Origin of the sequence: Exiguobacterium sp. s189 (assembly GCF_018617615.1) — a bacterium.
GTDB lineage: Bacteria > Bacillota > Bacilli > Exiguobacteriales > Exiguobacteriaceae > Exiguobacterium > Exiguobacterium aestuarii_A.
Genome location: NZ_JACSKM010000001.1, coordinates 57,672 through 515,895 on the forward strand (window position 1 = coordinate 57,672; position 458,224 = coordinate 515,895).

The following is a 458,224-nucleotide window of genomic DNA, read 5'->3' on the forward strand; positions in this document are numbered from 1 at the left end:
GAACGTGTATGTATCGGGTGCTTCGTTCACGATTTTTGTGATGGGTGTCCAATCAATTTTCATGTGAATTCTCCCTTTCGTTAATACACCGCAATCGGCCCATACGGCCCTTCGATGATTTCGAGTTTCGTCTCAAAAATATCCGATAAAATCTTGGCGTCCATGATTTCTTCGACCTTCCCGAATGCGGCAATCTGTCCATCTTTCATCGCACAGATCCGGTCCGAGTATTTCGCCGCGAAGTTGATGTCGTGAAGTACCGTGACGATTGTCCGACCAAATTCGTCCGCGACGTGGCGCAAATATTCCATCATCTGAACCGAACGAGCGATATCCAAGTTATTGAGCGGCTCATCGAGGAGGACGTATTCCGTCTCCTGACAGAGCACCATCGCCACATACGCACGCTGACGCTGCCCACCTGACAGTTCGTCGAGGTAACGATTCTCGAGAGCGGTTAAGTCGAGGAAGTCGATATATTTCGAGATGATGGCCTCATCCTCTTTCGTCAATCTTCCTTTTGAGTACGGGAAGCGACCGAATCCGGCGAGTTGCCGGACCGTGAGCCGCGTCACGAAATGGTTCTCTTGACGAAGAATCGTGATGATTTTCGCCAAATCTTTCGACTTCGTGCTCGACACGTCCATCCCAGCGACTTGAATCTGTCCCTCATCTAAGTTGAGCAACCGTCCAATCATCATGAGCGTCGTCGACTTCCCTGCCCCGTTCGGTCCAATGAGTGAAGTGAACCCGGCTTTTGGGATGTCGAGCGTGAGCGGTCCGATGTGGACGTCATCTGTATACGATTTTTTGACTTGTTCGATTTGAATCATAGCGACCTCTTTCGTAGAATGACGGCCAAGAAGATGAGTCCGCCGAACAGTTCGATGATGACGGAGATGACACTTGGCGTCTGGAATATGTGATACATGAAGAAATATGCGCTCGTCAGGACGAAGAACCCTAAGGCGAACGCCATCGGGAAGACGTATTTATGATCATACGTCGAGGCGACCTGGTAGCTGAGCGTTGCGACTAAAAATCCGAAGAACGTGAGCGGCCCGATGAGTGCCGTCGACACCGACATGAGGAGTGAAATCAGGACAAGCGTATAGATGACGCTTCTCCGATGATTCACGCCGAATGTCGTCGCGACATCCTTACCGAGTGCAACGATATTGAGTCGGTTCGAAAACAAGAACAACAGTGTCCCGGCGATGATGACAATCGGAATAACGATGGGAAAGTACGCCACGTCGGCATTCGTCACCGAACCGAACAGTCGTGCCTCCAGAATATCGAATTCGGACGGTGCGAGCATGCGGCGCATGAACGACGACACCGAGTTCAGTCCCGTACCGATGATAATTCCAACGAGCAACATGAGCTGAAGATTGGCGTACTTCCCCGATAAGAGCCATCCGTATAAGAGAAGACTCAAAGTCACCATGAGCCCGACTTGCGTCAAGAAGGCGCCTGTTCCCGAAAATCCAATAAGGGTCCCTGCCCCGAAGAAGAACACCATGCTCGTCTGGATCGTCGAGTAGAGCGCATCGAATCCGAGAAGCGATGGTGTGATGATTCGGTTGTTCGTCACGGAATGAAACGCGACCGTTGCAAGACTTTGACACAGTGCCGCAATGAGCATCGTCACAATGGCGACGATTCGCCGTTCGACGACCGGCACGAATGACGGCGAGTCCATCGGGACCGGATTGTTGTAAAGGAGAAGACCGAGCGCGCACAAGAGTCCTCCGAGAATAAACGCACTTAAAAAGAACCAGTAGCGCCGTGCCGCTCGTTTCGATTGAAACGCCGAAGCATGACGTTCTTCTGTCAATGCATCAACTTTCATTTCGACGCCATCTCGTTCAATGACCGTACTCATCGAACCCCTCCTTTTTTGCGTTGTCGCAATAGAATCATAATAAAGACGAACGCACCGACCGTTCCGAGAATCAGCGAGACCGGGAGTTCGAACGGCATGATGATCGTCCGCGAGATCAAGTCACTCACGAGAATCGCACCCATCCCGACAAGACAGACCCACGGCAGATTGCTGCGTAAATCATCCCCACGAAACATCGAAACGAGGTTCGGGACGATGAGGCCAAGGAACGGTAAATTCCCGATGACCGTCGCCACGACCCCGACCGACAAGGCGATGAGTCCGGTCGCGATCATCATCAATTGGTTATAGTTCACACCGAGACTCGTCGCGATGTCTTCCCCGAGCCCGGCGAGCGTCAAGCGGTTCGCCAGCAAAAAGATGAGCACCGTCACAATGATGATGACCCATAGATACTCGTAGCGCCCGATTTGTACCGAAGCGAACGTCCCGACGAACCAGCCCTCGATCGCCTGACTGGCTCGGAAGAATAGACCGAGGAACGTCGAGATGGCAGAGATGACCGCCCCTAGCATAAGTCCGATAATTGGGACGATGAGTGACGAGCGGAGTTTGACCGAACGTAAGAACCAAAAGAACACCATCGTTCCGATGAACGAAAAGACGATGGCCCCGGTCATGCGCATCATGAGGCTCGGTGCCGGAACGAGCAAGTACACGGTAAGTAAGCCTAGCCCTGCCCATTCAAGCGTTCCTGTTGTCGTTGGTTCGACGAGCCGGTTTTGCGTGATGAGCTGCATGACGAGTCCCGCCATCGCCATCGCCGCTCCCGTCAGCATGAGTGCGACCGTACGAGGGACACGGGTGATCCAAAACATATCGAAGCCGTCTGTCCGTGATAAGTCATATACGCCTGTAAAGAGCGACAGCACCGCCAAACCGAGGACGATGATAGCGGTGAATACGAACGACTTCGTCCACAATTTAGAAAAGGAGGGCTGAGACATCGTCTCAACCCTGGCTGTCAACGGTTTTTGCATAATCGAACCTTACTTCGTGAGTGCTTCCGCGACACTGTTGAAGAATTCCGAATACGTTTGAATCGATTCGTTCAAGTACGTATCTTTCGGCGCGTAAACGATTTGGTCTTTTGTCACAGCCGTCGTCTTTTGAAGGGCAGGTGCGTTGTCGATGACATCTTCAGCCGGTACCGCTCCTTCTGCGTCACCGAGTGGCGCGTCACGATCTAGGACGAACAACCAGTCCGGGTTGCTTTCTGCGATGGCTTCAACAGATACTTCATCGCCTTCATGGTCACCCGTCGTCTTCTCGACTTCAAGTGCTGGTACCCATCCGAAGATATCGTACATCGGTCCGAACACGCGTCCCGTCACCGGTGCTGAGAATCCGATGTCTCCTCCTGATACGATGACAGACATGATTGTGTCTTCTCCGTTATACGCTGTTTTTGCATCTTCGATTGACTTGTCGAGATCAGCGACAATTTGTGCCGCATCTTCGTTCTTGTCAAAGATTTGACCGAGCGTGAGTGTCGTGTCTTTCAATCCTTTAACCAAGCTTTCACCCGGTGTCCCTGCATCTTCTGGGATTTCAATGTTCAAGTCGATGACCGCTGCTTCTGGTACCAACTTTTTGATATCTTCATAGTAATCCGCGAAACGTTGACCGACGATGACGACGTCCGGATCTACACCCGCAATCGCCTCTAAGTTCGGTTCAAAGTGCATACCGACGTCTGCGATGTCTTTGTCTGATGCGTACGGTGACTCAGCTGGAAGGAGTCCGATTGGTGCCGCCACCAAGTCAATATCCCACGCTGCCAATGTTTCGAATGTACGGTTATCAAGGGCAACAACTTTCTCTGGATTGACCGGTACCTCGATTGTGCCATGTGCGTCTGTAATTTCGACCGTCTCTGTCTTTGTTGCACCGTCGACGTTCTCTTCTTGCTTCGTCTCACTCGTTCCGCCACATGCGGCGAGTACGAAGACGAGTAACGTCAACATGAGTGAAAGTTTAAATTTCCCCACTTCATCCATCTCCTCTGTATGTAAGTTTCAATGATTCTCGCACCAAAAACGAGTTATGTTGGTTATGTATGTCTCTTTTTCTTCCTCGCTATCAGTGATAATGATTATCATTGTCGTTTTCATCAAGTAGCATATCAAACAAAAAAAGGATACGCAACGTCAAATTGTAAAGATTCGGATAGGAAAAATTTTCTTTCTATAGAGAGCACAAAAAAAGAAAATGGAAAGATCCATTTTCTCAAACCAAATAATAGAGTAGACCATCTGTGAAATAGTCGAGAACGTCGAGTAACGTGAAGAAGAGCGCAACAATCAAATAGATGATTCGTTCATCTCGTTCCAAACGTCTCCACATGAACAGCAGAATCACCAATCCGATTGGTCCAAAAATCAGACAACCAATCAAAAATGGGACTGTTTGAGCCACAAAAGGTAATTTTTTCTCGTTTTCAGTCATTCAACTCATGCCTCCGAAATTCCGTTTGCCAACAGCAACAGGAAAATCCAAATCGATAGCGGAATGATCAATCCAATCGTCGCAAGGATTGTGTATATTTTGACGACTGGATCCTTCGTGAACAATCCCCAAATCAATGTGACGAACAATCCGACATCAGTCACAATATACACCCAGATGACCGGCATCAACTCGAGGTTCGGAAACACCCGTCCGTTCAGCGTGAAGAATGTGATGACCGTCAAGATGAAGAGTCCAAGCGTCGCGTATAGCGGTGCAAATCGCTTGTTCATGTGAGTATCGCCTGCTTCCGTTTCACCATCTCCAAGCAACGGCGAACACACGTATCGACATAGCCATCAAACTGGTGCGGCAAGAACATGGTGTACGTCCCCTCTTCTGTCATCGCCGCGTCTCGTTCGACTTTTTCGATTAGTTCATCGAAAGCCGGATCCCCTTTTAATCGTTCGAAATCGAACTCCCCTAGTCGTTTCGACAGGCGAGCATTATAGGCATCAAAATCTGCATAGTAGGCAGCCTGCTTTGACGGGTCTTGGGTGATGACCTCTTTCAACCAGCCTTTGTAAAACCCTTGTAGCCAGATCTCGTCCGCGACGAGATGCGCATAGTAACCGAGTCGAAACGAGCGGTCCTCTCCCTTGCTATCAAGCCAGTACTGTTCGAGATCGAGACGACGTGATAAATCGTCGTGTCTTCCCGCATAGTAATGCGAATCTCCTTTTTCGGTCGTCGCGTCCGGCGCAAGACTTCCGAGTGTGAATGCAACTTCATCGAGTTCTGGTAACTCGTTTATCATCTCGTTCGCGATAACGAGATGCATCAAATGTGAGCCCATACCGACACCCCCCCCTTTCCCATATTATTCCATCAGTCATTTCGCTAGACAACCTGAATCATTATTTGGTAGGATGACTTTACTAAACGGTCAGTAAAGTGAAAGTGGGGTGTAAATCGATGAGTAAAAAACAATTGTTGTTGCAGACGGCCGCCCAGATGATTCGAGAGGACGGCATCAGTCAGTTGTCACTCGAACGATTGGCGACGAAAGCAGGGATCACGAAAGCGGGTGTCCTTTATCATTTTGACAGTAAGGCCAACTTATTGCGGCAGATGAACGAGATGGCCATCGAGACGTTCGAAACACGAATCAGCGACCATTTGTCGGATGGTCCGTATCCATTCACTCGTGCTTATGCCCTCGCTACATTGGATGATGTCGACCATGGAGACACAGATCTCATCGCTGTCTTCATCTCCTCACAAGAAGATGCGGCGAGCGAGTCGATTTGGAGCAACGTCTCGACCGGTTGGAACGAACGGTTCGCAGCCGACGGTCCCGACCAAGATGCGATTTTAAAACTCCGTCTCCTCTGTGACGGTTTTTGGTTCGCCGTTTTGTATGGATATAGCGAATCGTTCAAGGATCGTGCAGCGACACTCATCCGAGAGGCGTGTGATGAGTTACTTGAAGGAGGTGGCTGACATGGGATTCATCTATTTGATTGGGGCCATCGTTTCTGAACTATTCGGATCGAGCATGTTGAAAGTGAACGCCACCTCGACGAATCGACTTCCGATTCTCGGGGTGGCTATCGGCTACGGGACGGCGTTTTATTTGTTATCACTAGCGCTCTTCACGATCCCGCTCAGCTTCGCCTATGCGTTTTGGAGCGGTGTCGGAACGGCGCTTACGGCTGTGATCGGCTTTGTCGTCTTCCACGAAAAAGTGAGTCGTCAAAAAGTTACCGGAATTGCGCTCGTGATCATCGGGCTCGTCTTTATGAAATTGTGAGGTGATTCAAGATGAAAGCTTATTTTTTACTGTTCTTTTCCATCGCATTCGAGGTACTCGGGACGTCGATGTTGAAGCTATCGGACGGATTCACGAACTTTGTGCCGAGTGTCATTCTCTTGGTCAGTTTCGCCGCCTCGTTCACCCTCATGGGCATCGTCTTGAAGACAATCCCGCTCAGTATCGCCTATAGCATTTGGGCCGGACTCGGTACGGTGGCGACGGGTCTAATCGGCGTGTTCGTATATGGAGAAGTCCTCTCCGCATTGAACGGGATTGGTTTGTTATTGATTGTCCTTGGGGTCATTGTGATGAATCAACAACGAAAAGAGGTTGTCACATGAACAAGTTGGCGTATCATCTTCAAACGCTTGAAGAAGCGTTACTCACGACGGAAGTCAGACAGTCGACGGACCGCTTACGTGAACTGTTGACCGACGATTTTTTTGAAATCGGCAGCTCGGGACGATTGCTGTATCAAGACTGGGATCAAACGACACTCCAAATCGATCCGATTGAGGCGGTGTTATCCGAATTCACTATGCATCCGTTAACGGAAGGACACGTTTTGGTGACGTATCGTCTCGTTCAACCGAAACGAAATCGTGTGACACGTCGCAGCTCGATTTGGGTACTCGTGGACGGTCGTTGGAAAATGCGTTTCCATCAAGGAACGCTCGTCCCATCAGAAGCAACTTGATTGCCGAACGTCCTCATCGAAGCACTCGATTCGTACGAACCATATTTCCGAGGTTACACGACGGTACCGGGTGAACGGGTCGCCCTCGCCTATGTGAAGAGCGTCGAAGGCGCGCAGACGGGACAAACGTACGAAGTGTATTAACAGCAAAGCATCTCGTTGAGAGGTGCTTTTTTTCGTACCTTGAACGTTATTTTACCTGCTCATTCATATGAACTCCGTTATACTCAGGACAACTTATATGCGAGAAAGGTTGAATGTTCATGAATCACAAAACACTGCGCGATCTTTTTGACATTCCTCCACCATTCGTCCGCCACCCGTTCCCAAGTCGACTACTTCGCTTCACCGGTCGATTGAAGCGTCCGGAACAATCGTCCATTGAGGCCGTTTTTCGTGTCGGTGGCTTTGGTGTGTTTGATATGAGTACCCTGACCTTTTTTAAAAATGGTACCGTCCTTCGTCGCGTCGATCAATCCGCCCTTTCGATATCTGAAGAATTCGAAGGCGAAGAAGCAGAACAAATTCGTATGAAGTTTGAATCACTCGGAACGCACCGCTGGCCAGCCGTGTTCGAAGAACCCGAAGGCGTCATCACTGTAGATGGTACGCAGTGGAACCTCAGCGTATACGCTAACGGAAAACTCATTCATGAACATAGCGGTAGTAACGCCTATCCAGCCCAATGGAGACAATTGACGCAGCTATTCTGTATTTCTTGACGAACGACAAAGGGAGCATCCGCGATGGATGCTCCCTTTCGTCAAAGTGCTTGAATCATTTCGACCCGATTGCCGAACGGGTCCCGGAACTCGAATCGGTCGAATCCTGGAATCGGGATGCCTTCGGAGTATGCAATCTCGTTTTCAGTGAGGGCCGCCTTCCAATGACCTAAATCCGTCACCGCATATGCGATATGCGCTTTCGTCTTCTGTCGTTCGACGCCGTCCTCTGCGCCGACATGGACGGAACGGTCGCCAACCTGAAGCCAAAATCCACCTCGCCCCTTCAATGAATCCGGCTTCTCGATTTCACGTAGACCGAGAAAATCGCAGTAAAATGCCTTCGCCTCTTGCTCCGTTCCAGCTGGAATCGTGAGCTGCACATGATGAATCCCTGTGATCATGCTCATTCCCCCTTCCGATAAGTCAATCCGATATACTGCATCTTCTCGTTAAACAGACGTGGATACGCCAAGTAACCGACGAGTGTCGCCGAGATGGAGGCGGTCGTCAAAATTAAGAACAGGATCAAGAGTTGATACAGTACCGCTTCCATCGGGTCGGCCCCACCGATGATGAGACCGCTCATCATTCCAGGTAACTGGACGAGCCCCATCGTCTTTTGGGCCTCGACGGTCGGAATCATGCTCGTGCGAATCGCATTCTTTAAGCTACGATCGATGGCCACTTTCGGTGTCCCGCCGAGCGAAAGGATAAGCTCAATGACATCGTCACTCCGTTCAACCTCGTCTTTGAACTTGTTCAAGAAGAGAAGTGACAACACCATACTGTTCCCGATGACCATCCCGCTGATCGGAATGACCTTTTCCGGCTCGAATGGGATGATGCCGAGCCCGAGCATGAGACCCATCGTCAGCGCTTCGATCGTCACGAGTGTCAAGACGATGATCCACATGATGCCCGGAATGCCGTCCCCTTTCCGGCGGATGTTCTGTGTTGCCGCGACAATCATAAGTAAAATCATCAACAGCATGAAAATCGGACTGTCGCTCTCAAAGACGAACGTCAAAATATAGCCGATGATCAGCAGTTGAATGATGGAACGGACGGTCGCGATGATAATATCTCGCTCGAGCCCGAGTCGTAGGACGAGCGTCAAGGCTAGCGGGATAACGACGAAGATGAGTGCTGTCGCGAGTTCAATATATGACATCAATCTTCCCCCCTGACGAATTGTTGGATGACCGGATCGTCCGATTCATCGATGAACGATGCGTCCCCATACGCAAGCAGCTCCCCATCTTTCAAGAACCACATGTCGTCACTCACCCGCCGCGCCTGGTCTAAATCATGGGTGATCCAGATGACGGTCACACCGTACGATTGTTGCAGTTTCCGGATGAGTCGCTCGATTTCTTTCACTGTCCGATAATCAAGGCTCGCCGTGATTTCATCGAGCAAGAGTACATCGGGTTTATTGACGAGTGTCCGGGCGATGGCGACCCGACTCCGTTCCCCACCCGACAATGATTTGACGGGTTGGTCGAGGAACGTCTCACTCAAGTCGACACGATGGAGCAATTCGGCAGCCCGGTCGCGGTCGAGTGACTCGTCGAAGATGGCTTTCGGGAGATTCAAGTTGTCGTACACCGTCCCTTGAATCATTGGCGCGCTTTGGAACGCCATCCCGATTTTTTTTCGTAGTTCGAGGATGTCCATCTCCGCGATGTCTTCCCCTTTGAAAAGAATCGTGCCTGTGTCTGGTGACAGCAATCCATTGATATGCTTCAGACACGTCGTCTTGCCGGCACCGCTTGGTCCGACGAACGTCGTGATTCGCCCCTCTCGAAACGTCCCGGACACATGGTGCAGGATGTCTTGATGACTCACATCTTTGAATTCAATGATTGACATGCTTCTCTCGCCTCCTGCTTCTAGTGTACATAAACTCAGGAATCGACTGCATCCAATATGTATGGGAAAAGTTTATTCATAATCGTTGTTGAGAAAAATTACATCCCAATCAAAAAAAGAAACGCAAGTTGTCCTACAGCAATCGCTATTGGAACAATCGATAATAAGGATAACCACCGCTTCTTCATCACAGCACCGATTCCTAACAGCAATAGTCCGAGGACCAAGACACCTAAGATTGTAAACATCGTCATGTTACTCACTCCCACCATCCAATTTGATCGTATGTATCTTCGTTTTTCTCTTCCTCATATCCTTTTTGAATCACTTCATAAAAAAGCGCTCGACTGTCTCCATACGAAACAGTCGAACGCTTTTGTTAGTTATAATTCCGTTCGATGACGAAGCTCGTCTTGTCCCCACGGAAGTACGAGCGTGAATATTCAATCGCTCGTCCCGACTCATCCTCTGTCACCGTCTCGATATGGAAACATGGTGACCCGAGTGGGCAGTTGAGGAGCGTACTCACTTTCTCGTCGGCAAGTGCGATTTCTAATGCCTCGGTCGTCTTCGCGACATGGACATTGTGGACTTCAGCGAGTGTCCGGAAGAGCGAATGCTCTGCCTGTTCTTTCGTGATCCCCGGTGCAATCTTCCACGGGATGAATGAGACCTCATACTGTGTCGGTTCCCCGTCCGCATGACGAATCCGCTCAATCTTTTGAATCGGCGCATTGTCCTCTGCTTCAAACACCGAAGCGATTTGACCGGACGCTGAGATGACGGAGATGTCGATCAACGCGACTTGACCACGCTTCCCTTGAACAGCGAGCTGGGCCGCATAGTTGTTCGGTGTATACGATAGCGTCTGCTGGACTTTCTTTCCGGCGACGAACGTGCCGCGACCTTGTTGACGGACCAAATACCCTTCCGTCGTCAATTGGTTGAGGGCGCCACGCACCGTTGTTCGGCTCACATCAAACTCCTCGCAAAGCGCGTACTCGGTCGGAAATTTCTCCCCTTCTTTATAATGCCCACTTTTGATGCGGGACAACAATTCATCCTTGATTGCGGTTTGGAGCGTCGATTGCGACATACCTCCATCTCCTTTACGTTAGGTTGGTTCCTTTATTGTGATACAGCAAGCATACAATTGCAAATACAAAAAACTAATTGTATTATTTGTATTTTTTATATTGCCGAAAGTTGTACTATTTGTTATATTTGTTACGACAAAAAGAAATCGCTTTCAAAAGGAGGAGTTGACACCATGGCAGTCAAGGTCGTCATCATCGGCGGTGGGTCTAGTTACACCCCGGAAATCATCGAAGGATTGATTGATCGGCAAGCCTCGTTCCCCGTTCGGGAAATCGTGCTCGTCGATATCGAAGAAGGGAGGGAGAAACTAGAGATTGTCGGTCGTCTCGCAGAGCGGATGATCGAGAAGGCCAACGCCGAGATCACACTCAGTTGGACGCTCGACCGAAGAGCCGCACTCGTCGGCGCAGATTTTGTATCGACACAGATTCGGGTCGGTGGACTCAAGGCACGTGCGCTCGATGAACGCATCCCGCTCAAGCATGGCTTCATCGGACAAGAGACGAACGGCGCAGGTGGATTATTCAAAGCGTTCCGCACGATCCCCGTTTTAATCGACTTGGCCAATGAAGTCGCCGAGATTTGTCCGGACGCCTGGCTTGTCAACTTCACCAATCCGGCGGGCATCGTCACCGAGGCCGTACTCAAGCACTCATCTCATAAGAAGGTCATCGGTGTCTGCAACATCCCGTTCAACATGCGGAACTCGGTCGCAGAGATTCTCAAGACGCCGGTCGAACGAGTCGCGATTGAATTTATCGGATTGAACCATTTCGTCTTCGGTCGTCACGTCTGGGTCGACGGCGTGGATCGGACGAATGACGTCCTTGCTTCGCTCAACGCAGGCAACGACTACTCGCCAGCGAACATCGTCGGTCTCGGATGGAGCGAATCGTTCCTGTCGTCACTCAGTATGTTACCGAACCCGTATCACCAGTACTATTTCCAGACGAAAGACGTGTTGAAAAAAGACCTCGAGGCGTACGAACAAAATGGCACACGTGCCGAAGTCGTCCAACAAGTCGAGGCGCAGTTGTTCGAGAAATATAAAGACGTCGACCTCGCCGTCAAACCGGAAGAGCTTGAAAAGCGTGGAGGTGCCTACTATTCAGACGCCGCCTGCAATTTGATGGATTCGATTCACAATGACCGTGGCGACATCCAAACCGTCAACACGCTCAACAACGGCACGATTCGGGACTTACCAGACGACGCGGTCATCGAAGTGAACGCCGTCATCACGAAGTCTGGTCCTCGTCCAATCTCAATTGGGTCATTACCGCTCCCGATTCGTGGACTCATCACGAACTTAAAAACGTTTGAACAGCTCGCTATTCAGGCGGCTGTATCCGGTTCTTACGAGGACGCCTACCTTGCCTGCCTCATGAACCCGCTCATCCAAGACGAGAAACGGATTGACCCGCTTCTCAAGGAGCTGTTCACAGCGCACGAGGCGTACCTACCCCAATTTCAGAAGGAGGTCTATTCATGAACAAGTTTATTGAAATCGCGGGACGTATCGGGTCCCAAAGGCACTTAGTCGCCATCCGTGACGGGTTTGTCTCCGTCATGCCGCTCATCATCGTCGGGTCGCTTGCCGTCCTTATCAACAACTTCCCTGCTGTCAACATCGGTAGTCTCTCGCTCGATTTCGTCGGCTCGATGAACAGTCTATTCGGCGAAGGAAATTGGCAAGGACTCGGCGGAAGTATTTGGAACGCTTCATTCGCCATACTCGGACTGCTGATTGCTTTCTCCATTGGGTATAACTTGGCCCGTTCGTACGGAATTGATGGGCTCGCGGCAGGGATTTTGTCGCTCGCCTCATACATCATGCTCGTACCGGTCACTGCTGACTGGGGTCTCAACTTCGCATGGCTCGGTGCCCAAGGGCTCTTCGTCGCCATCATCGTGTCGATTGCCGTCACGGAAATGTTCCGCTATCTCATCAATACGAAACTGACAATCAAGATGCCAGAAGGTGTACCGGGTGGGGTCACACGTTCGTTCCAGGCGCTCATCCCATCTATGATCATCTTGACAGTCGTCGCAGGATTCCAACTTTTCATGACGCTCGTCGTCGAACTCAGTGTGTTTGAAGTCATCTTCAAGGCGATTCAACAACCGCTCCAAGGTTTCGGAGATTCGCTCCCAGCTGCCCTTGTCATCGCGTTCTTGAATCACATCCTTTGGTTCTTCGGACTTCACGGGACAAACATTATCGGTTCGGTCATCGAGCCGGTCTACCTCCCACTCATCGAACAGAACTTGGCAGCTTTCCAAGCGGGAACATCAGCGTTTGATGTCCCATACACGGTCACAAAACCGTTCTTGGATGCATTCGTCTTCATGGGTGGATCGGGTACGACATTCGCGCTCTTGCTCGCGATTTTCATCGTCGTCCGAAAACAACGGAATCACCCGTACCACCAAGTCGCCAAACTGTCGACGCCAGCTGGTCTCTTTAACATCAACGAACCGGTCATCTTCGGTCTTCCAATCGTCTTGAACCCAATCATGCTCGTACCGTTCATCTTAGTGCCGGTCACGCTCACGATTATCTCATACGTCGCCCTCTCAACAGGGATGGTTCCGAAGACGGTCGCTATCGTTCCGTGGACGACGCCACCAATCATCAGCGGATATTTGGTCACTGGTGGTAGCGTACGTGGTGTCTTGCTTCAAATCGTCAACTTGTCAATCGCGACCGCAATGTACATTCCATTTGTCATGGCTGGAGCAAAAGCGATGACAGCCGAAATCAATAAAAACAAAGCTGCCTCTGAGGAAGGAGAAAAGATTTCGTGAAAACCGAAACGATTCAAGAACTCTCATTTATGATTATTTTGCACGCCGGAAATGCCCGTTCGTCGGCATTCGAAGCCATCGCTGCGGCAAAACGCGGTGAAGCGGACGAGGCGACAGCCAAATTAAAAGAAGCTGATGCGGCTTTTCTAGAAGCACATAAACTTCAGACCCAACTGTTACAAGAAGAGGCACGAGGGACGACGAGCGATATGAGTGTCCTCCTCGTCCACGCACAAGACCACCTCATGACAGCGATGACCGTGAAAGAACTCGCCGTCGAAATGATTGACATGATCACCCGTTTGAATCGATTGGAGGAAACAACATGAACATCTTACTCGTCTGCTCGGCAGGTATGTCGACATCGATCTTAGTGGAAAAAATGCGAAAAGAAGCGGCGAACCGCGGAATCGACGCGTCCATTGACGCCATCCCCGAGTCTCGTTTGAAAGAACAGACGAACGTCGACGTCATTTTGATCGGACCTCAAGTCCGCTACCTCGAAGGCAAAATCAAGTCGTCCGTCGACGTACCGGTCGCGATCATCGACAACATGGCGTACGGCATGATGAAAGGTGACCTGGTCCTCGACCAGGCACTCGGTCTCGTCAATGCCTAACACGTTCGTCTTGGTCAACGCCGATGATTTCGGATTGACGACAGGTGTGAACGCCGGCACCTTGGAGAGTCATCTGAATGGAATCGTGAATTCGGCGACGATGATTATGAACGGGTATGCCGTCGAAGAAGCCGTCCAACTCGCGAAACAGCAGCCATCGCTCCGCGTCGGTGTCCATCTCGTCTTGACTTGGGGCAAACCGCTTGCCGACACGAGTACCCCCCTTACAAAAGAAGACGGCACGTTCCGCTACACGAGCCATTTCTTGACTGAAGACTTGCCTGACCCAGAGCTCGTCTATCTCGAGTGGAAAGCCCAAATCGAGGCGTTTCTCGCGACAGGTCTCCCGCTCGACCATCTCGACAGTCATCACCATGTTCACGGCTGGCCGGTCCTACATGACGTCATCATTCGTCTCGCTGAAGAATATGACACGACGTTTCGAGCCTTAACGACGCTCGGGTCGCGCCGAGACTTGTGGGTGACCGAACGGTTCAGTGATCAATTTTACGCAGACGGTGTCTCCCATGCGACGCTTGATGCCATCGAACCTGGGGGGTCCATCGAAGTGATGGTCCATCCGGCCGACCTCGATGATGATCTTCCGAGCATCACCTCTTACCTCGTGCCACGCCTCCTCGAAAAACAGGTGTTGGTCGACTATCAACGCCCCGATTGGTGGGCATGACAAAAGCGGGTTCCCTTGTTGGGGACCCGCTTTTTCATAGGTCAAACACTCTTTGTATCTGTGCAGCCGTCTCTTTCGGACTTAAACGGGTGTTGTCGATACGAAGATAATGCTCGACGTCCAATTCTCCCGGACGAGAGTTCAAGCGATACATCGTCGCAGTCTGCTTCAGTTCCGCCTCGGACCAGGCGATGTCCCGCTTCGACGGTTTATGGGTGAGGCGGTTCTCCGTCGTATTGCGCGCGAGCCGCTCCTCCATCTCTGCCTCGAGCTCGACGTAGTAGATGTCCGCCCCATGTGATTCGAACAAATCCGTCACTTTTTTCACGTAGTCCCAGTCTTCCTGCATATCAAACGCCCAGACGAACGTGAAAATCATACCGGACAAATCACTTTTCGCGACCGACTCGAACAGCTCTTGACGAAACAGTTGGACGAGTCGCTTCCCTTCCGGCGTCCCGTAATTGAAGAACGGGCCGACGAGATCAATCGTCATATGGTTATGGAATAACTTGAGCCCGGTTCGGTCGGCGAGTGCCTGACCGACCGTCATTTTACCAACGGCTTGCGGACCGAATAAGATGATGAACTTCATTGAATCTCCTCCTGCGCTTTTGACGATTTTACCACGAACGTTCGAGTGGAGAAGCCTCCTAAAATATTTGTTTACCTCTTTCCAATTGAAGGAATAAGCATAACATCGAACTTGATAGAAAGAAGGTGCCCCCGTGACTTGTCCCCACTGCGGAAAGAAGACACGATCGAAAACGGTCTGTCCGACGTGTGGCCGCCGCTCACGTCGCACAATTTGGTTACTCGCCACCCCGCTCGCCATTGCACTCATTGCTTTTGTCGCTTTCATTGGAAACGCCTATTTCACGGATATGTTGCGTTCGACCGACTCGCTCGCCGATCAGGTCGACTTACCGATTGGTGAGGATACCGTTTCTGCTGACGAAGCAACGACCGCCGACTTCGATACGTTACAGGACAGCCTCTTTACCGTCAGTTACGGGACCGGCTTTTTGGTCAGCTCCCGCGACGTCGTCACTGCGGCCTCGAACGTAGCCGGCTTGACGAACATCATCATGTACCATGACGGACAGGCCGTCTCCGGAACAGTCGTCGGTCGTACGAGTTTCATTGCCGTCATTCGCATTGAAGAAACCGACAAAACACCGTTCTTGCTGACACAAGCCATCGCCGCAGAAGATGAAAACCTTATCACATTGACCATGAAGGAACGCATGAATGGTACGGTCACATTCGCAGAGAACGGCTACATCCGAAACTTTGAATTGCCACGTCATGCGTATGGCAGTCCGCTCCTTTCAGCATCCGGTCGGGTCGTCGCGATTCATTTACGAGGGATTGCCTTACCGAGCGCCTTGTTCGAACGAGATCTCCGTACGTTGATCGATTCAGACGTAGCCGCGCCACCACCGGTCGAACTCGCACCGGTCGAGCCGATCCGACCTGATTTGACAGAAGAACCGGTCGTCATTCCGGAAACTCCAAGCGTTCCAGAGACAGAGCCCGAGCTACCGCCAGCGACTGAACCGGAAGCACCTGCTGAAGAGAACGTCGAGGAAGAGGTGGTAGACGAAGAGACCGAACCAGCTACACCTGAAGTCACTCCTGAAGAACCAACAGAACCACCTACAGAGCCAGCAGAACCAGTTGATCCACCCGAAACGGAAGAGCCGATTGAGGATGACCCTCCGGTGACAGAGCCAGAAGTGCCTACTGAACCAGAGGAACCTGTCGAACCTGAAGAACCAGTTGAGCCGGAGGAACCGACCACACTTGAACCAGATGGTGAAGACGACTCCATCGTCGAGGACGACCCGGTCACGGAAGAAGATGTGGTGGAAGAAGAAAATGGTGAAGAAAACGACACAAGCACACCATCCGAATGATGGTGTGCTTGTCATTTGTCTTGCGTGAATCGTCGTTGCAAATTACCGAGCACGGCTCCGAGTCCGAGGAGCAAAATGGATAATGCCCAAAACGGCAGCGCGTCTTGCAATAACCAGACGACGAGGGCACTGAATCCAATCACGGCTCCGAGCCACAAAAAGTTACGTTGTCCCATATGGTTCACCTCGTCCTCATCATAACACATCGATGCGATGCGCCGTCGTCTGCGGCGGCAGGGAACGCGTCATCCGTTCATCGTGCTCGACTCTTACATATTGACCGACAAGAAGTGGTGTTTCTTCAGGAAATGGTTCCTCTAGGTGAAACACGATGCCGTCGAACGGTTCTGCCTCCCGTGACGGAGCGACCCGAATCTTCCTTTCCATCACTTCTGCGATATAACCTGTGAACGTCGCCATGTCCTCCCCTCCTTTTCACGCCTTACTTTCCATTTCCCGTTTTTTGAAAAGATGCTACTCCCACGTTTCGAGAACAAGTATAATAAAGCCACACCTATATTCGTGAGGAGGAGATCACATGACACACACCATCGATTTACACAGCCCAGACTTCCAACGCACGTTTCTTGAGATGATGCTCCTCGCAGAATTAACAGACGCGTATAACACAGAAGCGATTACGGCACTTGCGACACGTGGCGAGACGGCTTTCCCAGAAGATCCATTCTTTCCTGCGATGCGCGCCTATCCGTATATTCGTGAAGGGAACACCGCAAAGGCAAAGGAGTGGCTCGATCGAGCAAGTGAACTCGGTGACCACTTTATCCTTCACATGCTGAACGGGATCGTCAGCGAAGATACGGGCTTCACGTTCGAGGCGGAGCAACACTTCCTCCGAGGTGTCGAACGCTATCCTGACGTTCCGCTCATGCACCGTGCCATCGCCATTCATTACTTCGAGCGGAAGTTCTACGGAGAGGCCGGCCTTCACGTCATGCATTATGTCCGCCTTGCCGGACTCGGACCGGATACCGTCCCGATGCTTCTCGAGTTTTTCCAAGTATACGATGACATCCCGATTGAGATGGTGGACGAACTGATGAAAACGGCGAGTGGCTATTTGACGGCCAATCCGCATGACTCACATGCCCATTCCTTATACGCTGCCATCTGCAGTCAACGTTTCGCTTCCCTCTCCGCCGGACTTGAAGACGAGGACCCGCTCACCGAAGAAATGATTTGGATGCTCCTCGAAGTCGAGAACCACGGGATGTGGAGTGCCACATATGACCGCAGTGAAGATCGGACGTTCCGCCACATGTTCGCAGATTATGTGAACAACGTCATTCTCCCGAACACGTCACAGTTTTACGTATTGCGCCTTCGGATGCGTTATTGGACACGCCGCCTGACGCACCGTTTCACAGGTGGCTACACTGTCCCGATGTCATGAAAAAATCACGCCACAAAATGGCGTGATTTTTTAGGTTATCCGGCGTACGGTTTAATCGGTCCGCGTAAACTGAACGAATAGTCCTCTGGATCGACAATCCCGACGACTTCATCTCCTTCGAGAAGGTCATATAAGAACTCAGCCATTTCGCGTGCCGTATGATACTTCGCCACGTTCTCACTATAGTCGAATCCTTCCGTATCGCGTGCACGGTCGGCAAAGCTCGTCTCGGTCGCAGCCGGTGCGAGCACTTTCGCCCGAAGCTTCGCGCCACTATTCATCAATTCTTGTGCGAGCCCTTCCGTATAAGCACTCACGTAAAACTTCGTCGCACAATACGTGACCGAGTTCGGCACGATGCGATAGCCACCGACGGAAGACACATTCAACAGTTGCGCCCCTTCAACATCGTGGTAGTCGCGGACGTACAGGCTCGACAAGACCGTGAGCGCCTCAATGTTCAGGCGAATCATATTCTCAATCTTGCCTAAATCGACATCTTTGATGAGGTCTGCGTCTCCAAACCCAGCATTGTTGATCCACGTCTCGATATCAAGGTCGGCGAGTGATTCATACAGACCATATACGTTCTCACTGTATGAGAGGTCCGTCGATTTGATGATGACGTCACTGTCTGACGAGATGGACTTAATTTCATCTCGCAGCGATTCGAGCTCATCCTTTCGTCTCGCGACGAGGACGAGGGACTTCCCTTTTTCAGCGAGTAGTTTCGCTGTCTCATAACCAATTCCTGAACTTGCTCCTGTAATGACGGTATATTTCATGTGACCCACTCCCTTTTTTTCGTTTACCCTGTTCTCATTTCCCTACTTTCTGCTTCATGAATCGTCTCGATGTGAATGAAAAAAAGTCCTGACTCCGAAGAGACAGGATTTCCCTCACATTATGTTGTGAACCTTCCGATCAACGTCTGTAAATCTCCCGTCATACTGCCAAGTGTCTCCGCAACGCCGTTCAGTTCTTGAATCATCGCAAGTTGTGCGTCAGCCGTTTCTCCGACCGAACGCATCGTATTCGCCATTTCTTCACTTTCAGATGCCATCGAAGCAGTCGTTGTGGCCACCTGTCGTGTCGTTTCTGTAATTTCGTTTGAGGCGACACGGATGTGCGCCGCATTCTCAGCAGACGTTTGGAGTTGGCTGACAATTTGTCGGAAGGAGGTCGTCGCCTCTTCCAACAGAATTGTATTCGTTTCTACACGTTTTGCACTTTGCACATGTCGCTCCAAGACAGCATTCGACTGTACTTGAATCGACTCGATTAACCCTGCAATTCTCATAGCAGATTGTTTCGATTGCTTCGCGAGCTTACGAACCTCTTCCGCCACTACGGCAAATCCCTTCCCATGTTCACTGGCACGTGCCGCTTCGATGGCTGCATTTAGGGCCAATAAGTTCGTTTGGTCAGTGATGGAACGAATGACTTCTGTGATCAAGGCAATTTCGTCCGATTGTTGTTTTAAAGCAGTAATCGATTCTCCCGTCGCCACGGTTTCTTCTTCTAGTGCGAGTACTTCATTTTTTGCTTGTCGGATTGATTGTTCTCCTCGTTCCGCTAGCGTAAGACTCTTTTCCACGTCTTCGTTGATGGTGCCAATCGAAGTCGCAATCCGCTCCACCCCAAGATTAGCCGCCGCCACTTCATGTCCGCTTTGCGTCGCCTGTCGTGCTTGTAGAATTGTTTGTTGAACGACTTGATCGATTCGTCTCGTCGTTTCTTCTGTTTGAGAAGACATCTCTTCCGTACTCGCGTACAATTCTTCTGATTGAGCCGTGATGTCTTGTGCATTCCGACTCACTTCATCAATCAACTCACGCAAATTCGTCTTCATCTGGTTAAATCCAATAATTAATTGGCCAATCTCATCTTCCGAAAGCGCTTTCGAATTTTCGCGTGTTAAATCCCCATTTGCGACAATAGCGACTTCATTAGACAATTCACGTAATGGGCGCGTGACGATTCTCTGCAAGATGACCCCTGCCAAGAGAGCTAAGAGGAACGTCAACAGTGAGATGCCAATCATATAATAATTCGATTTTTTACTTAGCTCGGTAAGTTCAAGCTGACTCTGTTGCATCGTCTGTTCCGCTTTTTCTTGAAGCGATTCACCTTTTTCCGTAATCGCAGTCGTCATGTCCGGCATGATTTTTGTCGTCAGGCGCTCAATCGTTTCCGTGTCATTCGCATCGACCGCATCAACGAGTTGAACGGTCAAGTCATTGTAACCAGTCGCATAAGACAATAACGTATTCATCTCGTCTGTCTCTTCCTGCGTTTCCGCAAGCGAGAGAAGTTCAATGATAGCCGCCTTCTTCCCTTCTTTACCTTGTTCGATTTGTTCCAATCGATCCGGCTGAGGTGACATGACATATCCACGCGCTCCATACGCTTGACGCATCATTTCACGCGATAGTTGGTCGGCTGCCAACATCTTTGCCACATCTTGTTTGATGACATGTTCGTACTCACTCGTCAAACGTTCCATGTTAAAGATGGCATAGCCCATCCCACATGCGATGACGAGAAGAATGGCAAAGATGCCCCCAAACAGTTTTTTGGTCAATGATAATTGCTTCAATCTTTTCATAAATGCAGTAAGGATTTCTCCTTATTTCACCTCGATTCAGTTTGATAAAAGGATTTACACACTGAATATATCGGTTGTACAAATCAAACTTGTACCAACAAGAAGAAATTCCCTATAAATGATGTAAGGGTTTTCATATAACGTTCACAAAAAGGGCATGGATTGATTTCCACGCCCGAATTTTATTATGTTGTGAACTTACCAATCAATGTCTGTAAGTCGCTCGTCATATTTCCGAGTGACTCGGCGACGCCGTTCAATTCTTGAATCATCGCAAGTTGTGCGTCAGCCGTTTCTCCGACCGAACGCATCGTTCCGGCCATCGCTTCACTGTCTTGTGACATATGAAGAGAAGATGTTGCGACTTGCTTCGTCGTCTTCGCAATCTCGTTTGACGCGATACGGATGTGTGACGTGTTATCGACCGACGTCTCGAGTTGACGGACAATTTGATCGAACGCACGTGTCGCTTGTTCAAGTAACTGTGAGTTCGTTTCGACACGCTTCGCACTGACGACGTGTTGATCAAGAACGGCATTCGACTGCGCCTGAATCGACTCGATTAGACCAGCAATTTGTGTCGCCGACTGTTTTGATTGCTCTGCGAGTTTACGCACTTCTTCTGCGACGACTGCGAATCCTTTTCCTTGTTCGCCGGCACGTGCCGCTTCGATGGCTGCATTCAGAGCCAACAAGTTCGTCTGGTCAGTGATCGACTGAATGACTTCTGTGATGAGGGCGATCTCATCAGACTGTTGTTTCAAGGCCGAAATCGATTCCCCGGTGAGTCGTGTCTCCCGCTCAAGCGCACGCACTTCGTCTTTCGCCTGTGTCATCGTTGCCCCGCCTTCTTCAGCGAGTTTCAAACTTTGTGACACATCATCATCAATCGAACCGATTGAACCGGCGATTTGACCGATTCCTTCGTCCGCAGCTGCCACGGCACGAGACGAATCACTCGCTTCTTTCGCCTGAGCAACCGTCTCTTCTACGACCCGGTCGATGAGGCGAGTCGTTTCTTCTGTTTGTGATGCCATCTCTTCTGTGCTCGCATACAGTTCTTCTGATTGTGCTGTGATTTCTTGTGCGTTTTGTGTGACACGGTCAATCAAATCGCGTAAGTTCCCCTTCATGCGGTTGAAACCGGTCATCAACTGTCCGATTTCATCTTGCGTGTAAACCATTAAATCATTTCCTGTTAAATCTCCCTGAGCCACAATGTCCACTTGTCTCGCTAACTGACGAAGCGGTCTTGTCACCATGACGTACAATCCATATCCAGCTAGTGTCGTCATGATAAATATAAGGATTGCTATGATTACCGCGTAATACAGCACTTTGTCACTATAATGTTCAAGTTCATCCTTTTTCGCCAGCATGTCAGTCGTTGTACTCTCTTGAATCATTTCACCTTGCTCTGCGATGAAAACAGTAACATCCGGCATTTCTTCAAGTCCAAGACGATTCACTTCTCTTTGGTTCTCAGCATCAATCGCCGCTACAAGTTCTTCTGATAGTTCATCGTAGTTAAGAGCAAACTCAAGAAGTTTTTCAAAGGATTCTTTCTCTTCTTTTGAGTTTGCCAACCTAATCAACTCACGTAATGCCGCTTCTTTTTCAGTCGAGCCCAATTGTTCTTTGTCTAAATGAGACGAATCCTGATTTAACATGTACCCTCTCAACCCGTAAGCTTGACGTGTCATTCCGAGTGATAGGGCGTCAGCCGCTTTCATTCGCATAACATCTTTTGCAATCATTTCTTCGTATCGACTTGTTGCATTGTGAAGTGACGATAAATTGTATAACATTCCGAAAGCCACTAAAACTAAAACCATCCCAACAGCACCCAACAACTTTTGGGTTAACGTCAATTTTTTAAAAAATTTTTTCACTACTTTCGAGGAACAAGTCCTCTCTCACCTCTTTTTCTCTCTGTATATGTACTGCCTTTTTCTATATCGGACATCACAGCCTAATTTGTACCAACAATTTGAAATTCATAAATGCATTGACCTACCTTTCGAAAAGACAGCAAAAAAAGAACCAGACGTATGCCTGGTTCCGAGAACGACTTATAGTTTGAATTGAGCGACACGATTCGATAGTTCGCTCGCACGTTTTTCCGTCTCACTCATCTTCGCCTGGACGTCATTGAAGCGTTCGACCGAAAGTTGAACTTTCTCTGAGATTGACTGCGTTCCGTCCGCGCCCTCTGTCACGGTCGTCGCCACTTCTTGAATGACACCGAGAATGTTGTCCGTCATATGTCGGAGTTGAAGTGCGTTGCCTTCGAACGTTTTCGCCGTCTCCCCGAATACCGTTGCATCTTGCTCGTATTGCGTTGCGGCCTCTTCGAGACGATCGTAATCGGCCATGACTTTCGTGTTCAAGAACGTCAGCATGTCAGCCGAACTCGTGTTGAGGCGCTCGACCGAATCGATGACCAAGTTCGATACGTCACGAATCTCATTCACCGTCTGACGTGAGTTTTCCGCAAGTTTACGGATTTCAGAAGCGACGACCGCGAATCCGCGCCCCGCCTCTCCCGCTCGTGCCGCTTCAATCGATGCGTTCAAGGCGAGTAAGTTCGTCTGATCAGCGATGGCGAGAATGGCCGTCGTCAAGACGCGAATCTCTTCAACAGACTGCGCTCCCTTGATCGCTTCCGCGAGTTCAACCTGTTTCTTCTCGATAATCGTCACGGCCTCCGTTTTCGAGACGACAGCCTGTTCACGCATCTCGTGAGCACGTGTCTCGACCCGTGTCGCCGTTTCGGCACTATCGTTGGATAAGTCGACGATGGAATCGATCGAGCTACCCATCTCGGTCGTCGAAGCACTCATCTCTTGCGAAGATGCTGCCGTCTCTTCCATCCCAGCCGTCAATTCTTCGACCGTTCCAGATGTTTCTTCCATATAGTGACTGAGTCGCGTCACTTCAGCAGATACGTCTTTTGAAGATGACAGGACGACTTTTGCCGTTTCATCGACATCGATCATGATTTCACGGAGTGTCCCGAGGAACGTGTTGAACGAGCGACTGACTTGGGCAATCTCATCGTTCGACGTCACCGGGATTGTCATCGTCAAATCGCCACCTTGTGTCGCGAGCTCATCGAAGCGAGTTTGCAGTGTCTGCATCGGTCGGATAATCGAGCGTAACAAGCTGAGTCCGAGGAATAATAGAATGACCACGGCTCCGACCGTCACGGCGACGAGCGCCATGAGCGACTGCATGAACTCGCGCTCCATGTCCTGCCCGACACGTTGCGATCCTTCTGAGTTGTATGCGACCAGATCACTCAGTTTTTGTGTGAAGTTGTCATATGTCGACTGGGACTGGGCATCGTAGTATGAACGTGCCATGCCCGTGTTTCCAGTCGTACTGAACGTCAACATGTTGTCCGAGACACGTTGATACATCTCCCATTGACGTGAGAAGTTATGGAAGAGTTCTTTGTCCTCTTCATTCACGGCTCTTTCTTCATACTTCGGCGCTATCGTATTGATTTCATCCCGAATCTCTTTCATCTGCGTCATCAATTCTTCTTTTTGCGTCGCATCCTCTGTCACGATGTGATCGAGTTCGAGCGTGCGATAGTTCGCTGCGAGCGTGTTCAATTCATGGGCATAATCGAGCCCTTTGTTCCAGTTGTTGACGATATCGTCCGCTTGACGGTTCGCGTCGTTCATCGAAAATAGTGCATACCCACCGACGCCAATGACCATGACGAGTGAGATGATGACGAGTCCCCACAATTTTTGACGAATCGTCAAGTTCTTGCCGACGTTCGCTCCGAAAGATGTCGTGCGTTCACGCTTCTCTCCGCGTTTTCGTTTGAGTGTCGGTTTCCACGTCCATGTCGGTTTTCGTTTGATCCGACTGAGTGTCTTAGACCAGATTGATTTCCATGCCATCTATGTATTCCCCTCTCAATCATGCAGTGTTTCCTATACTATCGACAATTTTCTGAAAATAGTGAAGGGGATTGACCAAACTTAAAAAAGGCGACTCCAATTGCAAGAGTCGCCAGCCAAAAGATTATTTTGCACTCAATACCGTCTGCGTGCCTTCAATCATTTTGATTTCCGTCCACTCCATCACGTTTTTCGCAAGTGGATCGTTGGCGACCATAAAGTCCGCCAATGCTTCGATTTTTTGTGAGTCGACGGGTTGCTTCACGTTGTTGAGACGGAAACGAACGACCTTATGGAATGCGTCTAAAAATGAGATTTCAAGTTTTGTTTCAGTCATGGGTTATGTCCTCCTTAGGGTATGGGTTAGACTAAATCGTATTCGCGGATGATGCCGAGGTCTGCGTCTTCTTGAATCACCAAGTCGATCAAGAGACGACCGAACGCGTTGACCGTATCGGCTGTGAGGTCGGCACGGACTGGACCGAACCGTTGTGCTTTTTTCGTCGGTTTTGCCGTTTCAATGTCGTGGTGCGTCGTCAAGACGAGTGTCGCTTTCTTTTCCGTTAAGACAGCCATAGGGGGATGGCTCCTTTCAATGGGGGATTAGGTTTCTGATAAGGTCGAATCATCCATGCGCTCGAGGAGCTGGATCATCCGATCGAGCTTCGTCTCGATTCGATGAAGTAAATAGAGCGAAACAACGATCGGGAACCCGAGATTCGAGATGAGTTCGGGCCAACTCATGTGACCACCTGCTCATCATGCCGAATGCCGGTGCCGGTACGAGTGAGGTTCTGCATAAGTCCTCCGTGTTAATACACGATCGATTCTTTAGCGACGACGTAATTGACGGATTCGACATCGATGAGTGCCGTCAGTAAATCTCCGAACTGCCGCATCAACGTCTCATCCATTTGACCGCCGAGCGGTCCGTAGCGGACAAGCTGCTTCTTCTCTTTCCCATCCACGAGTCGACGAGTGTCCAAATAAAACATCGTCGCCACTTCTTCGTAAGTTGCCATCTGTCTCACCTCCTTCGCTCTTATTAACCGCTTACAAGAATAATGTGCTCAAACTATTTTCAAAGTCTCTTCAAGACAAAAGTCCCATATTGTCTGAATTTTTATTCATTTTTCAGATTTTTACTGCTAAACTTGAGTTTTGATACCAATTAGGGTATCTTAATGTTCGACAGACATCGTTCAAAATTACGCCAAAAGTCCCATGAATCATTTCCCCACTTTGAAAAAACTGTAAGTTAAAATCTTGTAAATGGGGTACGATACGTAAGAAGACATTTTGAAATGACCAGTCAGTCTTGAAGAAGGAGATCCATCATATGAACAGCTTAGACCTCGCACGTACTACTTCTATTCCTTCCGCTCAACACGACTTCGACCAGGCCGACCTGACGTTTTCAGCGACCGAATGGGATACATACCGACCGGAACAAGGAAAACCAATCTCGTATCAAGAGCAACATTTGATTGTCTATCCGCTCAAAGAATTGAGCCGTGCCTTTAGTGTGGCCGGCATCCCGCGCAGCCAACAACAGTTGATCAAATGGGAGACAGATGGCGTATTGCCAGCTACCCCGTTTACGTTTGGCCGGAAGCGATTCTATACGGAAAATCAGATTCGTACCATTGTCGACATCGCATTAGAATGCGGATTGCGTCCACGGACACATGTCAAAAAGACAAACTTCTCGGAATTGGCGCATCATGAATTGACGTACATATTACAACTCGAACTGAACGCCTATGAAGCGCCTGTCGTCTGAGCAGGCAAAAGCCATCCGCCATGATGCCCATGACGAATGGCTTTTTTGTGTTTTTCTCATAATAAAAAGGGACGCACTCAGGCGTCCCTTTGCTTAGTTGAATAGTGATCAATCCATGTCTCGAGTTCTTCGAGCGGTAACGGTTTAGAGAAGTAATACCCTTGCATCTCATCACAGCCGAGCTCGCGTAACGCATGCCACTGTTCAATCGTCTCGATTCCTTCACAGACGGTCTTCAAGTTCAATCCTCGCGCGAGGTCGACGATTGACTCAACGATGACGTTTCCGGTCGGATCGTTCTCCGTCACTTGGATGAACTGACGATCAATTTTGATCTCGTGAATCGGATAGTGCTTCAAGTAGACGAACGCCGAGAAGCCGGTCCCAAAGTCATCGATTGAAATCGAAAACCCTTCTTCTCGGAACGCAACAAATCGGTCGATGACATGCTGTTGATTTTCCATGCCGACACTCTCGGTGATCTCGAGGGTCAAATAGCTCGTACAGACACCCTCTTCACGGGCAATTTGGGCGAACTTCTCGACGACTCCTTCAGACAAGAAGTGACGAGCTGATAAGTTGAGGGCAAGTGAATACCTGTCTCCCCGATCATGCCATCGTTTGAGCTGGCGACAGGCCGTGACGAATGCCCACTCTTCTAAATCAATGATGACCCCCGTCGATTCGGCGAGCGGGATGAAGTCGAGCGGAGGGACGAGACCTCGCTCTGGATGATTCCAGCGCATCAAACCTTCGAATCCTCTGAGCACTCCGGTCGTCGCATCGATTTTTGGTTGATAATACAACATGAACTCATTCCCGGCGAGCCCACTTCGTAAATTCATCTCTAAAATCAGTCGGTTCGCCGCTTTCGTCCCCATCTCTTCTTCATAGAAGACAATCGCAGCCCGCTGAAACGCTCGTTCACTCGCGGCGATGCGTGCCCGATGAACCAGCTCGAGGGTCGTGATGTCCTTTTGCTCAATGGCGATAAACGCGCTCATCGTCAAGATGACTTCTAACTCATCGACATGGAACGGGTCGCGTACGAGAACTTCACACAACTCATCTGCGACGGCATTTAGTTTGATTCGATCCCCGTACGGTAACCAAATCGCAAAACCAGACTGCGACATGCGACTCAGATTCGATTCGTCCACATAACGACGTAGGCGATTGGCCACTTCTCGAACAATCTCATCTGATTTTTCGATTCCAATCGCATCTTCGATCGACCGAAAATCGTCGACCTTCAAATAGACTAAAGCGCCAAGTTGTTGAGGTTGAAGCTGGCGTTCCTCGTCCATCTTCTCGATGAAACCTGTATCTTTTAAAAGCCCCGTCAATTCATCGATATAGGCAAGACGACGAATGTGTGTCTCGACCGCCTGTCGATCAAGCCGGAAGTAGAGAATCGAAATAAAGTCTGTCAGTGTACTAATGATTAATTCCTCGAGATAGATCCATTCTCGTGGGAAGAATGACTCACAACAGATGACACCCTTGACGCGATTATTCGCATAAATCGGCGCATCGAGCATCGAGTAGATACGCTGTCCTTCCACGAAATAATCGGTGTATAGTTCCTTCACCCAAGGATGATTCCGAACATCTTCAATCGCAAGCACCCGATCTTTTTGAAGTGCATCAAAATAATCTGGAGCGAGGTTACGATGAATGGTTAACTTTGGATAATGCGTACCTGATTCATGAGAATAGGCGACTTGGCATGAAATCGACCGATAGGATGAATCAAAATGCCAAATCGACACCGTATCGACCGCTAACATGTCGGCGACAATCTCACACATATATCGCGTTGCCTCTTTTACCGTGTCTTCCGTCACGATCGGCATGCGTACGAGCTCGAACAGTTTCTCTTGATGTTTACGATATGTTTGGTTTGAAAAGTTCTTCTCGACCATCAGTCTTCTACCTCACCACATTTGATTTGACATTAATAATAGCATGAAATCTTCCACCTCACGTTTTCCAAAATTCAACAGAAAGTCAATGGTTACCACCATCTCATACAAAGAAAAGATGTATACAAGATCTCATTCAAAACATTGACCTTTTTTGCTAAGAGACCTTTTGAAAAGATCATCAATATCATTGCGACTTAAATTGCATAACAAGTACAATGGAATGGAAATGTATTGATATGCCTGTAAACCATCACCATAAGTTGTCCGAGAAAGGAAGTGGCTTCATGAATCAAAAATCTGGTCTCGCCTATTCATTCGCAGCAATTGCAGCAGTTAGTTTTCTCGCCCATGCAGATGAGGCTTCTGCCGCAAGCACACACACAGTGCGATCCGGTGACTCATTGTGGTCCATCAGCCGTTCCTACAATCTTTCCGTATCAGCGCTGAAATCATTGAACGGTCTGAACTCAGATGTGATTCGAGTAGGACAAACTCTCAAATTGTCTGAAGGCTCGTCTAGTTCAACAGCTGGTTCATCGTTAACAACGTCGAGCACAACGAAAATGACGACAACCTATGCACTGAATTTACGTTCGGGCGCCGGGACGTCCCATCGAATTCTATTGACGATCCCAAAAGGAAAAATCGTCACGACAATCCAAACGAACGGCACGTGGACAAAAGTGAGCTACGGTGGTCAAACGGGTTGGGTGCACAACGGGTATTTGAAAAAAACTTCTACCTCAACAACGCCCGTACCGACTACACCGCCTAGCGTGACACCTAGTTCTTCGACCGCTAAGACAACAGTCAATTTGAACCTTCGTGCTTCAAATTCAACAAACGCGAGTATACTAACGACCATCCCAAAAGGAAAAACAGTCACGATTTTAAAGCGTGAAGGCTCATGGTCGCAAGTCAAGTATGGAACACGAACAGGATATGTCGCTCATACATATTTAACAACAACAGGACAAGCGACGCCTTCGACACCGTCCGTCCCAAGTACGCCGAGTACACCAACTGAAAACACGCTTAATCAACAGTTCGTCACAACAGCAAACTTGAATATGCGTCAAGGGGCCGGGATTGGCTATGCGCTCGTCGCGACAATTCCGAACGGTACGTCTGTCAAAGCTTCGAAAAAATCGGGGAACTGGTACTATGTCACGTACAACGGAAAGTCTGGTTATGTCAGTGCCGGCTATCTGAAGCAAACATCAACAACTCCTAGTGAACCGATTGCTCCAAATGATGGCGATGCCGGAGCAGGCAACACGAGTGTTGATTATATCGTGAATACCCCATCGCTAAATGTTCGTGCAAGTGCCACGACAAATTCGTCCATAATCGGAAGTGTAAAAGCTGGTCAGACCTTACGCGTTGTTCAGACCTCGAACGGGTGGCATCAAATTTATTATGGGAATACGACCGGGTTCGTCTCTTCCGCTTATGTCAAATCAATTCCAAAAGGTTCAACAGAATCTCCATCTTGGGTGGAAGGGACATATGATCAACATTCCTTCTACACATACCGTCCAACGGTCATTCGATCACAGGCAAATGAATCCAGTCCAGTTGTCGGTTCTACTGTAAGAGGAGAACTTTTAAATATAATCGGTGAAACATCGACACACTATCGCACGACATCCGGATATATTCTAAAGTCAGCTGTTACTCAAATTAATGGACAAAGCCCTCAAGCAACGCGACTCGCAACGATTGCAATTGCTCAAAAATATATCGGCTCTCCTTATGTATGGGCTTCATCTAGTCCGTCAAATGGAGGATTTGATTGTTCCGGACTTATTTACTATGTATTTAATCAAGCTGGCGTCTCCATTCCAAGAACGAACGTATATAATTATTGGACTGGATCTTATTTCGGTCAGCAATTAAGTACATCCTTTACACCAAAAGCGGGTGATCTCGTTTTCTTCGAAAACACATATACAGCAGGCCCATCTCATATGGGTATTATGATTGATGCAAACACATTCATTCATTCCGGTTCTTCTGGACTTGGCTACAATAAAATTCAAGAACCGTATTGGCAATCACGCTTGATCGGTTACAAACGACCGTGACTTTGGTCACGCCATAAAACCCGACGAAAGTCGGGTTTTTCTTTCGTTTTGCAGGATTTTCATCCAGTGAAACGAAAACGGAAGTATGATGAAGGAAAAAAGGAGGTGCCGGATGGGCCAACCCCGCTTTGCTAAAATTCCATACCGTACCTACACGATGGTACTAGCAATTGCTTGCCTCATCGGTGTCTTGATGTTCGGACTCGGGACGAGTTATTACTGGCATGAAAAACAAGAAGCGATCGACGAGACGATCATGAACTTGAATCAGGCGGCAAACCTCGCTGGTGTCGAAGCATATATCACCTTGTTCGAGGCGGCGACTCGCTATGAAGATCAATCGAATCAGACGACATCCTTCCTTTCTATCCCTTATAAAGAGCGCGCGCTTCAATACAATGAACGACTGCAGAAAGACTTTGAATCAGGTGTAGAAGAACAAGAACGAGAGACGCTTCAGACATTTTCGGATGACTTGGAAGGCGTTCTCGATGCAGAACAGTTCGAAGCGGTCCCATCTGATGTCATCAGTTCCATCAATCGGCGTTGGCTCTATCAAGCGCTCGAACAGACCAATCAACCGAACGCCACGTATGAGCTGACGGATGCGATGATGCGAATGCAGTCGATGCTCATGCGCAGTAACGATACGTTGCTCCAAGAACCGATTGAAGAGGAACAATTGATGAGTACCGTTGACTTGATTGTCAATGAAGCGATCATCATCCAAAAAATTATCGACCAGAACGAAGCGTTACAAATGAAAGCCGTCATCGATGTCGCGGAAAGTGGTCAATCGTTTGCGAATATGGCAAGTCGTGAAGCATCGCTTGAAGCTCGTTACGTCAATTCGACGAACGTCTACGAAGATGCCTACGCTGCCCTTCGCTCGATTCGCTCCACGTCCGAGACGATGTTGCGAGAAGAAAGTAAGCATTATCAAGTCCTTGCCACGGCATCTTTTGTCGTGACGCTCCTCTTGTCGCTCGGATTGCTTTTCCTGCTCTACTATACGCGTAAACGGTATAATCACGATTTAGCGCATCTGAAAGCACGTGCGCTCGCCATCGACCCAAGCTTAGAACCGGTCGAAGCGACATTCCCGAAAACACATGACTTCCGTGGCATCGAGGACGAACTACGTGAGATTGCGACGAGCGTTCATTCGACTGTCCATGAGCTCGAAAATCGCTCACAAGAACTCGTCCGCTATCACGAACGTTGGTCATCGCTCTTCTCCGAGACGGGTCTCGCCATCGCCTTGATGGATGACTCGTATAATCTAATCGAACGAAACGAGATGTTCCGTCAATTTTTCGGGGACCGAAACTTATACGAAATCAATCAGCTGTTCACTGATACGGGACGGCGCATGTTCGAGCAAGCACTTGAAGGCGTGACCGACCAAGGGACGAGCGCCCAGTTCATCATTCATTTAAAAGGTGAACACACACGCTATTTGAACATCAAACTCACCCCGCTCAAACGGGAAGAAAAATTGACGTACTATTTAATTGTCGAAGATGAGACCGACCGGGTCGAACGGGAGCGAAAAGTCGACCGACTCGTCCGCTTCGATTTGGCGACGAATCTCTATAACGAGTATGGATTCATCAGGAAGTGGGAGCGTCAAGAGATTGACGGAGCGTTCGTCCTGATCCGACTGCACGACTACCATCATCTTGTCGACTGGTACGACCCGGCGTATGCGGACTTACTCATGACAGAGTTCGCCCGCTCTGTCGAAGCCCGTCTATCGAAATATGCGCACCATCTCTTCGGTCGATATCGGGATGATATGTTCATGTTATACGTGAAAGGTTTCACTGCCGAGGATGAACATGAACTGCTTGAATTGTTCCCGAGCGAAGTGACGGTCAATCACAAGCGACAAAACGTACACATCCAAATCGGCGCGACCGAGACGAAACCGGCGTATAACGATTGCCTATTCGAGGCGATGAAAGCTTTGCAACATGCGAAAGAAACACGTACACCACTCGTTTGGTATGACTCAGACATCTTAGCTCAGATGCAGCTCGCCGCCTTGATTGAACAGGCACTTCCGGATGCGATTCGAAAAGGGGACTTGACGGTCGCCTATCAGCCGCAAGTCGAGCTGAAAACCGGACGCGTCGTCGGTGCGGAAGTACTCGCCCGTTGGACACATCCTGAAATTGGAATCATTCCACCGAACGAATTCATCCGAATTGCCGAGCGGTCTGATCAAATCCTGTGGCTGTCACACAACATCCTCGACCAGACGATTGAACAACTCGTCGCTTGGCAAGGAACTTCGTTTGAAGACATCTCTCTCTCGTTCAACTTGTCGGCCCACTCCGTCGACCCATCCATCGTGACGAAACTTCGGGATTCGATTGAGAAATATCCATGGTTACCGGACCGATTGAAAATCGAATTGACCGAGTCATCCGATATCATGTCGTATGCGAGCGAGCTCGAGCGGTTAGAAGATATCGCCGACCTCGGGTATTGTCTCTCGATTGATGACTTTGGGACTGGGTATGCCTCATTCGAAGCGATTTGGCACTTACCGATTCAGGAAGTGAAAATCGACCGGATGTATGTGAGCGGGAAAGCGAAAGAGAGCACGTCGTTCTTACGTGCCGTTTCACGCTTTGCGAACGAGCAACAGTTGACCGCTCTCGCGGAAGGAATCGAGACCGAGAGCGACCTGTCCCGTATGATTCGGGAAGGGGTCGAGCTCGGGCAAGGTTACTACTTCTCACCCGCACTCGATGCGGCTTCATTTGAATCATGGGTCAAGACGAAGGGACACTCGAATTGAGTGTCCCTTTCTTCAGCGAGAACGAATGTCCTCATATAATTGCCTCGTCGCTTCTGCCGAAGACTGATTCAAATAAATCGGTTCTTCCGACCAATCGAGTCGAATGACCGGATCGACATCACGGTCGATAAAGAGAAGAACGTCCTCCCCTGCTTTCGTTCGAAAATGTCCCGTCAGACGTGATCCCGATTCCGCCCCGCTCGTCCGTCGCGCGATTTCGGGTAACGTCGTCCACGTCACATCATCGAGTTCATCGAATGGGATTTTACGGCTATAGCTCCCCTCAATGACAATCGTTGAGTCCGTCACGGTCACGTCAGTCGGTTGACTGAACCAAAACATGAGCGCTGGCACCCCAACGAGTAAGACGACGGAAACGATGACAATCGGGATGAGACGTTTTTTACCACCCGGTCTCAAGCGTCCCGATTCGTCATAGATGTTGCCGTCATAACGCTGCATACGCCAAAGTATCGCCACTGTGAAGACAATCATCACGATAAAGAATGGAGCGAGCGGAATGTCCAATTCAAATCCTTCGATGAGCGCGATGAGGATAAAAATGGCACCAATCCCGTAACACATCCACGCGACGAGACGTGCCACTTTTTGAATGTTCACCCGTTCCTTCTTCTCTCTCGACATCGTATTGTAGCCAGAAATCAAATCGTGCCATCCGAGACGGTCCACCGCAAAACCGAGTGAGATGACAATGACCGCGGCCAATACAAGAATCCACATGTGCCTCACCTCCTCTTCTTTCCTTTACGTCATGAGTCACGCAAAAGATTCATTCCACACAAAAACAGGACCGCTGAATGGGGCGGTCCCTCAGAAGATTTAGTTTGATGTCGGGGTGTTGGACGGACGTTGCATCCGGCCGATGCCTTCGTACGCGACGTCACCCGGGTCACGTGCGAACTTCCACGCATTCCGCGCATCAATCAACCGACGTTGACGCATGCCCGAGAAGGCTTCCGGTGCCAAGTTCACAAGCTCTTCCCATTCCGTGACGAGAATCGCATAATCTGCATCTTTCAAGGCTTCTTCTACAGACGCTGCTTGTGGATATTCCCATGTTGCGATCGGGTCATAGCCAATGACTTCGACATCTCGGGCGACCATATGGTGTGCGAGTAGAATGGACGGTGCATCTCGCATATCATCCGTTCCTGGTTTGAAGGCCAAGCCGAGAATGGCGACGCGCATCTTAGGTTCTAGATGAAGTTTCGACAATACGTACGGCGCTTGTGTTTCGTTCACTTTCGCTGCCGCCTTGATGACGCGAAGATTGACGTTGTTTTCTTCCGCTACATGAAGAAGCGCATCCATATCTTTCGGGAAACAAGAGCCCCCATATCCGATTCCAGCGTTGAGGAACGAACGCCCGATCCGTGGGTCGAGCCCCATTCCGTCCGCAATCGTCGTGATGTCAGCCCCTGCCTCATCGGCTAGACGAGACAAGTCGTTCATGAAGCTGATTTTTGTCGCCAAAAAGGCGTTCGAGGCGTATTTGATGAGCTCGGCATTGATCGGTGTCGTACAGATGAGCGGGACGCCAAGTCGTCCATAAATCCCTGCCAACTCTTCGCAAACCTCAAGGTCCTCACATCCGATGATGACACGATGTGGTTTCATCACATCTGCGAGGGCGCGCCCTTCCTGTAGAAACTCGGGTACGATCGCGAACGTATGAGAAGGATACATGATTTTCAACAAATCTGTCGTGCCAGGTGGGACCGAGCTACGAATGACGACCTTGTGCTTCGTCTTCAATTCAGATAGAGCTGTCTCGATATAAAAGAGGTCACAACTTCCATCGGGCTTACTCGGTGTGCCGACCGCGAGAACCAAATAGTCGACATGATCTGCATCCGCGATTTCGTCGGTCAACGTGATTTGATCGGCGTGCTCTTGTAACACGTCCGCCATGCCCGGTTCGTGGAATGGGGGGTGACCACTCTTCAGGAGACCTAACTTCCCTTGGTGCGTCTCGACCCCGATGACTTCATGACCAGCTTTGGCCAATCCGCATAGTGTCGCCAATCCAACATATCCTAAGCCTATAATTCCAAATTTCACATCAGTTCCTCCTTCAATCATCTTTCCTAAGCGTACTCAAATACGCTCAAGAAGTGAAGCTTCTAACACTCTCTCGATGTTCTTTGCTATAATGAGTCAAAATGATGGGTGAAAGGACAAACCGTATGGGCTTAATCGCTTTCTTTTTGGTGACGTTATTGATTTATTTTTGGCTGCCAGTCCGGGGGGGACTGAAAACCTTTTTACTTGTCTTAATCATGGTGAGTGGTTGGCTCTCCATCTTTGAGCTCGTTTCAATCTTAGAAGCTCGACCATGGGTATTCGCTCCAATTCTGATTGTCATTGCGTCAGTGATTTGGAAAGTACAACGCGACCGAAAACAGCAATTTAAGAAAAGTGTTTGACCTCGGTCGGGCGCTTTTTCTTTTTGTCCTATTCGAGAAAGCTTCTGAATTTCCTGCTTTCGATACTCAAAATCGCATGTAATCGCCTACTACTGCTTTAAAAGAATACCGTCTATATCATGTGTCATTTACCACCTAAAATATGATCTATTTTTGAAGCGGATAATCGTACAATCAAATCTACATCTAGTATAATGTAAAAATATCCATCGCATTTTTATTAGTTCAATCTCCTTAGTGCCCTATTTTTCGATAGAAAGGAACTTGCTTATGACCTTCTACTTACTAGAGTTCTCCCCATGGATTGAACCACTTGCACAGTTCGTCTTTTGGTACCCATTTGTCATGGCCATGTTTTGGATATCGGGTGCTTTATTATTTAGCGTCACCCGCGAACGTGAGAAAGAGCTCGATTTAAACGAGCGAGAGTGGCCGCTCATCAGCATCCTCATTCCTTGCTATAATGAGGTGGAAACGATTGAAGAAACAATCACGTATCTCGACCATCTCACGTACCCTAACCTTGAAATCATCGCGGTGAATGATGGGAGTTCGGATGACACAGGTAAAATATTAATTGAATTAGCCGATAAACACGAACGTCTCCGTGTCATCGATTGTCATGAGAACCGTGGGAAGGCAAATGCGTTACATATGGCTGCGCATGCCGCTCATTCTGAATATTTGCTCTGTGTAGATTCTGATGCATTTTTATCTGAAGAAGCACCTTATTATCTGGTGCGTCACTTCCTTGAAAAAGGTGAACGCGTCGGTGCTGTCACCGGAAACCCTCGTATTCGAAATCGGGATACATTACTCAGTCGGATGCAAATCGTCGAGTATGCTTCTATCATCGGCTCAATTAAACGGACGCAACGTGTGATGGGGAAAATCATGACCGTATCTGGTGTCATCGTCATGTTTCGTAAAAAAGCACTACTCTCTGTTGGCTTATGGGACCGCGATATGATCACCGAAGACATCGCCGTCTCTTGGAAACTCCAACGTAAGTTTTGGGATATCCGTTATGAGCCGCGCGCTCTTTGTTGGATGCTCGTACCAGAATCGCTATCTGGAATTTGGCGACAACGCGTCCGCTGGTCTCAAGGGGGACAAGAAGTCGTATTACGTCACTTTGACATCTTTAAAGACTGGCGACAACGCCGGATTTGGCCGGTCTATATTGAACAAGTCATCAGTGTCATTTGGGCATATGCTTGGCTCATCGTCACGCTCTATCTACTCGTCACGGCAGATACGATTCAAGATATGTTGATTTGGTTCACATATAACTCCTTTGCACTCGTCTTAATCAGTCACATTCAATTGCTCATCTCTCTTTGGAACGACGCGAAGTATGACAATGTCTTCCGTTATTATGTATGGGCAGCTTGGTATCCGGCTGTCTATTGGATGTTAAATACGTTTGTCGTCATCGCGGCAACACCAAAAGCGATTCGTTCGACTTTGAAAGGAGGATATGCGACATGGAATTCTCCCGATCGCGGAACGAGACGGAGCAGCTTATAGGTGAAGACGTCCTCGTCAAGACGAAGCGCTCTTTCATTCGATCGTTTATCGAAATCCTGCTAACCGTCGTATTCTGGATTTACACACTTGTCGTAAGTTGGTTTTTCGTAAGCGCCCTTCTCAACCAAAACGACCGCTACATCGCCACATTAAAATCTGCACTCAACGTAACAAATGAAGATATTCGTAGTCTAATTAGTTTTGCTGTCCTCATTCTAATTGGATTGGCGACCCTGCTCTTCGTCTGGAGAACATACAACAAGAAGAGATATGGTCCACTGAATCGCCGAAAAACTCCTACGCCAACGACTTTAGAAGAGTTGAACAATCTCGGACTAATTGAACCTTCAACAATCGAAATGTTACAGCAGGATAAAGTCATCATATTCGAAAAAAATCCAGTGAAGGAACTCGAAGAATGAAACGTTGGCTGAAGTGGGGATTCATACTCATTGCCGGGCTCTTCATCATATGGAAAGTACAAGATGTCATGTCCACCAAATCAGAAGTACCTGATTCGCAACTTCTTGCCAAGGACGGTGTCTGTCTTGGTCTCAATTATCATCGAATCAAGTCACCGAATCTATGGAACAAAGCAATCGAGACTGTATCTGGATCTGATCATTTAAAACGATATAACGTATACGAAGATGAGTTTAAGGACCAAATCACTTGGATGAAGCAACAAGGTGTTCATTTTGCGACAGCAAAGGACATATCTGAATACGTCCGAGGGAATCCGATTCCGGAAAAATGTGTATGGATTTCTTTTGATGATGTGGACCATACGGTATATGAGAATGCATTTCCGATTTTAAAAGAAGAACAAGTGCCGTTCACCTTATTTGTCATTACAGGTCATGTAGGGGAACGATTCCAAAACTTAGAACTCTCCACATGGGATGAGTTGCGAGAAATAAATGAAAGTGGACTTGCCGACTTCGGCTCCCATACCCATGACTTTCATTACAGCCAAGATGGACAGGCCACATTTCTCGACCCGGCTCAACATGAGGCGTTTCGTGAAGACCTCCAAACAAGTCGTGACACTCTCCAACAAGAACTCGGATTGGATGTTACCGCAATCGCTTATCCATTCGGAGAAACGGATGATGCAGTGACTGCCATTGCCCAATCGGAAGGCTATACCGATGCTTTCATTTTGAGTCCTAACCCCATCACAAACGAAAATTCGTCTCTTTTTATCAATCGATACTTACTCGATCGTCAGCTATACAGTGAATTCGTCAAACCATATCTGCTCAACGAAAAACAAGACGCCCTCAACGACTGAGGACGTCTTGTTTTTTCTTGATGTCACTTCCCATAAACGCTTCCATCGTCGCCGAGGTTTCAGAAGAGATTCCATCTCGTTTAAACACTTTATAAACCGTTTGAATGATAATTTTCCAGTCCCCTAAAAACGTGATATGGTCCACGTATTGAACATCTAAATCAAACCGTTCTTCCCATGACAATCGATTGCGTCCGTTCACTTGAGCAAGTCCGGTAAGTCCAGGTCGCACTTCATGACGTCTTTTCTGTTTTTCATTGTACCTGGATAAATAGTCTACAAGTAGCGGTCGAGGACCGACAATCGAAATGTCTCCTTTTATGATGTTAATCAGGCTCGGTAACTCGTCGATACTCAAGGAACGTAACTTCTGACCGAATGGTGTCAAACGCTTATCATCGGGAAGCAGTTCTCCATGTTCATCTCGTTCCTCTGTCATCGTTCGAAATTTTACCATTTCAAAAATAACGTCGTCTTTCCCCGGGCGCTTTTGCCTAAAAAGGACCGGTCCACCGAGTTTCCATTTGATCAAAATTGAAACAACGAGTAAGAATGGACTCAGAAGAATAAATACGAAAGAAGCTAACAGTAAATCTTGCGGACGTTTTACATATGTTTCGTAAATCCTCATGACGCCTCCCCCTTTCTAGCACGTTTCAACGGTAAGATGGACTGTAACAATTCCTTCTCAAATAGATCTATTGTAAACACCCACGTAAATAGCGCGTAACTGAGAGCGAGCCCTATCGCTTTGATTACGAAGCCTAATAAAGAACTAGCAGGGAAAATCAACTGCATCATGATGCCTAATACGAGAATAAAGAGAAGACCAGGAGCCAACTTCAAGTGACATTCTTTAAAAAAGCGCCATACGTTTATCTGTAGAACGCGTACGTATACGATATTCATGAATAACGTATTTCCTGTTAAATAACCAATCATGACGGACAATGCGGCTCCACTTGCTCCATACGGACCACTTAAAAATGCTGAACAGATGAGAGCTATGATTGCGGAGATAATCATGCCGTATGCACGATAACGTACTTTATTCGTCGTGACAAGTTGAATATTGGCGATCTCTTGCGGGAGTGTGATGAGGCCCATCGCAATAAGTAACGAAGCAACAACATAAGACTCTTTAAAGTCATCACCTACCCAGAAGTGAATGAATTCGGCACCCATCGCAATAAAGGTCATAGTAATAAAACCGATGACATAAAGTTGAATACGGCCGACTCGAATCATGAGATCTTCAACTTCTTTTACTCCACCCGAGTGGTTGAGGCGTGTCACTTTGGGTAAAAATAATGAGTTGATGGCGGTGGCAATCAACAGAACATACCCTTCAATCACCATCCCTATTGAAAAGATAGCAACCGCGACCCCACTTGCAAAAATAACAAGGACAGTCGGCATAATGTGCATCAAAAAGTTCTGGGTAGCGGAGACGGCCGTTTGCCAGGAAGCGAATACAAAAATTTCTCGATACATCCCTTTCCCAGATGCTGCAAAATCAATTTTAGTGTCGGTCCACCTCCATACATACAACAACTTAAATACGTTAATAAGTAAAATCATTGAGGCATTGATCACAACAAGTGAGTAAACTCCGTATCCCGCAAGGAGTGCACCGATTGTAAAGCTGACAATGAGGATTTTTTCGAGAAATATCAAACTGTTCAACTGAATGAATCGTTCATTTACAATGAAAACGGCATCAATCGGTTTAGCTAGTAATGTGATTAAAATATAAAATCCGACGATTGGATACATCACTTTTAACTTATCCATATCAGATGGATTTAAGTTACCGTAGAGTACATCAAGGAAAAAATATAATGCGACAAGGAGAATGGCCAATAAGAAAGTCAAAAAGAAAAACATTTTGTAGGCAATTCCAAGAAATTGAATTTCTCCTGTTCGATCTCCGCTTGTACGATAATTGCTTAGAAATCGTGCGACAACAATTTCTAAACCAAGATTAAATGCAAAAATTGCAATGATAGAGAAAGATAATACATATAGTCCGTAATCACTTTGTCCGATCTTTCCAATCATCCACGGTGTGTACAGTAACCCCGAAATGATATTGAACCCAATCGAACCGTAAGAGACCAAAGCGCCATATTTAATTTGATTTGTGCTGTGTTGTTCAGGTTCGACTTCGTATTTGGTCGCCATGGTCCCCCTCCTTACTGGTATGCATAATAATAATGATTTTTATCGTAACGTGTTTCTCTACGATTCAACACCAGCCCGAGAATTTTGGTTCCTGTCAATTGAAGTTGATCTTTCGCTTTAATCACTTCATCTCGATCCGACGTTTCACAACTTAATACAAGGATTGACCCATCTACTAACGGGGCAAGAATTCGACTGTCAGCCACTTGCATGACAGGCGGAGCATCTAGAATGATGATATCGAACTGTGACTTGGCATCTTCTAGTAAATCAAGAAAGCTCGGAGCAGCAAGTAATTCTGAAGGATTAGGCGGCACCACACCAGCAGTGATGACAAAGAGGTGGTCTAACTGTGTTGCCTGAACCGCTGCTTCAACGGAAGAGCGCTTTGCCAAGATGTTGGATAAGCCATCACGAGTATCTAAACGGAAAATTTGATGAAGTGTCGGTCTACGCATGTCGCAGTCAATCAATAGCACCCGTTTTCCTAATTGCGAATACACAACAGCTAGATTACTCGCCGTCGTCGACTTCCCTTCCCCGGTAGAAGTGGATGTAATGAGAATTGTCTGTAACTGAGTACCGAGAGAGGTAAATTCGAGATTCGTACGTAATGTTCGATACTGTTCTGAAATCGGTGATTTCGGGTCATAGATAGTTATGAGATTTTTGGTCATATCTCTATGATAATTTTCTTTGCGTTTTCGGAACATACGGATCTCCCTCCTTCAATGGTTGCTGTTGTTTCGGTTCACGTTTTTCATTTTTAACATGGGGTCGCTCAAATAAGGGAATCGAGGCAATCACAGGAATTCCGAGAACTTCTTCAGCCTCTCGTTCCGACCGAATTTGTTTGTTGAATAACTGTCGAACGAGAATCACGCCACTACTGAGGATGAAACCAATTAACACGCCTAAAGCTGTGTTTCTTGGAATATTCGGTTCCACTGGTTCAGTCGGAGTAAAAGCCGGTGATAAGATTTGTGTGTTATCAATATTCATTAGTTTTGGTACTTCATTCGAAAAAACGCGACCTAGTTCATTGGCAATCGTCGTGGCCAATATAGCAGATTCTGACGTTGCTCGAATTGTGATGACTTGTGAGTTTTCTTCGCTTTCAATGACAATTTGATCTTCAAGTTTTTCAGGTGCATTCGTCACGTTTTGACGAACTTCGTTCAGAATGATTGGACTCTTCATTATGATTCGGTACGTATTTACAAGCCCTTGAGAGGATTGAATTTGCGTACTATCGAGCGTCTCGGAACCACTTTGTTTTGGGACGACTAAAATTTGTGTCGATGCTTCATATGTTGGGGGGATGACATAACGACTTAAAGAATAGGCCAAGCCACCGATAATGATCATCGTCAAGAGAATCGTCCATTTCTTAGACTTTAGAATGAACCAAATATCACGAATCGATGCATTGATGTCTTTCACAACGGTACCTCCTTTGTTAGTGTGAAGAAAAATAGATTTGTTAATTGATAAAAAACATTTCCCTCTCTCCAAGACGTTCAATTACCAACCTAAAGGAGATGTTTATTATTTTTTTGAAAGATGCATCATCGGCATCATCTGAAGTTCCTTTATTTCTTCAGCTCGTTCAATTCGATATTTGCTATACATGACGACAAAAGTTAATAATATCAACATGAAGGCGATAGCCCGTAAACGTAATGCTGTTCCAATATTATCGTTTGTTATCGCAATCAGACCGTTCCAAACAAACGCCTGTGTCAAGATAAAACCTTGCACTTTCGTTAGCCACGCGCGCTTCATCCATAGAAAACTTAAAATGAGAATCATCGGTAACGCCTCGATAAAAAATACGATTAGTGTCGTCGCGCTGTGAACATGCCATGGTAACGGTCCAATCAAATTTCCAAGATAACTGTGCATATAGTTCGCTAAAAACAGGACGTAATTGGCAGTATCAAGTTGAATACCCATTTGACTGCCACCAGCAAGTATCCCAATCCCGTCGGAACGATACTGTAATGCAGAGCGCAGTGTCTTATCGACAATCGGAATCACCACATCCATCGAGAACGTATACACGAGGCCAAAACCAACGACGACCAGAAAAATGATCATCATTGGGCGCATTACTTTTGAAAGGAATTGAATCGCAAGCCAAATGGCAGTTGCCATCACAAAGGATAAAAGTGCATACGTCCGGAATTGACCGAGTAACCAAACCGTGGGAATCAATAAAATGAAATACGTCCAATTCTTTTCAAACAGCCAGCGAATTGCGAGATAAGTCGCCGCAACAAACAACATATAAATCCAAACATCTCGATAAATCGAGGTCGTAATATTAATAAATAAGCTGATATATGCAGCAAAACCTAAGAGTGCAAATAAATAGGCTTGCTGACGAATCTCGTCCTCTTTGTGCTCAAATCGAGAAGTGACGATTTGAATGGAGACTAGCTTTAAGGCGAAGTGAATTAATAGGGCCACCCCGGCAAAGTTGAAAAGGCGGATTGCAAAGACGCTCTCCACTCCAATCAACTGCATCAATTTCCCAATCACCCATGGATATATCGATGTGCGGATCCATGATAAGTCATAAAATACATTCATGGCTTGTTCCCAATAAAAGACCCCGTCATCGCCTTCACCAAACAAATGATAGGAAACGCCATTACCAGTCGTGTAAATGGCTAACATATAAAAGGCGGTTGTCGCGAGCAAATAATAAAACAGAATCAGATACTTGACGACTCCTACCTCCTTACTCATTTTCATGACGTTTCCTCCTTTTGTTATGCAGGTGGTGAATTGAATTTTTGATAAATCCGACGCATTTCAGACTGTGATTGATTGATATCAAACGATTTGACCAATTCACTATTATGAAGTCCCATTTTTCGAGAGAGTTGAAAATCAAGTTGCATCGTACGAATCGCTCGGGCAAATCCAGTCACATCATTCGGGGCACACTTATAACCCGTGACGCCTTCGATTGAGTAATCATTGATTCCATGCACATTTGATGTGATCAACGGTAACCCTGCCGCCATTGCTTCCAACGCCGCCATACCCAATCCCTCTCTCTTTGAAGGGAAAACGAAGCAGTCAGAGGCTTTCATCACCTCAAAAACATCTTCTCGAAATCCTAGCAAATGAACGTGATTGGTTAGATTCAATTCTCTAATGATTTCCTCGATCCGCTTCCGATTCTCTCCTGTTCCGGCAATCATATAATGTAACGTCGGTTCTTGGAGCGTGGCAATCGCCCGAATAATGGTCTCGTGATTTTTGTTCTCGTTTAGTTCACCGACCGATAGTAAAACAAAATCTGACTCTTCAAATCCTCCCAACTCTTGTCGTTTCTTCGGACGATCAATCACGGTTTCTTCAATGCGCTTTGTATCCACTCCAATGCCAGGAATCCGAAATGTTTGTGAGGTTTTAAATGTTTTGGCTCGTGAGTAATCTTCTTCATTAATGGTAACGAGCGTATCCGTCATACGTGCAAGTGTTCGTTCGACCGGATAATATAACATCCAATTTAATGAGGGGCTTCCCTTAAAGAAGTGAAAACCATGCGCAGTGTACATACAAGGTGTATGAGTTTGTCTTGCGACGAGGCGTCCAATCACGCCACCAATCGGAGAGTGACAGTGAATGAAATGATACGATGTGGATGTCATAACCTCTTTTAGCTGTTGGTAAGCTCGAACGTGCGCATTCATTTTTTTTATGTCACGTTCGAAGTCAATTTGAAATAGCCGAACACCTTGTTGTTGCAAATTCTTTTTGATGTTTGCAATCTTATCTTCAGAGTACATGCTCCCCCACTCAAAATTCGTGGCAACGTCCACGTTGTAGCCCATCTCTTGCAGCATACGAATATTATCACGATTGAAACTTTCAATCATGGATACGACAGAAGCCACCATTAGAACACGTTTCATCTCATTCCCTCCTCACACGCGTTTTCTCAAATAGTTGACGCCGCGCAACATGAAAACGAGAGGAATCGTTCTTTCTCGTTTGCAAAACTCAAAGAAAGTTCGCCATTTCAAATCAAAATAATGTAAATCCATGTGGGCGTACGCTTTTTTATACTCATCTCGACGAAGAACGTCTTTCAGCGTGTTTGCTTTTAGACGCAGTGATTTAGAAGAAGCCATTTCATTAATTCCGATACCAATCATGCTTAAGGCAATTCGGTTATTTAATGCTTCTTTGTACTCTTCACCGAGTTGATGAACTTCAATATAATTCATTAAAATATGAAAGAAGTGAACACGAGATGCAATCAAGTCTCGTTTATATGCACTTGACATGGACTGTTGATCTGTTTTTCGATAATGATAAAGAGGATAGTTAATATAAACGAAGCGTTCACAATGTTCTAATGCTTCGATTTGAAAGTATAAATCGCTAAATGTTCCATACGGACCGTTCCCAAATTTCAAATGTTTGATTAAATCACGATGATATAAAGTAAAACAATTCGAATTAAGTGCATCTACATTTTCTGGGTGTGCCAATTCCTCCCCGATTAATCCGAACAAGCGACGATGTACGAATTGTCTTGTTTCTTCTTTGTCGTAGGATAAATAGTTAGCGTTAAAAATCTGTTTTGGTAAAGAACGTTCACCATACTCACGCACGTAAGTTCCCATCACGGCGTCAGCACGCTCCCGTTCTGCATATTCGACAAGTGTCTGAATCGCTTCTAATTCAATCCAGTCATCACTGTCAATAAACATGAAGTATTCACCTGCTCCAGACTTTAGACCGCGAGTCCGGCTAAACGCACAACCACGATTGGTTTGATCCATAATCCGTAGCCGCTTATCATCGTATTCCATCAGGATATCTAAACTACGATCGTTACTACCATCGTTGATACAAATGATTTCGAGATGTGGGTAAGTTTGGTTGATTAAACTGTCGATACATTGCCGAATGTATTGTTCTGCGTTATAAACTGGAACAACCACACTAACAAGTGGCATTGAATGCACCATCTACTCTTCACTCCTCTAAGTTGTAAATTCTAGTTGTCATGTAGAAAAAACACATTCACAAGCTATGTTATATCTCATTCTTCCCATTCAACATTTTCCATAAATACGAATTGAAATGAGTAGCGAATAATTTTTTAGTGAATTATCATAAGGGCTCCTTTTGAAGCGGCACAACAAAAAAACAGACCGAAAGTTTCGGTCTGTTCGTCGTCATGTGGTAGATGGTTGTTCATTCTGTAGATTTGCGAGCACGTTCTGGAAGAGTCGGTTGTTCACCTGATCCGATACGTAGGAGTTGTGTGGCGTGAGACTCACCCACGCAAACTCATACAACGGATGACTCGGTTGAATCGGCTCCGTTTCGAACACGTCGAGCGCGACGCCGAAGAATTTGCCTTCTCGGAGCGTCTCGACAAGTGCATCCTCGTCGATGATCGCCCCGCGCGCCACATTGATGAGGATTGCATCTTCTTTCATCGCCGCAAGCGCATCCCGATCGATGAGGTGATACGTCTCGTCCTTGAGCGGTAACGCCAAAATGACGACGTCGCTCTCTTTCAACACGTCTTGGAGTTCGTCCAATAACACATAACGATCGACAAACGGTACGTCTTTTTCACGGTGCCCGACACCAATCAGATGCATATCAAATGCACGCAGTCGTTTGGCGATTGCCTCACTGACGTTGCCGACACCGAGTAGCGTGACCGTCTTGCCCGTCAGTTCAAGTAACCGTCGTTCTTTTTCCCATTGTCGGTTTTGTTGCTTCTCCCGAAACGCGGCCCCATGTTTCATAAAGTCGAGCAATTGCCAGACGACCCATTCCGCCATCGGCACGGCATATGTATCGCCGGCGTTATAGACGCGAATTCCTTTTTCTTTCAAGGCTTGAACGGGTAAACGGTCAAGGCCGGCACTCACTGCTTGAACGACCTGCAATCGTGGAAAATCTTCAAGCGCCCGATATGCAAACACGTTTTGGCAGACGAGCACCTCCACTTCAGATACATCTCGTTCTTGAATGTCTGACTCTTTTTCAAGAATGGTGACGTTGTGGCCTAACTGTTCAAGTCGTGCTTGTTGGTCGAGGGATAGACGCATCCCTGTCACCCATACGTTCATGACAACATTCCTTTCTGTTGTTGTATTTCTGATGTGATGGCTTGAACCTCGTCGACGAGCCGTAGACGATTTTGTTCAAACCACTCCACAGGCATCGTTTCGAGTTGTTGCTCATATGCCCTAATTCTCCATACCCCTTCTTGGAACGATTGAGCCTGCTGTGACGACACTTTTGTCGCATTTCCGATATGACAGAAACTCCGAGACAAAATGACGCACGACGAACCGAGGCGGACATGCTCTGGAATGATTCGCTCGGCAGGCACCCGCCCCTCCCCGATTCGGGCGATCCCACCGAAGCCATACGGAATACCAGCATCACGGATTTGCGTGACAATCGTTTCGACGAGTCCATTCGTGAGCGGTTCAAACAGAAACGCCTGACCATAACTCAAATGAAGATCGTTCAGTCCGATATGAATTGAATCGATTCCGTGTAAACGTAATACGTCCGGCATGCACGCGACCGCTTCTTTCGTCTCACAGAGAAGACAAACTTTGACGCGCCCCCCGACCATTTCGATAAATGTCTCCACTTCAGCTACCGTTTTATAATATGGCAACATCAACATGTCCGCACCACGAAAAATCGCTTCGTTTATTTCGAAACGTGACCCTGCATGAATCGGATTGATGCGGACGAGCAACATCGAATGTTTCAAGACCGAACGGATGCGACTGATATCGTGCATCGAATGTCTTGAAATGACCGTGTCGAGATGCCCCTGTCGTTCTGATTTTCCGTTCAGCTCTAAATCTATAAAAATTAAGTCGACTCCATTCTGTTCGGCCAAAAGTGCTACTTCTGGCTGATTGGTGATATACATGAATGCCAAGGACATCGTCACATCCCCCTTTAAAAAATCACTACGATTTGAAATTAGCCATCACCAAAAACAATGAAACAGAAAAGAATAGCATCTTTTTGCAACGTACATGGCTTCTGACTATCGTACAGAAATCATGCTCGAAACTTCTTTTCCGTTTTGTTTGAAATCAAGAGAATCGGCAATAATGTCATTACAGACAAAATCTTTCGACAAGTTTCGGCAAAGGGGTGACTTCCAAATGGAATGGGTTGTTGTTTTCGGGGCGGGTGGTCACGCACAAGTACTAATCGATATCTTGGAATTAATGGGGATTTACAAAATAGCTGGAATATATGACGACCATCCCGAATTAGTCGGGAAATTCATTTATGGTTACCCCATACTCGGTATGATTGGTGCAAGTACTGTCATTCGACAGGGGATTATTGGCATCGGTGATAATGATCAACGTGCCTCGATTGCGAAGCGAATAAACGAGAAAATGCCAAACTTTGAATTCATATCCGCCGTTCATCCTAGCGCTATCATCGGAAAAAACGTAACCATTGGTCCAGGTGTCGCTGTGATGGCCGGAAGTGTCGTCAATCCGAACACACGACTCGACGCACACAGCGTCGTCAACACGATGTCTTCTGTCGACCATGATTGTCACCTCGCTCCATTTTCATCCATTGCACCTGGTGCTCACCTTGGTGGCAATGTTCGTCTCGGCGAACGCTCTTTCATCGGAATGGGCGCGACAGTCATCCATAATATTCACATCGGATCCGATACGGTTGTCGGGGCTGGCGCGACGGTCGTTTCCAATCTGCCGAGCCAAGTGATTGCTTACGGTACGCCCGCAAAAGTGACACGTCGACGAGAAGTTCGAGAGAAATATTTATAAAACTGCAGAAGAAAGTTAGAAACACCTCGTAAAATTTGGATTTCCTATCCGAATTTTACGAGGTGTTTCTATGCTTCAATTCCTATACACTAAAAAAGTTGATAAAAGATTTTTTATCGTCCTAAATTCTATTTTTCTCTTAATTTTTTCAAATTAAACACCGATATACCGATATATATAGTAATGATTTTTTAACTACTGCCCGTACAAATGATCGAATGATTTATGTATTGACATTCAATCATGAAAAATAAATTCTAATCATATATGGATTCTAGAATAGGATAGACCTTTCATGTAACGAATTACTGGTTGTTTACCGGATTCCATGACTTACGATAAGTTGATAAGGAGATCTTCATGCGATATCTCGTTTTTGCCTCACTTTCATGTCTTTTTTTATTATCTGGTTGTTTCACCGATGAACCAAAACCGTCCAAAGAGTATAACAGTCAATTCCCAACTGAATTGTTTATTCGAAAACATTTAATGACGGACAAAAGTTTGATTCAAACAGATATCACCAATCGGGATCATGAATTTTTGTCTGAGTCCCTCGGGCTTTATTTACTATTTTTAGTTCAACAAAAACGTGAAGACGAATTTGCCCAGCAAGTCGATGTGCTCGAACACTATTTTTTGGATGACTCCAATCTAGTCAGTTGGCGACTCGAACAAAGCGATGACACGCTCACCCAAAGTCCAGCCAATGCATGGATTGATGATGCTCGAATCGTTCATGCTTTATATCAGGCAGCAGATGTATTTGACGAGATGTCATACGCCGTCTTAGCCAAACGCATCGCCGAACCACTGACGACCTATGCAGTGAAGGACGGGCTTCCCGTCGATTATATCAATCGGTCTACAAATGAAACAGGTGATGTGTTGACCCTTAGTTATTTAGATGAATCCGCACTCAGCCTTATGTCATCATCAAGTAATTTATACGAAAATAGTAAGAAACTACTTGAAAATGCGCCTTTGAGCGATCCATTCTTTGCAAAGTCCTATTCCATTCCTGAGAAAACATATCAATTCGATGATGAAATCAATATGATTGACCAACTTTATGTCGCTCTTCGTTATGAACAATTCGGATTATCAACAAACTCTTTCTATATGTTTTTTAAAGATGCCTTTAATCAAGGTCCGGTGTTTGGTCGGTACGACCGAATGACAAAAGAACGAATTGTTGATTATGAATCTCAAGCCGTCTATGCGTTAGCTGTTTTTTATTTACTCGAACGCGACGAGCGTGAGTTCGCGGAAGAAGTGATGGAACGTCTACAGTCCTCGATGGTCTCAGATTCTTCATCTGAATATTTCGGAGGGTATCTTGACATCTCAACAAAAGAGACGCACTCATTTGATAACTTATTACCATTACTAGCAGAAGGGGGACTTGAGAATGGATACCTCATTCCGTAAAACAAGTCTGATTAGTGTACAAATCGGTTTATTGCTCTTTGCCGTCGCCGTATTGTTTATGTATGTGCCCGATTTAGGGAAAGTGCAAAACGAGGGAATGATGCTTATCGCTCTAGCCATATGTATTAGTTTGTTTGCAGGAATGCGAGCTGGTTTATTCACTACCTTATTAATCTTATTCCTTTTCGGAAGTCTTTATTTTTGGAATATCTTCTTTCGTCCGGGTGACCAAACCTTCCTTTTTTCAGAAGCCACTCTCTTCTACTATGGACTTTGGCTTATCGGACTCGTGATTTTGAGCGGAAGCATCTACGAGCGAATCAACCAATTGAGTCAATCCAATATCGCATTACTCGAAAAAGTCAGGCGCCTCGTCGCAATCGATGATGAGACCGGACTCGACAATGCCGATCGTTTCGAATTAGAGCTTCAATTAGAAATTGACCGGACAAATCGTCATGGTGAATCGTTCACCGTTCTTTTATACAAAATTGATCATTTATCGGATTTTAAAGGATTGTATGGAGCAGAAGAATCGACTCGGTTCTTAACATTTTTCAGTGAGCGGTTACATCAATCCACACGAACGACAGATAAAAAATTTCGATTGTCCACTGAAGAGTTCGCTCTTATTTTGCCGTATGCTTCAGAAGAACATATGGAAATTATTTTGAACCGCTTCAGAAAAATGATTGGGGACTATCACATTTCGAACGGGAAAACCGTCTCATTCACGAATCATATTGCCCATTATACCGTCACAAACAAATCTGGCGTTGAATCACCAAAGGACGTTTTGGGTCTCATGCGAAACGAGTTGAAGAGCTATGCGCTATAAAGTAATCTTCTTTTTATTCGCGATATTTTGTATGCCACAACTGGTTCACGCACAAAATTCTCACGTTACAATCATTTATAGTTCTCAATCGAACGATATACCGCCAGAAGTATATAAATTGGATGCGCTCATTTCTCGTTTTTCTGAAAATATTGATATCGTTCGCGATACAGAAGTAATGACAAATTCGCTTAGTAAGACGAGTCATCTTTTCTACTACGGTGTAAATCCTTCTTCAATCCCTGAGTCGACTCTTGAGCAAATCAATCAGTCCAATATTCCACTCTATGGCATTGGTTACAATGTCGATCAACTCAATGTATTCAAGCAACTTGAGGCAATACGCATTCAGGGTGTCTCGAAGTTTCATCAAGCGCGAACGGATACGAATTTAACCTTTGAGTTAGCTGACACTGTTTTTTCGGTAAATCAGGATGATTCAATCGTACATGCGAGTTTGATTGAAAAAAATACGAAACGGCCGTTGATCATCCAAACAGGTACTCATTTTTATTCGGGAGCCTATAACCTCTTGAACCGTTCTTCCCTACTCGTGGCAGACAGTTTATATGACTTTTTTAAGGTCAAAGCAAAAGATGAACATCTTGGCTATCTTCGATTAGAAGATATTAATCCGAGTACAGACCCGGTGCTTCTCGAGAAGGTCGGTAATTACTTGTTAAATCGTGATATCCCGATTCTGTTAGCCGTGATCGCCGTGTATGTCGATCCCGATAGCGGACAAAATGTGCACTATACCGACCGTCCGAAACTGCTACAAGTAATCAATCGACTCGAAGAACGCGGTGCTACAGTGATTTCTCATGGATACACCCACCAATATCGTTCTTCTGAGACAGGAGAAGGGTTTGAATTTTGGGATGTCGAAAACAATCAACCGGTTCTCGTACCTTCAAATGAGACGCCACCGATATTAAAGCAACAAGAAGCGTTCAGTAACGACCATGACTATAAACAGTACATGAAAACGGTCCTTGAAGGAGAAACGAACTACATTCGCTCGAAGTTGACCCGCTCTATTCATGAGCTCGTCTCTCTTGACCTGCATCCCTTAGGTTTTGAAGCACCCCACTACACGATGTCGCACTCTGGCTATAAATTGGCATCGGAGCAATTTTCTAATATTTTCGGGCAAGTGCAGTGGAGTAACACCGACTGGGAAGTCATGGGAACCACGCCTTACATCTCAAAACCCACTCTGTTACATGGAATGACGCTGTATCCAGAAACGATTGGATATGTGCGTACCGACCTGCCTAGACCTGTTGAGGAAATGCGTCGAGCACGTGATGAGATGATGATTGTCCGAGAGTCGATGATTGGTGGGTTTTACCACCCTTATATCGGAACGGAGCACTTACCCGCTCTCGTGAATATGATGGAATCGACTCCTGGTTTCCGATGGTTCGATTTGCGTGAGCAAGATGAGCAGGTGAGCACGGCAGATGTACGGATCACAAGTGTGGATGGCACCCTCACATTGCGGGATGACCGTTCTCAAGTAATCAATCAACTAAAGCCATATCTCCCGACATCATTTCTTGAACGCTCACTTTTGGCACTCGCCCTCATTACGCTAGTAGCAGTCCTTACTTTTTTAACGTATACACTTTACTTGCGCACGCAACGTAAAAAACGACTCTTCAAGGAGCGTGGGTAATCATGGCAAACATCCTCTTCTTATTTTCACTCGTCATGATTTGGGTGATGCTTTTATACCATATGTTTTTAATGCAAGGTGGGTTTTGGCACTTCATGACGTTTCGAAACCCTATCCCGGAATGGTCAAAGCATATGCAAGACTTGCCCAAAGTATCTGTTTTGATTCCGGCACATAATGAAGCTGTTGTGGTAGCCGCGACGTTACGAGCAATGTCTCGAATCGCCTACCCGCATGACAAACTCGAAGTCATATTAATCAATGACAACTCGTCAGATCGAACGGGCGAAATCGCTCAACAGTTCGCTGACAAGTACGCCTTTATCCATGTCGTACAAACGTCACCCGCATATGCCGAACGAGGAAAATCATCTGCCCTTAACTATGGATTAACTCAGTCCTCAGGAGATGTGATTGTTGTCTATGATGCTGATAACACACCGGAAAAAGACAGTGTTTATCACTTAGTCATGGGATTGTTGAATGACCCGAAAGCCGGAGCGGTCGTAGGGAAATTCCGAGTGACAAATGCGTATGAGACACTTCTCACTCGCTTGATCAACATTGAAACGATTTGTTTTCAGTGGATGGCTCAAGCTGGACGATGGAAATGGTTCAATATCGCTACAATCCCTGGAACAAACTTCGCAATCCGTCGCTCAATCATCGAAGAGTTAGGTGGATGGGATGAAGCTGCACTTGCGGAAGATACAGAGCTGACCATTCGTGTTTATGAGCTCGGGTGGCATATTCGCTTCTTCCCTGCCGCCATCACGTGGGAACAGGAGCCCCAGACACTTAACGTTTGGTGGAAACAACGCACACGATGGGCTCGTGGCAATCAGTATGTCGTACTAAAATTCATGAGTCAGCTTTTTTCATTGAAACGAAAAAAAATCGTTTTCGACATTATTTACTTCTTCTTCACTTACTTCCTGTTCTTCTTTGGAGTCATTCTCTCGAACAGTTTATTCATCATTAATCTATTTATCGATATTGGTCTTGAAGTTGGAAACATCACACTCATCTTATGGATTCTCGCCTTTTTGCTATTTGTGACCGAGGTATTTGTCACACTCAGTATCGAGCGTTCTGAATTCAACGTACAAAACTTTTTCACCGTGATTTTGATGTACTTCACGTATAGTCAACTTTGGATTTTACTTGTCATTTATTCACTCTATCTTGAAACAAAACGTATAGTATTCAATCAAGAAGTCAAATGGTACAAAACAGACCGATTCGACTAAGAGGAGCACACTATGAAACCTTATATGCCATATTTACTAAGTACGTTTTTAATTTTCTCGACAACTTCTGCTCAAGCTGCCAGCAGTATCCGTTCATCCCTTCCAATCGAATCAAAAAGCGATGCTGGGGAACGCCTGCTGACAACAAATGATGATGTGTTGCCCGGAGAAACTTCTTCCCGGACTTATACATACACGATGGTGGGTGACGAGAAGGCCGGTTCAGCGAAATACTTGTCACTTGATTGGGTCCATTCTGAATTATTGATTGCGCCGTCAGCCCTTACAATTGATATTGATGGTGAACCATTGAAATCGGTAGCGTTGACGAAGAAGACGTCACAAGGAAATGTGAAGGTACCTCTTCAAAATCAACACTTAACAAAAGGTACACATGAAGTGACGGTCCGATTCACAGGAATCATCGAAGGTCGGATGTGTGATACCGGGAATACATCAGGAAGTTGGTTAACCGTTCGTCCGTCTAGTTTTGTTTCAGTCGGAAATAAGGCTGAACTATCCTTAAACGATTATCCGAATCCATTCACACAGACGACAAACCAAAAGTTGACCGTTGTTCTTCCAAGTTCACCTAAAATAGACTCATTGGAAGCAGGTCTTCTCCTATACAGACAGTTAAAAGGTGATGCAACCGACCCAGATCATGTGTCGCTTCAATATGAAGAGCAGTTAAAATCATTAGATGGTCGCTATATTTTCATCGGTCAAACGGACTCCTTCAATGGTCCTGTCAAAGATTTCATCAAAGAATTAAAGACACTCCCGAAAGATGAAGAAGTTTTGTTTGAACAAGCCCGTCTTGTAAGTGATGGAAAATCCGCTGATGCGATGTTTGTACTCGCTGAGAAGGCTGATGCTTTTGAAGGAACATTAGACCATCTATTGCTCGTCCAACAACGTCAGCAACTAAACGGGGAACAATTGACATTAACGAGCGCACCATCCATCCCAAAGATCGGAGATACGATTAATTTACGTGCGCTTGGTGCTGCGGATTTAATGTTGAGCGGGAGTCAAGCCGTTAGTCCGAACTACTTTTATCCGTTACCTGTTATCGATAAACAATCTGTGGTTGAGCTCGATGTACGTTTCAAAGCCTCAGAAAATTTAGTAGTGGAACGAGAAGGTGCCCTCGCACCTGAATTGATTGCATGGGTAAATGGTATTCCTCACTCAATCCCATTAACAGACATGGAGACAGATGATGAATGGCAACATCACGTCATCCGTGTTGATGCTTCGACACTTAAAAAAGCAACGTTCTTAGACGTATCATTTGAGGCAAATGGATTGCGCTCAGAGGCACCATGTAACGCAAGTGATTTAGATCGTTGGATTTTCGTTTCGAGTGACAGTCAAGTCACGTTACCCGTGAACAACGGACAGGCAAATAACGAGGTCTTTTTAAATATGGCCAGCCTCTTCACGATGGATTCTGGCATCGTGTTCGTCGTTCCGGATGAAGCGAACGAGAAATCATTAAAAAATATGGCAGATGTCATGAGCGGCTTACCGATCACACCTTTGACAGCACAAGTCGAATTCGTTCGTTCTAGCGAAGTGACTGAAGAAATGGTGAGCAATCGCTCAATTTTCTTCATTGGAAATCCAGAGGAAAGCCCTTTGTTCAATGAACAAAAAGAAAATTGGATTGTCACGAAGGACAAGCAAATTGATTTGGCGCAGTATGGCTTTATTCCAGAAACGTCTTCCGAATTTGCTTGGATTCAACCCTCTCCATGGAACGAGGACAAGGCGATGATTGTTGTTTCCACCAAAGATGCAATCGACCCGAACTTGATTCAAACACTTGCTTTTCCGAGCGAGACGTTTAGTGTGGCGGTAAAAAACCAGAATGGATCTATTTTTACGAATAGCTCGAGTGTGGCTAGTGAGAACTCAAATGCAAATGCGACATCCGATGAACAATCATCGATTTCTGTCGATTCGAAATGGTACTTCGTCGGATTCATCGTGTTAATTGGATTGATTATCATCATCCTACTCTATATGCGACGCAATAAGAGAACCTCTTGATGATGAGAGCATCTTTTTCACAAAATCATGAATTCCATACAAGACGAATTGGTCACCTGATGTGACCAATTCCCGAGTAGTCAAAGGACCGATTGAGAGATCGGTCCTTTTCGTATGTAAAAAAACGAAAGGAATCACCTTTCGCTCTCACAATTGAATATTTTGCGTGGCTGTCACCGGATAACGACCGAATGCCCACGTATGGTCTGCGCGAAGCGTTGCGTCTGAGACGAGGAAGTAATCGAGTCGCCCGTTCCCAGGCTGGTTCGGGACCGGGTCGTTCCACGTCGTATCGAGATGGTACCATTCGTTGTTCACACGGACGAGGTTCCACGCATGAAGACCATTTGCGACTTCCCCAGAAATATAACGTGCTTCGATGCCTGCCGCCTCCAACAATAAGAGCGTCGTCAGCGCATAGCCTTCACACACCCCTTCCCCGTTGAACAAAATCGAATACGGCGTATATGGACTTGCCAGACTATCTAGATTATAGGCAGTGTGCGAGACGACGTAGTCGTTCACGTATTTGACCTTCCCGACCTCGTCCAAATCACGCGGCATGTCGCGAATCACTTTGCTCACGCGTTCTTGTACTTGTGCGGCCTCGGAAGCCGTCATGTCGTAGTTCAGTTTCATCTGCAAGTTGGAGACGCCATTCTGCTCAATCCATTTCGATTCTCCTCCACGCGAGAGGCGATACACATAGATGTGATGTCGCTCAATCCATTCCCACGCCGCATCCATCGTCTGTTGCATGTCTCCCGTATCCCCTGTATATGGAATCGAGAACGTCTCATCGAAGCGGGTCATATGATAGGCGATAGCCGTCCCGAGCGTTTCGGCTGAATCAATTTCGTATGGGAGTTTGAACGACTTCCCGAGCACGGTTGTCTCACTTTCGACGTGTTGTGGACCAAACCAGTTCGCCACGTCAAACGACTTCGTTTCTTGCGCGACGATATTCCCACTCACGCTGGCAATTCCGAAAAAGATTATCGCAAGTGCCCATCTTCCGACAAGAGCCAAGGAAGACAACCATCCATATTTCAACACACGATTCAGCTCATCGTTGACGGCTTGCTCGAGTTGATGACGCTTCATTAAGTTTCTTCCGTTGAGCTGAAAGACGACACCGCGATAAATGGGATCGAGTATGTCAAACTGACGCCCAGGATGATGCTTCGCAGCACGTAACGCATGACGGGCCGAGAATAAGCCGGCACGTAAGCGCGTGTGAATCCGAAACATCTGAAAAGCGCGCACTCCTAACAGACAACCCAAAGGTAAACAAATCAACAGCAAAGCCATTCCAATCATCATAGAACTCATACATCCACCCTCATAACAGTAGTCACTTCCATTTTCATCAAAAAACAATAGAAAAATGATATTAACCAAAAGACTTAAATTTCAAACGATTAAATTTTCATATACATTTTTTTACTCACAGCGTATAGGATTTCATCTAATCGTTTTAAAAACAGATTCATCATTATTGAACCGAGTTCATTCGTCAACATCGAAAATGATTATCTTCCTAGCTAACACAACCAATTATTCATTATGTAATAACGATATGTACGTATGGTTACCACGAACATTTTATAACCACGTTCATTATTTCCTCTACTTCCTACATACTTTTATTGTTTACTTGTCTCATCAATGATTTTAGGAGGAACATATGTCTTACTCACTCGATACCATCTTACAACTTGAAAACTCGACCGAATTCAATCGTCTTCATCAGCAGTTCCATCAATTCAACCCACTCAAAGTGCTCCGTGTCGATCAATACGAAATCCGTCACTCGAACGTGCTCGCCTGGCTATTCGACCCAAACGAGAATCACCGCCTCGGTAGCTTCTTTTTGCGGAAAATCCTCATGAATCTTGTCACGAAAGCAGAAAATGAGGAGAAGATTGATGAATTTGATTATTTGGCGTTTCTGCACACACCACTTTCCGATGCAATCGTACATCGGGAGTGGTCAACGAATGGAAACGGCGCCATCGACTTATTAATTGAAATCCCGTCTTTGAATATCATCCTGCTCATCGAAAACAAATTTCACTCTGCTGAATCGAACAATCAACTAGAACGATATTTAAACAGTGTGATGACGCGCTATCCAGGTTGGGATATCCTTCCTGTATTTTTGACCCTATCTGGGGAGTCACCGTCACACGATGCGTATTGGATGCTGGCATACGAAGATGTTTTGCAAATCATTCATCAAGAACTTGAACTCAATAAAGAGACAATTGCCGATAGCATTTACGACTTTTTAAGTTTTTATGTGGCACTCCTCGAGGAACAATTAGTCGAAGATGAAGATACGATGCAGATGGCGATGACACTCTATCAAAACTATGCATCTGCTATTCATTTGATTTGCGCAAATGCCTATCGAGATACGCATCGTCAAAAACAAATTGAATTACGGACAGCCGTGGATACGCTTAACGAATTATCTTCTTCTCAGCGCGACCACCTGACGAAAATTTATTCGAAGAAACGCAAAACGATTGACTACATCTTTAAAATTGGGAGCAATGTCATGTACCAAGCATTTCGACTATTTGCGGACCGCTTTACACTACCGGAACATTTACATCGCCCACACGCAAAAGTACCGAATTATGTTCCTTCATCGTGGGCTCCTTTTTTAGAAAACATAGGTCCACTTGAAAGTCCGTATTGGCGTGGATATGGATTAATTATTTGGTTCTCACGAGAATGGAATCAAGACTTGAAAGTTCACGTAGAAGTAGGACCGATTGACTATCCAGAGCGCTTGCGACTGCTTAGCGCCCTGCAGGAACAAAATGTATCATTCCGTCCTTCAGGTATGCTTGAAGGAAAAAAATATACGAAGATTTACGTTTCGAATACACACGTTGAGGACTGGACAGATCCTGTCTGCGTGGAACGAGCGATGACTTCACTCGTGACGACAGATTCTTTTAAAGAGTTTGAAACCATTGTTTTGAATACATTGAATTCACTTTACTCACATGCACAATAATCTTTTCAAAAAGCACCTGCTCATTTAATGAGATGAGCAGGTGCTACTTATGTTTCTAGAGCTTTCTGATAAATCACGGGTATTAGATCACCCCTTAAAAACAGTGGATGTTTCGGATAGTTACCTCTGACCGTTCGTTCTAGGCAATAGCTATCGTGTTCGCGCAATAAATGAAGGGTCTCTTGAATTCGTCTCGTCTTGAGAGGACTTGGGAGAGCTTGTCCCCACGCAACAATGACTTGTTCCGATTCGCGTACCATTTCTAAAATATGATGGTCGTTCTCTGGACCAACTGGATCATCAATATTCTTTAGTGCGGTTGGATCTGTAGAAATGTAAGCAAATAAATTCGCTACTTTTATGCCATCGTAACCCCATTTTTTTGCATAACTTATACATTTACGAAGAGTCGGATCAGGTCGGGTTTGATTTCCGACACTAGGATTTAACATGATGAATGTAACGTAGCGCCCCCCATCATTCCACTCACACGTAAATTGATATCGATACTTTTTTGATTCGTCAATCAATGCATGAACACGATAAGATAAATCCCAATTGCCGCTCACCTTACCATCTCCTTTTCCTATTATTAGCATGATTATACACTAATAAAATGTATAATTTTTTAATAATTTGTAACTGAAGTGAATGACTAAATATTAACAACAAGACCAGTCTGTTTTGCCTCAGGCAATTTGAACTGATCTTGTTGTTTTATGCATCTATTTTTTGATACCGTTTCAACTTCTCAATTAGTCCTTCTTGAACCTGTAGAGCTTCTTGTCTTTCGACAGCTCGTGATTCTGATAATTCATCTACAATCTCAGATAACTTTACAATGCCTTCATGGAATAAGCGCATCCGATCTTCGAAATGGTTCGACATCGCTTCCAACTGTTCTTGAGAAGAACTAAATGCCTCATGCGACTCCTCGACATGCTCATTTACAGTATTGAGTTCTTCCTGTATATCTTGCAGCAATAAATTTTGATTCTTTACTAACCGAGACAGTTTCGTACCAAATTCTGATTGACTCTCTGTATGTGTTCGTTGCGTCTCGAGTTGATGTTGCATACTCGAATGCATTCGTTCTAATTGTTCGATTTGCGTATGTAATGTAGTAGACAAACGCTCCATACTTTCTGTGATCAACACTTGGCGTTGTTCCTCTCGTTTCGCCTGCTCTGTATTAACACGTTGCCATTCTTCTTGAATGAGTGTAAAACGATTCTCCTGCTCAAGGTGTTGCTGACGGTTGATTGTGAAAAACTCATCCATTTTCAAAAACCATTCTGCTTGATGACCATTCATAAGTGCGAACAATTCGGTTTGAGACTGTTGCGATTGGTGCGACAGAACGTTCTGCCAGTTGTTAAGCTCGCTCACAAGAGCTTGTTGATTCTCAGAAGTTTGTTTTTTTGACTCTTCAAACATGTTAAAGAGTGTCTGACCGACTGCGAAAATCGCTAACGAGAATACGCCAATCAACGTCCATTTCACCCAATCTGTCGTTTGTGTGATGGCCGCGAGCGAACCTGCTGCAATCGCCATGGTGACCGATAGTTGATAGTTCTTCATTTCAAATCCTCCAATTTCACTTCCTCATGCCATTCAGGAAGTGTTTCATAAAAAAGTTGCATGGTGTCTTTCGATACTTTTTGACCCATAGCATGTTCGAGTGTTGTCCATTTTTCTAAGGCTACTTTTGGATAAATTGTTTCTAGAAAAATGGTCGCGACATCATCTAGTCGTTTCGTTCGTTCCACAACAGACAACGCTTCTAACGTTTCGCAAAATTGTCGCCAATCTTCCAGACAATCTGGTCGATATCTCGTTAGAAACTGTGATAGATTACTTTCGATTTTTCGACAGTTCTCATCCAGCAAATGAATCATTCAGACTCCCCCATTTCTTTAACACTTGTAACCACTGAGCCACATCCCGCTTTCCATACAAATCAAGCGTTCCAATTTGCTCTAGTTGAATTAAGCGTTTGACCACTTGTTGAAAATAAGGCCGGGGAGGATAGCCATAGTAGAGCCAAGTCTCGTTCAACATATCCATCCCAATGTTCAACCACTCGGTTTGCCATTCTTTATAAGAAACATCCTTTGTCTCAAGGCGAAGACCCGCATGCTTCAAAAAGGATAAAGCGATTGGAGGTACTGATTGATGAAATAATGAAGGGTTTCTCTTCAGCAAATCGGAAAAAGTAAAGGTGTCAAAGGAAACTTGATGAATCCACGACCACATGTCTCCTTTTAAAACAATATCTTTTGAAATGACGGTGTGACATTGTCTACGATCGAGCAAAGGCTTCATCCATATTTCCAATCGATCCCCTATGACGACGCTGACAGTATGATCCGCCCTAAACGATATATGATGTAAATCGTTCGGATGAACATATTCCACGTCATAGAAATTCGTCAACGTAAATGTCGAGTCTTCTAGAATCGGAAATGGACCAGACGAGGTGACGGATATTTTAAACAATTCAGTGACAAGTCGCGGCTCTCCGACGACAAACAACTTCGTTCTTTGAAACGTGTAGGTGGGTGTCGGTTCATTGCTCAACGCTTGCCAGTACGAATATTCAGAAGTGAGACGGGCAGCATCAATCTGCTGCCCGAGCATCGTCATACACTTCATTTTTGCAAAATCTCCGTTTTCAATTGTGCAATGTAGGCAATTTGACGTTCAATGTTTGCCTCTGATGCATCAAATTCAACTCGTTCAGTTGATTCCTCATTTTTTAGTTTCGTGAGACGTTCTTCCCATTCACCTAATTCTTCACGATAATGCCGCGGTAATTCTTCTTCCATCACTCGTTGAATGTTGAGCGTCTCAAGTTGTAACCATTGTTCGAATGCTTCACCCTCTTCTCGAATGAGCCTGTCTACCGTTCCTTCTACTTGTTCTTGGATGTGCTGTGTTTCAGCCTTTTTCATTGCCTCGATTTCTTCTCGTTCTAACTGTTGAAGCTGTCGTTCGCGTTCGTCTTGTAAATACTGTCGCTTCTGATCGATTTTTTGTTTAAGTGTTTCTTTTTCGCCAGCCTCGCGTAGCATCTCATCTAACAATTCTTGTTTTTTCGTGAAGGCGTGCAACACTTGTTGACGCTCTGCGTAGAAGCGAGCTTGATGCTCGTAATCAATACGCATATCTTGTTGCCGATCGGCATCCATCGATTTACCAATTCGAACAGCAACCGTTTCTAGTGGACTCGTAATTTGATCGAGCGCTTTCCACATCGAGACCTCTTTCTTAGTAGAACGTTTTTCAGTCTCCACTACTGCAGTTTGCGCAATGATTGTTAACATCTCTTTCCTTCTACGTTTCGCCGCTTCTTTTGGATTTTCTTGTTCATTTTCAGAGCTCTCGTCTTGACGCTGTTCTTGATTTTGTTCTTGATTTTGTTCTTGCTCATTTTTCTCTTGTTCTTTGTTTTGTTGGTCTTTCGCCATTTTTCCAGTTGTTTGCTTTACGCCTTCAGTAATTGCAACTTTCCCTGCAACTTTCCCACCTGCTTGCGCTCCCGCACTGACCCCTTGTGTCAGTACAGCCAATGCAACCGCAGCACCAATATCAGCGACACGACCCACCATTTTCAAAGTATTTTCCATCTTATGAGGATTAAATGATTCATCAACGACGTAAACGGGCTCATACGGTTGATGCAAGATATCTTGTAATTTTTCAAGTTCATCACGCAAGATTTGAACGGTTTCTGCAGAAGAATCCGATTCCACGATAGCAATCTCAGCTAATTTTGCTTCATGCTCTTCCACCATACGTTGACGCCGTTCATCATAAGCTTGTTGGAACTCATCAAACGACCACGCATTAAAGCTAACCGTCACGTCTCCCTCAATCGGTTGTAACGTATAACGAATCCCACTTAACAATCCATCTAACTCACGCTTCACGGAGTCATGGACATTTCTGCGCAGCTCGATCAGTACTTCTTGAGCGACATTTTCATCGAGCTTCGTCATCAATTGAGATTCCAATTGATTCTGTGCCCATTCAAGCTGTTCTTCGATTATTTCTTTCATCTTTTTGTAAGTTTGTTTCAATGATTCGTGAAATTGAGATAATTCGATTTCCACTTGTTCATTCAGTTGATTTTTTTGAAGGTGAACCCGCTCCATCGCTTCTTGTAACTGTTCACCTGTCTCATCTGCACTAAGCTTTTGAAGATATAAGTCTTGTTCTAAACGTACGGCCACTTGATCCAACCAATGAATCATCGCATGTACGAAACGACTTTCTTTAAGTGCGTGCGTATTGGTCACTAAATCAGGAATCAACTGTTCGGTCACTTGTGACAAACCGGCACCAGTTTTCGCGCTGACAGCAACAAGTGGATAATACTTGCCGAGCTCTTCAACTAATTGATTCGTCGTATGCTCCATGACTTCTTGAAGCGATGTTTCCGATAAGTGATCGATTTTGTTGATGACAAAATACAAATTTGGTTGATACGGGATCAACTGTTTTAAATATAGAATGTCTTCCGCCGTAAGTCCTTGCCATGACATCACATAAATGGCCGCATCACAACGGAGCATCGCTTCTTCAGTCATGCTAATGTGATGGGCATACTTTGTATTGCGTCCTGGTGTATCGACGAGCTGTAGCGTCGGCTGATTCGCAAGTTCAGAAGTAGCAATGTGAATGGATATCCAGTTTTTCTGTGTACCACTCGCCACATACTGAGAAAATTCTTCTGAACTGACGAATTCAATCTCGCCATCCGTTGTCGTAGCATGAATCTCCGGTTCGCCATAACCGATGGTCGTCAAGATTGTCGTTGACTCATTCGTATGGGTAGGAAGAAGCGATTTCCCGATGATTCGGTTTAGAAGTTCTGATTTCCCGACACTAAATGACCCAAATACGCCGACTCGAACCGTTTGGTCTTGTAAAGAGCCAAACAGAGAGGCAAATTCTTTTTCCTCACGTTCCAATAAACCGAGCTCTTGCTGCACCGTTTCCATGAGGGATTCATTGATTAAGGTAGAAGTACGTTCAATTTGCATTCTTGTAACCTCTCTTTCGCTTGTTCTAAATCTACAGATACACGACTTAATTGTTGTTGAATTCGTTCTTTTTCCTCTGCTGACTCGTTCATCATCTTTTCCATCACGGTTTGTTCTTCGCGGAGACTTGCTAGCAACTCATCTTGAGCCTCTAAATGTAAATCAATTTCTCGTCTTGCCACTTGAAGCGTGTCACATTCTTCGAAAAACGTTTCAAACTCATCACGCTGTCGTCTTCCGTTACTCTTAATTTGTTTGATGACTCGACGTACTTCTTTTGTCACCATTTTTTTATCCGCTTCATTTTGTTCTTTCATCTGTTCGAAACGAATCCGTTTCTTTTCTCTTTCGAGTTCTTCTTTTGCTTTTCTCCACTCTTCCATTGACTCGAATCGACTAACCCCTTCGATGAGACCATCTGTGTTGTCATGGTGACGAGCTGTCAATTCTCGAAGCGCTCTTCGTAATTCATCTTGTTGCTCAATCAAACGTTCATACTCCTTATTTTCAACCCACATCTTATTTACTTTATCCGATAGAATCACACGCGTTCGAATGACCGTTTTTTCAATCCGTTTTGGATTTTGTCCCAGTAATAGTGCGTTGCTCTCTAATTCTTGTTGCAAAAGTTTACGTTCCATCTCATAGTGATGATTCTTTTCACTCTTTATCCCTTTAACTCTTCTAAGTTCAATCAATTGTTGGTAGTCTTCATCCATATCTTTCAGTTTTTCCTCAATATCCTCGAGCTCAATTTGAGAAGTCACATGTGCATCAACTTGTCGCTGCTTCACTTTTAAAGAAACAGGCATTGATGAAATGGCTACCTCTTCTTTAAATTGAAGATCAAATTGCTCGACATACTCATCCATTTCACGCTTCAACGTTTTGGATAGCTTCTTCAAAGATTGCTGGAATAATTGCTCGAGTTGGGCAGTATGTTGTTCTAGATCTTCTTCGATGTCCTCTAAGTCCCCAATCCATTCAATCTGATTCAGTGAATCAATCAATTCATTTTCGAGTTGAATGACACTTGTGTTTAAGTCTTCCACACTTTTTTCGATGGACGTGTCGAACGTCTTCTTAATCTCTCTGACTTGTTGATTTAATTCGGTTCGCCGAACGTCGTAACGAAGTTTGAGCAAATCGAACTGTTTCGCCATTTCTTCGACATCAATGGATTGATTCAACACATCCTCAATTTTGTGAAGCAAGCCACCCATGCGTTTATAGTACTGCTCCAAATCAAAGAAAGGAGACTGCAAGGCATCTCTCGTCTGCTCACCGTCAAACAAGTAATGTTCTAACTTCTCTTCGAACATCTCAAAACGTGAGGCAGTACGTAAGTCTTCGACCGACCAATCTACAAACTTATCGGGTTCGACAGTTGCATCATGGGCTTTCAATGCCTGAAGGGCACTGACCGGATAAACTTGGGCCAATGGCACATTACAATATTCGTTTTGACGCAATGCGGTTTCAAGTGATCGAACGACTTCTTCAATCTCATTTTTCGGAATGCCGTCTAACCGGTTTGCGACAAAGAAAATGCGGTCGATCGAATCCGACAGGTCTTTCAAAAACTCAAACTCTGTCCGTTTTCCAGGTTGCTCCATGTTAAAGAGTAAGATGCTCGCCTGAGACGTCCGAATCTTTTCCTTTGTGATACGCTCGTGTTCAGGGTTGAGGGCCTGTAACCCCGGTGTATCGACAAGAACAACACCGTTTTGGAGATAAGGGGAGTCGATAAATAAATCAACATGTCGAATGGCGTGTGATACATCCAACAACTTACTCATCTCAGTCACATATTGATCGAGTTGGTCAAAAGACACCTCTTCTTCTTTACCGTCATAGTAGTGCACGATGGCACATTCATGACCCGGACCTTCCGTCTGGTGACGGATGAAGTTGATGGTTGCCGTCGTTGGCGTGACACGTGACGGCAACACTTCCTTCTGCAACAAAGCGTTAATAAAGGTGGATTTACCCGTCGAGAATTCTCCGACGACAACGATTTCAAAGCGTTGTTGCAAAAACTGTTTTTCTTGTTGCTGTAGGAGTTCTATCCAATCTTGTAACTCGGTGTAATCAGGAAATACGGATAATGTTTCTTCTGCTGTCTGTTTGGCTTCTGTAAAGAGTTGAGTAATCGCATCAAGTTGTTGAGTAAATTCTTTACGCATGAGTTTCTCCTTTATAGCGAGTCACGTGAAGGTGTTGAAGTGTCTTCGCTTTTTCTTGGTTAATGTATTTCTTAAAATTAATTGTGAATTGTCGTAGCGCTTTAGCCATCGCTTCATTCGTATCTTCTAGCGCGTCGACGATTGTTGCATGAACTTCATCTGCTTGTTCATCCATAAATTGAGTGTCCGAAGAACTGAAACGAAGCAATTCTTGAATCTCTTGAATGGTGTTCGTCTCATAGTCGTCTATTTTCTTTTCGTGAAGCCGAATCTCTTCCTCTAGCCTCACTAATTCTTCTTCCGCTTCTTTCATTTGCTTGGCGGATTGCTCCATTACTTGTTGAAGTGTCTGATCATGTTGTTGTTTCAACTGTTCATACCTTTCCGACCACTCATCGCGAGCCGTCGAATCTCTATGCACAGTGCGCTCTTTAAATAACAGCCACTTCCGTTTTACTTCGACGTTCCTTTCGACTTCAGGCATCTTGCCAAGCGATTGAATCTCAAGCTTCCAATCTGCACCAATGTCTGTAACTTTTGTGTCACGCTGTTTAGGCAGTTCCTTGAGCTTTTGATCCGCACGTTTAGATGAGTTGATTAACCTCGTACGCTTCGATTTGAACTGTTTCATCTCTTTTGTTCGGTTTTCAATCATTTGCATTAAATCTAGCTTTTCATTCAGTTGAATATTGCTCTTCAACTCAACTTTGGCAACATCCCAGTCTACCTTGTGTTCTAAGTCGAACACTTCCATCGCTTGAAAGAAGCGAGCAAGTTCATCTTCAATATCTACACGACGTCGGTCCACATGATTTGTAAACATGGAATGAACTTCTTCATTCCATTGTTTGAGTAAAGATAGACATTCATCTTGATACGTCTGATATTCAGCCATAACACTTTGAAATTTCGAGCGTTCTAAATGCTTATCACTTTCTCGTCGAAAAGTTTTTCGGAATTGTCGCTCCTCTTTATTCTTTTTCATTTGGACTTCTTTCAGTTGAAGAATTAACTGTTCATCAGCTGAGTCTGAATCAAATGTGATATCTGCTAGCAAGTTCGTTCCATGTGTTTCGATGTGATCGTAGCTCTCAATAATCAATTGTCGAAGTCGTGCCTCACGTAATTGACGCTCTTTTTCCTGTTCTATCGATAAAGACTGATTCACACTTTCGTACGATTCAATACGCAGCATCACTTCTTCGTACGCATGTCGCAGACTGTTTAGTTCCGAGCTTTCATAGGTTTTTGTCTCCATGTAGGTAGCGAGGGTCTGTTCGAGGTGTAAAAGTCCGGATTCAGCAAGCAGCTTGTCATTCCCCGAGTGTTTAGCTTCCATCGCCTGAAGCGATGCTACCGGAAATATAGCTGGGATATCCGAACAGTATGTGGCTAACCTTTTTTCCATTGCCACTTTCACGTCTTGCCATTGTGTCTCGCTAATCGTGTCATAACGGGTTCCGACAAGAATGACATGTTTGCCTTGTTGGAGAAAGCGTTGAATCAATTCATCATCGACCACATCAATTCCTCGGGGTGCCTGAAACAGGTAAAGCACCGTCGCTGAAGAAAATAAAATGTCCTCCGTCGTCTCGAATGCTTCAATCGTTCGTGAGTTCGCACCAGGAGTGTCCACTAAAATCAAATCATCATTGAGAAACGGAACATCGAGATAAAGATCCACATAACGTGGTTCTAAGGATACAGAAGACTCTTTTTGAAAAGTCGTATACTTTTCAATCTTCTCTGGATCCATTCGTCCTTCTTCAATGATTTCTCCATTAGCAGCAACAGTTTTAAAAGTGGGGAGTTGTCCATTCTGTATAGCAAAGATTCGAGTAATCGTTTTTGTCGTTTCGTTCGTGTGTGCTTTTAAGTATGTATGACCGAGCAATGCGTTGAGCAAAGCTGATTTTCCTGCACTAAACTGACCGACGGCAAGAATTTGGCTTCTTGTATGCTCAAAGTGTTCTTGAAGATGTTGAATATCGTTTGCAAGGAATGGATCATCTGCATATAAAGAAATCCATTCCTCAAGTGATTGTTTCATTTGCTCTTTACTTAATAATTCCAAGCATAACCCTCCTTGTTCCTCAGTTGTTATTATAAGGAATTTAACAAGGCTAGGGTTTACTTTTTTTGTTAATGGTCAATAAAATAGTGATTCTTCATAATTAATTGATAATTATTCTAGTTTTAAAAAAAGAGATTGGCTAAATAAGCATATGTTCTCAGAATTCTTGATTAACTAACCAAAAAGCAAAAAAAAAAACTACCATTTTGTCAAATTGGTAGTCTAGACTAATCTAAATTATTGAAATATTGCACATAATCTTAGGAACGAAGGCTTAAGAACGAACACTTTTAAAATCATTTGTAATGAAGGTATTTTTGTATGTTCAATAACGAATATTCAAACGAATTGAAATCGAGAGTAGCTTAAGACAAACTAAATGTTCAATGGAGGATTAAAAAAATCATGGAGAAATACGAATTCTAAATTAAGTGCATGATAATTAAATAATCTTGAAAAGAATTATTTCTGAAAATTGTTAAGCCTTTAAGACTTTTAAGAATTTCCACTACTTCAAACTTATTTTCTTAAGAGCATACAAGTTTTACGAACGGGTTAAACACAATTATTTTTTTATAACTAAGAACGTATTTAATGAAAATCAGACTGCCTAAAACCGTTAAAATACGGGAATCAAGCAGCCTGATCAAGATCTTCTAAGTATGACTTATATCGCTATAGGTCAATCTATAAATATTGTTTTTTGTTTCAGGATTAATCGTCAAAATTTCTAGTTTCTAGATATTCTTCATACTCTTTCTCACTATCAACGAAATCTGGCATTTGACTCTCATCGCATCCCTCGCAATAGTATATTTTATCGCCGTATTCGTCTTCATATTCTTTGGAAATTTCAAATTCAATATACTGTTCACAGTCGTCGCAACGGACTATATCTTTTCTTTTCAAGTGTATTCCTAAACATTTTTCACAAATTTCGGAATTTGATGCGTCATCGATATACACTAAGAATTCTACATTAGTTTTGCATTCTTCACACACTTTCATAGCATAGCCCCCTTGAGTCTAGAGTTTTCCAGTTTCTAGATACTTCATTAGTTCCAAATCTGTGTTAAAGGCTGACAGTTCCATAGAGGAATTAGAATTGTTTCTTCTCTTATTAATTTGCGCTATAAGTTTATCATCGCATTTTTGTTTATGAACAATAAAACCTGCAATATATTCACCACTAAAACTTTTTTCAATAACTATTAACGCATTTTGTTTGTCATGAATCCGAAAGCCACAACTATAACATATGAAATTATTCATTTAGTTCACTCCTCCGAAAGATAAATCCAGTGAAATCTCTAATCCTTCTTCAAATTGAAACGCAGTGCTACAATTATAAAGTTCTCACCACACTATACTAAGTTTAGTCTTTCATATTCTCTTACATTGATATAAATTTCTACAGCAGAACAGTTGATAATAATAGAAATCACTCGGCGTTATTCACTTTTAAAATGCGACTCTCTGAGGAAATAATACTACACATAAGATATTTTTGATACTTTTCTATTAAATATATCAAAAAAAAATAACTTTTTATAAAAAAGTCGTTATTATATAGATGTGTATTAAATAAAATTGTTACGTTACAAGGAGGAATTTAATATGAATACTTTCGGTACCCATCCAGGAAGTTTAATAAGGGAGCGCAGAAAAGCCTTAAATATGACGCAATCTGTACTTGCAGAAAAAACTGGTATCCATAGAAGTAGTATCATCAGAGTAGAAAAAGGTGACCCTATAAACCAGGAAGATTGGTTTGAAAAAATTGGGCGAACTTTAAAATATTCACCTGAAAAATTAAAAAATAATTATGAATCCTATTTTCAAAAAAGCTCACTCGAATTCACTCCACTGTCATATTCATTTGATGATTCACTTAACTTTATGAACGAGGAATCAAAAAACAATTGGATAAGTGAGTTTATTAATCGCAATGACGGTGACTATGAAATCTTTAGCGAGAGACAATCAATGCTCTCAAAGTATAGAAATGGCAGGGTATTAATAGAAAGATTTCAAGTTGCTATTCACTTACTAACTTCTGCCCTTGTACATTCTGATGTACAATACAAAATTAAAAAAATTAGATACAGCTCTTTCGATGTTAGTTCGTCAATCAACTCTTGGAAAAAACAAAAAAATGATCCAAACATCACTTTTAAAAGTATGATAGAAAATTATAACCTAATACTAGAAGATACTGAAAAGAATTACTCCCTCTTTTTAAAAGAGTTACTTAAAAAAGCTTCTAATCATTACTGGTTAGCATCAAATTTAAGTCACCCATATGAGATTGGGAAACAACCTGCAAAATTAATTGAAGAATATGCCGTTGAGAGACTTTATAACTTTACCGAAGATGTGTATAGAATGTATGTTGCGACTGATTTCATCATGAATGTTTTGAATAAAGTAAGTATTTATGAATTAATTGAAGAGAAAAAAATCTCAGATTATCTTAAGACTATGCATCCTGAACAGTTATTTGAGTAATAACTTCTTCTTATGTGTGCAACGTTCATTACTAACAAAATACTTTTTGCACATATTTAAGAAACTAAAAAATCGACTCTACCGTGTCATGAACTCGTTTTTATTTTTCAAAACAGTAATATAAAAATAAATAATTAATTTTAAATCGTTAAATGTAACCATTATGAGAAAATAGATTTGATGACGCTATTACGTCATCAAATCTATTTTCTCACTCCACCCCAAATCGATACACCGTCCGCGAGTGATACAACTCACCCGGTTTCAGTTCGATCGAGGTCGCGATGTCTGGATGATTCGGGGCGTCCGGGAACGCCTGTGCCTCGAGACAAATCGCGCTATGTTTTTGTCGGCCGTCGAGCGTTACCGGTGTCTCTTCACTGAGGAAGTTACCTGTATAAACGACCATGACCGGTTGATTCGTCTCGACGGTCATCGTCCGTCCGCTCACCGGGTCATGTAATCTCGTCTCCCCGTCCTTCAAAATGAACGGATGATCGAGCCCACCGGCTTTTACAATCGCCTCGTCTCCTGACTCGAGCGCCTCTTGGACCACTTTCCCGTCACGAAAATCAAACGGGGTACCGCTCACATCCCGCAGCTCTCCTGTCGGCAGCGACTCCGTATCGAGCACCCCGACCGAATCGGCTGGTAGCGTCAGCTCATGGTCGTGGATGGTCGGGCGTCCCCCGAGATTGAAGTAGTTGTGATGGTTCAGGTTGACCCACGTCAGTTGGTCCGTCTCCGCCGTCATCGTGACAATCAGTTCATTGTCATCTGTCAGCTCATATAACACTTTGAAGAAGACGTTTCCGGGATATCCTTCTTCCCCGTCCGGGCTCACATACGTGAACTGGATGCACTGTTCGTCGGCATCCATCTCCCAGTAACGGGCCGTGATGCCTTTGTCGCCTCCATGGATATGATGGGGCGCCTCGCTTGGGGTCAAGGCGACACCATCGATCTCCGCGTCACGGATCCGTCCAGCGATTCGCCCGACGACCGATCCGAGATAGACCGGGTTTTCTAAGTATTGAGAGACGTCCCCATATTTCAAGATGACCGAGTCGAGATTGCCGTCTCGGTCCGGGGCCGTCAGTTCCGTCATCGCGCAGCCATAATCGATGGCGGATAGTTTCATGCCGTTGGTGTTTTGAATCGTCGCTTGTTTCACTCGTACAACCACCTTTAGTTCGTTTTCTCTCTCATTCCCGACCTTGGTGTTCCGTACTCCACTTTATCGACATGACTCAGGAGCGAACGGACGAACACATCAAACCGTTCCTGCCCCGTTTCCGTCTGTTTGAAGACACCGGCGTCTTCGAGTCCTTTCACGAACTTGTCGACGACGGCTTGGTCGACGATTGTTTTCGGGTCGCCTGCCTTCTTCCGCAACGTGTCCGCCCATTCCTGATGCATTGCTTCGACTTCGACGTCTTCACCCGCGACATAACGGACGACTTGTTCGAGTTCTGTCTTCAGGCGTGCCGGTAAGACGGCGAGCCCCATCACTTCGATCAAGCCGATATTCTCACGCTTGATATGGTGAACGTCAGCATGCGGATGGAAGATCCCGTCCGGATGTGCGTCGCTCGTCCGATTGTTCCGAAGAACGAGATCGAGCTCGTAGCGCCCGTGCCGCCGTCTCGCGATCGGAGTGACCGTGTTATGCGGGATGCCGTCCGTATACGGGATGACCTCACTCGATTCGTCCTCATAGTCACGCCAATACCCTAGCAACTGATTCGCCAACATGACGAGCTGCTCTTGTTGACGGGAACGGAGACGTACGACCGAGAGTGGCCAGTAGAGTGTCTCAATCTCGACTTGGTCATAGCGCTCCGAGCGATACGTCGAGATGACTCGCGCATCGTCCATCGCAAACCGGTAGCGGCCGGCCTGATAATGGTCGTGCGTCAAAATCGAGCCTCCGACGATTGGCAAGTCCGCGTTCGACCCGGCGAAATAGTGCGGGAACTGTGTGATGAAGTCGAGCAGACGCTCGAACGCGCCCCGGTCGATGACCATGTCGCGTACTTCGTTCGACAACAAGATCGAGTGCTCGTTGTAGTAGAGGTACGGTGAATATTGGAACGACCACGGCTGTCCGCCGAGCGTGAGCGGGATGACGCGATGGTTCGCACGCGCCGGGTGTTTCAAGTGTCCGCCGTAGCCTTCGTTCTCGATCGCGAGCAATCCTTTCGGATAGTTCGACGTCGGGGTCGGCTGCGTCCGGGCGAGTGCGATCTCACGCGGGTCCTTCTCCGGTTTGGAGAAGTTGATGGTGATATCGAGCGTGCCATAGCGGGTCGGTGCTTGATACGTGATGTTGTTCGCGATCCGCCGTGTCTGGATATAGTTTGACGCCTGGCTCATCCGATAGAAATAATCCGTTGCCGCTGTCACGTCCGTCGCACGGAGTTCATTGAAGCGACGCGTCACTTCAGACGGTTTCGAGACGAAGACGTCCATCACTTCGGCCATGAAGCGGTCCTTCTCTTCAAGGATCGGTTCGATCAACTCCTGTTCGAGCGCATACGCGACCAGCTCCTCTAATGCGTCTGGGATTGCCATCGACGGCACAGACGTCGGGACGTCCATGTCGAGTTTATGAAGCGTGGCGAGCACACGGTTCCGTGAATAGATCCGGTCCTGTTCGTCGATCAACTCTGCACGAATCGCCGCCTCGACGAGTGCCTCAATCGTCACATCGATCATCGTCTCACCTCTTTCGCCTGATAACCGAACGGATGGGTCGCATGCCAGTTCCACGCGTCCGTCAAAATCGTCTCGACATTCGAGCGGGTCGGTGTCCAACCAAGGGCGCTTCGTGCCTTCTCAGACGAGGCGATCAACTTCGCCGGGTCGCCGGCGCGGCGTTCTCCGAGTCGGACCGGGATGTCATGCCCCGTCACGTGGCGTGCCGCTTCAACGATTTCAAGCACGGATAGTCCGTTCGCCGTCCCGAGGTTGAACACGTCGCTCGCCCCGTCTTCCCGTAAATAACGAAGTGCGAGAAGATGCGCATCGACAAGGTCTTGAACGTGGATATAGTCACGGATACACGTGCCGTCTTCTGTCGCATAGTCGTCACCGAATACGGTGATGGCGTCACGCTGCCCGTTCGCCACTTGAAGGACGATCGGGATGAGGTGCGTCTCCGGGTCGTGGTCTTCCCCGATCTCCCCGGTCGCGATTGCACCAGCGACGTTGAAGTAACGGAGCGCGACCGAGCGGATGCCGTGCGCCTGGTCACACCAGCGAATCATCGACTCCATCGCGAGCTTCGTCGCCCCGTACGTGTTCGTCGGGTTCGTCAGCGCCGTCTCATCGATCGGCATGACGGTCTGATCGCCGTATGTCGCGGCCGTCGAGGAGAAGACGATCCGCTTCACCCCCGCGTCCCGCATCGCCTCAAGGAGCACCTGTGTCCCGAAGACGTTGTTGTCATAGTAAGCGAGCGGGTCCGTCATCGATTCACCGACGAGCGAGTTCGCAGCGAAATGAAGAACGTCCGTGATCCTTTCTTTCGCGAATACCTCTTTCACAAACGTGCGGTCACGTAAGTCCCCTTCATAGAAACGAACATCTTGCGGGATCGACTCGACGTGTCCCGTCTGAAGATTATCGAGGATGACGACGTCCTCCCCGTCTTTCAATAAGGCACGGACGGCGTGCGATCCGATATAGCCGGCACCGCCGACGACAAGTACACTCATTTCACTTCCTCCTCTACGAGTTCTCGGACGCCGTCCCCGACCGAGGCGACGTAACATGTCGGCGCGTAACCGATCGTCTCTTCGTACTTCGCGGATGTCTGTTCGATCATCGCGTTCGTATCCGTTTGTCGGACGATAGCGATGGCACAGCCACCGAATCCTGCTCCTGTCATGCGGGCCCCGATGACACCTTCACAGCTTTGGGCGGCCGCGACGAGCGTGTCGAGCTCGAGCCCCGTCACTTCATAATCGTCACGAAGCGACGCGTGTGACGCGTTCATCAACTGACCGAACGTCTCAAGGCGTCCTTCTTGTAAAGCGGTATAGGCAAGTTTCGTCCGCTCGTTCTCCGAGACGGCGTGACGTGCCCGTTTGCGGAGCGTCTCCGGCAAGTCGAGGGCGACTTGTTCGAATGTCTCCATTGACAGCTGTCCGAGTGACTCCACGTCGAATTTCGGTTGAATCAGACCGAGCGCCGTGTCACATTCACGTCGTCGCTCGTTATATTTCGAGTCGGCGAGCTCGCGACGTTTGTTCGTGTTCATGATGACGATGTCGTATCCGTCGAGTGCGATCGGTGCGTAGTCGTGATGGAGCGTCTCACAATCGAGGAGCATCGCCTGCCCGGCTTTGCCCATCCCGATGGCGAACTGGTCCATGATGCCACTGTTGACACCGATGAACGTGTTCTCGACCTTCTGTCCAAGTCGGACGAGGTCAAGCCGTTCGAGACCGAGACCGTACACTTCATTCAACATGAACGCCGTCACGAGTTCGAGGGAAGCCGATGACGAGAGACCCGCCCCGTTCGGGATATTGCCCGCGAGGAGGAAGTCGAACCCGTGGATGTCGTGCCCGTCTTGTCGAAGGAGCGTGACGACACCTTTCACGTAGTTTGCCCAGTCGTGGCTCGCCTCATACGTCCCGTCCGTCACAGGGAACGACACGATACCGACGTCCTCGAAGTTGCGTGAGTAGACACGAATCAAATCGTCCTCCCGCTTCTTCACGAGTCCATACGTCCCGAACGTGATCGCACATGGGAAGACGTGCCCTCCGTTATAGTCGGTGTGCTCGCCGATCAAGTTGATGCGACCCGGTGCGAAGAACACCCGGTCTGCTGACACGGCGAACACCTCCTCGAATTGTTGTCTCAGCTGTTCCATGTCAAATGAAAGCATATGGCTTCATCCCTTCCATCGCTCATGCCGGGTGGATGACCAGGCAATACGCGTCATAGTCTGTTTGTTGTGTGAGGTTTATGCCTTGTTCCATCAAATAGCGTCCGCTCAAGGGGCGCCCTTCTAGTTCGTACGTCCGCTCCGGGTCGAGTCCGCGTAGCTTCACGCGTAAGCGGTTCTTCCCGTACTGGCGTCGGTCGGCGTTGACGAGGACGACGTAGTCTTCTCCGTCCGTATAGCCTACGGCGTGGAAGCCGTCCCGTTTGAGCGAGGCGAGACGATGGCTCGTCCCGTGCTGCACGAGCGGGCGGATCGTCTTATATGTCGCGATCCATTCTTTCGCTTCTGCCAATTCTTCTTTCGTCCATTCGAGCAAGTTGCCGCCGATGCCGAGCGTTCCTTGCATGGCGCTGACGAACCGATATCCGAGTGGCAACGAACGATTGTTCAACCAGTTCGGCGCGTCCGTCACCCAGCAGCTCATCATTTTGGCGTTATAGGCGTATGAGAAGCCTTCCTGGATCGTGAGACGGTCGAGTGCGTCCGTGTTGTCGCTCGTCCAAACTTGTTCGACGCGCGAGAGGACACCGAGGTCGATCCGTCCACCGCCGCCGGCGCATGATTCGAACGCGACGTTCGGATGTCTTTCCCGTAACGTGTCGAGGATGCGATACACGGCTTCCGCGTGACGGAGCCACAGTTCCTTCGCGTCACGTAGATGTGGGCTGTCCGGTTCGGAGAAGGCGCGGTTCATGTCCCACTTGATGTAACGGATGTCGTGTCGTCCGAGCAACTCGTCGAGCCATTTCGTCACGTTCGCCTCGACTTCAGGCAAGGCGAGGTTCAAGACGAACTGGTTTCGCGACGTCGTCGACGGACGTCCGTCCGTATAGTAAATCCACTCCGGATGGGTTCGGTACAGGTCTGAATCTGGATTGACCATCTCCGGTTCGACCCATAGCCCGAACTGGAGACCTTTCTCCTTGACGTAGCGGACGAGCGGGTCGAGCCCGTTCGGGAACTTCATCGCGTTGACATGCCAATCCCCGAGTCCGGCCGCGTCCGAGTGACGCTCACCGAACCAGCCATCATCGACGACGAACAACTCACAGCCGATGGCGGCCGCCTCGTCGACGAGACGTTTTTGACCGTCCTCGCTGACGTCAAAGTAGGTCGCCTCCCACGAGTTGTAGAGGACCGGGCGCAACACGTCACGCGTCACTTCCGGCATGATGACGTCGCGCTCGAAATCGTGGGCGTTCTGGCTCATGCCGCCGAATCCGCGTTGTGTATAACCGATATAGCCTGTCGGTGTCGTGAACGACTCCCCCGCTTGAAGCGTCTTCGCAAAGTCGAACGGGTTGATTCCGCCCGTCACTTGCGTGAAGCCGAACTGATCTTTCTCGAAATGGAGCGCCCAATTACCGGAGTGACCAAGGAATCCGTAGACGACTTCCCCATGTGTCTCTGTGGCGTCACTGTCGAGTGCGAACCACGGGTTGCTTTGATGGCTGGTCAACCCGCGACGACTCTCGATCGTCTTCTTACCTGGGAGGAGCGGCCCTTCTTGAAGCTGGAACTCGCTCGTCCACGCCCCGCTGAAATGACGGAGTCGCATGTCGCGCTCGATGAGTCCGAGGCTGAACGACTGTGCGCTATCGAGCGTGACCGTCTCTCCTGCTTTGACGGTCATACGCCGGGCGATGATGTCGTACGCCGGATAAAGCGTGAACTGTAGCGTCACGTGAAGAGACTGAATCGAATCGACCAAATCGATTTCGAGCGTCTCGCCATCGATCCGTGCATCACGGAGTGCGAACACATGCAGCCGTTCCGTCTCGGTATGACTCTTCAACGTCGGTTCCGTATAGACGAGGTCGCCGAACGAGGTGAACTCGTAAGCGGCCACCCCTTCCGGTGTCTCGAACGACGAGTGCAACACGCGCGCGTCCGGTAGTTCGTTGATATCCGACTCATGCAGGCGTCCACCGAGATACTGATGAACGAGACGACCGCGTGCATCGACATCAAACACGTACGTGAGATTCGTCCCGATGAGGGCGAACCGATTGTCGTGACGAACGATCATGCTTCCACCTCCCGTTTGAGGAGGGCGACCGCGAGCGGTTCGAGTTCGAGCGTGCCCGTCACCGTCTCCCCGTCGAGCGTCTGCCACGTACCGTCAAGTTCGATAGATGACGTGACCTCGGTCGAATGGTTCAAATAGAAGCGGATCAACTGCCCGTCCCCATGACGATCGACTTTCTCGACATCGTCCGGGAGTCGGTGCGCGTCAATGCCGGCGCGTGTGAGTGCCTCGTGATAGACCGTGTCGAGCATCGCATCATCGACCGATGAGCCGATATACGTCACGTCGCCTTTATACGTGTGACGCGTGATGGCCGCCGTTCCTTTATAGAACGCCTGCCCGTAAGTCGCTAACACCTCGGCACCTTTTGGCGTGATCAAGTCGCACCAGATGTTCGCCTCAGACACTTGGTCGCCGAGGCGGACCTCGTTCGACTGGACGGCTTGTAAGCTCTCGTACTCGTCAATCTCAATCCCGGCGTACTCGGCGAACTTGCCTGGGAGCGTCAAGTTGTGACAACGGTTGATTGGGTCTTTCACCCCAGTGCGATACGTGAAGATGACGTTCCCACCGTTCTCGATATAGTCGATGAGTGTCTCGTCGAACACATCATTCCCGAGGAAATAGAGTGGGACGATGACGAGCTTATACGAGTCGAGCGCATCACCCGGAAAGACAATATCCGTATTGACCCCTTGACGGACGGCCGCACCATAGAAGCGGACGAACTCTTGTTTGAAGTTGAACGCGTCCGAGTGCGGCTGGTGCGTCCACGCCCATAAGTTCTCTTGGTCGAAATAGACGGCGACGTCCGACTTGTATGCAGCCGCATTGATCATGTCGCCATGCGCGTGAAGCTCTGACATGACGTGTTTCACTTCTTCAAATTTCCGTTTCGGCTTCCCGTCATGGTCGATGATGCCGTGACAGAACTCCTCTGTCCCAAAATCAGCAGCACGGAATCGGAAGTAGACAATTGCCTCGGCACCACGGGCGACAGCTTGATGTGTCCAGAGGCGGATATGTCCTGGTCGTGGCAAGTAGCCGATGCGGCTCCATCCTTGGGCCCCACTGAGTTGCTCCATCACCCAGAACCCTTTTCCTTGTTTTGACGAGCGGCACAGGTCATGGTCGTGCGCCGTCTTCTCGAAACGGTTCGGCTCCGGCAATCCGCCCCAGACCGGGTAGTTGTCGAACGAGACGTAGTCGAGGTCTTGGGCCATCTGTTGCTGGTTGATCGCCATGTCGCTATACACCAGGTTATGCGTGATGAATGCGTCCTCGTGGATGAGCGGACGGAGCGTGTCGACTTGGAGTTTGTTGAACGAGCGATACGCGTCCGAACAGAAACGGTCGAAATCGACGAGAAGTGACGGGTTGTGTTCCTGGAACACGGTGCGAGGAACCGGAATCTGTGTCCATGCCGTATATGTATGGCTCCAGAAGACGGTCCCCCAAGCCGCGTTGAGCGCGTCGAGCGTCTCGTAACGTTCTTTCAGCCATTCCTGGAACGCCACTTGATCGACATCGCCGTACGAGCGGTCCGACTGTTCATGTCCATACTCGTTGTCCGTCTGCCAGCCGATCACGCGCGGATGACGTCCGTACCGTTCCACCATCTTTCGGGTGATGCGTTCACAGTACTCGCGGTATACGAGGCTGTTGACCGTATAATGACGACGGGCACCGAAACTGATGCGGACGCCGTCTTTTGTCACCGGGAGAATGTCCGGATACTTCTCGATGAGCCATGCGGGCGGTGTCGCCGTCGGCGTGCCGAGGACGATGTCAAAGTGTTCGCCGAACGTTTCGACGACCTCGTCCCAAAATGAGAAGTCGAACTCACCGTCTGCCGGCTCCATCATCGTCCAGGCGAATTCGGCCATACGGATGACGTTGACCCCGAGCTCTTTCATCAAGCGGACGTCCTCGTCCCAAAGCGCACGGTCCGTCTGTTCTGGATAATAATCTACTCCTAAATACATGCTGTTCACCTCAATCGATTATTTGACCGCTCCCGAAGTCATGCCTTTTTGTAAGAAGCGTTGGAAGAAGATATAAAACACCATCGTCGGCAAGCTGATCAAGACGAGCGAGGCGTACAGTTTACCAGGGTCCCCGCCGAGCGCTTCCGTGAAGAAAGTCGGTGCCATCGTCACCGTCTGCTTGGCCGGGTCCGTCATGAACGTGAGGACCATCAAGTACTCGTTCCACGAGTTGAGGAACGCGTAGATCGTCGCTGTCGCGAGCGCCGGCTTGGCAAGCGGCATCATGACTTTATAGAAGATTTGGAACGTCGACGCCCCGTCAATATGCGCCGCTTCCATCAATTCGTTTGGCAGCTCATCGAAGTAGCTCTTGATGAGCATGAGACCGAACGGAAGGAAAAAGGCGATTTCGGCACCAATCAATCCCCAATAGCTGTTGAGCCCGTCAAGCGTACGCAATGTGAAGAAGAGCGGCACGATGAGCGAGGCGACCGGTAGCATCAACCCTGCCAAGACGAGATTGAACAACAGGCGCTTCCCAGCGAACTGGAGTTTCGAGAAACCGAACGCCGCAAAGGCGAGAAGCGAGATCGAAATGAGAATCATGAAGAACGCGACGATAAAGCTGTTGATGACGAACTGTGGGAAGTTCGGGTTTTGAAGCGTCGCGATATAGTTTTCAAAGCCGTTGACACGTAAGCTTTCCTTGAACATGACGAAGATCGGGAACAACCAGAGGACCGCCATGAGCGAGAGACCGATATTCGTGAACCATCTTCCTTTTTTCGTTTGCAGTTCCATAGCTACTCCCCCTTAGTCCATTTTCTTCTGTACACGCATCTGGAAGTACGTGATACCGAGAGCGATCGCGAGCAAGATGATGGCGACGGCACTGGCGTAACCGACCTCTTGATGAAGCATCGATTTTCGGAACAAGTACGTCGAGATGACCTCGGTCGAGTTACCCGGTCCACCTTGCGTCGAGATCCAGACGATATCGAACGTCTTCAGACCACCGATGACCCCGAGGATCGTCAATGTGAACGTCGTCCCTTTCAAGTTCGGGAAGACGACGCTCCACAGCGTGCGCCAGAAGCCGGCTCCGTCGATATTGGCCGCCTCGAACACTTCCCGTTCGATCGCGAGCATCGCCATGTAATACATGATCATCGACGAGCCCGTCCACTGGAAGATGTTGATCAAGATAATGGCGTAGAGCGCGACATCCTGGTCACCGAGCCAGTTCTGCTCCAAAGCACCGAGTCCGATCATGCGAAGGAATTCGTTGATGTAACCGAACTGGAAGTCAAAGATTTGCGTGAACGCCGCCCCGAGGACGACCGGGCTTAAGACGACCGGGAAGAAGAACACCGATTTGAAGAACGTCCGGCCCGCGCCTTTCGTGTGAAGCAAATAGGCCAACACGAGCCCGAGACCCGCCTGAATCGTGACCGTCAAGATCGTGAAGATGCCCGTATTTTTGAGCGCGTTATAAAATTCTGGATCTTGGAACATCCGTGCGAAGTTCTCGAAGCCGACATACACTTTCTCAAACGAGATCCCGTCCCACGAGAAGAGCGAGTGATAGGCGTTATAGAAGATGCCGTAATAGATGAAGGCGATGACGAACAGGACGGTCGGGGCGACGAACGCCCAGCCGATCAAGTTCTGCTTCATCCGCTCCTTCTTTCGGATCGGGTTCGGCGCGCTCGGTGGTACCGACGTGAGCTTCGGCTTGGACTTGTTCAAATCGGTTGCTTGTTGCATAAGGTTCCCTCACTTTCAGATTCAAAAAATCGAGCGCCAGTGAGTCTGGCTACTGGCGCTCGTTCGATTATTTACCTTGGTCCGCAATCGCCTGGATGCGTGCGAGTGCTTCTTTCGCATCTTGTCCGGCAGCGATGTTTTGAAGTTCTTTACCGAGTGCGTCGTACACTTTCGGGTCACGGATTCCGCGTCCGGCGACAGCGTTCTTCACCGTCTCGTTCAAGATTTCGTACGACTGACGCTCGACGTCGTTCGTGAACTTGTCTTCGTAAGCGACTTCGATGTCTTTGACGGCTGGTGCCATCTCAAACTTCTCCATGTAGAGCGCTTGGCCTTCGCCTTGCGTCATGTAGGCGATGAAGGCAGCCGCACCTTCTTGTTGTTTCGATTCTTTGTTGACACCGAGTGCCATGTCGATTGAAGCGATGACCGGTTGTTCCGTGCCACCTGCGAGGTTCGGCATCGGGACGAAGCCGATCTCGTCTTCGAAGTTGTTCCACTTGTCACGCTTCTCGACCGTCGTCATCGAGTGGGCTTCCCATGAACCGATGATCCACATCGCGGCTTTCTTGTCGAAGAAGTTGTTCATGCCGTCCATGTATGTCGCAAGACCCAATGCCCCTTCTTGGAACACTTTGTCTTCGTACAGTTGTTGCCAAAGTTCAGCCGTCTCGACCATCTCTTTGTCCGTCCACTTCGCGTCACCCGCGAGCACGTCCTGGATGTAGCCTGGTGCGACCTGGTGGCTCAAGACGTTGAAGACGTCGACGCCGACCCATGCGTCTTTCGCGCCGAGTTGCATCGGGATGACCTTGTCGCCTGAGGCGTTGATCTTGTCGATCGCTGCGACCGTCTCGTCATACGTCTTCGGCGGTGTCACGCCGTATTTGTCGAGGAGCGTCTTGTTGTACATGAGGTATGCCTGTCCTGTGAAGCCGACCGGTACCGCGTACTGTTCGCCGTCGACCGTCGTCTGTTCGACGCCGAGCTCGATCAATTTTTCTTTCCAGCCTTCGCCGGCTGCTTTGTCCATATAGTCTTTCGCTGGTACGAGGCGATCCTTATATTGCGGAATCATCGGTTCCTTGAGACCGATGACATCCGGACCGTCTCCCCCGAGCATCGCGACTTGGAGCTGTTGCTCGTAGTCTTCGAGACGCTTGAATTTGACGACGTAGTCGTCTTGCGATTCGTTGAACGCCTTCGCCATTTCTTCCCCGACTTCAGGTTGTGGCGCCCAGCCCCACCATGTGATGACCGGCTTGCCGTCTTCCGTTGTCGCCGCCGCTTGTTCGTCGTCGCCGCACGCAGCGAGTAAAGATGAGAGCATTAAGACAGATGATGCGAGTGCAATCGTCGTTTTTTTCATGTTCATTCTCCTTTGAATGTGTTGTCACGCCACGATACGATGGCATAACTCCCGAATAAGATGGTCTGGCATCGGGCGATCCCCGAGCCGTGTCAATGTGTACGTGATCAGTTCCAAATCGAGCTTCGGTCCGTCTATGTATGGGCCGACGACGTACAGGTCCGCCCCGAACGGTAATGCGTCCTGTTCTTTCAATCGCCAGAGCAACAGTTCGAACAAGCCGTCCATGTCGTCGAACGACACGTCGCGAGAGAGCGTCGATGCCCGGAACAATCGGATGTCACGCGTCTCCTCGTCATAGAGACGAAAGATGCCGTCGCGTCTAGAGCGCGTGATGATCATGCTCGTCTCCTCGCCTGTGAACGCTTCCATTTCGTCGAAGGCGAAGTCGTGTCGTGCGAACAATCGGGTCGCCCCGTAGCGACCGAAGATCGCATGGAACTGGTCTTTCAATGGTGTCTCTTTTTGCATCGCTACCCCTCCAAACGTGTCGTTGAGAGTGTCACCCCTTACTTAGTAAATTAAATTTATTATCTAACTACACATAGACTATAGCATGCCTTTGTTTACGTTGTAAACGCTTTCTTTTAAAGAAATGAAAAATCGCCTTTCTACAAGAGAAAGACGACTCATTGTTTCATTGAATTTCACCGAACATCTCGTTCGTGATGAGTGCCGCGGCCCCGAGTGCGCCTTGGCTGACATTCCACGGGACGACACGGATGTCGGTCTGACGGGCGTCGAGGGTGAGCGCCGTCTGGGCGACACGATCCTGGATGTTCGTCACGACGTCCGGCGCATAGTTGAAGAGTGGTCCCCCGAGAAGAATACGGCCCGGATTCAAAAGATGGATCATATTGAGCGTGGCGATGCCGATATATTCACCGGCCCGTTCATACAGCTTTTGAACATCTTGATTCGAGCTTACGGAATCACGAAGATCGTCGAGCGTCAGATCATGCGCGAGTTGACGGGCCTCGTTCAAGATGGCACGCTCACCTGCGACCGCCTCTAAACAGCCCCGGTTCCCGCACGAACAGATTGGTCCATCGAGCATGATGCGCATATGTCCGATCTCACCGGCGATGTGATGCTCCCCATCAATCAACTCGCCTGCGTGGACATACGCTCCCCCTATCCCGTATCCGGCATACACATAAAAGAACTCCTCGATGCCGATCGCTTCCCCAAAATACAGCTCACCGAGGGCGAGCGTCCGCACGTCGTTCTCGACGAAGACGTGCTGACCGAGGCGTTTCTCGAGTTCGTGCTTGAGCGGAATGTCGTGCAAGTGAAAACGTGGTGCGAACAAGACGACCCCGTCACCCGCCTCGACCATCCCGTGCACGGAGACGCCGAGTCCGATGACGTCGCCTTCCGTACGGTCGTTCAACGTTATGTACAGTGCGACGATGGCATCGATGAACTCCTCGTTCGTGTCGAACCGTTCGTCATGCCATGCCTCGTCGAGCAGTTCCCCATGGATGTTCGTGACGACCCCATGCAGCTTCCGCTGCGTCGCATCGATGCCGATGACGAAACGGTCGCTCGCCGCGAGCTCGAGCATGATCGGGCGTCGTCCCCCACTCGAGACACCGAGCTCCCGCTCATTGATCAGTCCTTCTTCTTTCAGTTCATTGACGATGTTTGAGATTGTCGGCTTCGTCAAACTCGTCTTCTTGGCGAGCTCAACGCGGGACACCGGCTGATGGAGCCGGATGAGCCGAAGGATGAGCGCCCGATTATAGGACCTCATCCATTTGGAGTTGCGTGGTGTTGTGTTCCCCATGACCATTCCACCTATTCCTGTCATTTTCTTTTAGTATAGCATGTCCGGGAAAGCGGTCAGCGGTTGACTGAAACATTCTTTCATCAAGAAATGATGGAATGTGTCCATCATATCGGTCAAATCGAATGATTCATCTGGTTAATACAACGCCAGCAGGAAAGAAACGCTATTCTTCTCCTTTCTGTCGTTGTTACACCAATGACTAACGCCTCTGTCACCTTAATCCCAATGTTATCGGAGATATCCCCTGGGCTTATGTGTGATAAGGGCGGTCGCTAGGCGGGGGGAATAGCGTTTATACTCGCTTCAACCTAGGAATACGAAAGAGCGCTCGGAAAAGAATCGACGATGAAAACGATTGACGAACAAATCGCAGAATGGGAGCCGATGATCCATTACGTCATCCGCCACTTGAACATCCACCCGAACGAGCAGGACGACTGTGTCCAAATTGCACGCATCGCCCTATGGGAAGCATTGAATCGCGGCTGTACGCTATCGAAGACGTACTGCTTCCAGCGCATCCGTGGGGCGATCCTGAATCATCAACAAAAGAACGCACGGCACCTGAAGCATGAGGTCGCCGCCGAACGGATCCCTGAGCAATGCATGACATCCGAGCGCCATCTGTTTGACTGGCTCGACGAACAACGGAAGAACCTATCCCCACGCCACTTCGAACTTCTCTGTCACCTGATTGACGGCACAGAACAGACGCTCGACTACTCCGCAAGTCGATTGCGCGCGTATAAGGCCGACGTTCAACGTGAGTTGCGAGAAGAGTTATATTCGAAGGAGTGAACAATATGGAACCGATTCAAATCAAAGAAGCGATTACGCGTTACTTGGAAGATGTAGAGATGCGGCAACAACGCTCCCCTGAGACGGTGAAGACGTATCGGAACACGTTACGTCGATTCGAGCAGATGATGCAGCAGTCGAATGTGGTGTATCTGAAAGACGTGGATGAAACTGACCACGCGTTTCCTTATCGAGACAAACTAGTAGATGAAGAGCTAGCGTCCAACACGATTAAAAAATATGTAAGTGTACTCAAGTCGTTCATGTCCTACTCGGTCAAACGAGGATGGATCACATGTAATCCGTTCGTATTCGTCAACGTACTCGGTGCCGAAACAAAACGGGAATATGTGATTTTAAATCGGGAACAGGTGAATCAACTGCTGCATCATGCACACAATGCGACATTGTATAACATCTTTTTGATTGGCTGCGATGCGGGTTTCCGAATCAGTGAAACGTTAGATTTAAAACTCGAGGATGTATCGTTTGAGTCGAACGACATCATCATTCGACACGGGAAAGGGAATAAAATGCGGGAAGTGCCGATGACCGAACGGATCCGAAAATCGTTGGAGCGTTATATTCAGGTCGAACGGCCAAAATCAGACAAGGACTCGCGATACTTGTTCATCATGCCGAACGGCTCAAAAGTCCGCGCGAACTATGTGAATGAATATCTCCTGGATGTATCAGAGGAACAGCTCGGATTCGGAATCACGAGCCACGTCCTCCGTCACAGCTTCGCAACGGAGCTCTATAACGCCGATGTCAAAGTCACGAAGATCAGTCGATTACTTGGTCATGCTTCGACCGAGACGACCGAGTTGTACCTGCACATCTCGAAAGAACAAAATCAAGAAACGATTGAAGTGTTGAATGCAAAGAATCGGGAGGTGGATAAGTTCATCAAAAACAGAAATAGATTTTAAAAACCATATAAAAAACTCGTGACTAAAAAGTAAAATTAATTAGTTGGGTTAAATTAATAAATATGCAGGGTAATCATTAGCGCTACCCTGCATATTATTTCCCACTCCTTACTCTCAGTCGAGACGTCACGGAAGGTAAAGTATGAATGTTTGGTTTAGGTCAATCTTCAGAATCTAATCATATTAATTTATCAGAACCTTTATTGAAATTCACTACACTGTGTCAGCTATATACTTTTAGCATGAACATTTTACGCATCGGATCTTAAGAATATTAAGTTAAATGAATTCATCTAAATTATGGGGCTGGACAGATTAGTAAAGCTAATAAAAATCCATGCCTAAATCATATATAGTGATTTAGGCATGGATTTTTATTAAGTATATTCGAGTAGCTTATTGAATCTTATTTATTATCATCCAATCAACTAAAAATTTAGGTCAATACTAATTTCTTGATTTTAATAATTATAAAAGAAGATGCAGTTGAAATTAGTTTTCTATTTATAAAAACTATGATTGAAAATAAAAAAAGTTCAATGATCATTTCGAGAGCATAATCAAAATTTAAAAATAATATAAATATTTGAAAGGATAAGATAGAGAAATTTAAAGTCAATAACTTTTTGTCCATGTTAATTTGAACAATCTTTTTAGTATCTTTGATTCTCATTAACCACATAATGAAAAAGCTAATCATTGTAGAAAAAGCAGCTCCATTAACTCCGAAAATTGGAATAAAAATAAGAGACATTACAAAGTTTACCACCCCACCTATTAACGTGGTTTTAAAAACACCGTTTGTTTTTTTTGCTGCAATGTAATTTGTCCCCAAAAAACCTGAAAAATTAGCAAATATAACACCCATGAGTAAGAAAGGAACATAGTTCCATGAATCATAAAACTCAGGAGAGACAGTTAAACCGATTATAGTTTTTAGAAAAGCAAAGATTATTGAAGTACCAATAAACAAAACTACGGAAAAATAATTAAAAACATTAGAAAAAATAACAGAACTGTTTTTTGATTTATACTCTTCTATGGCAGATAATTGCCAAGCTTGAAAGAAAATATTATAAAATAACGTAAGAAGGCCCGGTATTTTATTAGCAAGTGCAAACAATCCATTAGCTCCTACACCAATAAAATATATTATTAATACTCTATTTGATGCACTAACAATCCACCATAAAAATGAATTAGGTATTAGAGGAATTGAATATTTTATCATTTCTTTAAGCAAAGATATATCTACATATTTTAAATTTATATATTTATAAATTTTAAGAGTTAAAGCTAAAAAGAATATTGAGAGTATCTCTCCACCGATAAATGCTAAAAGATAACCTTTAATTCCAAGTTCAAAAATCACCAGAAATATTACATTTAAGACAGCAATCGAAATGGCCAGAAAAATTCCATTGAATGCAAAAATCTTTATTTTTCCAATGCCTCTAGAAAATTGAGCCAATAAGACTTGTAGTGCTTGCAAATTTAGAAGAACTAAAACTAAGCCTAAAAAATTAATAGGGTATACATTTAGAATATTAAATATAATGTATGCGATGACAGAAAAAAGAGTCCCCACTAACGTTATCAAAAGTGAAATAGTAAAAACTTGAGTCCTATCTTTGTTTTCATCCATTACAAATCTTAATACCGATTCATATATACTTAAAGTAATTATTGGTAAAATCATGCTAACTAAAGTCGTAATGAAATCAATAGTTCCATATTCATTTACAGACAAGTAATAAGTATGGAGAGGAATCAAAAGAAAGAATATCAGTTTGTTCCCTATATTTCCTATAGCAAAAATCATTGAATTACTTATTAGTTTCCTATATACACTCAATTTCCCACCTCATATTTTACAATAAAAACCATTTGAGTTCATGGATATTACTTACTCAATGCAATGCATATATTATCAATTAATAAGTTTTTCGCATATATTTTTTGAGAATGTATCAATTCCAAGTCATATCCTTCTTTTTCAGCGAAAAAATATTTATCAATGATTTCTTTATGTTCAGCATTAATATTCAAGCAACGATCCTTACGATTAATACTATCAAAAAAGTGATTCAACTTATTATCCCATGATAAAGCAATGCTAGGGATATTTAGTGCAACTGCAACAATGTGACTATGCAACCTAAAAGAAATTATACCTTTAAATTTAGAAATTAATTCTACTAACTCTTTTGGAGTCTCTGGTCTATTTGCAATAGCTGATTTATCATATCCTAAAGATTCGGCTATTGAGATTGCTAAATTATAGTCATTTATATTACCATTGCAGAAAAGTTTCCATGCAATCTTTTTTTTATTTAATTCTAAAATTATTTTTCTGTATTGCGAAATTATATTTTTATCTTTAAAGGCATCAATACTCATCACCCCTAATCCAATTGTTTCGCTTTCTTTTCGTTTAACATTGTATACTTCGCCCGACCATAGACCAGGATCATATGACTTTATTGCCTTTTTATGACCTTTTTTTATAATTACATTATTCACAGAGTCTACATCATCTCTTACACTAATGCTAACTACATTTTTATAACCTAATGTCCTTCTGAATTTATAAATTAACTGTTTACTTTTAATATGACCCATACCACACGAATTAAAAATTACAGGAACATCCATCCTATCTAATTGTTTAACATGTTCATTTATTGGAATACTAAAATAGTCAAGAAACATCTGTCCACCAGCAAAGACTGCACAATCAAAATTATCATCGCACAGGTTATTTATTTTTTCCTTTCCTCCCCCCAAAAAAAATCTATAGCGTTCTTGCAAATAAACACTCTTTTTTAATATTTTTTTTACTAATTTTTTTGGAAACGTTATAGTATTATCCTTGTTAGGGTAAGGACTAGAAATATCTTTTTCATCAAAACCAACTTTTCCAGATAAATCTGAAATACTAATTTCAAGGCTAGGATTCCATTTTTTAATTAAATACTCTACCGATTGACATATTATTCCATCACCTAAATTTGATGAATAGTACTCCCCAATTAGTAATATTTTCTTGTCCATTAATTACACCCTCACTGAAGTTTAATTATCAAATTTTAAATAGTTATCTTAAAAAGTTTAAAATTTGCTTCTTGTAAGATAACAACTTACTCATATATTTTTCACCCAAGACTCTTATTAATAACCTTTTAGCAATCGCTTTTCTTTCGTTTTTTCCTTTTAAAGAAGGATCAATCCATGATCCTGAAAAGTGATGTATAGTAAAAGTTTCATCATTACTTTTTACAAGTCCTGTTCTCCAATCCTTGGCACAGAAAGTTTCGAATGGATATATACTTAAGTCATTTTTTAATATTTGTTTTCTATTTTCGTTAAGCCAATTGTATTCTATAGTTGTAATTCTAGTTATTAGTTCTGTATTTGTACTAATATCAAACTGCCCATTCTCTAGTTTAAATTTTTTATCAGAGTAAGTTTGTAATAATGATTTAATCCAAGGATGTTCTTTCACCGAACCAATTATGCCAGTTACACAATATTCGTCACTTTCCATTCCAGTAAAAGCTGAATGAGTTAAAAATTGGTCTAAAGGTTTTATAACTTCTACATCTGTATCCATATATATTCCACCCTCATTATAAAGGACATACAATCTTACATAATCAGAAACAAAAGCATATTTCCCTGCTTTATATGCTTCTTTGACATATGGAATAGAATTAATATCAAAATTATCTTCATTCCATTCAATAATTTCATAGTCAGGGCAATTTTTTTTCCAACTAGCAATACATTTTTGTGCCAAAGGGGGTAACGTTCCCTTGCCAAACCAACAATAATGAATTTTTTTATCAATCATATTTTACGTATGCTCCTATATTTTAATATTAAATAACTAGTTATTCTTTTTGATAATATATAAATTATAGATGTCATTCGCACACCTAAAATTTTCACGAAAAATAAAACGTATTTCCCTCTGATTCCAGTTGAATATTTTGCGATCCAAAATACTCTATTCATTTCGGAAACAACTTCTTCCCTTTCTTTTCTTGGTAAATAGCTGACTAAAACCAAATATTGCACATATATATTTGCTAATTGCTTCACAAACTGAGTGTTAAATCTTTTGTTAGATTCATCTAAATTATTTAAATGGTAATTTATTATTGAGACTAAATCATAAAATTTTTTTGAGTTCCAACTATTAATAATTGAATTTTCTCGTTCTTGCCTATAATAGTAAAAAGGGACATCATACGTTGCAATTTTATTAGCCTTCATATAAACAGTCGGAATGAGTTCCAAATCTTCGGATGTTATGCCTAACTTAAACATAAAACGATTATCTATAAAAAATTCTCTTCTATAAATAGTTCTACATGCAGACCATATGATAATTGGCACTTTTTCGAATAAGCTAGTCAGATATTCTATTCCATTCACGTATTGATTAACTTCCGGAAAACTAAAGTCTTCTTTTTTTTCTCTATCATCTGGATAGTAATAAATAAACTTCCCACATATTAAATCCACAGTTGGGTTTTCAATAATAATATTATATAAATTCTTCAATGTATCTTTTGCAATGAAGTCATCCCCATCAACAAATAGCAAATAATCTCCTTTTGCTACTTTTACTCCTTCGTTTCTAGCTGAAGAGAGTCCTCCGTTTTTCTTTTCTAACAACTTAACGTTATGATATTTATCATTATATTGATTACAAATAGCACTAGATTTATCAATTGAACCGTCGTCAACTAAAATAATTTCAAAATTATCATAAGATTGATTTAAAATACTTAAAATACATTCTTCCAAGAAATCTTCTACATTGTATATTGGAACAATTATACTAAATCTAATCAATGTGTTCCCCCCTCTTTATATCAACGCCCTAAATGTGTTATTAGATAGCATTTCAATAGTTGATAAGTGAAAAACACCTAATAAGTATATTCACGAAAATTTATTAGGTGTTTTTTTTCTAATCGTGATCATTGAAAACAACAGTATCATCCATAAAAAGCGGCTTACATGAATATCTAATGTAATACCACCAACTGCCGCCCCGCAAAGTGCCGCAAAAATATATTTTCGATTTATACTTAAAGCCCTCTTCATAGCTGACATAATAAGAAATACAGTAATCAATAAGCCAAAGATTCCACCTTCAATCAATGATTGTACATAAATACTATGTGGGGCACGTGCTATCCCGAGTGAGATAGAAGATATATAAGAGAAAGTTGAAAAACCATTTCCAAATAAAATTCCTAAAAAGGACATTTGTTCGAAGTAATGGAGGTTTGCCAACCATATTTCAGTACGACCACTTCCACCACCGACAGTTATTTCTTCAATAGTAAAACGACTTAAAACCCATTCAGGAATATAATTTTTGACTAAAGAAAAAGCTATTATGAACAAAATTGAACCAGAAACCATGAAAATAAAATTTCTGATGCGATTATTCTTACTATTTATAAAAATTGAAACAATAATTACAAATAAATTTGCTATTAATCCTCCCCGTGAACCAGTTAGAAGTATAACTAATAACATAGCAATCAAAAGTGCGAGGTTAAATATTAATAGTTTTTTCTTCAGTATGTTATCCATTAAAAGTGCTGTAATAAGAATAAATCCTGTAGAGAAATAGTTCGGATCCATTTCTCGACCAAAGTCCAATGTAAATCTAGCACCGGAACCTAAATCTAAGTTCAAAATTGTAATTATTATTACAATAGCACCACTAAATATAATCATTTTTTTCAAAAAATTATATTCTTTATCTGTATGAGTATCAATTGATGCAAAGAAAAACATTAAAAATGAACCCATTAGAGAAAAAATATACCAATTATTCAAATGATTAGATAGAGACCAAGAAATCGAAAGAATAAAATATGAAAAATATAATATTTGTACTTTGCAGTTTTCAAGTAACCTTAAATTAATGCCTTCTGTTGTTAAATTTATTAATCTTATAAACACATAAAAAATAACGATATAGTTTATTAATGATATGGGTCCCAATATATTTCCTAGCGTGGCATCGATAGGGAGTATTAGTAAATAAAGCCCTATCAATACCGTTCTAAACCTCAGTACTGATTTCAATTGTCCTCTCCTTTCAAGCAATTCAAGATTAAAGAAATGTCACTTTAATTTATATTGTGAATAAACTTGTTCTAATTTATTTTTTAGCACATTAATATCATATCCTGCATTTTCAATCATTTTACTCTCAACATTTCTGGGATATTCTGAATTCGAAATAATTTTTTTTGCCCAAACTTGAGTATCCTCACTTAAACAAACAAACTCCACTTTATCTAAAATCTTTATATCCTTTGTGATCGTGTTAGAAAAGACACATGGCAATCCGGATGCTTGAGCTTCTACTCCCACTAATGGAACGCCTTCAAACTTTGAAGGCATAACAAATATGTCGAATGCTTGCATTAGATTGTTAACATCTGCTCTCTGTCCTAAAAACTTTACAGAGTCAGTTAAATTTAAATGCTTAACTTTCTCTATGATCCTACTTTTAGTTTCACCTTCTCCAACTAAAACTAGTAGTGAATTTTTTTTAATTTTCTTCACTTCAAGGAAAACATCAATTAAAAAATCATGATTTTTCACAGACAAAAAAGACCCAACATGCCCAATAACTAATTGTTCATCAATCCCCAATTCTTTCCTTACATCATTTCTGATAAAAGGATTGTATTTATACCTGTCACTTTCAATAGCATTAGGAAGAATATGAGTCAATTTATTTTCTAAAGCTTTTCTCCCAAACATAAACTGCGCTGCTGATTCACTGCACGCCAACTTAATATCGGTTATACTATTTACAGGGAAATTAAGGATTAAATTCCTTATACTATTAATATATTTATCTGAATATTTTGTACTATGACTATGAACTGCAAAAGAAACTTTATTAATTTTCTTTGCAAAAACATAATTAAATAATGCTATATTAGGTGAATGAATATGGATTATGTCATACTCGTTGTTTTTTTTATAAAATTCCGATAGCTCTTTCAAATACATTAAAGTATTTTTATATTTTAACTCCGGTAGAACGTATACATTAGAACCATATTTTTTTACCTCACTATCAAATTCTCCGTTCAATTCATTAGAGTTAAATAAAAAATCAAAGTGAAATAACGAGTGATCAATATACTTTGTAATATTATATAAAAATGTTCCTACCCCTCCTTGAGGTCGAAGACCAATAACATGAAGTACTTTAATTTTTTTATTCATACGTGTACCGATTTAAGTTACTATATTAACTTTACCTTTCCTTAAAATTTTCAAATATATTATTTTTCTAATATTATTAGGAATAAGAACACGCAATATAAATCGAATACAATTATTAAATAAATATTCAAATATATTTATCATTCTGTTTTTCAACATATAGTCAAATAGTTTTTTTTGAGTTTTAAAATATTTTATCCCACCCCTTCTAAGATAAGTTTCATTAGTAATTCTCATCTTGACTAAAGGTTCATTAATATTGTAGAATTTGTATCCTTTTCTAGACATCCTTATCCACAAAAAATAATCTTCATTTAATTCAAAATGTTTATAGCCACCGACATCCATCACATCTTTTTTTTTGAACATCACACTTGGATGATTAATCGGATTTCTAAATTTCATATTTTTTATTATTTCACCGTTAGTGCTCTTTACTTCTTTGTATGCAATAATATTATCTGGATTAATTATAAACTCTGTAATTCCAGAGCCAACAACACTTATTTCTTTATTAGTTTCAAGAATTTTTAATTGTTTTTCACAACGATCGAGTATTGCGATATCATCGGTGTCCATTCTAGCAATAATTTCATTGCTGCAATTTTCTAGACCAATATTTAAAGCTCTCCCCAAGCCTACATTTTTTTCAATCGATATCACTTTTAATCTGGAATTGTGTACATAATTATTAATTACTTGCTCAAGTTCATTAGTTAAGGGTCCGTCTTTAACTAATACTATTTCATCGGGTTTAATAGTCTGATTTAGCATGCTTTCTAAACTTTCTTTTAGATAGATCGGCTTTTCCTTATAGTATACCGACATTAAAACTGAGTATCTTTTATTTTTCATATATACTCCTTTTTCTATATTTTTTTTCGTACACTAAGTTACCAAACACTTTGTTAATCAAATTTACTTTAAAACCAAAAATCTCAATTAGTCTCCCTAAGGATCTTGATAAAACTAAATTTTTACCATTTTTTTCAGCGAGAGACTTCACCAAAATGCTTGTGTTAATATATTCTTCATCTTGAGGAAAGAATATGCCTTCAGATTCATCATTTATCATGTTGAATAACAAATCATTGAGATTGTTAATATGTAACATGCTTCTTTGATTATTAATTAAAGGGAAAATGGGAACCCTTTCGGCTAAGTATATAAGTTTAGAATAATTTCCAGGACAATTTGGTCCATAAATCATAGGAGGTCTTATTATTGCTATTTTAAATTTGTCACTTATTAAATCTTTTAATCTATTTTCTGCAGTGAATTTACTCCTACCATATAAAGTACTTGGGGCAGGCTTTGTATTTTCATCGATTATTTTAACTTTTTTTATTTCCCCTACTTCTCCATAAACAGCCATAGTACTCATAAAAATGAACTGATTTACACCTTCTACCTTTGCTTTCTTAGCCAAATCAATTGTTAAATTACAATTCACTTGATTATACAACTCTTCCATATCAGGTGTTTCTTTCTTATGAACTATGGCTGCTAAATGTAATATTACATCATATTCAGAAAAACTCACTTTTCTCCATTTATTGTCACGAATAGAAATACAATCTACTTGAAAAAGAATTGGAAACTTATAATTAATCCAATTCTTAAATTCTTTTCCGATATAACTACTTTCTCCAGTAATTAATATTTTTTTCATTTTTCATTCTCTTTTGTAGAAGCAATTTCTTTACTCATCATCCCTGTTCCACCTTCAACCACTCCGTGACTTTTCAGCACACTAAAGATTGTTCCGATAAAGCATCGAACATCCATCCAAAACGTCATTTTTTTAATGTACTCTCCGTCGAGTTGAGCTTTATATTCAATGGGTAGTTCATCCCGCCCATTGATTTGCGCCCAACCTGTCAATCCTGGTAATACATCGTTCGCTTGATATTTTTCTCGTTCATCAATCAAATCATATTGATTCCATAACGCTGGACGTGGTCCAATGATTGCCATCTCACCTTTTAAAATGTTGATGATTTGTGGCAACTCATCGAGGCTCGTTTTACGTAAAAACTTACCGATTTTAGTAATATATTGATCTGGGTCAGTAAGGAGATGCGTTGGTGTATCTTTCGGTGTATCGATTCGCATCGTGCGGAACTTCAAAATATTAAAATGTGACTGATGAATCCCAACACGTTTTTGTTTAAAGAAGACTGGTCCTTTTGATTCGAGCTTAATCATAACCATAATTCCAATAAATAATGGGGATAAGACGATTAAACCAATCAATGCTAGAATAAAATCAATTTTGCGTTTCTGCTCGATGTATGTCATTGTTCACTCTCCATAGGCTAAACCGTTTCTTTATAGTTAGCTGTTTGCTCTTGTTCATATCGGTCGAGACAATCATTCGCCCAGTTCACAAGGTATAAGCTAAGTGCCTCGTCCGTCATCAATTGATTCATATTTTCTAATTTTCCATCTAGATCTGGCTCTTCGGTAACAATCCCTGTGAAGATTTTTGGATAGACGGCTTCTGGATGAACTTCGCCTTCCTTCAACAATTCCTCATACATCTTCTCACCAGGTCGAATGCCACTGAACTGAATCGAAATCTGTTCTTCCGTGAAACCACTCAATTGAATCATATTTCGTGCCAAGTCGACAATTTTCACTGGTTCTCCCATATCCAAGACGAACACTTCCCCACCATTGGCGAGTGTTCCCGCTTGAATAACGAGTCGACTTGCCTCTGGGATGGTCATGAAATAACGCGTCATGTCTGGATGTGTCACCGTAACGGGACCGCCTTTAGCAATCTGTGACTTGAACAACGGGATAACCGACCCACGACTACCTAACACATTTCCAAAACGGACAATCGCATACTTTGTTTTACTAGACTTTGCTAAGTGTTGGACGACCATTTCGGCAATCCGTTTCGTTGAACCCATGACATTTGTCGGGTTGACGGCTTTATCCGTAGAAATCATGACAAAGCGCGAGGCACCATATTCATCAGCCATCTCCGCCACATTCTTCGTACCATAAATATTGTTTTTCACCGCTTCATGTGGGTTTGCTTCCATTAAAGGAACATGCTTATGAGCTGCGGCATGAAAAACGAGATGTGGTGTGTAGGTCACAAACACTTCCCGTAGTCTCTCAACGTCTTGAATATCAGCAATGACTGGGATTAGTTCAGCTTCAATCTTCGCTTCACGTAGTTCACGTTCAATGAGATAAATACTGTTCTCACCATGACCAAGCAGTAACAATCGGTCCGGGTTGAACTTTAAGATTTGGCGACAGATTTCGGATCCAATCGATCCACCAGCACCTGTCACCAAAACCGTCTTCCCTTCGACCTCTGCTTGAATACCTGTAATATCTAATTCGACCGGTTCGCGGCCGAGGAGGTCTTCGATGGATACTTCACGCATTTGTTTGACCGAAATTTTCCCAGCTGCCACTTCTTCAATCATCGGAAGCGTGTGTACATTCATGCATACTTTTTTCGCACGTTGAATCAGTGCAACTCGTTCTCGGAAACTCATCGATGGAATCGCAAACACGATTTTATCGATAGCTTCATTCTCAACAACTTCTTCAAGTTGTTCGAGCGTCCCAAGTACTTTCACGTCATTTACTGTTAATGTTTGAAGATGCTTATTGTCATCTATAAACCCAATCGGATTCATTCGGTGATTATTAGAATGCTTCATCTGACGTACCAGCATCCGACCAGCTTGCCCAGCTCCAATAATGAGCGTTCGCTTTTCATCCTTTCTTCGTTTCATCTTCCGTCCATGTAAAATAGACATCTGATCTTGTTTCCATGTCACATAAATTCGTGAGCCAAGACGAATTCCACCTAACATGAGTAACGAGAGACAAAAGCTTAAGAACAGCATGCGCTCCATCGCTTCTCCATATACGGCGAATTGAAGGATATATAAAAGGAGTGTGCTTGAAGCGAGTGTCATCGCTAAACGAACGGCTTCCGTCATACTAGCGAATCGCCAAGCGACTCGATACAGTCGACTGACGCCTGCCATGATGATAAAGATGGCACTATATGAAATAGCCGTCTCAATAAAATGATTACGATCGATATTTTGAATGAATTCTAAAGGATATAAAAAAAAGTAAGAGACAAACATCGCTGATAGAATAGCAATGATATCTAAACTAACAAGTACACCTGTACGTAACGATTTTCGACCTAAATCGGGTATCGACAACTGGTATCCCTCCTTTTATAAAGTACTTTCTACTGTTTTTTGTTCTTCAAGCAATTGGATCATCATCTTCAGTACGTCTTCACGCAAGTCTGAACGGTTTAAAGCAAATTCAAGTGTCGTCTGAATGAATCCTAATTTCTCTCCGACATCATAACGTTTACCATCAAATTCATAAGCGAATACACGTTGCATCTCATTTAAACGAGTAATCGCATCGGTCAATTGAATTTCGCCACCTGTCCCGGCTTCTTGCGTCTCTAAATACTTGAAAATTTGCGGTGTGAATAAATAACGTCCGAGAATCGCTAAATTTGACGGTTCCGTACCCGGAGCCGGTTTTTCTACGAAAGAAGCCACTTTATGTAAACCACTCTCTAATGATTCTTGAGGGTCGACGATGCCATAACGATGCGTGACCTCACTTGAAACTGGCTGAACGCCAATAATAGAACTCTCGGTTTTTTCATATTGCTCAATCAATTGGCGCGTACAAGGTACTTCCGCCTGGACGATATCGTCTCCAAGCATGACGACGAATGGTTCATCGCCGACAAACGCTTTCGCCTGAAGGACCGCATGACCTAGGCCCATTGGCTTTGACTGACGAATGAAATGAATGTTAATGTTTGTCGTTTCTTCCACGAGTGCTAAAAATTCTGATTTTCCTTTTTCAATAAGCGTTTGTTCGAGTTCTGGTACCGAGTCAAAATGATCTTCAATCGCCCGCTTCCCTTTTCCCGTGACGATTAGAATATCTTCAATTCCTGAAGCAACAGCCTCTTCAATAATGTATTGGATAGTCGGCTTGTCGACGATCGGTAACATTTCTTTTGGCATTGCCTTTGTCGCCGGTAAGAAACGTGTCCCAAGGCCCGCTGCCGGGATGACTGCTTTCTTTACTTGTTTATGTACCACGATGTTCCTCCTATGAATATATATGTATTATTTAGTATTGGATTAAATAAAAAAGGATGCATTTAACATCCTTACTAAAATATATTCTAAGGTTAACACTTTTGACCTAATGAAAAAACCAAGGTAAGGGAATTAAAACCTATTTTCGTTCGACAAGTGTCGACAAAAATCATAAGAGCCATTAATTGTCAACACATTATGGAAAACAGGAGGTTACTTCTTCCATTTCCCTCGCCAGTTCTTCGTCGGAAGAATAGGTGGATCGACAAAAATGAACTCATCTTTCACGATTGCTTCGGCATTTTCTTTTAACGTCTCCCAACGTCCCGTTCCCAGTTCTTCCGTAACCGCTTGTCTTGCGGCTTCCCAGTAAAACGTACGCCGTCCTGTACTATGTGCATCTGAAGCAACGAGTTGGCTCAATCCGTTCCGTAAGAAGACGAATGCAATCTCTTTTACATTTTGACCAAACTCCCCAGTCAAGCTACTCGTCGTCACTTGCGACAAAGCGCCTGAAGAAACAAAGTCCATCAATCGTTTTGGGTTGGTCGCCAGTTCTTTATTTCGTTCTGGATGGGCGATGACCGGTGTATAGCCTTCTGCCTGTAATCGGAAGAATAGTTGCTCGGCATATGCCGGGACCGTATCGCTCGGAAACTCGACGAGGACGTAACGTGATCCTGCGAGCGAGAGGACTTCCCCTTCCTCTAGCGCTTGCACGAGATCACCGAACACACGAATCTCTTGACCTGGGTAGATGTCGAGCTTGATTCCTTCTTGGTGTAAAATGTTTTGAAGCGTTGCTGCTGCTTCCTGTACATTCAAGTCTTCCGTCTCAAATTGAGGGTGAAACGCGTGGGGGGTGACCACGATCGCGGTCACCCCTTCCTCTACAGCGCGTCTCGCCATCTCGATTGTTTGTTCGACCGTTCCCGGACCGTCATCGACGGCCGGAAGAAGATGACAATGGATATCAATCATGGCGTGATTCTCCTTTTATTCGTACGCGTAGTAATAGTAGTAATCGTCACTGCCTTGTGGCTCGCGCTTGTTAAGGACGACTCCGAGGATGTGCGCATCCGCAAGGACCAACTGTTCTTTCGCTTTGACGACCATCTGACGGTCTGACTTGTCACAACCAACGACGAGGACGACGCCGTCTACTTTGCGTGCTAAAAGACGTGTATCTGCGACTTGCATCATCGGTGGAGCGTCCAAGATGATGACATCGTAATGTTCTTTCAATTCATTGAGCGTTCGGTCCATCATCTTCGACGAGAGTAACTCGGACGGGTTCGGCGGGATTGGTCCCGCTGCCATCAACTCTAGGTTCTCGACTTGTGTCGAATGAATCGCTTTATCAAGTGTCGTCTTTTTCGCAAGAACAGTTGAGAGTCCAATCCCGTTTGAGAGACGGAACGTGAAGTGCGCTGTCGGACGGCGCATATCACAGTCCATCAATAGGACACGTTTGCCTTGTTGGGCGTAGACGACGGCCAAGTTCGAAGCTGTCGTCGATTTCCCTTCGCCTGACGACGAGGATGTGATCGCAACTGTCTGCAATTCGTCATCGACCGCTGTGAACTCGAGGTTCGTCCGGATCGTCCTATATTGCTCTGAGATTGGCGACTTCGGTTTATGGACCGTGATCAAGTCACGGCCTGTCTTATCGTACTGAATATGTTTTGATTTCTTTTTTCCAAACTTAAACACGGACCTCTTCCCCTTTCACGTTGGCTTGACGTTGACGCTGCATCTCGACACGATCGATGACTGGGATTGACCCAAGTACCGGAAGTTCGAGAATCGTCTCGACATCTTGTTCAGTCTTGATGCGACGATCGAGTACGACTTTGAGGAACGCAATCGCGACTCCAATCATCATCCCAAGTACAGCTGCAATCGCAGTATTAAGTAGAATATTTGGTTTAACTGGGAACATCGGGACGTTCGCATCCGATAAGACTTTCACGTTGTCGACACTCATGAGTTCAGGTACTTCTTTCGAGAAGACGCGACCGATTTCATTGGCGATATCTGTTGCGACGACTGGATTCGTATGTTGGACGGCGATGTTGATGACTTGTGAGTTTTGCTCGCTGTTCACGGTGATCAAGTTACTGATGTTCTCAGGCGCACCGACGACATTTTCTTGGACTTGTTCAAGGATGGCTGGACTTTGAATGATGACACGATACGTGTTGACAAGTGTGACCGACGACTGGATTTGACTGCTATCAATCATGTTGTTCTGTGATTCTTTCGGTGCGACGAGCACTTGCGTCGATGCCTCATACGTCGGGCTGATCACAAATGAGCTCACTAAAAAGGCAATGAGTGCTGCGAGGATGGTTAAACTTGCGATGAGCCACTTGCTCCGCTTCAAGATGGAGAACAATTCTCCAAGGGAAATCGTTTCTTCGTTCATATTCTGTCCTTCTCTCCTTTGTTCCAATCAATTCACTGCTGGAAAATTCCCGCAGATAATATTTAAAATGACAATACCAGAACAGTATAGCAAAATTTTCATTGGTTGATGACCCGTTTTTAAAAAAATGGGTTTTTTGACATGTAAATCTGCTAAACTTTGAAAGGAAGAACTTAACAAAGGAGGAGACCCCTAGTGCATGTAAGTGAGCGCCTACTCCAGCTGTACGCCACACTCGACCGACAAACTCGAGACATCGTCCAGCAACGTATTGAGACAAATTTAGCAGACGGCAAATCGCTTGCCGCCTCTTATCATGAACTAACCGGAGAGACGAATGATTCCCTCTCCGTCGAAGAAAAGTCAGCTACGGATTTTTCGAATTGGTTGAAGGAAGGAAAAACGGAGTTAGTCTTTTTGACCTATTACGTCGCTTTGTTAGAAAAGAGAGAGAAGCTTCAATCTGAGGGAGTCATTCCACAGACTGTGGAATCGATTGTTCCTAAGCCGATCACTCAGCCTTCTCCTCAGGAAACGATGAAATCAGAAATCGAGACACCTGCTAATCCGACACCGACCAAACCGCGTTATGTTCCAGTTCCAGATTCCGCCATTCCGTCACGGACAGAACGTCTCAAATCTTATCGAGAAATCAAACCGGCTCGTCCTCGCCGAAAGAAAAGTCGTGGCTGGTTGCTTGGCCTGATTGCTATCATTCTTTTATCCGTAGGCGGTTATGCCGCTTATCCGACGGTAAAGGATCTCTTACAACCGCCTCCTGCGTCGACCAAAGCGACTGAACCAGTAGCACCAGAACCCGAACCAGTCACTGACACAAAAGCACTTGAAGAAGTATGGATTGGTGTCAAACATGCTCCTCTTCTCAGTGAACCGAACAGCGAAGACGTTGTCTATGTTGCTGACATCGGGGACCGTTATGACGTTTTAGAAGAACGGGACGATGCTCTCTTGCTTGATCTCGGTGGCAATGATTTGACGGGTTGGGTGTCTCGCGAGGAAGTGGTCACGGAATGGTCAGGACTCTCAATCAGTGATCCCGATTTATTGAAGTGGCTAACGGTCGGTGTTGACCAAGTATATTTATACGAACCAGCAGAAGCTTACCTAGAGATGACGAGAGATCAGCTCGTCGGGGTCGTCGGGGAGCCGTATGGTTTGGACTCAGATGACTTGAACGAATATTTGATTTATAATGGTATCTTCTTCACCATCCAAAATGGACGGGTCGAAGCGATTGACTGGCCAAGTACGATCCAAACGAAAGAAATGTTCCTCAAACTTGGAGAACCGACATACGAGGTTGAAGACGGCGTCGTCTATGAGAGCCAGAACTATTCGCTTCGCCTCTTTGTGAAAGAAAATGAGTCGACACGTGTACGTGTGACCAAACTAGACAATTAAAGGAGTTTTTGACGTATGACCCAAACGATTCTCGTGACGGGTGGTGCCGGGTATATCGGTACCCATACCGTCCTGCAATTGCTTGAAGCTGGACATGACGTGATTGTTCTCGACAATCTGTCGAACAGTAGTCGTGAAGGACTGAATCGCGTTGAGGCGATGGCCGGCAGAGAGACCATTTTCTATCTCGGCGACATTCTCGACCGTACATTACTCGAACAGATTTTCTTGACGCATACAATCGATGCCGTCATCCACTTCGCCGGCCTAAAAGCCGTCGGTGAGTCAGTGAAAGAGCCGCTCCGCTACTACGAGAACAACGTCGTCGGTACGACCGTCCTCCTAGAAGTCATGCAGGCGTTCGATGTGAAGCGCATCGTTTTCAGTTCATCGGCAACCGTGTACGGGATGCCGGAACGCACACCAATCGACGAGTCGTTCCCGCTCAGTGTGACGAACCCATACGGTCGCTCGAAACTGATGATCGAGGAAATCTTACGTGATGTCGCGGTCGCCGACTCAGAATGGAGCATCGCCCTCCTTCGTTACTTCAACCCAATCGGGGCACATTCGTCTGGTCAGATCGGGGAAGACCCGTTCGACGTTCCGAATAACTTAATGCCATATATCACCCAAGTTGCAATCGGTAAGTTGAACGAACTGAGCGTCTTCGGTGACGACTATGACACGCCGGACGGGACAGGCGTACGTGACTACATCCACGTCGTCGACCTCGCAGAAGGCCACCTCCGAGCACTCGATTATGTGATGGACCAACCTGGAGTCGAGGCGTTCAACCTCGGGACGGGCACTGGCTACAGCGTCCTCGATCTCGTCCGTGCGTTTGAACAAGAGAGTGGAAAGTCCGTTCCTTATCGAGTGACGGAACGCCGCCCTGGTGACATCGCCACGTGTTTTGCGGACCCGACGAAGTCGAAACAGATGCTCGGGTTTGAAGCGAAGCATGACATTCGTGACATGTGCCGCGATGCCTGGAACTGGCAGTCGAACAACCCGAACGGATATAACTAAAAAATCAGCTGGCGTCAGAACGATTGTTCTTCCGTCAGCTGATTTTTTTGATTGGTCTTTTCTTTTCGTGCCATCAATCCAAAGTCGATGACCATGATGAACAAAGCGACAGCAATGAACTTCCATATATCGACCATCATGAATTTATCCCATACATATCCAACTACCGTGAATCCGAGGAAGGCCGCATAAAAACTAATTCGCCACCACGTCCGATAAACGTTTGCACGCTCTCGGTCCAACAGATAAAAAATGAGGTATGCGCCTAAAGCTAAACATAAAATCGCAATCATCCAGTATGAAAATGACTGCATCGTCAACCGAAATATCATGAAAAAGAAAGATGAATCCATTGGAAATCCGCTCCTTTGATGACTGACTCGTGATGTGTATAAAATTCCTACTCTTCCATTTTCCACCTATCCATCACATGAGTCAATACACCTATGAACGAAAATGCAATTATGATTCTAAAGACCTACCCTTGTAACCATACATATCCGTACGGAGATAATGTGATTTTTCCGATTCGTTCACCCGTGAACAAGTTCGTCCCTTGAACATCCAATTCAATCTCATTTTCACTCACGTTCGTATAGAGACGGACTGTACGTCCTTTCATCTCCCGCTCAACGGCAAACACATGTGGATCGACGTCGATGATCCGTTGGTTCGCATAAGGTGACAGCGCCGGTTCTGTCCGCTTCACGTTCAGCTGCCCCATGATTCTTGAAAAACGATTGAGTATTGTCTCGTCTTTCTTCAGCGACTGAACGAGCTCCTCCTCATCTGTTGGACCGCTCACCCCGAAGAGTGTCCGATAGTCTACGGACGGGATCCCTTGAAGCGAAAATAGAATGCTATGTGCTGCGAGGAGCATCGCCTCATGGTTATCCAATAGATTCTTCTCGAACGGATCACGCTCGGCGCTCGACAAGAAGTGGAAGTATGTCTTCCCTTCAGGTGGTGCTTCAATCTTCTGTGCCCATTCGGTCAGTCGTGTCGCTTTCCCTTGTGCGAGGGCGAGGGTCACATGACTCGCAAGATCAAAGTGACAGACAGCGTCCACGACATCCAAATATGATCCAGCCTCGTCAAGCGCGTCTTCGGCGAGAATGAGTTGACCGTTCGGCTTATAGTGGTGCAACACGATGTGCCAGAGTCTAAGTATGTCTTTTACCTCTTCACGCGTCATCCCACGGAACGATTGCGCATGGACCCGGACCTTCGTCGCTCCATAAGCGAGACGCTCGATAAGTGCGTCCGTCTCGGCAAGCAAGTCGAATTGCTCCGCATTGTAGGCGACTGGGTCGAGTTCATACATGAGTTGGAAGTCGTCGCTCAACTCCCCTAAGTCTTCATACAATCGGATGCGCGGGTCGACGGCTGTGTCCGTTTGGCGCCCGATGTACGGGAAAAGTGAGACGAGATGCAAGTCGCTGATCGTACCTGCGACATGCTTGGCGAGGACGTCATGGAGTGCCCCCATGTCCGGCTTTCCTTCCGTCGTGACGAAACTCGCGTCGACGAGTAGGACGTTCGTTTTCTCGCTCGGGGTTTCATGATCATGCCAGGCGTGACTCTCCCACTTGTCAAATAGCCGATGCCACGTCTCTTCATTGCCACCCCATTTATTCAAAATCGGTTCGACTTGTTGCCAATCCATACGATTCCCTCCTTCTGTTCTCTCTACCTTTTTTCACTTCTTGCCCATTTCAAAACAAAAAAGCCGTCCCTATCGGACGACTCATTCCATCAAACGCTTCAATTCGGTCTGAATCCCGTCGAGTGACTCTGCGTCAGGATTCCAATAATAGATGCCGTCCGACTCGAGTCCACCGCCCCCTTCGATGCGGAGTGTACTTGCGTTACGGAACGCACCCATGTAGTCCGTCGAGAGTGTCACGAGCTCATTGAACTCGATGTTCGTCTTCGCTCGGTTGCCGACGACGTCGAGCAAATTCGTCACCTTGTCGAGCGAGAAGTCAGAACGTCCTTTCTCGATGATGGCTGCGACGACATCGCGCTGCCGTTCTTGGCGACCGAAGTCCCCGTTCGGGTCATCATAACGCATCCGTGTGTAGGCGAGCGCCTTCTCTCCATTGAGCGTCACTTCGCCGACCGGGAACGTATAACTGTCCGAAGTAAAGGCAAATTTGTTCATAACGGTAATGCCACCGAGCGCATCGACGACTTCCGTGAACGCCTCCATGTCCGCTTCGACGACATAATCAATCGGGATATCTAAAAAGTTCTCAACCGTGTCCATCGCCATCTCGGCACCACCGAACGCATAGGCGTGGTTAATTTTATCGTGATATCCGCGTCCGACAATCTCCGTCTTCGTGTCACGTGGGATGCTGAGCATCGCCCCTTCATTCGTATCCGGATTCATCGTCAAGACGATGATTGAGTCGCTTCGTCCCTGTTCTGTCCCTCGTCGGTCGATTCCGAGTAAGAGTACCGACACCGAGCGCTTCTCTTCGATCGTCTCGACTTGTTTTCGTTCTGGACTGATCTGTAAGTTATCGTTCACTTTCGTCACTGTGTCATTGACCTCGTCGACCATCGACCAGACGAATAGTCCACCTGCGACAAGCATGAGTGTCAGTACGCCCGCTGTGATACCAAGTATCCATTTCCACCTTGATTTCTTCTGATGTTTCGCCATATCGGGCCACCTTCTTCCGTAAATTCAGTTTGTATATCTTTTCCCAGACTCTACATTGGATTATAGCATGTCTCCAAAAAATGCTAATCATTTCTTTCCAGTTATCACGGGAAATGTGTCTTTGTGGGTGTCCGATACATATGATGCGGCCAGGCGGCATTGATTTCTGCCCCAATGAGCATCGTCGCCGCCGTCAAATAGAGCCAGATTTGAAGTAGGATGACGGCTCCGATCGTGCCATACGTGTCCCCAAAAATCGAGAATCGCTCGACGTAGACGCTATAACCTGTCGAGATGAGTTGCCACGAAATGACGGCAAAAATGGCACCCGGTAACGTCTCAAAAAAGCGCACGCGTTGTTGCGGGGCAATCATATAGAAGAAAGAGAACGCAAAGATCAAGATGATCGTCGAGACGGTATAGCGAGTGAGCGTGGAGAGACGATCGAACTCTTCGACTTGAGGATAGAACGCATACAACAAATCGATAAATTCCTGTCCGAAGACATGGAAGACGACGAGGATGACGGCTCCAATGCTACCGGCAAGGATTGTTAAGAGTCCAATCAGACGACGCCATACGTACCCGCGCGCCTCCGTCTCCCCGTAAGCGAAAACGGTCAGCTTGACGAGACGGGCCGTCCCGTTCGAGGCGGACCAAAAAGCGATGATGGCACTGACCGAGACGAGTCCGCTATTCAAATTCCCACTGACGTCGTAGACAATCGACAATAGCTCTCGCACGCTCGAACCAGGGACGAGTGTTTCAATCTGTTCAATCAATAGCGCCTGGTCGATTTTGAACCACGCCATGACCGCGAACAGGACAAAGAACATTGGGAAGATGGCGAGGAACCAGAAGAAGGCGAGCGTCGCGCTATAGTCGTTAATATGATGGTCCTTGAAGCGATGTCTCACATCGATGGCGAGTCGGGTCAGTCGATCGAGCACGGCCGTCACTCCTTTTTCTTTTCATTATGCCACAAACGAAAGCACCCGATTCATCCGAATCGAGTGCCACTGTCATTGTTCCATCAATTGTCCGAGATACGACTTCACTTCGTCGAGTGATGCCTCGTCCGGGTTCCAATAGTAGATGCCGTCGCTCTCTTTGCCTCCACTTCCTTCGAGACGAAGGACGTTTTGGTTTTTGAAAGCCATCATGTAGTCGCTCGAGAGCGTCCGAAGTTCTTTGAACGTCACGTTCGTCTTGGCGTTATTACCAAGGACGTCGAGCATGTTGTTGAATCGTGCAATCGAGAAGCTGTCCGTTCCTTTGTCGACGAGCGCCGTGATGACGTCGCGTTGACGCTCCTGACGACCGAAGTCACCGTTCGGGTCATCGTAGCGCATCCGTGTATAGGCAAGCGCTTCTGCCCCATCCAGGTTGACCGTTCCCGGTTCGAACGAATACTCACCCGACGTGAAGGCGAACTTGTTCGTCACTTCGACGCCGCCGAATAAGTTGACCGCGTCCTGGAAACCTTTCATGTCGACTTCCGCGACATAATCGATCGGGATGCCGAGGAAGTTCTCGACCGTATCCATCGCCATTTCAGCACCGCCGAATGCGTAGGCGTGGTTGATCTTGTCCATCGTCCCTTTGCCGACGATCTCCGTCTTCGTATCACGCGGGATGCTGAGCATCGCGCTCTCATCCGAATTCGGATTGAGTGTCATGACGATGATCGAGTCACTGCGTCCTTGTTCGTCCGCACGACGGTCAACGCCGAGTAATAACACCGAGACCGGCTTCTTATCTGAAATCGTTTGTTGATTCATCCGATCCGGGCTGAGCCCAGCCGATTCATTCAAACGGTCGACCGTTGTATCGACTTGATTATATAAATAATAGGCCATCCCAGCTCCGATGAGCAGGAACACTCCGATGACAGCACCTGCGATGATGGCGATGCGTTTCGCGGGCGACACTTTACGACGACGTTTTTTGACTCTCTTCTTTGGCTTTTGCTCTTCCATGACATAGCACCTTTCTATCCCCAATTGACCGTAATTGACACAGGTTTTATTTTATCACGCTGAATCGACAGTTTTTTCCGTATTTTTATAAAAGAGGTGAATACTTGTCACCATTTGTCGATTGCTCACATCGCTAGTATCGACAAGGTTTTTTGAAAGTTTAGCAAGTTGTTGTCTATCATAACATACGCTTTTTCGGAGCCTCGTTCCGTTTCATACAACGGCACTAAGCCATTGGTCACAATTTCAACAAATCCCCTATTTTTTTGTGCTAATAGTGAAAGAATTTTGACGATTTAACACTTTTCATAGGACCATTTCCTTATTTTCAGAAAACAGAATGGTACATTCGTTTTATTTTTTGTAAAATATGTATTGGTAATTAATATAAATGTAATAGTAATCCATTTCATACATAAGGGGATAAATCGATGCGCTTCATCGTGACGTGTTTTTTAGACAAAGAACAAACTTGTGAGTTTATCGTGTACGGCAGTTCCGAGTACGATGCGTACCGAACATTTGAACAGACTATTCAATCTTTAAATTCACTAAGCGGACAAATCACATTATCAGACGGCGAGGCCATCCCGGTAACACGTATCCTCGCTTATCGCGTCGACCCGATCAAACCGCTCTTTTGAATCTCGATTGTTTCGGGTAACCCTATTAGGAGAACAAATTTGGTAAAATGGGGTGAAACGAATGGAAATCGGAATGATTGGGCTCGGGAAGATGGGGCTGAACTTAGCATTGAATTTGACGGACAATGGGCATCGCGTCTTTGGCTATGATCCGGGGAACGTCTCGACGAGTCAGTTCGAAACGAAACAGTCATTGGAAGAAGTCGTCGATGCACTGAAATCGCCACGTGTCGTCTGGGTGATGGTACCGGCAGGAGACGTGACCGAGCATGTGTTGAACGATTTATATGAAGCTCTCTCCCCTGGGGACATCGTCATCGACGGGGGTAACTCGAATTATAAAGAGTCGATGCGGCGCGCCGAGCACTTTAAAGAGAAGCTCATCTATTTCTTTGACGTCGGGACGAGTGGCGGCATGGACGGGGCGCGGAACGGGGCCTGTACGATGATCGGTGGAGATTTGGAGGCGTTCGGGAAAATCGAGCAACTGTTCCAAGACGTCTCGACCGACAACGGGTATCTGTACGCCGGACCGAGTGGAAGTGGCCACTTCCTGAAGATGGTCCATAACGGAATCGAGTATGGCATGATGCAGGCAATCGCTGAAGGGTTCGAAGTGCTCGAGAAGAGCCCGTTCGACTATGAATATGAGGATGTCGCCCGTGTCTGGAATCATGGCTCTGTCATCCGTTCGTGGCTCATGGAGCTGACGGAGAGTGCCTTCTCAAAAGATGCGAAGCTCGATGACATCCGCGGGGTCATGCATGCGTCGGGTGAAGGCAAATGGACGGTTGAGACGGCGCTCGAATACGACGTGCCGACGCCGGTCATCGCCCTCTCGCTCATGATGCGGCAACGCTCGCTCCAAGACGACACGTTCTCCGGTAAAGTCGTCGCCGCACTCCGAAATGAGTTCGGAGGACATGCGGTGGAGAAGAAAGAGTAATCAACATGGCCTCGGCACACGCCGAGGCCATTCTTCATTCCATCGTATTTCCTTCTGCTGGGATCGGATGTGCTTTCAACATGCGCGCGAAATGGACGAGGTTATACGCCATCGTCTTCCCGTGTGACTTCGTAAATTCATTGTCACGCCCCGCATCGATATACGAGTCGCCTGGTCCCGCTTCTCCGACCCAGTACGTATCAACGTTCGGTGGCACGGTGAAGCCGATGTGGGATAAGGCGTAAAGAATACCGGCACATGCGTGTTTCGCCCCGTCCTCATTTCCGGTGACGACGACCCCGCCGACTTTGTTGTAGTAGATCGCCTGACCTGACTTGTTCGTCAAGCCGCTGCCCCCGTATAACCGCTCGACCACTTGCGTCGCGACACTACTCTTCTCGCCAAGCCAAAGTGGCGTCCCGATGACGACGATGTCTGCGCCTTTCACTTTTTCGAAAATCTGTGGCCATTCATCACCGTCCCCTTCATCTTCTGTCACCCCGAATGCGACGTTATAGTCGACGATTCGAACGATTTCCGACTCGACCCCAAGCGCATCAAAATGCGGCAAGATGTCGCGAATCAGCCCTTCTGTATGCGACGTCGTGTCGCCTCCTTTTAACGTACAGTTCAAAAATAGTGCCTTCATGCTGTCCCCTCCTTTAGTTGATCCTGCTCCCCCTTTCATTCCCCTTCATCGTTTTTTCATAACACGAACCATTCGTAAAACGACTTTTGTTGATATGAAACCTCTTTTATTCAAATCACATATTTTTTAGTTCTATCTTACTCATTTTACAAAAAATGTATGAATCATATTTACCACATTCTGAATAGTCTGTATATTTAAAGTGAGTTAACCTTTTTAATAGTTATTCAATTGATTTTATATAGGATGAGGGGGAAATGTATGTTGCCATTTCGCTGGAACAACCCATTTAAATCAACTCCTGACAAGCATGCTCCATCTACAGAACTGAATCAACTCGCGAATGACCGTCAATTCATTGAAGGACATCTCGATCCTGTCTTTTTGATTGATATCGACGGAACAATCATCGATGCTAACCAAAAACTGGGTCTTTTGCTTGGCTATTCGACCGCTGACTTACCAAATCATTATTCCAGTTTGATGACGCCGCAAGAGCGTGCGCGCATTCTCCCTCATGTAAATCGCGTCTTCGAAGGGCACGAAGAAACATACATCGCCAATTTCCTACATACGAACGGGAAATCGCTGACCGTGCTCGTGACCACCATCCCTAAATACGAATCGCAACTCATTGCCGGGATGTACGTCATTGCCCGAGATATGACAGAAGACAACCAGATGAAAGAACAACTCGAAACGATGACGTTCGAGCGAAAACTTTTACGCGATACCCCACATCTTTTAGCATTCACCATCCAGCCAGACGGACGGTTGACGGACCGAACGAATTCATTCATCTCGACCATCGGGGAGTCTGTGACGACCTTCGACCGCCTCACCCAAGAAATCCATCAAGACGACCGTTCCTCTCTCATGTCAGCCTATCAAGAGGCCCGTGAGCAAAATCAGAATGGTGATACGTTCACGTTCCGTTTCACCCGCCATACACAACAGTCCTATTTCTTCGGAAAGCTGGTCGGTCACCAAGGTGTGGTCCGCGCCATCTTTTCGAATGAAACCCATCACGTCAATATGGCCGAGGTCATCGTAGAGAACGCGGATCGGTTGAAGGATTTATACGACTACACGGACGCCACGATTTACCGACGCAATCTCACGACCGGTCACTGCGAACTCTACACAAACGGGTTTGAGGCATTGTTTGGCTTTGAACCTTCTAAAATAAAAAACAATCCTTCTGCCTTCCAACGCATTATCCATCGACAAGATTGGTCAAACGTAAAGGCAGCATGTCAACAGGCGAGGGACGGGATTGCTCAGCATATCTATTACCGCATCCATCGTAATCAAGAAGTGTGCTGGGTCGAAGAACGGATGATTCCGAAGTTCGATGAGCATGGTGTCGTCACATCGATTGTCAGCGTCTGCTATGACATCACTCGATTTAAACAACAGGAGACAGAGATTTGGAACTTGGCGATGCACGACACGGTGACGAACCTCCCGAATCGCAGTCACTTCATGAGCGAGCTACAACAATGGATCCAACGTCACGAGCAAGTCGCCGTTCTGACACTCAGCTTCAACTCCATCCATCCGATCAACCGAGACTTCGGCTATACCGTCGGGGATGAATGGATCACCGCCACGGCGAACGCATTGACCGACCACCTACCGGCCGACAGTTTCGTCGGGTACCTGGGGGGAGATGACTATGGGATTTTAGTACCGAACTTGGCGAATGAACAAGAGGTCATCCAATTTTGCCAATCGTTGATTCGACGGAGCGAGCGCTATATCACTGTCGGGCCTTATGAATGGTCACCAACCGTGTCTGTCGGGGTCAGTCGGTATCCGCACGACGCGGATCAACCAAACACGTTGCTCCAGTACGCCCATACCGCACTCGGAAGGACGCGTTTACATGGAGCCGATCCGATTGTCTTTTATGCGTCGACGTTTGACATCGATTCATTCCGAAAACATCAGCTCGGGAACGATTTACGTCACGCCATCGAAGAGGGTGAACTCTTCCTTGAATTCCAACCGAAAGTCGACATTTGGTCAGGGCGTCTTGTCGGTGCCGAAGCACTCGTCCGCTGGCAGCACCCGGAATGGGGACGGATTCCACCGAGCGACTTCATCGCCCTCTCAGAAGAAACAGACCTCCACATCGCCCTATCGGACTGGGTGTTGCAGGAGACGTGCCATCAGCTACAAGAATGGAAGAATCGGCATCTCGCTGTCGTACCGATTTCCATTAACATCTCGCCGAAACGTCTCCTTCATAAAACCTATAGCGAGAAGGTATTACGGATATTGCGTCAATATGACCTCTCTCCTTCTTTACTAGAGATTGAAATTTTAGAGACCGGCATCTTGAGCGATAACGTAAAGATTCATGAGAGTCTCAATCAATTGAACGAGGCAGGGATTCGAATCGCACTCGATGACTTCGGGACGGGCTACTCTTCGCTCTCCTACCTGCAGCGCTATCCGATCAAAACAATTAAAATCGATCAGCAATTCGTGAAAGATTTACACGACAGCAAGAAGACACAAGGCATCGTGCGCACCATTTTGTTCATGTCTGAGGAGTTTGACATCGACGTCGTTATTGAAGGAGTTGAGACGCTTCAACAATTAGAAATCTTGCGCCGTCTCAATTGTAAAATCGTCCAAGGATATCTTTTCAGCCGACCACTTGGGGTAGAAGCGTTCGCAGATGTATTGGAGACCCCGATTCTGACGACGAACCAGAGTGGGCCGACCGTGACGCGACAAGGTTTTTCGATCGATGCGACAATCACGATTCACCGATTAAATCGGAAGGAAGTCACAATTGGCTCGACTCCCGTCCTACTTACGAAAAGTAGTCAGCAATCGCTCCATTTTTATGCGACGGTTCGTCTTCCCGTGACGAAGAACATCGAATTAAAGATGTTGCTCTCGCATTCCGATGAACAAATCGAGCTCTTTGTCCAACCGAAGAGCATGATCGAACTCGATAATGGTATCTATGAATACGAGGCGACTTACCTCAATCCGAGCGATGCACGTCGGATCAGTACGATTCTTCAAGAACACCTGCATATGCCTTAAAAAGAACCAGCCGCTTCCTCTGTTGAGATAAGCGGCTGGTTCTATATCGAATATTTGTTTTAGTTAATATCGCGCTTATCATTCATGATGTACCGTCAGATTATATTATTTATCATCATATGGTTGAGGAGTTGAATCACATGCCAAACTTTTTACATATTGCCGATTTGCATCACGCTCGCCATACGGGGAACGCGATTCATGCGGAACGGACTAGCTTTGACATTCAGCGTGACAAACTCCAGCAACTCGCATCAGTCATTCGTGAGCACGAGATTGCTGCGGTACTGATTGCCGGAGACATCGAGGTCAGTGATTCATATGACCTTTTGCCTTATTTGGAAGAATGGACATCGCTCGGTGCGTCCGTCTATATCGTCTTTGGCGAACATGACGTCAATCGCCATCGTGACAAGGAAGTATGGGAGACGGTCCCCCATGTTCATTGTTTTGTAGAACCAGGATATCGCTTCGACCCCGCATTAGGCGTCGGCATATACGGGGTAAGTTGCACGTCGAACCAGGCGGGATTAGTCGAAGCCCTTGATCACATTCCTCCGCTCGAACCATCACACCCTAACCTGTTGCTGAGTCATGGGCGTGCACGTGCCTTTTCGAATACTCGACTTCACCCTCACGCTTTTGCCTATGTCGCGCTCGGGGATCATCATCGGTATGAAGCAATCGAGCGATCGAACACGACAATCGTGTATCCGGGACATCTCTTTTCCGTATGGGATGGGTGCGGCAAGGCATGGGAAACCGGATATGTCATCGGTTCGATTGATGGCGATACCGTTACACACACGTTTCATGTGTTCCAAGGAGCTCAAACCAGACGCGTTTGTGTGAATCCATTCATCCGAAACGACGATCAGATTCAACTCATTCTCGACAATGTTCCGTCGATGTATGAAAAGTGGGTGAAAGATGACCCGGTTTCGATTCAAGAGGTCATTCGTCAGGTTCTTCGCACGTATCCAGATGATTATTTTGTCACCCCTAGTCACGCCAAGTTGCGCCCTCGACGGATGTGTATGCGTGGCCAACGGTTGTTAGATGATCCTATTCTATTGGAATCGTTCGTTCAAAGATGTTATAAAGCGACACCTCACACACAGTGAATGTGCTATTCGATTGTGCTCACACGCCCATCCGGCTCCTGATAGATCACGTGTTTCTCTGACAGTTCAGTCGGGGATTGGACCCCTGCGGCGGCCGTCATATTGTATAGTCCTTCCCGGAGCGAAATGATGTAGTTCGTCACTCGAAAACTCTTCTCGTCGACGACGAGGGCACGCTGCAGTTTCGGGTCGGTCGTCGCGACACCGACCGGGCATCGGTTCGTATGACACACCTGCGCCTGAATGCAACCGACGTTGAACATGAGCCCACGGGCGATGTTGACGAGGTCGGCACCGAGGGCGAGGGCAATCGCCACCTTGTCCGCCGTGATGAGTTTCCCCGAGGCGAACAGTTTGATCCGGTCCCGAAGACCGTGCTCGATCAAGAGGCGATGCATGTAGGGAAGTGCCGCTTTCAGTGGCAACCCGACCGTATCGGCGAGTTCCTGGTACGTCGCCCCCGTCCCGCCTTCACTCCCGTCAATCGTGATGAAGTCCGGCACGATTTGAGACGTCTCCATCTCAAGGACGAGCGATTCCATGTCCTGTAGGTTGCCGACAACGAGCTTAATGCCGACCGGCTTCCCACCAATCTCACGCAACTTTTCGATAAAGGCCAACAGCTCTTGATGCGTCTGAAACTCGGAGAACCGGTTCGGACTGTCAATCGTCTCACCGACGCGTACGTGGCGGATGCGGGCAATCTCTTCCGTCACTTTCGAGCCGTCGATATGTCCCCCACGCGTCTTCGCCCCTTGCGCGAGTTTCAATTCGAACGCCTTCACTTGTGGGAGCGCACTCTTCTGTTTGAACGCTTCCACCGAGAACGCCCCGTCTTCATCCCGGACACCAAACAGTGCCGGACCAATTTGGCAGATGATGTCGACATTCCCTTTCAAATGATAGTCCGAAAGACCGCCCTCCCCCGTGTTCATCCATGTTCCACCCGCACGACCGAGCCCGATCGAGAGAGCCGTGATCGCCTTGTCCCCGAGCGAACCGAAGCTCATCGCCGACTGTCCGACGAGGCCACGGACATAGAACGGTTCCCGACACGTCTCTTTCCCGATGATGATGGTATCTTCTTCTGTTAATAAGTATGGCGAGATGTCTCGTTCGACGAGATGCTCTTTTCGGGTGAAGAGGTTATCTTCGTCGAGTTCATACACCCACGTCGATACTTTCGTTGAGTTGTCGATCCGTAGTTCGTTCCGATTTGTCGGGTACAATGCATTTTGAAGATAGAACCCACCCGCTTCAAAGTCTCGCTCCGAACCGAAGCCGATGATGCGCGACTTATATTTCCCGGCAATGACGGCCGCCTCGTACTCGTTCCGCGAGAACGGTTTTGCCTCATTGTCATTCAAGAACAAATATTGCCGAAGCTCCGGACCCATCTTCTCGAACATATAACGCAGTTTTCCGAGAATCGGGAAGTTACGGAGGACGGAGTGCTCACGTTGGTGTCGGTCGCGTCGCCAGAAATAATAGATGAGTAACGGAGGTCCGGTCATCATCAGCAATAGGAGCACAAGCAAGATGGCCAACATCGATGTATTGAGTGACACGGTCTCTCCTCCTTTTTCATTAGACGAAAAACACCCTGTCACAAACGGAACAGGGTGTCATCAGTCGCTCGGGATCGTGACCCCGTCAAATTGTTCATTTCGGCAAAGCGTGATCGCCTGCATCGCTAGTTTATAGTCTTCTTCCGGCAAGGCGATCAATTCGGTCGGAAGGACCCATTCTTTTGAGTTATACAAGTGAATGACGAGTTTGGCGAGCACAAACTCTCGTTTATCGAACGTATTGTCATCGATGATTGTGGAGGTTCGAATCTTCCCTGCTTCGAGGTCTATATAAGGAAGCAAACATTCTCGAATGTGCGGATGACCCGCAAGTACATATAGCGCGGCGTAATATTCGCGACTAGTACTGCCAGGATCCGTAAGTCGTTGTGCTAACCGTTTGAACTCGTTGTAATGGTCAGAAGACAAAAAATCAATATGGTTCATCGGTCCACCTTCTCTCTCTAAGCCTCGCTTTGCCCTCAGAGTTTATAATTTCCACCTTTTTGTAAAAGTTAACCCTGTTTTCTCTAGATTCGGCGCATTGAAATCGCCTCACGCATCTGTTGGAGAGACGCGCGTCCCGCTTCCCCGCGTCGCATCATGACAGCTGTAAACAAGGCATCGATCAAACTTAGTTCCGCGATTCGAGAAGCGAGTGCCTCTGAACGAAACGCCGTCTCTTGGGACACCGTATAGAGCGACACGTCTGCAATCTTCGAGAGAGGTGACTTCGCGTAGTTCGTGATGGCAATCGTCGGAACCCCCTTCTCTTTTAATAACTTTGCAATATCGAGCGTCTCTTTCGAGGCACCTGAGTGCGAGATGACGACGGCGACGTCGTCTGTCGTCAATTGTGAGGCCGACATGAGCTGCATATGCGACTCGAGGATGGCGCTCACTTGAAGCCCGCTCCGGACGAACTTGTGGTACGCGTCTAACGCGACGACCGCTGACCCACCGCTCCCGAAAAATTCGATGCGGCGTGCCCCGAGGAACAGCTCAACGGTTTTCTCTAGCGAGTCTCCTTCTAAAATCTGACGCGTCGATTCGATTGTCTTCCCGTTCGTCGAAAAAATTTTCTCCGCGATTTCGAGCGCCGTGTCCGTCTCCGTGATGTCTTCATGGATATCTTGAAGCGGTGCGACGACATCCGAGGCGAGCGCGATCTTTAACGCCTGATAACCTTTGAAGCCGACGCGCTGACAAAAGCGGAACACCGTCGATTCAGCGACGTCGAGGTCGTCTGCTACTTGATTGATTGTATGATGAATGATTTGTTCTGGTTGCTTTAAAATATAGTCGGCAATGCGTTGTTCTTTTTTGCTCAGTGTCGAATAGGCCCCACGGATGCGGGCCGTCCCGTTCATCGTCTCCATCAAGAATCATCCTTTCTTTTCTTCACTTAACGATACCGTTTCGAAAAAAATTCCGCAATGTGTGATTCGTCTAAAAGATTGACCCACCTTACAAAATGGGACAGGAAGTGCGATTCTGGAATGTGCTACTCTAATAAAGCACTTTTTAATTTATTCACTCATTGAACCATTTGAAATCGAAAGGACTGTTTCGAATCGAACATCACCTCAGTAGCACATACAACTTACCACTCGTCATTCTTTCCATCGCTGTTGCCATCTTCGCTGCAGGTGTCGCCCTCGATATTAGCAGTCGATTGAAATATGCGAAATACGCCTCACGATTCAGTTGGGTCGCAGCCGGCGCCTTCAGTCTCGGGCTTGGGATTTGGGCGATGCACTTTATCGGCATGCTGGCGTTCCACCTAAACGATGACGTGACGTATCACCTCGGCATCGTCTTGTTGTCGATCGTGCCTGCCGTCGTCGCCTCCGGGCTCGCCTTTTGGATTATCAGCCATCCGGAGACACGACCGACACAACTCGTCTTTGGCGCCTTCTTGATCAGTGTTGGGGTCGTCTCGATGCACTACATCGGGATGGAAGCGATGCAGATGAACGCTATCCTCACGTATGACCCGATTATGTGGATCGCTTCTGCACTTGTTGCTTATGTAGCATCGCTCGTCGGACTGTATATCCTCTTTTATATCCCGAACGTCTCGCGGTTTCATTGGCGCCGTCTCGCCAGTTCAGTCTTGATCGGTGTCGCCGTATCAGGGATGCACTACGTCGGGATGGGCGCGGCACAGTTCACCCCGACAGAAGGAGTCAGCAAGTCGATGAGCGGTTATGCGGTCGATAGCACCCTCCTCGCCTACGTCATCGCAGCGAGCGTCATGACCTTGTTCGTGATCATGTACATCTCACTGAGAACGGCGTCACAGCTCGAGGCACAATCGGAAGAACTCGAACTGAAGTTTGAATCGATCATCGAATCGGCATCGGATGCCATCATCGTCGCTGACCATAACCGTGTCATTCTCCAGTGGAATCATGGGGCGACCGATTTGTTCGGATATACGTATGACGAGATGATTGGGCAATCGATTGTCGCCATCATCCCGGAACGCTTCCGAGATGCGCATGAGCGCGGGATGCAACGTTACGAGAAGACGGGTGAGAAACGCGTCATCGGTCAAACGGTCGAACTCATCGGCTTACGAAAAGATGGTGTCGAAGTGCCAATCGAGATGTCTCTCGGTACGTGGAAGACGGATAAGGGAATCTTCTTCAGTAGCATCATCCGTGACATCAGTGAACGGAAACGAATCGAGGCACAAATCAACGACCTCGTCTATTTGGACCCGCTCACCGGACTCCCAAACCGTCGCTTGTTCAGCGACCGACTCGATGCGCTACTCGGTCAGTCCCAGCAAGAACCGTTCGCCTTATACTATATCGACCTCGACAATTTCAAAGTCATCAACGACCGATTCGGTCACTCGATCGGCGACCAATTCTTGAAGCAAGTGACAACCCGCATCCAGTCAACGATTCAAAAGTCGGACACGCTCGCCCGTCTCGGTGGAGATGAGTTCATCATCTTGTCGCCACATACGAAAAGTAACCTTGCGGCCCATCGTGCTCAAGAGTTGATCAATGTCCTCCATCCCCCGTTCGAACTCGAGCACGAGGAAGTGTTCACCGGTGCTTCAATCGGGATCAGTCTTCACCCGTCCGACGGGGATACGGCAGAAGATTTGATCAAAAACGCGGATATCGCCATGTATCGGGCGAAGGCCGACGGGAAAAACGGCTATCAGTTCTTCACCAATGAATTGAACGAGTCCGTGTCCCGTCGTTCGAACTTGTCGATGGCACTCCGCAAAGGAATCGGGCGTGGCGAGTTCACCGTCCACTATCAACCGCAAATCCAGTTGGAGACGGAAATGGTCATCGGCATGGAGGCACTCGTCCGTTGGAATCATCCAGAACTCGGGATGATTTCGCCTGGCGAGTTCATTCCAATCGCCGAAGAGACGGGAAGCATCCACCGCCTCGGTGAGTTCGTCTTGAATGAGGCGTGTCGTCAAAACAAGGCGTGGCAAGATGCCGGCATTCCCCCGTTTCGGGTCGCCGTCAACATCTCGGCCATTCAGTTCGCCCAGAAAGACCTGCCGGAAGTCGTCAGCCGCGCACTCGACGCATCAGGTCTCGACGCGCAGTATTTAGAACTCGAGTTGACCGAGAGCGTCATCCAAAGCGCGGACCGTGCCATCGAGACGATGCACGAGCTCGTCGCCCTCGGGGTCCATCTCTCGATTGATGACTTCGGAACCGGGTATTCGTCCCTCAGCTACTTGAAGCTGTTCCCGATCGATACGCTGAAGATCGACCAGCACTTCACGAGGAACATCGAGAGCGACGAGAAGGATGCGGCCCTCGTCAAAACGATCATCCGCATGGCGCACGAGCTCGACTTGAACGTCATCGCGGAAGGTGTCGAGACAGAGAATCAAGTCGCTTTCTTAAAAGCCGAATCGTGCAATCAGGCGCAAGGCTATTACTACAATCGTCCTTTGCCGGCGGAGGACATCGACGTCTTCTTCCAGCAATATAAGAAAGCATCATCGAGTTAAATCATTCGACCTCCACCTTGGGGGTCGAATTTTTATATCTGAAAAAGAAAAAAATTCCGTAATTCGACTTGTAAATCGAATTTATTTTGATATGATGAATGCAGAGACGGAAAAAAATTCTTTTTCAGGGGTGACGATATGGAAATTGGTTTGATTGGTTTAGGAAAGATGGGGTACAACTTGGCACTCAACTTGAGCGACCACGGACACACGGTCGTCGGAACAGACGTCGGGGACGTCACATCGGACGCGTTCACAATCGTGCCGACGCTTGAGGATGTCGTGAACAAGCTGTCGACGCCACGCGTCATCTGGGCGATGGTCCCTGCCGGAGACGTCACGGAAGCGGTACTCGCGGAGCTATATGAGCGACTCGAACCGGGTGACATCGTCATCGACGGTGGCAACTCGAACTACAAGCTCTCGGTCGCACGCGCCGAACAGTTTGCCGAGAAGGACATCAAGTTCTTTGATTGCGGAACGAGCGGCGGGACAGACGGTGCACGAAACGGTGCCTGTACAATGGTCGGTGGTGACGCAGACGCATGGCCGACAATCGAGCCGATCTTCAAAGACTTGTCTGTCGAGAACGGCTACCTGTATACGGGACCTGCCGGAAGCGGTCACTTCTTGAAGATGATCCATAACGGGATCGAGTACGGGATGATGCAGGCGATCGCCGAAGGGTTCGATATTCTCGAGAAAAGCCCGTTCGATTATGACTATGAACAAGTCGCACGCGTCTGGAATCACGGGTCGGTCGTCCGCTCTTGGCTCATGGAACTTACGGAGAACGCCTTCAAGAAAGATGCGAAGCTCGATGAAATCCGTGGAGTCATGCATTCATCAGGTGAAGGCAAATGGACGATCGAGACGGCGCTCGACCTTCAGGCAGCCGCACCGGTCATCGCCTTGTCGCTCATGATGCGCTATCGCTCACTCGAAAACGACACGTTCTCAGGTAAAGTCGTCGCCGCGCTCCGCAACGAGTTCGGTGGTCACGCGGTCGTCAAGAAGTAAAAAATGCGGAAAAGGTCACGGGGAAATGGCCTTTTCCTTTGTTAAAAACTGTAAACGGTTACATATTCGGAATTTAGGGGGAATACTCAATGTCTGGCTCAACACTTATTTTGATCGCCTTAGCCGGGATCTTCTTGCTCTTATTTTTAGTCATTCGCACAAAGCTTCACGCATTCGTTTCGTTGTTACTTGTCAGTTTAATCGTCGGGGTCGCAGCCGGCATGCCGCTCGGGGACGTCATTGCCTCCATCCAAAGCGGGATGGGCGGAACGCTCGGCTTCGTCGCTGTCGTCGTCGGTCTCGGCGCGATGTTCGGGAAGATGCTTGAAGTGTCAGGTGGCGCGGAACGCCTTGCCCAGACGCTCGTCAGTAAGTTCGGGGAAGATAAGGCACAATGGGCGCTCGGGATCACCGGGTTCATCGTCGCCGTTCCGGTCTTCTTCGATGTCGGGTTTATCATTCTCGTCCCAATCGTATACGGCCTCGCCAAAAAGACGGGACGTTCGCTTCTCTACTACGGGATTCCGCTCCTTGCAGGTCTCGCGGTCACGCACAGCTTTATCCCGCCGACACCTGGTCCGATCGCCGTTGCGAACTTGATTGGTGCCGACCTCGGTTGGGTCATCTTATTCGGTGTCCTCGCCGGGATTCCAGCGATGATTTTAGCCGGCCCAGTTTTTGGGAAGTATATTGCTAAGAAGATTCATGTGACGATTCCGGATTACATGGAATTCAAAGAAATCGATACATCGAAAGAATTACCGAGCTTCAAAATGATCTTGTCGCTCATCTTGATTCCGCTCGTGTTGATCTTAGCGAACACGCTCTCTGCGGTACTCTTGGATGAAGGTAACGCCGTCCGTGACTTCTTGACGTTCCTCGGACACCCGTTCGTCGCTTTAACGATCGCGACGCTTCTCACGTTCGTCTTCCTCGGGACGCGCCGTGGGTATTCACGTGACGAAGTACAAGAAATTGCAACGAAAGCACTCGAACCAGCTGGGATCATCATCCTCGTCACTGGGGCCGGTGGTGTGTTCAAACAAGTCTTGATCGACTCAGGTGTCGGTGACGTACTCGGTGAAATGATGGCTGGTTCACCACTTCCGGCAATCGTCCTCGCCTTCTTGATTGCGACGGTCGTCCGTGTCGCACAAGGGTCGGCAACGGTCTCGATGGTCACGGCAGCGGGACTCATCACACCACTACTTGAAATCCAAAACATCACGGGCGCGGCGCTCGGTTTGATCGTCATCGCCATCGCCTCAGGGGCGACAGTCCTCTCGCACGTCAACGACTCAGGCTTCTGGCTCGTCAACCGTTACTTCGGTCTCGACGTGAAAGACACGCTCAAGTCATGGACGATCATGGAAACGATTATCGGACTCACCGGCTTTGCCGTCGTGTTCTTGATTAGCCTGTTCATTATCTAAGTTAGGAAGTGATTGTGTGTTTACGATTGGGGTCGATATCGGGACGACGAGTACGAAAGCCGTCCTGTTCAACGGTCATCAACAACTGGCGGTACATAACGTGTTGTATCCGCTTCTCACGCCCGATACGGAGACGGCCGAGCAAGACCCGGTCGTCATCTATGGGGCCGTGCTCGAAGCCGTCTCGGCGGTCCGCGCCAAAGCGGACGGTCCGATTCGCTTCGCATCGTTCAGTTCAGCGATGCACAGCTTGATTGCACTCGATGCCTCAGGACGTCCGCTCACGAACAGCATAACGTGGGCCGACAGTCGCGCGAACCCGTATACGCAAGAAATCAAACACAACTTTGATGCGAGCGCGCTCCATATGCGCACCGGTACCCCGGTTCATCCGATGGCACCGCTGTCGAAGCTGCGCTGGTTGAAGGCGGAACATCCTGACGTCTTTGAACAGACAGACAAGTTCGTCTCCATCAAAGAGTATGTCTTTTATCGGTTGACGGGACGCTTCGTCGTCGATCACTCGATTGCCTCGGCAACGGGACTGTTCAATTTGAAACAACAGGATTGGGACACAGAAGCACTTGAGGTTGCCGGTGTGACACCAGAACGTTTGTCTGAACTCGTGCCGACGACAGAAATTTTACATGTGACACCTGAAGTGACCGAGACGCTCGGCTGGGACTTCCCGCTCGTCATCGGGGCAAGCGATGGTGTACTCTCGAACCTCGGTGTCGGTGCATTCGAACAAGGGGTCGTCGCCGTGACAATCGGGACAAGTGGCGCTATCCGGACGATCGTCTCAGAACCCGTCGAAGATCCGAAAGGTCGCATCTTCTGTTATGCGCTGACGGACAAGCATTGGGTGATCGGTGGACCGGTCAATAACGGCGGCATCATCCTACGCTGGCTCCGTGACGAGTTCGCGGCAAGTGAGGTCGAAACGGCGAAACGGCTCGGCATCGACGCATACGACGTGTTGACGCGAATCGCCGAGACGGTCAAACCGGGTGCAGACGGTCTCCTATTCCATCCGTATTTGATGGGGGAACGGGCTCCACTTTGGGATTCGAACGCCCGCGGTTCCTTCTTCGGGCTCAGCATTCACCATAAGCGGGAGCACTTCATCCGCGCCGTATTGGAAGGCGTCATCTTCAACCTCTATACGGTCATGCTTGCACTCGATGAGTTGACGGGCGCACCGAACCGCATCCATGCGACGGGTGGCTTTGCCCAGTCGAGCCTCTGGCGTCAGATGATGGCGGACATCTTCGACACACCGGTCGTCGTACCGGAGAGTCACGAGAGTTCATGCCTCGGGGCCGTCATGCTCGGAGAGTACGCATTCGGGGACATCGAGGAGTTCCAAGAAGTGCCTCAAGTGACCCACGAGCATACACCGAACATGGAAGCGACGAACGTCTATCGCGAACTCTTGCCGATCTACATTCGCCTGTCGCGTCACCTGTCAGAAGAATATGAAGCCATTTCAGCGTTTCAGCGGAAGCATGTGTGACGTCAAACCGAGTCCTTCGAGGGCTCGGTTTTTTTGAATCATGACAGGAGATTTCGTTTCATACATGGAAAGTAAGTGCGAGGTTGAACTGTCAACATTAGAGAAGGGATTGGTCAAATGGCGATCGCAATCGGATATCTCATTGCAAGTTTAGGCGCATTCGTGGCGTATTGGTTCAGTACGGGCGAAGCACGAAATACAAAATTTAAAATATGGGGTGTTGCGCTCATGATCCCCATTTCACCAGCACTGGCCTTTTCAATCGGACTCTCCTACGCCATCAGTGTGCAGAACGGTTGGGCCGGATTGATCATGTGGTTGATTTTCCCTGCGATCTTCTTTAGTGGTCTGGCGCTTCTATTGGTCGGTCTATTCAAAAAAGAAAAGAAAGTCGTTTGAGCGATATGATGATCATACTCACGACACCACGCTGCCTCATCCGCCCGTTCGAACGACAAGACATCGAGTCGTTCATGACCTATCGGAACGACTTGGACTGGATGCAGCACCAATCGTTCAAAGGTCTTAGCTATACGGAATACGAGAACGCTCTACTCGGCGAACAATCGCTTCAACACGGCATACAACTCGCCATCATCGACCAAGCGACCGAAGACTTGATTGGGGATGTGTACATCCAGCAAGAAGACCAGACATATTGGATTGGCTATACCATCGCGCCCACTCGTGCTCGCCAAGGCTATGCGTTCGAGGTGATGTCGGGATTGATTCGTCACTTGGCCGACCAAGGTGCGGAAGCCTTCAAAGCCGGTGTGCTTGAGACGAATGAGGCGTCGATCGCACTCTTGAAGAAATTGAACTTCACCTATCTCACGACAGAACTCGACGAACACATTTATCGTCTTCATGTCTCGGATTTGTGATAAGGTATGTGTCATATGTCACTTGTTTTTTAACTCGAGGGAGCTACTGTCAGAATGAAGAAACGCGTTCTATTGCTCATGTCTATTTTTTTGTTGATTGGTACTTTGTCACAGGCGGCGATCCCGAAACCGAAAGCGTATAATGACCCGAACCTCATCTATCTGACGCTTGATGATGGACCGAACTGGAAAACAGGAAAGCTGCTCGACGTGTTGAAGAAGCATCAGGTGAAGGCGACCTTTTTCATCCTCGGGAAGAACATCGAGGGGAATGAGCATCTCCTCCATCGAATCGTCGCTGAGGGTCACTTGATTGCCTTACACGGGATGAGGCACGACCGGGAAGAGTTTTATGAAACGCCGGTGACAGCGGTACAACAGATGCAGGAAGTGCAAGCGCTCGTTTATGAAGTGACGGGCATCCATACGAGTATGGCCCGAACCATTTACGGGAGTGACGCCGGCATGACACCTGCACACTGGCAAGCGATGACTGAAGCCGGGTTTGAGATTTGGGACTGGAATGTCGGCAGTCTCGATCACGTGTATAAGAAAGACAATGCCCGGGTCGAGCAGCGCGTGTTCAATCGACTCGAGGCGAATCGTGCTGCGAATATCGCTTCGATCATCTTGGCGCACGATCACTCGATGACACCAAAAGCACTTGATACGATCATCCGCTATGCAAAAGAGCGGAACTATGAGTTTCGGACGTTAGAAGATGTTCAACCGGTTCACAACTTTTCCGATGTGTGGGAACCAAAACGACTAAAAAGCGCATCCGGTCAATGACCGATGCGCTTTCATACCCTTCATACTCGATTCAAGATGGTCGTGCCACTTGATCTCTTTTATTCTTTACAGAGTCTTGCAACAATTGACTCATATCAAATCGGTTTAGGGGTTTTGAGAAATAATACCCTTGACCAATGTTACAACCGATTTGTTTTAACACATCCGCTTGCTTCTTAGACTCGATTCCCTCTGCCACAATTTCAAGATTGAGTACTGTACATAAGTGAATGATGGTTTCAATAATCGACTGACTAATTCGATTGTTCAGCCGATCAATGAATGATTTATCGATTTTTAATGTATCGATTGGTAACTGCTCAAGCACGTTCAATGAGGAATAACCCGTTCCAAAATCATCAATCGAACATCTCACCCCGATTTGCTTTAACTGTTTTAATGTCATTCGGTTCTCATCAAGGTTTTGCGCCACGCTCTCGGTGATTTCTAGTTCGACTAATCCAGGATCAATCCCCGCTCTTTCAATCACATCCCTTATCATCCTGACGAAGCGTCGATCTTCTAGCTGCAACACGGAGACGTTGACGGAGACGGAGATGGGGTGCTTTAAGTAATCATTCCAGCTCATACATTGTTCGACCGCTTGACGGAACACGCTCTCTCCAATCTCATAAATTAGTCCCATCTGTTCTGCAATCGGAATGAATTCTGCTGGACCGACTTTCCCGAGTCGTTCGTTTTCCCATCGGATTAATGCCTCCACACCGACTAATGCGTGATCACTCAGACGGACTTTTGGTTGATAATGAACATCGAACTCATCATATAACAGGGCATGACGCAATTCTCGTTCGATTTCCATTTTTCGAATGAGGTTTGACTGAAGATTTTCATTAAAAATCACGACTTGATTAGGCGCAAGTTCTTTTGCGTGCTTCAACGCAATGTCGCCTTTTTCGAGAACATTTATCACCGTATCCTTTGCACGATCTATTACATAGACACCCATTCGAATAGAAACTAATATCTCACGCTGATCGATATTAAAATGTGTGCCAAAAGCATGACAAATCGCTTGAAGATCGTCCTCTAACGCTTCTGGACTCGTGAAGGTATAGAGAAAAGCGAACTCTCCTCCCCCCAGGACAAACAACTCATCGTCTGTATTCATATTATCCTGAATACTGCGCGCACTTTGACGGATCACCTCGTTGCCAATCCGATGTCCGTACGTGTCATTTATTTTCTTCAGTCGGTTGAGATTCAGAATGACAATTGCTTTTTTAGAGGCTTCTAATGACTGCATTTCTTCTTGTAAAACGTCTAAAAATGCATCTCGATTCCCAAGGGATGTCAGTTTGTCATGATAGGCGATGTGTTCGAGATGTTCGACTAAGCGAGTGTTGTCTCGTGACACGATAAATTGTTTCGCCATGAACAGAGGAATACAGATGAGTCCAGCAAAACCGAATAAGTCAATGTCCCACCCTGAGCTCGCAAGTGTCAATATAAGCAATACAAAAATTGCAAACGTCGGCAACATGAATTCACGAACCGACCAAAATATGATCCTTTCTCGACGCTTTGGTGCACTTCTCGTAGTGTTCATCCCTCTCAATTGATTACGAACCGCGTTTGAAACAAGTCCGAATGAAATGAGCCAAATCAGATAGTCCACTGTGACTAGCACTTGTAATGAAGAGTTGTAAATCGGATATTTCAAAAAATCCATGCAGACCATTAACGTCAACCCGACTAAGATTTGCGTCGTATTTTTATTGTTCATTTCGATTTTATTGAAATAAAAGATGGTGAGTACTGTAATCAGTACGCATATATACAAAATTTGAATCGCACCATTTAAATATTGATGTGCAAGAAAGTCATGGTATGCCAACTTGTTAATAAACATCGAAACATGCAACATAATCGCTGTGAGAATGGTTAAATATATGAGCAAATCGAAGATATAAGATTTTCCTTTTTCATGCAGCTTCCGTTTATTCGCCTTGTATAAAAGGGCAAGAAAGAGAAGGAGAAAACTCATAAACTCCACTACTAAGACAAGCGTATACGGGATGAACGAGTCGGATAGGAGATAGAGTTCGTGAAGAGATACATAAATCCAGAAAAACGTAAATGCTATTCCGAATAAAAACCAAAAAAACGAAACATCACTCTTGTTTTTCCGCCAAATCAGCAACGATTCAACAGAAATCCGTAATCCCAACAACATAATGAACGTCACACTCAAATAGTGTAAGCCTTCTAACGGCTCAATCATATTAGCGAGGGTAAGAGACAGAAGAACAACACCAGTCAGAGCAGACCATAATAAAAGGGGTTGTTTTGTCATCTTCATTCATCATACTTCCTTTCCATTCGTTGATTACACGACCGTTTCGTTGATATACGTACAGTTTCGACCACTGTTTTTTGCTTGGTATAGTGAATCGTCTGCCAAGTGAATCATTTCATGTAAATTTTCACTTCTTCCATTGGCAATTCCAATGGATACGGAGATATGGATGACGCGATGATCAAGTAGTTTGAATTCATGCTTGGAAATACTGTTTCGAATCCGTTCTGCCACGTTCATAATTTCTAGATGCGACAACATGGGGATTAAAATACCGAACTCTTCTCCTCCGATTCTAGCTTTAATATCATGATCCCTTGTTTCACGATGAAGGAGTTTGGCGAACTGCTTCAAAATCTCGTCCCCATTCGAATGACCGTATCGATCGTTGATTTGTTTGAAATGATCAATATCAATCATCAATACGTTACAAATCGAGGAACGTTCCTTAAATTTCTTCATCTGCACTTCCCACGCTCGACGATTCGCAAGTCCAGTTAGATGATCCGTTTCAGCTGATATCTTATATTCTTTCACACGTTGATTAATCAAAAAGACATCAATATTTAATACCGTGATTAATATGCCAACTGGGAAGCTGATACTGACGACTAGGAGTGCGACTTGTAAAGCATTTAACGTGAATCCACCGTTCGTCACAATCGCAACACTTGCAATTAAACAAGCCCACAGATTTAACATTACGCCAAATAGTAAAATCTTCTTTTCTAGCCATGCGAATTTATACATCATGATAATCCCAATTGCAATTAAAAAAATGGCCAAACATGCCACAAACGATTGGATGTTCAGTCCAAAACTGAAGCGATAGATGGAAATGATGGTCGCTGCAATAAATAGTGGTGAGATCAACCGATAAAATCCAAGAAGGATGAGCGCCAGATAGCGGAAGTCAATCTTCACTACCTCATCGTAGAGCACCCCTTGGGTAATTAGAAAGATCCCGAGCCCACCCGCTAAAACGCCGACAACCATGTTTTTGGCAAACTGATGGTTCGTATGATAATTCAAAACCTTTGCTATAAAGTAAATCCCGGTAAACGAAATACATGAGTTTGCGACTAAACTAATGAACATGTTTTCAACCCCTTGGATTCGACTATGTGACTTATATTTTCTCAAATTTCAAAATATAGAATGACCATAATAATATTTTCCTTTTTATGATAATAAATATCAAGAATATTTTTTTCAAAGAAGTAAATTGAATCCTTATATTCTCTCGTTTTAACACATCGAAAAACACCTCGATTTCTTGAAAAAATCGAGGTGCTTCGCGTTGGTGTTTATGCTCTATTGTAAGTGACCATCACAAATTGACCGGATGCGCGTTGACTTGTCAGTCGAAGTTTTGTCTCTTTTGTGCCTTCTGGGAAGAGAGGAATCCCCTCACCTAACACGACCGGGGCAATCGCAATCTCATACCGGTCAATCAAGTTATGCTCCATCGCCGCTTTGATGACCTCTCCCCCGCCGATGAGCCAGATGTCTTGATCGGCTTCTCCTTTCAACCGATGAATCAGTTCTTCGATCGGTTCATTCGTGAACGTGACATGCTCTGCCTCACGGTCAGGCTGACGCGTCAAAATATAGTTCGGGATGTCTTTGTACGGATAAGCCCCTTCTTCTAACTTCAGTACTTCCTCATACGTCTTTCGTCCCATGATAACGGCACCAACGGTCTTAAAAAATTCAGCGTAGCCGTTGTCCCCGTCTCCCTCCACGGCGAACAACCAATCGAGTTGGTCGTTCGACCGGGCGATTTTCCCATCTAAACTCATCGCAATATACAACACTACTTTCGGCATCGTATCTTCCTCCTTGATTCGTAATATATTCAGCTTAACCAATAAACACGACAAAAGATGACGGGAATGATAACTATGAAAAAACGACATTTACAACTGATTCGACTGCTCAATCGAGGACGACGTGTCACCGCTGAAGAACTGTCTCAAGAGACAGGTGCCTCTATCCGAACGATTCAGCGGGATATGCTATCGCTCGAGGAACTGGGTTATCCGATTTGGAGTGTACCTGGGATTGGTGGCGGCTACGAGATGTTGCCGAACCGACTGTTGCCACCCCTTCACCTCCGCGAACAAGAAGCAGTCGCCCTTTATCTTACGTTCAAATGGATGGAACACATCCCGGACGTGCCATTCGGTGATATACGACATACGCTGTCCGACTGGTACGTGAACGAGTTGCCACAAGACTTGGAGACGAAGATTCATCACTTAGAACGAAATATCCTGTGGCTCGGGAGCAAACAAATTCCTAAAGCCCCGCTCACGAAAGACATCTATCAGGCGGTCGAGCACAAGAGCAAGATCGAGATGACGTATCAAACGACGAAAGGACCACGCACGTTCATCGTCGCTCCGGTCGGTATGGCACTCCTTGACATGAAGTGGTACGTTTTCGGACTGTCTGAACTGGGGCTTCGTCAATATCGAATCGATCGAGTGGAAGCGGTCAAGTTGCTAGATGAACCGTTTGAATCCGATGATTTGGTGACCTTACTTCAGGCAAGTGATGAACGAGTCGGTGTGACCGTTCAACTCGAGCTGACATCACTCGGTCGTCGTTTACTTGAAGATCTATTACCCGATATCGGAGAGAAGAATGAATGGAACGTACCCGAGGAAGAGCTTCCGTTTTTGTCGAGGCAGCTGTTGAAGGCTGGAGCGGAAGTGGAGGTCAAGGCGCCGCGTGCGTTGCGGGAGATGATGAAGAAGCATGCGGAACGTCTTGTAGCACTATACGTATGAAGATTGAAAAGGCTCAACCCATGCGGTTGAGCCCGATTTCAATTCGCTTCATCCATTTCCTTATGAATGCGTAGCAATTCATTTTTGTATAGATCAGAGCGACCTCCAAAAATCGCTTGAATGTTATTTTTCACTTTTACGACCCCAGCTGCTCCGAGTGCTTTTAGTTCATCCTCATTGATTTGAGAAACATCACTTACTTCAACACGAAGGCGTGTGAAGCATGCATCGATATCACGGATGTTCTCTCGTCCCCCAAGTGCCTCTTCAATCGCAAGTGCTGTCGCTTGAATCGCTGATTGACCTGACTTTTTATCATTGTAGTCTTTACGTGTAAACAGTTTCGCTTCTTGTCCGCCACGCCCTGGTGTTGCCAAATTCCACTTCTTGATGGCGAAAGTAAAGATACTATAGTAAACGATGAAGAAACCAATGCCGACGACGATATTCATCCACCAGCGTGGTGTACCTGGTAAAACGTTCACTAAAATATAGTCAATCAATCCTGATCCTCCAGCCCAACCGATATGTGTATCGAGCGCATACATGAGCGCGAAAGAAATTCCCGTCAATACACTATGGATGACATACAGGACAGGTGCCACGAATAAGAAAGTGAATTCAATCGGTTCTGTGATTCCTGTTAGAAAAGCTGTACCGGCCGCTGCAATCAATAAGCCTCGAACGACAGGACGTTTGTCCGGATCAGCCTGACGATACATCGCGAGCGCTGCCCCGAGTAAACCGAACATAATGATTGGGAACTTACCAGACATGAAGCGTCCCGCCGTCACTTCGACACCTTCTGCGATTTGAGCGAGGAAAATATACTGCTCACCGTTCACGACCGCATCACCGACCGTTGCTGTTCCACCGAGAGATGTCCACAGGAACGGGGCATACCAAATATGGTGTAATCCTGTCGGAATCAATAACCGCTCCAACATCCCATATAACCCTACGTATGCAGGGTTGGTCGCATCACTCGCGATGACGTTTGCCATTGAAGTGAGTGCCGATTGGATTGGCGGCCAGATGAGCATCATGACAAATCCAAGTAAGATTGAGAAGAAAACCATCACAATCCCGACAGAACGATCACCTGCAAAGAATCCCAACACTTCTGGCGGATTGAACGTATGGAACTTTTTATAAACCCATACTGCGAGCAACCCGACCGCAATTCCTCCGAGTACACCGGTTTCAAGAGAAGGAATACCGAGTAACATGCCATATTCCCCACTCTCGGCAGCCATTTCTGCCGTGATGCCGAGGGAGATTGAGATTGTCGTATTCATAATGACATATCCGACGAGTGCTGCGAGTGCGGCAATCCCTGATCCCCCTGACAAACCAACTGCGACCCCGATTGCAAAAATGATTGGTAAGTTCGCAAAAATACTAAGACCAATTTGTAACATCCCAGCACTGATCGCTTCTACTGTTCCGTTCTGTAAAAACGTCCAGCTATCGGCTAATGGTCCCGTGAGTGCCGCACCTAGTCCTAGCAAAATTCCGGCAGCCGGTAATAAAGCGACCGGTACCATGAGCGCCTTCCCAAACTTTTGAAAAACTCCAAACCATTGACTCATTCGATTCACTCCTCATCTTGTAAGCGTTATCAATCTGAACAATGAGAAAGGGGATTGCCTCCCCTCTCTAGTTACCGTATTGCTACTGTCTCGCCCGATTTTAATTCCGGCCAGTACGTTCTGTTTTCCTCAATCAAATCATCTAAGATTCGACGAGCTATTGGTGCATCGACGACTGTACGATTTAGTGTCAACGCCTGAAGTGCCTTCTCATAACTGTTTTCGAAGTATGCGTCGACGACAAGTTGCTCGTAAGCAAGCTGTCCTTCAATCATTCCTTTGTAAAAACGAGGAATCTTTCCGACTGCAAATGGTTTCGGTCCACGATTGGTAAGCATCGCAGGCACTTCAACCATCGCATCATCTGGCAAGTTCGAAATGATACCATCATTTTTCACCATGACGATGAAAATATCACCGTTATTATAGGCTAGCGAAGCAGCGACCCGAATCATATAGCAGCCGTGAATATCGACCTCAAGGTGAACATTTTCGAGCGAGTCATCTTGAATAATCTGATCGCACATCGAGAAGACACGCTCTTGACGTCCGTTGATTACTTGCCGAGCCCGTGTGTTTGTGACATCTTCTTTTTCTGCCATGTCAGATGGATATAAATAATATTGAAGGTACGTGTTCGGTAAGTACTCTGGGAAATCCGTCAGCATCTTCTCTACTTGTTTGAACGTCTTGATCCAAGACGGGTCATTCGCAATCTCCGAATCTTCCGGGATGAATCCGTCTTCTAAAATGGCGCGTTTGATATCTGCAGTCAATTCATTGCCTTCTTTATCAAAAATGCCTGTAAACCAACCAAAGTGATTGAGTCCGAAATATTCCGGGACGAGATCCCAAATCTCTTTACCGAGAATCTTCGCATAGCTCACCATGATTGCTGCCGGCATGTCGCAAATATTTAATATTTTTTGATCGTCCGGGTAAGCACGTTTGAGCGCCTCGGCGACAATCGCAGCAGGGTTCGTATAGTTTAAGATCCAGCCATCCGGTGAGCCGGCGCGAATGTCAGAGACGAGTTCAATCATATCTCCGATTGAGCGCATCCCGTATGACATTCCGCCCGGTCCACACGTTTCTTGTCCCACCACGCCATGTCGAAGCGGAATCTGCTCATCTTTTTCGCGCATTTCCAAACCACCTGTCCGAATTTGGACGAAGAAGAAATCCTTATCCTTGAAGGCATATTCTTTGTCCGTCGTGTATTCGAACGACTCGAGTTCTGGATAATGCTCACGCAAGATGACTTCACTCGCTTTCGCGACACGTTCTTGACGTAATTCATCTGTATCGTAAAACGTGATGGAACGAAGTGGGAAGTGTGCTTTTTCCTCAATCAAACTCATGATCATGCCGATTGTGTACGTACTACCTCCACCGACGACTACGAGACGCTGTGGTTTTTTCATGTGTGCGTTCCCCTTTCAATACATATCTAATTGATTACAATACAAATCTAATACATATTATTCGAGCCGTCAACACCTTTTTGAAAACGTTTTATTTTTGTATACTATGAGTAATGAACGCATACAATCAGGAGGTTATCTATATGAAAGCCAAATCTCCGCTATACCAGCGGATCGCTCAGGAGATGCGCACGTTTATCGAGACCGGCGATTGGGCGCCCGGTGAAGCAATTCCGACAGAAGCACAACTCGTCGAGGAATTTAAAGCGAGTCGAGTCACCGTTCGACAAGCCGTCAAACTACTTCAAGAAGAAGGATTGCTTTGGAAACGACAAGGGAGCGGCACGTATGTACAATCCGAAAAGATTGAACATAATATGTACGAATTAAAAAGCTTTACTGAAGACATGAAACGGGAAGGAAAGGACGTCACGAGTAAAGTACTTACTTTCACCGTTCAACCTCCGACTGAAAAAATAAGGGAAATACTCGAGCTCGATGAAGATGCTCTTGTCTACTACATTCGTCGTTTACGCTTTGCGAACGGAGAACCACTCATTGTCGAAGATACGTATCTTCCACTCCAACTATTTCCGGATTTAACGTATGAGGTAATGACACGGTCGAAGTACGATTACATTGAAAATGTCAAAAACCTGAAGATTGCAGACAGTGTTCAGGAATTTATCCCGGTCTTGCCGACGAAAGAAATTGCTGAAATGCTCGAGGTGAGCGATCGAACACCGATACTCAAAGTCGAACTCTATTCGTTTCTCATGGATGGCAGTCGCTTTGAGTTCACCGAAACGTATTTCAAGAGTGAAGAGTATCGCTTTATCATCCGTGCCGGTCGAAGACATGAAACAACAAACACCCAGTGAATCCAACGATTCACTGGGTGTTTTGATGAATGACGAGCGACAGTTTGTAGTTCACGTATTTGCTGAGTCCATCTAAAAATGCATTCAGTTCTTGATTCGTCGGGAAGCGACATTCGAGTAGATAGCAGCCATCCCCGCTCACCTTGTAGTTATGTCTCACGAATTGCCGATGCTCTTTAAGAAAGAGCAGGTACGGATCATGAAATGTACTCGTCGTGTAGATTGTAATCATCGCATGAATCGGTAGACCAATTCGTTCTTCGTTGATTCGAATCGTATATCCTTCGATGATTCCTAGGTCTTCTAACTTTTTAACGCGTGTGGCTGTCGCTTGCCCCGTCAAGTGAATGAGTTCGCCTAATTCCTTCATCGTCATCCGACTGTTTTGTTGCAAGGCTTCAATAATACGTCGATCTGTTGCGTCCATGCGGCAACTCCTTTCATCATTCAAGTCAATTGATAAAAAGACTTGAATGAAGTGATGTCTTCCAAAACGGGTACGTTCTACACTACATATATACTACATGGAAAAAGGAGAATCACCTATGAACATTCAATTGATCCGAAATGCGACACTCCGCCTTGAATACGCTGGAAAGACGTTTCTCATCGATCCGTTCCTTGCGAAGAAAGGCACATATCCACCTTTCCCAAATTCGGCACGTCAAGATGAGAACAACCCACTCGTTGAATTGCCGATTTCGATTGAAAATCTTCTACACGGAATTGATGCCGTCATCTTGACCCATCTTCATCTTGACCACTATGACGAAGTCGCAAAAGAGGTACTTGCAAAAGAGCTTCCGATCTTCGTTCAAAATGAAGCAGACCAAACTACAATCCAACAGGATGGATTCACAGATGTTCGCGTGTTGACTGAATCGACTGAATTCGAAGGTATTCATCTCGTTAAAACGGTCGGGGAACATGGTCGAGGCGACATCTTATCGTTGACTGGTCAAGTGTGTGGTGTCGTCTTTACACATGAAACCGAAAAAACATTATACGTCGCAGGAGATACAGTTTGGTATGAAGGTGTCGCTGAAACCATTCAATCACATCGTCCAGAAGTGATCGTCGTCAATGCGGGAGACAATCAATTCCTAGAAGGTGGGTCACTCGTCATGAATGAAGTGGATGTGCTTCATGTCGCAGAAGCTGCCCCGGACGCCAGCATCATCGCCGTTCATATGGAAGCAGTGAACCACTGGAACTTATCACGCGCTGACTTACGAGCTTATGCAGAAGAGCATCAATTTGCCGATCGACTATTTGTTCCTGAAGACGGTGAATCAATCAATCTATAACAAAAATCACCTGAAACGCGTGTTTCAGGTGATTTTCTTATGAGGCGATCGATTTGGAAGTAGATTCTTCTTTCGCTTGTTTTACGTTCCCTACATACAATAATCGCAATGCGACAACCATTAGAATCAACGCAATCAACCGCTTCGTGTCGAATGGAATCACAGCACCTTCGAACCATCCAAAATGATCAATCACCATTCCCATTGAAAGTTGACCGATGATGGCTGCTAAATTCGCTGCAATGACACCGATTTTTGGAACTGCTAGAATCGTTAAAAATAGATAACCGACTCCGAGCCAGACGGCACTCAATTGCCAAATCGGAGCGTCTAAAATGCTTAAAATCTTCCCGCTTCCAAAGAACAAAACGAGTAAAAACAACATCATGGCTCCCGTAATGAATGTTAAGAATGCACTTTCTAATGTACCTGCTTTACGGCTGAACGCGCCGTTCACAGAAGATTGAGCGCTCAGTAGCGCACCTCCAAGAACGGTGACGAGTAATAATAAAATAGACATGTTTGCAACCTCCCGATCAATAAATTAAGAATAACGATACGATCATCAGTGCGACCGCAATGATTTTCTCTTTTCGAACTGTCACTTTCGGACTTCCGAGCCAACCGTTGTGTTCGATCACCATACTCATGATCAATTGACCGACGACGACACTGCTCATTGCCATACCGACGCCAATCAACGGGATTCCGACGACAAGAATCGTGAGATAAATCAATCCGAGCAGTCCTCCTGTCAACTGCCACTTCGGCGCTTCTTTCGTATACGACAACTTGCCTTTACCGAAGAATAATAACGCCACACCTAAAATAATCGTACCGACGGCAAAGTTATATAAACTACTTTCGAGTTTTCCGATTGTCTCTCCTAAACTCGCATACATCGCTCCTTCAAGACTGAGCGCCACACCCGCTAAAAAAGCGAGGACATAAAAGATTGATTTCATACTACCTTCCTCCATTTCCATACGCTGCTTATATCTATATTTCGAGAAAAATCGAAATTAAAAGCGTGGAAAAGAGTCAAAGCTCTTCTCCGATATACCGAGACAGTTCTTGGAGCACTTCTTCATTTCTTCGATAGTACGTCCACTGCCCGTGTCGCTCTGACTCTAACAATCCAACGTTTTGCATCATTTTTAAATAATGTGAGACCGTCGATGGGGATAATGTAGTCTTTTCTTGGATATCCCCAACGCATACGCCTCCTTTCTCGCTCATATTTTTCGTAAGATGCGCTGTCGGTTTGTCGAAGTGACGCATCGGTTCTTTCAGCCAATGCAACATTTCGAGCCTCGTTTCATTTCCCAACACTTTAAATAGTTCCACAGCATTTTTCATACGCTCATGTTATTCGATAATTCTCGAAATGTCAAAAAAAGACTCTCATCTTTGATTGATGTAAGTCTTTTTATACATTTCAAATCTATTCTTCCATGATTCGTATAAGCTATGATGTGAAGTAGTTCTTATACTTTTATTGTAGTTTCCCCCATTTCCTTGTTTGCATTTAATCGACGTTCTGCATTCCTAGGGCTACCTAACAAATGAATCGTATACGTTCTCACAACTACCCATTCATGCTCACTATATATCAAAACATTTGCCTATTTTACGACGAATCATTTATAAATTTTTGTCCGTATATAAAATCAACACTCAACAAAGGCGGTATGTGTATGCATCACGAGAACAAAAAGTTCATTCACTTATTCAAAGACGGACAGTTCGATGACATTTATCATCAAATGACCGATTCGTGCAAATCTCATTATTCCATGGACACGTTTCATCACGAAGCGTCTTCGTTTCTTCATGGAATCCATCGCTATCGTCTGCTCAATGAGATGGTGTTGAATGGGAATCGGTATGTATTATGGTCGGATTTCCGAAAAGAAAAGTTATTGTCCGTTCAATTTAATCGCGTGAATCAGATCGAATCCATTCAGATGACGGTCACATCCTCTTCAAAAGAGACCAATCCTTTCACGAAAAACAAATACCACCTTCCATTCAAAGAGCAGTGGTTTGTTGTCTCCGAAGGGACGAACGTCGGGATGTATCTTCATGAACCGATTCGAAAGAAACGTGATGGCTATGACTTTTTGAAAACAAAAGATCAGCAACCTTACAATCGCAGAAAAGTTGGGATGAATGGCTCGTATGCGTTTGGAGAACAAGTCCTGTCCCCACTCGATGGTACAGTTTATCAGGTCGTCGATGGGCTACCAGATGAACCAAATCCTGATCATCCACTCGGAAATCACGTCATCATTCAACATAAACATGATGAATACACGCTTCTCGCTCACTTAGAGAGCGGTTCGATTGCCGTCAAAGTTGGAGACCAAGTGAAAACCAAAAAGTTGATTGCCCGCTGCGGACGCTCTGGAAACACAGTAGAGCCACGCTTGCATATGCGTGTCATGAATCACCCGGACGTGGACAACGCGACCGCTCTCCCAATTCGATGGAAAGGACGAAAGCGACCAGTGCGTGGAAAAGTAGTCACTTTCCGCGAAGAGGACAGTTGGTCAAATGGACTCGCTGGCCTCGATTTCTTAGAATTGATTTTTTATATTATTCAGGCCATTCCGCGATTATTCTTTCACTTTTTCAGATGAGAAAACCCCTCAGAAATCTGAGGGGTCTGCGATTACATATCCAAATCGGTGAACGCGAGCGGGACGAGCTCCCCAAGCGTCACTTCTTTCACATCGGCATTGCCGTTTGTGAGGAGTACTTTGAAGTCAGGATCGCCGAACTCGACCATGACCTGGCGGCAGATGCTGCAAGGTGGCAAGAAGTCTTCCGTGTCCCCAGACACGGCAACCGCTTCGAAGTCACCTTTTTTGTATCCTTGTGCGATCGCTGTGAAGATCGCTGTGCGCTCTGCACAGTTCGTTGCTCCGAACGAGACGTTCTCGACGTTGACGCCGTCGATGACCGTGCCGTCCTTCATGAGAAGTGCCGCACCGACGCGGAACTTCGAATATGGTGAATACGCATTGTCCTTTAATTGGCGTGCGCGCTCGACTAATTGTTGTTGGTTCATCTTAAGTCATTCCTCTCAAAAATCGAATGAACTGATGCCAGTTCCCATGCCTCTCATTTTTGGGCAGGATTTATAGCATACACCCGCCCTATGGAGAAGTCAACGACTTTTTTAGAACGCTTTCATAAGGGAACAAAAAAGAAGGAACTCCCGCTCCTTCTCCCTTCTGATTCACCTTTATACTAATTCAAGTTGAGCGACAGGAGATTCTTCCGTTTCTGTCTGCACGTGATGGCGACCGATCGGAATGACGGACGGTGAGCCGGATACCGGGTCACACATGACCGAACAACGAAGGTTGAAGACCCGATGGATCAAATCACACGTGATGACGTCAGACGGCTTTCCTTCCGCAATCAACTTCCCTTTATCGAGTGCGAAGATGTAGTCCGCATAACGTGCCGACAAGTTGATATCATGAAGCACCATGACAATCGTCGTCCCGTACTTTCGGTTCAAGTCTGTCAACAAGTCGAGAATCTCGACTTGATACGTGATATCGAGATACGTCGTCGGTTCATCTAAAAAGAGGACGTCCGTCTGTTGAGCCAGTGCCATCGCAATCCAGACACGTTGGCGCTGTCCACCTGACAACTCATCGATTGGACGGTCCGCGAACTCGGTGATATTCATCATCTCCATCGCCTCAGCGACGGCCTCGTAATCAGCTTTCGTCCATCCCTTCAAGAACGATTGATGGGGATAACGACCGCGACCGACGAGATCGGCGACCGTGATCCCTTCCGGTACGACCGGGGACTGTGGCAACATCCCGAGGACACGTGCTAGCTTTTTCGGTGCCATTTTCGAGATCGGCTTGTCATAAAGCGTCACTTGACCGGCACTCGGCTTGATGAGGCGTGCCATCGTCTTCAGTAGCGTCGACTTCCCGCAACCGTTCGCACCGATGATGATGCTGATTTGATTGCTCGGAATTTCAAGACTGATATCGTTCAAAATCATCTTGTCCTCGTATCCTGAGGTGAGATGTTCCACTTTCATAATAGATGCCATTTAGAAGTCCCCTTTCTGGTTCATCCGAATCAACAAGTATAAGAGATAAGGCGCGCCGATGATGCCGGTGATGACACCGACCGGATAGCGTGCCGTGAAGGCGAATTGTCCGACGAGGTCGGACGCGAGCACTAAGATGATGCCGACAAGTGCTGCCGGAAGAATCCCGGCGTGGCTCGTTCCGACGAGGCGCTTCGCAATCGGTCCCGCCAAAAAGGCGATGAAGGCGATCGGTCCCGTCGTCGCTGTCGCGAGCGCAAGCATGAACACCGCCGCAACGATGAGAAGCAATCGGGTTTGGTTCGTGTTGATGCCTAACCCTGTCGCCGCCATTTCACCGAGCTCGAGCATCTCGAGCTGACGGGTGAGTAACAGTACGATCGGTAAACAGATGAGTACCGTGATGATTAAAGGCGGCAACTCTTCTAGCTTCGCCCCATTCAAGCTTCCTGTCAACCATCGCATCGCCATCGCAACATCATTTTGCCGGCTGATGAGCAGTAAGTAATTGATGACCGCTGTGAGCATCGCCTGAATTCCAATCCCGACCAAGACGAGGCGACCGATCGAGAAAGATGCCCCTTTGGACAAGAAATAGATGACGAGCACGGTCACGAGTCCCCCGATAATCGACGCAATCGAGATGACCGCTTCACTCGTCTGGAGAACGACGATACAGAAGACGGCAGCCGCACTCGAACCGGTCGTGATGCCGATGACGTTCGGGTTGGCGAGCGGGTTACGAAGCATCGTCTGGAAAATCGTTCCCGCGGCACCAAACGCCGCCCCGGCAAAGACTCCGGCGAGCATACGTGGTAGACGCAATACCTCTACGGCGAATGTCGCCCCTTGCACGTCTTCTCCGAGCAAGACGCGGATGACGTCCTGAACGGGATAAATCGTATTGCCTAGCATGAGCATCAAGCCGCTCAACATCACTGCTACAAAGGCTAAGAGAGTCGTCATCCCGACATAGCGACGACGGCGCTTCATGCGTCCTTGTCTGATTTGTTCAATCGCTGGTTGCATCATAATCCTCGTACTTTCACTTTCATCGTCAATAGAATCAAGATCGGCGCCCCGATGAACGCCGTCACAATCCCGACCTCAAGCTCTCCCGGACTTCCGAGCAAACGTCCGATGACGTCCGAGAAGGTCAGAATGATGGCACCGGCGAGGGCAGACATCGGCATGAGATAACGCTGGTCCGGACCGAGCACGAGCCGAATCAAGTGCGGGGCGAGTAACCCGATGAAGCCGATCGGTCCGGCAAGCGCCGTCGCCGCCCCACACAGGATGACGCCTGCGAACGAGGCGGTCAGCTTCAACGTACCCGTCCGAACGCCAAGACTTTTAGCCATCTCTTCACCGAGCGCGAGCGCGTTCAAGGAAGGTGCGGTCACAACCGCAATCACAAGACCGATCAATAAGAACGGTAAAAACGTATAGATGGAATCGATATTCCCCGCACCGACGCTCCCGACTTGCCAGAAGCGGAACTGGTCCATGACGTTTGACCGCGGGATCATGAGCGCCATGACGAGCGAGGATAAGGCTGCACTTGTCGCAGCTCCCGCCAAGACGAGTTTGAGCGGGGTCGCTCCACCTCGACCGAGCGAGCCGATACCAAAGACAAAGATGGCCGTCAACAACGCCCCGACGAGCGCGAACCAGATGAACGCACTTGCTGTCGAGATATTGAAAAACGCGATTCCGATGACGACGGCAAGCGCCGCTCCCGTGTTGACCCCGAGAATACTCGGGTCGGCGATTGGGTTACGCGTCACCGACTGCATGAGTGCCCCCGCCACGCCGAGCGCTGCCCCGCACATGAAACTGAAGATTGTCCGGACGACCCGTTCCCGGACGATGTCCGCTTCATACGACTGAACAGCCGGGCGGAATAAACCGTCCAGCAGTTCATTCCACCCGACTGTCCGTGAGCCGAAGGCAAGGGATGCCAGAATACATAGCACCGTCAGTACGAGCGTCCCAATTAAGAGAAGCGGAAAGTACTTCGGGGTATGCATCTGTTTCACCTGTTGTTGCATCATTTTACTTTCGCGAGCGCATCCGATACGCGTGAGACGTACTCATCGATCGTATATTCAATCGAGAGCGGTGTCGGTGTGCCTGCCGCCGCGAGTGGCGTGTTATCTTCAATCAAGACGACCGATCCACGTTCGATGGCCGGTACTTTTCCGTAGAGCGGGTCTGCTTGGAGCGCCTTCAACGTGTCTTCATTTCCGTATGTGACGAAGATGTCGACGTCGTTCAAGATATCAGCGTTCTCTTTGCTGAGCTCGAGATAGAAGCTGTCTGATTTTCCTGCTTCGTCTAGGATGTTTTGTGGATACTCCATCCCGAGTTCTTCGATGAAGGCACCACGTGGGTCACCCGTCGTATAGATATAGAATTTTGAAAGATCTTCCGCGCTCATCGAGACGAATGCGGCTTTCTTTCCAGCAATCTCAGGAACGGCTGTCGCTTTATCTGTGATTAACTGCTCCGTGTCTTTGATCAACTGTTCGCCTTCTTCACCGAGTCCCATCGCGAGTGAGTCATAGCGAACCATGTCTTGCCATGACGTGACCCAAGGTGTTTCCTGGTACGCCACGACCGGCGCGATTTGGCTGAGCGTATCATAGTCTTCTTGCGTGATCCCTGAGTAGGCCGCCAAGATGACGTCTGGATTTGAATCCGCGATTGCTTCAAAGTCTAATCCGTCTGTATCTTGATAGATGTTCGGCTTCTCTTCCCCGAGTGTTTTCAATTTCTCTGACGTCCATGGAAGCATACCGCTGTCGTCTTGGACACCGTAGTTCGCAGCCGAGAATCCGACCGGTACGACGTCGAGCGCAAGTGCGACGTCATAGTTCCCCCATGAGATCGTCGCGACACGTTCCGGTTTCTCTTCGATGACCGTCTCCCCGAATGCGTGCTCGATTGTGATCGGGTAACCTTCTGCAGATTCCTCCGTCCCTTCATTCGTGGAAGCGTTCTCCGCTTCTTCCGAACCACAACCGGCCAGGATGAGTGCAAATGCTGATACAAAGATGAACATATGTAACCATTTCTTCAATGTGTGGTTCACGTGATTTTCTCCTTTTCGAACTTCTCTGTATTTTATCGATATTGATAATCATTATCATTTATGAGTATAGACCTGCTCCTAAGTCATGTCAACCGTTATTCGGCTCAGAAAAATGAAAAAACCTGTCGTTTTAGGACAGGTTGCTTAGGACTTTCGATGCCGTCTCATGACGTCTGCAATCGGTTCATTTTGTTTTTCAAGCTCTGATACGATTCGCTCGTGGTCTGTATCATTTCGGTTTTGACTTAACTTGAACGTCGCCTGAATGTCAGTGATGTCAATCCGAAACCCGACGACGCCGTTCATTTGCCGCTTCACTGGTTCCGATAACGTTTCCCAACGTACCGCATGCTCACGCTCCCCTTCGTGCTCATGAAGCATACTAGCAAGTTCCTCCACTAATTCGTCCTCGTTGAGAATCGTCGCACGTCCATATACGTGCACGGCCTGATAGTTCCACGTCGAGACGTCCTCGTGGCCATACCATGACGCCGAGACGTAGGCATCTGGTCCTTGAAAGATGACGAGAACGGTTTGATCTTCAATCGTACGCCACTGCGGATTCGCTTTCGAAATGTGGGTCGTCAGTCGACTGTTCGCCTCATCGAATCGTAACGGGACGTGCGTCGCAATCGGTTTGTCCCCGTCATGCGTCACGATCGTACCAAACGGATGGGCATGCAAAAAAGCAAAGATGTCAGCTTCGTCTTTCACGGAATATCGGTTTTGAATATACATGTCGAACCCCCTTTCCCCTATTATATTCTGAACAAGACGGGTATAACGACACAGAAGGAGGAATGTTTGTATGAAACCAGCGATTAAAGCCATCGTCTTTGACGTATACGGCACACTATTCGACGTCCATTCGGTGAAGGACGCCTGCGAAAAAGAATTTCCGGAGAAAGGGGCATCTATTAGCCAAGTATGGCGGACGAAACAACTCGAGTATTTCTTTTGGCGCCACATGATGGGACGCTACGAAGATTTCGAGTCGGTGACCCGGGACGCACTCCGTTACGCACTTGCTGTCCACGACGCAACATCCACAGACGACATCGAACAACGTCTCATTGAATCGTATGCGCACCTGACCCCGTATGAGGAGGTCGAATCGGTCCTAAAAGAGCTGCATGACGTGAAGACCGTCATTCTCTCGAACGGGACGGACGAGATGCTTGAGGCACTGCTTCACAACGCCAGTCTTAGCGATTATTTCGATGAAGTTGTCAGCGTTGACGGCATCAAACAACCGAAACCGTCTCCTGCCGCCTACATGCACTGGTTCAAGACATCCGGTCTTCGTCGTGACGAGGTGCTCTTCTTATCGTCGAACGGATGGGACATCGCCGGGGCGAAAAACTTCGGCTTCCACGCGGCATGGATCAATCGGAACGACTTACCGTTCGAAGAATTTGATGTAGCGCCAGATGCGATTTATGACGATTTGAACGGAATCTTGGAATGGGTGTAACCTGCTTCGGTCGAAATGTGAGAAGATAGAGAAAATAGGACCGAAACGAGGGAGACAGATGGCACATCGTATCTACACGACGAGCTTTGCGAGCGTTTATCCGCTCTACGTCGCCAAAGCCGAACGAAAAGGACGGACGAAAGAAGAGGTCGACACGATCATTGAATGGTTGACGGGTTATGATGAAACTGGACTCGAACGTCAAATTGAGGATCAAGTCGATTTCGACACATTCTTCGCTTCAGCACCGCGCCTGAATGAAGACCGCGCTCTCATCAAAGGCGTCGTCTGTGGGATCCGTGTCGAGAACGTCGAAGAGCCGCTCATGCGCGAGATTCGCTACTTGGATAAACTTATCGATGAGTTGGCGAAGGGGAAGAAAATGGAGAAAATTCTACGAGGAGGCGAATTATGATGGACGTGACGACACTCGTGGACGAAGCACGGCTCGATTCCTTCCTTCATCTGATCGAGGTCATCGATGAGCATCTACCAGAAGGCTTTGAAAAGACGACGGACGGACAGGGTGTCCATTACGTCGTTCCACTCGAGCGATATCCGTCTGGTTATCATGTCACTCCGGGTACACCGCTTCCCTTTATCAGCGTGATCGCGCAAAAGCGTCACGTCGGGCTTTACCATATGGGCATCTACTCCGACCCTGAATTGCTCGCGTGGTTCGAACAGGAGTATGCGAATCGGGTCCCGACGAAGCTCGATATGGGGAAAAGCTGTATTCGCTTTAATAACGTGAAACGAATTCCGTTTGATTTGGTCGGAGAACTCGTCGAGAAGATGACAGTCGAGGAATGGATTCAGCGCTATGAAGGAAACCGAGGCTAACGCTTCGGTTTTTTCGCACATTCATTTCTCTTTCGTGAGCCGTGCATACGGTATGCTTAGAAAAAAGGAGGGGCGCCTCATGCCACGCTGGCTAAAAATCACTTTGTTCTTACTCGTGTTCGGCACGTTGTTCTATATCACCCATTTCCACTATGAGTTGCGTCCGTCTGACATTCGGGACATCGTCTTGTCATTTGGCTTTTGGGGGCCATTATTCTTTATATTCCTTTACGCCATCGGTCCGGTCGCATTTTTACCGACGTCCGTGCTTTCACTTGGAGCCGGTCTCGCGTTTGGCGTCTGGCCAGGGGTCCTCTATATCATCATCGGGGCGACCGCCGCTGCGACGACCGGTTACGTCATGGGACGCTTCTTCGGTCGCTCGGTCGTTAACGTCGATCGCTATCCATGGTCGGAAAAGCTATTCACCCAGATGGAGCGTCGCGGTTTCTTATATGTGTTCGTCTTACGACTCATCCCGCTCGTCAGTTTTGACTTGCTCAGTTACGCCGGAGGGATCTCGCGCGTCCGTTTCCGTGCGTTCGTCCCGGCGACCGTGCTCGGCATGATTCCAGGGACGTTTGCCTACAGCTTCCTCGGGGCGAGCCTCGCGTCAGGTAGCGTCACGACGATTTTCATCGCCGCACTCGTCTTCGTCGGATTGATTGTCATCACATATATCTTCCGTGAACCCGTCAAGAAATGGCTTGGGTTAAATTGAGGAATTATGAAAGGGAGCTTTACGCTCTTTTTTTGTGCGCTCAATATGCAATTTCAATAAACTTCTGGGACATCCGTCCGATATGTATAGAGCCACAACAAATGAACACGAGAATGTGAGGAAAGAAACATGGGTTTGATGAAAAGAAATCAGTTGATGTTGTTGACGACGTTATTGATTGTGATGACGTCGGTTGTCGTCCATTTGCTTCACCGTTTTACGGAATTTGCCTATACGTATACGATTTTACGAAATGGCGCGGATGGTTATGTGTACTCAAGTGTGACATGGGTGCTCTTCGCACTCCCACTCGTCTTCCTCGGAATGATGCTCGTCAGCCTGAAGCGAGAAAGCAAGATGTTCTCATATTGGATGATGCTGACGCTCACCTTTTCGAGCATCTCGACGATCGCCGGCGGACAAGGGCTTGTTGAGTATCACTTCTCCATCTTTGTCGTCTTGGCCATCCTGTCGTTCATGCGTCGCATCGACTTGATTTTGTATAGTGCCGCCATCTTTACGGTACAGCATTTAGCAGGGTATTTTTTATTTCCTGCGCTCATTTGCGGAACGAGTGATTATCCGTTCAGCTTGTTGCTCGTCCACGCCGTGTACTTGATTCTGCTCAGTGCCGTACTCGTCGCTCAGATCCATTTCCGAAACAAGGAGACGGAACGTGTCGAGGCGCACGAACAGGAGACGCGACAGTTATTGCGACAAGCCATTCATGACGTCAGCTCCCTCGTTCAGTCCTTGAATAGTCACGCGGAAGAACTTGAATCGGCTGCGAACCAGTCGCTCGAATCCGGGGAACAAATCGCTATCACGGTCGACCCGATCGTCGCGCACGCTTCGTCTCAACAAGCTTCGATGGTACAAGGTGCGGACGAGATTCAATCCATCCGTTCGCTGACGGCACTCATCCAAGAACGGATGGCGCAGACGGCAGCGGCTTCGTCCCGTATCGCCAAAGACGCTCTCTCCGGGAATACGGATATGCGTCTCATGGAAGAAAAAGTGCATGAAATCATCACGGAGTCCGAGCAACTTGAGCAAATCGTCGCGACGATGACGAATCGCTCCTCTGAAATTCAAGGCATCTTGCAACAAGTCGGCTCGATCAGTGAACAGACGAATATGCTCGCCTTGAACGCATCGATTGAAGCGGCCCGTGCTGGAGAAGCTGGTCGTGGATTCGCGGTCGTCGCCTCTGAAGTCGGGAAGCTTGCCGTCCAGTCTCGAGAATACGCATCAGAAATGACGCGCGTCCTCGGTGGATTGATGGAAGATACGACGGTCGTCTCGAAGTCGGCTCACCTCTTCAAACAAGCGACTGAAAACTGTCAAACGGTCACAAACGACGTGACGGCTGTCTTCGGTCGTCTCACGGAAGACGTATCGGAAATCGACGCACAAATCGCCTCGATCCAAGAGACGAGACAACTCGTGACGACACAGATGGAGACACTCGAGACACGCCTCGAATCGACGAAACATGCCTCAAGTGAACTGCAACAACAGATTTACCACGTGGCTGCCGCAACGGAAGAACAGGTAGCTGTCCAAAAAGAACTCAGTTCCATGTCGGACCGCCTCGCCGTCACGGCGAACGCACTTGAAGATGTGACGACTCAACTCGAAAATCACGCATCTCGCGCCTAACACAAATGCCCCCGACCGGTTGGTCGGGGGCATATTGTTTATCGGTCGAGCAATTGACGAATTCCTTCTTGTAATGGTGTGACCGGACGTCCGAGAACCGGTTCAAAGTCGCTCTCGTGAATCTCGAGCGTTCCTTGACGGATGCTTCGCTGGATGCCGGCGAGAAGTGCAACCACGTCATCAGGCATCCCTGCCCCGCGCATCGTCTCTTCATATGCCTCAAGGTTCAGCTCTTGCATCATGACGTCACGTCCTAATACCTCACTGAGTGCATCGACTAAATCTTTTTGCGTATGGAGCGGTCCTGACAATTCATACACCGCACTTTCTTGCTGTTCTTTCAACAGGACGTTCGCGGCTGCTTCCGCATAGTCTTGTTGAAGCGCCCAGCCGACCTTCCCGTCCCGAGCCGCCGTGATCCACGGTGCCCCGTCAACGACTGCCTGCATACTTGGCAATTCATTCTCTAAGTACCAGTTGTTCCGCAAGAACGCATACGGAATCCCCGATTCCACGATTGCTTCCTCCGTGACGACGTGTGGAGGTGCCATCAAGTTCTCACTGTCTGTCGCATCGGCGAGACTCGTGTAGGCGATGAATGAGACGCCAGCCCGTTTTGCCGCCTCGACCGCGTTCGTATGTTGCCGAATCCGCGTGTCGTTGTCGCCATCTGCCGAGATGATCAACAGACGCTCGACACCTTTAAAAGCTTCATCGAGTGTGTCCGGTTGATCAAAATCTCCATGACGTACATCAACCCCACGCTCTGTCAGCGACGCTGCCTTCTCAGGATTTCGCACGCTGACAGCCAGGTCACTCGCATCGATGGATTTGAGTAACTCCTCAACAATTTTTGACCCTAATTTACCGGTTGCTCCAGTGACTAAATACTTCATACGGTCATCCCCTTTCTCATGCTTCAGACCATATTCCCCTTCTGTTCTTGCAATTAACGTCACGGCACATACCGATAAAAATAACAGTTGACTTTAAGTTCATATGAACTTAAATTAATGGTATAGAAGTTCACATGAACTTAAAAGTAGGAATTGTTGTTGACCCTACTCATCGGGTTTTTACTCATCGTCATCTTCATGCTCGCGCTTGACCTCGGGGTGTTCCACCGTAAGGCACACGAAGTCTCGCTCCGCGAGGCATGGACATGGACGTTTGTCTGGATCGGGATTGCCATCTTATTCGGGGGCTGGTTGTTCTACACGCAAGGTAGTACGGCGGCAACGGAATATGCGAGCGTGTACTTCATCGAGAAGGCACTCGCCATCGATAACGTCTTCGTCTTCTCCCTTGTCTTCGCTTATTTCGCCATCCCGCTCAAGTATCAGCACAAAGTGTTGTTCTGGGGGATTCTCGGAGCCATTTTCTTCCGCGCTGTCTTCATTGTCGCTGGGGTATCGCTGTTAGAAAACTTCGGTTGGGTCTACTACGTGTTCGGGGCATTCTTGATCTACACAGGTTGGATGATGTACAAGAATATCGGGAAAGACGAGTCACTTGAAGAGAACAAGACGATTCGTTGGCTCGAGCGACGCCTTCCGATCACGCAAGACATTTCATCTGGGAAGTTCACGAAACGGATCAACGGAAAGTTGTTCTTCACACCGCTCTTCATCGCGCTCATCTTCATCGAATTGTCGGATATCGTCTTCGCCGTCGATTCGGTCGCCGCGAGCTTTGCGTATTCGCGTGACCCGTATATCATCTTCTATGCGAACATCATGGCGATTCTCGGACTCCGTAGTCTCTACTTCGTCCTCGCCAACTTGATCGACCGCTTCTATTACTTGAAACACGGCCTCAGTTTCATGCTCGTCTTTATCGGGGCGAAAATGATTTTAGGCGATGTGTACAAGATGCCGATTTGGATGTCACTCGGGACAATTGTTCTCGTCATCTTGATCAGCGTCCTCTATAGTTTCTACAAAACGAAACCTCGTTCGTCCAAACACGTATAATGAATCAATCGGTCCATTTCGTCGGTGTTCTTTCTTTGAAAATCGAGTAATCAATGAGGTGCACAACTATAGAAAAGGGGATTCACTATGTTTGATCGGATTGGCCTCATGAGTATCGGTCTCGTCTTCGGGATCATCCTCATGCTACTCTTTAATTCCTTATTCGGATTGATGTTCGGTATCGTCATTGGCGCATGCCTGATCATCGCCAACCAAATCGGACGAAACAAACGAACAACGATCCACTAACCAAAAAGCACGCGCCCCCATTGATTGAGGAGCGCGTGCTGTTGCGTTAAAACATCGTATACGGATTGATACTGTTGGCAGGAGCTGAACTGCTATACACGTAGCTGTTCCGATGTACTTCAAAATGGAGATGGTTTCCGAACGAGTTGCCGGTATTCCCGACGGCTCCGATTGTTGCACCTTTTGCGACCGTCTGTCCTTTGACGACATTGAGGCGGTCGAGGTGCGCGTACACCGTGATATATGTTTGTCCGTTCAACTGATGGGTCATCATGATGTGGTTCCCGTATGCCCCGTAATTGCGGGAGACGATGACTTGCCCAGAAGCGGCTGCAACGACCGGTGTCCCTCTCGGTGCCGCCAAGTCGATGCCGTTATGGAACGTGTAACCGTATTGCCCGCTCGCCGGACCATACTTTTGCGTCAACGTCCCTTTTGTCGGGATGACCATCTTCGCCGTCGACGTCGACGTCGTTGAGAGTGTCGTCACACTGTACTTCTTCACATATGTACTCGATACGTAACGGGCTGTGCCGTTGAAGTTGATTTTCGTCCATCCCCCGCTCACGCCGAGATATTTGAACGTTTGTCCTAACTTGGCACTGCCGACGATCGCATATGTCGTGCCTGGACCCGGACGGACGTTTAAACTGTTGGTCGTGACTTTGACATAATACGTGGTCGCAGCTTCAGCAGGCGTACCGGCTGGGGTGAAGATTCCGATGGTGAGCAATACGGCACAGAGGAGGGAAAGCATCTTTCGTTTCATGGTATGGTAAATCCTTTCAATTATGTATTTAAATTTTTATTTTTTATATTATCTTGTTGAAAAAATTTTACCACCAAAACAAACCGACAAATATGTCATTTATATTTCAAATAAAGGAAAACAAATTCTAACTTACTTCCCTCATTTTTCCTAAAGGCAAAAAAACATACACAGCCAATCGGCTGTGTATGTCTGTTACTCTTGATTCTCTTCTGCGTTCTCTTCCTCATCCTCTAAATCTTTAATCAATTGCTTCATCTCTTCGATTTCACGGCGCTGTGCCTTGATGATCTCTTCCGACAGTTCTTTGACGCGCGGGTCTTCGATTTCAGCGCGCTCACTCGTCAAGATCGCGATCGAGTGGTGCGGGATCATCGCTTTCATCCAACTGACGTCATCGACCGTCGTCTGACTACGTACGAGCCAGAGCGAGGCACTGAAGACAAGGGCGCTGACCCCGAGGATGATAAAGTTGAGGGTTTTATTCTTATACATCCCCCACATAAAGAGAAGCATGACGAATGCCATGACCGATCCCATGATGAGTGCCATATACAATCTTGTTTGACTAAAGAAGATATGGTTGATTTGAAAGACGTTCAAATACATGAGCCAATACATAATAAATGTAGAGGTCGCAATCATGATTCCAAATTTACCGTACGATTTCATCTCGTTCACCCTTTCTAGTTATGTGTATAGAAGTTGTTTCCTACTTATCATTTGATGAAACATCTCTATAATAAGGTATCCCGATTTTAGACCATTTCTGTTAGGACTATTGGCTGTATAGGGATTCCTGCTCGAATGTCGTATACTTGTTGTGAATGAATGTACAAATGTTCGCGAGGAGGTAAGTGGATGCACCGATTTCGAAGGGTAAGGCAAAAACAATCCGCTCGTCAAAAACAGAAGCGCCATACGTTCTCCATCGCTTCGATTGTAGAAGAAGTACAGGATGCGATGTGTTATATCGATTTTTCGAAACACCGTCTCTATACAAATGATCTCCTTCATCACTGGTGCCCTTCGATGACGACCCAATCGTTCGCCTCGATGGGAGCATTGACTCGATTTCTCTATACGACGTTCGAAGAACATGGTGCCGACATGGCGCAAGTCACCTATTTGATTCAAGAATTGCTGGAGTGCGAGACAGAGAAATGGCCAAGCATGACGTCACGACGTATTCAATTCGATGACCGGACGCTACACTTGATCTTCAATTTTACCCGAACACCGCGGGGCGTCTTCATCATGTGGCGTGATCAGACGGAAGCCGTTCGCTTTGAAGAACGAAAAGATGCATTTCTCGCCGAGTTGTCTCATGACTTCCGTACCCCTTTGACCGCAATTCATGGCTATACCGAATTGTTGATGGCGCGTCATGAAGGTTCCGAGAAGTCTTATCACATGTTGGAACAAGTGAAACAAGAGTCGGAGCGGCTGGAGCGACTCGTCGATAATTTTTTAGATTATCAAAAGGAGAGTTACTCGGCCGAACAATTGACCGTGTCCACGTTCGCACTTCGCCCATTGTTAGAGGACGTCATGTCGAGTTATCAATCGACCTCACCGCTTCATACGGTGACGTTTGAGACGAATGACGTATGGATTCAAGCAGATGCAGAAAAGTTACGGCAATTGCTCCATAACTTGATCGGCAATGCCATCAAATATTCTCCCGACGGTGGTACGGTCCATACACAAGTCGAGGAATGTGACGGTACGGTCATCCTGTCTGTATCCGATACCGGTATCGGAATCCCAGAAGATGCGCTTCCGTATGTATTTGATGAGTACTATCGCGTCGACTCGATCGCCCATCAATCGATTAAAGGCACGGGACTTGGTCTACGGATCTGCAAACGAATCGCTGAAGCCCACGGTTGGGGCATTCATGCGGATTCCGTTTACGGAGAGGGGACGACCTTCACCATTGAGCTTCATACCCGGCACACATGTCCCTTGCCACGAGCATCCTTATCCATCACGTCCGACTGATTCGCTCAATCGGACGTTTTTCATTTCATGATGTAAAGCGATTCAATTTCGGGAATAGAGAAGTGACGAAGAGAGGAGGAACTCAAGATGAAACAGCGTGGATACTTATCCATCCCGGTAGCCGTCGTGTTCGCCGTCGTTTTTGGTCTCACCCTCGATAACTGGTGGCTCGGGATTGGCATTGGCATCGCTATGTTCTTTGCGTTTCGGGGAACGAAGAAAAAAGCGTGAAGACGAAGTGAATTTTTGCACATCTCTGATTGACATTATTTTGAAGACTGCTACGGTTAATGTATAGTCTACCGAAAAGGTCGTGAAGGAATGACGCTCACCGTCTTGTTACTGAACGCCTGTGTTGCGTTCACCGGATTTTACATCATCTCGAAGATTTATCACTCTTCACTATTCAATTCGCAACGTCTTCGCAGTTTCGTGATTGGATTATTGGGCGGGGCGCTTGGTCTCTTTTTAATGTACAACGCCGTCGAGGCCAACGATACGGTGCGTGTGGATTTACGTCATCTACCGCTCGTCTTACTCGCGTTTTACGGCGCTCGGATGCCATTGTTTATTGCGACACTCGTCATTGCGAGCACGCGCTTCTTATTCGGGATGACGGAACAAGCGTTCATCGCCTTTATCGCGACGTTCGTCGTCAGTGTCGGGATGCTCTGGATTCATCGTCTCCTTCGCGAACGACTTTTCATGCAAAGTATCTTCTTAAACGTATGGGCGCTATTCGTCATCTCGATTGCCGTCTACATCAATATGGGATGGAATACAGCATACGTGTCCCTCGTCTTGACCATTTGGATGGTCGGCATGCTCGTCGGTCTGCTGTCGAGTATACTCTCGATTGACTTAGAGAAGACGACTCGACGTGCGCTTGAATATAAACGCTCTGCTGAACGAGATCACCTGACAGGTTTGTTCAATCGTCGCGTCTGGGATCGTTACACCGCCTCACTCGGTGAGGACGACCGCACGTACAACATCCTCGCGCTTGATATCGATCATTTTAAACACGTGAACGATACATACGGTCACGGAAACGGCGACCTCGTCTTGCAACAGTTCGCTGATATTCTAAAAATGGAGACACGCGCACACGACACCGTCGCTCGGATCGGCGGCGAAGAGTTTGTCATCTTGATGTACGATTTGACGCCAGAGAAAGTCGATAAAGTGGCCAACCGGATTCGGGAACGCGTTGCCACTGAGACATTCTACTTGAATGATTTCCCACCGATTCAAATCACGACGTCTGTCGGAGTCGCCCACGGTACCGCCCTTCCGATCAAGCGGATGGTCGACCTCGCAGATTCGGCGCTCTACCAAGCGAAAAGTGATGGACGCAACCAAGTCGTCGTCTCGACGGTTGCATCACCAGAACCGATCATGACATGAACGAACCCCGCTCCTTCGTAGGAAGCGGGGTTTTGTCTGCTTATTTCGCGAACCGTTCAACTTCATCCGTCATGATGGCTGCTACCGGCATCAGCGGCAGGTCTTTCACGTCGTTGATTGTGTAGACACGTGTCTCGAGCGGCGTCCGTCGCATCTCTTCCCACGATGGGGAACCGATAAACTCGGCCTGTGCGTGAATCGCCTCGGCTCGAATCGTTTCAGCGAACGAGACGGTATCTGCTTCTCCTGTGAGCGTCAAGACGGCAAGGCGTGCGTGCGGTGCCACATCCCGCATTCGGACGAGCGTCTCCCGATTGAACGAAGAGAAGACGACGCGACCCGTCATGTGAAACTCATCGACTGCGAGCCAGGCGAGTCGTTCGATGCCCGGATATGCGTATTGGTCCGTCTTCAATTCGACGTTCAGCGTGACGTCACTCCGTTCGATCAATCCGAGCACTTCTTCTAACGTCGGGATGCGTTCGTACCCGTCAATCTTCAATTGACGTAGCTCCTGAAGTGTCATGTCTTTCACCCACCCGGTCCCATCTGTCGTCCGGTCGACCGTCTCGTCATGGATGACGACAAGCCGGCCGTCTTTTGACAGTTGCACATCGAGCTCGATCCCGTCCACATATGGGAGGGCCGCCTCGAACGCCGACAACGTATTTTCCGGGTAATTGGCGCTATACCCACGATGTGCGTAAATCAACATCTCACTGCCCCAAGGTGGAAGTCGTCTCTTCGGCCGCACGCTTCAATGCGTCTTCAACCGATACGCCTTGATACAAACTCTCCATCGCATTGACGACGTTCTGACGCGATTGAGGGAACGTCGAGATGAGCGCACCTTGTGTCGCTGGTGACGGTTTTGTCTCGCTGAGCTGATCGACCGTCACTTTGAGCTGTGGATATTTCGCCCACATCTCTTCGACGACCGGTTCGTTGTATGCGTCAGGATTGATGGCGAAGTAGCCTGTGTCGACATGCCACTGCGCCTGCGCTTCCGTTGAAGACACATACTTCATGAACTCCCATGCGCCTTCTTTCGTTTCTTCGGCGATGCCGTCACCCATCCAGAGTGATGCGCCACCGATGACGACGCCTTGACGGTCTGCTTCGTTCGGTACTGGCAAGTATGAGGCACCAATCTCAAAGTCTGCGCTGTCCGCTACGGTACGGATACCGGCTGACGAGTCGAGATACATGGCGACTTTACCCGATTGGAACGCCGCACGCATATCGTCCCAGTTTTGACCGACGTTTAGGAACGTCTTCTCATCGTACATCTCTTTGATTAAGTTGAACGCATTCTGCCCTTCTTCCCCATCGAACACGGCCTTCGTCGGATTTCCACTGCGTCCGTTATCGTTATCGACGTAAAGTCCACCTTGCGCGGCGACGAGCTGTTCAAAGAACCAACCATAGTTGAGCATCGTGAAGCCGGTCTGGTCGTCCGTCGTCAACTTCTTCGCTGCTGCTTTCAATTCGTCATACGTGCGCGGTGCCTTCTCCGGGTCAAGTCCCGCCTCTTTAAATGCATCCTTATTATAGATGAGGACAGGTGTCGACGAGTTGAACGGCATTGAGTATTGCTTGCCGTCCACTTGATAATAGCTCAAGATGTTCTCTTCCCACACGCTCGTGTCAAAGTTCTCTTTGTCGATGAACTCTTGGACCGGTGTGATTTTGTTTGAGTCAATCATGTACTTCGTTCCGACCTCGAACGTCTGCATGATGGCCGGCGCGTCTTCCGAACCGGCGACGGCGTTGAACTTCGTCAGCGCCTCTTCGTATGTTCCTTGGAAAATCGGTTTCACTTCATAGTCATCTTGCGACGCGTTGAATGCGTCGACCTGCGTATTGAGCGCTGTCTCCAAATCCCCGCTCATGGCGTGCCAAAAGACGACTTCTGTCTTCCCGTCTTCCGTTGTCGCCGCGACCGGAGCCGCTTCTTCACTGCCACATGCCCCGAGCAATAACACTGAACTTGCCAACCCTGCGAATAATCCAAACTTTTTCATTTTGTCATGTCCCCCTATTATTTGATCGCGCCTTGCGTCAATCCTTCTTGTAGATGTTTTTGTCCTGCGAATAACAATAAAAGTGTCGGAATGATGATCAAGATGACCGCTGCCATGACGACGCCCCAATCCGAGGCGACCTCGTTCGACTGCATCTGTTTGATTCCGATTTGGACCGTCCGCGCCTGTTCCGTGTTCGTGACGAGAAGCGGCCATAAGTACATGTTCCAAGTCGTCAAAAAGCTATAGACCGACAATGTGACGAGCGGTGTCTTCGATACTGGCAAGACAACGTTCCAGAAGAAGCGGAACCGACTGATCCCAGCGATTTGAGACGCCTCATACATCTCATATGGAATCGTCTTGAACTGTTGCCGGAGTAAAAACGTTCCGAACGCAAGTGCGAAGAACGGCACCGATAGTCCCCAGACGGTGTTGAGCCAACCGAGCGACTGGATTGTCAAAAAGTTCGGCACCATCGTCGCTTCCCATGGAACCATCATCGTCGCGAGGAAGAGCATGAAAATGAGCCCTTTTCCTTTAAAGTCGATGAAGACGAATGCGAATGCCGCGAGGCTCGACAAGACTACCTGTCCGACCATCACGAGAAGCGCGACAATCAGACTATTCATCAAATACGTCATCATCGGGATTCGTTCGAACGCGGCGATATAGTTTTCAAATGATGGATCGCGTGGGAGCAGATGTCCCTGAAGTACTTCCTTCCCGTCCATCAGACTGATTGAGAACGCATAGGCGATCGGGAACAGCATGACGACGGCGCTCAAGACGAGCAAGACATATACGCCTACATTCCGTAGTCTCATTGGTAATGCACCTTCCTTTCGACCAGTTTGAACTGGAGCCATGTCAACAAAAGGACGGCGATAAATAAGAGCACGGCCTGTGCACTCGCACTTCCGACGTTGTAGTTGATGAACGCGTCTTTATAAATCGCATAGACGATGACATTCGTCGCATTCGTCGGTCCACCTTTCGTCAACAAGTCAATCTGCCCGAACGTCTGAAAGGCGTTGATGAGCGAGATGATGCCGACGAAGAAGAGCGTTGGCGACAGCATCGGGATCGTGATGGAGCGTAGTTGCGTCCAGTAGTTCGTCCCCGCGATGTCTGCACTCTCATATAGCGTCCGGTCGATGTTTTGCAGACCGCCGAGGAGAATCAAAAACGTGAAGCCGATGTTCATCCAAACGGTCGCGATTGAAACGGATAGGAGCGCATATTGCGGGTCGAGGAGCCACTGTACGCCGCTGGCACCGATTGCTTCGAGGAATCGGTTGAAGATTCCGATTGACGGGTTATACATGAACATCCAGATAACCGATGACGCCGCGACACTCATGCCCATCGTCGCCGAGAACGCCGTACGGAAGATGCCGATGCCCTTTAACTTTTCATTGGCGAGTAGCGCGAGCCCGAGTGCGATGAGAATCGTCAGCGGGACCGTCAAGAGGACGAATCCGACGGTCGCCTGGATGCTTTGCCAAAATGCCGCGCTCGTGAACAGGCTGCTGTAATGACCGATTCCGACAAATTCAAGGGGTGTCCCTTGCGTATCCGTCCGAAAAAAGCTCAAATACATCGTCCGGAGGAGCGGATAGACGAGAAAGACACCAAATAAGATGATGGACGGGGACAAGTACAACAGCCCGCTCGCCGCGTCTGACAGCCTCGCGCGGACCTTTTCTCTCGGTAAGGCGACCGTCATTGGAACACCTCCAACGCCTCAAACAGCTTCGGCTGTCGTGGCTCGATGCGTTGCCCATCCGCGTCAAAGAGCGACATCTGTTTCGGTTCCACGTAACACGCCACTTTTTCTCCGACAGTGAGCGGCCATTGCCCTGGCCATTTCGCCAGCCATTCATTGCCACCGACATCGAACGCGAGAATCGTCTCGGTCCCGAGTACTTCGATGTTTTTCAGCTCTGCATAAAACGTCACGTCTTCGTCGGCAGGTTTGATCTGTTCTGGACGTACGCCGAGCGTCGCTTCTGACACTTCTGTCAATGCGTTCGGATGGAACAGGCGGCCATCCGCTGCCATCCACCCTCTCTCTTGTCGGGTGACCTCGACTAGGTTCATCGGTGGCGACCCGATGAACGAGGCGACGAACGTGTTCGCCGGCTTGTTGTATAGGTCGAGCGGCTTCCCGACTTGTTGTACCTCCCCTTCATTGAGAAGCATGATCCGGTCTGCCATCGTCATCGCTTCGACTTGGTCGTGAGTGACGTAAATCATCGTCAGTCCAAGTTTTCGCTGCAACTGGCGAATTTCCGAGCGCATCTTCGCCCGCAGTTTCGCGTCCAAGTTCGAGAGCGGCTCATCCATCAGGCAAATCGGTGCCTCCGTCACGATGGCTCGTGCCAACGCGACCCGTTGTCTCTGACCACCTGACAGTTCACGCGGCTTCCGTTTCAAATAATCGGTGAGCCCGAGCGTCTCGGCCGCCTTGAGGCAACGCTCTCGCTGCTCTAGTTTCGTCAGCCCTTTCGTATGTAGCCCGAACGTGATATTTTTCTCGACCGTCATATGTGGATAGAGAGCATAGTTTTGAAAGACCATCGACAAGTGACGCTCGCTTGGCTTCATCCCGTTTGCTGCCACTCCGTCGATGCGAAGCGTTCCACTCGTAATGGATTCGAGCCCAGCAATCATGCGAAGCATCGTACTCTTGCCACATCCCGATGGTCCGACGAGCGCGAAGAATTCTCCCGCTTCAATCGTCACGTCGATACCCCGAATGACTTCCGTCTCCCCGAATGATTTTGTCAGTTGTTGTAGTTGAATTGATTTCATACTAATTCCTCCTTCTGACTTTGAACCTGCCAAAGTCGTTCGTCCCCGGTCGAAACCGCAAATGCCCCATGGTCGAGGGCGCGATGCACATCGATGGGTTGACGAATCATGCCACCCGTCACAATCGGGAAAGAGACTTCCTGGGAAATCTTCTCGACGACACTCGGAATCAGACCAGGCATAAGTTCGATTGCGTCCGGTTGCTGCGCTTCGGCGAGTTTGAGTCCGCTCGTGACCGCGTCCGAATCGACGAGAAACAGTCGCTGAACCGTCAACAGCCCTGCCCGTTTTGCGTGCTGAAGCACCGATGCTTTCGTCGTGACAATCCCGTCGGCGCCGACACGTTTGGCGAGATAGTCGATGCCATCCCGGTCGAGGCTGATCCCATTGATCCGCTCGGCGTGGAGGAAGACCGTTCGGTTCTCTCGTTTCAAATGCGCCACATAGCGGTCGAGCGTGCTGAGCGTCCCCATCATGAGGAACGTCGTCGTCACATCCGTCTTTAAAAACGCTTCGATTTGTTTCGGACTCTTGATTGAGGCAATCATCCGTTCCTGCCCCATTCGTGCAATCGCTTCATTCACTTGAATCATCCTTTCTTGAAAAAAAGGACCAACAGAAACGACACGTCATGGACGTACGGGCTTCTGTTGGTCTCTCAAAGGTTCTACCGGTAAGTATTCACTTGGATAGTGAGGGGGTCTCACAGCTCTTATCGTAGCGGACGATTGTAAAGCTACCATAAAGGAATCGCTAAGTTTCATGAAGGAAACGTAAAAAAACCGATTCACGGGGAATCGGCCAATGTCTGTTCGGCTTTCGCTAATATATCTGCTTTGACATCATCGTCTCGCCCTTGCCAATTACGAACCATCATTTTCATCCGCTGGTTTTTTGAGAAACGCTCCTCGTGCCGATCGATGAAGCGCCAGTAGAGGGCGTTGAACGGACAAGCATCCTCTTCGGTCGTATGTTTCGGGTTATACGGGCAATCTCCACAGTAATCACTCATCCGATCGATATACTTCCCAGAAGCGACATATGGTTTCGTGGCAAGTTTCCCGCCGTCGGCATGGAGGGCCATCCCGAGCACGTTCGGTAAGACGACCCAATCATAGGCATCGATATACATCTCATTGAACCAGTCGCTCGTCTGTTTCGGTGAGATTTCAAACAACGTTGCGTAGTTTCCGAGCACCATCAGCCGCTGGATGTGATGGTTGTGGGCATGTGCCACGACCGGCTTCAGACTTTGATGCAGACAGTTCAAGTCCGTCTTCGCATCCCAAAAGAAGAACGGTAAATCGCGTTCATGCTTGAACGTGTTCACCTCTTCATAGCCCGGCATGACGGCGAGATAGACGGCGCGCATATACTCCCGCCAACCGAGGATTTGCCGGACAAACCCTTCAATCGATGACAAGGGAGCGTCAGCCTGACAAGCCGCCTCGACGACTTCATGTGGCGTCAACAGACCGATGTTGATGGCAGCCGACAACAGGCTGTGTGACATCTCTGGTTCATCCGTCATCATCGCATCTTGATACGGACCGAACGTCTCGAGCCGCTCGTTCACGAATCGATTCAACGCCCGTCTCGCCTCGGTGTGTGTTACCGGCCAATGAAACGGGGTCAATTTCCCTGGATGATCCGAGAATGTCGACTCGACTTTTTCGATGACGTCTTTCGTGATCGCGTCCGGTCGGAAATGGATAGCAGACGGAAACGTCAGCCCTTCTTTCGGCGGTTTCCGATTCTCCGCGTCAAATGACCACTTCCCGCCACGCGGCTTCCCTTCTTCCATCAAGACATCGAACCGTTTCCGCATCTGACGATAAAACCGATCCATCCGCCACGGCTCGTCCCCGAGCGTATCGGTCGCTTCTTCTTTTGATAAATAGAAAAGCGGGACATCCGTATGCTCGACTAATTTATGTTTCTTGCCGAATTGCTTGAGCTTTTTAGCCATCGGTTCGTCCGTGACGGCGGTGACATGAATCTCGTTCGGCTCGTACTGTTTTAGGTGATTGTCCCATGCCTCCTGAAACGAATCCGCTTCATGGTAATCGACGGTGTACCCTTTGTCGCGCAACTCTTTCGCAAAGTGACGCATCGCCGAGAAAATGAGGACGAGTTTTTGCTTATGGTATGGGCGCCACGTCGCGCGAGACGTCGCCTCGATCATGACGATGACGTCATCTTCTTTCATATGCTTCAACATCTCGAGTTCGTGTGAGAGTTGGTTGCCGAGTATCCAAAATGAACGCATGTTGTTGACTCCTTTGTCTCATCGATATGCTACAATCGAGCTACTCTTGAAATGAGGTGACAGTATGCTCCCACAAGTGTTCAAAAACTGGGTGGACAGTCAGTACGAAAACCCACGTGGTCCCGTCGGAAAATATATCGGGGAAAAGATGGTGCGCCAACACCGTATCGAAGTCGAGTGGACGATCGAACAGCTACAGATGTACCCAAATGCTACCTTGCTCGAGCTCGGATGCGGAGCCGGAGATGCGCTATCGACGATTCTTCAAAAGCGGGAGGATGTGAACGTGATTGGGCTCGATCGCTCGAAGACACTCATCGCTTCGGCAAAGAAACGGAACGCCGCGTCCATTCAAACGGGACGAGCTCGCTTGATGGAAGGCGATTTTCATCAGTTGGCGATGATTGACGCATCTATCAATCACGTGTTCAGCATTCACACGCTATATTTTTGGGAAGATGTCACGACCGTCCTGTCTGAAATCGAACGCGTCTTGAAACCGAACGGCACATTCGTCATCACCTATTGCGATGGGAAAGGCGATGTGCAGTGGAACGGGATTGCTGACAGGATTCAGAAAGAGTTCATCCCCGAGGCGACAAAATTCGGATTTCAGGACGTGTCGGTACGGCGAGGTCCCGACTCGCGCGACTATCGTACGGTCGCAGTGATGGGACGCAAACCGCATTCTTAATCAGTACCCGTTTTTCATTCGATTCTTTCACGACAATCTGTTCGACATGACTGAACACAAAACAAAAGGCTAAGCCGATGGTCATCCACGGGCTTAGCCTATTAGCGTTCATCTACAAATTTGATACGTGTTCTTCCCGCTCGCCTTTGATTGATACAGTGCGACATCCGCATCTTTCAACAATTGACGGAGGTCTTTCTCCTCATCAGGATCGTATGGAGCGATACCGATACTTGCTGATAACGGAAGATGGGCGTCCCACTCTTTCAAGACAGTTAACATCCGTTCGGCATACTCGATGACCACTGCTTCAGGTAACGCATGTGCGACTTTCACTAAAAATTCATCGCCACCTAAGCGATACACCTTCGAATCATGAATTGGCTCCATCAAGCGTTTCAGACGACGTGCAACTTCTTTTAAGACGAGGTCCCCTTTGTCATGACCAAACGTGTCATTCACAAATTTGAAGCCATCTAAATCGATGAGGAACAGTGCGCCTCCTTGATTCGGATTTGTCTCGAAATAGTTATATAAGTAGTGTCGGTTATACAGATCCGTCAGTTCATCCCGTGAAGCCCGACGTTCGAGCTCTAAGTAATAACTGAACATACGCACTACGCGTTTCAGCAATTGGACACTTTTCGAATCATACTGGGCGCTTTTATGATTCGCGACACAAAGCGTCCCGAAGATATCCCCGCTCTTCGTCAAAATCGGGATGCCTAAATACGACTTGATGTTCACTTCCTTCAGTAATGATTGAAGGCGTGTCGACTCGATTTGTTCTTCGATGTCTTCATACATCAAGATTTCTCGCTGATTGAAATCAATTCGATTGCACACCGTATCCTTCAAATCAAAAGACATTCCTTCTTCAAGCATGATGGGAGAATCTTGTGACGACAGTTTGAGGATATGCTGGGTGTCATCTTCAATTGATGTAAGATAGACCAATTTATCTGGCATAATCTCTTTCGCTAACTCAATCATGTCAATCGCAAGCTAATCAAAATTTCGATACATTTGGAACTCATATGAGTGCATATTATCCCCCCAACCTCATTCATATCTCATTATAACGAATTCTGATGATGTTTATGTAAAAAAATTACATAAAAAGAGTCCTCTATTTTTCTAGAGCGACTCCTTCCGAACCGATACGTTTTACATTTGCTCTCACTTACCCCCGACTCTTCCGCGTTAACGTCAATCCACCAAATCCACTGATGACGGCAATGTAAAATCCTAAATCGTAGAACCAGCCGGTATTGTTCACTTCATACACCCGATACGTGTCATTGAATAACCCTAAAATGAGTGAAATCGGTGCAATCCACCCGTGCCAGATGCCCCAGAAAAAGCCTGCCGGATCCGTCGTGTACGTTCCGTCGCCGGGCACACATCCACCGAGTAGTGTCACAAACGTGAGCATAATGAGTATGATGCCAAATCGTTTCATCTTTCATCCCTCCTGTTATGTGTATTCCCGTTTCTACAAAAAAAGCACTGACAAACGTCAGCGCCAAAGTTGGACCGTATTCGCAAACTCGATATCGGTCGCGAGTTCCCCGTCAAGCGCATGAAGGTCGAAGTCTTCCCCGTCGAGCCATTTTTGGAAATCGAAGATGACCGGGTCGCGGTCCCCGCCGAGCGCGAACCACGTCTCGAGCGTTTCCGGGAAATAGGCCGCTGTATGAATCGTACCCGCCCAGCTCTTGTACAGTTCCGAGAAGACGCCCTTGTCGGTATCGTTCATGAGGCGGAACGCACTCTCCGCGTCTTGAATCAAATGTTGTACCACTTTGATTTCCATCATGCGACGCGTGGAATCGTCCAGGTGGTAGCGATTCTCGTGTTGCAGTAACTCGAAATGGTTCGTACATATATTGGATTCCCGCACTTGAATATCCCGTGGTGTCGCCTCAATCACGCGTGTCTTCGACGACTTGTCATGGACGACGTACGTGAAGGAACCACGATGCGGAATCTCTTTTAATAAGTCGACCGCTTCTTCCACGGTCGCGCACGTCTCGAGAATGATGCGTCCAATCATTTGGCAGACGAATCCGTCCCCCGGTCGACGTCGGTTAATAAAGTTGTACCCCATCGCGAGACCTTTCTCATTCATTCCGTCCATGCGCCCCGTGACACGAGAGACCGGTCCGATGACAGCGTACCCGTCGTCGGGTTGAAAGACATTGTAGCGCCCGTCGTACGTCATCGGATGATAGTCGTAGTTTCGAACGAGGAAGTTGTCTCCTGTCAGAATCGAACACCCGCTGATCGGATTATTGACGCGGAAATGTCCGAAATGGAGCAGTGTATCATTGAGAGAAAGTTTGAGCTCGTCTTGAAGCCCGATCAACTCTTCCCAAATCTTTGGAGCGAATTCATCGAAGGCAGCCTTTGCCTCCGTTGCGTCAATCTCAAATCGGGGCACGCGTAGTTTCCATTGATCCGTTCGATTTTCGAGCAGTTGACTGCGTTTTATATATTGTCCTTGAAATCGACCGAAGTCGTAATGACTTCCACGAAATTGTGTCAGTTCACTAGAGAATTGTTGCATGAAAAAACCTCCCTTGCGCCCATTATAGCGGACACAGGAGAGGTCTGTCTGAAGTGAGACTGCTTACAACTTGAACTGACGGCTCATCTGTTGCATCGATTCCGCCGTCGTCGACAAATCTTTGACGAGACGATTCATTGTCTCACTCGTCGCTGACATCTGTTCCGTCGAAGCGGCCACTTCCTCGTTCCCGGCTGTGCTCTCTTCTGAAATGGAAGCAATCTCTGACAAGCCGTGCTGGATATGGTCTTGGTTCGTCTTCACCCGATCGAGCTGACTACGCATCGATCCCGTCAGCTGTTGCATATGGCGGACACTTCGTTCAATTTCCGTGAAGGCGTGCTTCGTCGACTCGAGCGTTTCCTTCCCTTCCTCTGCCGCCGTCATACTTTCTGTGAACGTTTGGCCGAGGGCGATCGAATTTTGTTTGACGCTTCCGACAATTTCCGAGATTTCACTGACAGACTCGGCGACACTGTCAGATAGCTTCCGAATCTCCGAAGCGACGACCGCAAACCCTTTCCCGTGTTCACCCGCACGTGCCGCTTCAATCGCTGCGTTCAATGCGAGCAGGTTCGTCTGTTGCGAGATTTGGCGAATCATCGTGACGAGTTCCGTCACCTCGTCCGCCTGTTGTTCGAAATCACGGACTTGCCCTTGTGACGACTTCACCTGTTCATGGATATGTGTCATCTGGTCGACGGCACTCTCCATATAGCGAAGCCCATCCATCGTCACCCGACTGACGACTTCTGCCTGTTCGCTCACTTGGTTTCCGTCTGACGTCGTCTGCTCGACGAGTGTCGAGAATTCGTTCATATGTCCATACAGGCGCATCGTCAACACACTTTGATTTTCGACACCGCTCGCAATCTCTTCCATCGTATAAGCGATTTGACGAGACGCGTCATTCACTTCTTCCGAGATGCTCGAGACGTTCCCGCTCTCGTCTCGGACCGTCTGTGCCGACGATTGGATTCCAGAGATCAAGTCTTTCAACATATGAGTCATCTTGTCCATCGAGACCGTCAGACGCTTGATCTCATCATTCGATTTCAACTGAATGGTTTCGACTTCTTTCGTTGCCGTCGCCAAATCACCTTCGGCAATCGATGTCGCGACGCGTTCTAACTCTTGAAGAGGACGTAACTTCCAGCCGAGGTACCGCCAGATGATGATGGCTGCGACGACAAGTAAGATGAGAAGACCAATGAGGATTGGTGGCAAACTCTCGGTTAACACATTTCCCGTGATTGCTGCGACTTCTGTGGCTGCCTTGTCAATTCCGAGGATCCCGACGACCTCGCTACCTCGTTTGATTGGGACGAGCACTGTCACATACTTTCCGTATTCTGGATCATCAATGACATTCGTTGTGACCGTTTCACCATTGAATGCATCCGTCGCTCCTTCAACCGTCATCGCCGTAGTAGGAGTCCCGATGTCTGCTGCATCCGCTTGACTTAAACCATCGATGATGATTTGGACTTCTTCGCCCTCGGCGGCAATCGTATACACATACATGGCCCCGATTTGTTGACGATATGTATCGAGATATTCTCGCAACTGTTCGTACTGCTCATTTTTTGACGGATTTTTCATGAATGACGCATATGCATCCGCATCTAATGTCTCGCTAATCCGTTCTCCATCTTCAATCATCGTCGCATGCAACGTGCTGAGTACGGAATGCTTCGTACTAAAATATTGCACGACCCCGAACGCGACGATGAGCAAAGTGACAAAGACTAACATCGCTGCTAAAATCCGTGTCTGCAACGACTGTGATTTCTGTTTCATTCTGATCCCCCCATTTTTCCTTACTCTATTTATCGGATGGATTTGAGTATATCTCCACAAAAAAACAGACGATTTTCGACAAAATCGTCTGTTTTTATTCAAGGTTTGTCGAATTGATGACTTCAAGCGGAATCGTAACTTCCGTCTCGCCTTCCTCTACAAGATGGAAGAGTGGAAGTGTATCCGATACGAAAAGATCAGGGTCGACGTCGGTCTGATATTCATACGTTCGAATGTCTTCTTCCCGCTCTGCAATCAGTTCGCCGAACGGAATCGCGATTCGTTCTCCATCGACCTCATAACTCATGACCGTCGTCGGATCGAGGCGGCGATTTTCTAGCATGCGAATCGTGAAGAGCATCGTTGTATTGTTCGTTCGTTCGAGCGAAACGGCAATCGCATCGGATTGTCCCGCCCGCTTCTCAATCATCGCCTCATCCACGTTCTGTTCATAAACAATGTTCTCTTCGTTCGACTCTTCCGTCTGTAGTTGCTGACAGCCCACAATCGTCATTAAGCCAACTAGTAACACAATTACTAAAGCACGCATCCCATTTCTCCTTACTTCAAGGCGAAAGTGAGTTCTGCTTCACAAGCAACTTCTCCATCGACTGTGGCCACGGCACGTCCTTTACCGATTGGACCACGAATTTTCATGATTTCTACTTCAAGGCGAAGCTGATCACCCGGGACGACTTGACGTTTGAAACGACAGTTATCAATCCCTGCGAAAAAGGCAAGCTTGCCTCGATTCGATTCGTCTTTCAACATTGCGAAAGCACCGACTTGTGCGAGTGCCTCGACAATCAAGACGCCTGGCATGACGTTATAGTCTGGGAAATGCCCGTTAAAGAACTCTTCGTTCGCCGTGACATTTTTTAATCCGACAGCACGCTTCTTTTCTTCGACTTCGATAATTCGATCAATCAACAGAAACGGGTATCTGTGTGGGATTACTTCTTTAATTTGCTCAATTGTATACATCCATCCACCGCCTTTAAGAGGTTAGCCAAAAATCGGTGATATGGCGCCACGTATCGATGTCAAACACATCTCTCCAGTCGCCTCCGCCAATGACGCTATATCCAATGACCGCTCCGAGGGCGAGCATCGCGATTGCCAACACTAAAACGACGAGTACACGCAGTAAGATCGGGAATCGACGATGATTCGACAATCGTGATCGCTGTTTCTGCTTCGTCTCTTGTTCTGGTGAACCCTTTTGTTCTTCCGAACTCGTTTGTTCATCGTTCGCCACGTCCAACCATCCTTTCAGCTAAAATGATTATATCATATTAGTACCTGGTATTAAAATGCGTAAATTGCTACCTTTTTAGTGTACCCTATGCACAAATGTCGAACAAGCATCCTTCCCTGACAGAAGCTGAACGATTTTTTCCTTTCATCATAAATATGCTACGCTTATGCTATTCCATGTCAGGAGGTTTGTTTATGTTAAAAGAGTTTAAAAAATTCGCCATGCGCGGGAATGTCATCGATCTTGCCATCGCTGTCGTACTCGGTGCGGCGTTCACGGCCATCGTCAACTCGCTCGTCAACGATATCTTTATGCCGCTTCTTGGAATCATTATCGGAGGAATTGATTTTTCGAACTTAAAAGCGAGCGTACTCGGAGTGGATGTCTTATACGGGAACTTCATCCAACAGATTGTATCATTTATCTTGATTGCTTTTGCCCTCTTCCTAATCGTCAAAATCATCAATCGTCTACAACGTGAGAAAGAAGTCGAAGAGGCGGCTGCCCCGACCCCTACGAAAGAAGAGCAGTTGTTGACCGAGATTCGTGACTTATTAAAAGAACGTTCATGACAAGCAAAAAACGCTTTGACGAATCGTCAAAGCGTTTTTTCGAGAACATGACGAACCCGTTGAACCGCATTCGTCAGTAACGGAGCGGCTTCCCATATCGCTTCCTCTAGTGTCATGATGCGGGACACGATTGGAAAGACGGCGACAATCCCCGATTCCTCATGAGCGGTCAAGTCAGATTGCCCGGCGAACACGAGTGTCGGGACCCCATATGTGTGGGCGAGACACGCCAACCCGTAAGGCGCTTTTCCCTCTAAACTTTGCGCATCAAACTTTCCTTCTCCCGTGATGAGCCAATCTGCTCCTTTCACATGGTCTTCGAACTTTGACCAACGGACGACTTCTTCGATGCCACTCATATAGGTCGCCCCAAGTTGCAGGAGCGCGAATCCAATACCGCCTGCCGCACCGGCTCCGTCGAGTGACTTCATATCCTGATCGAAGTGACTCGCATAGTCGTCGAGTAACTGATCGTAGCGAACCACATCATCCGCTGCCAAACCTTTCTGTGGACCGAACACGTGCGCAGCACCTCGTTTTCCCGTCAACGGATTACGTACATCAGAAGCCATCCGCCACTCAACGTCCTTTACTCTCGGGTCGAGTCCTGACCAATCGATAGAAGCGACGTCTGCAAGTTGATGCGGCATCGAGGATACAGCTGCACCGCTCGCATCTAGAAAACGAACACCTAACGCTTCAAGCATCCCTTTCCCACCATCGATTGTCCCGCTTCCTCCCAGTCCGATCGTGATGACCGTCGCTCCCCGGTCTAGTGCATGAACGATTTGCTGTCCGACTCCGATAGAACTATAGCGCCATGGGTCGACGTGAGTGAGAAGCATTAACCCTGTCGTTTCCGCCACTTCCATCACGGCGTGTTTCGTTAATGGCTCAAAACCAAATCGTGTGGGACGCTTCGTCCCATCTAAGCACGTAACGACTTCTTCCACGATGACCGCATCCTCGTGCGTTGCGAGCCACGCATCAAGAAACCCTTCTCCTCCATCTGAAATCGGGATGGTGATGACGTCATGTCCCGGCAAAGCACGACGGACAGCTTGATTCGCTTCCATACTCGACAATGAACCTTTGAATGAATCCATGGCGACCACGATTCGCATCTCGTTGACCTCCCTCTCCATAACTTATACAAAAACCGCCTCTCTCACGGAGAAGCGGTGATATTTTACGGACGTAATGCCGTGACAAGTCCCATCATCTGATCACTCATCGAAAGTGCGCGCGAATTCATTTGATAGGCACGTTGTGTGATGGTCATGTCGGTCATCTCTTTCGTCAAATCCACGTTTGACGACTCGAGTGTCCCTTCCATCAACAAATTCCCTAACGGACGATCGACTTCAGTCTCGAGGTCGGCTGCGAATACGTTATCACCGAGCGGACGCAGTTCAGACGTATTTCGAACTTCCACGATATCGAGTCGTCCAAATTCCTGCTCGACACCGTTCACGCTCGCCAATACTACACCGTCTTGACGAATACGATGCTTCGTCGCCTCGTTCGGCATCGTGATTGCGTTGCCGTCATCTCCGAGAAGCGGGTTTCCGTTCACATCGACGAGTGTCGTCTCATCGCCGACAGACAGCTGCATGTTCCCGCTACGTGTCACCCCGACACCGTTCGGCGTGTCCACGACGAAAAATTGACGGCTCGCCTTCAAGAACACATCAAGTCCTCGGTCTGTCATGCGGACTTGTCCGATATTGAATTGTTGGGTGATATCGGCGACGTGGCCTCCTACCCCGATCCGAATGCCGTTCGGGGTGTCCCGCCCGACTTCGAATTCTGGACGTGGTTGGTTATCATACGCTTGCGATAAGAGTGACGCAAAGTGTCCTTGCTGACGCTTGAAGCCGACCGTATCGACGTTCGCGATGTTATGACCTGTCACATCTAGTTGACGCTGAAGTTGAGACAGCGAGTTGACCGAATTATAAATGGACTGCATGGTGTTCCTCCTTAACGAACGCGAGCGATTTCGATGGCTCGCTCGGCACTTTTATCATACGCTTGGACGACTTTTTGGTTCGCTTCAAATTGACGATACGTCATCATGAGATCGGCCATCGTTTGGTCGAGGTTGACGTTCGCTTCCTCGATGAAGCCCTGCAACACGTCAACTTGTGCCGGTGCCGGCGCATCGCCTGTCACGCGCCAATCATTTCCGACTTGTTCGAGTGTCGTCAAGTCATCGATTTGATAGGCACCGAGTGTCGCCACGTTTTGACCGAGCGACGTGATGACCCCGTCTTTTCCTACTTGAAACTCGCTCGAAGGGAGCTGGATGCGTTCCCCTTCATCAGAAAGTACATATCCACCGTCGGCTGAACGAAGGAATAACGCCTCATCAATCGAGAAGCGACCATTCGTCGAATACAACGTCTCGCCTGCCTGTTCAATCGCAAACATCGGTGCACCTGTAAAATCAGCAGGAGCTTTCAAATAAAGATCTGTCGGACTTCCCGATTCCGTGATACTCCCTGCTGAGAAGCGTGGCATCGTCTCTTGAAGATAGACACCCATTGAAAGGGTGCCGACTTCTCCGTTCACACGCGACTTCCCATTATCGGGATTGCTGACCTGCGCGAGTAACATCTCGGGAAACGAGCGGACCACGCCGTCAGACGCCTTGAAGCCCGGTGTTCTCACATTGCCAAGGTTATTGCTTAAAATTTCTTGTTGGCGCTGAAGGGCATTCATCGCGCCTGCCGCTGTATATAATCCGCGTAGCATTGTCGTCTTCCTTTCGTCCTGTAACATGATTCACTCTTTATATCGTACCAAATGAGCGATGCATTCACCGTTTTTTCAAAAAAAGTTCATCCTATGATTTAGGATGAACGTTCTTCGCTTACATGATCGACCATCGGCAACTCGACAATCATCGTCGTCCCTTCTCCGAGTTGAGAGCGGACATCAATCGTGCCACCATGCAATTGGACGATTTCTTTACAGATGGATAATCCTAATCCGGTGCCGCCAATGCGACGACTTGCTTCGGATTGGGACCGATAAAACTTATCAAAGATTCGACTCGCGTCTTCCTCGGAAAGCCCCAGACCTTCATCTTTGATGGCGATTTGAATCGTGTCTTCTTCACACGTCACATCGACACTCACATCTCCACCATCCGGGGAATACTTGATGGCATTGTTCAGGATGTTCGAGAACACCTGTCGTAGCTGGGCCGGGTCTCCTGCCACAAAGAGCGTTTCATCACAGTCGAAGTGGAAGAGATGGTTCTCTGTCGACCCCGCATGAATCTCAAGTAAGTCGGATAGTAAGTCATATAGACTCTCGACTTTAAACTCAGGCGTTCCCATACCCGCCTCCATTTTTTGAACGTCTAACAGATCGCTTACTAGACGCTCAAGACGTTTCGTCTCACTCGCAATCATCTCCAAGTAGCGCTCTCGTTTCGTCTCATCTAATTGACGACTCTTCAAGAGCTCGGAAAAGCCGAGAATCGATGTGAGCGGTGTCCGCAACTCATGCGATACGGTTGCGACGAGTTCCGTCTTCATTCGATTAATCTCTGTTTCCCGGGTAATATCACGGGATACGAAGATGACACCGACACGCTCGTTCTGCAAGTCGATGGGTTCAGCATACATCCGAATCGTCTTCTGACCGTCTTGCATCGTGTACGTGAACGTCTCATCGAACATCCCTTCTTCTTTCGCACGCTTCGTGAAACGGTTCAGTCCTTCTTTGTCATCAATCTGATTCATGAACATCGGGTAATACATCGCAATCGGATATAAACTCCCTCGTTCAGTTGTTGGAATCGGATGTTCATATAAATCAAAGAGCGCGCTGTTTCCGAATCGTTCATTCGTCTTGAGTTCCGTGTAGACGATTGAGTCGCGCATCGTGTGTAAGATTCGGGCGGTCTTTTCACGCTCTAGGTCGACTTGGTCTTGTTGAGTCCGAAGCGATGTCGCCATCTCATTAAATGCCTTAGACAATTGACCGACCTCATTTTGTAGCGGTTTAATGGGGATGAGGGTCGCGCTCGGATTCGTCGCGAGTCGCTCACTGTTCGTCATGAGCGTCTGCAACTGATTCGTCAGCCGTAAAATATACGGTTGTAAGCCGACGAACAACAAGAAGAGGGCGCCAAGTAAAATCAAGAGCCACATCCATTGGGCTTGAACTAACTGTTTCGAGAGCGCATCGCGTAATTCGCTTTCTTGAAAGTCGAGATCTGCCCGATAGTCGGTAAAGACCGACTCCATATCGACGATGCTTGCACTCATGTCCGCAGCGTTACTTGAGTTGAGCTTAAATCGTGTCTGGGTAGACGTCTCATTTTTCGGCATGAATTGCCCGACCGTACGCATCTGCAGGAATTCTTCATCCACTTCCCCTGCCTGCTTCGCAATCACATATTGTTCAAGCGCGGGCATGACGCGTGTCGTATAAATGGAGAAAAGGAGTCGCGCATCTTCTGCGAACTGCGTTTCTTCCTCATTACTGGCCTGTGTTTCGAACCAGGTCGTTTGCTCATCGATATTCGTTTGAGCCTTACGCACTTCCTCTAACAGGGCATTTTCCCCAAGGAGGACGTGACCGCGTAACTCATACTGCATCGATTGCCACGTTTCAAATAAATCTGTCGCCCGTGCACGTTGCTCACTGATCCGTTCCAATTGAACGGTCGTTTGTTGAATCGATTGTTGCGTATAAAAATAGGTCCCAACCGATGTAAGCGTCACTAAGGCAATCAATATATAAAAAATGGTCATCACTTGTCGACTAATGCGTTGTTCAATCCAACGTTTCATGGAATGCCTTCTTCCTATACTCCTTGAATGTCTCATTTCGTACGGTGAATGACTTTTTCTGTTCAAACAAAAAAAGTTCGGGTACGATGGTGAGACGGAGAGTCACTGCAAAAAATCCATTCACCTATTAGGAAGAATAACGTAGTGTCCTCACAAGAAACTCACAAAGAATGAAGGGAATGTGCGCATGACTCGTAATCGAATGACATTTATCTTCATCCTAGTGATGTTGATCGGAGTCAGCCTCACTTTATTGATACAACACCAGTCAATTAATCCAGCTGTCAACGTAAAACAAGGTGAAGTTTCGCTCCTCTCTTCCTCTGTTCAAGACGAGATTTTACGCCTCGACGGCTCGTGGCGCTATGAATCGGGAATCGTCTCGGAAGTTGACCGACGCTCCTATCGAACCATCCCATTTACGACCCCTTATCGGGAATCCACATATGAAATTGATCTCACATTGCCAACAGGAACATTTGCCTTGCTCATCCCTGCATCGATGTCGTCCTCTACGTTCTTGATTGATGGAACCCCTGTTGATACGACACAAATCGGAAACAACCGCCTATCCAAACAACCTTCCCTCCTCTTACTAAGGGAGGAGTCAAGGCAATTTCGATTGACGCTTCAGCATAAACAAGAGGCAGGAAATTCCTTGCCAATCGAAGAAAGTATATTAATCGGACCGTTACATCAAATTATGACGGCTCAAAATGCATACTCGGGCTACGAATTTTTCATGTTGCTCATTTCCCTGCTGATTGCCATGTTCTATGCCATCGTCTATTTGTTCCATCGAAATGAACGATTGTATGGCTACGGGACAGCGTTCTTCTTGTTGACGAGCCTTTCTCTCATGTCTCGGGACGGGATGTGGATCACGGGAAGTGACAAGTTGACGTTAAGTTTGGCACTGTTAAGCATTATCATGTTGATTGAATTCGCGAGGTGTTTGGAGCGTGTTTCGTTTGATCGTTTTTTAGCGATTGCGAGATATCCGCTTTATGTATTGACTGCTCTAGCCATCGTCCTGCCACACTCCATTTACAGTGTTTTCGAATACTTTGTATGGATGATTGTCTTGTTCATTACGTTCTTTTGGGTCGGCTTGAACATCGGTTGGCTTCTTGAGAAGTACAAGACCACGAATACGCTCGAATTGTTAACATTCACACTTGCCCAAATCATTGGGTATATCGGCATCATGATGTCGACATTCATCGTGTCGCCCAACCAACAACTCTATGCCAACACGTTCACCATCATTTACTTCTTGTTAATGTTTTTATTGTTGCCGATTCACTTGTCTACAGACAAAAAGAAAAAGCAACAAGTCGAAGCGCTGGCCTCACAACATGAGATGTCATTCTTTAACGCTCAAATCAAACCACACTTCCTCTACAATACGTTTGGGAACGTGATTGCGCTTTGCTATACGTCACCGCCCGACGCCGCTCGTCTGCTTAGTCATTTGAGCACGTACGTCCGATTCATTTTTGAAAATGGTCGAACCGACCACGACATATCGATTCGACAAGAAATCGATATGATTGACTCCTACCTCGCCATCGAACAGACTCGGTTCCAAGATTCATTCGAGGTCGTGAAAGAGATTGATGACTCTTTATTAGACTTTATGATTCCGTCGCTTCTGATTCAGCCACTCGTTGAAAATGCCGTTCGTCATGGGCTTTATCGGCATCCAGGACAAAAGCGGATCACGCTTTCCATCCAAGAACAGGATGGGGCGATTGATATCCGTGTTCGTGATACAGGGAGCGGATTTGACACTGGTCAGTCGAACGAATCATCAGGTATTGGAATCTGTAATATCAAACGCCGAATTGAACATCTTCCTGGTGCAACATTTGATTTAACTTCCACTATAAATAGAGGCACTGCCGTTCAATTGCGATTACCAAAACAAGAAAGGACGAATCACATCAATGCGTACGATTTTAATTGAAGATGAACATCATCTTTTAGGCATGATGGAGCGAATTGTAAAAGAAGAGCCATCTCTTGAATGGGTCGGTTCGTTCCAAAGTCCGCTTCAGGCTCTCGATTTTGTTCAAGAACATCCGGTCGACCTCGTCTTCTTAGATATCGAGATGCCTGAAATGACTGGCCTCGAACTTGCGACCTATTTGCCCGAACGGACGCAAGTCGTCTTCACGACCGCTCATCAACAGTATGCGGTCGAAGCGTTTAACTTACATGCGACGCATTACTTGTTGAAACCGATCACGGAGCAAATGATTCACAGCGTCATCCCGCGCATCGTGCAGCGTTATGAATCGATTCAACAAAAAAATCCACATCAATCTTGTCGCATCCAATGCTTTGATCGCTTTTCGGTTCGGACACAGGATGGAAATCTTGTGAAATGGCCGACACAAAAGACAGAAGAAATATTTGCGTTCTTGGTGTATCACCGAAAGCAAGTCGTCAATAAATGGGTGCTTGCGGAGACGTTGTACCCGGATATCGATGAGCCGCAACGTGCCTTACACAACGTATACAATGCCATCTATCGTTTGAAGAAGACGCTAGCGGAACATCAACTAGATATTAAAGTGAAGACAATCAACAACGGTTACTCGATTGAACTCGGTGAATCTTGTGTCTGCGATTATTATGAATGGTTGGATGCAACAAATTCTTCGATTTCTAAGACGGAACTGAAAAATCGATTGTTCGTCGATAAAGACTATACATGGCACTAAGAAAAAGCATCTCGCGCAAAAAGCGAGATGCTTTTGTATATTAACGCCCCGTGAATCCACCATCCACATGAAGATGTTGCCCATTCACCCATGCCCCGTCGCTTCCCATCAAGAAAGCCACGAAACGGGCCGTATCTTCAGGTGTGCCTACCCGATTGTATGGAAATGATGGAAGAAGGTACTGACGAAGCTCATCATCAATCCATCCCGTGTCTGTCGGGCCTGGATCGAGTGCATTCACGGAAATCCCGTACTTCCCTACTCCGTTTGCGAGTGCAGGTGTGATCGCAATCAATGCCCCTTTTGTCGCAATATACGCCAGGTTATTCGCATCAGCCCCACCCGATACTAAAAACAAAATGCGACCGTCTTGATATCCCACTTGCTGATAACGTTCAACAAACGCAAAGGTGAGTCCGAGTGCTCCTTCGTTGTTCACCATATAATGCTGCCTCAATACGTCGGTCGTAAAGTTCTCGGCGTTGACATGTCGCTCATAGGTCGCGTTATGAATCAGTCTGCTTGGAATCCCAAGCTTGGCTTCAATCCGATCAAGTAGTCCAACTTCGTCACCCGATGCTAAGTCATACGCCTCATGCTCCACACGGGCACCCTGCTCGGTCAACTCTTGAACGAATCGATCGATGAAGCCTCTCTCTTCCCCGACTCCGTCGGTCGCGTCAAACGGACTCCAGTGCGTCAAATACAAGTCATGCCCCTCATGTGCGAGTTTTCGTGCGATGGCAGCCCCAATGCCTTGATTGCGACTGACTCCGGTAATGAGTGTAAGTGGTTTGTTCATCATGTCCTCCGATTCGATTTTTAATGTTGTTCAGTCATTTAGTGAATCGGTGCCATCATGATTCCCCTCTCTTCTGTCATTGATTTTATTATATACATATGTAGCCAGTAATCGGCAGTGAATATCTGTCCACACAAAAACAGGCGACCGCGCACGGTCGCCTGTTCGTTTATTTCAATCGATCTAAGTTTTCGAGCATGATCCCTGTACCGTGCGCGACACTGAGCGTCGGCTCCTCAGCCATCATGACTGGGAGCATGACACGCTCGGCGACGAGTTGATCGAGGCCGTGAAGGAGTGATCCCCCACCTGTCATGATGATGCCACGGTCGATGATGTCAGCCGCGAGCTCCGGTGGTGTCTGTTCAAGGACACGTTTCGTCGCTTCAACGATCTCGTTTGCTGACTCGGCCATCGCTTCACGGAGTTCTTCCGACGTAATCGTCACTGTACGTGGCAATCCACGTACCATGTCACGTCCGCGAATGTCCATCGACTCGTTACGTCCACCTGGGAACACCGTCGCAATTTCTTTCTTGATTTGCTCAGCTGTCCGTTCCCCGATGATGAGTTTATGCTTCTCTTTGATGGCACGGAGAATGTCCGTATCGAAACGGTCCCCTGCAATCTTGATTGTTTCACCGCAGACGATATCACCCATCGAGAGGATGGCGACATCTGTCGTCCCCCCACCGATGTCGATGATCATGTGACCGACCGGCTTCCAGATGTCCATGCCCGAACCAACAGCTGCCGCCTTAGGTTCTACGGCGAGGAAGACTTCTTTCGCCCCTGCTTTTTCAGCAGCCTCACGAATTGCTTTCGCTTCGACTGGCGTCACGTTCGCAGGTGTACAAATCAACATGCGAATACCTCCGAAGAAGCCACGGACTTGAATTTTCTCGATGAAGTGACGGAGCATTTCTTCTGTGGTGGCGAAATCGGCGATGACTCCATCACGAAGAGGACGGATCGCCACGATATCACCAGGTGTACGACCAACCATCTCATACGCTTCTGAACCGACTGCTAGCACTTTCCCTGTAGAGCGTTTCATCGCAACGACTGAAGGCTCGTCTAAGACGATTCCTTTCCCTTTTACGTGAATGACAACGTTTGCTGTCCCTAAATCAATCCCGATATCTTTTGAAAACATGATGTATAGGTTCCTCCGTTCATTTCTTCATTGAAAAGAGCGAGAAGAGTCTCTCCTCGCTCTCGAATTCGTGCTCGTTTCTTAGTTCTGAACCATTTCACTCGTAACTTCGACAGTTCCTTGGATGCGCTCGATGTCGGCACCGAGTGCTTGAAGTTTTTTGTGGAAGTCTACGTATCCACGGTCGATATGATATAAATCACCAACGCGTGTCTCTTCTTCTGCGATGAGACCCGCTAGAATAAGTGCTGCTCCGGCGCGAAGGTCTGTTGCAACGACCTCCGCTCCTTGAAGACGAACGCCACCTTTGACGATTGCTGAACGTCCTTCAATCTTGATATCTGCATTCATGCGACGGAATTCTTCCACGTGCATGAAACGATTCTCAAATACAGTTTCTGTAATCACGGATGTGCCGCCTGCTTTCAAGACGAGGGCCATCATTTGTGATTGCATGTCTGTTGGGAAACCAGGGTGTGGCATCGTCTTCACATCGACCGGCTTCAACTCATCCGGCGCTGAGACGCGCATGCCTTCCGCTGTATCTTCGAAGTGTACACCCATCTCTTCCATTTTTGAAATAAGTGGACGAAGGTGTTCACGCTCTGCACCGATGACTTCGATGTCACTTCCTGTGATCGCACCAGCGACGAGGAATGTCCCAGCTTCAATGCGGTCAGGAATGATTGAGTGTTCTGCACCGCGGAGTGTTTCCACACCTTCGATGCGAATCGTTTCTGTACCTGCGCCACGTACGTGTGCGCCCATTCCGTTCAAGAAGTTCGCAAGGTCTACGATTTCAGGCTCTTTCGCGACGTTCTCGATGATTGTTGTGCCTTCTGCAAGCACAGCTGCCATCATGATGTTCTCCGTCGCACCAACAGATGGGAAGTCCAAGTAGATTTTCGCGCCTTGGAGACGACCTTCTACAGAAGCTTCTACGAATCCGTTGCCGATGACCGTCTTCGCACCCATCGCTTCGAATCCTTTTAAGTGGAGGTCAATTGGACGTGAGCCAATTGAGCAACCGCCCGGCATTGCGACACGCGCATGACCGAGACGAGCTAAAAGAGGTCCCATGACGAGGATTGAAGCACGCATCTTCCGAACGTACTCAAGCGGTGCTTCATCTTTGATGTCGCCCGACGCATCGACAGTTACTTCATTCTTCTCTTCATTGAACGACACCTCTGCACCGAGGTGACGAAGTACTTTATTAATCGTGTACACGTCCGCAAGACGTGGTACGTTTTGTAAGATTGACTTTCCTTCGCTAGCTAACAGAGTGGCAACCAATGTTTTGAGTACAGCGTTCTTTGCTCCCTCAACGCGCACAGTACCTGACAGTTTACGTCCTCCACGGACTACAATCAAATCCTTCATATCTCTCTTTGTCCTCCAACTTCATTGTTTTTTTATATAGTGCGTCGATATCCGATTTCGGATGTGATGATGTCGATTATTAGAATGGTTTGCAAAACGTGATGGATTCTTCATTCATAAATAAAAATCGTAATAAATAAATGCGAACGGAATGAAAAAACATCATGTCAGACGAATTTATCCTACATGATAAACATATAGGAGTCGTTACAGCAGGATTACAGTTTGTTAAACATTCTGTGGCTACTGTATAGGTGCGAGCTCTTGTGCCAATCGGATATACTCCAAAAAGAACTGAGCAATCAACGAACCGAAGACGACGGCTACGAGAACGCGCAAGACAGCTGCTTGCGGGCTCCTCACTTGATTAAGCAACTTGTCCCATTTGACGGGTAAGAGTGCCCACCAAGCGACGTAAATCGCTATGACGTAAATCGCTAGCGAAAATACGGTATTGATCATCGACGATTCCCCTCTTTTCTAAAATTCGTACCATTTTTAATCATATCATGTCATGTTAGAGAAAAAAAGACACAGTGTCTCAAGCTTCGAGCGGTTTTAGACCATTCGACCAACTCACTTTCTCCACAAGCACACCAAAAGGGACGTCATCCGCAGTAAGGCCTTACTACAGTAATTGACGCCCCTCACATATTTCAAACATTATTCACTCGATTCGTCAAGGTTACGGGACCATCGAATCGCTTCAAGGTAGTATTGAGTCCAATTTGAATCTATGTTATGAATAGGGATTGTCAACCGCTCATAAGCGATGACATCCTCGAGCAACACCCGCAATTCGTTCGGTTCTCCGAGTAGCGCCGCTTTCACGGAAGGGGCTACAGGAAGCTCTGCAATCAACGTCTGCATCGCCTCATCCAGAATGACATCGAGCGATGAGAAGATTCCTGTAATAAAGGCATCAAATGAATTGACGCCACTATTTGTATTCTCCGCAATCAACTCCATCATCTTCCCTCGAATGACGCTTTGTTTAATTAATTCCTTTGATTCAGACATCTGCATCTCGCGAAGTAACATTAGATAGGACCAACGTTTTAATTCATCTAACCCGATTCGGGCAACGGCTTGTTCGATGGACTGGATTGTGCGACGACCTTTTTGATACACCGTATTGACGGAACGAAGCATTTTATACGATAAGTCGACACTCCGTTCGATTTGTGCTGAAATACGACGGAAACTAGGTTCTGGGCGATCCAGTTCTTTCAACACCTCAATGAGCGTATGACGCAGTGGGTGGACTTCTGCCCCGTGTATGACAATCGGTCGGCTAAAGAAATAACCTTGGAACATCTTATATCCTAATCGTTTCGCAATCTCATACTCTGCCGGCGTCTCGATTTTTTCCGCTAAAAATTCGACCCGATGTCCGAGAGCATCGATTAACTTTTGTTGCTGCTCAACCGGTGTAGCTTGGTAATCAATCTTGATGATGTCAGCTAATCCGATAAAAGGACGATACTTTTCTTCAAACACAAAGTCATCCAGTGCAATCGTGTATCCCTGGCGTCTGAGCGACCGAAGAGACTGCAACACTTTCTCGGTCGGCTCAACGTGCTCAAGTACTTCTACGACGAGGGATTGACGAGGTAACAATGATGGCACCTCTCCTTCAATCAACGTTTGTGGAAAGTTGATGAACGCTCTCGTCCCTTCGGTTAACTCCCGAAAATTAAAAACGAGATAGGCGTTATGAATCACGTCAGCCGTTGCTAACGAATCATCGACATTTTCAAAAATATTATTTTCGCTGCGGCGATACAACAGTTCGTAGCCGCAAACGCGTAATTGTTGGTCAAAAATCGGTTGTCGCGCAACGTAAACTTTCATTTCCTACTCTCCTTTACGATCATTCCCTCCCTTAATATCGGTCATCTTCTCTATATTTTTTACTAATCCCATGATTTAGGTTTATGACGAAAGACCTATATTGTCCGTCAAATACAAAAAACTCCCACACTTTCGTGTGAGAGTCATTGTTATTCTTTCATATCGCGAATGCTTAAGCGGTTGATCGCTTTTTTGAGCGCAAGTTCCGCACGACGGAATTCGAGTTCTGAGAGCTTCGTGTCTTGAAGACGACGCTCGGCCCGAACCTTCGCCGCAGAAGCGCGGTCATAGTCAATCTTATCCGCCATTTCGGCTGTTTCAGCTAAGATCGTCACCGTATCGGGACGAACTTCCATGAAACCGCCGCTGATTGCGATCAGCGTGCGTCCACCATCTTCGTGGCGCAGTTTGAGCACTGAGACGTCGAGTGGTGTCACCATCGGGATGTGCTTCGGTAAAATACCGAGCTCACCAGTGACCGATTTGGCGATGACCATTCGTGCGTCCCCTTCAAAAGCTGCACCATCCGGGGTGACGACGTTGACGTGAACAGTATTCATCGTCTAGTTTCCCCCTTCCGCGTAGGTCTTAGACCAACGTCTTCGCTTTTTCGATGACGTCTTCGATTGGACCAACGAGACGGAATGCATCTTCCGGAAGATCGTCGTGTTTACCTTCGAGGATCTCTTTGAAGCCGCGTACTGTCTCTTTGACTGGCACGTACGAACCTTTTTGGCCCGTGAACTGCTCAGCCACGTGGAAGTTTTGTGATAAGAAGAACTGAATACGACGTGCACGGTGAACCGTGAGTTTGTCGTCTTCAGACAACTCGTCCATCCCGAGGATTGCGATGATGTCTTGAAGTTCTTTATAACGCTGAAGCGTCTGTTGAACGTTACGCGCGATTTCATAGTGCTCTTTTCCTACGATTTCAGGAGAGAGGGCACGTGAAGTCGATGCGAGTGGGTCAACGGCTGGGTAAATCCCCATCTCCGAAAGACGACGCTCAAGGTTTGTTGTTGCATCAAGGTGGGCGAACGTTGTTGCTGGAGCCGGGTCCGTATAGTCATCGGCTGGTACATAAACCGCTTGAATCGAAGTGACCGATCCTTTTGCAGTCGATGTGATTCGCTCTTGAAGCATACCCATTTCCGTAGCAAGTGTCGGCTGGTAACCTACCGCCGATGGCATACGTCCGAGAAGGGCCGATACCTCAGAACCTGCTTGTGTGAAACGGAAGATGTTATCAATGAAGAGAAGAACGTCTTGTCCTTGCTCGTCACGGAAGTATTCTGCCATTGTCAAACCAGTCAAGGCAACACGGAGACGTGCACCAGGTGGTTCGTTCATCTGACCGAAGACCATCGCTGTTTGCTTGATAACGCCTGAGTCCGTCATCTCGTGGAACAAGTCATTTCCTTCACGCGTACGCTCACCGACTCCTGCGAATACAGAAATCCCGCTGTGCTCTTGCGCGATGTTGTTGATCAGTTCCTGGATGAGGACGGTCTTCCCTACACCGGCACCACCGAAGAGGCCGATTTTACCACCTTTGATGTATGGTGCGAGAAGGTCGACGACTTTGATCCCTGTTTCAAGGATTTCAACTTTCGTTGACAATTCGTCAAATGTTGGCGCTTGACGGTGAATCGGTGCACGAAGCACGTCAGCTGCCACTTCTTTATCATCGATTGGGTTACCGAGAACGTTGAAGACACGTCCAAGTGTCATTTCTCCAACTGGTACCGAAATCGGTGATCCTAAGTCAAGTACTTCCATACCGCGGCGAACGCCGTCAGTTGAGTCCATCGCAATCGTACGGACCGTGTCGTCACCAAGGTGAACAGCTACTTCAAGCGTCAAGTCGACACTAACATCGTCTGCTGTCGCTGCCACGTGTGTGACTTTGAGAGCGTTGTAGATGTTCGGTAAGTGGTTGTCGAACTTAACGTCGATAACTGGGCCCATGACTGCGACTACGCGGCCTTTCATGCCGTATTCGTTCATCGTGTTAGCCTCCTACAATCTAGAGAGCGTGCGCTTATTCAAGCGCCGACGCACCTCCGACAATCTCTGTGATTTCTTGTGTGATCGCTGCTTGACGCGCGCGGTTGAATTTGAGCTTGAGTCCGCGAATGAGTTCATCCGCGTTGTCTGTCGCACTCGACATCGCCGTCATCCGTGCTGCGTGCTCCGATACTTTCGCATCGAGCAATGCACCGTAGATGAGTCCTTCCGCATAACGTGGGAGGAGCGCCGCTAAGATCGTTTCTTCTTCTGGTTCGTATTCATACATCACATTGGATGCGGACTGTTCGATATCCCCGAGCGGGAGCAATTGTTGAATCTTCACTTCTTGGCTGATGACCGAGATGAACGAGTTGTAGCAAAGCTTCAATTCATCAATCTCGCTCTCGCTGAAGGCACCAACCGTCTGCTTGACGATTTCTGCGACTTCAACAAAAGTTGGTTGGTCGTTTAGCCCTGTCATCGCGCTATACACCGGAATGTTGCGTGACTTGAAGAACTGGACACCGACTTTTCCGATTACGTAAAGACGATACTCATCTGTTGATGTGTGCTTGTCTTTGAGTTCACGGTACACGTCACGCAAGACGCTGGCGTTGTATCCACCTGCGAGTCCGCGGTCTGACGTGATGACGATATAACCAGTCCGTTTGACGGGACGTACTTGAAGCATCGGGTGTGTCGCGCCTGATGTACCACCGGCGATCGACGAGATGACTTCTTGCAACTTGTCCATGTACGGCTTGAAGTTGGCGTTGTTCCCTTGGGCCCGGTTCAACTTCGATGCCGACACCATGTTCATCGCTTTCGTGATTTGCTTCGTGCTTTGGGTCGAGGTGATCCGCATCTGGATCTCACGTAATGATGCCATTTCGATTCACCACCTTAATAGACGCTCGTCACCGGATTAAACCGATGGCGAGAACGTCTTTTTGAATTCCGTAATTGCGTCGACCATTGCCTCGTCTGAAGGAAGGTTTCCTGTCTGACGGATTTCACGGCAGAGGTCTTTACGGTTTTGGTCGAGCCATGCGTTCATTTCTGTTTCGAAACGACGGATGTCTGTGACTGGAATGTCATCGAGATGACCTTTCGTGAGTGCGTAGATGATGATAACTTGCTTGTCTACAGAAAGCGGTGCGTTCAAGTCTTGTTTCAAGACTTCAACCGTACGCTGACCACGGTTCAACTTCGATTGTGTCGCTTTGTCGAGATCTGACCCGAACTGAGCGAACGCTTCGAGCTCACGGTAAGACGCGAGGTCAAGACGAAGTGTACCAGCAACTTTCTTCATCGCTTTCACCTGTGCCGAACCACCAACACGTGATACTGAGAGACCGGCGTTGATCGCTGGGCGTACCCCAGAGAAGAAGAGGTCCGACTGAAGGAAGATCTGACCGTCTGTGATCGAGATAACGTTTGTCGGGATATATGCTGAGATATCCGATGCTTGTGTCTCGATGAACGGAAGTGCTGTCAATGAACCACCGCCGAGTTCGTCGTTCAACTTCGCTGCACGCTCAAGAAGGCGTGAGTGGAGGTAGAAGACATCCCCTGGGTAGGCTTCGCGGCCTGGAGGACGACGGAGAAGGAGCGAGAGCTCACGGTAAGCTGCCGCTTGTTTCGAGAGATCATCATAGACGACGAGGACGTGTTGTCCGCGGTCCATGAAGTACTCACCCATCGATACCCCTGCGAATGGCGCGAGGTAAAGAAGTGGTGCCGGCTGTGATGCCGATGCCGAAACAACGATTGTATAGTCGAGCGCGCCGTTTTGACGAAGCGTCTCTACTACGCCACGTACAGTCGATTCTTTCTGACCGATTGCAACGTAGATACAAATCATGTTCTCTTCTTTTTGGTTGATGATTGCATCGATGGCAACCGATGTTTTACCTGTTTGACGGTCACCGATGATGAGCTCACGCTGACCACGACCGATTGGAACGAGGGCGTCAATCGCCTTAATTCCTGTTTGAAGTGGTTCGTGAACCGATTTACGAGCCATAACGCCGTAAGCTTTACGCTCAATCGGGTTATATGTGTCTGTTACGATTGGTCCTTGACCATCGATTGGTTGTCCGAGCGGGTTCACGACACGTCCGAGGAGTGCCTCACCGACTGGTACTTCCATGATGCGACCCGTACGTTTGACAGAGTCGCCTTCTTTAATGCCTTTGTAATCGCCAAGGATGATAATCCCGACGTTACCTTCTTCTAAGTTTTGCGCCAAGCCCATTACGCCGTTAGAGAACTCTACGAGTTCCCCCGCCATAACGTTATCGAGTCCGTGTGCACGAGCGATACCGTCACCTACTTGAATGACTGTACCTGTCTCGCTGACTTCGATTTCAGAACCGTACGAAGCGATTCGTTCTTTTAGCAGGGCGCTAATTTCTTCAGCTTTGATTGTCATTGAATTCACCCCTATTTCTTACGCATTCAACAATTCACGCTCGAGGCGTGTCAATTTCGTTTCGATCGTATCATCGTACGTCGTGTATCCGACTTGGACACGGAGTCCACCGATGACTTCTTCATCGACGACGTTCTTCAATTGGAGCGTCTTCCCGAGCTTCTGTCCGAAGACGAGTTCGACGTCTTTCAAGTCTGTTGCCGACAACGGGTAGGCGCTAGTGACAATACCCTCTGCAATCCCACGGTAGTCGTTGATGTAGTCGCGGACGTAACGTGGCAAAGCGCGAACCTCTGCCGCACGGTCGTTTTCGACCATGACGAGAAGTGTGTTCACGACAATCGCCGTCATATCACCAAAGCTGTCTTTTAAAAGCTGTGCAAGCTCGCTGTCACTGACTGCCGGATTCGTTAAGAGATCCATGAGTTCAGGAGTCGCGTGGAGCACTTCATCGAGCAGACGCACTTCCGCTTCGACTTGGTCGAGCGTGCCTTGTTCCCGTGCTAAGTCGAAGAGCGCTTTGGCATAGCGTTTTGCTAGTGATGCGTTCATCAGTTCGCACCTTTCGCTTTAGACAGGAAGTCTGTGACGAGGGCACGTTGTTTCGCTTCATCGCCTTTAAGGTCTGATTGAAGGACGTGGCGTGCTGCCGAAAGCGCCTGTGTGACGACTTCCGTTTGAAGGGATTGTTTCGCAAGCTCACGCTCACGCTCAATCGCTTTCTCTGCCTCGATTTTAATTTGTTCAGCTTCCAAACGCGCCTGCTCCACCAAGCGTGCTTGTTCTGCTTCTGCTTGTCGACGGCTTGCGTCGAGCATTTCTTTCGACTCTGTACGTGCCGCACTGAGTGCATCACGTTGTTCGACGACATAGTTTTCCGCATCTTTGCGGCTCTTTTCAGCGAGTTCAATCTCGTTCGCTACATACTCTTCACGCTGTCTCATCATTCCAAGGAGTGGTCCCCAAGCAAATTTCTTCAACAGGGCCAAGAGTACGAGGAATGTGAAAATTGTAAAGATCATATCTAGGAAGCGGAAGCCTTCGCCGCCGCCACCAGCTGCAATCATCATCGTATCCATGCATACCCTCCTCTTGACTAAATAAGTGAGGGAGACGTGCTCCCTCTCATGCTATTCTCGTTAACTCGGAATCAAGAGTTGAGGAGAAGGAAACCGACAGCCACACCGATGATCGGGAGGGCCTCAACCAAACCGATACCGATGAACATTGTTTGACGAAGTTCGTTTTTGAGTTCTGGTTGACGTGCTTGTCCTTGTACTGTTCCGTATACGATCAAACCGTTACCGATACCAGCTGCAAGTGCTCCAAGACCGATAACAAGTGCTGTTGCGAGAAGATTAAGTTGTTCCATTGTGTATATTCCTCCTAAAAGTTAAGTAAATAATTTGTTTGTAACGCTTTGGCGAGATGTCCGAATCAATGTTCGGCCGAAGCTTTGTGCCCGATGTACACCATTGCAAGCGTCAGGAAAATGTAGGATTGGATAACCCCGATAAAGATTGAGAAACCTTGCCATAGAATCATTGGGAAGACCGCAAAGATTGCGCCGAGCGGGTTAAGTGCTCCTTCGGCTGTAATCGCGAGTCCCAAGATGATGGTAATCATGATTTCACCGGCAAAAATGTTACCGTATAGACGCAAACCGAGCGTCAACGTGTTCGCAAACTCCTCGATCAATTTGATCGGAAGTAAGAACCAGACTGGTTTTACGAATTCCGCCGAATAGTGCTTGAATCCGTGTAGCTTCACCCCGTAGTAATGCGACATTGCAACGACGAGTGTCGACAACGCCAAGGTTACATAAGGATCGGCTGTCGGTGAGTTGAACCACAGATAGTGTCCGGAAATGACGTTAAACGGTAGACCCATCAAGTTTGAGAAGAGAATGAACAAAATCAACGTCATCCCAAATCCGATAAAGCGTCCTCCTGTCTTCCAGTCCATCGCACTAGCGATGATTCCACGTACGAACTCCGCGAAGAATTCCATGAAGTTTTGTTTGCCAGTCGGCTTCATAGCCAAACGTCTTGTTCCCCAGATGGCGAATACGAAGACGAGTAACGCTGCTATTAGCACTGTAATGACGTTCGTCCAGCTCCCGTATAACGTATAGTCCCCAAAGTGCAGAGAATATGTGGGAAACTCATGACCCATTAATATTCACCTCTTTTCCTGCTGAGCTGGGCAAGTGTGAACTCGCCAAATTGTATGATGTGGCCGGCGATTAGACCAGTTACCACCGCGATGACGGACACCCGATCCTCGTAAAGAAGACCGACTATCACTGCTAACGCACCGACCGCCATTCTTGAAACGGTCCCGTGCGACTTGGGTCGTCGTCCATGCTCGATGACGTCATACATGCGAATGACGCTTCGATTCTGCATATGTAGAATGATGAGACTTCCGACTCCACCGATGAATAGCCCGAGAAATACGGCTTTATACATCGGAATGATGAATGCGCCGATGAGCAAAATCGCAAACCAGACGGTAAACCATTTCGTATAACGCTTCATCAGTTCTTTCTGTGCTTTTCTGTCTGCTTGAATCGTATTCATTCGTCCTCTCCTGTCAATAAACTCCGAAGGGTGAGAACTAGTGCCGTAATCCCGAACACGAGTCCGAGGATGATCGACACATTCCAACCAAACGTGCCCCAAAATTCACGTCTTTCGCCGTACTGTCCGACGAGATAACCGATGACGATCGGTCCAGCAAGTGCTGTTGAAATTTGTGAAGCGAGCGAGGCATAGGATAGGTAACGATTGTCTTTTTTCGCCATCCTGGTCCCCCTTTCACGCACGATGCGCTTCTCTCTTCTTCACGGATTCACACTCGCGTGACCATCAAAAGTCACACAAGTTCAGAGTAATAGAAATGGCATAAGAAGTCAATGAATTTCACAATTATAAAAGCGCTTTAAATCAAGTCGTATCAATAGTTTTACGCACTTCATAAAGTAAACGAATGATGCACTTTTTAAAGAAAGTGTGAAGAAACGTTGAAATAAAAATGTTGACTTTATAACATTTCACAAAAGGAATCAGATGAAGAATAGTTCAGTTATACCCCCACGTTTTGGAAATTTCAATCGGTAAACGTTTACGTTCACAAAGAGTTACGAAACGGTCGTTGACTTCATTTTGAAATCGTTTTCACCGCCCTGTTTTAGTATAACGATAGTCATTTCGCGCTGTCGAGGGGTTCTCACCAATTTTCCGTGACGTCTCTCACACCCATTCTTTTTAACGTTTAATGTCAGGAAATCCCTTTAAATCAACCTTAAACGATAGGATATACCCTAATTAATCACTCTAACGTTCATATAAGCTTCCTTTATATTTGTGTCGATTTTGTGACTCCTCTTTAAAATGAACTCACTACATCATCGACTGAAAGACGACTGCTCATTTTTTAGCTCGAGTAGATCAAGCATTTTGTCAATAGCGATGCGATGTGTTCGTTCAAACAGTCATCATTCGACCTCAGGTTCGCCATAGATTTCACACACACGATTCATCTCTTATAAGCGACGTTATCACCAATCAAAACAAGGGAACTATAATCCCCGATTTTGATAAGAAGTAAACGCTTTTTCAAAAAGAAATGTTTACAGTTCATTGACATGGGGCATATATGATTATGTGAAAATAATTATTTGAAAAGGGTGAATGTATGATTGAGTTTAAAAACGTCAAAAAGTCGTTTAAGCAAACGACCGTTTTAAAAGAAATGAATCTCACCATCAACAAAGGTGAGCTCGTCGTGTTTATCGGCCCGTCTGGTTGCGGTAAAACAACCTCTCTAAAAATGATTAATCGCTTGATTGAGCCGACAGAAGGAACGATTATCGTCAATGGCCAGGATACTCGGAAGATGGACCCAATCAAGTTGCGTCGTCAAATGGGATATGTCATTCAACAAACCGGTCTCTTCCCTCACATGACGATTCGCGAAAACATTCAATTGATTGCGAGTCTAGGAGGGCAAGCTGAACAAGAAATGGATGCTCGAACCGAGCACCTACTAAAGATGGTTGGACTTGACCCGGACCAATTCATCGATCGATATCCGAGTGAATTGAGCGGCGGTCAGCAACAACGAATCGGATTCGCCCGCGCTTTAATGAACGATCCTGAGGTCATTTTGATGGATGAGCCGTTCAGCGCGCTCGACCCCGTCACGCGAAACGATTTGCAAGAAGAACTTTTTAACTTACAAGAAGAAGTGAAGAAGACAATTGTATTCGTCACCCATGATATGGATGAAGCGATCAAACTGGCCGATCGCATTTGTATCATGCGAGACGGCGAAATCGTCCAATTCGATACACCGGAACAGATTTTGCGTCATCCAAAAGATGCATATGTCGAATCGTTCATCGGTAAAAATCGAATTTGGAGCAGTCCAGAATACATTAAGGCAAAAGATATAATGATTGTCGATCCTGTTTCCATCAGCGGAAAACGGACGGTCCTCCAAGCAATCGAAATCATGCGCTCGCGTAAAGTCGATAGCTTGTTGATCACCGACCGTGACCGAAAGCTCCAAGGATTGATTAAGTTGAAAGATATCAATGCAAATATCGATCAGACGAAACGACTCGAAGAAGTCATGAATCGCGAATACGCGTACGTCTCCATCGATGATTCCCTTCTCGATATATTAGACGTGATGAATACGAGCGACCAAGGTTACTTGCCCGTCGTCGAAGGCCCGACACTACATGGCCTCATTACACGAAGCAGCTTACTATCCGTCCTCAGTGAACAATTTACACAAGACCATGAGGAGGAACCTGTATGAATGCCATCCAAAGCTTTTTTGATTACTTCACAAACAATACAAGCCAAATCGGAACGCTATTACTCGAACATCTCCAACTAACGGTGTTCGCCGTCTCTCTTGCCGTCCTTCTCGGTGTGCCGCTCGGGATTTTGATTTTACGTATACCCCGCCTTGCCAAACCGACTCTCGGATTAACGAGTGTCGTCCAGGCAGTCCCAAGTTTGGCCCTTCTTGGTTTCTTGATTCCGTTTATCGGAATTGGATCGACGCCTGCGATTATCATGGTCGTATTGTACTCGCTTTTACCGATTGTCAAAAACACGTATACCGGTCTTTCAAGCATCCCTGGCGATACGCTCGAATCAGCGAAAGGGATCGGCTTAACGAACCGACAAATTTTAAGTAAAATTCAACTACCCCTTGCCTTACCGATTATTATGGCAGGGATTCGAATCTCAGCGGTCACGGCTGTCGGATTGATGACGATTTCCGCATTCGTTGGTGCCGGCGGTTTAGGATATCTCGTCTTCGCCGGGATTCAAACGGTCGACAACAATCAAATCTTGGCCGGCGCGATTCCAGCCGGATTACTTGCGCTTCTCATCGACTTCATCGTCAGCCGAATCGAATATAAAGTCGCTCCGAACGGAATCGTCTTAGCGGATGGTCGAATGAAGAAGAAAAAACGTAGCACGGCCAAAAAGGTCGTCAAACCCGCTTTTGTCATCTCGACCGCGTTAGTCTTATTGCTCGCGGGATCGATTTATGCCTTCACACGAGACGATGATACGATTGTCGTCGGATCAAAAAACTTTACCGAACAATTGATTCTCGGGAACATGGTTGCCGATTTGATTGAAGATCGGACTGACCTTGATGTCAAACGGCAACTGAACCTAGGGGGCACACAAGTCGCATTCAGCGCTCTCCGGACAGGTGAGATTGATACGTACGTTGAATACACAGGAACGCTGTCGGTCGACGTCTTGAAACAAGAAGTCGATAACGACCCGGATGCCGTATACGAGAATGTCAAAGATCAAATCAATGAGCGTTTCGGGATTCAGACACTCGACCCGATTGGATTCAACAACACGTATGCGATTGCGGTAAAAAAAGAAGATGTCGAAAAGTATGACCTGAAGACGGTATCTGACTTAGCGGAAGTGAGCGACACGCTCGTCTTCGGTCCAACGATTGAATTCTCGAACCGAGAAGACGGTTACCTTGGATTAAAAGAAACCTATCCGTTCAACTTCCAAGACGTGAAACCGGTCGACGGCGGACTTCGTTATACAGCACTTATGAATAATGAAAGCAACGCCATCGATAGTTTCTCGACAGATGGTTTATTGAAGCGTTTTGACTTGACGGTCCTTGAGGACGATCAACAATTTTTCCCACCGTACTATGCTGTCCCAATCGTCAGCAACGAGACGTTACAAGAACACCCTGAGCTCGAAGGCGTCTTGAATACGCTAAGCGGTAAAATCACGGATGAGGTCATGCAAGAATTGAACTACCTTGCCGATGTCGAAAAACAGCGTCCTGAAAAAGTCGCGCGTGACTTCTTGATCGAAGAAGGATTGATTGAAACAAACTAAAAAGAGCAGCCTTCGCGGTCGCTCTTCTGTACATCTAAAAGAAACGGACATCTCCCGCGAGATGTCCGTTTTACATATGAGTTATTTATTTTGTACCAAACAAACGGTCACCCGCATCCCCAAGTCCAGGAACGATATAACCGTGATCATTTAATTTTTCATCGAGTGCTGCGAGATAAATCTCGACATCCGGATGTTCTGCTTGCACACGTTCTACGCCTTCTGGTGCTGCACACAGACAAGCCAATTTGATTGACTTCGCTCCGTGTTTTTTAAGAGCCGCGATGGCATCAGCAGCTGAACCGCCCGTTGCGAGCATCGGGTCGACGACGATGAAGTCGCGTTCCGTCACGTCTGTCGGGAGCTTCAAGTAGTATTCGTGTGGCTCAAGTGTTTCCGGATCGCGATAGAGACCGATGTGGCCGACTTTTACGTTCGGCATCATTTTGAGGAACCCATCCACCATACCAAGTCCTGCACGTAAAATAGGGACGATTCCCAATTTCTTGCCGGCAATCATCTTTTGAGTGGAAACAGAGACCGGTGTCTCAATTTCTACATCTGTTAGGGGTAGGCTGCGCGTGATTTCGTATGCCATAAGTGAAGAAACTTCGTCGACGAGTTCACGGAACTGCTTCGTCCCCGTCTCTACTTTTCGCATAATCGTCATTTTGTGCTGAATCAAAGGATGGTCATAAACATGTACTTTTCCCATCTTGCTTCACTCCTCTCTCATTCTCTCTCGAGCATTGTACCCTAACTCTGTTGAGATGGGTAGAGCCAACTTCTATTTTATCAGAGGTCAGACGCCCTGAACGTTAATTGACCTAGAAATAATCGTTGGCAGGAAGTTCGTAAGACCGTGACGTCTTTTGGTCGATTAAATAGAGCTCGGTTTCCGTCTTCCAAACGTCAAACGACTGTTTCGTCAATTCTCTATATAAATGTAATTGACCTATGTTGACAGCATTCGTCGGCTTCTCGCGCATTTGGACGTGAGACAATTCATCAAACAGTTCTTGAGTTTTTGGTCCATCTAACCAGACCGTATCTCGACTTGATTCAAAGACAGCGAGTTGCATGTCCTCATCCGCTGGTCGTGACGACATCTTGCTCGGAACAGGTCGGCGGACGTGCCCCCAGATTTCAAGGACGGTACCGTACGTTTTCGAGAGTGCGAGTGAGGTTTGTTCAGACACGTCCTCCTCGATCGGTTGTTCCGAGAGGATGATTCGTTTCATCAGTTCTCGATGGTTTCCTTCGAGCGAGAGTTCTTCTTCTTTGGCATCGACCTTCATGTACGGCGCTTCGTACATACTCGGAAGAACGAGTTGTCTAAGCGAAGGGGTCTTCCCGATTTGTAGAGCGACTCGATTGTCTGCCCGTCTCGTCAAAAAGACATAGCCTTCGTTTTCTCCACTTTGAAACGGAAACAGTTTCGGTTCGACAATCGGGTCAAGCGTACGGCCGTTCCGAATGGTCTCGAACGTCACATAAATTGCTCCTGTGTCAGGAGTCGTGTAACGGAATGCAGAATCCAGGATAACCGTTTCATGTGCATCGTTCACCTTAAACGCACTCGTAATTTCTTTCATGTTCTCGACGCGTTCAAATTCAATCGTCGAGACGACCTCGGATTCGACGAATCGTTCCTTGTCGAGTGCTTCAAACTCTGCAATCGGTTCGATTGCAAACGTCCGCTCCATCAATTGGTTACTGTTAGCACAAGTGAGATATCGCTCTTCTCCCGCAGCAAAATACTTCACATTTTTATAGCCGAGTGCTTCATAAAGGGGATGGCGGAATGTCACTTCCGCCACTTTTGCTCTTCGTTTCGGTAAGACATCGGTCGGACGTTTCTCGCAATATGTAAGCATCTTTTCTTTTGTTTGTTCAGTTAATGCCACTTCAGGCTCTTGTTCGACTCGATAAGATGACAAAGGACGTAATTCAATCGCGTTCAACGTCTCGGCACCACATCCACTCAACAAGATACAACTGAGTAAGACTCCCCAGTACGTCCGCATTGATGTTCCCCTCATTCCCAATTAGGTGAAAACCACCTAAATTTTTCTTGTACATCATAACATATAACCTATTTTTGTGATGATTTCAGAATTATTACGTTTCTGATGATTGGGTAGAAGCTTTTGACTGCGTATACATCTACCAAAAAAGAACCAACCTCTTGAGAGATCAGTTCTTTCGATTCTTTGATTAATCATTCTCACGTTCATCTTCAGAAGAGTCATCTTGTGATGAATCGTCCTGTGAAGAATCCTCTTGCTCATATTGATCATCATCGGATTCATTGTCCACTTCGATGACTGCTTGATCACGATTCAATTCAAGTTTGACAAGATCTCCGACCCGAGGTGTGTCCTCATCGATTTTAGATCGTGCAGCGAGCGGATACGTCTTATCTTTTCCATCGATGTTGATTGTGACTTCTTGATCTGTGAGTTTGACGAGTGTGCCAGAAATGTATGCATCGTCATCTCCGCTCTCACGGTCCACTTCTTTCACTTCATCGTTTCGATTCAATTCGAGTTTTACTCGGTCACCGACTTGCGGTGTATCGTCGTCAATCTCATGTGTCTGTGCTAAGCGGTACGTCGATTCTTTTCCATTGAAGCTAATCGTGACATCCTCTTTTGTCAGACTGACAAGCGTCCCGTATAGTTCATAGTCATCTTCTACTCGTGAAGATGATGAGTCGTCGGATGCGTTGGCGCTTGAGTCCTCTGCTGACGCAGAATCATCCGATTGATCTTGTGCTGAGTCGTCACTCGCTTGATTGATCGCTTGCGGGACGATGACCGTGTCCGTCTGATTCCCGCTCACATAAAACCCAATCCCTACAATTGCCATGACGCCAAGTAAAGCTCCGATGATCCAGCCGATGCGTTTCATGTTCATTTCCTCCTCGTTGTGTGTTCTTCTTATTTTCATCATAAGCCTCGTGTGTGAGAGAGCATTTAAGGCTTCATTAGAAGTTGATGAGAAAATGCGAAATGTTCATCATCGAGTGAGGAAAAATACACTGCCATCAGGATCATTCGGTTCGCTTCCAATCGTCCAGCCGTTCACATCTGCGACTTCCTTCGCAATCGCAAGACCAAGTCCACTGCCGCTACGGTCTCGTGCCTCATCCAATCGATAAAACCGGTCGAACAGACGAGCTCTTATCTCATCTGACAAGACAGGTCCCCTATCGCGCACTTCGATTCGATCGTCTGTCAGGTGAAGGTTCGTCTCTTTTGCATATTTCAAACTATTATCGATCAAAATGACAAGAATACGTTGTAACGATTCACGATGGCCATACCAGCTACCGTTCGCATCGATGGGAAGGTGTACGCCGTGCGACCTTAAAAATCGTTCTATTAACATGTCGCCAAGCTCAGCTAAATCGATATCTTCTCGGTCGACCTCTTCAAGCGCAACGAAGCGATTTAATTCCAACATCGGTTCAATCAAGTCGTTTCGCATCTGTCGCGACTCCGTCAAAATATGATCGATGGCCTCGGCGCGGACACTCTCGTCCTCTTGTCCCCAGCGCTGCAATAATTTTGCGTAGCCTTCGATGACGGTCAGCGGTGTTTTTAGTTCATGTGAAACATCGGCGACGAAACGACGCTGTTGGTCCATCGTCCCTTCGACCCGTTCAATCATATGGTTGAATCCGTTTGAAAGGAGTGTCACTTCGTCCTTTCGGTCATCGACCTCAATCGTTTCTAATTTGCCCGATTCGGTAATCCGTTCCATCGTCTCCGTCAATCGCCGTAACGGCGACAGCCCTTGGCGTAAAATCCACCATGTACCGAGGAACGTCAAGAGGACGGCTAGAAAAAACATGACGAGAAAAATTGTCGCCAACGCTTGAATCGTGTCACTCACCGCTCGGTCTTGAAACCCGAATGCCAGCCCATCCGTCGTGGCGACGACGAACCAGTCATCGATGAGTGCGGGTTCTCCGTAATTGATGGGAAAAGTCGTCCCGTCCGGTACTTCTCCACCGATGATTCCCCACTCCCCGTTTTCTTGACGCTCTAGGACGACACTGTCCTTGTGAAGGGACAGCACGGCATCGCTGTTTCGGACGTCTTCTTCTAATAAGTTTAACGCTTGTAGTAACACGTCAAAACGTGAATCGACAATCTCTTGCCTCGCGACGAACCATGTCACGCCAAACGAGACGAGAAGGAGCAGCAACATGAACCCGGTCATCGCCCAGGCGATTTTTGTACGTAACATGCTCACTCACCACGCTTCAACATATACCCGACACCACGGACGGTTTGAATCCAAGACCCGGTCAGTTTCTTTCGGACATAACGGACATATACGTCCACGACGTTCGTATCACCGAAGTAATCAAATCCCCACACATGTTCGACGAGTTGATCACGGGTCAAGACGCGCTCGGGGTTCTCTAAAAAGAAGACCAACAAGTCAAACTCACGCCGCGTCAAATCGATTTTATTTCCCTCGCAATACACTTCATGTCGATTCACATCGACCTTGAGTGTCTCATAGGTCAGGACATGCTCGGAATGGTCCTGCCGAACGAGCTGGCGCATGCGCAAAAACGCTCGGATTCGAGCGAGCACTTCTTCGATTTCAAACGGTTTTGTGATGTAGTCATCGGCACCTAGGTCGAGTCCACTCACTTTGTCATAGCGGTCTCCCCGAGCCGTCACCATGAGAACGGGTAGCAGCGGTCGTTCTTCTTTTAATCGACGGACCACCTCGAGTCCACTCATTTGAGGCAACATGATATCGAGTAAGACGAGGTCAATCTCGTCGGCGACGGCCCGCTCTAAACCACTACGCCCATCTGTCGCCACGACGACTTCATACCCTGCATGTTTCAACTCTAGTTCCAGTAACCGCGCAATCTTCGAATCATCTTCTACGACCAGAATCGTCTGCATCCTGCTCACTCCTTTGAAAAAACGCCGAGCGGACCGCTCGACGTATTGGTATTCATTTCCCGAAATCAATCCTCAAAAAACAGACGGACACCTTCCGGGATTGCTGATTCCACTTGTCGTTCAAGACGGTCTTCCCATTGGTCCCACGTTGCATCCACTTGCTCGATTTGCTGCTCGATGCCCGTTGCCGCGAGCGACAGTTGCGTGAGGCTTGATTGCCCCGGTGTCGTGAAGAACAAGAAACCGGCAAGTCCGATTCCCATCAGGCCGATTGCCAATAAACTAGTCCCAATCATTTTCAGTAAACGTTTCATCTACGCATCCCTCCTACTCGCATCATACGATGTGAAAACGAGAAATCGAGGTGGAGTTTATTAGAATTTCATGAGAAAAGGCGTTGCTTGCGCAACACCTCACTCGTCGAGCACGGATTTCGCAATCGGCGCCCAATACGTTCCTTTCATTTCTGACACGGTCGTCAGCGTATCCCGATAAGCAGGATCGTCCGCTTTTTTCTCGGCGATCCCTTTCATCCATAGGACATCTGCCTTATACCCAGACTCAGGATAGGAATCGAGATAAGCCGCGTAATCCGCGATTTTCGCTTTTCCTAACTTATTGTCGACAAGGAGTCGATAAAATCCAACCGCCTGTTCTTGACCTGCCTTCGCTTCTCCGTCGAGCAACTGTTCAGCTTGCTCGTACTGTTTGTCTTGTACGAGCGCTTCGACCTCCGCTAACGGCACGACGTCAGTCGCTTGATCCGGCTTCTCTTCCACTGAATCACTTGGTGCTTCTTCTTGACCTTGTAGCTGTTCATTTTCCTTCTCAAGTCGAGCGACTTCCGCTTCTAGTTCCTTCAAGCGCTCCGCCATCGCCTCTTCCTCGGTCACCGTCTCGACGACGACTTGATTGGTCTCGCTTGGCGGGACAATCGGAGGTTCGGTATCTGGCCAAAACACGAGCGCAGCGGCAGCAAGTCCCACGACGAGCGGAAGACCGAGCCATTTCTTATCAAACTTGAACGCCTGTCGCCACTCGGCTAAATCTGAATGCTGGATGACGGCCGGAGAAAACGAACGAAAGCGGCGCTTGGCCGCTTTTTTCCCGTTCGCCTTCACTTCTAGCGCAAGACCTAGTCGATGGAACGCTGCCGGCACTTTCATCCCGAGGAGCGGCACGATTCGTTCGCTCGCTTCTTCGTAATAGCCATGGTCGAGGAGCGTCGTGATGACCCCGAATTCACTGGCGACAAGACGGAAAGATGGGTCGTGTTCCCCCTTACGAGCCAACCATTCCGTCATATCGAACAATGGGAGTTCGGATAGCTCTCGTTCTGCGAGTGTCCGGATGTCCATTGACTCAGCCTCGTTCTGGGTAAAGTGGGAACTTCGCAGTTAACGTACGCACGTCTTGAAGTGCTTCTGCGAGTACCGACTCATCTTCATGTTGTTTAAGCACACGACCGATCAAGCGTGCCACTTCTTGCATATCGCCCTCTTTGAAGCCACGTGTCGTCATTGCTGCCGTGCCGAGACGGATTCCGCTTGTGACGAACGGTGATGCTGGATCGAATGGGATTGTATTTTTGTTGACCGTGATCCCTGCAGCGTCGAGCGCATGTTCCGCCGCTTTCCCTGTGATGTCGATTCCTTGAAGGTCGACGAGTAAGAGGTGGTTGTCCGTTCCGCCCGATACGATTCGGAGCCCCTCTTCTTCAAGACCAGCCGCAAGTGCCTGTGCATTGGCGATGACTTGACGTTGATACTCTTTGAATTCTGGTTGGAGTGCCTCTCCGAACGCGACTGCTTTCGCTGCGATGACGTGCATGAGCGGTCCACCTTGAATTCCTGGGAAGATGGATTTGTCGATTGCTTTCGCAAACTCTTCTTTACAAAGAATCATACCGCCACGTGGTCCACGAAGTGTCTTGTGCGTCGTCGTCGTGACGAAATCCGCATGCTCGACCGGGTTCGGGTGAAGACCTGCCGCCACGAGTCCAGCGATGTGCGCCATATCGACCATGAGGTACGCATCGACACTATCCGCAATTTCACGGAACTTCGCGAAGTCGATTGTGCGTGGGTAAGCCGACGCTCCCGCGACAATCAATTTCGGTTTATGTTCTTTCGCAAGCGCTGCGACGACGTCATAGTCGATGTGTTCTGTCTCTTTGTCTACACCGTATTCGACGAAGTTATACTGCACTCCCGAGAAGTTGACCGGGCTACCGTGCGTCAAGTGACCGCCGTGTGATAGGTTCATCCCGAGCACCGTGTCTCCTGCTTCAAGCACTGTGAAATAAACTGCCATGTTCGCTTGTGCACCAGAGTGTGGTTGTACGTTCGCATGTTCTGCACCGAACAATGCTTTCGCACGGTCACGCGCCAAGTTTTCAGCGACGTCGACAAATTCACAGCCACCATAATAACGGCGTCCTGGATATCCTTCGGCATATTTGTTTGTCAATACGCCTCCTTGCGCTTCCATGACCGCTTCTGAAACAAAGTTTTCTGAAGCGATGAGTTCGATGTTGTCGCGTTGACGACCGAGCTCGTGTTGCATTGCCTCAAACAATTCTGCATCCTGCACTTTTAACTTCGTCGTATTTACCATGTGAAGACCCCCTCTAAATGTCTAAAAATCAACACCCCCATCGTACCACACGCTTGTTTTTTTGGGTATCGCTATAATCTGACGAAAAGTTGGGTATCATTTAGAGAGAATGCAAAGGAGGTCACTTCATGATTGAGACAAAAGAAATCACGATTACACCGTTCGAACGCACCCGAACGGTTCGGGTGTATACACCTGCCGACTATGAGACATCGGAAAAACGGTATCCCGTTCTCTATATGCATGACGGGCAAAACTGTTTCGCCGACGAGGAGGCAAGCTACAACATGAGCTGGCGCGTCGGTGAATATTTAGACGCCTCGAAACGTGACTTGATCGTCGTCGCACTCGATAGCGCACCTGGGGAAAAACGACTCGATGAGTACGGACCATGGGAAAACCCATATATCGGGGACAGCCTGCTCGGACGAGATATCGTCCTCGGCGGAGAAGGATCGGCGTATATCGAATATATCGCTCAAGAATTGAAACCAAAAATCGATGCCGACTACCGGACCATTCCGAAAGAAACGGCGATGATGGGAAGCTCGATGGGTGGACTCATCTCGGTCTACGCAGCGTGTGTGTATCCTGAAATCTTTAAACGTGTCGCTTCTTTATCGTCTGCCTTTTGGTTCAATCAAACCGAGCTGGAGCAATTGATTGAGGCGAGTGACTTAAAAGGTGTCGAACGCCTTTATCTAGACGTCGGTGCCAAAGAAGTCGAAGAACCGATGGAGAACGGACCGACGAACGAGATGTACCGCGAGTCGAGTGAACGGGTGTACAACCTGTTAAAAGACAAGATCGAACACATCCGTTTCGAAGTGATTGAAGAGGGTGTTCATAACGAACTTGCCTGGCGCGAGCGTTTCCCGATGGTCGTGTCGTATTTATTCGGCGAAGAATTATAAACCTGAGGTGAGTGTCCATCGTTGACACTTGCCTCATTTTATTTTAAGTTGTATATACAAACGTTTAAGGAAGGAGGATCCGATGGAACGTATTCAAGAAGAAGATGATCTTTTGATGTATTGTCTTTATTTCACGGCTAGCCGCTTCGCACGCAACATCTCAAAGCTTGCGGATGACGCAATCGATGGTGAATTGGCTCCATCTTACTATTATTTGATGCTCGTCGTGCATTTCCATCCTGGAATCACTCAAAAAGAATTGAGCGAACGCTTATCACTCGCACCTTCAACGAGTACACGTTTCCTCGATAAACTAGAGAAATTAGGCTTGATTCAACGTGACGTCATCGGAAAGCAATCGCACATCGCGTTAACGTCATCTGGAGAAGAAGCATACACAGAGTTTCGTCAATCGTTGAAGACGTTATTTGCGAACTATGCCTCCATTCTCGGGAAAGAAGAGAGCGAACTTCTCAGCAAAACATTGCACGAAGCAAATGAACAACTCGAAAAAAAATAAAAATTTTTACACTTTCATGTGTATATACAACTATCAAGGAGGACATTATCATGTCAATGAAAACAGCAGTCATTATCGGAGCCGGTCCAGGGATTGGTCTTCATACAGCAGAACAATTTGCTAAAAACGGCTACCAAGTCGCACTTCTCGCCCGAAATGCTGATCGATTAGCAGACTATGAATCACAACTCGTTCAAAAAGGATATACGGCAAAAGGGTTCGAGGCCGATACACGTTCGGAAGCAGATTTACAAATGGTGATGGGGCAAATTCATGAAATGTTCGGCTCGATTGATACTGTCGTCTACAACGCGGTGGCCGCGACACCGGGACGTCCGACTACCCTTACTTCAGCGGACGTCATCCGCGACTTTGAAGTGAACGTACTCGGCGCATTGATGAGCGCGCGTTTTGCCGCTCCATATATGGACGGCGGATCGATTTTATTGACGGGTGGCGGACTCGCCCTTTATCCGTCGGCAGACTACGCGTCACTTGCCATCGGAAAAGCCGCACTTCGTAATCTCGCCTACAGCCTTCACGAAGAACTAGCCGACTCATCGATTTACGTCGGGACGTTGACCATCAAAGGATTTGTACAAGAAGGAACGTATTTCGCACCTGAACGCATTGCGGAAGCATTATATGACATGCACGTTCAGCAAACCGAGGTCGAGCGCATGTACGAGGAAGAGCAAGCATGAGAACACTCGTCATCCTCGCCCATCCGAATTTAGAAACATCCCGCGTCAACAAAACGTGGAAGACAGCTCTTGAACAGCACGAAGATGTGACAGTACACGACCTGTATGCGACCTATCCCGATTTCCGAATCGACGTGGCACGTGAACAGCAATTGCTTCTATCGCACGACCGGATCGTATTCCAATTTCCCTTCTATTGGTATAGTAGCCCGGCTCTTTTGAAAGAATGGCAAGATGTTGTCCTCTCCTATGGATGGGCATATGGACAATCGGGTACAAAATTACATGGGAAAGAATTTATTCTGGCCGTCTCAACGGGAGGTCCCGCTGATGCGTATCGACCGGATGGGTACAATCGTTTCACGATGGAAGAATTGTTGTCCCCGTTTCGTGCGATGGCCAACTTGACAGGCATGACGTATCTCCCCCCTTATATCGAGAGCGGGGTACGGACACTCACAGTCGAACAATTAGAACTGAACGCACGTCATCTTGTAGAACACGTCACCGAGGTTCATCTCATTCGAAAGTGAGGAATATCTATGGCTACTTTTTTGTATCAAGACCGAACGTTTGAATGTCCCGTGCAATTGAGTATGAATGTCATCATGGGGAAATGGAAAGTGCTTGTGTTATGGCACGTGTTACGTCGTCCGCGCCGTTACGGTGAACTAAAGCGATCAATCCAAGGAATCAGTCACAAAGTTCTGGCTGAGACATTAAAATCTCTTGAAGAGGACGGTTTCTTGTTACGAATTGATTTTCATGAAAATCCTCCGCACGTCGAATACCAACTGACCGATCAAGGTCGAGAACTGGAGCCGATTTTACTCGCCCTACAACAATGGGGTATGCGTTATAAAACAGAGTCACTTACCTAAAAGTGCGTACTTGTCCTCCTTTTTATAGCTGATACGATTGAAGAAAGTGATCGTATTCACCTAACGAAGGAGGAATTTTTTATGAAATCCGTATTATTGGTCGTATCGAATCCAGCTGTTTCGACCACAACAAATTGGCCGGTCGGTTTTTGGTTATCTGAATTGACGCACCCATACGAAGTATTGAGTGCAAAAGGTTATCAACTGACGATTGCTAGTCCGAACGGTGGCAAAGTCGAGTGGGATGCGCTGAGTGATCCGACACATGAAAGTGGTTACTCGAAACATGATACGTTGTCTCTCAAATATCTAGATGATGCTGATTTCCTTGCTTTGCTAGAAAATACGCCAAAAATTGGCGACCTCGATCTCTCTGGTTTCGATGCGATTCTCGTTGCCGGCGGACAGGCACCCATGTTTACATTCCAAGATGCTGACTCATTAAAAGAAGCATTCGAAGCTTTTTACGCAAGTGGAAAACCTTCTATCGCCCTGTGCCATGGAACGAGTTTATTATTATACCTCCAAGAGGAGAATCGTCCATTCGTTGAAGGTAAAGTGATGACAGGATTTACAAACGAAGAAGAAGATCAGGCCGATGCTTCAGTAGGAATGAAAGTCATGCCATTTCGAATCGAAGAAGAAGCGATAAAACTTGGAGCTCACTTCAAAAAGGCTGAACCTTGGACACCATTCGTCGTTCGAGATGGTCATTTGATTACCGGTCAACAACAAGAATCTGGTCAAGCTGTCGCAGAAGAGCTCGTTCGCTACTTTGAAGGTACATGACGAGGGAGGAGATGACATGAGTGAGTGGTCCCGACCACATGTTCATTCAACCGAGGGACATCGACAAGCTTCCTGGATTGAACTCTTTTTCGATCTTGTGTTTATCGCCTCGCTGGCAGAAGTCATTCACTATGTAGAAGCGCATCTTGCGGATGGTTTCGCTCATACTATCGGATGGTTTTTCATCTTGTTTACAGCACCTTGGATTGTGTGGAGGAGTTCAACCTTTTACTCGGATCGGTATGAAGAAAATACGACACGACATCGCCTACTCATGATTGTTCTCATGATCCCAATCGGATTGTTCGCCTACTCGATTCATTACACAACGAATCACGAGTATGGATGGTTTATTTTAAGCTTTGTCCTGTCTCGCTGTTGGCTGTTGTTTATGTGGGGTAGTGTCAAGATGACCGAGTCAGCCCAGAAGCAGACGTTCCGCGTCTTACTGATTGGTCATGGAAGCGCGATGCTACTCGTGACGCTCGGATGGTTGACCCACTGGATGGTCCCGCTCGTCACGATTGCACTTCTGATCGAACTATTTCAGACGCTGTTTACACTTCGGTCTCATGAAAAACTCCCTGCCCTCACGCACAATCATCTACCCGAGCGATTCGGACTCTTTACGATGCTTGTCCTCGGGGAAGGAGTGCTCGGAGTCATCTATATCTTGAGCGAATCATCTCAGTTATTCCTGCCATTTCTTTTATTTTTACTCATTGTCTCTTGTTTTTGGATTTACTACGACCAAGTCATTTATCGTCTATTTGAACCGACGGCTTGGCATATTTACTGGTGGAGTGTTTGGAACTTAGGAATCGTCGCTTCACTCCTACTCATCCGCTCCGCATTTATCGGTCTAAAAACAGAAAACACGGATTCCATGCTTTTATTATTGATCGGTGTGCTTCTGTTTTTACTCACGACAGGTGGTTCGGGAATTGTTGGCAAAAAAGATGAACTGTCACGGCGTATGACGAAACGTTTTCTTCAACTTCGTTTTTTGATGAGCCTTGTGTTACTGACTGGATATTGGATGATTAATTCTGTCTATATTTTCGTATCAATGACCCTTTTTGTTCTCCTTATCGTCTTGTTACAGGGGATGTATTATTGGGTCAGATATTTAAAACCTCATGCAAACAAATAAAATGACGCGTACCGTAAACAAGTCGGTACGCGTCATTTTATTTGTTTGGATAGTGAGCTCGTGGCCCACCAATCAGTTTTGGTCTCGTGATTGCGAACGTGACGTACGCTTCGCCGAGATGTTTCGAGGATAGTCGAACCGGAATAGCCACTGGTTTCAAATGCATCCCGATCAACGTCGAGCCGATATCGATTCCCGCATCCGCTTGAATCGATTCGACGACACACGGTTCCTCGAAGTTCGCATAGGCTTTCTCCGACATCGCCCCACCCGCCGAGCGGACAGGAACGACCGTCACTTCCGTAAGACCGAACTGCTTCAGCGTCCGGCGTTCCACCGTGAGGGCACGATTGATGTGCTCACATCCTTGAAACGCCAAATGGACACCTGTCTTCTCTCTAAACTCAAGGAAAGCTTCCATCAACTCTTCTGCGACGTCGATGGACCCTGCCTTTCCAATCGTCTTCCCAAGCACTTCACTCGTGGAGCATCCGATGACGAGAATACGCTCATCATGTAACGGGAACCGTTCGTGAAGCTCCGTTAATAATCCGAGAAGTTCCGTCTTCATCGGGCTCACTTCGATTCGTATGCGCTCATCTTGTCGACACGGTTTGAGTGGCGTCCGCCTTCAAAGTCCGTCTCGAGCCACGTCGCCACCAAGTCGACCGCAAGGCCAGGTCCGATGACACGCTCGCCCATCGTCATGATGTTCGAGTCGTTATGCTGACGTGTCGCTTTCGCACTGAATGAGTCGTGAACGAGTGCCGCACGAATCCCTTTGACTTTGTTCGCTGCGATTCCGATTCCGATTCCTGTACCGCAAATCAAAATCCCACGATCGAATTCGCCTGCCGCGACAGCTTCTGCGACCGGAATGGCTACGTCTGGGTAGTCAATCGAGTCGGCCGAGTGCGTGCCAAAGTCTTTATACTCATGTCCGAGTTCCTCAAGCAATGCTACGATATCTCTCTTTAAGTTGAATCCGCCGTGATCGGCGCCAATTGCAATTTTCATTCGTTCATTCCCCCGTCTTTTTTGGTAGGCGTCTCGGTGGTTTCGTCACCTTTGACCCATCATTCGTTAATTTTAGCACAAGTCGATTCACGAGTGGCTCGAGTTCGTTTCGCACTTGGCGATACACATTCATCGAACCGCCGAACGGGTCGTTGATGTCTCGCTCAAGCCCTGTCACGAATTCGTAGAGCGTGTACGTCCGCTCTGCCAAATCCGGGTATGTATCCCGAATTTGTTCGCGGTGCGCACGTGTCATCGTCAAGATGATGTCCGCCCAATTTCCTAACACCTCATCGAACGTCTGGGTGACGTGGTCGAGCTCGATCCCACGTTCTCTGAGAACTTGCAGTGCATTTTCCGAAGCATCGAATCCTTGCATCGTCCGTAGACCGGCTGAGCGAATATCAAACTCTTCCCCTGTCATCTTTGAACGAAGTAAGGCCATCGCCATCGGGCTTCGGCACGTGTTGCCACTACATATGAATAATACGCGTTTCATTGACATCGCGTGTCCTCCTCTATGTCTTTAGGCATCTTTCGTCGGGTGAACGACCTTCCCTCCCGCCGCTTTGTACAAGCGGTTGTAAACGGCTAAGGCGACCCCGACCGGTTCAATCTTGTTCACATAAATCTCATCGACATCCGTTTCATCAAATCGACGAAGGGCATCGTATAAACGTTGCGCCGCCATTTCCATCGAAGTACCGAGGGAATGGGTGACATCAGCCATTGTCGGCTCTTCATCGAATACGAGTGCACCGATCCGCAATCCCGCTTGCTTCCGCTCCTCGATGACACGTTGCAAATCCTGACGTGTGCCATCGACTAAAAAGACGGGCGCCGTTGGGGCATAATGCGTGTATTTCATTCCCGGTGATCGTGGTGCGGCTTTGTCGTCACTCAAATTGGCATCTAAGGCGACCGGTCCGATGACAGCTTCGATTTCTTCTCGCGTCACGCCACCCGGTCGTAAAATCGTCACCGTGTCACCCGTACAATCGATGACAGTTGACTCGACGCCGATTCCAGTTGGTCCTCCATCGACAATCCCCGCAATCCGCCCGGCCAAATCGTCAGCCACATGTTGAGCGGTCGTCGGAGAAGGACGCCCGGAACGGTTCGCACTTGGTGCCGCAAGTCCTAAGCCTGACTCGCGAATCAACTCAAGTGCCGCCGAATGATTCGGCATCCGAAGTCCGATGGAATCCAGTCCTGCGGTCACGAGCGATGAAGCTCGGCCGTTTGAAGGCAAGATGATCGTCAAAGCGCCTGGCCAAAACGCATCCATCAAGCGCTTGGCAACGGGAGGAATCGAATCGACAAACAACTTCGTTTGTTCGATTGAAGCGATATGGACGATGAGTGGGTTATCCGACGGTCGGCCCTTCGCCTCAAAAATCTTACGAATCGCCACATCATTCATGGCGTCCCCTGCGAGACCATAGACCGTTTCTGTCGGCATGGCGATGATTTCACCCGCTTGAAGAAGACGTACCCCCTCTTCAATCTCATTCGATTTAATCCATTTCGTTTCCATACGCAATCCCTTCCCTTACGGCATAGACGATACGGTCCTTGCCGTTTATATCTTTTAAAATACCCGTTTCTGCTTCAGGATAACGTTCAGACAGTAATGATTTCACATCTTGTCCTTGGTTATACCCGATTTCAAACGCAATCAATTGCCAATCGGCACGTAAGACGCGCACTGACTCTGAAATCAGTTGGCGATACATATCGAGTCCATCCGCTCCGCCAAAGAGTGCGAGATGCGGTTCATAACCGACAACCGTCTCATCTAATAGCACGTCTGCCTCGATATATGGTGGGTTCGAGACGAGAATTCGAATCGATTGATCGGCAATCGGGGCGAGCCCATCTCCTTCAAAAAAGCGTACATTCGCACCGAGCGTTTCCGCATTCCGTTTCGCGACCGCAATCGCTTCCGGGGAAATGTCGACGGTCTGCACCCGGACACCGAGTTCTACACTGAGCGTGATCGCAATCGCCCCGCTCCCTGTTCCGACATCGACGATTTCATCGTCTGCTACGTGACGAATTTGCCCGAGAAGCCAGTCAATCAACTCTTCTGTTTCCGGTCTTGGGATTAAGACGTCCCGATTCACTTCGAACGAGCGACCATAAAACGGCGCCTGTCCGATCACGTGTTGCACGGGTTCTCCAGTCAATAGACGCTCGATTCCGGCTTCGAACCGTTCCGCTTCATCTTTGGATAGTTCATCCGACAATCGAATGAGGAGACCCGTCCGGTCGACATCGAGCACGTGCATGAGCCACCATTCGGCAGCCGCACGGTCGCGCCCGGCCTTTTGAAGCCGTTCCTCTGTCTGCTTAAGTAGCGCGGCGACACGCATCATTCCGCATCCTCCATAAGACGTGCCTGTTCATCCATAATGAGGGCGTCAATGATGTCCTCGAGTTCACCCGCTAATACACGATCTAACTTCTGGAGCGTCAATCCGATACGGTGATCGGTGACACGACTTTGTGGAAAGTTATACGTGCGAATCCGCTCAGAGCGGTCCCCTGTCCCGACAGCGGATTTTCGCTGTGCCGACAGTTCTTCCATATGCTCGCTTTGCATCTTGTCATATAGGCGTGCCCGAAGGACCTTCATCGCCTTGTCTTTGTTTTTATGTTGCGATTTCTCATCCTGACACGAGACGACGAGACCAGACGGGATGTGTGTCAAGCGGACAGCGGACTGCGTTGTGTTGACGGACTGTCCCCCTGGACCTGACGAAGTGAACGTATCGACACGTACATCTTTCATATCGATGTGCACCTCGACATCTTCCGCTTCAGGTAAGACGGCAACCGTCGCCGTAGACGTATGAATCCGTCCACCTGACTCCGTCGACGGGACGCGTTGTACACGATGCGCGCCGTTCTCAAATTTGAGCTTTGAATAGGCACCTGCCCCGTTGATCATGAACGTGACTTCTTTGAATCCACCGAGTTCGGTATAGTTCGCGTCAATCAGTTCAACTTTCCAGTTTTGACGCTCAGCAAATCGCGTGTACATCTTATATAAATCGCCTGCGAAAAGGGCTGCCTCGTCTCCTCCTGCCGCACCCCGGACTTCGACGATGACGTTCTTATCATCATTCGGGTCTTTCGGAAGCAATAAAATTCGCAACTTCGCTTCTAATTCTTTCACTTCCGGCTCTAAGAGGTTCATCTCTTCTTTAGCAAGCTCGCGCATGTCGGCGTCGAGCGTCCGGTCTTCGAGCATCGCCTTCGCTTCTTTGAACGCCTCGCTCTTCTCTTTATATTGACGATACATCTGTACCGTCTCTTCTAACTGCGCCTGTTCTTTCGAATATTGTCTCAACTTCGTCGAGTCGCTGAGCACTTCTGGGTCGGCGAGCATTTCATTCAATTGCATATAGCGATCTTCTAATACACTTAAACGGTCAAACATGATGATCCGTCCTTTCTCCGTCAAATCAAACTCTATCTATTATAGCAAAAAAACGGACCGCCGAGGGCGGTCCGTCGATTCATCAGTCTGCCACCGTATGGCGGACCGGATGTGGTTTATTCGGTACGTCATGGCAATGACGGCATCGCGGTTCGTACGACTCCGAAGCCCCAACCAAGATGACCGGATCTTCATAACGAGCCGGCTGTCCGTCAATCAAGCGTTGCGTCCGTGAAGCTGGTGCACCACATGACAAGCAGATTGCCTGCAGTTTCGTCACAAACTCCGCACGCGACAACAGCTCAGGCATCATTGTGAACGGTTCACCTCGGAAGTCCATATCGAGCCCAGCACAGATGACACGTTTGTCCTCGTTCGCGAGCTGTTCGATGACATCGACGATTCCTTCGTCAAAGAACTGTACCTCATCAATCGCGATGACTTGCGTTTCTTCGCGCACGGCATCGTATAAGTCTTGGCTCGACGCGACGGGTACCGCCACGACCGAGTTGCCCGTATGTGAGACGACGTTCTCTTCATGATACCGGTCGTCGATTGCTGGTTTGAACACTTGGACCGGAATCTTTCCATAGTGAGCGCGGCGGACACGGCGAATCAATTCCTCCGACTTCCCTGAAAACATACTCCCACAAATCACTTCAATCCAACCATATCGGTTCGTCACATGCATCATTGTTCTTCGCCCTCTCCATCGATAATCGCTTTCCGATTATACCTATCTTTCGAGTTGAGGAAAAGGGTTGACTTCTTCCAAATTCTTTTTGAAGTGAATCTGTCCTTTACTCGTCGGCTTTCGCTTCTTTTTGCACATCAATTAATTTCAATTTACGTGCGAGCGGTCGAATTGTGAGACCGTGTAACGTTACGGAAATGAAGACGAGTCCGAGCGTGAGCGGTAACATTTGCTTCGCATCGTCAATCCCGAGATGCGCGACTTCTTCAGCAAAAAATCCAGCGACTGTCATCGCGACGATTCCACGCGGTGCAATCCAGCCGATAAATCCTCGTTCCGCCAGCGGCAGTCCTCCACCAATCGTCGACAAGTAAATCGCCACTGGGCGAACCAAGAAGAGAATCCCGGCAATCGTCAAGAGAAGTGGCCATTGGAAGATATTTAAGAGCTCGGCGCGTGAAAGCGACGCCGTCAATAAGATGAAGACGGACGAAATGAGCAAGATTGAAATGTCTTCTTTAAACGATTGCAATTCTTCGATAATCTCTTCGTCCCGATGTTTCGTATTGGCCATCGTCATCCCCATCGCCGTCACGGCGAGAAGCCCGACTTCGTGCATCATGAGTTCGCTAAGCGAGAACAAGATGAGGACGGCCGTCAATGTGACCGAGGCACGCAGGTAACGTGGTACCTTCTCCGCGACAAACCATCCCATGAGGAGATGCCCGAACAAATACCCGAGTCCGATCCCGACAATACAAGCACCAGCAAACAAGAGCTGCATCCATAAGTCCATTCCTTCATATACGATGTACCCGAGCCGGACGACGAAGAGTCCGAGCAGTGCCCCGACCGGATCGACGATAATCCCTTCCCACTTCAAAATCGCTCCGACACGATCTTTCAAGTGTGCTTGTCGTAATAACGGGATGACGACAGTCGGTCCTGTCACGACGAAGAGTGCACCCATCGTCCATGCGACGACCCAATGCAGACCTCCAACGTGCTGGATGAGTAGCGACATTCCGACGAACGACAGCGCGACCCCGACCGTGACGATGCGGACGATTGACCGTCGGAATTGATTGATCTCGCTGAAGTGAAGCCCGAGACTTCCTTCGAATAAGATGATGGCGACCGCAAACGAAATGATGGGACTATATAAGTCCCCTAGTAGTTCACGCGGATCAAACAGCCCAAGAATCGGACCTGCCAACACCCCGGCGAGCGTCATGATGATGATTGCCGGAATTTGATAACGCCATGCCAACCATTGCGACATGATGCCGACCCCGATCAACAAGCTGATACTGATGAGTATAAGTTCCATAACGGCCCCCTAACGACATTCTTTTGTCTCTTTACCCGCGTCTATGTAACAAAAAACCGCCAAGGGCAATCCCTAGGCGGTGAGCATACAACTTTACGATTAACGTTGGTATTTCTTGTTGAAGCGCTCGATACGACCATCTGCAGATGCGAATTTCTGGCGACCTGTGTAGAACGGGTGCGAATCAGAAGATACATCGACACGGATGAGTGGGTACTCGTTTCCATCTTCCATCGTGATTGTCTCGTTAGAGTAACGAGTTGAACCAGTGATGAATTTGAATTCTGTCGTCGAGTCCATGAATACGACTTTACGGTATTCTGGGTGGATTCCTTGTTTCATTGCTTTTCAACTCCTTCGGCCCTAAGTATTCTTTCAACCTAGAGAAAGTTCACTAGAATATAATATCACCCTACTATAGGATTTACAAGTCTGTTTTCGTTTTTTTCACCGGTCGTCTTTTTTTCTTATCCGCCTCTAGCGCAGCGAAAAAGTCGAGGTTCGTTTTCGTCTCGCGGACACGGCGTAAGAAGTGTTCGACGAAGTCTGGAGACTCGTTCATCGTGCGGCGAATCGTCCATAGCGAGTCGAGTTCGTCCTTGCCGAGTAACAACTCTTCTTTCCGCGTTCCCGAACGACGAATATCGATTGCCGGGAAGATACGGCGTTCCGCCAATTTTCGATCCAGGTGGAGTTCCATATTCCCCGTTCCTTTGAATTCCTCATAGATGACGTCATCCATTCGTGAACCGGTATCGACGAGTGCGGTCGCAAGAATCGTCAAGCTACCTCCGTCTTCGATATTTCGGGCTGCCCCGAAGAATTTTTTCGGTTTGTGGAACGCTGCCGGGTCAATCCCTCCAGAGAGCGTCCGTCCGCTCGGCGGAACGGAGAGGTTATACGCACGCGTCAATCGTGTGATGGAATCAAGTAAGATGACCACGTCTTTCTTATGTTCCACGAGACGCATCGCCCGTTCGAGGACGAGTTCTGAAATGCGCGCATGGTTTTCCGGTGTCTCATCAAACGTCGAGAAGGCTACGTCCGCATCCGGTACAGAACGTTGGATGTCGGTCACTTCCTCTGGTCGCTCATCAATCAACAGAATGATGAGTTCGACGTTCGGATGATTCGTCGTGATTGAATTCGCAATTTCTTTTAAGAGCGAGGTTTTCCCCGCTTTCGGTGGTGCGACAATCAATCCACGTTGTCCGAATCCGACAGGGGCAATCATATCCATGACACGTACAGAAAGATGTTTCGGCTCTGTCTCGAGCACCATCTGTTGTTCCGGATAGATCGGCGTAAGTGCCGGGAAGTAATCGCGTGACCGCGTCGAGTCCGTCGACTCCCCGTTGACCGCCTCTACACTCAACAACCCTTGGAATCGTTCGTTCTCTTTCGGTTTGCGGACTTTCCCCGTCACGAGGTCCCCGTTTCGGAGGTTAAAACGACGAATTTGTGAAGCAGCGATGTAAATGTCTTCTGAAGATTGAGAGTAATTGATTGGTCGGAGGAAGCCAAATCCGCCGTCATTTTGCGACTGAGGATTCGGTGGAATGATTTCTAGAATACCTTCGAGGAAGTATAAATCTTTTGATTCGGCTTGAGATTTCAAAATCCGGAACATGAGCTCACGTTTCCGTGCTTCTCGGAAGTTTGGAACTTTGACTTCTTTGGCGATCTCATATAATTCTTTTAACGTTTTCGTCTCGAGTTCACGAAGCGTGTAATTTTTTGTCGGTTCTGTCTGTTGACTCATTCAAGTCACCTATCTTTCTACATTTCATTTAAGACATATTTAATGCTTATGCAAACTTGTCATGTATGTTCTGTCATCATCTAACCACATTTTTTAAATGTCGTCACTGTGCAAAAAGCCGTCTTTCAACTAAGCGTTTCCCTCTTGTACAAATTCTTACACGATTCTTCCTCGTTTTGTAACAAAAGGAGTACTATATCCACATATTGTTTCATTTTCGTTACAAGAAAACGCTTTTTTGACTCGTGATTGAAAAATGCCATCGGTCTCGCACATGATATAGTTTATTTGCACAGGAAACCGGGTACTATCCGCAAATTGTGCTCGACTATTAAAATATTACTCGACTTTGTCATATAATAACGATTTGATTTTAAAAACGGAGGGAATTATACAATGTTAAAGCGTATTGCATCTATCGTCGTCGCTGCTACTGTTGCTTTCTCGGGTCTCATGTTCTCAACTGGTGAACAAGCAGAAGCTGCTTCGAGTACATCGGTTTATTCAAAGGTAAATTCTCTAAATATCCGTACTGCTGCATCATTAACATCTTCTAAAGTTGTTGGAAAAATGAACAGAGGACAATCTTATCAATATCTTGGCAAATCTGGTTCATTCTATAAGATCAACTATAAAGGTAGCACACGTTACGTTTCAGCTTCTTCAAAATATACATACACGAAGAGCAAGAAGACGACAGTCAGCAAAACTTCTACTACCTCTTCTAAAAAATACAGCACAGTGAAATCAAAAGTGAATTCATTGAACATCCGTTCGAAAGCTTCGTTGAAATCGTCTGTCGTTGGAAAGATGAACAACGGTCAATCGTATAAGTACCTCGGAAAATCTGGTTCTTTCTATAAGATCGAATATAAAGGCAAAACACGATACGTTTCTGCTTCTTCGAAATACACGTCTTTAAGTAGCTCGACGGCAACTACAAAAGCCACTGCATCTAAGGGATCAACAGATGCTCGTTCAAAACTCGTCGCCGAGTCGAAAAAGTATCTAGGCACACCTTACCGTTACGGTGGAACGACAACTTCTGGATTTGACTGCTCAGGTTACACAGGCTACGTGTACAAAAAAGCAATCGGCAAAACACTCCCACGTTCTTCACGCCAGCAATATTCAAGCGCGAAGAAAATCTCGAAGTCATCGATTCAAGCTGGTGACCTCGTCTTCTTCTCACATTCAGGTGGGACGATCCAACACGTTGGGATGGCACTTAGCAAAACACAAATGATCAACTCAGAAACAGGCGGCGTGAAATACGCGAGCTTCACTTCTGGATACTGGGCACCACGTTACGTTGGCGCTGGATCATACCTCTAATACAACATCACGACTCGGTTCATGGGAACCGAGTCGTTTTTTATTTTTGCTTCAATGCCCCTCTCGCATTCGTCGCCGCAAAGACGATCATGAGCACACTCATCGTCCCAGCGACCGCAAGTCCTGCCGATAGAGCCCCCCAGTCAATCTCCGGTTGGGTCAAAACGGCCCGCATCCCTTCAAAAATGTACGTGGTCGGATTGAATGTCGCCGCGACTTTCAGCCACTCTGCCTCAATCAATTCTTTCGGAACGAACGTTGTTGATAAGAAAATGAGTGGGAAGAACAAAAGCGTACCCGCCTGCGCCGCTTGTGCATTCCGTGTCTTTAACGCGACGCCTACAGAATAGCCCGCAAATCCAAGACCGAAGCCGATGGCGAGTAATACCGTGAAGAAAAAGCCGACCGCCCCGACAGGAATCGTGAGGCCGAGTAAAAATGCGACCGCAAAGATAAGTAGCGTTTGAACAAGTAACTGCAACATCCCGGCAATCATTGGTCCGAGCACGATCGCAGTCCGGGTCGCGGGAGTTAATAATAACCTTGCAAAATACCCACTCTCGATATCACGAACAAGCGCTTGTCCGGTCCCCCCTGCCCCACCGACCGCTCCTGACACAATCGATACCGGTAAGATGAAGTTCAAGTAGTCACTTCCTTCGAACTGAGGAAGGGACGCCACGCTCGACAGTCCGCTCGTATACACGAGTAAAAAGAATACAGAGATGATCAAGTTCGGAATAAATGAAAACGGATTTCGGATCGTCGTGACCAAACTCCGTTTCGTGAATAACCACGTCTCAGTCCACACGAAGCTCGCCCCCTTCATAAGATTCGCCCGTCACTTGTAAGAACACGTCATCAAGCGACGGTTGTTTCACCGTCAAACGCTCAGGTTGTAGTCCTTGTTCGTCTAACGCCCGAACGATTTCGGTCAATGTCACACCACGCAGTTCGAACGATACATGGTTCCCGTTCGCCGTCGTCTGAAAGAGCGTGGCGGCAGTCGTCGCGTCTGACTCGTTCGAGAAATCCATCGCAATCGTCTCACCACCGACGAGTTGTTTCAGCTCCTCAGCCGTTCCTTCACTGACAATCTTCCCGTGATTGATGATGGCAATCCGGTCCGCTAGTTCATCTGCCTCTTCTAAGTACTGGGTCGTCAAAAAAATCGTCGTCCCAAACTCTTGATTCAGTCGCCGCACTTCATTCCATATCTCAATCCGACTCGCCGGGTCGAGACCCGTCGTCGGCTCATCTAAAAACAAAACGGTCGGGCGATGGACGAGCGTAAGGGCCAAGTCGAGACGTCGTCGCATCCCCCCTGAATACGTGCCACTCCGTCGATCTGCGGCATCTGTCAGGGAGACGACTTCTAATAATTCATCGGCACGACGGCGTGCTTCCTCGTTTGACATCTTAAACAATCGTCCTTGCAAGACGAGTAGCTCACGCCCCGTCAGCACTTTGTCGATTCCAGTTTCCTGTAAAGCGACCCCGATGGACAGGCGGACGTCTTTTTCTTGTTTGACGACATCGAATCCGTTTACCCGTGCCACTCCGGACGTCGGACGCACGAGCGTCGTCAACATTTGTACCGTCGTCGATTTACCGGCGCCGTTCGGTCCTAAAAACGCAAAAATTTCTCCTTCTTTCACGGAGAACGAAACATCGTTCACCGCCGGAACATCTTTGAATGTCTTCACGAGTCCTTCCACTTCAATCATCATCCCCACCTCCTGACTATCCATTCCCGTTTTCATACGATTTCATCACAAAAAAGTCGCGGACGTTTACACATCCGCGACTCCATGTTATTCAGGTTTCATGACCATTTTCGGTTTTTTCGTGAGGGAGTGGTTCCCTTCTACGAAGCGTACGGTACCAGACTTGGCACGCATGACAACGGAATGCGTTTGTCCACCTTGCGATGTGAATTGGACGCCACGTAACAATTCACCGTCCGTCACACCTGTCGCCGCAAAGATACAATCCTCACCTTTTACCAAGTCATTGAGTAGAAGGATTCGATCCGTATCTTCGATGCCCATGTCATGGCAACGTTGTTTTTGTGCCTCGTCTTCCGGGAGCAGACGTCCTTGGAAATCTCCACCGAGACACTTCATCGCGACAGCGGCGATGACGCCCTCAGGTGCCCCACCTGAACCAAGTAGCAAGTCGACACCTGTTTTCGGGAAAGCCGTGTTGATCGCTGCGGCGACATCCCCGTCTGGAATCAGCTTGATTCGCGCCCCAGTCGCCCGGACCCGCTGAATGATTTCTTCATGTCGGTCCCGATGTAAGATCGTCACAACGACATCTTCCACGTTTTTCTTCTTCGCTTTCGCCACAATCTCGATGTTCTCTTCAATCGAGTTGTCGAGACTGACGAGACCGGCAGCTTCCGGTCCGACCGCGATTTTTTCCATGTACATGTCCGGTGCGTGAAGGAGGTCTCCCGCATCGGCGACTGCGAGAACAGCGAGCGCTCCCCACGTTCCGGTTGCCACGATGTTCGTCCCTTCTAACGGGTCAACCGCGACATCGAGACGTGAGCCATAGCCGTTCCCGACCTTTTCTCCGATATAGAGCATCGGGGCCTCGTCCATTTCGCCTTCTCCGATCACGACAATCCCCTTCATCGGAATCGTATCAAAGACGTCACGCATCGCCGTCGTCGCTGCATCATCTGCCTCGACCTTTAAACCGCGACCCATCCAACGGGCTGAAGCAAGTGCCGCTGCTTCTGTGACCCGGACCAGTTCCATCGATAAACTTCGTTCCACCCGAAATCTCCCCTTTATGCCTCGGTGTGATCTTCCACCCAAACGAGCGCACCGAGTTGTTTTAATTTGCCGACAAAGTCGACGTATGAATCATTCAACCGTTCTGCATGAAGTAACGTCGATTCTCCAGACGCCTGAAGTGCTGATAAAACGAGTGCCGCGGCACTCCGCGCATCTGTACATTCCATTTCTGCGTTCGCGAGTTGATTTCCTCCGCGAATGACCGCTGAAGAATCTTCTAGCGTGATTTGCGCGTTCATTCGGCGCATCTCGGCGATATGTCGGAATCGTTGGGAATACAGTTTGTCCGTGACAACGCTCGTCCCGTCTGCCTTCAACAAAGCCGCTGACATGATCGGCTGCAAGTCACTCGGATATCCTGAATAATGGAACACGCGAATGTCTGTTGGCAAGGATTGATTGGCGGTCACCGTCACCGACTCCTCGCCAACTTCCACTTCCGCACCATAATCCAATAGTTTTTGGATGACTCCTTCTAAGTGCGTCGGAATGATCGGTTGCACGGTCACACTCCCTGACACCGCGCCGAACATCATGAACGTTCCTGCCTCGAGGCGATCGGGGATCAACGTATGCGTACACCCATGCAAACGTTCGACTCCTTTGATACGAATCTCATCGGTACCCGCTCCACTCACGTGTGCGCCCATTGATGTGAGCATCGTTGCCACATCGACGACTTCAGGGTCACAGGCTGCATTTTCGATGACCGTCGTGCCTTTCGCCAAGACCGCCGCAAGCATCGCACTCACAGTTGCCCCGAACGACCGTAAGTCTAAGTAAATCCGATTCCCGACGAGTTCTTCGACCCGGACGTGATAGAGACCGGATTCATTCTCGACATGAATGCCGAGACGCTCCAACGCTTTCAAATGTAAATCAATCGGTCGTGGACCAATCGCATATCCTCCAGGTAGCCCGACCGCCCCTTTTCCGAATCGAGCGGCGAAGACACCGAGTAAATAGACAGCGGCACGGACTTTCCGCGTCTCCGAACCGAGGAGAGGCATGGCGACCGCTTCATTCGAATGAATGGTCATCCGTTCGCCCTCACGCTCGACCCGAACCCCTAGCTCTCTCAACAAGTTGACCATCACTTCTACATCTTCAATCATCGGGACGTTTTCAATCGTCACCGATTCTTCTGTAAGAAGTGCAGCCACAAGACAAGGGAGGGCGCTTTGTTTCGCTCCGCTAATTTCGACGGTTCCTTCTAATTTTTGCTGCCCAACGATATGGAGAATTTCCACGCTGATCAAAACCTTTCTACGACGGACTTATTTGGATTGAGCGTTGTTCCAATCCGCTAAAAACTGCTCAATACCTTTGTCTGTGAGCGGATGTTTCATCATCTGTTCGATGACTTTGTAAGGGACTGTCGCAATGTCGGCCCCGAGGAGTGCGGCTTTCGTCACATGAACCGGGTGACGTACAGAGGCCGCGATGATTTCTGTCTCGATGCCATGAATCGCAAAGATGTTGGCAATCGTCTCGACGAGGTCGAGTCCATCTTGACCGATGTCATCCAAACGACCGATGAATGGAGAAACATATGAAGCACCGGCACGTGCCGCGAGTAACGCTTGGTTCGCGTTAAAGATGAGCGTCACGTTCGTTTTGATTCCAAGCTCTTTAAACTGCTTCACCGCTTCCATTCCCGCAGGCGTCATCGGTACCTTTACCGTAATATTCGGCGCAATGGCAGCAAGTTCCTTTCCTTCTTCCACCATACCCTTTGCATCAAGTGCAATAACTTCCGCGCTGACTGAGAGATCCCCGACGATCTCACAGATTTCACGAAGTCTTGTATGGAAGTCGACACCTTCTTTAGCGACGAGCGACGGATTCGTCGTCACACCCCCGATGACGCCCATCTGATGAGCTTGTTTGATGTCTTGCACATTTGCTGTGTCAATGAAAAAACGCATATGTGTCTCCTCCTCAATTTGTGATCGCTTACAATCTCTATTATGAGGAAAGAACAGGTGAATTACTACACCCTTTGTCAGATTCAGAGCCTGATGTCAGTCGGACATACAAAAAGTCGGTCCTCAAAGAGAACCGACTTGATCAAACAGGATTATGCTTGGTTGCTAGAACCAAACTCACGCATTTTGCCAGTTACGACGTTGTAGATCGCTTCGATCCCAGGTCCGATAACTTTACGTGGGTCATATACTTTCGAGTCAGCGTCAAGCTTCTCACGTACCGCACGAGTCCACTCTTGTTGGCACTCAGTGTTAACGTTGATTTTGCTGTGTCCGAGTTCGATTGCTTTTTTAACTTGGTGCTCAGGAATACCTGATCCGCCGTGAAGAACGAGTGGAGTTTGTGTCGCTTTCGCGATTTCTTCCATCTCTTTGAAGCCAAGCTTCGGCTCACCTTGGTATGGTCCGTGTACAGAACCGAGTGCTGCAGCAAGTGCATCTACTTTCGCTTCTTTAACTACACGTACACACTCTTCGAGGTCAGCGTATTGTACGCCACCGATGACGCCGTCTTCTTCGCCGCCAACTGTACCGACTTCTGCCTCAACAGAAGCGCCTTTAGCGTGCGCGTACTCGACAACTTGTTTCGTCATTTCGACGTTTTCGTCGATCGGGTGGTGTGAACCGTCGATCATGACTGATGTGAATCCAGCGTCGATCGCTGCTTTACACTTGTCGAATGAAGAACCGTGGTCAAGGTGGATTGCAACTGGAACAGTGATGTTGTAGTCGTGCATGAGACCTTCAACCATTTTGACAACTGTTGTGAAGCCACCCATGTACTTCGCTGCACCTTCTGATACACCGAGGATTACTGGTGATTTCTCGTCTTCCGCAGCGCGAAGAATCGCTTGCGTCCACTCGAGGTTGTTGATGTTGAATTGGCCGACTGCATACTTGCCTTCGAATGCTTTGTTAAGCATTTCTGTCATTGATACTAATGGCATAATGACATCCTCCTGTCTGTTCGCTATTATACACGTTTGGGAAAAGTTCCCCCGTGCAATTCGTTCCCATTATAACACACCGTAAAACATGTGCCTATGCTATTCGGGCATAGAAATGGCTTAGCGCAAGCGTTTACATATGTCATCTTGGTGACGAAACGTCAAATTTTCAAGACTTCCTTCACTTTTTCAATCATTCCGTATATATCAAATGGCTTTTCAAATTGTGCAGTGATTCCGAGACGACGCACCTCGTCAATCACCGTTTCTTCCCCGAACGCCGTCATGATCATAACAGGTGTCTCTAGTTCTTGTCCTCTCATCCGACGCAATACTTCGTGACCGAACATACGAGGCATGTTCATATCGAGAAGTACTAAATCGTATTGCTCTCGCTCTAAAAACTCCCAGGCTTCGATGCCGTCTTGCGCAGTGTCCACGTCAACCCCCATGTTCGTAAACACTTGTGCGAGCATCGTACGAATTCCGTCCTGGTCATCTGCAATCAACATCCGTGACATGCATGTCCCTTCTTTCATTCATCATTTTCCATAATCAAACAATTTAACCTTACCAAACTCGTCTCTTTTTCGCGATGCCTATCTTTTGAAATCAAGGGAACGATGACTCGGTATCTTCTTGCTGTTCTTCTTTCAACTGTGCAGGTACTTCTAGCGCGTTCACACGTTCATAATCGGTTACTTCGGGAGCTTCTTCTTTGACATACACTTTCAGAAAGTCCCCTTCTGCTAATAATGAGGGAGTCGCAATGGCGAGTGGTCGCTTCTTCCCATCTTCATCGTAGCCGATAAGATCGTACCGATATCCGTGCGATGTCTGTGTCGCCACTTCTGGGCTTGGGACCTTGACGTAATATACATCGGCTAACAGACGATCCAGATTGACATAACGCCAGCCTACTATAAATAGAACGCCGATTAATAAGACGGCGATGAGCTTTCGTATCATAAACAGTTCTCCTTCAACTTGAGAGTGACTACTTATGAGATATACCGTTATTCCGAAGTCATGAAACCATTCCACAAAAAGAGGTTCATTCTGTTCAGAATGAACCTCTCGTGTGACGCGTTGGGTGTTATGATTCGACAGTCACTGGAACGACTGCGATTTCAATCTCTTTTTCGACCTCTTCACGTTCCTCTTTCAAACGCTCATCTGACCACTTGAAGACATCGGCCATACAGCGAAGGACGCCGTCTTTATATTGACGGACGAAGTCGATATCGAAGAACATGGCGCCCGTGCGGCGAATTAAGAAGTCGATGGCACGAACGACTGATTCTTCTTCGATTCCGTAAACCAATTGCGCATAGACGATTTCAGGAAGGTCATATGCGTTCGCATCCATCCGTTCAATGACACGATCGATATTCGATCCGTATAGACGAACGAGTTCTTCCGCATGGTTTGCGTCTAATCCATGATTTTGAAGTTCTTTTGTTTTCTTCTCAAGGAAGTCTTTGAAGCCTTTCGAACCGCCGACGTGACCACCTGACATCGGCATATGCTTCGTACGGCTAGCCAAATAGACGACACCGTCTTCTTCTTTCAACAGTTTTGCGACAAGGTCGACGACTGTTTCTGACATCTTGCGATACCCTGTCAATTTACCACCGGCAATCGTGATCAAGCCGCTGTCTGACTGCCAAATTTCGTCCTTACGTGAAATTTCAGAAGGGTCTTTTCCTTCTTCGTAAATCAACGGACGAATACCTGCCCAGCTCGACTCCACATCATCCGCTGTGACATGGACATCTGGGAACATATAGTGAATGGCTTCTAAAATATAATCGCGGTCTTCCGTCGTCATGCGCGGATGCGCTTTGTTTTTATCAAAGAACGTATCCGTCGTTCCGACGTATGCTTTGTTTCCGCGTGGAATGGCAAAGACCATGCGACCGTCCGGTGTATCAAAATAGATCGCTTGTTTGAGCGGGAATTTCGACTGGTCGATGACCAAGTGAATCCCTTTTGTCAGGCGAAGCTGCTTCCCTTTTTTCGAGTTATCTTCTTCTCGTAGCTCGTCGACCCATGGACCGGTCGCATTGATGATTTTCTTCGCATAGACGTCATACGTCGACCCGTCAATCTGGTCTTCAACGTGTACACCGGTCACTTTGCCGTTTTCGTAAATCAACCCTGTCACTTTGGCATAGTTCATGAGAAGCGCACCATGATTCGCCGCTTCTTTCGCCACTTCGATCGTCAATCGTGCATCATCTGTACGGTACTCGACGTAATAGCCGCCACCGACCAAATCATCTTTTTTCACGAGCGGCGCCTTTTTGATGACCTCATCTGGTTTGAGCATCATGCGACGTTCTGCACGTTTTACACCTGCGAGGAAGTCATACACCATCAGTCCGATTGATGTTGAGAAGGGACCGAACGTGCCTCCCTTGTGCATCGGTAAGAGCATTTGTTCCGGTGTCGTGACGTGGGGACCATTCTCGTATACGATGGCCCGCTCTTTCCCGACTTCTGCGACGAGCGCCACTTCGAATTGTTTCAAATAGCGGAGTCCCCCGTGAACAAGTTTCGTCGAACGACTTGATGTCCCTGCCGCAAAGTCTTGCATCTCGAGGACAGCTGTCTTCATCCCACGCGAAGACGCATCGAGCGCAATCCCCGCTCCGGTAATACCTCCACCGACAACAAGAACGTCATGACGTTCACTTGTCAGTTGCTCATATCGTTTCGCTCGTTCTTTCGCTGAGAAATTTCTGATTTCCATCTTATTCCCTCCTATAATAAGTACAGTTCAATGAATAGAAAAAGAGACCACAACAAAAACAAGGCTTCCCCCTTCTGTTGTGGTCTCTCTATTGTCTCGAACCGAATATCAACTTTTCTCCTGTATTATACCCTATTCTTTTGAGTTCAATCATCTCTTACGCCTGAGCAACCTGTAATGTGTCGTTTCACAAGCATCCGACTCGCATTTTTGAGTTGAGAAGCTTAGACTTCAAGGTATCATGTTGAAGGAGGATTTCAGATGAAACGTATGTTACAACCTTTTCAGTTCAAAAATGGCGTCGAAGTACCGAACCGCCTCGTATTGGCACCGATGACACATTACTCATCAGAGCCAACGGGCGAAGTATCCGAGCATGAGCTCGCCTACTATCGGAAGCGGGCGCAAAACGTCGGGCTCGCCATCACGGCTTGCGCCTACGTGACAGAAGACGGGAAAGGGTTCCCGAACGCATTCGGGGTCAATGACGACAAATTCATCCCAGGTCTCCGTCAATTGGCAGAAAGTTTAAAAGCGGAAGGCGCAAAAGCCATCCTTCAAATTTTCCACGCAGGACGGATGTCACCACCTGAACTCGTCCCGAACGAACAACCAGTCAGCGCAAGTGCCGTCGCACCTGTCCGCGAAGGCGCTACTACACCACGTGCCCTCGAGACGTCAGAAGTCGAAGCCATCATCGAGGCGTTCGGTGAAGCGACACGTCGCGCCATCGAAGCCGGATTTGACGGAGTCGAGATTCACGGAGCGAATACCTACTTGATTCAACAATTCTTCTCACCGCACTCAAATCGCCGTGAAGATCGCTTCGGCGGTGATGTACATGGACGTTTGACGTTCCCACGCGAAGTCATTCGCCGTGTCAAAGAAGCAGCCGCAGATGCAGAAGACTTCCTCGTCGGCTATCGCTTCTCACCAGAAGAAATCGAAGAGCCAGGCATCACACTCGACGACACGGATGTGTTGCTCGATATGATGTTAGAAGAAGGCGTCGATTATATTCACGCGTCTCTCTGGAACTTCAATACGGCTTCCATGCGTGACGAGAACGTCACGGAACGTTCGATTGACCGCATCGCCAAACGAATCAATGGTGCCATCCCGCTCATCGGAGTCGGGCAACTTCAGCGTCCGGCGCAAGTCGAAGACGCACTCGAGGTCGTCGACCTTGCCGCACTCGGTCGCGAACTCATCATCGACCCGGAATGGCTTGAAAAAGTGAAATCGGACCGCGAAGACGAGATTGAGACAGAACTCGACTTGAACAAACAAGCCGAACTCGCTGTTCCCGCTCCACTCTGGAACGCCATCACGACTCGTGCCGGTTGGTTCCCGATTAAAGATCAAGAAGTGAAATAAATCGTTAGTATGCGACAGACATGTTTTGTGTCTGTCGTTTCTTTATGTTCGCGGACACATTTTAGACACATATTCGACACATTTATATTTAATTTTCTTTCTAAATTTTATGTATTCAACTTTTCACATTTATCACACAATTTTAATCTAGTATTGACGATGCGTTGGGTCAGTCTGTTTGATTTTTTGTTGAAAGGGGCATTCTATCCTAATGGCAGATCAACCAGTAGATATGAATTTACACCATGAACAACACCGTCAGTATCAGCAACAATTTAAACGCAAAACGGAAGCATTTCGACAGCAAAGCCAGGCCATTCAACAACAAATGCAAGACTCTTCAGAATCACACGAACGAGCATTTACTAAAGAAATCGCGGAGCTAAAACAGCTAACGAAACGACATGCGTCTAAATGAGCATTCTTGATCGCTTCTACCCGCAAGGAAAGAAGTGAACCGTTATATGGAAAATAGAATCCGACAACAATTTTTAACCCATCTCGCCCGAGAGAACAATCATTTCACAGATCAAAGTTACGTGGAAAATTTTTACGAATTGGATGAGCAGATTATACGGGCTCTTCAAAGTAATCAACTCCAATTAGCCAACACGTTGTTAGAGACATTGACACTCGATTTGTTAAAGCATCCTATGATTGATGAGTATCATGGGGTTCGACTTTACTTTCGAGGACTCACCTATCATGTGAGTCGCCTTGTTCCTGTCTCGAATTCAAATGTTCAAACATCACTTGCCTACACAAGTGCGCTGTTGAGACTGGTCGATGAACTCCATACCCCACTCGACTTTGTCTATGCGATCCCTGTCGTTACAGAATCATTGGCTACGATGATGTCATTCATTTCCTCACAAGACTCTTCAGATCATCGCGTTCTGTCTGCCATCCGATTGATTGAGGAACACTTAACCGATCCCACTTTATCTCTATCAAGCGTAGCGATTGGAGTCGGGTTGTCGAACAATTATTTATCTTCCTTATTTAAACAAGAGACGGGTGAAACCATTACAGAACGCATTCGCAGACGTCGGATTGAGGCCTCGATGAACGATTTAATCGTGACCTCATTACCTATTTGCTCCATCGCGAAGTCGTATTGTTTTTCATCGTGTACAACGTTTATCAGTACGTTCAAAACTTACAAAGACATGACTCCCCTACAATATCGTCAATCACACCATAAGAAAAAACGTTGAGGTTCATCATGTCCTCAACGTTTTTTCATTCCATTCTTCTCGTAATATGCCCATCCGAATCGAATCGTAGCGCTTCTCGTTCACGACACGCACTTGACGGATTCGACCTTCAAGTTGCATCCCTACTTTTTCAGCGACACGCATCATGCGTTCGTTCCCGGACCATGTCGTCAAGCCGACACGGACGACTGGTAGCGTCTCAAATAGATGCTCGGTCCATAGACGAAGGGCACGCGTCCCGACACCGCGATTCCAGCGGTCGGACTGATGCAAGATGATGCCCATCTCGAGCCATTCTCGTCCGGCATCCTCAAAATAATAAGAAACGGTCCCATATACGGTTCCATCCACTTCAATGACCCACATGTCATCTTTTTGGATGAGCGACTGCTCGATTTGCTGAAACTCTTCGTAGGACATCGCCTTGTGTTCAAAGTAAGGGGCGTCCCACTGTTTCCACTCCGGTGTCGCATCCCGATAAATCAATTCCCATAGTCGTGATAAGTCTTGTTCTTCAATCGGTCGAATGACCACTTCATTGTCTTGTCGCATCTTGTCTTCCTCTCTAAAGATCGTCCTTACTTTATTCGTGTGTCCCGTTCGAATCCCCTTTTTTTCGCTTGCGCCAAATGAACGCAAGGATTAAGACAATCAAACTCGCCATGACGGAAGCGATCGCAATTGGACTCGAATCGGTCATAAACAATTGTCCGATGGAGACAGAATAGGCAAGCCCGAACGATGTAACGAGTTTTGCGCCGAACGCGATGCCCGCAAAACGTGGGAACGGCACACGGCTGAATCCGGCCGCAAGACAGATCACCTCGTCCGGTAAAATCGGAATGATGAATAAGATGAGCAAAATGCCAAGACCATACTTCTCGACATATCGGTCGTACGTCTTCAACTTCTCCTCATCGACCCAGCGGATGATCCGTTCACGACCGAACCGGGCCAATCCATACATGACAAAGATACCAAGCGTGGTCGAAATGCTCCCGACTAAAGCGGCTCGAAACGGTCCGAGCGCGACACTTCCAATCGGCACACTGACCGCTTCCGGGACCGGCAAGGCAATCGGCTGTAAAAAGCTGAATGCTGCGAACACCCAGACCGCCTGTCGTTCATATTGCTCTAATAGACGATCTAATCCGTATGTGTCATAGAGAACAAGTCCGAACGAGACGTAATAGACGAGAACGAAAGTCAAGAAGAGAGAGAACGTAATTTTCCACATCTGTTTTAGGATGACGTTCGAGCCGTCCCGAATCGCCCGTAGTAGTCCGACCGAGAGTGCGAGTAAGACAATGCCCGTCCAACCGAGCTGGTACGGTAATAGGAGGGAAGGCAAGACGATGAACGGCAACAGACTGAGCGCCACGAGCCCCAATCCATATCCAAGATAAATCGAATGTCGTTCTTTCATGAGACATCACCCTCTCCCCGTTCTACTTCTAGTGTACCCAGAAAGTGAAGGGGATGTATCCTGCCAAGGGCACCTTCCATCTCATGCTTTTGATGTAGAAAAATACCTATAATCTTTTGTTCACAAATCAATTCTCAAAACTGTTTTAAGTCACCACACACTTTCAGTCATTCGTCAAAGGAAAACCCATATTTTCTTGTCTCGTGAACCTGGAATAATTTTACACGTTCTCTATCTTTCATTATTGTAAATTAAAGGAAAAAGATTTATTATCAATATACATATAATGAATATTCTGAAAATAAAAGGAGCGATTTGATGACTTCATTCATTTCTATTAGTGAGTTGGTTCATACGTTTAGTAACTTAGGGCACAATGAAACAATCATCGATCAATTAGATTGTGTATTTAGTAAAAATGAAATCACAGCTATCGTGGGGCCATCTGGATCTGGGAAATCTACTTTGCTCAGCCTGATTGGCTCTCTAGAGAAACCAACTTCAGGCACGATAACGTTTGACGACGTTGATTTGAATAAATTGAATAATGCTGAGTTATCCTCTTTTCGCTTTGAAGAAATCGGATTTGTATTTCAACAATTCCACCTCTTACCGTCTTTAAGTGTTTTCGAAAATGTCATGGCTCCTTTTTTAACGAAAAAAGTGGACTTCAAGAAAGAAGAACGTGTTAAAGAAGTGATTCACCAGGTCGGATTAGAGACCAAGTCCCATGTCCTCCCTTCTCAACTATCAGGAGGTCAACAACAACGAATCGCAATCGCGCGTGCGATTGTCAATCGACCAAATTGGATCCTTGCGGACGAACCGACTGGAAATCTAGATAGTACAAACAGTGAGCTGATCTTTGATTTATTAGTGGACCTTCATGAAACTCAACAGTGTGGCCTTATTTTCGTGACACACGATTTAGATTTGGCACGTCGAGCCAATCGAATCATTCATATGCAAGACGGTCGGATTATAGAAGATCAAAAAGGAGAGCGTGTATGTTGACGTTCATCCTACAATATTGGCGAAACCAAAAGGCAAAACTACTTTTATTATTGATTGGCGCTTTGATTATTGCTACAGGTTTGAATCTTATCTTTAAATTGAATGAAACAAACAAAGGTGTGGTGGAAGAAACACTTCAAAAGCGCTGGTCGTCTGCCTATGATATTGTAGTTCGTCCTTCGACAAGTAGACTCACTACTGAAGAGTATGACCTTCTTGAGCCAAACTTTCTGAATGGGATTGTAGGGGGGATTACATTTGAACAATATGAAAAAATAAAAACGATGGAACATGTGGATGTGGCTGCTCCTGTCGCAATCATCGGGTATACGCAATTAAATGTGAATTTACCGAATATGCTAAAGATACCTGACGAAGGACTATTCCGTCTGACGCATCGTCAGTTCGATGAGACAGGTTTAGAGCGAGAAATGATATCAGAGGAAGTTGTACATATTGCGAACGGAACGAATGAACTCTTGCCGCGGGGAATCGGATTGCTTCCTTTTGACCAGGTTGGAAACGCCGTCACTCCAGGGAGCCTCAATCTAATCGTGGCGGTTGACCCTGATGAGGAAGCCAAGCTTGTTGGTCTCGATCAAGCGATCACCTCTTCCTCTTATTTTTCAACTGATGATCGAGCAGTGTCCTTAAGCAGTGAACAAAAGCATGTCCGAATGCCTATTCTTGTCAACCCTGCCTCGTTTAATAATGGGTATCATGAGTATGAACTTGAACAATTAGATGTACCCTTCTCATCATCTGATGACCAGAAAAAAGTATTACAAGACATCGCGTCTGAATCTGACTTATTACGTTACGACGTAAAAAATATTCAGTCGTTGAGCATTCCATCGAAGGACCTTGAAGCGATTTATTTTAACCAACTGCAAGGAAAGAAGACATCGAACTATCCGGGTGCTTTGATCAATGAGGGATCTCAACTCATCTTCAATTCAGGTTCCTTAGAAATGAAAGAGATAGACAGTCCTTTTCCGGAGCGATGGGGACATGCTTTTCAAATCGATAGTCAACCCATTTCATTTACAAATAAATGGCTTCCTCCATCCATTTTACCGAAACAAGGTTTTAGACCAGTGAACAGCATGGAGGTCCAAACGACGCTTCCGGAATCCGATGACCTCATTTACTTAAGCCCGGTCCTTGATTTTGAAGTGGTCGGGACGTTCGATCCAGAAAAAATCGCGGTCTCCAAAGATCCATTGAATGAACTCCCTATGGAAACGTACCGTCCCGCGTCAGCCGATCTTGTGCTTGATCAAGATGGCTCACCACTCAATCCATCTGTGAACATCAATACCTCTGGAAATCCAGCTGGACTGCTGACAAACTCACCAAGCATTATCACAACTCTAGATGCCGCTCGTCTCTTAAACGGAGAGAAGTCCATTTCTTCGATTCGCATCAAGGTAAACAATGTTGATACATTGAACGAGGCATCGGAGGCAACCTTGCAGGAACTAAAGGAACAGATTGAAAGAGACACAGGTTTAATTGCCACAGTCACAACGGGATCTTCCCCGCAACCTGTGATCACAAAAGTCGTGAAAGAAGGAAATACGCTTGGATGGATCGAGCAGCCATGGATTCACTTAGGTGCAGCCATCACGATTTTCCGAGAGACAAGTGCAGGATATTCGGGTGTGGTCTTGTCCATTATTGGTGTGGCTATCATTTATGTATTGACGACAAGCTATATCACAATGCTCTCAAGAAGACGTGAATTTGCGATCCTACTCTCTTTAGGTTGGAGTCAGAAGGATTTGTACAAAATTATATATCTAGAATCGATCCTTTTAGCGGTTCTCGTTTCGATTGTGTCGCTAGCAATCGAATCCGCTTTCTTCATCGTGCAGGGAGAAGGGTTCAGTTTCTGGAACTGGTTCTTGATTACAACTTTTAGTCTTCTGATTTATCTGAGCGGGGCAACATGGTCAGCACTTAACATTAGAAAAATACAACCATATGAAGTAATTAAAGTTGGTGAGTACGCAAACACCTCGAGCTCTATCATTCCATTAAAAAACATAAGTTCTTTGGCGCTTAAGGAAATGGTGAGCAAGTGGCGTCGAAACTTATTGTCGGTGGCATCGATTGCTGTCCCGACATCCTTACTCGTATTTTTCGTTTATGTCACGTTCCATCTTCAAGGTGTCCTTTACACATCTTGGCTTGGACAATTTGTCGCTGTTCAAATCGGAACACTTCATTATGTAACAATAGGTGTGTCGGTATTGATTGCAATATTAACAACAGGAGAAATCATTTGGCAAAACGTTCAAGAACGTGAGCATTCTTTTGCTTTATTAAAAGCGATTGGATGGACAGATCACGCCATTCGTTATTTAGTTGTGATTGAAGGATTCATCGTCGGATTGATTGCTGGAATACTAGGTTTAGGTTTGTCTTATATCACCATCTATTTCGCATTTGGACTTATCCCCTGGACCAATGCGTATCTTGCTTTGTTAAGTTTACTTTTACCGACAATTGTAGGTGGGATAGCTTCTCTAATTCCAGCTTCAATTGCTTCTAAAGTAAATCCCTATGAGTCACTTAAAAAAATAGGTTGAGATAAATATGTCATGAAAAAAAGCCACGATCCATTTCAGATCGTGGCTTTCAATCACTTATTCTCCAAGTGACGCTTGGATGAAGTCATGGAATAGACGTTGTGGACGTTCTGGACGCGAAATCAACTCTGGGTGGAATTGTGATGCCACGAACCACTTGTGTTCTGGAATCTCAATGATTTCTACAAGACGACCGTCTGGGCTCGTACCTGAGAACTTGAAGCCTTCTGCTTCAAACGCTTCACGGTACTCGTTGTTGAACTCATAACGGTGACGATGACGCTCGTATACGAGCTCTTGATCGTATGCGGCGTGTGCGTTCGTCCCTTTTTCGAGTTTACATGGGTAGAGTCCGAGACGGAGTGTACCACCAAGGTCTTCGATGTCCTTTTGCTCTGGAAGAAGGTCGATGATTGGATACGGTGTCGATGGGTCGATTTCAGCCGTATGGGCACCGTCCAACTTCAAGACGTTACGGGCAAACTCGACCGTCGCGAGTTGCATCCCGAGACAGATTCCGAAGAATGGGACGTTGTTTTCACGAGCGAAACGTGTCGCTTCGATTTTCCCTTCGATCCCACGTTCTCCGAATCCACCAGGAACGAGGATACCATCAGCATCCCCAAGGATGTCCGAGACGTTTTCAGCTGTCACGTCTTCTGCATTGATCCAGTCGATGTCGATGTCCGCATTGAATGCATAACCCGCATGCTTGAGCGCCTCTGCGACTGAGATATACGCATCACGCAACTCGACATATTTCCCGACGAGTGCGATTTTCACTTTCTTCTCAAGGTGTGTGACCGTGTGAACGAGCTCTTTCCAAGCCGTCATGTCGGCAGCCGGTGTGTTGAAACCGAAGTAGTCGTTGACGAGTTGGTCCATTCCTTGTTTTTGGAGGTTGAGTGGTACTTCGTAAAGTGTCGACGCATCTTGTGCCTCGATGACCGCCTCTTTACGCGTATCACAGAAGAGTGCGATTTTCTCACGCATGTCTTCCGGAATGTCGTGCTCTGTACGGAGAACGATAATGTCTGGCTGAATACCGTAGCTGCGAAGCTCTTTGACGCTGTGTTGCGTCGGTTTCGTCTTCATCTCACCTGCCGCACGAAGGTAAGGAACGAGCGTACAGTGAACGTACATGACGTTCTCTTTCCCGATGTCATTTTTTACTTGGCGAATGGCTTCGATGAACGGAAGAGATTCGATATCCCCGACTGTTCCACCAATCTCTGTAATGACGACATCAGCGTTCGTCTCACGACCTGCACGGAAGACACGGTCTTTGATTTCATTCGTGATATGTGGAATGACCTGAACCGTTCCACCGTTATAGTCTCCACGACGCTCTTTTTTCAAGACAGTCGAATAAATGCGTCCTGATGTGACGTTCGCGTTTTGCGATAAGTTGATGTCGATGAAACGCTCATAGTGTCCGAGGTCAAGGTCAGTCTCAGCGCCATCATCTGTGACGAATACTTCTCCGTGTTGATACGGGCTCATCGTACCTGGGTCGATGTTGATGTATGGGTCAAACTTTTGAATCGTCACGTTGAGTCCTCGATTTTTGAGTAGACGCGCGAGTGAAGCTGCCGTGATCCCTTTACCGAGCGAAGATACTACCCCGCCTGTTACGAAAATGTACTTTGTCATGTTTCTTTCTCCTCTCTTGAATACCAACCATCGGGAAACGAAAAAACAAAAAAAGCAAAAGTGCCCCCGTGAATGGAGGACACTTTTGCTGCATCGTTACGTGCTAAACTAGCCCATGACTAATTTACGCCAGAGACGATACAGTCGTCAAGATATTATTTTTTCTTTTTTTCAAGTCGGTGAAAACGACTAAAAAAGAAAAAGAGACACGCCTAGCCGGGCGCAATGCCCGGCTTTTTGCGGTCTCTTATAAATCATCCTCGTCTTCGAGATCGAGGTCGTCGTCCAAGTCATCGTCCTTGAAGTCATCAAGGCCTTCTACTTTTTCTTCTTCGTCCTCATCGTCAAATTCAGATGAATCATAATCTTCTACTTTTGCGAATACATCCAAGTCATCTTCGATATCGACGATGCCTTCGTCTGCTTCTTCGAACTCTTCTTCGAATTCGTCAAGTTCACCACGTTGACGTGCTTCGATGACGAGATCCTCATCCGACTTGTCGAATGGGTACCAAACGCGAAGCGCCCAACGGTTTGCTCCCAAGTTGACGAACAACCCGTCGATGTTCAAATCGGTGTAAAGTTGTGCGATTTTCTCGAGCTCTTCTTCTTCACTCGCAAACGTATAGTTTTGCTTGATTTTTTCGCGAATCTCATCAAAAGAAACAGGCTGCTCGCCAGTTTCTTGGAGAAGTTCATAAACGAAATCAATCAACGATTTATTCATTAAAGGACACTCCTTTTCCGTCACTAGTTAAACATCACTCCTCATTATAAACAAAAGCGATATGAAAAAGCTAGAGGAAATTATGATTCATTGGATACCTCGGTTCGAATACGGAACCAATAGACAGTGATCAACCCGATATTGAACAACCATGTCAGTCCCAAAACGCCGAACATCCAACCTCGCGGGATTTGAAACGACAATTCCGCATTGACGGTCTGTCCAACGTACAAACCGTATCCTAACAAACCGACCATCAAAAATGAGTAGGACACGACCATCCCGAACCGCTTCCATAATTGGAGAAGTAATGATGCGAACTCTTTATTTTCACCATACTCAACAAATAGATACGTGTGACTCACATTAGAATACATCGTCTGTGTATATCCGCTTACGAACAATACCGGTACAAACGCAAGCGGATGAAGAAATCCAAGGAAAAACACAACGGATGAAATCAGTAAAACGAGATAAGGGTGTCGCGCGAAATCATAGATGCGACTAAACAGAATCCACCCGATTACTCCCGCTAAAAACGGGACGAACACATAAATGAGGAGTACTTGAAATGAATATAAGGAAAGACTTACAAATACTGCCCCAATCAACGTCCAACCGCCGAACAATCCGATGACAAATGACAATAATTGAACTTGGCGCGTCCGACTCGCCCCAATGAAGGCGCGAACTCGTTTTTGGAATAACAACCAGCCCACATATGCTAACAAAATAATCATCAGACTAAACACTTCGATGTAGCCTCGCGCTCCTTCTAAAAGACTGAGCAGACGACTAATCAACGTAAAAACGGTGACCGCGATGAAAGCGCGGAGAAAAGAATGCGTGTCAAACTGCCATGTCGCAGATTTTTGAAGGGGCAACTTTCGTACGAATAGCCACGGCAAAATGAGACTCACTAAGAATAAGGCGATGGCAAGATTGTACGACTGCGTCAACGCATAAGAGAACACAGCGATCCAGCCGACTAACGCGAGGACTAATGGTAATGAACTGCCACTCTCTTCATTCGAGTCAGCTTTCGCAGCAGGCTTCAATTCATTCAATTGCGATAAAATCGTCGTCATGATGGTACCGACTCCTATCGAGCCAACACCTACCAAAAATGCGCTCCATTCAATGGCACGATCAAATGGAAGCACAAAACACACGAGACCGACCAGAAGGACAGACAAAGCCATTAAAAACGTATCCTTTGAACCGCGTCGACCAATGACATACACCCACAATAACAGACCAGACATACTCGCCACATAAAAAATCAGGAATGGAATGAGACGCCCAACCCCTTCTTCGACTGCCATGATGGATAAAAACAAAATTTGGGGAAGGATTTGGCTACTGAGCGCACTGACAATCGTGAGAAGAACAATCCACTTCTTCATCGCTGTCCCTTCTTTCCTCTCTTTGAATCGCATCATTTTTCTTTTCCCGTTGCGCGAACAAAAAAACAAGGCATGAAGTTGATTCATGCCTTGTTAGCTATTATTGAACAACCGGTTCTGGGATCTCGATGGCTTTCAGCGAGCGATCGAGTAATTCGACGACGTCGAACGTGCCGACCGTCTCATCGACTTCCTTCGCTTTCGTTCCATCAGACAACATCGTCAAACAGTACGGACATGCTGAACCGATGACTGTCGGTTTCGTTTCAAGCAATTGTTCTGTCCGAGCCACGTTGACACGTGTCCCGACTTTCTCTTCTTGCCACATGAGACCACCACCAGCTCCACAACACATGCCGTTTTCACGGTTACGTGTAGCTTCGACGAGTTCGACACCCGGAATCCGTTCGAGGACGAATCGTGGTGCATCATAAATGCCGTTGTAACGACCGAGGTAACAAGAGTCGTGATAGACGACACGCTCGTTCACTTGAAGGTCAGGCTGAATTCGACCTGTATCGAGCAACTCGGCGAGCAACTCCGTATGGTGATACACTTTCACACCATCAAGTCCGAAGTCTGGATACTCGTTTTTGAATGTGTTGTAGGCGTGCGGGTCGACCGTGACGATTTTCGTCACCCCATACTTCTCAAACAATTTAATGTTCGCTTCGGCGAGTTCTTGGAAGAGTAACTCGTTTCCGATTCGACGAGGTGTGTCCCCTGAGTTCTTCTCTTCGTTTCCGAGGATGGCGAATGAGACGCCCGCCTTGTTCAAGACGCTCGCAAAGCTCTGCGCGACTTTTTGGCTACGGCTATCGTAAGAGCCCATCGCGCCGACCCAGAAGAGGTATTCGAATTCTTCGCCTGCTTTTTTCTTCTCTTTCGCCGTCGGAATGACGAGTTCTGTATCCTTGCGCCAGTTCTCGCGTTCTTTCCGGTTCATTCCCCACGGGTTTCCTTGACGCTCGATGTTTGCGACCGTGCGCTGCGCCTCCGGATCCATCTTCCCTTCCATCATGACGAGGTAACGACGAAGGTCGATGATTTTATCGACGTGCTCGTTCATGACCGGACATTGATCTTCACAGTTTCGGCACGTCGTACACGCCCAGATTTCTTCTTCCGTGATGACGTTGCCGATCAATTCGTCTGCGACGAGCATATGACCATCTTGCGCCGCTGCTGCGATTTCAGCACCTTGCGTGTTTTGGAACATGAGTGCCGGTGCCCACGGTGATTTTCTCGTGACCGCCGCACCTTTCATATTCATATGGTCACGAAGTTTGACGATCAAGTCCATCGGTGACAACATCTTCCCAGTTCCCGTTGCCGGGCATACATTCGTACAACGTCCGCACTCGACACAAGCGTACAAGTCGACGAGTTGCTTCTGGTTAAAGTCTTCAATCTTGTTGACCCCGAAGACGATTTCTTCATCTGATTCTTCTGCTTCTTCCATCGCTGAAAAATCAACAGGTGCCAAGCGACCGACTTTGTGTGTGCGTCCGAGCCAGACGTTGAGCGTCCCGGCAATCAAGTGCGCGTGTTTGCCTTGCGGGATGTAGACCATGAAGCTGAGTAAGAATAAGAGGTGCATCCACCAAAAGACGACGAACAAGGCGAAAGCGACCGGACCTGGTACCCAAGCAAACGCTGAACCGATGAGTGTCGCGACCGGTTCACCCCACATCGGAAGCTCTTCCTTATAGACAAGGTAAAACCCGTTCCCGAACAAGACGGAAACCATCAACCCGCCGATGAAGATGAGGGCGAGACCTGCTAAGAAGTTTCGTTTCAAGCGCACAAGTTTCTCGACGTAACGACGGTAGAATCCCCAAACGACCGCGACGAGAATCATGAGCATGACGATTTCTTGCATGAACGTGAAGATCGGATAAAGTGGACCGAGCGGGATGTGTGGGAAACGTGTTCCGACCGCTAGTCCTTTCCAAATAAAATCAATCGCCCCGAATTGGACGAGGATAAAACCATAAAACATCATGACGTGAATGGCGCCACTCTTTTTATCCTTCAACAATTTCTTTTGACCGAACACGTTGATCATGACTTGTTCGAGTCGTTCTTTGTTCGTTTGACTCCACTCTGCCTTCTTCCCGAGCTTGATGAATGTATAACGCTGGTGAACCAGCGAAGCAAATAAATACACCCCATAGCCGAGGACGAGCAAGAATAGAATCCAGTTGACGATCAAAAATGTAGACATCCCCAAAACTCCCCCTTTTGAAAACGGATTCAATCTTGAATCCAGTATATCAAATGATGAATGAACAGTCATTCATTTTTGTGAAGTTCTCGTCAGAAGTTTAGAAGATGTTTCAAGGTGAGCAATAATCCCCCATAACTGCATACGGCCAATATGAATGTGCGGAAGTGCAGATTTCGGTCGGACGGGAGTTCAAACTTCACGATATTGAGAATCATCGCACCGGCCACGAACGCAAAACAGAGCGCTTCGACGTGCGCGGGCAAGTCAATCCAGCGTGAAAAGAACCCACCGAGCAAAATCCCACCACTCAACAAATAGCGTCCTTGTCGCATATAACGTTCTCCATAGTGCCGGTTCAAGTCATGCCCGAGCGCCAAAAAGTGGACACCGAGCGCCGTCGCATAGAAGCTTCTCGCAACGAACGTCACGGAGTCCGCCGTCACCACATACGCTGAAAATGTCATGTATGCCGTGAGGAGCGTCACCTGTAGCCAATACGAAACGGCCCGATCGACCGCCTCATCTTGGAAGTGAGGGGTCCGAACGAACCGCATCGTACCGTAGAATAACGTAAACCCAATGAGACTGACGATGTAGATCTCTGAAGGTAAGGCCAGATTCAACCAATCGACGCGAAGCGTGTCCTGGCGTTTATTCAACGACGGCAAGAGATACATGAAGAAGTAGGTGATGGCGACCCCGCTCGAGAAAGAGAACCACTTCTTTGAAGGAACGGTCTCTTCCCGGAACAAATAGATACCGAAGAAGTTAATCAGCGCCAAATAGATGATGATCCAGTTCGCCATCTCATCTTCACCCTCTCAAATCAATCCAAAACCGCTCGACAATCGTCCCGTCTTCTTCCGTATACGGTGTGTCCGCCACGCCCCCATTGTTTAAAATGACTTGACGGGAAGCAACGTTTGTCCGGTTACACGTAATGAGTGCACGCTCAATGCCTAGCTCCTTCACTTTCTCAAGCGCAAGTTGTAATTGAATCGTAGCGAGTCCCCGTCCGCGCGCACTCGGTTTCACTCCATATCCGACATGCCCGCCAATCTTCAAGAGCGATTCATTCAACTCGTGACGGATGTTCGCCGCCCCGAGGAGCTCCTCTCCGTCCGTGAGCCAATACGTCGTGCTCGGAACCCAGCCTTCCTCTATGTTCTCGCGCAGCTCTTTCTGACGTAACGTGTTGACGTATGCCTCGAAGTCTGTCGTTTCTCGGTCCACCGAGGTCGGGACGATCCGCTCATCCCGTTCGTACCATTCCTCTAAAAATGCGAGAATCTGTTCTTTTTGTTCGACAGATGTCTTGATTAGTCTTAACATCACATTTCCCCCTTTATTCATTTCCATTCGCGCTCTCTAAATTGATTTCCTTGTTCCTTCATCTTAGAGAACGGACACGCCATTTAAAATAGACGTCCGGAATGAATTGTGTCCCCTTTCAACCATAAAAAAAGTGCCATCCTGTTCGGATGACACTGTCGGTATGCTTATTCTTCAAGTCCAAGACGTTGCGGCATGTGTGGAGCAAGCTGTCTCGCTTCTTCTAACCGCCCTGCTTCAACGAGCGTATGGAAATGTAAGAACTGTTCGTGCGATGCATCGCTGATGGCTGCCAAATAATCGACGTACCGATCGTAGACCGCTTTGTCTTCTGGGCGTGCCTCGATGAGTGCGATATACAGGCGAACGGTGTCCTCTCCGTAAAGGAGCGGGAACTCATCGTTCAATTGAAGCAGTTTATCGATCGAATTGACATCGACACCGTTCTCCTGATCGTAGTGCGTGATGACATGTTCGGCATGGTCCTCGAGGCGACCGCGCCACTCTTCATACTCTTCTTCGTTCGTTTCGAGCATCTCGAACCAGTCTTCATTCAACATCTCTTCAATCTTGTTTACGCGTTCTGTAAAGTTCATCAGTCTTCTCCTCCTTCAAATGTCCACGTGACATGTACTTCATATATGCCAACATCTTCTTCATTCATGGACAACTCATATACGAACGTACATGATTCTTCTGACACATCGAGGCGCGATGTCGTCGTCGCCATCGTCATCGACATGTATGGATTCTTGTATAAGCTTTGCGTGAAGCGACCTTCGATGAAGGAGTGATTCATCTCAATCGGTCCTTTACAGATCAGCGCCAATCGTTCCGGCGTATACTTGATTGTCGTCGGGACCGGTCCGTCCTCTTGTTGTTGGTCAAACATTAAAATAAAGCCAGTCTTCAATGGATAGTATAAGCCGTCAGCCGAGAGTTCGATTGCCTCTGGCATGTCACTCATCCGTGTTGTTTGCTGGACACGCACGCGAAGTGGTTCAATCGCCATGCTCATCCCCCTTTCCGTCAACTCATCGTACCATATGTGGTAGGAGTCGTTCTATCGGGGGGCCCTTTTCGTTGAAACATATTCATTAAATAACTTCTCGAAAGTAACGCGGTCATTTTCATGCTTCGGTGTATAAATTGTCAATGTTAGCCCTTCCGATTCATTTACAGAAAAGCTGTTATAAGACAAAGTAAGAGGATTTCCAAAATCAGAATAAACTACTTTTACTCCTGAAGTATTTGATTGTAAATTATAGTCTTCCCACCACTCTTGAAACTCTTTACTATCTCTTTCTAGTTCTTGGACTACTTCGTTAAAGTCTAAATTATCCGAATATTTACCAAAGTTATAGCGAAAATTCGCCAATAAATTTTTGGCAATGCCTTCCCAGTCTGCAAAACGATTGCGATAGGATTCGTTCATAAACATTCGGTAAACGTTATTGCGCTCCAAGTTACTCATTTTAGAATAGTCCCCAAATAGAGCTGACGCTTCCTCATTCCATGCAAGTGTATCAAATCTTTCATTTGTAACGTACGCTGGTAAATAGGTTAACGAATTTAATACTATCTTCAATTCTGAAGGTACGTCTTGAGTAATGTGGTCTTCTGATGGCATTTTTTGATTCGCTAACTCAAATACATATTTTCTTTCCACGTCATTTAGTTTGAACGTGTTTGCTAAACTTTCAATCACTTGAATCGACACATTGATTTCTCTACCTTGCTCTAGCCAAGTATACCAAGTCAAAGATACTCCTGAGAGTAGCGCTACTTCTTCACGTTTCAAACCTTTCACCCTTCGATTTGACATGATTGAAATATCAAATTCTTCAGCTGATGATTGTTCTCTTCTCTTTTTAAAAAATGTCCCTAATTCTTTTCTTTTATCACTCATAAATTCTCCTTATCTTCATCTCTCTCCTATTAGTTTTCATAATAGTATAATCTGACTCCTTACTTAATTAACTAGAGGTACAATACACTAACTATATCTCACCGAATAAGGAGGAAATTTCTAAAATGAAGGCAGCTGTTTTACACAAACAAGGCGAAACTTTACTTGTTCAAGACGTCTTAGAACCTAAAGTGAAACCCAAAAGTGCAAAAGTAAGAATCACTTCAACTCATGTTCTGTCATTTACAAAAGATTTATTTAGTGGTGTGATGCCAGTTTCATTACCAACCCCGTACATCCCAGGACCTAGTGCGATTGGAATTATTGAAGAAATCGGAAGTGGAAGTCATGGTCTCAGCGTAGGACAACGTGTCTTCTGTAGCCCCTATATTACGTCGAAAGAGATACTCAATCAAGAACAGTCTATTCTAAAAGGATGGTTTGGACTCACTCCTGAGTCTGAATATCTACTCGACGAATGGAAAGATGGATCATTTGCTGAATTTGCGGTATATCCAATTGAAAACATTACTCCTATCGATTCTTTAGAGCAGTATGATGACCCTACATTGTCAACAATCAATTATCTTTCAATTGCATACGAAGGACTCAAAGCAGGGAATCTACAACCTGGACAGACTGTACTAATTAGCGGTGCCACAGGGAATATGGGATCAGCCGCAGTTTTGTCTGCGCTTGCAATGGGTGCTGAAAAAATATTTGTCCTCGGAAGAAATGAAGTTGAATTAAACAATTTACAAGCCATTTCCCCACATAGAATCAGTCCAATTGTTTTAACAACCGAAGATTTATATGAAGAACAAATTACTAATGTCGCAAGTCATGTCGATCTTGTACTTGACGCTCTAGGAACCGTATTAAACCCATTGATTACGTCTGCTACAATCAAATCACTGCGCCCTCGTGGAACAATAGTCTTTATCGGAGGCGTATTCGCAGACATCCCTGTACCTTATTATGAAGTTTTGACACGCGAAATTACAATTAAAGGTTCATTTATGTATCGACCGGATACGCCTAAAGAAATCATGAATATGATTCGTGCAAACACATTGCCAATGAATCATATTAAAGCGTATGCTTTCGCCCTTGAAAATATCAATGAGGCGATTGACCGAGCAGCGCAATTGAAGTCTTTAAACTTCTCTGTAGTCACCCCGCAACAATAATTCTTATTTTGAAGATTGACTAACCACCCACACTTCTCGTTGCCCCGTGTGGGTGGTTCTTATTAATTTATTGGCTAAATTTAAGAAAGGATTTGAAACATGAACGAACACAAAACATTATCAATGAATTTTGTTTATATATTATTTCTCTTGGTCCTATTCGTTGTTATGAACTCTACCATCTTTAATGTGGCACTCCCCACTATCGGTCAGGAGCTTGATTTAGGAGCAACTTCGCTTAGTTGGATTGTAACAAGTTATACTTTAATTACTGCAATCGGATCCATAATATATGGAAAACTATCGACTTACCACTCTTTGAGAACACTATTTTTCATTGGAATTACTTTTTTTGTTTTAGGATCACTGCTTGGTGCATTCAGTCAAACACTATATTTATTAATTTTTAGTCGCATTGTCCAGTCCATCGGCGGTGCTTCTTTTATAACACTTTCTTTCATCACCGTTAGTAGTTATTTTCCGAAACATTTACAAGGAAGAGCTTTCGGTATTCTCAATGCTGGAGTTGTGTTAGGTTCTGGTGTCGGTCCACTATTAGGCGGAATCATCACTGATTTTTTAGGATGGTCTTACATTTTTGTGTTCATGGTTTTAACTTTAGCCTTCTTGCCTTTTATTCGATTAATTCCAAGCACAAGAACTTCAAATGAATCTTTTGACTTGTTCAACATTATACTTGTCACAATCACAGCGGTAATCGCCTTGTTGTCTGTTAATGTATCTTACTATTTAATAATAATTGTTCCAATTTCATGTTTAATCACTGTTAAAAATTTAAATCGTACACCCGATCCATTTATTAATGTAACTCTCTTCAAAAAGAGTGAATTCAAATTTTTGTTATTCATTGGATTCGTCTCATATTCTTCAATCGTTGCTTCATTTGTTCTCATGCCGTTCTACTTGAGAGCAATTTATCAACTACAACCTCTAGAAATCGGGATTTTCATGCTAGTTGCTGCATGTTTCAGTGCGACTGCAAGCTTGATTATAGGTAAACGAGTTCAAAGGGATTTAATTGTACCAATATTAGCTCTAGGTTCGCTGATGATGGTGTCTGGCTTTTTATTAATCGGTCTATTGCAAACTTCCTTGATTATTCTTCTTATTTTTTACATTTTGATTTATATCGGTTTTTCTTTTATCCAGGTAACCTCTCTATTTTTCATCTCGGATATTTTTAAAGAAGAAAAATCAAAAAGTGAAGCAGTTAGTATCTTTAACTTCTTTTCTTTTTTAGGTATGGCTTTCGGTCCAGCATCTTACACAAAATTATTTGCACTTCTTTCCAGCGAAAAAATTATATTCTTAATCATTGCCAGCATTTCAGCTTTGAATTTTCTGTTCATTTATATGATCATCAGTCATCAATCTGACGTAAAAAAAGTTAAATAATTGATTCAATCCAATAATCTATTTTAGTTAACATCTGAGTATGATCTTTCTCTAAATTCGTATGCACTAAGACTCCTAGCGTCATCATATCTAAAATCGGTAACAGATCACGTGTGTTAGGATACGTAGCAAGCAGTTCGGTCGAGAGAATATTCTCTTCAATAATTTGTTGTCTCATATCCTGAAATAATCGTGTATATCTTGGCTCTTGAAACGACTTGCTAATGAATAAAAAGAGAAGACCATACTCTTCTTTTTTCTCATTTGCCGTTTGAATGAGTTCATAAAAGTAAGCTTTTACATTAGCTTTCAATGATTTAGTCGAATCTAACGAGAATGGTTCGAGCGATTCGTTCAATACACTCAAAAATGTTTCTTTTAACACCTCATCCAATCCACCGAAATGATAATAAAATGATCCTTTGCTCGATTTCGCATGTTGAATGATTTGGTTAACCGAGATATTCTCAATCCCTTTGCTCGCAATAAGTTGCCTCGTACTCTCAATAATTCGTCGTTTGGTCTCGTAAGCTTTCTTGGATGTCATATAACCTCCTCATTCTCTTCTAACAGTTTGTATTGTCGAAAGAACGATTCAAGTTCTCTCTCCCCAAATTGTTCGCCTAACCCATTCGTCGACATGGACAGCACAAAGAACTTGATCAAGTCTGCTTGATGCGGCCGAAATAACGCAAGGAAGCGTGCGAATAGTAGAATCGGTTGTGATGGTAAATGAAAAACACGCTCGCTTCTACCTTGAACACGCAACGCCAGTTTGGCAATCTCATCATACGTAAACGTTTGAGGACCCCCGACGTCAAACTCTCCAACCTTATGGAGACTTTGATGTACCGTAAATGCCGCCAAGTCACTCCCGTGGATTGGATTCATCCGCGCCTGTCCATTCCCCACTAAAAAAATCCAACCTGATTTCGCCATCTTCAATACATTCGTCAAATCAGAGAAGTATCCGGTCGGTCGAATCACTACGGAAGGAATACTAGAACGCTTGAGCTCATCACAAAATTTTATTTTTGCTCGTAAAATATTCGCGTCTGTCTTTTCTCCATGTAACACGTGAATGTAAGTAAATTTTTGAACCCCACTCTGTTCCGCTTCTTCTAATAAATGTTTATTCCCCATATAGTCTACATCATAAAAGGAATGGCCATATGCATTGCGCGTTAATCCAACCGCTGAGATGACAAGATCCATCTCTTTGCATACCCCTTGTATCGACTCGCGATTCGTCACGTCCCCTTCAAAAATCTCAACTGCACTTCGATCAATTGTTGGTGCATGATAGGGTCCGATGTCATCTAATTTTGATGCATCTCGAACGAGCACCCTCACATTCAGTCCATGCCTGACTAATTCATTTACCATGTAGCGACCTAAATATCCTGTTGCCCCTGCGACAAGTACGTTCATGTCATCCTCTCCTTTCATTTTCATACCGCATAACATAACCTATTCATAATTTTAGACCATTCAGTCTATTTTAGTCAAAAAGAAGGGATAAGGCATCAGCTGAATAAACTGACGCCCTATCCAGTTAAAACTTTTTCCAATTCCCTTCCGAAATCACATCAACCTTTCCTTCATTCACACGAATCGCGGTCTCGTCGTCAATCGCATAAGCAGGTGCCTGTAACGCTTCCGCCCACTCTGCCGCATCTCGTGACGTATTCTCCGGTAGCATCTCGTGGTCGAGGTGTGGAAAGATTGAGAAGTCAACAAACCCTAACGTCTCATCGCTCTGCTCATCAGATGAACGCCATCCGACAAATGCTTCCCCGATTCGTGGGGTCATCACCATACTGCCTGCGCTCAACCCGACATACACGCCTTCCCAAGATGGGAGTAACGCCGCCACCCCAGACTGTTTCATCCAGTGATGTAAAAACAGCGGATCGCCACCATTCACTAACAGGACGTCCGCCCGTTCAAACACTGGTCTCCATACCGATTCATCGATACTCGGGAGCGCGCTCAGTTCGAGCACCCCGATTGATTTCCAACCCAATTCACACATCGGTGTCGAGAAATCTCCGTTAAAAAAGTTCCATGCGCGCTGCGTTCCCCCGTTCAACGCATAGATGGCTGTCGGGATGCAGAGTGCCGTACACTCTTCAATCGGCTTATCCAATAACTCGAGAAGTGCTTGTTTGATGCTTTCGTTCTTTATGCCTGCTGACGTCAATAACAGTTTCATCTACGTCTCCTCCTTCTTCATCTCCCTATAAGGAGTTCGCATGAGTCGCCGTTATCCCCTTTTTCCAACAAAAAAGGCCGTAGACGATTTTTCGTCCACGACCTTGGAGTCCTGAAAAATTAGCTGATTTTATACACGCGACCTTCGAACGGCTTCAAGTGAAGAAGCGTCGATTCTGCATCGCCCTCGACCGGCATGTTGCTCAAGACGACATCTTTCGCACGAAGTGTCTGGTCCATATCGAACATCGTCTCTTTCGCCGTCAAGTTCGTGACGACAAGGTACTGCGTGTTCCCGAGCGTACGCGTATACGCATAGACTTCCGGGTGATCTGGTAAGACGACATCATACGCCCCGTATACAAACGTCTCATCGTCTTTACGAAGTTGAATCATCTCTTTATAGAAGTTAAAGATGGAGTCCTCATCTTCAAGCTGTGCTTCGACGTTGATGTCTGTATAGTTCGGGTTGATGCCGACCCACGGCTTCTCTGCGAACGTGAAGCCGGCGTTCGGAGCATCACTCCACTGCATTGGAGTGCGCGTGTTGTCGCGTGACGAGTTCCACGTGATGCGCATCATCTCGTCATGACTCTTCCCTTGCTCGACACCGATATAGTAGCGATTGCGTGTCGCGATATCGTCATATTGATCGATTGAATCGAATTTGACGTTCGTCATCCCGATTTCTTGACCTTGATAGATGAATGGCGTTCCTTGCATGAGGAAGTACATCATCGCGATCGACTTCGCGCTTTCTTTCCAGTAACGCTCGTCGTCTCCCCATTTCGAGACCGTACGCGTCTGGTCATGGTTTTCGACGTAAAGGGCGTTCCATCCGTCAGCTTCAAGTCCTTTTTGCCATTTCGTCAACACGTTCTTCAAGTGGACGACATCGAGTTTCGAATCGGCGTCCTCACTCCATAGGTCCATGTGTTCGAATTGGAAGACCATGTTCATCTTCCCTTCTTTTTCACCGACCCAAAGGTGCGCATCGTCAGGCGATACGCCGTTCGCTTCACCGACCGTCATGATGTCATGCTTATTGAACGTCTCGTCACGAAGTTCTTCTAAATAATCGTGAATCCCGTCCACGTTCATGTGCATCTCGAATGACGGTACAAAGTCGAGGTCGTTCGGGTTCGGCAAGTCGGCGAACGTCGGATTCTTGCGAATATGGCTGATCGCATCGACACGGAACCCGTCAATCCCTTTTTCGAGCCACCAGTTGATCATGTCGTATACGGCTGTACGCATCTCAGCGTTTTCCCAGTTGAGGTCCGGCTGTTTTTTCGAGAAGACGTGCAAGTAGTACTGCTCCGTCGCTTCATCGAATTCCCAAGCCGAGCCACCAAAGATTGATTCCCAGTTGTTCGGCTTCGATCCGTCTGGTTTCCCGTCGCGCCAGATGTACCAGTCACGCTTCGGATTGTCTTTTGAGCTCTTCGATTCAATGAACCAAGGGTGCTCATCCGACGTATGGTTGACGACGAGGTCGAGCAACAGTTTCATACCGCGCTGATGCACTTCGTCCAATAAGCGGTCGAAGTCTTCCATCGTACCGAATTCGTCCATGATGTCTTGGTAGTCACTAATGTCATACCCGTTGTCATCGTTTGGCGATTTATACATCGGACAAATCCAGATGACGTCAATGCCGAGGTCTTTCAAATAGTCGAGTTTATCAATGATTCCTTGAATGTCTCCAATTCCGTCTCCGTTCGCGTCATAAAAACTGCGCGGGTAAATTTGATAGGCGACGGCTTCTTTCCACCAGTTGCGTTTAAGCGTTTGTGTTTGTTCTCGTTGTAAAAGTTGCATGTGATCTAGATACTCCTTATCCCAAAACTCACTGCTCATCATTTATAATTATCTTATTCGTGCTGTGAACTTTATATCTTTAGCGCAATCGTTTGCACGACGCAATAAATTTATCTTACCAAAAAACATTCGATGATACAAAGATGTTTCATCAGCATACTCAACGTGTACCCTACACGATTTTGAAAAGAAATGAAAGCGAGGTGCTCCATCATGTTTCGATTGGCTACACTTGATGATTTTTCAGCTATCGACCAATTGATCGTAAAGAAAGCGAAAGAGTTTCAGGCAGCCGGGAAGTCGCAATGGGTCAAATATTTAGAGCCGAGTCGCTCGGATTATGTGCGACACGATTTAACGAAAGGGACTGTGTTTGTGTATGAACGTGACAATCAAGTCGTCGGTGCGGTCAGTCTCATCCCACCGACCGATTGGGACCATAACCTATGGGATAACGCGGACGGTGCCGTCTACTTGCACCGACTCGTCACGGACTTGAACGTAAAAGGAAAACGCATCGGCGAGCGTCTGATGCAGTACGCCCTCTCTCACACTGCTTCGACCGTTCGATTGGATTGCGTGGCAGACAACACGTTCTTGAACGGATACTATCCACAGTTCGGCTTCCACTATATCGGAGAACGGAACGGATTTTCGTTATTTGAAAAACAGGCTTGACCTTGACGTGACGTCAACCCTTACGCTTGTGCTAAGGAGGTGAAGGGATGTATACGATTCAACAACTTGCGTCACTCGCCGGAACGACGACACGGACGCTTCGTCATTATGACGCGGTGGGGCTCCTTGTCCCCACCCGAGACGACAATGGTTACCGACGTTATACGTCAAGCGACGCCGAACGTCTACAGCTCATCTTACTGTATCGAACACTCGACGTTCCGCTCGACCAAATCGGACAACTACTCGATGCATCGACGTTTGATCGAGTCGAAGTATTGAACGAACATGTCGAGGCGTTACGACAAAAAGCCGCCTATTTCGCGCAACTCGCTGAGACGGCGGAAGCGACCCTCACCTCACTCAAAGGAGGGATTCCGATGGAAGATAAGTCATTGTTCAAAGGATTGTCTTATGAAGAGATTCAAGCACATGAGGCAAAACATCAAGACGAGGTAATTGAGCGTTGGGGAGAGAATTCCGCTTATAAAACTGCGCAAGAACGAGCTGCGAAGCGATCGAAAGCGGACTGGGAGCAAATCAACCAGATGCAACTCGATTTGATTGCACCACTCGTCGATTTGTTTCGTTCACAAGTCGCAATTGAAGATGACCGCGTTCAATCGGTCGTCAGAGACAATCATCTGTTCATCCACACTCACTTTTACGATTGCTCGCTCGACATGTTCAGCGGACTCGGACAGATGTATGTAGCGGATGAGCGATTCACCGCCTATTATGACCGCTTCGAACCAGGTCTTGCGTCGTACTATAACGAAGCCATCCAATATTATTGTATCGCCAACAGTTAAGTCCAAGCCTCAGGCTTGGACTTTAATTTGTCGTCGATCTAGTTGTACGAGATCCAGTGTTTCGATGTGTCGGCGCAACATCGGCAAGACCGTGGTCAATTGTAAATAAGGATAGGTGGCAAAATTGTCGCTTCCGCCTTTATAGATGACCGCCCGATCGAGAACGCGCCATCCTTGTGTCGTCCATTGTTCGAGCGTCGCCTCACAAAAAGAAGGCACGGATTGAATCGCCCAATAGGCTTGTAGCTGCCCTTCCGCCATCGATGGACGAACGGTGATGATCGGGCATGACAACTGGTTCAAACGACTCGACTCGATTGGACCGGTTTCATGAATCACGAGCAACTTCGGTTCAAGTCGTTCGAGCCACATGAGCGTTTTGTCATCATTCAAGGATGAGACATGGATGAGGTGATGAGGAGGAATCGGAGAATCCTGTAATGGATAACGCTCTCTCACTTCTCGAATACGCGCTTGACTCGTCCATTTCATAAATGGCGTCGCCCATCGAATATATAGATGAGTCATCCACTGTTTGAGCGACTGCGGTCGATGTTCAGTGGGACCGTCTTCTTGAATGACATGTGTCACGCCTAAATCGCGGATTGCGTGATAAATATGCTTAGACGTTTCATGCTCACTAATCAGCAGAACAATCGGTCGAACCATATAGACGACACCTCCATCCCAGGATTATCCGTGTCCTTGTCGCGAAACATGGACTTGTTGATTACAATAATCCGCAACTTCTTCCATCGACAAACTCATCCATCCGTACTCTTTCTCAAGCACTTTATAATGTTTGAGAATAGCCTCAAGTATGTTAACGTTCTGTTGAATGTTTTTTCCAAAGTTGTGGGGATGCCACCACAGATGATAAAGTTCACCTCGTTTGGCGGCTTGTGTCATGCTTTGCTTAATTCGACGAAGCTTTAAAATTTCCGCTATACGTAAAGATGGAGCGTATGGACGCAGAAAACGACTTGATGGAACGTTGTATGGGTGAGTCTGTTGGATTGAATTCCATGTAGACGTATGATGCCCTGTCAAATTGATGTACGCATCAAGCAACCGAATCGCACGTCGTAATAGACCTTCATCCCCGCGGGCATCAGGATGATAGATACGATGTTGTTCGTTACCACGATATACTTCTATCCCTAGCATGCCCGCAGCTTCATGAAATGCTCCATCCGATTGATTCCGTGGGTATACTATGCTTCGAATCGGTAAGTTATGAAGAGCTCCCACTCGTTTTGCCGCTTCAATATCGGCTTTAAACGCTTCAACGGTAACACCTTGCTCTAAACATGATAGGTGTGAGAAAGTATGAGTTCCAATGGTTTGATGAGGCGTTTTCATAATTTGATCAACTAACGATTTTCCAAAATGGTACGGATCCGTTCGCTCATTTTCTCCAATCTGTTTCAACCATTCATAAGAGGAGTACTTAGGTTTAACATAATTCGGTAGACGTGTTGGTAAATGAAGAAGTAGTTCAGCTTTCGATTCAAAAAATAGAAATCCTACCGTAGACCATGTCACGTGCATGCCGTATGTCGTAAAGAGTTCCAGTAAACGAGGCACGACTTGACGAACACCTAAGATATTCTCACCGTACTCCTCTAGCGTGACCGCATCAAACGTACCCCAGTTCAGTTCGAAGTCTAGTGAGATGACAAACGCCCCATTCATTCGATTCACTCCCTCCCTCTCCCTTCTGATTCATAAATTCCAAGTTCATCAAGTGCGCTTTTCCATGAACCAAAACGTCTTGACACTTTTGCAACGCTCGGTTTCTGAAATCGCTTTGCCCATTTTTGATATGTGATTGCATTAAATGGCTTCAAAATACGATATGCCTCAAACAACGCTTGAACCATCTCTACTTTTTCGCGCTCTGGCTGAACAGTAAAGTGTTGTTCTTCTAAACGCTCGACCGCTTTGACGGCGAGACTCCACGACCCGAAATGGGTAATAATATCGCCTAATGAAGGAACACTTCGTCCTGATGCCCAGTGCCGATATTGAGCACTTGTCAGTTTTCCTTCTTTTGCCGATGCGAGCCGAAGTGCCTGAATCATATCCTGGGACTCGTATCGTCTAACTTCTAACAGTCCAGATGCTTTCAGGGCATTTGTCCACGTTCCATAAACAGATAAAATCTCGAGAAAGGTGGGAACGTCTCGATTTTGGCTCCATCGTTGATATTGTGTCACCGTGAGAGATGGAGTCAGAGATGCTGCGGTTTGAAGCGCTTGAATGATCTCTGCTTCCGTTTTCATTTCATTTCCTCCTTACACGCTTTTTTCTTTTACGAAATGGCGTGTATCTAGCACGGTCTGAATGACTTTCTGTTGTTCACCAATCGTCAAACTCGAGCTCGATGGTAAGCAAATACCGTTTTCAAATAAGTGACGACTCACGTCTTCCCCGTCAACCGTGACGTATTCGGCATCTCGATAGAGCGGTTGTAGGTGCATCGGTTTCCAGACTGGGCGTGATTCAATTTCGGCGTCGCTCAACTGTTGAATCAACTGATCACGGCTGGCGATGTCGCGTCCGACTTGCATGGCGGTCAACCAACGATTCGCACGAGAGAAAGGGATTTCTTGTTGATACGTGACATCAATCGTCGAAAACATTTGTTCATACCGACGAAAGACGTTACGTCGCGCCCGGACTCGTTGTTCGATGACCTCTAGCTGTCCTCGACCGATTCCTGCCGACACATTACTCAAGCGATAGTTGTACCCGACTTCTTCATGTTCGTAATGTAAAACGTTCTCTCTTGCTTGCGTTGCGAGTTTCAACGCATATTGGCGCTGACTGTCAGAGCCTAGCAATAGCATCCCTCCACCAGACGTGGTGATGATTTTGTTCCCATTGAACGAATAGAATCCGATGTCACCAATCGTACCGGTCATCTGCCCTTTCCAAGTCGCTCCGAGCGATTCCGCCGCATCCTCAATCAGTGTCACCCCAAACTCTTGGCAAATGTGACGAATCTCGCCAATCTTCGCGACTACCCCGTATAAATGAACGACGATGACCGCTTTTGGTAACTTTCCTTTTGTAGCGGCTTGAACCAATGCTTTTCGTAATGCTTCCGGTGACATGTTCCACGTTTCTTTCTCTGAATCGATGAATACCGGGGTCGCCCCGACATACAGAATGGGATTGACCGAAGCGACGAACGTGAGCGACTGACAAAAGATCACATCTCCCCTCTCGATTCCTAACGTCAACAACGCGAGATGGAGCGCCGCTGTGCCAGAACTCGTTGCGAGTGTATGCGGGTGATCAACGTACTTGCCAAGTTCTTCTTCAAAGGCGTTAACGTTCGGACCGAGTGGCGCAATCCAGTTACTTGCGAATGCTTCTTCTACATAAGCCATCTCTCGTCCGGACATGTGCGGTTTTGATAATAAAATAGTCATGTGCTCATGTCCTCCTTCATCATCGTTTGATAGGCGTTGTACCAATCGATTGTCTTCCTCAACCCCTCGTGGAGTGGGGTACGTGGTCGAAATCCAATCATCGCTTCTAGCGTAGGCAAATCTATTTCTTGAAAGACTTGGTCACGCATCGGTAGAGATACATGGACCGGTTGATGCATCTGGTGTCCGATTTCCGTAAGCAGCGTTTGGACGTGTACATAATCCGAGGCATCGATTCGGAACTGTCCAACGATTGGCAAGCCTGACTGAATCAATTTGATGACACGAACGACGGTTTCGACCACATCATCGATATAAGAGGCTTTTACAATATCCGTTGCATAGTATCCAACCATACGATGACCTTGATCGATGGCGAGTATCGCTTTCGAAAACAAGGTTGTCGAATCATCCCAAGGTCCGTATACGTCCTCTGTCATCAGATGAAGCGCTGAGGAAGAATGACGAGTCTGTTCCATCGGAAGGTCGAACGTGATGAACGACTTGATTGACACCCGACTTTTTTGATTCATAACAAGCTGCTTCACTTGTTCGTAACGCTCTATTTGGCGATGCTGATAAACGTTAGATGTTCCATTGCATAAGATGACGTGATTCGGTTCATACATCGTCACGATTTGGCGCATATGTGGCTTATGGGAGACATCCGTTCGAATGAGATGAAACAAGGGATGAGACAAGACGTACAATCGTTGTCTTGCAATTTGCGCTTTCGCTTCTCCTTCATCATCAATCCCAATTACTTCGTATCCGTCTTTTAGTAGTCGCCTGGCAAGATGAAATCCTTTGAACGTGGACACACCGATCACCATGACACGGTCCATTGCACTTCCCCCTTTAATTTCCATCGACGACCCGGATGCGCACTTGCTGGGCTGGGATAAACTCGAATCCACTTGCAAAAATTCGTTGTAAGTCTCGATCAATATCGTTACTGTTCGCGACAAACAATAATGCGTCTGTCAGTGCCGGACCGTTCTGTCGGAAGTGTTCAATCAACCGCAGGATAGGAGCGACCGATGTGAAGGGACGGGTGCAACCGACAAAGATTTTCGGGAAAATATTCGCCTCTGGGTCGAGTTCGTTTGTAGCCAGCAATTCTTCATATAACTTTTCACCCGGGCGAATCCCCGTCACTTCAATCGGAATTTGATCGATGGTAAACCCACTGAGTTCAATCATCTTTTTCGCTAAATCGATAATTTTGACCGGTTCTCCCATATCGAGCACGAAGATTTCTCCACCTCGGGATAACACACTCGCTTGAATGACGAGTCGACTCGCCTCTGGAATGGTCATGAAGTAACGGGTCATCTCTGAATCCGTTACCGTGACCGGTCCTCCTTGAGCAATTTGTTCTTTGAAGAGAGGGACGACCGAACCACGGCTACCGAGAACGTTACCGAATCGAACGACAGCGAAAATCGTATCGCTTGAACGCGCTTTTTCCTGAACGATCATCTCGGCGATTCGTTTCGTCGACCCCATGACGTTCGTTGGATTGACCGCTTTATCGGTCGATACCATGACAAATCGATCGACCCGATATTTCGAAGCCACATCGACCATATTCTTTGTACCATAGATGTTATTTTTGACTGCTTCAAGCGGGTTGTCTTGCATGAGCGGAACGTGTTTGTGTGCCGCTGCATGATAGACGATTTCTGGACGATACGTTTGAAAGACGTGTTCGAGTCGCTCTAGGTCTTGCACATCCCCGATCACCGGATGAAGTTTCGTCTCGAAACCCAGTCCGTTTAACTCTTTTTCAATTAAATAAATGCTGTTTTCTCCATGTCCGAAAAGGATCATCTCGGCCGGTTTGAACTTAATCAACTGACGACAGAGTTCCGAACCGATCGATCCTCCAGCTCCTGTCACGAGGACCGTTGCCCCTTCCACATGTTTCGAGATACCTGAAATATCAAGTTGCACCGGTTCTCGCCCTAACAAATCCTCGATTTTCACTTCGCGAATTTCGTTAATCGACACGTTTCCGGTCGCAAGTTCGGACAACATCGGGAGTGCATGTGATTCAACGCCAGTCTTTTCAATCCGTTTCAACAATTCAATTCGTCTCGCGTGCGCAAGACTCGGGATAGAGAAAATGACGACTTCGATTCCTTGTTCTTCGATGATGCGCTCTAAATCGTCTGTCGTACCGAGAATCGGGACACCGTGTACATATAAGGAGGCGAGCATCGGATCGTCATCGATAATTCCAACCACATGGAGGACGTTCGTCCGATACTCTTTCAACTCACGTACGATGAGCTGTCCAGAGTTCCCGGCCCCGATGATCAGTGTTTTCCGACCTTGCGGAGCAGGATGCGGCTTGAACGTATGCAAGACGTGATGACGGGCCAAGAAACGCGTGAATAAAATCATGTTGAATGCTAGCAGCCCTTGAACCGCAATCATGACACCGAGCCCGCGTCCGAATTGAAACTGGTTGTAGGCGAATAGAATCAAGTCGCTGCTAACCAACGCAATGGTTACTTGTTTCATTTCATGGATTGAGGCGTATCGCCAATCGATTCGATGAATTTTCAAAAGCGCCCCGACAAGCATGAAGCTAAACATTTTGATTGCCACCATCAGTAACAAATCGTATGTTGTTGCTGTGAACGGCATCACTTTCGAAAATAAAATATCAAACGTCATATATAAGACGATTGAGACGATTGCGATATCGACGCAGAAAAACAGTAAGTTTCTGCGATTTCTTCGATATACGTTGACGAGTGTAGCCATTGTGTATTGCACCTCCAAATGTCTAAGTTGTGTAATCGTGTTGGGTATGGTGTGCGAAGAATACGTTGATGCTAGTAAACTACCCGAGTCGTTGTAACAAATTTAAGGATAATGCGAGCTTTTTGTTATTAATGAAATCGCTGTAACAAATAAGTTCACAAAGTTATTCTCATCTTTTCCTTCACATAATGAATAATTTTCTTCCGAGCGGGAATGGAAAGAACATACCAAATAAAATTGGGTGTTGTTGACAACTGTGTTTTGAATGAAAAGGAGGAACCTGTACCGCATCGCTGTTTGACTTCTGTACGACCAATCTGACAACATACATGTTCATTCACACCAAGAGACCTTCTGAGACGCCCGTGAGCGTTCACACAAAAGGAGAGACACCAAGATGAAAAAATGGACACGACCTCAAATCGTACAAGCTTTGCAGTTGGCTGCCCAAGAATACGCAGAACTTGATTCCAAACAATACAGCGTTTGGTCTCATGACAAGAATGTCCCTTCCCTTTCCACCGTCATCCACCAATTTGGTTCGTGGCGCGAAGCCCTCGTTGCAGCACAGATTAAGCTTTCGTTTCATTATTATTCAGACGAAGATATTCTACGCGCGTTAAACAAAGCCGCAGAAGAGCTCACGCTATTCACGAGTCAAACGTACCGAGAATGGTCAAAAGTGACACGATCGCCTTCTCTCACCCTCATCAGTAGTCGCTTTGGTTCATGGTCGAATGCACTCCGAGAAGCGAAACTTCAAACAACGGCCGCCAAAAATAGTGAAGAACGCATCATCCAAGCCTTGATTGAAGCATCGGAAGAACTCGAACGCCTCACTTCTCAACATTACGCGGTGTGGGCGCAAGAACGCGGCTATCCGACCGTTGCGACCATCGCTAGAAAGTACGGTTCTTGGAGCTATGCTCTTTTCGTATTGGATATCGCTCCACCGAAACGGAAATGGGATGAAGAGGATGTGATTGAAGCGCTCCGGCTCGCGAAAAAAGAATTGCCTCATTTCAGCATCCTCCACTATCGAAAATGGGCGGAAGGACGAAACGTGCCGAGTACATCGACGATCAACGTCCTCTTTGGAAGCTGGACGGCCGCTCTCAAATGTATGGAAGCGCAAAAAGTGACACAATGATGCTCAACGAACACACAAAAAGCGCCGACTCAAGAGGAGTCGACGCTTTTTTCATGTGACGATTGCAATGTACAACGGAATACCAATCAACAAGTTGAACGGGAACGTGACCGCAAGGGAGAGGGTCAAATAAAAGGATGGTTTCGCTTCTGGGACCGAAGCTTGTAGCATCGCAGGCGCGGCGATATACGAACCGCTCGCCGCTAATGTCATAAGAAGTATCGTTCCTCCTTCCGAAAGACCAGCGACACCCGCCGCCAAAAAGCCAACAAGTGCCCCAATCAACGGGAATAACATTCCCATGGCAACGAACTTCAGCCCATACGTCGGCACCGTCTTCAACTGTTGTCCGACTTTTACTCCCAATCCTAATAAGAAGAGGAGCAACACCCCTGGGAACAAATCCACAAAGAACGGTTTGAGCGGAGTCGCGTCTGGTGTCACGAGTCCGACCACAAGACCTGCCAGCATAAGCAAGATGCTCTTCGAAAACAAGCTATCCCGGAGGACAGACAGCGAATTCGTCTTACCCGATGTCGCCGTGATCCCCATCACCTGCGTTTGGTTATATAACAGTAACGCCACAATCAGTCCAGGGATTTCAAGAACGACGACCAATGTCGTCATGAACGGCTCATATCCAATCCCAAGTCGCTCAAGCTGCGTTGACGCGGCCACATAGGTCACGAGCGAGACGGAACCAAACGTCGCAGCCATGGCAATCCGTTCGTGGAAGGTAAACTTCAGAAGACCTCCTGCGAGAAAAGCGAGGAGCGGTAATAAAATCCCAATCAACAGCGTCACCGTCAATGGCAGGGCAATTTCTTCAAATGATACCGAGGCGAGTCCCATCCCACCTTTTAATCCAATGGCCAGTAGTAAGTAAATGTTGAGCGTCGTGCTCAGTGAATCAGGAATCTTCAAGTTCGACTTCCCGACTGCGGCAATCACACCCGTCACAAACAGAAGCACGGGAGCGCTCGTGAGTAAAAATAAAAACAATTCCATACATGTTCCTCCTTGGCGACAAAAAAGCGCACACCTAAAGAAGGCGTGCGCTGTATGCCGACGGCTCGACTATTCGCTCCGTCAGGCCGACAACTGTCGGTTGATTAAATTGTTCAGTAGCTCCGTAAGAAGATCTCGAAAGCACGCCTCATGACGACTCGTCCATTCGCTCCTCTCACGTCTCTGAATTTCATTTTAAAAAGTCAACGTTCCGTTGTCAATCGGTTTGATCCCAAGGCGCGTCCAACCGAAAGACGATGAGACGCTCCCCTGTTTTCGTACTGATGTCCGTGTGGAGCGAAACAATCGAACGGCCGAGCACTTGCCCGACAATCGTTTCAAGTTGGCTCCGTCCCGATTCGACGAGATTGTTGCGGTATTTTTTCAATTGCTCGCGACCTGACGACTTGGTGGCCAAATCATATTCGGCCGGCGTCAACACCCCTTGAAGCGTGACGATGGCGAGGTCCCGAAGCAGGTCTGCCTTACACGTCAATGACCCGCGACCCAAGTATTCTTTCTCCCATTGGGTGATCCGGGCGCTCAGTTCCATTTCCAGCTGACCTTTTTTCCGCATTTACTTCACGAATCCAATCATCATCTCACGAAGAATTTTTGCTGCCGCGATGGCCGTCATATCCGACTGATCGTATGCCGGTGACACTTCGACAAGGTCTGCGCCGATGATGTCGAGGTCTGCGTTCGCGATAGCGTGTACCGCTTCTAACAATTCTTTCGTCGAGATGCCGCCGATTTCTTGTGTACCCGTCCCTGGTGCTGCTGACGGGTCAAGAACGTCGATGTCGATCGTGACGTATACTTTTTTCCCAGCAAGTGTCGGTAAGACGCGCTTGAGAGGCTTGATGACTTCAAATTGATGCATGTTGTAGCCGACTTCACGTGCCCACTCGAACTCTTCTTTCATCCCTGAACGGATCCCGAACGAGTAGCAGTTCGATGGTCCAATCAAGTTTGCCGCTTTTTTAAGCGGAGTCGAGTGTGAGAGCGGCTCGCCTTCATACTCATCCCGAAGGTCCGTATGCGCATCCAAGTGGAGGATGACAAAGTCGTCGCCGTACACGTCGTGCATCGCTTTGATGATTGGCCATGTGACAAGATGTTCGCCACCCATTCCGAGTGGGAACTTGCCTGCTTTGACGACATCTTTGACAAACGCCTCGATCATATCGAGCGACTTCGGTGCGTTTCCGAATGGAAGTGGGATATCCCCAGCATCGTATACCGCTGCATCTGCCAAATCACCATCTAAATACGGGCTGTATTCTTCAAGTCCAATCGATACTTCACGAATCCGGTTCGGACCGAAACGTGAACCCGGACGGAAACTGACCGTCCAGTCCATTGGCATCCCGTAAAGAACCGTCTTCGCCTCTGTCACCTCTGGGAGACTGGCGATAAACACTTTACCTGAGTATGCTTCATCAAAACGTTTGATCATTTTGTCAAATCCTCCACGAATTTCGGAAGGACGAACGCCGCGTTGTGAAGCTTCGGCGTGTAGTATTTTGTTTCGATGTCATGGAAACGCTCAGCCGATACTTGTTCTGGATCGTATTTCTTCGAACCGATTGTGAACGTCCACATCCCGCTCGGGTACGTCGGAACGTTCGCTGTGTACAATTTCGTGATCGGGAAGATTTCCTTCACGTCACGTTGAACCGTTTGAATGAGTTCTGGTGTGAACCATGGGTTATCCGTTTGTGCGACAAAGATGCCATCCTCTTTGAGCGCTTTCGAGATGCCTGCATAGAATCCTTTTGTGAAGAGGTTCGCTGCTGGTCCGACTGGTTCTGTCGAGTCGACCATGATGACGTCGTACTCGTTTTCTGACTTCGCAATATGCATGAAACCGTCACCGACGATGACTTCAACACGTGGGTTATCAAGTTCACCGGCAATGTTTGGCAAGTATTTCTTCGAATATTCAATGACTTTCCCGTCGATATCAACGAGAACTGCCTTTTCAACTGATGGGTGTTTCATGATTTCACGGATGACACCGCCGTCTCCCCCACCGACTACAAGCACATGCTTAGGATTCGGGTGTGTAAAGAGTGGGACGTGTGCGACCATCTCGTGATAGACGAATTCGTCCTTATCCGTCGTCATGACCATCCCGTCAAGTAACAACATCGTTCCGAACTCGTCCGTTTCGACCATTTCTAGTCGTTGAAACTCCGTTTGTTCGCTCTCATAAACGTGGTTTACACGGAACGTGATTCCGTAATCTTCTGTTTGGTGCTCCGTAAACCATAATTTTAATTTTTGGTCCATCGATAGAACCCCTTTCTGTTCAAAAAGTTGTTCGTATGCGAGTGGCGTTTTGAGGCGCTTCTTAATCATACGATAGGAAGTATACAAAACCTGTACCCATTTTGCACGAATTTTTTGAAGAATGGTTCCTGAATGTGAGTTTTTTGTGAGACGTGACCGATATACTGAATGAACCAATTTTGAATGGAAAGGTGGAATAGTATGTGGTCACCCTGCGCTTCTTGTAATACAACGATTCCTTTGATTGCTCAAGGGACACTCGTCACAACATTTAAGGAATACCCGTATACATCGTTTGAAGAACTAGATGTACTTCTCTCGCAAGCAAATGGAACGGTATACTGTGTCGATCCTGCATCGAACCGTCAGACCCCGCCGCTTGAGGTCGACATGTTAAAGGATCAGCTTGCCAATCGGCACATCATTGAACAGATTCAGCATGGCACGTTCGAGAGTCATCTCCAGCCAATCATCTTCCTCGATTCTACGGAAACGTTCGGGTACGAGGCACTTCTCCGTAGCGGTGCCAACATCTCGCCTTATGATTTATTCCGGACGGCAAACCGTTTCGGTCTTCATTCGAAGCTCGATCAGCGGGCTCGTGCTGAGGCGATTAAAGCGACGTATGAAGTCATCGCCCCTCATCAAAAGACATTCATCAACTTCTTACCCTCAACGATTTACAACCCGGACTATTGTTTGCAGCATACGTTCGACATCATCGACCGATATCAACTTAGTCCGGACCGCTTTATCTTTGAAGTTGTGGAGACGGAGAAGGTACATGACGTCGATCATCTCCAGCATGTCTTTTCGACATATAAAAAGCGCGGGATGCAAGTTGCATTAGACGATGTCGGTGCAGGTTTCTCGACCATCGATATGTTGAAGCGACTCGAACCGGACTATGTCAAAATCGACCGCTCGTATATTTCATTTTGTGATGAGGATGCCGAGAAGCGGGATTTCCTCAAAAAAGTGCGTGCGTTGACCCACTCGATGGGCATCACACTTCTCGCTGAAGGCGTCGAACGTATCGAAGAAGCTGATGTGTGCCGTGAACTCGGATTTGATTTGGCACAAGGTTATTTCTTCGGAAAACCGGCTCCTGCGAAAGAGCACGCCATCAAAACAGCATAAGCATATTTCGTTATTCTAAGTGTGGGCATCGACTTGATCGAGTGCCCGCACCTTTTTTGTTTTTCGTATGAAGCGGTTGTCGTTTTCATCACTTCGATACGGTTTCGTCGATTTTTAGGTTTCAGTCCGAGGTGTTGAGGAGATAGCATATTATAGAAGGTCGACGCGAGCAAAAAGGTGGAGATGTAGATGAAATCATGGATTGTCAGTGGCTATGCCATCGTACTCGGAATCATCATCGGCTTAGTGAGTTGGCTCTTTTTATCCGTTGTTTATAAAGGCATACACGTTGTGTGGCATACGGTACCTGAGCAATTTAATTTTCCGTTTTATGTGTTTCTCGTGCCGGTCATTGCCGGGGTATGCATCGGTCTGTTGCAACGTCGGTATGGGCGAATGCCCCGTCTCATGCCTGAGGTGTTAGAAGAACGAAAAGGAACGGGGCGCATTGACTATCGTTTGATCGGCTTTACGACGTTGACCGCCCTCCTTGTTCTCATTGGAGGAGCAAGTCTCGGTCCCGAGGCTGCGCTCGTCGGCATCGTCGGTGGGCTCACGACGTGGTTCTCAGAGCGCATCCGTCACGTTCGTCAAGAATTAGCGGAATTGCAAGAAGTCGGTCATGCCGTCGTGCTCGGGATCGTCTTCAACGCGCCACTCTTCGGGGCAATCGCAGCGGAAGAGACCGAGCAGAAAAAGCAACCGATGCTGAACCTGCTTGCGACACTCGCCGGAATCGGGACGTTTTATTTACTCAATCAACTTGACGAACGTCCACCGTTCATCATTAAGTTCCTTGCGATTGAAAGTGTCCAGATTGATTGGACGATGTTATTCATTATTCTTGGCGGCATGGTTCTCGGCTGGCTTTACTTGGTCAGTGAACATGCATTGATGCGGCTCTTCTCAAACGTGCCGATTCTACTCCTCACAACGCTCGGCGGCGTCGGGATCGGGATCATGGCTCTACTTTATCCGGACCTCCTCTTCTCCGGAGAAGAAACGATTCTTGAGTATATCGACGAGTGGAGTCTGATTCCGCTCTACACCCTTCTCTTATTTAGTGTACTGAAACTGCTCTTTACGGCGTTCTGTCTAGCGACTGGATGGCGCGGTGGACACATCTATCCGCTTCTCTTCTCGTCGTTCACACTCGGCTATTTTTTCAGCCTCTTATTCGAGCTCGATATGACATTCTCGGTCGTTCTGACGACGAGCGCTTTACTCGCCACGGCGATGCGACAACCGTTGGCCACCATCGTGTTACTCGTGCTCTTTTTCCCACCGAATAGTTGGCTCTATGTATTCGCGGTCGTGGCAATCGTTTCTAAAATTCCACTTCCTTCATTCATCCATTCGCCAGTGAAAGCTTGATTTTAGATATTGAAAAAAGGGTAATTAATGTATAGTTATGCAATCTGTCGAAAGGAGGAACGGTTGTGAGCGAATACGAAATGGCCATTGAAAACCTAATTGACGCAGTTAGCTCGGATTGGATCAGCATTATTTTAGCTATTTTAGTCGTGATTATGGGGATTGTCGTTTTCATCTATGTCGTCATGACAATCGTCGACATGTTTTTATCCAAGGACATCGTCTGGGGAATCGTTGAAGTCATCGCTCTATTCGTAGGACTGGCAGTGCTCTTGTCCGTCTTCTATTACTGGAATCGAAATCGGGTTAAAGCACAGTTCGGTCTCTTCCTCGTCTTGTTCTCTCTCGCAGTAAATGTGTACTTCTTCGTTCGTTATGCGGACGAAATCAACGCTGTTCTGAACAGTGTGTATTAAAAAACGAGGGGATTAATCCCCTCGTTTTCATCGTCTCTGAAAGGTGGTTTTCCGTTTGAAACGTCGCGTGATTCAACTCATCATCATGATCCTCAGCGTTATCTTGCTCGTCGGTCTCTTGTTTTGGCTCGATGTCCTCATTCCCGTATTAATCGGGATTGCCATCGTCGCACCGCTCGTCGTCGGTTGGCAGATTTTATTTGACCAAGTACAGCCCCAAGGGAAGCTCGCCTGGTTATTGACTGTATTCTTCATCCCGTTCATCGGCGTCTTGGCATGGGTCATGTTCGGCCGTACGCCGCGTCGCCATCGACGCTTTAAACGAACATCGTCAGAAATCCGAATGCTAAAACAAGCGATCGAGAGTGAAAAAATCGAGACTTCTCCTGATATCGTGTCTGCTTATCCGTTGACACGGACACTTGAAAAATTAGGAGCAAGCGGTGCGGACGCTCACACGTCGACAACTCTCCTTGTCAACGGCGAAGAAAAATTCGACGCACTATTAGATGCCATCAACAGTGCGACCGACCATATCCACATTCAATACTATCTATTTAGAACCGATGAGATTTCATTAAAGGTCCGAGATGCACTCATCCAAAAATCGAATGAAAACGTCATCGTTCGCTTTTTATATGACGGGCTCGGTAGCCAAGAAATCGGGGAGGACTTTATTCAGCCGTTACGGGAATCCCGTGTCCACGTCCAAGCGTTTGACCCGGTCTTGCATCCATACCTCGTTTTCAATGCCAACTTCCGCAACCACCAAAAATTGATTGTCGTGGATGGACGAATCGCGCTAACAGGCGGGTTGAACGTCGGTGATGAATATCTAGGGAAAAATGAGAAGCTCGGTTTCTGGCGTGACACGCATCTACGTCTCGAAGGTCCCCTCGTCCGAGAACTTCAACAGCTCTTCGTCGAGAACTGGTTATATGCGGGACAAGGGACAATCGATGAGACGTGGGATCTATTCGCAGACGAAGAACATCTCTCTCAGTATTTTGTGAATGAACCAAAAGGACAAAACGGGGCGACACAACTGCTCGTCACCTCACCGGGTAAAGACGTGACGATTCGTGACGGGTTGATGCGTCTGTTGATGGAGGCAAAAGAGTCAATTTGGCTCACCACCCCATACCTTGTGCCTCCACCTGAACTGTTGGCGATTCTCGAAGTCGCAGGTCGTAGCGGCATCGATGTGCGCATCGTCGTACCGGGCAAGGGGGACGAATGGTTCAGCTTCCATGCGACCGAATATTATTTCGAACAGCTTTTGAAGCGGAACATTAAAATCTATAAATACAATCGCCATTTCATTCATGCCAAAACGCTCCTGATTGATGGCAAAGTTGCCCTCGTCGGGTCAGCCAACTTCGACTTTCGGAGTATGTTTCTCAACCATGAGATGATGATTGCCCAATTCGATACGACGTCAATTCAACAACTTCACGAAGCCTTTTTAAAAGATTTTGAAGAATCGATTTTAATCGACTGGGCTGTGTTACGGAAGAAAACGACTGGTAAGCGTTTCGTCGAGGCGTTTTGTCATATCTTCTCGCCTCTTCTCTGACGCATTCGCCAGACAAGATAAGAAACTCCGACGAGACCGACCAAGAACAATTGCCATCCGACCGTCAATTGCATCGCTGCCGTCACCGCCAGCCCTTCCATGATGAGGGCAGGCACTTTCCCAATCGTACTTGCGAACGCAAATGAGGCGAGTGTCATACGACTGAACGCTGCCGATAACGTGACGAGTCCAGACGGTACGAACGGCATGAGACGCATGCTAAGGACGAGAAACCAGGCCTCGGCTCCTGTAGCCTCACGGAGTCGCTGAAACCGGCCTCCGTTCGGGGACGTGTAACGATGCAGTGCTTTTCGGTAAAGGATGAAACTGACGATGGCTCCTATCGCCTCACCGACAATCGAGACGAGAATACCAGGTACGAGACCGAGGACGCTCACGTTGATCGCCGTCAAAAAAGCGCTCGGTAACACCCCGGCCACCGCAATCACACTATTTAGTAAAATACTCATTATTAAAAATAAAGGGAGCGGGAGAAGTTCCCATTCCATAACGATCACTCTTTCTCTTCACAAAATAAGGGCCATGACGCACTTGTCATGGCCCTTTACTATATCATAGCGATGATGAAGAGGTCGCGCCTGCTTCATCCCACGAGTCTTCGTCGACTGGTGGTAGATGTTTTTCTTCCAATTTCGAAACAACGACGGCACATGCCGCATCCCCCGTGATGTTGACAGATGTGCGAAGCATATCGAGAATACGATCGACTCCGATGATGAGGGCAATCCCCTCTACCGGCAAGTTAACCGACTGAAGGACGAGGGCAAGCATGACAAGCCCGACTCCTGGTACACCCGCTGTCCCGATTGAAGCGAGGACCGCGGTAATGACGACCGTCAACAATTGAGTCATTGTTAAGTCAGAAGCAAATACTTGCGCGATGAAGATGGTAGCAACACCTTGCATGATGGCTGTTCCGTCCATGTTGACCGTTGCCCCGAGTGGTTGCACGAACGACGAAATCGAACGTGGTACTCCGAGTTTTCTCTGTGCGACTTCCATCGATACCGGAAGCGTCGCATTTGACGAAGACGTCGAGAATGCGAATGTCATCGCCTCATAGAAGTTTTTGAAGAAGAACACTGGGCTCATCTTTCCGATGAAGTAAACGGCTGCCCCGTATACAATCGTTGCGTGTAAGAAGAGCGTCAAGACGACGGCGATCATATACCATGCCATGGCGACGACCGCATCGAGACCGATACCTCCAATCGCCGAAGCAATCAATGCGAATGCACCGTATGGCGCGAGCTTCATGACGATCTGGATGAGGTACATCATGATGCGATCACCTTGTTTGACGAATTGACGCCATGTCTTCGCCTTGTCCCCAAGGGCGATTAACGCAAATCCAATCAATGCTGCAAAGACGATGATTTGAAGCATGTTTCCTTCAGCGAGTGCCGTAATCGGATTCGTTGGAATCATATTGACGAATGTCTGTACGATATTTGAAGAATCCTCGGTCGCTGTAGACTCAAATTCAAGACCTGTTGTTTGGAAGTCCCCACGCTCCCCTGGTTGTAAGACAGATGCGACGCCCATCGCCAACATAATCGCAAGTGCTGTCGTCGCTAAGAAGAACAAAATCGACTTCGTCCCGACCCGACCTAGCTCTTTCGGGTCCCCGAGACCCATGACGCCTAAAATAATCGAGAAGAAGACAATCGGCACGACTAACATTTTAATTAAATTCAAAAAGATTGTTCCGATTGGAGATAAAATATACGGATTCACAATCTCATAAATTGAATCCGGCAATCCCGCCAATCCGAGACCAACTACAACACCTAGCGCGAGACCGATTAAGATTTTTTTCGTTTCGCTCATCGTATCACCCTTTCTTTATTTCACAATGTAGTCAGTATATCATAATACTGAATTTTCATACAATTACAAATGAATATCTCTTCAGTTACATATTTTCCCGTTACTCCCAAAAATGCGAAACAAAAAAGATTGGAGACGAAAAATTCGTCCAATCTTTTTACTCGGCGCCTAAGCGCTCGAGCTCTGCATGAAGTTCAGTCGAGTTTGACCAAATTTCCGGGCGATGTTCTTGCAAGAAATTCGCCAATACGTCGCGGGAAGGAGCGTCCATCATGTCGATTAAAATCCGACCCTTCAACGATTTGTCCATCTGATTGACGTGATAAGGCAATAACTTATAGCCTCGTCTCGCTTCGACATCTACCAACATGTCACATGCCGCGACGCCGCCATAATAAAAGCCTTCTCGTTTTCGACCGACCGTCACCCAAACGATCCAGTACGATTTCCCGTTCGGTACCGCTTCTTGGTCCGTTAAAAACTTGATGCGCTTCTCGATGGCAGACTTGGCGTGCATCGCACCCATGTCGATTGTCGCCGTTCCCGCCTCGACATCGATGATGACCGGGGACATGTTATTTAAACTGAGCGAACCGACACCAAAACCGCCGTGTCCGTCCGTCGCGTCGTCTGAAATGATATTAAAATTAATGTCTTTCATGTTCCACCCTCCCTCTCTACTGTACACAATGATATAGGATGGTGGCAATCCCGAGTCACGTCCAATCGATTTGGAAACGTCCACCAGGTCCGATATGTTGAACGAGCGTGCGGTTCATTTCAATGACCCGACCGATGACGTTGACCCGTTCATCTGCCGGCAAATCTCGCTTCGTTACTTGCAGTTCTCCCGCATAACGTCCATATCGTTCATTGTCCATCGTGATGCTGCCGAGCAGTCGTTCTTCTGTATTTTGCGGTTGAATCAAATGGTCACCTGGTCGTCCGTAAGCTCTCGATTCGACCGAACGAATGACATCTCGGGCTGGATCCATCCGGTTCGTATGCAGTGTCGGTAATGAATCGACACTGTACTCTGAAGTTGCATGAAGGACGATGATCCCTTCATCGTACGCTTGAAATTGTCGCATCGCCTGATTGGACACGCGCGGGTCACCAATCAAAATCCGGTCGACCGTCGCTTGTAAATCGATATAACACGAAAGCGGAGACTGATGGCGATGCTCCTCGAGTGTCGGTAACGTCTCATGAAGCGGACCACGCAATTGTTCATCTCCAGGGATGAACGCTTGTACCTTGATTCCTTGCGTATGTAGCCAGGCGTTTCTCTCGTCAAACCAGGAGCGGTCGAGCCCCGTCTCAGGACGAGGATAAAAGTTATGCCACGCTTCGACGTGGTCACGCTGTAATCCCTGCCGCACCATCTCTTCAAACTCTGTTTCCGTGAGCGTACTAGCATTGAGCGCGACCATCATATGTCGTGACAAGTCGGCCACTTGTTTCGATGTGACGCCATAGTCGACACGTAACCCTGTGACGCCCCACTCTAACAATGTATGGGCATCATTCCAGTCCTTGCCGAGCGCCTGTAGAGATGACGGAGCGATGTCTGCCACGAGCTCCATCTCCAGACGTTTTGCCAATTCCCCTAACTGCTGGAGCCGTCCTGTATATAACGTCGAATCGTCTTCTGGAATATGAAGCGATGTGAAGATGCTTGTAAACCCGCTCTCTCGCATGCGTTCGATCCAATCAATAGACACAGACGTCAGTTCCTCACTTAAGTAAACGGAAATCCCTCTCATCTATTTCCCTCCTCACAAAACGTATAGAAAAAGATGACTCGACCGAGCCATCTTTGTTTGTCAAATCCCATCCGCCATCTCTTCTTTGAAGCCGAAGAAATAAGTAAACAAGAAGCCTGCCGTATAAGAAATCAATAGTCCGGCGACATACGTCAAGTACATTCCGTCGTCAATCAGTGGCGTAAGGGATAGACCCGATACGCCAATGCCAAGTGCAGCCGTCTTCATCGTTGCCTGAAAGGCACCACCGACCGCGGCGCCGAGACAAGCCGTTAAGAACGGACGTCCAAGCGGAAGCGTGACCCCGTAAAGGAGTGGTTCACCGATTCCGAGGAAACCGACCGGGATGGCCCCTTTGATAATATTACGGAGTCGTGGGTTGCTTGTCTTCACAAAAATCGCAAGCGCCGCACCAACTTGACCGGCACCCGCCATCGCCAAGATTGGAAGAAGCGCCGTCGTCCCGACCGTATTCAAAAGTTCTAAATGGATCGGCGTCAAACCATGGTGTAATCCGACCATAACGAGCGGTAAGAAGAAACCGGCCAAAAGTGCACCAGCGACAGGTCCCCCGAACTCAAGCGTCGCATTAATGCCTCGCATGATCCCATCTGACAATACACCCGCGACCGGCATGATCGCATAGAGCGCTGTAAATCCGACGATGAGGACTGTGAAGAGTGGTGTGAAGATAATATCAATCGATACCGGCATGAAGCGACGAATGTGCTTCTCGATATACGTCATGAGCCAACCGGCAAAAATAACACCGAACAACCCTCCACGTCCGACGACGAGCGGTTCCCCATAAATGACAATGTCTGCGAGGAGCGGGTTGAATAGAATCCCCCCGGCAATCGCCCCGAGCACCGGTGTCCCCCCGAATTCTTTCGCCGTGTTCCACCCGACGAGGATGGCTAAGTATGCGAAGACTGTGCTACCGAGAACGAGTAAAATCTGCATCCACGTCTCCGTCCGGTCGACACCGGCGTTGACGGCAAAGTTCGCCGCCCCGTTGATGATTCCTGAAGCGACGAGACCCGGAATGAGCGGGATGAAGATATTCCCGAGTCGACGAAGGAATCGTTTGAACGGTGACTTTTGCTTCTCTTTTACTTTTTGACGCTCCACCGCTGCGCGTTCCTCTGGCGTCAAGTTCGCATCCACTGACTCTTCTCCGATCGCAAGGCCTGTCTCATGACTCATATAATCTGCGACCCGATTCACCGTTCCCGGACCGACGACGATTTGTAGCGTCTCATCATCGATGACCCCCATGACGCCATCAACCTTCTTCAAGGCGTCAAGATCGGCTTTGGTCGAATCCTTCAACGACAACCGGACACGCGTCATACAGTGAGCGAGTTGACGAATGTTCTCTTTCCCCCCGACATGTGCGAGGATGTCCCGTGCTAAAACCTCTTCTTTCTTCATCTCGATTTTCCCCCTTATAGCGCCTCGCGGACAAACCCGTTCGCACGCTCTAATCGTTTGATGGCTTCTTCGTAAGAGACGTCCGCCAAAATCATGACGATTGCTGTTTTGACATGTCCTTTAGATGACGCAAAATAACGCGCAGCCGTTTCCATGTCGACCCCTGTCGCTTCTGCGATCATCCGCTTGGCACGTACTTCTAATTTTTCGTTCGTCGGCTTCACGTCGACCATTAAGTTTTGATACACTTTGCCTACTCCAATCATCGACGTCGTCGAAATCATGTTGAGGATCAATTTTTGTGCCGTCCCTGCCTTCAATCGAGTCGAACCGGTTAAGACTTCCGGTCCTGTCTCCACTTCAATCGGGTAGTCTGCATGTCGACTAATGACTGCGTCTTGATTACAGGAAATGGCTGCGGTGGTTGCCCCTACTTCCCGCGCATAATCGAGACCTCCGATGACATACGGCGTCCGTCCGCTCGCCGCAATCCCAATGACCGTATCGTCCGCCGTCAGTTGAAGCGCTTTCAAATCACCGACTGCCAATTCCTTGCTGTCTTCTGCTCCCTCGACCGCTTGAATGAGCGCACGCTCGCCACCGGCAATCAACCCGATGACCTGATCCGGGGACACCCCGAACGTCGGTACGCACTCTGCGGCGTCTAAAATGCCTAAACGTCCACTCGTACCCGCTCCGATATAAATCAAGCGACCGCCTTTACGAAAGGATGCGATGACCCGCTCCACGACTTGCGCAATGACGGGAATCTGATGTTGAATCACTTGCGGGACTTGTCGGTCCTCACTGTTCATGATCGTCAATCGCTCCTCGATCGACATCTCATCTAGTTGCATCGTTCGTTCATTCCGTCTTTCTGTAGCCAATTTCTCTAGCATCGCCACCATCCTTTCTTCTCTATGATTTCATCGTACTATACCGAAACTTAAAGTCGATTTATTATTAATTATTTTTGAAATTTAATTTCAGTATTTGCGAAAGAAAAACTCACTCCGGTCGAATGAGTTGTTTCTTCAGGACATGAACGCGCACACCCTTATTCGTGGTAGAATCCTTTTCGTATACATAGCCGTTCCGCTCCCAAAACCGACGAGCGCGGAGATTGTTCGGAAGGACACCTAATCGAAACACCGTCTGATAGGGGCGCATATACTCTTCTTCCACTTGTTCATATAACGTTTGTGCCAAGCCCGTCCCGTGAAGGGTCTCATCGACGACGAACAATCCGAGCCAAAGCGAACCGTCCACGGGATGTCGTTTCAACAGGTCCGCGATGGCGACAATCCGTCCATCTGCACGAATAATCAGACTGACGGTGCCGTCCTCTGCAAAATCCGCCACGTTCTCATCACGGAACGCTTGAATGGATTGTCCATTCAAGCGAGCGAAGGTACGTTGCTTTACCAAAAAGTCTTCCAACTCCTGTCGATCTTCTTTCGAATACGGTCGAATCATCGGCGCAACTTCACCATCTCATCTCGCGCTTCGGCATAGCGATCAATCAAGCCTTCCCCTTTTCGATGCAAGAGACCCATATATAACGTATCGACAATCGTCAGTTGCGTCATCCGTGAGGCGATGCTCGCAATTCGGAAATCGCTCTCGACGTTCGGTGTACAAAGGCGTACGTCCGCTTCCCGATAAAGTGGCGACTTGTCCAAGTTCGTGATGGCGATGACGGGAACACGCTTCTTCTTGGCGAAACGAACGAGTTCGAGCACATCTTTCGTCCGACCCGACGTGCTGATGGCGACGAATACATCTGATTTTCCTAAATGCGGAATCAACGACAACATGTAATGAAAATCTGGCGATGTCGTAGCCGCATACCCGAGCTTCGTGAATTTATAGTGCGCATCCATCGCTGCAGTCGACGATCCACCGACCCCATAAAAGATGACACGATTCGCGCGCGCGAATAAGTCCACCGCATGTTCGAGCTCGCGTTTGTCCATCGCTTCGGCACACGCCTCGATGGCCGCTTTATTCACATGGATGACTTTTTGAAACGAATCGTACGGCGTATCCTTTTGCTGGAGAACGTTGAAGTCCGTCAATGTCGTTTCGGTGACGGCCAAGTCTTTCACGAGCGCGAGTTTAAACGCTTTAAAGCTATCAATCCCGACCACGCGGGCAAAACGGACGATACTCGCCTCGGACACATCCGTCTTTTGGGCAAGTTCTTTCGTCGTCATATTTGGAATGAGCGTTGAATGGGACAAGATATAGTCCGCGATTTTCTTTTCAACCGCCGTCATATCGTCTTTTGCTAAATCGATTTTCGTAAGTAAGGATTCCATCGGGTCATCCCCTTCCTGCAACTGTTGTTCTTTTATGATAGCGGATTCTATCCTCATATTCCAATCGGCTAAAAAGGTCGAGCGTGCGCCCGACCTATAAGTTGTTCGTATTGAACGTGTCCCCACCTTGAATCGATCCGGTCTCAAAGCCTTTCTCGAACCAGCGCATCCGCTGTTCCGACGTTCCGTGCGTGAACGAGTCCGGCGTCACGTATCCACGCGCCTGTCGTTGTAGCGTATCGTCACCGATCTGGTGAGCCGCATTCATCGCCTCTTCGACGTCCCCTGCTTCGAGATAGCCGAGCCCTTGCGCGTGATGCGCCCACACGCCTGCGTAGTAGTCCGCCTGTAACTCGAAACGGACGAGATAGCGATTGAATTCAGTCTCGCTCATCTCATTCCGAAGCGGCATAATCTCTTCTGTCGTTCCGAGAAGCGTCTGGACATGGTGCCCAACCTCATGGGCGACGACGTATGCCATCGCAAAATCACCCGGCGCATTGAAACGCTGACTCAGCTCATCATAGAAACTTAAATCAATGTACAGCTTTTGATCACCCGGACAGTAGAAGGGGCCGACCGCCGACCCGGCGATGCCACAAGCGGATTCAACTTGTCCCGAGAACAGGACGAGCGTCGGTTCTTGGTACGTCATGCCGTTCTCCGCAAAAATATCTGTCCATACTTCTTCCGTATCTTTCAAGACGACCGCCACAAAGTCCGCCATCTCCTCTTCTCGCTCCGTACCGGTGTATGTTCCTTCAGTTTGCGGCTCACCTAGTCCGATATTGTTGACGAGGTCGGTCGGGCTTCCCCCATTCAATAATGTAAAGACGATGACGAGAATCAATCCGAGACCACCCCCGACCCCGGCAATCCCTTTTCCTCCGATGCTACGCCCTCTTCGGTCCTCGACGTTACGACTTTGTTGTCTCCCTTTCCACTTCATCTTCATTCCTCCTACATTCGCTCTGTCTTGTTCCTTACCCGAAATGTCGAAAAAGTGAGCGCAAGCTTTGAGGTGGACGAAAATTTTCTTTTCTCGAGGAAGTGGATTCACTACAATGAAAGAGACTTCAGCAAAGGAGGAATGACCCATGCCTTACGTAACAGTAAAAATGCTCCCAGGCCGTAGCGTGGAACAAAAACGCGCGTTGATTGAAAAAGTGACGGACGCCGTCTCGGAGACGACGAACGCTCCGAAAGAGAACATCACCGTTTTCATCGAAGAAATGGATGCGACGCACTATGGTCAAGCCGGCGTCATGCATGCGGACAAGAAATAAGTAACGAACGGACTCCTTGAATCGGGGTCCGTTTTTTCTTCTAAGCACAAAGTCAAATATGTATACGTTGAACTTCTTGAATTTTCGCTTGTAGCCCACAAAGAACCTCTTCAATGAAATCATCGATCTCTTCAGGTGACATATATACATATTCATGCTGTGGGTCAAATGGATGCGTTTTATAGAAGGACGTGATGTTTTGAATTTGTTGTCCCGTCTGTCCTTGAGGGAAGAACGGTAAGACGTCTTCGAACGAGTCAATGTGACAGAAATCCGTCCAAAAGATATGATTCGGATGTTTTGCCAAGTACTCAAAGTCAATCCCATACCAATCCGTTTTGACTAAACGGGTATAGTCCGGTGTTCCGACGATTGCCTGTACAATCGGTTCTTCTTTTTTCGCACGGGTCAACCGCACCCAATATTCGTCTGTAATCAGATGAAAGTAGTAACCGACTAAATAAGACCATTCTGTATTCGATTTTGTGGTCCCTCCATCTAAATACGTCTGTTTGAACAAATCAGAGGAGATCCCGTTCTCTGTTTTGAAATGCGTGATGGTTTTCGGTGGTTCAGGACGTCCATCCGCTCCGACCAACCCACAGTCTGGACCGATATTTCCTACTAAAAAAGGTATGCGTTCAAACGCGGAATCTGTCTCGAGAATCCGCTCCGCGATACGAAAGTGAGTCACCCATGTCGCCATTTTCATTCCTCCATTTTACTTCAATCTTCTCGGTTCACTTCGAACCGTTCACTCGGCACGGTCGGCTTAATCAAGTGCCGTGTTGCCCGCCAAATGTGGTAACCGATCCGGTCAAGCCACAGCAATACTTGTACTTTTTGGATCGTCTGGTCCATCTCCAACTGATTCGCCGCCGTTTCTTCTAGCAGCTCAGAGCGATGTGCCTTCCGATATTCCGCCAACTGTTTTGATGCCTGTTTCCACATCTTCGAATCTTCCGGTGGCGTATGATGGTTCAATTGATGAACGAGATCGAGTTCGTGCAGGACGAGTTCGCGCGCTGCTAAAAAGTCCGTGTCCCGCAGTGACTGGACCGGTTCGATTTCTCGCAATACATACAACCACCGTTCGAGATGGTCGATTGAATGCAGGAGGGACAAGTGTTGCCCGTAGTCATTTTGCTTTCCGACATCGTCTAGTTGAATCGTACTCAAAAAGACACGGACATCGCTCAGCGTCTTGTCGACGAGCGTCAACTCATCTTCCCGGAGACGTCCCTCCCGGACGAGCAACTCGGTCTCGTTCCCTAAATAGCGTTCAATCTCAAGTAAAGACCGCCGCGCCGCCTCAAGAGCGACCGTCGGGAGTTGCGACATGTTCTTGTCGAGCAGACGTGTCAATTTTTCTGATCGGCTCGGAATCCATTTTAGTAACCTTCTTGCGAACGGTTGATAAAATGGCAAGAACAAGAGGACACCTAACACATGGAACGTCGTATGGAATAGGGCGAGGCGTAACAAGTCGTTCCAGTTGAACCAATCGGCTACTCGATTGACGACAAAGAAGAGAACGGGGAACGTCAGCCATCCGATGAGGACGATGGACACGTGGTAAATCGCATGCCCCAATACGATGCGTCGGGCCGACTTCCAGCCTCCCATTGAACCGAGTGCCACGACAAGACTCGTCCCAGCACTTTGACCGAGTACCAAAAAAGCGGCTTGCGGAAGTGAAATCGCGGCAGTCGCAAGAGCCGTCATCGTTAAGACGAGCCCAATCGTCGACGACTGAAGGACAACCGTCATCGCAAACCCGATACCAATCAGGAACGCCTGTTGAGAAAAACGTATCGACTCGATTGGTCCGAACGAGAACGTGACGACATCCCGCATCGCTTCTTGTAGCGTCCCAATCCCGACAAAAATCAAACCGATACTGACGAATAATAGCCCGATTCGTCGTAGACGTGGTCCTGAGAGACGAAGCGCCATTCCGAGACCGATGAGCGGCAAGAACACTTGACGTACGTCTACGTTATAGCCAAGGACGGCGATGATCCATCCTGTCGTCGCGCTACCTACGTTCGCCCCGATGATGAGCGGCAATGCTTGCGTGAACGTGATCAATCCTGCGCTCACAAAACCAATCGTCATCAACGTCGTGACGGTAGAGGATTGAAATAAAGCCGTCAACATCGCGCCAAGTGTCGCCCCCGACAACGAGCCATCGGTGAATTGGTTCAACCGATGACGAAGTCGAGTACCGGCCCATTTTTTCAGCGTGTCTGTGAGTAAGGTCATCCCGAGTAAAAAAATCCCGATGCCACCAATCAGTGTCGCAATCTCCATCGTGTCACGCCCCTTTTCGGGTTATTCGGATTTCAACGTCGACAAGAGCCACGATTTTTCATTCGCATGATCCCTTAAGTTCAGTAATACATCTTCTGGATAGTAAATTTTTTCATCCGATTGTCTCGAGTTTAAAATCGACTGGACGAGCATCGACACTTCCGAAATCTCTTTCCGTTCCCCATCGTTCATCTGAAGATAAATGCCTTCATACTTGCCCTGTCCTTTATATAAATCGTACGGCAATTGACTCAATTGATCTTCGAGCAAGTAGTATTTCGGCGGAAGTCCGATGCCTTCCATCGTCTGACGCAACCGTTCCATATAGCGGACGCGGTTCGCTTCCGGGAAGTTTTTATATTTCAATAAACGACGATTCACGAAACGGCTCGATAAATCGGCTAGAATCGCGTCGTCTTCCTCCATCCACTCCTGGAAGTAGAAGTAGACGACCGTCTCGTCCAACTTCAAATATTGTTCAAGCGACATGTTGTTCTGCTCAAAGATCGGTAAGAAATGTTTCGGTACCATCTTGAATGCATAGCCGCTCTCATAAAGTTCCTGCGCCCGCTCAAGAATCGCTTTTAAGAGAAGATCGCTCGAACGTGTCGCCGGGTGAAGGTACACTTGCCAATACATTTGATAGCGGCGCATAATATAGTCTTCAATCGTATGCATCCCCGACTGTTTGACGACGACTTGGTCCTCATCTGGTCTAAGAACACGCAACATGCGCTCTAAATCAAACTTCCCATAACTGACACCCGCAAAGTGCGCATCCCTGAGCAAATAATCCATCCGATCGACATCGAGCTGCGAACTGAGCATATTGACGATCAAGCGGTTCGGGTGCGTCTTGTTGATGATGGAAGCCACCTCTTCTGCGAACCCGACACCCATCTCCGACAACACTTGGTTGACCTCGGTATCGCCTAAAATGATTCGCTCGGTCCACACTTCATGGCGAACAGAGAAGACGTGTTCGAACGCGTGTGAGAATGGACCGTGACCGACATCGTGCAAAAGCGCCGCCGCCAATAACAGTTCGCGGTCGCGGTCATCCCATTCCGGATATTGTTGGAACTGGTCAATCAATTGGCGCGCAATCTCATAGACTCCGAGAGAATGATGGAAGCGCGTGTGCTCTGCGCCATGGAACGTTAAAAAGGATGTCCCGAGTTGCTTGATGCGACGTAAGCGTTGGAATTCTTTCGTGTTGATCAGTTCCCAAATAAGGTGATCGTAGACGTAAATATAACGGTGTACCGGATCTTTAAATACTTTGGATCCAGATAATTGTCCTCGTGACGAGTACATGACATGCCCTCCTACGTTTCGTTATGTTCTAGATTCGACTTCAAACGAATCGTTCCCTCCATGCTATAATGAGAAGGAAAATTATTTGTGAAAAGGAATTAAGTATATGATCCATCCATTATTAAAACAACCGAGCTATCGTGTGATCGACCAATCGAGCCTAGGCACGATGTTTCAAGCGGAACAATCGTTCGCGACGGATGACACGTTATGTGCTTCAACCCAACAATCAGGCGCTGTCTTGCGCGCATGGGTGCACACGAATACGATTGTACTCGGAATTCAAGATGCAAGGTTACCTCATTTAAAAGATGGGGTCCGGTATTTGCACGAGCGCGGCTTCCGACCGGTCGTCCGTAACTCGGGTGGGCTCGCCGTCGTGTTAGACGAGGATGTCTTGAACTTATCTTTAATCTTACCCGAGAATGACGGCATTCAAATCGACAGCGGCTATGAGGCCATGACTTCCCTCATCCAACACATGTTCCAAGACGTCACGAGCGACATCGTCCCAGGTGAAATCGTCGGCTCGTACTGTCCGGGAAGTTTCGACTTGTCGATTGACGGCAAAAAGTTCGCTGGTATTTCGCAACGTCGCGTCCGTGGCGGTGTCGCCGTTCAAATTTACTTGAGCGTAAGACAGAGCGGGAGCGAACGTGCCGAAATCATCCGAGACTTTTATGATTTGGCCATCCAAGGGGAAGCGACCAAGTTCACGTACCCGACCATTGTACCGGAAACGATGGCGTCGTTAGAAGACTTGCTCGGCATTCCTCTCACGGTTCAAGATGTCCTGACACGGGCCTACCGCGTCCTTTCCACTGTCAGCACGCTCCAAAACGCGTCACTGACGGCTGAAGAACAAACAACACTCGTGAGCCAGCTCGAACGGATGTGGAAACGGAATGAACCATTACGCGAGATCGAACAACAATTAACAGAGGAGTGATTCATCCAATGTTTAAACTGATCACAGACACCGGGGCCGATTTGACACACGATCAAATCATCGAGTACGGTCTTGAAATTTTACCGCTCGGTGTCATCATCGACAACGAAGAGTTTTTAGACGGGGAGACGATTCAACCGAAAGACGTGTACGATGTGATGCGTCAAGGTAAGACACCGAAGACGTTCCAAATCGAGGCATCACGAATCGAGCATTGTTTCCGTCAACATCTCGAAGCTGAAATCCCGTTTTTATATCTCGCTTTCTCCGGAGAGCTCTCCGGTACATATCAAACGGCTGTCATGGTCGGTGAGATGCTCAAAGAGGAGTATCCAGATAGCAAGTTCAAGATTATCGATACGCGAACGGCTTCGGTCGGACAGGCATTGTTCGTCAAGACGGTCGCAGAGTACGGACAAGACCATACGTATGAAGAAACAAGTGAGTATGCTGCTTCACTCGTCGGAAAGATTCGCCACCTGTTCACGGTCGAGTCACTCGAATATTTGATGCGGGGCGGACGCGTCTCGAAAGCGAGTGCCTTCATCGGTGACTTGTTGACGATTCTGCCATTACTGACGGTCGAGGACGGGAAACTCGTCCCAATCGAAAAGGTACGCGGTCATAAAAAGGTCATGCGCCGTATGGTCGAATGGACGATGGAATCGAAGCCACTCGTCGAAAACGGTGACCTCTTCATCGGTCACGGTGACGACCTTGAAAAAGCGGAACAGTTCGAGAAGATGGTCCTTGAGCATGTTCAACCGAAACACATCACGAAAACACTTGTCGGCTCTGCGATCGGTGCCCATACCGGTCCGGGTCTACTCGTCATCGCCTATTTCGAGGCATAAAAAAATGAGCTCCCCGCCTTCGGGTGAGCTCATGTTCATTTAGCGATTCCAGTTCTTAAATCCGTCTCCAAACTTTGCATAGTTCTCGTCTTGGAACACACCGTCCACAAATTTCGGTACGTCTACCGGCAACTTCCCTTGTGGCTTCACTTCACCGAAGATGGCACGAATGCCCGCCGGCAAGTTCGGTCCGGCCGATTTCAAGTTCCCTGCTTCCGAGTCCGGTCCGTTCGGATCACCTTTGAACCCGTAAATCAAGAGCTGCGCCGGAGCGTCTGGCTGAACGGCGACATCGTATGGGTTACGCAAGCTGAGCAAGACCGACTTCTTCCCTGTCTCGTTGGCGTAACGGAACACCTCAGCCGGCACGTAATGATCGGCTGATGTCGGTTTCAATTTCGCGCTGTTGTTCACGTTCGAACCGACGATGATGTAATCGGCTGCCTCGACTTTTTGTTGAAGTACCGGATTTTGCGTTAAGTGTGGAGTTGATGCCGAATAGTTGGCTGTGATGACGTTCACGCTTTTCATATTCCCGGCGTTCTTCTCAAGCGACTTGATTGTCTTCACCATACTGTCCGTCTGATCTTTCGCTGGTGACAAGACGAGCACCGTGTCCCCTTTTTTCGGTTTGAACGGGAGTGTCTTGTCCTCATTCTTCACAAGTGTGACGGCTGCTTCCGCGATTTCACGCTCTTTCGCTTTATGCTCCGCACTACCTACGACGGCGTTCGCTTCTGCGAGCTTCGCCTCGAGCGTCGTCGAATCGATTGTTTCTCCCCAAATACCGCGCTCTGCTTTCAGTTTTAAAATACGCTCGACCGACTCATCGATGGTCGCCTCTGATAAACGTCCATCTTTCACCGCTTGGATGACTTCATCAAAGATGGCTTCGAGTTTGATCACGTCTGCTTCCGAACGCAAAATCGTCGGCATGAGGGCGATATCGACGCCCGCTTCAAACGTCTTGATGACTGCTTCTGCTTCCGTAAAGTTGTCGGAGATGGCCTGCATGTTGAGCGCGTCAGTCACAACAATTCCGTCATATCCGAGTTCCTCACGTAGCACGCCCGTGATGACATCGTCCGAGAGCGTCGCTGGGAGTGGGAACGTCCCACGATCCGACTCGACGACCTCATCTTCGATTTGCGGCATGCCGATATGTGCCGTCATAATCATGTCGATCCCTTCTGTGATTGCGCGTTTGAACGGCAACAACTCGAGTCCACGCAATTCGTTGAGCGACTTATCGACAATCGGTAGTCCATAGTGTGAGTCGACCGCCGTATCCCCATGACCCGGGAAATGTTTCGCCGTCGCCGCGACACCTTGGTCTTGAATGCCTTGTGTCATCGCCGAACCGAGTTCGCCGACGAGTTCAGGATCACTCGAGAATGAACGGACCCCGATGACCGGATTTCCTGGATTGTTGTTGACGTCGAGTACTGGTCCGAAGTTCACGTTTACCCCGAGTGCGTTCAATTCAGAACCGATGATGTTTCCAGCGTCATACGCATATTGACTGTTACGAGTGGCCCCGATTGCCATATTTCCTGGTAAGTTCGTCCCTGTCCCAAGACGCGTCACGATACCCCCTTCTTGGTCAATCGTGACAAAGAGCGGAATGTCATTGCTGTCGTCTTGCTTCACGACTTCCTGTAAATCATGAACGAGTTTCGTCGTCTGTTCCGTCTCCTTCACGTTCTCCGCAAACAAAATCACGCCACCGAGATCAAAACGATTGATGACACGCGCCACTTCCGGTGCGAGAGAAGTATGGTTCGCCCCGTTCCAGAGTCGGAAGTCCGGCATGATCATCTGCCCGATTTTTTGTTCGAGCGTCATCGATTCTAGCTTCGTGTTGACGCGCTGGTCGATCGACATCGTCGGCGTTCCTTCCGCCATGACCGCATCCGCTGCCGGAATCGATGAAACGAGTAGTGCCGTCGTCAATCCGAGTGTTGCCGTCCAGTTCAATGCCTTGTTCATGTTCCCCACTCCCCTTAGTCCAATTTGACTGACCCCCAAACGAAAAGGCATGGAGGAAGAAGCGTTGCCTCATCAACGCTCGTTCACCCCATGCCTGATCGCATCAGTTACATTTGGTTCTTATTCAGGTGGTCAACAACAGTATAGCAACTTCATTTTTCAGAAACAATGACTCATGTGAAAGCGTAACCATTTTGAAACAATGTTTCTGTTTTGATACACAGAAAACTGTATTGGCAAAACCAATAATTTCCGTGGTTCGTTTTTGAATCTTTTTTTGGTAAACTCAATTCGATACAGGTTAACTTTCAAAAAGGGGGAAATTATTGTGGCAAGAGGGGAACTGAAACGAAAGCCGGAATGGTTAAAGATTAAATTAAACACGAACGACACGTATACCGGTTTGAAGAAGATGATGCGCGAAAAAAATCTACATACGGTATGTGAGGAAGCCAAGTGTCCGAATATCCATGAATGTTGGGCGGTACGTCGGACCGCGACGTTCATGATTTTAGGAAGTATTTGTACACGGGCCTGCCGTTTTTGTGCCGTCACGACTGGTAAACCGAACGAGCTCGATTGGGAAGAGCCAAAGCGCGTCGCCGAATCTGTCCGTCTCATGAATTTGAAACACGTCGTCATCACTGCTGTCGCACGTGATGACTTGAACGATTACGGGGCTACCGTCTTCGCAGAAACGGTTCGTGCCGTCCGTGCCATGAATCCAGAGACATCAATCGAAGTGCTCCCGTCTGACATGATGGGTGACTTCTCTGCCTTGCAGACGTTGATTGATGCGGGTCCTGACATCATGAACCATAACTTAGAGACGGTTCGTCGCCTCACACCGAGAGTCCGTGCCAAAGCGACATACGACCGCACACTCGAATTCTTGAAACGCTCAAAAGAATTGAACCCGGATATCCCGACGAAATCGTCAATCATGGTCGGACTCGGAGAAACGAAAGAGGAATTGATTGAAGCGATGGATGACCTCCGCGCACACAACGTCGACATCTTGACACTCGGTCAATACTTGCAACCGACGAAGAAACATCTCGAGGTGGAACGTTACTACCACCCGGACGAGTTCGCCGAATTGAAAGAGATCGCACTATCGAAAGGATTCTCACATTGTGAGGCAGGTCCGCTTGTCCGCTCGTCTTACCATGCGGATGAACAAGTACACAAGGCGCGTCGCCACACGATGTTGCCAATCGACTAATAGAAAGAAGAGAGATTATGACTGGTACGACGTGGCACTTACTTAGAACTGAATCCACTTCACCGGCTGAGAATATGGCGATTGACGAAGCCATCGCCAACTGGGTCGCGAAGGGAGAACTCAAACCGACGCTTCGTTTTTATTCATGGGCACCTCATGCGATCAGCGTCGGGCGTTTCCAACGGGCGACGCGTGACTTGGACCGTGACGCCCTCACGAAGAACAACATTCCGGTCGTCCGTCGCCTGACCGGGGGACGCGCCGTATTGCACGCCGATGAGCTGACGTATAGCGTCATCTTGCCCGAATCGACACCGGCCCTCCCAACGAATATCATCGAGAGTTATCGCCTACTCACGGAAGGAGTCCGTCGCGGATATCACGAGCTCGGTGTACCGGCCGAGTTTTCGGTGCCGTTGACGGAAGAAGATCGTGAGGCACTGCGCAAACCGAAATCAGCCGTCTGCTTCGATGCCGCCTCGTATTATGAGCTGGCCGTCGATGGGAAAAAGATTGCGGGTAGCGCACAAGTGCGCCACCAAGGGGCCGTCTTGCAACATGGATCCATCCCGCTTTCTGTCGACGATGAGGTACTATTCGACTGTTTCGCGATGGAAGAGCACGAAAAACGTGAAGCCAAAAGTCGGTTCAGCGAAAAAGCCGTCGCCTTGAACGATACGTTACAGCGCTTCGTCTCCTTTGATGAAGTAGCGGCCGCGTTCGAGACCGGCTTCAAAGATGCCTTCTCGTTGACGTTCGAACCGCTCGTCTTCACGAAAGAACAGCAATCCGAAATCGACTTGCTCATCAAGAAATATGAGAGTGATGAATGGGTCTGGAAACGCTAAAAAGATTGTCCCTTTTGACGGGGACAATCTTTTTTTATGCCGCGTTCGTTCGGCGCAACAGATGGCGCACTTCTCGGAACGTGACGAATGTTTTGTTGTTCGTATCATACAATTTGTAGCGTAACGACTTCAAACTTGAGAACAGTCCGATCGTCGTCGCCCGTTGTAACGGTGGTGTCGACGTATGCGCCTTCTCCAAATGATAGTTCGGGACACGCGGGCTCAAATGGTGGACGTGATGGAAACCAATATTTCCTGTCACCCATTGAAGCACTTTCGGCAATTCATAATACGAACTTCCTTCGATTGCCGCCTTCACGTAATCCCACTCCTGCTCATCCTCGAAGTATGAATCTTCAAACGTGTGCTGGACATAGAACAACCAAATCCCAAGCACGCCGGCGATGAACATCGTCGTTCCTTGAACAATGAGGAAAGCTTGCCATCCGATGACATAAATCAACGCACTGTATAACACGACGAGTGAGAGATTAATGATATACGTGTTTTGGCGTTCTTTCTTACGCGCATCTTTTCGATTGAAACGGCTCGTCACGAGAATGAGCCAAAGCGGTCCAAGACCAAACATGACGAGTGGATGACGATATAGGCGATATTTCAGTCGCGTCCATTTCGAAGCTTCTATGTACTCCTCAATCGTCATGACCCAGATGTCCCCGACGCCCCGTTTATCCAAGTTTCCGCTCGACGCATGATGAATCGCATGCTCTCGCTTCCACTTCTCGTACGGGAATAACGTCAAGATTCCTGTAATGGTTCCGACAATCGCGTTCGCCTTCTTATTTTTGAAGAATGAACCGTGCGTGCAGTCATGGAAGATGATGAACATCCGCACGACAAATCCTGCCGCAATCAACGTGAACGGTAATGTCAGGAAAATCGAGACACTCAGTAGTTGATACGCTAAGAACCATGATACGAGAAACGGTAAAATCGTATTGATCATCTGCCGCACACTAATCCGGATATCGGACTTTTCAAACGGCGAGACGTGTTTTCTTAATTGGGCAATCTTTTCTTTACTCATAACAACCTCCTTGAATTCAACAGCGTCACAACGCAAAAATATAAATGAAACCAACAACCAACGTTGTTCAATGTGAATTCATGGATCGGAAAGTCGTCCCTATCAAGAATTAACACTAGGTCATTATATCACGTATAAAAATTATGTGGTGAAAATTCAGAAAAAAGACTTATCTCATTTTTAGATGAGACAAGTCTGATGGATTTATTGTTGTGTATAGATGGAAACCGAGCCGCCGTTGACGAAAAACTCGCCCCAACCGTCCGCGTTGATTGTCACGAGACGACCATTGTTGCCGGTCATGTCCTTCCATACTTCTCCCGCGTTCTGCTTTCCGACATACATCCATTTCGAGCCACCCGGTCCGTCCGACAAAATCGTCGCAAGACCTGACTTCGCACGGTCTGTCACACCTTCACGTGTCCAACCGATGACGTCTTGGTGGTTGATGTAGTCATGTTGTGTGCCATAGGCAAAGTCTTTACGCGCTTTCAAAATCGGTTGAAGAGACCCTGACATATTCGGAATTTCACGGTTTGTCGTCCCTTTCGTCCCATAATAGTCTCCATAGAAGAGTGTCGGGTATCCTTGACCGCGTGTCATGATCGTCGCATAGGCGAGCGGTTTGAACCAATTGGCAACCGTCGACTCGAGTGATTGCCCAGGTTGTGAGTCATGGTTATCGACAATGGTGACGGCGAGTGTCGGATGCTGCTCGACGACCGTTCCTTTTAGAATGTTGCGCATGTCATAGTAACCGCCGCCGTTCCCTGCCGCTTGGAAGTTGTAGTGGAGCGGTACATCGAATACCGAGTGAGTATAGCCCGTCTTCGCCAAGTAATCATTGATGGCCCCAAGGTCGTTTTTCCAATACTCCGCGACGGTGAACATCTCTTTCCCTGTCGTCTGTCGGACACTTGTCACCCATTCTTTCAAGTACGAATGATTAATATGTTTGACCGCATCGAGACGGAATCCATCGAGACCGAGCGAGTCCGCGTACCATTTCCCCCAGTTTTTCATCTCTTGTCGAACTTCCGGATGTTCAAAATCGACATCGGCGTACATCAAGTAGTCATAGTTTCCGTTCTCCCCGGACACTTCACTGTCCCACGCTTTACCCGTACTTCGGAATTTATAAATCCGGCTTAAGTTCCGTGACTGATCCCAATCAGTCCCGTCAAAGTGATACCAACGCCACTTGAACGGCGAGTATGTATTGTTGCGGCCCGCAAAATTGAATCCGGTCCAGGCAGAAATCGAATATTCCCCAGACGTCTCCTGATTCCGGTTAGAAGGATTGACCTCGACAGCCTGAACGGACTCGGTATAATCCGCTCCGCCCTTATGGTTCATGACCACATCCCCGTATACGCCAATCCCTTTTCCGCGTAAGTTGGAGATGGCCGACTGTAGCTGCGCTTTTGTTCCATACTTCGTCCGTGTCGTCCCTTTTTGATTGAACTCACCTAAATCATACAAATCATAGGCCCCGTATCCGACATCGTTTTGAGACGTCCCTTTATACGCCGGTGGAATCCACACCGTCGAGATGCCGATGTCTTTCAAGTGCTGCGAATCGTTTGAGAGACGGTTCCAATGGAGCCCGTCGTTCGGGACATACCATTCAAAGTATTGCATCATCGTACCGTTCTGCGGAGTTGCCGCTTGTGCGACCGGTTGCCCCGAAAGCAGTGCAATCGATGTCACTCCAGCCAGCACGGCAATCCCTTGTCGTTTCTTCAACATCATCCATTCCTCCTCAATTAAATAATGAAAGCGCTTGCATAGATTATTGTGAAGGATTTTGATTTTGTTGCATAGACTGACGTCTAAAAACAGTTCTCTCTCCCTAACTATTTTTCATTTGAATAGTTCAGTTGAACGAAACAAAGACGGATGGCTTGTGCCATCCGCCTAATCATCCTTGACGGCTTATTCGTTTTCGCTTGAAACGGTAGCCAATGTACGGTAGTCCTGTAAATACGAGACCGATTGTCACGAGTAGTTGAACACCGATCAATATCGTCTCGACGACGATTGGCCACTCAAACTGAAACAAGGAAAACAGGGCAATCCATAAAATACCTAGGATGAGCGCAGCTCGTCCCATCTGACGTTCCATGTCATGATATTTCTCCTCTGCCGTTTCGACATCCGAATAAATCGGCTTGGCATCTCGATTCCCTTTGAAAATATGAATCTCATCCCCGGTTGATGTGACATGTTGCCATCCGCTCGATGCAAACAGGTCAAAGTAGTCTTCATCCGGACGGGTTCGATAATCCAAACTATATTGAACGTCTTCCGGTTCCCCTTCAACGAGCGTGTATCCTAGAGGTGCGAATTGCTTCAAATGCCAACCCTTGGCTGCCATTCGTTCTAGTTTTCGCATCTCACGCTCTTCGGCAAACGCTAGTCCCCAGCTCGACATATACTTCTGTCTCATCGTGATCCCTCCATATCTAAAATGGCACAGGCATCTTCGACCATCGCCTGTCGTCTCTTCACATCATCCGTCAGAATCGAACGCCCTTTACGCGTAATCTGGTAGTTCTTTTTCTTTCCGTCCCCGTCCATCGGTTCAATCAGTTCGGCGTTCAATAATTTTTTGATAATCGTATACATCGACGCAGGACCGATTTGCATTCGTCCTCTTGTGATTTCTTCGACAAATTGCATGACCAAATAACCATGACGCGGCGTCGTGAGCGCCAATAAGATGTAAAACATACTATCCGTCAGTTCTCCTAACTCCAAGGAGTCCGTTCGCGGCATCTTCTCCACCTCCTATATCATTGAATGATACATTTCTTATATTCAATATATATCGTTAAATGATATATGTCAATAAATGATATAAAAAAGTCGCGAACAATTAAGTTCGCGACTTCTGTGTGAATCGATTTAGCTTGTGACGTAATCCAGGTCGTGCAAAATATAGGCGAGGAAGAAAATCATACTCGGGTTCTCATAACGCATTTGGACTTTACGGAGCTGCTCGCGATACGTGACCTCATACTCGGCCCCGTTCATCTTCCGCTCCATATTCATCTTAATGAGGGCATCGAGTTTGTCCATCATGTCGACGAGCATCCCTTCATACGTGTCATCTTTCGAATCAGCCATGTATCGACGGAACGCCGGCTGCATATATGCCGGCAACAACCCGAGAAGACGTTCACTCTCTGCCCGCTCATATGCCTCGAACGCCGCTCCCGTCTCTTGTGTCGAATGCTTGACCGGTCCGAGCACATCTCCGGTCACCCCTTCGACTAAGTCGTGACAAAGAAGACGTGCCACGAGTTCGGCGACATCAACGTCGACGTTGTACTTCTCGCGCTCTAAGAGTCCGCTGAACATACCGAGCGCGGCAGCCCGGAAACCATGAATCGCATCGTTGTCGTCAATCGTATTGAAGCGCCCTTTCCAACGACGGACACTGTCCATCCGCATGACGTTCTCGATGAAGCGTAACACATCAGTCTCTGCCTCGACCTGGTCGAACAGCCAACGCACTGAATCAATCGGATGATGACGGAGAGCGGTTTTCATCTCTTCTAACTTGTCATCGAAATGAGGAGAGCCATGGGCGACTTCCCGTCGTACGAATAGCATCGCATCAAAAGAATCGATTCCGTCGACAATCCGTCCTTCGAACGAGTCATCTTCCGCCTCAACAACAAAACGGTGGAAGTGAGGACGTAACGACTGTGACAACAACTCGACAAGACCGAGGCTCGCCGTCCGCTCCATCCGTTCGATATGACCGATCAAGGTCGGTTCTTTTTTCGTTCGGTGCATAATCGGACCGGTCTGTACTTCATTCATATCGTGGAAAATGGCTTTTCCGAGCAAATCGAGCAAGTCGACGTCACGCCCGTTCTCTTTTTCCACATAAGCCGCGATCAAGCTGAAGACCGCGACACGAAAGCTATGGCTCGCTGCATTATCATGATAATGAGGGGCATATTCGTCCCATCGTTGCACGTTTTGCATACGTGTCATCTTTCGGATAAACGTTCCGTTATGCATGGTTTCACTCCTTATGATAATCGTTCAAATACATCGTCATGACAGACGACATAGAGCATGTCTGTGTCTTGTAGCGGCAAGTCGAGCATCGTCGCCACATCTAATCGGTCATTGACTGCGATGAGTGTCACCCCTGATTCAAGTAAAGCCGTGTTCGCTTGCCGAACATTTTGCCACTCGACTTTTGGTTTCAACGCTTGGATGTTCCCGCCTGACTGTTTGCTTAACAATTGACGGAAAATCGCCGTCGTCCCTGGCTGTAACGTCGCTTTCGCCATTAAGAGGGAGACTGAGTCGTTCGCCAAAATAAAATCGTCGACGCGGACGTGTTTGAATTTCGAGATATTTCGTTCTTCACACACTTCAACGACCGTGTGCAAATCCACTTGATGTTCAGAGGACAGCGCCTCGACCGCTGAGGCGATCAAAAGCGATTTTCCATCGGCGAGTAATGTCTCCGTGATTCGCGCATCCGCAAAAATGGCGACGCGTCGTGCTTTCAGGACGTTCGCCTGCAATAAGACCGCTTCATCTGAGGCATCCCCTGAAACGAAGTGTACTTGATCGTGCACGTACGGCTCTTCGATCAACTGATCAATCAAGACGATTTCCGCTTTCGGTTCATAGTTGAGCACTTCATCAATTGCCTTTTTTGTCTTCGGGGACCACCCGATATACACATAATGTCCTTCTCCACGATACACTAGTCTTCCCTCCCGTTTTAACCGTTGAAACGTCGCGCCGATTTCAACTAATTTTCCAATCAACGCCCCGATAATCCCGATCCCGAATAGGAACAAGAAGATCCCGAGCCATCGCCCTGCCACGGAGGACGGATAAAAATCCCCATATCCGACGGTCGTCAACGTCGTCATCGTCCACCAGAACGAATCAAATAATGACCCGAACGTCTCAGGCTCTAACCAATAACCGAGCACGGTCCCTAGGACAATAATGCCAATCGAAGCTAGAACGACATTCAAAAATGATAATTTCGCTAACCCTTTCCACAAACGAAATAAGATATGCACTGTTTCCCCCTCCTTCTCTCTTATATACTAAACGTATCTACAAAAAGATTCACGAAACCATTTTGATCGTGATTCCGTATAAGAAGAAAAAAGGAAGGACTGACATATGAACTCAATCGTCTTAGAGTATCGTCTCTATAAAAATGAATTATCGTTCGAACCACTATATCATTACACGTCTCTCGGCTTAGATGAAGTGCTGGCCCGTCGTGAATGTGAGTTTTTCGTCAAAGACGGCATGACCTATAAACAACGCTCATCCGCCCTAGAAGGCGATCAATACTTCTTGATTTACGTCGACCGTTACACAGAAGGACCGATGGACAAACACGAAACGAGCGAGATCAAAGTCGAGATTCGTACGCTCGATGACCGATTTGACAATCCGTTACTCGAAGCCTATTACGTCGACCGTCACCTCGATGCGCTCGCCATGCTTGGGAGCCAGTACTTGTACGTGGCCGGCAAAGAGTATGAGCGGGATTCAGCAGAAACAGATGAAGATCGTGGTGTGTATGTCATCTATGTCACACCGACTGGCTATGAATTGGAGGAATCAACATGAAGACAAGTAAGAAAATTTTAAGCGGTCTCTCTGCGGCGGTATTGACGACCTCTCTTGCCGCTTGCGGAGACGACAGTTATAACGAAGCGTCACTCCCGGAAGAACCGACCGGCTATGAATGTGACGATTGGGACTGGGATGACGTGACGGAGTCGTATTATTGCGACGACGATCGGTCCCCACACTATGGTAGCTACTTCTTACTCGGTAGCCTGTTCCGCTCGAAAAGTGCACTAAAAAATTCTTCTACCTACAAATCTTACAAGTCGAACGGCGGCGCGACCGGCGCCGTGTCGAACGGTTCCAATTCAGGAACGTCAAAATCTGGACTTGGAAGCGGCTCTAAAGGTGGATTTGGCGGATGACGCGTGACGAACTTTACAGTCAAATTCCTTATTTTTGGCCCGATTTAAACGATGAAGAATATGCCCTATACGATTGTTTCGAAATGACCGCCTCGCAGGTTGACTCGATTCGGGAAGCGACCGGGGCGGTTGATTCGATTTTTCGGAAGACGAATCAATTGATGCGTACGCTACCGGACGAGACGCTCCGACTGCTCGGTTATCCCGAAGCGAGTCTCCCTTTCTTACGGGAGAAAACGATCCCACAAGAGACGATCATCGGTCGATACGACTGGATCATGAAAGACGGTCAACTCAAATTGATGGAGTTCAATGCGGATACACCGACGTTTATTAAGGAACTGTTTGACGTGAACGGCGTAGTCGCTTCCGAGTTTGGTCTTCTCGACCCGAACAGGGAAGCGACCGCTCAACTGAAAACCGAACTACGGAAGGCCATCGTTGCCGCATGGAAACGACTCGGACGTGAAGGTACACCAAAAATCGTCTTTACGGCACATGACGACAACATCGAAGACAAATGGACGGCTCGTTTCTTGCAAGAAACGCTCGACTTACCGTCTGAATTCGTACCATTGCATGCCTTACTCGTCGACGAAGACGGTGTCTACACGCCATCGGGTGAACGGATCGACATCTTATATCGCCAAACGTATCCGATTGAGCATCTCGTAGACGACCGGGCACCAGACGGCGACTTGATCGGCATCCGGTTACTTGAACTCAATCAACAAAAACATGTATCGCTGCTCAACCCGCTCTCGGCATTCCTCATGCAGTCGAAAGGTGTCCAAGCCCTCATTTGGGAATTGTATGAGACCGAGACATTGTTCGATGAAGCCGAGCGCGACATCATCGACACCTATTTTTTACCGACTTACTTAGATGAGACACCGTTTCTCGGCGAATCGGACTATGTCAAAAAACCGGCGTTCGGACGTGAAGGGGACTCCGTCATCTTGTACACGAAAGAAGGTCAACCGTTTCACCGAGAAGCACTACAAACGTATGCGGAAGAGACGGCCGTATACCAACAGTTCATCGAACTTCCGACACGGATGACGACGACCGTCAAAGGTCGTGTCGAGACGCATTATATGGTCGGATGTTTCTGTTTGAACGGACACTCGTCCGCACTCGGCGTCCGCGCCGGTAGCATGATCACGAACAACCAATCTTACTACTTAGCCGTTGGCACACCTACACAAAAGGAGACGAACTCATGACATTCATCACACTCGATTCAATCTTAAGCTTCCTCGCCCACCTCGGGACGGGGTTCGGCCTCATTCTTGCGGGACTCATCATCTTCGCCCTGACGACCAAATATTCGGAACGTAAATTAATCAAAGAAGGCAATATGGCCGTCGCCTTGAAACTTTGGGGGAAAGCGCTCGGACTTGCCATCGTCATCTATACGGTTTGGGCGAACAGCGTCAACTTGCTCGATGCGTTCATCTGGGGACTCGTCGGGATTGTCGCCCAAGTATTGGCGTTCTGGACGTTTGAATATGTCCTCACGCCTGGCGTGAACTTAGAAAAAGAAGTCGAGAACGGCAACATGGCCATCGGTTTTAGCTTATTCGCCGCATCACTCGTCGTCGGCATCATCGTCGCCGCGAGCTTGACGTACTAATTCAAACACCCCATGCACGCATTCGCGAGGCATGGGGTGTCTCTATTTATAAAAGATTGGAGGAAGAATCATGTCTAAGCGAATCATCCTACTCACAATCGTCTCCGGTCTCATCATCGTAGCAATCGCAGTCGGTGTCGGACTGTACACGTACACGAACATTCAGAACGGTAACTCATACGAGAATGCCGAAAAGGAAATGAATCGTTATATGACGATGAACGATTGGTATACGTTTCAAATTCATAACATGGAACAGTCCGTTCTCTCTTTTTACACAAATGAAGATCGATCCGTCATCGGTCTAGCCGAGATTGATGTCGAAACAGGGAACTTAGGATCTGTCACGAAACAAACAGAGCCGAATCAACCTTTTGATTTCGTCACCCTTCAAGTCGAAAACAAGGAGTACATCGGCGTCCATCTAAAAGAGCGCCCAGAAGATGTCGTTTATTTACGGTTGAACGGCGACGATGGCTCAAAAGATTTTCCCGTCAACGATCCCGAAATCGAAAGCTACACCATGACCTATGTCATCGAAACAACAAAACGTCCAGATGGTGTGTGGTCGCTTGAGACGTTGAATGCCAACAAACAAGTCATACATTCAAGTGAACTCACGGAATAACCTATGTCATGCGTCAAGACGACTTTTTTAGTCGTCTTTTTTAGTTGGTCGCAAGAACTCCAGACGGTCCGAAAAATTCATATCGTGCCTGAGGGATGACGCGTACGACCGTTTCCATCATCGCATTCGGTCCGCACGTGTAAACGTCATGCCCTTCGATATCAAGTGCCTCGAGTTGCGTCGCACTCATACAACCCGATACGTCATCCACGTGTGTGATGAGGTGGAGCCCTTTAGCCACAAGTTCATCAAGTTCGTCTCCGAGCGGACGGAGTGTTGTGTTGCGAACCGCGTGCAACAATGTGACGGAGCGCCCTTGTCCGAGTGCCGTCTTCGCCATATTGAAGAGTGGTGTGATGCCGATCCCTCCCGCAATCAGTGCAAGCGGACGATCTGATGCTTCAAGAATGAATTCTCCTGCCGGTGCGCTCACCGGAATTTCGGTACTAACCGTCTGTTCATGGAGCCAGTTCGAAACGAGCCCTTCTTGTTTCGGTGCAATCCAGTACCCGTTCTCTGTCGTATCGATGACACTATATTGGCGGTGGTGCAAGATGTCCTCGCCAGCGATTCGCGCCTGAACCGAGATGTATTGTCCAGGGATGGCTGCACCGACGATCCCATCTTTCGCAACGAGACGTAATCGCTTCACTTCCGGTGTGTCTTCAATGATTTCTTCGATGACGAACGGTTTGAATCCGACCCACGGTGCGTCATCATACATCTGTTTCTCGAGTGAGATGAAGACATCGGCAATCACGCCATACGCTTTCGCCCATGCATCGATGATGTCTGGTGTTGCCGCTTCTCCGAGGACATCTTGAATCGCTCCGAGTAAGTTTTCACCGACAATCGGATAATGTTCTGGACGTATATTCAAACTCTTATGTTTATGGAGTGCCGGTTGAATGGCAGGAAGAATCGCTTCGAGTCGGTCGATATGAAGCGCTGCCGCATAGACCGCGTTCGCAAGTGCCTCCGGTTGGCGTCCTCGTTTTTGGTTCGTATGGTTGAAGAAGTGACGAACTTCTGGATTTTGTTCAAACATTCGTTGATAAAAATGCTTCGTAATCGTCACACCATGCTCTTTCAAAACAGGCGCCGTCGCTTTTACAATCTCAATCGTTTGTTGATCTAACATATGTTTATCCCCCTTTTGTTTCGTACACGTTCATTATGTGAGTCAAGTCACTTTAAAGCAATATATGAAATACTTCTTTAAAACAGATTTCACGATTCCGACTCATTTCTGCCATCACCCTTTCACATTTGTTCGAATCGCACTTTTAAACGTTGTCTTGTACAATGGAAAAAGAGGTGATGATGGATGAGACTCACGCAAACGTGTGACTACGCACTACGGACGTTGATGTATAGCGCCACGTTTTCGCATCGGCTGGTCACGATTCAAGAAGTCGCAGACCAATACAAAATTTCCAAAAATCATGTCATGAAAGTCGTATACGAGCTTGGAAAACATGGATACTTGGAGTCGGTTCGTGGCCGTGGTGGCGGCTTCCGTCTCGCGCGCCCGATGGAAGACATCAATGTAGGCGAGGTCGTTCGAACGATGGAACCGCTCGAGCTCGTGGAATGCTTCGGGGAAGGTCGATGTGTGATCGCACCGGCCTGTGACTTACGGAGTGTGTTGAATGAGGCGATGCTTGCGTTCTTTCAAGTGCTCGACCGTTACACGATTGCCGATCTCGTCGCCAATCGAACGAACGAACTTGCCCTGCTCTTAGGCGTACAAAACCCGACGGACTGAAAAAAGTCCGTCGGGTTTTTGTATGTCTCTATTTTTAGGACTCATCGCCACCAACGTTTCATCATTTTTTTCACATATAGTTCTGGGGACGTTTGATGAATGAAATTTTCAAAACATTCATTCAGGTTGTTTTCTAACTCTTCATCGAGTTCATTTCCATCTTCGTCATACAATTCAAAATGTGTATATTTCCAATCGTTATACGCATCAAACAATAAGTCGTGGTAGCATTGCCAATGCTTACCGAAATTTGATGTGAATGTTGGCACCCATTGATTGATATAAATGTTGTGTAGCAACTCTTCGAATTTGGATGAGTACCAATGGTTATTTCCGAGCTTGTTAACCAAGTCTTGAAATGTTTCCAGCGTCATCGGTTCAACCTCTCCAGAATAGTCATAACTCACTTTATTGAACTGATAAGGATGGGGAAACGCCTCTTCTGTTTTTATCCATTGATGAGGCCGGTATTGCTCGATCATTTCACCTAGCAATCTGGCAATCACAAGATTGACTGCTTGCGTATCCAATTCATTCACCTCATTACAGTTATGAATGTTCATTCGATTACAATTTCTTTAGTTTCGATTCGATTTCCGCTCGTCTCGACTCTAGAAATGGCGGCAAGGCCAAGCGTTCTCCGAGTGCTTCAACTGATTCATCCGTCGCGAATCCAGGTTCATCTGTCGCCAGTTCTACTAAAATCCCGCTCGGCTCGCGGAAGTAGATCGACTGGAAATAATAACGGTCAATGAGACCGGAGTGACTGATGCCATGTGCGTCAAGTTTCTCAATCCACTTCGCCATATCGTCTGTTTCTTCCACTCGAATCGCCACATGATGCACACTTCCCCGACCTGGTCGTTCCGATGGCAAATCCGGTCGATCGACGAGATGAATCTCTGTCGCCACGCTACCTTCTCCTGTTTGAAAAACGCGCACATCGTGACCATCCCGTTCAAACGTCGTCACATATCGATAACCGAGTATTTCAGTCAGCACTCGTGCCGTCTTGTCAATCCTCCGTACCGTCCACTCACTAAATCCGAGACCGAAGATGCCGACGTCCGTCGAAACAGGACCATTTCTCCAAGGTGTCCCGCTCCCTCCTTCCACCAGACATAGGCGTTGGCCTTCATGATCTTCGAACGAAAGGGTTGCCCTTCCTAAAACCGACTCGATTTCTCCGTAAGATACATCGAACGTGTCAAAACGCTTCTGCCAGTATGCGAGCGCCCCATCCGGTACTCTGAGCGCTGTCCGGGAAATACTGTTTGACCCTCGATACGTCTGTCCGAGAAACGGTAACTCAAAGAACGTCAAATCGGTTCCAGGCGTCCCCGTCTCGTCCGCATAGAACAGGTGATACATCGATGGATCATCTTGGTTGACCGTCTTTTTGACGAGTCGCATCCCTAGTACTTCCGTATAGAATCGTAAGTTCTTTTTGGCATCCCCGGTCATCGCCGACACGTGATGTTGTCCCCCAATCGCCTTCATCTATCATCTCCCCTTTCGACTATAACGTTATTGTATCACCTCCAACTAAGTAAAGTCTTCTTTACATTATGTAAAGTTTGTTTTACACTAGTGGTAGAAACTAGAAATGAGGTGGCAATATGCCATTGGTCAACCGTGTGAAAGAACTGCGTGCTCGGCACCAGTTAACCCAAGGCGACCTTGCCGAAAAGGTCGGTGTGACGAGACAGACAATCATCTCGCTCGAGAAAGGAAGTTATACGCCGTCGCTTATGTTAGCGATGCAAATCGCGCGAGTGTTCGAGGAACCGGTCGAATCTATATTCACAATCGAGGAGGAATCACAATGAAACACGTCGTCGTTCAGTCTATTTCAAGCATCATCTCGTATGTATTGATGGCTTTTCTATTCAGCTCATTTCTATCTGATGTATCGAAGACCGTCATCGAGTCTGATCGCTTCTTAGTTGAATTCAATCTGCTTCCACTACTATTACTCGTTGTTTTTGGCATTGTTTGGACAGTCTATTCGTTCAACACACGACCGAACAAGCAATTGAGTTTCACTCAATGGTCTGTCCGGATGACCGAGTTCAGTGAAATCGATGAGCGTGAACAAATCATCACAGCGAAAGCAACTAAAGCGGCATACGTTTCGTTCGGCATCTCCGTTCCTATTTTTATGGGGTCGTTCATGTTTTATCCGTTATTTGAAGACACACTTCCCGCATATCCGATCTATGCACTCGCTTCTACGCTCATCATCGCGACACTCGTCTACATGACGACTTGGATTCGCGGATATCGACATTAAGGAATTCATCACGAATTCCTTTTTTATATTCTTGTTTTAGAATATTCCATATAGGGAATATAAGGAGATAAGAGGACGGTGACGAAAGATGGAAGAGAAACTGGCTTCTTTGTTTCAAGCGTTAGCCGACCCGAATCGGTTACGGATGATTGAATTGTTACGGAAACAGGAGTGGACGGTCGGAATGATGGCAAATCAACTTGGAATCAGTCAACCGCAGACGTCGAAACACTTACGAATCTTATATGATGCGGGGCTTGTCACAGTAACGGTTGATGCCAATCGGCGACGCTATGCGCTCAAGTCTCAAGCACTTGAACCTTTAGATGCTTGGCAGACCTATATCGCGCGGGAAACAGAGCGTCTCGATCGATTGGAAACGTTTTTAGCGGAGTCACAACGAGAGGAGAATCAATCATGAGTACGGTCAAATCACATGTAGAGGGCACGACATTGATCATGGAACGTCTGTTCAAGGCACCGCGGCAACTTGTATTTGAGGCATTCTCGACACCCGCACATTTAGAGAAATGGTGGGGACCGGCTGGATGGGAGACGAAAGTATACAGCTTCGACTTCAAACCAGATGGAATTTGGCACTACTGCATGACGTGTGTCGACAAAAATCAAGGTGACTTTTACGGTATGGAATCATGGGGCAAATCGACCTTTATCGAGATTGATCCCTATTCCCGAATCGTCTATACGGATGCGTTCTCAGATGCGGACGGACACGTCAATCCGGACTTACCTGTCATGACCATCACGAATGAGTTTCTCGATATATCGGAAGGCACGTTATTCATTAGCCGCTCCGAATTCCCGAATGAAGAAGCTCTCCAACAAGTCGTCGAGATGGGGGCTGTCGAAGGATTCACCTCTCAACTCGATCGTCTTGAAGCGATTGTGACGCAGTAACGTAAAAGGCACCGTCCTCGTAAGAGAGACGGTGCCTGATTGTGTTCACAATAAAAAGTAGCTCACGAAGAGGATGAGCGAAAAGATGAAGACCATCCCAATTGCCAAAGCAATGAGACTCATCTTCGCAGATTTGAATTGTTGCGTATTAATCGTATGCACTTTTTTCAAATAGGAACGGGTTCCTACAAGAATTGTACTGATGCCGAACAAAATAGATAACATCCCGATAGCCGAGATCAATTGATGTTCTGCACCATTTAGATTCTCGCTTCGATAATAATGAAAATTCGTCACTAAGAAACCAATCCCAATCACGGTAATCGCAGTACGGATCCATGCCAAAAATGTACGTTCATTTGCCAGATGTTGCTGGATGTATTGCGAATCGATCGTTTTTTCTACTTCTACTTTCATTCTTTCAATCATCCTTCCATTTCAATCAAATGATTTTTCAAGGCGTATTGCACCAATTCGTGTCGGTGCTTCATCTGTAGTTTGTTCATAATCCGTGCTTTATGATTCTCTACTGTCTTGGGACTGATTCCTAATTTTTCCCCGATCTCATTATGGCTATACCCTAAAGTCGACAACCGCACAATCTCTAGTTCACGACGTGTCAATAACGGGTGACCATTCTTTTGAAGCACGAGCTTGTCAATATAATCCTCGGTCAATGACGTCGAATAATATCGTTTCCCGTCAAATACATACTCAATCCCTTCTGCTAGTTGAGATGGATCGCTATTTTTAGACATAAAACCAGGTACATCCAGCTCAAGAGCACGTTTGATATAAATCTCTTCATCATGCATCGTCAGTAAGATGATTTTTGCGGAAGGTACTTCCTCAGCGAGTGCTTGAACCGTCACAAACCCATCCAATCCATTCGGCATCGTGATATCAAGTAAAATGACATCGGGACGCGTCCGAATCGCTTCTTGTATTGCCGCTGCTCCCTCTGCCGCTTCCCCAACTACACGAATGCGCTCATTTGTACGAAACATCAGTTTTAATCCACGTCGCACTAACTCATGATCATCAACGATCAATACATTAATCGGTTTCATCATGACCTCGCTCTCTCGGAACTGACACTGAAATTTCAGTCCCGTGTCCTATCACCGAAACGATCTGAAACAATCCTTCTATTGTTTTTGCCCTTTCTTCCATGTGACGTAGCCCTAACCCTTTCGAGACCACGAGAGAATCAAAGCCAACTCCATCATCTCGAAACAACAATTCAATTTGTTCCTCCTGTTCAATTACTCGACAATCAACATTTGTCGGATTCGCATACTTCATTGCGTTCACAAGTGCCTCTTGGACAATTCGATATAAATTAATCTCAACAAGGGAATCACATCGTGTCTTTAGTCGAAAATCCGTATGAAATGCCACGTTCGGATAACGAGTGGCAAAACTATCAAGTAGCACCTGTAGTGCCGATTCCAGTCCAAATTGATCAAGTTCGACTGGTCTCAACTGTTTTGAATAATTTCTGACGTGATCCATCAGGAGACTCACTTCAGAAATGACAGAACTCAAATATTCTTTTTTATCGGGGTCAACTACGTCTGATTGCAATGAATTCAAGGCAAGCGTGATACTAAACAGCGATTGTCCGACCCCATCATGTAACTCTTGAGCCAATCGTTCATGTTCCTCTTCTCTCGCCCGAATCAATTCCCGAACCATTTGTTCTCTTAAGATATGCGCTTCCCTGCGCTTTCGTTCTGTAAAATCTCGTAAGACAAGCAGATAGTATGTCGCACCGGTCGTCGGATCATTTAAGATGCGAGCCGTGTTCATCTCAACGTCAACCATTTTCCCAGAGTATGTCGGCATCTCCGAAGTGAAATATGGGGAACGTTCATGTTCAATCAAATAGCAACGTTCTTCGCTAATGTTCACGTTTCGCTTCTGACAAAAAGAACAATAGGGAACCGGTTCTCCGATTTGCCATCCCGTCAATTGTTCGGCCGATTGATTCATCGAGATGATCGTTCGGTCATGGTCCATCACAATCACACCGTCTTTGAGTACGTTTAATATTTGATGTTCAAAGTCACGTAGTGTCAACGTTATCCCCTCCGCACTCTTTCAGTTCTTATATCCATAATACCCCTATGGGTAAACAAACCCAAATAATGCACTTCATTCCCCCATGAAAAAAGACGCGCCTCGAGGCACGTCTAATTTATTGAAAACTCTATTCATCATGATTTATTCATGTTTAACGCTTGATTGTCCGTTCGTTTAGTACATCAACAGTTGCTTGAACGTATTTAAGACCGTATTGAACTGATGGTTCTTTAATCCAACGCATGAGTGAAAATAGGGTGATGTGGCGGTCATCCTGTTCGACACGTTGTTGCACTTCCGTCCACATCTCTCGCGTCCATTCAACCTTCTCTTTCGCTGGCACGGCATACTCATCGATCCGTTGCCCAATCAATTCTTTCGTTTGTTCATCATGATATACATCTTGGACAAACGTGAACATGAACTCAAGTTGATTCGTCACCTGTAGCAACATCGGTAACTTTTCAGTCAGTTTTATTGCTGCTTCAAGCGTTTCGATTTGGATATTGGAATTGTCGATGGCTGCGTCAACTTTCTCTTTTACCGTTTCATCTTTCATCGTCGCCATACCAAAATCAACAGCATCCTCTAAACGGCGGAGAGACTGTTCAATTTTGGGCAAACGATCGATCAGTGCAATCAGTGCTTGTTCAACGTCAGGTCTTGTCAGTACGGTCTCGACCGTTTGTTCTTCAAGTGCAGAACGTTCCATCACGATTCCTCCTTTCTCACATCGTTCCTTTCAACATGCCGTTCCAGTACATAATCGGTAAAAAGTCTTTTTTCAAAATGTACATGCTTCGTCTTTCTTTTGCTTGATTGAACGGCATCGATTCTTGAGGGATTTTATCATAATCAAACTCTGCTAGAATCAACGAACCGTAACCTGTGACAATCGGACAAGAAGAGTAGCCGTCATATGAAGCTGTCGGTAAATGACCATACATTGCATCCTGTACATTTTGGACAACGACAGGTGCCTGTTTCCGAATGGCTGCACCTGTCTTCGATGTCGGTAGATTCGTACAGTCACCTAACCCGAACACATTTTTGAATCGCTTATGTTGAAGTGTATGTTTGTCGACATCGACCCAACCCCCGGAGTCTGCCAATAAACTGTTCCGAATGAATGCCGGAGCTTGCATCGGTGGCGTGACATGAATCATGTCATAGCTGATCTCGAACGATTCTCCCGTATCTAAGTTTTCAAAAATCGCTACTTTTTCATCTGCCTTTATTTCTGTCAGATTCACCCGAAAATGAGTTTCAATCTGTTTTCGTTCGAGTACTTTCTCCAGTGCGTCCCGATACTTCGCAACATCGAAAATGGCAGGATTGGCTGAACCGAAGACCACCCGACTCGAACCACGAATGCCGGTCTTCATGAAATACTCTTCCGCCAAGTACATGATTTTTTGAGGAGCACCCCCGCATTTTACCGGAGAAGCCGGGTGTGTGAACAATGCCGTTCCACCCGTAAACTTTTCGAGAGTATCCCATGTGTAGCCAACGTGTTCGTATGAATAATTACTGCAGACCTCTTTTGTCCCAAGCGCTTCTTTTAATCCTTTTATGCGTCCCCAGTCAATTTCAATCCCTGGTGACACAATGAGAAAATCATAGTAAATCTTTCCGTGACTTGACGTTTCGACTTGATTGTTTTCAGGATCAAATGTCGTCACATGATCTTGTAACCACTTCGCCCCATCAGGAATGAGAGAATCCATCGGGCGGGCCGACTCTTCTTTCTTCACAATACCTGCTCCGACTAGTGTCCATAACGGTTGATAATAATGAGTAGTGGCAGGATCAATCAGTAGAATCTCATCTTTCAAATGATGTTTCTCTCGAAGCAATCTTGCCGCGACACTGATTCCCCCGGTTCCTGCTCCTACAATCACAACACGATAATGTGTACGCATCTTATGCAACCCCTTCTGTTTCATTACACGCTATTTTTGACAAACAAGTGAACCAATCTATAAACTAAGCATATTTGAAAGCGTATACATTTGATATAGGGGAAGTCCCTCAATTTCCTTATGAATCAACACTTGACGCAACATGACACATAATATCTTCAAACAAAATATCAATATTAAACGTTATCAGGGGTGATGAAAATCACACAGACAGCCATGTCTATTATTGAGGGATTGCCCTCAATTATATCCAACCCTCTTGACCCCCAGATACCCTAGGGGGTATAAAGTGATTATGTAATTTAAAGGAGGAGTTTTTTATCATGTCAAAACAAACCTATCACCCATTATATTTTTTATCTGCGCTTGGCAACGGTGGGCTCGCTGTGTCATTTTTTATGTACTTTATGTTCCTCATACCACACCCTGATTCTCCACTACCTCACTTCAATCATTTACGTGAGACGTTTGAGGGCGGAGGAATCCCAGCTATTCTTGTCGTTCTCGTTTCATTGGTCATTATTGGCTTCTCGGCAAATCACTTCCGTCTGCTTGCATGGAATATCCGTTCATTTCGTAAATTCAAGAAAAGCGATCGATATTCCAAAGTGAAAGGAACTCCTGGAGAAGTAGCTGTCATGGCAGAACCACTCACCTATGCGATGAGTGTCAATGTACTGTTTATTCTAGGTGCTTTGTTTGTTCCAGGACTTTGGTCTAATGTTCAATCCTTACTACCTTTTGCCCTCATTGCCTTCTTAATCATTGGTGGATATGCATTTACTCGTTATGTTCAGTACATTGCATCGGTTATGGTTAGTGGTCAAGTTGACGTTGAAAATATGAACCAATTCGGACAATTCTTAGGTGCTTTTTCGTTCGTCATGGTCGCAGTGGGATTAGCTAGTCCTGCCGCTATGTCAAAAATCCAATGGGTTTCTGTCAGTGCGACAATCGCCTCTATATTTTTTATGACACTTGTATGGGGGATTATTTTATTTTTCGCCGGAATGAGTCTACGAGCGATCTTCAGTAAAGGCTTTGCAAAAGCGAGCGCACCGACTATTTGGTTACCTATCCCGATTCTCACCCTTACTGGTATTACATTCGTTCGATTGAACTCAATGGTGTCACATCGCTTGCTAGAGACTGAGGTCAATGCAGCCTTTATGCTGATTGTACTCGGGATATTATTTATGGGGAGCACCGCGGTTGGACTAATCGGATATAGTGTATTACGTCGACTTGATTACTTCAGAAATCAGCCAGAGGGCGGAGCAAGTTTTGGTCTCATTTGTCCAGGTGTCGCATATGTGGTACTCGGAATGTTCTTTATTCATTGGGGACTCGTTCAAAACGGCTTCTTGACTGTACACACGTGGATGCATTATATCGCTTTATCACCTCTTGTGTTCATACAATTTAAAACGATTCAATGGGTCGTGAAGTTGTCTTCTACGTATCTATCATCTGCCGCCGACAAATCCACACTCAAAGTCGCATGACAAGAACGCTGAAGAGAAACATCTCTTCAGCGTTCTTTACATTTATTTAGAGTTGAATTGCCTAAATACATCATCGAGTTGATTAGAGGTTATATGACTGTAGACATCCCCGATGCTGATTTCAGTGGAACAAAATCCTTCTTTTTCAACGAGATAACCGGTGATGCCAATCCCGGTCTCTTCTTGGATTCCTGCAATCTGTTCAGCGAGTTCCTCTTTTCCCCCTTGGAAATGTAAGTGGAACATATTCGTGACCGGGACGAGTGGCGTCGTCCAGACGCCGTCGAGTTCGTTAAATCGTGCTGCCAATTGTACGGCAGCATCGCGATATCCTGTCATCTTGTCTTTCCGTAACTCATAATAATAATCGGAAGAAAGAATATACGGATAAAGGCTGATCAAGTCACCCCCGTAGCGACGCTTCCATACTTTCGACGTCTCGCAAAACGACTTCGGTCCAGCAAGGATTGCCCCCGCAATCCCGCCGATTCCTTTATAAAACGAGACGTACACGCTATCAAAGAGTGCACAAATCTCAGATGCTTCTTTTTCGTAATACGGGAGCGATTCGAACAGTCGCGCCCCGTCCAAATGTAGGTGAATCCCTTTCTCACGACAGTGTTCATGAATTGCCACAAGTTCCTCGAACGTCGGCAATTCCCCGCCGATTTCCCGTTGTGGCAGTTCGAGCAGAAGACACGCGATATCTGGTAACGCCTGAATCTCTTCTAAGGTCATGAGCCGATTTTCGTCCCCGACTAAAATCGGTTCGATATGATGCAACTCTTTCAAGCCATCTTGCTCATGGATTTCAAGATGACAGAGCGGATGATACGCGACCGTGTTCTTCCCTGTTTCATCACACCACATGCGCAGGGCAATCTGTTGCGCCATCGTGCCGCTCGGAAAGAATACCGCCGACTCTTTCCCAAGAACTTGTGCCATCTTCTCTTCAAACTGGCGAATCGTTTTCCCCTGTCCATACTGGTCACTCGGCTCATCGTCACGCACCTGTTCAAACGCACGTTTCAACACCTCGACTTCCCGTTTGCCGTGACCGCTCAACTGAACATCTGTCTGTCGATACGTGTCTATTAATCGCTCCATTCTTTCGCCTCCTCGACAAATAAACTCCCTGTCAGTATAACAGGGAGTCCTCTACTCAGTCGCGAATCCGGACGATGAGTTTACCGCGTACTTTCCGCGTTTGTAGTTTTTCGAGACCTTCTTTCAACTGGTCGAACGATAACACTTCTGTGACAAGGTCGTTCAGTTCACCTGCATCGAGCAAGTTCATCATCTCTTCAGCCATATACGCCAAGTTGCGAATCGCATGCTCGTCCTCGCTCGCATGTGCTGCCCCGAGTGCCACTTCATGAATCGACGGGGATAACGTGAAGCCTTTCATGTTCGTCATATCTGGTGGACCGGCGATATAGGCGAGGTGTCCGCTGAACGCGAGACGATCGAGGTCTGCTGTCGCAACGTCGCGACCGACCGTGTTCAAAATCAAGTCGACACCACGTCCATCCGTCTCTTCCATGATTCGTGCCGTCACGTCCTCGACGTTATAATCAATCGCCACGTCTGCCCCGAGTGATTCCACCCACTCAAAATTCTCCGGAGATGCCGTCGTGAACACTTTTAACCCGAGGCGTTTTGCGAGCTGAATCGCAAAGCCACCGACACCGCCCGCTCCAGCGTGTACGAGAATCGTCTCCTTATCCCGCGTGTTCAGCTTCTGCATGACCGCTTCATAAGCTGTCATTCCGGCACATAGAATCGAAGCCGCCGCCTCATCACTTACACCTTGTGGAACGACCGCACACGCCCGAGCATCAACGACCGTGTACTCGGCGAACCCTCCATATTTCGAAAGATCCGTATGCACGGCTACACGTGAACCCGTAATGATGTTGGCGATACTCGATCCGACCTCAACGACTTCTCCGACGAGATCGACACCGAGAATGTGTGGATATGCCCAGTTCGGGTTTCCGTTTGAACCGACTTTATAGTCGACCGGGTTCAAGGCGACCGCTTCGACACGAATCAACAGTTCTCCCGTTCCGGGTGTCGGTCGGTCGATTTCTCCAATATGCAGATGATCTAGACCGGGTTGGTCGAGTAGCCATGCTTTCATGTTTAGTAAGCTCCTTCCGAATATGTGAGTTCGTATGAATGTGAATAAATTTCAACGAGATTACCGAATGGGTCTTCGCAGTACACCATGCGATACGGTTTTTCGCCTGGGTAGTATTCACGAATCGGCATCCGCTGTTTGCCGCCATGTGCGACAATCTTCTCGACAAGTCCTTCGATGTCAGGGTCTTGTACACAGTAGTGGAAGATTCCTGTCTTCCAAAACTCGAAGTTGTCTTCTGGTGTCTCGTTATTCGGGAACTCGAATAACTCGATTCCAATTCCGTCTCCTGTTGACATATGGGCGATTCGGAATTTACCCCAGCCTGGTCCGAAGACGTCTGTACACATCACGCCGATTGGCGAATCATCTTCGACGACATCTGATGGTGTCATGATGGTATACCACCCCATCACGTCCTCATAAAATTTTACGGCCTCGGTTACGCTTGGCACAGAAAGACCGATGTGTGAAAATGTTCTTGGATACGTCATGTTTCATCTACTCCTTTTTGTTTGCTCAATTTAGCGGATAACGATAAGATACTGTCATTGAAGCAAGAAAAAAAGTACGCACATTGAAGTAACTACCCGAAAGTGAGGCTCTTTGAACATGACCACATCGTTCCCCGTCAACCGCGCACTCGAGATTATCGGCGGCAAATGGCGTCCTCAAGTGTATTGCACGCTTCAAGATGGACCGCTTCGTTTTTCTGATATTCAACGGGCGATTCCTGACGTCAGCCGAAAAGTGTTGACCGACCAATTGCGTGAACTCGAGCAACTCGGTATGGTTCGCCGTGTCGACTATTCGACCGAGAAGCACCTCCATGTCGAGTATTCATTGACTGAAGATGCCCTCGGCCTTCAACCTGCCATGAATGCCCTTTGTTCATGGGGAGAGTGCCACGACAATCAATAATCCCGAGCCACATGGCCCGGGATTATTTTTATGACGCGAACAAACTGATCAAATTCCCATCCGCATCGTACAGGATGGCATAACGTTGTCCCCAAAACGCATCCCATGGGGCTTTATGTGACGCATAACCTTGTTCAAGTACCGTGTTATATAATCGGTCGAGCGCCTCACGGCTCTCACATAAGAAGGCAAGCTCGATCCGATGCCCGTCTGCCTGTTTCCATTCCCCGTATACTGATTCGGCCACTTCTACCGTATCGAACGCGAGACGTACGCCTCCTTCGTCAATCTCTACATGCGCTTCCCCGTTCATCGCTTCTGGAATCTCAAACCCAAGCGCCCGATAGAAGTCGAGCGACCGCTTCATATCCGTCACGACGATCCCGACCATGTCCAACTTGACTGCCATCACATTCCCTCCCCTTGTTTTCATGATACGATTTGAGTGTAGCATGACCACTTCCATTAGAGACGAGGAATTTTTATGAGCCATACGTTTCATCCACTCACCCAAGAGCAAGCCGAACTGATCGCCTTCGAGTGGTGCTATGAAGGCGACTATGCGTTTTACAATATGGACGCCGATGAGGAAGACCTCGCCTTATTTTTAGATGCGGATGAACGGGGAGACACGACGTTCGCCATCCTTGAGGACGACGAACTCATCGGTTTTGTCACATTGCAATTCGAATCAGCGGAAACTGTTTCCATCGGTCTCGGCATGCGTCCTGATTTGACAGGAAGCGGCAACGGACATCGATTCCTCACTTCAATCCTTAATTGGATCGAGGCGACATATGGGACTCGCACAGTGCATCTTGCCGTCGCCACGTTCAACAAACGGGCCATCCGGTTATACGAGTCGCTCGGTTTCATCCCACAAGACACGTTCATGCAGGAGACGAACGGCGGTGTATATCCGTTTCTCACAATGACGCGTGAACAAAGCGAACCCCCGAACAACTGATGTCCGGGGGTTTTGTCATGTCCGCTGTTTCTTTTGAATATAAGAAAGACCGAGCGCTCCAATGAGAATCGTCCCTTTGACGATATCTTGCGCATAATACGGCACGTCCCACATCGTCAGTCCATTCAAGAGAATTCCGATTAAAATAGCTCCAATCAATGTCCCGATCACGTTCGGGCGCCCTGTCCCAAAGACGGCGTAGCCGATATAAGCAGCCGCGACAGCGTCCATCAAAAGCGGTGCTCCGGCCGAGACCTGTCCTGTCCCAATCCGAGATGCAAGAATGATCCCACCGATGGCAGCGAACAACCCGCTGAGCACGTAAGCGTACAACTTGATGCGATTCACGGCAATCCCGGAACGGCGGGCCGCTTCTGCGTTCGACCCGACGTAATAAAACTCACGCCCGGTACGTGTATACGTTAAAAACAGATGAGCCCCGATAAAGAACAACAGCATAAGCAGGGCGACGAACGGAATCGGACCGATTGTTCCTTGACCGATAAATAAAAAGGATGGAATGAAGCGTCCTGGCGCCGTTCCCCCTTCAATCGGCATGTTGTCATAAATTGAGAATCCTTTCGTATACGTCAACTGAATCCCGTTAATGACGTACATGATGGCGAGTGTCGCTAGCAAATCCGGTAACCGGAATTTGATTGTGACGAGCGCATTCAATAGTCCGACGAGAATCCCTAGGGCGAGCGGAATCAGCAGCGCGACGAGAAGTTCTTGTTGATGAAGGACAAGGCTTGCCGCTGCCCCGATTGTCGCGAGACTCGCCGTCGACCCGACCGATAAGTCGAAACCGCCAACGATGAGCGAAAATGTGACACCGAGGGCAAGTAACGACACGATTGAAACCGATTTGATGATGTCACTAAAGTTCGCATACGTCAGAAATTGATCGTTCGTCACGGTAAAGACCGCGATCAACCCAATGATTGCGAGTAACGTCCCGTATTGACCGATATGACCGCTGATTCGTTTTCGTTCTTTGACCACTAATTGTGCCATGTCATGCGCCTCCTTTCTCTACAAATTGTCCACGGTCGAGCCAAAGAATCCGATTGGCGACCCGTTCGAGCTCATGTCGCTCACTCGACGTGAACAACACGGTCTTCCCTTGTTTCGCGAGTGCGACGACGCGTTCATACACATCTTGCTTCGCTGCGATATCAATCCCTTTTGTCGGTTCATCGAGCAGATAGATGTCCCGGTCGTCGAGTAGCCATTTGCTAAAGACGACCTTCTGCTGATTTCCACCACTCAGTTCACCGACCGTTTGTTTCACGTTCGCATAGCGGACACGAAGTGATGCCAGTACGTCAGAGACACCATCGGTCTTTCCTGCGACAGCAATCACGTTCCGCTCAATCGTCTCGTCTAGAAATAATCCGTGACGACGTCTCTCCTCTGGAACGAGTGCAAACCCTAAACGTACGGCGTCTGTCGGTTCTTTGATCACGTGTGTGGTTCCGTCAACCGTGATGGATTGACGAAGCCCAGAAAGACCGAACAAGGCTTCCACCAGTTCCGTCTTCCCGCTCCCCGTCAATCCTCCAATCCCGAGCACTTCCCCGCGGTACGCTTCAACGGAGAGATTCGTCCCGAACGCAGGGAGAGTCACCTGCGCGGACAAACGAATCTCCTCTTCAGGGGTTGCCTTCTCTTGTGTCCCTTCAAATGTCGTCCCACTCAAAAAGGTTTGAACGGCTTCCGTAGAAAGGGTTTGAAACGGTCCCTCATATACAACGCGTCCGTCTCGAAGAAACGTAGAGGTCGAGGTGACACGCGTGAGCTCATCTAAACGATGGGTGACCAACACGATGCCCACCCCTTCTGCCGCGAGCGTTTGTAGCAATTCAAGCAAGGCATCGGCATCCGTTTCCGACAAGGCGGCAGTCGGCTCATCGAGTAATAAATACTTGGCATCACTCTCAAGTGCCCGAGCGATGAGAAGACGTTGCTTTACGCTGAGCGGATAGTGACCGGCCGGACGCGTTGGATCGATGTCTAAACCGACCCGGGATAGCACGTCTTTTACCCGCTGTTTCAAAAGTTGTGGGCGAATCCGCTTCACCGTCTGCCATGGGAGAACATTTTCGTATACAGGCAAGTCCAAATAGAGCGCATCATCCACTTCTTGCGATACGGTGATGATGCCTTGACGAATCGCTTCCGTCGGTCTGAGTCGGATGGTCGTCCCGTCAATGGATAGTTCGCCGGACGTCGGTTCGACCGTTCCGTTCAGCAGTTTGATAAGCGTACTCTTACCCGCCCCGTTCAGACCCAGGAGTCCATGAATGTCTCCCGGTTTTAGGCTGAACGACAGTTGATCGAGTACGGTCACGTCACCATACTGTTTCGTGATTCGTTCCAAGCGAATCATCAGTCATTCTCCTTCATCCAGTCCGACCATGCCGCATTCGACTCACCCCAACCCTTAACGTACTGTCCGAGGTCATTCATCGTGACAGGCTCATCTGGCAAGACGTCACGGTCCACTAAATATGGATCAACCGAGTGAATCGAAGGGGTTTCTTCTCCGACCACTTTTTGATAAGCGTAACGGACTTGAATGCGACCAATTTCAGCAGGATCCGTCGCGGCCGTCACGCCCCACGGACTCCCGTCTTCTTGCATAAGTTGTAGGTCTTCGTCACTCAAGTCAATCCCGTAAACGGCAATCTCGTCACGTCCTGCCTGCTTGATGGCACGGCTCGCCCCTTTTGCGAACTCATCCCACATCGCAAACACCGCATCGATTTCGCCTTCCGGATACTTCTTCAAAATCGCCTCCATCTGACTTTGTGTATCGAGCGCCGTATTGTTCGTCGCCGAACCAAATTTCGCGACTTCTTGGATGCCCGGGTAACGTTTCAAGAACGCGTCATAAATCGTATGACGACGTTCCATCGGGGTGAACCCACCGACCCAAATCGTGACGATGTTCCCTTCGCCGTCCAAATCTTCAGCGAGAGCTTTAAGTGAACGCCAAGCGAGGGAATAATCATCTTGGTCGATGACCGTCACCCCTTCATTCGTTAAATCGTTGTCGAATGCGACGACTTTGATGCCCTTATCGAGCGCCCGTTGAACAGGCTCTTTCAAGGCATCAGCACGTCCGTGGTCAATCAAGATCACATCGACACCTTGCGTCGTTGCCGTATCGACGTAACTCGCCATCTTCGACAAATCATTATCGGCGTTGTACACTTTCATGCTTCCACCGAACGCTTCGACTTGATCGGTCACCCCTTCGATATATTGCGAAGAAAATGTCCCAATCGACATTTGCATGACGAGTGCGACCTCTAGGTCTTTCGGAAGCGTCTCATTTGATACGCTGACTGTTTTTGCCTCCGTTTTATTTGTTGTCGCGGTCGTTTTCGGTTGGGCCTGTTCGTTCGTGCATCCGGCAAGTGCTAAGATGACGGTCAACAGGAAGAAGATGATTTTTTTAGACATATGCGTTTCCTCCTACGTGTTGTACAATGACCGACTCGGTCGGTTCGAGCACACCTGTCTCTGTGATCAGACCGGTGATGAGTTCTGGTGGGGTCACATCAAACGCCGGATTGAAGACGGTGATGCCGACGAGTGCCGTCGGGTGTCCCCCGATATGTGTCACTTCATGTGCGTCCCGTTCTTCGATTTGAATCGTGTCGTCTGCTTCCAAATCAAACGTCGAATGCGGGGCTGCCACATAAAACGGGATACCGTAATGCTTCGCCAAAATTGCGAGCTGGAGTGTCCCAATCTTGTTGGCCGTATGACCGGTACGAGTGATGCGGTCCGCCCCGACGATGATGGCATCGATTTGTTTCGTCTGAATCGTCCACGCCGCCATGTTATCCGTGATCAATGTGACGTCGATGTCTGCCCGGTCGAGCTCCCACACCGTCAACCGTGCCCCTTGAAGCAGTGGACGCGTTTCCGACGCGAATACACGAAACGGGATGCCCCGCTCTTTTCCGACATAGAACGGCGCGAGCGCGGTACCGTACCGTGACGTCGCGATAGCACCGGCGTTACAAATCGTCAACACGTTCCCACCAGCAGGTAACACGGTCAACGCATGCTCACCAATCGTGCGATACGTGGCCACGTCTTGTTCATAGATTTCAATCGCACGCGCCTTGATGGCTTTTGCGATCTGCTCAAAGTCTTCCCCCACATTTAGTCGAAGGAGTGATTCGATGACATGTTGTAAGTTGACCGCTGTTGGTCTTGTCGCAATCAACCGTTGGCCGACCTGGTCCAATTGGCGGTGAAAATATAAATTGTCCTGGAGACGTGATGCCTCTTTCGCGAGGACGAACGCCCCAAAGTAAGCGATGGCCGGTGCTCCCCGAACTTGAAGCGATTTGATCGCCTGTTCGGCCTGTTCGAGCGTTATCACTTCGACATAGCGCTCTTCTTGCGGCAACTGTGTCTGATCTAAAATCGTCAACACTTCCGTGTCGGCATCGAAATGTATGCTTTGCACACTCATACCCGCACCTCCGATAGGACTGGAATCAGCTGATCGATGGATTGAATCTGATGACGCTGTTTGATGAGACGCGTGCCAAGTTCTAGGGCATGACGTTTCCGTTCGATGCGCAGGTCATCCGGCAATGTCTCTAAGTCGGCGACGCCCGCTAGACCGGCCGTCCGCCGAATCAATTCGCAGCCTGCGTAGCCGATGGCATCACTTAAAATCGATGGCAACAGTTCATCCACGAAACCTACCGTGTTGAACGGCTCGACTGCCTGTGTGAAGCGTGTACGGAACGTTTTCTCGAACGTCTCCCAAACAGTGAGCACTTCTGTGAAGCGTTCGAACCGCTTCAACGGATGCGCATATGTCGAGAACACCAAGTGAGCGATGATTTGACCGATGTCAAAACCGAATGGGCCGTAAAACGCAAACTCAGGATCGATGATTTTCGTTTCTTGACGCGTCGCAAAAATGCTTCCTGTATGTAAATCCCCATGTAGCAACGCTTCGTGTTTAGTCACGAACCCGACCTTCAATTTCGTCACTTCAATTTTCAAGGCGAGGTCTGACCAAAGCTGCTCCACGTCTAAACGAAGAGCCGTTTCGATTTGATTCGATTCTGCATCACGATACGGATCAGTGAAGATCAGTTTTTCTGTGATATCGCATAGCTCTGGATTGTAATACTCTTTTTCGATTTGTTTCTTGGCGAGCGGTCCTTTCGCATAGTCAGATGTCGCAAACAACGTTTCCCCGAGGAATGTACCGACGTGACGCGCCAAATTCGGATAGCTCTCTCCTTTTAGGAAACCCGTCCGGACGATTTCAAACGCTGACAAATCTTCTAAAATCGTATAGGCGAGTTCACGGTCGCTACCGAGTACATCTGGTACGAATTGTGGTACGACTTTTGAAAACTCACGGAGTGCCAGTTGTTCGATCCACGAACGGTCAAGCGTGAGCGGCCAGCTCTCTCCAACGACTTTTGCGTACGGCAACGCCTGTTTCACGATTAATGACGTTTCTCCTTGACGAATGCGAAAGACGAGATTTAAATTTCCATCTCCGATTTCCTCACATTCTGCAATCCCCTCTTCTAGTAACCCCAACTGTCGAACGTGTTCGACGACACTTTGTTCTGTAAACGCCTCATAAGCCATGATGATTTTCCCCTTTCTTGAATCTATGCATGAAAAAAGCCCCTTTCTCCGCGAGAAAGAGGCACACCCAAATTGGTTGTTCCTCTCATCTTTCAGACATATGTCTGGTGGATGTAGCACCGTGCCAAATGGTCGGTTGCTGCGGCGTCGTAGGGCCAATTCCCTCTGCCAACTCGCGATAAGAGTAAATGATGTAATTGTGTTTGACGTGTTGAGACGAATATTACGGACTAGGCACGCTAGTTGTCAATCCTCTATTTTCGGTCGACTCCCTATTTTTGACACGCATATATAGAAACATTATTTTCAAACTTTTTTTCTCAAAAAAAGGAATTGACGAGTGAGCGATTCTATGTAAAAATTCAATTAAATTTCACAACTTCACAACTATTCTTATCAAGAGCAGACGGAGGGACAAGCCCGATGATGTCGCAGCAACCGACCAGAGATGGCACGGTGCTAATTCTTGCAGCTATCGCTGAGAGATAAGAGTTCATTGTTTTCGAATGACCTCTTGCCAAGCCAAGAGGTCATTTTTTGTTTGACCTGAAAGGAGGAACTTATGGGAATCATCGCTACTTATGAAATCAAACATACCGATCACGTCGAACGCGTGGCTGAAAAAATCGCACATGAGCTGACTGTCGGGACATGGACCGAATTGAACCATCTCGAGCAGCATCAACTACAGGCGTTCCGCGGTGAGGTCATCGATACCTTCCAACAGGAAACGACGAGTCGTTTCTCGATTCGTTACCCGCTACATAATGTGACGCCGGACTTTTCGTCCATTCTGACGACGACATTCGGAAAGCTGTCGCTCGACCCAAGCGTCCAACTTGTCGACCTAACGCTCCCAGACGAGCTCGAATCGGACTTTCCGGGTGCCGCATTCGGAGTCGAAGGTGTCCGCGACATCCTTCGCGTACACGACCGACCGCTCGCCATGAGCATCTTCAAAGGCGTCATCGGGCGTGACCTTAATTTTTTGGCGACACAACTTCGTGACCAGTTTACAGGTGGCATCGATCTCGTGAAAGACGATGAGATTTTATATGACAACCCGCTCACCCCATCGATCGAACGGGCTCGAATCGGAGCATCAATCATTCAAGAACATCAAGAACTGACGGGTCGTTCCGTTCTATACGCCGTCACGTTGAGCGGACCCGTTTTCACCTTACGCGATCAGGCAAAACGTTTGATCGAAGCGGGCGCGACCGCACTGTTGTTCAATGTGTATACGTACGGGCTCGACGCATTACGAGAGCTCGCCAAAGATCCTGAGATTCACGTCCCGATTTTGGCACATCCCGCTTTCGCGGGAGCGTTGACCGGATCGATTCGTCATTCCCTCCTTTTCGGGAAACTGATTCGACTCGCCGGGGCGGACTTGACGCTCTTCCCGTCGCCATATGGTTCACTCTCGACACCGAAAGACGAAACACAACAGATTCAAACGTATGCGACGGAATCCCATTGGACGAAACCGATTCTGACGGTCCCGTCTGCCGGGATTCACCCAGGACTCGTTCCGGATTTGATTCGTGACTTCGGAACGGATGTCGTCATCAATGCAGGCGGTGGGATTCATGGGCATCCCGACGGTGCGGTTGCCGGTGCGAGGGCATTCCGCCAAGCAATCGATCAGGCAATCGGTAAAACGAGCGAGACCGATGCGTTATCGACTGCGCTAAATGCGTGGGGTGCGCGATGAGTACGCACATCATCTGTGACTTCGACGGGACCATCACGGAAGAAGATAACATCATCGCGTTGATGCGACGCTTCGCCCCACCTGAATGGGTCGAACTCAAAGATGGTGTTTTGAACCAAACGCTCTCCATTCGAGAAGGCGTTGGTCAAATGTTTAACTTACTCCCGAGTCATCAGCTAGCTTTATACCGCGACTTTCTGCAGTCGACCATCACGCTTCGACCAGGGTTTGTCGAGTTTTTACAAGAGACAGAGTCGCACGGCTTTCGATTCGATGTCGTCAGTGGAGGCATGGACTTTTTCGTCCATCCGATTCTAGAAGGTCATGTCGCACCGGAACACATCTACTGCAATCACGTTGATTTTTCAGAATCGACAGCGCGCGTCACATGGCCTCATTCATGTGATGCCCATTGTTTGAACGATTGCGGATGTTGCAAACCGACGATTGCCCGACAGATTGTCGCACCTACCGACACGTTGATTGTCATCGGGGACTCCGTCACCGATTTTGAAATCGCCAAACGTGCCGACGTCGTGTATGCGCGCGGTCAACTGATTTCGCTATGCGAGGCGGAAGGACTCCACTATGTTCCGTTCGAGACATTCTATGACATTTCAGCTCACATGAAAGGAGTGAACGTATGACCGTACAAGAACGATGGATTGAACTTGCCGACATTAAAGACGAGCTTGCCGCACGGGACTGGTTCCCTGGGACGAGTGGCAACTTGGCAATCCGCGTATCGGATGACCCGTTGACGTTCCTCGTGACAGCAAGCGGTCGTGATAAACGGAAGCGTACGGATGAAGACTTCGTCCTCGTCGATGCGACCGGTCAATTGATTGGAGAACAGTCAGGCAAACCGTCCGCGGAGACGTTGCTGCACGTCGAAATCTTTAACAAGACGAACGCAACCTGTTCCCTTCACGTGCACACGGTCGACAATAACGTCATCTCAGAACTTTACGCGGCGAACGGACATGTCACGTTCACGGGTCAAGAAATCATAAAGGCACTCGGCTATTGGGAGGAAACGGCAAGCGTCCAAATCCCGATCATCGAGAACCATGCGGATATCCCGACGCTCGCCCGTGCATTTGCCCCACATGTCACAAGCGATGCCGGTGCCGTCCTCATCCGGAACCACGGGATCACCGTTTGGGGAGAGACGCCCGCTGCAGCAAAACGTTATTTAGAAGCATATGAATTTTTATTTAGCTACTCATTAAAATTACGCGCCTTAGGCGTCCATTCATAAGGAGGAATTCAACATGGCAACGATTTATTTTCAACAAACCGAAGAACGTGTCAGTGATCAACAAGAGGTACGTGACTTTTTAGACTCACGAGGCATCCTTTACGAAGCATGGGATATCGCGAAATTACCAGCTTCCCTTCAAGAAAACTATCAACTGACAGACGAAGACAAAGCCGTCATTTTATCGACGTTCCAAGACGAGATTCAAGACGTATCGACGCGACGTGGTTATCAAACGGCTGACGTTATTTCCTTATCTGATGCGACGCCAAACTTAGACGAACTGCTCGTCAACTTCCAAAAAGAACATCACCATACGGACGACGAGGTTCGATTCATCGTTAGTGGTCACGGCATCTTTGCGATTGACGATGCAGAGCGCGGATACTTTAATATCGAGCTCAATCCGGGTGACCTCATCTCGGTTCCGGTCAACACGCGTCATTACTTCACGTTGCAAGAAGACCGCCAAGTCGTCGCCGTTCGTATTTTCGTGACGACCGAGGGCTGGGTGCCGATTTACGACAAAGAAAATGTGAATGCATAATAAAAACGGGCAGGTGCGTCATGCATCTGTCCGTTACTTTTGCTCGTGTAAAGACCGTTCACCCAATCGCTCTTTTGCCGAATTTCTTCCTTTGCCTACATCCACAGTACCAAGCGCTTTACCGAGACCACGATCCGGTAGATTGACATACATCGTCTCATAATTACTCACTGCGTACGTTTCGTGGAAAATACCAACGACATCCGTCGCCCTTGCCTTTTGATTGAATGCTTTCCACGCCTCAAGATGCGTGTTCCCGTGCGCATAGTCGAGTAATTCATCTGTTGACCGCCAATATTGAATCAACGTGACCGAGCGCCAACCAATCGTCAGATCATGTGACAGAAAGCCAAGTTCCTTCTGTGTATACAATTCTTTCAGCATGGCCGGCATGGCATTGAAGACCGGCCACCATTTTCGAATCGATCGCAAACGATTCACTCGTAAGCCAATGACAAACACCACTACTTCTTCATTCGGGACGGCCATTTTGCGTGCCATTATCTTCTCCTCCTTTGAGGGTGATCACAGCTGCTTCACACCATTCAATCAATGCATTTGTTTGACGCTTTCCATAATCGAGTGTTAACAGCCAATAAACGGCATCAGGTGAATGCGAGTCATTCGTTTCAATCATCGTCTCGATGGCTTCATACGTCTCTAGTCGTTCTCGAAGCAGTCGTTCATGATGTGTAATTTTGCTGAGCGTTTGTTCCATCGTGTCATGTCGAGCGAAGAACAATTTTAGCAAAAGCTCATTCCGTTGAACCGGTAACGCATCCGGTTTTTCTGCAATCCATTGCCTCAACTCGTCGTGACCGCTTGACGTCAGCTCGTATGCTTTCCGTTCATTGTCTTCTACCTGATGAATCAACCCTTCTGTTTCTAACGTCCGGAGCATCGGATACACTTGACCGAAACTAATTTTCCAAAAGTGGTTGAGGCTACGGTCGATCATCTGTTTCATGTCATATCCTGTTCGACACTCCGTCGTCAGTAAGCCTAGAACAGCGTATCGTGTCATATTTTCACGAGGCATTCGACCCCTCCTATCTAAAAGATAGTATCTATTTGATATATTCCCTCGTATCACAGAAATGAAAACAAAAAAAGCGTACTTCCCGTGAGAAGATACGCTTTTGGAGATTATGCTTGTTTTGCTGTTGGTTTCGATGAGAACCAGCCCCATGTCGCAATCCCGACCATGACTGACCAGAAGAAGATGGTCCAAGCTGTCGAGTGGACGAATCCGTCTGGGAGTCCCATGAATTCGAACGGCGTACCCGCAATCAATTCTTTGAAGCCTGGGTGTTCCAGTACAAGAACCGTCAACTTGACCCCGACCCAACCGACGATGATGAAGGCGGCCGTTTCGAGGGATGGGCGTTGATGAAGCAACTTGACAAAAATACGTGCCGCGAATCGCATCAAGACGACCCCGATGAGTCCACCTGTCAAGACGACGAAGAACTGACCTGAGTCAATCCCACCGATTTCTCCGAGACCAAGCGGTTTGACACTCACAGCGAGCGCGACTGCTGCCAAGATCGAGTCGACCGCAAAGGCGATGTCCGCAAACTCAACTTTCGCAACAGTGAGCCAAAACTCTTTCTTCGATACCGGCTTTTCTGTGACAGCCGTCTCTTCTTTCGCTTCAGCCGCCAACTCCTGCTGCGGCTCCATCTTTCTCGCCTTATAGGTCATATACAGGTGTCGCGCACTCATTCCGATTAAGTAAAGTGCACCGAGTGCCTGTACTTGCCATACGTTGATCAAGAACGAGATCAAGAACAATGCGATAAATCGGAAGACGAACGCCCCTAAGAGTCCATAGAACAATGCCTTCTTCTGCTCTGTACGCGGCAAGTGTTTGACCATGACGGCCAAGACGAGCGCGTTGTCTGCAGATAACAAGCCTTCCAAACCGACGAGTACGACGACGATCCAGGCATACTGCAGGACTAGCTGCCAATCCATAAAAACATCTCCTTTTTCTTTCAGTTCCTTCATATTTAATAGTGATCTATTTTTTAAGTTCACAAGACCATTTTATTCCCGTTCACAAAGTAAATCAATCCTCTTTGTTCAATATCTGAAGGATTTTTTTGCGATTGCATATTGAAAACATGTTATGAGAGCAAAATCATACCCGTTCAGCCATCATTTCGTGATAAAATCCTAACAAGAACGAGTGGTCCTTTGAACCGCTCTAAAAAAGGAGAATCCGATTATGTCTACAAGCCATGTCGCTTTACCTACTAAAGCAGAACGACATAAATTGTTCGGGTCGGTCCCACCGATTAAAGGAACAAAGCCGACCGAGAAAGAACAGATGGTCGATTTACAAAATACACCGAAAAACTTCTTATTCGCCCTCGACAGTGTCGGCATCTCAAATGTGAAGCACCCTGTGAACGTCGAGACGCCAGAAGGGGTCCAATCAACGGTCGCTACATTCGAATTGACGACATCGCTCGTTCAAGACCGTAAAGGAATCAACATGTCTCGTTTGACGGAACAGCTCGACGCGTACCATCAACAAGGGTGGACGGTATCGAACCGTTCGTTGATCGAGTTCGCACAGGAGCTCGCCGAGCGTATGGAACAAACGGAAGGCCAATTGACAATCCGTTACCCATGGTTCTTCACGCGTAAAGCACCTGCGACAGGTCTTAGCGGTTTGATGAACGCGGACGTCATGCACCGTGTGACGTACAACCTTGAAACGGGCGTCGCAAACGTGACGGTCGGTCTCGTCATCAACGTCACGACGCTTTGCCCATGTTCAAAAGAAATCAGTGAGTACAGCGCCCATAACCAACGTGGGTACATCACGATCGAAGCAGGTCTTGATGAGACGTCGATGGACGGATTCGACTGGCGTGCAGCACTTCTCGATGCAGCAGAGTCGAACGCCTCAGCACCACTTCACCCTGTCCTCAAACGTCCGGATGAGAAACGTGCGACTGAAATCGCGTACGAAAACCCACGTTTCGTAGAAGATATGGTCCGCTTGATCGCGGCTGACTTGTACGAGATGAAACAAGTCTTGAACTTCTTCGTCGAATGCCGTAACGAAGAGTCGATTCACCAACACGATGCCATCGCATCGATCACATTCGATAAGCGTCAAGACGCATAAAAAAATGCGGAACCTCTGTTAAAGAAGGTTCCGCATTTTTTTATAGACTTGTCACGAGTTCAATCGTCAATAAAATGATGATGAGCATCACCCAGACTGCCCAGACGAGTCGCCACTTCTCCCAGTCAAATCGCTTCATCACCGCATAGACCGTGAGGTAGAGCGCGATGAGAAGCGGTACGACGACCCAAGGATTATCTAACATCACGCTTCAATGTCGCCATCCCAAGCGAGCATCCCACCGTCGACGTTGATGACTTTGTAGCCTTGCGACTCTAAGTAATCACATGCTGTTTGACTTCGTCCACCTGAGCGACAGATGACGTGATACACATTGTCTTGTGCCAACTTTTCTGTCACATGTGGGAATTCAGATAGTGGATAGAGTGGTACGTTCGGGATATGTCCTGCATCATACTCATCTTGTTCGCGCACATCGATGATATGGAGAGACTCCCCGTTCTCTAACTTTTCTCGTAATTCTGTCGCATGAATGCTTTGCATACATAGCTCCCCTTTCGATAATGGATTCCTCTTATAGTTTACCTCAGCTCCCCTTCAAAAAAACACAAAAAAAGCACCCTTCAATCAAGAAGGATGCTCCCAACTTACGCTTCGTTGCGCTCGTCGATTGCTTGTGCTGCCGTGATGAGTGTCAATTTGTAGACGTCCTCTTCGTTACAGCCACGTGATAAGTCGTTCACTGGTTTGTTGAGACCTTGAAGGATCGGACCGATCGCTTCGAATCCACCGAAACGTTGAACCATCTTGTAGCCAATGTTTCCTGCTTCAAGACTTGGGAAGACGAATACGTTCGCCTTACCAGCAACGTCAGAACCCGGTGCTTTCTTCGCCGCTACGCTAGGGACGAATGCCGCATCGAATTGAAGTTCTCCGTCGATTGGAAGGTTCGGTGATTTTTCTTTCGCAAGACGTGTCGCTTCCACGACTTTCTCTGTTTCAGGTGACTTCGCAGAACCTTTCGTCGAGAAGCTGAGAAGCGCGACTTGTGGGTCGATGCCGAATGTCTTCGCTGTCGCTGCCGACAAGAACGCGTTCTCTGCTAAGTCTGCCGCGTCCGGTGCGATGTTGATTGCACAGTCCGAGAAGACGTATTGCTCGTCGTCACGTACCATGATGAACACACCTGACGTCTTTTTGATCCCTGGTTGCATCTTGATGATTTGAAGTGCCGGACGTACCGTATCGGCCGTCGCGTGCATCGCGCCTGAGACAAGACCTTCTGCTTTTCCTGTATGAACGAGCATCGTTCCGAAGTAGTTCACGTCTGATGTGAGGAGTTCGCGCGCTTGTTCAGCTGTCGCTTTCCCTTTACGACGCTCGACGAATGATTCGACAAGAACATCGATGTCTTCGTATGTCGCTGGGTCGTATTGTGTCAAACCTGAGATGTCAAAACCGTGTTTTGCCGCAACCGCTTCGACGTCTGCTTTCGCACCGACGACGATCGGTTCTACCATACCGTCCGCCTTTAATCGAACAGCCGCTCCAAGAACACGCTCATCGACGCCTTCAGGGAAGACGATCGTTGGACGAATCGGACTGACTTTTTGCTTCAACGTTTCAAATAATTTCATAACGAATGAACCCCTTTTCTCAATTTACAGCATGACTGCTAGTGGTTTTGCCGTTGACTTGTGTCTTTACGCGATTTCAATTATACACAGTACCCTTTTTAAAATAAACTATTCTGCCCATTTCGCCATAAATCGCTTAGAATCAATCATTATATGAATAGAACAGTTTTGACAAATCGACTGATACAGCCATTTTTGTAGCCGTTTTCATGTTTCTGTCCTCTGTTCTTTACCCTTCGTGAATCGTGATAACCCTCACAGTGTCTCAAAGTTGCCAGTCAGTGAAGTGTGTATGGTAAAATAGACGGCGAAGCCAAGTCCCGAAAGGAGATTTTTTTATGTCAGAACGTCCAGTACCTACAACAGATACACAACATGCCGCCGCCACGTTAGACGGATGGTATACACTTCATGATTTCCGCACAATCGATTGGGCTCGATTGAAGCTCGTCGACGCCGAGAAGCGTCAACAGATGATTGACGAGTTCACCGCGTTCCTCACTTCTCTTGAAGAAGTCGAAGCAAAAGGTGAAGGAAGCCATGCCTTCTACTCGATTCTCGGTCAAAAGGCAGATCTCGTCTTGATGGTGCTTCGCCCGACATTCAACGACCTTGAAGACGTCGAGCGCGCATTCCGCAAAACAGCGCTATACGACTATATGATTCCGTCGTATTCGTACGTATCGGTCATCGAGCTCGGTATGTATCGTGGATCTGGAGATGGGGACCCGTATCAAAACCCTCATATCCGCTCACGTCTCTACCCGACACTTCCAAAAGCCGCACACATCTGTTTCTATCCGATGAGCAAGGCTCGTCGCGACGGCGACAACTGGTACATGTTGTCGATGGATGAGCGCAAAGACCTCATGTATCGCCACAGCATGATCGGTCGTAGCTACGCCGGTAAGATTCAGCAGTTCATCGGTGGGTCGACTGGATTCGACGCATGGGAATGGGGCGTCACGCTCTTCGCTGAAGATTCACTTCAGTTCAAGAAGATCGTCTACGAGATGCGCTTCGATGAAGTGAGTGCGAAATACGGTGAGTTCGGCGACTTCTACGTCGGAAACATCTTACCGAAAGAAAATTTGAGCACATTCTTTAGCGTGTAAAAGGTTTACGCGTATAGCACCTCGGGAATTAAGGATGATGTAAGCAAGTAATCCTGATTAACGAGGTGAACAACGATGCGCGTGTTTAAAGAAACCGATCGTGACACTGCGGAACGTTTAGATTCGTTCATCGAACGAATGGCACCGACAGCAGAATTAGTCCAAAATCGATTTGAAGAGCAACTCAAACATACACAGCAAAAGGGTCAGGCGAGCGCCTGACCCTTATTTTGTCGTGGTGACGTGAAGTGCGTCGCCTAAGAAAGTAGCCAATTCAAGCATCCCATAGCGCCCTGCTTTCGCTTCAGCGTCGGAATTATAATTCGTATTCGTATTGACGTCGTAGGCGTAGACGTTACCGTCTCGGTCTCGGATAATCTCAATTCCGGCGATATCAATCTCATTCGCTTTCAGGAACTGTTCAAGCTGTGAAATGATCGGGTCATCGAACCCTTCGACGATTTCAAACTTCGCCGGTGGCGTCTCCCCGACTGGGCAGAACTGGTCTTCAATCGAGCAGGCATCTGCCGGGCAGAGCTGGAATCCTTCCGATGTATCGACACGCACCGCATAAAGGAACTTCCCACCGATGAATTCACAACGGGTAATATACGGCTCTGGGGCTTCGATATATTGTTGGATGAGCGTGATGCCGTCAACCGAGTCCTCAAACGAGGGACCATATACATATTCCTTCAATCCTTCGATCGTATGGAACAATTGGACACCAAGTCCTTTTCCGGCACGATTATGTTTCGTGATGAACGGTGTCATGTCTAGCTTTTCGGCCGCCTCGATGATTTGGTCTTTACCGACCGCCGCAATCGTCTTCGGCACACGAATCCCTTCGCGGCGAAGCGCCGTGTACTGATTGACTTTGCTTACTTCTAGGCGGATGGCACGCGTTTCGTTGAACACGGTACGGTCATGCGCTTCTAGCCAAGCGAGGACACCTTCCGTCAATTCAGGTGCGTACCGATGCCCGCGTGTGTGCGAAGAAGCACTCATGCGATTATAAAAGACACCTTCCGGGGGCGTTGATTCGAGATCAATCGTTCCTTGGTCCAAGTGCCATAGTTCATAAGGCAACTGTAGTTCTTCTAAGCGATGAACCAGATGGTTCGTCCATTCTTCGTTCTCATGAATGACGTGAATTTTAGACATCATCATCCCTCCCTATTCTTGTTCTCACTTTACCATATCCATAACTTATAATTCCAATGTGTAAGGTTGGTCTAATCGTCAATTCTGAAATATCAGACGATTTCATGGTACAATGAACCTAAGAGTATTGTTTTGGAAAGGAAGTGTTGTGTTTGCCCATACCTGTCATCAGTACGGATGTACTCATTTTACTCTTCGGTCTACTCCTTGTAGCCGGTGTCATGGCGACGCGAATCTCGACTCGCTTTGGCTTGCCTGCCTTGATCTTGTTTATGGGAATCGGCATGATCATGGGAAGTGATATTACCGGTCTCATCTTCTTCGACGACTCCAACCTAGCACAGCTGATCGGGGTTGCCGCCCTGATTGTCATTTTGTTTGAAGGGGGTCTTCAGACGAAATGGTCATCTATTCGGAGTGTTCTCGCGCCAGCTGCCTCACTTGCGACGTTTGGTGTCTTAATCACCACGACCGTCGTCGCGGTGGCCGTTCGTTTCGTATTTGGTTTCGATTGGATTGAATCTTTCTTATTCGGTGCGATTATCGGTTCGACCGACGCGGCGGCCGTCTTCGCTGCATTTAAAGGAAAGAACATCTCACCGAAAGTCGGTGCGACACTCGAAGCCGAGTCCGGCACGAACGACCCGATGGCGATGTTTTTGACGATTCTCGCCCTCGACTTCATGATGAAGCCGGATACGACCATCTGGGACGGGATTTGGATGTTTGTCCTTCAAATCGTTGTCGGGGCGCTGATTGGTGTACTGTTTGGTCAACTATCTCGTTTGATGATTAATCATTTGCAACTTGATTCAAGTGGACTTCATGCAGTTCTCATGATTTCAATGGCATTTTTCACTTACGGTGCCGCAACTTATTTGTCTGGTAGCGGACTTCTCGCTGTATACTTGACTGCCATGATTATCGGAAACGCACATACGGCCCACGAAGTGACGATTCTTCAATTTTCAGAAGCACTTGCATGGATCATGCAAATCATTATGTTCGTCATCCTCGGGTTGCTCGTTTTCCCTCGACAACTCATCGAACCGGACTTGATTTGGAAAGGTCTACTCATTTCATTCGTCCTCATGTTCTTGGCTCGACCGATTGCCGTTTATCTATCAACACTTGGCATGTCATTCACGAGAAAAGAGAAAATGTTCATCTCTTGGGCAGGTCTAAAGGGAGCTGTTCCTATCGTCTTAGCTACCTTCCCTCTAATCGCAGGAATTGAAGACAGTCAGCTCTTATTCAATGCCGTCTTCTTCGTCGTCGTGACGAGTGCCTTGATCCAAGGGACGACGTTGACACCGCTCGCTGAAAAATTAAACCTTCTTGGTCCCGATAAATTGAAACCGCCATATACGATTGCTCTCGTTTCTTGTAAGCAGTCGCAATATCAACTTGCCCCTTATGTGGTCACCGATCGATCATCACTAATCGGTAAGACGCTAGCGGACATCACGCTCCCACCGAACACCGTCGTGAACGCCATCGTCCGAAACGAATATTTGATTCCACCGAATGGACAAACATCGATTGAAGAAGGCGACCTACTATATGTGCTCGCCTCGATGTATCGCCATGATCAACTCGACCAAACATTTGGTGAAGACGGTCTCGACCGAGTGGAACTATGAGTAAACGAATAACCGGCGCCTCTTTTGAAGCGCCGGTTTTCTTACGCATGTATGTGCTTTGCCGATTGGATCAATGTCTCAACATCGCCTGTTCGTCCTTCATGGAGTGCCTCGACGATGAAGCTCCCGACGACAACACCATCACATGCTTGTCCTAACGTCTGCACTTGCTCCGGACGGTGTACGCCAAATCCTGCCAAGACAGGAACCCGTGACTGCTCTGTCAATCGAGTCAAATAGGCGAGTAACTCGTCCGGGAACACATCCGCTTTCCCAGTCGTTCCTTTGAGCGTGACCGCATAGACGAATCCTTCTGCTTTCTCTAAGATGGATGTCGTACGTTCTTCACTACTCGTCAATGTAACGAGTGGGATAACGGCGACGTCATGCCGGTCGATATTCGCGAACAATTGAAGACTCTCTTCAAACGGGAGATCCGGAATGATGACCCCACTTACACCACATTCGTTCGCCCGGTCAAAGAACGGTTGAATCCCGAACCGAAACACTGGATTCAAGTATGTCATCAAGACGATTGGAACGTTAAATTGATCATTTCCTTCTATTAAATGGTTCAATACCATTTCAAGCGTCACACCTGCTTCAAGAGCACGCATTCCTGCCGCCTCAATGATTGGACCATCTGCCACCGGGTCCGAGAAAGGAATTCCGAGTTCAATCGCCGTCGCACCCATCCGTTCTAGTTCTACGATGGTCGGGATGAGTCGGTCCATTCCGCCATCACCAGCCATGATATACGGGACGAATGCTGCCCCTTCTCGCTGTCGAATTGCTGTCTCTAGTTTCATCGTGTCGCCACCTTCTCTCGGATTGTGTGAACGTCTTTGTCTCCGCGCCCTGATAAACAAATCACCAATGTTTCGTCTTCACCCATCGTCTTCGCGAGCGTCTCCGCATAAGCGAGAGCATGTGAGGATTCTAAGGCAGGAATGATGCCTTCTTGGCGGCTGAGTGCGAGACACGCATCGAGCGCCGCGTCATCCGTGACGGCTGCGTATCGCACTCGTTCGATGTCTTTCAAGAAGCTGTGCTCCGGTCCTACCCCCGGATAGTCGAGCCCGGCTGAGATCGAATGTGCTTCCTCGATTTGGCCGGCCGCGTCTTGTAAGACATACATGAGCGAACCATGTAGGACACCGACTTCCCCTTTCGTAAGGGTTGCCGCGTGTTTATCTGTATCAATACCACTGCCCGCCGCCTCGACACCGTAGAGGGCGACCGACTCATCGTTCAAGAACGGATAGAACATACCCATGGCGTTGCTTCCTCCTCCGACACAAGCGACGACGGCGTCTGGGAGACGTCCGGTCTGTTCGAGGATTTGACGACGCGTCTCTGTTCCAATCACGCTTTGGAAATCACGAACCATCTGCGGGAACGGGTGTGGTCCAAGTACTGAACCCATCACGTAATGCGTATCGTCGACATGTTTGACCCAGTAACGAAGCGCTTCATTGACGGCATCTTTTAACGTACGGCTGCCTGATTTGACAGGGACGACTTTCGCTCCGAGCAGTTCCATCCGAAAGACGTTCAACGCTTGGCGCTCGACGTCGACCTCACCCATGAAGATGGTGCACTCTAAATCGAGTAATGCACATACCGTCGCAGTCGCGACGCCGTGCTGACCGGCACCTGTCTCCGCAACGACTTTTTGTTTCCCCATCCGTTTCGCAAGGAGCGCCTGCCCAATCGTGTTATTGATTTTGTGGGCACCGGTATGGTTCAAGTCTTCCCGTTTCAAATAGACGTTCGTCCCGAGGCGACGACTCAAATTCGACGCATAGTAGAGAGGTGTCTCACGTCCCACGTATTCGCTTAATAAAGAAGAGAAGCGTTCTTGAAACTCAGGGTCTTGCTTCGCCTCTTCGTAAGCGACCTCTAATTCTTCGACCGCTTGCATGAGCGTCTCCGGAATGTACTTTCCACCGTATTGTCCAAATTTCCCGTTCACTGGTTGTGCATACATCATAGTTCCTCCTTGGCCCGTTGAATGAACGCGCGAATTTTTTCGATATCTTTCACACCGTCCGTCTCGACACCGCTCGATACGTCGACGCCGTCTGGTTGAATCGTTTGAATCGCTTGTCTCACATTATCTGGGGACAGGCCGCCCGCCAGCCAAAATGGACGTTTCGGCCGGTCGATTGCGTCCCAGTCTAATACTTGCCCACTTCCCGGATTCGGATGATCCATCAATCGGACATCCGCCGTCTCCTCGATCGACGCATCGATAATCGGTAACCCGAAGATGCGGAGTTGTTCCATTGATTGCGTTCGATGGTGAATTTGTAAATCCGTCAGTCCTACGTCCAGCGCTTGCTCGATGTCTTCCATTGAAGGACTTAAAAATACACCAACGATCCGAACCGATTGTGGGATGTGTGCGGCTAATCTCTTCGCAGTCGTCACGTCGATTTGTCGAGAACTCGGGGCGAATACGAATCCGATGGCATCCGCTCCCGCCTCGACCGCCGCTTCGACCGCTTCTTCTGTCTTTATTCCACAGATTTTAACGAACATGTTTTCAACTCCTCGAGTAGCCGTGTCGGGTCTTCTTCACGCATGAGTGCTTCCCCGACGAGAATAGCGCTTGCCCCGGCTTCTTGTAAGCGTGCAGCTGCCTCGACCGTGCTGACACCACTTTCGCTGACGAACGTGACGTCGGGGTAGCGTTTCATCAAATCGATCGATGTCTCGAGGGATACCTCAAACGTTTTTAAGTCTCTGTTATTGATGCCGATCAACACGTCATCAAGTTCGAGCGCGATGTGTAACTCCGCCTCGTCATGTACTTCAACTAGGACGTCGAGGCCGATCGAGCGGGCATATCGTGTCAACTCATGGAGACGTGTCGGATGAAGGGCCGCCACGATGAGAAGTGCGACACTCGCCCCGTAATGCTTCGCATAGTCGAGTTGTCGTTCATCGATGATGAAATCTTTACAGAGCACCGGGATTGTGACGACGTCGGCGACTTGTCGTAAATCGTCAAAGGAACCGTTGAAATACGTTTTGTCTGTCAGAACGGAAATCATCGTCGCACCGGCTTGTTCATATTGACGCGCCCGTTCGGCGACGTCGACCGTTTCTCGAATCATTCCTTTTGAAGGAGACGACCGTTTAATTTCCGAGATGATATGGAATCCATCATTCATCATATTTAAAAGAGCGATCGGTTTTGTCACAGCAACATCAATGGGCTGCATGCGACTGACCTCTTCGATTTTCGTTCCGATGATTTTCGTTAAATAACTCATGCCTCTACCTCCGTACGTTGTAATTGTTGTAACACGCGCAATGCGTGTCCTTCGTCAATGCTTCGTTTCGCCTCTTTCACTCCCTCCCGGAGCGTTGAAGTCGTGCCGTACGTACAAAGGGCCAGCGCCGCGTTCAGTAAGACGACGTCTCGTGCTGGACCGGTTTCTCCGTTCAACACGGCGAGCAGTGTCGCGGCGTTCTCTTCCGGTGTCCCTCCGCGTAATGCTTCGAGCGGCGCCCGCATCAAGCCGACATCTCGTGGGTCGACCGCGTAACGCGCCGTCTGTTCCCCATCAAAGAAGTACACATCGTTCACGCCAGCAAGGCTCGCTTCATCGAGGCCTCCCGCACCGTGTACGACCATGCCACGCTCTACGCCAAGATGCCGCATCGCGGTCGCCATTTTCTCAAGTAGCGACGGATGATAAACACCGATCAATTGCCGTTTCGGACGAAGCGGATTCGTCAACGGCCCGATTTGATTGAAGATGGTCGCTGTCGCGAGTCGTTTCCGGACCGGCATGACGTGCTTCATAATCGGATGGACATGTTGGGCGAAGAGGAAACTCAAATTCGTTCGCTTCAAGTCAGCATGTACTTCTTCTGCCGTCTTCACGATTGGAACGTTCAATGCCTCGAGGACGTCGGCGCTTCCGGATCGACTCGATACGCTTCGGTTTCCGTGTTTGGCGACCGGAATGCCGAGACCGGCTAGGACGAACGCGACGGTCGAACTGATGTTGAACGTGTGCGCCCCATCGCCGCCAGTACCACACACATCGAGTACCGGTAAATCAGTCGGGGGGAACTGTGCCGCTTCACGGATGTACGCTGCGAGTCCCGCCATCTCTTCTGCCGTCTCCCCGCGTTCTTTCATCGCGAGTAGCACACGTTCGATTTGCGCCTCATCCGCTTGGAACATCTCGCTTGCTGCCACTTTCATATCTGCTGTTGATAATGCGTTTGTCTCCAATTGTTGAATCATCGTCTGTTCCCCCTCTAAAAATGTGTATAAAAAAACTCCACACGACAGTCGTCGTATGGAGGACGGTTTGAGACCGCGGTGCCACCTCTCGTTGATTCCAAAGAATCCACTCTCCGATGCAATCACATCGTATCCCGATAACGGGGGAAACCGTCACGACCTACTTCATTCAGCCATGCTCTCATGAGCCCATTCACGCGGACGCCTCGGTCAGGATCTCACCACCCCTGACTCTCTGGACGAAACGTCTTCTCGCGCTACTCTTCTCAATCCTCGATTTGTGTTATTGAAACGAAAAAGGGGTCACCCGTCTCCTCATAGCTTACGCTACAAGAAGGACGAGTAACCCCGTGGTGCCACCTTCGTTGGTTCTACAGAACCCACTTCACGGACAATCATCCGCTTCCCCGTGATAACGGTGGGTAACCCGCTAAAGCCTACTCAATGTTCGGTTTAGAGCTCAGAAGTCCATTCGCGACGTCCTATATACTGATTCGCACCACCCATCAGCTCTCTGTCATACAGGATTCGTCGTTACTTCTCTTCGTCGACGCCTTTATTCGTTTCAGTTAAGTTAACTCGTACTATACAGGGCGGATGAATCCCTGTCAAATAAAAAAATTAAAAAAACTTTGCCTCTATATGTGCACTCGAAAACAGGGAACCTTCACCGATTTTTCGAATTGACATCGTTTTTTTCCGTCTGCTATAGTCGTCCACAACAACATTTCACTCAACTAAAGGAGAATCGATTTTGGAAACAAACAAACTAAAACGTGAGCTGTCCACCCGGCAACTTACGATGATTTCCCTCGGGAGTGCCATCGGAACCGGGCTTTTCCTCGGAAGCGGTCTTGCCATTCAAACCGCTGGTCCGAGCGTGCTCGTCAGCTATGCCATCGGGGCGTTCATCGTCCTCTTACTCATGGGTGCACTCGCCGAAATGACGGTCGCTCATCCAACATCCGGATCATTCGGAACGATTGCCGAGCGTTATGTCCATCCACTCGCAGGTTTTCTCGTCCGTTACTCTTACTGGGTCGCGAACGTACTGGCTGTAGGGGTTGAAGTCAGTGCCATCGCCATCTATATGCGTTACTGGTTCCCGGATGTGAACGGGTTCGTTTGGGTCGCCCTCTTCGGTGGACTACTCATTTACGTCAACGCCCGTCACGTTCATACGTTCGGAACAACCGAATACTGGTTATCATTCATCAAAGTCACCGCCATCATCCTCTTCATCGTCCTTGGTGCCGCTACATTGTTCGGCGAACCAGGATCACCGATTGAATCGATCACGACAGGAAACGAAGGATTCTTCGCTTTCGGATTTTACGGGATGTGGGTGACGATTTTCATTTCCCTCTTCAGTTTTCTCGGGACCGAACTCGTTGCCGTCACTGCAGGTGAAGCGAAAGACCCGGACCAGGCAGTACCTCGCGCTTTACGCGCTACCGTGTTCCGCTTGACGTTCTTTTATGTCGTCACGCTCGCCATCATGCTCATGCTCATCCCATGGCAGCAAGCAGGGATTGATCAAAGTCCGTTCGTGCTCGTCATGGAACAGTTTGATGTGCCGTTCGCGGCAGGCATCCTCAACTTTGTCATTTTGATTGCTGCCTTGTCTGCGATGAACGCACAGCTCTATGCGTCGACACGTATGATGTACTCACTCGCGGAAGCCGGTGATGCACCGCAAGCATTCAAAACAATCAGCAAAAATGGCATCCCGATGTTCGCGCTACTCGTTTCAACGGGCGGGATCGTCCTTGCCGCTTTACTACAAGTATTCATGGAATCGTCGTATCCGTTCTTAATGGGAATCTCGATGTTCGGAGCCATTTTCACTTGGTTCATGGTCTTCGTCTCCCACTTGTTCTTCCGTAAGAAATGGACTGGGCGAAAACTCCCTGTCCGTATGATGGGGTACCCGTTCCTCCCATTGCTCGGAGCAGTCTTACTCCTCAGCCTGATGATTACGACATGGTTCACCGACTTCAATATTTTGCTGAAGTTCGGGATCCCTTGGTTAGTCGGGTTGACGATTATCTATTACGTGCGTGAACAAATGCGTAAAAAACAAGATCGTCCAAGCGATATCGAACAAGCCAACTAACAAGCATCCCTTCGCGACAGCGGAGGGATTTTTTGTACGCACAAAAGCCCCTTTCGCAATCGAAAGGAGCTTTCTGTATGAGGCATCAGAAGAACTGACGCGGGTTGACTGTGCTACCTGCGCTCGTTGCCGAGTATGAGTAGCCCCCTTTATGAATCTCAAAGTGCAAGTGCGGACCTGACGAGTTCCCTGTGTTTCCAAGTGTTCCGATGTTTGATCCTTGCGTCACACGCTGTCCTGAGCTGACCGATACTGAGTTCATGTGCGCATAGACCGTTGTCCAAACTTGACCGTTGATGACATGCGCGATCATGACGTGGTTCCCGTATGCGCCACCCCAACCTGCACGAATGACCGTACCTGTCGCAGATGCGCGAATCGGTGTCCCTGTTGGACCAGCGATGTCTACACCGTTATGGAACGTGTAACCATATGCACCGCTCGCAGGACCCCATCCTTGTGAGTAGCGTCCTGAAGCCGGTTGAATGAACATCGAGCTAGACGGTGCTGGTGTCGACGTCGTCGGTGCCGGTTTTGGCGCTGGTGCTGGTGCTGGCTTCGGTGCCGGCGCCGGTTTTGGTTCAGGTTTTGGTGCTGGTGTTGATGAAGTCGCGTTGTTTGAAGACGACGAAGACGGGGTATTCGTCTTATTGTCCTGCTTCTGTTGTGCAGCTTCACGAGCCGCTTCCGCTTCTCGTGCTGCCTCTGCCTTACGAGCAGCCTCAGCTTGACGTGCAGCTTCTGCTTGGCGTGCTTCTTCTGCTTTACGTGCCGCCTCTTGACGAGCTGCTTCTTCAGCACGACGACGAGCTTCCTCTTCTTCACGACGTTGTGCTTCGATTTCAGCCGCAATTGCCTGTTCTTGTGCGACTAAAGTCGCTTCAATCTCTTGAAGGTCGAAAATTTGCGATTCGAACTTAATGTTCTTCTCTTCAAGCTCTTTGATGCGTTTTTCACGTTGCTTCATTTTCTTCTCAAGCTCGGCTTGACGAACTTCAAGTGCTTTTTGCTGTTCGAGAAGTGAAGCGCGTTCTGCTTTCAAGTCAGCCTGTGCTTCTTTCAACGACTTTTGTGTCGCTTCATAGTCATCGAACAATTCTTGGTCACTTCGCTGGATTGTTCCAGCCGTGATCATACGCGTGACGAGGTCAGAGAGGTTTTTTGAACCGAAGATGAATTCAGCCCAGTTGATCGAGCCGCCACCGTTCTTTTGCATCGTGGCCATCCGTTCTTTCATCATTGCTTCTTGTGCCTTCATTTTTTCTTGGTAATCTTTAATGTCGGCTTCAAGATCCTCGATTTTCATCTCGGTACGCTTGATTTCTTGGCGTTTCATCGCGACATCATTGATGATGTCTTGCAATTGTGCGTCCATTTTATTGACCTCTGCCTGAACTTTTGAAATCTCTTCTTTGTTCACTTCAATCTTTGAGGACGTGTCGGCTTGGTCTTTTTTCACGCTATTGCGTTTTTCTTGTACTTTTTGTTGTTCTTCTTGCTTTTCTTTAATCGAAGTCGATGCATCGGCAACTGTATGTGTGCTGATGAGCATCACACCAAGCGTCAGCGTCGAGACTGTGCGTTTCCAATTCATGAATGGGGTACATCCTTTCTTAAATAACAAACGTGGGTACCTACTACACTACATATTTTTAAAGCCGTTTCAGTATGTAACAAAAACGATCATTTAGTTGAGTTTCAACACGACTAATTATATCTAACTGCTAGATATTTTCCTGTTAAAGTTATATTTCAATTTTATTACGCACAGATAGACGAACAGGCAACGAAATCGTCTAACTTATTATGTATCAATACCTTTTTGAATCGTTCAATTTGAAATCTTCCTGTAATGTTTTATGTAAATAGAAAACGCTTTACCCTATTTTCAAATAATATTTTGAATGCATCATCCATAAGTTCCCAATTGATGGAACGACCCATCAAAAAAATCCACGTCCTCGTCTCATATACACATGAGCAAAGACATGGATGTCGGTTTGACTGGTCTTCTGTTATAACTTGGTTGCGCCAACGATCACAAAAATCCAAGCGGCGATGAACAAGACTCCGCCAATCGGTGTCACGGCTCCGAGTTTCGTGATCCCCGTCAATGCCATGACATACAAGCTTCCCGAGAAGAAGATGATTCCGGCAAACATGAGCCATCCGGCAATGTTAAATTGACTGATGCTCACACGCATGAGCAGTGACGCAATTCCGATGATTCCGAGCGCATGAATCATATGATAGAGTACCCCGGTTTGCCAGTTCGCCAACATGTTCGGTGACAGTCTCTCTTTCAAGGCATGGGCGCCGAACGCACCGAGTGCTACGCCGAGTGCCATCAATCCGGCACCAATCATTAATAAGATTTTCATTTGTATTCCCCCTTATCTGACTTTACGTGCTGGTAAATTCCACTTCCGATAGTAGGATATCACTCGAAGTGTCGCGACGACAATTAATAATGCATAGACGGCAAGTCCGCCTTCGAGCTTGAAGTAATACGTGATGACCGCGATGAGAATCGCCCAAATCGCATACACTTCAGATTGTAAGACGAGCGGTTTTCGTCCGGCTAGTAAGTCGCGGACCACACCACCCCCGACACCTGTCAGGACAGCCGCCGCAATCGCTGCTGATAATGGCAAATCTAGCTTGATGGCGACTTGTGCTCCTTGAAAGGCGAAGGCGACCAAACCGATGGCATCGACAATGACACCCCAACGTTCCCAATGAGGCAATACGACACTCGGTAGCAGGAAGATGAGGAGTGCGACAAGAAAACATAAAATAAATAAATCATTCTGTTGCCAAATCAAACTGACGGGGTTTCCTAATAGAACGTTTCGAATCGCACCGCCCCCAAAGGCAGTGATAAACGCGAGCAGCCACACCCCAAAAATATCGTATTTTTCATCCATCGCAATGATGGCTCCGCTCGCCGCGAACGCAATCGTTCCGACGACGTTGAGCAATTCCCACTCCATGAACATCCCTTGCCCTTTCTTCAACGCATTGTATGGTAAAGTATAGTTACAAAAAATCAGGTCAGTCGAGCGACTGTCGTAAAGGATGTCGGTATTACTATGAAACGTATCGCTTTGTTCCGTATATGGATTATCGTCACCATGTTCGCCCGATTCATCATTCGGCTGTACGCCTTTTCACGTAAACAACAACAAGGCGTCGCCACGACAGAAGAATATGAAGCACTCATGCTCAAGCTCGCACGTGAGTATAAACGAAACGCCCTTCGACTCGAAGGCTTGTTGATCAAGCTCGGACAATTTTTGTCCATTCGTGCAGACTTGTTGCCACCGGCCGTCCTGAATGAGCTGTCTGAACTTGTCGACCGTGTCCCGACATCGGGTTGGGAGAAGTCGCGTGCGATTCTAGAGGCTGAATGGGGCGTTCCTTACTCGCAAGTCGTCAAAGACGTCGGAATCGACGCCGTCGCCTCCGCCTCGATTGGGGAAGTATATGGTGCCACGTTGCTTGAAAATGGCAAACGCGTCGCCATCAAAATTCAACGTCCGAATATCGAAAAAATCATTCGCACGGACTTCCGTGCCATGCGAATTGTCACGTCGATGTTGAAGCGGACATCCCTCGCTAAATCGACCGACTTAGATAGCTTATATCGCCAAATGATTTTTGTCATCGGGGATGAACTAAATTTTCAAACCGAATTAAAAAATGCTCTCTATTTTAAAGCAAAATATGCCGATAACCCGGACGTTTATATCCCGGATTATCACGAGCACCTCTGTACGAACCGTGTCTTGACGATGGACTGGGTCGATGCGCGACGCATCACCGACCTCGCCTTCTTGAAAGAAAATGACATCGATCGCTCCGCACTAGCCGAACGACTGTTCACGCTCGCCGCCGAGCAGTTGTTGTTCGGTGGACAGTTCCATGCCGACCCACACCCCGGAAACGTCCAAATCCGGGCAGACGGCACCATCATCTTACTCGACTTCGGGATGGTCGGACAGACGACGGCACATGACATGGCGACGATTCGAAACATTCTACAGGCGTTCATCTCGCTCGACTATGACAGTATCGTCGATGGACTCGAAGATTTACGATTCCTGTTACCGACGGCGAACAAACAAAACATTCGCCAAGCACTCGAAAAGGCCGTGACGTTTTATTTGGAGACCGATATCGATACGGTCGATACAAGGTTGATCGAGAAAGTATTACAGGATATTCAGTTGCTCGTCAAAAACGAACCGATTCAACTCCCGGCGGAATTTGCCTTCTTCGGGCGAGCCGCCTCGACCTTGCTCGGCATCCTTCAAATCCTCGACCCGAAAATCGACCTGTTCACACTCGGTAAACCGATTGTCATCGAATGGCTCGAAGAAGACGGGACAACGCTTCAAAATCGGTATGTGAAGACCGGGATCAACTACGCGAAGAAGTTATTGAACGTCCCGCCGCTTCTCGACAATTACTTAAAAGAACCGACGCGAAAACGCCTGTCGGAGCAAGCGATGTTCCAACGCAACTTGGAATCCAAAGAACTGTTGCACCGCCAGACGTTCAATGCCATCGTCATCTTGCTCGGATTGCTCGTCGGGCTACTCGGCTATATCCGACCGGATGAATGGCTGTTCTGGTCAGGTGGCGTCGTCTCCGTACTGGCTTACTTCAATTGGAGACGCCTCGGACGAAAAATTCGTCACTTGGCACGTCAGGATTTTCGAGTTTGAGCGAACCGTCACTCTCAGGAGTGGCGGTTTTTTGTTGCATCCACTCGGCAATATAGGCACCGACGTCACGAATCATGCGAGGTGTCGTCCAGCCCATCGTCGAAACTTGGATGACGTTCGCCTGCTTCAAATATTCACTCTCATATTGCACGAGATAACCTTGATACGACAGCTGTCGACCGAGCTCGATTGAGGACTGTCCGTACGGCACCGGGATCGTGATGATGCCGGGGGACTGGGCGGGACTCAGCTCGATCTGTAAGCCGTTCTCACGGAGTGAGCTGATCAGGACGAACATCTTCTCTTCATGCGACGCGACTTCCTCTTCCGTCAGTTCTTCTAATGCGACATCCATCGCCGCAAGGAGCGGTTCTGACTGTGTGAAGGCGATTGGTTGGTAAAGGGATAAGTCAAAGTAGCGAGGCACGTCTCGTAACGCTTCTGCCCGCTCTTTCATGGCAACGAACGCGAGACCTGGGGCGTTCCGCAACGCCTTTCCTGAGGAGAAGGTCACAAAATCAGCAAAGGAATAGTCATAGACGAGTGTCCCAACAGCACTGATCGCATCGACGGCAACAACACCTTGCCACGCATGAAGTGGGGTGAGATCGATTAAAATTCCCAAGGATGTCTCACAATGAACCGTCCACACCCAGTCTGGTTTAATGCGTTCAAGTTCAGAAACACCCCACTTCCCTTTCAGATCCGCTTGAATGACGTCAAACGAGAGACCGACGCGAGATGCGTGATCCATAAGACGTTCTCCGAATTCGCCGGCGCATAAAATGACACCATGTCCGCTCAATCGTGATGCGACCGCATCATTAGCCACCGTGCCGCTTCCTAAAAGCGTGTAGACATAAGGAAGTCCGATTCGTTTCGTCAATTGTTGCTGAACGGATTCAAGCATGCGACTCGTCTCGTTTGAACGGTGTGGGAGCGGCTGTCTCGAGAGCCTCGCCCTTACACGCTCCGAGCATTCGACAGGACCTGCGAGCAAACTCTTTGGTCGAAGCGTCGACGCTGACTTTGATTCATAAAATGCCGAACGCGTTAACACCATCGGCACATATCGTGCTTCCTCAGGGCCGATTGGATCCGCAAATGGGACAAATCCGAATCGGCGATAGAGCACTTGTTCACGTGTGGTCCCGCTGATGACGATGCCGTCGACTTCACGTTCTGTCGCATCCCCAATGACTGCTCGCATCAATCCGGCGAACGTACGATTGCGTCGATATGCTTTTTTCACAGCAAGCAACCGAATCTCAAGCCAATCCCCGTCAGGCATACACACCCCTTTTTGTTCTAACGAAAAGGGCCTTTCGCCACGTAGCGCGCACATGGCGACTACTTCACCATTCACTTCCCCAATCCAATATGTATTCTCTTCATGAAACTTGTCGACGAGTCGACGTTCTAGATTCGACGGATGTTGCGGAATCTCTTCGACGAACGTTTCGTAATTTAATCGATGAATGGCGTCAAAATCAGATGAACCGGCTTTTCGATAAACAATCATGTCGTGCCCTCCTTCACATGATGATAGACAATCACGATGGCGATGAGCGTGGCCCAGATGAAATCTCCGATACTTCCGAGTGCAGCCAACGGAAGTAAGACGAGCATGATGAGCCCGGTCTCACGCGAATTGCCCGTCATTTTGATCAAAAGTAATAAGATCAGGAGACCACCGATAAACCACCACGGATTGTATGCCCATATGATTCCAGAAAAAACGGCATATCCCTTCCCGCCTGCGCGGATTCGCCAAAACGGATAAATATGACCGAGCGTGAGTGCAAGTGCTGTCTGCCAAAAATACGGTCCACTCACCTGTAGGACAAGAATCGTCTTCAGCACGTCGAATCCATATACGATTAGAAACGCCTTCACCCCTCCGATGCGATGCGCATTGCGGGCACCGGTATTGTTGGAACCAGATGTCGCTAAATCATGACCACTTAGTAACCCATAAAGTCTTCCCCCGAGCAGACTCCCGACTAGATAGCCGACGATGATGATCCACATAGTATCCCCTCATTTTTTGGAAAATTGTGTGTGTTTTTAAAAAACGGGTATCCTCTAATTAACTGTGCACTTTTTGGAAAGGGGAAATCAAGATGCGAGAAGAGAAAAACTTTATTAACGGGGAATGGACAGAGACGGAACAGACAATCGAGGTACGCAACCCGGCCACCGGAAATGTGATGGCCGTTGTGACGAAAAGTGATACCGCCGAAGCGACACAAGCTGTCGATGCGGCGCATGAGGCGTTACAGGAATGGCAACAAAAGACCGCGGACGAACGAGGGGCGCTACTGAATGAGTGGCATCGTTTGATTGCAGAACATACAGAAGAACTTGCCCGGACGATGGTCGAGGAGCAAGGAAAGCCATTAAAAGAAGCCATCGGTGAAATCAACTATGCGAACGGCTTTATCGACTGGTATGCGGCAGAAGGAAGACGCGTGTACGGGGAGACGATTCCCGCCTCTTCAAATCAAAAACGGATCTTTGCCATCAAGCAACCGGTCGGCGTCATCGCCGCCATTACACCTTGGAACTTCCCAGCTGCCATGATTACGCGGAAAGTCGCACCGGCACTCGCTGCCGGCTGTACGGTTGTCATGAAACCCGCATCGGCGACTCCGTTGACGGCGATTGAATTGGTCAAATTGGCCGAAAAAGCAGGATTCCCAAAAGGAGTCATCAACCTCGTGACAGGACAAGCGTCTGACATTGTCAAAGCGTGGCAACAAGACAAGCGGGTGCGCAAATTGACGTTCACAGGATCAACGGAAGTCGGAAAAATGCTCATGCGCGACGCGGCGGACACGATGAAAAAGATTTCCCTTGAGCTCGGAGGGCACGCCCCGCTCATCGTCACGGCCAAAGCTGACTTAGATAAAGCCGTCCCGCAAGCGGTCGCCACGAAGTTCCGTAACGGCGGTCAGACGTGCGTCTGTGCGAACCGGATCTATGTCGAACGTGCCGTCGTCGATGAATTCTCGGAGCGTTTCATCAAAGAGGTCGAAGCGCTGAAAGTCGGGAACGGGTTAGAGGAAGGTGTCGACATCGGCCCGCTCATCGACGACGATGCGCTCAGTAAAGTCGAAAAGCATATCGAGGATGCTCAAATTCGCGGCGGTGAAGTATATGGTGGTGAAGTATTAGACGGTTTATTCATTCGTCCGGCGGTCATCCGTTATGCGAATGAAGACATGCTCTGCATGAATGAAGAGACATTTGGTCCTGTCGCTCCAATCGCGACATTCGATTCACTCGACGAAGTGATCAAACGGGCGAACAATACACCGTTCGGTTTAGCGGCTTATCTATTCACGCAAGACATCAACGAAGCGGTCTATTTAGCAGAGTCGTTAGAGTATGGAATCGTTGGTGTGAATGATGGTCTTCCTTCAACTCCTCAAGCGCCGTTCGGTGGATGGAAAGAAAGTGGACTCGGACGTGAAGGTGGTCACCACGGCATCGAAGAATTTTTAGAAGTCAAATACATCTCACTCGGGTTGTAAGTACAGGCATACAAAAAGGCTTGTCGCATGTGCGACAAGCCCTTTCTTATCGGTTGACCCATTCAACTAGATCGTTCGGCGATTGGATGACGTGATCCGCAAGCGCCCACTCTTCTTCATTTCCGAATCCGAACCCTGTCAAGACGACTGGAAAATCATGAGCCCGTGCTGCCTCGACATCCGATTTGCGATCGCCGACCATTATATAGTCCGCCTCACCGTGACGGACACGGTGCGCCGTCAGAATGTCTGCTTTCTTCTCGCCACTGACAGACTCTAAGCATTCCGGTGCCGTCATGTAGGAGCGAATCTGTTGCGTATCTAAAATCAAGTTCATGTAATGAACACCGCAGTTACTCGCCGTCGTCAACGTATGACCTTGTTCGTGAAGCGTCTCCAACATGTCACGAATGCCGTCGAATAAAACGTTTTGCCCTTCCATCGTCTTTTCGAGCGTCGTGTGACGTAATCTACGAATGAGACGAATCTCTTCGAGCGTCGCTTCCGGGATGACATGCTCCCAAAATGCGTTACCTGCCAAGCCATATCCTGAACGGACCGCCTCTTCACTCGGTTTCGGAAGGTGAGGAAGTTCCTTGAGCGCCTCATGAATCGCCTGCGTCATCGGTCCAGTCGTATCTACTAACGTGCCATCGATATCAAATAAAATCACTGCCATTGGATGAATCCCCTCTCTTTCAATCGCTTCCCTTACCGTAGCAGAATCCCCGAAAATGCAAAAGAGAAAACGTGGTGACAAAAAAACGACTGAACGATTTGTTCAGTCGCAATCTATTATCCACGCCAGAAGTTCATGCCACCTTTTACAGAATAGACATCGGTATATCCGGCACTCTTGAGCATTGCTGCTGCGCGTTGACTACGCATGCCGCTCTGACAGATGACATAGACAGGACGCTCCTTTTCTTTCGGATATTTCGCTTGAGCATTACCGAATCCGGATAAAGGTACGTTTTTTGCCTGCTTGATATGTCCCCCGCGGTATTCATGCGGTTCACGTACATCCAACAATTGAATGTTCCGCTCTTCTGCGATTCTACGCTTCAAATCATCCGTTGAGACCGTTTTCACATTGTTTCGGCGACTCCACCAAAAATACACGATTCCAATAACGACCGCCACAAAAAGAAAGTCCAACATATTCACGCCTCCATTTGCTTTTCATTTCTTACACTCATTATACCCCCTATGGTATACAAGTCAATGAAAGTGAATCCACAAAAAACCACATGTGCGTCACATGTGGTTCAAAAATCGAGCAATGAATCGGATTTCGGTTGTTCGTCTTCTTCCATAGGAATTCCAAGAAAAGCGGCCATCTGACGATCGAGCGGAGGTTTTTCCTCACTCGCTGGTGTCGTCATTTGTGGCGTGCTGACAGGTTTCCCTTCAGACGTCTCCGCTAGCAGCAGTTCGCAAAAGCCCATCAACTTTGCCAAATGACGCTTTTGTACTTCGCCCGTTGATGACTCAATCTGTGTCATCACCTGACGCATCTGAGCGATGACTTGTTGTTCTGTAATCATGATCCTTACACATCCTTTACGCTTCCATTGTGCAGGATTTCCCCTTCGATTCGCAAGTGTCCTTACCGTTTCCTTGACTCGACCCAATTTAAAAAGGCGTCATAATCAAAACGAACTTGATTTGCATAAAAATCAGCCCATCTCGATAACTGTCGAATAAACAGGGACGGAGAGTCACCGATTGCCGCCGCGATTCGTTCGCTTGCCGTATAATCGAGCACATTCGATGTCGCATCGGCCCGTGCGTGAATCTTCGCTGTGATTTGCGCTTGCACCTTCAATGTCTCAATGAGCGACGTCTCATCTTTCATATGTTTCGCTTTCACTTTCCGCTTATACGGAGAACGTTGCCTCACATAATATTCTTTGTCGTCAATCGTCAAATAGCCGAGATACGGGTCACGACTGTGGACCATTGCTCGTTGTGCGGCGACGACACGAGCGCCTTGATGCGACAATCCGTTCTCAAATAGCGGATGTGTCGGAAGAAAGAGAGACGGGACGGCGGACTGTGCTTGCTTCATCTCTAAAATAACATCTTCATCATGTTCTTCGTCGGCACCTTCAATCAAAATATAATAACGCTCTAGACCGATGGAGGCCGTACCGCTTTGCAGCTTGATGGCGATGTCTTTGATTTCATAATGATCGGCGTGATGGCGATGCTCATCCGACAAAGAAGATAAATAATCTCCCCAGGCCGCCTCGATTTTGTCTCGTACTTCAGGCGAAACGGCAAGCAAATCGTCACTTGTTGAAAAATAACGTTCCTCGTCCCGTACTTCCGTTCGTTCGGACATAAATTCGTCTTTCTTCTTCTCCGCTTTTTTAATAACTTTCTTCACGGCTTTACACGTATTCTCTTTTGTAAATTGAATATGTTCACTTTTTCCGTTCGCATGCTTCTCAATCGCCTCCGCATACGAGCGTGCAAATGCCTCAATGGCTGCTTTACCGTCAAACCCCGACTCAGCCGCGAACAAATCGACAGAGACCGCCATCCGCAACAAGTCGAACAGATAGGAACCGATATACGCCTCGTCAAAGTCGTTTACGTCATAAATGATCGTACCGGCCCCGTCCTCGAACACACCGAAATTCTCAAAGTGCAAGTCTCCTTGAATGAACGTTGGGTGGTCGGGACCTGTGTCAAACGCGATGGGAACTCTCGCAAAATCGTAATAGAACAAGTGTGAGCTCCCTCGAAAGAACGAGAACGGGCTCGAACTCATTTTGGCGTACTTCTCTTGTCTCGCTTCTTCCGAAAGATGTCGAATCGACTGGTCGTAAAAATCAAGGACGGTCCCAATCGTTTCGCACCGAATTTGTTGTTTGACGGCTGTGAACATACGACTCTCCCCTTCACTTGTTGAATAAGTGTTTATATTCCCCGTACCCAGCTTCTTCAAGCTCTTCTACAGGAATGAATCGGAGAGCGGCCGAGTTGATGCAATAGCGTAAACCACCGAGTTCTTTCGGTCCATCATCAAAGACGTGACCGAGGTGACTGTCACCTTGTTTTGAACGGACTTCCGTCCGTACCATATGGTGCGTCGTGTCCATGTTCAAGTCGACTCGTTTCTCTTCGATCGGACGTGAGAAGCTCGGCCATCCGCAATTTGACTGGAATTTATCATGAGATGTGAACAGTGGTGTCCCATCGACGATGTCGACGTACAATCCTTCACGTTCTTCGTCCCAGTATTCGTTTTTAAACGGCGGCTCTGTTCCGTTTTCTTGCGTGACTTTGTATTGCATCGGCGTCAAACGTTCACGGAGTGCCTGTTGCTTCTTCCGATCACTCCAAGCTTCTTTAATGAATTTCGCACGACCAGACCCGACCCGATACATCTCGTAGCGGAACGGATTCTTTTTATAATAGTCCTGATGGTAATCTTCCGCTTCCCAGAACGTTTTCGCAGGGCGGATGTCGACTTCGATCGGACGATCAAATCGTCCTGAGTCTTCTACTTCTTGTTTCGAGCGCTCCGCCGCGTCCCGTTGTTCTTCTGAATGATAGAAGATGGCTGGACGATACGATTCACCTCGGTCATTGAATTGTCCTCCACCATCTGTCGGGTCGATTTGACGCCAATAGATGCGGAGCAACTCCTCATACGAGATGACCTCAGGGTCGAACGTGATCTCGACCGCCTCTAAATGTCCCGTCGTCTCTGAACAGACTTGTTGATACGTCGGGTTATCGACATGTCCTCCCGTGTAGCCGGAAATGACACGTTCGACCCCCTCATATTTATGAAACGGTTTGACCATGCACCAAAAACAGCCTCCCGCAAATGTAGCTTTTGCCATAAAAAATCCCTCCTTACTTTGTAGTGTACCCAAAAAAGTCGCAAGACAACAAAAAACGAGAACCACAAAATGTGTTCTCGTTTTAGTCTTCTTCGACTTGGTTCACATGACGCATCACTAAAAATAAGATGACTCCTACAATCGCAGCCCCTAAAAGCGTCAACACCATGTTATCTCTAGCCGATAAAGTATAAAAGATCGCTAATCCAATCAAAATGAGCGCAATCGGAATAAACGCTCGCTTAAAATGATCCCAGTAACGCACGGACAGTCCTCCTTTTCTCTTATCATACCAAACTTTCGATTTTCGATAACGAAAGTTCTAAAAGTTGAAACATGTCTGTGAAACCGAAAAGGAATGATTGGAGTTGGACTTGAATTCTAATCAGAAGAACTTATATTTTTGGTCGCAGGTTAATCCTACCTGTTTCCGACAAGATGATTTATAATGTAACTAAATATTTCCATACAGGGTAAGGGGGAGCTTCGATGCTCGCAATCGTTAACGCATTCTTTATCAACCTGTGTATCTTGTTCACGCTCTTCACGATTTCCTTTTTACCGTTCCGCAACCGCCCTCGTTTGACACCGCAATCCCCTTTAAAAGGGCGAGTTTTACTCGGTGTGCAAACCGGCTTGATTGCTATCCTGCTTTTAGTAAACGCCTTACCTCTTGAAGGGGTGCTCATTGATTTACGCGCCATCCCGATTATACTCGCTGTCCTATACGGAGGTTGGGTGAGCGGAACGGTCGCCGGTATCGTTTATCTGATTGGACGTACTTTCGTCGTATGGTATACAGATGGCGCAATGATTGGACTGTATTTAGCATTTGCGACAATGTTCGTTCTCGTAGGGACCATCAGTATCCTTAGAAAACGAATGGATAATACACGTCCGACACTAATTGTATTTACTATAATCAACATCGTCATCTTTGGGGCAGCCATCTATGCCGCGCTACCTCTCAATCTGTTCTATCCCGTCATAATCATCTACTCGTTAATGTCTTATATAGGAGCCTGTGCTGCCTATCGATTATTGCTCGAATTACGCCGTCACTTTGAGAACGTCCAACATCAACAACAGCTTGCGCGTACTGATGCGCTCACCGGAATTGCCAACCGTCGCCTGTTGAATGAAGCGATGGCCAACTTGACGGTCGAAGCAGAAGAATATGCGTTAATCTTAGTCGATATTGATCACTTTAAACGAGTGAACGACACGTACGGGCACGACGTTGGTGATGACGTGTTACGTGAACTCGGTATGCTGCTCGTCAACGAAAGTGAAGAGCGACATCTGGTCGGTCGCTTCGGTGGAGAAGAATTTTTAATCGTCATGCCACACGCTACGCGGGATGAAGTGTCTCGCCTCGCAGAATCTATCCGAGAAAAGGTTTCGTCGTTCCCGTTCGAAACGAGCGCAGGTACGCTACACATCACCGTTTCGCTAGGAGCCTGCCATTCGAACGATATTGAAATCGACAGTGTATTGAAGCACGCAGACGAAGCGTTATATCACGCAAAAGAGTCTGGACGAAATCGTTTTATCCTCGCCTCTTAATGTGTCAAAGTCTTCACACTTGAGCGCGTTTTCTCGCTTTACTTTCTCGAAATGAATCGTTAAACTAGGCTAGACTTTGATTCAGATTGATACATCAGGATTTATTCAGAAAAGGGGAAACATCGTTCATGTCAGTTTTGTTATCTTTGTTTGGAATTATGTTTATCAGCTCGTTCGCGATTGACTATAAACGTGGGAAGACGCTTCAACAATCGGCACTCGGGGGCATTCGTTCGATTCAACAAAACTTATGGATCTTTTTCCGTACGTCGCTCTCGATGATGATTGTCATCGGCCCACTCTTACTCATTTCAGGACTCGTGTTTTCAGATTTAGTGGCATTTAACACCGTCCCATCTTTCTTGATCGCCGTACTTAGTATCGGTTTTGCCGAACGGATCATCGGAATGACCGTCGCACCACTGATCCGTACGTTCTGGCATCAGCGGGGTCGTCTCATGCCACTTTATTTAGACGCTGCTCTTTACGTATTCTTGCTATCGATTCTCGTCTTAGAGTTTTTGATGAACATTCCTGGGATCGACCTCCAGTCACCGTTCATCGCGCTATTTTATGCGTTCGCACTCTTCTTCACGAGATACTTGTTCAGCCTCATTCGATTCACGGTTCAAAAAGGCGTGGCCTCGAACTGATTCGAGACCCCATCCATACGTGTTCGCACGTATGGATATTTTTTTATCTTTCTCATTGACAATGAGAATCGTTATCAACTATACTCTAGATGTAGCTTCCTAAAAGCTTGACGTTCACGTTCCCCAAACCAATCACGTCACGTGGATTCCCCTCCACGACACTCTTTTTGAAAGCATTGCTGCGACAACCCCCATTTGTTGCACCCATATTTGCCAAAAAAAAGACGAGCAGCCCACCGACGGGGCTGCTCGTCTTTTTGTTATGCGAACACTTCTTGTTCGATTTGTTTCAATTCGTAGAACATACCACGTTTCATCATCAATTCCTCATAAGATCCAACTTCGACGATTCGTCCAGCTTCCATCACGATGATTTGGTCGAAGGTTTCGAGTCCCGTCAAGCGGTGACTGACAAGGATGAGCGTCCCTGCCCCAGCCTGATTCACTAGTTCAGAAAAGACATGCGCTTCCGTTCCTGCATCAAGCGCTGAAGTAGGTTCATCAAGCAACCAGATCAGTCCGTTTTTGAGAAGGGCTCGTGCAATCGCTAACCGTTGACGTTCCCCGCCTGACAAGTTCGCTCCTTTCTCAAGGACCGGCTCATCGAGTGAAAACGATAAACGGACACGTTCAAGCGCCACAAGCATCTCTTCATCGGTAAAGTCACCAGCCAGTGCCAAGTTCTCCCGTACCGTCCCGTAAAAGAAGTGATTATCTTGCAAGACGACACTCGCATGTTGCCAGATCGCAGTCTGTTTCATGTCATTCAAGTTGTCTTGATCGAGTCGGATCGTCCCGTCTTCTGTCCGGACAAATGCCAACAACAGTTGGAGCAACGTCGACTTCCCGGAACCGCTCGGTCCAACGATGACCGTCTTCGAACCGCTCGGGATGTGTAACGACACATCGTCAATCACGTCCCGATACGTATCCGGATAGCGATAACGAACATGCTCAAATGAGATGGATGGCGATGCCGTGAACGTCACATCCTGACGTTTCGCTTCGAGCGCCTCAATCGTTTCACTCGGCTCCATCACTTCAAACAATCGATCAGCGGCTTGTTTGCTGTCTGCAAAGTGTCCCGGGAACACAGCCATCGGTGTTGTGTTCTCAAACGCTGTGAGCGACATCATGATGAGCATCGCCAAGAAGAGCCCGTTCAAATCTCCATCTACGACTTGATAGGCACCGATTGCCAAGACGCCCCATGAGACGAGTAAAGAGGCGGCGACGACAAGTGCGGAGTTGAAAAATTGATTCGTCGTATCTTTCCGCTCCGCTTCCATGTAGCGTTCGCTGCGCGCATAGACAGCTTGCTTCGTACGATCGAGTTGATGATGTAGTTTTAAATCTCGATATCCGTACATCATCTCGGTCAATTGAATCGATACGTCCCCCCGCAATGCACGAATCGTCTCGTCATGACGAGCACGAATCCGAGCAAATCCGAGTGGGATCAAAAATCCGGTGACGAGTACACCGAGTAAGATCCATAGACTGACCGCGAACGAGAAGAACGTCACAAAGAAGATCGTACTTAAGAACACGAGCACGAGTATGATCGGCGGATAGAATACGCGGAGAAAGTAGTTTTGCAGGCTCTCGACATCTCCGACGACACGCGCAAGCAAATCCCCACTCCGATATTTCGCAAAAATCGATGGGACGAGCGGTTCAAGTTGTCGATAAAAGCGGACACGTAGCTCGCTTAATATTGTAAACGTCGCTCGGTGTGATGCGAGGCGCTCCCGATAACGACTTCCTGCCCGAATGACCCCGAACAGTTTGATGAGAACGACGGGTACCATGAGCGCGTACAAAGGTGGGACGAGTCCCGCCCGTGAGACAAGGTATCCGCTTGCTGCAAACAGGGCGACCGCCGCAATCCCGGCTGCATATCCAAAGAAGATGGAGAGAAGGATATCTTTCTTCTCGCGCATCATCCATTTTGTAATCGTCCAAAGCGAGTTCATCGGCTCACCCCTTTCTGAAGCGCAAACAGTTCCGCATACTCTGGGACGGTGAGCAACGCGTCATGTGCGCCTTCCGCAATCCGTTGCCCATCCTCCATAAACCAGATGGTATCCGCCTCTTTGATTGTATGCAGGCGATGAGCCACCGTGATCAACGTTGCCTCTTTCGACAACTCAGTAATCGAACGTCTCACAATCTGCTCGGTCTTCAAATCGAGACCGGTCGTCGGTTCATCGAACAAGAGGATACCAGGTCGTTTAAAGAAGGCCCGGGCGAGCGCGAGACGTTGTCGTTCCCCACCCGATAGACCAAATCCGCCTTCTCCAAGCTCCGTCCAGATTCCGTTCGGTAATTGATCGATGACCTCAGACAGTCCTGCCGCATCGGCTGCTTCCCGTAACGCGTGCTCCTCGGCCTCTTCACCTAAGGCGATGTTATCGGCAAGTGTTCCGGCGAATAGATAAGGGTTTTGCGAGATATAGGCAATGTTTCCATACCAGGCAGACTCGTCAAACGACTGAAGTGGTTCACCATCCACGAGGACACGTCCCGATTTCACCTGTAGAAGTCCGGAGATGACGTTCAGTACTGTCGTCTTCCCGGAACCGCTCGCACCGACTAAGGCCAGGTGGGTACCGGACGGAATCCGACCGCTCAACGGTTGAAGTGCAAAACGTCCGCCTGCATATTCGAAGGAGACGTCTTCGAGTTCAAGGCTTGGTGTTCGTGAACCCAGTGACTTTGTTCCCCATTCGATGCGGTCATCGGGGGCGTCTAATACCTCAAAGATTCGGTCGGCTGCGCCCATACTTCCACGTCCTGTATGGAAGGCACTTCCTAAATCTTTAATCGCTAAATAATACTCTGGCGCCAATACGAGAATCAAAAAGCCAGAGAAGAACGTGAGGTTCTCCCACACGACCATCTGTAAGGCGACTTCTAACGCGACGACTCCGGTACTGAGCATCGAGATGAACTCGAGCATAAGTCCCGATAAGAACGCCGTCTTCAAAACGACCATCGTCGCATCCCGAAAGTCGAGACTACTCTTCTCAATCGCCTTCGCTTCTTGCTCCGTGCGATTGTAAAGTTTGAGCGTCGTCAATCCTTGTAAGACATCTAAAAACTTACCGGAAAATTGATTCATCTTCTCCATCTGTTCTTCCGATTTTTTCTGGGTCGCAATCCCGATGATGATGAAGAACAGCGGAATGAACGGTGCAGTGACCATCATGATGACTCCTGAAATCCAGTGTTGGCTGAAGACGACGACCAAAATGAGGAGCGGGATGATCGACGTTTGGATGACTTGCGGCCAATATTGACTGAAGTAAGCGTCCACCTCGTCGACAGCATCCATGAACACACTGACCTTTTTACCTGATTGTCCTGTCAAAGATGACTCGACCGGACTCGTGGCGTACCGCTCCAACAGTTGAAGACGTAACGTCTGTTTTGCCTTTTCGGATAAACTCGCACCGATGCGTCCTGACACGTATCCAAAAAGCGCTCGTGCCAATAAGGCAACGACGAGCCATAGCAAAGCCGGAAGGATGGCTTCGAATGATTCATCCTTTAAAAAGATTCGGTCGACGATGTCGACGATTAAATACGCTTGCGCCAAAATCGATAGTCCAATCATGACCGCGGATAACACGAGTCCGATGATGTGACCCCTTTCGGCGAAAGCAAGGGCTTGCAGTCGTTTCACTGCATTCATCCTTTCTCTATTTACAATTCCATTGCTTTGTGAGATTCATCACTAATTATACAATATGCCACGTGTTGAAGCGAACGCCCCGCTCGTCTGAACATGTAAAAGACGCCCTCATCTGAGTGGCGTCAATCGAAGTCTTGTTCAAAATATTCAGGATGCCCGATCACAAGTTGATGGGCGTCGATGCGCAGTATATCTTCTTTTCGAAGCTTGGCTAAAATCGTCGAGACCGTCTCCCGGGACGTACCGGACAGACGAGAAAGTTCGATTGCCGTGAATGGGCATCGGACGCGAACACCTTGTTCGTCCGGTTCCCCTAAATCTTCAATTAAGAAATGGAGCGTATTGATGACACGCTCTTTCGCACTCGGTGTGATGATTTCTTGGACACGCCTTTCATGCAAATCAAGAATACGATTCATCTGGCCAATGATATAGAGCAGCATGCTCGACTGCGTGGACACGAACCACTCAAAGCGATCCGTCGGGATGTAGATGACCTCAATGTCCGTCACCGCTTCAGCCGTATGCCGATAGTCTTCCCCTGTGAATAAACCGTTGTATGGGAAAAATTGTTTCGGTTTCACGTAATCGGCGTAATGATGGGTCGCATTCTCGTTCATCCGTTCGAGTTTGATATAACCGCTCATCAAGAAATACACACGCTCCCGCGGGTCCCCTTCCATGAACAACAGTTGTCCTTTCCGATACGTCCGGCAATAGACGTGCGGAATCAACTGTTCAAGCGTACGACTCGGACATGTTGCAAAAAGTGTCAACTGACGTAAATCGTCAATCGTCCACATGTGTCGCATGTTCATCCCCTCATTTCTATTCTTCTATCTTCAGTATAGTGGGATTTTCAATGAAAGCGCTCTCTAAATCCGACAGTTTTCTGACATGACAAAAGGGGGTCTCCCCCCTTTTGTCAGTCCAACATCAGTTCCAATAGCGCGTCCTGTAAATCACGATCGAGTTCTAACGCATGGAGGTCAAACAGCCATGCCTCGAGACGCGTCTTCGTGGTCGCCATTTGATACAGACGATCTTTCAAGTCATAAGCGATTTCGGCGCGGTCTAAGAACCGATAGAGACGGTCGAGTCGATGCGCGTTCTGTGTCAGATCGACCGGAAGCGTCACAGTCTGCTCCTGTTTCCATTCACCGAGTGGAATGTGTAACGTCTGCGTCTCCGCATCATAGTCCCCTTCTCCGACGACCCCGCGGACTAGAATCGTCAACGTTCGATTCGCCGGGACGAGTGTCAAATCACCTGAAGTCTCGATGTGAAGCGTACGTGCTTCCCAATCGAGCGTGAACGTCGTTTCGAGCGACGACCCTGTCTCATAATCACGGCTTTCCCCGTCATCTTCGTACATCGTGAACGTGTTCGAGGCACCTGGAAAGACGAGTACTTCTAGCTCGCTCGGGTTCCCCGTTTCGTTCGCATGCGGTTCATGCGGCATCATTGGAATGATGGCACCCGCTTTGGCGAAGACCGGTTGCCCTTCGAGTTCACGGAACACACGAATCGACTTGTCGCCTTCATAACGATGACCCGTGAAGAAATCGAACCATTGCCCTTTCGGCAACCACACGTTCGCACCCGCGACATGGAGCTGTCGATCCATCGGTGTGACAATCGGGGAGACGATGAGTTCACTTCCGAAATAAAACTGATTCGGCACCTGATAAGCCGCTTCATCATCGGGATGTTCGATATACATCGGTAACACGAGTGGCAACGCTTCTGCATGGTTCCGATAGTTCATCGTATACAAATAAGGAATGAGTTGATGACGCAGGCGTAAGAATCGCTTCATCGACTGTTCGGCTTCGATTCCGAAACGCCAAGGCTCTTTTCCGTTGAACGTGCTGAACGTCGAGTGGAGGCGCATGATTGGACTGAACACTCCGTATGCGACCCAACGCGCCGCGAGCTCATCGTCTTTTTTACCACGATGATGCCCTCCGATGTCATGACTCCACCATCCATACCCGATGTTCGTAGCTGTTGCCGTGAAATACGGCTGGAAGGCGAGTGATGCCCAAGAGATGATTGTGTCCCCTGAGAATCCGACCGGGTAACGGTGGCTCCCTGGCCCAGCGTAACGAGAAAAAATGAGCGGGCGTTTGCCGTCACGGGCGATATCGATGGCGTGATAATGATTTAACATCCATAACGGATCGAGTCCTTCCATCTTCGACGTCGACCCTTGTTGCCAGTCGATCCACCAAAAATCCACACCGTCCGCTTCATGCGGGTGATGCATCTGTTCGAAATACGCTTGAATGAATCGCTTGTCCGAAAAATCGAACGGGATTCGGTCACCCGATTCCGGATCGACCCCCATCGCCTCAGCCATCGCCGCATACTGGTCTTCAAACGCACGGATCCCGTCAGCGGGGTGTAAGTTCAATGTCACCATCATCCCCTCGTCTTTTAACCATTTGAGGAATCGCTTCGGTTCAGGGAATAAGTTTTTATTCCACGAATAGCCCGTCCAGCCACTCCCATACTCTTCCGGGATGTCTGTCACGTGCCAGTCCATATCGATGACGCTGACCGAGAACGGGACGTCTTCGGATTTGAAGCGGCGCATCAACGCCTTATACTCTTTTTCATCGTATCGCCAGTACCGGCTCCACCAGTTTCCGAGCGCTTTACGAGGTAGCATCGGCGTCGGGCCCGTCAACGTGTAAAAGTCTCGAAGTGCCTGTTTATAGTCATGGCCATATCCGAAGTAGTAAATGTCATGAATTCCTTTTCGTCTTGGCTCGACGAAGCGGTCATCCGTCATCAAAAACGAGGACGAATCATCAATGATCGCATACCCTTGTTTCGAAAGGATCCCTTCTTCTAACTCCGTCGCCCCGTCCACATGGTCGAGTGTCCGCGCCGTCCCTTTCAGCGTCCGCTCGGGACCGTTGAACATGTAGCGGCTGTAATACGTACTGAAGTTCCCTTTCACGTCCACATAGAGCGTGTTCGGTGCGAACGGTCCTTTCGTATAATATAAGTGAACGTGTTCCGTAATGATTTGAAGCTCTGTCTCGTCTTCGATCACTCGGAATTGCGGAACGTCAAATTCCCGATTCCACGCCACTTGGGTAGCACGGTCTTCAAAAATCCCGTCCTCCGCGTACTCCATCCGAATCAACTGACTCGTCAATACGGTGAAGCGATAACAGCTTCCTTGCACGATTGCCTCTTCTCTTGCTTTTGGTCTCATCCACGACTGATATACATGATTTTCTTCGAATAGGCGCATACACTCGAGCGTTTCCGCTCTCCGTCACTTCCTTCCTGAAATTAGTGCAAACGTTTACACTGAATATGATAGCAATCTCATTTTTGGCATACAACTTTCCTTCCCCTTGAATCGGGACAGAAAACAAAAAGTCGCAAACGTTTCACGTTTGCGACCCATTCTTATTGTTGAAGAGATGGAGCCAAACGGACGCGTGTTCCAGCATCCCCATAAATGGCAGCTAGCGCCTGGTCGAGTGACGTGATGATCGCGACCCGGTTCGTACCGGATTCTGCGAACTGCAGTGCCGCTCTTACTTTTGGTAACATGCTGCCCGGAGCGAACTGTCCTTCGGCGATATACGTCTCCATCTGTTCTTTTGAGGTCTCTTGTAGCGCCATCTCGTCTGGTTTCCCAAAGTTGACATACACATGTTCGACCGCAGTCAGGATGAGCAATACGTCTGCGTTGACGAGGTCCGCGAGTTTCGCAGCCGCAAAGTCTTTATCGATGACCGCCTCGATTCCGACATACCCTTCAGCCGTCTCCATGACCGGAATACCACCGCCACCGGAAGCGACGACGATGTGCCCAGTTTCAACGAGCGTTCGGATGACGGCGTGTTCCGCGATTTTCATTGGGACCGGGCTCGGGACGACACGACGATGTCCACGTCCTGCATCTTCTTTGAACACGTAACCCGTCGTCCGTTCGAGATGAAGTGCCTCTTCTTCCGTATAAAACGGACCGATTGGCTTCGATGGATGATGAAACGCACTATCATTCGGATCGACCACGCTTCGTGTGACGAGAGAAGCCACATCTCGTTCAAGACCGCGTGCACGCAGTGCTTTCGTCAGCGCATTTTCAAACCAGTATCCAATCATTCCTTGCGTCATCGCGCCACATACATCAAGGGGCATCGCTGGCGTAGCCGGACTATCTGATGCGGCTTGTTGTAACATCAAATTCCCAACTTGTGGACCGTTCCCATGCGTGATGATGACGTCGACCCCTTCCGCAATCAGTGCTGCGAGAGATTCTGCCGTCGCCTCGACCGCTCGCATTTGTGCTTCCGCTGTCGCATCTTTACCTTGTTGAATCGCATTTCCGCCTAGGGCGATGACCACACGTTTTTTCTCCATATCGATACCCCCGATCAGATGACTGAGATATTACCAGATAGTATGCGTACGACTGCGAAAATGGCGAGTGCGGTCAACACTCCGGCGACCAACCATTCCGTTTTGTTGAGTGACTTGATGCCATTTTCACGTTGCGCTTTCATGTAGAGAAGTGTTCCTGGTGCGTATAGAAGGGTCGTGAGCAGTAAATAATCGATTCCTGCCGCATAGATGAGCCACAATCCGTAAATGGAAGCGACCAATCCGATCGTCAAATCGCGTGTTCTCCGTTCACCGGTGCTATAACCGATTCCATTTTTCGATACCTTCACTTGGTAAAGTGCCGAGAATACATACGGGATCAAAATGGCACTTGAAGCGAGGGAGAACGCAAAATTATAGGCGGCATCTGAAATCAAGAAGGTAAAGAGGAAGAGCTGGATCAACCCGTTTGTTAACCAAAGTGCGTTGACAGGTGCCTGATTTTTATTCTCTTTTGTGAACCATTTCGGGAACACACCGTCTTTTGCAGCGACGAATGGAATCTCCGCCGCAAGAAGCGTCCAACCGAGCCATGCCCCGAGTACGGAGATGACGAGTCCACCGTTGATGAGCATCGCGCCCCAAGGACCGACTGCCGACTCAAGCAAGTAAGCCATCGCCGGTTGCGAGGCGTTCGCCACGTTTTCCGGTGTCATAAGGCCGAGCGACATGACAGAGATGAGCAGATAGATGACGAGTGTCCCGAGCAATCCGATGACGGTTGCCTTTCCGACGTCAGAGCGCTTCCGAGCACGACCCGAGAGAACGACCGCCCCCTCGACGCCGATGAAAACCCAAAGCGTGACGAGCATCGTCGAGACGACCTGATCGCGAACACTCCCCCATGAGAAGCCGCCTTGTCCCCAAAAATCGAAGGTGAAGTTTTCGAGATTGAAGAAGAACAACGTAATCGTAATGAATGCAAAAATCGGAACGAGCTTGGCAATCGTGGTGACAATGTTGATCATCGACGCCTCATGCACCCCACGAAGAATGAGCGTGTGTACGAGCCAGAGCATGATGGAGGCTCCAACGATGGAGGCAATATTTTGTCCCCCTTCAAAAATCGGGAAGAAATAGCCGACCGAACTGAACAGCAGTGTGGCGTACGCCACGTTTCCGAGCCAGGCAGATAACCAGTATCCCCAAGCCGAGTTAAATCCGACGAACGAACCGAAGCCTGCACGTGCATAGCTATAGACACCACCGTCCAAATCAGGACGGCGCATCGTCAGATTTTGAAAACTGAGACCGAGCGCGATGATCCCGATTCCGGTGATGACCCACCCGATGAGAATGGCACCCGCGTTCGCGCCTTGCGCTAAATCGGCGGCCAAGTTGAAGGCTCCACCGCCAATCATCGATCCGACGACAAGTGCCGTCAACGCTCCGAGACCTAATTGCTTATCTTGCTTTTCAGGATGTACTCCAGCCGAACCACCTGAGTCATGCTCCAACTTCGTAGACATTCTACTCATCCCTTTCGCTTATTTTGAAACGGGAGGGGAGTTCCCCTCCCCCGTCAACGTTCAAGCCATTCGCGTGTCTCCGTGAGCGTTGCCGCCATTACCGCCTTGATCGTATGCATCCGGTTTTCCGCTTCATCAAATACGAACGAGTGACGACTGCGGAACACCTCATCAGTCACTTCCATTTCCGTCAATCCGTACTGTTCATGAATCGCCCGACCGACCTCTGTCTCTAAGTCGTGGAAGGCAGGGAGGCAGTGTAAGAACATGATGTCCGGATTGCCGCTCTTTTGAAGCATATCCATGTTCACTTGATATGGTCGCAACAATTCAATCCGTTCTGCGAAAGCTGCCTCTTCGCCCATCGACACCCATACATCCGTGTAGACGACGTCCGCCTGGTCCATCGCTTCTTCAATGCTCTCCGTCAATGTGATGACGGCGCCTGTTTCAGCAGCAACCGCTTTCGCATAATTGACAATTTCGTCAGATGGCCAAAGTGATTTCGGTGCGCAAATCCGCATATCCATCCCTACTTTTGCGCCACCGATCAATAGGGTGTTCCCCATGTTGTTCCGGCCGTCGCCGACGTACACGAATTTGATTCCGGCCAATTCTCCTTTTTGTTCTTTCACCGTCAAGAAGTCGGCCAAGATTTGTGTCGGATGATAGAGGTCGGTCAATCCGTTCCAAACCGGCACCCCTGCATCTTTCGCGAGACCTTCGACTGTCTCGTGGGCGAAACCGCGGAATTGAATACCGTCAAACATGCGCCCGAGAACGATGGCCGTATCACGCACCGACTCTTTCTTCCCGAACTGGATATCATTTTTGCCTAAATACTCAGGATGCATCCCTAAGTCGATTGCGGCGACCGTGAACGCACAACGCGTCCGCGTCGATGGTTTTTCAAAGAGTAAGGCGATGTTTTTGCCTTCACAAATCCGATGTGGGATGCCTTGTTTCTTTTGACGTTTGAATGCAGCAGACAAATCGATCAAATAATTGATTTCTTCACCAGAAAACTCGTTTAACGATAAAAAGTGACGACCTTTCAAATCAAAATTGAACGTTGTAGACATACTGCTTCCTCCTTATCACATTTAGATGTCTTGGCGGATAATCGGACAACTCATGCAACGTGGACCCCCACGACCGCGTGATAGTTCACTCGACATGATTTCAATCACTTCGACGCCTTCTTTACGGAGCAGTTCATTCGAGACGTAGTTTCGGTCATACGTGACCACGACACCCGGTGCGATGGCAAGCGTATTCGATCCATCGTTCCACTGTTCGCGCGCCGCTGCGATCGGGTCGCCGCCTCCACAAGGAATCAACGTCGCTTCCTGTAAGCCGAGGACGTCTTTTAACACTTTCAACAAATCGGTATGCTGCGTGATCTGCAATTCACCTTCTGCATTCAAGGAAAGTTCGAAAATATTCATTTTTCCTTCCGGTCCTTGAATGAACGGATGGATGGTGAATTTATCATGGTCGACCATCGTAAAGACGGTATCGAGATGCATGAAGGCGCGTGATTTTGGAATTTCGATGGCGATGACTTTTTTGAAGCTGTCTCCATGTTTGAGCAAATTGAGGGCGACGCGTTCGATTCCTTGCGCGGTCGTTCGTTCAGAGATGCCGATGGCGACGACTTCTTTCGATAAGACGAGCTCATCCCCGCCCTCCATCGCAAATCGATAGTCACGGTCTGACCAAATCGGAACATCATGTTTCGCAAAGCGTGGGTGATAGCGCATAATATATTGCGTGAAGAGTGACTCACGGCGACGTGCCGGTTCTTTCATTCGGTTGATGGAGAGACCATGACCGATTGCTGCGGCCGGATCTCGTGTGAAATAGAGGTTTGGCATAGGATCTAAAAAGAAGGGGTACGTATCTTCAATCATTTCGTGCAAATGTCGGCGCTTCTCCGGCTTGATCTCCGATTTTCGGATACCGGCCATCACCGTTTCAATCAACATCTCATTATCAAAATCCAGTAAATACTCTTTTAACGTTTCGTAAGAGCCGTTGATATTTGATTTAGACTCCGACAAGATATCCGCGACAAACTTTTCGCGAACACCAGGGAGCGACAATGTCTCAGCCATTAATTTTTCGAGATAAAGGACTTCCACACCGCGATTTTGGAGCGCACTCGCAAAATAGTCGTGTTCTTTTTGAATGACCGGCAAATGGGGAATATCATCGAACAAGAGGCGCTCTAAATATTCCGGGGTGAGGTTTTCTAATTCCCTTCCCGGTCGTTTCAGTAATACCGTTTTTAATTCTCCAATTTCTGAATACACATGAATCGGATGTTTCAGCGTCGTATCTTGTGAAATCGGTTGATTCGTCATTGAGATCATCTCGCTTCCTCCTTGTGATTCGGGTGTGTGAATACCCTTACCTTATCACTTTACCAAATTTTCGAATGTCTAATCCGGCACTTCACCTGTTAGAGATTCCACATGGCTATGTATAAATGTTCACCTTTGTGAATGAACAAACAATGCACGAAAAATCGGTGCCACGACAAGGGGAAACGAGATGTATGGATGATGAATACAATCCTCCCAAAAAATAAGGAAAACTTTTTTTGAGACCTGCAGAATAAGCTGAAAAATGCGAAAGATCAGGATGTGAACATATGAAAATAGAAGAAATGGAATACAACGAACATGAAGCGGCACTTCGCACATTGATTCAAAAGGGAGACCCGGTCGATTTTCAAGACCTCTTCCTCTCCCTCCACCCCGGTGAACAGGCCGATCATTTTATCGAACTCGATCAGCGTGAGCGTGCGTTCGTGTATCGGACGATTTCACCCGAAGTATTTACTGACCTTTTTGAAAAACTGACGTTAGATGAACAGTGTTCATTCATCCAAGAAACGCCTCAACCGTATGCTGTCCGGATTTTAAATGAGATGTATTCAGATAACGCTGCCGATTTGATGCGGGAGCTACCCGATGCGTTCATGGACACACTATTCGAGCAGATGGACGATATCGAGGAACAAGAAGTCAAAGATTTGATGCAATATCCGGAAGAGACGGCCGGGGCGCTCATGACGACCGAATTCGTCGTCCTTCAAGCAAACAAGACGGTCGGACTGACTTTAGAAGAGTTGCGTGAACTCGGACCAGACGCTGAGACGATTTATTACTTATATGTGGTCGACCAAGCACACCAGCTTGTTGGTGTCGTCTCCTTACGTGATTTGATTGTCGCGCCGCTCGAGGCAAAAATCGAGGACATCATGGGGTTTCGCGTCATCTCGGCAAACGTCATGACCGATCAGGAAGACTTGGCTCGGATTGTCCAAAAGTATGATTTATTGGCCCTTCCTGTCATCGACGATCAGCAAAAGCTACTCGGCATCATCACGGTCGATGATGTGTTAGACGTCATCGAGCGCGAAACGACGGAAGACTTTGAAGAACTTTCCGCGACAAAGGGTTCGTCCGATATCAACATGAGTCCGTTCGAGGCGGCGAAAAAACGTGCCCCGTGGATTGTCAGCCTCATGTTTCTCGGGATGATCACAGCCTCGACAATCGGTGGCTTCGAAGACACACTTGAGACGATTGTACTCCTCGCCGTCTTCATGCCACTTGTCATGGGGTCTGCCGGGAATGCGGCCACCCAGTCACTTGTCGTTGCTGTTCGTTCGATTGCGCTTGGTACGATCAATCGTAAGAACGTCATGAAGATGATTCGACGTGAGCTCGGAACCGGCATCATCTTAGGGATTGCTTGTATGATTGTCATTTTCGGGGTCATCACGATTCTTTATGACAACATGCTCATCGGCTTCATTGTCGGGGTCTCCATCTTTGCAGCACTCAGTGTCGCCACGATGATCGGCACGATTGTCCCGCTTCTCATCAATCGCCTGAAGTTAGACCCTGCTGTCGCCTCCGGACCGTTCATTACGACGCTGATGGACAATTTAGGGCTCATCATTTATTTCACGGTCGCGACATCTATGCTTCAGTTTTTATGACATTTATAAAAGTTCACACGAAAAAGCGGTGCTGATTTCATCAGCGCCGCTTTCACTCGTTATATTATTGAGATTCCTCTAACAGACGTTCTTGGGTGTCGTTAAAAGCTTCAATGTCTTCATCCGTCATCACGTCGTTATCTTCTGCCACATAAGGATTGTCTTTCAATAATGTCTCTAGTTTACTCAAGTCAGCACTTCGTCCGCTGTCTTGATAAAGATTGGATTCTCCTACCGAAGTCAGTGTCCCTGTCCGATTCACTTTGAAATGTCCTTGTTGTAGACCGACAATTCGATACGCGTTCTCAATCACGGGGCCTTCGTATTTTTGTAAATACAAGAGAACGTTTTCTCCTCGTCTGACGAGCGGGTCTTCTTCCATATCGTTTTGTAAGAGGGTGATCGTATCGGTTTGTTTGAGTTCATGACTCACGTCTCGATAGACACGCTGCACGTGAATATCTGATTCAAAGAAAGTAACCGAATGATATTCAAAAGATCTCGGGTGACTGCTGACTTTTCCGACGATGACGACCGGCGAGCGTGTAGCTAAATCGTCTATGTGTCGGAAGCTTTCGGTCACAGCCAAATCACTCGTGTTTTCTTCTTTCAGCATTTCGCTAAACATGACATAACCTGCTACCGCTGCAACAGATAATATTCCAATCATCCACTTTTTCAAAGAGATTCCTCCTACCGATTCATCTATTCAACTCTTTTGATTTTCTAATCAATCACAACGTTAGCTCAATGTATTCATGCCCCAATCCATGACTTTTTATCACTCCATCAAGATAAGAGGACTACTTTCTTACACTTTAGGGTATTTTCAACAAATACATATAAAATATAAGTAAGAAGTGAGGGGATTACATGACGATTCAGCAAGTACTCTACATACTCGTGACTGGTGCTTTGTTCATGGCACTCGTCGCCTACGTCTCATATCGCATGACGAGAGGAAAAGTCGAAAGTGCTGATGATTATTTCTTGGCCGGTCGCGGATTGACGGGCGTCTTCATCGCAGGTTCGCTCCTCTTGACCAACTTGTCTGCTGAACAATTGATTGGCTTGAACGGTCAATCGTTCGCCGGCAATATGTCGGCAATGGCTTGGGAAGTCACAGCTGGAATTGCTGCCATCATCATGGCGCTCTTTTTACTACCGCGTTTTCTTGGTATCGGGATCTCGACCATCCCTGAATTTTTAAGTCAACGCTATGACGAGGACGTTCGTCGATTGACCGTCCTGCTGTTTTTACTCGGATACATGTGCGTCACGATTCCGTCTATGCTGTACTCAGGTGGATTGGCCGTCCTACAACTGTTCGACGTGCCGGTCCTTCTCGGCATCAGCTTTGAGCAGTCCCTTTGGCTCGTCGTTTGGTTCATTGGCATCATCGGGGCGATTTATGCCATCTTCGGTGGACTTCGCGCGGTTGCTGTATCGGACACGTTAAACGGGATCGGTCTCATCATCATCGGTTTCCTCGTTCCGACGCTCGGTTTCCTCGCATTAGGTGACGGGAATCTGTTGGACGGAATGAAGACGATTGCGACGACGAATCCCGAAAAGTTGAACGCCATCGGCTCCGCCAATGACTCGGTCCCGTTCCTATCTATTTTTACCGGAATGATTTTTGCGAACTTATTCTATTGGGCACTGAATCAATACGTAATCCAGCGTGCTCTCGGTGCAAAAAACTTGGCAGAGGGACAAAAAGGAGTACTTTTTACGGGTTATTTAAAACTACTTGTTCCCATTTTTATGCTCTTGCCTGGCGTCATCGCCTTCCATTTGTATGGATCGAACGTCGAGAAAGCCGATTTAGCGTATCCGAGCTTGATTGCCGAACTACTTCCAATGTGGCTCATGGGCTTTTTCCTTGCCGTCTTACTCGGTGCTGTGTTCAGCTCATTTAACTCACTGTTAAATAGTATCGCGACGCTATTCGTCCTCGATATTTATAAACCGAAGTTCAAGCCGAATGCTTCTGACCAAGAGTTGATCCGTGTCAGTAAATGGTTTGGCACGTTCGTGGCGCTCGTCTCTTTCTTTGTCGCCCCGAATCTCATGTATGCGCCAGATGGACTATGGGATTTGATTCGACGTTTTACAGGTTTCTTTAACATTCCGATTCTTGTCATCGTCTTAATCGGTATGCTCATCAAACGAGTTCCCCCGATTGCCGCGAAGACCGTCGTTTTCTTCCACGTCATCGCTTACTATTTCCTCGTGTGGGGGACAGAGCAATGGTTCGGTGTGGAAATCGGGATTAACTTTATTCACATTTACGGTATCCTCTTCGTCATCGAGACGGCTATCATGCTCATCTTCGCTCGCGTACGACCGATGCTTCAAGCGAATCCGATTCGAATCGAGCTCGGACGAGTCAAACCATGGCGTCACGCGTTATCGACTTCAATCTTGCTTGTCGCTTCGATGATTTTCGTCTATCTCGTCTTTTCACCAATTGGACTTGCCTACGCGGATGGAATTGTTTCCGGATGGTTCGCTCCATTGACAATCGGGCTCATAGCCGTGACAACCCTTCTGATTTGGGCATCTTATCGCTATGGACTCGCACGATACGAACGTTATCTCAATAACTTAGGTGAAGAACCACCTGAAGTAGAGGAAGCGAGTAGTTAACGAAAAAGAGATTTTCTTGAACTAAACGTCAAGAAGATTTCTTTTTTGTTGCTGCTTTTGTTCATACATCGCATCATCTGCTTCTTGCCAGAGTACTTCGATTGATTCTGGATGAGATGCCCAAGCCAACCCGATGGCCACTGAGATTTCCTCGTCTCGACATGTCGTTTCGATCTCATGAACCATCTTCTCGCATGCTTCTTCTGACATCATCTGAAGAAACAAGACAAACTCGTCTCCTCCAATCCGATAGACAGAGGACTCGATGGTTTGAAGGAGATTACCGACACGCTTCAACAAACAGTCACCGGCAGAGTGTCCTTTTTGATCGTTCACGACTTTCAAGTCATTCACGTCGATGACGATGATTCCGACGTTTTTCATCCCTTCCGCTTGACCGATTGTCTCTTCAAACGCCCGACGATTGAAGACACCTGTCAAACTGTCATGACGACTTTCATACAGAAGACGCTCACGCTCGGTCATGGCCGCCTCGATGTTCCGAATCACACCTTGCACCGCCACAATCTCACCGTTCTCATAGATTGGGGTCGTATACTCTTCAAACCATACATAGGTGCCTTCATTCGTCCGCCACCGCTGAAGAATCGCTTCTTCATAGTCGACGCGCCCCAACACTTTGTCTAGCAACAATCGTCGATCGTCCGGATGGATTCTGCGGAAACATTCCTGCGCATTCGAATAGCTCCGCATGACGGTCCCTTCCCCTAGATATAAATCTAAAGAAGGGCTGATATACCGAAAACGCCACGTTGGTTTCGTTTCAAAAATATAGATGACATCTTTCGTTTGGTTCCCGAAATGCATGAACGAAAGCGTCTGTGGATGTGGCCGCTGACGCTTATGTAGCCACAAAGCAATCAAACATCCAACGAGTATCCCTAAAAAGAATAGCGTCATTGAATACACTTCCTCTCTGTTCGCCCATATCGTACCACGTTCGAGGTCAGACACCTGTCTCAATTCCTGTTATTTGGTAAATGTTTTTTTGAATATTGAGTAAATTTATGGATGGTTCATTTAGACGTGATATAGTCGAAGTACTTGATGACGCAACATTTGGAGGTTCTTTTGCAAAATTTAATGCATCTCACATTGGACGAAACATTCTCTGGTGTCTATTCCGTCACCAACCCTGATACGTCCATTCATCAATCCCTTGGCTATGCTAATCGCTCGGAACAGATTCAACATGAAGTCAAAACGAGATTCGGAATCGCTTCCGGCTGCAAACTGTTCACAGCAATCGCCATTTGTCAGTTAGTCGAACAAGGTCGACTCTCTTTTTCGACCTCACTTGATTCGTTTCAGATATTTGACCTGCCCTACATATCCTCAAAAGTTACAATCCATCAGCTATTGACCCACACGTCCGGAATCCCTGACTATTTTGATGAGTCCGTCTCTGACGACTTCGAAGCGTTGTGGCGTGATGTTCCGATGTATCGACTTCAACAACTACGAGATTTTTTACCGCTATTTCAACAAAAAGCGATGAAAGATGAACCAGGTTCCCGATTCTCCTACAATAATGCCGGGTATATTCTGTTAGGGTTGATTGTCGAGGAAGTGACCGGACAATCTTTCACCGATTACGTCGAACAGTCGATTTTTCAACCTGCTGACATGAGCGATTCCGGATATTTCTCGCTCGATGCCTTACCCGCCAAAACGGCGCTCGGCTATATCGATCATTCGGACGGCTCATGGCGTACGAATCAATATGCGATTCCGGTCAAAGGCGGGGCAGATGGTGGAGCTTATGTGACCGTTCAAGATATGACTCGTTTTTGGGAGGCGTTGTTTTCACATCAACTTCTTGACGCCGCATCCACATCCCTACTTCTCACACCACATGTGACGGTCAATGACCGAGGTGGTAGTTATGGATATGGGATTTGGATTCAGCATCATTCGTCAGGAGACATCTATAAGTACCATGTGATGGGATATGACCCGGGCGTCAGCTTTCATTCCGGGTACTATCCAGAAACCGAGGTCATCTCGGTCATTTGTTCAAATCAATCAGATGGGGCGTTTGACGTCATGAAACAAATTGAAACACAGATTGGAGAACCACTTGTATGAACATTCGTGCCTATAAAGAATCAGACTTTGAATCGATTCAACAACTCAATCACGATGAAGGTTGGAGCCAATTGGTGGAACGTGATGCATTGACGCGTGAGGCATGGCGTCAATCGAACGTCACGTATGTCATGGAGTCTGATAATGGAGAGATTGTCGCCTACTTACGGGGACTGACCGATACGACAGTCAGCTTGTATGTTTGTGAATTGTTGGTCGCTTCCGCCTATCGAAAACGAGGTCTTGGTGAACAACTTCTTCAACATGTCCATGCCCTCTATCCTGACACGCGTCTTGAGATGCTAGCGAGCCAAGCCTCGCACACATATTACGAAAAACTGCGATTCCGTCCGTTTTACGGCTTTCGGAAAACGATTCACGAATAGGAGGAATATATATGAAACTTGCACTCGTCACCGGGGCATCACGCGGTCTCGGCCGTGCCATTGCCCAAGAGCTTCAAGCTCGAGGTTATGACGTGATCGGTCTCTCACGTTCACAAGCCGAAGACGTCACATATGAACAACTACCCGTCGACCTCTCAGACGTCTCAGGAATCGAAGCGGCCATTCAAGACATTACTTCCCTTTTAGAGAATGCCGATTCGATTCTCCTCGTTCAAAATGCCGCATGGATTGAACCGATTCATCGTGTCGGACAGTTGGATGGGAAGAAAGTGACGGCTCATGTCCATGCCAACCTACTCGCACCGATGCTATTGGCGAACGCGGTCCTCGCTTTCAACAAGCCGACCGATTTGATTCATGTGACGTCTGGCGCGGCCAAACGTCCGATTTCAGGTTGGAGTGCGTATTGTGGCACGAAAGCGGGACTCGACCATTTCACGGAAACGCTAGCACTTGAGCTCGAAGGCACCCCGCATCGTGTGGCACTCTTTAATCCTGGCGTGATGGATACATCGATGCAGGCGGAGATTCGTTCTTCTTCAGAAGAGGCGTTCGCCGACCTCGAACAATTCCGTTCATACGAAACAGAGGGACGACTCCGCTCTCCCGAGACAGTAGCTCGCGTGTTTGCCGAGCAATTGATTGACCGCCCTCTTGAAAACGGCAAGACGTACTCGATTTACGACTTAATCAAATAATTTACCTGGTCAAAAATAAAGTCACCCTCTTATCGGTGAACCGTCTACACTACTTTCATAGACATGTGAAAGGGTGAATCATGATGAAGACGATTGCCGGAGGATTACTGTTATTTGGATTATTTAGTTTGACGATGTCGTTCACGATGATCGGAGATACCGCTGTCGTCGGGGCAATGGTCAGTGGTGTTGCACTATTGTGTAGTGTCGGTCTCTTTTTCGGGTCGACCGAGCTTGCCCGCGTCCGCAGCGACTTGCTTCATGACAAAAAAACGTCTTTCCCATCTGAATGAGGGAAAGACGTTTTTGATTCAGTCTTCTTCGTATTCATCTAATAAATCGTCGACATCATATTCTTCAAAGTCTTCTTCGTCGATAAAAATATCGCGATCGTTCACAACGTGGATTGGACCATTGGCCACATCGATGCGAATCGTCCACGCCCAAGGAATGCGTAATCGGTTATGAACCCCTGTCCAGAACTCCATCGACTCTTGCTCAAACCGCTCAAATTCTGTCAGGAGCTCTTTGAACGAAACACCTGATAGCTGGAAGTTTGAGTCTTGGAGACGTTGAAGCGCATGATGTTTCGCTTCTAATTCGGCCGCTCGGACCATTTCTTCAGCGGTCGCCATCTCGAGGATCGTGCCGTCTGGTGGGAGAATATCGTATACGTTGAACAATTCGCCTTCTTCTACTTCTACATCGTCAAACTCATAGTCATCGTGCCGCATACTACATTCCTCCTTACGCAATTTGAATCCCCTTTATTGTACCACTCTCTACCCGATTCCCCCTAAAGATTCGTGCATATATTTTATTTCACTCGGGAATGAATGTTAGAGTGAGAACATCCATAGGAAAAGAGGTTACGCACATGAATGAATCATTCCAAGCACTCGTGCTCGACCGGCACGATGAACACCTTCATGCCGAAGTAAAAGAAGTAAAATCCGACGTCCTTCCGAAAGAAGAGGACGGGAATGTGTTAGTGGAGATCCACTACTCCGCGTTGAATTATAAAGACGCACTCGGATTAACGTCATCAGGCAAAATCGTGAGCCATTACCCGTTTATTCCAGGATGCGAATTTGTCGGGAAAGTAGTCGAATCGGATCATCTGGATATCAAAATCGGGGACGAAGTCATCGCCACCGGTTTCGGGATCGGGGAACGTCATTTCGGTGGCTTCAGTCAATACGCCCAAGTGCCCGGCAACTGGCTCGTCAAATTACCGAAAGGGATGAGCATGCGGGATGCCATCGCCATCGGTACTCCAGGGCTCACAGCCATGTTATCGATTGATGCTCTTGAACATGCTGGCGTACGTCCGGGTGAAGAAGTACTCGTCACGGGCGCGACGGGTGGCGTCGGAAGTTTCGCCATTACGTTACTTCGTCGTCTTGGCTATCACGTCGTCGCCTCGACTGGTAAAACGGATTCACCATACTTACGCTCACTCGGTGTCGAAACCATCATTGATCGAAGCGAATTAGAAGGGCCTCCTCGTCCACTGGCTAAACAACGTTTCGATGCCGCCATCGATTCGGTCGGTGGGAATACCCTCGCCAACATTTTGAGCCAAACCCGATATGAAGGTGCTGTCGCCGCATGCGGTCTCGTCGGTGGCGCCGACTTGCCTACGAGTGTCTATCCGTTCATCCTTCGTGGAGTGAAACTGATTGGAATCGACTCGGTTATGCAGCCGATGGCACGCCGTACGAACGCATGGGAACGCCTTGAGGAACTCATCGACCCGAAAGTGTTGAACGACATGATCCATGAGATTCCGCTACACGACGTCCCACGTCACGCCGAAGCCATGATGCGCGGCGAGTTGAGCGGTCGCACGGTTGTCCGTCTACGCTAAACACATCAAAAGAGGCTGAATCGCTCACGATTCAGCCTCTTTTCTCTCTATTCTCCATGGTGTGGAATTAGATGGTAAAGCCAGCCGGTGCGTCTTTCACAACGACGAGCACTTTTCCTTGGTCTAGTTTTTCTTCTAAACGTTCCGATTCCTCTTTCGTGAAACCGAGTTCTTGGAACTCAGCGCGAAGCTCGTCCCCTTTTTTACGGAACATGTTTTTAGCGGCTGTCCCCAAGCCAACATCACTCGCAGAGACGGTGTTCGCATCTGCATTGTCCGCAACACGTTTACTTCTGTCATCGTCATGTGTGATGACATAGATGTTGGATTCATCTATCCCATTTGATTTCATCGATTGAACGGCGGTTACGACTTCTTCATCATTTGTAAATTCTTTGTACAAAACTGACATGTCTATTCTCCTCCTTCAATTCTACTACACTATTATGTATTACCTTCCTCGTCATTCTTCACACATTAAAAAACGATGACAAACGTCATCGTTTTGTTAAACGGCAGGTTCCTGCCCTTTTTGTTTTTTCAATTCTTCCAATAAAATATCTGATTCATTGAACGGAACCGAACGTCGACCAATTCGCTCGATGTGATCGTGTCCTTTACCGACGACCACGACTCGCTTCCCTTTTAATGCCTGCATCGCAGCATGGCGAAGGGCATCTTCTCTCGCTTCAAATGTCACGTACTTCACGTTCGGCTGGATCCCTTTGACTAAATCGCCAATGATTTGTTTCGGGTCTTCCATACGCACGTCATGTACAGTAACAATCACGTCGTTTGAATATTGACTCGCGATGCGACCCATGTCTTGACGTTTCGTCGGGTCACGGTCTCCTGCCGCACTTAAGACGACGACGAGAGATCGGTCGTCTTGTTGTAACGTGGACAGGCATTTCTCTAGACCGTCTGGAGTGTGTGCATAATCAATATAAATTTCGGCATCTTCTGTATCGAGGCGCTCAAGACGTCCTTTTGGCAACGTAAGACCTGGTACGTTCGAGACAATCGTCCGAAGTGCCATATCAGAAGTGGAGACAAGTCCGATTGCCGCCGCCAAATTCGAGGCATTGAATGCGCCCATAAACCGGACGGGAACTTCTAGCTTAAATTCTTTCATATGAACAAGAACCGTATCCTCACGCCAGATGACTTGAATATCGGCCTCTATTTGCTCTGATGTACTATACATGATGGTTTGGCGTGTCGGTGCAAATTCGGACATGACTCGGCTCGCCTTGTCTTCCGCGTTCAACACGATCGCGTCTCCATTCGTCACTTCTACCTGTTCAAATAATCGTGCTTTTGCACGAGCATATTCATCCATTGAACGATGATAATCCAGATGATCATGCGTCAAATTCGTAAATGCGGCCGCGTGAAAGTGGATTCCGGCCACACGTCCCTCCATCAATGCATGCGATGACACTTCTAGTACACAGTCTGTGACACCTGCATCAACCATATCCGCTAAAATGCGATGTAAGACGACGGCTTCAGGCGTTGTATTGGCCGTCTCAATCGTTTGATTGTGGAAACGAGCGCCAATCGTACTGACAATCCCTGCACGAAGTCCAGAGAGACGCAATAAATCATAGGTCAACGTCGCTGTCGTTGTTTTTCCATTCGTTCCCGTCACACCATATATACGCATCCGATGAGACGGATGATTATAAAAAGCGCTCGCAACCGCTCCTGCCGTCTGCTTCGTATCGGCAACAACCACATTCGGTACATCGAGATCGAGTGGATATTCTGAGATGACCGCACTCGCACCATTGGTCACGGCGTCTTCCGCAAACTTATGCCCGTCAACCGTGTAGCCACGAATGCAAATAAAGACATTCCCTGAACTGACCTTTCTGGAATCCGTTTCGACTCCGGTCACCCATGGATCAAGCTTCATGTCATCCATCTCATTTTGTAAAATGGCGGATAAACGTTTCGTTCTCATGCTGTGTACGTCCTTTCTCATGGGTGTCGCTAAGTGTATAAACCTTATTCGTCATGTTACTAGATTTTAACGGCAATTGAGATGACAAATATATTACTTCCCGTTTTCAATGAAAAGCAATCACTTCACGAAAAAAACCTAGACGTTTCATTCACGTACTAGGTTCTTCTCTTTTGAATGTTAGATGATGTTTAGTTAACTCGTTTTGTAGGACGTGGATGGCATTTGATCCAACGCCATGCCAACTCTCTACTTCACGACGCGTGTAGAGAGATAAGTCATCTAAGGAATCGACGCCTTTTGACGTCAAAGCTCTTTTGGCTGGTGCAGCCAATTTCGGTAAGGCAATCATCCAATCTCCACCTTCCGCTTTCTAAATCGTTCGTTGATGGGAAGACAGGCAAGAACTTGTTCGATTCGAAATGTTCGTCTGGCCCGTTTATTCAAATCCCACGCCACGACATGTTCTCCCTGCACTTTTATCAATTTGACCCGCCGCTTTGAAAACACTCCATGTCGATCTACATATACCATTTCTGTGACCAGACCTGATCGCATCCATCGTAACAATTCTTCTCTCATCCTGCTTTCCCCTCCTTTAATCTCATTATACAGAACACTTGTTCTCATTTCTATTGATAAGCTGTTCGCTTATGTAAATTTCGATTATGATGGAAGAAATTCAACAGGAAAGGAAAGAAAACGATGACCTACGTTTTATTACTCATTTTAGCGGTCTTTTTATTCGGCGCGATGATTTTCGCCGCACTGGCATTACCCAACCTTCGAAACATTTTATTCAACCGCGGCAGTTTGTTCAATCAACAGAGCGAGACCGTTACTTGTCCGAATTGTAAAACATCCTTTAAACGCGCACCGGGAGACGCACAAACTTGTCCGAATTGTTATCACACGTTTTGAATCGTTGAGGGGTATTGCATATTCGACCGCTATTTTTCATATTCCTTGGTTTGAATAAGGGCAAATGAGTGAAAGAACAGAAAAGATGCTTTATCTGAGTAAAGTTCCTGATTCTTTCATCGTTGATCCCTTCACTCCATACGAAAGGAGTTGCATATGCTTCCTACACTCGACGAGCGCCTAATCGATCAAATTCGTTTAAAAAATCGACAAGCCCTAGAACACTTATATGCCCGTTATGAAAACTTACTCTATCGATACGCGCTTCATTTAAATAACCGCCCTGCAACTGCAGAAGCGGCTTTGACAGATTTATTTTGTCGTGTCTGGCAACAACGTCTCAAATTTGAACCTCATACAGAAACTGTTCGTGAAACCCTGATCCGTTCTTTAGAACACATCATTTATCAGATGAACGAAGAAACATCCGCCTCGAGCACTTCTAAAATACCTTCCGCATAAGGTTTTTTTGTCACCTTTGAATGTAACCGTTTCGCCTGTTCGGTCGCGTTGTTCACCAAGTATCCGTTCCCCACATGTGCCAACATGTTCAGGTCATTCCCGCTGTCTCCAAAAGCATATGTATCTTCTCGTACAAAAGAAGAAGTGGCACATACATATTCAATACTTGAGACTTTCCCGGCATGGATCGGGTAAAAATCGATATCAAATGCATCAGCCGGATCACCTGCGTTCGGATTACATTGACTGATATTGACTGCGATGCCAGCTGAATCTGTCAGCATCCGAAGCGTTTCTCTCCATGACCCAACTTGGTCGCGGGCATAGTAACTTCGAATCCAAGGACTCATCCCATTCCCAGGCTGTTCATCTAATTGAATACGCATCTGTCCTGTCTGTGACACGATGCGTTCCACACGTGATACAAAATCGCTCGGAAATAGGTCTTGATAGACCTTGTCCTCAACGAACGTTCCGTCCGTCTCGATTCGATATAATTCTGTGCCGAGACTCGAGGCAATGCGGTGTGGCCAAAAGCGAAGATTCGCCCGTTTTACTTTTTCGTGTAACGACGCCAGCGAGCTACCCGTCACCCACATCGTCGATACGTTTGAAGAATGTCGTTCCAAAAAATCTTCGAGCCGACGGACGGAGGCTAGTTGGGCATTGGAACACGCATGTGGAAAGTAGGTCTCATCAAAGTCGAAACAAACGAGTGTACGCCCTTCGTGTGTAAATCGTCTCATTCTATCGTCTCCTTATCGTTTTCTCTTTCTCCTATAGTACAATGAAACAAAGGAGGCATCTTATGATTCAACGTATCGCTCAAACCTATTGCCAAATGAGTAGCTTGATCACAGGATTTTTCATTGTATTTGCTTTTCTTTTTGGCATCCGCTCGTATTTCTTTTGGGCGACGGTAAGCTCTTCCTTAATCGCGATCGGATTGATGCTCGTAACAGCGATCGGGTTAAGTGTGATCACCTATACGCTTTCAGAGAAATTACGATTGTTCATTTATACGAAACTTCCAATCCCATCATCTACATGTTCAATAAATAGTCACACAAAATAGTCATCCATTTTTCTGTTTTGTACGTTAGATCAATACAAGGGACATCCCTTCTGCGCAAAGGAGTATGTTATGACTGATTTAGAGTTGTATGAGCGTGTCAGGCAAAAAGACAAAGAAGCGCTCGAAATATTGTATGATCGGTATGAACGAATTTTATATGCTTTTGTTTTACAGTTGACAAAAGATCGCGACTTAGCCGAAGAAGCCATGCAAGAAGTATTTATCAAGTTGTGGCGCGGCGGTGGCGTCTATGATGATTCGAAAGGCAAGTTCAGGTCTTGGCTCTTTACGATGAGCCGTCACGTGGCCATCGACTTGATTCGAAAACGTAAACCTGATTTACAACTAGACGAATCTTATGCCGAAGCCATCCCTTCTGAGTCACCATCTGTTGAAAAAGAAGTGGAGTGGCAAGAAGAACGCGCTCAAATCGAGACGGCCATGGCGACACTGCCGGCCGAACAACAGCAAGTCGTCCGACTCATGTACTTCCAAGGGTTAAGTCAGCAAAAGATTGCTGATGCATGTGGCATCCCGCTTGGTACAGTGAAAGGAAGGATTCGACTAGCGCTGAAGCAACTGAGGAAACAGTTATCCCATGAATTCATCGGAAAGGAGGTAGAACAATGAACGCATGCGACCAATTGATTGACTATTTCAACCAACATCTATCGGAAGATGAGCGAGAGAAATTCGAACAACACTTAGCATCGTGTAAAGATTGTCAAGAAGAGCTCGAGCAACTCGAAGCACTTGTCGGTGGCGTCGCGTTCTTGTCTACTCCGATTGAACCACCCCGAGGCATGAAAGCACGTGTCCTCGATCGTGTATTCGAAGAAGAAGACAATGAACCTGTCCCATCGCCCGTGACATCTGAATCTATTCCACCTGTCACACCTTTCAAACAGAAACGAGAACGGAAAGTTCCTGTCTGGGGAATGGTTACGCTCGCGGCGGCGCTCCTGCTCTCTTTAATTGGAAACGGGTATCTGCTCACCAATCAACCCGACTCACCTGGCATCGCATTGACCGAGACGATTCCACTTGAAGGTGAATCGGAAGGGACCGCTTATCTTGCAGAGCAAGACGGTACGACTCAATTGATTGTCCAAACGAACGGCTTAGCTTCACTCGACGACAATGAAGTGTACCAAGTCTGGCTTTTAAAAGATAACGCTCCGATCCCAACCGGTGCCTTTGTCACAGACGACAAAGGTAACGGGACGGTCATCTATACGCTCGACTCAGATGAAGTCGACGTCGACTGGGATACGGTCGCCGTCACGAAAGAACCAAACCGTGGAAACGAGACACCACAAGGTGAAATGGTCTTAAGCGCAAGTTTATAATTCCCTAACCGGACGCATCTGCCGTCCGGTTTTTTTGTTATGATGGACCAAAGGAGTGAATGGGATGCAAAAACCTAAAATCGGGATCGTCGGACTCGGAAACATCGCCCAAAAAGCGTATTTACCAATTCTCGCGAACCACCCTCTCATTGACATTGCCGGTGCATTTTCACCGAACACATCGAAGCGAGAAAAGATTTGTCGAACGTATCGAATGACCTCGTTTGATACGTTGGAGGACCTCGCCTCATCAGTCGATGCGGCATTCGTACATAGTTCAACTGAAACCCATTATGACGTCGTCTCGTATTTACTAGAACGCGGGGTCGACGTTTACGTGGATAAACCGCTCGCCGCAACATTGGATGAGGCGGAACAACTCGTCGAACTAGCCGAGCGACTCGGCCGCAAATTGATGATCGGGTTCAATCGACGCTTTGCCCCGATGTATAGACGTCTCCAACAAGAATCGCCCTCACATATGATTGATGTGGTGAAACACCGGGAGAACGATGTCGGTCCTCAGGATGCGATGTTCACCCTACTCGACGATTATTTGCATGTCGTTGATACGTTACGCTTCCTCGCTGGAAACGAGCTTCGACTCGTCTCGGGTCAACTCGAGGTCAATGCCAGACAGGAACTTCGCTTCGCCCGTCATGTGTGGCAAGACGAGCATGGGATGCATACGACATCGATGCATCGCTCGTCCGGAGCGAACCATGAGCACGTTTCCGTCGTTCGTGACGGAGAGCGACTATCCGTCGAGGAGATGGTCACGCTACATTCTTTTAAAGATGGACGACATGAAATAGAAACGTTCGGATCGTGGGACCCGACACTCACCCAACGTGGTTTCCAAGGAGCGATCGACCACTTCATTTCAGCGCTCATCGATAATACACCCATTCAAACAGACGGTCGCGTTGCGCTAGAGACGCAGCGGCTTGTTGCGAATTTATTCTCTTAACAAGGAGGAAAATCTATGGTTTTTATTATGGTTATGGTCATCGTTGTTGCAGCAATTGGTTCAGATACAATCATCAAGATGAAAAAAGCCAGTATCGAAGAACGTCGCCTAAAAATTGAAGAAGAGAAGCTTGCCATCCAACGTCTTCAACTCGAAATGAAACGCGAACAAGACAAGCTCGAGCATCATGGATTTTAATAAAAACGGTCGCCCTCTAAACATGAGGGCGACCGTTTTGTCGTCAAAGATTTCGTTCTGAAATGGGCAGTTGTTGTCGCCGTTCCGCGAGCGTCGACCACGTCACGGCCGTCATGATACAACCGGCACCGATAAAGAAATTCAGATGAAGCGTCTCATTCAAGATGAGCCATCCGAGCGTCCCTCCAACCAAAGGCTGGAAGAAGAAAAAGAGTGACCCGACACTCGCATCCATCAACTCAAGCCCTTTGTTCCAAAAGAAGAACGCCCCTGCCGTCGACACGACACCGATATATAGGACACTGAGCCAAAGGACACCATTCAATTCTGGAAAGCCGTTTTGCATGACCTCTATACTCATCAAAGGGGTCATCAGCAACCAGGCGACTCCAATCGCAAACGTCGTCAGTGTCAACGTCGATAAGGTCTGTGTTCCGATTTTCACGTAAATGGACATGAGCGCCCACGTCACGGCGGCTAATACGAGTATAAAACTGCCTACGCGATACGTCCCTTCCCCTTCCCAACCGACCACAATGAGAACACCCACCGTCGCCAGTCCGAGCGCCCCTACTTTGACAGGGGTCAATCGCTCCTTCAATAGGATTCGAGCGAATAAGACCATGAACGCTGGCGTCGCTGCGGTCACGAGGGATCCGGTATGCGCATCCGATAGCTTCGTTCCGATAAATTGAAACGAAATCGAAGCGACGTACCCGATGACACCGACGAGTCCAATCCATTTCCAATCTGTCCGTCGAATCCGCTCCCGTTCAAACCGAAGCCAGACAACAAATAGGACCATAAATGCAACAGCATATCGTAGCCAGACAAACGTGAACGGTTCAATATAAGCGAGCGCATACTTACTGACCACATACATCCCGCCCCATATACTCGCCGCAAGTGTCAAACTGAGTGCTCCTAGCCATTCTTTCCTCATGCTCTCGCCTCCTCAATGGCGACTATATACGACGTCCTTGTGTCCATTTCCTTTATTTTCATTGTCAGTCTCAAGAAAAACGCTTACAATCAAGACATAGATGAATGAAAGGAGGGAGAAAGGTGAAATTTGTCGGACGTACGCATTGGACAACTGAACATTTGTACATTTTGCGTGCGATTTTTCACGATGTCGCTTAATCAAGGGACCCGTCTGTCCTTTTTTAGACATTGCTGAATATACGACAAAGCGCCTCTCTCTCTAAACCGAGCGCTTCTTTGCGCTCGTTTTTTTTGATAGGCCCTGATCTCAGGAGGAACCTATTATGTTAATCGATTTACAACACATTCAAAAACAATACGGTGGTCACGCCGTTCTCACAGATGCGAATTTAATGATCAATGAACGCGAACGAGTCGGACTCGTCGGTCGGAACGGCAGCGGTAAAACGACACTGTTACGCATAATTGTCGGCTCTGAAGAGCATGACGCCGGAACGATTTATCGTCGGCAACGACTTTCCATCGGCTATTTGGTTCAGCTTCCCGACTATCCTGGACACAGTGGACGCGACGTCCTTCAGACCGCCTTCGAGGAAGTCCTTCGCCTTCGCGAGAAGATGTCTCGCCTCGAGGAAGAGATGGCGACGACCGAACAGCTCGAACGTCTTCTCGAAACATACGGAACGATCCAAGCGCAATTCGAACATGCGGGCGGCTACGTCTACGAGTCAAAAATCAGTGCGATGATTGACGGGTTGAAGCTGACCTCATTCGTGGACCAACCGTTCGATACGTTGAGCGGCGGGGAACGTACGAAAATCGGTCTCGCCTTGGCGCTTCTTCAGGAACCCGAGCTACTCATTTTGGATGAACCGACGAACCATCTGGATTTAGAAGCGATGACGTGGCTCGAATCCTATTTACAGGATTACGATTCAGCGCTCCTCATCGTCTCCCACGACCGTGTCTTCTTGGATGCCGTCGCCACGCGAATCGTCGAGTGTGAAGACGGCGAATTGACGAGTTATCCTGGAAACTATACCGATTTCGTCGCCCAAAAAGAAAAACAATTGCTCGATCAGTTCCATGCCTATACCGAGCAGCAAAAGAAGATTAAAAAGATGAAAGAAACGATTCGGCAGTTACGGCAATGGGCCAACGAAGGCCATCCACCGAATGAAAAGTTCTATCGTCGCGCCAAATCGATGGAAAAGGCTCTCGAACGAATCGAGCGGATCAAGAAACCACAACTCGAAGCCGACCAACCGAACATCCACTTCACAACGAACGGACGAACGGGACGTGACGTCTTCGAAGTAAGTGACGTGACACTCGCCTATGATCGTCCTCTATTTGAAGACGTGCATTTTTACACGGGACATGGAGAACGCGTCGCCATCGTCGGACCGAACGGGAGCGGGAAGTCTTCGCTGTTGAAGATGTTGCTCGGTCAAGTCGTGCCGCAAGCCGGAACCGTAAGGCGAGCTGATCAAGCCAAAATCGGTTATTTGTCGCAACACATCACGTTTGATGAGTCGCATCGGTTGATTGAAGCGTTCCGAGACCGAATCGCGGTCGATGAAGGAAAAGCGAGACATCTCCTTGCTCAGTTTTTGTTCTACGGACCGAGCGTGTTCAAACCTGTCTCAAATTTAAGCGGCGGTGAGAAGATGCGCCTCATGCTTGCAATCCTCGTCCATGAAGAAATCAATGTCCTCGTCTTAGACGAGCCGACGAACCACCTTGATATCGAATCGAGAGAGGCACTTGAAGAAGCGCTCGAACGTTTCCCTGGAACGGTCGTTACCGTCTCCCATGACCGCTACTTCTTGAATAAATTGTTCCCCATCACGTATTGGCTCGACGGGACGATGACGCGGTTTGAAGGTAATGTCGCTTATGCCCTCGACAAACGTGGACAGGAATCGAAAGAGGAACCTAAAACAGAACACGTTAAGCCATCGAAATCGGTGAAGCAGACGAAATCTACTCCATCCACGATTGATGAGGAAGCCCATCTGACTCAATTAGAGGCAGAACATCAGGAACTACTCCAACGGATGAATGAAGTGGATGACCTCGATGAATTGATGGCACTACAACGACAAGTCGATGCGCTGCAAATCGAAATCGATGACGTGATGACACGTTTACTCGAATTGTTTTGAACTACCCCCACCTACGCTTAGAGGTGGGGGATTCCTGAGTTATCCGACCTGACAGTCGGAACCTGATCAGGCTAGCCCCGTTGTCCCGACGGTTGAAAAAGCTAAAATACGTTCAGCTTCTTGTTTGAGGTTCAGTCCTGCGTTCACATCACGGTCGTGGTGGACCCCGCAAGCCGGGCATGTCCATTCACGCAATGCGAGATGTTTCACGTCTTGGTGTCGATGGCCGCAACTCGAACACAATTGGCTCGAGGCGAAGGTCTTCCCGACCTTCACGACGGTCTTCCCGTACCAACCGGCCTTGTACTTGAGCATGCGATGGAACTCCGACCAGCTCACTTCGGAGATCGACTTGCTCAATTTGCGGTTCTGCTGCATGTTCTTCACCTGCAGGGTCTCGATGCCGATGACGTCGTGGTTTTTGACGATTTCGGTCGACACCTTGTGCAGGAAATCAGTGCGTCTGTTGGCGATCTTCTCGTGGATGCGGGCGACCTTCTGCTTCTGCTTCTGGTAGTTTTTCGCCTCGGAGAGTCTCACCTTCTTGTTCAGGGCGATGCGCTGACGACGGGACAACTTGCGTTGCTCGCGGGCCAGTTTCTTCTCGAGCGTATGGAAATAACGGTCGTTTTGGTATACGGTTCCGTTTGATAGGATGGCGAAGTTCTTCAGCCCGACGTCGACGCCGACCGATGAACCGGTTTTCGGCATCTCACTGATCTCATGCTCTACGAGAAGGGAGACGAAGTATTTGCCCGAAGCCGTGCGTCGGATCGTGGCGTTCAGGATGCGACCCTCGACCTGTCTCGAGTTGGCGAAACGTACCCACTTCAGCTTCGGGAGTTTGAGTGTGTTCCCGACGATCGAGACCTCGGGGAGCTGGGACTTGCCCTGGATGTTCGCCGTATAGGATTGGACGGGATTACGCTTCGACTTGAAACGGGGATGACTTCCATCTTTCTTGAAGAACTTCTTATACGCGTCGGCCAGGTGTTTGACACTGTTCTGGACGGCCGTGCTGTCCACTTCCGTCAACCAACCGAATTCCTGCTTGAGCATGGGAAGGTCTTTCGAGCAGGCATCATACGACAGTCCCTTGCCGGTCGCTTCATGGGCCGCGTCCCATTTCGACAGGAAATGGTTGAACACGAACCGGGAACAGCCGATCGTCTTGGCGATCAGGACCTCCTGTTCCTTCGTCGGATAGATCCGGAATTTATAGCCCTTGTGCTTCACCATGTGACGGTCACCACCTTTGAAGATATTTTACCCGAAGAAAAGGCTGGCGATTCATCTCCCACTTTCACGTAAGCCCTGTCCTTAACGTTTAGAAGTGGGAGTATTCTCGCTTAATTTTGATCAAGAGCAGCGGCACCCATCAAGGGCGCCGCTTCTTTTGCTCGAGTCGAGTCTGTATGAGATAGCCGATTACCGCGATGGCCATCAACCCAATCGGGAGTATACGGTAAAGACCTTCCGTCGTTCCCGTGGTCAAAAGAATCATTCCACTCAGGAACGTCCCCAACCAATATAGCTTTGGCATATGATCCCTCCATCGGTTGCATTCACCCAATAGGATACCACAAGAAAAGCGCCCTCACTCGGCGCTTTTCTTGATTCTCTAGTCCCCGGACTTTCATCCAATCAAGCCCCGCTCGATTGACCGTCCCATCTATGATTTGGTTCGACTAGAGATGTCCAAGCCAGCGTGACGCATCATTCGAATCGGTTCATTGTCGATTGGCTCACTAGTCGTCTTCCATTAAACGAAATGAAATCGAACAGGTGACTCGTAGACATTTGGATTGAATGGGCACAACAAGACTTGGCACCTATACTGTCCACTTCTTGCGCGGATCATGTGGAATTCCTTATACAAACAGTCTGTCTGGTATGCTTGCTCGTATGACAAGCAGAGGCCGACGCATCATCGTTTGGAATACACGATTCACGCTCATATGGACTTTTCCCATCCCTTCCATCCATAAGCGACAGGTGACGAAAGTGCCTCCCCGTTCCCCGACTCATTTTAGAAAGTGAATGGTTACATGTATACAATATCCGTTTTAAGTGAGATTCAATCCTCGTTCACGATTTCTCCATAATCCTAATTATACATAGTGCGTCAGCGCATAAGCGACTCCGTCCTCTTCCACATTTTTTGTAATATGCGTGCTCAAATCTTTTAGCGGATCCACAGCATTTCCCATCGCAATCCTTGTCTCTGCCACTTCAAACATCGACACGTCATTCAAATTGTCTCCGATGGCAACGACATCACCCATTGGAATCTGATAATGCTCCGCTAGTTGTTTTAGCGCCGCTCCTTTACTCGCATGAGGATGTCCAATCTCAATCTTCGTCCAACCCGCCGTCGTAATCAAAATGTCGTTCCGTGGTTCATAAACTTTGCGCAAGCGGTGTAGCTTTCGGCGATCGAACGAATAGACAAATACTTTGTACACTTCATCTCGTGCAAAGTCGATGTCTTCCATCGAGTCCATATATGTCAGACCAAACTGTTCATTTTGAATTTCAATCTCACGTTCCGCCCACTCGCGGGTGAACGATTGATCATGTGGCAGCACCTCATCGAGTTCCCGTTTTAATAAATCACTCCCCGAACGGAGCACTTTTACTCCCACGTTCGTATAAAATTCGACGTACGCATCATCTGCTTTCGCGATTTCCCATAGCTCGTCTACAACCGTTTGATCCATCGCATGATAGTAAATTCGCTCGTTCTCATAAAACCCAATCGCTCCGTTACCTGACAAAATCGGACAGACGAGGTCACTCCGCTTCAATAGCTCTTCGATATCATGAATCGAACGTCCTGAACAAATGGCGACGATGTCACCATTTTCTTGTCGACGACGAATCGCTTCCTGGTTTGCCTCTGTAATCACACCCGTGCGCGATAACAGCGTCCCGTCTAAATCAATCGCAATCAATTTCATAGTATTCCCTCCTCTTTGGTTCTTTTCCCGATTCACCTATTCACAACACGATAAAACGCACCTCCTGTTTGCAACGTGAAGATTAGGGAATCGTTTATTAGTCCTACATAATATTTTTTTGAAAGGAGACATCTATGAAGGATTCTACACAAAAGCCACGTTTGAATCGCGTCTTTTACATTTCAGCAAGTTTGATCGCCTTACTCGTTCTATTTGGAGCCATCGCTCCAACCTCGTTTGCTACAATCGCAGGATTTATTTTTAACTTTACGACTCGCTCGTTTGGTTGGTTTTATTTACTGTCCGTCTTCTTGTTTGTGCTCTTTTTAATATTTTTAGCGTTTAGTAAATACGGAAAAATCCGTCTCGGGAAAGATGACGATCGTCCTCAATATCCGTTCTTCACTTGGATCGGTATGTTATTCTCCGCTGGATTCGGTGTCGGACTCGTCTTTTGGGGTGTTGCCGAGCCGATGAGCCATTTCTTCACGCCACCGTACGCGGATACGGAGGCACTGACGGTTGAGGGAGCACGTCTTGCGATGGCCTATTCGTTCTTCCATTGGGGTGTCAGTCAGTGGTCTGTTTTTGCGATTGTCGGACTGATCATCGCCTACTTCCAGTTCCGTCGTAATGCGGACGGACTCATCTCGACTAGCCTTTCACCGCTTATAAAAGAGCGACCGTACAAACAACCGTTGAACCAGACGATTGATATTTTAGCGGTCATCGCCACTGTCATGGGTGTCGCGACGTCACTTGGTTTAGGCGTTCTACAAATCAATGGCGGACTGAACAGCGTATTCGGGCTCCCGAACACCGCTTGGATGCAAGTCGCCATCATCGTCGTCTTGACTGCCCTCTTTTTAACATCGACGACGACAGGGCTCGATCGCGGCATCAAGTGGTTGAGTAACATTAATTTAGGGACCGCACTCGTGTTGATGGTGTTTGTCTTCTTTGCCGGTCCAACCATCTTCATCCTAGAGACTCTTACCCTTGGCTTAGGTGACTACTTACAGAATTTCATTCGCTATAGTCTTCGTCTACAACCGTATCAGCAAGGGACGTGGGTCCGAGACTGGACAATCTTTTACTGGGCGTGGGCCATTGCTTGGTCACCGTTTGTTGGAGCGTTCGTCGCGCGTGTCTCACGAGGACGCACCATTCGCGAGTTCATCGTCGGTGTCCTCATCGTTCCTCCGTTCATCGCACTCTTATGGATTGCCGTGTTTGGCGGCACTGCCCTCCATTTAGACTTATTCGAAGGGACTTCTATCGCCGAAGCCGTCAATGCGGACGTGACGAGCGCGTTGTTTGTGACGTTTGCCGAGCTTCCGTTCAGTTTCATTCTCTCAGTGTTGTCGATTCTCTTGATTTTGACGTTCTTGATCACATCGGCCGATTCCGCTACTTATATCATCAGTAGTATGACGACAAACGGAAGCTTGAATCCTCCCCTCCCCGTTCGCATCGCCTGGGGTGTTTTGTTAGGAGGAATCGCCGCCGTTCTATTGATTGCGAGCGGCTTAGAAGGACTTCAAACCGCATCGTTGATTTCCGCCTTGCCGTTTACCATCATCCTTTTGTTGATGGTCTTCACACTATTCAAGCTACTCCGACAAGAGAATGTACGAAAAATAAAATAAGCTACACTTCTAAACGCTCAAGATCACGCTTGAGCGTTTTTTAGTTTGTCTCACCGACACTTCGTTGTTTGTTGACTTCCTCATGACCGATTGCTACGATTTTGACAACGTACACAGCATGAAGGGGGAAATGGGGATATGAACGATTTCACACGTGCCTACGCACAACAACTAGACAAACAAGACCCGCTCGCATCGTATCGGGAAGAATTTTACTTACCGGAAGACGGGATTTATATGGATGGGAATTCACTCGGTCTCTTATCGAAACGAGCCGAGCGCACGCTCCTTGAATCACTTGCGGACTGGAAAGAACTCGGGATTGATGGCTGGATGTCGGGACGTCATCCTTGGTTCAACCTGTCCGAAGAGTTGGCCGCACTGAACGCGCCGCTCATCGGTGGAAAGCCGGAAGAAGTGATGGTCACTGGTTCGACGACCGTGAACTTGCATCAACTTGTCGCTTCGTTCTTTAAACCAGAAGGCAAACGCACGAAAATTTTGGCAGACGCCCTCACATTCCCGTCTGACATTTACGCTTTGAAGAGTCAGCTCGAACTGCGCGGACTCGACCCTTCGGAGCACCTCGTTCAAGTCGACAGTCCGGATGGGCGTTTCTTAGTAGAAGACGACTTGATTGCCGCGATGACCGACGAGATCGCCCTCATCGTATTGCCGACCGTCCTCTATCGGAGCGGTCAGATTTTAGACATGCCGCGTCTGGCGAAAGCGGCGCACGAACGTGGCATTTTAATCGGATTTGATGCTTGTCATTCCGTCGGTGCCATCCCTCACGACTTCCACGACTGGGGTGTCGACTTCGCTTACTGGTGCAACTATAAACATTTGAACGGTGGTCCGGGAACGGTTGGTGGCTTATTCGTACATGAACGCCACTTCGGCACGACACCAGGACTCGCTGGATGGTTCGGTTCTCGCAAAGACAAACAGTTCGATATGGACCATACGATGACACCGGCTGAACATGCCGGCGCATTCCAAATCGGGACGCCACACGTCATGAGCCTCGCTCCGCAACTCGGTGCCCTCGAGATGTTTAACGAGGTCGGGATGGAAGCGATTCGTCAAAAATCACTCGCCCTCACGACATATATGATGGAGTTGATTGAAGACATGCTTGCACCACACGGGTTCTTCATCGGAAGCCCGACAGACACACGTCAACGCGGTGCCCACTTGAGCCTCGAGCACCCTGAGGCGGCACGCATCTGTAAAGCATTGAAAAAACATCACATCATCCCTGACTTCCGGGCACCGAACATCATCCGTCTCGCACCGGTCGCATTGTATAACACGTTCACCGATGTGTATGACGTGATTGTGACGTTGAAGAAAATCATGGATGACAAAGAATATGAGGCGTTCGAGAACGTCCGCGAAGTGGTCGCATAAGGGGGAACTGTGATGAGTGAACGTATGGAACATAAAGTGGAAAAAACGATTCAAACCGACTTCTCTAAAGATATGTCGTACGGGGACTATCTCCAGCTCGACCCGATTTTATCGAGCCAGCATCGCCTTTCCGACCATCACGATGAGATGCTCTTTATCATCATCCATCAGACGAGCGAGTTATGGATGAAGCTCATCTTGCATGAATTGACGGCAGCTACGACGGCCATCACGAACGGGGAGCTCGAGCGCTCATTTAAGATGCTCGCTCGCGTTTCGAAGATTCAGCAACAACTCATCCAGTCATGGGGCGTCCTCGCGACATTGACACCGGCCGAGTATTTAGAGTTCCGAGACCAACTCGGCTCTTCATCTGGTTTTCAGTCTTACCAAAACCGACAGATTGAATTCGCGCTCGGCTTCAAAAACGCACGGACGCTCAGCGTCTATGCGCATGATGAAAAACTATATCCACTGCTCGAAGGGTCGCTTCAAGCACCTAGCATTTATGACGTGACCGTCCGTGAGATGCATCGCCGTGGTCTTCCGATTGATGCGAGCGTGCTCGAACGAGATGTCACGCAGGACTGGGAATGGAACGAGAGTGTCGAGAAGGCATGGGTCGAGGTCTATCGCGACGTCGACACGTATTGGGATTTGTATGAGCTCGGTGAAAAGCTACTCGATATCGGAAGCCAGCAACAGATGTGGCGCTTCAACCATATGAGTACCGTAGAACGCATCATCGGACAGAAGATGGGAACAGGCGGCTCGTCCGGTGTGAACTACTTGCGCCGCGTGCTCGATCATCGTTTCTTCCCAGAGCTTTGGACGGTCCGAACATCATTATAAGAGGAGCTGAACGAAATGACATGGATTGATGTATCCCAACCGCTTCATGCCGATGTGACGACATGGCCGGGAGACACGAAGTTTTCGTACGAGATCGCTTGGCCGATGGCACAGAGCGGTTCAGTGAATGTCGGGAAAGTAACGATGAGTTTACATGTCGGGACGCATATCGATGCCCCATTTCACTTTGACGACCACGGGAAGCGTGTCATCGACCTCGACCCTTCCCTCTATATCGGTCCAGCCCGTGTCATTCATATGCCACATAAGTCAAAAATTGAAGCGTCTGACTTGGACGGTCATGACTTGACCGGGGTCGAACGCCTCATTTTGAAGACGGATGGTTGGCCTGATAAGAGCATCTTCCCAGAGACAATTCCTGAACTGACACCGTCTCTTGCCGATCGTCTCGGAGAACTCGGAATCTTTTTAATCGGGCTCGATTTACCATCCGTTGATGCGATTGACAGTAAAGAGATGGGTGCCCATCATGCGTTAGCACGAAATGGTGTCCATATATTAGAAGGGCTCGTCCTAGACGACATCTTGCCGGGAGATTATGACTTGAACGCCGTCCCGCTCCCGATTGTCGAAGGTGACGGAAGCCCCGTTCGTGCACTGCTTCGCCCCATGTCTTAATGAGATAGCCGGAATCGGCTGTCTCTTTTTTGATTAGACAGGGATAGTCCAACGTTTGGCGAAATAGATGACATACGTGATGAAAGGAGGCAGATCGGATTTGCAACGCATCTTATCTACACTACGAAACGGTCTGCATACGTACCGTTACGACCTCATCGCCTTGACGATTATGCTGGCATGCATCCTCGTCTATGCGTACCCACTCTTTTCGTCGGGGATGGTCGTCTTTAGTGATATCGCTTTCGGTCTATCGTCCGACCGTTATATCGAAGAGATTTTCGGTGCCTGGAATGAACGATGGAGCACGACGACATTGTTGAATGTGCCTCGACTCGTCTTCATCGCACCACTGTATGGATTAAGTTTATTGTTCGGTGCATCTGGACCATTCTTAATCAAATCATTCATCTTGACGTTGCTCATCGTCTCGGCACTCAGCATGTATGCGCTCGTCAAACGACTTCATTCGATTTATATCACGAAACACTTTCAGTTGATGACACTCATGACATTCACGCTTGCCGGGCTCTTTTATGCGTTGAACCCGTGGATCATCACACGCATTCAACATATTTATCTCCTGTGCGGCTATGCGTTGTTCCCGTTCGCACTTCTACTCTTCTTTAACTTGTTCGACCCGAAATTCCGACGTCAGCTGGATCCAGACTTTTCGTTTAACAAACGACTCTCACCGAGAATTTGGATCGATGCCATCGGGTTGTCCGTTGTGTTCATGTTCATGTCTGCCGGAATCCATTACTTTTTCTTCTCGGCCATTTATATGGGCATCATGCTCGGTCTGATTGTACTCAAAACGCTTTGGACCGAACGGAAGACGCTATTGTTCAAATCGTTTCTCTTTTACTACGTCCGGCTCATCACAGCGGTCGGGTTCGTGTTCATCTTATTCAACGGCTACTGGTTCTTCATGTATGTCGGTTCCATCCTGTTCGGGGCCCAAGCGTCCCAACATAATATTAACGTCACGGAGACGTTGATGCTGTTCAGTCGAAACTCGTCGATTGAGAATGTGCTCTATACCATCAGTTATTGGTGGCCGATGTTCGACTTGCACACACTTCCGCTGACGTTTTGGGTGGCAGGAGGCGTCTTACTCTTCTTCATCGGAATCGGCTTTCTCGGAAGCTATAAACGACCGATTCACCTGTTCTTCGGCTTACTCGGCATCGGTTTGATCATTTTTGCGACTGGAACGTATGAATGGGTCGCGACGGCGTTCGTTGCGCTCGTCACGTACACACCGTTGATCGGTCCGATGTTCCGCGACCCGAACAAGCTCGTCGGTCTATTGATTGTCAGTTACAGTTTATTGCTTGCGCTTGGAATCGGAATCGTCGACGCCAGACAGTCCAAATCGATTCCCCGACCGCTCTATCGCGGCATAATCTTCATCGGTAGTTTTGTCGCATTGACCCTCTTTGTTGATCCGTATCGTACCGTCTATATGGAAGGTTTTTATAAACCGGTCGACGTTCCTGAAGAATACGCGACCGTACAACAAGAAATCGATGGGAAGTGGCTACAGTTCCCCGTTGCCGATGAGATGACCCAGCCCATCACCGGGGTGGCGACACCGAGATGGAACGAAAATCCCGCACTCGGCGAGACGGTCAAACCGACCGGGGACTTCCATGTGTACAGTTCGCTTGAAAATACGGTGTTCCATCATGAAGGGTCGACACCTGCGATTCGTTATCTGTTTTCACTCTTACAATACTTGTTCGATACAGGACGTTCAGACGAGGCAAGTAACTTGATCAAAGTGTTCGGTGTCGACCAGTTCGCATATCGGGATGAATATTTAGGGATGGAAGAGCGGCAGCAGTTCAACTTAGAGGTCCTTGCCTCGCAACGTGATTTACTGCGAACTCAACAAGTCGGTCTGTTCACTTTGTTCGATGTCGTCGCCCCGCTCACCGATCGGACCGTCCCGCAGCTTATCGTGACGCCTTACGGAATCGATCGTTCCATCACATATGGAACGATTCCTGGATATGAGCAAGGGAAACAATCGATTTTATTCACGACACAGCGACATAGTGACGACTTTGATTGGATTCGTAAGGGTGATGCGATTGAGATGATCGAACAAAAAGACATGCTGCTCAGTCAGGTGCCCGATGACTATTATTGGAAGCCGTTTGAGGCAATCGATTCCGCCAACCCGTTCCTCACATGGGGCAAGACCCTTTTCGCAAACAGTGACTGGCGTTGGTATCAACAAACACAAGGGGTGAAAGATCCTGCGTTCGATCTTGATTTCGGCGACGGTGTCGGGCTTTCGTTCGCTTCTGCCCGAATCGATGCCCCCCCTTACGAGCTCGATGACTTGTCGACGAAACAAGTCGCTTCATTCAATTCGATGCTCGAAGATGAGACATTCTTTAAAGCGGATAACCCGGATATCGTCGAGCTGTCACCTAACCCGTTGTCTTCGACGAACGACTTACCCATTCTTCAAGCCGAAGTCGCCAAAGGAGATCCGAACTACATTTGGCAAGTCGCGAAGTCCGGCCCCTTACCAGCACTCCCGAATAACGCCTATCGGTTCGATATTGTCGCATCGGGTCGAGGGGTCGACCGCTTGCACGTGAAAGTCCGCTTCTTCGATGCATCCGGTGAAGAAATCGACCAGACTTACGTCGTCGCTCCGAGAGATTCCGGGAATTTAGACGGAATTCACCTTCGCGGAGAATACGTAACGCCACGGGCTGCCGAGACGATGCGCATCGACTTACTAAGTTATCAAAGACCAGAACGGAAGACGTACTGGTGGATTCACGATGTTCAAATCGAGAGTTTCGAGTCACACATGGTGCCGAACACGTTCTCCATCACGAAAGAGACACCGCCAGGCCGCTATATCGGGTTCGCGCGTGTCTTGATGAATCAGAGTGGCGGACAGCTTGACGTCACGATCAATGACGACGAGCAAATCGTCGAAACAACCCGACAAACGGGGGCACGGCTCGAGTGGGTGCCGCTCGGAATACAGGATGTCGATACGAATGAAACGACCATCACTGTCGAGAATACGGTCGGTTTCAATGCCATTCAAAACATCGTCTTCTTACCAGAGGAAGAATGGAAGGCGTTACAGCAATCACTCCAAAACGTATTAGAGCCTACGAACACGTTCATGGTTCTCGAAGGTGAACAAGATTTCGATTATAACGGGACGATCCAGTCTGAGCGCAACTACCCGTCTCTCAGTTTCGGGAAAGGCGTCTCACTCACATCCGGTACGTTGTCTCGTACAATCGATGTGGCAGAGCCTGGTGATTACCGTTTCCACCTCAACCTGACACCTCCTGTTTCAACAGATGGGACGATTCGCTTACGACTCTTACAAAACGAAGAAGTCGTTCAAGAAGAGACAATCAGCGTCACGGCGATGCAGCAACTGCCTGATGTGAAAACAGATATCGGTACACAGACGGTCACGTATGACTCCCTGCGTCGTAACTTCCCATACCAACTTCAGTCACTCGAAGATGTGCATCCGACATTAAAACGGTGGACGCCGAGCACATTCGAGATGGAGCCGGGATCATACACGCTCGAATTGACCGTAGACAGTAACGTGCCGTCACGAATCGAGTTGGAGGACTTACGAAAGTTCGACCCGAACGAGATTGTTGTGACCGAACCACTCGCGACACCTGAAGCTGCCGCGACGTGTGCGACCTGTGTATCCATTACAGACGATATGTTCGAGTCCACGGTGGAAGATGACACGTTTATCGCATCATACGAACCGACCTGTTCTTGTGACTGGTATATCTTCGCATCAGAACAAATCGAAGCACTTCCCGACCGAGAATATTTGGTCGCTTTTGACGCACGGAGCGAACAAATTCGAAATCGACATGTGAAGATGTACTATCTTGACGAGGAACGTCGCGTGATCGGGACCGACTTCATCAGTGAAGTGGAAGAGTATCGGAAGTCGACATGGAACCACTACGAACAGATTTTGATTCCACCGAAGGGAACCGACTCGATGCAACTTCATATTTGGGCGCGTGGAAATGTTGAAAATGCAGGACGACTGGAGATGAAGAACTTGAACGTCGTCCGCTACGACCACCTTCTCCTGACCGATCAAGTGACCGTCGAGGAAGTGACCGAACGTCCGCTACTCGCTACAACAGAAGCCGAACCTCTTGATGTGACGCGAAGTGTCATGAAGCGGACGGTCTCTCACGAAGATTCACTCGGCCGCTTCACGTTAAACGACTCCCCATCTCCATTGTTCGAGCTCTCGACCAGTGAAGGGGCACAGCGCGGTGAGGTCGCATTGAATGGGGTGACACAACTGTACATGTCTTCTGAACGTGACGTACAGGTGAATGCCGTCTTACGTCTCGTCTACTTTGCGGGCATGACCCTTCTGTTACTCGCCACACCTGTCTCGTTCTTCTTCTATTGGAACGCGCGACAGGAAGAGCCGCTCCTTCGCCGAATACGACAGCGATTTAAGAAAGGGTGACGGCTCATGCTTCGGAGTTTCCTGTTGACGGCTTTAATGAGTTGGACGGTGATTCTTAGTGCTTGTACGATGGGTGACGAAGACACTGTGATTGAAGACCGACAAGGCAACACCCTATGGATTGCGCCATCTCATCAAGACCCTGAGGAACAGTATGTGCTACGGGAGGTGACACTTACTTCGTCGACGATTGTCGACGGGAAACCCAACCACCTTGATACACTGAACGTCGGAGATGTTATCACGATTGAATATACAGAGACGGACTCTTCGATCGCTGAATCAATTACCCACGAATAAGCCCAAACAAAAGCCCACGTCCAATAAACGACGTGGGCTTTATGCGTGATGTACGTTTATCGTCTTGCCCGACTGACAGCTCGCTGTCGTCGTAAAAGAAGGACCATCGTCTTGAGGAACGCAATCGAGTCTTTCACGAGATCGACGTGAGACCCTTCCCGCTCGATACAAGTCACCGGCTGTTGATAGACGCGGAGACGTTCTTTTTTGGCGGCGTACATCATCTCTAAATCGATGGCGAATCCGCTCGTCGCGCTCAAATACGGAAGTAACCGTGGAATCGCCCGACGATTGATGATTTTAAGACCCGTCTGAGAATCCGACACACCTTCTGGTAAAAACGGTTTTGTGATGGTTCGTTTTGCGAAACTGACAAATTTTCGGACAAAGCTTCGGTCTTCAATCGTCAAATCTTTCGTCCCGATGACGATATCGTAATAATCATTTTCCGCAATACTCAGCAGTTGAGCGATGTCATCGACTTTGAACGAATTGTCCGCATCAACGAACACATAATATTCGCTCGAGATATGCGTCATCCCTTCGATAAAGAGACCCGCTTTTTTCGTATTCTGCTTTAACTCATACATCTTTAAATAATCAATTTTGAACAACGTGTCCGTCGCGTTCATGACGATATCCCGATACTCCTGTAACAAGTGTTTCGACTGATCGGAGGAGGCATCGTCCACAAAGTAGATGGATCCGTGCAAATAGTTCCGTTCAATCATTTTGGTAAGGGATGTCAAAAAAGCATGAATGTGTGAAAACCGTTTCTCTTCATTGAAAATTGGTAATATAAAGGCTACAGTCCCTTTTTTCACAGCATATTCTGGATGAATGATATTTTGAATTTCAGCTAACAGTTCATCTGTGTATTCTTCTCTATAATAAAATATTCTAAATATCCCATTCCCTAACAATTGTTTGAAGGGGAAGTTTCCTTTATGTCGAATAACGTCATCAACCCACAGAATCGACGACTGGGGATGATACGTTCGTAGTGCTGCCGCTACTTTCAATCCTGTGTCATAGTCAACATAATCAATCACGTACACTTTAATTTGCTCTTTCATGGCACGAATGTCTGGTGAAATTTTCGTTTCAGATGATGTACCTGATTCAGAAATAATAAGTTCGTAGTGCGGAATAGACGAAGCATACGGAATATTTCGTTGTTGATCTGTAAAAATCACTACTTTACCTTTATCCATCACATTGTCCTCCTTTTAAGATTGACGAATTGAAAGAGGTGATTGTATGAAAGCTGTCATGAGTCGTTATTCGATTTTACTCATCTTCCCTGTTCTTGATGCGTTACTAAATATCATCAATTACTCGTATCATTTCTTTTTAGCCCGCGGTTTGACGAGTCAAGATTATGGTCTCTTAAACGCTTATCTCGCCCTTCTCGGACTGTTACTTATTATCGGGAGTGCCGTCCAATGGATTGTCACCCGAAACCTAGGACAACAAATTGCGACCGATTACCGGTATATCGAACGAATTATCTTACTCGTCGCAATGGGTTTATCCAGTGTACTCTTTATACTTATCCCATATATTCTTCCTTTATCTAGGATTAACCTCTTTTTACTTGCAGTTACAGTATTTTTCCATATCCTCGTGTCATTCCGGCGTGGGGTCTTGCAGGCAAATGAACGATTTTATGCCCTCACCCTTTCTTATTACGTCGAAGCGATTGTGAAAGTGGGCGTCACGTGGGTTTTTCTCGAACAACTGGATATCACGCTCGCTTTGATTGGGATTTTGATCGGCATGATTCTCACATATGGACTCAGTATCTGGCAAACTCATTTCCCAGAAACGGCTGGAGACAAACAGTTCCATGGCTTGTTCCAACTCATCCATGTGCAGATTGTCATGACACTCTTCTTCTCGGTCGACAGCTTACTCGTCACCTTATTCTTTCCATCGTTAGTCGGAGATTATTCCGTCAGCCTACGCTTTAGTCAGCTCGTCTTGTTCGTCTGTCTGTCGATTTTCCAAGTCCTTTTGCCACGTCTGAGCCGTGCGGCCGAGACGGATTCATTCCTCTCGTTTGAGCGTACCGTGTTCCGATTATTATTGACTGCCCTTGGCATCATCACCGTTCTATATTTCTTGATCATCCCGTCGATTGTACCGATTTTCTTCGGTCAAGGATATGACGAGGCAGGCTATTTCGTGCGCTATATGATTTTCACCTATATCGGCATCATCATCGTGCAATACGAGGCGATGTTGCAATTCATCTTACGAAACAATCGGTACTTGCGTTGGTATTGGGCGCTACTCTTCGTCTTTCTCGTTGCCTTATTCCTATTCCGGCAATCGATGGAGATCTGGCTTTTGGCACAAGCGGTCGTCTTACTCGGAGGGTCTCTACTCCTTCGTTTCCGCTTCCATTCTGAGCGACGCCAACAATTAAAGGAGGAATCGTGATGAAACCCACTTTATTATGTCTCTCATGGCGAGACATCAAACATCCGAAAGCAGGAGGAGCCGAAGTATTCACGCATGAGATGCTAGCTTACGTGGCCCCTCGTTACAACATCATCCATCTGTCCCCTCATATCGAAGGACGTGAGGATGAGGAATGGATTGATGGCGTTCGCTATATTCGCTCCGGTACAGATATGACGAGCATCTTAGAGGCACGGCGCTACTACAAAGCAAACGAGGATGATATCGACCTCGTCCTCGACCAGATGAACACACACCATTACTTCACGCCGTTCTATGTGCCGGCACACAAACGTGTTCTCTTCATCCATCAATTGACGCGTGAGATTTGGCGAATCAACCTACCGCCTCCCGTGTCATGGGTCGGTGCATGGACGGAAACGAGTCGTCTGCGTCTCTATCGGCAAAACGATGTCTTGACCGTCAGTCAGTCGACGGCAGATGACCTCGTCGCCGTTGGGATTCCAGAGTCGCACATCACGATTTTGCCGGAAGGACTCAACTTCACACCGTGGCCAGAAGAAGAATGGTTTGAGAAAGAAGAGCATCCCACGTTCTTATACGTCGGGCGCATGTCCGCCTATAAAGGAATCAATGATGCCGTCAAGGCGTTTGTATCAATCAAGCGCGATTTCCCGACCGCACAACTGTGGATCATCGGGAAGAAGAACGAGGCGTACATTGCCGAACAACTGGATCCGATCACGCCTGAGGATGTACGGTCGGATATCCATTATTTTGGCTTTGTAAGCGAAGAAGAGAAACTCGAACGCATGAGTCGGGCGACAGCCCTCCTCTTTCCGTCCCGTCGTGAAGGATGGGGCTTGACCGTCAGCGAGGCCGCTGCTGTCGGGACACCGACCATCGTGTACGATGCGCCGGGACTTCGGGACGCGGTTCAATATGGAAAACTCGGTTACATGACGATGGCACAGACCGCAGAGGCGCTCGCGCTCGAGATGAGACGCTGTTTGAACGATCACGATCATTATGAGGTCGTGAGGCGTGATGCCCATGCATTTTCAAAAACACTGCAATGGAGTCGCACCGGCGCGGCATTTGAACAATGGTTGAATCAAAAGTTAGGAATCTTGATTCAGGAAGGGAGAACATCATGATTGGAATCGCAATGTCTACGTATTGTAACGAGGAAATCATTCGAGAAACGATTCAGTCCATCCAACAACAAACAGCCGAGTTTGTCTGTGTGATTGCAGATGACGGCTCGACCGATCGAACCGTCGAGGTCATGCGAGAGTTGACTATAGACGATGACCGCTTCATCATCCTATCGCTTCCTCATGGAGAGCGTGGAATCGCCCGTAAAGAGGCAATCGGTCGTCTTCGTGAACTCCACGTCGATGTCTTGTACGTCATCGACTCAGACATGGTGTTGACCCAAGGATTGTTGACGAGTTGCCTGCTTTACCTTAAGCATCACGAAGAGGTCGGAGCGCTCGTCATCCCAGAAGAGGCCTATAGCACATACACCAACTTTTTCTCCAAAGTGAAGGTGTTTGAACGGAATCTATTCCAAATCCCAGAAGAACGGATTGATGACCGCTCCATCGAGGCGGCACGGTTTTGGCGGATGGAAGCATATGAGGCATCAGGCGGCATTAATCCCGCTCAAATCAGTTTTGAAGAGACGCAACCGACCATTCGTTACATTCAACAAGGTGGAATCATCCGACGCGCCACGTTCACCGCTGTGAAACATAACGAGAAGGAAGTGACGCTCCAAAATCTACTCGAGAAGAAGCGCTATTACTTCCAAGTGATGCCACAAACGCTCGAGACAGAGGAAGGTGGGTTCCGGAAGGCACTCGCTCGCTGGTATTTCTTCAGACCGGTGCTCTATCATCCGTCCAACCTCAAAAAATATAGACGACACCCTGTATTAACATTAGGGGTCGCCTACATGTACCTTCGATTAACGATGATTGGGGTATCGCAACTCTTTACCCACAAGTTCGGGAAGAACGATCCCTTGACTGATACAAAATAAATTCTCCGTATTGCGTCGGGATGACGAACCGTTTCAGCTCGTTCGTCTCCCCGGATTCGAACGGAACGACAAGATTTTCCGAGCTGACTAAGTCTCCGCTCTCATAAAACAGACAGTATGCCTGTCCAAGATCGTCTAGAAACTCCGTCAACATATCTGCGACTCGATACTTATTCGTCTTCATGTTAACGGCTTGTTGACCGACATCCTTGATGACGCGGATCACATATTCATCGATTTTCATCGGTTTTGTCATGATGCGCTTGACGTTTCCATAGTTGACGGCCGCGATCAACGTATGGGTATGTGTGTAGTCCGTCAATACGATTTGATGAATGAGCGGGAACTTTTTCTTCACATACGATAATAATTCGACCCCATCCGTATGGGGAAGTCTTAATTCGGTGATGACGACGTCGATGTCGCTCGACTCTAAAATCTCAATCGCTTCCGTCGCTTCCGTCGCTTCAAAAATGAGTTCTCCTTCTTTCATCAACAGACGAGCCAACGTCTTTCGCGTATGCTCGTGCGGTTCGACGAGTAAGTAATTTGCCATGTTGTGTACCTCCGAAATTTTAATCGAGAAAGGGTGTCACGAAATGAAACTACTCTTACTATCAGGTGGATCTGGAAAGCGTCTATGGCCACTTTCAAACGATATCAACTCGAAACAGTTCATTCGATTACTTGATGACGGTCAAGGTGCCAAACAATCGATGATCGAACGGGTCTTCTCCCAACTAAGTGACATGCAATTAGATCGGGATGCCTTTATTTTAACAAACGCGCATCAACGCGATGCCATCGTTTACCAAATCGGGACCGACGCCAATATCATCACCGAACCGAGTCGTCGAGATACGTTCCCTGCTATCGTGCTCGGCGCTAGTTATTTGAACGAACAACGTGTCGACCCGGATGAAACGGTACTCGTGATGCCGGTCGATGCTTATGTCGACCTTCGTTTCTTTGAATACTTCCCTCAAGTAGATGAAGCGGTACAAGCGAGTGACGATGCCTTACATTTGATTGGGGTCACTCCCCTCCACCCGACATCGAAATACGGATACATCGTCCCAAACGAAACGGCTCAAATCTCTTCCGTTCGCTTGTTCCAAGAAAAACCGACCGTCGACGTGGCGGAACAGTTGATTGAACAAGGTGCATTATGGAACTGTGGAATCTTCGCTTGTAAGTTGCACTTGTTGCTCGATGAACTGACGGAGCGAAACTTACCAACGACATATTCAGAACTCACGACCTGCTACGATGATTTAGAAAAAACGTCGTTCGACTATGCCGTCGTCGAACATGCGGAGTCCGTGTTCGTCCATCGTTACGATGGAGATTGGAAGGACCTTGGGACATGGAATACCTTGACCGAAGAAATGACGTCCACCACCCACGGTCAGGTTGATTTGTTCGAGTCGACGAACACACATGTCATCAACGAGTTGAATCTTCCGTTGATTGGAATTGGACTCAAAGATCTCGTCGTCGCCGTCAACGCGGACGGGATTCTCGTCTCGACGAAAGATGCGACGCCACAGTTGAAAGATTATCTAGCCTCCTCTGATGACTATCCAAAGTTCAAATGGAAGCGCTGGGGACAATCCGAAGTGATTCATCACGAGACGCTCGCGGACGGTCACCACAGTGTGACGCGACGGATGCTCGTCCAGGCTGGGAAAGAACTCAGCTATCATTATCACGAAGCGACTGATACGATTTGGACGATGCTTCAAGGAACGGCTACCGTCACAATTGACGGACAATCGTTTGAGGCGAAGCCGACCGACGTCATCTCGATTCAACGCGGTGCGGCTCACACGCTCAAAGCTCACGAAGACGTCGTGTTCATCGAGGTTCAGTATTCAAACGATTGGACACTCGACGATGCTTGTCCTGTGCCGTCTCCACTTGATAAACAGTATTGACGCGATGCGTTGTTGGAACAGGAACTTCACTTGTGACGATTTCCACCTTCCCGGTGAACAAGTGAGGTCCTTTTCCTTTTGGAACGAAATAGTGCTCTCCTGCTCGGATGGCTTGGACGCCATCTTCACCTTGCACGAACCCTTCACCCGAAACGACCGAAATCAATCGGAACGTTTCCGATTGTTCTAAAATCGCGGGGGTGCCATTCACTTGGTGTCGCATGATTTTGAAAGATGGTTTTGAAATTAATTCGGTCGTCAACGCATCTTTTAAATCTGTCCGTACGAGTTCGTCTGTCCGACGATCCGGAATGTTCATCACTTCCACGGCTTTCTCGATATGAAGCTCACGAAGACGACCCGTGTCATCCACTCGATCAAAATCGTAAAGACGATATGTCCGGTCACTCGTCTGTTGAATTTCAAGCAACACGACACCCGGACCAAGAGCGTGAACGGTTCCGCTCGGGATGTAAATGAAGTCACCTTTTTTCACGACTTGCGTCTTCAGACGAGTCGCCCATTCTTTTTGTTGCACACATGTATATACCTCTTGTTTCGTTCGGAACGTATGGCCGACGATAATCTCGGCATTCGGTTCTGCGTCTAACACGTACCAGCACTCTTCTTTCCCAAACTCTTCTTGTTCGAGACGTTGCGCCTGCTCATCGTTCGGATGGACCTGGACCGATAAATAGGCACGCGCGTCGAGTAGTTTGACGTGTAACGGAAACGTCGCGAATGGATACGGACCGAATAGTTCTAAACGGTGGGCATCCCATAAATCCGCGAGCGTCTGTCCTGCAAATGGTCCGTTCTCAAATGTGGTCATTCCGCTCGGATGTGCGGAGGCAGCCCAACACTCGCCAATCTTCCCTTCCGGTAACGAAAGATGAAATAACGTCTCTAACTGACGGCCACCCCAAATACGTTCTTTAAACACCGGTTTGAGTTTATACATATGTGCTGCGTTTCTCAAAAAGAAGAAACGACTCCCCCTTCCTGTATTTTACCTAGATATACCCTTAAAAAGGGAGAAACTATCCAATTTATGAAGAGGGATATGTGAACATTGAAAAAACCTCACGAGCTCTACCCGAAATCAAGGCATCGTGAGGTTTCATTTTCCTTATTTGATTAATTCGAGTTCGACCGGGATGTTCTCTTCCACCGTTTCACCCTTCAAATGATTGATTGCCGCTTCTACACCCAATTTACCAATCTCAGCTGGTTTTTGGGCAACCGTTGCTGCCATCGTCCCACCTTCGACCGCTTTGACCGCATCGTCTGTTGCATCGAATCCGATGACTTTCACGTCACTCATTCCAGCCGCTTCAAGTGCTTGAACAGCACCGAGTGCCATCTCATCGTTATGTGCGAATACAGCGACGATGTCTTTATTGTCTTGTAAAATATTCTCCATGACCGTCAATCCTTCTGCACGGTCAAAGTTTGCAGATTGTTTTGCCACGACTTCCAATTTCCCATCGATTGCTTCGTTGAATCCTTGTCCACGGTCACGTGTCGCTGACGCTCCTGGAATCCCTTCGAGTTCGACGACTTTTTGACCTTCGCCTACGAGTTCAACCATATAATCACCCGCCAACTGTCCACCCGCGACGTTGTCTGAAGCGACGTGTGCGACCACTTCACCAGTCTCTGCGTTACGGTCTACCGTAATGACCGGAATGCCCGCGTCATTTGCTGCTTGTACCGCTGCGCCGACTGCTTCTGAATCTGTCGGGTTGATGAGAATCAAATCCATTCCTTTTTGAATCATATCTTCAACGTCATTCACTTGTTTTGCGGCATCGTTTTGTGCGTCCGCCACTGTCAACGTCGCATCCATTTCGTTCGCCTGTTCTTCTGCGCCTTCTTTTAATGCGACGAAGAACGGATTGTTTAATGTCGAGATGGATAAGCCGATTTCATAATCCCCATCTTTCGTTTCCGTCTCAGACGTTGACCCCGGTTGTTCAGTCGAGCAAGCTGCCATCAGTACCATAGTCAGTGCGAGTAGCCAAGCTGTCCATTTTTTCATGTTCCGTTTTCCCCTTTCGCGTATTACGCGTTTTGTCGACGATCAAGCAATACTGCAAACAATATAACTGCACCTTTTACGACGAGTTGGAAGAAAGATGATACGCCGAGAAGGTTCAATCCGTTGTTCAACGTGCCGATGATCAGTGCCCCGATCAATGTTCCGACAATCCAACCTCGGCCACCTGCAAGGCTCGTTCCCCCGAGAACGACCGCCGCGATAGCATCGAGTTCATATGACGTTCCTGCCGTCGGTTGTGCGGAGTTGAGACGTGATGTCAAGATGATGCCCGCGAGTGCAGCAAGCATACCCGATAGCGAATAGATCATGATTTTGACTTTATTGACGCCAATCCCCATCAATTTTGCCGCTTCTTCATTTCCACCGATCGCGTAAGTGTGACGACCAAATGTCGTCTTTTTCAAAATGAAATAAAGAACACCGAACGCGAGTAACATCGTCAATGCCGGCACCGGTATAATCCAGAAGTAGCCACGTCCGAGCATCTCGAACCACCCAGAATTTCCGAGACCGGTAATCGGTCGCCCATCCGTATAGACGAGCGTCAAACCTCGGTAAATCGTCATCGTGGCCAATGTCGCGATGAACGGCGCCACTTTCCCGTACGTGATGACCGCCCCGTTAAAGGCCCCAAGAACGGCACCCGCAATCAAGCCAAGTGCAACGGCCATGACCGCATGTTGACCGTCCACCATCATGCCTGCTACTAATGCAGAGGCGAGTGCTAAAATCGACCCGACCGATAAATCAATCCCACCTGTCAAGATGACGAATGTCATCCCGAAGGCAATCAAGGCATTGATGGAAACTTGTCGCAATACGTTAAAGATATTATTTAATGATAAAAATCCAGGTTCGAGCGCGGTCACGACGACGACGATGACGAGTAGACCAAACAACGGTCCTAATTTTTGTCCCCATCCGAGTCGACCCGGGCGCTTCAGTGCAGTCGCTGCTTTCAATTCCATGTCATTGCCCTCCTGTCGCATACGTCATTACTTTTTCTTGCGTTGCCTCTTCTTTCGTGAGCGTTCCGGTCACAACACCTTCCCGCATGACGACGATTCGGTCACTCATCCCGAGCACTTCCGGTAAATCGGAGGAGATCATGATGATGGCGACACCTGACTCCGCAAGATCACTCATGATGTTATAAATTTCTTTCTTAGCACCGACGTCGACTCCACGGGTCGGTTCATCTAAAATCAAGACGTCCGGCTCGACACCTAACCATTTACCGAGCACAATCTTCTGTTGATTCCCACCGGACAACGACTTCACTTTTTGCTCCATCGAATGATGCTTGACCCGCAGTTTTTGTAAGTATGTCTCGGCGAATGTCGCTTCTTGTTGTTTGGAGATGACCGACCCTTTTGCTCGTTTGTCGAGTGTCGGGAGTGATAAGTTTTCTCTTAGCGAGAAGTCGAGAAGCAAGCCCTCGCCTTTTCGGTCTTCTGTTAAAAAAGCGATGCCATGTTTGATGGCGTCTGCCGGAGTCTTGATCCGAATCGGTTTCCCGTTCAGTTTGATGACTCCTCCTTTGTGGGCGTCTGCTCCGAACAAAGCACGCATCACTTCAGTCCGTCCTGCTCCCATCAATCCGGAGAATCCGACGATTTCACCGGCTCGAACGTTGAATGAAACGTTGTGGAACCGGTTACCTATTAAATCATCTACTTCGAGAACGACATCCCCAAGCGTCGCGGTGCGCGTCGGATAGCGTTCACCAATCTCACGTCCGACCATATCGCGTACGGTTTCCTCAAAAGATGTGTCTTGAATCATACGGGTCGAGATGGACTGTCCGTCCCGAAGCACGGTGATTCGATCACACAAGTCAAAAATTTCTTCCATGCGGTGAGAGATATAAATGATGGACACACCTTGATCTCGTAATGCCCGTGAGACGGCGAAGAGCGCCTGAATTTCGCGATCCGTCAAGGCGGCCGTCGGTTCATCCATGACGATGACTTTCGCATCTGTCATGAGTGCCTTGGCAATCTCAATCATCTGTTGCTGACCGACCGATAAATTGCGTGCCACTTCATCGACATCCATGAAGACGTTCAATTCCGCTAAGTATTCACGAGCGCGTCGTGCCATTTCCTGCTGTTTGACCATCCCAAACGGTCCCGTCAGTTCTCGACCTAAAAATAAGTTTTCTGTTACCGTCATCTCCGGTAATATGTTGAGCTCCTGATGAATGAAGGCAATCCCTTCTTGCTCCGCTTCTTTTGGGTGTTTGAATTGACGTTTCTTCCCATCGATGAGAATTTCTCCTTCATCTTGGGCATGAAGACCGGTCATCACTTTCATCAATGTCGACTTACCTGCTCCATTTTCTCCCATGAGCGCATGAATCTCTCCCGGCAACAGTTCGAAGTCGACCCCTTTCAGGACAGAGACCGGACCGAACGACTTATGGATGCCTTTCAACTGAATGTGCATCGAAATCCCCCCTTAAAAAATGACCCCGGCGTGTAAGATGACGTTCGCGTAAGGTGTCGCTTCCCCAGTTCGAATGACCACTTTTGCTTTTGCGACCTCCCGTTTGAAATCTTCATGCGAACATATGTCGATGCTTGTGTATCGTTCTTTCAGTGAATCTGCAATCGTTGGGTTGTGTGTGAGAATTTCCTCGGCAATCGTGATGCGCTCGACGACCAAATCCGATTCGACGACATCAAGTACCTCAAGAAAGGAAGGTTCCCCGATTCGGAGACTAAGGTCGACACGCTTCACCCCGTCCGGAATCGGTAGCCCGCAGTCTGCGATGACGACCCGATCCGTATGCCCGAGATCGGCAAAGATTTTTGCTAGATGACTGTTTAAAATCCCTTGTTTTTTCATCACACGCGCTCCAATCGTTGTTGTACATCTTCTCGTGTCGGCATACCACCTTGTGCGCCAAACCCTTCGACACTCATACCGGACGCGACTACGGCAAACCGTACGGCCGTCTCTAAATCCTCTTGCTCGATGAGGGAGACAGCGAGCGCACCGTTGAACGTGTCACCAGCTCCTGTTGTGTCGACGACGTTCGCTCGGATGGCTGGCACATGCCGCACTTCTCGTCCGTCATGGAATCGAACACCTCGGACGCCTTCTGTCACGAGTAACTTGTTCGGATATCGTTCAAGCACTTCGTTCACGGACAATCCCTTAAATAAATCCCGGCATTCATGTTCATTCGGCGTCAAGTACGTGACGTCTTCAATCACTTCTGACGGGAGTGGTTGCGACGGTGCCGGATTGAGGAGTACCGGAATCCCTTTCTCCTTACAGTAAGCGGTCACTTGTCGCACGGTCTCGATCGGAATCTCGAGTTGCAGGAGAACAAAGGACTGCTCATCGAGAAGCTGATCTAGTTCCTCTTCCGTGAAGAAGACCTGCTTGTTCGCCGATTGGACGACGACAATCGAATTATCTGCTTCCGCCAATACGATGTGTGCCGTCCCCGTCACTTCATTCGGTATGACCCGAACGTGCGCAACATCAACACCATGCTGTTTGAAGTTCTCAACAATCTGCTGACCGAACGGATCGTTCCCTATACAACCGACCATCTGCACCGCACTCCCTAACTTAGAAGCAGCGACCGCTTGGTTCGCACCTTTCCCTCCTGGAACGGTACGGAACGACTCGCCGATGACGGTTTCCCCTGCTTGCGGACGTTTGTCGGACGTGACGACAAGGTCCATCGATATACTGCCAATGACAACAATGCGTTTCATTCTTTATTTCTCCTTCCGCTTTGTCGTTTGTCTTTCAAGTAACGTGACCGGTAACAGCATCTCTCTCGGTCGTGTATCTTTTTTCTCAATCAAATCGAGCAATCGTTCTGTCGCCACTCGCCCCATCTCATAGATGGGCTGAACGATGGTCGTCAGCGGCGGAGACGTCATCTCCCCTAGCTCGATTCCGTCATATCCGATGACCTGTAGTTCTTCTGGGACACGAATGTTTCGACGCACCGCTTCCTGCAATACTGCGGCTGCAATCACATCGTTTGCTGCAAAGATGCCATCGAACGGCCACGCATGATCGAACAGCTCTTGGGACGCTTTCAAGGCGTCTTTGAACGTGAACGTGGACTCGGTCATCCCGACGAGCTTGTCTCCCGCTACTTCGACAAATCCTTCGGTCCGACGCTTGACCGTCTTGAGATGATCAGGTCCGGCAATATGAGTCAGACGTGTCGCACCGTGTTGTAACAATGTGTCGGCTGCCAACTTTCCGCCCTCATAACCATCCGATACAACGGCGTCGATTCCCGCCTTCACGATTCGGTCGAGCGCGACCATCGGTAAATCCAACGTCTCGTAATTCGGGTTGTGCGAATGGTTCGTCGTGATGATCAGCCCGTCGACATGCATCGTCTGCAAGGCGACCAAATACGTCTGCTCTTTTTCGAGTTGTTCGTCTGTGTTGCATAAGACGACTTGATACCCATGCTGATTGGCGACATCCTCAATCGCCCGAGCCAGCTGTGGAAAGAACGGGTTTGTGATGTCTGGCATGATGAGCCCAATCAAATTCGACGATTTTTTATAGAGCGACCGAGCGACTCGGTTCGGTGCGTAATTCAGTTCCGCAATCGCCTTTTCGACCGCTTCTTTCGCCTCTTCACTCACATATCCGCTTTTATTCATGACGCGTGATACGGTCGCCACTGAGACGTTCGCATGTTTTGCCACTTGTTTGATGGTCGCCATTTGACATCCTCCGTTCTGGAAACGCTTACAAAACCATCTTAATGTGTAACCGGTTACATATCAAGAGGTTTTTATGATTTCATGAAAAAACACACTGAAACAGCGCTTCAATGTGTAGAGAACGTCGGATTGAGTTGGACATAGACGAGGCATTCTACCGTTCGTCCGTCGAGTCGAGTCAATTCTTGTGTTTTTGTGAACGCATAGGTGAACCCAGACTTTTCAACAACACGTCGGGATTGGTCATTGAAGCTGAAATAACCGCACCAAATCCGCTCCAGCCCTAACGCTTCGAATCCAAATCGAACCATCGCCTGAACGGCTTCCGGCACATAGCCGTGCCCCCAATAATCGGGGCTGAGTACATAACCAATTTCACGTTGGGCCTCATGTTGAATCGTAGGATCCGGTCTTCGGTCGTGTAATCCGATGCTACCAATCACTTGCCCGGTTTCTTTCAACACAATCGCCCACACGTCTTTTTCCTCAACAAACAGTCGAATGACATCTTTCGTCTCTTCAACGGATTCATGTGGCGCCCAACCGGCCATCGGTCCGACACGTTCGTCTTTGGCGTAACGATACATATCCTCTGCGTCCTCTAGCGTAAATGCTCTTAAGACCAACCGTTCTGTCTCCATTTTGATCATACAAACCCATCCTTTTCCTTCAAGTTGTTTCCTCGACCGACCTAATGGGAAAACGTTAGGCGAGGAGGAATGAACATGCCATTTGATTATGACTTAAACTTCGATGAAATTGACTTCCGAAAACAACCCGAACTGTACCGAGTCGGGCGTGGTGAACAAGGGGTACTACTCGTTGAGCCGTATAAAAGTGAGATTTTGCCCCATTGGCGATTTAAAACGCCAGAGATCGCCAAGCAATCCGCTGAAGAAATCATGGAATTGTTTGAAGCGTATCGCGCAAACGATGATTTCGTCGGAATGGACATGGCCCGAAAGTTCATCCAAATGGGCTACACGCGAGCCCGACGCTACGCCAATTATAAAGGTGGTCGTAAATATAAAGAAGACGGTGACATCCACGAGCGCGAAATCGACGAAGAAAAAGCAGAATCTGCCCGCATCTTCAAAACGTATTGGGATCAACTCCGTGCCGATGAAGATTATTTGCGACGTAAAAAGGCACATCAGAAACAATATGGTTAATCGCGCATCATCACTTGGAACGGGACCTCATTTCGCTCAAACGTTGTGATGGTATGAAATCCAAGCGTTTCATATAGATGAATCGCACGCTCGTTGAAAGAGGCGACAGTTAGACGGAGCGGCTTCCCCTTTTCCGCCGCTCTCTCCATGACGTATTCCACAAACGATTGTCCGCGTCCTTTACCCGTCAAGTCAGGTCGCATCCCAAACCCAATGTCCGTGAAGTCTGACGAATACGGATATGTCGAATTTGGCACTTGTGCAGCAGGTCCGATACAATAAAATCCAATCAGCTCATGATCCTCTAAAATCACCTGATACGTCATCAACTCATCGATTCCTTCTTCAGAAGGCGACTGATTGTAAAAGTCATAAGGAGCTCCGTAAGTCCATTCTTGAATTTGATTTGCCCATTCACGCGTCATCGGTCGGTGATGCATTCGTCTTCCCTCCGTACTCTTTTCACGATTACTATGTAAAAAAGATGAGGTCGCCCTCATCTTTATTTTCGAGTCCATTCTGCCGTCATCGCCACGTCTGCTGCATGCATCAGATTATGAATCGGACAACGTGCCTCGACACCTTTTCGTAATTCGGCAATTCGCTCATCCGATTCAGTCGTATCTAGTACGATCTTCATCTGAACTGACTCAAAGTAAGTTCGGACACCTTCCATCCCTTGGAACCCTCTCGGATCGAGTGTCCCTTCCGTCACAAAATGGACACCCTCGTAATCAAAGTTCAAGTCCTGTGCGACATAAGCAATCATGATGGTCGTGCAAGACGATAACGCACCGAGAAGATACTCAAGCGGGTTCGGTCCTTTGTTCGTTCCACCGAGTCGTTCCGGCTCATCTACGATAAATGGGGTATGCTCACCTACACGTACAGTCGTCTTGACGCCTCCCGCTTCTCCCTCGGCGCGCATCGTCACTAACGGTCTTTCTGACATGTTCCATCCTCCTCTCTATAATTAAACACTTCTATGTTCCCTTTATTTCGGGCCATGTAACGCCTCGTCATAAATCGCATAATCGTTTTTTCCGTCCTGCTTGATTTGATACATTGCCTGGTCCGCTTTATGAATCAGCGTATCCAAGTCTGTCCCTTGATCCGGCGCATGACTGACCCCAATACTTGCCCGGATTGGAATCGTCACATCCGGCGTTCTGTATGGATTCCGATTCAACGTCATCTGAAGTTCATGAATAAATGCGAGCACTTCAGATTCCGTCAGATCGACTAAGTAGATATAAAACTCATCGCCTCCAACACGGGAAGCCAAGCCGACATCTCGCGTTGATGCTTCTAACAATCCACCTAAATGCGTTAAGAAATGATCGCCCTCTTGGTGACCATACGTATCATTGACCGCTTTGAAACCGTCCAAATCAATAATCAATAAAGATAATCTTGAGGAACTTAGTAACGCATGGTCTGCCTGTTCATAAAACGCACGTCGATTGGCCAACTTCGTCAGTGGGTCATGATAGGCAAAGAAACGGATTGTTTGCTCAGCTTCTTTGAACGAATGAACGTCCCGAATGATAATCATCCCATGAATCGTTCGATCGATATCAACAAAGTCCCCATCAATGACGACGTACCGCTCTTGTCCAGACTTCGTCATAATCTTCGTTTCGAACTCTAAAAACTTCTTCCGCGTCTTGAAATGTTGATGATAATGTTCAACCCATTCCTTCTTTTTCTTTTCAGGTAATAAATTGATAAAGCGCTCATTCACGACGCGTACCGTATGAAATAACGTGCGTGCAGCCGGATTCGCACTTTCCACTTTTCCATCGGGATCAATCAACAAGATGGCAGATGGATTCAAGTTATACAGTGTCCCGTATCGCTTCACGTAAGAGGTCAAGAAATCCAAACGATTCATTGCGATGACGAGCGCCACTGCCCATACGAGCCCTCCATACATATAAGAGTACGGCGGAATGAACCCACGGAATTGAAAATAACCAAATACGACATCCCAAACTAATATGACGATTGCCGTCCAAAATAACATGCGCAATACTCTCTCGTGTTCTTTGCGCTCCGTTCGTCGTAGCGCATAAAAAATAAGACAAATAATAAGAAAGTGAAAGATATTCCCTACAGTCAACGTAATCAAATAAGAAGAATTGAATTCGGGATAAATCCAAATCCCCACTTGTTCAAACTGTTGACTGTTCGTAATATTCTCTCGTCGAAGATACGTTAACACGACTGGAATCAATGGTAAGTAAACGACCCATGGATACAGCCACTTCGGTGCCCTTGCACCGACACCTGTAATACTTAATATGAAATGAACAGAAAAGATAAAAATGAAGATGCCGGCATTTCCAAACCAATACGCAATCAGTGCCGGACTATATTCAATCGGAGATAAGTGGCGGACAAATTCAGCCAAGAAGAGCATCGAATAACCGAACACAAACAGGCTCAGCAAACGATGCTCTACTTTATTCGGATTGCGTTGAAAGACATCGAGTGCTAAAAAGCCGAGCAAAAATGACGGTAACAAATAGACCGTCAGATAAATAAACATCTCGGTCATGCGGGACCTCCTCACCTGTTCGTATTCTTCTATTTCGTTATTCTGCGTTCTTTTCCCTCTTTAACACGACAAAAAACGGGATGGTTCACATCCCGTTCTTGATGTCACATACTTATAGCGTTTCTTCGATCGGGGTATCCCCTTTGATCAAATCGATTGCTTTGTTCTGTGCGTTTGAGTGGTTATGAAGGACGTGCACCAAGAAGGATGCCACGTCTTCGCGTGGAATCTCTCCACTTCCCTCGAATTGCGTATTTACTTTGCCCGTTCCCGCATCATCTGTCAATGCGCCCGGACGAACAATCGTGTATGTGAGTCCACTCTGTTCGAGTAAACGATCGGCATGATGCTTCGCTACGTAGTACGGCTTCATCGAATCTGGCCAAGCTGAGCGATCCTCTGCTTTCAAGGCGCTGACCATGACGAAGTGTTTGATGTTCCCGTTCGCTTGTGCTGCTTCGATACTCTTCGCTGCACCATCTAGGTCAATTAAGAGTGTCTTGTCTGCTCCAGTGCTTCCACCAGAACCGGCTGCGAACACGATGACATCCATTCCGTCGATTGCCTTTTCCAAGTCTGCCACTGAACCTTCGAGATCACCGAGTACGGCGTTGTATCCTTTTGACTTGAAGTCATTGAGTTGTTCTTCTTTACGCACCATCGCCGTGACGTGATGCTTTCCTTCATTGTGTAACTTTTCCACCAATTGATGGCCAATCTGGCCGTTTGCACCGATTACAAATACGTTCATCTGTCTTCCTCCTCAAGAATTAAATTCAGAGACAAGCGAAACGCCGGGTAGCCGTTGCTACGTCCGGTGCAGAAGCAATGGCAGAGATGACGGCAACGCCGTCTGCCCCGTCAGAAATGATTGAAGGAACATGCTCCGGAAGAATACCTCCGATCCCCACAATCGGAAGCCGCGGATAGTGCTGACGAACTTGCTGAATCAGTTCCGTCCCGCGCACACGTCCTGCGTCTAACTTGCTCTTCGTCGCATGAATCGGGCCAATCCCGACATAATCTGCGAATGAAAGAGCTGCACTTACTTCCTCCATCGTATGGACCGACACCCCTAACCATTTATCCGGTCCTAATCGTTCTCGAACCTGTTCGGCAGGTAAGTCGTCTTGTCCGACATGGATGCCATCCGCGTCAATCGCGAGCGCTAGGTCTACATCGTCGTTGATGATAAACGGCACACCCGCTTCTCCACATAGACGTTGGAGCGTCCTTGCCATTGCTTCTTTTTCATCTCCATACAATGCATCTTTACCTTTTTCGCGAAATTGAAAACATGTCACACCACATCGAAGTGCCGTTTCGAGTGTCCCCACCAAATCAGATGTATCCGTCGTCCCACACACAAAATAAAGACGAAGTTGCTTAGCGAGCGCTTGTTTCGTACATGACGTCAACGGTAACCACCTCTTCTTTCGCTAAACGATGTCCCCAATGATTTGTCGGTCCATGTCCCTGTCCAATCGATAATCCATGCGTGATCGCCTGATGGATAAATTGCTTCGCGTCCACGACAGCTTGACGAAGTGTCTTTCCGTATGCCAGCTCAGCCGTCAAAGCTGCAGAAAACGTACATCCCGTTCCATGTGTGTCTTTCGTCCGAACGCGGGGTGCGCTCACTTGAAACACTTCAGATTCGGACACAATCAAATCGACGGCCTTCACACCTTCCATATGCCCACCTTTGATGATGACGACTTCGACTCCGAGTGCACGAATCAATTGAGCGGCCTTCATCTGATCTGCCTCTGTTCGAATCTCGATTCCGGCCAATACCTCTGCCTCAGGGATATTTGGCGTCACGACCGTCGCATACTGCAACAGCTTCGTCCGAAGTGCCTCGATTGCACTAACTTGCAACAAAGAAGCGCCCCCTTTCGCCACCATGACAGGATCGACGACGACGTGTTGGAAACGATGACGTTCAAGTGCTGCGGCTACCGCTTCAATCCGCTCCGCATCTACCAACATGCCGGTCTTACATGCTGTAATCTGAAAGTCATTGGCCACTGCATCGATTTGCCGAGTGATCATTTCCGGGGAAATTGCTTCAATCCCGTGCACGCCGAGTGTATTCTGGGCTGTGATGGCGGTAAGTACACTTGTCCCGAACGCACCGAGCTCTTGAAACGTTTTTAAGTCGGCTTGAATACCAGCTCCGCCCCCTGAATCAGATCCTGCAATCGTCAAGACTTGTGGTCTCATGAGGTCGACACCTCGATTCGATTCGTCGGGATTGTATATTGCGTCAATTGATGGAGGGCATTTAAAAAGTGAATCGGAAAATCTCCTGGTCCTTCTGCCCGTTCACTCGCCAACTCCCCGCAATAGGCATATCCTGATACGGCTGTCACCGTCGCCTTGAGGGCATTCTTTTCGACCGCTAGACATGCTCCGACGACCGCACTGAGTAAGCATCCCGTACCGGTCGTATCGGTCATTCGTTTCGTCCCACCATGAACTTCTATGACGACACTTCCGTCGCTGACCATATCTTCTTTTCCGGTCACGGCCACGACACATCCATATCGTTTCGCCGCTTCGAGTGCCAATTGATTTGGTTCATACGCCCCGTCACCCGCATCCACACCTCGCGCTGTCCAATCAACGCCAATCAATGTGGCAATTTCTCCTGCATTTCCACGAATGACCGATACACGGACGTGGCGAAGGATCCGCTCGACGACATCTCGGCGGAACGATGTCGCCCCGACTCCGACCGGATCGAGCACGACCGGACACCCCGCTTCATTTGCAGCTTGTCCTGCACGAATCATCGTCGCTTCCGTCATCGTCCCAAGTGTCCCGATGTTTAACACGAGCGCATCGCTCACAAACGTCATCTCTGCCACTTCTTCAATCGCATCTGCCATGACGGGAGAGGCACCGATGGCGAGCAGTCCATTCGCCGAAAAGTTGGCGACAACCGTGTTTGTGATGTTGTGAATCAACGGTTCCTGCTTTCGAATCTCACTCCAAATTTCATGTCTCATTGGTTGACCTCCTGTGACAACGTCCAAGATTCGAGCGTCCATGCCATTTCCCAGAAGGCGACTTCGTAATAGCAACTCTTCAAGAAGAGTTTTGTGTAACGAAGCCGTTCTTCTTCTGTCGCTTGTCCAGCCAATTCATCCAACCGATCAATCTGTTCTTCCACTAACTCACGGAACCACTCCGAACCGTACGTCGCAATCCAAGCTGAATAAATCGGATGGTCGGGTCGTTTATCTTTTAAGCGTTCACCGATTTCGTAATACACCCAATAACACGGAAGGATTGACGCCAATACGTCACCGAGTGTCGGTCCTGCCTGTTGCATATGAAGCGCATACGCGTAAGCGGTCGGTGCCGGCTCGAATGTCGCCAGTTCAACATCCGTCACGTTGAGCATCGTAAAGAACTCACGATGAAGTGAGAGTTCCGCCTCGATCGTGTGTAAGGCATGTGTCAAAAAGCGACTCGATAGTTCCATTGTCGGTGCGAGCGTCGCCCCTTTGGCCTGCACTTTTGAGAATTGATTCAAGTAATACGAATCTTGCATGACGTAATGTCTAAACTTTTTCTCATCGAGTGTTCCTTCTCCGAGTGAACGGACGAACGGATGATGAAAGCTTGCTTCAAACAATCCATCCGCTTCCTGACGTAAGTGATCTGTAAATTTCATAACAACTCCCCCTTATAACAGATAAAAAGACGCCGCCTCCCATAACGGAAGCGGCGTCTCGAACAGTCATATCTAGGTGAAGCCATATGAGTCGTCTCGCCCACTTCCCTACGCTAGCGTGAACTAGATCAGGTTCGAAGGGTCTGGACCTTGTCCATCTCAGCCGCGTGACGCGACTCCCCTAGTGGCAAACATTATGAAATTCAGTCGTCTTCGACCACATTCTATCAATCTTTTCATCAATTGCAAACCTTTTCCGATTCTGTTTCTCATTTTCTGCTTCGGGAATGGGTAAGTGAATCTATTGTGCGAAAGGGAGATGTTCAGATTGAATCCGATTTTACTAATCATTGCGTTACTTTTCATCAGTTTGAACGTATTTTGGTTTTTCAAACGTCAAACATACAAGCAAACAGGATTTGACGGGAGATTGTTCGCTCAGTTGTTCGTTAGCCTATTTGGAGTCATGTTAGGATTCACATTGATTTATTATGCTTTGTCTCGTGATTCAGTCATTCTTGTGACTTCACTCGAATCCATGAATACCGTTGAACCGACTTGGGAAAACCTCCTGTATTTCAGCGGGGTCACTTTATTATCAATCGGATTTGGTGATTTGTTGCCGATTGGTTTGACCCGATTATTCGCCATCATCGAAGGCGCCATCGGCATTTTGTTACCGAGTGCCTTCTTCATCAAATCGATGTATCAAAAAGACAAGTGAACATGTCCTAGCGCCCCGTGATGAGTAAGAACATATTAAATGCGACGAGACCAAGGGGAAGCATCGCGACCAAAATGATCGGCCATTTCTTTAAACGAATGCCGACAAAGAGGACAAGACTTCCGACTAAAAGGGCAATAAATGTCGTATATGGGTTCATGAAAAAACGCTCCTTTCTCTATAAGGAGCGTTTCCCGGCTCACGGCCTCATTAATCGTTCGAATGTCGAAGTGTTGCACATGCGGCACGGACGCGTCTGGCTTCTTCTTCCCGGAAGACGAAATCACCTTGTTCCGCGACACGTTGTGCACAAAAGAAGAAGAGTGATTGCAGGCGATCATGCGTGTCTTCGATTGCGCTCAGCTCAGCCGAGGCATACGTCGCCGTGAGCATCTCCCACAATTCTTCTGGCAAGTGGTCGCGCATCCCGTCGCCCGACTTCCCGAGATTCACAGAAAAGTTCGTCGCATAGCCGATATTCCATTGCATCATCTGACGGAGCATATTTCGCATGATGTCGAGATGATCGAGCGCGTATAACACCTGGTGTCGTTTGATTCCTTTGACAACATAGAGTGACACCCACCAAAATTCATTCCAACAAGACGCATACTCATCAGCAGACGGGCGTGTCACACGGTATGTGTCGTCTGACGGTGTCACACTCGGATGATCATCTCGGTCGAACATAATCTGACTGAGCGAATCGGCTTCGAGCATGGTTTCAAGTTGATCCACACTTCGAATCGTCAAATCAATACGGTGTCCGTCTACATATTGCACTAAAAACGTCACATGTCGTTCGGGATCAGACGTTTCAGGTGTCTGCATGATCAAGACTTCTCCAAACATATCGATCCATGAGCGATCGGTCGCAACCGCTTTTACATCTTCTACGTAAAAAGTGAGGTCGACATCCTGATACGCGTCCGCTTGTACATTCGGATTGACGAGCGAGCCGTTCAAGACGACCGTTCGGATGTATTCACGTTCTTTTGCGAACGCAATCAACTGTTCAATCATTTGTTCCGGTTTCATTCTATAATCGCCCCCAATGAGCGCGCGACTTGGATTGCCTGCATCGCGTCTAGTTTTGTTTGTTGTAAGGTCACGTTCGAAAAATCAACCCCGTCGACAAATGCTCCTCTGAAGTCGGCACCACGGCACACCGCATGTTGAAGTGTCGCCCGTGACAAGTCCGCCTGATGCCAAACCGTCTCGGTCAAATCAGCACCGTATAGGTCCGCCTCAACCAAACGAACGTGGGACCAATCCATTTTCTTAAGAGACACGTGACGAAGGTTGACGAATGACCAGTCCCCTTCTGTGACATGGACGCCCTCGAACTGGCTCTCCTCAAAGGAAGACCCCGTCATTTTACATTGCTCAAACTCACTCGTGAACAAATTGGCACCATGGAACTGACAGTTCAAAAATGAGCTGCCGACATGATGGGACGCATTCCATTTCGAATCGGTAAAATCACAGTTGATGAACTGACAGCGTTCCGTTTGTAGTTCCGTCGCATCGACGTATGTGAAGCGACAGTTCTCGAACGTGACGTGTGACAGCTCTTCGTCACGGAGTGTCACGTCGCGGAAATCTTCGTCTCGATATTGCGTATGTGGTTGAAACATAATATCCCTCCTTCAGGTATACTAGAACATATGACAAAGATTGGAAGTGATATAGATGGACCTCGTATTCCCGACTGAACAAGGCGTCTTCAATTACCGCGTCGCCGGTATTTTCGTGAAAGACGGACACGTATTGATTCACCGAAATATCCGAGATGACTTTTGGGCACTGCCTGGTGGTCGCGTGACGCTCGGTGAAGAAGCCGCAACCGCCCTCGCACGCGAGCTACATGAAGAATTGGATATGCGCGTGACCGATACCACGTTCGCCTTCGTCCACGAGAACTTGTTTACCTACAACGACCAACCGTTTCATGAAATCGGTCTCTATTTTTATGTAGACGGTGACCTCCCGCTCCAAGAAGGAGACTTTTACGGACCTGAAGGAGACCACCTCATCTATCGTTGGCAAAAACTTGACCGTCTTCGAGAGGTCACGCTCTATCCAGAAGTACTCGCACAACTACCGAATCGTTTGCCGTCTCATTCACTCAATCCGGCTTGAACTTAGAGAAGCGATTTCAACTCGTTTAAATGTCGAATCTCGTACGTCGACTCCATCGTCGCAGCCACTTCATTCGGATTGAACCAACATGTATCTAGGCCGTACATCCGCCCACCTGCGATGTCTGCCGTGACTGAGTCGCCAATGATTAAGCCCTTCTCTGGCTTTACGTTCGGGATTCGATCAAAGACGTAGTCAAAGAACGGCTTCATCGGTTTTTGTGAGCCGGTCGCATCCGATACGAAGACGTCTTGGAAGTACGGCAATAGTCCCGATGACTCTAACCGTTTGAATTGCGTCTCCGTCACACCGTTTGTGACGATATAGAGTGGATAGTCCGCGCTCAGCGTTTGGACAATCTCTAACGCACCGTCGACCATGTGTACGCCTGCATGTAAGTAGTCCCGGTACTGCTGTTCAACCTGCGGACCATCGACCGTGAGTCCGAGCGAATCGAACAGTTTCGTGTGACGACCGACGAGTACTTCCTCCCGGTCTACTTCGCCGCGCTCAAATGCGCGCCATAGGCCGCTGTTAATGTCGACATACCGCGCCTTCACTTCATCCGTCATCCGGACATTGTAGGATGCGAGTAATTGTTCTAAGGCGACGTGCTCACTTTGTTTAAAATCTAACAACGTGTCATCAATATCAAATAAAATCGCTTCATATCGTTTCATGTTTCTTTCTAACCCCTCTCTTCGTCTTAACTGTACAGGAAGTAGAAACGAACATCAAAAAAGGGAGATAAACGCTATCTCCCTTTATCTCTTCTTAACGATGAACCAAATGGACAACATATCAAACTTGATTTTCTTTATTCTTCTTGGCCCAGACAAGAAAGAAAATTGCCATTCCGACAAATAAAATCAACATCGAAAAAATCGATTGTTGCTCAAATGGTAAACTTGTGCGGGAAAATGCATATTGAGGTACGTACAAAAGAATCGGGATGATTAAATTAATCCATGTTTTTGTCCATACAGAGGTTATAAGTAATATGATCACAGCAACTACGAACAATACAAGTTGACCGCTCGAACCGAATGTAACCGTCGGCGTCTCAATGAAAAGATCAAGTACCATCAAGCCAAGAAAAGATAACATTGGTAATGTAGCAAGTAAGCTATAAGTCAGTATACTTCTAAATTTGCTTTCTTTTTTATGAACTGCCATCGCTTTGAAAGCTTGTAAGACTGTCAACAAGAAGAGCACAGCTACTAGTGGAAAACCAACCATTTGAATTGTTGAGAACACCATCTCACCTTGGATAAAATTTCCGATGACGATATAAGCGAATACATTCGAAATAATCATTGAAATGATTTTGATAAATCCCTTTTTATCGAAAGGCATCTCGCGACCAATATATTGCATATAGGATTTCGGACTTTGACCAATGACATCATCTACATCCTTCCCTGCTTGCTCCGCTTCTAGTAAGTGATCCTTTAACTCAAAAACAATGTCTTTCACTTCAGTCTCAGATTTCCCACTCGACATCAGGTATACCGACAAATCATCTAAAAAATCACGACTTTTCTTTGAAAGTTCCATGCTTATTCATCCTCCTCGAGTACACGGTTCACACCATTCGATACTTCAGCCCATCTCTGTTTAAAGGCGAGTAATTCCTGTCGCCCGGCTTCTGTTAAAATATAGTACTTCCGCTTTGGACCTCCTGACGGTAAAGTCTTTTGAATCGTTTCGACCCACCCATCTTTTTTCATACGCAATAATACCGGGTATATACTTCCTTCGCTCACCATTGTGAAACCATAATTCTGTAGTTTCTCAGACATTTCATATCCATATGTCTCACCTTTACTAATAATGGCTAACAAACATCCTTCAAGCAGACCTTTTAACATTTGACTCATTGCCATGGTGTGACCCCACTTTCAACCAACTATCTTGTTATACACAATAGTAATGGAAACCAATCCCATTTACAACTACTTTGTAAAACAAGCTAGTTACATTTTCAGATGTTTATTTTTATAAAATAAGTGAATACTTCCTATGGTGAAGAAAAACAAAGGAGTGTTCTACATGCATACAGATTTTACGAAAATGTACATCAATGGTGAGTGGGTAAACGGATCAAGTGAGAAGTCGATCGACAACGTCAATCCGTTTTCGAACGAGACACTGTTCTCGATTCAATCAGCGGATGAAGATGATTTGAATCGTTCCTATGAAGCTGCGAAAGCGTCTCAGACGGACTGGGCTGACATGGTTCCGCAAGCACGACGCGAATTGATTGAAAAGTTTGCCCAGGTAACGATGGACAACAAGGAACTCATCGTCGATTGGCTCGTGAAAGAGTCTGGCAGTACACGCATCAAGGCAGAAGGCGAATTTGCCGCATCGATGGCCATCATCAAGGAAGCCGCGACATTCCCATTCCGTATGGACGGACTCATCAAACCTTCGATCGTGCCGAACAAAGAGAACCGGGTTTATCGTAAACCACTCGGGGTCATCGGAATCATCAGTCCTTGGAATTTCCCGTTCCATTTGGCTGTTCGTTCAATCGTGACGGCTCTCGCGACCGGGAATGCGGTCGTCGTCAAACCGGCTACCGCGACACCGGTCACAGGTGGCCTTCTGTTCGCATCGCTCTTTGAAGAAGCAGGACTTCCAAAAGGCGTACTCAATGTCGTCGTCGGACGAGGGTCTGAAATCGGCGATGCGATTGTCGAACATCCGATTCCGCGTCTCATCTCGTTCACAGGTTCAACCGAGGTCGGTCAAGGAATCGCAGAGAAAGCGGGTCGCCTCTTGAAAAAGACGGCTCTTGAACTCGGTGGGAACAACGTGTTTGTCGTACTCGACGATGCCGACCTCGACCGTGCCGTCGAATCAGCGGTATACAGCAAGTTCTACCATCAAGGGCAAATTTGTATGTCGACGAACCGGATTCTCGTCGCCGAATCGATTCATGATGAATTCGTGGAACGTTACGTCGATCGCGTTAAACAATTGAAAGCGGGTGACCCGAACGAAAAAGACACGCAAGTCGGTCCGCTCATCGACCACGATCAAATCGATCGTATCTTAGAGCAAATCGAGAAAACCGTCGATGCAGGTGCGACCGTTCATACTGGCGGGACAGCCGACGGCAACGTTCTCGAACCGACCGTCCTCAGTGGTGTCACGAATGACATGCCACTCGCGAAAAATGAAATCTTCGGTCCGGTTGCGGTCATCCTGTCGTTTAAAGATGACGAAGAGGCACTCCGTCTCTCGAATGAATTGCCGTATGGATTGAGCGGTGCCGTCCACGGTTCAGTTTACCGTGCGACCAATTTCGCACGAAAAGTCGAAACCGGCATGATTCACGTCAACGACCAGTCGGTCAACGATGAACCGCACATGCCGTTCGGAGGCGAGAAAAACTCCGGTCTCGGACGTTTCAACGGCGAATGGGTACTCGAAGAGTTCACGACCCTCCAATGGGTATCGGTCATGCATGAACGTCGCGAGTATAAACCATTCTTCTCATAAGACGGTCCATACAAAAAACCAGGCTGATCAGCCTGGTTTTTTGTATGAATTCTATATTCCACGATTTCACGAAGTCGATTTTGGCTTCTCAATGACGACTTTTCCATGTTCATCTAGAAGAGGCGTCATTCCACTCAATCCTAAGCCGCTAGTCATCAAGTAGTGAACGCCTGTATAGCTATCCACGACAATTTTTATAATTCCACCACTCATATGCTGTTTTGACTTCAATACAAATCGTTGTCCCACGAAATGTCTTCCTCCTCTTTTTTGATTTAGAATGCCTTCATCATCATCTCATATCTACATAAGGCACATACTATTTTTTACCATTTGAATCATTCTAAGAGTTCATTTACATCCTTGATGTGTTCTTCATCAACTTTAAAATATTCGCGACTTTCTATTCCTTTTGAAAAAATGAACTCGTTGTTGTCATTTTTCCAAAAGTTCACCATCAATTCCATCGTAGATTCAGCTGGGTTATTGATGGTCACTACATATTGAGGAAGCCCTTTTGGACGTTCGTTCGTGATTGAACTTGCTTCAATCATCGTTTTGAAGTCATCAATCTTTTCTTTATCTGTCACCGTATTTTCAGAGTACACAATTGTTTGTTCATCAGTATAATTGCCAACAACGAGCTCTCGTTCTTGTTGACCACATCCCATTAATATAGATAACGAAATCACACTGAGGAAGGTAATCATTTTCTTCAATAACATGTTCTCCCTCCTTTACATTTTGAATACGCTTACATATTATCATAAACCATAATTTACAAAAAAGACGAACCAAGGCGCATTTCACGCCCCAATTCGTCGACAGTCTGACGTTATGTTAGATTTTCTTCACAAACTCCGACTTCAGTTTCATCGCACCTAGACCATCGATTTTGCAATCGATGTCATGATCACCGTCCACAAGTCGAATCCCTTTTACTTTCGTCCCTTGTTTGACGACAAGCGATGTGCCTTTCACTTTCAAATCCTTGATGACAGTGACAGTATCTCCATCTTGAAGCGGATTTCCGTTCACGTCTTTGATTTGAGACGCGGCTTCCGCTTCGGCTGCCTCACTCGGTGACCACTCATAGGCGCACTCCGGGCAGACGAGCAGTGGACCGTCCTCATATACATAAGACGATTGGCATTTTGGACAATTCGGGTACTCATTCATACGTTTTCCTCCATTCGATTCACTCGTTTCAGTATATCGTATAGAGAGACATCCTTTCTAGACTGTTCATCCTTCCGTAGGTAACACAGGACCTTCTAAATCGAGCTGATAAAACGATAAATCGAGCCATTTTCCGAATTTATACCCGGCGTTTCGAATCGTTCCTGAATGTACGAATCCGACTTTTTCATGGGCACGGATACTCGTCACGTTCGACGCGTCAATTCCACCAATCACAGTCTTCATTCCTCTCACTTCTGCGATACGGATGATTTCCTTTAATAATTTGTTGCCGATTCCTTTCCCTCGATAGCCAGGGTGTACGTACACGGAATGCTCGACCGTGTAATGATATGCCGGCCACGGGCGGAATGGTCCAAACGTTGCAAATCCCATGACGACATCATCCTCGACCCATACGATGATCGGGCAGTCTTGTTCTTTCTTCTCTTCATACCAGGCGACCCTGTTCTCGAGAGTTACTGGTTCATAATGATAGACAGCCGTGCTGTTCACGATTGCGTCATTATAAATATGTAAAATCATTTGAAGATCATCTCGTCGACAATTGCGAATCATTTTAACACCCACTTCTCGTTTTTTTCATTATACGAATCCCTTCTTTAAAAGACACGAAAAAAGTGACCGGTCCCATCGACCGGTCACTCAGATTATGCTGCTAAGCGGTCACACATCGAGGCACATTCTGTACAGACGCGCGCACATTCCTGACAATGCGCGTGTTTATGTTTCCCACACTCTTGTGCACAGGCTTTGCAGATGACCGCACACGCTCGAGCAAGTTCTGGGACAAATGCCGAATCTCGCGTCATCGCCTCAGCGAGAAATGCACAGGCCGCGGCACATTCACGGTCGAGCCGGATACAATCAACCATCATTTGTACGTCTTTTTCCTCTAGGCAGGATTCCAAGCAATCATTACATGTCTCCACGCATTCGTGGAGTGTTTCGAGTTCATTCGCATAGATTCGATGAGCCATTCGTCATTCCCCTTTCACTTCTCCTTTGGATTTGGACACGTTACCCTTGTTCCCTAATCGACAAAAGAAAAACGACCCAGATCAAGAATCCGGATCGTTCACGAATTTACGGTACAAATAAGCGATTCGATTAAGGAAGGCCTCATTATATTGTTTCGGCATAAAACGCCAGCGATAAAGTCGATACATCCGTTTCAAGTCTTCCCATTGATGGTCAATTTGTTGCCCTTGTCTGAAGCGTGCCAAATCAATCAAGAAAATCTGTCCGTTCGGCGTCAAAATAATGTTTCGCAAGTGAACGTCCGATGGGGTCAAGCCTAACAACCGTGCTTGGCGAAGTGCTTCGTCCACCACCTCGAGATAAGACGGGTCAATCCAGATGCCCTCTGTTAGACATTCAAACAGCGTCTTCCCCTCAATATAATCCATGACCAAATAAGAGTCACCCGCTTCGTAACAAGTCGGAAAATAAGGAAGGCCTCTTAGCTTTTCATAGATGGCTGCCTCTTCGATTGCGATTTGTTCGTATCCCGGAAAGAACACTTTAATGACGCGGTCCCTTTCTTTTAAACGAAACACGGCCGCACTGCGTCCAATCCCGTGTAACTGAAGATCGGGGTGCATCGCCATTACCTGAAACGAGTCGCCCACCCGCTCGAAGGTGACGTCCGCATATGGTTTATAGTCACTCATCTGTCACGCCTCTTTCCTGTTTCTCTTCTTTACCATCATAGCGCATACAAGCTCATTTGACGCTAAAACTGCTCGAGGGGGTGACAAGTGACGCGCTTTCTTTGAAGACGTATAATGAAAAGCGACTGACAACCAAGGAGGAGTTATTATGCAACGCATCGCTTTAACAGAAGAATTATCATTCTCACGCGTCATCCACGGAATGTGGCGGCTCGCTGATTGGGACATGACCCCACAGGAACGTCTCACGTTCATCGAACAATGTCTCGAACTCGGCATCACGACGTTCGACCATGCAGATATTTATGGTGGTTATACATGTGAAGGATTATTTGGGGAAGCGTTAAAACTAAAACCTGAGCTCCGTGACCAAATGGAGATTGTCACAAAAACGGGCATCAAATTGACAGGATCATTCAATCCGGGTCAAACGCTCAACTATTATGACACGACAAAAGAACATATCATCGCGCAAGCGGAGCGTTCGTTAAAAGAACTCGCCATCGATCACATTGATACATTATTGATTCACCGCCCAGATCCGCTCATGAACCCAGATGAAGTGGCCGAGGCCTTCATTACGTTGCGTGATAGCGGGAAAGTACGTGAGTTCGGTGTATCCAACCACGTACCGTCTACACAGAACTTGCTTCAATCACGTCTCCCGTTCCAACTCGTGACGAACCAACTTGAACTCTCTCCAATGCAATTGAAACACTTTGAAGATGGAGCGGTTGACCTTTGTCACGAAAAACGGATGCCACTCATGGCTTGGAGCCCACTCGCAGGAGGGCAGCTTTTCAAAGACGAACAGTACGCACCTCTTCGTGAAAAACTCGAGGAGATTCGCGCACGTCACAATGCGAGCGGAATCGATTCGATTGTGTATGCATGGCTCATCAAACACCCTGCGAACATCATGCCAATTATCGGATCAGGAAAAATCGAGCGCGTTCAAACAGGTGTCGACGCACTTCAAATCGATCTCACGCGTGAAGAATGGTTCGAAATTTTGAAGGCAGCACGCGGTCGAGATGTTGATTGAAGGGAACTTCATCAAATAAATTCCATCGAATTCTAATCTGATGATTTAGACGAAAATTGCTATTTTTCGAATCTGCTTCAAATCAACGTTTTTTCGTCAAAAATCGACACGGCAAAAAAGGTTAAAAGTAAAAATAAAACATAAATGGTTTCATCCCCCGTTCAGTTCAAGTTGGACGGGTTTTTTAATTTTTTTTTAAAATAACACATTAATTTTCCTAAGACTAAAGTCACAAAAAAATGGTGCTAGAATGGTGAAAGTGATTCATCGAAGGAGAGTACCGATGTGAAAAAGTACCTGATTTTCAGTACCCTCGTCATCCTATTTTTCTTATTCGGGTGCGAGGAAGAACGCGCACTCCGACTCCAACCTGCTCCAGAATATTATCAAGGACGTGCCTTGTTACCGAATGGACAACAAATCGAAATGCCAGAATCCGATCGCGCATTAATCATCGAATTGTGTCAACCAGACAATGCAGTTTCGACAATCCCGAGCGGCGAGAGACATTGGCTTGGAACGGTCACGTTGACACAGCCCTTAACAGATGTCGCCACGTCCTCTGCTTTCCCGACGGCCACATTGTTTACAGTCAATAATGAATCGTATGTACAATGTCAGCTAGACTCGATTACGTATGTCACCAAAACAAACAATCTTCCTGAAAGCTTACATGATGTCCAATATACAGCAGACTCTTATCCAGATATCGCGAAGATTCGCTCTGCCGAACCACATGAATATGACCACTTTGCTGAAGAGATGAAAAAGCCGATAGGTAATGAGCCCTATCCAGAACGAACCGGAATCGAACATACCCTCTTCCATATCACGATGCCGTTTAACGGAGAAATTGAACTGACATTGACATCGTCAGAAGGAGAAGAGCGTCTGATGATTCCAATTGATGCATCGCGTCATCCTTATCTGTCAGTAGGGCTCGGGACAGAGCAATCGGATGATACGTTACAATATGCGATTTACACCAGTTCAGATCAAAACGATTATCAAACGGTCTTACGACCGAAAGATGGTCATATGTCACAGGTATTCGGTGCGAAGGCAGCATCTCAATTGCCATCTGTTCTTATACCCGGACACAGCTATCCACTGTATAGTTTTACGTACATGAAAGACGGAACGGCACACCGTCAACTCGTCTCCATCACGTATCACCAACCAGAATTAATATATGGAGAGGCATTGAATGAACAGATTCATGAAACGTTAAGCGGTGAACGCCATGCCCTGTTTCATGAGTTAGCGCTTCTCGGTACAGAGTCAAAAGACGCCTCGTTTTTACAACACGTCGGAACAGAAGAAGTAGACTTTCTCTTCCGCGCGATTGAACAGGCGAATGCGACATCTCATGCAGGAACACCTGCACCCGTTCCTTATTTGACACTGTTTCAAGGCGTATGTGCCCAAACGTTTGACGTGAGTTATGACGGGAACGATGTCTACGTAACGAATGCGGAGACGGGGGCCCACTTTAAACTGTTACGTGAGGACGCCATCAAGTGGCACAACCTGTTCACAGACAATAGTTGATTCGGCAGATGCCAAGCGCATCTGCCTTTTTTGCATATCCATGAGGCAAATTAAACCCTGACGAAAACGTTTTTTGGGAAGATAAAAAGAGAAAGGAGTGAAGTGTTGTGACCAATTCATTTATAAGAGATGTCGACAAGCATTGGCGCGTCAATTATCGCCAAAACGGATATCCGCACGTTCAACAAGGTTGGGTATTACCACCTGAACAAAAAGAAGCATTCGACCCCTTCATTTTGATGGCCGAAGACTGGTTCAAACGGGGGACGTTTTCTGACCATCCTCATCGTGGGTTCCAGACGATCACATACGTCATCGACGGGCGGCTCGAACACATTGACAATCATGGAGGACATTCGATTTTAGATGCTGGTGATGTCCAATATATGAATGCCGGATGGGCGGCTCGCCACGCTGAGGAAGCCGTCGATGATGACCTTATCCATACCCTTCAATTGTGGTTGAATTTGCCGAAGTCACTAAAAACAACGACGACCTCTTATCAAAATGTGTATGTCGAAGACGCGCCGGTTGTTCTGATTGACGGTGGGCAGCTTCGTGTCTACTCTGGCGAAATCGCTGGTGTAAAAGGACCGATGGAGAGTCTCGTTCCAATCACGATGACCGAGGTCTTGCTGAAAGAAGGCAGTGCGTATGAACATGTCCTTCCTGCGAACCATAATAGCTTCCTATATGTTCTCGCCGGATCAATCGAAGTTGGAGCGTCCAGCATTCCACTCAGCAAAACGGACGTGGCGACACTGACGTTTGATGAAACGTCCGATGCGATGAGTAGCCTTCACCTCCAAGCGACAAGCCGCACACGCGTCCTCATCTATTCGGGAAAGCCGATTAGGGAAGAGTATATCGCGCACGGTCCTTTTGTCATGAACACCGAAGAAGAGATTCGCCAAGCCTTCCGCGACTATCACAGCGGCGGCTTCGGTCCCCCAGCCGTCAAATAAACAAAGGGAGCATCTCATTCGCGAGAGCTCCCTTCCGTTTATTTTTCCGGTTGTAATACGGTTTGTTGTGTCGGAACGTGACCGATTGGTACAGTACGCTCCACGAGGACATAACGTTTGCCCTCCACTTCGAACTTACGGTCCCCAAGGTAGTGGGCAGCCTTGCCGTCTTCATATAGCTTCGTCAAAATGGCAGGCACGTATTCTTCTAACTTCGTGTAATGCTCATCGAGGGTTATCACGATATTTCCCCCTTTATATCCGAGCCAATAACTATAAAAGAACCAACCCAATGAAAGCACCCCGAGAATTCCTAATCCGATTGTGATCCACTCCATTTGCTCATTCCCCCAATGTTTTGATGACAATCTGACGTTTCGGAACGAATCCAATCTCGTCGTAAAAAGAGGCCGCTTCGCTGTTGATCATCCAATAGTCCAATTCAATCGACTTGAATTGGTGATCAAGTGCCCATTGCTCAATCCACTCCATCATGCGTCGTCCGTATCCCTTGCGCTGATAGATCGAATCGATGCTGATATGATGCACATAAACGGTTCGGACGGCTTGACGAAAGGCAGTCGCCTCACTCACTTTCTCCTCGAACCATATGTAGCCGACAGGGATTGCTTCTACTTCCAGCACCATGAAATGATGACCCGGTCTCCCTATCAGTGTCAGAAAGGCTTCATACATCTTTTCTTCTTGATACTCCGCAAAGTAATCTGAATTCATGCGAACATGATGCTCATGAATGGAACGATTTAATCGAGCGATGAGTCGGGCATCTGTTGTTGAGACGAACACGCTATCCATCAACCGTTAAATCCTGTGTGATTCCGATCTTCTATCACACCATGTGGTTTTTCAGTCCCATGCAACGTATGCTCTTTCGAAGTAGAAGTCCCTTTCCCTGCTAGGCGACGTTGAAGCGGACGGGCCAAGAAGTAACCCATAAGAAGCGAAATCGGCAACACAAGAAAAAATGAACCGAGTACCGTCAACATATACCCTTTATCTGTATCTCCGGCGATCATTCGGAGGACGAAGAACAACCCGACGAATACGAGTGCAGCCAAGGAGTATTCTACGCATTTTCCAAGAAACCACTTCATATGAGATTTCCCCCTTCAAGGTTTGATGTATTATACGACGATTCCCACAAAAAGGTTTCACACGCCATGATTTTCTTTATACCACTTCGTCGCCAGTCGTTCCGTTTCGATGATCCACTCATGTTTTCCTTGAATGTAGCCTTCCATATCTTCCGGATGTTGCGCTGCGAGCTGCAACTTCAATTCTCCATACGTATCGCGCACCTCAGGGAATGTACGTAAGTAATCCCGGAAGGCGAGGTGTCTCACCACATCTGGGTTTCCTTCTTCAAACACATGTACGTGAACCGTCCGCTCTTCTTCCCCTTTCCGGAAATAGCGACGCTTTGGAATACCGTATTCACCGAGCCCTCGATACCCGAGCGCTTCCATCCGTTCCGTATACGCATCAACTCGTTCGATGTCCCGTACGACAGGCATCATATCGATGATTGGCTTCGCCGCGAGTCCTTCGACCGAGGTGCTCCCGATATGATGAATCGCGACGAGCTCTCCTTCAAACAATCGGCGCAATTTCCCTGCCTCTTCTTCAAACCGACTTTGCCATTCTGGGTTGTAGGAAACCACTTCGACTTTTCGCATGATTCGTTCCTCCTCACTAAAATCCATATGCTCTATTGTCATCATACCCTTTTCGCCTCTCGACATAGTGGATTCCACTTCAAAAGGTTTGTGCGCATATAAAATGGGAAACCTTATATTAATGACTTGAGAACTGGAGAGTGAATCAATATGTTGACTGCAGAACAAATCGAAACGTTTAAAAAACGTCTATTGAAAGAAAAAGCAAAAACTGAAGGGTACATGGATAGCCGAGAAGAGACGTACGATGAAGGCGAGCTCTCTCATTACGATAATCACCCGGCTGATTCCGGTGAAGAACTTTTTTTACGTGAACGCGACCAAGCACTGAATGAGCTCGATGAAGAGTTTTTGAGCGATGTCGACAAGGCGTTACTCGCCATCCAGAACGGTACGTATGGCAAATGTGAAGTGTGCGGGAAAGACATTGAACTGGACCGGCTTGAAGTCATCCCGGAAGCCACGTTATGTATCGAGCACGCTCGTGCCCAGGAAGAGGAAGAGCACGAACATGAACTCGATCGACCGGTCGAAGAAGACGTATTGAACCCGAATGAGACGGCCCGTCGCAAAGAACTGGACGGAACGGATGAACCCGGACAAAAGACGGATGCCTTTTCACAAGTTGAAGATTACGGAAGTTCGGATACGATTGCCGATAGTGAAGGCAATCACGACCCGACACGCGAACAATAAAAAGGTATGACTTTTTTGGTTTCTACTTTCACTTCGTGTTGTCTGCTCATCATCAGATAACCTGAAAAATTGGCTCCCTCTCCCCGCAATCCTTCTTTTAAAAATTAGAGTCCGCCAAAAGAAACGAGATTAAGGGTATATCAAAACCCTGACTACCATTTTTTTAATAGTAGTCAGGGTTTTGATATACCGGAACATTGAATTTTTAGCAACTATATTAAGGTCAATCCAAGTTTCTTTTCGTAAATTTTAAGACTGATTCTCTTGAACGTTCAATTTCATTCTTATCTTCATTATAAAATTTAGACAAATAAGCATAGAATAGAATACTTACCGCAACATGTTGAGCAAATAACGAACTTGTTGCGGCACTCCTATATATTGCTTCAGGGGCTCGAACATGATGAAGCGACATGTCTACTTTTTTCGATAAACGATTACTGCCGAATCTTGACAACCCGATTGTTTTTATTTGATATGTTTTTGCAATGTCAACAAGTTGGAGAATTTCTTCTGTTTCACCGCTGTTAGAGATACAGAAAAATATTGTGTTTTTTGGTGCTGCGCCAAGTGCAGTTGTTGTTATGTGCGGATCTTGATAGGCATTGACAACTTTTCCGAGTCGAAGCCACTTCTGAGTAATGTCTTCGGCAATTAGCCAAGAAGCCCCGAGTCCATAGACATAAATGACATCCGCTTGTTCGATACTATCAATCACTTGTTCAACAATCTCTTCATCGAGTAAATGACTCGTTTCTTGAATAGCTTGAACTGAATTAGAAACAATTTTTTCCTTGATGGAAGAGATCGGTTCATTTAGTTCTATATCAAAAAAGCCTTGTTTTTCAGGATACGCCAAAAGTGAAGACAATGAAACTTTCAACTCCGAAAAACTATTCACTCCGATCGAGCGACAAAATCTCGTTACTGCCGAACTACTAGCATCTGCTTGAAGAGCAAGTTCATGTATGCCCATTCTCGATATGTCATTAGGATTTTCTAGAATATACACTGCAATCTTTCTCTCGGACTTAGGCAGTTGATTCAATAAACTCTCTATTCGTAACAAAATATTTTCAACACGCATCGTTTTTCTCTCCTCATTATGTACCAATACGTTTTAAAGCTAAATAGTAACACCCTAATGTAGATGATACATCTTTGGTAATTATATTCGCCTTCGGATTTTCCTCTAAAATTTGTTTAATAAAGGATTCTTGCACATTTTTTACATTTATTAGTACACTTCCCTTTATTGCTATTGTAACATTTGGTGGGAGTTTTAATGCATTACATAATAGGATAGTCTTGTTCGCCAGATGGATACCTGCCCTCTCGAGAATATCACGTGAAAAGGCATCACCGGAATAGGCATGCTTTACAATCAATTGAGTGAAATCAGCAATCTCCGCTTTTGTCGCTCGATAAATAAACTTTTTTAATTCTGATACATTATGATATCCAAGCTTAGAAAGGATGTCTACTGACAATGCACTATATGGCAAGGCTAAGTCTTCTTCCTTCGTCATATTGATAAAAGCCTGCATCGCAATCCAATATCCACTTCCTTCATCGCCTAAAAGGTGCCCCCATCCACCTGCCATTCGCTCATGACCGTTATGCATACCAATGCTAACAGATCCTGTACCAGAAATAGTTAAAACACCGTCTTCACCCTTCAAAGAGGCTGCGTGCGCGATGATTCCATCGTTGAATAAGGAAAATGGGATAGAGAATGTTTCCTGTAACGCATTTTCGATGGTTTCGGTATTTTCGACACCTCCAAATCCCGCCAGTCCTATACAAATGTATTTACAATCTTGCTTTTTAAGAGGCGCTATACAATCTTGTATAGCTCGAACAATATGATGAATTGCTTGTGTTTCATCAATAAGCAAATTACCGAATCCAGATTTACTTTCGCTTAACTTATTTCCGTTCAAATCATATGCAACAGCCTCTGTTTTTGTTCCTCCACCATCTACTCCAACTATATAATTCATCCTGTTTCTCCTTTCAACAAAAACGGAAGGAATTGCGGATATTCCTCCCGTTTTTTCCTCTTTTATTTTATTGAAAACTGAAATTTATCCCACGGTTCTAAATAATCTAGCAACATTATCTCGTTTTCATCTATTCTACCGACGACATTCGTCTTTCCGGTGTTTTCCATATCTTTTAAAGCAATTTGTAATTCGCCTTTGTATTGACCGTAACGTTCATTTTCAATAAGAATATCCCCACGTTTAATATTAGGAGTATATGTAGGCTTAAATGTTTCTTGTTTATATTTTACTCTTGATTGAGTAGATCGAACGAGATATTCAGATACATCTCCACGATAAAAGTGAAGTTCTTCTAATACGATTCTCTTTTCTAAATCTGTGATTGTATTGTGTAAATCAATTTTAAATGTAATCATCTCATTATTGACCATACTTAAAGCTTTTAATTCTTCTTCCGATGCGTAAGCATTAGCGATGATGATGTCATCAATCAATCCTGTCGCATATAAATGCTTCGCTTGAGTAGTAATCGGCAATTCACGATGAATTTCAAGTGTACATAGACCTTCTGTAACCGGCCACGGACCAAATGTTGCTGTTTGTGAGTTAACAAATGCAGTCGTACGAATGTTATGCTTTTTAAATTGTTCACAGCATTTTATAAAGTGCGAATAGCTCAACCCTGCATACCGATGAGGATAAAAATTATGCGATCCCTCAAGGTTTTCTTTTTTTGGTCTATAAGAGATAATATTGTCCAAATATTTATTAGCATTACTCATAGGAATTTCGATTTTTAAGTTATATGGATTATGAGTCATAATCGCTTCTTCATGTCCTGTAAACCCTGCATCCAAACGAACTCCATAGGCTCCAAGCTCTGCGAAATAAGATAAATCATCGTATGAAATTCCTAGTTTACTGAAAACTCTCGGCGCTATGTCAATCATAACTTCCATACCTAATTCATTCGCATACGAAATCGTTTCCTTAAAATCTTTCATAATCTTATCTCGATCGCCTTCTACGGATAGGAGGCAAGTGAAGATTTTATGAAATCCATTTTTATGTGCCAAAGCTATATATTCTTTATCTTTCTCTACCGAAGAGTGTTCAGGGTAGATTGAAATCCCAAGTTTTTTCATATTAATCACCTCTTTTTTAATCGTTTGGGCTTAATTTTTTTATAATTCGAATCATATGTTCGATCAGTTTCTGTTCACTAATCGCCGTCATTAAATGATCCTGAGCATGAATCATCAGCAACGTTTTCTCACTCGGTGTACCATTCAATTCAGCTTGAATGAGCTTTGTTTGAGTTTTATGCGCTACGTTAAGTTCTTCAGAGGCTTTTTTTAGCAAATCTTCCGCTTTATCAAAATTGAAATTCTCGGCTTCCGTTAACGCCTCAAATGCAAATCCTCGCGCATTGCCACCATGTAAAATAATTTCAAATATTTCAATATCTTTAGTTTCTACTTCTTCCATTATTAAAACTCCTCTACATAATGTTATACTTCAAACAGTTTCTACAGATTGCTCTTTATAGAAAAGCGGTAAATGCTCTTTATGAGCTTCGAGTAATTTTTGAAGTACTTTTTCAGCTAAGTCATCACTTGGAATGAGTGGATTAATCGTCAATGCCAGTAGCGCTTTATCATATGATCCGGTAACGGCTGCTTCTGCACCAACTTGTTCAAACGATTTAATTTGTTGGATCAGCCCTTGTATTTGCACAGGGAGTTTTCCCATTGTCAACGGAATCGGTCCATGTTTTGTCACAACACAACTGACTTCGACAGCTGAATTGTAGTCAAGATCAGCAATCGAACCTTTGTTTTGAACGTTTAATACTTGAATATCTTTTTTATCGTTATAGATAGAAGAGATGACGTTACATGCCGCGTCACTATAGTACGCTCCTCCGCGCTGCTCTAATTGAGGTGGTTTTACATCCAAGTTTTGATCTTTATACAGTTCAAACAAACCTTCTTCTAATTCTTTCACAATTTCTGCTCTGGTTTTTCTTAATTCGAAGGCGTCCAACTCTTCTTCTAAAATATTTTGAGTTTTATAGTAGTAACGATGATAAGGACAGGGAACAACTTCTAATGACTTTAGGAAGTTTGAGTTCCACGGGAGTGGGGCAATGTTCTTCATAGTAAGTTGAATATCCGGGTCTCCAAGCATTTCAAGCACTCTACTTGTCACATCCTGGTCATCGAGGTAAACATGAAGACCGAATACCATATGATTCAAACCAGCAAAATCAATATGTACTCTATCCATGTCAACGCCAAGCATTTTTGAAATAGAAAGATGCATATTAAATGGGACATTACATACTCCTATCACTTTTTTATGTCCGCTATAACGCAACAAAGCTTCAGTCACCATACCTGCTGGGTTCGTAAAGTTGATCAACCACGCCTCGGGGCACAACTCCTGCATTTCGGTCGCTATTTCTAACAACACAGGAATTGTTCTAAGTCCCTTGAACAACCCTCCTGCCCCATTTGTCTCTTGACCAATCAGTCCCATTTGAAGAGGAATGCGTTCGTCTTTTATTCTTGCATCCAACAGTCCGACCCGCATCTGTGTTGTGACAAATGATGCGCCTTTTAAAGCCTCTCGTCGATTCATTGTGATATGAATCTCCATAGGAACTCCTGCTTTTTTAACCATTCTTTTTGCAAGTTCTCCTACAATTTCAAGCTTTTCTCTACCTTCTTCAATATCTACAAGCCACAGTTCACGAATCGGTAATTCCTTATAACGTTGGATAAACCCTTCAATCAGTTCTGGGGTATAGCTCGATCCACCCCCAATGGTGGCGACTTTTAAACCTGGTTTACTATTCATTTTCTCTCACCTCATCTTGTATTTCTTTTTGATTTAGCCATAAAGAATAGAAAAACAAACAGACCCACTCAAAATCAAAAGGCTCAGAAGTAAAATACCGGCCTTTTTCTTTTGTTTAAATTTCCCTTCAACCCAAACTAGTACAAACACCAACCCCACACTTATTCCAACTGTATTTATTAAAAACAAAGATAATGTTTCATTCACACCAAACCCTGTTAGCAACGGATTCACCACAAGATTTAGTGCAAGAATAAAACTAAAGAATAAAAAAGCACTTTTGTATGAAAAGAAATGGATTTTTTGTGCTGCTTTCATCGTGTTTTCCCTCTTTCCTGATGAATAAAAGGAGCCTAGGGCAATATCCAGACTCCCTTTGTATTCTTATAGGGCGACTTTATTTTGATCTTCAGACGCTTCAGCTTCAACAGCTTCCATCTCAAGAAGCTTCTTATCATACATTTTGAAGAACGGTAAGTAGATTCCGACAGAAATTGCTATGTTCGTTACACAAAGTACAATTGCACGCCAATCTCCACCTGTCGATAAGTACGCTCCAATTGGTGCCGGTAAAGTCCATGGAACCATGACATAAGTAGGGTTAACTAGCCCAATTGATGTGGCGATATAAGCAAGAGTAGCACCAATGAGTGGTGTGACAATGAATGGAATAATTAAAATAGGATTTAAGACAATCGGCATTCCAAAAATGACCGGTTCATTGATATTGAAGAGACTTGGAACAATTGTAGCTTTTCCCATCGCTTTACTGTAACTTGATTTTGCTGTCAACAACATCGCAATGACTAATCCAAGAGTCGCCCCGGATCCTCCAATCCAGATGAACCATTGGAAAAACGTTTCTGGAGCAATGTGGGGAATTGCGTTACCGGCAGCAACCGCTGCAGAGTTATTCGCCAAATATACTTCCCAAACTGGTCGAGCAACGGCACCAACCACGGATACCCCGTGAATACCAAATGACCAGAAAAAAGTAATTAAGAAAACTGGAACGAGAACACCTGGTAACGTATCGCCCGCACTGACTAATGGGGCTACAGCTTTATCGATTAATGAATGCATGTCAACGTCAAGTACGACTGTAATAATTGTCATAGCAACTAGTACGAGCGTTACCGGGATCAAGGCTTCAAACGAACGTGCCACAGATGTAGGCACAGAGTCCGGCATTTTTATCGTAATATTCTTTGTTTTACAGAAGCGCAATACTTCTACAGAAAAAATAGAAACGAGCATCCCTACAAACAGTCCATGTCCTCCTAGGTTTGCCATCGGTAAGACAAAACCGACACCTTCCATCACGTTTATTCCGATGGTGAAAAGGAATGCTGAAAGTGCTAGCAATCCACCGGACAAAGGATCAAGTTTATAACTTTGGGACAGACTGTACCCAATACCAAACGTAATATATAAGGTCATGATATACATCGTGAGACGATAAGGAATTAGTATCTCCGCAATATGGCTTGCCGCCCATTCTCCTAAGGCAGAATCAGCAGATACTGGAGGGAATGCAATGAGTAGAAAAAGACTTCCAAAGATAATAAAAGGTAGTGCAGATACTACGCCATCACGAATTGCTCTAAGGTGCTTTTGTTCAGATAATTTAGCCATTGGTGTCGATAAATTATTTTCTAAAAAAGACACAAATTTTTCCATGCGACTTTTCTCCTTTTATTGAAATGTTATCAATATTATTTTTGAAGCGTCTCATTAATCAATTTTAATAGCGCTGGTCCTCCAAGTGGACTGTAAGCTTGACCAGGGATCACCCCACATGGAATGCCCGCTGCATCTGCCGATTCTTTAAACCCATCAAATCGGTGTTTCACTTGTGGCGCTACCATAGCTACGTTCCATCCATTTTTTACTTCAGATTCAAATTCTTGAGTCCCAACTGCCAACACTTCTAGTGATTGACCTTGTTTCTCTCCTTCTTTTTTGAGAGCGTTTACAACAATTGCACTAGACATTCCACCTGAACAAACAAATAATACTTTCATTTTCCTTCCTCCTCTTTTGCTTTAGTAATAAAATTTAAATCGCTTGCCTCACAAAACCTTGCGCGGTTCTTAAACGGCTGGTCGCCTCTTCATATGAAAGGTTTGTTAAGATCATCACGATCGCAATTTTCGGCTGTAATTTTGCTTCTAATAAATATTTTTCAGCAATTTCATAACTGCATTCTGTCGAATCCATGATAATGCGTTTTCCACGCTCTATTAATTTTTCATTTGTGAGCTGTAAGTCCACCATAAGGTTCCCATAAACTTTTCCCACACCAACCATTGATGCTGTAGAAAGCATATTACATACAAGTTTTTGAGCAGTACCAGCTTTCAGTCTTGTTGAACCAGTCAACACTTCCGGACCAGTAACAACTTCAATAGCAATATCTGCTATTTCGCTGATTTTTGAATCTTTATTACAGCTAATTGAAACTGTTTTTGCATTGATTTGATGAGCATATTTCAAACCACCAATAACGTACGGTGTTCTGCCACTAGCAGCTATACCGACCAAAATATCTTTACTTGTTAATTGGATACGCTTCAAATCTTCGACTCCCAAGTCTAAACTGTCTTCCGCACCTTCTACCGCTTTAATAAAAGCATTCTCTCCACCGGCAATTAATCCGACTACTTCACTTGGATCCGTGTTAAACGTTGGTGGACACTCAACAGCGTCTAACAAACCAATTCGTCCACTAGTTCCTGCTCCAAGATAAATTAAACGGCCTCCTTGTTTCTTTGCAGCAATAATTGCGTCTACCGCTTTTGCAATCTGTGGGAGCTCTTTTTTAACACAAACAGCTACTTTACTGTCTTCTTCATTCATCACTTCTAAAAATTCAAGCGTTTTCATTTCATCTAAAAACATTGTCTTTTTATTGCGACGTTCAGTTGTCAAATGATCTAGCATACGGTTATCACCTTTTTCCTCCAAAAAAATATGTAAGCGCTTCAGCACAAGAAAAATATAACATCATTAAAAATAATTATCAATACTTTGTATACATTTTTAAAAAAAAATTTTAAAATAAGGTACGATACCAATCAGCCTAAAAGTCTAGGTTTATGGAAAGGTATCATTTTTCATAATGAACATTCGTGAATATTTATTAAGTAACGAGTGTATATACAATTGGTATGCAGCAAAAAATAATATAAGAAGGTAGGTAATTAGAAATGTATGTTGTAGGATTAATGTCAGGTACATCACTGGACGGGATAGACGCCGCGCTAATTAAAGTTTCTGGCACTGGGCTTCAAACTAAAACGGAAGTCATCGAGTTCCTTACTTATCCGTTCCCAAAAGAGATTGAATCGGAAATCATACAGTCCATTTCTGATAAAAATTCAAATGTTCAACTGATTTGTAGTCTCAATTTTAAATTAGGAAAACTATTTGCAGATGCAGTAAAAGAAGTCTGTAAAAAAGCTAACTTTCCGCTAGATAAATTAGACTTGATTGGGTCTCATGGTCAAACAATCTATCACCAACCAAAACATGAACATTCATTTGTACCGTCCACACTTCAAATTGGAGAAGCTGCTCTTATTGCTTATGAAACGGATACAACAGTCATTTCGAACTTCCGTGCTATGGATATGGCTGCAGGAGGTCAAGGTGCACCTCTCGTTCCTTTCACTGAATACATTCTTTATCGAAGTGAAACAAAGGGAAGACTTCTTCAAAACATTGGGGGGATAGGCAATGTTACCGTTATTCCTAAAGGAGCTTCATTAAGCGATATGGAAGCCTTTGATACAGGCCCGGGAAATATGATCATCGACGGAGTATGTAGACAATTGTTCGGGGTGAATTACGATAAAGATGGGGAGATTGCAGGGAAAGGAACTGTGAATGAAGCGTTATTATATTACTGCATGGCTCACCCTTATATTATGAGCAGTCCCCCCAAATCTACTGGAAGAGAATTATTTGGTAAGCAGTTTGTTGTAAAACTGTTAAAAAAATTTGGCACACTCCCAAAAGAAGACATAGTGACCACCGTCACTATGTTTACCGCGAAATCTATTGTTGAAAATTATAAAGCTTTTGTCTTTCCCAAAACTAAAATAGATGAGGTAATCATTGGCGGAGGAGGCAGTTATAATTATACGCTCTTAAAAATGATTCAACTTCTTATCGGAAGTTCGATACAGGTAAAAACTCAAGAAGATCTAGGTTTTTCATCGGAGGCAAAAGAGGCGGTAGCCTTCGCTCTACTTGCGAATGAGACTTTTTACCGCAATGCTAATAATGTTCCGACCGCAACAGGTGCACACAATCCAGTTATTCTTGGCAATTTAACGTATCCTCCAAGAGGCTAATCATACACTGCGATTTTCAAATGTCTAAGAATCAGGTTTTTATCCTGGTTCTTTTTTTAGATTACAAAGGTTACTCTGTAAAGAGAGTGTAAGTGAAAATCGTTCAAAATAACGAAGAAAAACGAATTTATATAAGACATTATAAACGTTAAAACGACTTGATTTCCGTCACAGAGGGATATCAAGTCGTTTAATATTTTAAAATGATTTGGATTAGCGGATCGAAGTATATTTATAGTATTCGTCAATCGTTTATAACATCTTTCTATGTGAACTACTTTGCTCTGCAACTTGAAGTAGGACTTCTTAATTACTAGCAATGCTCATAAATTAAGCTCGTCAGATAATCTTTGATTTCAAAACGTTGATTTAACTGGAGAGGCACCACCGAGACGTTCTGCCACTTTCATCGGGTCGACGGCATTTCCAGCTGAACTAGCTGAGAAATTGTAGTTCCCTTTATGAATCTCAAAGTGTAAGTGTGGACCTGATGAGTTACCCGTGTTTCCAATTTGACCAATCGGTTCACCTTGGCGCACGGTCTGACCTTTTTTCACATCGACTTTATGCATATGGGCATAGACCGTCGTCCATTTCTGACCATCTACGTTATGCTCGATTTGAATATGGTTTCCATAAGGTCCACTTGAGCTAACTTTTGTGACTTTTCCAGCCTCCGCGGCGTAAATCGGTGTACCTGTTTTAGCAGCAATATCGAGACCGTTGTGGAACGTGTATCCGAACTGTCCGCTTGCTGCACCAAACCCTTGCGAGAGGCGTCCTTCTGCAGGCATCAAGAACCGTTCAGGCGCCATTGCTTCGTACTGTTTTTTCAAATCACTCAACTGATTCGTTTGCTTTTTATATTGTTTCGACTGTTCGTCATATGCCGTCTTCACGTCTTGACGTGTCGCTTCGATCTGTTGTTGCTCTTCTTTTAGCTGTTTCAGTGTCTCATTCGCTTGTTCTTTCTTCTCAACGAGTGCCTGATGCGTTTCCTCGGCCTCAGCAGCCTCCGCTTTCGCACTCGGTAGAACAGAAGATACGACTTTCGCAAAGAGTGATTGTTCTGTCGGAACGAGTTCCGCTTCGACCGCTTCTAATTCTTCAGAAGCGCCTTCAATCTTGTCACGCAACACTTCCGCGTTTTGATTGACTTCATCCAACTTTGACTGGATTTTTTGAATGGCTTGTTTCGTTTCTTTGACTTGTTTTGTAGTTTGTTGGACAGATTTCTCCGTTTGAACGAGATCTTGCGGGGACATGTTGTCAGCGGATGCAGTCTGTCCTTGGAACAAAAGAACGCCGACACCTGCTGTCATGATGAGTTGTTTCCACATATATATAATAAACCCTCCAAATTGATACATTCATAAAATGATAAAAAAGCTACATATGCGAATATACCACTGGGGGTTAAACATTTCAATAAATGAAGTTTTTCATTTTCATGTCATCCATGACAGGACGATGTGATATTTTCAAGCATTACTTCACAAGGATTTCACTTACGTTTTTTCGTATAATATCCAGCAAGAACGATGCCGATGACGGACAGGGTGGTCAGTCCAAGTCCACCTATAAGCAGCAGATTCACCGTTTCTGGCGAAAGATTCGTCGTCAGCGCGATAATGGTCGCTGTATTTCCTAACATCAATCCGATGATACAAACAAGTAATAATCGCTTCATCGTTCGTCTTTCACCATTTCAAACTGCGAAATGTCGTCTTGTACAAATCCTAGTCGTCGTGCCGCTTCTATCCATTCAGGACGGTCGGACGTCAAAGTGAGGTGAAGTGGGGATCGGGTCGCAGCCGCGCGCAATAACCATTCTGCATCTTCAGCGTGACCAAAAACATCGAGCAGTACATGATCGCGGTATAACAAAAATCCTTCTTGTTCGCCTTCGACCACTTTCACAAGTTCTGCCTCCTGTTGGGTCACGCGTACATCGCGTTGCCAAATCGGAACATGCTGAGCTGTCGGGTATAGTCGGTCGAACAACGTTTGAATCGGTTCCGAAGTCATGTGAGCAGTCGTTTCAAGTGGTACCGCCTGAAAGTAATAGATTTCACGTGTCGTCTTATATCCAAGTTGATGATAAAGCGACAACGCTGCATCGTTCCCTTGAATTACTTCAAGCAAACGAGTTCCTTTGGCGTCGTCTTCAAATCGTTGCATCAACTCGGTCGCAACGCCTAATTTCCGAGCGTGCGGGGCGACAGCAAGTCCGCCGCAACGCGTCTGCCATCCTGAATCGAGATACGCAATCCCACTCAATACGACGCCGACCGGCTCTTTCCCGTCATAAGCGACGATGGAACGGGACGGCTGATTTTGGTCTCTTACGAGAAAGACGTCTTCAAACGTCTGCTCATCGAATTGGAACGGAATGATATAATCAGAAAAACCAGTCATAAACGCCCGATATAGATCTCGCACAGGCGGGTTTTGACGATATGTAAGTTGTGTAGCCATATAATTCCCCTTTTCTGAATGAAATGAATAACGCCCGAAGGAGACGCCTTATGAACATCACATTAGAATATCGAAATGATACGCATCGACCGATTCTTGATACGTTCACGTTGCCGACGGACCAAGAAAAGTATACAACCCTTCCAAAAGATATGGACGACCCACTTCCTGAAGGCGTTCATCCGATTGTTGTCGTCAAACAGAAGCCCGTCGGCATGTTTTTACTACATGACAACGAACGAGTCGCTTCTTATACGGACGAACCACATGCGCTGCTCTTCTCGGCTTTTGCCATCAATGAGGCAGATCAAGGAAAAGGCTACGCAAAAGCGACACTCCAAGAACTTCCGAAGTTCGTGCAACAACATTTCTCTCATATCCGTGAAGTCGTATTGTCCGTCAACCTGAAAAATGATGTGGCGTTTACACTTTATACGACAAACGGATGGGTCGATACCGGACGTCGAATCGGTGGACCGATCGGCGAGCAGCGAATTCTCTCTTTATCGATTTGACGCATCGATTCGTGCCAATCCCTCACTTATACGTTGCCAATACGTCAGACGATGTGGAACTAAATCGGCTTGTGTGATGTGAACGAGATGGTTCGTCATGATGGAGTTTCCTTCAATCGTACGCAATCGTCCTTCCGTGAGCGCCATCAGCTCGTCCCTGTGAACAACCACGACGTCCATCACTTCCCTGTCGTCAAAACGGAGCGGTTCATCTTGATAAGCGTAACAATACGTATGTGCAAACTCGCGATCGAGGAACCCGTCCAGTTCAATCACGTCTTCAAATATTCCAAGAGCTGTGAGCTGTTCGAACGTCAACGACAGTCCGAGCTCTTCTTCAATTTCACGAATACCATCAATGAACGTCTCGTTTGAAGCGAGATGTCCCGCTGCGGTGATGTCATATTTCCCGGGAAAGTCCTGTTTCTCCATACTTCTACGCTGTAGATAGACAAATTGATCTTTCCAGAACCAGCAGTGGAACGTCTCATGCCAATCCCCGTCTAGATGAACACGCCCACGCTCTTTCTCGCCTATTTTTTGATGATTTTCGTCAAATATCGTGAGGTATTCTTTCATGCTGACACCCCATCTTCTAAAAATCGGATGGTTCCATTCGTCGCATCCAATTCGACCTGAATGCCGATCGGGAAGACGTGTGACGGAAACGTATGACCAATATCGACGTTCGTCAAAATAGGGATGTCTGTGTCGCCGATGACTTCAAGCAACAAGTCGTTGAACGAGAACGGAGCGGATTGATCTTGGAAATGCTCGTGCTTGCCGATAATTAGACCCGAAATCTCATCAAATACACCAGCGATTTTTAACATGCTAAGCGAACGTTCTTCTTCAGCCATCGTTTTGAAGGAACCTTCTAGGAAAAGAATCGCCCCTTTCAAATCGGGATAATAGTCCGATTTGAAGAAACCTGACATCGTGTTCAAATTCCCGCCAATCAATGTGCCTTGTGCCTTTCCATCCCTTAGAGGTACCCATCCTTCATTCGGTTGAAAGGTTTTAATACGTTGCTGCGTCGACCAATCGAGCATCTCTTCGGTCCACTCTTTCGGCACGTCCAAATCGAACGGGGCAGTTTTCTCCAAACTGAGAATCTCTCGTACGTACTGGGACCCTTTCTCGAACATCCCACCATACTCGCCGAATGACGGCACGACAGCCGGTCCGTAAAACGTGACAACCCCCGTTTTGGCGTAACACGCCATCAAAATGGCCGTCACATCACTATAGCCCATGATGATTTTGGGATGGTGTCGCAATTGTTCATAGTCGATATATGGAAGCAATGAGTTTGAATTCGTTCCTCCAATCGTACTGATGATTGCATTCACTTCAGGGTCATGCGAAAACGAATTCAGTTCGTTCACTCGATTCTGAATGGAGGATGACCGATACCCTTCTGATTCATATGTACATGTGCCTTCTTTCACCTTGAACCCCATACGCTTAAGCTGATCGATCCCTCGTTGATAGCGCTCCTCAAACTGCACGGGTGCTGGAAAAGAAGGCGTGATAATCCCAATTGTATCTCCGTTCTTTAACTGTGGTGGTGCAATCATCATTTCCACTCCATTTCCTGTAACATCGTTATGACCGCATTATACCGTAGGAGTGGTAAGTCAGGCTTCAAAATAAATCAGGGTCTTCCGATAACGTTCTTACTTTTCGGACTTTCGTCGGTCGCCCCGTCCAGCCGAGCGCCACGAAGAAAAAGGCACCTAGGAGTAAGCCGAATAAAACGGTCAGCCCTACTTGAACCCCGATAAATCCGTACTGTTCTCCTAGCTTCACAAGTAAAAGTGGCGCAAACAGACAGGTCATACTTAAGGACAAGAGCCCTCCGCGTACTCGTCGCCCCGCATTGCCGATAGTAAACCAGCCAAACGTGATCCATACACAAGCAACAAACCCTAGCGCCGCAACCATCATCCACATTCGCTCGCACCTCACCTTTTCGTTTTTCTTTCTATTCCCCATTTTTCTTGAGATTCCTACTATTTTTTCAAGTGATGAGAGAATTTCCGGGTAAAGGTAAATTAGACAAGATGCGATGCCGGACAATGAAGGAGTGGGTTGCGCATGAGTGCACGGTTAACCTTTGCCCTAGTCTTTCTCGGTCTTTTTTTAATCGTCATGTATTGGATGAGTACATGGAATGACAATGTGGTCGAAGGCCAAATTGAACGGGTCGACATTCCTCAGCTATTGATTGAATCCACCGAATCCTCAGAAGAAGTCACGCTGCGCGTCATCTTAATTAACGACCAGACCGAGGTAACGGGCATCGTCAATAGCGTACAAGGATTACAAAGCGGTCAGCTCGTCACCATCGAGGTCATCCCCACGGAGTCCAACTTGAACATCGCACGGACGATTGAAGTCACATCGCCATGATTTTCTGAAATGAAGCGTAACTTTTCCAGAACTGTGGAATATGAGAAAGAGTCATGACAAAGGAGTGATCGGATTGATTTCAAATAAATTACTATCTGGAAAAGTAGCGCTCGTCACTGGAGCGGCCTCCGGTATCGGACGTGCCGCAGTTATCCGTTTCATCCAAGCGGGTGCGAAAGTCGCCATTCTCGACTTGAATGAAGAGGATGCGATGCGTCTCGCGAGTCTCGTCGGAGAGGAACGGGCCATCGGAATCAGCGTGGATGTTGCGTATGAAGCAGCAATGAAAGAAGCGTATGCACGGACGATTGAGCGATTCGGACAAATCGATATCGTCTTCGCCAACGCCGGACGCAACGGAACCATCACACCGATTGAACACTTGTCCATTGAAGACTGGAATGGTGTCGTGGAGACGAATCTGACGGGAACGTTTTTGACCGTCAAACATGCCATTCCTCATTTGAAAGAGAATGGTGGAAGTATCATCATCACCTCGTCAATCAACGGCAATCGATACTTTAAAAACTTTGGTTTCAGTGGCTATGCGACGACGAAAGCAGGTCAGACCGGATTTGCGAAAATGGCAGCTGCGGAGCTCGCGCAATTCGGAATACGCGTGAATTCCATTTGCCCGGGAGCCATCGATACGAATATCGATGATTCGACCAATCGAGATGATGCATTGCTCGAAGAAATCGTCATCCCTATCGAGTATCCGCTCGGCAACCAACCGCTTGCCGGAAAGTCCGGTGCCGCGAAACAAGTCGCTGACGTCGTCTTATTCTTTGCGAGCAACATGTCGAGCCATGTCACCGGTTCTGAAGTGTACGTTGACGGTGCTGAATCTCTCTTGTAATCAAAAAGTAGACCATTTCATACGAAATGGTCTACTTTTATTTGAGAATCGGACTTTTCATGACCGCTTTTTGGTAAAACGGTTGAAACCCGAGTCGTTCCATGTTTCGACCTGAAGCCGAATCGACCTTCGTCGTGACGGTCAGAACGTCACAGCCAAGCGCTTTCGCCTCGGCGATTCGTTCTAAGATGAGTTGGGTTTGATAGCCTTTTTGACGGTAAGACGGTACGGTACTCGTTAGAAACAATTCCCCGATTCCCTCTTGCGTGGCGAGAATCCCACCCGCTACGACGGCATCTTCTTCCCGAACGAGATAGGCATGATTACTCGGCAGTGCATAAAATCCTTTCGCCGTATCGACCGTCTCTTGAAGAATCGTTCCAGATTCGGCAAATCCCGCCGCAATCGCGTACGCCCATTCATGTAGCGTCTCATCTTGCACTTTTTCCACTTGATTCGAAGAAAGCGGTCCGTCATATTGCGTCACATCTAACGTCCATACGTCTAAAAAGTGATCGAGCGTATAGTTACGTTCTTGCAGTAAGCGTAGTAAGGAATCGTCTGCTAACGGACAAACTTCGATATGTAGTCGGGACACATTTTTTCCACGCACCCACTTTTCCATCTGGTGCAGGTCGTAAAAGCTTGTCGGTCGATTGAGTCCGAATCCAACTGCAAAGCTCATATTCCCCATTTTGAACACGTGCCCCTTACCTTCTACGTGCAGTTCCGCACCTTCATAGGGAGGGGTTTGTTTGCGGTGTCGAATATAAGCAGACGTTCCCTCTGCTTTAATGCTTTCGATGCGTCGTGCCAATTCTAAACGTTTCACTTTGTTCCCTCCCTTGCTTTTCATGTTGAGTGTAGCATATCACGTTCGGATGAGATGACCGTACTGAATCATTCGTTCTCGTACAGAAGGAACGAGGTCCTCAGATCCTAACACGGCTTCCCACTCTTGTAACCTCACATCAATCACTTCATCCGCTTGTAAAGTGAGTTGTCCTAAGTCAATGGGGTTCTCGTATACGTAACAGTACAGATCCAAGAAATACGTGTCCCGCTTAATCGTTGTCACGAACCGAAGTTGTTCAGGCAACACGCGAAGTCCCAACTCTTCTTTCAGCTCACGGACCGCACCTTGTCGACTCGTTTCTCCAGCTAAAATCGAGCCCCCGGTTCCTTCCCACAGAAGCGGGTACGTCTTGTCCGGATGGCGTTTTGATAACAAGAGTCTCCCATCCGAATCGAACGTGAACACTTCGATGACCGTATGAAATGTATGCGGTTCTAGTTCATCCCCACGAAAATGCGTTCGTCCGAGCGGTTGCCGATTTTCGTCTAGTAAATCCCACGTTTCTCGGCTCATGGACGAATCTCATCAATCGTGAATGAAGACGAACCTTGGATCTCTTCGATGAAATGTGATCCAAACAACATGGCCGGTGTGAAACTTCCCGCAAGCATCCGACCGGAGCCGAGCAATCGATTGACGACGGCGAGTGCACCGTAAACAGTGAAGGCATACGTACTCGCCGTTTGGATGCGAACGACAATCTTGCGCCCCTCCTCATTTGTCGCCTCTCCCCATACATACGTCGAGGTTTTTTCACGTTCGGCTTCATTCGGTCCCGATACGTTCTCATCAACATAACGCAGCAATCGTTCCTGCACCGCCTCTTTTCCAAGAATGGGACTGAACCAAGACAAGGCGCGTGCCACATAGGCTGCCGCTGTCGGCACTGGCACCCACGTTGTAATATTCGGGATGTCCGTCGTATAGTAGGCGGTCGAAACGTCTCCCCACGGAATCGCAATCGCGGTGCGGCTTCCTCGTCCAAAATCAATCGTTCTGCGTTTTGCCCCGATTGGGAACGGTGATAACTTTCCGTTCACACGTTCCACGCTACTCGATCCAAGTCCACGAACAGCTGTCTTCATCGTTCCTGGTGAGATGCCACCTGCCGCCGAAAATCCGAGAGCGAGTGATGTCGCATCGGGTAAGAGTTCCTTTAATTTTCGTGCGACACAGTCGGTCGGGATGACGTCAAATCCAACGCCAGAACATAGAATGACACCACGTGCCTTCGCCTGAGCCGCCCGTTGTTTAGAATGAACATATTCGAACACATCGATTTCCCCGGTAATATCCAAGTAATGCGTACCCGTTTCCAGACATGCCTCGATCATCACTTGACTCGTATCTGTAAAGGGACCGGCGCAGTGGAGGACTAAATCCACATCGCGAAGCGCTTTGATTGCCGCCTCACGACTTAATGCGAAAATCGATGTCTCGCAGTCGAGCTCGTCTCCGAGTCGATGAATCTCACGCCCAGTGCGCCCCGCAAGAATCGGACGCAATCCGTCACTGACAGCCTGACGGGCAATCAGTTCCCCTGTATATCCGTTCGCTCCGTAAATCATCCATCTCATGGTTACCCCTCCTTATGTAAGGTTGTCCTTGTTCGTTTCCCTAAATCGAGTTGAATCGAACGAAAAAATCTTGAACGACCCCAATCAGATACACGCTCCCCATCATGACAAGCAAACACCCGATTGGGATGAAAAGACTTTTGATGGCAGCTCGTTTTGTCACGTCCATTCGATTTATCAATCGACGATCAATCAGGAAGAACAAGACGGCTGCGAGAAGACTCAGCCATGACAAGATGAGCCCAAATAGAATATGTAAAGCGAGCGAAGTGAACGACTGTATGCGTTCCGAACTGAATCGCTTTGCGACCCAATCGCTAAACCATGATGTCACGACACCATATGTCAAAATGATAGGGGAACTATATGCCATGTAAATCGTACACAATAAAAGAAATCCCGATACGCTCTCTACAAATGAAGTTTCCATAAGGGTTTGTTGCGAAAATTCAACAATGCTTAATAGAAGCGCATAGATGGGCACAGTCCAGGAAGCTGCGATGATTTTTCGTGTCACCATCGAATCCATCCTTTCTTTCCATTCTTCTCCACTTTAGCGCAATCAACTTGAAAACGCACAAAAACCAGCCTGAATTCAGGCTGGCTTCGCGATTTGTTAATTGTTTGCAACTTCTCCGGCTTTTGTACGGACCGATTGCATCGCTTCCGTCCACGGAAGGAGTTGGTCGAGCATGTCGTTGACCGATTGTGCTTGCACATCTTTCGGTGCGAAATGCGTTCCGTTCTCGAAGTCCGTGAAGAGTGAGAGTGCAGGATGGACACGTACATGAGCGATTGACAATTCACTCAAGATGCCACGTAAATGCTCTGTTGCACGTGCTCCACCAACAGAACCGTATGACACGATTCCGGCTGCTTTGTTGTTCCATTCGACGCGTAAGTAGTCGAGTGCGTTTTTAAGAGATGCTGAGATGGAATGGTTATATTCTTGGACGATGAAGATGAATCCGTCCATTTGCGCAATTTCCTCCGACCAGGCCGCTGCACCTGATGCGTCTTGACCAGCTTCGCCGAGAAGTGGCAAGTTGTAGTCTGCGATGTCGATGACTTCATAGTTGGCATCGCCACGTTTGTCGGCGAGTTCTTTCACCCATTCCCCGACTTGTGGACTGACGCGACCTTCACGAGTTGATCCGAGTACGATTCCGATGTTTAACATAGTAGTTCCTCCTTGGTTAAGTTGTGATTCATCTGATTTTCCAAATAAGCGATTCAAGAAACTCATTTCATGCCCTCATATTCTTTCTCAAATGTTTTCGTGCTTCTGACTGTATCGATTGGTCGTACCATCGCCTCGATTTGCGAACGTTTCGCTTCGAGGAACGGCGGGAGTGACAACTTCTCACCGACCGTCTCATACGGCTCGTCTCCCATGAATCCTGGTCCGTCTGTTGCCCATTCAAACAAGATTTGCGGCGCGACACGCGCATAAGACGATTCAAAGAAGAAGCGGTCGACATAGCCAGAAGTCGGTAAACCGAACTGCTGGAGACGTGCTGTCCATTCATCGAGGACGCTGCGGTCTTCGACACGGAATGCGACGTGATGCACGGTACCGAACCCTTGACGCGCTTGTGGAGATGTCTCGTCATGAATGACGATCACTTGCGCTCCGTTTCCACCTTCACCTCCTTCAAAGAGATAGACATCACCTTCTCGCCCAATCTCTTTAAATAACATGACTTGCTCCATCACTTGTTTGAAATACGTGATGTCAGCAATTCGAATAAAGATGGGACCGAGTCCTGTGATGGCGTACTCAAGTGGGATTGGACCGTTCTTCCACGGTTCGCCCGACGCAATGCCTTCGTTGAACTCATCCGAGATGAGTTGATACGCCTGCTCATCGAAATCGATGAAAGAGAGTGTCTTTTTCCCGAACTGTTCTTGAATCCCTTCGTGCTCGACACCGAGACGGTCGAAGCGACGGACCCAATACGTCAACGCTTCATCTGTCGGCACGCGGAACGACGTCTTCGCGATCTCATTTGTTCCGTGCTTGCCTTTCGGGATACCCGGGAAGTCGAAGAACGTCATGTCTGTACCCGCATTCCCTTTATCGTCTGCAAAAAATAAGTGATACGTTTGAATGTCGTCCTGGTTGACCGTTTTCTTCACCAAGCGCATTCCTAAAACATGGGTGAAGAAATCATAGTTTTTTTCGGCACTACTCGTGATCGCCGTGACGTGGTGAATTCCTTTTACGTGGTTCATCATTCTCTCTCCTTTTATATCTTGATTTCAAGATACATGATTAAATTTTTTTGCGGCTTCTGCCCGCTTCCCAATTTGTTTCAACTGTTCAATCGTTTCTGTCAGAGATAATCCTTCAAATAATGCATTCATATGCTCCGTATGCTTCGGAAAAATATCTTGCATCAAGTGCTCTCCATCATTCGTTAACGCGGCATATGTGATGCGGCGATCGCTCGGACAAGCTTTTCGGACGAGATACCCTTTCTCTTCTAACCGGTCCACGACGTACGTCATGCTCCCGCTCGAGAGTAGGATTTTCTTTCCGATGACTTGAATCGGTTGATCCCCTTTATGATATAAAAACTCGAGTACCGCAAACTCGGTCGCGTTTAATCCGTAAGACGCCACTTCCTGTTTCACCAGGTCTTGTAATGACTGAGAGGCGCGTAACAGCACGGTAATCGTTTTTAATGCATCAGATGGTTCCATCTGTCTCCCTCCTTTGTCCAAGAGAGCATTAACTTAAATTCAAATATCTTTAATTCGAGATAAATATATCATGTGAGGATTTTGCCGTCAATCGATTTGATTCAAAAAAATAAGACGGGATTCCCCCGCCTTATTCTCCTCGACGAATCACAGCCATCTCACGACCGAATCGGTGTCCTTCATCAACGAATCCTAAGCTTTCGTATAAGTGATGGGCCGCCTCGTTCTCAGGATGATACCCGACGACGATTGATTTGCCGTCTCCGATTTCTTGAAGCATCAGCTCTGTCGCTTGTCGACCGATTCCTTTACCTTGATGGGCGTGGTCGATCATGATGCGGTAAATCCACCATGCATCCAACTCTTCCGGTTCCGTGTTGTACATGAGGAAGCCGACCATCGTTTCTTCTTCATAAATCGCGCGCGGGCGTAGCGTCGGTTCGTACATCGCTTGAAGTAACGAAATCGCATTCGGTTCCATATATGACTGTTGTTGTTCACTCAGTACCAAGTGACAGCATGTATACCAATTTTGTGCATCGATTGGACGTAATGAAATCATGTCATTCTCCTTTATTCGTATGTTTCGTTTAAATTCCGTGCGTAGAACGCGATGGCACGACGGTACCTTGCGATGCTTTCATCCGATTTTGGACTGGCAAGCAGCTCGAGTAACGCGCCCATCGCTTCTTCATGACGGCCGACGTTATAGTGGGTCATCGCCTGAAACACTTTGAGCGCCCCATGATTCGGGAAATATTCGATTGCCTCTGCAAATAACTGCTCCGCTTCCTCGTATCGACCAAGTGCCCGATACGTGCTACCGAGTCCGAGATACGATTCCGCCAACTCATCTCCGGTCAATCCGAGTCGGATGGCCCGCTCATAATGCGGTACCGCTTGACGTTCTTCACCGAGCGAGTCATAACACCACGCACAGTACGCATGTAGCGTCGGATTCTTCTCATCCTTCCGTAAGAGCGATAAGAACAGTTGCTTCGCCTGCTCAAGCTGTCCCTCTTCACGGAGACGTACTGCTCGGTTAAACTCATTTTCTTCTGTCACGTCGGTCACCTCCTGAGCGAAATCTTGGTCTAACCATGATTGGAGCGCTTCATAATACTTGCCGATATGCACCCCATCGACGAGTGCGTGGTGGGCTTGAACGGATAATGGCATCCTTAGACGCTCGCCTTGACGCTCAAACTTGCCCCAGGCGATGCGCGGGACGCTGTCATGTTGTTGCTGATGCGTCGGGTGCATGATGCTTGTGAACGTGACCCATGGCACACTCGTGATATACAGTAAGTCGTCGGGCTCGTCATCCCCAACCACGACTTCATCAGCAGCTCGCTCCATACGCGTCGTCACTTCCTGTAAGAACGTCGGTAAATCCTCATGGAACGTGGCCGCACAAAAATTGAAGACATCTTCGTCTAACATGACCGTGAACGATGGGTGGACCACTTCGTGTTCGACGACCGCTTCACCACGGATCCGATAGCGCAATTCCGGAATCGTGTTCGCCGCTTTCACCGCACCGTACAAAAAGAGTTTGAAGAACGATTGATCGCTCGCTTTCGCATATGTATAAAGATTTGTCACATCCACGTTCGCCGTCACGTTAAAATGCGGCGCGTCAAACGCTTTGAAAAACTCAAAGTGTTTTCGTCGTGCCCACGTCTCGATTTCAATTTCTTTCATAAAAAACTCCCCCTCCTACGCTCTTACTGTAGCAGAGAGAGTGAATCCACTCATAGCTTTTGTTTTAACTGTTCGTAATGTCCTTTTGCCAAATCAAAGTAGACGAAGTCTCCCTGTTTGATCCGTTCGAGCGTCGCTTCAAACTCACGCCATCCCCGCTCGACTTGTTCAGGTGTCAATTCGCCGCTCTCGGTCGCCTCTTCGAACTCATCCTCATCCTTTTTGACGATATCCCCGTTCGGAAACACGAGAATATCGAGCAACAAGTCGTCCATGTACGGGATACCATTCTCTTCTCCGATTCGGTCGACGAGGTCAATGTACCATTGCACGATTACACCTTCCGGATTGATCATCGCCGTCACACCGAACGGTTCATTGTCCGGGAAATATTGCAGCCAACTAAAACCAGCATCCGCCACAATAAATTCTTCCCCTTTATGTTTTTTATACAGTGGCGCCCGAACCTCATCGATTTGGAATAAGGCGACAACGCCTGAAAATTGTTCCGTCTGAACGCGTTCTTGCGCATAACGGTTCTTTAAAATCCGCTCCCAGTCTCGTCGATTCGCATACTTCCGTTTTGCCATATGGATCTCTCCCTTTCGGTCATCTCTGTATGATACAGTTCGCCAGAAGAAGGAAAGTTCCTTGTTAGTCGTACAGGTTATGCTGATTGAACCAGACGAGATGGCTTTGTTTCAAACGTTTCCGTTCAACCATTCGGACGAACGCGTCTGTCGAGATGAAGCGGTTCCCGGGATGAAGGTCGGCCAGCAACATGAGAATGATCCGTGTCCCCCGTTCCCCTTCCTGAAGGGAGATATGCTCCATCTTTCCTTCACCATTGAAGCGATTGATGAACAGCTCGACTTTACACTCCTCTTTTAAAAGTCGAGTCGTCACGTACGCGACTTGGCTGATGATCGACTCGAAGTCGTGATGCAATGTGTAGCCGGACGGCCCACTCAAATCGACTGCGAACGTGAACGTATCGAGCGATGTCTTTTGAAAGACTTTGGACTGGACCCGCCCGAGCTTTGCCGTCGCGACCCAGTCGATCTCCTTGACCGGTTCCCCTTCGTAAGGCTTCGACCCTAGAACCTGAAGTGGATTCCGTAAAGGTGATGCGGTCAAAGGACGGTCACCGAGTGCCAATCGTTTCGTGCCGACCGGAGGATGTAACGTGAGGGACGGCAACACCGTCCATCGTTTCTCAATGGGACACTCAAGCAAATACGTCCCGAGATGAAACGGGAGCGTCACAGCGAGTACACACTCTTCGATATAAGCCGGTCCCCGAAATTCGGCCTGGACACGAAGCACATGGCGGGCCTGATCCGTCCGTAACGTCATATCTAAACTATTTGGGGAGCGGTCGTGGTCTGGAAAGCTGAGCGCTGTATTGGATTTCATGCGAACACGAACGGGAAGACCGAGTCGTTCGAGGGTTTCACTTCCGTCTAGCATCACCTGCACTTCCGTTTCATCCCCGACGAACAGAAGAGACTCGTGGGTATGTATATGAAGACGAAGGGCTCGTTCCAACTGTTTCCGCGTCCGTTCGAAGAACCAGACGATGCCCGCAAGTAAACAGAGGGCATATCCGACAATCTCCATGTACGGGACGAATACGAGAATCACTCCAGCGAATCCGTAGACCGGGACCCATTGTTTCTGTAGGGCGTTATGTGTCGAGAACGTCATCGTCAACCCTCGACCGGCACAGAAACGGTGTCTAAGATGTAACGGATGATATCCTGTTTCGTTGATTTGATGCCTCCTTCAAGCGTCAACGTCAGGCGATGTGCCAATACATAAGGTGCCACGGCTTTCACATCTTCCGGAATGACATACAATCGATCGTTCAGATAGGCATAACTTTGAGACGCTCGCATGAGCGCGATGGCTCCTCGTGGACTGACACCGACCTCGACAGATTGGTGTTCTCGTGTCGCATGGACGAGCCCGAGTAAATAATCGAGGACGTCATCTTGAATCGATACTTGCTTCACTTCATCTTGTGCGCGGCGTAACTCGTCTAACGTCGCGACCGCCTCCACGGTTTTCCGTGTTTGACGCATGACTTGTAAGAGGAGCTCCCGCTCTTCCGCGACATCAGGATAACCGACTGGAATTGAAATCAAGAAGCGATCGAGCTGGGCATCCGGTAACGGGAACGTTCCGGCCGATTCGATCGGGTTTTGCGTCGCGATGACGAAGAATGGTTTTGGCATCGGATACGTCTCTCCTCCGATGGAGACTTGCCGTTCTTCCATCGCCTCGAGCAAGGCGGACTGCGTCCGTGGAACCGCTCGGTTGATTTCATCGATCAAGACGATATTCGCAAAGATCGGTCCTTGGCGATGGTCGAACGTCTGTGTCTGCATGTTGAAATAATCTGCGCCAATCACGTCAGACGGTAACAAGTCGGCCGTAAACTGAATCCGTGAAAACGCGCCGTCGAAGCTAGCTGCAATCGTCTTGGCAAGTAATGTTTTCCCCGTACCTGGAACATCTTCTAAGAGAATATGTCCTTCCGCGAGTAACGCCGTACAACAGAGACGTACGACATCCTCTTTGCCTAAATACACCTCGTTCAACTGTTTGATGACCTGTTCCATGCCCATAAAATGACCTCCATTTTTTTGTCTTACTCAAACTTTACCTTTTTATGGTAAGATAAACAACAAATAGTCTGAACATTCAAAAAGGAGGTAACTTCTTGCGCTGGACGAACAAGTTTTTTCTCATGATTGCCGCTACACTCCTCGTCACCTTTACGATGATGATGGTTGCAACGAGTGTATTCGAATGGCTCTACAACCCGGAAACGATCCCCGTCGAGGAAAATAACAGTCCCCCGACTGATCTCCTATCGGATGAGGATGGAATTTTAATCGGTGAATCCAAAGCAGATTACCCGTTTGAATTGGATCCTCGAAAAGGAAAAATAAAACCTCTTGAGAGATTTACGGGCTCTGGAGAGTCCACACGACGAAATCTCGGTTTATTGGTCGCTTTGATTGCATTCTGTTTGCTCGGTTTTTATGTCTATCGAAAACGAAAGCAACGTTTGGCGCGCGCACGAGATCATGTTGATTCAAGCATAGACCCGCTTGTCGAATCGCTACTAAACAAGAACGCTTCTTCCGTTTCGACGCTCACAGCGTTCACGAACGTCCCGATTCGCGATGCACTGATCACATTCAACCAATCTCTCGTACCAGTCAAGCGATTGCGTGCTCATGAGACACTGCAAGAGTGGTTCCAACGCATCGATTTACCGATGAACCCGTCCGTTTATCATGCGGTCCGCTACGGAACATCCTCAGGCGTGACGATTTCTGAAGAAGACACACTCCACTTTAAGAGCACACTCGATCACTACGCGACACGTCCTCACCCCGAGTGAGAATGTGCACAGGTTCTACTTTTCATTCATGAATGATAAAATGGTGGAAAATGTCAGTTAAGGGGATGAAATCATGAGACGATGGGCGATATTCGGATTAGGTGCACTTTTACTCACAGGTTGTACGGATACGGTGGCAGACAATCCGATCCCGATCGAATCAACCGATGAACCCATCACTGAATGGACGCGCGAAGACTTTAAAGACGTCTATGACCAATATGAACAAACACAACCGCTCCTCGCTGCGCTCGAACAACAAGGCATCAAACCGTTCCGCGAGACGTTTGAACGCGTCATCATTGCCGGAAACGGGCTTGAGCACACATATGCAGATATTTATCCGTTCAAACTCGATGACGGGACGTATGCCACGGTATTCGACAGTCAGAACGGGACGTTGATTAACGGTTCCGAATCGGTCGCTCCGCTGTTTTGGCAAGAGGAGTCTTTCCTTCAGTATGTCGAAGAGATAGAGAATCGAAAATTTGGAACGAGTGCCCCGCCTACCGACGTCATCCTTACGCAGGATGAATTTCAATCCGTCTATGACCGCCATGCGTACACGTCAGCCCTCCTCGTCGAACTCGATGAAGCGGGTGTCGAACTGGCACGGGAACCAATCGACGATGTGATTATCGCCGGCAATGGCGTGACCGAAGTCACTGCCGACTTGTTCGTGTTCGATGTCGAGAACGGATATGCCATCGTATATGATCAAGATGGAGAAATATTAAAAGGTCCCGAATCCATCTCACCGCTCTTTTGGAACGAGAAGGACTATGAGGACCTATTAGCCAAGAATGAGGGATAATTCCGTCCCTTCTTTCCGATTTTAGTTATGCTATACTCAAGTCAATAAACGACCACTAGGGGAGCCTTCGGGCTGAGACGGCATTTGTGCCGGACCCTTCGAACCTGATCTGGCTCATACCAGCGTAGGGAAGTGGCTTGGGATACGTCTCTGTATGTCCACGCCATTTTTCCATCTGGAAACGTGGCGTTTTTATTTTTGAAAGGAGACTATTCATGCGTATTCAACAACTCACTTGGATGGCAATGCTCGTCGCCATCGCCGTCGTAGGCTCAATGTTCATCTCGATTCCCACAGGTGTCGCCCGCGCTTATCCGATTCAACATATGGTGAACGTGATTGCCGGAGTTACCGTCGGCCCAATCGGAGCCGTTCTCGTCGCTTTCGTGACCGGACTCATTCGCGTCATGACCGGCACAGGGTCACTGCTCGCATTCCCCGGTGGCATGATTGGTGCATTTCTTGCTGGTATGTTCTTCGTTCGCACGAACCGCGTCTATGCGGCCGCTCTCGGAGAAATCATCGGGACTGGGGTTATCGCTTCGTTGATTGCCGTCCCGTACGCAAAACTGTTGATGGGTTCGACGTTCGGTGCCTTCTTCTTCATTCCAGCGTTCCTTGCTTCTAGTTTGACAGGCGCGCTTCTCGGTTGGCTCGTCTTATCACGTGTCAAACAGTTGCGACCGAGCACACTCAAATAACGTATTTTGATTTAGGAATCCGACCGACTCATGACGGTCGGTTTTTTGTGTGAAAGACCCAGATTGCTTCGCCATTCGATTCATCGATTAAGCCGCTGTCGACAAACCCGTTCTTCGCATAAAATTGTTTCGCGGCTTCATTCTCTTGATGGAGGCTCAGAATGATATCATCCACATCGTACTCTGTCTGGATAAATTCCACTGCGGTGCGTAGACACTTCGTCCCGACGCCTTTCCCCTGTTCGTGTTGATCCATCATGAAACGATCGAGCCACACATAACGTTCTGTCTGATTTTCTGCTCCGACCATCATGAAGCCAACCGGTCGCTCACCGTCATAAAATGCATAGCTCTGCCAATTATATTTCGTATCCTCGACCATCTCTTGAAGCGACTCGGCATTCGTCTCGATGAATCGGGACTGTTTCTCGTCCACTGATAGAGTAATGATTGCCTCTCGATTGAATGCATCAATCGGCTGAATCGTGATTTCATTTCCTTTCATGCTTTCACCTCATTGATTTTCTCTCTCTTTCATACGCTTTCTCCCGTAAAAAGTTTCTTCCCCCGTATCTTCAAGATCATGCATTCGCTACACTAGAAATAGAAAGGGAGGTTATCATATGTTCCGAATCGGAAGTATCTTCATTCCCGTATCAGATGTCGAACAGTCCCTACACTGGTATACCACTTATTTTGATGCCAAAGAAATTGGTCGCTGGGAAGGAGGCATCGGTTTGTGTCTACCAGACGGTTCGACTCAGCTCGGATTGATCCAAACCTCGTCACCGCAACCCACAACGTTCAAAGATGCGTCAGGACAAGCCCATGTATATTTCAACGTCATTTGTGAAGACATTCATTTCGCGTATCAATCGTTCGAACAAGCAGGGTTGATTGCGACACCGCTTCACGATTTCGGAGGCATGTCTTGCTTTGACGTAGTGGACCCGGATGGACATACGATCAGTCTTATCTCGGAAGATGTGACTTCCCCGTTCCATCGCGATCGCGTGAACAACCTACAAACGAAAGGAAAGTCTTAATGAAACAAATTCACCATATCTGTATCCAAACACCAGATTATGCCGCATCGAAGTCATTTTACGAAGCACTCGGTTTTGAACTCGTCCAAGAATCGCCAAACTTCCATACGCGTGACTTCAATAGTTGGCTCAAGCTCGGGGATTTTTATATCGAGCTCCAGACTGCTAAAACGGATGAAACGTTACAAGACTACTCGAAACATACGGCCGGTCCCGTTCATTTCGCCCTCTATGTGGATGATCTCGAAGCGGAAGTCGCACGACTCGAACAGCTAGGCGTCACGTTCTTGCCGAAGCACGGTGGCAACATCTATTTCGTCGTCGACGGTCATTTAAGTAAATTGAAAGCACCGGAAGGAACCATCATCGAACTGCGTAATACGTTTCTGATTAACTGAGGCCCTGTGCCTCTTTTTTGTTGGACACATCTTCACGTTTCCCTCACTCGTCTCATCGGGAATGGGTATGAAAAGGATGTGTTGTTCATGATCAAATATCTCGATTATTGGAGCTACTTGTCACTCTCCCTGGCAAAGCTCTTCTTTTTTAGCTGGTTGACCGCGACGGCGTTCGACTTCTCGTTTTTCCTCATCAATTTGGCGACGATTCTGCTCCTGACGAGCTGGGCACTTGCCGTGTCTTACCCGATTCGCCGATGGATTTTATACGTTTCTCTGTTCCTGCATAGTACCCTACTCGTCTCGGACATCTGGTACTATCGCTATTTTGAAGACTTATTATCTGTCGCCTTACTGTCTGATATCGGACAGATGGGAGATGTCGGGGGTGGCTTCTTGACGCTCATCCGCCCGATTGATGCGTTCTTCTTCATCGACCTCATTATTTACGGTTTAATTTTACGTTACATCAAACGGCATCCTGTCCGTGAAGCGAAGCGGAACGGAAGACGATTGGCGCTCGCCGGCTTCACTCTCGGATTTCTTCTCTTCACGATTCCGCTCACCCTCAGTTATCAGCGCGGGGAAAAATGGATTGCAGACGACCCGATCTCGAATATGCGTGAATATTATCATCTCGGTTTTTGGGGCTATCACGCGATGGATGTCGCCCGAGGCGTCGAACGTGCCATGGGATGGAACGAAGCCCTGACAGACGAAGAGCGTTCTCAAATCCAAGCACTCTCTTATCAAGAATTAAGTGCCTCGAGTCCGGATACGAACGTCATCGTCCTACAACTCGAATCGTTCCAAACATCTGTCATCGACCAACAGATCAACGGACAGGAATTGACACCGAACTTAAATCGATTGCGCCGTGACATGCTCTATTTCCCAAACGTGTATCATCAGACGCATGAAGGGCGGACGTCCGATGCGGAGTTCATCGTGAACACATCACTCTATCCTGTCAAATCTGGTTCGGTGTACACACGTTTCCCGGGAAATCAATTTAGTGCACTCTCACAGTACTTGAACGAGGCGGGCTACGATACGGCAGCCATGCACTCCTTCCGTAAAGACTTTTGGAATCGGGATGATTTTTATGACAACATCGGGTTCAATCATTTCTTTAGCGACAAAGACTACCCCGACCAAGGCATCATCGGGATGGCACTCAACGACCAGGAATTCTTGAATACGTCCGTCGGATTCATGGAAGAGTTGAACGAACCGTTCTATGCGTTTTTAGTCGCATTGACGAGCCATACGCCGTACGACATTCCGGAGGACGAAAAACGATTGGACCTGTCGGAAATTGAGGACCCCCTTCTCGAAAACTATTACCATACCGTTCATTTCGTCGATGCGGCGGTCGGTCAGTTCATCGAACGATTGAAACAAGATGGGTTGTGGGATGAGACGCTTCTCGTCATGTATGGTGACCATGATAGCGGTCTGACGGCACCTGGAGAAGAAATGGCTACCATCGAAGAAGTGGACTCAACAGTTGAAGCGTTTCAACTCGACCGTGCTGTCCCACTCTTCATCAAACCACCTGGATTGACGACAGGGGAAGTCATGGAGGCGAGTGGCGGTCAAATCGATATCGCACCGACGATTCTCGACTTACTTGGGATCTCTCCGGCATATATGCTTGGCGACTCTCTCTTGAATGATACGCCGAATTTGACCGTCTTTCGGACGGGCGCTTTCCGATATGAAGACCATTACTATGAACCAGACTTGACCGAACGTTCTGGTAACGGCACATGCTATTCCGTCGAGACGGAAGAACCGGTCGCGTTTGATCGATGCGCCCCTTACATTGACCGTGCGGCCAGTCAGCTCCGTCTCTCGGATACCATCATCGAGAAGGATGCCCTCTCACAAATGAGTCCATGAAAAACCTCCCGAGCTATTTGTCTCGGGAGGTTTGTTTAATAGGCTTGACGCAATGTCGCGATATCGATTTTTTTCATGGGCAGACACGCCTGTACGACTTGTTCAATCTTCTCTTGCGAACCGACCGTCATCATCTCTTCCATTTCCCAAGGAATGATTTGCCACGAGACGCCGTAGCGATCTTTCAGCCACCCACACTCCTCTGCTTCCGGTACAGCCGATAGCTGCTCCCAGTACGTATCGACTTCGTCCTGTGTTTCACAAAAAGCGATGAGCGACTGTGTTTCGTTAAATGAAAACATATGATTTTCATTACTGTCCATCACGACAAATTCTCGACCGGATAAGACGAAGCGAGCATAGTTGATTTTCCCGTCGAGCTCGTCGCCATCTTCTTCCGTGTATCGTACCGTATGTCCGTCCAGTACATACGAATCTTTGAAAATGGAAATCCAATCGTTCATCGCCGCCTCGGCGCGACCGAATGCATCCTGGACAAACAAGAGGCATGGCGTCACGAGCTGAATGTCCATCCCCCCATCATGCATGATTTGCCAAGAAACTCCGTAGCGGTCCTTCAACCACCCATAACGCTGGCTGAAGTCGTACGTATCTAATGGAATCAAAATATCTGCCCCGTCAGATAATCGTTCCCATAGCGCATTGATTTCTTCAGTTGTCGGGAGCGATACCATATAGGAAATAGACGGATTTCGTTCTTTCGTCGTGCCTCCCCCGAGTAACTGAAAGAACTGTCCAGCGAGCGATAACGTCACAATCGTCGTCTCGCCTGCTGGCGAGCTTGAAAATGTCGTCGTATAGTCGACAAACGAATCTGGAAAGATGGAGACATACCACTCGGCGATTTCCTCGACGTTCTCCTCAAACCAAATACATGGAATCACGGGTTGCGTAATCATGAAAAAGTCTCCTTTCAGACTTCATGCAAACGATAGACATCACGCACGGCGAGAAGATCCCCGGCTTCGTCACGATATGCCTGATAATGCGATGAATGGATGTGGTGATCGAGCGCATCTTCGTCTTGATACTTTTCATAGAAGACAAACGTACCCGGTTCATCAATCGCCTCATGGAGAACGTATGCGAGACACCCTTCTTCTGCACGCGACGGCGGAATCACACGGTGTAGCGCATCACGTAACGCCTCTTCTTTTCCGGGATGAGCTTTCAAAATTGCGGTAATGACGATTTCCATATCATATTCCTCCTTTGATGTAATCACATTGTATACGTTTCCCGAAATTGTATTAGAGTAGGCATGAAAAAAGATACGTTGTACTGTTCCAACGTATCTTTCAAATTATACTAATTCATTCGCAACTTCATTCAATTCTTGAATCTGGCTCTTTAAAGATTGGAGTGCATCTTGTTGCGATGTTGTCCACGTATGAACATCTTGACTGCTAATTTCAAGTGATTGCATCAACACTGACATTTGTGAAACGACTTGGTGAACTTTGTTTAGCTCAAGAGCTGTCACTTGAAGTTGATTTGAAGTCTCATCTACTTGTGTTTCCACCGTACCGGTCGTCTGAATCATCGAAAGAATAGACGCCCCACTCTTACGAACTTGCACTTCTTGCGTAGATAATCGATTCGTGCTTTCATCAATCGCTCGTTCGGTTACTTGTACTTCATTCATGACGAGTTGGATGATTTCATTAATCTTTGATGAAGCTTCTGCCGTCTGTGCAGATAAGTTTCGAATTTCTGATGCGACTACCGCAAATCCTTTCCCATGTTCGCCTGCACGTGCTGCTTCAATAGAAGCATTCAATGAAAGGAGATTCGTCTGAGAAGAAATTTGTTGGATTGTATCTGTAATCGTACGTACCTCTTGAAATCGTTCGCTCAATCCTTTAAAAGCATAAATAACTTCACCGATACTGACATTCAACTCAGCAAGTGAACGTTCGGTTGAATTCATATTCTCATGTGAAAGATGAGCTTCCTGACGAACCTCACCCACTTCCATCATCGTTCGCTTTAATTGCTCTTGCATTCGTTCGAATGCATGTACCGTCGACTCAATTTGTGTGGAAACATGATGAATATGTTGGCTTTGCTCCATTGTTTGACGTGTCATCGTTTCTGATTTCGTGGCAACTTCTGAAGCCTGTTCCGCCACAACATCAACAGCATCCACCATCGTAAAGACTGCTCCGTGAAGCGTTGTTGCGCTCGCCGTTGTTTTTGCCATTGTCAGTTCGATTGCTCCTGCATGCTGTTCCGCTTGCTGTCTTTGTTCCATGGTTTCGCGTAATAATTTCGAACCGAAATGTGTAACAAAATAAGCAGCAGACAACGACATAGTCAGAATAGTAAACCAACTGATCAAATCGAGTGTCGTTTCAAATGAAAATCGACCTAGCACAAGCGCTGACGCAGAAATTCCTACAGAGAGGAGACTTCCATAAAGTGCAACATATCGATTGAGATACATGAGCATCAACACGACATATAAAAAGACGATATCTTGCATCGCTTCTCCTGGTAACGTCATCATAATCGCAGTTGCTGCTAAATACATCAATGTAACTAGCCCATACTTTAACCACGGTTTCTCCACAAAGAACCGGTATCCAGCCCAAGCTGTCAGCTGAAGGACTATTCCTACAATCAAAAAATTCAATGTATTCTGTCTAGGCAACTCACCCATCCAAAATAACATTCCCATGATTGGATATGAAACAGCAAACAAGACAAGAATGATGCGAGATACTAAATAAGAGCTCATTTTTTCAAATTGATTGACCATTTTCACTTCCTACTTTCTTAAGAAATAACTGACACTCTTTATTTCGGCAGAGAATTGAAGAGTATGAAGTAAATTACTAGTCATCCATCGAATTATTTTTTTTAAGAGCTTTAAATAAAGCAGTAAAAAAACCTTCCGTAGAAGGTTTAAACGATTGCTTCTGCCACACGTAATCCAGACAGATAGGCACTTTCGAATCGCGTTCGTCCGGATGGATCATCCGCTTCAAGAAAAATATCGCCAGCTAAATAGACGGGATAATGACTTACCCGATAAAACGGTTCATGCCACACGTCTTTCGCTTGCGCATAGCGCCACCGTTTCAATTGCCGTGACGCAATGTCGATTTCGCCGATTTCCTTCCGCATTAACCGTTCAATCTCTGCAAGTATCTCCTCTTCCGGTCGCTCATACCACTCCTCACTCCACGCTTCTTCCATATAGACGCTGATGAGCGAGGTCGCAGTAATTCCTTTTTGCTGATTATTGATCACTTTTAACAAACCTGGTGTCAGGTCGTGATCGAGAATTCCATCTGCCCCAATCTGTACATCACCCGTACATTCGAAAAGACCGACGAACGTCGGCGCATACACGAGACGTCGCAAGGAAGGTTTGACCTGATCAACCAAACTCCCGAGTAATTCGAACGATTGCGGAAGCGGTGCCGTCATCACGATTCGGTCGTATGAACGTCTCGTCACATCTGTCTTCACGCTGATGGTACCATCCTCTTCTATGTGAACGTGCTCCACATGTTCATTCAAGTGTACCGTCAATCCCTCAGCAAGATGCTTGGCGAGTCCATTCATACCATCCGTCCCCACGTATCGCGGATAAGGGTCCGCATACCAGACACGCACCCAGTTCGCACTCATCCACGACTGTACCTCGCGTTTGAGCTCTTCTCCACGTACGGTGAAATAGACGGCCCCGTGATCCGCTTGTCCGTCACCGATTCGGCGAGTCGCCAAACGCCCCCCGACGCTTTGGCTCTTTTCAATCAATTCAATCGTATGACCTCGACGTGCGAGTTCACGCGCTGCGATGATTCCGCTTATACCAGCCCCAATGATTCCAATCTTCATTCAGCATGTCCCCTTTCCTTCATGAAGATTGTAGCATGCTCTTTCCTTTCAACCTCTATTTGATATGCTTCAAGCTGGTTTGTTCCATTGTTCGTCGTACGCCCGACGTGAGTCTTCATACATGACAGCAAAACGTGCAACTACCAACGGACGAACAAGTGAAGTTGCAACCAATAGAGACCAGGATGACAGAATCGGTAATTTGAAAACAATACTTAACGTGAGACCCGTCAGAAAGACCGGAATCATTGGCAAGATTAATTTAAATGCTTCCCATTTCTGTCCACGCATCATCCCACGAGATTTTGTAATCGCTTCTATAGGGGACAAATGAGGCTCATCTCGCAATATAAAGAAAGTGAATGCATAAGAAAAATACTTTATGATTCCTGGAACGATTAGAAGCAGTCCCCATAATAGTTGGAAAAGAACCGTGAGTAGGAACGTGGCCAAATTTAAGCGGTAGCCCTTTCGGAACGGTTTAAATACATTTTGAAAGTGCAATTCCTTATTTCGCACCGCATCTAAAATGACCCAACTGTATCCGATATACATTGGCAAAGACATCACATACAGGATGAGTCCAATCACACTAATCGTCATAAGAATAGTAGAACTGTGTTGGATTCCGTAATACGTTGGATCTATCATAAGCCACAATTCCACTAAAATCGCCATTGCAAAAGACCAACCGATAAGTTTTCCGATTTTTCCTTTTAAGGCTTCATGAGTCCGTTCTGTCCATGTTTGAACCATTTTCTAGTCTCCCCCTGAATGATTTATCTTATATACGCCATATCGTTCAAATACGTTTCATGTTCACACAAAAAAAGCAGAGATTCACTCTGCTCGTTCGTCCGCTCGATATTCTAGTATGTCCCCCGGTTGACAGTCGAGCGCTTCACAAATCGCTTCGAGCGTCGAAAAACGAATC

Annotated in this window: 486 protein-coding genes, 1 pseudogene, 4 riboswitches and 2 other annotated features (2 of these 493 only partly in view); of the genes and pseudogenes, 158 read left to right on the top strand and 329 right to left on the bottom strand. The window is 47.5% G+C overall.

Features of this window, described 5'->3' with window-relative positions; genetic code table 11:
• The 8 genes from KNO99_RS00245 to KNO99_RS00280 all read right to left on the bottom strand — a co-directional run.
• Positions 1 to 63 carry the 5' end (the start) of a dihydropteridine reductase gene (locus KNO99_RS00245; RefSeq protein ID WP_214744238.1) on the bottom strand. It extends 633 nt beyond the left edge of the window, so the window shows 63 of its 696 coding nt (coding positions 1-63); the start codon lies at positions 61 to 63; its stop codon lies beyond the left edge, outside the window.
• Between the two features lie 17 nt (positions 64 to 80).
• Positions 81 to 833 (bottom strand): iron ABC transporter ATP-binding protein, encoded by a 753-nt coding sequence (locus KNO99_RS00250; protein WP_214744240.1) that lies wholly within the window; start codon positions 831 to 833, stop codon positions 81 to 83.
• On the bottom strand, positions 830 to 1,888 hold the full coding sequence (locus KNO99_RS00255) for an iron chelate uptake ABC transporter family permease subunit (protein WP_214744242.1): 1,059 nt from the start codon (positions 1,886 to 1,888) through the stop codon (positions 830 to 832). Before KNO99_RS00255 ends, KNO99_RS00250 begins: the two co-directional genes overlap by 4 nt.
• A complete protein-coding gene (locus KNO99_RS00260) occupies positions 1,885 to 2,889 on the bottom strand; it encodes an ABC transporter permease (protein ID WP_214744244.1) in 1,005 nt (334 codons plus the stop codon). Before KNO99_RS00260 ends, KNO99_RS00255 begins: the two co-directional genes overlap by 4 nt.
• A gap of 9 nt (positions 2,890 to 2,898) precedes the next feature.
• Positions 2,899 to 3,909 carry a siderophore ABC transporter substrate-binding protein gene (locus KNO99_RS00265; protein WP_214744245.1) on the bottom strand — a complete coding sequence of 337 codons (1,011 nt, stop codon included), beginning with the start codon at positions 3,907 to 3,909 and terminating at the stop codon, positions 2,899 to 2,901.
• Between the two features lie 229 nt (positions 3,910 to 4,138).
• On the bottom strand, positions 4,139 to 4,357 hold the full coding sequence (locus tag KNO99_RS00270; protein ID WP_214744247.1) for a hypothetical protein: 219 nt from the start codon (positions 4,355 to 4,357) through the stop codon (positions 4,139 to 4,141).
• Between the two features lie 5 nt (positions 4,358 to 4,362).
• Positions 4,363 to 4,650, bottom strand: coding sequence for a hypothetical protein (locus KNO99_RS00275; RefSeq protein ID WP_214744249.1), 288 nt, complete (start codon positions 4,648 to 4,650; stop codon positions 4,363 to 4,365).
• Entirely contained in the window at positions 4,647 to 5,213 is a 567-nt protein-coding gene (locus KNO99_RS00280; protein ID WP_214744252.1) for a zinc dependent phospholipase C family protein, read from the bottom strand. Before KNO99_RS00280 ends, KNO99_RS00275 begins: the two co-directional genes overlap by 4 nt.
• 119 nt (positions 5,214 to 5,332) lie before the next feature.
• On the opposite strand from KNO99_RS00280, the gene KNO99_RS00285 reads away from it, so the two are divergent.
• The 6 genes and pseudogenes from KNO99_RS00285 to KNO99_RS00310 all read left to right on the top strand — a co-directional run bounded on the left by KNO99_RS00285 (position 5,333) and on the right by KNO99_RS00310 (position 7,592).
• Positions 5,333 to 5,860 (top strand): TetR/AcrR family transcriptional regulator, encoded by a 528-nt coding sequence (locus tag KNO99_RS00285; protein WP_214744254.1) that lies wholly within the window; start codon positions 5,333 to 5,335, stop codon positions 5,858 to 5,860.
• 1 nt (position 5,861) lies between these two features.
• Positions 5,862 to 6,170, top strand: coding sequence for a DMT family transporter (locus KNO99_RS00290; RefSeq protein ID WP_214744256.1), 309 nt, complete (start codon positions 5,862 to 5,864; stop codon positions 6,168 to 6,170).
• An 11-nt stretch (positions 6,171 to 6,181) separates the two neighbouring features.
• Complete coding sequence (locus KNO99_RS00295) at positions 6,182 to 6,514, top strand: DMT family transporter (RefSeq protein WP_214694091.1); 333 nt, start codon at positions 6,182 to 6,184, stop codon at positions 6,512 to 6,514.
• Positions 6,511 to 6,870 (top strand): nuclear transport factor 2 family protein, encoded by a 360-nt coding sequence (locus KNO99_RS00300; RefSeq protein ID WP_214744257.1) that lies wholly within the window; start codon positions 6,511 to 6,513, stop codon positions 6,868 to 6,870. Before KNO99_RS00295 ends, KNO99_RS00300 begins: the two co-directional genes overlap by 4 nt.
• 3 nt (positions 6,871 to 6,873) lie before the next feature.
• A pseudogene (locus KNO99_RS00305) lies at positions 6,874 to 7,014 on the top strand (short chain dehydrogenase); the annotation flags it as partial.
• Between the two features lie 119 nt (positions 7,015 to 7,133).
• Positions 7,134 to 7,592, top strand: a complete 459-nt coding sequence (locus tag KNO99_RS00310) for a hypothetical protein (protein ID WP_214744259.1) — start codon at positions 7,134 to 7,136, stop codon at positions 7,590 to 7,592.
• Between the two features lie 41 nt (positions 7,593 to 7,633).
• Here KNO99_RS00310 and KNO99_RS00315 read toward each other — a convergent pair whose 3' ends face one another.
• The 5 genes from KNO99_RS00315 to KNO99_RS00335 form a co-directional block, all read right to left on the bottom strand.
• Positions 7,634 to 7,996, bottom strand: coding sequence for a VOC family protein (locus tag KNO99_RS00315; protein ID WP_214744261.1), 363 nt, complete (start codon positions 7,994 to 7,996; stop codon positions 7,634 to 7,636).
• Between the two features lie 2 nt (positions 7,997 to 7,998).
• Positions 7,999 to 8,766, bottom strand: coding sequence for an ABC transporter permease (locus KNO99_RS00320; RefSeq protein ID WP_214744263.1), 768 nt, complete (start codon positions 8,764 to 8,766; stop codon positions 7,999 to 8,001).
• Positions 8,766 to 9,467 (bottom strand): ABC transporter ATP-binding protein, encoded by a 702-nt coding sequence (locus KNO99_RS00325; protein WP_214744265.1) that lies wholly within the window; start codon positions 9,465 to 9,467, stop codon positions 8,766 to 8,768. The genes KNO99_RS00320 and KNO99_RS00325 overlap by 1 nt, the downstream gene beginning before the upstream one ends.
• A gap of 98 nt (positions 9,468 to 9,565) precedes the next feature.
• Positions 9,566 to 9,721, bottom strand: a complete 156-nt coding sequence (locus KNO99_RS00330; RefSeq protein WP_214744267.1) for a hypothetical protein — start codon at positions 9,719 to 9,721, stop codon at positions 9,566 to 9,568.
• Between the two features lie 125 nt (positions 9,722 to 9,846).
• Positions 9,847 to 10,563 (bottom strand): GntR family transcriptional regulator, encoded by a 717-nt coding sequence (locus tag KNO99_RS00335; protein WP_214744269.1) that lies wholly within the window; start codon positions 10,561 to 10,563, stop codon positions 9,847 to 9,849.
• A gap of 174 nt (positions 10,564 to 10,737) precedes the next feature.
• Between KNO99_RS00335 and KNO99_RS00340 the strand changes: the two genes are divergently transcribed.
• The 5 genes from KNO99_RS00340 to KNO99_RS00360 are packed head-to-tail and all read left to right on the top strand — an operon-like array spanning position 10,738 to position 14,680.
• A complete protein-coding gene (locus KNO99_RS00340; RefSeq protein ID WP_214744271.1) occupies positions 10,738 to 12,057 on the top strand; it encodes a 6-phospho-beta-glucosidase in 1,320 nt (439 codons plus the stop codon).
• On the top strand, positions 12,054 to 13,373 hold the full coding sequence (locus tag KNO99_RS00345) for a PTS sugar transporter subunit IIC (protein WP_214744273.1): 1,320 nt from the start codon (positions 12,054 to 12,056) through the stop codon (positions 13,371 to 13,373). Before KNO99_RS00340 ends, KNO99_RS00345 begins: the two co-directional genes overlap by 4 nt.
• Positions 13,370 to 13,702, top strand: coding sequence for a PTS lactose/cellobiose transporter subunit IIA (locus tag KNO99_RS00350; protein WP_371743014.1), 333 nt, complete (start codon positions 13,370 to 13,372; stop codon positions 13,700 to 13,702). Before KNO99_RS00345 ends, KNO99_RS00350 begins: the two co-directional genes overlap by 4 nt.
• Positions 13,699 to 13,992, top strand: a complete 294-nt coding sequence (locus KNO99_RS00355; protein WP_214744275.1) for a PTS sugar transporter subunit IIB — start codon at positions 13,699 to 13,701, stop codon at positions 13,990 to 13,992. Before KNO99_RS00350 ends, KNO99_RS00355 begins: the two co-directional genes overlap by 4 nt.
• On the top strand, positions 13,985 to 14,680 hold the full coding sequence (locus KNO99_RS00360; RefSeq protein ID WP_214744277.1) for a carbohydrate deacetylase: 696 nt from the start codon (positions 13,985 to 13,987) through the stop codon (positions 14,678 to 14,680). The genes KNO99_RS00355 and KNO99_RS00360 overlap by 8 nt, the downstream gene beginning before the upstream one ends.
• A gap of 34 nt (positions 14,681 to 14,714) precedes the next feature.
• Here the strand turns inward: KNO99_RS00360 and KNO99_RS00365 are convergent, their stop codons facing one another.
• Positions 14,715 to 15,275: an AAA family ATPase gene (locus KNO99_RS00365; protein WP_214744279.1), complete on the bottom strand. Its 561-nt coding sequence runs from the start codon at positions 15,273 to 15,275 to the stop codon at positions 14,715 to 14,717.
• A 133-nt stretch (positions 15,276 to 15,408) separates the two neighbouring features.
• Between KNO99_RS00365 and KNO99_RS00370 the strand changes: the two genes are divergently transcribed.
• Complete coding sequence (locus KNO99_RS00370) at positions 15,409 to 16,599, top strand: hypothetical protein (protein ID WP_214744281.1); 1,191 nt, start codon at positions 15,409 to 15,411, stop codon at positions 16,597 to 16,599.
• 11 nt (positions 16,600 to 16,610) lie between these two features.
• Here KNO99_RS00370 and KNO99_RS00375 read toward each other — a convergent pair whose 3' ends face one another.
• Together KNO99_RS00375 and KNO99_RS00380 are read right to left on the bottom strand one after the other, a co-directional pair.
• A complete protein-coding gene (locus tag KNO99_RS00375; RefSeq protein WP_214694121.1) occupies positions 16,611 to 16,775 on the bottom strand; it encodes a hypothetical protein in 165 nt (54 codons plus the stop codon).
• A gap of 19 nt (positions 16,776 to 16,794) precedes the next feature.
• The gene (locus KNO99_RS00380) at positions 16,795 to 17,019 is read right to left on the bottom strand and encodes a YobA family protein (protein ID WP_214744283.1); all 225 of its coding nucleotides are present in this window, start codon (positions 17,017 to 17,019) and stop codon (positions 16,795 to 16,797) included.
• Between the two features lie 118 nt (positions 17,020 to 17,137).
• Here KNO99_RS00380 and KNO99_RS00385 point away from each other — a divergent pair, with 118 nt between their 5' ends.
• Positions 17,138 to 18,013 (top strand): tetratricopeptide repeat protein, encoded by an 876-nt coding sequence (locus KNO99_RS00385; protein WP_214744284.1) that lies wholly within the window; start codon positions 17,138 to 17,140, stop codon positions 18,011 to 18,013.
• 35 nt (positions 18,014 to 18,048) lie between these two features.
• On the opposite strand, the gene KNO99_RS00390 is transcribed toward KNO99_RS00385, so the two are convergent.
• The 8 genes from KNO99_RS00390 to KNO99_RS00425 all read right to left on the bottom strand — a co-directional run bounded on the left by KNO99_RS00390 (position 18,049) and on the right by KNO99_RS00425 (position 25,560).
• On the bottom strand, positions 18,049 to 18,798 hold the full coding sequence (locus tag KNO99_RS00390; protein WP_214744286.1) for an SDR family NAD(P)-dependent oxidoreductase: 750 nt from the start codon (positions 18,796 to 18,798) through the stop codon (positions 18,049 to 18,051).
• Between the two features lie 119 nt (positions 18,799 to 18,917).
• Positions 18,918 to 20,597, bottom strand: coding sequence for a methyl-accepting chemotaxis protein (locus KNO99_RS00395; protein ID WP_251130903.1), 1,680 nt, complete (start codon positions 20,595 to 20,597; stop codon positions 18,918 to 18,920).
• Positions 20,598 to 20,806: 209 nt separating this feature from the next.
• Positions 20,807 to 22,429 (bottom strand): methyl-accepting chemotaxis protein, encoded by a 1,623-nt coding sequence (locus KNO99_RS00400; RefSeq protein WP_251130904.1) that lies wholly within the window; start codon positions 22,427 to 22,429, stop codon positions 20,807 to 20,809.
• Between the two features lie 264 nt (positions 22,430 to 22,693).
• Positions 22,694 to 24,538 (bottom strand): methyl-accepting chemotaxis protein, encoded by a 1,845-nt coding sequence (locus tag KNO99_RS00405; RefSeq protein ID WP_214744292.1) that lies wholly within the window; start codon positions 24,536 to 24,538, stop codon positions 22,694 to 22,696.
• Between the two features lie 124 nt (positions 24,539 to 24,662).
• Positions 24,663 to 24,875 carry a DUF2922 family protein gene (locus KNO99_RS00410; protein WP_214744295.1) on the bottom strand — a complete coding sequence of 71 codons (213 nt, stop codon included), beginning with the start codon at positions 24,873 to 24,875 and terminating at the stop codon, positions 24,663 to 24,665.
• A gap of 26 nt (positions 24,876 to 24,901) precedes the next feature.
• Positions 24,902 to 25,114 (bottom strand): hypothetical protein, encoded by a 213-nt coding sequence (locus KNO99_RS00415; protein WP_074036277.1) that lies wholly within the window; start codon positions 25,112 to 25,114, stop codon positions 24,902 to 24,904.
• Positions 25,115 to 25,141: 27 nt separating this feature from the next.
• Positions 25,142 to 25,282: a YvrJ family protein gene (locus tag KNO99_RS00420; RefSeq protein WP_214694127.1), complete on the bottom strand. Its 141-nt coding sequence runs from the start codon at positions 25,280 to 25,282 to the stop codon at positions 25,142 to 25,144.
• Positions 25,283 to 25,350: 68 nt separating this feature from the next.
• Positions 25,351 to 25,560: a hypothetical protein gene (locus KNO99_RS00425; protein WP_214744297.1), complete on the bottom strand. Its 210-nt coding sequence runs from the start codon at positions 25,558 to 25,560 to the stop codon at positions 25,351 to 25,353.
• 317 nt (positions 25,561 to 25,877) lie between these two features.
• Here KNO99_RS00425 and KNO99_RS00430 point away from each other — a divergent pair, with 317 nt between their 5' ends.
• Complete coding sequence (locus KNO99_RS00430) at positions 25,878 to 26,321, top strand: MerR family transcriptional regulator (RefSeq protein WP_214744299.1); 444 nt, start codon at positions 25,878 to 25,880, stop codon at positions 26,319 to 26,321.
• A gap of 77 nt (positions 26,322 to 26,398) precedes the next feature.
• Here KNO99_RS00430 and KNO99_RS00435 read toward each other — a convergent pair whose 3' ends face one another.
• Positions 26,399 to 28,246 (bottom strand): sensor domain-containing phosphodiesterase, encoded by a 1,848-nt coding sequence (locus tag KNO99_RS00435; RefSeq protein ID WP_214744301.1) that lies wholly within the window; start codon positions 28,244 to 28,246, stop codon positions 26,399 to 26,401.
• 287 nt (positions 28,247 to 28,533) lie between these two features.
• On the opposite strand from KNO99_RS00435, the gene KNO99_RS00440 reads away from it, so the two are divergent.
• Positions 28,534 to 30,336: a C40 family peptidase gene (locus tag KNO99_RS00440; protein ID WP_214744303.1), complete on the top strand. Its 1,803-nt coding sequence runs from the start codon at positions 28,534 to 28,536 to the stop codon at positions 30,334 to 30,336.
• 112 nt (positions 30,337 to 30,448) lie between these two features.
• The gene (locus KNO99_RS00445) at positions 30,449 to 33,145 is read left to right on the top strand and encodes an EAL domain-containing protein (RefSeq protein WP_214744305.1); all 2,697 of its coding nucleotides are present in this window, start codon (positions 30,449 to 30,451) and stop codon (positions 33,143 to 33,145) included.
• 12 nt (positions 33,146 to 33,157) lie between these two features.
• Here KNO99_RS00445 and KNO99_RS00450 read toward each other — a convergent pair whose 3' ends face one another.
• On the bottom strand, positions 33,158 to 33,886 hold the full coding sequence (locus KNO99_RS00450) for a DUF3784 domain-containing protein (RefSeq protein ID WP_214744307.1): 729 nt from the start codon (positions 33,884 to 33,886) through the stop codon (positions 33,158 to 33,160).
• A 99-nt stretch (positions 33,887 to 33,985) separates the two neighbouring features.
• Positions 33,986 to 35,227, bottom strand: coding sequence for a UDP-glucose dehydrogenase family protein (locus KNO99_RS00455; protein WP_214744309.1), 1,242 nt, complete (start codon positions 35,225 to 35,227; stop codon positions 33,986 to 33,988).
• A 104-nt stretch (positions 35,228 to 35,331) separates the two neighbouring features.
• Between KNO99_RS00455 and KNO99_RS00460 the strand changes: the two genes are divergently transcribed.
• The 4 genes from KNO99_RS00460 to KNO99_RS00475 all read left to right on the top strand — a co-directional run bounded on the left by KNO99_RS00460 (position 35,332) and on the right by KNO99_RS00475 (position 38,416).
• On the top strand, positions 35,332 to 35,592 hold the full coding sequence (locus KNO99_RS00460) for a hypothetical protein (protein ID WP_214744311.1): 261 nt from the start codon (positions 35,332 to 35,334) through the stop codon (positions 35,590 to 35,592).
• Positions 35,593 to 35,862: 270 nt separating this feature from the next.
• Positions 35,863 to 37,122 (top strand): poly-beta-1,6-N-acetyl-D-glucosamine synthase, encoded by a 1,260-nt coding sequence (gene pgaC, locus KNO99_RS00465; RefSeq protein ID WP_214744313.1) that lies wholly within the window; start codon positions 35,863 to 35,865, stop codon positions 37,120 to 37,122.
• Entirely contained in the window at positions 37,080 to 37,544 is a 465-nt protein-coding gene (pgaD, locus tag KNO99_RS00470; RefSeq protein WP_214744315.1) for a poly-beta-1,6-N-acetyl-D-glucosamine biosynthesis protein PgaD, read from the top strand. Before pgaC ends, pgaD begins: the two co-directional genes overlap by 43 nt.
• Positions 37,541 to 38,416: a polysaccharide deacetylase family protein gene (locus KNO99_RS00475; RefSeq protein ID WP_214744317.1), complete on the top strand. Its 876-nt coding sequence runs from the start codon at positions 37,541 to 37,543 to the stop codon at positions 38,414 to 38,416. The genes pgaD and KNO99_RS00475 overlap by 4 nt, the downstream gene beginning before the upstream one ends.
• Here the strand turns inward: KNO99_RS00475 and KNO99_RS00480 are convergent.
• The 9 genes from KNO99_RS00480 to KNO99_RS00520 all read right to left on the bottom strand — a co-directional run bounded on the left by KNO99_RS00480 (position 38,406) and on the right by KNO99_RS00520 (position 47,561).
• A complete protein-coding gene (locus tag KNO99_RS00480) occupies positions 38,406 to 39,047 on the bottom strand; it encodes a sugar transferase (protein WP_214744319.1) in 642 nt (213 codons plus the stop codon). The two genes, KNO99_RS00475 and KNO99_RS00480, sit on opposite strands and share 11 nt — an antisense overlap.
• Entirely contained in the window at positions 39,044 to 40,600 is a 1,557-nt protein-coding gene (locus tag KNO99_RS00485) for a lipopolysaccharide biosynthesis protein (RefSeq protein ID WP_214744321.1), read from the bottom strand. Before KNO99_RS00485 ends, KNO99_RS00480 begins: the two co-directional genes overlap by 4 nt.
• 11 nt (positions 40,601 to 40,611) lie before the next feature.
• Entirely contained in the window at positions 40,612 to 41,277 is a 666-nt protein-coding gene (locus KNO99_RS00490; RefSeq protein WP_251130905.1) for a CpsD/CapB family tyrosine-protein kinase, read from the bottom strand.
• A 4-nt stretch (positions 41,278 to 41,281) separates the two neighbouring features.
• Positions 41,282 to 42,043 carry a YveK family protein gene (locus KNO99_RS00495; protein ID WP_214744325.1) on the bottom strand — a complete coding sequence of 254 codons (762 nt, stop codon included), beginning with the start codon at positions 42,041 to 42,043 and terminating at the stop codon, positions 41,282 to 41,284.
• Between the two features lie 105 nt (positions 42,044 to 42,148).
• Positions 42,149 to 43,360 carry a hypothetical protein gene (locus KNO99_RS00500; protein WP_214744327.1) on the bottom strand — a complete coding sequence of 404 codons (1,212 nt, stop codon included), beginning with the start codon at positions 43,358 to 43,360 and terminating at the stop codon, positions 42,149 to 42,151.
• A 17-nt stretch (positions 43,361 to 43,377) separates the two neighbouring features.
• Positions 43,378 to 44,532 carry a glycosyltransferase family 4 protein gene (locus tag KNO99_RS00505; protein WP_214744329.1) on the bottom strand — a complete coding sequence of 385 codons (1,155 nt, stop codon included), beginning with the start codon at positions 44,530 to 44,532 and terminating at the stop codon, positions 43,378 to 43,380.
• Between the two features lie 12 nt (positions 44,533 to 44,544).
• Entirely contained in the window at positions 44,545 to 45,597 is a 1,053-nt protein-coding gene (locus KNO99_RS00510; RefSeq protein ID WP_214744331.1) for a glycosyltransferase family 2 protein, read from the bottom strand.
• 210 nt (positions 45,598 to 45,807) lie between these two features.
• Positions 45,808 to 46,719 (bottom strand): NAD(P)-dependent oxidoreductase, encoded by a 912-nt coding sequence (locus tag KNO99_RS00515; RefSeq protein ID WP_214744333.1) that lies wholly within the window; start codon positions 46,717 to 46,719, stop codon positions 45,808 to 45,810.
• A complete protein-coding gene (locus KNO99_RS00520; protein WP_214744335.1) occupies positions 46,716 to 47,561 on the bottom strand; it encodes an aldolase/citrate lyase family protein in 846 nt (281 codons plus the stop codon). Before KNO99_RS00520 ends, KNO99_RS00515 begins: the two co-directional genes overlap by 4 nt.
• A 226-nt stretch (positions 47,562 to 47,787) precedes the next feature.
• Between KNO99_RS00520 and KNO99_RS00525 the strand changes: the two genes are divergently transcribed.
• From KNO99_RS00525 to KNO99_RS00550, 6 genes are all read left to right on the top strand, one after another.
• Positions 47,788 to 48,435 (top strand): acetyltransferase, encoded by a 648-nt coding sequence (locus tag KNO99_RS00525; RefSeq protein WP_214744337.1) that lies wholly within the window; start codon positions 47,788 to 47,790, stop codon positions 48,433 to 48,435.
• Positions 48,436 to 48,795: 360 nt separating this feature from the next.
• Positions 48,796 to 49,866, top strand: coding sequence for a glycosyl hydrolase lipoprotein (locus KNO99_RS00530; protein ID WP_214744339.1), 1,071 nt, complete (start codon positions 48,796 to 48,798; stop codon positions 49,864 to 49,866).
• Positions 49,847 to 50,704 (top strand): GGDEF domain-containing protein, encoded by an 858-nt coding sequence (locus KNO99_RS00535; RefSeq protein WP_214744341.1) that lies wholly within the window; start codon positions 49,847 to 49,849, stop codon positions 50,702 to 50,704. Before KNO99_RS00530 ends, KNO99_RS00535 begins: the two co-directional genes overlap by 20 nt.
• Positions 50,694 to 52,385: a DUF2334 domain-containing protein gene (locus tag KNO99_RS00540; RefSeq protein WP_214744343.1), complete on the top strand. Its 1,692-nt coding sequence runs from the start codon at positions 50,694 to 50,696 to the stop codon at positions 52,383 to 52,385. The genes KNO99_RS00535 and KNO99_RS00540 overlap by 11 nt, the downstream gene beginning before the upstream one ends.
• A gap of 2 nt (positions 52,386 to 52,387) precedes the next feature.
• Complete coding sequence (locus KNO99_RS00545; RefSeq protein WP_214744345.1) at positions 52,388 to 53,635, top strand: glycosyltransferase family 2 protein; 1,248 nt, start codon at positions 52,388 to 52,390, stop codon at positions 53,633 to 53,635.
• Between the two features lie 12 nt (positions 53,636 to 53,647).
• Positions 53,648 to 55,693, top strand: a complete 2,046-nt coding sequence (locus tag KNO99_RS00550; RefSeq protein ID WP_214744347.1) for a cellulose biosynthesis cyclic di-GMP-binding regulatory protein BcsB — start codon at positions 53,648 to 53,650, stop codon at positions 55,691 to 55,693.
• A gap of 147 nt (positions 55,694 to 55,840) precedes the next feature.
• Here the strand turns inward: KNO99_RS00550 and KNO99_RS00555 are convergent, their stop codons facing one another.
• Positions 55,841 to 56,944, bottom strand: coding sequence for a transglutaminase domain-containing protein (locus KNO99_RS00555; RefSeq protein ID WP_214744349.1), 1,104 nt, complete (start codon positions 56,942 to 56,944; stop codon positions 55,841 to 55,843).
• A gap of 436 nt (positions 56,945 to 57,380) precedes the next feature.
• Between KNO99_RS00555 and KNO99_RS00560 the strand changes: the two genes are divergently transcribed.
• A complete protein-coding gene (locus KNO99_RS00560) occupies positions 57,381 to 58,724 on the top strand; it encodes a PDDEXK-like family protein (protein ID WP_214744351.1) in 1,344 nt (447 codons plus the stop codon).
• Between the two features lie 47 nt (positions 58,725 to 58,771).
• On the opposite strand, the gene KNO99_RS00565 is transcribed toward KNO99_RS00560, so the two are convergent.
• The 8 genes from KNO99_RS00565 to KNO99_RS00600 form a co-directional block, all read right to left on the bottom strand.
• Positions 58,772 to 59,293: a DUF1643 domain-containing protein gene (locus KNO99_RS00565; RefSeq protein WP_214744353.1), complete on the bottom strand. Its 522-nt coding sequence runs from the start codon at positions 59,291 to 59,293 to the stop codon at positions 58,772 to 58,774.
• Between the two features lie 148 nt (positions 59,294 to 59,441).
• On the bottom strand, positions 59,442 to 60,305 hold the full coding sequence (locus KNO99_RS00570) for a hypothetical protein (RefSeq protein WP_214744354.1): 864 nt from the start codon (positions 60,303 to 60,305) through the stop codon (positions 59,442 to 59,444).
• Positions 60,302 to 60,622: a hypothetical protein gene (locus KNO99_RS00575; RefSeq protein ID WP_214744356.1), complete on the bottom strand. Its 321-nt coding sequence runs from the start codon at positions 60,620 to 60,622 to the stop codon at positions 60,302 to 60,304. The genes KNO99_RS00570 and KNO99_RS00575 overlap by 4 nt, the downstream gene beginning before the upstream one ends.
• The gene (locus tag KNO99_RS00580) at positions 60,603 to 61,379 is read right to left on the bottom strand and encodes a hypothetical protein (RefSeq protein ID WP_214744358.1); all 777 of its coding nucleotides are present in this window, start codon (positions 61,377 to 61,379) and stop codon (positions 60,603 to 60,605) included. The genes KNO99_RS00575 and KNO99_RS00580 overlap by 20 nt, the downstream gene beginning before the upstream one ends.
• Positions 61,376 to 63,772, bottom strand: coding sequence for a dynamin family protein (locus tag KNO99_RS00585; protein WP_214744360.1), 2,397 nt, complete (start codon positions 63,770 to 63,772; stop codon positions 61,376 to 61,378). Before KNO99_RS00585 ends, KNO99_RS00580 begins: the two co-directional genes overlap by 4 nt.
• Entirely contained in the window at positions 63,745 to 65,958 is a 2,214-nt protein-coding gene (locus tag KNO99_RS00590) for a dynamin family protein (protein ID WP_214744362.1), read from the bottom strand. Before KNO99_RS00590 ends, KNO99_RS00585 begins: the two co-directional genes overlap by 28 nt.
• The gene (locus KNO99_RS00595) at positions 65,951 to 68,032 is read right to left on the bottom strand and encodes a dynamin family protein (protein WP_214744364.1); all 2,082 of its coding nucleotides are present in this window, start codon (positions 68,030 to 68,032) and stop codon (positions 65,951 to 65,953) included. The genes KNO99_RS00590 and KNO99_RS00595 overlap by 8 nt, the downstream gene beginning before the upstream one ends.
• 714 nt (positions 68,033 to 68,746) lie before the next feature.
• A complete protein-coding gene (locus tag KNO99_RS00600) occupies positions 68,747 to 69,040 on the bottom strand; it encodes a hypothetical protein (RefSeq protein ID WP_214744366.1) in 294 nt (97 codons plus the stop codon).
• A gap of 609 nt (positions 69,041 to 69,649) precedes the next feature.
• On the opposite strand from KNO99_RS00600, the gene KNO99_RS00605 reads away from it, so the two are divergent.
• Positions 69,650 to 70,540: a helix-turn-helix domain-containing protein gene (locus tag KNO99_RS00605; RefSeq protein ID WP_214744367.1), complete on the top strand. Its 891-nt coding sequence runs from the start codon at positions 69,650 to 69,652 to the stop codon at positions 70,538 to 70,540.
• 211 nt (positions 70,541 to 70,751) lie between these two features.
• On the opposite strand, the gene KNO99_RS00610 is transcribed toward KNO99_RS00605, so the two are convergent.
• From KNO99_RS00610 to KNO99_RS00660, 11 genes are all read right to left on the bottom strand, one after another.
• A complete protein-coding gene (locus tag KNO99_RS00610; RefSeq protein WP_214744369.1) occupies positions 70,752 to 71,714 on the bottom strand; it encodes an aldose epimerase family protein in 963 nt (320 codons plus the stop codon).
• 14 nt (positions 71,715 to 71,728) lie between these two features.
• Complete coding sequence (locus tag KNO99_RS00615; protein ID WP_214744371.1) at positions 71,729 to 73,258, bottom strand: UDP-glucose--hexose-1-phosphate uridylyltransferase; 1,530 nt, start codon at positions 73,256 to 73,258, stop codon at positions 71,729 to 71,731.
• Positions 73,255 to 74,259: a UDP-glucose 4-epimerase GalE gene (gene galE, locus KNO99_RS00620; protein WP_214744373.1), complete on the bottom strand. Its 1,005-nt coding sequence runs from the start codon at positions 74,257 to 74,259 to the stop codon at positions 73,255 to 73,257. Before galE (KNO99_RS00620) ends, KNO99_RS00615 begins: the two co-directional genes overlap by 4 nt.
• Entirely contained in the window at positions 74,256 to 75,440 is a 1,185-nt protein-coding gene (locus KNO99_RS00625; RefSeq protein WP_371743016.1) for a galactokinase, read from the bottom strand. The genes galE (KNO99_RS00620) and KNO99_RS00625 overlap by 4 nt, the downstream gene beginning before the upstream one ends.
• 22 nt (positions 75,441 to 75,462) lie before the next feature.
• On the bottom strand, positions 75,463 to 77,529 hold the full coding sequence (locus KNO99_RS00630) for an alpha-galactosidase (protein ID WP_214744375.1): 2,067 nt from the start codon (positions 77,527 to 77,529) through the stop codon (positions 75,463 to 75,465).
• On the bottom strand, positions 77,526 to 79,514 hold the full coding sequence (locus tag KNO99_RS00635; RefSeq protein WP_214744377.1) for a beta-galactosidase: 1,989 nt from the start codon (positions 79,512 to 79,514) through the stop codon (positions 77,526 to 77,528). Before KNO99_RS00635 ends, KNO99_RS00630 begins: the two co-directional genes overlap by 4 nt.
• A gap of 18 nt (positions 79,515 to 79,532) precedes the next feature.
• Positions 79,533 to 80,318, bottom strand: coding sequence for a carbohydrate ABC transporter permease (locus KNO99_RS00640; RefSeq protein WP_214694276.1), 786 nt, complete (start codon positions 80,316 to 80,318; stop codon positions 79,533 to 79,535).
• A gap of 12 nt (positions 80,319 to 80,330) precedes the next feature.
• Complete coding sequence (locus tag KNO99_RS00645) at positions 80,331 to 81,284, bottom strand: carbohydrate ABC transporter permease (protein WP_214744379.1); 954 nt, start codon at positions 81,282 to 81,284, stop codon at positions 80,331 to 80,333.
• A gap of 67 nt (positions 81,285 to 81,351) precedes the next feature.
• The gene (locus tag KNO99_RS00650; protein ID WP_251130906.1) at positions 81,352 to 82,653 is read right to left on the bottom strand and encodes an ABC transporter substrate-binding protein; all 1,302 of its coding nucleotides are present in this window, start codon (positions 82,651 to 82,653) and stop codon (positions 81,352 to 81,354) included.
• Positions 82,654 to 82,677: 24 nt separating this feature from the next.
• Positions 82,678 to 83,124: a hypothetical protein gene (locus KNO99_RS00655; RefSeq protein WP_214744383.1), complete on the bottom strand. Its 447-nt coding sequence runs from the start codon at positions 83,122 to 83,124 to the stop codon at positions 82,678 to 82,680.
• A gap of 166 nt (positions 83,125 to 83,290) precedes the next feature.
• The gene (locus KNO99_RS00660; RefSeq protein WP_214744385.1) at positions 83,291 to 84,442 is read right to left on the bottom strand and encodes an ROK family transcriptional regulator; all 1,152 of its coding nucleotides are present in this window, start codon (positions 84,440 to 84,442) and stop codon (positions 83,291 to 83,293) included.
• A 348-nt stretch (positions 84,443 to 84,790) separates the two neighbouring features.
• Between KNO99_RS00660 and KNO99_RS00665 the strand changes: the two genes are divergently transcribed.
• Complete coding sequence (locus tag KNO99_RS00665) at positions 84,791 to 85,243, top strand: sigma factor (RefSeq protein ID WP_214744387.1); 453 nt, start codon at positions 84,791 to 84,793, stop codon at positions 85,241 to 85,243.
• Between the two features lie 5 nt (positions 85,244 to 85,248).
• Entirely contained in the window at positions 85,249 to 86,175 is a 927-nt protein-coding gene (locus tag KNO99_RS00670) for a tyrosine-type recombinase/integrase (RefSeq protein ID WP_214744389.1), read from the top strand.
• A 436-nt stretch (positions 86,176 to 86,611) separates the two neighbouring features.
• Here KNO99_RS00670 and KNO99_RS00675 read toward each other — a convergent pair whose 3' ends face one another.
• The 14 genes from KNO99_RS00675 to KNO99_RS00740 all read right to left on the bottom strand — a co-directional run bounded on the left by KNO99_RS00675 (position 86,612) and on the right by KNO99_RS00740 (position 101,007).
• On the bottom strand, positions 86,612 to 88,030 hold the full coding sequence (locus KNO99_RS00675; protein WP_214744391.1) for an oligosaccharide flippase family protein: 1,419 nt from the start codon (positions 88,028 to 88,030) through the stop codon (positions 86,612 to 86,614).
• A 47-nt stretch (positions 88,031 to 88,077) separates the two neighbouring features.
• Complete coding sequence (locus KNO99_RS00680) at positions 88,078 to 89,229, bottom strand: polysaccharide pyruvyl transferase family protein (RefSeq protein ID WP_214744393.1); 1,152 nt, start codon at positions 89,227 to 89,229, stop codon at positions 88,078 to 88,080.
• Between the two features lie 43 nt (positions 89,230 to 89,272).
• A complete protein-coding gene (locus tag KNO99_RS00685; RefSeq protein ID WP_214744395.1) occupies positions 89,273 to 90,028 on the bottom strand; it encodes a glycosyltransferase family 32 protein in 756 nt (251 codons plus the stop codon).
• Positions 90,025 to 91,038, bottom strand: coding sequence for a glycosyltransferase family 2 protein (locus tag KNO99_RS00690; protein WP_214744397.1), 1,014 nt, complete (start codon positions 91,036 to 91,038; stop codon positions 90,025 to 90,027). The genes KNO99_RS00685 and KNO99_RS00690 overlap by 4 nt, the downstream gene beginning before the upstream one ends.
• A 90-nt stretch (positions 91,039 to 91,128) precedes the next feature.
• Positions 91,129 to 92,292: an O-antigen ligase family protein gene (locus KNO99_RS00695; protein ID WP_214744399.1), complete on the bottom strand. Its 1,164-nt coding sequence runs from the start codon at positions 92,290 to 92,292 to the stop codon at positions 91,129 to 91,131.
• Positions 92,293 to 92,331: 39 nt separating this feature from the next.
• On the bottom strand, positions 92,332 to 93,453 hold the full coding sequence (locus tag KNO99_RS00700; RefSeq protein ID WP_214744402.1) for a glycosyltransferase family 1 protein: 1,122 nt from the start codon (positions 93,451 to 93,453) through the stop codon (positions 92,332 to 92,334).
• A gap of 12 nt (positions 93,454 to 93,465) precedes the next feature.
• A complete protein-coding gene (locus tag KNO99_RS00705) occupies positions 93,466 to 94,308 on the bottom strand; it encodes a glycosyltransferase (protein ID WP_214744404.1) in 843 nt (280 codons plus the stop codon).
• Entirely contained in the window at positions 94,298 to 95,125 is an 828-nt protein-coding gene (locus KNO99_RS00710) for an NAD-dependent epimerase/dehydratase family protein (protein ID WP_214744405.1), read from the bottom strand. Before KNO99_RS00710 ends, KNO99_RS00705 begins: the two co-directional genes overlap by 11 nt.
• Positions 95,122 to 95,754 (bottom strand): sugar transferase, encoded by a 633-nt coding sequence (locus tag KNO99_RS00715; RefSeq protein ID WP_214744407.1) that lies wholly within the window; start codon positions 95,752 to 95,754, stop codon positions 95,122 to 95,124. The genes KNO99_RS00710 and KNO99_RS00715 overlap by 4 nt, the downstream gene beginning before the upstream one ends.
• A gap of 17 nt (positions 95,755 to 95,771) precedes the next feature.
• Positions 95,772 to 97,664 carry a polysaccharide biosynthesis protein gene (locus tag KNO99_RS00720; RefSeq protein ID WP_251130907.1) on the bottom strand — a complete coding sequence of 631 codons (1,893 nt, stop codon included), beginning with the start codon at positions 97,662 to 97,664 and terminating at the stop codon, positions 95,772 to 95,774.
• Between the two features lie 15 nt (positions 97,665 to 97,679).
• A complete protein-coding gene (galU, locus tag KNO99_RS00725; protein ID WP_214744409.1) occupies positions 97,680 to 98,579 on the bottom strand; it encodes a UTP--glucose-1-phosphate uridylyltransferase GalU in 900 nt (299 codons plus the stop codon).
• Between the two features lie 213 nt (positions 98,580 to 98,792).
• Positions 98,793 to 99,560, bottom strand: a complete 768-nt coding sequence (locus KNO99_RS00730) for a tyrosine-protein phosphatase (protein ID WP_214744411.1) — start codon at positions 99,558 to 99,560, stop codon at positions 98,793 to 98,795.
• Positions 99,561 to 99,575: 15 nt separating this feature from the next.
• Positions 99,576 to 100,292, bottom strand: coding sequence for a CpsD/CapB family tyrosine-protein kinase (locus tag KNO99_RS00735; RefSeq protein ID WP_214744413.1), 717 nt, complete (start codon positions 100,290 to 100,292; stop codon positions 99,576 to 99,578).
• Positions 100,285 to 101,007 carry a YveK family protein gene (locus KNO99_RS00740; protein ID WP_214744415.1) on the bottom strand — a complete coding sequence of 241 codons (723 nt, stop codon included), beginning with the start codon at positions 101,005 to 101,007 and terminating at the stop codon, positions 100,285 to 100,287. Before KNO99_RS00740 ends, KNO99_RS00735 begins: the two co-directional genes overlap by 8 nt.
• Before the next feature lie 195 nt (positions 101,008 to 101,202).
• Here KNO99_RS00740 and KNO99_RS00745 point away from each other — a divergent pair, with 195 nt between their 5' ends.
• Positions 101,203 to 102,429 (top strand): hypothetical protein, encoded by a 1,227-nt coding sequence (locus KNO99_RS00745; protein WP_214744417.1) that lies wholly within the window; start codon positions 101,203 to 101,205, stop codon positions 102,427 to 102,429.
• Positions 102,430 to 102,444: 15 nt separating this feature from the next.
• Complete coding sequence (gene galE / locus KNO99_RS00750; RefSeq protein WP_214744419.1) at positions 102,445 to 103,461, top strand: UDP-glucose 4-epimerase GalE; 1,017 nt, start codon at positions 102,445 to 102,447, stop codon at positions 103,459 to 103,461.
• Positions 103,462 to 103,475: 14 nt separating this feature from the next.
• Here galE (KNO99_RS00750) and KNO99_RS00755 read toward each other — a convergent pair whose 3' ends face one another.
• The 5 genes from KNO99_RS00755 to KNO99_RS00775 form a co-directional block, all read right to left on the bottom strand.
• A complete protein-coding gene (locus KNO99_RS00755; RefSeq protein ID WP_214744421.1) occupies positions 103,476 to 103,814 on the bottom strand; it encodes a hypothetical protein in 339 nt (112 codons plus the stop codon).
• Between the two features lie 125 nt (positions 103,815 to 103,939).
• Positions 103,940 to 105,127: an alpha-amylase family glycosyl hydrolase gene (locus tag KNO99_RS00760; RefSeq protein WP_214744423.1), complete on the bottom strand. Its 1,188-nt coding sequence runs from the start codon at positions 105,125 to 105,127 to the stop codon at positions 103,940 to 103,942.
• An 81-nt stretch (positions 105,128 to 105,208) separates the two neighbouring features.
• The gene (locus KNO99_RS00765) at positions 105,209 to 106,132 is read right to left on the bottom strand and encodes an LCP family glycopolymer transferase (protein ID WP_214744425.1); all 924 of its coding nucleotides are present in this window, start codon (positions 106,130 to 106,132) and stop codon (positions 105,209 to 105,211) included.
• A gap of 104 nt (positions 106,133 to 106,236) precedes the next feature.
• Positions 106,237 to 107,082, bottom strand: a complete 846-nt coding sequence (locus tag KNO99_RS00770; protein WP_214744427.1) for a YihY/virulence factor BrkB family protein — start codon at positions 107,080 to 107,082, stop codon at positions 106,237 to 106,239.
• A gap of 72 nt (positions 107,083 to 107,154) precedes the next feature.
• Entirely contained in the window at positions 107,155 to 108,111 is a 957-nt protein-coding gene (locus tag KNO99_RS00775; protein WP_214744429.1) for an LCP family glycopolymer transferase, read from the bottom strand.
• A 431-nt stretch (positions 108,112 to 108,542) separates the two neighbouring features.
• On the opposite strand from KNO99_RS00775, the gene KNO99_RS00780 reads away from it, so the two are divergent.
• Positions 108,543 to 108,755 carry a hypothetical protein gene (locus tag KNO99_RS00780; protein ID WP_214744431.1) on the top strand — a complete coding sequence of 71 codons (213 nt, stop codon included), beginning with the start codon at positions 108,543 to 108,545 and terminating at the stop codon, positions 108,753 to 108,755.
• Between the two features lie 61 nt (positions 108,756 to 108,816).
• The gene (gnd, locus tag KNO99_RS00785) at positions 108,817 to 109,701 is read left to right on the top strand and encodes a phosphogluconate dehydrogenase (NAD(+)-dependent, decarboxylating) (protein WP_214744433.1); all 885 of its coding nucleotides are present in this window, start codon (positions 108,817 to 108,819) and stop codon (positions 109,699 to 109,701) included.
• A 34-nt stretch (positions 109,702 to 109,735) separates the two neighbouring features.
• Here gnd (KNO99_RS00785) and KNO99_RS00790 read toward each other — a convergent pair whose 3' ends face one another.
• The gene (locus KNO99_RS00790; RefSeq protein ID WP_214744435.1) at positions 109,736 to 110,350 is read right to left on the bottom strand and encodes a flavodoxin family protein; all 615 of its coding nucleotides are present in this window, start codon (positions 110,348 to 110,350) and stop codon (positions 109,736 to 109,738) included.
• A gap of 261 nt (positions 110,351 to 110,611) precedes the next feature.
• On the opposite strand from KNO99_RS00790, the gene KNO99_RS00795 reads away from it, so the two are divergent.
• Both KNO99_RS00795 and KNO99_RS00800 read left to right on the top strand, forming a co-directional pair.
• Positions 110,612 to 113,416: a sensor domain-containing protein gene (locus KNO99_RS00795; protein WP_214744437.1), complete on the top strand. Its 2,805-nt coding sequence runs from the start codon at positions 110,612 to 110,614 to the stop codon at positions 113,414 to 113,416.
• A 140-nt stretch (positions 113,417 to 113,556) separates the two neighbouring features.
• Positions 113,557 to 114,540: a metallophosphoesterase family protein gene (locus KNO99_RS00800; protein ID WP_214744439.1), complete on the top strand. Its 984-nt coding sequence runs from the start codon at positions 113,557 to 113,559 to the stop codon at positions 114,538 to 114,540.
• Positions 114,541 to 114,545: 5 nt separating this feature from the next.
• Here the strand turns inward: KNO99_RS00800 and KNO99_RS00805 are convergent, their stop codons facing one another.
• The 3 genes from KNO99_RS00805 to KNO99_RS00815 all read right to left on the bottom strand — a co-directional run bounded on the left by KNO99_RS00805 (position 114,546) and on the right by KNO99_RS00815 (position 117,487).
• The gene (locus KNO99_RS00805; protein WP_214745068.1) at positions 114,546 to 116,090 is read right to left on the bottom strand and encodes an FMN-binding glutamate synthase family protein; all 1,545 of its coding nucleotides are present in this window, start codon (positions 116,088 to 116,090) and stop codon (positions 114,546 to 114,548) included.
• A gap of 78 nt (positions 116,091 to 116,168) precedes the next feature.
• The gene (locus KNO99_RS00810; RefSeq protein ID WP_214744440.1) at positions 116,169 to 116,555 is read right to left on the bottom strand and encodes a hypothetical protein; all 387 of its coding nucleotides are present in this window, start codon (positions 116,553 to 116,555) and stop codon (positions 116,169 to 116,171) included.
• 83 nt (positions 116,556 to 116,638) lie between these two features.
• Entirely contained in the window at positions 116,639 to 117,487 is an 849-nt protein-coding gene (locus KNO99_RS00815; RefSeq protein WP_214744442.1) for a MurR/RpiR family transcriptional regulator, read from the bottom strand.
• 161 nt (positions 117,488 to 117,648) lie between these two features.
• Between KNO99_RS00815 and KNO99_RS00820 the strand changes: the two genes are divergently transcribed.
• From KNO99_RS00820 to KNO99_RS00850, 7 genes are all read left to right on the top strand, one after another.
• Entirely contained in the window at positions 117,649 to 120,108 is a 2,460-nt protein-coding gene (locus tag KNO99_RS00820; protein ID WP_214744444.1) for a bifunctional diguanylate cyclase/phosphodiesterase, read from the top strand.
• A 138-nt stretch (positions 120,109 to 120,246) separates the two neighbouring features.
• Positions 120,247 to 121,128 carry a phosphogluconate dehydrogenase (NAD(+)-dependent, decarboxylating) gene (gene gnd / locus KNO99_RS00825; RefSeq protein WP_214744446.1) on the top strand — a complete coding sequence of 294 codons (882 nt, stop codon included), beginning with the start codon at positions 120,247 to 120,249 and terminating at the stop codon, positions 121,126 to 121,128.
• Positions 121,129 to 121,217: 89 nt separating this feature from the next.
• A complete protein-coding gene (locus KNO99_RS00830) occupies positions 121,218 to 122,561 on the top strand; it encodes a GntT/GntP/DsdX family permease (RefSeq protein ID WP_214744448.1) in 1,344 nt (447 codons plus the stop codon).
• A 16-nt stretch (positions 122,562 to 122,577) separates the two neighbouring features.
• A complete protein-coding gene (gene gntK, locus KNO99_RS00835; protein WP_214744450.1) occupies positions 122,578 to 124,077 on the top strand; it encodes a gluconokinase in 1,500 nt (499 codons plus the stop codon).
• Positions 124,078 to 124,194: 117 nt separating this feature from the next.
• Entirely contained in the window at positions 124,195 to 124,476 is a 282-nt protein-coding gene (locus tag KNO99_RS00840) for a hypothetical protein (RefSeq protein ID WP_214744452.1), read from the top strand.
• Between the two features lie 5 nt (positions 124,477 to 124,481).
• The gene (locus KNO99_RS00845) at positions 124,482 to 124,961 is read left to right on the top strand and encodes a GNAT family N-acetyltransferase (RefSeq protein WP_251130908.1); all 480 of its coding nucleotides are present in this window, start codon (positions 124,482 to 124,484) and stop codon (positions 124,959 to 124,961) included.
• 54 nt (positions 124,962 to 125,015) lie between these two features.
• Positions 125,016 to 125,753 carry a polysaccharide deacetylase family protein gene (locus KNO99_RS00850; protein WP_214744455.1) on the top strand — a complete coding sequence of 246 codons (738 nt, stop codon included), beginning with the start codon at positions 125,016 to 125,018 and terminating at the stop codon, positions 125,751 to 125,753.
• A gap of 31 nt (positions 125,754 to 125,784) precedes the next feature.
• On the opposite strand, the gene KNO99_RS00855 is transcribed toward KNO99_RS00850, so the two are convergent.
• The 3 genes from KNO99_RS00855 to KNO99_RS00865 form a co-directional block, all read right to left on the bottom strand.
• The gene (locus KNO99_RS00855; protein ID WP_214744457.1) at positions 125,785 to 127,626 is read right to left on the bottom strand and encodes a putative bifunctional diguanylate cyclase/phosphodiesterase; all 1,842 of its coding nucleotides are present in this window, start codon (positions 127,624 to 127,626) and stop codon (positions 125,785 to 125,787) included.
• Between the two features lie 477 nt (positions 127,627 to 128,103).
• Positions 128,104 to 129,171 carry a GGDEF domain-containing protein gene (locus KNO99_RS00860; protein ID WP_214744459.1) on the bottom strand — a complete coding sequence of 356 codons (1,068 nt, stop codon included), beginning with the start codon at positions 129,169 to 129,171 and terminating at the stop codon, positions 128,104 to 128,106.
• 209 nt (positions 129,172 to 129,380) lie between these two features.
• On the bottom strand, positions 129,381 to 129,902 hold the full coding sequence (locus KNO99_RS00865; RefSeq protein ID WP_214744461.1) for a dihydrofolate reductase family protein: 522 nt from the start codon (positions 129,900 to 129,902) through the stop codon (positions 129,381 to 129,383).
• Between the two features lie 75 nt (positions 129,903 to 129,977).
• On the opposite strand from KNO99_RS00865, the gene KNO99_RS00870 reads away from it, so the two are divergent.
• Positions 129,978 to 130,868, top strand: coding sequence for a helix-turn-helix transcriptional regulator (locus KNO99_RS00870; protein ID WP_214744463.1), 891 nt, complete (start codon positions 129,978 to 129,980; stop codon positions 130,866 to 130,868).
• 38 nt (positions 130,869 to 130,906) lie between these two features.
• Here the strand turns inward: KNO99_RS00870 and KNO99_RS00875 are convergent, their stop codons facing one another.
• Both KNO99_RS00875 and KNO99_RS00880 read right to left on the bottom strand, forming a co-directional pair.
• Entirely contained in the window at positions 130,907 to 132,460 is a 1,554-nt protein-coding gene (locus KNO99_RS00875) for a PTS transporter subunit EIIC (RefSeq protein ID WP_214744465.1), read from the bottom strand.
• Positions 132,461 to 132,531: 71 nt separating this feature from the next.
• Entirely contained in the window at positions 132,532 to 133,884 is a 1,353-nt protein-coding gene (locus tag KNO99_RS00880; RefSeq protein ID WP_214744467.1) for a 6-phospho-alpha-glucosidase, read from the bottom strand.
• Positions 133,885 to 134,027: 143 nt separating this feature from the next.
• On the opposite strand from KNO99_RS00880, the gene KNO99_RS00885 reads away from it, so the two are divergent.
• Complete coding sequence (locus tag KNO99_RS00885; RefSeq protein WP_214744468.1) at positions 134,028 to 134,765, top strand: GntR family transcriptional regulator; 738 nt, start codon at positions 134,028 to 134,030, stop codon at positions 134,763 to 134,765.
• 10 nt (positions 134,766 to 134,775) lie between these two features.
• On the opposite strand, the gene KNO99_RS00890 is transcribed toward KNO99_RS00885, so the two are convergent.
• Positions 134,776 to 135,192, bottom strand: coding sequence for an Lrp/AsnC family transcriptional regulator (locus tag KNO99_RS00890; protein ID WP_214744471.1), 417 nt, complete (start codon positions 135,190 to 135,192; stop codon positions 134,776 to 134,778).
• 118 nt (positions 135,193 to 135,310) lie between these two features.
• On the opposite strand from KNO99_RS00890, the gene KNO99_RS00895 reads away from it, so the two are divergent.
• Entirely contained in the window at positions 135,311 to 136,072 is a 762-nt protein-coding gene (locus KNO99_RS00895; RefSeq protein ID WP_214744473.1) for an MBL fold metallo-hydrolase, read from the top strand.
• A 37-nt stretch (positions 136,073 to 136,109) separates the two neighbouring features.
• Here the strand turns inward: KNO99_RS00895 and KNO99_RS00900 are convergent, their stop codons facing one another.
• The 3 genes from KNO99_RS00900 to KNO99_RS00910 form a co-directional block, all read right to left on the bottom strand.
• Positions 136,110 to 136,592 (bottom strand): DMT family transporter, encoded by a 483-nt coding sequence (locus KNO99_RS00900; protein WP_214744475.1) that lies wholly within the window; start codon positions 136,590 to 136,592, stop codon positions 136,110 to 136,112.
• Positions 136,593 to 136,608: 16 nt separating this feature from the next.
• Positions 136,609 to 137,037, bottom strand: coding sequence for a DMT family transporter (locus tag KNO99_RS00905; protein WP_214744477.1), 429 nt, complete (start codon positions 137,035 to 137,037; stop codon positions 136,609 to 136,611).
• A gap of 76 nt (positions 137,038 to 137,113) precedes the next feature.
• Complete coding sequence (locus tag KNO99_RS00910; protein ID WP_214744479.1) at positions 137,114 to 137,431, bottom strand: ArsR/SmtB family transcription factor; 318 nt, start codon at positions 137,429 to 137,431, stop codon at positions 137,114 to 137,116.
• Between the two features lie 338 nt (positions 137,432 to 137,769).
• Here KNO99_RS00910 and KNO99_RS00915 point away from each other — a divergent pair, with 338 nt between their 5' ends.
• Positions 137,770 to 138,714, top strand: coding sequence for a M23 family metallopeptidase (locus KNO99_RS00915; RefSeq protein WP_214744481.1), 945 nt, complete (start codon positions 137,770 to 137,772; stop codon positions 138,712 to 138,714).
• Positions 138,715 to 138,746: 32 nt separating this feature from the next.
• Here the strand turns inward: KNO99_RS00915 and KNO99_RS00920 are convergent, their stop codons facing one another.
• The 6 genes from KNO99_RS00920 to KNO99_RS00945 all read right to left on the bottom strand — a co-directional run bounded on the left by KNO99_RS00920 (position 138,747) and on the right by KNO99_RS00945 (position 143,991).
• Positions 138,747 to 139,145, bottom strand: a complete 399-nt coding sequence (locus KNO99_RS00920; protein ID WP_026825163.1) for a cytidine deaminase — start codon at positions 139,143 to 139,145, stop codon at positions 138,747 to 138,749.
• 177 nt (positions 139,146 to 139,322) lie between these two features.
• Complete coding sequence (locus KNO99_RS00925; RefSeq protein WP_214694398.1) at positions 139,323 to 140,159, bottom strand: ABC transporter ATP-binding protein; 837 nt, start codon at positions 140,157 to 140,159, stop codon at positions 139,323 to 139,325.
• Complete coding sequence (locus tag KNO99_RS00930; RefSeq protein WP_371743018.1) at positions 140,160 to 141,188, bottom strand: FecCD family ABC transporter permease; 1,029 nt, start codon at positions 141,186 to 141,188, stop codon at positions 140,160 to 140,162.
• Positions 141,188 to 142,189, bottom strand: a complete 1,002-nt coding sequence (locus KNO99_RS00935; protein WP_371743019.1) for a FecCD family ABC transporter permease — start codon at positions 142,187 to 142,189, stop codon at positions 141,188 to 141,190. Before KNO99_RS00935 ends, KNO99_RS00930 begins: the two co-directional genes overlap by 1 nt.
• Positions 142,190 to 142,209: 20 nt before the next feature.
• Complete coding sequence (locus tag KNO99_RS00940; protein ID WP_371743020.1) at positions 142,210 to 143,253, bottom strand: iron-siderophore ABC transporter substrate-binding protein; 1,044 nt, start codon at positions 143,251 to 143,253, stop codon at positions 142,210 to 142,212.
• Between the two features lie 144 nt (positions 143,254 to 143,397).
• Entirely contained in the window at positions 143,398 to 143,991 is a 594-nt protein-coding gene (locus KNO99_RS00945) for an FMN-binding negative transcriptional regulator (protein ID WP_214744486.1), read from the bottom strand.
• Between the two features lie 70 nt (positions 143,992 to 144,061).
• Between KNO99_RS00945 and KNO99_RS00950 the strand changes: the two genes are divergently transcribed.
• The 5 genes from KNO99_RS00950 to KNO99_RS00970 all read left to right on the top strand — a co-directional run bounded on the left by KNO99_RS00950 (position 144,062) and on the right by KNO99_RS00970 (position 147,953).
• A complete protein-coding gene (locus KNO99_RS00950; RefSeq protein WP_214744488.1) occupies positions 144,062 to 144,727 on the top strand; it encodes a haloacid dehalogenase type II in 666 nt (221 codons plus the stop codon).
• A gap of 58 nt (positions 144,728 to 144,785) precedes the next feature.
• Positions 144,786 to 145,142 carry a DUF2200 domain-containing protein gene (locus KNO99_RS00955; RefSeq protein ID WP_214744490.1) on the top strand — a complete coding sequence of 119 codons (357 nt, stop codon included), beginning with the start codon at positions 144,786 to 144,788 and terminating at the stop codon, positions 145,140 to 145,142.
• Positions 145,139 to 145,570 (top strand): DUF1801 domain-containing protein, encoded by a 432-nt coding sequence (locus KNO99_RS00960; protein WP_214744492.1) that lies wholly within the window; start codon positions 145,139 to 145,141, stop codon positions 145,568 to 145,570. The genes KNO99_RS00955 and KNO99_RS00960 overlap by 4 nt, the downstream gene beginning before the upstream one ends.
• A gap of 79 nt (positions 145,571 to 145,649) precedes the next feature.
• Positions 145,650 to 146,291, top strand: coding sequence for a TVP38/TMEM64 family protein (locus tag KNO99_RS00965; RefSeq protein ID WP_214744494.1), 642 nt, complete (start codon positions 145,650 to 145,652; stop codon positions 146,289 to 146,291).
• 129 nt (positions 146,292 to 146,420) lie between these two features.
• Positions 146,421 to 147,953 (top strand): methyl-accepting chemotaxis protein, encoded by a 1,533-nt coding sequence (locus KNO99_RS00970; RefSeq protein ID WP_214744496.1) that lies wholly within the window; start codon positions 146,421 to 146,423, stop codon positions 147,951 to 147,953.
• A 38-nt stretch (positions 147,954 to 147,991) separates the two neighbouring features.
• On the opposite strand, the gene KNO99_RS00975 is transcribed toward KNO99_RS00970, so the two are convergent.
• Positions 147,992 to 148,849 carry an SDR family oxidoreductase gene (locus KNO99_RS00975; RefSeq protein WP_214744498.1) on the bottom strand — a complete coding sequence of 286 codons (858 nt, stop codon included), beginning with the start codon at positions 148,847 to 148,849 and terminating at the stop codon, positions 147,992 to 147,994.
• 159 nt (positions 148,850 to 149,008) lie between these two features.
• On the opposite strand from KNO99_RS00975, the gene KNO99_RS00980 reads away from it, so the two are divergent.
• On the top strand, positions 149,009 to 149,926 hold the full coding sequence (locus tag KNO99_RS00980; RefSeq protein WP_214744500.1) for a TerC family protein: 918 nt from the start codon (positions 149,009 to 149,011) through the stop codon (positions 149,924 to 149,926).
• 87 nt (positions 149,927 to 150,013) lie between these two features.
• Positions 150,014 to 150,175: a hypothetical protein gene (locus tag KNO99_RS00985; RefSeq protein WP_214744502.1), complete on the top strand. Its 162-nt coding sequence runs from the start codon at positions 150,014 to 150,016 to the stop codon at positions 150,173 to 150,175.
• 46 nt (positions 150,176 to 150,221) lie between these two features.
• Here the strand turns inward: KNO99_RS00985 and KNO99_RS00990 are convergent, their stop codons facing one another.
• Complete coding sequence (locus KNO99_RS00990; protein WP_214744504.1) at positions 150,222 to 150,944, bottom strand: M23 family metallopeptidase; 723 nt, start codon at positions 150,942 to 150,944, stop codon at positions 150,222 to 150,224.
• 195 nt (positions 150,945 to 151,139) lie between these two features.
• Complete coding sequence (locus KNO99_RS00995; protein ID WP_214744506.1) at positions 151,140 to 151,616, bottom strand: DUF305 domain-containing protein; 477 nt, start codon at positions 151,614 to 151,616, stop codon at positions 151,140 to 151,142.
• A gap of 189 nt (positions 151,617 to 151,805) precedes the next feature.
• On the opposite strand from KNO99_RS00995, the gene KNO99_RS01000 reads away from it, so the two are divergent.
• The 3 genes from KNO99_RS01000 to KNO99_RS01010 all read left to right on the top strand — a co-directional run bounded on the left by KNO99_RS01000 (position 151,806) and on the right by KNO99_RS01010 (position 154,355).
• Entirely contained in the window at positions 151,806 to 152,948 is a 1,143-nt protein-coding gene (locus tag KNO99_RS01000; protein WP_214744508.1) for a sensor histidine kinase, read from the top strand.
• An 87-nt stretch (positions 152,949 to 153,035) separates the two neighbouring features.
• Positions 153,036 to 153,179, top strand: coding sequence for a hypothetical protein (locus KNO99_RS01005; protein WP_026825140.1), 144 nt, complete (start codon positions 153,036 to 153,038; stop codon positions 153,177 to 153,179).
• A gap of 90 nt (positions 153,180 to 153,269) precedes the next feature.
• Complete coding sequence (locus tag KNO99_RS01010; protein ID WP_214744510.1) at positions 153,270 to 154,355, top strand: GGDEF domain-containing protein; 1,086 nt, start codon at positions 153,270 to 153,272, stop codon at positions 154,353 to 154,355.
• Between the two features lie 40 nt (positions 154,356 to 154,395).
• Here KNO99_RS01010 and KNO99_RS01015 read toward each other — a convergent pair whose 3' ends face one another.
• From KNO99_RS01015 to KNO99_RS01045, 7 genes are all read right to left on the bottom strand, one after another.
• On the bottom strand, positions 154,396 to 155,070 hold the full coding sequence (locus tag KNO99_RS01015) for a glycerophosphodiester phosphodiesterase (protein ID WP_214744512.1): 675 nt from the start codon (positions 155,068 to 155,070) through the stop codon (positions 154,396 to 154,398).
• Position 155,071: 1 nt separating this feature from the next.
• Complete coding sequence (locus tag KNO99_RS01020; protein ID WP_214744514.1) at positions 155,072 to 156,379, bottom strand: ABC transporter substrate-binding protein; 1,308 nt, start codon at positions 156,377 to 156,379, stop codon at positions 155,072 to 155,074.
• Between the two features lie 17 nt (positions 156,380 to 156,396).
• Complete coding sequence (locus tag KNO99_RS01025; RefSeq protein ID WP_214744516.1) at positions 156,397 to 157,206, bottom strand: carbohydrate ABC transporter permease; 810 nt, start codon at positions 157,204 to 157,206, stop codon at positions 156,397 to 156,399.
• Entirely contained in the window at positions 157,203 to 158,108 is a 906-nt protein-coding gene (locus KNO99_RS01030) for a carbohydrate ABC transporter permease (protein WP_214744518.1), read from the bottom strand. The genes KNO99_RS01025 and KNO99_RS01030 overlap by 4 nt, the downstream gene beginning before the upstream one ends.
• On the bottom strand, positions 158,105 to 159,196 hold the full coding sequence (locus KNO99_RS01035; RefSeq protein ID WP_214744520.1) for an ABC transporter ATP-binding protein: 1,092 nt from the start codon (positions 159,194 to 159,196) through the stop codon (positions 158,105 to 158,107). Before KNO99_RS01035 ends, KNO99_RS01030 begins: the two co-directional genes overlap by 4 nt.
• A complete protein-coding gene (locus KNO99_RS01040; protein ID WP_371743021.1) occupies positions 159,193 to 159,780 on the bottom strand; it encodes a glycerol-3-phosphate responsive antiterminator in 588 nt (195 codons plus the stop codon). Before KNO99_RS01040 ends, KNO99_RS01035 begins: the two co-directional genes overlap by 4 nt.
• Before the next feature lie 203 nt (positions 159,781 to 159,983).
• Positions 159,984 to 161,465: a cryptochrome/photolyase family protein gene (locus KNO99_RS01045; protein ID WP_214744524.1), complete on the bottom strand. Its 1,482-nt coding sequence runs from the start codon at positions 161,463 to 161,465 to the stop codon at positions 159,984 to 159,986.
• A gap of 64 nt (positions 161,466 to 161,529) precedes the next feature.
• Between KNO99_RS01045 and KNO99_RS01050 the strand changes: the two genes are divergently transcribed.
• On the top strand, positions 161,530 to 162,159 hold the full coding sequence (locus tag KNO99_RS01050) for a class I SAM-dependent methyltransferase (RefSeq protein WP_214744526.1): 630 nt from the start codon (positions 161,530 to 161,532) through the stop codon (positions 162,157 to 162,159).
• A gap of 108 nt (positions 162,160 to 162,267) precedes the next feature.
• Here the strand turns inward: KNO99_RS01050 and KNO99_RS01055 are convergent, their stop codons facing one another.
• The 7 genes from KNO99_RS01055 to KNO99_RS15395 form a co-directional block, all read right to left on the bottom strand.
• Entirely contained in the window at positions 162,268 to 163,152 is an 885-nt protein-coding gene (locus tag KNO99_RS01055) for a sensor domain-containing diguanylate cyclase (RefSeq protein ID WP_251130909.1), read from the bottom strand.
• Between the two features lie 190 nt (positions 163,153 to 163,342).
• Positions 163,343 to 163,621 (bottom strand): hypothetical protein, encoded by a 279-nt coding sequence (locus tag KNO99_RS01060; RefSeq protein WP_214744528.1) that lies wholly within the window; start codon positions 163,619 to 163,621, stop codon positions 163,343 to 163,345.
• A 57-nt stretch (positions 163,622 to 163,678) separates the two neighbouring features.
• Positions 163,679 to 164,728, bottom strand: a complete 1,050-nt coding sequence (locus KNO99_RS01065; RefSeq protein WP_214744530.1) for a C45 family autoproteolytic acyltransferase/hydrolase — start codon at positions 164,726 to 164,728, stop codon at positions 163,679 to 163,681.
• Between the two features lie 63 nt (positions 164,729 to 164,791).
• Positions 164,792 to 166,528: a methyl-accepting chemotaxis protein gene (locus KNO99_RS01070; RefSeq protein ID WP_214744532.1), complete on the bottom strand. Its 1,737-nt coding sequence runs from the start codon at positions 166,526 to 166,528 to the stop codon at positions 164,792 to 164,794.
• Between the two features lie 94 nt (positions 166,529 to 166,622).
• On the bottom strand, positions 166,623 to 167,078 hold the full coding sequence (locus tag KNO99_RS01075) for a hypothetical protein (protein ID WP_214744533.1): 456 nt from the start codon (positions 167,076 to 167,078) through the stop codon (positions 166,623 to 166,625).
• Between the two features lie 11 nt (positions 167,079 to 167,089).
• The gene (gene fabZ / locus KNO99_RS01080) at positions 167,090 to 167,512 is read right to left on the bottom strand and encodes a 3-hydroxyacyl-ACP dehydratase FabZ (protein WP_031422282.1); all 423 of its coding nucleotides are present in this window, start codon (positions 167,510 to 167,512) and stop codon (positions 167,090 to 167,092) included.
• Positions 167,513 to 167,525: 13 nt separating this feature from the next.
• The gene (locus KNO99_RS15395) at positions 167,526 to 167,786 is read right to left on the bottom strand and encodes a DNA-directed RNA polymerase subunit beta (RefSeq protein WP_214744535.1); all 261 of its coding nucleotides are present in this window, start codon (positions 167,784 to 167,786) and stop codon (positions 167,526 to 167,528) included.
• 194 nt (positions 167,787 to 167,980) lie between these two features.
• On the opposite strand from KNO99_RS15395, the gene mscL reads away from it, so the two are divergent.
• On the top strand, positions 167,981 to 168,358 hold the full coding sequence (gene mscL / locus KNO99_RS01090) for a large conductance mechanosensitive channel protein MscL (protein WP_214744537.1): 378 nt from the start codon (positions 167,981 to 167,983) through the stop codon (positions 168,356 to 168,358).
• A gap of 26 nt (positions 168,359 to 168,384) precedes the next feature.
• Here mscL and KNO99_RS01095 read toward each other — a convergent pair whose 3' ends face one another.
• From KNO99_RS01095 to KNO99_RS01110, 4 genes are all read right to left on the bottom strand, one after another.
• Entirely contained in the window at positions 168,385 to 169,482 is a 1,098-nt protein-coding gene (locus tag KNO99_RS01095; RefSeq protein ID WP_214744539.1) for a glycerate kinase family protein, read from the bottom strand.
• A 65-nt stretch (positions 169,483 to 169,547) separates the two neighbouring features.
• Complete coding sequence (locus KNO99_RS01100; protein WP_214744541.1) at positions 169,548 to 170,330, bottom strand: flagellar hook-basal body protein; 783 nt, start codon at positions 170,328 to 170,330, stop codon at positions 169,548 to 169,550.
• Between the two features lie 11 nt (positions 170,331 to 170,341).
• On the bottom strand, positions 170,342 to 171,115 hold the full coding sequence (locus KNO99_RS01105) for a flagellar hook-basal body protein (protein WP_214744543.1): 774 nt from the start codon (positions 171,113 to 171,115) through the stop codon (positions 170,342 to 170,344).
• Positions 171,116 to 171,213: 98 nt separating this feature from the next.
• On the bottom strand, positions 171,214 to 173,169 hold the full coding sequence (locus KNO99_RS01110; protein ID WP_214744545.1) for a HAMP domain-containing sensor histidine kinase: 1,956 nt from the start codon (positions 173,167 to 173,169) through the stop codon (positions 171,214 to 171,216).
• A gap of 187 nt (positions 173,170 to 173,356) precedes the next feature.
• Here KNO99_RS01110 and KNO99_RS01115 point away from each other — a divergent pair, with 187 nt between their 5' ends.
• A complete protein-coding gene (locus KNO99_RS01115) occupies positions 173,357 to 175,138 on the top strand; it encodes a sensor histidine kinase (RefSeq protein ID WP_214744547.1) in 1,782 nt (593 codons plus the stop codon).
• Positions 175,119 to 175,898 (top strand): response regulator, encoded by a 780-nt coding sequence (locus KNO99_RS01120; RefSeq protein ID WP_214744549.1) that lies wholly within the window; start codon positions 175,119 to 175,121, stop codon positions 175,896 to 175,898. Before KNO99_RS01115 ends, KNO99_RS01120 begins: the two co-directional genes overlap by 20 nt.
• 40 nt (positions 175,899 to 175,938) lie before the next feature.
• Here KNO99_RS01120 and KNO99_RS01125 read toward each other — a convergent pair whose 3' ends face one another.
• The 15 genes from KNO99_RS01125 to KNO99_RS01195 all read right to left on the bottom strand — a co-directional run bounded on the left by KNO99_RS01125 (position 175,939) and on the right by KNO99_RS01195 (position 188,343).
• Positions 175,939 to 176,700: an SDR family oxidoreductase gene (locus KNO99_RS01125; protein WP_214744551.1), complete on the bottom strand. Its 762-nt coding sequence runs from the start codon at positions 176,698 to 176,700 to the stop codon at positions 175,939 to 175,941.
• 169 nt (positions 176,701 to 176,869) lie between these two features.
• A complete protein-coding gene (gene mreB, locus KNO99_RS01130) occupies positions 176,870 to 177,856 on the bottom strand; it encodes a rod shape-determining protein (protein ID WP_074035900.1) in 987 nt (328 codons plus the stop codon).
• A gap of 81 nt (positions 177,857 to 177,937) precedes the next feature.
• Entirely contained in the window at positions 177,938 to 179,239 is a 1,302-nt protein-coding gene (gene murA, locus KNO99_RS01135) for a UDP-N-acetylglucosamine 1-carboxyvinyltransferase (RefSeq protein WP_214744553.1), read from the bottom strand.
• Between the two features lie 243 nt (positions 179,240 to 179,482).
• The gene (locus tag KNO99_RS01140; RefSeq protein ID WP_074035896.1) at positions 179,483 to 179,701 is read right to left on the bottom strand and encodes a DUF1146 family protein; all 219 of its coding nucleotides are present in this window, start codon (positions 179,699 to 179,701) and stop codon (positions 179,483 to 179,485) included.
• 201 nt (positions 179,702 to 179,902) lie between these two features.
• Positions 179,903 to 181,093, bottom strand: coding sequence for an EAL and HDOD domain-containing protein (locus KNO99_RS01145; protein WP_214744555.1), 1,191 nt, complete (start codon positions 181,091 to 181,093; stop codon positions 179,903 to 179,905).
• A gap of 149 nt (positions 181,094 to 181,242) precedes the next feature.
• On the bottom strand, positions 181,243 to 181,653 hold the full coding sequence (locus KNO99_RS01150; protein WP_012727354.1) for a F0F1 ATP synthase subunit epsilon: 411 nt from the start codon (positions 181,651 to 181,653) through the stop codon (positions 181,243 to 181,245).
• 28 nt (positions 181,654 to 181,681) lie between these two features.
• The gene (gene atpD, locus KNO99_RS01155; protein WP_305794020.1) at positions 181,682 to 183,100 is read right to left on the bottom strand and encodes a F0F1 ATP synthase subunit beta; all 1,419 of its coding nucleotides are present in this window, start codon (positions 183,098 to 183,100) and stop codon (positions 181,682 to 181,684) included.
• Between the two features lie 34 nt (positions 183,101 to 183,134).
• Entirely contained in the window at positions 183,135 to 183,992 is an 858-nt protein-coding gene (atpG, locus tag KNO99_RS01160; protein ID WP_074035890.1) for an ATP synthase F1 subunit gamma, read from the bottom strand.
• 36 nt (positions 183,993 to 184,028) lie between these two features.
• Complete coding sequence (gene atpA, locus KNO99_RS01165) at positions 184,029 to 185,537, bottom strand: F0F1 ATP synthase subunit alpha (RefSeq protein WP_214694518.1); 1,509 nt, start codon at positions 185,535 to 185,537, stop codon at positions 184,029 to 184,031.
• Positions 185,538 to 185,555: 18 nt separating this feature from the next.
• Positions 185,556 to 186,089: a F0F1 ATP synthase subunit delta gene (locus tag KNO99_RS01170; RefSeq protein ID WP_074035886.1), complete on the bottom strand. Its 534-nt coding sequence runs from the start codon at positions 186,087 to 186,089 to the stop codon at positions 185,556 to 185,558.
• Complete coding sequence (gene atpF, locus KNO99_RS01175; protein ID WP_214744556.1) at positions 186,089 to 186,616, bottom strand: F0F1 ATP synthase subunit B; 528 nt, start codon at positions 186,614 to 186,616, stop codon at positions 186,089 to 186,091. Before atpF ends, KNO99_RS01170 begins: the two co-directional genes overlap by 1 nt.
• Before the next feature lie 71 nt (positions 186,617 to 186,687).
• Positions 186,688 to 186,909, bottom strand: a complete 222-nt coding sequence (atpE, locus tag KNO99_RS01180; RefSeq protein ID WP_012727360.1) for a F0F1 ATP synthase subunit C — start codon at positions 186,907 to 186,909, stop codon at positions 186,688 to 186,690.
• Between the two features lie 65 nt (positions 186,910 to 186,974).
• Positions 186,975 to 187,712, bottom strand: a complete 738-nt coding sequence (atpB, locus tag KNO99_RS01185) for a F0F1 ATP synthase subunit A (protein WP_074035878.1) — start codon at positions 187,710 to 187,712, stop codon at positions 186,975 to 186,977.
• Positions 187,712 to 188,119: an ATP synthase subunit I gene (locus KNO99_RS01190; protein WP_074035876.1), complete on the bottom strand. Its 408-nt coding sequence runs from the start codon at positions 188,117 to 188,119 to the stop codon at positions 187,712 to 187,714. The genes atpB and KNO99_RS01190 overlap by 1 nt, the downstream gene beginning before the upstream one ends.
• Complete coding sequence (locus tag KNO99_RS01195) at positions 188,116 to 188,343, bottom strand: hypothetical protein (protein ID WP_026825087.1); 228 nt, start codon at positions 188,341 to 188,343, stop codon at positions 188,116 to 188,118. Before KNO99_RS01195 ends, KNO99_RS01190 begins: the two co-directional genes overlap by 4 nt.
• An 893-nt stretch (positions 188,344 to 189,236) precedes the next feature.
• Here KNO99_RS01195 and KNO99_RS01200 point away from each other — a divergent pair.
• Together KNO99_RS01200 and KNO99_RS01205 are read left to right on the top strand one after the other, a co-directional pair.
• Entirely contained in the window at positions 189,237 to 190,367 is a 1,131-nt protein-coding gene (locus KNO99_RS01200; RefSeq protein ID WP_214744558.1) for an ABC transporter ATP-binding protein, read from the top strand.
• Positions 190,364 to 191,953, top strand: coding sequence for an ABC transporter permease/substrate-binding protein (locus KNO99_RS01205; protein ID WP_214744560.1), 1,590 nt, complete (start codon positions 190,364 to 190,366; stop codon positions 191,951 to 191,953). The genes KNO99_RS01200 and KNO99_RS01205 overlap by 4 nt, the downstream gene beginning before the upstream one ends.
• Before the next feature lie 85 nt (positions 191,954 to 192,038).
• On the opposite strand, the gene upp is transcribed toward KNO99_RS01205, so the two are convergent.
• From upp to glyA, 8 genes are all read right to left on the bottom strand, one after another.
• Positions 192,039 to 192,668: a uracil phosphoribosyltransferase gene (upp, locus tag KNO99_RS01210; protein WP_074035874.1), complete on the bottom strand. Its 630-nt coding sequence runs from the start codon at positions 192,666 to 192,668 to the stop codon at positions 192,039 to 192,041.
• Positions 192,669 to 192,780: 112 nt separating this feature from the next.
• Complete coding sequence (locus KNO99_RS01215) at positions 192,781 to 193,980, bottom strand: hypothetical protein (RefSeq protein ID WP_214744562.1); 1,200 nt, start codon at positions 193,978 to 193,980, stop codon at positions 192,781 to 192,783.
• A 190-nt stretch (positions 193,981 to 194,170) separates the two neighbouring features.
• On the bottom strand, positions 194,171 to 194,866 hold the full coding sequence (locus KNO99_RS01220; protein ID WP_214744564.1) for a hypothetical protein: 696 nt from the start codon (positions 194,864 to 194,866) through the stop codon (positions 194,171 to 194,173).
• A gap of 108 nt (positions 194,867 to 194,974) precedes the next feature.
• Positions 194,975 to 196,210, bottom strand: coding sequence for a HAMP domain-containing sensor histidine kinase (locus tag KNO99_RS01225; RefSeq protein ID WP_214744566.1), 1,236 nt, complete (start codon positions 196,208 to 196,210; stop codon positions 194,975 to 194,977).
• A 2-nt stretch (positions 196,211 to 196,212) separates the two neighbouring features.
• The gene (locus tag KNO99_RS01230) at positions 196,213 to 196,890 is read right to left on the bottom strand and encodes a response regulator transcription factor (protein WP_214744568.1); all 678 of its coding nucleotides are present in this window, start codon (positions 196,888 to 196,890) and stop codon (positions 196,213 to 196,215) included.
• A gap of 65 nt (positions 196,891 to 196,955) precedes the next feature.
• Positions 196,956 to 197,204: a hypothetical protein gene (locus KNO99_RS01235; RefSeq protein WP_214744570.1), complete on the bottom strand. Its 249-nt coding sequence runs from the start codon at positions 197,202 to 197,204 to the stop codon at positions 196,956 to 196,958.
• Positions 197,205 to 197,303: 99 nt separating this feature from the next.
• Positions 197,304 to 198,248, bottom strand: coding sequence for a hypothetical protein (locus KNO99_RS01240; RefSeq protein WP_214744572.1), 945 nt, complete (start codon positions 198,246 to 198,248; stop codon positions 197,304 to 197,306).
• A gap of 4 nt (positions 198,249 to 198,252) precedes the next feature.
• On the bottom strand, positions 198,253 to 199,506 hold the full coding sequence (gene glyA / locus KNO99_RS01245) for a serine hydroxymethyltransferase (protein WP_214744574.1): 1,254 nt from the start codon (positions 199,504 to 199,506) through the stop codon (positions 198,253 to 198,255).
• A 128-nt stretch (positions 199,507 to 199,634) separates the two neighbouring features.
• On the opposite strand from glyA, the gene KNO99_RS01250 reads away from it, so the two are divergent.
• From KNO99_RS01250 to KNO99_RS01280, 7 genes are all read left to right on the top strand, one after another.
• The gene (locus KNO99_RS01250; RefSeq protein WP_214744576.1) at positions 199,635 to 200,420 is read left to right on the top strand and encodes an alpha/beta hydrolase; all 786 of its coding nucleotides are present in this window, start codon (positions 199,635 to 199,637) and stop codon (positions 200,418 to 200,420) included.
• Positions 200,421 to 200,502: 82 nt separating this feature from the next.
• Entirely contained in the window at positions 200,503 to 200,940 is a 438-nt protein-coding gene (locus tag KNO99_RS01255) for a MarR family winged helix-turn-helix transcriptional regulator (RefSeq protein ID WP_214744578.1), read from the top strand.
• Between the two features lie 50 nt (positions 200,941 to 200,990).
• Complete coding sequence (locus KNO99_RS01260; protein WP_214744580.1) at positions 200,991 to 201,644, top strand: SDR family NAD(P)-dependent oxidoreductase; 654 nt, start codon at positions 200,991 to 200,993, stop codon at positions 201,642 to 201,644.
• Positions 201,641 to 202,177: an NAD(P)H-dependent oxidoreductase gene (locus KNO99_RS01265; RefSeq protein ID WP_214744582.1), complete on the top strand. Its 537-nt coding sequence runs from the start codon at positions 201,641 to 201,643 to the stop codon at positions 202,175 to 202,177. Before KNO99_RS01260 ends, KNO99_RS01265 begins: the two co-directional genes overlap by 4 nt.
• 9 nt (positions 202,178 to 202,186) lie before the next feature.
• The gene (locus tag KNO99_RS01270) at positions 202,187 to 202,525 is read left to right on the top strand and encodes a winged helix-turn-helix transcriptional regulator (protein ID WP_214744583.1); all 339 of its coding nucleotides are present in this window, start codon (positions 202,187 to 202,189) and stop codon (positions 202,523 to 202,525) included.
• A gap of 81 nt (positions 202,526 to 202,606) precedes the next feature.
• Entirely contained in the window at positions 202,607 to 203,314 is a 708-nt protein-coding gene (locus KNO99_RS01275) for a type 1 glutamine amidotransferase domain-containing protein (protein ID WP_214744585.1), read from the top strand.
• A 16-nt stretch (positions 203,315 to 203,330) separates the two neighbouring features.
• Positions 203,331 to 204,467, top strand: coding sequence for a low temperature requirement protein A (locus tag KNO99_RS01280; RefSeq protein WP_214744587.1), 1,137 nt, complete (start codon positions 203,331 to 203,333; stop codon positions 204,465 to 204,467).
• Between the two features lie 37 nt (positions 204,468 to 204,504).
• On the opposite strand, the gene KNO99_RS01285 is transcribed toward KNO99_RS01280, so the two are convergent.
• From KNO99_RS01285 to rho, 10 genes are all read right to left on the bottom strand, one after another.
• Positions 204,505 to 205,047: a TIGR01440 family protein gene (locus KNO99_RS01285; protein WP_371743023.1), complete on the bottom strand. Its 543-nt coding sequence runs from the start codon at positions 205,045 to 205,047 to the stop codon at positions 204,505 to 204,507.
• On the bottom strand, positions 205,044 to 205,484 hold the full coding sequence (gene rpiB / locus KNO99_RS01290) for a ribose 5-phosphate isomerase B (RefSeq protein WP_074035852.1): 441 nt from the start codon (positions 205,482 to 205,484) through the stop codon (positions 205,044 to 205,046). Before rpiB ends, KNO99_RS01285 begins: the two co-directional genes overlap by 4 nt.
• A 4-nt stretch (positions 205,485 to 205,488) precedes the next feature.
• On the bottom strand, positions 205,489 to 205,989 hold the full coding sequence (locus KNO99_RS01295) for a low molecular weight protein arginine phosphatase (RefSeq protein WP_083600182.1): 501 nt from the start codon (positions 205,987 to 205,989) through the stop codon (positions 205,489 to 205,491).
• Between the two features lie 21 nt (positions 205,990 to 206,010).
• Complete coding sequence (locus KNO99_RS01300; RefSeq protein ID WP_214744590.1) at positions 206,011 to 207,021, bottom strand: L-threonylcarbamoyladenylate synthase; 1,011 nt, start codon at positions 207,019 to 207,021, stop codon at positions 206,011 to 206,013.
• Positions 207,002 to 207,862 (bottom strand): peptide chain release factor N(5)-glutamine methyltransferase, encoded by an 861-nt coding sequence (gene prmC / locus KNO99_RS01305; RefSeq protein ID WP_371743024.1) that lies wholly within the window; start codon positions 207,860 to 207,862, stop codon positions 207,002 to 207,004. The genes KNO99_RS01300 and prmC overlap by 20 nt, the downstream gene beginning before the upstream one ends.
• Positions 207,859 to 208,929, bottom strand: a complete 1,071-nt coding sequence (gene prfA / locus KNO99_RS01310; protein WP_074036532.1) for a peptide chain release factor 1 — start codon at positions 208,927 to 208,929, stop codon at positions 207,859 to 207,861. Before prfA ends, prmC begins: the two co-directional genes overlap by 4 nt.
• A gap of 82 nt (positions 208,930 to 209,011) precedes the next feature.
• Positions 209,012 to 209,623, bottom strand: a complete 612-nt coding sequence (locus KNO99_RS01315) for a thymidine kinase (RefSeq protein WP_214744592.1) — start codon at positions 209,621 to 209,623, stop codon at positions 209,012 to 209,014.
• A 106-nt stretch (positions 209,624 to 209,729) separates the two neighbouring features.
• Positions 209,730 to 210,953, bottom strand: coding sequence for a cation:proton antiporter (locus KNO99_RS01320; RefSeq protein ID WP_214744595.1), 1,224 nt, complete (start codon positions 210,951 to 210,953; stop codon positions 209,730 to 209,732).
• A 99-nt stretch (positions 210,954 to 211,052) separates the two neighbouring features.
• Positions 211,053 to 211,295: a type B 50S ribosomal protein L31 gene (locus KNO99_RS01325; protein WP_012727387.1), complete on the bottom strand. Its 243-nt coding sequence runs from the start codon at positions 211,293 to 211,295 to the stop codon at positions 211,053 to 211,055.
• An 82-nt stretch (positions 211,296 to 211,377) separates the two neighbouring features.
• Positions 211,378 to 212,715, bottom strand: coding sequence for a transcription termination factor Rho (rho, locus tag KNO99_RS01330; protein WP_074035844.1), 1,338 nt, complete (start codon positions 212,713 to 212,715; stop codon positions 211,378 to 211,380).
• 396 nt (positions 212,716 to 213,111) lie between these two features.
• On the opposite strand from rho, the gene KNO99_RS15320 reads away from it, so the two are divergent.
• Entirely contained in the window at positions 213,112 to 214,050 is a 939-nt protein-coding gene (locus KNO99_RS15320) for a C40 family peptidase (RefSeq protein WP_251130910.1), read from the top strand.
• A gap of 40 nt (positions 214,051 to 214,090) precedes the next feature.
• Here the strand turns inward: KNO99_RS15320 and KNO99_RS01345 are convergent, their stop codons facing one another.
• The 9 genes from KNO99_RS01345 to KNO99_RS01385 all read right to left on the bottom strand — a co-directional run bounded on the left by KNO99_RS01345 (position 214,091) and on the right by KNO99_RS01385 (position 222,547).
• Positions 214,091 to 214,861 (bottom strand): ABC transporter permease, encoded by a 771-nt coding sequence (locus KNO99_RS01345; RefSeq protein WP_012727390.1) that lies wholly within the window; start codon positions 214,859 to 214,861, stop codon positions 214,091 to 214,093.
• Positions 214,851 to 215,777 (bottom strand): ATP-binding cassette domain-containing protein, encoded by a 927-nt coding sequence (locus KNO99_RS01350; protein ID WP_214744597.1) that lies wholly within the window; start codon positions 215,775 to 215,777, stop codon positions 214,851 to 214,853. The genes KNO99_RS01345 and KNO99_RS01350 overlap by 11 nt, the downstream gene beginning before the upstream one ends.
• Before the next feature lie 87 nt (positions 215,778 to 215,864).
• Complete coding sequence (glpX, locus tag KNO99_RS01355; protein WP_074035838.1) at positions 215,865 to 216,836, bottom strand: class II fructose-bisphosphatase; 972 nt, start codon at positions 216,834 to 216,836, stop codon at positions 215,865 to 215,867.
• Between the two features lie 14 nt (positions 216,837 to 216,850).
• Positions 216,851 to 218,107, bottom strand: coding sequence for a UDP-N-acetylglucosamine 1-carboxyvinyltransferase (gene murA, locus KNO99_RS01360; RefSeq protein WP_214744599.1), 1,257 nt, complete (start codon positions 218,105 to 218,107; stop codon positions 216,851 to 216,853).
• A 27-nt stretch (positions 218,108 to 218,134) separates the two neighbouring features.
• Positions 218,135 to 218,785 (bottom strand): fructose-6-phosphate aldolase, encoded by a 651-nt coding sequence (fsa, locus tag KNO99_RS01365; RefSeq protein WP_074035834.1) that lies wholly within the window; start codon positions 218,783 to 218,785, stop codon positions 218,135 to 218,137.
• A gap of 152 nt (positions 218,786 to 218,937) precedes the next feature.
• Positions 218,938 to 219,792, bottom strand: coding sequence for a class II fructose-1,6-bisphosphate aldolase (gene fba, locus KNO99_RS01370; RefSeq protein ID WP_214694578.1), 855 nt, complete (start codon positions 219,790 to 219,792; stop codon positions 218,938 to 218,940).
• A gap of 161 nt (positions 219,793 to 219,953) precedes the next feature.
• Positions 219,954 to 220,313: a response regulator gene (locus KNO99_RS01375; protein ID WP_214744600.1), complete on the bottom strand. Its 360-nt coding sequence runs from the start codon at positions 220,311 to 220,313 to the stop codon at positions 219,954 to 219,956.
• A 91-nt stretch (positions 220,314 to 220,404) separates the two neighbouring features.
• Positions 220,405 to 220,761, bottom strand: a complete 357-nt coding sequence (locus KNO99_RS01380; protein ID WP_214744602.1) for a DUF1093 domain-containing protein — start codon at positions 220,759 to 220,761, stop codon at positions 220,405 to 220,407.
• A gap of 127 nt (positions 220,762 to 220,888) precedes the next feature.
• Positions 220,889 to 222,547, bottom strand: a complete 1,659-nt coding sequence (locus KNO99_RS01385; RefSeq protein WP_251130912.1) for a glycerol-3-phosphate dehydrogenase/oxidase — start codon at positions 222,545 to 222,547, stop codon at positions 220,889 to 220,891.
• A 261-nt stretch (positions 222,548 to 222,808) separates the two neighbouring features.
• Here KNO99_RS01385 and KNO99_RS01390 point away from each other — a divergent pair, with 261 nt between their 5' ends.
• The 3 genes from KNO99_RS01390 (at position 222,809) to KNO99_RS01400 (ending at position 225,141) form a co-directional block, all read left to right on the top strand.
• Entirely contained in the window at positions 222,809 to 223,924 is a 1,116-nt protein-coding gene (locus tag KNO99_RS01390; protein ID WP_214744604.1) for an NADH-dependent flavin oxidoreductase, read from the top strand.
• Between the two features lie 211 nt (positions 223,925 to 224,135).
• Positions 224,136 to 224,342 carry a hypothetical protein gene (locus KNO99_RS01395; RefSeq protein WP_214744606.1) on the top strand — a complete coding sequence of 69 codons (207 nt, stop codon included), beginning with the start codon at positions 224,136 to 224,138 and terminating at the stop codon, positions 224,340 to 224,342.
• Positions 224,343 to 224,388: 46 nt separating this feature from the next.
• The gene (locus tag KNO99_RS01400) at positions 224,389 to 225,141 is read left to right on the top strand and encodes a helix-turn-helix transcriptional regulator (RefSeq protein WP_214744607.1); all 753 of its coding nucleotides are present in this window, start codon (positions 224,389 to 224,391) and stop codon (positions 225,139 to 225,141) included.
• Between the two features lie 6 nt (positions 225,142 to 225,147).
• Here the strand turns inward: KNO99_RS01400 and KNO99_RS01405 are convergent, their stop codons facing one another.
• Positions 225,148 to 225,693, bottom strand: coding sequence for a GNAT family N-acetyltransferase (locus tag KNO99_RS01405; protein WP_214744609.1), 546 nt, complete (start codon positions 225,691 to 225,693; stop codon positions 225,148 to 225,150).
• A gap of 31 nt (positions 225,694 to 225,724) precedes the next feature.
• Complete coding sequence (locus KNO99_RS01410) at positions 225,725 to 226,567, bottom strand: TVP38/TMEM64 family protein (RefSeq protein WP_214744611.1); 843 nt, start codon at positions 226,565 to 226,567, stop codon at positions 225,725 to 225,727.
• A gap of 318 nt (positions 226,568 to 226,885) precedes the next feature.
• On the opposite strand from KNO99_RS01410, the gene KNO99_RS01415 reads away from it, so the two are divergent.
• Together KNO99_RS01415 and KNO99_RS01420 are read left to right on the top strand one after the other, a co-directional pair.
• Entirely contained in the window at positions 226,886 to 227,581 is a 696-nt protein-coding gene (locus KNO99_RS01415) for an ABC transporter ATP-binding protein (protein WP_214744612.1), read from the top strand.
• Positions 227,575 to 230,175 carry an ABC transporter permease gene (locus KNO99_RS01420; protein WP_214744614.1) on the top strand — a complete coding sequence of 867 codons (2,601 nt, stop codon included), beginning with the start codon at positions 227,575 to 227,577 and terminating at the stop codon, positions 230,173 to 230,175. Before KNO99_RS01415 ends, KNO99_RS01420 begins: the two co-directional genes overlap by 7 nt.
• 57 nt (positions 230,176 to 230,232) lie before the next feature.
• Here KNO99_RS01420 and KNO99_RS01425 read toward each other — a convergent pair whose 3' ends face one another.
• The 9 genes from KNO99_RS01425 to KNO99_RS01465 all read right to left on the bottom strand — a co-directional run bounded on the left by KNO99_RS01425 (position 230,233) and on the right by KNO99_RS01465 (position 239,432).
• Positions 230,233 to 231,828, bottom strand: a complete 1,596-nt coding sequence (locus KNO99_RS01425; protein WP_031422194.1) for a CTP synthase — start codon at positions 231,826 to 231,828, stop codon at positions 230,233 to 230,235.
• A gap of 247 nt (positions 231,829 to 232,075) precedes the next feature.
• Positions 232,076 to 232,555, bottom strand: coding sequence for a DNA-directed RNA polymerase subunit delta (rpoE, locus tag KNO99_RS01430; protein WP_012727404.1), 480 nt, complete (start codon positions 232,553 to 232,555; stop codon positions 232,076 to 232,078).
• 80 nt (positions 232,556 to 232,635) lie between these two features.
• Positions 232,636 to 233,961, bottom strand: coding sequence for a hypothetical protein (locus tag KNO99_RS01435; protein ID WP_214744616.1), 1,326 nt, complete (start codon positions 233,959 to 233,961; stop codon positions 232,636 to 232,638).
• A 100-nt stretch (positions 233,962 to 234,061) separates the two neighbouring features.
• Positions 234,062 to 236,188 (bottom strand): (Fe-S)-binding protein, encoded by a 2,127-nt coding sequence (locus tag KNO99_RS01440; RefSeq protein ID WP_074035807.1) that lies wholly within the window; start codon positions 236,186 to 236,188, stop codon positions 234,062 to 234,064.
• 92 nt (positions 236,189 to 236,280) lie between these two features.
• Positions 236,281 to 236,997, bottom strand: a complete 717-nt coding sequence (locus tag KNO99_RS01445; protein WP_214744618.1) for a hypothetical protein — start codon at positions 236,995 to 236,997, stop codon at positions 236,281 to 236,283.
• A 7-nt stretch (positions 236,998 to 237,004) separates the two neighbouring features.
• Positions 237,005 to 237,523 carry a GNAT family N-acetyltransferase gene (locus KNO99_RS01450; RefSeq protein ID WP_214744620.1) on the bottom strand — a complete coding sequence of 173 codons (519 nt, stop codon included), beginning with the start codon at positions 237,521 to 237,523 and terminating at the stop codon, positions 237,005 to 237,007.
• A gap of 167 nt (positions 237,524 to 237,690) precedes the next feature.
• A complete protein-coding gene (locus KNO99_RS01455) occupies positions 237,691 to 238,119 on the bottom strand; it encodes a hypothetical protein (RefSeq protein WP_214744622.1) in 429 nt (142 codons plus the stop codon).
• The gene (locus KNO99_RS01460; protein WP_214694605.1) at positions 238,119 to 238,535 is read right to left on the bottom strand and encodes a YwiB family protein; all 417 of its coding nucleotides are present in this window, start codon (positions 238,533 to 238,535) and stop codon (positions 238,119 to 238,121) included. The genes KNO99_RS01455 and KNO99_RS01460 overlap by 1 nt, the downstream gene beginning before the upstream one ends.
• Positions 238,536 to 238,586: 51 nt before the next feature.
• Positions 238,587 to 239,432: a helix-turn-helix transcriptional regulator gene (locus KNO99_RS01465; protein ID WP_214744624.1), complete on the bottom strand. Its 846-nt coding sequence runs from the start codon at positions 239,430 to 239,432 to the stop codon at positions 238,587 to 238,589.
• A 125-nt stretch (positions 239,433 to 239,557) separates the two neighbouring features.
• Between KNO99_RS01465 and KNO99_RS01470 the strand changes: the two genes are divergently transcribed.
• Both KNO99_RS01470 and KNO99_RS01475 read left to right on the top strand, forming a co-directional pair.
• Positions 239,558 to 240,622 (top strand): zinc-dependent alcohol dehydrogenase, encoded by a 1,065-nt coding sequence (locus KNO99_RS01470; protein ID WP_214744626.1) that lies wholly within the window; start codon positions 239,558 to 239,560, stop codon positions 240,620 to 240,622.
• Positions 240,623 to 240,721: 99 nt separating this feature from the next.
• Positions 240,722 to 242,038 carry an MFS transporter gene (locus tag KNO99_RS01475; RefSeq protein WP_214744628.1) on the top strand — a complete coding sequence of 439 codons (1,317 nt, stop codon included), beginning with the start codon at positions 240,722 to 240,724 and terminating at the stop codon, positions 242,036 to 242,038.
• On the opposite strand, the gene KNO99_RS01480 is transcribed toward KNO99_RS01475, so the two are convergent.
• The 4 genes from KNO99_RS01480 to KNO99_RS01495 all read right to left on the bottom strand — a co-directional run bounded on the left by KNO99_RS01480 (position 242,031) and on the right by KNO99_RS01495 (position 246,073).
• Entirely contained in the window at positions 242,031 to 242,585 is a 555-nt protein-coding gene (locus KNO99_RS01480; RefSeq protein ID WP_214744630.1) for a TetR/AcrR family transcriptional regulator, read from the bottom strand. The two genes, KNO99_RS01475 and KNO99_RS01480, sit on opposite strands and share 8 nt — an antisense overlap.
• A complete protein-coding gene (locus KNO99_RS01485; RefSeq protein WP_214744632.1) occupies positions 242,582 to 243,469 on the bottom strand; it encodes an SDR family oxidoreductase in 888 nt (295 codons plus the stop codon). Before KNO99_RS01485 ends, KNO99_RS01480 begins: the two co-directional genes overlap by 4 nt.
• A gap of 124 nt (positions 243,470 to 243,593) precedes the next feature.
• The gene (locus KNO99_RS01490; protein WP_214744633.1) at positions 243,594 to 244,253 is read right to left on the bottom strand and encodes a Type 1 glutamine amidotransferase-like domain-containing protein; all 660 of its coding nucleotides are present in this window, start codon (positions 244,251 to 244,253) and stop codon (positions 243,594 to 243,596) included.
• Between the two features lie 119 nt (positions 244,254 to 244,372).
• On the bottom strand, positions 244,373 to 246,073 hold the full coding sequence (locus KNO99_RS01495; protein WP_214744635.1) for a glycoside hydrolase family 13 protein: 1,701 nt from the start codon (positions 246,071 to 246,073) through the stop codon (positions 244,373 to 244,375).
• Positions 246,074 to 246,286: 213 nt separating this feature from the next.
• Here KNO99_RS01495 and KNO99_RS01500 point away from each other — a divergent pair, with 213 nt between their 5' ends.
• Positions 246,287 to 246,751 carry a GNAT family N-acetyltransferase gene (locus KNO99_RS01500; protein ID WP_214744637.1) on the top strand — a complete coding sequence of 155 codons (465 nt, stop codon included), beginning with the start codon at positions 246,287 to 246,289 and terminating at the stop codon, positions 246,749 to 246,751.
• A 47-nt stretch (positions 246,752 to 246,798) separates the two neighbouring features.
• Positions 246,799 to 247,563, top strand: coding sequence for a MerR family transcriptional regulator (locus KNO99_RS01505; protein ID WP_214744640.1), 765 nt, complete (start codon positions 246,799 to 246,801; stop codon positions 247,561 to 247,563).
• Positions 247,564 to 247,572: 9 nt separating this feature from the next.
• Here KNO99_RS01505 and KNO99_RS01510 read toward each other — a convergent pair whose 3' ends face one another.
• Genes KNO99_RS01510 through KNO99_RS01535 form a run of 6 tightly spaced genes read right to left on the bottom strand, consistent with a single transcriptional unit; the run spans position 247,573 to position 253,778 of the window.
• Entirely contained in the window at positions 247,573 to 248,232 is a 660-nt protein-coding gene (locus KNO99_RS01510) for a hypothetical protein (RefSeq protein ID WP_214744642.1), read from the bottom strand.
• 24 nt (positions 248,233 to 248,256) lie between these two features.
• Positions 248,257 to 249,267, bottom strand: coding sequence for a polysaccharide deacetylase family protein (locus KNO99_RS01515; RefSeq protein WP_371743026.1), 1,011 nt, complete (start codon positions 249,265 to 249,267; stop codon positions 248,257 to 248,259).
• Positions 249,264 to 249,848 carry a hypothetical protein gene (locus KNO99_RS01520; RefSeq protein WP_214744644.1) on the bottom strand — a complete coding sequence of 195 codons (585 nt, stop codon included), beginning with the start codon at positions 249,846 to 249,848 and terminating at the stop codon, positions 249,264 to 249,266. Before KNO99_RS01520 ends, KNO99_RS01515 begins: the two co-directional genes overlap by 4 nt.
• 12 nt (positions 249,849 to 249,860) lie before the next feature.
• Entirely contained in the window at positions 249,861 to 251,003 is a 1,143-nt protein-coding gene (locus KNO99_RS01525; protein WP_214744646.1) for an aminotransferase class I/II-fold pyridoxal phosphate-dependent enzyme, read from the bottom strand.
• Complete coding sequence (locus tag KNO99_RS01530; RefSeq protein ID WP_214744648.1) at positions 251,000 to 251,848, bottom strand: NAD-dependent epimerase/dehydratase family protein; 849 nt, start codon at positions 251,846 to 251,848, stop codon at positions 251,000 to 251,002. The genes KNO99_RS01525 and KNO99_RS01530 overlap by 4 nt, the downstream gene beginning before the upstream one ends.
• A 13-nt stretch (positions 251,849 to 251,861) precedes the next feature.
• Complete coding sequence (locus tag KNO99_RS01535) at positions 251,862 to 253,778, bottom strand: polysaccharide biosynthesis protein (RefSeq protein ID WP_214744650.1); 1,917 nt, start codon at positions 253,776 to 253,778, stop codon at positions 251,862 to 251,864.
• 397 nt (positions 253,779 to 254,175) lie between these two features.
• Between KNO99_RS01535 and KNO99_RS01540 the strand changes: the two genes are divergently transcribed.
• On the top strand, positions 254,176 to 254,928 hold the full coding sequence (locus KNO99_RS01540; RefSeq protein WP_214744652.1) for a homing endonuclease associated repeat-containing protein: 753 nt from the start codon (positions 254,176 to 254,178) through the stop codon (positions 254,926 to 254,928).
• Positions 254,929 to 254,979: 51 nt separating this feature from the next.
• Here the strand turns inward: KNO99_RS01540 and KNO99_RS01545 are convergent, their stop codons facing one another.
• From KNO99_RS01545 to speE, 4 genes are all read right to left on the bottom strand, one after another.
• A complete protein-coding gene (locus tag KNO99_RS01545; RefSeq protein ID WP_214744654.1) occupies positions 254,980 to 255,936 on the bottom strand; it encodes a sodium-dependent bicarbonate transport family permease in 957 nt (318 codons plus the stop codon).
• A gap of 217 nt (positions 255,937 to 256,153) precedes the next feature.
• Entirely contained in the window at positions 256,154 to 256,513 is a 360-nt protein-coding gene (locus KNO99_RS01550) for a Na-translocating system protein MpsC family protein (protein ID WP_031422162.1), read from the bottom strand.
• Entirely contained in the window at positions 256,514 to 257,395 is an 882-nt protein-coding gene (speB, locus tag KNO99_RS01555; RefSeq protein WP_214744656.1) for an agmatinase, read from the bottom strand.
• Positions 257,392 to 258,231 carry a polyamine aminopropyltransferase gene (speE, locus tag KNO99_RS01560; RefSeq protein WP_012727429.1) on the bottom strand — a complete coding sequence of 280 codons (840 nt, stop codon included), beginning with the start codon at positions 258,229 to 258,231 and terminating at the stop codon, positions 257,392 to 257,394. The genes speB and speE overlap by 4 nt, the downstream gene beginning before the upstream one ends.
• 201 nt (positions 258,232 to 258,432) lie before the next feature.
• Between speE and KNO99_RS01565 the strand changes: the two genes are divergently transcribed.
• The 4 genes from KNO99_RS01565 to cls all read left to right on the top strand — a co-directional run bounded on the left by KNO99_RS01565 (position 258,433) and on the right by cls (position 262,737).
• A complete protein-coding gene (locus KNO99_RS01565; RefSeq protein WP_214744658.1) occupies positions 258,433 to 259,371 on the top strand; it encodes an EAL domain-containing protein in 939 nt (312 codons plus the stop codon).
• 189 nt (positions 259,372 to 259,560) lie between these two features.
• A complete protein-coding gene (locus KNO99_RS01570; protein WP_214744660.1) occupies positions 259,561 to 260,745 on the top strand; it encodes a chloride channel protein in 1,185 nt (394 codons plus the stop codon).
• Between the two features lie 65 nt (positions 260,746 to 260,810).
• Positions 260,811 to 261,161 (top strand): hypothetical protein, encoded by a 351-nt coding sequence (locus tag KNO99_RS01575; RefSeq protein ID WP_074035622.1) that lies wholly within the window; start codon positions 260,811 to 260,813, stop codon positions 261,159 to 261,161.
• A gap of 55 nt (positions 261,162 to 261,216) precedes the next feature.
• Entirely contained in the window at positions 261,217 to 262,737 is a 1,521-nt protein-coding gene (gene cls / locus KNO99_RS01580) for a cardiolipin synthase (protein ID WP_214744662.1), read from the top strand.
• Here cls and KNO99_RS01585 read toward each other — a convergent pair.
• The 9 genes from KNO99_RS01585 to ypfJ form a co-directional block, all read right to left on the bottom strand.
• On the bottom strand, positions 262,713 to 263,246 hold the full coding sequence (locus KNO99_RS01585; RefSeq protein WP_251130913.1) for a TVP38/TMEM64 family protein: 534 nt from the start codon (positions 263,244 to 263,246) through the stop codon (positions 262,713 to 262,715). The two genes, cls and KNO99_RS01585, sit on opposite strands and share 25 nt — an antisense overlap.
• Positions 263,247 to 263,310: 64 nt before the next feature.
• Complete coding sequence (locus tag KNO99_RS01590) at positions 263,311 to 264,588, bottom strand: dicarboxylate/amino acid:cation symporter (RefSeq protein ID WP_214744664.1); 1,278 nt, start codon at positions 264,586 to 264,588, stop codon at positions 263,311 to 263,313.
• 157 nt (positions 264,589 to 264,745) lie between these two features.
• Entirely contained in the window at positions 264,746 to 265,249 is a 504-nt protein-coding gene (locus tag KNO99_RS01595; protein WP_214744666.1) for a YwhD family protein, read from the bottom strand.
• 55 nt (positions 265,250 to 265,304) lie between these two features.
• On the bottom strand, positions 265,305 to 266,354 hold the full coding sequence (locus KNO99_RS01600) for a DUF871 domain-containing protein (protein ID WP_214744668.1): 1,050 nt from the start codon (positions 266,352 to 266,354) through the stop codon (positions 265,305 to 265,307).
• 60 nt (positions 266,355 to 266,414) lie between these two features.
• Positions 266,415 to 267,788, bottom strand: coding sequence for a PTS transporter subunit EIIC (locus KNO99_RS01605; RefSeq protein WP_214744670.1), 1,374 nt, complete (start codon positions 267,786 to 267,788; stop codon positions 266,415 to 266,417).
• A gap of 14 nt (positions 267,789 to 267,802) precedes the next feature.
• Positions 267,803 to 268,696, bottom strand: a complete 894-nt coding sequence (gene murQ, locus KNO99_RS01610) for an N-acetylmuramic acid 6-phosphate etherase (RefSeq protein ID WP_214744672.1) — start codon at positions 268,694 to 268,696, stop codon at positions 267,803 to 267,805.
• Positions 268,697 to 268,796: 100 nt separating this feature from the next.
• Positions 268,797 to 269,264, bottom strand: a complete 468-nt coding sequence (locus KNO99_RS01615) for a GNAT family N-acetyltransferase (protein WP_214744674.1) — start codon at positions 269,262 to 269,264, stop codon at positions 268,797 to 268,799.
• Complete coding sequence (locus tag KNO99_RS01620) at positions 269,261 to 270,109, bottom strand: MurR/RpiR family transcriptional regulator (protein ID WP_214744676.1); 849 nt, start codon at positions 270,107 to 270,109, stop codon at positions 269,261 to 269,263. Before KNO99_RS01620 ends, KNO99_RS01615 begins: the two co-directional genes overlap by 4 nt.
• Positions 270,110 to 270,203: 94 nt before the next feature.
• Positions 270,204 to 271,058 carry a KPN_02809 family neutral zinc metallopeptidase gene (gene ypfJ / locus KNO99_RS01625; RefSeq protein WP_214744678.1) on the bottom strand — a complete coding sequence of 285 codons (855 nt, stop codon included), beginning with the start codon at positions 271,056 to 271,058 and terminating at the stop codon, positions 270,204 to 270,206.
• 148 nt (positions 271,059 to 271,206) lie between these two features.
• Between ypfJ and KNO99_RS01630 the strand changes: the two genes are divergently transcribed.
• The gene (locus KNO99_RS01630) at positions 271,207 to 271,395 is read left to right on the top strand and encodes a 2-hydroxymuconate tautomerase (protein WP_214744680.1); all 189 of its coding nucleotides are present in this window, start codon (positions 271,207 to 271,209) and stop codon (positions 271,393 to 271,395) included.
• Between the two features lie 52 nt (positions 271,396 to 271,447).
• On the opposite strand, the gene KNO99_RS01635 is transcribed toward KNO99_RS01630, so the two are convergent.
• Genes KNO99_RS01635 through KNO99_RS01645 form a run of 3 tightly spaced genes read right to left on the bottom strand, consistent with a single transcriptional unit; the run spans position 271,448 to position 275,025 of the window.
• Positions 271,448 to 272,101 (bottom strand): hypothetical protein, encoded by a 654-nt coding sequence (locus tag KNO99_RS01635; RefSeq protein ID WP_214744682.1) that lies wholly within the window; start codon positions 272,099 to 272,101, stop codon positions 271,448 to 271,450.
• 20 nt (positions 272,102 to 272,121) lie between these two features.
• A complete protein-coding gene (locus KNO99_RS01640) occupies positions 272,122 to 273,708 on the bottom strand; it encodes a Na/Pi cotransporter family protein (protein WP_214744684.1) in 1,587 nt (528 codons plus the stop codon).
• A gap of 21 nt (positions 273,709 to 273,729) precedes the next feature.
• Positions 273,730 to 275,025 carry an HD domain-containing protein gene (locus KNO99_RS01645; protein WP_214694686.1) on the bottom strand — a complete coding sequence of 432 codons (1,296 nt, stop codon included), beginning with the start codon at positions 275,023 to 275,025 and terminating at the stop codon, positions 273,730 to 273,732.
• A gap of 106 nt (positions 275,026 to 275,131) precedes the next feature.
• Here KNO99_RS01645 and KNO99_RS01650 point away from each other — a divergent pair, with 106 nt between their 5' ends.
• Positions 275,132 to 275,974 carry a lipoate--protein ligase family protein gene (locus KNO99_RS01650; protein WP_214744686.1) on the top strand — a complete coding sequence of 281 codons (843 nt, stop codon included), beginning with the start codon at positions 275,132 to 275,134 and terminating at the stop codon, positions 275,972 to 275,974.
• An 8-nt stretch (positions 275,975 to 275,982) separates the two neighbouring features.
• Complete coding sequence (locus tag KNO99_RS01655; RefSeq protein WP_214744688.1) at positions 275,983 to 276,828, top strand: DegV family protein; 846 nt, start codon at positions 275,983 to 275,985, stop codon at positions 276,826 to 276,828.
• Positions 276,829 to 276,867: 39 nt separating this feature from the next.
• Here KNO99_RS01655 and KNO99_RS01660 read toward each other — a convergent pair whose 3' ends face one another.
• A complete protein-coding gene (locus tag KNO99_RS01660) occupies positions 276,868 to 278,817 on the bottom strand; it encodes a glycoside hydrolase family 3 protein (RefSeq protein WP_214744690.1) in 1,950 nt (649 codons plus the stop codon).
• A gap of 277 nt (positions 278,818 to 279,094) precedes the next feature.
• Between KNO99_RS01660 and lipA the strand changes: the two genes are divergently transcribed.
• Entirely contained in the window at positions 279,095 to 280,042 is a 948-nt protein-coding gene (gene lipA, locus KNO99_RS01665; protein ID WP_255541923.1) for a lipoyl synthase, read from the top strand.
• A 17-nt stretch (positions 280,043 to 280,059) separates the two neighbouring features.
• Complete coding sequence (locus KNO99_RS01670; RefSeq protein ID WP_214744692.1) at positions 280,060 to 280,890, top strand: lipoate--protein ligase family protein; 831 nt, start codon at positions 280,060 to 280,062, stop codon at positions 280,888 to 280,890.
• A 34-nt stretch (positions 280,891 to 280,924) separates the two neighbouring features.
• On the opposite strand, the gene desA is transcribed toward KNO99_RS01670, so the two are convergent.
• The 6 genes from desA to KNO99_RS01700 form a co-directional block, all read right to left on the bottom strand.
• On the bottom strand, positions 280,925 to 281,938 hold the full coding sequence (gene desA, locus KNO99_RS01675; RefSeq protein ID WP_214744694.1) for a Delta(5) desaturase DesA: 1,014 nt from the start codon (positions 281,936 to 281,938) through the stop codon (positions 280,925 to 280,927).
• A 204-nt stretch (positions 281,939 to 282,142) separates the two neighbouring features.
• Positions 282,143 to 283,684 (bottom strand): alpha-amylase, encoded by a 1,542-nt coding sequence (gene amyS / locus KNO99_RS01680; RefSeq protein ID WP_371743030.1) that lies wholly within the window; start codon positions 283,682 to 283,684, stop codon positions 282,143 to 282,145.
• A 175-nt stretch (positions 283,685 to 283,859) separates the two neighbouring features.
• Positions 283,860 to 284,387 carry a DUF2812 domain-containing protein gene (locus KNO99_RS01685; RefSeq protein WP_214744697.1) on the bottom strand — a complete coding sequence of 176 codons (528 nt, stop codon included), beginning with the start codon at positions 284,385 to 284,387 and terminating at the stop codon, positions 283,860 to 283,862.
• A complete protein-coding gene (locus KNO99_RS01690) occupies positions 284,384 to 284,716 on the bottom strand; it encodes a PadR family transcriptional regulator (RefSeq protein ID WP_214744699.1) in 333 nt (110 codons plus the stop codon). The genes KNO99_RS01685 and KNO99_RS01690 overlap by 4 nt, the downstream gene beginning before the upstream one ends.
• A 129-nt stretch (positions 284,717 to 284,845) precedes the next feature.
• Complete coding sequence (locus KNO99_RS01695; protein WP_214744701.1) at positions 284,846 to 285,973, bottom strand: YfbR-like 5'-deoxynucleotidase; 1,128 nt, start codon at positions 285,971 to 285,973, stop codon at positions 284,846 to 284,848.
• A gap of 11 nt (positions 285,974 to 285,984) precedes the next feature.
• The gene (locus KNO99_RS01700; protein WP_214744703.1) at positions 285,985 to 287,004 is read right to left on the bottom strand and encodes an ion channel; all 1,020 of its coding nucleotides are present in this window, start codon (positions 287,002 to 287,004) and stop codon (positions 285,985 to 285,987) included.
• A gap of 106 nt (positions 287,005 to 287,110) precedes the next feature.
• Here KNO99_RS01700 and KNO99_RS01705 point away from each other — a divergent pair, with 106 nt between their 5' ends.
• The 5 genes from KNO99_RS01705 to KNO99_RS01725 all read left to right on the top strand — a co-directional run bounded on the left by KNO99_RS01705 (position 287,111) and on the right by KNO99_RS01725 (position 290,198).
• Complete coding sequence (locus tag KNO99_RS01705; RefSeq protein ID WP_214694705.1) at positions 287,111 to 287,569, top strand: hypothetical protein; 459 nt, start codon at positions 287,111 to 287,113, stop codon at positions 287,567 to 287,569.
• Entirely contained in the window at positions 287,566 to 287,934 is a 369-nt protein-coding gene (locus tag KNO99_RS01710; RefSeq protein WP_214744705.1) for a hypothetical protein, read from the top strand. Before KNO99_RS01705 ends, KNO99_RS01710 begins: the two co-directional genes overlap by 4 nt.
• A complete protein-coding gene (locus KNO99_RS01715) occupies positions 287,931 to 289,160 on the top strand; it encodes a glutathionylspermidine synthase family protein (protein ID WP_214744707.1) in 1,230 nt (409 codons plus the stop codon). Before KNO99_RS01710 ends, KNO99_RS01715 begins: the two co-directional genes overlap by 4 nt.
• On the top strand, positions 289,157 to 289,570 hold the full coding sequence (locus tag KNO99_RS01720) for a DUF350 domain-containing protein (protein WP_074035708.1): 414 nt from the start codon (positions 289,157 to 289,159) through the stop codon (positions 289,568 to 289,570). The genes KNO99_RS01715 and KNO99_RS01720 overlap by 4 nt, the downstream gene beginning before the upstream one ends.
• A gap of 70 nt (positions 289,571 to 289,640) precedes the next feature.
• Positions 289,641 to 290,198 (top strand): hypothetical protein, encoded by a 558-nt coding sequence (locus KNO99_RS01725; RefSeq protein ID WP_214744708.1) that lies wholly within the window; start codon positions 289,641 to 289,643, stop codon positions 290,196 to 290,198.
• 40 nt (positions 290,199 to 290,238) lie between these two features.
• Here the strand turns inward: KNO99_RS01725 and KNO99_RS01730 are convergent, their stop codons facing one another.
• Positions 290,239 to 291,339: a globin domain-containing protein gene (locus KNO99_RS01730; RefSeq protein ID WP_214744710.1), complete on the bottom strand. Its 1,101-nt coding sequence runs from the start codon at positions 291,337 to 291,339 to the stop codon at positions 290,239 to 290,241.
• 186 nt (positions 291,340 to 291,525) lie between these two features.
• Between KNO99_RS01730 and KNO99_RS01735 the strand changes: the two genes are divergently transcribed.
• The gene (locus KNO99_RS01735; protein ID WP_214694713.1) at positions 291,526 to 291,966 is read left to right on the top strand and encodes an RrF2 family transcriptional regulator; all 441 of its coding nucleotides are present in this window, start codon (positions 291,526 to 291,528) and stop codon (positions 291,964 to 291,966) included.
• A gap of 41 nt (positions 291,967 to 292,007) precedes the next feature.
• Here the strand turns inward: KNO99_RS01735 and KNO99_RS01740 are convergent, their stop codons facing one another.
• Positions 292,008 to 292,496, bottom strand: coding sequence for a hypothetical protein (locus KNO99_RS01740; protein WP_214744712.1), 489 nt, complete (start codon positions 292,494 to 292,496; stop codon positions 292,008 to 292,010).
• A gap of 37 nt (positions 292,497 to 292,533) precedes the next feature.
• Entirely contained in the window at positions 292,534 to 293,466 is a 933-nt protein-coding gene (locus KNO99_RS01745) for a ring-cleaving dioxygenase (RefSeq protein WP_214744714.1), read from the bottom strand.
• Between the two features lie 119 nt (positions 293,467 to 293,585).
• Here KNO99_RS01745 and KNO99_RS01750 point away from each other — a divergent pair, with 119 nt between their 5' ends.
• The 4 genes from KNO99_RS01750 to KNO99_RS01765 all read left to right on the top strand — a co-directional run bounded on the left by KNO99_RS01750 (position 293,586) and on the right by KNO99_RS01765 (position 295,177).
• Positions 293,586 to 293,795, top strand: a complete 210-nt coding sequence (locus KNO99_RS01750; RefSeq protein ID WP_214742181.1) for a helix-turn-helix transcriptional regulator — start codon at positions 293,586 to 293,588, stop codon at positions 293,793 to 293,795.
• A complete protein-coding gene (locus KNO99_RS01755) occupies positions 293,792 to 294,259 on the top strand; it encodes a hypothetical protein (RefSeq protein WP_214744715.1) in 468 nt (155 codons plus the stop codon). Before KNO99_RS01750 ends, KNO99_RS01755 begins: the two co-directional genes overlap by 4 nt.
• Positions 294,260 to 294,347: 88 nt before the next feature.
• Complete coding sequence (locus KNO99_RS01760) at positions 294,348 to 294,680, top strand: ArsR/SmtB family transcription factor (protein ID WP_214744717.1); 333 nt, start codon at positions 294,348 to 294,350, stop codon at positions 294,678 to 294,680.
• Entirely contained in the window at positions 294,677 to 295,177 is a 501-nt protein-coding gene (locus KNO99_RS01765) for an SRPBCC family protein (protein ID WP_214744719.1), read from the top strand. Before KNO99_RS01760 ends, KNO99_RS01765 begins: the two co-directional genes overlap by 4 nt.
• A 45-nt stretch (positions 295,178 to 295,222) precedes the next feature.
• Here KNO99_RS01765 and KNO99_RS01770 read toward each other — a convergent pair whose 3' ends face one another.
• The 5 genes from KNO99_RS01770 to KNO99_RS01790 form a co-directional block, all read right to left on the bottom strand.
• Complete coding sequence (locus KNO99_RS01770; protein WP_214744721.1) at positions 295,223 to 295,594, bottom strand: YidH family protein; 372 nt, start codon at positions 295,592 to 295,594, stop codon at positions 295,223 to 295,225.
• Between the two features lie 8 nt (positions 295,595 to 295,602).
• The gene (locus KNO99_RS01775; protein ID WP_251130915.1) at positions 295,603 to 296,250 is read right to left on the bottom strand and encodes a response regulator; all 648 of its coding nucleotides are present in this window, start codon (positions 296,248 to 296,250) and stop codon (positions 295,603 to 295,605) included.
• Positions 296,234 to 297,259 carry a PAS domain-containing sensor histidine kinase gene (locus KNO99_RS01780; RefSeq protein WP_251130916.1) on the bottom strand — a complete coding sequence of 342 codons (1,026 nt, stop codon included), beginning with the start codon at positions 297,257 to 297,259 and terminating at the stop codon, positions 296,234 to 296,236. The genes KNO99_RS01775 and KNO99_RS01780 overlap by 17 nt, the downstream gene beginning before the upstream one ends.
• 154 nt (positions 297,260 to 297,413) lie before the next feature.
• Positions 297,414 to 297,974 (bottom strand): hypothetical protein, encoded by a 561-nt coding sequence (locus KNO99_RS01785; protein WP_214744723.1) that lies wholly within the window; start codon positions 297,972 to 297,974, stop codon positions 297,414 to 297,416.
• A 16-nt stretch (positions 297,975 to 297,990) separates the two neighbouring features.
• Positions 297,991 to 299,184 (bottom strand): NAD(P)/FAD-dependent oxidoreductase, encoded by a 1,194-nt coding sequence (locus tag KNO99_RS01790; protein ID WP_214744725.1) that lies wholly within the window; start codon positions 299,182 to 299,184, stop codon positions 297,991 to 297,993.
• A gap of 323 nt (positions 299,185 to 299,507) precedes the next feature.
• On the opposite strand from KNO99_RS01790, the gene KNO99_RS01795 reads away from it, so the two are divergent.
• The gene (locus KNO99_RS01795) at positions 299,508 to 300,689 is read left to right on the top strand and encodes a TsoY family (seleno)protein (protein ID WP_214744727.1); all 1,182 of its coding nucleotides are present in this window, start codon (positions 299,508 to 299,510) and stop codon (positions 300,687 to 300,689) included.
• Positions 300,690 to 300,731: 42 nt separating this feature from the next.
• Here KNO99_RS01795 and KNO99_RS01800 read toward each other — a convergent pair whose 3' ends face one another.
• The 3 genes from KNO99_RS01800 to KNO99_RS01810 are packed head-to-tail and all read right to left on the bottom strand — an operon-like array spanning position 300,732 to position 303,326.
• Positions 300,732 to 301,796 (bottom strand): threonine aldolase family protein, encoded by a 1,065-nt coding sequence (locus KNO99_RS01800; protein WP_214744728.1) that lies wholly within the window; start codon positions 301,794 to 301,796, stop codon positions 300,732 to 300,734.
• A 55-nt stretch (positions 301,797 to 301,851) separates the two neighbouring features.
• On the bottom strand, positions 301,852 to 302,832 hold the full coding sequence (locus KNO99_RS01805) for a zinc-binding dehydrogenase (RefSeq protein ID WP_214744730.1): 981 nt from the start codon (positions 302,830 to 302,832) through the stop codon (positions 301,852 to 301,854).
• Positions 302,833 to 302,834: 2 nt separating this feature from the next.
• Entirely contained in the window at positions 302,835 to 303,326 is a 492-nt protein-coding gene (locus tag KNO99_RS01810; RefSeq protein ID WP_012727473.1) for a lactoylglutathione lyase family protein, read from the bottom strand.
• A gap of 118 nt (positions 303,327 to 303,444) precedes the next feature.
• On the opposite strand from KNO99_RS01810, the gene KNO99_RS01815 reads away from it, so the two are divergent.
• Entirely contained in the window at positions 303,445 to 303,753 is a 309-nt protein-coding gene (locus tag KNO99_RS01815; RefSeq protein WP_026824988.1) for a winged helix-turn-helix transcriptional regulator, read from the top strand.
• 28 nt (positions 303,754 to 303,781) lie between these two features.
• Here the strand turns inward: KNO99_RS01815 and KNO99_RS01820 are convergent, their stop codons facing one another.
• Positions 303,782 to 304,162: a VOC family protein gene (locus KNO99_RS01820; RefSeq protein ID WP_214744732.1), complete on the bottom strand. Its 381-nt coding sequence runs from the start codon at positions 304,160 to 304,162 to the stop codon at positions 303,782 to 303,784.
• 75 nt (positions 304,163 to 304,237) lie between these two features.
• Between KNO99_RS01820 and KNO99_RS01825 the strand changes: the two genes are divergently transcribed.
• Positions 304,238 to 304,720 (top strand): GNAT family N-acetyltransferase, encoded by a 483-nt coding sequence (locus KNO99_RS01825; RefSeq protein WP_214744734.1) that lies wholly within the window; start codon positions 304,238 to 304,240, stop codon positions 304,718 to 304,720.
• A 15-nt stretch (positions 304,721 to 304,735) separates the two neighbouring features.
• Here KNO99_RS01825 and KNO99_RS01830 read toward each other — a convergent pair whose 3' ends face one another.
• The 5 genes from KNO99_RS01830 to mtnK are packed head-to-tail and all read right to left on the bottom strand — an operon-like array spanning position 304,736 to position 310,366.
• Positions 304,736 to 305,737, bottom strand: a complete 1,002-nt coding sequence (locus KNO99_RS01830) for an ABC transporter permease (protein WP_214744736.1) — start codon at positions 305,735 to 305,737, stop codon at positions 304,736 to 304,738.
• Between the two features lies 1 nt (position 305,738).
• Positions 305,739 to 307,112, bottom strand: coding sequence for a sugar ABC transporter ATP-binding protein (locus KNO99_RS01835; RefSeq protein ID WP_214744738.1), 1,374 nt, complete (start codon positions 307,110 to 307,112; stop codon positions 305,739 to 305,741).
• Positions 307,112 to 308,191, bottom strand: a complete 1,080-nt coding sequence (locus KNO99_RS01840; protein ID WP_214744740.1) for a sugar ABC transporter substrate-binding protein — start codon at positions 308,189 to 308,191, stop codon at positions 307,112 to 307,114. The genes KNO99_RS01835 and KNO99_RS01840 overlap by 1 nt, the downstream gene beginning before the upstream one ends.
• Positions 308,184 to 309,218 (bottom strand): S-methyl-5-thioribose-1-phosphate isomerase, encoded by a 1,035-nt coding sequence (gene mtnA / locus KNO99_RS01845; RefSeq protein WP_214744742.1) that lies wholly within the window; start codon positions 309,216 to 309,218, stop codon positions 308,184 to 308,186. The genes KNO99_RS01840 and mtnA overlap by 8 nt, the downstream gene beginning before the upstream one ends.
• Positions 309,215 to 310,366, bottom strand: coding sequence for an S-methyl-5-thioribose kinase (gene mtnK, locus KNO99_RS01850; RefSeq protein ID WP_214744744.1), 1,152 nt, complete (start codon positions 310,364 to 310,366; stop codon positions 309,215 to 309,217). Before mtnK ends, mtnA begins: the two co-directional genes overlap by 4 nt.
• A gap of 82 nt (positions 310,367 to 310,448) precedes the next feature.
• A riboswitch (SAM riboswitch) is annotated at positions 310,449 to 310,551 on the bottom strand.
• Between the two features lie 205 nt (positions 310,552 to 310,756).
• Positions 310,757 to 310,858: riboswitch (SAM riboswitch) on the top strand.
• Between the two features lie 70 nt (positions 310,859 to 310,928).
• Here mtnK and KNO99_RS01855 point away from each other — a divergent pair.
• The 4 genes from KNO99_RS01855 to KNO99_RS01870 are packed head-to-tail and all read left to right on the top strand — an operon-like array spanning position 310,929 to position 313,891.
• On the top strand, positions 310,929 to 312,083 hold the full coding sequence (locus KNO99_RS01855) for a 2,3-diketo-5-methylthiopentyl-1-phosphate enolase (RefSeq protein ID WP_214744746.1): 1,155 nt from the start codon (positions 310,929 to 310,931) through the stop codon (positions 312,081 to 312,083).
• Complete coding sequence (locus KNO99_RS01860; protein ID WP_214744748.1) at positions 312,080 to 312,730, top strand: 2-hydroxy-3-keto-5-methylthiopentenyl-1-phosphate phosphatase; 651 nt, start codon at positions 312,080 to 312,082, stop codon at positions 312,728 to 312,730. The genes KNO99_RS01855 and KNO99_RS01860 overlap by 4 nt, the downstream gene beginning before the upstream one ends.
• Positions 312,727 to 313,344, top strand: a complete 618-nt coding sequence (locus KNO99_RS01865; protein ID WP_214744750.1) for a methylthioribulose 1-phosphate dehydratase — start codon at positions 312,727 to 312,729, stop codon at positions 313,342 to 313,344. Before KNO99_RS01860 ends, KNO99_RS01865 begins: the two co-directional genes overlap by 4 nt.
• Before the next feature lie 13 nt (positions 313,345 to 313,357).
• The gene (locus KNO99_RS01870) at positions 313,358 to 313,891 is read left to right on the top strand and encodes a cupin domain-containing protein (RefSeq protein ID WP_214744752.1); all 534 of its coding nucleotides are present in this window, start codon (positions 313,358 to 313,360) and stop codon (positions 313,889 to 313,891) included.
• A gap of 33 nt (positions 313,892 to 313,924) precedes the next feature.
• Here KNO99_RS01870 and KNO99_RS01875 read toward each other — a convergent pair whose 3' ends face one another.
• The 3 genes from KNO99_RS01875 to KNO99_RS01885 all read right to left on the bottom strand — a co-directional run bounded on the left by KNO99_RS01875 (position 313,925) and on the right by KNO99_RS01885 (position 315,868).
• Positions 313,925 to 314,392 carry a DUF4188 domain-containing protein gene (locus tag KNO99_RS01875; RefSeq protein WP_214744754.1) on the bottom strand — a complete coding sequence of 156 codons (468 nt, stop codon included), beginning with the start codon at positions 314,390 to 314,392 and terminating at the stop codon, positions 313,925 to 313,927.
• On the bottom strand, positions 314,364 to 314,930 hold the full coding sequence (locus tag KNO99_RS01880; protein ID WP_214744756.1) for a PadR family transcriptional regulator: 567 nt from the start codon (positions 314,928 to 314,930) through the stop codon (positions 314,364 to 314,366). Before KNO99_RS01880 ends, KNO99_RS01875 begins: the two co-directional genes overlap by 29 nt.
• Positions 314,931 to 315,037: 107 nt before the next feature.
• The gene (locus KNO99_RS01885; protein WP_214744758.1) at positions 315,038 to 315,868 is read right to left on the bottom strand and encodes a TerC family protein; all 831 of its coding nucleotides are present in this window, start codon (positions 315,866 to 315,868) and stop codon (positions 315,038 to 315,040) included.
• A 253-nt stretch (positions 315,869 to 316,121) separates the two neighbouring features.
• On the opposite strand from KNO99_RS01885, the gene folE2 reads away from it, so the two are divergent.
• Positions 316,122 to 317,033 (top strand): GTP cyclohydrolase FolE2, encoded by a 912-nt coding sequence (gene folE2 / locus KNO99_RS01890; protein WP_214744760.1) that lies wholly within the window; start codon positions 316,122 to 316,124, stop codon positions 317,031 to 317,033.
• A gap of 40 nt (positions 317,034 to 317,073) precedes the next feature.
• Here folE2 and KNO99_RS01895 read toward each other — a convergent pair whose 3' ends face one another.
• The 3 genes from KNO99_RS01895 to pta all read right to left on the bottom strand — a co-directional run bounded on the left by KNO99_RS01895 (position 317,074) and on the right by pta (position 318,631).
• A complete protein-coding gene (locus KNO99_RS01895) occupies positions 317,074 to 317,241 on the bottom strand; it encodes a hypothetical protein (protein WP_214745091.1) in 168 nt (55 codons plus the stop codon).
• Positions 317,238 to 317,537, bottom strand: coding sequence for a rhodanese-like domain-containing protein (locus KNO99_RS01900; RefSeq protein WP_214744762.1), 300 nt, complete (start codon positions 317,535 to 317,537; stop codon positions 317,238 to 317,240). Before KNO99_RS01900 ends, KNO99_RS01895 begins: the two co-directional genes overlap by 4 nt.
• Positions 317,538 to 317,641: 104 nt before the next feature.
• Positions 317,642 to 318,631, bottom strand: coding sequence for a phosphate acetyltransferase (pta, locus tag KNO99_RS01905; RefSeq protein WP_214744764.1), 990 nt, complete (start codon positions 318,629 to 318,631; stop codon positions 317,642 to 317,644).
• Between the two features lie 338 nt (positions 318,632 to 318,969).
• Between pta and hemQ the strand changes: the two genes are divergently transcribed.
• Positions 318,970 to 319,746 (top strand): hydrogen peroxide-dependent heme synthase, encoded by a 777-nt coding sequence (gene hemQ, locus KNO99_RS01910; RefSeq protein WP_214744766.1) that lies wholly within the window; start codon positions 318,970 to 318,972, stop codon positions 319,744 to 319,746.
• 75 nt (positions 319,747 to 319,821) lie between these two features.
• Positions 319,822 to 319,968: a hypothetical protein gene (locus KNO99_RS01915; protein ID WP_214744768.1), complete on the top strand. Its 147-nt coding sequence runs from the start codon at positions 319,822 to 319,824 to the stop codon at positions 319,966 to 319,968.
• Positions 319,969 to 319,971: 3 nt separating this feature from the next.
• Here the strand turns inward: KNO99_RS01915 and KNO99_RS01920 are convergent, their stop codons facing one another.
• On the bottom strand, positions 319,972 to 320,910 hold the full coding sequence (locus KNO99_RS01920; RefSeq protein ID WP_214744770.1) for an ATP-grasp domain-containing protein: 939 nt from the start codon (positions 320,908 to 320,910) through the stop codon (positions 319,972 to 319,974).
• Positions 320,911 to 321,062: 152 nt separating this feature from the next.
• On the opposite strand from KNO99_RS01920, the gene KNO99_RS01925 reads away from it, so the two are divergent.
• Positions 321,063 to 322,553, top strand: coding sequence for a potassium/proton antiporter (locus KNO99_RS01925; RefSeq protein WP_214744771.1), 1,491 nt, complete (start codon positions 321,063 to 321,065; stop codon positions 322,551 to 322,553).
• 41 nt (positions 322,554 to 322,594) lie between these two features.
• On the opposite strand, the gene trpA is transcribed toward KNO99_RS01925, so the two are convergent.
• Genes trpA through trpD form a run of 5 tightly spaced genes read right to left on the bottom strand, consistent with a single transcriptional unit; the run spans position 322,595 to position 326,820 of the window.
• Positions 322,595 to 323,362: a tryptophan synthase subunit alpha gene (trpA, locus tag KNO99_RS01930; protein ID WP_214744773.1), complete on the bottom strand. Its 768-nt coding sequence runs from the start codon at positions 323,360 to 323,362 to the stop codon at positions 322,595 to 322,597.
• Positions 323,359 to 324,546 (bottom strand): tryptophan synthase subunit beta, encoded by a 1,188-nt coding sequence (trpB, locus tag KNO99_RS01935; protein WP_214744775.1) that lies wholly within the window; start codon positions 324,544 to 324,546, stop codon positions 323,359 to 323,361. Before trpB ends, trpA begins: the two co-directional genes overlap by 4 nt.
• Entirely contained in the window at positions 324,543 to 325,097 is a 555-nt protein-coding gene (locus tag KNO99_RS01940; RefSeq protein WP_214744777.1) for a phosphoribosylanthranilate isomerase, read from the bottom strand. The genes trpB and KNO99_RS01940 overlap by 4 nt, the downstream gene beginning before the upstream one ends.
• Entirely contained in the window at positions 325,073 to 325,834 is a 762-nt protein-coding gene (gene trpC, locus KNO99_RS01945) for an indole-3-glycerol phosphate synthase TrpC (protein WP_214744779.1), read from the bottom strand. The genes KNO99_RS01940 and trpC overlap by 25 nt, the downstream gene beginning before the upstream one ends.
• Entirely contained in the window at positions 325,831 to 326,820 is a 990-nt protein-coding gene (trpD, locus tag KNO99_RS01950; RefSeq protein WP_214744780.1) for an anthranilate phosphoribosyltransferase, read from the bottom strand. Before trpD ends, trpC begins: the two co-directional genes overlap by 4 nt.
• 55 nt (positions 326,821 to 326,875) lie before the next feature.
• Positions 326,876 to 327,103: a binding site (T-box leader), on the bottom strand.
• A gap of 48 nt (positions 327,104 to 327,151) precedes the next feature.
• Positions 327,152 to 327,380 (bottom strand) — a binding site (T-box leader).
• Between the two features lie 194 nt (positions 327,381 to 327,574).
• On the opposite strand from trpD, the gene KNO99_RS01955 reads away from it, so the two are divergent.
• Complete coding sequence (locus KNO99_RS01955) at positions 327,575 to 328,936, top strand: amino acid permease (protein WP_214744782.1); 1,362 nt, start codon at positions 327,575 to 327,577, stop codon at positions 328,934 to 328,936.
• 85 nt (positions 328,937 to 329,021) lie between these two features.
• On the opposite strand, the gene KNO99_RS01960 is transcribed toward KNO99_RS01955, so the two are convergent.
• From KNO99_RS01960 to KNO99_RS01970, 3 genes are all read right to left on the bottom strand, one after another.
• Positions 329,022 to 330,530: a murein hydrolase activator EnvC family protein gene (locus tag KNO99_RS01960; protein WP_214744784.1), complete on the bottom strand. Its 1,509-nt coding sequence runs from the start codon at positions 330,528 to 330,530 to the stop codon at positions 329,022 to 329,024.
• A gap of 421 nt (positions 330,531 to 330,951) precedes the next feature.
• A complete protein-coding gene (locus tag KNO99_RS01965) occupies positions 330,952 to 331,317 on the bottom strand; it encodes a DUF423 domain-containing protein (protein WP_214694798.1) in 366 nt (121 codons plus the stop codon).
• 12 nt (positions 331,318 to 331,329) lie between these two features.
• Complete coding sequence (locus KNO99_RS01970; RefSeq protein ID WP_012727503.1) at positions 331,330 to 331,935, bottom strand: trimeric intracellular cation channel family protein; 606 nt, start codon at positions 331,933 to 331,935, stop codon at positions 331,330 to 331,332.
• 93 nt (positions 331,936 to 332,028) lie between these two features.
• Here KNO99_RS01970 and KNO99_RS01975 point away from each other — a divergent pair, with 93 nt between their 5' ends.
• Entirely contained in the window at positions 332,029 to 333,666 is a 1,638-nt protein-coding gene (locus KNO99_RS01975; protein WP_214744786.1) for an ABC1 kinase family protein, read from the top strand.
• On the opposite strand, the gene KNO99_RS01980 is transcribed toward KNO99_RS01975, so the two are convergent.
• Together KNO99_RS01980 and KNO99_RS01985 are read right to left on the bottom strand one after the other, a co-directional pair.
• A complete protein-coding gene (locus KNO99_RS01980) occupies positions 333,605 to 335,188 on the bottom strand; it encodes a GNAT family N-acetyltransferase (protein WP_214744788.1) in 1,584 nt (527 codons plus the stop codon). The genes KNO99_RS01975 and KNO99_RS01980 overlap by 62 nt on opposite strands.
• A complete protein-coding gene (locus tag KNO99_RS01985; protein WP_214744790.1) occupies positions 335,185 to 335,697 on the bottom strand; it encodes a glycerol-3-phosphate acyltransferase in 513 nt (170 codons plus the stop codon). Before KNO99_RS01985 ends, KNO99_RS01980 begins: the two co-directional genes overlap by 4 nt.
• 92 nt (positions 335,698 to 335,789) lie before the next feature.
• Here KNO99_RS01985 and KNO99_RS01990 point away from each other — a divergent pair, with 92 nt between their 5' ends.
• Positions 335,790 to 337,202, top strand: a complete 1,413-nt coding sequence (locus tag KNO99_RS01990; RefSeq protein WP_214744791.1) for an NAD-dependent succinate-semialdehyde dehydrogenase — start codon at positions 335,790 to 335,792, stop codon at positions 337,200 to 337,202.
• A 46-nt stretch (positions 337,203 to 337,248) separates the two neighbouring features.
• On the opposite strand, the gene KNO99_RS01995 is transcribed toward KNO99_RS01990, so the two are convergent.
• The 6 genes from KNO99_RS01995 to KNO99_RS02020 all read right to left on the bottom strand — a co-directional run bounded on the left by KNO99_RS01995 (position 337,249) and on the right by KNO99_RS02020 (position 341,327).
• Entirely contained in the window at positions 337,249 to 337,881 is a 633-nt protein-coding gene (locus KNO99_RS01995; protein WP_214744793.1) for an HAD family hydrolase, read from the bottom strand.
• Between the two features lie 116 nt (positions 337,882 to 337,997).
• Positions 337,998 to 338,363 carry a rhodanese-like domain-containing protein gene (locus KNO99_RS02000; protein WP_214744795.1) on the bottom strand — a complete coding sequence of 122 codons (366 nt, stop codon included), beginning with the start codon at positions 338,361 to 338,363 and terminating at the stop codon, positions 337,998 to 338,000.
• Positions 338,364 to 338,470: 107 nt separating this feature from the next.
• Positions 338,471 to 338,749 carry a DUF5327 family protein gene (locus KNO99_RS02005; RefSeq protein ID WP_214744797.1) on the bottom strand — a complete coding sequence of 93 codons (279 nt, stop codon included), beginning with the start codon at positions 338,747 to 338,749 and terminating at the stop codon, positions 338,471 to 338,473.
• 62 nt (positions 338,750 to 338,811) lie between these two features.
• Positions 338,812 to 340,098 carry a DUF2252 domain-containing protein gene (locus KNO99_RS02010; RefSeq protein WP_214744799.1) on the bottom strand — a complete coding sequence of 429 codons (1,287 nt, stop codon included), beginning with the start codon at positions 340,096 to 340,098 and terminating at the stop codon, positions 338,812 to 338,814.
• A 13-nt stretch (positions 340,099 to 340,111) separates the two neighbouring features.
• The gene (msrA, locus tag KNO99_RS02015; protein WP_214744801.1) at positions 340,112 to 341,062 is read right to left on the bottom strand and encodes a peptide-methionine (S)-S-oxide reductase MsrA; all 951 of its coding nucleotides are present in this window, start codon (positions 341,060 to 341,062) and stop codon (positions 340,112 to 340,114) included.
• An 82-nt stretch (positions 341,063 to 341,144) separates the two neighbouring features.
• Positions 341,145 to 341,327, bottom strand: a complete 183-nt coding sequence (locus KNO99_RS02020) for a hypothetical protein (protein WP_031422036.1) — start codon at positions 341,325 to 341,327, stop codon at positions 341,145 to 341,147.
• 224 nt (positions 341,328 to 341,551) lie between these two features.
• On the opposite strand from KNO99_RS02020, the gene KNO99_RS02025 reads away from it, so the two are divergent.
• Together KNO99_RS02025 and KNO99_RS02030 are read left to right on the top strand one after the other, a co-directional pair.
• Positions 341,552 to 342,628, top strand: a complete 1,077-nt coding sequence (locus tag KNO99_RS02025) for a diguanylate cyclase (RefSeq protein WP_214744803.1) — start codon at positions 341,552 to 341,554, stop codon at positions 342,626 to 342,628.
• 128 nt (positions 342,629 to 342,756) lie between these two features.
• The gene (locus tag KNO99_RS02030) at positions 342,757 to 343,281 is read left to right on the top strand and encodes a hypothetical protein (RefSeq protein ID WP_074035604.1); all 525 of its coding nucleotides are present in this window, start codon (positions 342,757 to 342,759) and stop codon (positions 343,279 to 343,281) included.
• A gap of 260 nt (positions 343,282 to 343,541) precedes the next feature.
• Here KNO99_RS02030 and cydC read toward each other — a convergent pair whose 3' ends face one another.
• The 8 genes from cydC to arcA all read right to left on the bottom strand — a co-directional run bounded on the left by cydC (position 343,542) and on the right by arcA (position 355,193).
• On the bottom strand, positions 343,542 to 345,257 hold the full coding sequence (gene cydC / locus KNO99_RS02035) for a thiol reductant ABC exporter subunit CydC (protein ID WP_214744805.1): 1,716 nt from the start codon (positions 345,255 to 345,257) through the stop codon (positions 343,542 to 343,544).
• Positions 345,254 to 346,978, bottom strand: coding sequence for a thiol reductant ABC exporter subunit CydD (cydD, locus tag KNO99_RS02040; RefSeq protein WP_214744807.1), 1,725 nt, complete (start codon positions 346,976 to 346,978; stop codon positions 345,254 to 345,256). The genes cydC and cydD overlap by 4 nt, the downstream gene beginning before the upstream one ends.
• 122 nt (positions 346,979 to 347,100) lie before the next feature.
• A complete protein-coding gene (locus KNO99_RS02045) occupies positions 347,101 to 347,790 on the bottom strand; it encodes a Crp/Fnr family transcriptional regulator (RefSeq protein ID WP_214744809.1) in 690 nt (229 codons plus the stop codon).
• A gap of 113 nt (positions 347,791 to 347,903) precedes the next feature.
• The gene (locus KNO99_RS02050) at positions 347,904 to 350,246 is read right to left on the bottom strand and encodes a glycoside hydrolase family 31 protein (protein ID WP_214744811.1); all 2,343 of its coding nucleotides are present in this window, start codon (positions 350,244 to 350,246) and stop codon (positions 347,904 to 347,906) included.
• A gap of 161 nt (positions 350,247 to 350,407) precedes the next feature.
• On the bottom strand, positions 350,408 to 351,370 hold the full coding sequence (gene arcC, locus KNO99_RS02055; RefSeq protein ID WP_214744812.1) for a carbamate kinase: 963 nt from the start codon (positions 351,368 to 351,370) through the stop codon (positions 350,408 to 350,410).
• Between the two features lie 14 nt (positions 351,371 to 351,384).
• A complete protein-coding gene (arcD, locus tag KNO99_RS02060; protein WP_214744815.1) occupies positions 351,385 to 352,860 on the bottom strand; it encodes an arginine-ornithine antiporter in 1,476 nt (491 codons plus the stop codon).
• Positions 352,861 to 352,913: 53 nt separating this feature from the next.
• A complete protein-coding gene (argF, locus tag KNO99_RS02065; RefSeq protein ID WP_214744817.1) occupies positions 352,914 to 353,942 on the bottom strand; it encodes an ornithine carbamoyltransferase in 1,029 nt (342 codons plus the stop codon).
• 21 nt (positions 353,943 to 353,963) lie between these two features.
• On the bottom strand, positions 353,964 to 355,193 hold the full coding sequence (arcA, locus tag KNO99_RS02070; protein WP_214745087.1) for an arginine deiminase: 1,230 nt from the start codon (positions 355,191 to 355,193) through the stop codon (positions 353,964 to 353,966).
• Between the two features lie 323 nt (positions 355,194 to 355,516).
• On the opposite strand from arcA, the gene mgtE reads away from it, so the two are divergent.
• Positions 355,517 to 356,875: a magnesium transporter gene (mgtE, locus tag KNO99_RS02075; RefSeq protein WP_214744819.1), complete on the top strand. Its 1,359-nt coding sequence runs from the start codon at positions 355,517 to 355,519 to the stop codon at positions 356,873 to 356,875.
• A 64-nt stretch (positions 356,876 to 356,939) separates the two neighbouring features.
• On the opposite strand, the gene KNO99_RS02080 is transcribed toward mgtE, so the two are convergent.
• Complete coding sequence (locus tag KNO99_RS02080) at positions 356,940 to 357,557, bottom strand: hypothetical protein (RefSeq protein WP_214744821.1); 618 nt, start codon at positions 357,555 to 357,557, stop codon at positions 356,940 to 356,942.
• Positions 357,558 to 357,748: 191 nt separating this feature from the next.
• Between KNO99_RS02080 and KNO99_RS02085 the strand changes: the two genes are divergently transcribed.
• A complete protein-coding gene (locus KNO99_RS02085; protein ID WP_214744823.1) occupies positions 357,749 to 359,527 on the top strand; it encodes a solute:sodium symporter family transporter in 1,779 nt (592 codons plus the stop codon).
• A gap of 21 nt (positions 359,528 to 359,548) precedes the next feature.
• Here the strand turns inward: KNO99_RS02085 and KNO99_RS02090 are convergent, their stop codons facing one another.
• Positions 359,549 to 360,448 carry a GGDEF domain-containing protein gene (locus KNO99_RS02090; RefSeq protein ID WP_214744825.1) on the bottom strand — a complete coding sequence of 300 codons (900 nt, stop codon included), beginning with the start codon at positions 360,446 to 360,448 and terminating at the stop codon, positions 359,549 to 359,551.
• A gap of 147 nt (positions 360,449 to 360,595) precedes the next feature.
• Here KNO99_RS02090 and KNO99_RS02095 point away from each other — a divergent pair, with 147 nt between their 5' ends.
• From KNO99_RS02095 to KNO99_RS02110, 4 genes are all read left to right on the top strand, one after another.
• Positions 360,596 to 361,636 carry a serine hydrolase domain-containing protein gene (locus KNO99_RS02095; RefSeq protein WP_251130917.1) on the top strand — a complete coding sequence of 347 codons (1,041 nt, stop codon included), beginning with the start codon at positions 360,596 to 360,598 and terminating at the stop codon, positions 361,634 to 361,636.
• On the top strand, positions 361,633 to 362,022 hold the full coding sequence (locus KNO99_RS02100) for a GNAT family N-acetyltransferase (protein ID WP_214744827.1): 390 nt from the start codon (positions 361,633 to 361,635) through the stop codon (positions 362,020 to 362,022). The genes KNO99_RS02095 and KNO99_RS02100 overlap by 4 nt, the downstream gene beginning before the upstream one ends.
• An 11-nt stretch (positions 362,023 to 362,033) precedes the next feature.
• Complete coding sequence (locus KNO99_RS02105; protein ID WP_214744829.1) at positions 362,034 to 362,741, top strand: SDR family NAD(P)-dependent oxidoreductase; 708 nt, start codon at positions 362,034 to 362,036, stop codon at positions 362,739 to 362,741.
• A gap of 83 nt (positions 362,742 to 362,824) precedes the next feature.
• Entirely contained in the window at positions 362,825 to 363,034 is a 210-nt protein-coding gene (locus KNO99_RS02110) for a hypothetical protein (protein WP_214744831.1), read from the top strand.
• An 18-nt stretch (positions 363,035 to 363,052) separates the two neighbouring features.
• On the opposite strand, the gene KNO99_RS02115 is transcribed toward KNO99_RS02110, so the two are convergent.
• On the bottom strand, positions 363,053 to 363,475 hold the full coding sequence (locus KNO99_RS02115; RefSeq protein ID WP_214744833.1) for a hypothetical protein: 423 nt from the start codon (positions 363,473 to 363,475) through the stop codon (positions 363,053 to 363,055).
• Positions 363,476 to 363,618: 143 nt separating this feature from the next.
• Between KNO99_RS02115 and KNO99_RS02120 the strand changes: the two genes are divergently transcribed.
• Positions 363,619 to 364,611 (top strand): MDR family oxidoreductase, encoded by a 993-nt coding sequence (locus tag KNO99_RS02120; RefSeq protein WP_214744835.1) that lies wholly within the window; start codon positions 363,619 to 363,621, stop codon positions 364,609 to 364,611.
• A 67-nt stretch (positions 364,612 to 364,678) separates the two neighbouring features.
• Here KNO99_RS02120 and KNO99_RS02125 read toward each other — a convergent pair whose 3' ends face one another.
• The 4 genes from KNO99_RS02125 to KNO99_RS02140 all read right to left on the bottom strand — a co-directional run bounded on the left by KNO99_RS02125 (position 364,679) and on the right by KNO99_RS02140 (position 367,162).
• On the bottom strand, positions 364,679 to 365,023 hold the full coding sequence (locus KNO99_RS02125; protein WP_214744836.1) for a YflT domain-containing protein: 345 nt from the start codon (positions 365,021 to 365,023) through the stop codon (positions 364,679 to 364,681).
• 96 nt (positions 365,024 to 365,119) lie between these two features.
• Entirely contained in the window at positions 365,120 to 366,580 is a 1,461-nt protein-coding gene (locus KNO99_RS02130) for a UDP-N-acetylmuramoyl-L-alanyl-D-glutamate--2,6-diaminopimelate ligase (RefSeq protein ID WP_214744838.1), read from the bottom strand.
• A 151-nt stretch (positions 366,581 to 366,731) separates the two neighbouring features.
• Positions 366,732 to 366,932 (bottom strand): helix-hairpin-helix domain-containing protein, encoded by a 201-nt coding sequence (locus KNO99_RS02135; RefSeq protein ID WP_214744840.1) that lies wholly within the window; start codon positions 366,930 to 366,932, stop codon positions 366,732 to 366,734.
• Positions 366,929 to 367,162 carry a hypothetical protein gene (locus KNO99_RS02140; RefSeq protein ID WP_214744842.1) on the bottom strand — a complete coding sequence of 78 codons (234 nt, stop codon included), beginning with the start codon at positions 367,160 to 367,162 and terminating at the stop codon, positions 366,929 to 366,931. Before KNO99_RS02140 ends, KNO99_RS02135 begins: the two co-directional genes overlap by 4 nt.
• Before the next feature lie 495 nt (positions 367,163 to 367,657).
• On the opposite strand from KNO99_RS02140, the gene KNO99_RS02145 reads away from it, so the two are divergent.
• Complete coding sequence (locus KNO99_RS02145) at positions 367,658 to 367,963, top strand: RNA polymerase sigma factor (RefSeq protein ID WP_214694874.1); 306 nt, start codon at positions 367,658 to 367,660, stop codon at positions 367,961 to 367,963.
• Here the strand turns inward: KNO99_RS02145 and KNO99_RS02150 are convergent.
• A complete protein-coding gene (locus KNO99_RS02150) occupies positions 367,909 to 368,709 on the bottom strand; it encodes an HAD family hydrolase (RefSeq protein WP_214744844.1) in 801 nt (266 codons plus the stop codon). The genes KNO99_RS02145 and KNO99_RS02150 overlap by 55 nt on opposite strands.
• A 62-nt stretch (positions 368,710 to 368,771) precedes the next feature.
• On the opposite strand from KNO99_RS02150, the gene KNO99_RS02155 reads away from it, so the two are divergent.
• The 5 genes from KNO99_RS02155 (at position 368,772) to KNO99_RS02175 (ending at position 371,555) form a co-directional block, all read left to right on the top strand.
• A complete protein-coding gene (locus KNO99_RS02155; RefSeq protein ID WP_214744846.1) occupies positions 368,772 to 369,038 on the top strand; it encodes a hypothetical protein in 267 nt (88 codons plus the stop codon).
• Between the two features lie 69 nt (positions 369,039 to 369,107).
• Positions 369,108 to 369,668 (top strand): RNA polymerase sigma factor, encoded by a 561-nt coding sequence (locus KNO99_RS02160; protein ID WP_214744848.1) that lies wholly within the window; start codon positions 369,108 to 369,110, stop codon positions 369,666 to 369,668.
• Positions 369,665 to 370,387: an anti-sigma factor gene (locus tag KNO99_RS02165; protein ID WP_214744850.1), complete on the top strand. Its 723-nt coding sequence runs from the start codon at positions 369,665 to 369,667 to the stop codon at positions 370,385 to 370,387. Before KNO99_RS02160 ends, KNO99_RS02165 begins: the two co-directional genes overlap by 4 nt.
• 64 nt (positions 370,388 to 370,451) lie before the next feature.
• Entirely contained in the window at positions 370,452 to 371,357 is a 906-nt protein-coding gene (locus tag KNO99_RS02170) for a Gfo/Idh/MocA family protein (protein WP_214744852.1), read from the top strand.
• 15 nt (positions 371,358 to 371,372) lie between these two features.
• Positions 371,373 to 371,555, top strand: coding sequence for a hypothetical protein (locus KNO99_RS02175; RefSeq protein ID WP_214744853.1), 183 nt, complete (start codon positions 371,373 to 371,375; stop codon positions 371,553 to 371,555).
• Between the two features lie 43 nt (positions 371,556 to 371,598).
• Here the strand turns inward: KNO99_RS02175 and KNO99_RS02180 are convergent, their stop codons facing one another.
• Complete coding sequence (locus KNO99_RS02180) at positions 371,599 to 372,498, bottom strand: DMT family transporter (RefSeq protein ID WP_214744855.1); 900 nt, start codon at positions 372,496 to 372,498, stop codon at positions 371,599 to 371,601.
• 325 nt (positions 372,499 to 372,823) lie between these two features.
• Here KNO99_RS02180 and abc-f point away from each other — a divergent pair, with 325 nt between their 5' ends.
• Positions 372,824 to 374,668, top strand: coding sequence for a ribosomal protection-like ABC-F family protein (gene abc-f / locus KNO99_RS02185; protein ID WP_214744857.1), 1,845 nt, complete (start codon positions 372,824 to 372,826; stop codon positions 374,666 to 374,668).
• Between the two features lie 66 nt (positions 374,669 to 374,734).
• Here the strand turns inward: abc-f and tnpB are convergent, their stop codons facing one another.
• From tnpB to KNO99_RS02200, 3 genes are all read right to left on the bottom strand, one after another.
• Positions 374,735 to 375,907, bottom strand: coding sequence for an IS200/IS605 family element RNA-guided endonuclease TnpB (gene tnpB, locus KNO99_RS02190; protein WP_214744858.1), 1,173 nt, complete (start codon positions 375,905 to 375,907; stop codon positions 374,735 to 374,737).
• A gap of 139 nt (positions 375,908 to 376,046) precedes the next feature.
• Positions 376,047 to 376,211: a hypothetical protein gene (locus tag KNO99_RS02195; protein ID WP_214744860.1), complete on the bottom strand. Its 165-nt coding sequence runs from the start codon at positions 376,209 to 376,211 to the stop codon at positions 376,047 to 376,049.
• A gap of 568 nt (positions 376,212 to 376,779) precedes the next feature.
• Positions 376,780 to 377,628, bottom strand: a complete 849-nt coding sequence (locus KNO99_RS02200) for a Cof-type HAD-IIB family hydrolase (protein WP_214744862.1) — start codon at positions 377,626 to 377,628, stop codon at positions 376,780 to 376,782.
• A 134-nt stretch (positions 377,629 to 377,762) separates the two neighbouring features.
• On the opposite strand from KNO99_RS02200, the gene KNO99_RS02205 reads away from it, so the two are divergent.
• The 6 genes from KNO99_RS02205 (at position 377,763) to KNO99_RS02230 (ending at position 386,997) form a co-directional block, all read left to right on the top strand.
• Entirely contained in the window at positions 377,763 to 379,277 is a 1,515-nt protein-coding gene (locus KNO99_RS02205) for a BCCT family transporter (RefSeq protein WP_214744864.1), read from the top strand.
• Positions 379,278 to 379,415: 138 nt separating this feature from the next.
• Entirely contained in the window at positions 379,416 to 380,690 is a 1,275-nt protein-coding gene (kynU, locus tag KNO99_RS02210; protein ID WP_214744866.1) for a kynureninase, read from the top strand.
• Positions 380,691 to 380,702: 12 nt separating this feature from the next.
• On the top strand, positions 380,703 to 381,542 hold the full coding sequence (gene kynA / locus KNO99_RS02215; protein ID WP_074035540.1) for a tryptophan 2,3-dioxygenase: 840 nt from the start codon (positions 380,703 to 380,705) through the stop codon (positions 381,540 to 381,542).
• A gap of 15 nt (positions 381,543 to 381,557) precedes the next feature.
• Complete coding sequence (kynB, locus tag KNO99_RS02220) at positions 381,558 to 382,181, top strand: arylformamidase (RefSeq protein ID WP_214744868.1); 624 nt, start codon at positions 381,558 to 381,560, stop codon at positions 382,179 to 382,181.
• 100 nt (positions 382,182 to 382,281) lie between these two features.
• The gene (locus tag KNO99_RS02225; protein ID WP_214744870.1) at positions 382,282 to 386,697 is read left to right on the top strand and encodes an ABC-2 family transporter permease; all 4,416 of its coding nucleotides are present in this window, start codon (positions 382,282 to 382,284) and stop codon (positions 386,695 to 386,697) included.
• Positions 386,698 to 386,703: 6 nt separating this feature from the next.
• Positions 386,704 to 386,997, top strand: coding sequence for a hypothetical protein (locus tag KNO99_RS02230; RefSeq protein WP_214744872.1), 294 nt, complete (start codon positions 386,704 to 386,706; stop codon positions 386,995 to 386,997).
• A gap of 56 nt (positions 386,998 to 387,053) precedes the next feature.
• Here KNO99_RS02230 and KNO99_RS02235 read toward each other — a convergent pair whose 3' ends face one another.
• Positions 387,054 to 388,211: a glycosyltransferase gene (locus KNO99_RS02235; RefSeq protein WP_214744874.1), complete on the bottom strand. Its 1,158-nt coding sequence runs from the start codon at positions 388,209 to 388,211 to the stop codon at positions 387,054 to 387,056.
• 46 nt (positions 388,212 to 388,257) lie between these two features.
• Between KNO99_RS02235 and KNO99_RS02240 the strand changes: the two genes are divergently transcribed.
• Genes KNO99_RS02240 through KNO99_RS02250 form a run of 3 tightly spaced genes read left to right on the top strand, consistent with a single transcriptional unit; the run spans position 388,258 to position 391,471 of the window.
• Positions 388,258 to 389,442: a lipopolysaccharide biosynthesis protein gene (locus KNO99_RS02240; RefSeq protein WP_214744876.1), complete on the top strand. Its 1,185-nt coding sequence runs from the start codon at positions 388,258 to 388,260 to the stop codon at positions 389,440 to 389,442.
• On the top strand, positions 389,442 to 390,581 hold the full coding sequence (locus KNO99_RS02245) for a glycosyltransferase family 4 protein (RefSeq protein WP_214744878.1): 1,140 nt from the start codon (positions 389,442 to 389,444) through the stop codon (positions 390,579 to 390,581). Before KNO99_RS02240 ends, KNO99_RS02245 begins: the two co-directional genes overlap by 1 nt.
• Positions 390,578 to 391,471 carry a glycosyltransferase family 2 protein gene (locus KNO99_RS02250; RefSeq protein WP_214744880.1) on the top strand — a complete coding sequence of 298 codons (894 nt, stop codon included), beginning with the start codon at positions 390,578 to 390,580 and terminating at the stop codon, positions 391,469 to 391,471. Before KNO99_RS02245 ends, KNO99_RS02250 begins: the two co-directional genes overlap by 4 nt.
• Here KNO99_RS02250 and KNO99_RS02255 read toward each other — a convergent pair.
• A complete protein-coding gene (locus KNO99_RS02255; RefSeq protein ID WP_214744882.1) occupies positions 391,425 to 392,027 on the bottom strand; it encodes a response regulator in 603 nt (200 codons plus the stop codon). The genes KNO99_RS02250 and KNO99_RS02255 overlap by 47 nt on opposite strands.
• Before the next feature lie 43 nt (positions 392,028 to 392,070).
• Between KNO99_RS02255 and KNO99_RS02260 the strand changes: the two genes are divergently transcribed.
• A complete protein-coding gene (locus KNO99_RS02260; protein ID WP_214744884.1) occupies positions 392,071 to 393,408 on the top strand; it encodes a sugar phosphate nucleotidyltransferase in 1,338 nt (445 codons plus the stop codon).
• Here KNO99_RS02260 and manA read toward each other — a convergent pair.
• From manA to KNO99_RS02300, 8 genes are all read right to left on the bottom strand, one after another.
• Positions 393,329 to 394,369, bottom strand: coding sequence for a mannose-6-phosphate isomerase, class I (gene manA, locus KNO99_RS02265; protein ID WP_214744886.1), 1,041 nt, complete (start codon positions 394,367 to 394,369; stop codon positions 393,329 to 393,331). The genes KNO99_RS02260 and manA overlap by 80 nt on opposite strands.
• A gap of 168 nt (positions 394,370 to 394,537) precedes the next feature.
• A complete protein-coding gene (gene rbsB / locus KNO99_RS02270; protein WP_214694925.1) occupies positions 394,538 to 395,449 on the bottom strand; it encodes a ribose ABC transporter substrate-binding protein RbsB in 912 nt (303 codons plus the stop codon).
• Between the two features lie 23 nt (positions 395,450 to 395,472).
• Positions 395,473 to 396,438 carry an ABC transporter permease subunit gene (locus KNO99_RS02275; protein WP_214744888.1) on the bottom strand — a complete coding sequence of 322 codons (966 nt, stop codon included), beginning with the start codon at positions 396,436 to 396,438 and terminating at the stop codon, positions 395,473 to 395,475.
• A 1-nt stretch (position 396,439) separates the two neighbouring features.
• Complete coding sequence (locus tag KNO99_RS02280) at positions 396,440 to 397,918, bottom strand: sugar ABC transporter ATP-binding protein (RefSeq protein ID WP_214744889.1); 1,479 nt, start codon at positions 397,916 to 397,918, stop codon at positions 396,440 to 396,442.
• A 12-nt stretch (positions 397,919 to 397,930) separates the two neighbouring features.
• Positions 397,931 to 398,320: a D-ribose pyranase gene (rbsD, locus tag KNO99_RS02285; protein ID WP_214744891.1), complete on the bottom strand. Its 390-nt coding sequence runs from the start codon at positions 398,318 to 398,320 to the stop codon at positions 397,931 to 397,933.
• Positions 398,320 to 399,204, bottom strand: a complete 885-nt coding sequence (gene rbsK, locus KNO99_RS02290) for a ribokinase (protein ID WP_214744893.1) — start codon at positions 399,202 to 399,204, stop codon at positions 398,320 to 398,322. The genes rbsD and rbsK overlap by 1 nt, the downstream gene beginning before the upstream one ends.
• A 3-nt stretch (positions 399,205 to 399,207) precedes the next feature.
• Complete coding sequence (locus KNO99_RS02295) at positions 399,208 to 400,185, bottom strand: LacI family DNA-binding transcriptional regulator (RefSeq protein WP_214744896.1); 978 nt, start codon at positions 400,183 to 400,185, stop codon at positions 399,208 to 399,210.
• Between the two features lie 107 nt (positions 400,186 to 400,292).
• A complete protein-coding gene (locus KNO99_RS02300; protein ID WP_214744898.1) occupies positions 400,293 to 400,835 on the bottom strand; it encodes a GNAT family N-acetyltransferase in 543 nt (180 codons plus the stop codon).
• 75 nt (positions 400,836 to 400,910) lie between these two features.
• Here KNO99_RS02300 and KNO99_RS02305 point away from each other — a divergent pair, with 75 nt between their 5' ends.
• Complete coding sequence (locus KNO99_RS02305) at positions 400,911 to 401,357, top strand: DUF4385 domain-containing protein (protein ID WP_012727567.1); 447 nt, start codon at positions 400,911 to 400,913, stop codon at positions 401,355 to 401,357.
• Here the strand turns inward: KNO99_RS02305 and KNO99_RS02310 are convergent.
• From KNO99_RS02310 to tenA, 8 genes are all read right to left on the bottom strand, one after another.
• Positions 401,354 to 401,797, bottom strand: a complete 444-nt coding sequence (locus KNO99_RS02310; protein WP_214744900.1) for a GNAT family N-acetyltransferase — start codon at positions 401,795 to 401,797, stop codon at positions 401,354 to 401,356. The two genes, KNO99_RS02305 and KNO99_RS02310, sit on opposite strands and share 4 nt — an antisense overlap.
• Before the next feature lie 62 nt (positions 401,798 to 401,859).
• Positions 401,860 to 402,309 carry an OsmC family protein gene (locus KNO99_RS02315; RefSeq protein ID WP_214744902.1) on the bottom strand — a complete coding sequence of 150 codons (450 nt, stop codon included), beginning with the start codon at positions 402,307 to 402,309 and terminating at the stop codon, positions 401,860 to 401,862.
• 42 nt (positions 402,310 to 402,351) lie between these two features.
• Complete coding sequence (locus KNO99_RS02320; protein WP_214744904.1) at positions 402,352 to 403,917, bottom strand: sensor domain-containing diguanylate cyclase; 1,566 nt, start codon at positions 403,915 to 403,917, stop codon at positions 402,352 to 402,354.
• Between the two features lie 112 nt (positions 403,918 to 404,029).
• A complete protein-coding gene (locus KNO99_RS02325) occupies positions 404,030 to 404,668 on the bottom strand; it encodes an SDR family oxidoreductase (protein WP_214694957.1) in 639 nt (212 codons plus the stop codon).
• A gap of 25 nt (positions 404,669 to 404,693) precedes the next feature.
• Complete coding sequence (thiE, locus tag KNO99_RS02330; protein ID WP_214744906.1) at positions 404,694 to 405,335, bottom strand: thiamine phosphate synthase; 642 nt, start codon at positions 405,333 to 405,335, stop codon at positions 404,694 to 404,696.
• Positions 405,304 to 406,143 carry a bifunctional hydroxymethylpyrimidine kinase/phosphomethylpyrimidine kinase gene (thiD, locus tag KNO99_RS02335; protein ID WP_214744908.1) on the bottom strand — a complete coding sequence of 280 codons (840 nt, stop codon included), beginning with the start codon at positions 406,141 to 406,143 and terminating at the stop codon, positions 405,304 to 405,306. Before thiD ends, thiE begins: the two co-directional genes overlap by 32 nt.
• A complete protein-coding gene (gene thiM, locus KNO99_RS02340) occupies positions 406,140 to 406,931 on the bottom strand; it encodes a hydroxyethylthiazole kinase (RefSeq protein ID WP_214744911.1) in 792 nt (263 codons plus the stop codon). Before thiM ends, thiD begins: the two co-directional genes overlap by 4 nt.
• The gene (gene tenA / locus KNO99_RS02345; RefSeq protein ID WP_012727575.1) at positions 406,928 to 407,602 is read right to left on the bottom strand and encodes a thiaminase II; all 675 of its coding nucleotides are present in this window, start codon (positions 407,600 to 407,602) and stop codon (positions 406,928 to 406,930) included. The genes thiM and tenA overlap by 4 nt, the downstream gene beginning before the upstream one ends.
• Positions 407,603 to 407,690: 88 nt before the next feature.
• Positions 407,691 to 407,795, bottom strand: a riboswitch (TPP riboswitch).
• Positions 407,796 to 407,921: 126 nt separating this feature from the next.
• On the opposite strand from tenA, the gene KNO99_RS02350 reads away from it, so the two are divergent.
• Positions 407,922 to 408,326 (top strand): potassium channel family protein, encoded by a 405-nt coding sequence (locus KNO99_RS02350; RefSeq protein ID WP_251130918.1) that lies wholly within the window; start codon positions 407,922 to 407,924, stop codon positions 408,324 to 408,326.
• A 7-nt stretch (positions 408,327 to 408,333) separates the two neighbouring features.
• Here the strand turns inward: KNO99_RS02350 and KNO99_RS02355 are convergent, their stop codons facing one another.
• From KNO99_RS02355 to KNO99_RS02365, 3 genes are read right to left on the bottom strand one after another with little or no spacing between them, the layout of a single operon-like run.
• The gene (locus tag KNO99_RS02355) at positions 408,334 to 408,486 is read right to left on the bottom strand and encodes a hypothetical protein (RefSeq protein ID WP_012727577.1); all 153 of its coding nucleotides are present in this window, start codon (positions 408,484 to 408,486) and stop codon (positions 408,334 to 408,336) included.
• 50 nt (positions 408,487 to 408,536) lie between these two features.
• Positions 408,537 to 409,364, bottom strand: coding sequence for an aminoglycoside 6-adenylyltransferase (locus KNO99_RS02360; protein WP_214744915.1), 828 nt, complete (start codon positions 409,362 to 409,364; stop codon positions 408,537 to 408,539).
• A complete protein-coding gene (locus KNO99_RS02365; RefSeq protein WP_214744918.1) occupies positions 409,361 to 409,963 on the bottom strand; it encodes a pentapeptide repeat-containing protein in 603 nt (200 codons plus the stop codon). Before KNO99_RS02365 ends, KNO99_RS02360 begins: the two co-directional genes overlap by 4 nt.
• Positions 409,964 to 410,018: 55 nt before the next feature.
• Here KNO99_RS02365 and KNO99_RS02370 point away from each other — a divergent pair, with 55 nt between their 5' ends.
• Positions 410,019 to 410,468 (top strand): NUDIX hydrolase, encoded by a 450-nt coding sequence (locus KNO99_RS02370; RefSeq protein ID WP_214744919.1) that lies wholly within the window; start codon positions 410,019 to 410,021, stop codon positions 410,466 to 410,468.
• Between the two features lie 2 nt (positions 410,469 to 410,470).
• Here the strand turns inward: KNO99_RS02370 and KNO99_RS02375 are convergent, their stop codons facing one another.
• The 3 genes from KNO99_RS02375 to KNO99_RS02385 form a co-directional block, all read right to left on the bottom strand.
• On the bottom strand, positions 410,471 to 411,148 hold the full coding sequence (locus tag KNO99_RS02375; protein WP_214744921.1) for a YjjG family noncanonical pyrimidine nucleotidase: 678 nt from the start codon (positions 411,146 to 411,148) through the stop codon (positions 410,471 to 410,473).
• 121 nt (positions 411,149 to 411,269) lie between these two features.
• Positions 411,270 to 412,025, bottom strand: a complete 756-nt coding sequence (locus KNO99_RS02380; protein ID WP_214744924.1) for an HAAS domain-containing protein — start codon at positions 412,023 to 412,025, stop codon at positions 411,270 to 411,272.
• Positions 412,026 to 412,027: 2 nt separating this feature from the next.
• Positions 412,028 to 412,354: a PadR family transcriptional regulator gene (locus KNO99_RS02385; protein WP_214744925.1), complete on the bottom strand. Its 327-nt coding sequence runs from the start codon at positions 412,352 to 412,354 to the stop codon at positions 412,028 to 412,030.
• Positions 412,355 to 412,520: 166 nt separating this feature from the next.
• On the opposite strand from KNO99_RS02385, the gene KNO99_RS02390 reads away from it, so the two are divergent.
• Positions 412,521 to 413,978, top strand: coding sequence for an aldehyde dehydrogenase family protein (locus KNO99_RS02390; protein WP_214744927.1), 1,458 nt, complete (start codon positions 412,521 to 412,523; stop codon positions 413,976 to 413,978).
• Positions 413,979 to 414,044: 66 nt separating this feature from the next.
• Here KNO99_RS02390 and KNO99_RS02395 read toward each other — a convergent pair whose 3' ends face one another.
• The 6 genes from KNO99_RS02395 to KNO99_RS02420 form a co-directional block, all read right to left on the bottom strand.
• Positions 414,045 to 414,227, bottom strand: coding sequence for a DUF6440 family protein (locus KNO99_RS02395; protein ID WP_074035494.1), 183 nt, complete (start codon positions 414,225 to 414,227; stop codon positions 414,045 to 414,047).
• Between the two features lie 89 nt (positions 414,228 to 414,316).
• Positions 414,317 to 414,703: a hypothetical protein gene (locus KNO99_RS02400; protein ID WP_214744929.1), complete on the bottom strand. Its 387-nt coding sequence runs from the start codon at positions 414,701 to 414,703 to the stop codon at positions 414,317 to 414,319.
• 115 nt (positions 414,704 to 414,818) lie between these two features.
• Positions 414,819 to 415,157, bottom strand: a complete 339-nt coding sequence (locus KNO99_RS02405; RefSeq protein WP_074035492.1) for a zinc ribbon domain-containing protein YjdM — start codon at positions 415,155 to 415,157, stop codon at positions 414,819 to 414,821.
• Between the two features lie 66 nt (positions 415,158 to 415,223).
• Complete coding sequence (locus tag KNO99_RS02410) at positions 415,224 to 415,736, bottom strand: GNAT family N-acetyltransferase (protein WP_214744931.1); 513 nt, start codon at positions 415,734 to 415,736, stop codon at positions 415,224 to 415,226.
• 92 nt (positions 415,737 to 415,828) lie between these two features.
• On the bottom strand, positions 415,829 to 416,158 hold the full coding sequence (locus KNO99_RS02415) for a four-helix bundle copper-binding protein (RefSeq protein ID WP_214744933.1): 330 nt from the start codon (positions 416,156 to 416,158) through the stop codon (positions 415,829 to 415,831).
• Between the two features lie 81 nt (positions 416,159 to 416,239).
• Positions 416,240 to 416,851, bottom strand: coding sequence for a protein kinase family protein (locus KNO99_RS02420; RefSeq protein ID WP_214744934.1), 612 nt, complete (start codon positions 416,849 to 416,851; stop codon positions 416,240 to 416,242).
• A gap of 148 nt (positions 416,852 to 416,999) precedes the next feature.
• Between KNO99_RS02420 and KNO99_RS02425 the strand changes: the two genes are divergently transcribed.
• The 3 genes from KNO99_RS02425 to KNO99_RS02435 all read left to right on the top strand — a co-directional run bounded on the left by KNO99_RS02425 (position 417,000) and on the right by KNO99_RS02435 (position 420,412).
• A complete protein-coding gene (locus tag KNO99_RS02425; RefSeq protein WP_214744936.1) occupies positions 417,000 to 417,896 on the top strand; it encodes an aldo/keto reductase in 897 nt (298 codons plus the stop codon).
• 285 nt (positions 417,897 to 418,181) lie between these two features.
• Positions 418,182 to 419,447 (top strand): hypothetical protein, encoded by a 1,266-nt coding sequence (locus KNO99_RS02430; RefSeq protein ID WP_214744938.1) that lies wholly within the window; start codon positions 418,182 to 418,184, stop codon positions 419,445 to 419,447.
• Between the two features lie 107 nt (positions 419,448 to 419,554).
• A complete protein-coding gene (locus tag KNO99_RS02435) occupies positions 419,555 to 420,412 on the top strand; it encodes a pirin family protein (RefSeq protein WP_214744940.1) in 858 nt (285 codons plus the stop codon).
• 38 nt (positions 420,413 to 420,450) lie between these two features.
• On the opposite strand, the gene KNO99_RS02440 is transcribed toward KNO99_RS02435, so the two are convergent.
• From KNO99_RS02440 to KNO99_RS02455, 4 genes are read right to left on the bottom strand one after another with little or no spacing between them, the layout of a single operon-like run.
• The gene (locus tag KNO99_RS02440; protein WP_214744942.1) at positions 420,451 to 420,750 is read right to left on the bottom strand and encodes a hypothetical protein; all 300 of its coding nucleotides are present in this window, start codon (positions 420,748 to 420,750) and stop codon (positions 420,451 to 420,453) included.
• 4 nt (positions 420,751 to 420,754) lie between these two features.
• Entirely contained in the window at positions 420,755 to 421,228 is a 474-nt protein-coding gene (locus tag KNO99_RS02445) for a GNAT family N-acetyltransferase (RefSeq protein ID WP_214744944.1), read from the bottom strand.
• Positions 421,228 to 421,527, bottom strand: coding sequence for a hypothetical protein (locus KNO99_RS02450; protein WP_214744947.1), 300 nt, complete (start codon positions 421,525 to 421,527; stop codon positions 421,228 to 421,230). The genes KNO99_RS02445 and KNO99_RS02450 overlap by 1 nt, the downstream gene beginning before the upstream one ends.
• 57 nt (positions 421,528 to 421,584) lie before the next feature.
• A complete protein-coding gene (locus KNO99_RS02455) occupies positions 421,585 to 422,109 on the bottom strand; it encodes a GrpB family protein (protein ID WP_214744949.1) in 525 nt (174 codons plus the stop codon).
• A 150-nt stretch (positions 422,110 to 422,259) separates the two neighbouring features.
• Between KNO99_RS02455 and KNO99_RS02460 the strand changes: the two genes are divergently transcribed.
• Complete coding sequence (locus tag KNO99_RS02460; RefSeq protein ID WP_074035454.1) at positions 422,260 to 422,805, top strand: TraR/DksA C4-type zinc finger protein; 546 nt, start codon at positions 422,260 to 422,262, stop codon at positions 422,803 to 422,805.
• Between the two features lie 223 nt (positions 422,806 to 423,028).
• Here KNO99_RS02460 and KNO99_RS02465 read toward each other — a convergent pair whose 3' ends face one another.
• The 9 genes from KNO99_RS02465 to murQ (KNO99_RS02505) form a co-directional block, all read right to left on the bottom strand.
• A complete protein-coding gene (locus KNO99_RS02465) occupies positions 423,029 to 423,892 on the bottom strand; it encodes a MurR/RpiR family transcriptional regulator (protein WP_214744951.1) in 864 nt (287 codons plus the stop codon).
• Positions 423,893 to 423,908: 16 nt separating this feature from the next.
• Positions 423,909 to 424,808, bottom strand: a complete 900-nt coding sequence (locus KNO99_RS02470; protein WP_214744953.1) for an N-acetylglucosamine kinase — start codon at positions 424,806 to 424,808, stop codon at positions 423,909 to 423,911.
• A gap of 62 nt (positions 424,809 to 424,870) precedes the next feature.
• Positions 424,871 to 425,956, bottom strand: coding sequence for a DUF871 domain-containing protein (locus tag KNO99_RS02475; protein ID WP_214744955.1), 1,086 nt, complete (start codon positions 425,954 to 425,956; stop codon positions 424,871 to 424,873).
• 16 nt (positions 425,957 to 425,972) lie between these two features.
• The gene (locus KNO99_RS02480) at positions 425,973 to 426,299 is read right to left on the bottom strand and encodes a PTS lactose/cellobiose transporter subunit IIA (RefSeq protein WP_214744957.1); all 327 of its coding nucleotides are present in this window, start codon (positions 426,297 to 426,299) and stop codon (positions 425,973 to 425,975) included.
• 30 nt (positions 426,300 to 426,329) lie between these two features.
• On the bottom strand, positions 426,330 to 427,673 hold the full coding sequence (locus KNO99_RS02485) for a 6-phospho-beta-glucosidase (RefSeq protein WP_214744959.1): 1,344 nt from the start codon (positions 427,671 to 427,673) through the stop codon (positions 426,330 to 426,332).
• Positions 427,674 to 427,706: 33 nt separating this feature from the next.
• Complete coding sequence (locus KNO99_RS02490; protein WP_214744961.1) at positions 427,707 to 427,991, bottom strand: hypothetical protein; 285 nt, start codon at positions 427,989 to 427,991, stop codon at positions 427,707 to 427,709.
• A gap of 66 nt (positions 427,992 to 428,057) precedes the next feature.
• Positions 428,058 to 429,353, bottom strand: coding sequence for a PTS sugar transporter subunit IIC (locus KNO99_RS02495; protein WP_214744963.1), 1,296 nt, complete (start codon positions 429,351 to 429,353; stop codon positions 428,058 to 428,060).
• Positions 429,354 to 429,388: 35 nt separating this feature from the next.
• Positions 429,389 to 429,697: a PTS sugar transporter subunit IIB gene (locus KNO99_RS02500; RefSeq protein WP_214744965.1), complete on the bottom strand. Its 309-nt coding sequence runs from the start codon at positions 429,695 to 429,697 to the stop codon at positions 429,389 to 429,391.
• A gap of 34 nt (positions 429,698 to 429,731) precedes the next feature.
• Complete coding sequence (gene murQ, locus KNO99_RS02505; RefSeq protein WP_214744967.1) at positions 429,732 to 430,616, bottom strand: N-acetylmuramic acid 6-phosphate etherase; 885 nt, start codon at positions 430,614 to 430,616, stop codon at positions 429,732 to 429,734.
• A gap of 266 nt (positions 430,617 to 430,882) precedes the next feature.
• Here murQ (KNO99_RS02505) and anmK point away from each other — a divergent pair, with 266 nt between their 5' ends.
• Entirely contained in the window at positions 430,883 to 432,031 is a 1,149-nt protein-coding gene (gene anmK, locus KNO99_RS02510; RefSeq protein WP_214744969.1) for an anhydro-N-acetylmuramic acid kinase AnmK, read from the top strand.
• A gap of 356 nt (positions 432,032 to 432,387) precedes the next feature.
• Here the strand turns inward: anmK and KNO99_RS02515 are convergent, their stop codons facing one another.
• The 3 genes from KNO99_RS02515 to KNO99_RS02525 all read right to left on the bottom strand — a co-directional run bounded on the left by KNO99_RS02515 (position 432,388) and on the right by KNO99_RS02525 (position 434,509).
• Entirely contained in the window at positions 432,388 to 433,371 is a 984-nt protein-coding gene (locus KNO99_RS02515) for a M23 family metallopeptidase (RefSeq protein WP_214744971.1), read from the bottom strand.
• Between the two features lie 164 nt (positions 433,372 to 433,535).
• Complete coding sequence (locus KNO99_RS02520) at positions 433,536 to 433,721, bottom strand: hypothetical protein (RefSeq protein WP_214744973.1); 186 nt, start codon at positions 433,719 to 433,721, stop codon at positions 433,536 to 433,538.
• Positions 433,718 to 434,509, bottom strand: coding sequence for a GNAT family N-acetyltransferase (locus KNO99_RS02525; protein WP_214744975.1), 792 nt, complete (start codon positions 434,507 to 434,509; stop codon positions 433,718 to 433,720). The genes KNO99_RS02520 and KNO99_RS02525 overlap by 4 nt, the downstream gene beginning before the upstream one ends.
• Positions 434,510 to 434,559: 50 nt before the next feature.
• Between KNO99_RS02525 and KNO99_RS02530 the strand changes: the two genes are divergently transcribed.
• The gene (locus KNO99_RS02530) at positions 434,560 to 435,024 is read left to right on the top strand and encodes a GNAT family N-acetyltransferase (protein ID WP_214744977.1); all 465 of its coding nucleotides are present in this window, start codon (positions 434,560 to 434,562) and stop codon (positions 435,022 to 435,024) included.
• Here KNO99_RS02530 and KNO99_RS02535 read toward each other — a convergent pair.
• The 3 genes from KNO99_RS02535 to KNO99_RS02545 form a co-directional block, all read right to left on the bottom strand.
• On the bottom strand, positions 435,013 to 435,603 hold the full coding sequence (locus tag KNO99_RS02535) for an NUDIX hydrolase (RefSeq protein ID WP_214744980.1): 591 nt from the start codon (positions 435,601 to 435,603) through the stop codon (positions 435,013 to 435,015). The genes KNO99_RS02530 and KNO99_RS02535 overlap by 12 nt on opposite strands.
• A complete protein-coding gene (locus KNO99_RS02540) occupies positions 435,600 to 436,604 on the bottom strand; it encodes a S66 family peptidase (protein ID WP_214744982.1) in 1,005 nt (334 codons plus the stop codon). The genes KNO99_RS02535 and KNO99_RS02540 overlap by 4 nt, the downstream gene beginning before the upstream one ends.
• Positions 436,605 to 436,671: 67 nt before the next feature.
• On the bottom strand, positions 436,672 to 436,980 hold the full coding sequence (locus KNO99_RS02545; RefSeq protein WP_214744984.1) for a hypothetical protein: 309 nt from the start codon (positions 436,978 to 436,980) through the stop codon (positions 436,672 to 436,674).
• Positions 436,981 to 437,124: 144 nt separating this feature from the next.
• Here KNO99_RS02545 and KNO99_RS02550 point away from each other — a divergent pair, with 144 nt between their 5' ends.
• Both KNO99_RS02550 and KNO99_RS02555 read left to right on the top strand, forming a co-directional pair.
• Positions 437,125 to 437,439, top strand: a complete 315-nt coding sequence (locus KNO99_RS02550) for a hypothetical protein (RefSeq protein ID WP_214695035.1) — start codon at positions 437,125 to 437,127, stop codon at positions 437,437 to 437,439.
• Positions 437,440 to 437,512: 73 nt separating this feature from the next.
• Complete coding sequence (locus KNO99_RS02555) at positions 437,513 to 438,298, top strand: SDR family oxidoreductase (protein WP_214744986.1); 786 nt, start codon at positions 437,513 to 437,515, stop codon at positions 438,296 to 438,298.
• 37 nt (positions 438,299 to 438,335) lie between these two features.
• Here KNO99_RS02555 and KNO99_RS02560 read toward each other — a convergent pair whose 3' ends face one another.
• The 12 genes from KNO99_RS02560 to KNO99_RS02615 form a co-directional block, all read right to left on the bottom strand.
• Complete coding sequence (locus KNO99_RS02560) at positions 438,336 to 439,130, bottom strand: GNAT family N-acetyltransferase (RefSeq protein ID WP_214744988.1); 795 nt, start codon at positions 439,128 to 439,130, stop codon at positions 438,336 to 438,338.
• A gap of 39 nt (positions 439,131 to 439,169) precedes the next feature.
• Complete coding sequence (locus tag KNO99_RS02565; RefSeq protein ID WP_214744990.1) at positions 439,170 to 439,667, bottom strand: NUDIX hydrolase; 498 nt, start codon at positions 439,665 to 439,667, stop codon at positions 439,170 to 439,172.
• Positions 439,664 to 440,731, bottom strand: a complete 1,068-nt coding sequence (locus KNO99_RS02570; protein WP_214744992.1) for a saccharopine dehydrogenase family protein — start codon at positions 440,729 to 440,731, stop codon at positions 439,664 to 439,666. Before KNO99_RS02570 ends, KNO99_RS02565 begins: the two co-directional genes overlap by 4 nt.
• Before the next feature lie 40 nt (positions 440,732 to 440,771).
• Positions 440,772 to 441,251 (bottom strand): hypothetical protein, encoded by a 480-nt coding sequence (locus KNO99_RS02575; protein WP_214744994.1) that lies wholly within the window; start codon positions 441,249 to 441,251, stop codon positions 440,772 to 440,774.
• A gap of 96 nt (positions 441,252 to 441,347) precedes the next feature.
• Positions 441,348 to 441,977, bottom strand: a complete 630-nt coding sequence (locus KNO99_RS02580; protein ID WP_214744996.1) for an NADPH-dependent FMN reductase — start codon at positions 441,975 to 441,977, stop codon at positions 441,348 to 441,350.
• Positions 441,974 to 442,966 carry a ring-cleaving dioxygenase gene (locus tag KNO99_RS02585; RefSeq protein ID WP_041917956.1) on the bottom strand — a complete coding sequence of 331 codons (993 nt, stop codon included), beginning with the start codon at positions 442,964 to 442,966 and terminating at the stop codon, positions 441,974 to 441,976. Before KNO99_RS02585 ends, KNO99_RS02580 begins: the two co-directional genes overlap by 4 nt.
• A gap of 27 nt (positions 442,967 to 442,993) precedes the next feature.
• Positions 442,994 to 443,437 (bottom strand): MarR family winged helix-turn-helix transcriptional regulator, encoded by a 444-nt coding sequence (locus KNO99_RS02590; RefSeq protein WP_214744998.1) that lies wholly within the window; start codon positions 443,435 to 443,437, stop codon positions 442,994 to 442,996.
• A 130-nt stretch (positions 443,438 to 443,567) separates the two neighbouring features.
• Entirely contained in the window at positions 443,568 to 443,999 is a 432-nt protein-coding gene (locus KNO99_RS02595; RefSeq protein ID WP_214745000.1) for a GNAT family N-acetyltransferase, read from the bottom strand.
• Between the two features lie 11 nt (positions 444,000 to 444,010).
• Entirely contained in the window at positions 444,011 to 445,141 is a 1,131-nt protein-coding gene (locus tag KNO99_RS02600) for a tetratricopeptide repeat protein (protein ID WP_214745002.1), read from the bottom strand.
• Positions 445,142 to 445,191: 50 nt separating this feature from the next.
• Complete coding sequence (locus tag KNO99_RS02605; RefSeq protein WP_214745004.1) at positions 445,192 to 445,731, bottom strand: ribonuclease FAU-1 family protein; 540 nt, start codon at positions 445,729 to 445,731, stop codon at positions 445,192 to 445,194.
• A 64-nt stretch (positions 445,732 to 445,795) separates the two neighbouring features.
• Positions 445,796 to 446,848, bottom strand: a complete 1,053-nt coding sequence (locus tag KNO99_RS02610; RefSeq protein WP_214745006.1) for a DUF58 domain-containing protein — start codon at positions 446,846 to 446,848, stop codon at positions 445,796 to 445,798.
• 2 nt (positions 446,849 to 446,850) lie between these two features.
• Positions 446,851 to 447,771: an AAA family ATPase gene (locus tag KNO99_RS02615; RefSeq protein ID WP_214745008.1), complete on the bottom strand. Its 921-nt coding sequence runs from the start codon at positions 447,769 to 447,771 to the stop codon at positions 446,851 to 446,853.
• A 95-nt stretch (positions 447,772 to 447,866) separates the two neighbouring features.
• Here KNO99_RS02615 and KNO99_RS02620 point away from each other — a divergent pair, with 95 nt between their 5' ends.
• The 3 genes from KNO99_RS02620 (at position 447,867) to thiW (ending at position 450,071) form a co-directional block, all read left to right on the top strand.
• Entirely contained in the window at positions 447,867 to 448,556 is a 690-nt protein-coding gene (locus KNO99_RS02620; RefSeq protein ID WP_214745010.1) for a hypothetical protein, read from the top strand.
• 73 nt (positions 448,557 to 448,629) lie between these two features.
• Positions 448,630 to 449,370 (top strand): hypothetical protein, encoded by a 741-nt coding sequence (locus KNO99_RS02625; protein WP_214745012.1) that lies wholly within the window; start codon positions 448,630 to 448,632, stop codon positions 449,368 to 449,370.
• Positions 449,371 to 449,417: 47 nt separating this feature from the next.
• Positions 449,418 to 449,518: riboswitch (TPP riboswitch) on the top strand.
• 67 nt (positions 449,519 to 449,585) lie between these two features.
• Entirely contained in the window at positions 449,586 to 450,071 is a 486-nt protein-coding gene (gene thiW / locus KNO99_RS02630; RefSeq protein ID WP_214745014.1) for an energy coupling factor transporter S component ThiW, read from the top strand.
• A 28-nt stretch (positions 450,072 to 450,099) separates the two neighbouring features.
• Here thiW and KNO99_RS02635 read toward each other — a convergent pair whose 3' ends face one another.
• Complete coding sequence (locus KNO99_RS02635; protein ID WP_214745016.1) at positions 450,100 to 450,576, bottom strand: GNAT family N-acetyltransferase; 477 nt, start codon at positions 450,574 to 450,576, stop codon at positions 450,100 to 450,102.
• Positions 450,577 to 450,694: 118 nt separating this feature from the next.
• Between KNO99_RS02635 and KNO99_RS02640 the strand changes: the two genes are divergently transcribed.
• The 3 genes from KNO99_RS02640 (at position 450,695) to KNO99_RS02650 (ending at position 453,420) form a co-directional block, all read left to right on the top strand.
• The gene (locus KNO99_RS02640; RefSeq protein ID WP_214745028.1) at positions 450,695 to 451,117 is read left to right on the top strand and encodes a VOC family protein; all 423 of its coding nucleotides are present in this window, start codon (positions 450,695 to 450,697) and stop codon (positions 451,115 to 451,117) included.
• On the top strand, positions 451,117 to 451,515 hold the full coding sequence (locus tag KNO99_RS02645; RefSeq protein WP_214745030.1) for a VOC family protein: 399 nt from the start codon (positions 451,117 to 451,119) through the stop codon (positions 451,513 to 451,515). Before KNO99_RS02640 ends, KNO99_RS02645 begins: the two co-directional genes overlap by 1 nt.
• Positions 451,516 to 451,602: 87 nt before the next feature.
• Positions 451,603 to 453,420, top strand: a complete 1,818-nt coding sequence (locus tag KNO99_RS02650; RefSeq protein ID WP_214745032.1) for an LTA synthase family protein — start codon at positions 451,603 to 451,605, stop codon at positions 453,418 to 453,420.
• Between the two features lie 35 nt (positions 453,421 to 453,455).
• Here KNO99_RS02650 and KNO99_RS02655 read toward each other — a convergent pair whose 3' ends face one another.
• From KNO99_RS02655 to KNO99_RS02680, 6 genes are all read right to left on the bottom strand, one after another.
• Positions 453,456 to 454,340: a VOC family protein gene (locus KNO99_RS02655; RefSeq protein ID WP_214745034.1), complete on the bottom strand. Its 885-nt coding sequence runs from the start codon at positions 454,338 to 454,340 to the stop codon at positions 453,456 to 453,458.
• Between the two features lie 14 nt (positions 454,341 to 454,354).
• Positions 454,355 to 454,639 (bottom strand): putative quinol monooxygenase, encoded by a 285-nt coding sequence (locus KNO99_RS02660; RefSeq protein WP_214745036.1) that lies wholly within the window; start codon positions 454,637 to 454,639, stop codon positions 454,355 to 454,357.
• Positions 454,640 to 454,744: 105 nt separating this feature from the next.
• The gene (locus KNO99_RS02665) at positions 454,745 to 456,202 is read right to left on the bottom strand and encodes a methyl-accepting chemotaxis protein (protein ID WP_214745038.1); all 1,458 of its coding nucleotides are present in this window, start codon (positions 456,200 to 456,202) and stop codon (positions 454,745 to 454,747) included.
• Between the two features lie 146 nt (positions 456,203 to 456,348).
• Positions 456,349 to 457,290 carry an NAD(P)/FAD-dependent oxidoreductase gene (locus KNO99_RS02670; RefSeq protein ID WP_214745040.1) on the bottom strand — a complete coding sequence of 314 codons (942 nt, stop codon included), beginning with the start codon at positions 457,288 to 457,290 and terminating at the stop codon, positions 456,349 to 456,351.
• 69 nt (positions 457,291 to 457,359) lie between these two features.
• The gene (locus KNO99_RS02675) at positions 457,360 to 458,046 is read right to left on the bottom strand and encodes a DUF975 family protein (RefSeq protein WP_214745042.1); all 687 of its coding nucleotides are present in this window, start codon (positions 458,044 to 458,046) and stop codon (positions 457,360 to 457,362) included.
• An 84-nt stretch (positions 458,047 to 458,130) separates the two neighbouring features.
• Positions 458,131 to 458,224: the end of a helix-turn-helix domain-containing protein gene (locus KNO99_RS02680; protein ID WP_012727632.1), read on the bottom strand. It continues 125 nt past the right edge of the window; only the last 94 of its 219 coding nucleotides appear in the window; its start codon lies off the right edge, out of view; the stop codon is at positions 458,131 to 458,133.

Excerpts from the sequence above, each read along its gene's own strand:
- KNO99_RS00250 (WP_214744240.1), bottom strand. The coding sequence starts at position 833 with ATGATTCAAATCGAACAAGTCAAAAAATCGTATACAGATGACGTCCAC.
- KNO99_RS00255 (WP_214744242.1), bottom strand. The coding sequence starts at position 1,888 with ATGAGTACGGTCATTGAACGAGATGGCGTCGAAATGAAAGTTGATGCA.
- KNO99_RS00260 (WP_214744244.1), bottom strand. The coding sequence starts at position 2,889 with ATGCAAAAACCGTTGACAGCCAGGGTTGAGACGATGTCTCAGCCCTCC.
- KNO99_RS00265 (WP_214744245.1), bottom strand. The coding sequence starts at position 3,909 with ATGGATGAAGTGGGGAAATTTAAACTTTCACTCATGTTGACGTTACTC.
- KNO99_RS00270 (WP_214744247.1), bottom strand. The coding sequence starts at position 4,357 with ATGACTGAAAACGAGAAAAAATTACCTTTTGTGGCTCAAACAGTCCCA.
- KNO99_RS00275 (WP_214744249.1), bottom strand. The coding sequence starts at position 4,650 with ATGAACAAGCGATTTGCACCGCTATACGCGACGCTTGGACTCTTCATC.
- KNO99_RS00280 (WP_214744252.1), bottom strand. The coding sequence starts at position 5,213 with ATGGGCTCACATTTGATGCATCTCGTTATCGCGAACGAGATGATAAAC.
- KNO99_RS00285 (WP_214744254.1), top strand. The coding sequence starts at position 5,333 with ATGAGTAAAAAACAATTGTTGTTGCAGACGGCCGCCCAGATGATTCGA.
- KNO99_RS00290 (WP_214744256.1), top strand. The coding sequence starts at position 5,862 with ATGGGATTCATCTATTTGATTGGGGCCATCGTTTCTGAACTATTCGGA.
- KNO99_RS00295 (WP_214694091.1), top strand. The coding sequence starts at position 6,182 with ATGAAAGCTTATTTTTTACTGTTCTTTTCCATCGCATTCGAGGTACTC.
- KNO99_RS00300 (WP_214744257.1), top strand. The coding sequence starts at position 6,511 with ATGAACAAGTTGGCGTATCATCTTCAAACGCTTGAAGAAGCGTTACTC.
- KNO99_RS00310 (WP_214744259.1), top strand. The coding sequence starts at position 7,134 with ATGAATCACAAAACACTGCGCGATCTTTTTGACATTCCTCCACCATTC.
- KNO99_RS00315 (WP_214744261.1), bottom strand. The coding sequence starts at position 7,996 with ATGATCACAGGGATTCATCATGTGCAGCTCACGATTCCAGCTGGAACG.
- KNO99_RS00320 (WP_214744263.1), bottom strand. The coding sequence starts at position 8,766 with ATGTCATATATTGAACTCGCGACAGCACTCATCTTCGTCGTTATCCCG.
- KNO99_RS00325 (WP_214744265.1), bottom strand. The coding sequence starts at position 9,467 with ATGTCAATCATTGAATTCAAAGATGTGAGTCATCAAGACATCCTGCAC.
- KNO99_RS00330 (WP_214744267.1), bottom strand. The coding sequence starts at position 9,721 with ATGACGATGTTTACAATCTTAGGTGTCTTGGTCCTCGGACTATTGCTG.
- KNO99_RS00335 (WP_214744269.1), bottom strand. The coding sequence starts at position 10,563 with ATGTCGCAATCGACGCTCCAAACCGCAATCAAGGATGAATTGTTGTCC.
- KNO99_RS00340 (WP_214744271.1), top strand. The coding sequence starts at position 10,738 with ATGGCAGTCAAGGTCGTCATCATCGGCGGTGGGTCTAGTTACACCCCG.
- KNO99_RS00345 (WP_214744273.1), top strand. The coding sequence starts at position 12,054 with ATGAACAAGTTTATTGAAATCGCGGGACGTATCGGGTCCCAAAGGCAC.
- KNO99_RS00355 (WP_214744275.1), top strand. The coding sequence starts at position 13,699 with ATGAACATCTTACTCGTCTGCTCGGCAGGTATGTCGACATCGATCTTA.
- KNO99_RS00360 (WP_214744277.1), top strand. The coding sequence starts at position 13,985 with ATGCCTAACACGTTCGTCTTGGTCAACGCCGATGATTTCGGATTGACG.
- KNO99_RS00365 (WP_214744279.1), bottom strand. The coding sequence starts at position 15,275 with ATGAAGTTCATCATCTTATTCGGTCCGCAAGCCGTTGGTAAAATGACG.
- KNO99_RS00375 (WP_214694121.1), bottom strand. The coding sequence starts at position 16,775 with ATGGGACAACGTAACTTTTTGTGGCTCGGAGCCGTGATTGGATTCAGT.
- KNO99_RS00380 (WP_214744283.1), bottom strand. The coding sequence starts at position 17,019 with ATGGCGACGTTCACAGGTTATATCGCAGAAGTGATGGAAAGGAAGATT.
- KNO99_RS00385 (WP_214744284.1), top strand. The coding sequence starts at position 17,138 with ATGACACACACCATCGATTTACACAGCCCAGACTTCCAACGCACGTTT.
- KNO99_RS00390 (WP_214744286.1), bottom strand. The coding sequence starts at position 18,798 with ATGAAATATACCGTCATTACAGGAGCAAGTTCAGGAATTGGTTATGAG.
- KNO99_RS00400 (WP_251130904.1), bottom strand. The coding sequence starts at position 22,429 with ATGTTATACAATTTATCGTCACTTCACAATGCAACAAGTCGATACGAA.
- KNO99_RS00405 (WP_214744292.1), bottom strand. The coding sequence starts at position 24,538 with ATGGCATGGAAATCAATCTGGTCTAAGACACTCAGTCGGATCAAACGA.
- KNO99_RS00410 (WP_214744295.1), bottom strand. The coding sequence starts at position 24,875 with ATGACTGAAACAAAACTTGAAATCTCATTTTTAGACGCATTCCATAAG.
- KNO99_RS00415 (WP_074036277.1), bottom strand. The coding sequence starts at position 25,114 with ATGGCTGTCTTAACGGAAAAGAAAGCGACACTCGTCTTGACGACGCAC.
- KNO99_RS00420 (WP_214694127.1), bottom strand. The coding sequence starts at position 25,282 with ATGAGTTGGCCCGAACTCATCTCGAATCTCGGGTTCCCGATCGTTGTT.
- KNO99_RS00425 (WP_214744297.1), bottom strand. The coding sequence starts at position 25,560 with ATGGCAACTTACGAAGAAGTGGCGACGATGTTTTATTTGGACACTCGT.
- KNO99_RS00430 (WP_214744299.1), top strand. The coding sequence starts at position 25,878 with ATGAACAGCTTAGACCTCGCACGTACTACTTCTATTCCTTCCGCTCAA.
- KNO99_RS00435 (WP_214744301.1), bottom strand. The coding sequence starts at position 28,246 with ATGGTCGAGAAGAACTTTTCAAACCAAACATATCGTAAACATCAAGAG.
- KNO99_RS00440 (WP_214744303.1), top strand. The coding sequence starts at position 28,534 with ATGAATCAAAAATCTGGTCTCGCCTATTCATTCGCAGCAATTGCAGCA.
- KNO99_RS00445 (WP_214744305.1), top strand. The coding sequence starts at position 30,449 with ATGGGCCAACCCCGCTTTGCTAAAATTCCATACCGTACCTACACGATG.
- KNO99_RS00450 (WP_214744307.1), bottom strand. The coding sequence starts at position 33,886 with ATGTGGATTCTTGTATTGGCCGCGGTCATTGTCATCTCACTCGGTTTT.
- KNO99_RS00460 (WP_214744311.1), top strand. The coding sequence starts at position 35,332 with ATGGGTGAAAGGACAAACCGTATGGGCTTAATCGCTTTCTTTTTGGTG.
- pgaC (WP_214744313.1), top strand. The coding sequence starts at position 35,863 with ATGACCTTCTACTTACTAGAGTTCTCCCCATGGATTGAACCACTTGCA.
- pgaD (WP_214744315.1), top strand. The coding sequence starts at position 37,080 with ATGGAATTCTCCCGATCGCGGAACGAGACGGAGCAGCTTATAGGTGAA.
- KNO99_RS00475 (WP_214744317.1), top strand. The coding sequence starts at position 37,541 with ATGAAACGTTGGCTGAAGTGGGGATTCATACTCATTGCCGGGCTCTTC.
- KNO99_RS00480 (WP_214744319.1), bottom strand. The coding sequence starts at position 39,047 with ATGAGGATTTACGAAACATATGTAAAACGTCCGCAAGATTTACTGTTA.
- KNO99_RS00485 (WP_214744321.1), bottom strand. The coding sequence starts at position 40,600 with ATGGCGACCAAATACGAAGTCGAACCTGAACAACACAGCACAAATCAA.
- KNO99_RS00490 (WP_251130905.1), bottom strand. The coding sequence starts at position 41,277 with ATGACCAAAAATCTCATAACTATCTATGACCCGAAATCACCGATTTCA.
- KNO99_RS00500 (WP_214744327.1), bottom strand. The coding sequence starts at position 43,360 with ATGAAAATGAGTAAGGAGGTAGGAGTCGTCAAGTATCTGATTCTGTTT.
- KNO99_RS00505 (WP_214744329.1), bottom strand. The coding sequence starts at position 44,532 with ATGAAACGTGTTCTAATGGTGGCTTCTGTCGTATCCATGATTGAAAGT.
- KNO99_RS00510 (WP_214744331.1), bottom strand. The coding sequence starts at position 45,597 with ATGGTGCATTCAATGCCACTTGTTAGTGTGGTTGTTCCAGTTTATAAC.
- KNO99_RS00515 (WP_214744333.1), bottom strand. The coding sequence starts at position 46,719 with ATGAACGTATGGGTGACAGGGATGCGTCTATCCCTCGACCAACAAGCA.
- KNO99_RS00520 (WP_214744335.1), bottom strand. The coding sequence starts at position 47,561 with ATGTCCTTGGCATTCATGTATATCACCAATCAGCCAGAAGTAGCACTT.
- KNO99_RS00525 (WP_214744337.1), top strand. The coding sequence starts at position 47,788 with ATGGAATGGGTTGTTGTTTTCGGGGCGGGTGGTCACGCACAAGTACTA.
- KNO99_RS00530 (WP_214744339.1), top strand. The coding sequence starts at position 48,796 with ATGCGATATCTCGTTTTTGCCTCACTTTCATGTCTTTTTTTATTATCT.
- KNO99_RS00535 (WP_214744341.1), top strand. The coding sequence starts at position 49,847 with ATGGATACCTCATTCCGTAAAACAAGTCTGATTAGTGTACAAATCGGT.
- KNO99_RS00540 (WP_214744343.1), top strand. The coding sequence starts at position 50,694 with ATGCGCTATAAAGTAATCTTCTTTTTATTCGCGATATTTTGTATGCCA.
- KNO99_RS00545 (WP_214744345.1), top strand. The coding sequence starts at position 52,388 with ATGGCAAACATCCTCTTCTTATTTTCACTCGTCATGATTTGGGTGATG.
- KNO99_RS00550 (WP_214744347.1), top strand. The coding sequence starts at position 53,648 with ATGAAACCTTATATGCCATATTTACTAAGTACGTTTTTAATTTTCTCG.
- KNO99_RS00555 (WP_214744349.1), bottom strand. The coding sequence starts at position 56,944 with ATGTTTCGGATTCACACGCGCTTACGTGCCGGCTTATTCTCGGCCCGT.
- KNO99_RS00560 (WP_214744351.1), top strand. The coding sequence starts at position 57,381 with ATGTCTTACTCACTCGATACCATCTTACAACTTGAAAACTCGACCGAA.
- KNO99_RS00570 (WP_214744354.1), bottom strand. The coding sequence starts at position 60,305 with ATGAAGAACTATCAACTATCGGTCACCATGGCGATTGCAGCAGGTTCG.
- KNO99_RS00575 (WP_214744356.1), bottom strand. The coding sequence starts at position 60,622 with ATGATTCATTTGCTGGATGAGAACTGTCGAAAAATCGAAAGTAATCTA.
- KNO99_RS00580 (WP_214744358.1), bottom strand. The coding sequence starts at position 61,379 with ATGAAGTGTATGACGATGCTCGGGCAGCAGATTGATGCTGCCCGTCTC.
- KNO99_RS00585 (WP_214744360.1), bottom strand. The coding sequence starts at position 63,772 with ATGCAAATTGAACGTACTTCTACCTTAATCAATGAATCCCTCATGGAA.
- KNO99_RS00590 (WP_214744362.1), bottom strand. The coding sequence starts at position 65,958 with ATGCGTAAAGAATTTACTCAACAACTTGATGCGATTACTCAACTCTTT.
- KNO99_RS00600 (WP_214744366.1), bottom strand. The coding sequence starts at position 69,040 with ATGAAAGTGTGTGAAGAATGCAAAACTAATGTAGAATTCTTAGTGTAT.
- KNO99_RS00605 (WP_214744367.1), top strand. The coding sequence starts at position 69,650 with ATGAATACTTTCGGTACCCATCCAGGAAGTTTAATAAGGGAGCGCAGA.
- KNO99_RS00615 (WP_214744371.1), bottom strand. The coding sequence starts at position 73,258 with ATGATCGATGTGACGATTGAGGCACTCGTCGAGGCGGCGATTCGTGCA.
- galE (WP_214744373.1), bottom strand. The coding sequence starts at position 74,259 with ATGAGTGTACTTGTCGTCGGCGGTGCCGGCTATATCGGATCGCACGCC.
- KNO99_RS00625 (WP_371743016.1), bottom strand. The coding sequence starts at position 75,440 with ATGCTTTCATTTGACATGGAACAGCTGAGACAACAATTCGAGGAGGTG.
- KNO99_RS00630 (WP_214744375.1), bottom strand. The coding sequence starts at position 77,529 with ATGATCGTTCGTCACGACAATCGGTTCGCCCTCATCGGGACGAATCTC.
- KNO99_RS00635 (WP_214744377.1), bottom strand. The coding sequence starts at position 79,514 with ATGTATTTAGGAGTAGATTATTATCCAGAACAGACGGACCGTGCGCTT.
- KNO99_RS00640 (WP_214694276.1), bottom strand. The coding sequence starts at position 80,318 with ATGGAACTGCAAACGAAAAAAGGAAGATGGTTCACGAATATCGGTCTC.
- KNO99_RS00645 (WP_214744379.1), bottom strand. The coding sequence starts at position 81,284 with ATGCAACAAGCAACCGATTTGAACAAGTCCAAGCCGAAGCTCACGTCG.
- KNO99_RS00650 (WP_251130906.1), bottom strand. The coding sequence starts at position 82,653 with ATGAAAAAAACGACGATTGCACTCGCATCATCTGTCTTAATGCTCTCA.
- KNO99_RS00655 (WP_214744383.1), bottom strand. The coding sequence starts at position 83,124 with ATGCAAAAAGAGACACCATTGAAAGACCAGTTCCATGCGATCTTCGGT.
- KNO99_RS00660 (WP_214744385.1), bottom strand. The coding sequence starts at position 84,442 with ATGGGGAACACAACACCACGCAACTCCAAATGGATGAGGTCCTATAAT.
- KNO99_RS00665 (WP_214744387.1), top strand. The coding sequence starts at position 84,791 with ATGAAAACGATTGACGAACAAATCGCAGAATGGGAGCCGATGATCCAT.
- KNO99_RS00670 (WP_214744389.1), top strand. The coding sequence starts at position 85,249 with ATGGAACCGATTCAAATCAAAGAAGCGATTACGCGTTACTTGGAAGAT.
- KNO99_RS00680 (WP_214744393.1), bottom strand. The coding sequence starts at position 89,229 with ATGGACAAGAAAATATTACTAATTGGGGAGTACTATTCATCAAATTTA.
- KNO99_RS00685 (WP_214744395.1), bottom strand. The coding sequence starts at position 90,028 with ATGATTGATAAAAAAATTCATTATTGTTGGTTTGGCAAGGGAACGTTA.
- KNO99_RS00700 (WP_214744402.1), bottom strand. The coding sequence starts at position 93,453 with ATGAATAAAAAAATTAAAGTACTTCATGTTATTGGTCTTCGACCTCAA.
- KNO99_RS00705 (WP_214744404.1), bottom strand. The coding sequence starts at position 94,308 with ATGAAAAATAAAAGATACTCAGTTTTAATGTCGGTATACTATAAGGAA.
- KNO99_RS00710 (WP_214744405.1), bottom strand. The coding sequence starts at position 95,125 with ATGAAAAAAATATTAATTACTGGAGAAAGTAGTTATATCGGAAAAGAA.
- KNO99_RS00715 (WP_214744407.1), bottom strand. The coding sequence starts at position 95,754 with ATGACATACATCGAGCAGAAACGCAAAATTGATTTTATTCTAGCATTG.
- KNO99_RS00730 (WP_214744411.1), bottom strand. The coding sequence starts at position 99,560 with ATGATTGATATCCATTGTCATCTTCTTCCGGCCGTCGATGACGGTCCG.
- KNO99_RS00740 (WP_214744415.1), bottom strand. The coding sequence starts at position 101,007 with ATGAACGAAGAAACGATTTCCCTTGGAGAATTGTTCTCCATCTTGAAG.
- galE (WP_214744419.1), top strand. The coding sequence starts at position 102,445 with ATGACCCAAACGATTCTCGTGACGGGTGGTGCCGGGTATATCGGTACC.
- KNO99_RS00755 (WP_214744421.1), bottom strand. The coding sequence starts at position 103,814 with ATGGATTCATCTTTCTTTTTCATGATATTTCGGTTGACGATGCAGTCA.
- KNO99_RS00760 (WP_214744423.1), bottom strand. The coding sequence starts at position 105,127 with ATGGATTGGCAACAAGTCGAACCGATTTTGAATAAATGGGGTGGCAAT.
- KNO99_RS00765 (WP_214744425.1), bottom strand. The coding sequence starts at position 106,132 with ATGGCGAAACATCAGAAGAAATCAAGGTGGAAATGGATACTTGGTATC.
- KNO99_RS00775 (WP_214744429.1), bottom strand. The coding sequence starts at position 108,111 with ATGGAAGAGCAAAAGCCAAAGAAGAGAGTCAAAAAACGTCGTCGTAAA.
- KNO99_RS00780 (WP_214744431.1), top strand. The coding sequence starts at position 108,543 with ATGCGCTTCATCGTGACGTGTTTTTTAGACAAAGAACAAACTTGTGAG.
- gnd (WP_214744433.1), top strand. The coding sequence starts at position 108,817 with ATGGAAATCGGAATGATTGGGCTCGGGAAGATGGGGCTGAACTTAGCA.
- KNO99_RS00790 (WP_214744435.1), bottom strand. The coding sequence starts at position 110,350 with ATGAAGGCACTATTTTTGAACTGTACGTTAAAAGGAGGCGACACGACG.
- KNO99_RS00795 (WP_214744437.1), top strand. The coding sequence starts at position 110,612 with ATGTTGCCATTTCGCTGGAACAACCCATTTAAATCAACTCCTGACAAG.
- KNO99_RS00800 (WP_214744439.1), top strand. The coding sequence starts at position 113,557 with ATGCCAAACTTTTTACATATTGCCGATTTGCATCACGCTCGCCATACG.
- KNO99_RS00805 (WP_214745068.1), bottom strand. The coding sequence starts at position 116,090 with ATGTTGGCCATCTTGCTTGTGCTCCTATTGCTGATGATGACCGGACCT.
- KNO99_RS00810 (WP_214744440.1), bottom strand. The coding sequence starts at position 116,555 with ATGAACCATATTGATTTTTTGTCTTCTGACCATTACAACGAGTTCAAA.
- KNO99_RS00815 (WP_214744442.1), bottom strand. The coding sequence starts at position 117,487 with ATGGAGACGATGAACGGGACGGCCCGCATCCGTGGGGCCTATTCGACA.
- gnd (WP_214744446.1), top strand. The coding sequence starts at position 120,247 with ATGGAAATTGGTTTGATTGGTTTAGGAAAGATGGGGTACAACTTGGCA.
- KNO99_RS00830 (WP_214744448.1), top strand. The coding sequence starts at position 121,218 with ATGTCTGGCTCAACACTTATTTTGATCGCCTTAGCCGGGATCTTCTTG.
- KNO99_RS00840 (WP_214744452.1), top strand. The coding sequence starts at position 124,195 with ATGGCGATCGCAATCGGATATCTCATTGCAAGTTTAGGCGCATTCGTG.
- KNO99_RS00845 (WP_251130908.1), top strand. The coding sequence starts at position 124,482 with ATGATGATCATACTCACGACACCACGCTGCCTCATCCGCCCGTTCGAA.
- KNO99_RS00850 (WP_214744455.1), top strand. The coding sequence starts at position 125,016 with ATGAAGAAACGCGTTCTATTGCTCATGTCTATTTTTTTGTTGATTGGT.
- KNO99_RS00855 (WP_214744457.1), bottom strand. The coding sequence starts at position 127,626 with ATGTTTATTAACAAGTTGGCATACCATGACTTTCTTGCACATCAATAT.
- KNO99_RS00860 (WP_214744459.1), bottom strand. The coding sequence starts at position 129,171 with ATGTTCATTAGTTTAGTCGCAAACTCATGTATTTCGTTTACCGGGATT.
- KNO99_RS00865 (WP_214744461.1), bottom strand. The coding sequence starts at position 129,902 with ATGCCGAAAGTAGTGTTGTATATTGCGATGAGTTTAGATGGGAAAATC.
- KNO99_RS00870 (WP_214744463.1), top strand. The coding sequence starts at position 129,978 with ATGAAAAAACGACATTTACAACTGATTCGACTGCTCAATCGAGGACGA.
- KNO99_RS00875 (WP_214744465.1), bottom strand. The coding sequence starts at position 132,460 with ATGAGTCAATGGTTTGGAGTTTTTCAAAAGTTTGGGAAGGCGCTCATG.
- KNO99_RS00880 (WP_214744467.1), bottom strand. The coding sequence starts at position 133,884 with ATGAAAAAACCACAGCGTCTCGTAGTCGTCGGTGGAGGTAGTACGTAC.
- KNO99_RS00885 (WP_214744468.1), top strand. The coding sequence starts at position 134,028 with ATGAAAGCCAAATCTCCGCTATACCAGCGGATCGCTCAGGAGATGCGC.
- KNO99_RS00890 (WP_214744471.1), bottom strand. The coding sequence starts at position 135,192 with ATGGACGCAACAGATCGACGTATTATTGAAGCCTTGCAACAAAACAGT.
- KNO99_RS00895 (WP_214744473.1), top strand. The coding sequence starts at position 135,311 with ATGAACATTCAATTGATCCGAAATGCGACACTCCGCCTTGAATACGCT.
- KNO99_RS00900 (WP_214744475.1), bottom strand. The coding sequence starts at position 136,592 with ATGTCTATTTTATTATTACTCGTCACCGTTCTTGGAGGTGCGCTACTG.
- KNO99_RS00905 (WP_214744477.1), bottom strand. The coding sequence starts at position 137,037 with ATGAAATCAATCTTTTATGTCCTCGCTTTTTTAGCGGGTGTGGCGCTC.
- KNO99_RS00910 (WP_214744479.1), bottom strand. The coding sequence starts at position 137,431 with ATGAAAAATGCTGTGGAACTATTTAAAGTGTTGGGAAATGAAACGAGG.
- KNO99_RS00915 (WP_214744481.1), top strand. The coding sequence starts at position 137,770 with ATGCATCACGAGAACAAAAAGTTCATTCACTTATTCAAAGACGGACAG.
- KNO99_RS00920 (WP_026825163.1), bottom strand. The coding sequence starts at position 139,145 with ATGAACCAACAACAATTAGTCGAGCGCGCACGCCAATTAAAGGACAAT.
- KNO99_RS00925 (WP_214694398.1), bottom strand. The coding sequence starts at position 140,159 with ATGGCATCTATTATGAAAGTGGAACATCTCACCTCAGGATACGAGGAC.
- KNO99_RS00930 (WP_371743018.1), bottom strand. The coding sequence starts at position 141,188 with ATGCAACCAGCGATTGAACAAATCAGACAAGGACGCATGAAGCGCCGT.
- KNO99_RS00935 (WP_371743019.1), bottom strand. The coding sequence starts at position 142,189 with ATGCATACCCCGAAGTACTTTCCGCTTCTCTTAATTGGGACGCTCGTA.
- KNO99_RS00945 (WP_214744486.1), bottom strand. The coding sequence starts at position 143,991 with ATGTATATTCAAAACCGATATTCCGTGAAAGACGAAGCTGACATCTTT.
- KNO99_RS00950 (WP_214744488.1), top strand. The coding sequence starts at position 144,062 with ATGAAACCAGCGATTAAAGCCATCGTCTTTGACGTATACGGCACACTA.
- KNO99_RS00955 (WP_214744490.1), top strand. The coding sequence starts at position 144,786 with ATGGCACATCGTATCTACACGACGAGCTTTGCGAGCGTTTATCCGCTC.
- KNO99_RS00960 (WP_214744492.1), top strand. The coding sequence starts at position 145,139 with ATGATGGACGTGACGACACTCGTGGACGAAGCACGGCTCGATTCCTTC.
- KNO99_RS00965 (WP_214744494.1), top strand. The coding sequence starts at position 145,650 with ATGCCACGCTGGCTAAAAATCACTTTGTTCTTACTCGTGTTCGGCACG.
- KNO99_RS00970 (WP_214744496.1), top strand. The coding sequence starts at position 146,421 with ATGGGTTTGATGAAAAGAAATCAGTTGATGTTGTTGACGACGTTATTG.
- KNO99_RS00975 (WP_214744498.1), bottom strand. The coding sequence starts at position 148,849 with ATGAAGTATTTAGTCACTGGAGCAACCGGTAAATTAGGGTCAAAAATT.
- KNO99_RS00985 (WP_214744502.1), top strand. The coding sequence starts at position 150,014 with ATGTTTGATCGGATTGGCCTCATGAGTATCGGTCTCGTCTTCGGGATC.
- KNO99_RS00990 (WP_214744504.1), bottom strand. The coding sequence starts at position 150,944 with ATGAAACGAAAGATGCTTTCCCTCCTCTGTGCCGTATTGCTCACCATC.
- KNO99_RS00995 (WP_214744506.1), bottom strand. The coding sequence starts at position 151,616 with ATGAAATCGTACGGTAAATTTGGAATCATGATTGCGACCTCTACATTT.
- KNO99_RS01000 (WP_214744508.1), top strand. The coding sequence starts at position 151,806 with ATGCACCGATTTCGAAGGGTAAGGCAAAAACAATCCGCTCGTCAAAAA.
- KNO99_RS01005 (WP_026825140.1), top strand. The coding sequence starts at position 153,036 with ATGAAACAGCGTGGATACTTATCCATCCCGGTAGCCGTCGTGTTCGCC.
- KNO99_RS01010 (WP_214744510.1), top strand. The coding sequence starts at position 153,270 with ATGACGCTCACCGTCTTGTTACTGAACGCCTGTGTTGCGTTCACCGGA.
- KNO99_RS01015 (WP_214744512.1), bottom strand. The coding sequence starts at position 155,070 with ATGTTGATTTACGCACATCGTGGGTATAGCGCCAATTACCCGGAAAAT.
- KNO99_RS01020 (WP_214744514.1), bottom strand. The coding sequence starts at position 156,379 with ATGAAAAAGTTTGGATTATTCGCAGGGTTGGCAAGTTCAGTGTTATTG.
- KNO99_RS01025 (WP_214744516.1), bottom strand. The coding sequence starts at position 157,206 with ATGAGACTACGGAATGTAGGCGTATATGTCTTGCTCGTCTTGAGCGCC.
- KNO99_RS01030 (WP_214744518.1), bottom strand. The coding sequence starts at position 158,108 with ATGACGGTCGCCTTACCGAGAGAAAAGGTCCGCGCGAGGCTGTCAGAC.
- KNO99_RS01035 (WP_214744520.1), bottom strand. The coding sequence starts at position 159,196 with ATGAAATCAATTCAACTACAACAACTGACAAAATCATTCGGGGAGACG.
- KNO99_RS01045 (WP_214744524.1), bottom strand. The coding sequence starts at position 161,465 with ATGCGTTCATTTTGGATACTCGGCAACCAACTCTCACACGAACTCGAG.
- KNO99_RS01050 (WP_214744526.1), top strand. The coding sequence starts at position 161,530 with ATGCTCCCACAAGTGTTCAAAAACTGGGTGGACAGTCAGTACGAAAAC.
- KNO99_RS01055 (WP_251130909.1), bottom strand. The coding sequence starts at position 163,152 with ATGATTGAGTTAGCGAAAGAGATTATGCCAGATAAATTGGTCTATCTT.
- KNO99_RS01060 (WP_214744528.1), bottom strand. The coding sequence starts at position 163,621 with ATGAAACGATTTGGCATCATACTCATTATGCTCACGTTTGTGACACTA.
- KNO99_RS01065 (WP_214744530.1), bottom strand. The coding sequence starts at position 164,728 with ATGCAACAATTCTCTAGTGAACTGACACAATTTCGTGGAAGTCATTAC.
- KNO99_RS01070 (WP_214744532.1), bottom strand. The coding sequence starts at position 166,528 with ATGAAACAGAAATCACAGTCGTTGCAGACACGGATTTTAGCAGCGATG.
- KNO99_RS01075 (WP_214744533.1), bottom strand. The coding sequence starts at position 167,078 with ATGCGTGCTTTAGTAATTGTGTTACTAGTTGGCTTAATGACGATTGTG.
- fabZ (WP_031422282.1), bottom strand. The coding sequence starts at position 167,512 with ATGTATACAATTGAGCAAATTAAAGAAGTAATCCCACACAGATACCCG.
- mscL (WP_214744537.1), top strand. The coding sequence starts at position 167,981 with ATGTTAAAAGAGTTTAAAAAATTCGCCATGCGCGGGAATGTCATCGAT.
- KNO99_RS01095 (WP_214744539.1), bottom strand. The coding sequence starts at position 169,482 with ATGCGAATCGTGGTCGCCATGGATTCATTCAAAGGTTCATTGTCGAGT.
- KNO99_RS01100 (WP_214744541.1), bottom strand. The coding sequence starts at position 170,330 with ATGCAGTCCATTTATAATTCGGTCAACTCGCTGTCTCAACTTCAGCGT.
- KNO99_RS01105 (WP_214744543.1), bottom strand. The coding sequence starts at position 171,115 with ATGCTACGCGGATTATATACAGCGGCAGGCGCGATGAATGCCCTTCAG.
- KNO99_RS01110 (WP_214744545.1), bottom strand. The coding sequence starts at position 173,169 with ATGAAACGTTGGATTGAACAACGCATTAGTCGACAAGTGATGACCATT.
- KNO99_RS01115 (WP_214744547.1), top strand. The coding sequence starts at position 173,357 with ATGACTCGTAATCGAATGACATTTATCTTCATCCTAGTGATGTTGATC.
- KNO99_RS01120 (WP_214744549.1), top strand. The coding sequence starts at position 175,119 with ATGCGTACGATTTTAATTGAAGATGAACATCATCTTTTAGGCATGATG.
- KNO99_RS01125 (WP_214744551.1), bottom strand. The coding sequence starts at position 176,700 with ATGAACAAACCACTTACACTCATTACCGGAGTCAGTCGCAATCAAGGC.
- mreB (WP_074035900.1), bottom strand. The coding sequence starts at position 177,856 with ATGTTTTCAAAAGATATCGGGATTGATTTAGGGACAGCAAACGTTGTC.
- murA (WP_214744553.1), bottom strand. The coding sequence starts at position 179,239 with ATGAAGGATTTGATTGTAGTCCGTGGAGGACGTAAACTGTCAGGTACT.
- KNO99_RS01140 (WP_074035896.1), bottom strand. The coding sequence starts at position 179,701 with ATGATCAATACCGTATTTTCGCTAGCGATTTACGTCATAGCGATTTAC.
- KNO99_RS01145 (WP_214744555.1), bottom strand. The coding sequence starts at position 181,093 with ATGAAAGTTTACGTTGCGCGACAACCGATTTTTGACCAACAATTACGC.
- KNO99_RS01150 (WP_012727354.1), bottom strand. The coding sequence starts at position 181,653 with ATGAATACTGTTCACGTCAACGTCGTCACCCCGGATGGTGCAGCTTTT.
- atpD (WP_305794020.1), bottom strand. The coding sequence starts at position 183,100 with ATGAACGAATACGGCATGAAAGGCCGCGTAGTCGCAGTCATGGGCCCA.
- atpG (WP_074035890.1), bottom strand. The coding sequence starts at position 183,992 with ATGGCATCATTACGTGAGATCCAGATGCGGATCACCTCGACCCAAAGC.
- atpA (WP_214694518.1), bottom strand. The coding sequence starts at position 185,537 with ATGACAATCAAAGCTGAAGAAATTAGCGCCCTGCTAAAAGAACGAATC.
- KNO99_RS01170 (WP_074035886.1), bottom strand. The coding sequence starts at position 186,089 with ATGAACGCATCACTAGCAAAACGCTATGCCAAAGCGCTCTTCGACTTA.
- atpF (WP_214744556.1), bottom strand. The coding sequence starts at position 186,616 with ATGGATACGATGATGATTGCAGCTGGTGGCGGCGGCGAAGGCTTCCGC.
- atpE (WP_012727360.1), bottom strand. The coding sequence starts at position 186,909 with ATGGAACAACTTAATCTTCTCGCAACAGCACTTGTTATCGGTCTTGGA.
- atpB (WP_074035878.1), bottom strand. The coding sequence starts at position 187,712 with ATGGGTCATGAGTTTCCCACATATTCTCTGCACTTTGGGGACTATACG.
- KNO99_RS01190 (WP_074035876.1), bottom strand. The coding sequence starts at position 188,119 with ATGAATACGATTCAAGCAGACAGAAAAGCACAGAAAGAACTGATGAAG.
- KNO99_RS01195 (WP_026825087.1), bottom strand. The coding sequence starts at position 188,343 with ATGGCGAAAAAAGACAATCGTTACCTATCCTATGCCTCGCTCGCTTCA.
- KNO99_RS01200 (WP_214744558.1), top strand. The coding sequence starts at position 189,237 with ATGATTGAGTTTAAAAACGTCAAAAAGTCGTTTAAGCAAACGACCGTT.
- KNO99_RS01205 (WP_214744560.1), top strand. The coding sequence starts at position 190,364 with ATGAATGCCATCCAAAGCTTTTTTGATTACTTCACAAACAATACAAGC.
- upp (WP_074035874.1), bottom strand. The coding sequence starts at position 192,668 with ATGGGAAAAGTACATGTTTATGACCATCCTTTGATTCAGCACAAAATG.
- KNO99_RS01215 (WP_214744562.1), bottom strand. The coding sequence starts at position 193,980 with ATGCGGACGTACTGGGGAGTCTTACTCAGTTGTATCTTGTTGAGTGGA.
- KNO99_RS01220 (WP_214744564.1), bottom strand. The coding sequence starts at position 194,866 with ATGAAACGCATCGGCTGGATCATCGGAGCTTTACTTGGCGTCATGGCA.
- KNO99_RS01225 (WP_214744566.1), bottom strand. The coding sequence starts at position 196,210 with ATGTTACGTACAAAAATCGCCTGGGCGATGACCGGGTTCATGTTGCTG.
- KNO99_RS01230 (WP_214744568.1), bottom strand. The coding sequence starts at position 196,890 with ATGCAGACGATTCTGGTCGTAGAAGATGATTCGAAGATTGCGCGGTTA.
- KNO99_RS01235 (WP_214744570.1), bottom strand. The coding sequence starts at position 197,204 with ATGAAACGTTTACTGAAAATGATTGGGACTAGTTTATTGGCAATCGGC.
- KNO99_RS01240 (WP_214744572.1), bottom strand. The coding sequence starts at position 198,248 with ATGGACATCCGGACACTCGCAGAACGAGAGCTATCCGAACTCCCATTG.
- glyA (WP_214744574.1), bottom strand. The coding sequence starts at position 199,506 with ATGGTAAATACGACGAAGTTAAAAGTGCAGGATGCAGAATTGTTTGAG.
- KNO99_RS01250 (WP_214744576.1), top strand. The coding sequence starts at position 199,635 with ATGATTGAGACAAAAGAAATCACGATTACACCGTTCGAACGCACCCGA.
- KNO99_RS01255 (WP_214744578.1), top strand. The coding sequence starts at position 200,503 with ATGGAACGTATTCAAGAAGAAGATGATCTTTTGATGTATTGTCTTTAT.
- KNO99_RS01260 (WP_214744580.1), top strand. The coding sequence starts at position 200,991 with ATGTCAATGAAAACAGCAGTCATTATCGGAGCCGGTCCAGGGATTGGT.
- KNO99_RS01265 (WP_214744582.1), top strand. The coding sequence starts at position 201,641 with ATGAGAACACTCGTCATCCTCGCCCATCCGAATTTAGAAACATCCCGC.
- KNO99_RS01270 (WP_214744583.1), top strand. The coding sequence starts at position 202,187 with ATGGCTACTTTTTTGTATCAAGACCGAACGTTTGAATGTCCCGTGCAA.
- KNO99_RS01275 (WP_214744585.1), top strand. The coding sequence starts at position 202,607 with ATGAAATCCGTATTATTGGTCGTATCGAATCCAGCTGTTTCGACCACA.
- KNO99_RS01280 (WP_214744587.1), top strand. The coding sequence starts at position 203,331 with ATGAGTGAGTGGTCCCGACCACATGTTCATTCAACCGAGGGACATCGA.
- rpiB (WP_074035852.1), bottom strand. The coding sequence starts at position 205,484 with ATGAAAATTGCAATTGGCGCCGATCACGGCGGATTCAACTTAAAGAGA.
- KNO99_RS01295 (WP_083600182.1), bottom strand. The coding sequence starts at position 205,989 with ATGTCAATGAAACGCGTATTATTCATATGTAGTGGCAACACGTGCCGA.
- KNO99_RS01300 (WP_214744590.1), bottom strand. The coding sequence starts at position 207,021 with ATGGAAACGAAATGGATTAAATCGAATGAGATTGAAGAGGGGGTACGT.
- prmC (WP_371743024.1), bottom strand. The coding sequence starts at position 207,862 with ATGATGCGTGTCGCCGCGCTACTTAAGCAGACAGAGGAACGGCTTCAA.
- prfA (WP_074036532.1), bottom strand. The coding sequence starts at position 208,929 with ATGTTTGACCGTTTAAGTGTATTAGAAGATCGCTATATGCAATTGAAT.
- KNO99_RS01315 (WP_214744592.1), bottom strand. The coding sequence starts at position 209,623 with ATGATGCATGTGACGAACCGATATGGTTGGATTGAAGTGATTTGTGGG.
- KNO99_RS01320 (WP_214744595.1), bottom strand. The coding sequence starts at position 210,953 with ATGGAACTTATACTCATCAGTATCAGCTTGTTGATCGGGGTCGGCATC.
- KNO99_RS01325 (WP_012727387.1), bottom strand. The coding sequence starts at position 211,295 with ATGAAACAAGGAATCCACCCAGAATACCGTAAAGTCGTATTCATGGAC.
- rho (WP_074035844.1), bottom strand. The coding sequence starts at position 212,715 with ATGAGTCAACAGACAGAACCGACAAAAAATTACACGCTTCGTGAACTC.
- KNO99_RS15320 (WP_251130910.1), top strand. The coding sequence starts at position 213,112 with ATGTTAAAGCGTATTGCATCTATCGTCGTCGCTGCTACTGTTGCTTTC.
- KNO99_RS01350 (WP_214744597.1), bottom strand. The coding sequence starts at position 215,777 with ATGATTGAAGTGGAAGGACTCGTGAAGACATTCAAAGATGTTCCGGCG.
- fsa (WP_074035834.1), bottom strand. The coding sequence starts at position 218,785 with ATGCGTTTTTTCATTGACACAGCAAATGTGCAAGACATCAAACAAGCT.
- fba (WP_214694578.1), bottom strand. The coding sequence starts at position 219,792 with ATGCCATTAGTATCAATGACAGAAATGCTTAACAAAGCATTCGAAGGC.
- KNO99_RS01375 (WP_214744600.1), bottom strand. The coding sequence starts at position 220,313 with ATGTCACGGATGTTGATTGCAGATGACCAGGACGGAATTCGTACGATG.
- KNO99_RS01380 (WP_214744602.1), bottom strand. The coding sequence starts at position 220,761 with ATGATACGAAAGCTCATCGCCGTCTTATTAATCGGCGTTCTATTTATA.
- KNO99_RS01385 (WP_251130912.1), bottom strand. The coding sequence starts at position 222,547 with ATGGAAATCAGAAATTTCTCAGCGAAAGAACGAGCGAAACGATATGAG.
- KNO99_RS01390 (WP_214744604.1), top strand. The coding sequence starts at position 222,809 with ATGAAACGTATGTTACAACCTTTTCAGTTCAAAAATGGCGTCGAAGTA.
- KNO99_RS01395 (WP_214744606.1), top strand. The coding sequence starts at position 224,136 with ATGGCAGATCAACCAGTAGATATGAATTTACACCATGAACAACACCGT.
- KNO99_RS01400 (WP_214744607.1), top strand. The coding sequence starts at position 224,389 with ATGGAAAATAGAATCCGACAACAATTTTTAACCCATCTCGCCCGAGAG.
- KNO99_RS01405 (WP_214744609.1), bottom strand. The coding sequence starts at position 225,693 with ATGCGACAAGACAATGAAGTGGTCATTCGACCGATTGAAGAACAAGAC.
- KNO99_RS01410 (WP_214744611.1), bottom strand. The coding sequence starts at position 226,567 with ATGAAAGAACGACATTCGATTTATCTTGGATATGGATTGGGGCTCGTG.
- KNO99_RS01415 (WP_214744612.1), top strand. The coding sequence starts at position 226,886 with ATGACTTCATTCATTTCTATTAGTGAGTTGGTTCATACGTTTAGTAAC.
- KNO99_RS01420 (WP_214744614.1), top strand. The coding sequence starts at position 227,575 with ATGTTGACGTTCATCCTACAATATTGGCGAAACCAAAAGGCAAAACTA.
- KNO99_RS01425 (WP_031422194.1), bottom strand. The coding sequence starts at position 231,828 with ATGACAAAGTACATTTTCGTAACAGGCGGGGTAGTATCTTCGCTCGGT.
- rpoE (WP_012727404.1), bottom strand. The coding sequence starts at position 232,555 with ATGAATAAATCGTTGATTGATTTCGTTTATGAACTTCTCCAAGAAACT.
- KNO99_RS01435 (WP_214744616.1), bottom strand. The coding sequence starts at position 233,961 with ATGAAGAAGTGGATTGTTCTTCTCACGATTGTCAGTGCGCTCAGTAGC.
- KNO99_RS01440 (WP_074035807.1), bottom strand. The coding sequence starts at position 236,188 with ATGTCTACATTTTTGATCGTCAACTGGATTCTATTCTTGCTCGTCCTC.
- KNO99_RS01445 (WP_214744618.1), bottom strand. The coding sequence starts at position 236,997 with ATGGCGAACTGGATCATCATCTATTTGGCGCTGATTAACTTCTTCGGT.
- KNO99_RS01450 (WP_214744620.1), bottom strand. The coding sequence starts at position 237,523 with ATGTTAAGACTAATCAAGACATCTGTCGAACAAAAAGAACAGATTCTC.
- KNO99_RS01455 (WP_214744622.1), bottom strand. The coding sequence starts at position 238,119 with ATGAACTTTACAGAACGCGTAAACAAGATTGAAGAGATGTTGAATGAA.
- KNO99_RS01460 (WP_214694605.1), bottom strand. The coding sequence starts at position 238,535 with ATGGCGATTGAACCACTTCGCGTGCGTGTCCAGCAAACAACACGGATG.
- KNO99_RS01465 (WP_214744624.1), bottom strand. The coding sequence starts at position 239,432 with ATGAGTGATAAAAGAAAAGAATTAGGGACATTTTTTAAAAAGAGAAGA.
- KNO99_RS01470 (WP_214744626.1), top strand. The coding sequence starts at position 239,558 with ATGAAGGCAGCTGTTTTACACAAACAAGGCGAAACTTTACTTGTTCAA.
- KNO99_RS01475 (WP_214744628.1), top strand. The coding sequence starts at position 240,722 with ATGAACGAACACAAAACATTATCAATGAATTTTGTTTATATATTATTT.
- KNO99_RS01480 (WP_214744630.1), bottom strand. The coding sequence starts at position 242,585 with ATGACATCCAAGAAAGCTTACGAGACCAAACGACGAATTATTGAGAGT.
- KNO99_RS01485 (WP_214744632.1), bottom strand. The coding sequence starts at position 243,469 with ATGAACGTACTTGTCGCAGGGGCAACAGGATATTTAGGTCGCTACATG.
- KNO99_RS01490 (WP_214744633.1), bottom strand. The coding sequence starts at position 244,253 with ATGAAACTGTTATTGACGTCAGCAGGCATAAAGAACGAAAGCATCAAA.
- KNO99_RS01495 (WP_214744635.1), bottom strand. The coding sequence starts at position 246,073 with ATGCAACTTTTACAACGAGAACAAACACAAACGCTTAAACGCAACTGG.
- KNO99_RS01500 (WP_214744637.1), top strand. The coding sequence starts at position 246,287 with ATGTTTCGATTGGCTACACTTGATGATTTTTCAGCTATCGACCAATTG.
- KNO99_RS01505 (WP_214744640.1), top strand. The coding sequence starts at position 246,799 with ATGTATACGATTCAACAACTTGCGTCACTCGCCGGAACGACGACACGG.
- KNO99_RS01510 (WP_214744642.1), bottom strand. The coding sequence starts at position 248,232 with ATGGTTCGACCGATTGTTCTGCTGATTAGTGAGCATGAAACGTCTAAG.
- KNO99_RS01520 (WP_214744644.1), bottom strand. The coding sequence starts at position 249,848 with ATGAAAACGGAAGCAGAGATCATTCAAGCGCTTCAAACCGCAGCATCT.
- KNO99_RS01525 (WP_214744646.1), bottom strand. The coding sequence starts at position 251,003 with ATGACTATTTTATTATCAAAACCGCACATGTCCGGACGAGAGATGGCT.
- KNO99_RS01530 (WP_214744648.1), bottom strand. The coding sequence starts at position 251,848 with ATGGACCGTGTCATGGTGATCGGTGTGTCCACGTTCAAAGGATTTCAT.
- KNO99_RS01535 (WP_214744650.1), bottom strand. The coding sequence starts at position 253,778 with ATGGCTACACTCGTCAACGTATATCGAAGAAATCGCAGAAACTTACTG.
- KNO99_RS01540 (WP_214744652.1), top strand. The coding sequence starts at position 254,176 with ATGAAAAAATGGACACGACCTCAAATCGTACAAGCTTTGCAGTTGGCT.
- KNO99_RS01545 (WP_214744654.1), bottom strand. The coding sequence starts at position 255,936 with ATGGAATTGTTTTTATTTTTACTCACGAGCGCTCCCGTGCTTCTGTTT.
- KNO99_RS01550 (WP_031422162.1), bottom strand. The coding sequence starts at position 256,513 with ATGCGGAAAAAAGGTCAGCTGGAAATGGAACTGAGCGCCCGGATCACC.
- speB (WP_214744656.1), bottom strand. The coding sequence starts at position 257,395 with ATGATCAAACGTTTTGATGAAGCATACTCAGGTAAAGTGTTTATCGCC.
- speE (WP_012727429.1), bottom strand. The coding sequence starts at position 258,231 with ATGGACCAAAAATTAAAATTATGGTTTACGGAGCACCAAACAGAAGAT.
- KNO99_RS01565 (WP_214744658.1), top strand. The coding sequence starts at position 258,433 with ATGTGGTCACCCTGCGCTTCTTGTAATACAACGATTCCTTTGATTGCT.
- KNO99_RS01570 (WP_214744660.1), top strand. The coding sequence starts at position 259,561 with ATGAAATCATGGATTGTCAGTGGCTATGCCATCGTACTCGGAATCATC.
- KNO99_RS01585 (WP_251130913.1), bottom strand. The coding sequence starts at position 263,246 with ATGGAATGGGAACTTCTCCCGCTCCCTTTATTTTTAATAATGAGTATT.
- KNO99_RS01590 (WP_214744664.1), bottom strand. The coding sequence starts at position 264,588 with ATGAGCGAAACGAAAAAAATCTTAATCGGTCTCGCGCTAGGTGTTGTA.
- KNO99_RS01595 (WP_214744666.1), bottom strand. The coding sequence starts at position 265,249 with ATGAAAGACATTAATTTTAATATCATTTCAGACGACGCGACGGACGGA.
- KNO99_RS01600 (WP_214744668.1), bottom strand. The coding sequence starts at position 266,354 with ATGAGAGGGATTTCCGTTTACTTAAGTGAGGAACTGACGTCTGTGTCT.
- KNO99_RS01605 (WP_214744670.1), bottom strand. The coding sequence starts at position 267,788 with ATGAAGAAAGAAGAGGTTTTAGCACGGGACATCCTCGCACATGTCGGG.
- murQ (WP_214744672.1), bottom strand. The coding sequence starts at position 268,696 with ATGGTGGCGATGCTAGAGAAATTGGCTACAGAAAGACGGAATGAACGA.
- KNO99_RS01615 (WP_214744674.1), bottom strand. The coding sequence starts at position 269,264 with ATGATTCGACCGTATTCGAAAGAAGATCGACAGGAGTTGGAAGACTTT.
- KNO99_RS01620 (WP_214744676.1), bottom strand. The coding sequence starts at position 270,109 with ATGGAATCCTTACTTACGAAAATCGATTTAGCAAAAGACGATATGACG.
- ypfJ (WP_214744678.1), bottom strand. The coding sequence starts at position 271,058 with ATGAAGTGGAAAGGGAGACAACAAAGTCGTAACGTCGAGGACCGAAGA.
- KNO99_RS01630 (WP_214744680.1), top strand. The coding sequence starts at position 271,207 with ATGCCTTACGTAACAGTAAAAATGCTCCCAGGCCGTAGCGTGGAACAA.
- KNO99_RS01635 (WP_214744682.1), bottom strand. The coding sequence starts at position 272,101 with ATGGCGACATGGGTGACTCACTTTCGTATCGCGGAGCGGATTCTCGAG.
- KNO99_RS01640 (WP_214744684.1), bottom strand. The coding sequence starts at position 273,708 with ATGGAGATTGCGACACTGATTGGTGGCATCGGGATTTTTTTACTCGGG.
- KNO99_RS01645 (WP_214694686.1), bottom strand. The coding sequence starts at position 275,025 with ATGTACTCGTCACGAGGACAATTATCTGGATCCAAAGTATTTAAAGAT.
- KNO99_RS01650 (WP_214744686.1), top strand. The coding sequence starts at position 275,132 with ATGATCCATCCATTATTAAAACAACCGAGCTATCGTGTGATCGACCAA.
- KNO99_RS01655 (WP_214744688.1), top strand. The coding sequence starts at position 275,983 with ATGTTTAAACTGATCACAGACACCGGGGCCGATTTGACACACGATCAA.
- KNO99_RS01660 (WP_214744690.1), bottom strand. The coding sequence starts at position 278,817 with ATGAACAAGGCATTGAACTGGACGGCAACACTCGGATTGACGACGGCA.
- KNO99_RS01670 (WP_214744692.1), top strand. The coding sequence starts at position 280,060 with ATGACTGGTACGACGTGGCACTTACTTAGAACTGAATCCACTTCACCG.
- desA (WP_214744694.1), bottom strand. The coding sequence starts at position 281,938 with ATGAGTAAAGAAAAGATTGCCCAATTAAGAAAACACGTCTCGCCGTTT.
- KNO99_RS01685 (WP_214744697.1), bottom strand. The coding sequence starts at position 284,387 with ATGAGACAGAAGTATATGTCGAGCTGGGGACTAGCGTTTGCCGAAGAG.
- KNO99_RS01690 (WP_214744699.1), bottom strand. The coding sequence starts at position 284,716 with ATGCCGCGAACGGACTCCTTGGAGTTAGGAGAACTGACGGATAGTATG.
- KNO99_RS01695 (WP_214744701.1), bottom strand. The coding sequence starts at position 285,973 with ATGCATAACGGAACGTTTATCCGAAAGATGACACGTATGCAAAACGTG.
- KNO99_RS01705 (WP_214694705.1), top strand. The coding sequence starts at position 287,111 with ATGAACTCAATCGTCTTAGAGTATCGTCTCTATAAAAATGAATTATCG.
- KNO99_RS01710 (WP_214744705.1), top strand. The coding sequence starts at position 287,566 with ATGAAGACAAGTAAGAAAATTTTAAGCGGTCTCTCTGCGGCGGTATTG.
- KNO99_RS01715 (WP_214744707.1), top strand. The coding sequence starts at position 287,931 with ATGACGCGTGACGAACTTTACAGTCAAATTCCTTATTTTTGGCCCGAT.
- KNO99_RS01720 (WP_074035708.1), top strand. The coding sequence starts at position 289,157 with ATGACATTCATCACACTCGATTCAATCTTAAGCTTCCTCGCCCACCTC.
- KNO99_RS01725 (WP_214744708.1), top strand. The coding sequence starts at position 289,641 with ATGTCTAAGCGAATCATCCTACTCACAATCGTCTCCGGTCTCATCATC.
- KNO99_RS01730 (WP_214744710.1), bottom strand. The coding sequence starts at position 291,339 with ATGTTAGATCAACAAACGATTGAGATTGTAAAAGCGACGGCGCCTGTT.
- KNO99_RS01735 (WP_214694713.1), top strand. The coding sequence starts at position 291,526 with ATGAGACTCACGCAAACGTGTGACTACGCACTACGGACGTTGATGTAT.
- KNO99_RS01745 (WP_214744714.1), bottom strand. The coding sequence starts at position 293,466 with ATGAAGGCGATTGGGGGACAACATCACGTGTCGGCGATGACCGGGGAT.
- KNO99_RS01750 (WP_214742181.1), top strand. The coding sequence starts at position 293,586 with ATGCCATTGGTCAACCGTGTGAAAGAACTGCGTGCTCGGCACCAGTTA.
- KNO99_RS01755 (WP_214744715.1), top strand. The coding sequence starts at position 293,792 with ATGAAACACGTCGTCGTTCAGTCTATTTCAAGCATCATCTCGTATGTA.
- KNO99_RS01760 (WP_214744717.1), top strand. The coding sequence starts at position 294,348 with ATGGAAGAGAAACTGGCTTCTTTGTTTCAAGCGTTAGCCGACCCGAAT.
- KNO99_RS01765 (WP_214744719.1), top strand. The coding sequence starts at position 294,677 with ATGAGTACGGTCAAATCACATGTAGAGGGCACGACATTGATCATGGAA.
- KNO99_RS01770 (WP_214744721.1), bottom strand. The coding sequence starts at position 295,594 with ATGAAAGTAGAAGTAGAAAAAACGATCGATTCGCAATACATCCAGCAA.
- KNO99_RS01775 (WP_251130915.1), bottom strand. The coding sequence starts at position 296,250 with ATGATGAAACCGATTAATGTATTGATCGTTGATGATCATGAGTTAGTG.
- KNO99_RS01785 (WP_214744723.1), bottom strand. The coding sequence starts at position 297,974 with ATGGAACGTTCTGCACTTGAAGAACAAACGGTCGAGACCGTACTGACA.
- KNO99_RS01790 (WP_214744725.1), bottom strand. The coding sequence starts at position 299,184 with ATGCGTACACATTATCGTGTTGTGATTGTAGGAGCAGGAACCGGGGGA.
- KNO99_RS01795 (WP_214744727.1), top strand. The coding sequence starts at position 299,508 with ATGTCAAAACAAACCTATCACCCATTATATTTTTTATCTGCGCTTGGC.
- KNO99_RS01800 (WP_214744728.1), bottom strand. The coding sequence starts at position 301,796 with ATGGAGCGATTAATAGACACGTATCGACAGACAGATGTTCAGTTGAGC.
- KNO99_RS01805 (WP_214744730.1), bottom strand. The coding sequence starts at position 302,832 with ATGAAAGCATGGCTACTCGACCAACCCGGTCTAGATCATCTGCATATT.
- KNO99_RS01810 (WP_012727473.1), bottom strand. The coding sequence starts at position 303,326 with ATGACGTATCCAAGAACATTTTCACACATCGGTCTTTCTGTGCCAAGC.
- KNO99_RS01815 (WP_026824988.1), top strand. The coding sequence starts at position 303,445 with ATGACCACATCGTTCCCCGTCAACCGCGCACTCGAGATTATCGGCGGC.
- KNO99_RS01820 (WP_214744732.1), bottom strand. The coding sequence starts at position 304,162 with ATGGCAGTCAAGTTGGACATGGTCGGGATCGTCGTGACGGATATGAAG.
- KNO99_RS01825 (WP_214744734.1), top strand. The coding sequence starts at position 304,238 with ATGAGCCATACGTTTCATCCACTCACCCAAGAGCAAGCCGAACTGATC.
- KNO99_RS01830 (WP_214744736.1), bottom strand. The coding sequence starts at position 305,737 with ATGGCACAATTAGTGGTCAAAGAACGAAAACGAATCAGCGGTCATATC.
- KNO99_RS01835 (WP_214744738.1), bottom strand. The coding sequence starts at position 307,112 with ATGATTCGCTTGGAACGAATCACGAAACAGTATGGTGACGTGACCGTA.
- KNO99_RS01840 (WP_214744740.1), bottom strand. The coding sequence starts at position 308,191 with ATGTCTAAAAAAATCATCTTCTTCCTGTTGACCGTCATCTTAGCACTT.
- mtnA (WP_214744742.1), bottom strand. The coding sequence starts at position 309,218 with ATGAGTGTGCAAAGCATACATTTCGATGCCGACACGGAAGTGTTGACG.
- mtnK (WP_214744744.1), bottom strand. The coding sequence starts at position 310,366 with ATGGCTTATGAGGCGTTTACAGAACAAAGTGTCGTCGAACACGTTCGA.
- KNO99_RS01855 (WP_214744746.1), top strand. The coding sequence starts at position 310,929 with ATGGGAATCATCGCTACTTATGAAATCAAACATACCGATCACGTCGAA.
- KNO99_RS01860 (WP_214744748.1), top strand. The coding sequence starts at position 312,080 with ATGAGTACGCACATCATCTGTGACTTCGACGGGACCATCACGGAAGAA.
- KNO99_RS01865 (WP_214744750.1), top strand. The coding sequence starts at position 312,727 with ATGACCGTACAAGAACGATGGATTGAACTTGCCGACATTAAAGACGAG.
- KNO99_RS01870 (WP_214744752.1), top strand. The coding sequence starts at position 313,358 with ATGGCAACGATTTATTTTCAACAAACCGAAGAACGTGTCAGTGATCAA.
- KNO99_RS01875 (WP_214744754.1), bottom strand. The coding sequence starts at position 314,392 with ATGGCACGCAAAATGGCCGTCCCGAATGAAGAAGTAGTGGTGTTTGTC.
- KNO99_RS01880 (WP_214744756.1), bottom strand. The coding sequence starts at position 314,930 with ATGCCTCGTGAAAATATGACACGATACGCTGTTCTAGGCTTACTGACG.
- KNO99_RS01885 (WP_214744758.1), bottom strand. The coding sequence starts at position 315,868 with ATGGATTGGCAGCTAGTCCTGCAGTATGCCTGGATCGTCGTCGTACTC.
- folE2 (WP_214744760.1), top strand. The coding sequence starts at position 316,122 with ATGTCTACAAGCCATGTCGCTTTACCTACTAAAGCAGAACGACATAAA.
- KNO99_RS01900 (WP_214744762.1), bottom strand. The coding sequence starts at position 317,537 with ATGCAAAGCATTCATGCGACAGAATTACGAGAAAAGTTAGAGAACGGG.
- pta (WP_214744764.1), bottom strand. The coding sequence starts at position 318,631 with ATGAAATTATTTGAAACGTTGAAGCAAAAAGTCAGTCCGATTCGTCCA.
- hemQ (WP_214744766.1), top strand. The coding sequence starts at position 318,970 with ATGTCAGAACGTCCAGTACCTACAACAGATACACAACATGCCGCCGCC.
- KNO99_RS01915 (WP_214744768.1), top strand. The coding sequence starts at position 319,822 with ATGCGCGTGTTTAAAGAAACCGATCGTGACACTGCGGAACGTTTAGAT.
- KNO99_RS01920 (WP_214744770.1), bottom strand. The coding sequence starts at position 320,910 with ATGTCTAAAATTCACGTCATTCATGAGAACGAAGAATGGACGAACCAT.
- trpA (WP_214744773.1), bottom strand. The coding sequence starts at position 323,362 with ATGAAACTAGAGACAGCAATTCGACAGCGAGAAGGGGCAGCATTCGTC.
- trpB (WP_214744775.1), bottom strand. The coding sequence starts at position 324,546 with ATGATGTATGCACAACCAGTGAACGGGAAATTTGGACAATACGGTGGA.
- KNO99_RS01940 (WP_214744777.1), bottom strand. The coding sequence starts at position 325,097 with ATGTTCGTTAAAATCTGTGGAATAAAGACAGAAGAAGCGGTCGAAGCG.
- trpC (WP_214744779.1), bottom strand. The coding sequence starts at position 325,834 with ATGAGTTATTTAACGAAAATCATCGGAACGAAAATCGAAGAGGTCAGT.
- trpD (WP_214744780.1), bottom strand. The coding sequence starts at position 326,820 with ATGATTCAACAATTGGAGACAAACGCATTATCAACAGCAGATATGAAA.
- KNO99_RS01960 (WP_214744784.1), bottom strand. The coding sequence starts at position 330,530 with ATGAATTGGAAACGCACAGTCTCGACGCTGACGCTTGGTGTGATGCTC.
- KNO99_RS01965 (WP_214694798.1), bottom strand. The coding sequence starts at position 331,317 with ATGAAAATCTTATTAATGATTGGTGCCGGATTGATGGCACTCGGCGTA.
- KNO99_RS01970 (WP_012727503.1), bottom strand. The coding sequence starts at position 331,935 with ATGTTCATGGAGTGGGAATTGCTCAACGTCGTCGGAACGATTGCGTTC.
- KNO99_RS01975 (WP_214744786.1), top strand. The coding sequence starts at position 332,029 with ATGAAACGTATCGCTTTGTTCCGTATATGGATTATCGTCACCATGTTC.
- KNO99_RS01980 (WP_214744788.1), bottom strand. The coding sequence starts at position 335,188 with ATGATTGTTTATCGAAAAGCCGGTTCATCTGATTTTGACGCCATTCAT.
- KNO99_RS01985 (WP_214744790.1), bottom strand. The coding sequence starts at position 335,697 with ATGTGGATCATCATCGTCGGCTATCTAGTCGGGAGTCTGCTCGGGGGA.
- KNO99_RS01990 (WP_214744791.1), top strand. The coding sequence starts at position 335,790 with ATGCGAGAAGAGAAAAACTTTATTAACGGGGAATGGACAGAGACGGAA.
- KNO99_RS01995 (WP_214744793.1), bottom strand. The coding sequence starts at position 337,881 with ATGGCAGTGATTTTATTTGATATCGATGGCACGTTAGTAGATACGACT.
- KNO99_RS02000 (WP_214744795.1), bottom strand. The coding sequence starts at position 338,363 with ATGTTGGACTTTCTTTTTGTGGCGGTCGTTATTGGAATCGTGTATTTT.
- KNO99_RS02005 (WP_214744797.1), bottom strand. The coding sequence starts at position 338,749 with ATGATTACAGAACAACAAGTCATCGCTCAGATGCGTCAGGTGATGACA.
- KNO99_RS02010 (WP_214744799.1), bottom strand. The coding sequence starts at position 340,098 with ATGTTCACAGCCGTCAAACAACAAATTCGGTGCGAAACGATTGGGACC.
- msrA (WP_214744801.1), bottom strand. The coding sequence starts at position 341,062 with ATGGCAAAAGCTACATTTGCGGGAGGCTGTTTTTGGTGCATGGTCAAA.
- KNO99_RS02025 (WP_214744803.1), top strand. The coding sequence starts at position 341,552 with ATGCTCGCAATCGTTAACGCATTCTTTATCAACCTGTGTATCTTGTTC.
- KNO99_RS02030 (WP_074035604.1), top strand. The coding sequence starts at position 342,757 with ATGTCAGTTTTGTTATCTTTGTTTGGAATTATGTTTATCAGCTCGTTC.
- cydC (WP_214744805.1), bottom strand. The coding sequence starts at position 345,257 with ATGAACTCGCTTTGGACGATTACAAAATGGATGATGCGCGAGAAGAAA.
- cydD (WP_214744807.1), bottom strand. The coding sequence starts at position 346,978 with ATGAATGCAGTGAAACGACTGCAAGCCCTTGCTTTCGCCGAAAGGGGT.
- KNO99_RS02045 (WP_214744809.1), bottom strand. The coding sequence starts at position 347,790 with ATGCGACACATGTGGACGATTGACGATTTACGTCAGTTGACACTTTTT.
- KNO99_RS02050 (WP_214744811.1), bottom strand. The coding sequence starts at position 350,246 with ATGCGCCTATTCGAAGAAAATCATGTATATCAGTCGTGGATGAGACCA.
- arcC (WP_214744812.1), bottom strand. The coding sequence starts at position 351,370 with ATGGAGAAAAAACGTGTGGTCATCGCCCTAGGCGGAAATGCGATTCAA.
- arcD (WP_214744815.1), bottom strand. The coding sequence starts at position 352,860 with ATGTCTACGAAGTTGGAGCATGACTCAGGTGGTTCGGCTGGAGTACAT.
- argF (WP_214744817.1), bottom strand. The coding sequence starts at position 353,942 with ATGTCTACAACGTTCAATTTTGATTTGAAAGGTCGTCACTTTTTATCG.
- mgtE (WP_214744819.1), top strand. The coding sequence starts at position 355,517 with ATGAAAATAGAAGAAATGGAATACAACGAACATGAAGCGGCACTTCGC.
- KNO99_RS02085 (WP_214744823.1), top strand. The coding sequence starts at position 357,749 with ATGACGATTCAGCAAGTACTCTACATACTCGTGACTGGTGCTTTGTTC.
- KNO99_RS02090 (WP_214744825.1), bottom strand. The coding sequence starts at position 360,448 with ATGACGCTATTCTTTTTAGGGATACTCGTTGGATGTTTGATTGCTTTG.
- KNO99_RS02095 (WP_251130917.1), top strand. The coding sequence starts at position 360,596 with ATGACGCAACATTTGGAGGTTCTTTTGCAAAATTTAATGCATCTCACA.
- KNO99_RS02100 (WP_214744827.1), top strand. The coding sequence starts at position 361,633 with ATGAACATTCGTGCCTATAAAGAATCAGACTTTGAATCGATTCAACAA.
- KNO99_RS02105 (WP_214744829.1), top strand. The coding sequence starts at position 362,034 with ATGAAACTTGCACTCGTCACCGGGGCATCACGCGGTCTCGGCCGTGCC.
- KNO99_RS02110 (WP_214744831.1), top strand. The coding sequence starts at position 362,825 with ATGAAGACGATTGCCGGAGGATTACTGTTATTTGGATTATTTAGTTTG.
- KNO99_RS02115 (WP_214744833.1), bottom strand. The coding sequence starts at position 363,475 with ATGCGGCACGATGACTATGAGTTTGACGATGTAGAAGTAGAAGAAGGC.
- KNO99_RS02120 (WP_214744835.1), top strand. The coding sequence starts at position 363,619 with ATGAATGAATCATTCCAAGCACTCGTGCTCGACCGGCACGATGAACAC.
- KNO99_RS02125 (WP_214744836.1), bottom strand. The coding sequence starts at position 365,023 with ATGTCAGTTTTGTACAAAGAATTTACAAATGATGAAGAAGTCGTAACC.
- KNO99_RS02130 (WP_214744838.1), bottom strand. The coding sequence starts at position 366,580 with ATGAGAACGAAACGTTTATCCGCCATTTTACAAAATGAGATGGATGAC.
- KNO99_RS02135 (WP_214744840.1), bottom strand. The coding sequence starts at position 366,932 with ATGATTGCCTTACCGAAATTGGCTGCACCAGCCAAAAGAGCTTTGACG.
- KNO99_RS02140 (WP_214744842.1), bottom strand. The coding sequence starts at position 367,162 with ATGAGAGAAGAATTGTTACGATGGATGCGATCAGGTCTGGTCACAGAA.
- KNO99_RS02145 (WP_214694874.1), top strand. The coding sequence starts at position 367,658 with ATGCTTCCTACACTCGACGAGCGCCTAATCGATCAAATTCGTTTAAAA.
- KNO99_RS02150 (WP_214744844.1), bottom strand. The coding sequence starts at position 368,709 with ATGAGACGATTTACACACGAAGGGCGTACACTCGTTTGTTTCGACTTT.
- KNO99_RS02155 (WP_214744846.1), top strand. The coding sequence starts at position 368,772 with ATGATTCAACGTATCGCTCAAACCTATTGCCAAATGAGTAGCTTGATC.
- KNO99_RS02160 (WP_214744848.1), top strand. The coding sequence starts at position 369,108 with ATGACTGATTTAGAGTTGTATGAGCGTGTCAGGCAAAAAGACAAAGAA.
- KNO99_RS02165 (WP_214744850.1), top strand. The coding sequence starts at position 369,665 with ATGAACGCATGCGACCAATTGATTGACTATTTCAACCAACATCTATCG.
- KNO99_RS02170 (WP_214744852.1), top strand. The coding sequence starts at position 370,452 with ATGCAAAAACCTAAAATCGGGATCGTCGGACTCGGAAACATCGCCCAA.
- KNO99_RS02175 (WP_214744853.1), top strand. The coding sequence starts at position 371,373 with ATGGTTTTTATTATGGTTATGGTCATCGTTGTTGCAGCAATTGGTTCA.
- KNO99_RS02180 (WP_214744855.1), bottom strand. The coding sequence starts at position 372,498 with ATGAGGAAAGAATGGCTAGGAGCACTCAGTTTGACACTTGCGGCGAGT.
- abc-f (WP_214744857.1), top strand. The coding sequence starts at position 372,824 with ATGTTAATCGATTTACAACACATTCAAAAACAATACGGTGGTCACGCC.
- tnpB (WP_214744858.1), bottom strand. The coding sequence starts at position 375,907 with ATGGTGAAGCACAAGGGCTATAAATTCCGGATCTATCCGACGAAGGAA.
- KNO99_RS02195 (WP_214744860.1), bottom strand. The coding sequence starts at position 376,211 with ATGCCAAAGCTATATTGGTTGGGGACGTTCCTGAGTGGAATGATTCTT.
- KNO99_RS02200 (WP_214744862.1), bottom strand. The coding sequence starts at position 377,628 with ATGAAATTGATTGCGATTGATTTAGACGGGACGCTGTTATCGCGCACG.
- KNO99_RS02205 (WP_214744864.1), top strand. The coding sequence starts at position 377,763 with ATGAAGGATTCTACACAAAAGCCACGTTTGAATCGCGTCTTTTACATT.
- kynU (WP_214744866.1), top strand. The coding sequence starts at position 379,416 with ATGAACGATTTCACACGTGCCTACGCACAACAACTAGACAAACAAGAC.
- kynA (WP_074035540.1), top strand. The coding sequence starts at position 380,703 with ATGAGTGAACGTATGGAACATAAAGTGGAAAAAACGATTCAAACCGAC.
- kynB (WP_214744868.1), top strand. The coding sequence starts at position 381,558 with ATGACATGGATTGATGTATCCCAACCGCTTCATGCCGATGTGACGACA.
- KNO99_RS02230 (WP_214744872.1), top strand. The coding sequence starts at position 386,704 with ATGCTTCGGAGTTTCCTGTTGACGGCTTTAATGAGTTGGACGGTGATT.
- KNO99_RS02235 (WP_214744874.1), bottom strand. The coding sequence starts at position 388,211 with ATGGATAAAGGTAAAGTAGTGATTTTTACAGATCAACAACGAAATATT.
- KNO99_RS02240 (WP_214744876.1), top strand. The coding sequence starts at position 388,258 with ATGAAAGCTGTCATGAGTCGTTATTCGATTTTACTCATCTTCCCTGTT.
- KNO99_RS02245 (WP_214744878.1), top strand. The coding sequence starts at position 389,442 with ATGAAACCCACTTTATTATGTCTCTCATGGCGAGACATCAAACATCCG.
- KNO99_RS02250 (WP_214744880.1), top strand. The coding sequence starts at position 390,578 with ATGATTGGAATCGCAATGTCTACGTATTGTAACGAGGAAATCATTCGA.
- KNO99_RS02255 (WP_214744882.1), bottom strand. The coding sequence starts at position 392,027 with ATGGCAAATTACTTACTCGTCGAACCGCACGAGCATACGCGAAAGACG.
- KNO99_RS02260 (WP_214744884.1), top strand. The coding sequence starts at position 392,071 with ATGAAACTACTCTTACTATCAGGTGGATCTGGAAAGCGTCTATGGCCA.
- manA (WP_214744886.1), bottom strand. The coding sequence starts at position 394,369 with ATGTATAAACTCAAACCGGTGTTTAAAGAACGTATTTGGGGTGGCCGT.
- rbsB (WP_214694925.1), bottom strand. The coding sequence starts at position 395,449 with ATGAAAAAATGGACAGCTTGGCTACTCGCACTGACTATGGTACTGATG.
- KNO99_RS02275 (WP_214744888.1), bottom strand. The coding sequence starts at position 396,438 with ATGGAATTGAAAGCAGCGACTGCACTGAAGCGCCCGGGTCGACTCGGA.
- KNO99_RS02280 (WP_214744889.1), bottom strand. The coding sequence starts at position 397,918 with ATGCACATTCAGTTGAAAGGCATCCATAAGTCGTTCGGTCCGGTCTCT.
- rbsD (WP_214744891.1), bottom strand. The coding sequence starts at position 398,320 with ATGAAAAAACAAGGGATTTTAAACAGTCATCTAGCAAAAATCTTTGCC.
- rbsK (WP_214744893.1), bottom strand. The coding sequence starts at position 399,204 with ATGAAACGCATTGTTGTCATTGGCAGTATATCGATGGACCTTGTCGTC.
- KNO99_RS02295 (WP_214744896.1), bottom strand. The coding sequence starts at position 400,185 with ATGGCGACCATCAAACAAGTGGCAAAACATGCGAACGTCTCAGTGGCG.
- KNO99_RS02300 (WP_214744898.1), bottom strand. The coding sequence starts at position 400,835 with ATGATCAAAATGGAGACAGAACGGTTGGTCTTAAGAGCATTTACGCTA.
- KNO99_RS02305 (WP_012727567.1), top strand. The coding sequence starts at position 400,911 with ATGCCATTTGATTATGACTTAAACTTCGATGAAATTGACTTCCGAAAA.
- KNO99_RS02310 (WP_214744900.1), bottom strand. The coding sequence starts at position 401,797 with ATGCATCACCGACCGATGACGCGTGAATGGGCAAATCAAATTCAAGAA.
- KNO99_RS02315 (WP_214744902.1), bottom strand. The coding sequence starts at position 402,309 with ATGTCAGAAAGACCGTTAGTGACGATGCGCGCCGAGGGAGAAGCGGGA.
- KNO99_RS02320 (WP_214744904.1), bottom strand. The coding sequence starts at position 403,917 with ATGACCGAGATGTTTATTTATCTGACGGTCTATTTGTTACCGTCATTT.
- KNO99_RS02325 (WP_214694957.1), bottom strand. The coding sequence starts at position 404,668 with ATGAACGTATTTGTAATCGGTGCAAACGGCCAGATTGGCCATCAATTG.
- thiD (WP_214744908.1), bottom strand. The coding sequence starts at position 406,143 with ATGAGACCACAAGTCTTGACGATTGCAGGATCTGATTCAGGGGGCGGA.
- thiM (WP_214744911.1), bottom strand. The coding sequence starts at position 406,931 with ATGAGACATGAAATTTGGAGTGAGATTCGAAAGCAGGAACCGTTGATT.
- tenA (WP_012727575.1), bottom strand. The coding sequence starts at position 407,602 with ATGAAATTTACAGATCACTTACGTCAGGAAGCGGATGGATTGTTTGAA.
- KNO99_RS02350 (WP_251130918.1), top strand. The coding sequence starts at position 407,922 with ATGTTCAGATTGAATCCGATTTTACTAATCATTGCGTTACTTTTCATC.
- KNO99_RS02355 (WP_012727577.1), bottom strand. The coding sequence starts at position 408,486 with ATGAACCCATATACGACATTTATTGCCCTTTTAGTCGGAAGTCTTGTC.
- KNO99_RS02360 (WP_214744915.1), bottom strand. The coding sequence starts at position 409,364 with ATGAAACCGGAACAAATGATTGAACAGTTGATTGCGTTCGCAAAAGAA.
- KNO99_RS02365 (WP_214744918.1), bottom strand. The coding sequence starts at position 409,963 with ATGTTTCAACCACATACGCAATATCGAGACGAAGATTTCCGCGACGTG.
- KNO99_RS02370 (WP_214744919.1), top strand. The coding sequence starts at position 410,019 with ATGGACCTCGTATTCCCGACTGAACAAGGCGTCTTCAATTACCGCGTC.
- KNO99_RS02375 (WP_214744921.1), bottom strand. The coding sequence starts at position 411,148 with ATGAAACGATATGAAGCGATTTTATTTGATATTGATGACACGTTGTTA.
- KNO99_RS02380 (WP_214744924.1), bottom strand. The coding sequence starts at position 412,025 with ATGGAACTTTCAAAGAAAAGTCGTGATTTTTTAGATGATTTGTCGGTA.
- KNO99_RS02385 (WP_214744925.1), bottom strand. The coding sequence starts at position 412,354 with ATGGCAATGAGTCAAATGTTAAAAGGTCTGCTTGAAGGATGTTTGTTA.
- KNO99_RS02390 (WP_214744927.1), top strand. The coding sequence starts at position 412,521 with ATGCATACAGATTTTACGAAAATGTACATCAATGGTGAGTGGGTAAAC.
- KNO99_RS02400 (WP_214744929.1), bottom strand. The coding sequence starts at position 414,703 with ATGTTATTGAAGAAAATGATTACCTTCCTCAGTGTGATTTCGTTATCT.
- KNO99_RS02405 (WP_074035492.1), bottom strand. The coding sequence starts at position 415,157 with ATGAATGAGTACCCGAATTGTCCAAAATGCCAATCGTCTTATGTATAT.
- KNO99_RS02410 (WP_214744931.1), bottom strand. The coding sequence starts at position 415,736 with ATGATTCGCAATTGTCGACGAGATGATCTTCAAATGATTTTACATATT.
- KNO99_RS02415 (WP_214744933.1), bottom strand. The coding sequence starts at position 416,158 with ATGGCTCATCGAATCTATGCGAATGAACTCGAAACACTCCACGAATGC.
- KNO99_RS02420 (WP_214744934.1), bottom strand. The coding sequence starts at position 416,851 with ATGAGTGACTATAAACCATATGCGGACGTCACCTTCGAGCGGGTGGGC.
- KNO99_RS02425 (WP_214744936.1), top strand. The coding sequence starts at position 417,000 with ATGCAACGCATCGCTTTAACAGAAGAATTATCATTCTCACGCGTCATC.
- KNO99_RS02440 (WP_214744942.1), bottom strand. The coding sequence starts at position 420,750 with ATGGAGTGGATCACAATCGGATTAGGAATTCTCGGGGTGCTTTCATTG.
- KNO99_RS02445 (WP_214744944.1), bottom strand. The coding sequence starts at position 421,228 with ATGGATAGCGTGTTCGTCTCAACAACAGATGCCCGACTCATCGCTCGA.
- KNO99_RS02450 (WP_214744947.1), bottom strand. The coding sequence starts at position 421,527 with ATGAAGTGGTTTCTTGGAAAATGCGTAGAATACTCCTTGGCTGCACTC.
- KNO99_RS02455 (WP_214744949.1), bottom strand. The coding sequence starts at position 422,109 with ATGCGAAAAGTCGAAGTGGTTTCCTACAACCCAGAATGGCAAAGTCGG.
- KNO99_RS02460 (WP_074035454.1), top strand. The coding sequence starts at position 422,260 with ATGTTGACTGCAGAACAAATCGAAACGTTTAAAAAACGTCTATTGAAA.
- KNO99_RS02465 (WP_214744951.1), bottom strand. The coding sequence starts at position 423,892 with ATGCGTGTTGAAAATATTTTGTTACGAATAGAGAGTTTATTGAATCAA.
- KNO99_RS02470 (WP_214744953.1), bottom strand. The coding sequence starts at position 424,808 with ATGAATTATATAGTTGGAGTAGATGGTGGAGGAACAAAAACAGAGGCT.
- KNO99_RS02475 (WP_214744955.1), bottom strand. The coding sequence starts at position 425,956 with ATGAAAAAACTTGGGATTTCAATCTACCCTGAACACTCTTCGGTAGAG.
- KNO99_RS02480 (WP_214744957.1), bottom strand. The coding sequence starts at position 426,299 with ATGGAAGAAGTAGAAACTAAAGATATTGAAATATTTGAAATTATTTTA.
- KNO99_RS02485 (WP_214744959.1), bottom strand. The coding sequence starts at position 427,673 with ATGAATAGTAAACCAGGTTTAAAAGTCGCCACCATTGGGGGTGGATCG.
- KNO99_RS02490 (WP_214744961.1), bottom strand. The coding sequence starts at position 427,991 with ATGAAAGCAGCACAAAAAATCCATTTCTTTTCATACAAAAGTGCTTTT.
- KNO99_RS02495 (WP_214744963.1), bottom strand. The coding sequence starts at position 429,353 with ATGGAAAAATTTGTGTCTTTTTTAGAAAATAATTTATCGACACCAATG.
- KNO99_RS02500 (WP_214744965.1), bottom strand. The coding sequence starts at position 429,697 with ATGAAAGTATTATTTGTTTGTTCAGGTGGAATGTCTAGTGCAATTGTT.
- murQ (WP_214744967.1), bottom strand. The coding sequence starts at position 430,616 with ATGCTAGATCATTTGACAACTGAACGTCGCAATAAAAAGACAATGTTT.
- anmK (WP_214744969.1), top strand. The coding sequence starts at position 430,883 with ATGTATGTTGTAGGATTAATGTCAGGTACATCACTGGACGGGATAGAC.
- KNO99_RS02515 (WP_214744971.1), bottom strand. The coding sequence starts at position 433,371 with ATGTGGAAACAACTCATCATGACAGCAGGTGTCGGCGTTCTTTTGTTC.
- KNO99_RS02520 (WP_214744973.1), bottom strand. The coding sequence starts at position 433,721 with ATGAAGCGATTATTACTTGTTTGTATCATCGGATTGATGTTAGGAAAT.
- KNO99_RS02525 (WP_214744975.1), bottom strand. The coding sequence starts at position 434,509 with ATGGCTACACAACTTACATATCGTCAAAACCCGCCTGTGCGAGATCTA.
- KNO99_RS02530 (WP_214744977.1), top strand. The coding sequence starts at position 434,560 with ATGAACATCACATTAGAATATCGAAATGATACGCATCGACCGATTCTT.
- KNO99_RS02535 (WP_214744980.1), bottom strand. The coding sequence starts at position 435,603 with ATGAAAGAATACCTCACGATATTTGACGAAAATCATCAAAAAATAGGC.
- KNO99_RS02540 (WP_214744982.1), bottom strand. The coding sequence starts at position 436,604 with ATGATTGCACCACCACAGTTAAAGAACGGAGATACAATTGGGATTATC.
- KNO99_RS02545 (WP_214744984.1), bottom strand. The coding sequence starts at position 436,980 with ATGTGGATGATGGTTGCGGCGCTAGGGTTTGTTGCTTGTGTATGGATC.
- KNO99_RS02550 (WP_214695035.1), top strand. The coding sequence starts at position 437,125 with ATGAGTGCACGGTTAACCTTTGCCCTAGTCTTTCTCGGTCTTTTTTTA.
- KNO99_RS02565 (WP_214744990.1), bottom strand. The coding sequence starts at position 439,667 with ATGAGCCGAGAAACGTGGGATTTACTAGACGAAAATCGGCAACCGCTC.
- KNO99_RS02570 (WP_214744992.1), bottom strand. The coding sequence starts at position 440,731 with ATGAGATGGATGATTTACGGAGCGAACGGATATACAGGGGAACTGATT.
- KNO99_RS02575 (WP_214744994.1), bottom strand. The coding sequence starts at position 441,251 with ATGGTGACACGAAAAATCATCGCAGCTTCCTGGACTGTGCCCATCTAT.
- KNO99_RS02580 (WP_214744996.1), bottom strand. The coding sequence starts at position 441,977 with ATGAGTTTCTTGAATCGCTTATTTGGAAAATCAGATGAATCACAACTT.
- KNO99_RS02585 (WP_041917956.1), bottom strand. The coding sequence starts at position 442,966 with ATGAACCACGTAAAAGGAATTCACCACGTCACGGCGATCACGAGTAGT.
- KNO99_RS02590 (WP_214744998.1), bottom strand. The coding sequence starts at position 443,437 with ATGGAACCATCTGATGCATTAAAAACGATTACCGTGCTGTTACGCGCC.
- KNO99_RS02595 (WP_214745000.1), bottom strand. The coding sequence starts at position 443,999 with ATGATTTCATTACGTCCAATCGATGCACAAAATTGGTATACATGCTGT.
- KNO99_RS02600 (WP_214745002.1), bottom strand. The coding sequence starts at position 445,141 with ATGAAAGAAATTGAAATCGAGACGTGGGCACGACGAAAACACTTTGAG.
- KNO99_RS02605 (WP_214745004.1), bottom strand. The coding sequence starts at position 445,731 with ATGGCAAAACGGAAGTATGCGAATCGACGAGACTGGGAGCGGATTTTA.
- KNO99_RS02610 (WP_214745006.1), bottom strand. The coding sequence starts at position 446,848 with ATGACGTTCTCGACACATAACGCCCTACAGAAACAATGGGTCCCGGTC.
- KNO99_RS02615 (WP_214745008.1), bottom strand. The coding sequence starts at position 447,771 with ATGGGCATGGAACAGGTCATCAAACAGTTGAACGAGGTGTATTTAGGC.
- KNO99_RS02625 (WP_214745012.1), top strand. The coding sequence starts at position 448,630 with ATGAGACGATGGGCGATATTCGGATTAGGTGCACTTTTACTCACAGGT.
- thiW (WP_214745014.1), top strand. The coding sequence starts at position 449,586 with ATGCGTATTCAACAACTCACTTGGATGGCAATGCTCGTCGCCATCGCC.
- KNO99_RS02635 (WP_214745016.1), bottom strand. The coding sequence starts at position 450,576 with ATGAAAGGAAATGAAATCACGATTCAGCCGATTGATGCATTCAATCGA.
- KNO99_RS02640 (WP_214745028.1), top strand. The coding sequence starts at position 450,695 with ATGTTCCGAATCGGAAGTATCTTCATTCCCGTATCAGATGTCGAACAG.
- KNO99_RS02645 (WP_214745030.1), top strand. The coding sequence starts at position 451,117 with ATGAAACAAATTCACCATATCTGTATCCAAACACCAGATTATGCCGCA.
- KNO99_RS02650 (WP_214745032.1), top strand. The coding sequence starts at position 451,603 with ATGATCAAATATCTCGATTATTGGAGCTACTTGTCACTCTCCCTGGCA.
- KNO99_RS02655 (WP_214745034.1), bottom strand. The coding sequence starts at position 454,340 with ATGATTACGCAACCCGTGATTCCATGTATTTGGTTTGAGGAGAACGTC.
- KNO99_RS02660 (WP_214745036.1), bottom strand. The coding sequence starts at position 454,639 with ATGGAAATCGTCATTACCGCAATTTTGAAAGCTCATCCCGGAAAAGAA.
- KNO99_RS02665 (WP_214745038.1), bottom strand. The coding sequence starts at position 456,202 with ATGGTCAATCAATTTGAAAAAATGAGCTCTTATTTAGTATCTCGCATC.
- KNO99_RS02670 (WP_214745040.1), bottom strand. The coding sequence starts at position 457,290 with ATGAAGATTGGAATCATTGGGGCTGGTATAAGCGGAATCATCGCAGCG.
- KNO99_RS02675 (WP_214745042.1), bottom strand. The coding sequence starts at position 458,046 with ATGGTTCAAACATGGACAGAACGGACTCATGAAGCCTTAAAAGGAAAA.